General features: G+C 65.0%; 396 protein-coding genes, 5 tRNA genes, 1 other RNA gene, 3 pseudogenes and 2 riboswitches. Of the genes and pseudogenes, 209 read left to right on the top strand and 196 right to left on the bottom strand.

All coding sequences use genetic code 11. The features are described from left to right. Window positions 1-182: 182 nt before the first annotated feature. The 3 genes from IB274_RS10025 to IB274_RS10015 all read right to left on the bottom strand — a co-directional run bounded on the left by IB274_RS10025 (window position 183) and on the right by IB274_RS10015 (window position 2548). A complete protein-coding gene (locus tag IB274_RS10025) occupies window positions 183-551 on the bottom strand; it encodes a VOC family protein (RefSeq protein WP_192431787.1) in 369 nt (122 codons plus the stop codon). Window positions 552-640: 89 nt separating this feature from the next. Next, the gene (locus IB274_RS10020; protein WP_192431786.1) at window positions 641-1246 is read right to left on the bottom strand and encodes a GNAT family N-acetyltransferase; all 606 of its coding nucleotides are present in this window, start codon (window positions 1244-1246) and stop codon (window positions 641-643) included. Between the two features lie 60 nt (window positions 1247-1306). Further along, entirely contained in the window at window positions 1307-2548 is a 1242-nt protein-coding gene (locus IB274_RS10015) for a TIGR03862 family flavoprotein (protein WP_192431785.1), read from the bottom strand. A 311-nt stretch (window positions 2549-2859) separates the two neighbouring features. Here IB274_RS10015 and IB274_RS10010 point away from each other — a divergent pair, with 311 nt between their 5' ends. Then, window positions 2860-3360: a hypothetical protein gene (locus IB274_RS10010; RefSeq protein WP_192431784.1), complete on the top strand. Its 501-nt coding sequence runs from the start codon at window positions 2860-2862 to the stop codon at window positions 3358-3360. On the opposite strand, the gene IB274_RS10005 is transcribed toward IB274_RS10010, so the two are convergent. Continuing rightward, window positions 3345-4268 carry a histone deacetylase gene (locus tag IB274_RS10005; protein ID WP_192431783.1) on the bottom strand — a complete coding sequence of 308 codons (924 nt, stop codon included), beginning with the start codon at window positions 4266-4268 and terminating at the stop codon, window positions 3345-3347. The genes IB274_RS10010 and IB274_RS10005 overlap by 16 nt on opposite strands. Window positions 4269-4369: 101 nt before the next feature. Continuing rightward, window positions 4370-5575 carry an MFS transporter gene (locus tag IB274_RS10000; protein ID WP_192431782.1) on the bottom strand — a complete coding sequence of 402 codons (1206 nt, stop codon included), beginning with the start codon at window positions 5573-5575 and terminating at the stop codon, window positions 4370-4372. 210 nt (window positions 5576-5785) lie between these two features. Between IB274_RS10000 and IB274_RS09995 the strand changes: the two genes are divergently transcribed. Genes IB274_RS09995 through IB274_RS09980 form a run of 4 tightly spaced genes read left to right on the top strand, consistent with a single transcriptional unit; the run spans window position 5786 to window position 9420 of the window. Next, on the top strand, window positions 5786-6328 hold the full coding sequence (locus IB274_RS09995; RefSeq protein WP_192431781.1) for a GNAT family N-acetyltransferase: 543 nt from the start codon (window positions 5786-5788) through the stop codon (window positions 6326-6328). Beyond that, on the top strand, window positions 6325-7941 hold the full coding sequence (locus IB274_RS09990) for a nitroreductase family protein (protein ID WP_192431780.1): 1617 nt from the start codon (window positions 6325-6327) through the stop codon (window positions 7939-7941). The genes IB274_RS09995 and IB274_RS09990 overlap by 4 nt, the downstream gene beginning before the upstream one ends. 13 nt (window positions 7942-7954) lie before the next feature. Then, window positions 7955-8824: an acyl-CoA thioesterase II gene (gene tesB / locus IB274_RS09985; protein WP_045214955.1), complete on the top strand. Its 870-nt coding sequence runs from the start codon at window positions 7955-7957 to the stop codon at window positions 8822-8824. Further along, window positions 8821-9420 carry an HAD family hydrolase gene (locus IB274_RS09980; RefSeq protein WP_192431779.1) on the top strand — a complete coding sequence of 200 codons (600 nt, stop codon included), beginning with the start codon at window positions 8821-8823 and terminating at the stop codon, window positions 9418-9420. Before tesB ends, IB274_RS09980 begins: the two co-directional genes overlap by 4 nt. A gap of 300 nt (window positions 9421-9720) precedes the next feature. Here IB274_RS09980 and IB274_RS09975 read toward each other — a convergent pair whose 3' ends face one another. Beyond that, entirely contained in the window at window positions 9721-11577 is a 1857-nt protein-coding gene (locus IB274_RS09975; protein WP_192431778.1) for a TonB-dependent receptor domain-containing protein, read from the bottom strand. An 88-nt stretch (window positions 11578-11665) separates the two neighbouring features. Further along, a riboswitch (cobalamin riboswitch) is annotated at window positions 11666-11862 on the bottom strand. Window positions 11863-11899: 37 nt separating this feature from the next. Continuing rightward, the gene (dxs, locus tag IB274_RS09970) at window positions 11900-13810 is read right to left on the bottom strand and encodes a 1-deoxy-D-xylulose-5-phosphate synthase (protein ID WP_192431777.1); all 1911 of its coding nucleotides are present in this window, start codon (window positions 13808-13810) and stop codon (window positions 11900-11902) included. 246 nt (window positions 13811-14056) lie between these two features. Between dxs and IB274_RS09965 the strand changes: the two genes are divergently transcribed. Beyond that, window positions 14057-15061, top strand: coding sequence for an Ldh family oxidoreductase (locus IB274_RS09965; protein ID WP_192431776.1), 1005 nt, complete (start codon window positions 14057-14059; stop codon window positions 15059-15061). 126 nt (window positions 15062-15187) lie between these two features. Here IB274_RS09965 and IB274_RS09960 read toward each other — a convergent pair whose 3' ends face one another. The 31 genes from IB274_RS09960 to eat all read right to left on the bottom strand — a co-directional run bounded on the left by IB274_RS09960 (window position 15188) and on the right by eat (window position 45674). After that, window positions 15188-16765, bottom strand: a complete 1578-nt coding sequence (locus tag IB274_RS09960) for an aldehyde dehydrogenase (NADP(+)) (protein WP_192431775.1) — start codon at window positions 16763-16765, stop codon at window positions 15188-15190. A 178-nt stretch (window positions 16766-16943) separates the two neighbouring features. Continuing rightward, a complete protein-coding gene (locus tag IB274_RS09955) occupies window positions 16944-17861 on the bottom strand; it encodes a dihydrodipicolinate synthase family protein (protein WP_192431774.1) in 918 nt (305 codons plus the stop codon). Window positions 17862-17968: 107 nt separating this feature from the next. Next, the gene (locus IB274_RS09950) at window positions 17969-19000 is read right to left on the bottom strand and encodes a trans-3-hydroxy-L-proline dehydratase (RefSeq protein WP_192431773.1); all 1032 of its coding nucleotides are present in this window, start codon (window positions 18998-19000) and stop codon (window positions 17969-17971) included. A 176-nt stretch (window positions 19001-19176) separates the two neighbouring features. Then, on the bottom strand, window positions 19177-19899 hold the full coding sequence (locus tag IB274_RS09945) for an amino acid ABC transporter ATP-binding protein (RefSeq protein WP_192431772.1): 723 nt from the start codon (window positions 19897-19899) through the stop codon (window positions 19177-19179). Beyond that, window positions 19892-20542, bottom strand: a complete 651-nt coding sequence (locus IB274_RS09940) for an amino acid ABC transporter permease (RefSeq protein WP_192431771.1) — start codon at window positions 20540-20542, stop codon at window positions 19892-19894. The genes IB274_RS09945 and IB274_RS09940 overlap by 8 nt, the downstream gene beginning before the upstream one ends. Before the next feature lie 11 nt (window positions 20543-20553). After that, a complete protein-coding gene (locus IB274_RS09935; RefSeq protein WP_045216994.1) occupies window positions 20554-21219 on the bottom strand; it encodes an amino acid ABC transporter permease in 666 nt (221 codons plus the stop codon). After that, a complete protein-coding gene (locus tag IB274_RS09930) occupies window positions 21219-22937 on the bottom strand; it encodes an aconitase X (protein ID WP_192431770.1) in 1719 nt (572 codons plus the stop codon). The genes IB274_RS09935 and IB274_RS09930 overlap by 1 nt, the downstream gene beginning before the upstream one ends. 70 nt (window positions 22938-23007) lie before the next feature. Continuing rightward, window positions 23008-23814: a transporter substrate-binding domain-containing protein gene (locus IB274_RS09925; protein ID WP_192431769.1), complete on the bottom strand. Its 807-nt coding sequence runs from the start codon at window positions 23812-23814 to the stop codon at window positions 23008-23010. A 433-nt stretch (window positions 23815-24247) separates the two neighbouring features. Beyond that, window positions 24248-25027: an AraC family transcriptional regulator gene (locus IB274_RS09920; RefSeq protein WP_192431768.1), complete on the bottom strand. Its 780-nt coding sequence runs from the start codon at window positions 25025-25027 to the stop codon at window positions 24248-24250. Between the two features lie 66 nt (window positions 25028-25093). After that, window positions 25094-26341 (bottom strand): FAD/NAD(P)-binding oxidoreductase, encoded by a 1248-nt coding sequence (locus IB274_RS09915; protein WP_192431767.1) that lies wholly within the window; start codon window positions 26339-26341, stop codon window positions 25094-25096. Beyond that, a complete protein-coding gene (locus tag IB274_RS09910) occupies window positions 26338-26574 on the bottom strand; it encodes a 2Fe-2S iron-sulfur cluster-binding protein (RefSeq protein ID WP_192431766.1) in 237 nt (78 codons plus the stop codon). Before IB274_RS09910 ends, IB274_RS09915 begins: the two co-directional genes overlap by 4 nt. Next, the gene (locus tag IB274_RS09905; protein WP_192431765.1) at window positions 26567-27679 is read right to left on the bottom strand and encodes an NAD(P)/FAD-dependent oxidoreductase; all 1113 of its coding nucleotides are present in this window, start codon (window positions 27677-27679) and stop codon (window positions 26567-26569) included. Before IB274_RS09905 ends, IB274_RS09910 begins: the two co-directional genes overlap by 8 nt. Continuing rightward, entirely contained in the window at window positions 27676-28620 is a 945-nt protein-coding gene (locus IB274_RS09900) for a 4-hydroxyproline epimerase (protein ID WP_192431764.1), read from the bottom strand. The genes IB274_RS09905 and IB274_RS09900 overlap by 4 nt, the downstream gene beginning before the upstream one ends. Window positions 28621-28732: 112 nt before the next feature. Beyond that, window positions 28733-29407 carry a GntR family transcriptional regulator gene (locus IB274_RS09895; protein ID WP_088421338.1) on the bottom strand — a complete coding sequence of 225 codons (675 nt, stop codon included), beginning with the start codon at window positions 29405-29407 and terminating at the stop codon, window positions 28733-28735. A gap of 132 nt (window positions 29408-29539) precedes the next feature. Next, complete coding sequence (gene ispA / locus IB274_RS09890; protein WP_192431763.1) at window positions 29540-30427, bottom strand: (2E,6E)-farnesyl diphosphate synthase; 888 nt, start codon at window positions 30425-30427, stop codon at window positions 29540-29542. Continuing rightward, on the bottom strand, window positions 30424-30669 hold the full coding sequence (locus tag IB274_RS09885; protein ID WP_192431762.1) for an exodeoxyribonuclease VII small subunit: 246 nt from the start codon (window positions 30667-30669) through the stop codon (window positions 30424-30426). The genes ispA and IB274_RS09885 overlap by 4 nt, the downstream gene beginning before the upstream one ends. 127 nt (window positions 30670-30796) lie before the next feature. Next, window positions 30797-31432, bottom strand: a complete 636-nt coding sequence (locus IB274_RS09880; protein ID WP_192431761.1) for an START domain-containing protein — start codon at window positions 31430-31432, stop codon at window positions 30797-30799. 320 nt (window positions 31433-31752) lie between these two features. After that, a complete protein-coding gene (gene ppa / locus IB274_RS09875) occupies window positions 31753-32283 on the bottom strand; it encodes an inorganic diphosphatase (protein WP_017521720.1) in 531 nt (176 codons plus the stop codon). Between the two features lie 80 nt (window positions 32284-32363). Further along, window positions 32364-33182, bottom strand: coding sequence for a zinc-dependent peptidase (locus IB274_RS09870; RefSeq protein ID WP_192431760.1), 819 nt, complete (start codon window positions 33180-33182; stop codon window positions 32364-32366). A gap of 6 nt (window positions 33183-33188) precedes the next feature. After that, on the bottom strand, window positions 33189-33848 hold the full coding sequence (locus IB274_RS09865; protein ID WP_045217026.1) for a DedA family protein: 660 nt from the start codon (window positions 33846-33848) through the stop codon (window positions 33189-33191). A 194-nt stretch (window positions 33849-34042) separates the two neighbouring features. Then, the gene (locus tag IB274_RS09860; RefSeq protein WP_192431759.1) at window positions 34043-34927 is read right to left on the bottom strand and encodes a substrate-binding periplasmic protein; all 885 of its coding nucleotides are present in this window, start codon (window positions 34925-34927) and stop codon (window positions 34043-34045) included. 101 nt (window positions 34928-35028) lie between these two features. After that, a complete protein-coding gene (locus tag IB274_RS09855; protein ID WP_081517245.1) occupies window positions 35029-35493 on the bottom strand; it encodes a GNAT family N-acetyltransferase in 465 nt (154 codons plus the stop codon). Between the two features lie 121 nt (window positions 35494-35614). Further along, window positions 35615-36076: a type IV pilin protein gene (locus IB274_RS09850; RefSeq protein WP_192431758.1), complete on the bottom strand. Its 462-nt coding sequence runs from the start codon at window positions 36074-36076 to the stop codon at window positions 35615-35617. After that, complete coding sequence (locus tag IB274_RS29945; protein WP_192431757.1) at window positions 36073-39510, bottom strand: pilus assembly protein; 3438 nt, start codon at window positions 39508-39510, stop codon at window positions 36073-36075. The genes IB274_RS09850 and IB274_RS29945 overlap by 4 nt, the downstream gene beginning before the upstream one ends. Beyond that, window positions 39497-40042, bottom strand: coding sequence for a hypothetical protein (locus IB274_RS09840; RefSeq protein WP_192431756.1), 546 nt, complete (start codon window positions 40040-40042; stop codon window positions 39497-39499). The genes IB274_RS29945 and IB274_RS09840 overlap by 14 nt, the downstream gene beginning before the upstream one ends. Beyond that, a complete protein-coding gene (locus IB274_RS09835; protein ID WP_192431755.1) occupies window positions 40039-40785 on the bottom strand; it encodes a PilW family protein in 747 nt (248 codons plus the stop codon). Before IB274_RS09835 ends, IB274_RS09840 begins: the two co-directional genes overlap by 4 nt. Further along, window positions 40782-41387 (bottom strand): type IV pilus modification protein PilV, encoded by a 606-nt coding sequence (pilV, locus tag IB274_RS09830; RefSeq protein WP_192431754.1) that lies wholly within the window; start codon window positions 41385-41387, stop codon window positions 40782-40784. Before pilV (IB274_RS09830) ends, IB274_RS09835 begins: the two co-directional genes overlap by 4 nt. Further along, entirely contained in the window at window positions 41378-41923 is a 546-nt protein-coding gene (locus IB274_RS09825; RefSeq protein ID WP_192431753.1) for a GspH/FimT family pseudopilin, read from the bottom strand. The genes pilV (IB274_RS09830) and IB274_RS09825 overlap by 10 nt, the downstream gene beginning before the upstream one ends. 158 nt (window positions 41924-42081) lie before the next feature. After that, window positions 42082-42888 (bottom strand): ethanolamine ammonia-lyase subunit EutC, encoded by an 807-nt coding sequence (eutC, locus tag IB274_RS09820; RefSeq protein ID WP_192431752.1) that lies wholly within the window; start codon window positions 42886-42888, stop codon window positions 42082-42084. 15 nt (window positions 42889-42903) lie between these two features. Next, on the bottom strand, window positions 42904-44298 hold the full coding sequence (locus tag IB274_RS09815; RefSeq protein WP_192431751.1) for an ethanolamine ammonia-lyase subunit EutB: 1395 nt from the start codon (window positions 44296-44298) through the stop codon (window positions 42904-42906). Window positions 44299-44309: 11 nt separating this feature from the next. Then, window positions 44310-45674 (bottom strand): ethanolamine permease, encoded by a 1365-nt coding sequence (gene eat, locus IB274_RS09810; RefSeq protein WP_192431750.1) that lies wholly within the window; start codon window positions 45672-45674, stop codon window positions 44310-44312. A gap of 361 nt (window positions 45675-46035) precedes the next feature. On the opposite strand from eat, the gene IB274_RS09805 reads away from it, so the two are divergent. After that, on the top strand, window positions 46036-47088 hold the full coding sequence (locus tag IB274_RS09805; RefSeq protein ID WP_138520227.1) for an AraC family transcriptional regulator: 1053 nt from the start codon (window positions 46036-46038) through the stop codon (window positions 47086-47088). Window positions 47089-47324: 236 nt separating this feature from the next. On the opposite strand, the gene IB274_RS09800 is transcribed toward IB274_RS09805, so the two are convergent. Further along, window positions 47325-48845 (bottom strand): aldehyde dehydrogenase family protein, encoded by a 1521-nt coding sequence (locus IB274_RS09800; RefSeq protein ID WP_192431749.1) that lies wholly within the window; start codon window positions 48843-48845, stop codon window positions 47325-47327. Between the two features lie 323 nt (window positions 48846-49168). Between IB274_RS09800 and IB274_RS09795 the strand changes: the two genes are divergently transcribed. The 4 genes from IB274_RS09795 to IB274_RS09780 all read left to right on the top strand — a co-directional run bounded on the left by IB274_RS09795 (window position 49169) and on the right by IB274_RS09780 (window position 53737). Then, entirely contained in the window at window positions 49169-51085 is a 1917-nt protein-coding gene (locus tag IB274_RS09795; RefSeq protein WP_192431748.1) for a sigma-54-dependent Fis family transcriptional regulator, read from the top strand. A gap of 390 nt (window positions 51086-51475) precedes the next feature. Continuing rightward, window positions 51476-52828, top strand: a complete 1353-nt coding sequence (mpl, locus tag IB274_RS09790; protein ID WP_192431747.1) for a UDP-N-acetylmuramate:L-alanyl-gamma-D-glutamyl-meso-diaminopimelate ligase — start codon at window positions 51476-51478, stop codon at window positions 52826-52828. Window positions 52829-52830: 2 nt separating this feature from the next. Then, window positions 52831-53460, top strand: coding sequence for a flavin prenyltransferase UbiX (ubiX, locus tag IB274_RS09785; protein ID WP_081517259.1), 630 nt, complete (start codon window positions 52831-52833; stop codon window positions 53458-53460). Further along, window positions 53450-53737, top strand: coding sequence for a YceK/YidQ family lipoprotein (locus IB274_RS09780; RefSeq protein WP_192431803.1), 288 nt, complete (start codon window positions 53450-53452; stop codon window positions 53735-53737). The genes ubiX and IB274_RS09780 overlap by 11 nt, the downstream gene beginning before the upstream one ends. Before the next feature lie 174 nt (window positions 53738-53911). On the opposite strand, the gene IB274_RS09775 is transcribed toward IB274_RS09780, so the two are convergent. From IB274_RS09775 to IB274_RS09765, 3 genes are all read right to left on the bottom strand, one after another. Then, a complete protein-coding gene (locus tag IB274_RS09775; RefSeq protein ID WP_192431746.1) occupies window positions 53912-54553 on the bottom strand; it encodes an oxidoreductase in 642 nt (213 codons plus the stop codon). Window positions 54554-54583: 30 nt separating this feature from the next. Further along, window positions 54584-56314 (bottom strand): C13 family peptidase, encoded by a 1731-nt coding sequence (locus IB274_RS09770; RefSeq protein ID WP_192431745.1) that lies wholly within the window; start codon window positions 56312-56314, stop codon window positions 54584-54586. A gap of 93 nt (window positions 56315-56407) precedes the next feature. Beyond that, entirely contained in the window at window positions 56408-56863 is a 456-nt protein-coding gene (locus IB274_RS09765; RefSeq protein WP_045217066.1) for a MaoC family dehydratase, read from the bottom strand. 179 nt (window positions 56864-57042) lie between these two features. On the opposite strand from IB274_RS09765, the gene IB274_RS09760 reads away from it, so the two are divergent. Genes IB274_RS09760 through IB274_RS09750 form a run of 3 tightly spaced genes read left to right on the top strand, consistent with a single transcriptional unit; the run spans window position 57043 to window position 58727 of the window. After that, the gene (locus tag IB274_RS09760; RefSeq protein WP_045217069.1) at window positions 57043-57405 is read left to right on the top strand and encodes a CidA/LrgA family protein; all 363 of its coding nucleotides are present in this window, start codon (window positions 57043-57045) and stop codon (window positions 57403-57405) included. Then, on the top strand, window positions 57405-58118 hold the full coding sequence (locus tag IB274_RS09755; protein ID WP_081517263.1) for an LrgB family protein: 714 nt from the start codon (window positions 57405-57407) through the stop codon (window positions 58116-58118). Before IB274_RS09760 ends, IB274_RS09755 begins: the two co-directional genes overlap by 1 nt. 18 nt (window positions 58119-58136) lie before the next feature. After that, window positions 58137-58727, top strand: a complete 591-nt coding sequence (locus tag IB274_RS09750) for an LON peptidase substrate-binding domain-containing protein (RefSeq protein ID WP_192431744.1) — start codon at window positions 58137-58139, stop codon at window positions 58725-58727. Window positions 58728-58843: 116 nt separating this feature from the next. Here IB274_RS09750 and prpF read toward each other — a convergent pair whose 3' ends face one another. The 5 genes from prpF to IB274_RS09725 all read right to left on the bottom strand — a co-directional run bounded on the left by prpF (window position 58844) and on the right by IB274_RS09725 (window position 65763). Continuing rightward, window positions 58844-60031: a 2-methylaconitate cis-trans isomerase PrpF gene (prpF, locus tag IB274_RS09745; protein WP_192431743.1), complete on the bottom strand. Its 1188-nt coding sequence runs from the start codon at window positions 60029-60031 to the stop codon at window positions 58844-58846. Between the two features lie 134 nt (window positions 60032-60165). Continuing rightward, entirely contained in the window at window positions 60166-62775 is a 2610-nt protein-coding gene (gene acnD, locus IB274_RS09740; protein ID WP_192431802.1) for a Fe/S-dependent 2-methylisocitrate dehydratase AcnD, read from the bottom strand. A gap of 14 nt (window positions 62776-62789) precedes the next feature. Next, a complete protein-coding gene (gene prpC, locus IB274_RS09735) occupies window positions 62790-63950 on the bottom strand; it encodes a 2-methylcitrate synthase (RefSeq protein ID WP_192431742.1) in 1161 nt (386 codons plus the stop codon). A gap of 206 nt (window positions 63951-64156) precedes the next feature. Beyond that, the gene (gene prpB / locus IB274_RS09730; protein ID WP_192431741.1) at window positions 64157-65044 is read right to left on the bottom strand and encodes a methylisocitrate lyase; all 888 of its coding nucleotides are present in this window, start codon (window positions 65042-65044) and stop codon (window positions 64157-64159) included. Continuing rightward, window positions 65041-65763: a GntR family transcriptional regulator gene (locus IB274_RS09725; RefSeq protein WP_081517269.1), complete on the bottom strand. Its 723-nt coding sequence runs from the start codon at window positions 65761-65763 to the stop codon at window positions 65041-65043. Before IB274_RS09725 ends, prpB begins: the two co-directional genes overlap by 4 nt. Before the next feature lie 204 nt (window positions 65764-65967). On the opposite strand from IB274_RS09725, the gene IB274_RS09720 reads away from it, so the two are divergent. Further along, a complete protein-coding gene (locus IB274_RS09720; protein WP_192431740.1) occupies window positions 65968-66390 on the top strand; it encodes a hypothetical protein in 423 nt (140 codons plus the stop codon). Continuing rightward, window positions 66371-66988, top strand: a complete 618-nt coding sequence (locus IB274_RS09715) for a class I SAM-dependent methyltransferase (protein ID WP_138520239.1) — start codon at window positions 66371-66373, stop codon at window positions 66986-66988. Before IB274_RS09720 ends, IB274_RS09715 begins: the two co-directional genes overlap by 20 nt. Here the strand turns inward: IB274_RS09715 and IB274_RS09710 are convergent. The 3 genes from IB274_RS09710 to IB274_RS09700 all read right to left on the bottom strand — a co-directional run bounded on the left by IB274_RS09710 (window position 66967) and on the right by IB274_RS09700 (window position 68605). Continuing rightward, a complete protein-coding gene (locus IB274_RS09710; RefSeq protein ID WP_192431739.1) occupies window positions 66967-67224 on the bottom strand; it encodes a hypothetical protein in 258 nt (85 codons plus the stop codon). The two genes, IB274_RS09715 and IB274_RS09710, sit on opposite strands and share 22 nt — an antisense overlap. 124 nt (window positions 67225-67348) lie before the next feature. After that, on the bottom strand, window positions 67349-67591 hold the full coding sequence (locus tag IB274_RS09705; protein WP_138520241.1) for a hypothetical protein: 243 nt from the start codon (window positions 67589-67591) through the stop codon (window positions 67349-67351). Between the two features lie 120 nt (window positions 67592-67711). After that, window positions 67712-68605: an NAD(P)H-binding protein gene (locus tag IB274_RS09700; protein ID WP_138520242.1), complete on the bottom strand. Its 894-nt coding sequence runs from the start codon at window positions 68603-68605 to the stop codon at window positions 67712-67714. Between the two features lie 168 nt (window positions 68606-68773). Between IB274_RS09700 and IB274_RS09695 the strand changes: the two genes are divergently transcribed. Next, on the top strand, window positions 68774-69739 hold the full coding sequence (locus IB274_RS09695) for an AraC family transcriptional regulator (RefSeq protein WP_192431738.1): 966 nt from the start codon (window positions 68774-68776) through the stop codon (window positions 69737-69739). 106 nt (window positions 69740-69845) lie between these two features. Here IB274_RS09695 and IB274_RS09690 read toward each other — a convergent pair whose 3' ends face one another. The 11 genes from IB274_RS09690 to ada all read right to left on the bottom strand — a co-directional run bounded on the left by IB274_RS09690 (window position 69846) and on the right by ada (window position 81272). Further along, window positions 69846-70295: a hypothetical protein gene (locus IB274_RS09690; RefSeq protein WP_192431737.1), complete on the bottom strand. Its 450-nt coding sequence runs from the start codon at window positions 70293-70295 to the stop codon at window positions 69846-69848. Window positions 70296-70409: 114 nt separating this feature from the next. Continuing rightward, window positions 70410-70949, bottom strand: coding sequence for an SMI1/KNR4 family protein (locus tag IB274_RS09685; protein ID WP_192431736.1), 540 nt, complete (start codon window positions 70947-70949; stop codon window positions 70410-70412). 47 nt (window positions 70950-70996) lie between these two features. Beyond that, window positions 70997-72322, bottom strand: a complete 1326-nt coding sequence (locus IB274_RS09680) for a sigma-54-dependent transcriptional regulator (protein ID WP_192431735.1) — start codon at window positions 72320-72322, stop codon at window positions 70997-70999. Then, on the bottom strand, window positions 72319-74211 hold the full coding sequence (locus tag IB274_RS09675) for a sensor histidine kinase (RefSeq protein WP_192431801.1): 1893 nt from the start codon (window positions 74209-74211) through the stop codon (window positions 72319-72321). The genes IB274_RS09680 and IB274_RS09675 overlap by 4 nt, the downstream gene beginning before the upstream one ends. Window positions 74212-74291: 80 nt before the next feature. Continuing rightward, window positions 74292-75965 carry a gamma-glutamyltransferase gene (gene ggt / locus IB274_RS09670; RefSeq protein ID WP_192431734.1) on the bottom strand — a complete coding sequence of 558 codons (1674 nt, stop codon included), beginning with the start codon at window positions 75963-75965 and terminating at the stop codon, window positions 74292-74294. An 83-nt stretch (window positions 75966-76048) separates the two neighbouring features. Next, complete coding sequence (locus IB274_RS09665) at window positions 76049-76783, bottom strand: amino acid ABC transporter ATP-binding protein (protein WP_192431733.1); 735 nt, start codon at window positions 76781-76783, stop codon at window positions 76049-76051. Beyond that, entirely contained in the window at window positions 76780-77448 is a 669-nt protein-coding gene (locus IB274_RS09660) for an amino acid ABC transporter permease (protein WP_192431732.1), read from the bottom strand. The genes IB274_RS09665 and IB274_RS09660 overlap by 4 nt, the downstream gene beginning before the upstream one ends. Continuing rightward, entirely contained in the window at window positions 77445-78191 is a 747-nt protein-coding gene (locus IB274_RS09655) for an amino acid ABC transporter permease (RefSeq protein WP_138520249.1), read from the bottom strand. Before IB274_RS09655 ends, IB274_RS09660 begins: the two co-directional genes overlap by 4 nt. 182 nt (window positions 78192-78373) lie before the next feature. Beyond that, window positions 78374-79282 (bottom strand): glutamate/aspartate ABC transporter substrate-binding protein, encoded by a 909-nt coding sequence (locus IB274_RS09650; protein WP_045217115.1) that lies wholly within the window; start codon window positions 79280-79282, stop codon window positions 78374-78376. Between the two features lie 238 nt (window positions 79283-79520). Next, window positions 79521-80135, bottom strand: coding sequence for a phosphatase PAP2 family protein (locus IB274_RS09645; RefSeq protein ID WP_192431731.1), 615 nt, complete (start codon window positions 80133-80135; stop codon window positions 79521-79523). 75 nt (window positions 80136-80210) lie between these two features. Then, window positions 80211-81272, bottom strand: a complete 1062-nt coding sequence (gene ada / locus IB274_RS09640) for a bifunctional DNA-binding transcriptional regulator/O6-methylguanine-DNA methyltransferase Ada (protein ID WP_192431730.1) — start codon at window positions 81270-81272, stop codon at window positions 80211-80213. 136 nt (window positions 81273-81408) lie between these two features. Here ada and IB274_RS09635 point away from each other — a divergent pair, with 136 nt between their 5' ends. The 5 genes and pseudogenes from IB274_RS09635 to IB274_RS09615 form a co-directional block, all read left to right on the top strand. Further along, window positions 81409-83760, top strand: a complete 2352-nt coding sequence (locus tag IB274_RS09635) for an ATP-binding protein (protein ID WP_192431729.1) — start codon at window positions 81409-81411, stop codon at window positions 83758-83760. Window positions 83761-83861: 101 nt separating this feature from the next. Beyond that, complete coding sequence (locus tag IB274_RS09630) at window positions 83862-85043, top strand: two-component system response regulator (protein ID WP_192431728.1); 1182 nt, start codon at window positions 83862-83864, stop codon at window positions 85041-85043. Between the two features lie 72 nt (window positions 85044-85115). Continuing rightward, entirely contained in the window at window positions 85116-86012 is an 897-nt protein-coding gene (locus tag IB274_RS09625; RefSeq protein ID WP_081517288.1) for a PA4780 family RIO1-like protein kinase, read from the top strand. A gap of 5 nt (window positions 86013-86017) precedes the next feature. Further along, complete coding sequence (locus IB274_RS09620) at window positions 86018-86569, top strand: nucleotidyltransferase family protein (RefSeq protein WP_192431800.1); 552 nt, start codon at window positions 86018-86020, stop codon at window positions 86567-86569. 246 nt (window positions 86570-86815) lie between these two features. Beyond that, window positions 86816-87701 (top strand): annotated as a pseudogene (locus IB274_RS09615) (EamA family transporter); the annotation flags it as partial. Window positions 87702-87789: 88 nt separating this feature from the next. Here IB274_RS09615 and cueR read toward each other — a convergent pair. From cueR to IB274_RS09600, 3 genes are all read right to left on the bottom strand, one after another. After that, window positions 87790-88191, bottom strand: coding sequence for a Cu(I)-responsive transcriptional regulator (gene cueR, locus IB274_RS09610; protein WP_081517293.1), 402 nt, complete (start codon window positions 88189-88191; stop codon window positions 87790-87792). A gap of 50 nt (window positions 88192-88241) precedes the next feature. Next, entirely contained in the window at window positions 88242-90647 is a 2406-nt protein-coding gene (locus IB274_RS09605) for a heavy metal translocating P-type ATPase (RefSeq protein ID WP_192431726.1), read from the bottom strand. Between the two features lie 103 nt (window positions 90648-90750). Continuing rightward, window positions 90751-91233: a hypothetical protein gene (locus tag IB274_RS09600; RefSeq protein WP_192431725.1), complete on the bottom strand. Its 483-nt coding sequence runs from the start codon at window positions 91231-91233 to the stop codon at window positions 90751-90753. A 153-nt stretch (window positions 91234-91386) separates the two neighbouring features. Between IB274_RS09600 and IB274_RS09595 the strand changes: the two genes are divergently transcribed. Then, a complete protein-coding gene (locus IB274_RS09595) occupies window positions 91387-91584 on the top strand; it encodes a heavy-metal-associated domain-containing protein (RefSeq protein ID WP_081517296.1) in 198 nt (65 codons plus the stop codon). A gap of 37 nt (window positions 91585-91621) precedes the next feature. Here IB274_RS09595 and IB274_RS09590 read toward each other — a convergent pair whose 3' ends face one another. Beyond that, window positions 91622-92254 carry a TetR family transcriptional regulator gene (locus tag IB274_RS09590; protein WP_192431724.1) on the bottom strand — a complete coding sequence of 211 codons (633 nt, stop codon included), beginning with the start codon at window positions 92252-92254 and terminating at the stop codon, window positions 91622-91624. 155 nt (window positions 92255-92409) lie between these two features. Here IB274_RS09590 and IB274_RS09585 point away from each other — a divergent pair, with 155 nt between their 5' ends. From IB274_RS09585 to IB274_RS09575, 3 genes are all read left to right on the top strand, one after another. Then, window positions 92410-93594 (top strand): efflux RND transporter periplasmic adaptor subunit, encoded by a 1185-nt coding sequence (locus IB274_RS09585; protein ID WP_192431723.1) that lies wholly within the window; start codon window positions 92410-92412, stop codon window positions 93592-93594. A 12-nt stretch (window positions 93595-93606) separates the two neighbouring features. Beyond that, complete coding sequence (locus tag IB274_RS09580; protein WP_192431722.1) at window positions 93607-96759, top strand: efflux RND transporter permease subunit; 3153 nt, start codon at window positions 93607-93609, stop codon at window positions 96757-96759. 199 nt (window positions 96760-96958) lie between these two features. Then, window positions 96959-98134: a multidrug effflux MFS transporter gene (locus IB274_RS09575; RefSeq protein ID WP_192431721.1), complete on the top strand. Its 1176-nt coding sequence runs from the start codon at window positions 96959-96961 to the stop codon at window positions 98132-98134. On the opposite strand, the gene IB274_RS09570 is transcribed toward IB274_RS09575, so the two are convergent. After that, window positions 98135-98314, bottom strand: coding sequence for a hypothetical protein (locus IB274_RS09570; RefSeq protein ID WP_192431720.1), 180 nt, complete (start codon window positions 98312-98314; stop codon window positions 98135-98137). 302 nt (window positions 98315-98616) lie between these two features. On the opposite strand from IB274_RS09570, the gene IB274_RS09565 reads away from it, so the two are divergent. Next, on the top strand, window positions 98617-100512 hold the full coding sequence (locus IB274_RS09565; RefSeq protein ID WP_192431719.1) for a propionyl-CoA synthetase: 1896 nt from the start codon (window positions 98617-98619) through the stop codon (window positions 100510-100512). Window positions 100513-100660: 148 nt separating this feature from the next. Next, window positions 100661-101095, top strand: coding sequence for a response regulator (locus tag IB274_RS09560; protein ID WP_192431718.1), 435 nt, complete (start codon window positions 100661-100663; stop codon window positions 101093-101095). Window positions 101096-101213: 118 nt separating this feature from the next. Here the strand turns inward: IB274_RS09560 and IB274_RS09555 are convergent, their stop codons facing one another. Then, window positions 101214-102119 carry a neutral zinc metallopeptidase gene (locus IB274_RS09555; RefSeq protein ID WP_192431717.1) on the bottom strand — a complete coding sequence of 302 codons (906 nt, stop codon included), beginning with the start codon at window positions 102117-102119 and terminating at the stop codon, window positions 101214-101216. A gap of 67 nt (window positions 102120-102186) precedes the next feature. Next, a complete protein-coding gene (locus IB274_RS09550) occupies window positions 102187-103047 on the bottom strand; it encodes a PhzF family phenazine biosynthesis protein (protein ID WP_192431716.1) in 861 nt (286 codons plus the stop codon). Window positions 103048-103219: 172 nt separating this feature from the next. Between IB274_RS09550 and alaC the strand changes: the two genes are divergently transcribed. Then, window positions 103220-104437, top strand: coding sequence for an alanine transaminase (gene alaC / locus IB274_RS09545; protein ID WP_192431715.1), 1218 nt, complete (start codon window positions 103220-103222; stop codon window positions 104435-104437). A gap of 179 nt (window positions 104438-104616) precedes the next feature. On the opposite strand, the pseudogene IB274_RS09540 reads toward alaC, so the two are convergent. After that, window positions 104617-105068 (bottom strand): annotated as a pseudogene (locus IB274_RS09540) (DUF411 domain-containing protein). Window positions 105069-105252: 184 nt separating this feature from the next. On the opposite strand from IB274_RS09540, the gene IB274_RS09535 reads away from it, so the two are divergent. Together IB274_RS09535 and IB274_RS09530 are read left to right on the top strand one after the other, a co-directional pair. After that, on the top strand, window positions 105253-105711 hold the full coding sequence (locus tag IB274_RS09535; protein WP_088421695.1) for a DUF4345 family protein: 459 nt from the start codon (window positions 105253-105255) through the stop codon (window positions 105709-105711). A 101-nt stretch (window positions 105712-105812) separates the two neighbouring features. Further along, on the top strand, window positions 105813-106115 hold the full coding sequence (locus tag IB274_RS09530) for a DUF1883 domain-containing protein (protein WP_017521653.1): 303 nt from the start codon (window positions 105813-105815) through the stop codon (window positions 106113-106115). 3 nt (window positions 106116-106118) lie between these two features. Here the strand turns inward: IB274_RS09530 and IB274_RS09525 are convergent, their stop codons facing one another. From IB274_RS09525 to IB274_RS09515, 3 genes are all read right to left on the bottom strand, one after another. Further along, complete coding sequence (locus tag IB274_RS09525; RefSeq protein ID WP_192431713.1) at window positions 106119-106616, bottom strand: DUF4136 domain-containing protein; 498 nt, start codon at window positions 106614-106616, stop codon at window positions 106119-106121. A gap of 90 nt (window positions 106617-106706) precedes the next feature. Beyond that, complete coding sequence (trmA, locus tag IB274_RS09520) at window positions 106707-107792, bottom strand: tRNA (uridine(54)-C5)-methyltransferase TrmA (protein ID WP_192431712.1); 1086 nt, start codon at window positions 107790-107792, stop codon at window positions 106707-106709. A gap of 124 nt (window positions 107793-107916) precedes the next feature. Further along, window positions 107917-109212 carry an NCS2 family permease gene (locus tag IB274_RS09515; RefSeq protein WP_081517309.1) on the bottom strand — a complete coding sequence of 432 codons (1296 nt, stop codon included), beginning with the start codon at window positions 109210-109212 and terminating at the stop codon, window positions 107917-107919. A 401-nt stretch (window positions 109213-109613) separates the two neighbouring features. Between IB274_RS09515 and IB274_RS09510 the strand changes: the two genes are divergently transcribed. Then, window positions 109614-110009 carry a SecDF P1 head subdomain-containing protein gene (locus IB274_RS09510; RefSeq protein WP_318652866.1) on the top strand — a complete coding sequence of 132 codons (396 nt, stop codon included), beginning with the start codon at window positions 109614-109616 and terminating at the stop codon, window positions 110007-110009. A 192-nt stretch (window positions 110010-110201) separates the two neighbouring features. On the opposite strand, the gene glyA is transcribed toward IB274_RS09510, so the two are convergent. Both glyA and IB274_RS09500 read right to left on the bottom strand, forming a co-directional pair. Continuing rightward, on the bottom strand, window positions 110202-111455 hold the full coding sequence (glyA, locus tag IB274_RS09505; RefSeq protein ID WP_024763060.1) for a serine hydroxymethyltransferase: 1254 nt from the start codon (window positions 111453-111455) through the stop codon (window positions 110202-110204). Between the two features lie 177 nt (window positions 111456-111632). Continuing rightward, window positions 111633-115835: an EAL domain-containing protein gene (locus tag IB274_RS09500; RefSeq protein ID WP_412548415.1), complete on the bottom strand. Its 4203-nt coding sequence runs from the start codon at window positions 115833-115835 to the stop codon at window positions 111633-111635. 381 nt (window positions 115836-116216) lie between these two features. On the opposite strand from IB274_RS09500, the gene ettA reads away from it, so the two are divergent. Continuing rightward, window positions 116217-117881: an energy-dependent translational throttle protein EttA gene (gene ettA, locus IB274_RS09495; RefSeq protein ID WP_192431709.1), complete on the top strand. Its 1665-nt coding sequence runs from the start codon at window positions 116217-116219 to the stop codon at window positions 117879-117881. Window positions 117882-117941: 60 nt separating this feature from the next. Here the strand turns inward: ettA and IB274_RS09490 are convergent, their stop codons facing one another. Beyond that, window positions 117942-118238, bottom strand: a complete 297-nt coding sequence (locus IB274_RS09490) for a hypothetical protein (RefSeq protein WP_225614760.1) — start codon at window positions 118236-118238, stop codon at window positions 117942-117944. 218 nt (window positions 118239-118456) lie between these two features. On the opposite strand from IB274_RS09490, the gene gdhA reads away from it, so the two are divergent. Continuing rightward, complete coding sequence (gene gdhA, locus IB274_RS09485; protein ID WP_192431708.1) at window positions 118457-119791, top strand: NADP-specific glutamate dehydrogenase; 1335 nt, start codon at window positions 118457-118459, stop codon at window positions 119789-119791. Between the two features lie 160 nt (window positions 119792-119951). On the opposite strand, the gene IB274_RS09480 is transcribed toward gdhA, so the two are convergent. The 9 genes from IB274_RS09480 to IB274_RS09440 all read right to left on the bottom strand — a co-directional run bounded on the left by IB274_RS09480 (window position 119952) and on the right by IB274_RS09440 (window position 127232). Beyond that, on the bottom strand, window positions 119952-120983 hold the full coding sequence (locus IB274_RS09480) for a cytochrome-c peroxidase (RefSeq protein ID WP_192431707.1): 1032 nt from the start codon (window positions 120981-120983) through the stop codon (window positions 119952-119954). A 128-nt stretch (window positions 120984-121111) separates the two neighbouring features. Further along, a complete protein-coding gene (locus IB274_RS09475; RefSeq protein ID WP_192431706.1) occupies window positions 121112-121471 on the bottom strand; it encodes a hypothetical protein in 360 nt (119 codons plus the stop codon). Between the two features lie 102 nt (window positions 121472-121573). Continuing rightward, window positions 121574-122599, bottom strand: a complete 1026-nt coding sequence (rtcA, locus tag IB274_RS09470; protein WP_192431705.1) for an RNA 3'-terminal phosphate cyclase — start codon at window positions 122597-122599, stop codon at window positions 121574-121576. After that, window positions 122596-123396, bottom strand: a complete 801-nt coding sequence (locus IB274_RS09465) for a nucleotidyltransferase domain-containing protein (RefSeq protein ID WP_192431704.1) — start codon at window positions 123394-123396, stop codon at window positions 122596-122598. The genes rtcA and IB274_RS09465 overlap by 4 nt, the downstream gene beginning before the upstream one ends. Before the next feature lie 18 nt (window positions 123397-123414). Next, complete coding sequence (locus IB274_RS09460; RefSeq protein ID WP_192431804.1) at window positions 123415-123993, bottom strand: hypothetical protein; 579 nt, start codon at window positions 123991-123993, stop codon at window positions 123415-123417. A 9-nt stretch (window positions 123994-124002) separates the two neighbouring features. After that, window positions 124003-125229, bottom strand: coding sequence for an RtcB family protein (locus IB274_RS09455; protein ID WP_192431703.1), 1227 nt, complete (start codon window positions 125227-125229; stop codon window positions 124003-124005). Beyond that, window positions 125226-125624, bottom strand: a complete 399-nt coding sequence (locus IB274_RS29940) for a zinc-ribbon domain containing protein (protein WP_192431702.1) — start codon at window positions 125622-125624, stop codon at window positions 125226-125228. The genes IB274_RS09455 and IB274_RS29940 overlap by 4 nt, the downstream gene beginning before the upstream one ends. Before the next feature lie 31 nt (window positions 125625-125655). Continuing rightward, on the bottom strand, window positions 125656-126798 hold the full coding sequence (locus IB274_RS09445) for a slipin family protein (protein ID WP_192431701.1): 1143 nt from the start codon (window positions 126796-126798) through the stop codon (window positions 125656-125658). Window positions 126799-127159: 361 nt separating this feature from the next. Next, a tRNA-OTHER gene (locus tag IB274_RS09440) sits at window positions 127160-127232 on the bottom strand. A 285-nt stretch (window positions 127233-127517) separates the two neighbouring features. On the opposite strand from IB274_RS09440, the gene rtcR reads away from it, so the two are divergent. Further along, the gene (rtcR, locus tag IB274_RS09435; protein WP_192431700.1) at window positions 127518-129119 is read left to right on the top strand and encodes an RNA repair transcriptional activator RtcR; all 1602 of its coding nucleotides are present in this window, start codon (window positions 127518-127520) and stop codon (window positions 129117-129119) included. Between the two features lie 13 nt (window positions 129120-129132). Here the strand turns inward: rtcR and IB274_RS09430 are convergent, their stop codons facing one another. Further along, on the bottom strand, window positions 129133-130998 hold the full coding sequence (locus IB274_RS09430; protein WP_192431699.1) for a DUF4105 domain-containing protein: 1866 nt from the start codon (window positions 130996-130998) through the stop codon (window positions 129133-129135). Between the two features lie 61 nt (window positions 130999-131059). Further along, window positions 131060-131548, bottom strand: coding sequence for a DUF3015 domain-containing protein (locus tag IB274_RS09425; RefSeq protein WP_038803701.1), 489 nt, complete (start codon window positions 131546-131548; stop codon window positions 131060-131062). A gap of 231 nt (window positions 131549-131779) precedes the next feature. Here IB274_RS09425 and IB274_RS09420 point away from each other — a divergent pair, with 231 nt between their 5' ends. The 6 genes from IB274_RS09420 to IB274_RS09395 all read left to right on the top strand — a co-directional run bounded on the left by IB274_RS09420 (window position 131780) and on the right by IB274_RS09395 (window position 137013). Continuing rightward, window positions 131780-132103, top strand: a complete 324-nt coding sequence (locus tag IB274_RS09420; protein WP_192431698.1) for a TraR/DksA family transcriptional regulator — start codon at window positions 131780-131782, stop codon at window positions 132101-132103. Window positions 132104-132199: 96 nt separating this feature from the next. After that, window positions 132200-134704, top strand: coding sequence for a Lon protease family protein (locus IB274_RS09415; protein ID WP_192431697.1), 2505 nt, complete (start codon window positions 132200-132202; stop codon window positions 134702-134704). Window positions 134705-134850: 146 nt separating this feature from the next. After that, window positions 134851-135192 (top strand): hypothetical protein, encoded by a 342-nt coding sequence (locus IB274_RS09410; protein WP_081517330.1) that lies wholly within the window; start codon window positions 134851-134853, stop codon window positions 135190-135192. 186 nt (window positions 135193-135378) lie between these two features. Continuing rightward, window positions 135379-135873: a TIGR00645 family protein gene (locus tag IB274_RS09405; protein WP_017521628.1), complete on the top strand. Its 495-nt coding sequence runs from the start codon at window positions 135379-135381 to the stop codon at window positions 135871-135873. Between the two features lie 125 nt (window positions 135874-135998). Then, entirely contained in the window at window positions 135999-136295 is a 297-nt protein-coding gene (locus tag IB274_RS09400) for a DUF6482 family protein (protein ID WP_045217224.1), read from the top strand. A gap of 100 nt (window positions 136296-136395) precedes the next feature. Further along, a complete protein-coding gene (locus IB274_RS09395; protein ID WP_192431696.1) occupies window positions 136396-137013 on the top strand; it encodes an FKBP-type peptidyl-prolyl cis-trans isomerase in 618 nt (205 codons plus the stop codon). Between the two features lie 133 nt (window positions 137014-137146). On the opposite strand, the gene IB274_RS09390 is transcribed toward IB274_RS09395, so the two are convergent. Both IB274_RS09390 and IB274_RS09385 read right to left on the bottom strand, forming a co-directional pair. Then, the gene (locus tag IB274_RS09390; RefSeq protein ID WP_017521625.1) at window positions 137147-137371 is read right to left on the bottom strand and encodes a hypothetical protein; all 225 of its coding nucleotides are present in this window, start codon (window positions 137369-137371) and stop codon (window positions 137147-137149) included. Window positions 137372-137541: 170 nt separating this feature from the next. Further along, entirely contained in the window at window positions 137542-138510 is a 969-nt protein-coding gene (locus tag IB274_RS09385) for a polyprenyl synthetase family protein (protein WP_045217233.1), read from the bottom strand. A gap of 242 nt (window positions 138511-138752) precedes the next feature. Between IB274_RS09385 and rplU the strand changes: the two genes are divergently transcribed. From rplU to IB274_RS09360, 5 genes are all read left to right on the top strand, one after another. Beyond that, on the top strand, window positions 138753-139064 hold the full coding sequence (gene rplU / locus IB274_RS09380) for a 50S ribosomal protein L21 (RefSeq protein ID WP_192431695.1): 312 nt from the start codon (window positions 138753-138755) through the stop codon (window positions 139062-139064). A gap of 38 nt (window positions 139065-139102) precedes the next feature. Continuing rightward, window positions 139103-139360: a 50S ribosomal protein L27 gene (gene rpmA / locus IB274_RS09375; protein ID WP_017521622.1), complete on the top strand. Its 258-nt coding sequence runs from the start codon at window positions 139103-139105 to the stop codon at window positions 139358-139360. 159 nt (window positions 139361-139519) lie between these two features. Further along, window positions 139520-140740, top strand: a complete 1221-nt coding sequence (gene cgtA, locus IB274_RS09370) for an Obg family GTPase CgtA (RefSeq protein ID WP_192431694.1) — start codon at window positions 139520-139522, stop codon at window positions 140738-140740. Window positions 140741-140801: 61 nt separating this feature from the next. Beyond that, on the top strand, window positions 140802-141920 hold the full coding sequence (gene proB, locus IB274_RS09365; RefSeq protein ID WP_192431693.1) for a glutamate 5-kinase: 1119 nt from the start codon (window positions 140802-140804) through the stop codon (window positions 141918-141920). An 11-nt stretch (window positions 141921-141931) separates the two neighbouring features. Beyond that, window positions 141932-142387 carry a CreA family protein gene (locus tag IB274_RS09360; protein WP_192431692.1) on the top strand — a complete coding sequence of 152 codons (456 nt, stop codon included), beginning with the start codon at window positions 141932-141934 and terminating at the stop codon, window positions 142385-142387. A 144-nt stretch (window positions 142388-142531) separates the two neighbouring features. On the opposite strand, the gene rpsT is transcribed toward IB274_RS09360, so the two are convergent. Further along, on the bottom strand, window positions 142532-142801 hold the full coding sequence (gene rpsT, locus IB274_RS09355) for a 30S ribosomal protein S20 (RefSeq protein WP_009617555.1): 270 nt from the start codon (window positions 142799-142801) through the stop codon (window positions 142532-142534). Window positions 142802-143054: 253 nt separating this feature from the next. Between rpsT and murJ the strand changes: the two genes are divergently transcribed. The 6 genes from murJ to ispH all read left to right on the top strand — a co-directional run bounded on the left by murJ (window position 143055) and on the right by ispH (window position 150483). Continuing rightward, window positions 143055-144593 (top strand): murein biosynthesis integral membrane protein MurJ, encoded by a 1539-nt coding sequence (murJ, locus tag IB274_RS09350; protein WP_192431691.1) that lies wholly within the window; start codon window positions 143055-143057, stop codon window positions 144591-144593. Window positions 144594-144699: 106 nt separating this feature from the next. Continuing rightward, window positions 144700-145638, top strand: coding sequence for a bifunctional riboflavin kinase/FAD synthetase (ribF, locus tag IB274_RS09345; protein WP_192431690.1), 939 nt, complete (start codon window positions 144700-144702; stop codon window positions 145636-145638). Window positions 145639-145659: 21 nt separating this feature from the next. Continuing rightward, window positions 145660-148494 (top strand): isoleucine--tRNA ligase, encoded by a 2835-nt coding sequence (ileS, locus tag IB274_RS09340; protein WP_192431689.1) that lies wholly within the window; start codon window positions 145660-145662, stop codon window positions 148492-148494. Then, window positions 148487-148996: a signal peptidase II gene (lspA, locus tag IB274_RS09335; RefSeq protein ID WP_192431688.1), complete on the top strand. Its 510-nt coding sequence runs from the start codon at window positions 148487-148489 to the stop codon at window positions 148994-148996. The genes ileS and lspA overlap by 8 nt, the downstream gene beginning before the upstream one ends. Next, a complete protein-coding gene (gene fkpB, locus IB274_RS09330; protein WP_138212176.1) occupies window positions 148989-149441 on the top strand; it encodes an FKBP-type peptidyl-prolyl cis-trans isomerase in 453 nt (150 codons plus the stop codon). Before lspA ends, fkpB begins: the two co-directional genes overlap by 8 nt. Before the next feature lie 97 nt (window positions 149442-149538). Beyond that, on the top strand, window positions 149539-150483 hold the full coding sequence (ispH, locus tag IB274_RS09325; protein WP_192431687.1) for a 4-hydroxy-3-methylbut-2-enyl diphosphate reductase: 945 nt from the start codon (window positions 149539-149541) through the stop codon (window positions 150481-150483). A 57-nt stretch (window positions 150484-150540) separates the two neighbouring features. On the opposite strand, the gene IB274_RS09320 is transcribed toward ispH, so the two are convergent. The 7 genes from IB274_RS09320 to IB274_RS09290 form a co-directional block, all read right to left on the bottom strand. Further along, on the bottom strand, window positions 150541-150963 hold the full coding sequence (locus tag IB274_RS09320) for a type IV pilin protein (RefSeq protein WP_192431686.1): 423 nt from the start codon (window positions 150961-150963) through the stop codon (window positions 150541-150543). Between the two features lie 23 nt (window positions 150964-150986). Next, window positions 150987-155774, bottom strand: a complete 4788-nt coding sequence (locus IB274_RS09315) for a pilus assembly protein PilY (protein WP_192431685.1) — start codon at window positions 155772-155774, stop codon at window positions 150987-150989. A gap of 11 nt (window positions 155775-155785) precedes the next feature. Continuing rightward, window positions 155786-156259 (bottom strand): PilX N-terminal domain-containing pilus assembly protein, encoded by a 474-nt coding sequence (locus IB274_RS09310; RefSeq protein ID WP_192431684.1) that lies wholly within the window; start codon window positions 156257-156259, stop codon window positions 155786-155788. Beyond that, window positions 156256-156906, bottom strand: coding sequence for a PilW family protein (locus tag IB274_RS09305; RefSeq protein WP_192431683.1), 651 nt, complete (start codon window positions 156904-156906; stop codon window positions 156256-156258). The genes IB274_RS09310 and IB274_RS09305 overlap by 4 nt, the downstream gene beginning before the upstream one ends. Window positions 156907-156929: 23 nt before the next feature. Beyond that, complete coding sequence (pilV, locus tag IB274_RS09300; protein WP_192431682.1) at window positions 156930-157403, bottom strand: type IV pilus modification protein PilV; 474 nt, start codon at window positions 157401-157403, stop codon at window positions 156930-156932. Then, window positions 157400-157900 carry a GspH/FimT family pseudopilin gene (locus tag IB274_RS09295; protein ID WP_192431681.1) on the bottom strand — a complete coding sequence of 167 codons (501 nt, stop codon included), beginning with the start codon at window positions 157898-157900 and terminating at the stop codon, window positions 157400-157402. The genes pilV (IB274_RS09300) and IB274_RS09295 overlap by 4 nt, the downstream gene beginning before the upstream one ends. Before the next feature lie 150 nt (window positions 157901-158050). Beyond that, window positions 158051-158581 (bottom strand): GspH/FimT family pseudopilin, encoded by a 531-nt coding sequence (locus tag IB274_RS09290; RefSeq protein ID WP_192431680.1) that lies wholly within the window; start codon window positions 158579-158581, stop codon window positions 158051-158053. Between the two features lie 194 nt (window positions 158582-158775). On the opposite strand from IB274_RS09290, the gene thiO reads away from it, so the two are divergent. After that, window positions 158776-159885 (top strand): glycine oxidase ThiO, encoded by a 1110-nt coding sequence (gene thiO / locus IB274_RS09285; protein ID WP_192431679.1) that lies wholly within the window; start codon window positions 158776-158778, stop codon window positions 159883-159885. Window positions 159886-159898: 13 nt separating this feature from the next. On the opposite strand, the gene IB274_RS09280 is transcribed toward thiO, so the two are convergent. The 4 genes from IB274_RS09280 to IB274_RS09265 form a co-directional block, all read right to left on the bottom strand. Continuing rightward, window positions 159899-161236: a sigma-54-dependent transcriptional regulator gene (locus tag IB274_RS09280; protein ID WP_192431678.1), complete on the bottom strand. Its 1338-nt coding sequence runs from the start codon at window positions 161234-161236 to the stop codon at window positions 159899-159901. Between the two features lie 15 nt (window positions 161237-161251). Continuing rightward, entirely contained in the window at window positions 161252-162841 is a 1590-nt protein-coding gene (locus IB274_RS09275) for a sensor histidine kinase (protein WP_192431677.1), read from the bottom strand. Beyond that, window positions 162831-163067 carry a PP0621 family protein gene (locus tag IB274_RS09270; RefSeq protein ID WP_192431676.1) on the bottom strand — a complete coding sequence of 79 codons (237 nt, stop codon included), beginning with the start codon at window positions 163065-163067 and terminating at the stop codon, window positions 162831-162833. The genes IB274_RS09275 and IB274_RS09270 overlap by 11 nt, the downstream gene beginning before the upstream one ends. Window positions 163068-163227: 160 nt before the next feature. Beyond that, the gene (locus IB274_RS09265) at window positions 163228-164253 is read right to left on the bottom strand and encodes an outer membrane protein assembly factor BamD (protein ID WP_192431675.1); all 1026 of its coding nucleotides are present in this window, start codon (window positions 164251-164253) and stop codon (window positions 163228-163230) included. A gap of 147 nt (window positions 164254-164400) precedes the next feature. On the opposite strand from IB274_RS09265, the gene rluD reads away from it, so the two are divergent. The 3 genes from rluD (at window position 164401) to clpB (ending at window position 168901) form a co-directional block, all read left to right on the top strand. Continuing rightward, on the top strand, window positions 164401-165360 hold the full coding sequence (gene rluD, locus IB274_RS09260) for a 23S rRNA pseudouridine(1911/1915/1917) synthase RluD (RefSeq protein ID WP_192431674.1): 960 nt from the start codon (window positions 164401-164403) through the stop codon (window positions 165358-165360). After that, window positions 165357-166082 (top strand): peptidoglycan editing factor PgeF, encoded by a 726-nt coding sequence (gene pgeF / locus IB274_RS09255; protein ID WP_192431673.1) that lies wholly within the window; start codon window positions 165357-165359, stop codon window positions 166080-166082. Before rluD ends, pgeF begins: the two co-directional genes overlap by 4 nt. A gap of 254 nt (window positions 166083-166336) precedes the next feature. Continuing rightward, window positions 166337-168901 (top strand): ATP-dependent chaperone ClpB, encoded by a 2565-nt coding sequence (gene clpB / locus IB274_RS09250; RefSeq protein ID WP_192431672.1) that lies wholly within the window; start codon window positions 166337-166339, stop codon window positions 168899-168901. Between the two features lie 125 nt (window positions 168902-169026). On the opposite strand, the gene IB274_RS09245 is transcribed toward clpB, so the two are convergent. Together IB274_RS09245 and IB274_RS09240 are read right to left on the bottom strand one after the other, a co-directional pair. After that, entirely contained in the window at window positions 169027-169380 is a 354-nt protein-coding gene (locus IB274_RS09245; RefSeq protein WP_192431671.1) for a PilZ domain-containing protein, read from the bottom strand. Between the two features lie 11 nt (window positions 169381-169391). After that, window positions 169392-171692 carry a DUF1631 domain-containing protein gene (locus tag IB274_RS09240; RefSeq protein ID WP_192431670.1) on the bottom strand — a complete coding sequence of 767 codons (2301 nt, stop codon included), beginning with the start codon at window positions 171690-171692 and terminating at the stop codon, window positions 169392-169394. A 216-nt stretch (window positions 171693-171908) separates the two neighbouring features. Between IB274_RS09240 and IB274_RS09235 the strand changes: the two genes are divergently transcribed. From IB274_RS09235 to cyoE, 11 genes are all read left to right on the top strand, one after another. Further along, window positions 171909-171984 (top strand) — tRNA-Asn (locus tag IB274_RS09235). Window positions 171985-171993: 9 nt separating this feature from the next. Further along, a tRNA-Pro gene (locus tag IB274_RS09230) sits at window positions 171994-172070 on the top strand. 6 nt (window positions 172071-172076) lie between these two features. Further along, window positions 172077-172152: transfer RNA gene (locus IB274_RS09225), tRNA-Lys, on the top strand. A 603-nt stretch (window positions 172153-172755) separates the two neighbouring features. Further along, window positions 172756-174945, top strand: coding sequence for a type I secretion system permease/ATPase (locus IB274_RS09220; RefSeq protein WP_192431669.1), 2190 nt, complete (start codon window positions 172756-172758; stop codon window positions 174943-174945). Between the two features lie 7 nt (window positions 174946-174952). Continuing rightward, window positions 174953-176257 (top strand): HlyD family type I secretion periplasmic adaptor subunit, encoded by a 1305-nt coding sequence (locus tag IB274_RS09215; RefSeq protein WP_192431668.1) that lies wholly within the window; start codon window positions 174953-174955, stop codon window positions 176255-176257. Window positions 176258-176262: 5 nt separating this feature from the next. Further along, complete coding sequence (locus tag IB274_RS09210) at window positions 176263-177843, top strand: TolC family protein (protein ID WP_192431667.1); 1581 nt, start codon at window positions 176263-176265, stop codon at window positions 177841-177843. A 929-nt stretch (window positions 177844-178772) separates the two neighbouring features. Next, a complete protein-coding gene (cyoA, locus tag IB274_RS09205) occupies window positions 178773-179768 on the top strand; it encodes a ubiquinol oxidase subunit II (RefSeq protein WP_192431666.1) in 996 nt (331 codons plus the stop codon). A 6-nt stretch (window positions 179769-179774) separates the two neighbouring features. Further along, window positions 179775-181757 carry a cytochrome o ubiquinol oxidase subunit I gene (cyoB, locus tag IB274_RS09200; RefSeq protein WP_081517363.1) on the top strand — a complete coding sequence of 661 codons (1983 nt, stop codon included), beginning with the start codon at window positions 179775-179777 and terminating at the stop codon, window positions 181755-181757. A gap of 4 nt (window positions 181758-181761) precedes the next feature. Continuing rightward, complete coding sequence (gene cyoC, locus IB274_RS09195; RefSeq protein ID WP_015475724.1) at window positions 181762-182391, top strand: cytochrome o ubiquinol oxidase subunit III; 630 nt, start codon at window positions 181762-181764, stop codon at window positions 182389-182391. Further along, entirely contained in the window at window positions 182391-182753 is a 363-nt protein-coding gene (gene cyoD, locus IB274_RS09190) for a cytochrome o ubiquinol oxidase subunit IV (protein ID WP_081517365.1), read from the top strand. Before cyoC ends, cyoD begins: the two co-directional genes overlap by 1 nt. Before the next feature lie 11 nt (window positions 182754-182764). Continuing rightward, window positions 182765-183652 (top strand): heme o synthase, encoded by an 888-nt coding sequence (gene cyoE, locus IB274_RS09185; RefSeq protein WP_192431665.1) that lies wholly within the window; start codon window positions 182765-182767, stop codon window positions 183650-183652. A 132-nt stretch (window positions 183653-183784) separates the two neighbouring features. Here cyoE and IB274_RS09180 read toward each other — a convergent pair whose 3' ends face one another. The 3 genes from IB274_RS09180 to IB274_RS09170 all read right to left on the bottom strand — a co-directional run bounded on the left by IB274_RS09180 (window position 183785) and on the right by IB274_RS09170 (window position 186031). Then, window positions 183785-185083 (bottom strand): NAD(P)/FAD-dependent oxidoreductase, encoded by a 1299-nt coding sequence (locus tag IB274_RS09180; protein ID WP_192431664.1) that lies wholly within the window; start codon window positions 185081-185083, stop codon window positions 183785-183787. A 53-nt stretch (window positions 185084-185136) separates the two neighbouring features. After that, window positions 185137-185307 (bottom strand): DUF3094 domain-containing protein, encoded by a 171-nt coding sequence (locus tag IB274_RS09175; protein ID WP_017516731.1) that lies wholly within the window; start codon window positions 185305-185307, stop codon window positions 185137-185139. A gap of 94 nt (window positions 185308-185401) precedes the next feature. After that, window positions 185402-186031 (bottom strand): DUF1780 domain-containing protein, encoded by a 630-nt coding sequence (locus IB274_RS09170; protein ID WP_045209488.1) that lies wholly within the window; start codon window positions 186029-186031, stop codon window positions 185402-185404. A 91-nt stretch (window positions 186032-186122) separates the two neighbouring features. Between IB274_RS09170 and IB274_RS09165 the strand changes: the two genes are divergently transcribed. From IB274_RS09165 to IB274_RS09155, 3 genes are all read left to right on the top strand, one after another. Next, entirely contained in the window at window positions 186123-186587 is a 465-nt protein-coding gene (locus IB274_RS09165) for an FAD/FMN-containing dehydrogenase (protein ID WP_318652865.1), read from the top strand. Continuing rightward, window positions 186584-187273 (top strand): energy-coupling factor ABC transporter permease, encoded by a 690-nt coding sequence (locus IB274_RS09160; protein ID WP_192431663.1) that lies wholly within the window; start codon window positions 186584-186586, stop codon window positions 187271-187273. Before IB274_RS09165 ends, IB274_RS09160 begins: the two co-directional genes overlap by 4 nt. 106 nt (window positions 187274-187379) lie before the next feature. Beyond that, on the top strand, window positions 187380-187595 hold the full coding sequence (locus IB274_RS09155) for a hypothetical protein (RefSeq protein WP_192431662.1): 216 nt from the start codon (window positions 187380-187382) through the stop codon (window positions 187593-187595). Between the two features lie 179 nt (window positions 187596-187774). On the opposite strand, the gene yacG is transcribed toward IB274_RS09155, so the two are convergent. The 5 genes from yacG to pilB all read right to left on the bottom strand — a co-directional run bounded on the left by yacG (window position 187775) and on the right by pilB (window position 192445). After that, window positions 187775-187978, bottom strand: a complete 204-nt coding sequence (gene yacG, locus IB274_RS09150) for a DNA gyrase inhibitor YacG (RefSeq protein ID WP_192431661.1) — start codon at window positions 187976-187978, stop codon at window positions 187775-187777. Further along, window positions 187975-188583 (bottom strand): dephospho-CoA kinase, encoded by a 609-nt coding sequence (gene coaE, locus IB274_RS09145; protein ID WP_192431660.1) that lies wholly within the window; start codon window positions 188581-188583, stop codon window positions 187975-187977. The genes yacG and coaE overlap by 4 nt, the downstream gene beginning before the upstream one ends. Before the next feature lie 65 nt (window positions 188584-188648). Next, a complete protein-coding gene (locus tag IB274_RS09140; protein ID WP_192431659.1) occupies window positions 188649-189521 on the bottom strand; it encodes a prepilin peptidase in 873 nt (290 codons plus the stop codon). Then, window positions 189521-190738: a type II secretion system F family protein gene (locus IB274_RS09135; protein ID WP_192431658.1), complete on the bottom strand. Its 1218-nt coding sequence runs from the start codon at window positions 190736-190738 to the stop codon at window positions 189521-189523. Before IB274_RS09135 ends, IB274_RS09140 begins: the two co-directional genes overlap by 1 nt. Window positions 190739-190741: 3 nt before the next feature. Next, the gene (pilB, locus tag IB274_RS09130) at window positions 190742-192445 is read right to left on the bottom strand and encodes a type IV-A pilus assembly ATPase PilB (RefSeq protein ID WP_192431657.1); all 1704 of its coding nucleotides are present in this window, start codon (window positions 192443-192445) and stop codon (window positions 190742-190744) included. A 225-nt stretch (window positions 192446-192670) separates the two neighbouring features. Here pilB and IB274_RS09125 point away from each other — a divergent pair, with 225 nt between their 5' ends. Genes IB274_RS09125 through IB274_RS09105 form a run of 5 tightly spaced genes read left to right on the top strand, consistent with a single transcriptional unit; the run spans window position 192671 to window position 197810 of the window. After that, window positions 192671-193066: a pilin gene (locus IB274_RS09125; protein ID WP_192431656.1), complete on the top strand. Its 396-nt coding sequence runs from the start codon at window positions 192671-192673 to the stop codon at window positions 193064-193066. Window positions 193067-193082: 16 nt separating this feature from the next. After that, window positions 193083-195023, top strand: a complete 1941-nt coding sequence (locus tag IB274_RS09120; RefSeq protein WP_192431655.1) for a tetratricopeptide repeat protein — start codon at window positions 193083-193085, stop codon at window positions 195021-195023. Then, on the top strand, window positions 195024-195899 hold the full coding sequence (locus IB274_RS09115; RefSeq protein ID WP_318652864.1) for a glycosyltransferase family 2 protein: 876 nt from the start codon (window positions 195024-195026) through the stop codon (window positions 195897-195899). It begins immediately after the preceding gene. A gap of 1 nt (window position 195900) precedes the next feature. Beyond that, window positions 195901-196989: a UDP-N-acetylglucosamine 2-epimerase gene (locus IB274_RS09110; RefSeq protein ID WP_192431654.1), complete on the top strand. Its 1089-nt coding sequence runs from the start codon at window positions 195901-195903 to the stop codon at window positions 196987-196989. Beyond that, window positions 196986-197810 (top strand): polysaccharide deacetylase family protein, encoded by an 825-nt coding sequence (locus tag IB274_RS09105; RefSeq protein WP_192431653.1) that lies wholly within the window; start codon window positions 196986-196988, stop codon window positions 197808-197810. The genes IB274_RS09110 and IB274_RS09105 overlap by 4 nt, the downstream gene beginning before the upstream one ends. Here the strand turns inward: IB274_RS09105 and IB274_RS09100 are convergent, their stop codons facing one another. Genes IB274_RS09100 through IB274_RS09085 form a run of 4 tightly spaced genes read right to left on the bottom strand, consistent with a single transcriptional unit; the run spans window position 197811 to window position 201758 of the window. Then, a complete protein-coding gene (locus tag IB274_RS09100) occupies window positions 197811-198713 on the bottom strand; it encodes a lysylphosphatidylglycerol synthase transmembrane domain-containing protein (RefSeq protein ID WP_192431652.1) in 903 nt (300 codons plus the stop codon). It abuts the gene before it with no gap. Next, window positions 198695-199756, bottom strand: a complete 1062-nt coding sequence (locus IB274_RS09095; RefSeq protein ID WP_192431651.1) for an ATP-grasp domain-containing protein — start codon at window positions 199754-199756, stop codon at window positions 198695-198697. Before IB274_RS09095 ends, IB274_RS09100 begins: the two co-directional genes overlap by 19 nt. Then, window positions 199753-200445 carry a class I SAM-dependent methyltransferase gene (locus tag IB274_RS09090; RefSeq protein WP_192431650.1) on the bottom strand — a complete coding sequence of 231 codons (693 nt, stop codon included), beginning with the start codon at window positions 200443-200445 and terminating at the stop codon, window positions 199753-199755. Before IB274_RS09090 ends, IB274_RS09095 begins: the two co-directional genes overlap by 4 nt. 8 nt (window positions 200446-200453) lie before the next feature. After that, on the bottom strand, window positions 200454-201758 hold the full coding sequence (locus IB274_RS09085; RefSeq protein ID WP_192431649.1) for a nucleotide sugar dehydrogenase: 1305 nt from the start codon (window positions 201756-201758) through the stop codon (window positions 200454-200456). A gap of 164 nt (window positions 201759-201922) precedes the next feature. Here IB274_RS09085 and IB274_RS09080 point away from each other — a divergent pair. Beyond that, window positions 201923-201998, top strand: a tRNA-Thr gene (locus IB274_RS09080). Window positions 201999-202059: 61 nt separating this feature from the next. Here IB274_RS09080 and galE read toward each other — a convergent pair. Then, window positions 202060-203076, bottom strand: coding sequence for a UDP-glucose 4-epimerase GalE (gene galE, locus IB274_RS09075; protein WP_192431648.1), 1017 nt, complete (start codon window positions 203074-203076; stop codon window positions 202060-202062). Window positions 203077-203184: 108 nt separating this feature from the next. Next, window positions 203185-204033, bottom strand: coding sequence for a carboxylating nicotinate-nucleotide diphosphorylase (gene nadC / locus IB274_RS09070; protein ID WP_192431647.1), 849 nt, complete (start codon window positions 204031-204033; stop codon window positions 203185-203187). Window positions 204034-204312: 279 nt separating this feature from the next. Between nadC and IB274_RS09065 the strand changes: the two genes are divergently transcribed. From IB274_RS09065 to IB274_RS30095, 5 genes and pseudogenes are all read left to right on the top strand, one after another. Next, on the top strand, window positions 204313-206607 hold the full coding sequence (locus IB274_RS09065) for a DUF1631 domain-containing protein (protein ID WP_192431646.1): 2295 nt from the start codon (window positions 204313-204315) through the stop codon (window positions 206605-206607). A gap of 164 nt (window positions 206608-206771) precedes the next feature. Then, window positions 206772-207344: a 1,6-anhydro-N-acetylmuramyl-L-alanine amidase AmpD gene (gene ampD, locus IB274_RS09060; protein ID WP_192431645.1), complete on the top strand. Its 573-nt coding sequence runs from the start codon at window positions 206772-206774 to the stop codon at window positions 207342-207344. Further along, window positions 207341-208183: a regulatory signaling modulator protein AmpE gene (ampE, locus tag IB274_RS09055; protein WP_192431644.1), complete on the top strand. Its 843-nt coding sequence runs from the start codon at window positions 207341-207343 to the stop codon at window positions 208181-208183. The genes ampD and ampE overlap by 4 nt, the downstream gene beginning before the upstream one ends. Window positions 208184-208442: 259 nt before the next feature. Continuing rightward, window positions 208443-209582, top strand: a pseudogene (locus tag IB274_RS30100) (HAMP domain-containing protein); the annotation flags it as partial. Window positions 209583-209726: 144 nt separating this feature from the next. Continuing rightward, window positions 209727-210440, top strand: coding sequence for a methyl-accepting chemotaxis protein (locus IB274_RS30095; protein WP_412548417.1), 714 nt, complete (start codon window positions 209727-209729; stop codon window positions 210438-210440). A gap of 229 nt (window positions 210441-210669) precedes the next feature. On the opposite strand, the gene IB274_RS09045 is transcribed toward IB274_RS30095, so the two are convergent. Then, window positions 210670-211449 carry a TatD family hydrolase gene (locus IB274_RS09045; RefSeq protein WP_192431642.1) on the bottom strand — a complete coding sequence of 260 codons (780 nt, stop codon included), beginning with the start codon at window positions 211447-211449 and terminating at the stop codon, window positions 210670-210672. 4 nt (window positions 211450-211453) lie between these two features. Next, window positions 211454-212446, bottom strand: a complete 993-nt coding sequence (cra, locus tag IB274_RS09040) for a catabolite repressor/activator (RefSeq protein WP_192431641.1) — start codon at window positions 212444-212446, stop codon at window positions 211454-211456. Window positions 212447-212650: 204 nt separating this feature from the next. Between cra and ptsP the strand changes: the two genes are divergently transcribed. The 3 genes from ptsP to IB274_RS09025 are packed head-to-tail and all read left to right on the top strand — an operon-like array spanning window position 212651 to window position 218258. After that, the gene (gene ptsP / locus IB274_RS09035) at window positions 212651-215545 is read left to right on the top strand and encodes a phosphoenolpyruvate--protein phosphotransferase (protein ID WP_192431640.1); all 2895 of its coding nucleotides are present in this window, start codon (window positions 212651-212653) and stop codon (window positions 215543-215545) included. Then, a complete protein-coding gene (gene pfkB / locus IB274_RS09030) occupies window positions 215545-216492 on the top strand; it encodes a 1-phosphofructokinase (RefSeq protein ID WP_192431639.1) in 948 nt (315 codons plus the stop codon). The genes ptsP and pfkB overlap by 1 nt, the downstream gene beginning before the upstream one ends. Before the next feature lie 26 nt (window positions 216493-216518). Continuing rightward, window positions 216519-218258: a PTS fructose-like transporter subunit IIB gene (locus tag IB274_RS09025; RefSeq protein ID WP_192431638.1), complete on the top strand. Its 1740-nt coding sequence runs from the start codon at window positions 216519-216521 to the stop codon at window positions 218256-218258. A gap of 57 nt (window positions 218259-218315) precedes the next feature. On the opposite strand, the gene IB274_RS09020 is transcribed toward IB274_RS09025, so the two are convergent. From IB274_RS09020 to arnB, 8 genes are read right to left on the bottom strand one after another with little or no spacing between them, the layout of a single operon-like run. Continuing rightward, window positions 218316-219698, bottom strand: coding sequence for a UDP-glucose dehydrogenase family protein (locus tag IB274_RS09020; protein ID WP_192431637.1), 1383 nt, complete (start codon window positions 219696-219698; stop codon window positions 218316-218318). Window positions 219699-219738: 40 nt separating this feature from the next. Further along, window positions 219739-220167: a 4-amino-4-deoxy-L-arabinose-phosphoundecaprenol flippase subunit ArnF gene (arnF, locus tag IB274_RS09015; RefSeq protein ID WP_192431636.1), complete on the bottom strand. Its 429-nt coding sequence runs from the start codon at window positions 220165-220167 to the stop codon at window positions 219739-219741. Beyond that, on the bottom strand, window positions 220164-220508 hold the full coding sequence (gene arnE, locus IB274_RS09010; RefSeq protein WP_192431635.1) for a 4-amino-4-deoxy-L-arabinose-phosphoundecaprenol flippase subunit ArnE: 345 nt from the start codon (window positions 220506-220508) through the stop codon (window positions 220164-220166). Before arnE ends, arnF begins: the two co-directional genes overlap by 4 nt. Continuing rightward, a complete protein-coding gene (arnT, locus tag IB274_RS09005) occupies window positions 220505-222151 on the bottom strand; it encodes a lipid IV(A) 4-amino-4-deoxy-L-arabinosyltransferase (RefSeq protein ID WP_192431634.1) in 1647 nt (548 codons plus the stop codon). Before arnT ends, arnE begins: the two co-directional genes overlap by 4 nt. Continuing rightward, entirely contained in the window at window positions 222148-223035 is an 888-nt protein-coding gene (gene arnD, locus IB274_RS09000; RefSeq protein ID WP_412548416.1) for a 4-deoxy-4-formamido-L-arabinose-phosphoundecaprenol deformylase, read from the bottom strand. Before arnD ends, arnT begins: the two co-directional genes overlap by 4 nt. Beyond that, a complete protein-coding gene (gene arnA / locus IB274_RS08995) occupies window positions 223032-225050 on the bottom strand; it encodes a bifunctional UDP-4-amino-4-deoxy-L-arabinose formyltransferase/UDP-glucuronic acid oxidase ArnA (RefSeq protein ID WP_192431632.1) in 2019 nt (672 codons plus the stop codon). Before arnA ends, arnD begins: the two co-directional genes overlap by 4 nt. Continuing rightward, window positions 225047-226051, bottom strand: coding sequence for an undecaprenyl-phosphate 4-deoxy-4-formamido-L-arabinose transferase (gene arnC / locus IB274_RS08990; protein WP_192431631.1), 1005 nt, complete (start codon window positions 226049-226051; stop codon window positions 225047-225049). The genes arnA and arnC overlap by 4 nt, the downstream gene beginning before the upstream one ends. A gap of 7 nt (window positions 226052-226058) precedes the next feature. Continuing rightward, entirely contained in the window at window positions 226059-227198 is a 1140-nt protein-coding gene (arnB, locus tag IB274_RS08985) for a UDP-4-amino-4-deoxy-L-arabinose aminotransferase (RefSeq protein WP_192431630.1), read from the bottom strand. A gap of 279 nt (window positions 227199-227477) precedes the next feature. Here arnB and IB274_RS29935 point away from each other — a divergent pair, with 279 nt between their 5' ends. The 4 genes from IB274_RS29935 to IB274_RS08965 all read left to right on the top strand — a co-directional run bounded on the left by IB274_RS29935 (window position 227478) and on the right by IB274_RS08965 (window position 231919). Then, window positions 227478-229517, top strand: coding sequence for an aminotransferase class I/II-fold pyridoxal phosphate-dependent enzyme (locus IB274_RS29935; RefSeq protein WP_192431629.1), 2040 nt, complete (start codon window positions 227478-227480; stop codon window positions 229515-229517). Between the two features lie 69 nt (window positions 229518-229586). Next, complete coding sequence (locus IB274_RS08975) at window positions 229587-230372, top strand: transporter substrate-binding domain-containing protein (RefSeq protein WP_192431628.1); 786 nt, start codon at window positions 229587-229589, stop codon at window positions 230370-230372. Window positions 230373-230445: 73 nt separating this feature from the next. Further along, on the top strand, window positions 230446-231156 hold the full coding sequence (locus tag IB274_RS08970) for an ABC transporter permease (protein ID WP_192431627.1): 711 nt from the start codon (window positions 230446-230448) through the stop codon (window positions 231154-231156). Window positions 231157-231169: 13 nt separating this feature from the next. Beyond that, window positions 231170-231919, top strand: coding sequence for an ABC transporter permease (locus IB274_RS08965; RefSeq protein ID WP_192431626.1), 750 nt, complete (start codon window positions 231170-231172; stop codon window positions 231917-231919). A 57-nt stretch (window positions 231920-231976) separates the two neighbouring features. Here IB274_RS08965 and IB274_RS08960 read toward each other — a convergent pair whose 3' ends face one another. Beyond that, a complete protein-coding gene (locus IB274_RS08960; RefSeq protein ID WP_192431625.1) occupies window positions 231977-232600 on the bottom strand; it encodes a TetR/AcrR family transcriptional regulator in 624 nt (207 codons plus the stop codon). Window positions 232601-232728: 128 nt separating this feature from the next. Between IB274_RS08960 and IB274_RS08955 the strand changes: the two genes are divergently transcribed. Continuing rightward, window positions 232729-233742: a succinylglutamate desuccinylase/aspartoacylase family protein gene (locus IB274_RS08955; RefSeq protein WP_192431624.1), complete on the top strand. Its 1014-nt coding sequence runs from the start codon at window positions 232729-232731 to the stop codon at window positions 233740-233742. Window positions 233743-233822: 80 nt separating this feature from the next. Here IB274_RS08955 and IB274_RS08950 read toward each other — a convergent pair whose 3' ends face one another. Together IB274_RS08950 and IB274_RS08945 are read right to left on the bottom strand one after the other, a co-directional pair. Then, the gene (locus IB274_RS08950) at window positions 233823-235406 is read right to left on the bottom strand and encodes a peptide chain release factor 3 (RefSeq protein ID WP_054906664.1); all 1584 of its coding nucleotides are present in this window, start codon (window positions 235404-235406) and stop codon (window positions 233823-233825) included. Window positions 235407-235533: 127 nt separating this feature from the next. After that, complete coding sequence (locus IB274_RS08945; protein WP_192431623.1) at window positions 235534-236805, bottom strand: cation:proton antiporter; 1272 nt, start codon at window positions 236803-236805, stop codon at window positions 235534-235536. 445 nt (window positions 236806-237250) lie between these two features. On the opposite strand from IB274_RS08945, the gene IB274_RS08940 reads away from it, so the two are divergent. The 5 genes from IB274_RS08940 to IB274_RS08920 all read left to right on the top strand — a co-directional run bounded on the left by IB274_RS08940 (window position 237251) and on the right by IB274_RS08920 (window position 242470). Beyond that, window positions 237251-237967: an ABC transporter permease gene (locus tag IB274_RS08940; RefSeq protein ID WP_192431622.1), complete on the top strand. Its 717-nt coding sequence runs from the start codon at window positions 237251-237253 to the stop codon at window positions 237965-237967. 26 nt (window positions 237968-237993) lie between these two features. Then, complete coding sequence (locus IB274_RS08935; RefSeq protein WP_192431621.1) at window positions 237994-238917, top strand: glycine betaine ABC transporter substrate-binding protein; 924 nt, start codon at window positions 237994-237996, stop codon at window positions 238915-238917. 1 nt (window position 238918) lies between these two features. Next, window positions 238919-239584, top strand: coding sequence for an ABC transporter permease (locus IB274_RS08930; protein ID WP_081517409.1), 666 nt, complete (start codon window positions 238919-238921; stop codon window positions 239582-239584). Window positions 239585-239586: 2 nt separating this feature from the next. Then, complete coding sequence (locus IB274_RS08925; protein ID WP_192431620.1) at window positions 239587-240753, top strand: betaine/proline/choline family ABC transporter ATP-binding protein; 1167 nt, start codon at window positions 239587-239589, stop codon at window positions 240751-240753. A 553-nt stretch (window positions 240754-241306) separates the two neighbouring features. Beyond that, on the top strand, window positions 241307-242470 hold the full coding sequence (locus tag IB274_RS08920; RefSeq protein ID WP_192431619.1) for a type III PLP-dependent enzyme: 1164 nt from the start codon (window positions 241307-241309) through the stop codon (window positions 242468-242470). 330 nt (window positions 242471-242800) lie between these two features. Here the strand turns inward: IB274_RS08920 and IB274_RS08915 are convergent, their stop codons facing one another. From IB274_RS08915 to IB274_RS08905, 3 genes are all read right to left on the bottom strand, one after another. Then, window positions 242801-244600, bottom strand: a complete 1800-nt coding sequence (locus IB274_RS08915) for a phosphoethanolamine transferase CptA (RefSeq protein WP_192431618.1) — start codon at window positions 244598-244600, stop codon at window positions 242801-242803. 97 nt (window positions 244601-244697) lie between these two features. Then, window positions 244698-245492 (bottom strand): tetratricopeptide repeat protein, encoded by a 795-nt coding sequence (locus IB274_RS08910; protein ID WP_192431617.1) that lies wholly within the window; start codon window positions 245490-245492, stop codon window positions 244698-244700. A 6-nt stretch (window positions 245493-245498) separates the two neighbouring features. Next, window positions 245499-246179, bottom strand: a complete 681-nt coding sequence (locus tag IB274_RS08905) for a Fe2+-dependent dioxygenase (RefSeq protein ID WP_192431616.1) — start codon at window positions 246177-246179, stop codon at window positions 245499-245501. Window positions 246180-246380: 201 nt separating this feature from the next. Between IB274_RS08905 and IB274_RS08900 the strand changes: the two genes are divergently transcribed. Together IB274_RS08900 and IB274_RS08895 are read left to right on the top strand one after the other, a co-directional pair. Further along, window positions 246381-248642, top strand: a complete 2262-nt coding sequence (locus tag IB274_RS08900; protein WP_192431615.1) for a TonB-dependent receptor — start codon at window positions 246381-246383, stop codon at window positions 248640-248642. Window positions 248643-248827: 185 nt separating this feature from the next. After that, complete coding sequence (locus IB274_RS08895; protein WP_225614777.1) at window positions 248828-251377, top strand: sulfite reductase flavoprotein subunit alpha; 2550 nt, start codon at window positions 248828-248830, stop codon at window positions 251375-251377. A gap of 224 nt (window positions 251378-251601) precedes the next feature. On the opposite strand, the gene lpxO is transcribed toward IB274_RS08895, so the two are convergent. Continuing rightward, complete coding sequence (gene lpxO / locus IB274_RS08890) at window positions 251602-252501, bottom strand: lipid A hydroxylase LpxO (RefSeq protein WP_192431796.1); 900 nt, start codon at window positions 252499-252501, stop codon at window positions 251602-251604. A gap of 131 nt (window positions 252502-252632) precedes the next feature. Between lpxO and IB274_RS08885 the strand changes: the two genes are divergently transcribed. The 3 genes from IB274_RS08885 to IB274_RS08875 are packed head-to-tail and all read left to right on the top strand — an operon-like array spanning window position 252633 to window position 254976. Further along, complete coding sequence (locus tag IB274_RS08885) at window positions 252633-253388, top strand: 5-oxoprolinase subunit PxpA (protein ID WP_192431613.1); 756 nt, start codon at window positions 252633-252635, stop codon at window positions 253386-253388. Further along, the gene (gene pxpB / locus IB274_RS08880; protein ID WP_192431612.1) at window positions 253385-254062 is read left to right on the top strand and encodes a 5-oxoprolinase subunit PxpB; all 678 of its coding nucleotides are present in this window, start codon (window positions 253385-253387) and stop codon (window positions 254060-254062) included. Before IB274_RS08885 ends, pxpB begins: the two co-directional genes overlap by 4 nt. After that, entirely contained in the window at window positions 254059-254976 is a 918-nt protein-coding gene (locus tag IB274_RS08875; protein WP_192431611.1) for a biotin-dependent carboxyltransferase family protein, read from the top strand. The genes pxpB and IB274_RS08875 overlap by 4 nt, the downstream gene beginning before the upstream one ends. 2 nt (window positions 254977-254978) lie before the next feature. Here the strand turns inward: IB274_RS08875 and prfH are convergent, their stop codons facing one another. The 3 genes from prfH to IB274_RS08860 all read right to left on the bottom strand — a co-directional run bounded on the left by prfH (window position 254979) and on the right by IB274_RS08860 (window position 257417). Continuing rightward, the gene (gene prfH, locus IB274_RS08870) at window positions 254979-255590 is read right to left on the bottom strand and encodes a peptide chain release factor H (RefSeq protein ID WP_192431610.1); all 612 of its coding nucleotides are present in this window, start codon (window positions 255588-255590) and stop codon (window positions 254979-254981) included. Then, window positions 255590-256726, bottom strand: a complete 1137-nt coding sequence (locus IB274_RS08865; RefSeq protein ID WP_192431609.1) for an RNA ligase RtcB family protein — start codon at window positions 256724-256726, stop codon at window positions 255590-255592. Before IB274_RS08865 ends, prfH begins: the two co-directional genes overlap by 1 nt. A gap of 208 nt (window positions 256727-256934) precedes the next feature. Beyond that, complete coding sequence (locus IB274_RS08860) at window positions 256935-257417, bottom strand: Lrp/AsnC family transcriptional regulator (protein WP_192431608.1); 483 nt, start codon at window positions 257415-257417, stop codon at window positions 256935-256937. A gap of 135 nt (window positions 257418-257552) precedes the next feature. Between IB274_RS08860 and IB274_RS08855 the strand changes: the two genes are divergently transcribed. Next, window positions 257553-258179 (top strand): LysE family translocator, encoded by a 627-nt coding sequence (locus IB274_RS08855; RefSeq protein WP_192431607.1) that lies wholly within the window; start codon window positions 257553-257555, stop codon window positions 258177-258179. A gap of 9 nt (window positions 258180-258188) precedes the next feature. On the opposite strand, the gene IB274_RS08850 is transcribed toward IB274_RS08855, so the two are convergent. From IB274_RS08850 to IB274_RS08810, 9 genes are all read right to left on the bottom strand, one after another. Further along, window positions 258189-258848 carry a hypothetical protein gene (locus IB274_RS08850; protein WP_192431606.1) on the bottom strand — a complete coding sequence of 220 codons (660 nt, stop codon included), beginning with the start codon at window positions 258846-258848 and terminating at the stop codon, window positions 258189-258191. 161 nt (window positions 258849-259009) lie between these two features. Next, on the bottom strand, window positions 259010-259981 hold the full coding sequence (locus IB274_RS08845; protein ID WP_192431605.1) for a peptide ABC transporter ATP-binding protein: 972 nt from the start codon (window positions 259979-259981) through the stop codon (window positions 259010-259012). Beyond that, window positions 259978-260955 (bottom strand): ABC transporter ATP-binding protein, encoded by a 978-nt coding sequence (locus tag IB274_RS08840; RefSeq protein ID WP_192431604.1) that lies wholly within the window; start codon window positions 260953-260955, stop codon window positions 259978-259980. The genes IB274_RS08845 and IB274_RS08840 overlap by 4 nt, the downstream gene beginning before the upstream one ends. Window positions 260956-261022: 67 nt before the next feature. Then, on the bottom strand, window positions 261023-261934 hold the full coding sequence (locus tag IB274_RS08835; protein WP_192431603.1) for an ABC transporter permease subunit: 912 nt from the start codon (window positions 261932-261934) through the stop codon (window positions 261023-261025). Window positions 261935-261948: 14 nt separating this feature from the next. Continuing rightward, window positions 261949-262959: an ABC transporter permease subunit gene (locus IB274_RS08830; protein WP_054906646.1), complete on the bottom strand. Its 1011-nt coding sequence runs from the start codon at window positions 262957-262959 to the stop codon at window positions 261949-261951. 74 nt (window positions 262960-263033) lie between these two features. Continuing rightward, window positions 263034-264620 carry an ABC transporter substrate-binding protein gene (locus IB274_RS08825; RefSeq protein WP_192431602.1) on the bottom strand — a complete coding sequence of 529 codons (1587 nt, stop codon included), beginning with the start codon at window positions 264618-264620 and terminating at the stop codon, window positions 263034-263036. A gap of 11 nt (window positions 264621-264631) precedes the next feature. Then, a complete protein-coding gene (locus tag IB274_RS08820) occupies window positions 264632-266041 on the bottom strand; it encodes an OprD family porin (RefSeq protein ID WP_192431601.1) in 1410 nt (469 codons plus the stop codon). Between the two features lie 163 nt (window positions 266042-266204). Further along, window positions 266205-267812, bottom strand: a complete 1608-nt coding sequence (locus tag IB274_RS08815) for an ABC transporter substrate-binding protein (protein ID WP_192431600.1) — start codon at window positions 267810-267812, stop codon at window positions 266205-266207. Window positions 267813-268009: 197 nt separating this feature from the next. Next, complete coding sequence (locus IB274_RS08810) at window positions 268010-268573, bottom strand: helix-turn-helix domain-containing protein (RefSeq protein ID WP_192431599.1); 564 nt, start codon at window positions 268571-268573, stop codon at window positions 268010-268012. Between the two features lie 178 nt (window positions 268574-268751). On the opposite strand from IB274_RS08810, the gene IB274_RS08805 reads away from it, so the two are divergent. After that, window positions 268752-269969, top strand: a complete 1218-nt coding sequence (locus tag IB274_RS08805) for a M24 family metallopeptidase (RefSeq protein WP_192431598.1) — start codon at window positions 268752-268754, stop codon at window positions 269967-269969. A 56-nt stretch (window positions 269970-270025) separates the two neighbouring features. On the opposite strand, the gene IB274_RS08800 is transcribed toward IB274_RS08805, so the two are convergent. From IB274_RS08800 to IB274_RS08790, 3 genes are all read right to left on the bottom strand, one after another. Next, window positions 270026-271618, bottom strand: coding sequence for an ABC transporter substrate-binding protein (locus IB274_RS08800; protein WP_192431597.1), 1593 nt, complete (start codon window positions 271616-271618; stop codon window positions 270026-270028). Between the two features lie 49 nt (window positions 271619-271667). Then, entirely contained in the window at window positions 271668-273269 is a 1602-nt protein-coding gene (locus IB274_RS08795; protein ID WP_192431596.1) for an ABC transporter substrate-binding protein, read from the bottom strand. A gap of 223 nt (window positions 273270-273492) precedes the next feature. Continuing rightward, a complete protein-coding gene (locus IB274_RS08790; RefSeq protein WP_192431595.1) occupies window positions 273493-274209 on the bottom strand; it encodes an SIMPL domain-containing protein in 717 nt (238 codons plus the stop codon). Between the two features lie 230 nt (window positions 274210-274439). Here IB274_RS08790 and IB274_RS08785 point away from each other — a divergent pair, with 230 nt between their 5' ends. The 13 genes from IB274_RS08785 to IB274_RS08725 all read left to right on the top strand — a co-directional run bounded on the left by IB274_RS08785 (window position 274440) and on the right by IB274_RS08725 (window position 291471). Further along, the gene (locus tag IB274_RS08785) at window positions 274440-275696 is read left to right on the top strand and encodes an ATP-binding protein (RefSeq protein WP_045209553.1); all 1257 of its coding nucleotides are present in this window, start codon (window positions 274440-274442) and stop codon (window positions 275694-275696) included. Between the two features lie 24 nt (window positions 275697-275720). Continuing rightward, window positions 275721-276281, top strand: coding sequence for a response regulator transcription factor (locus tag IB274_RS08780; protein WP_017518181.1), 561 nt, complete (start codon window positions 275721-275723; stop codon window positions 276279-276281). Between the two features lie 67 nt (window positions 276282-276348). Beyond that, complete coding sequence (locus IB274_RS08775; protein WP_192431594.1) at window positions 276349-278082, top strand: ABC transporter ATP-binding protein/permease; 1734 nt, start codon at window positions 276349-276351, stop codon at window positions 278080-278082. Window positions 278083-278271: 189 nt separating this feature from the next. After that, the gene (locus IB274_RS08770) at window positions 278272-279240 is read left to right on the top strand and encodes a M23 family metallopeptidase (RefSeq protein ID WP_192431593.1); all 969 of its coding nucleotides are present in this window, start codon (window positions 278272-278274) and stop codon (window positions 279238-279240) included. Next, on the top strand, window positions 279221-279586 hold the full coding sequence (locus IB274_RS08765; protein ID WP_225614757.1) for a hypothetical protein: 366 nt from the start codon (window positions 279221-279223) through the stop codon (window positions 279584-279586). Before IB274_RS08770 ends, IB274_RS08765 begins: the two co-directional genes overlap by 20 nt. Window positions 279587-279604: 18 nt before the next feature. Then, window positions 279605-280039, top strand: coding sequence for a bactofilin family protein (locus IB274_RS08760; RefSeq protein WP_192431592.1), 435 nt, complete (start codon window positions 279605-279607; stop codon window positions 280037-280039). Between the two features lie 69 nt (window positions 280040-280108). Further along, complete coding sequence (locus IB274_RS08755; protein WP_192431591.1) at window positions 280109-281050, top strand: AEC family transporter; 942 nt, start codon at window positions 280109-280111, stop codon at window positions 281048-281050. Between the two features lie 189 nt (window positions 281051-281239). After that, the gene (locus tag IB274_RS08750; RefSeq protein ID WP_225614774.1) at window positions 281240-282034 is read left to right on the top strand and encodes a YfaP family protein; all 795 of its coding nucleotides are present in this window, start codon (window positions 281240-281242) and stop codon (window positions 282032-282034) included. Between the two features lie 38 nt (window positions 282035-282072). Further along, window positions 282073-283824, top strand: a complete 1752-nt coding sequence (locus IB274_RS08745) for a DUF2138 domain-containing protein (protein WP_192431589.1) — start codon at window positions 282073-282075, stop codon at window positions 283822-283824. Between the two features lie 14 nt (window positions 283825-283838). Beyond that, window positions 283839-284453 carry a DUF1175 domain-containing protein gene (locus IB274_RS08740; RefSeq protein ID WP_225614756.1) on the top strand — a complete coding sequence of 205 codons (615 nt, stop codon included), beginning with the start codon at window positions 283839-283841 and terminating at the stop codon, window positions 284451-284453. Then, on the top strand, window positions 284450-289003 hold the full coding sequence (locus tag IB274_RS08735) for an alpha-2-macroglobulin family protein (RefSeq protein WP_192431587.1): 4554 nt from the start codon (window positions 284450-284452) through the stop codon (window positions 289001-289003). The genes IB274_RS08740 and IB274_RS08735 overlap by 4 nt, the downstream gene beginning before the upstream one ends. A gap of 3 nt (window positions 289004-289006) precedes the next feature. Continuing rightward, window positions 289007-290650, top strand: coding sequence for a DUF2300 domain-containing protein (locus IB274_RS08730; RefSeq protein WP_192431586.1), 1644 nt, complete (start codon window positions 289007-289009; stop codon window positions 290648-290650). 5 nt (window positions 290651-290655) lie between these two features. Then, entirely contained in the window at window positions 290656-291471 is an 816-nt protein-coding gene (locus IB274_RS08725) for a YfaP family protein (RefSeq protein WP_192431585.1), read from the top strand. A 444-nt stretch (window positions 291472-291915) separates the two neighbouring features. Here the strand turns inward: IB274_RS08725 and IB274_RS08720 are convergent, their stop codons facing one another. From IB274_RS08720 to gatC, 5 genes are read right to left on the bottom strand one after another with little or no spacing between them, the layout of a single operon-like run. Further along, entirely contained in the window at window positions 291916-292305 is a 390-nt protein-coding gene (locus tag IB274_RS08720; RefSeq protein ID WP_192431584.1) for a carboxymuconolactone decarboxylase family protein, read from the bottom strand. Window positions 292306-292315: 10 nt separating this feature from the next. Further along, complete coding sequence (locus tag IB274_RS08715; protein WP_192431583.1) at window positions 292316-292699, bottom strand: septal ring lytic transglycosylase RlpA family protein; 384 nt, start codon at window positions 292697-292699, stop codon at window positions 292316-292318. A 54-nt stretch (window positions 292700-292753) separates the two neighbouring features. Then, entirely contained in the window at window positions 292754-294199 is a 1446-nt protein-coding gene (gatB, locus tag IB274_RS08710) for an Asp-tRNA(Asn)/Glu-tRNA(Gln) amidotransferase subunit GatB (protein ID WP_192431582.1), read from the bottom strand. A gap of 11 nt (window positions 294200-294210) precedes the next feature. Then, window positions 294211-295665, bottom strand: coding sequence for an Asp-tRNA(Asn)/Glu-tRNA(Gln) amidotransferase subunit GatA (gene gatA, locus IB274_RS08705; protein ID WP_192431581.1), 1455 nt, complete (start codon window positions 295663-295665; stop codon window positions 294211-294213). A gap of 19 nt (window positions 295666-295684) precedes the next feature. Then, window positions 295685-295972 (bottom strand): Asp-tRNA(Asn)/Glu-tRNA(Gln) amidotransferase subunit GatC, encoded by a 288-nt coding sequence (gene gatC / locus IB274_RS08700; protein ID WP_015475813.1) that lies wholly within the window; start codon window positions 295970-295972, stop codon window positions 295685-295687. A gap of 239 nt (window positions 295973-296211) precedes the next feature. Between gatC and mreB the strand changes: the two genes are divergently transcribed. From mreB to tldD, 8 genes are all read left to right on the top strand, one after another. Beyond that, on the top strand, window positions 296212-297249 hold the full coding sequence (mreB, locus tag IB274_RS08695; RefSeq protein ID WP_017518164.1) for a rod shape-determining protein MreB: 1038 nt from the start codon (window positions 296212-296214) through the stop codon (window positions 297247-297249). Window positions 297250-297379: 130 nt separating this feature from the next. Next, on the top strand, window positions 297380-298387 hold the full coding sequence (gene mreC, locus IB274_RS08690) for a rod shape-determining protein MreC (protein WP_412548414.1): 1008 nt from the start codon (window positions 297380-297382) through the stop codon (window positions 298385-298387). Further along, a complete protein-coding gene (gene mreD / locus IB274_RS08685) occupies window positions 298387-298875 on the top strand; it encodes a rod shape-determining protein MreD (protein ID WP_138521224.1) in 489 nt (162 codons plus the stop codon). The genes mreC and mreD overlap by 1 nt, the downstream gene beginning before the upstream one ends. Window positions 298876-298936: 61 nt before the next feature. Next, window positions 298937-299521 (top strand): Maf family protein, encoded by a 585-nt coding sequence (locus tag IB274_RS08680; RefSeq protein ID WP_192431580.1) that lies wholly within the window; start codon window positions 298937-298939, stop codon window positions 299519-299521. 47 nt (window positions 299522-299568) lie between these two features. Further along, window positions 299569-301026 carry a ribonuclease G gene (rng, locus tag IB274_RS08675; RefSeq protein WP_088421210.1) on the top strand — a complete coding sequence of 486 codons (1458 nt, stop codon included), beginning with the start codon at window positions 299569-299571 and terminating at the stop codon, window positions 301024-301026. A 158-nt stretch (window positions 301027-301184) separates the two neighbouring features. Next, on the top strand, window positions 301185-305003 hold the full coding sequence (locus IB274_RS08670) for a YhdP family protein (protein WP_192431579.1): 3819 nt from the start codon (window positions 301185-301187) through the stop codon (window positions 305001-305003). Between the two features lie 67 nt (window positions 305004-305070). Continuing rightward, window positions 305071-305919, top strand: coding sequence for a carbon-nitrogen hydrolase family protein (locus IB274_RS08665; RefSeq protein WP_192431578.1), 849 nt, complete (start codon window positions 305071-305073; stop codon window positions 305917-305919). Window positions 305920-305921: 2 nt separating this feature from the next. Continuing rightward, window positions 305922-307364: a metalloprotease TldD gene (gene tldD / locus IB274_RS08660; RefSeq protein ID WP_192431577.1), complete on the top strand. Its 1443-nt coding sequence runs from the start codon at window positions 305922-305924 to the stop codon at window positions 307362-307364. 40 nt (window positions 307365-307404) lie between these two features. Here tldD and yjgA read toward each other — a convergent pair whose 3' ends face one another. Beyond that, a complete protein-coding gene (gene yjgA / locus IB274_RS08655) occupies window positions 307405-307929 on the bottom strand; it encodes a ribosome biogenesis factor YjgA (RefSeq protein ID WP_239746551.1) in 525 nt (174 codons plus the stop codon). 117 nt (window positions 307930-308046) lie between these two features. On the opposite strand from yjgA, the gene pmbA reads away from it, so the two are divergent. Then, a complete protein-coding gene (gene pmbA, locus IB274_RS08650; RefSeq protein ID WP_192431576.1) occupies window positions 308047-309396 on the top strand; it encodes a metalloprotease PmbA in 1350 nt (449 codons plus the stop codon). A gap of 221 nt (window positions 309397-309617) precedes the next feature. Here the strand turns inward: pmbA and IB274_RS08645 are convergent, their stop codons facing one another. From IB274_RS08645 to IB274_RS08600, 10 genes are all read right to left on the bottom strand, one after another. After that, a complete protein-coding gene (locus tag IB274_RS08645; protein ID WP_081517453.1) occupies window positions 309618-309890 on the bottom strand; it encodes an HPr family phosphocarrier protein in 273 nt (90 codons plus the stop codon). 34 nt (window positions 309891-309924) lie between these two features. After that, entirely contained in the window at window positions 309925-310782 is an 858-nt protein-coding gene (gene rapZ / locus IB274_RS08640; protein ID WP_192431575.1) for an RNase adapter RapZ, read from the bottom strand. 2 nt (window positions 310783-310784) lie between these two features. After that, window positions 310785-311252, bottom strand: a complete 468-nt coding sequence (ptsN, locus tag IB274_RS08635; RefSeq protein WP_037009823.1) for a PTS IIA-like nitrogen regulatory protein PtsN — start codon at window positions 311250-311252, stop codon at window positions 310785-310787. Between the two features lie 9 nt (window positions 311253-311261). After that, on the bottom strand, window positions 311262-311570 hold the full coding sequence (hpf, locus tag IB274_RS08630) for a ribosome hibernation-promoting factor, HPF/YfiA family (RefSeq protein ID WP_017518151.1): 309 nt from the start codon (window positions 311568-311570) through the stop codon (window positions 311262-311264). 78 nt (window positions 311571-311648) lie between these two features. Continuing rightward, window positions 311649-313151 (bottom strand): RNA polymerase factor sigma-54, encoded by a 1503-nt coding sequence (locus IB274_RS08625; RefSeq protein ID WP_192431574.1) that lies wholly within the window; start codon window positions 313149-313151, stop codon window positions 311649-311651. A 255-nt stretch (window positions 313152-313406) separates the two neighbouring features. Then, window positions 313407-314132, bottom strand: coding sequence for an LPS export ABC transporter ATP-binding protein (gene lptB, locus IB274_RS08620; protein ID WP_192431573.1), 726 nt, complete (start codon window positions 314130-314132; stop codon window positions 313407-313409). Further along, window positions 314132-314668: a lipopolysaccharide transport periplasmic protein LptA gene (gene lptA, locus IB274_RS08615; protein WP_192431572.1), complete on the bottom strand. Its 537-nt coding sequence runs from the start codon at window positions 314666-314668 to the stop codon at window positions 314132-314134. The genes lptB and lptA overlap by 1 nt, the downstream gene beginning before the upstream one ends. Beyond that, on the bottom strand, window positions 314655-315227 hold the full coding sequence (gene lptC, locus IB274_RS08610) for an LPS export ABC transporter periplasmic protein LptC (protein ID WP_045209586.1): 573 nt from the start codon (window positions 315225-315227) through the stop codon (window positions 314655-314657). The genes lptA and lptC overlap by 14 nt, the downstream gene beginning before the upstream one ends. Before the next feature lie 8 nt (window positions 315228-315235). Further along, complete coding sequence (locus IB274_RS08605) at window positions 315236-315760, bottom strand: KdsC family phosphatase (RefSeq protein WP_192431571.1); 525 nt, start codon at window positions 315758-315760, stop codon at window positions 315236-315238. After that, a complete protein-coding gene (locus tag IB274_RS08600) occupies window positions 315761-316735 on the bottom strand; it encodes a KpsF/GutQ family sugar-phosphate isomerase (RefSeq protein ID WP_192431570.1) in 975 nt (324 codons plus the stop codon). Between the two features lie 238 nt (window positions 316736-316973). Here IB274_RS08600 and IB274_RS08595 point away from each other — a divergent pair, with 238 nt between their 5' ends. From IB274_RS08595 to hisC, 10 genes are all read left to right on the top strand, one after another. Further along, the gene (locus IB274_RS08595; protein WP_192431569.1) at window positions 316974-317783 is read left to right on the top strand and encodes an ATP-binding cassette domain-containing protein; all 810 of its coding nucleotides are present in this window, start codon (window positions 316974-316976) and stop codon (window positions 317781-317783) included. Further along, window positions 317783-318580 carry a lipid asymmetry maintenance ABC transporter permease subunit MlaE gene (gene mlaE, locus IB274_RS08590; protein WP_017518143.1) on the top strand — a complete coding sequence of 266 codons (798 nt, stop codon included), beginning with the start codon at window positions 317783-317785 and terminating at the stop codon, window positions 318578-318580. The genes IB274_RS08595 and mlaE overlap by 1 nt, the downstream gene beginning before the upstream one ends. Next, window positions 318580-319053, top strand: coding sequence for an outer membrane lipid asymmetry maintenance protein MlaD (mlaD, locus tag IB274_RS08585; RefSeq protein ID WP_045209590.1), 474 nt, complete (start codon window positions 318580-318582; stop codon window positions 319051-319053). Before mlaE ends, mlaD begins: the two co-directional genes overlap by 1 nt. A gap of 11 nt (window positions 319054-319064) precedes the next feature. Further along, on the top strand, window positions 319065-319712 hold the full coding sequence (locus tag IB274_RS08580) for an ABC transporter substrate-binding protein (RefSeq protein WP_192431568.1): 648 nt from the start codon (window positions 319065-319067) through the stop codon (window positions 319710-319712). Beyond that, window positions 319709-320017 carry a lipid asymmetry maintenance protein MlaB gene (locus IB274_RS08575; protein WP_192431567.1) on the top strand — a complete coding sequence of 103 codons (309 nt, stop codon included), beginning with the start codon at window positions 319709-319711 and terminating at the stop codon, window positions 320015-320017. The genes IB274_RS08580 and IB274_RS08575 overlap by 4 nt, the downstream gene beginning before the upstream one ends. Window positions 320018-320127: 110 nt before the next feature. Beyond that, entirely contained in the window at window positions 320128-320367 is a 240-nt protein-coding gene (locus tag IB274_RS08570) for a BolA family protein (protein WP_017518139.1), read from the top strand. Between the two features lie 19 nt (window positions 320368-320386). After that, a complete protein-coding gene (gene murA / locus IB274_RS08565; RefSeq protein ID WP_138212288.1) occupies window positions 320387-321655 on the top strand; it encodes a UDP-N-acetylglucosamine 1-carboxyvinyltransferase in 1269 nt (422 codons plus the stop codon). Between the two features lie 14 nt (window positions 321656-321669). Continuing rightward, window positions 321670-322305 carry an ATP phosphoribosyltransferase gene (hisG, locus tag IB274_RS08560; protein ID WP_192431566.1) on the top strand — a complete coding sequence of 212 codons (636 nt, stop codon included), beginning with the start codon at window positions 321670-321672 and terminating at the stop codon, window positions 322303-322305. Between the two features lie 122 nt (window positions 322306-322427). Further along, window positions 322428-323750, top strand: a complete 1323-nt coding sequence (hisD, locus tag IB274_RS08555) for a histidinol dehydrogenase (RefSeq protein ID WP_138212289.1) — start codon at window positions 322428-322430, stop codon at window positions 323748-323750. A 3-nt stretch (window positions 323751-323753) separates the two neighbouring features. Beyond that, window positions 323754-324809 (top strand): histidinol-phosphate transaminase, encoded by a 1056-nt coding sequence (gene hisC, locus IB274_RS08550; RefSeq protein ID WP_192431565.1) that lies wholly within the window; start codon window positions 323754-323756, stop codon window positions 324807-324809. 69 nt (window positions 324810-324878) lie between these two features. Here the strand turns inward: hisC and algW are convergent, their stop codons facing one another. Next, on the bottom strand, window positions 324879-326027 hold the full coding sequence (algW, locus tag IB274_RS08545; protein ID WP_192431564.1) for a Do family serine endopeptidase AlgW: 1149 nt from the start codon (window positions 326025-326027) through the stop codon (window positions 324879-324881). Window positions 326028-326140: 113 nt separating this feature from the next. Here algW and IB274_RS08540 point away from each other — a divergent pair, with 113 nt between their 5' ends. Next, entirely contained in the window at window positions 326141-326899 is a 759-nt protein-coding gene (locus tag IB274_RS08540; RefSeq protein WP_192431563.1) for a Nif3-like dinuclear metal center hexameric protein, read from the top strand. 55 nt (window positions 326900-326954) lie between these two features. On the opposite strand, the gene mltB is transcribed toward IB274_RS08540, so the two are convergent. Continuing rightward, entirely contained in the window at window positions 326955-328052 is a 1098-nt protein-coding gene (gene mltB / locus IB274_RS08535; RefSeq protein WP_192431562.1) for a lytic murein transglycosylase B, read from the bottom strand. 336 nt (window positions 328053-328388) lie between these two features. Here mltB and cysD point away from each other — a divergent pair, with 336 nt between their 5' ends. The 5 genes from cysD (at window position 328389) to IB274_RS08510 (ending at window position 335491) form a co-directional block, all read left to right on the top strand. Further along, the gene (gene cysD / locus IB274_RS08530) at window positions 328389-329306 is read left to right on the top strand and encodes a sulfate adenylyltransferase subunit CysD (RefSeq protein WP_192431561.1); all 918 of its coding nucleotides are present in this window, start codon (window positions 328389-328391) and stop codon (window positions 329304-329306) included. Between the two features lie 12 nt (window positions 329307-329318). Then, window positions 329319-331220: a sulfate adenylyltransferase subunit CysN gene (gene cysN / locus IB274_RS08525; protein ID WP_192431560.1), complete on the top strand. Its 1902-nt coding sequence runs from the start codon at window positions 329319-329321 to the stop codon at window positions 331218-331220. Window positions 331221-331449: 229 nt separating this feature from the next. Further along, window positions 331450-331956, top strand: a complete 507-nt coding sequence (locus IB274_RS08520; protein ID WP_192431559.1) for a sigma-70 family RNA polymerase sigma factor — start codon at window positions 331450-331452, stop codon at window positions 331954-331956. Continuing rightward, window positions 331953-332933, top strand: coding sequence for a FecR domain-containing protein (locus IB274_RS08515; RefSeq protein WP_192431558.1), 981 nt, complete (start codon window positions 331953-331955; stop codon window positions 332931-332933). Before IB274_RS08520 ends, IB274_RS08515 begins: the two co-directional genes overlap by 4 nt. Window positions 332934-333034: 101 nt before the next feature. Continuing rightward, window positions 333035-335491, top strand: a complete 2457-nt coding sequence (locus IB274_RS08510; RefSeq protein WP_192431557.1) for a TonB-dependent siderophore receptor — start codon at window positions 333035-333037, stop codon at window positions 335489-335491. A gap of 60 nt (window positions 335492-335551) precedes the next feature. Here the strand turns inward: IB274_RS08510 and IB274_RS08505 are convergent, their stop codons facing one another. Further along, window positions 335552-335992: a YhcB family protein gene (locus IB274_RS08505; protein WP_045209602.1), complete on the bottom strand. Its 441-nt coding sequence runs from the start codon at window positions 335990-335992 to the stop codon at window positions 335552-335554. A gap of 139 nt (window positions 335993-336131) precedes the next feature. Between IB274_RS08505 and IB274_RS08500 the strand changes: the two genes are divergently transcribed. The 3 genes from IB274_RS08500 to zapE all read left to right on the top strand — a co-directional run bounded on the left by IB274_RS08500 (window position 336132) and on the right by zapE (window position 339348). Next, a complete protein-coding gene (locus IB274_RS08500; RefSeq protein ID WP_192431556.1) occupies window positions 336132-336758 on the top strand; it encodes an alpha/beta hydrolase in 627 nt (208 codons plus the stop codon). Window positions 336759-336818: 60 nt separating this feature from the next. Further along, a complete protein-coding gene (locus tag IB274_RS08495) occupies window positions 336819-338159 on the top strand; it encodes a tryptophan--tRNA ligase (RefSeq protein WP_192431555.1) in 1341 nt (446 codons plus the stop codon). Between the two features lie 94 nt (window positions 338160-338253). Next, window positions 338254-339348 (top strand): cell division protein ZapE, encoded by a 1095-nt coding sequence (gene zapE, locus IB274_RS08490; RefSeq protein WP_081517474.1) that lies wholly within the window; start codon window positions 338254-338256, stop codon window positions 339346-339348. A 142-nt stretch (window positions 339349-339490) separates the two neighbouring features. Here zapE and IB274_RS08485 read toward each other — a convergent pair whose 3' ends face one another. Both IB274_RS08485 and IB274_RS08480 read right to left on the bottom strand, forming a co-directional pair. Then, the gene (locus tag IB274_RS08485; RefSeq protein WP_192431554.1) at window positions 339491-340456 is read right to left on the bottom strand and encodes a hypothetical protein; all 966 of its coding nucleotides are present in this window, start codon (window positions 340454-340456) and stop codon (window positions 339491-339493) included. Between the two features lie 91 nt (window positions 340457-340547). Further along, window positions 340548-341447, bottom strand: coding sequence for a GlxA family transcriptional regulator (locus IB274_RS08480; RefSeq protein ID WP_192431792.1), 900 nt, complete (start codon window positions 341445-341447; stop codon window positions 340548-340550). Between the two features lie 253 nt (window positions 341448-341700). Here IB274_RS08480 and IB274_RS08475 point away from each other — a divergent pair, with 253 nt between their 5' ends. Then, on the top strand, window positions 341701-342846 hold the full coding sequence (locus tag IB274_RS08475) for an acyl-CoA dehydrogenase family protein (RefSeq protein WP_192431553.1): 1146 nt from the start codon (window positions 341701-341703) through the stop codon (window positions 342844-342846). A 52-nt stretch (window positions 342847-342898) separates the two neighbouring features. On the opposite strand, the gene IB274_RS08470 is transcribed toward IB274_RS08475, so the two are convergent. Next, the gene (locus IB274_RS08470; RefSeq protein ID WP_192431552.1) at window positions 342899-343936 is read right to left on the bottom strand and encodes an NADP(H)-dependent aldo-keto reductase; all 1038 of its coding nucleotides are present in this window, start codon (window positions 343934-343936) and stop codon (window positions 342899-342901) included. 246 nt (window positions 343937-344182) lie between these two features. Here IB274_RS08470 and rplM point away from each other — a divergent pair, with 246 nt between their 5' ends. The 7 genes from rplM (at window position 344183) to IB274_RS08435 (ending at window position 348978) form a co-directional block, all read left to right on the top strand. Next, entirely contained in the window at window positions 344183-344611 is a 429-nt protein-coding gene (gene rplM, locus IB274_RS08465; RefSeq protein WP_015475857.1) for a 50S ribosomal protein L13, read from the top strand. A 14-nt stretch (window positions 344612-344625) separates the two neighbouring features. Beyond that, window positions 344626-345018, top strand: coding sequence for a 30S ribosomal protein S9 (rpsI, locus tag IB274_RS08460; protein ID WP_015475858.1), 393 nt, complete (start codon window positions 344626-344628; stop codon window positions 345016-345018). Between the two features lie 249 nt (window positions 345019-345267). Then, window positions 345268-345858: a ubiquinol-cytochrome c reductase iron-sulfur subunit gene (gene petA / locus IB274_RS08455; protein ID WP_138521293.1), complete on the top strand. Its 591-nt coding sequence runs from the start codon at window positions 345268-345270 to the stop codon at window positions 345856-345858. Next, on the top strand, window positions 345858-347069 hold the full coding sequence (locus IB274_RS08450) for a cytochrome b (protein ID WP_015475860.1): 1212 nt from the start codon (window positions 345858-345860) through the stop codon (window positions 347067-347069). Before petA ends, IB274_RS08450 begins: the two co-directional genes overlap by 1 nt. Further along, a complete protein-coding gene (locus tag IB274_RS08445) occupies window positions 347069-347851 on the top strand; it encodes a cytochrome c1 (protein ID WP_192431551.1) in 783 nt (260 codons plus the stop codon). The genes IB274_RS08450 and IB274_RS08445 overlap by 1 nt, the downstream gene beginning before the upstream one ends. A 93-nt stretch (window positions 347852-347944) precedes the next feature. Then, the gene (locus IB274_RS08440; RefSeq protein ID WP_192431550.1) at window positions 347945-348562 is read left to right on the top strand and encodes a glutathione S-transferase N-terminal domain-containing protein; all 618 of its coding nucleotides are present in this window, start codon (window positions 347945-347947) and stop codon (window positions 348560-348562) included. An 11-nt stretch (window positions 348563-348573) separates the two neighbouring features. Continuing rightward, window positions 348574-348978 carry a ClpXP protease specificity-enhancing factor gene (locus tag IB274_RS08435; RefSeq protein WP_192431791.1) on the top strand — a complete coding sequence of 135 codons (405 nt, stop codon included), beginning with the start codon at window positions 348574-348576 and terminating at the stop codon, window positions 348976-348978. 48 nt (window positions 348979-349026) lie between these two features. Here IB274_RS08435 and IB274_RS08430 read toward each other — a convergent pair whose 3' ends face one another. The 4 genes from IB274_RS08430 to IB274_RS08415 are packed head-to-tail and all read right to left on the bottom strand — an operon-like array spanning window position 349027 to window position 352412. Continuing rightward, window positions 349027-349605 carry a BON domain-containing protein gene (locus IB274_RS08430; protein ID WP_024764053.1) on the bottom strand — a complete coding sequence of 193 codons (579 nt, stop codon included), beginning with the start codon at window positions 349603-349605 and terminating at the stop codon, window positions 349027-349029. Beyond that, window positions 349602-350195, bottom strand: coding sequence for a phosphoheptose isomerase (locus IB274_RS08425; RefSeq protein WP_017518113.1), 594 nt, complete (start codon window positions 350193-350195; stop codon window positions 349602-349604). The genes IB274_RS08430 and IB274_RS08425 overlap by 4 nt, the downstream gene beginning before the upstream one ends. Before the next feature lie 28 nt (window positions 350196-350223). Next, a complete protein-coding gene (locus IB274_RS08420) occupies window positions 350224-350601 on the bottom strand; it encodes a YraN family protein (RefSeq protein WP_192431549.1) in 378 nt (125 codons plus the stop codon). After that, entirely contained in the window at window positions 350598-352412 is a 1815-nt protein-coding gene (locus IB274_RS08415; protein WP_192431548.1) for a penicillin-binding protein activator, read from the bottom strand. The genes IB274_RS08420 and IB274_RS08415 overlap by 4 nt, the downstream gene beginning before the upstream one ends. Before the next feature lie 127 nt (window positions 352413-352539). Between IB274_RS08415 and rsmI the strand changes: the two genes are divergently transcribed. The 18 genes from rsmI (at window position 352540) to lpxC (ending at window position 371847) form a co-directional block, all read left to right on the top strand. Further along, window positions 352540-353388: a 16S rRNA (cytidine(1402)-2'-O)-methyltransferase gene (rsmI, locus tag IB274_RS08410; protein ID WP_192431547.1), complete on the top strand. Its 849-nt coding sequence runs from the start codon at window positions 352540-352542 to the stop codon at window positions 353386-353388. Window positions 353389-353428: 40 nt separating this feature from the next. Further along, window positions 353429-353785: RNase P RNA component class A (gene rnpB / locus IB274_RS08405), an RNA gene on the top strand. 307 nt (window positions 353786-354092) lie between these two features. After that, window positions 354093-354548 (top strand): division/cell wall cluster transcriptional repressor MraZ, encoded by a 456-nt coding sequence (gene mraZ, locus IB274_RS08400; RefSeq protein ID WP_081517487.1) that lies wholly within the window; start codon window positions 354093-354095, stop codon window positions 354546-354548. A gap of 8 nt (window positions 354549-354556) precedes the next feature. Next, window positions 354557-355498, top strand: coding sequence for a 16S rRNA (cytosine(1402)-N(4))-methyltransferase RsmH (gene rsmH, locus IB274_RS08395; RefSeq protein WP_192431546.1), 942 nt, complete (start codon window positions 354557-354559; stop codon window positions 355496-355498). Further along, complete coding sequence (ftsL, locus tag IB274_RS08390) at window positions 355495-355788, top strand: cell division protein FtsL (RefSeq protein WP_045209619.1); 294 nt, start codon at window positions 355495-355497, stop codon at window positions 355786-355788. Before rsmH ends, ftsL begins: the two co-directional genes overlap by 4 nt. Next, window positions 355785-357533 (top strand): peptidoglycan D,D-transpeptidase FtsI family protein, encoded by a 1749-nt coding sequence (locus tag IB274_RS08385; protein WP_081517488.1) that lies wholly within the window; start codon window positions 355785-355787, stop codon window positions 357531-357533. The genes ftsL and IB274_RS08385 overlap by 4 nt, the downstream gene beginning before the upstream one ends. Further along, the gene (locus IB274_RS08380; protein WP_192431545.1) at window positions 357533-358996 is read left to right on the top strand and encodes a UDP-N-acetylmuramoyl-L-alanyl-D-glutamate--2,6-diaminopimelate ligase; all 1464 of its coding nucleotides are present in this window, start codon (window positions 357533-357535) and stop codon (window positions 358994-358996) included. Before IB274_RS08385 ends, IB274_RS08380 begins: the two co-directional genes overlap by 1 nt. Next, window positions 358989-360353, top strand: a complete 1365-nt coding sequence (locus IB274_RS08375; protein ID WP_192431544.1) for a UDP-N-acetylmuramoyl-tripeptide--D-alanyl-D-alanine ligase — start codon at window positions 358989-358991, stop codon at window positions 360351-360353. The genes IB274_RS08380 and IB274_RS08375 overlap by 8 nt, the downstream gene beginning before the upstream one ends. Continuing rightward, window positions 360354-361436, top strand: a complete 1083-nt coding sequence (gene mraY, locus IB274_RS08370; protein ID WP_081517491.1) for a phospho-N-acetylmuramoyl-pentapeptide-transferase — start codon at window positions 360354-360356, stop codon at window positions 361434-361436. A 13-nt stretch (window positions 361437-361449) separates the two neighbouring features. Next, window positions 361450-362796, top strand: coding sequence for a UDP-N-acetylmuramoyl-L-alanine--D-glutamate ligase (gene murD / locus IB274_RS08365; protein WP_192431543.1), 1347 nt, complete (start codon window positions 361450-361452; stop codon window positions 362794-362796). Beyond that, complete coding sequence (gene ftsW, locus IB274_RS08360; protein WP_045209625.1) at window positions 362796-363995, top strand: putative lipid II flippase FtsW; 1200 nt, start codon at window positions 362796-362798, stop codon at window positions 363993-363995. The genes murD and ftsW overlap by 1 nt, the downstream gene beginning before the upstream one ends. Next, a complete protein-coding gene (gene murG / locus IB274_RS08355) occupies window positions 363985-365058 on the top strand; it encodes an undecaprenyldiphospho-muramoylpentapeptide beta-N-acetylglucosaminyltransferase (protein ID WP_192431542.1) in 1074 nt (357 codons plus the stop codon). Before ftsW ends, murG begins: the two co-directional genes overlap by 11 nt. Continuing rightward, a complete protein-coding gene (gene murC / locus IB274_RS08350; protein ID WP_192431541.1) occupies window positions 365051-366505 on the top strand; it encodes a UDP-N-acetylmuramate--L-alanine ligase in 1455 nt (484 codons plus the stop codon). The genes murG and murC overlap by 8 nt, the downstream gene beginning before the upstream one ends. Beyond that, window positions 366502-367449, top strand: coding sequence for a D-alanine--D-alanine ligase (locus tag IB274_RS08345; RefSeq protein WP_192431540.1), 948 nt, complete (start codon window positions 366502-366504; stop codon window positions 367447-367449). The genes murC and IB274_RS08345 overlap by 4 nt, the downstream gene beginning before the upstream one ends. 3 nt (window positions 367450-367452) lie before the next feature. Beyond that, window positions 367453-368316: a cell division protein FtsQ/DivIB gene (locus IB274_RS08340; RefSeq protein WP_192431539.1), complete on the top strand. Its 864-nt coding sequence runs from the start codon at window positions 367453-367455 to the stop codon at window positions 368314-368316. Window positions 368317-368337: 21 nt separating this feature from the next. Then, window positions 368338-369585 (top strand): cell division protein FtsA, encoded by a 1248-nt coding sequence (gene ftsA / locus IB274_RS08335; protein ID WP_045209630.1) that lies wholly within the window; start codon window positions 368338-368340, stop codon window positions 369583-369585. Between the two features lie 53 nt (window positions 369586-369638). After that, on the top strand, window positions 369639-370823 hold the full coding sequence (ftsZ, locus tag IB274_RS08330) for a cell division protein FtsZ (RefSeq protein ID WP_017518095.1): 1185 nt from the start codon (window positions 369639-369641) through the stop codon (window positions 370821-370823). Between the two features lie 112 nt (window positions 370824-370935). Then, window positions 370936-371847 carry a UDP-3-O-acyl-N-acetylglucosamine deacetylase gene (gene lpxC, locus IB274_RS08325; protein WP_184589107.1) on the top strand — a complete coding sequence of 304 codons (912 nt, stop codon included), beginning with the start codon at window positions 370936-370938 and terminating at the stop codon, window positions 371845-371847. Window positions 371848-371917: 70 nt separating this feature from the next. Here lpxC and IB274_RS08320 read toward each other — a convergent pair whose 3' ends face one another. Continuing rightward, window positions 371918-372385, bottom strand: coding sequence for a DUF721 domain-containing protein (locus IB274_RS08320; RefSeq protein ID WP_192431538.1), 468 nt, complete (start codon window positions 372383-372385; stop codon window positions 371918-371920). A 290-nt stretch (window positions 372386-372675) separates the two neighbouring features. On the opposite strand from IB274_RS08320, the gene secA reads away from it, so the two are divergent. From secA to IB274_RS08300, 4 genes are all read left to right on the top strand, one after another. After that, on the top strand, window positions 372676-375426 hold the full coding sequence (secA, locus tag IB274_RS08315; RefSeq protein ID WP_192431537.1) for a preprotein translocase subunit SecA: 2751 nt from the start codon (window positions 372676-372678) through the stop codon (window positions 375424-375426). Window positions 375427-375544: 118 nt separating this feature from the next. After that, a complete protein-coding gene (argJ, locus tag IB274_RS08310) occupies window positions 375545-376762 on the top strand; it encodes a bifunctional glutamate N-acetyltransferase/amino-acid acetyltransferase ArgJ (protein WP_192431536.1) in 1218 nt (405 codons plus the stop codon). A gap of 131 nt (window positions 376763-376893) precedes the next feature. Beyond that, on the top strand, window positions 376894-377523 hold the full coding sequence (locus IB274_RS08305) for a glutathione S-transferase family protein (RefSeq protein WP_192431535.1): 630 nt from the start codon (window positions 376894-376896) through the stop codon (window positions 377521-377523). Between the two features lie 71 nt (window positions 377524-377594). Beyond that, complete coding sequence (locus IB274_RS08300; RefSeq protein ID WP_192431534.1) at window positions 377595-378545, top strand: Nudix family hydrolase; 951 nt, start codon at window positions 377595-377597, stop codon at window positions 378543-378545. Between the two features lie 160 nt (window positions 378546-378705). Here the strand turns inward: IB274_RS08300 and IB274_RS08295 are convergent, their stop codons facing one another. From IB274_RS08295 to IB274_RS08280, 4 genes are all read right to left on the bottom strand, one after another. Beyond that, window positions 378706-379278 (bottom strand): cob(I)yrinic acid a,c-diamide adenosyltransferase, encoded by a 573-nt coding sequence (locus tag IB274_RS08295; protein ID WP_081517502.1) that lies wholly within the window; start codon window positions 379276-379278, stop codon window positions 378706-378708. 3 nt (window positions 379279-379281) lie between these two features. Next, window positions 379282-381333, bottom strand: a complete 2052-nt coding sequence (locus IB274_RS08290) for a sensor histidine kinase (protein ID WP_192431790.1) — start codon at window positions 381331-381333, stop codon at window positions 379282-379284. 61 nt (window positions 381334-381394) lie between these two features. After that, window positions 381395-382306: a putative 2-dehydropantoate 2-reductase gene (locus IB274_RS08285; protein ID WP_192431533.1), complete on the bottom strand. Its 912-nt coding sequence runs from the start codon at window positions 382304-382306 to the stop codon at window positions 381395-381397. Window positions 382307-382344: 38 nt separating this feature from the next. Continuing rightward, window positions 382345-383310 (bottom strand): response regulator, encoded by a 966-nt coding sequence (locus IB274_RS08280; RefSeq protein ID WP_192431532.1) that lies wholly within the window; start codon window positions 383308-383310, stop codon window positions 382345-382347. Window positions 383311-383470: 160 nt separating this feature from the next. Here IB274_RS08280 and IB274_RS08275 point away from each other — a divergent pair, with 160 nt between their 5' ends. Both IB274_RS08275 and IB274_RS08270 read left to right on the top strand, forming a co-directional pair. After that, entirely contained in the window at window positions 383471-383950 is a 480-nt protein-coding gene (locus tag IB274_RS08275) for a YajQ family cyclic di-GMP-binding protein (protein WP_138521343.1), read from the top strand. Window positions 383951-384091: 141 nt separating this feature from the next. Beyond that, complete coding sequence (locus tag IB274_RS08270) at window positions 384092-384937, top strand: mechanosensitive ion channel family protein (RefSeq protein WP_192431531.1); 846 nt, start codon at window positions 384092-384094, stop codon at window positions 384935-384937. A 71-nt stretch (window positions 384938-385008) separates the two neighbouring features. Here the strand turns inward: IB274_RS08270 and IB274_RS08265 are convergent, their stop codons facing one another. Together IB274_RS08265 and IB274_RS08260 are read right to left on the bottom strand one after the other, a co-directional pair. Further along, window positions 385009-386817, bottom strand: a complete 1809-nt coding sequence (locus IB274_RS08265) for an AmpG family muropeptide MFS transporter (RefSeq protein WP_192431530.1) — start codon at window positions 386815-386817, stop codon at window positions 385009-385011. Between the two features lie 42 nt (window positions 386818-386859). Then, window positions 386860-387234 (bottom strand): MGMT family protein, encoded by a 375-nt coding sequence (locus IB274_RS08260; RefSeq protein WP_192431529.1) that lies wholly within the window; start codon window positions 387232-387234, stop codon window positions 386860-386862. Window positions 387235-387427: 193 nt separating this feature from the next. Here IB274_RS08260 and IB274_RS08255 point away from each other — a divergent pair, with 193 nt between their 5' ends. Beyond that, the gene (locus tag IB274_RS08255; protein ID WP_192431528.1) at window positions 387428-388429 is read left to right on the top strand and encodes a DUF481 domain-containing protein; all 1002 of its coding nucleotides are present in this window, start codon (window positions 387428-387430) and stop codon (window positions 388427-388429) included. 83 nt (window positions 388430-388512) lie between these two features. On the opposite strand, the gene IB274_RS08250 is transcribed toward IB274_RS08255, so the two are convergent. Then, window positions 388513-389271 carry an SDR family oxidoreductase gene (locus IB274_RS08250; RefSeq protein WP_138212327.1) on the bottom strand — a complete coding sequence of 253 codons (759 nt, stop codon included), beginning with the start codon at window positions 389269-389271 and terminating at the stop codon, window positions 388513-388515. 107 nt (window positions 389272-389378) lie between these two features. On the opposite strand from IB274_RS08250, the gene IB274_RS08245 reads away from it, so the two are divergent. From IB274_RS08245 to IB274_RS08190, 12 genes are all read left to right on the top strand, one after another. Beyond that, window positions 389379-390116, top strand: a complete 738-nt coding sequence (locus IB274_RS08245; RefSeq protein WP_192431527.1) for a HugZ family protein — start codon at window positions 389379-389381, stop codon at window positions 390114-390116. 88 nt (window positions 390117-390204) lie between these two features. Continuing rightward, window positions 390205-390672 (top strand): FxsA family protein, encoded by a 468-nt coding sequence (locus IB274_RS08240; RefSeq protein WP_192431526.1) that lies wholly within the window; start codon window positions 390205-390207, stop codon window positions 390670-390672. A gap of 235 nt (window positions 390673-390907) precedes the next feature. Beyond that, window positions 390908-391201 carry a co-chaperone GroES gene (locus IB274_RS08235; protein WP_009617968.1) on the top strand — a complete coding sequence of 98 codons (294 nt, stop codon included), beginning with the start codon at window positions 390908-390910 and terminating at the stop codon, window positions 391199-391201. A gap of 48 nt (window positions 391202-391249) precedes the next feature. Beyond that, the gene (gene groL / locus IB274_RS08230) at window positions 391250-392890 is read left to right on the top strand and encodes a chaperonin GroEL (RefSeq protein WP_192431525.1); all 1641 of its coding nucleotides are present in this window, start codon (window positions 391250-391252) and stop codon (window positions 392888-392890) included. A gap of 73 nt (window positions 392891-392963) precedes the next feature. Continuing rightward, a riboswitch (Fluoride riboswitch) is annotated at window positions 392964-393026 on the top strand. Between the two features lie 64 nt (window positions 393027-393090). Beyond that, complete coding sequence (crcB, locus tag IB274_RS08225; protein WP_192431524.1) at window positions 393091-393474, top strand: fluoride efflux transporter CrcB; 384 nt, start codon at window positions 393091-393093, stop codon at window positions 393472-393474. A gap of 149 nt (window positions 393475-393623) precedes the next feature. Continuing rightward, window positions 393624-394307 (top strand): response regulator transcription factor, encoded by a 684-nt coding sequence (locus tag IB274_RS08220; protein ID WP_045209652.1) that lies wholly within the window; start codon window positions 393624-393626, stop codon window positions 394305-394307. After that, window positions 394297-395571, top strand: a complete 1275-nt coding sequence (locus IB274_RS08215; protein ID WP_192431523.1) for a sensor histidine kinase — start codon at window positions 394297-394299, stop codon at window positions 395569-395571. The genes IB274_RS08220 and IB274_RS08215 overlap by 11 nt, the downstream gene beginning before the upstream one ends. An 82-nt stretch (window positions 395572-395653) precedes the next feature. Continuing rightward, window positions 395654-396325, top strand: a complete 672-nt coding sequence (locus IB274_RS08210) for a class I SAM-dependent methyltransferase (protein WP_192431522.1) — start codon at window positions 395654-395656, stop codon at window positions 396323-396325. Between the two features lie 3 nt (window positions 396326-396328). Next, the gene (locus tag IB274_RS08205; RefSeq protein WP_138521379.1) at window positions 396329-397033 is read left to right on the top strand and encodes a lipopolysaccharide kinase InaA family protein; all 705 of its coding nucleotides are present in this window, start codon (window positions 396329-396331) and stop codon (window positions 397031-397033) included. Continuing rightward, window positions 397030-397254: a hypothetical protein gene (locus tag IB274_RS08200; RefSeq protein WP_081517518.1), complete on the top strand. Its 225-nt coding sequence runs from the start codon at window positions 397030-397032 to the stop codon at window positions 397252-397254. The genes IB274_RS08205 and IB274_RS08200 overlap by 4 nt, the downstream gene beginning before the upstream one ends. A 90-nt stretch (window positions 397255-397344) precedes the next feature. Beyond that, complete coding sequence (gene pncB, locus IB274_RS08195) at window positions 397345-398544, top strand: nicotinate phosphoribosyltransferase (RefSeq protein WP_192431521.1); 1200 nt, start codon at window positions 397345-397347, stop codon at window positions 398542-398544. Window positions 398545-398639: 95 nt separating this feature from the next. After that, the gene (locus IB274_RS08190; RefSeq protein ID WP_192431520.1) at window positions 398640-400124 is read left to right on the top strand and encodes a helicase HerA-like domain-containing protein; all 1485 of its coding nucleotides are present in this window, start codon (window positions 398640-398642) and stop codon (window positions 400122-400124) included. A gap of 215 nt (window positions 400125-400339) precedes the next feature. On the opposite strand, the gene IB274_RS08185 is transcribed toward IB274_RS08190, so the two are convergent. From IB274_RS08185 to IB274_RS08175, 3 genes are all read right to left on the bottom strand, one after another. Further along, window positions 400340-402229: a methyl-accepting chemotaxis protein gene (locus IB274_RS08185; protein ID WP_192431519.1), complete on the bottom strand. Its 1890-nt coding sequence runs from the start codon at window positions 402227-402229 to the stop codon at window positions 400340-400342. Window positions 402230-402671: 442 nt separating this feature from the next. Then, the gene (locus IB274_RS08180) at window positions 402672-404567 is read right to left on the bottom strand and encodes a methyl-accepting chemotaxis protein (protein ID WP_192431518.1); all 1896 of its coding nucleotides are present in this window, start codon (window positions 404565-404567) and stop codon (window positions 402672-402674) included. A gap of 149 nt (window positions 404568-404716) precedes the next feature. Continuing rightward, window positions 404717-404902, bottom strand: coding sequence for a Flp family type IVb pilin (locus tag IB274_RS08175; RefSeq protein WP_192431789.1), 186 nt, complete (start codon window positions 404900-404902; stop codon window positions 404717-404719). Between the two features lie 375 nt (window positions 404903-405277). Here IB274_RS08175 and cpaB point away from each other — a divergent pair, with 375 nt between their 5' ends. The 9 genes from cpaB (at window position 405278) to IB274_RS08130 (ending at window position 414632) form a co-directional block, all read left to right on the top strand. Further along, window positions 405278-406198 (top strand): Flp pilus assembly protein CpaB, encoded by a 921-nt coding sequence (gene cpaB / locus IB274_RS08170; RefSeq protein ID WP_192431517.1) that lies wholly within the window; start codon window positions 405278-405280, stop codon window positions 406196-406198. A 15-nt stretch (window positions 406199-406213) separates the two neighbouring features. After that, window positions 406214-407446, top strand: a complete 1233-nt coding sequence (locus IB274_RS08165; RefSeq protein ID WP_192431516.1) for a type II and III secretion system protein family protein — start codon at window positions 406214-406216, stop codon at window positions 407444-407446. A 65-nt stretch (window positions 407447-407511) separates the two neighbouring features. Continuing rightward, window positions 407512-408696, top strand: a complete 1185-nt coding sequence (gene tadZ, locus IB274_RS08160) for a type 4b pilus Flp biogenesis protein TadZ (RefSeq protein WP_192431515.1) — start codon at window positions 407512-407514, stop codon at window positions 408694-408696. Next, entirely contained in the window at window positions 408693-409940 is a 1248-nt protein-coding gene (gene tadA / locus IB274_RS08155; RefSeq protein WP_081517525.1) for a type 4b pilus Flp biogenesis ATPase TadA, read from the top strand. The genes tadZ and tadA overlap by 4 nt, the downstream gene beginning before the upstream one ends. Continuing rightward, window positions 409937-410824, top strand: a complete 888-nt coding sequence (locus IB274_RS08150; RefSeq protein ID WP_192431514.1) for a type II secretion system F family protein — start codon at window positions 409937-409939, stop codon at window positions 410822-410824. Before tadA ends, IB274_RS08150 begins: the two co-directional genes overlap by 4 nt. 10 nt (window positions 410825-410834) lie before the next feature. Continuing rightward, the gene (locus IB274_RS08145) at window positions 410835-411743 is read left to right on the top strand and encodes a type II secretion system F family protein (protein ID WP_192431513.1); all 909 of its coding nucleotides are present in this window, start codon (window positions 410835-410837) and stop codon (window positions 411741-411743) included. Next, window positions 411740-412537, top strand: a complete 798-nt coding sequence (locus IB274_RS08140) for a hypothetical protein (protein ID WP_192431512.1) — start codon at window positions 411740-411742, stop codon at window positions 412535-412537. The genes IB274_RS08145 and IB274_RS08140 overlap by 4 nt, the downstream gene beginning before the upstream one ends. Window positions 412538-412556: 19 nt before the next feature. Continuing rightward, a complete protein-coding gene (locus tag IB274_RS08135) occupies window positions 412557-412838 on the top strand; it encodes a DUF3613 domain-containing protein (protein WP_081517529.1) in 282 nt (93 codons plus the stop codon). 18 nt (window positions 412839-412856) lie between these two features. After that, window positions 412857-414632: a pilus assembly protein TadG-related protein gene (locus tag IB274_RS08130; protein ID WP_192431511.1), complete on the top strand. Its 1776-nt coding sequence runs from the start codon at window positions 412857-412859 to the stop codon at window positions 414630-414632. Window positions 414633-414656: 24 nt separating this feature from the next. On the opposite strand, the gene IB274_RS08125 is transcribed toward IB274_RS08130, so the two are convergent. After that, entirely contained in the window at window positions 414657-415493 is an 837-nt protein-coding gene (locus tag IB274_RS08125) for a response regulator transcription factor (protein WP_192431510.1), read from the bottom strand. A 150-nt stretch (window positions 415494-415643) separates the two neighbouring features. Further along, window positions 415644-416123 (bottom strand): A24 family peptidase, encoded by a 480-nt coding sequence (locus IB274_RS08120; protein WP_318652862.1) that lies wholly within the window; start codon window positions 416121-416123, stop codon window positions 415644-415646. Between the two features lie 274 nt (window positions 416124-416397). On the opposite strand from IB274_RS08120, the gene IB274_RS08115 reads away from it, so the two are divergent. Together IB274_RS08115 and IB274_RS08110 are read left to right on the top strand one after the other, a co-directional pair. Then, entirely contained in the window at window positions 416398-416868 is a 471-nt protein-coding gene (locus IB274_RS08115; RefSeq protein WP_192431509.1) for a TadE/TadG family type IV pilus assembly protein, read from the top strand. An 8-nt stretch (window positions 416869-416876) separates the two neighbouring features. Next, window positions 416877-419657 carry a PAS domain-containing sensor histidine kinase gene (locus IB274_RS08110; protein ID WP_192431508.1) on the top strand — a complete coding sequence of 927 codons (2781 nt, stop codon included), beginning with the start codon at window positions 416877-416879 and terminating at the stop codon, window positions 419655-419657. A 60-nt stretch (window positions 419658-419717) separates the two neighbouring features. Here IB274_RS08110 and IB274_RS08105 read toward each other — a convergent pair whose 3' ends face one another. The 3 genes from IB274_RS08105 to IB274_RS08095 all read right to left on the bottom strand — a co-directional run bounded on the left by IB274_RS08105 (window position 419718) and on the right by IB274_RS08095 (window position 423022). Continuing rightward, the gene (locus tag IB274_RS08105; protein ID WP_192431507.1) at window positions 419718-421190 is read right to left on the bottom strand and encodes an inorganic phosphate transporter; all 1473 of its coding nucleotides are present in this window, start codon (window positions 421188-421190) and stop codon (window positions 419718-419720) included. A gap of 285 nt (window positions 421191-421475) precedes the next feature. Next, entirely contained in the window at window positions 421476-421691 is a 216-nt protein-coding gene (locus IB274_RS08100; protein WP_081517536.1) for a hypothetical protein, read from the bottom strand. A gap of 254 nt (window positions 421692-421945) precedes the next feature. After that, a complete protein-coding gene (locus tag IB274_RS08095) occupies window positions 421946-423022 on the bottom strand; it encodes a sigma-54 interaction domain-containing protein (RefSeq protein ID WP_192431506.1) in 1077 nt (358 codons plus the stop codon). Between the two features lie 224 nt (window positions 423023-423246). Here IB274_RS08095 and IB274_RS08090 point away from each other — a divergent pair, with 224 nt between their 5' ends. Beyond that, window positions 423247-423555 (top strand): PsiF family protein, encoded by a 309-nt coding sequence (locus IB274_RS08090; RefSeq protein WP_045209676.1) that lies wholly within the window; start codon window positions 423247-423249, stop codon window positions 423553-423555. A 182-nt stretch (window positions 423556-423737) separates the two neighbouring features. Here IB274_RS08090 and IB274_RS29820 read toward each other — a convergent pair whose 3' ends face one another. The 3 genes from IB274_RS29820 to dmeF all read right to left on the bottom strand — a co-directional run bounded on the left by IB274_RS29820 (window position 423738) and on the right by dmeF (window position 425936). Next, window positions 423738-423872 (bottom strand): hypothetical protein, encoded by a 135-nt coding sequence (locus IB274_RS29820; protein WP_017519380.1) that lies wholly within the window; start codon window positions 423870-423872, stop codon window positions 423738-423740. Between the two features lie 79 nt (window positions 423873-423951). Next, on the bottom strand, window positions 423952-424881 hold the full coding sequence (locus IB274_RS08085; protein ID WP_192431505.1) for a pseudouridine synthase: 930 nt from the start codon (window positions 424879-424881) through the stop codon (window positions 423952-423954). A 98-nt stretch (window positions 424882-424979) separates the two neighbouring features. Continuing rightward, complete coding sequence (dmeF, locus tag IB274_RS08080; RefSeq protein ID WP_192431504.1) at window positions 424980-425936, bottom strand: CDF family Co(II)/Ni(II) efflux transporter DmeF; 957 nt, start codon at window positions 425934-425936, stop codon at window positions 424980-424982. A 60-nt stretch (window positions 425937-425996) separates the two neighbouring features. Between dmeF and IB274_RS08075 the strand changes: the two genes are divergently transcribed. Then, complete coding sequence (locus IB274_RS08075; protein ID WP_024764116.1) at window positions 425997-426272, top strand: metal/formaldehyde-sensitive transcriptional repressor; 276 nt, start codon at window positions 425997-425999, stop codon at window positions 426270-426272. A gap of 30 nt (window positions 426273-426302) precedes the next feature. Here the strand turns inward: IB274_RS08075 and IB274_RS08070 are convergent, their stop codons facing one another. Then, the gene (locus IB274_RS08070) at window positions 426303-426533 is read right to left on the bottom strand and encodes a DUF2789 domain-containing protein (protein WP_192431503.1); all 231 of its coding nucleotides are present in this window, start codon (window positions 426531-426533) and stop codon (window positions 426303-426305) included. Window positions 426534-426702: 169 nt separating this feature from the next. Between IB274_RS08070 and IB274_RS08065 the strand changes: the two genes are divergently transcribed. Further along, entirely contained in the window at window positions 426703-427905 is a 1203-nt protein-coding gene (locus tag IB274_RS08065; protein WP_192431502.1) for an MFS transporter, read from the top strand. Window positions 427906-427930: 25 nt separating this feature from the next. On the opposite strand, the gene IB274_RS08060 is transcribed toward IB274_RS08065, so the two are convergent. Further along, window positions 427931-428548 (bottom strand): glutathione S-transferase family protein, encoded by a 618-nt coding sequence (locus IB274_RS08060; protein ID WP_192431501.1) that lies wholly within the window; start codon window positions 428546-428548, stop codon window positions 427931-427933. A gap of 128 nt (window positions 428549-428676) precedes the next feature. On the opposite strand from IB274_RS08060, the gene IB274_RS08055 reads away from it, so the two are divergent. Further along, a complete protein-coding gene (locus IB274_RS08055) occupies window positions 428677-429567 on the top strand; it encodes a LysR substrate-binding domain-containing protein (RefSeq protein ID WP_192431500.1) in 891 nt (296 codons plus the stop codon). A 152-nt stretch (window positions 429568-429719) separates the two neighbouring features. Here IB274_RS08055 and ppk2 read toward each other — a convergent pair whose 3' ends face one another. Further along, a complete protein-coding gene (gene ppk2 / locus IB274_RS08050) occupies window positions 429720-430538 on the bottom strand; it encodes a polyphosphate kinase 2 (protein ID WP_192431499.1) in 819 nt (272 codons plus the stop codon). A gap of 268 nt (window positions 430539-430806) precedes the next feature. Between ppk2 and recC the strand changes: the two genes are divergently transcribed. The 7 genes from recC to IB274_RS08015 all read left to right on the top strand — a co-directional run bounded on the left by recC (window position 430807) and on the right by IB274_RS08015 (window position 448216). Further along, window positions 430807-434274, top strand: coding sequence for an exodeoxyribonuclease V subunit gamma (gene recC, locus IB274_RS08045; protein WP_192431498.1), 3468 nt, complete (start codon window positions 430807-430809; stop codon window positions 434272-434274). After that, window positions 434271-437945, top strand: coding sequence for an exodeoxyribonuclease V subunit beta (gene recB / locus IB274_RS08040; RefSeq protein WP_192431497.1), 3675 nt, complete (start codon window positions 434271-434273; stop codon window positions 437943-437945). The genes recC and recB overlap by 4 nt, the downstream gene beginning before the upstream one ends. After that, the gene (gene recD / locus IB274_RS08035; protein WP_192431496.1) at window positions 437942-439966 is read left to right on the top strand and encodes an exodeoxyribonuclease V subunit alpha; all 2025 of its coding nucleotides are present in this window, start codon (window positions 437942-437944) and stop codon (window positions 439964-439966) included. Before recB ends, recD begins: the two co-directional genes overlap by 4 nt. A gap of 112 nt (window positions 439967-440078) precedes the next feature. Further along, the gene (locus IB274_RS08030) at window positions 440079-442925 is read left to right on the top strand and encodes an ATP-binding protein (protein ID WP_192431495.1); all 2847 of its coding nucleotides are present in this window, start codon (window positions 440079-440081) and stop codon (window positions 442923-442925) included. After that, the gene (locus tag IB274_RS08025; RefSeq protein ID WP_192431494.1) at window positions 442904-444100 is read left to right on the top strand and encodes an EAL domain-containing protein; all 1197 of its coding nucleotides are present in this window, start codon (window positions 442904-442906) and stop codon (window positions 444098-444100) included. Before IB274_RS08030 ends, IB274_RS08025 begins: the two co-directional genes overlap by 22 nt. Before the next feature lie 144 nt (window positions 444101-444244). Then, on the top strand, window positions 444245-447475 hold the full coding sequence (locus IB274_RS08020) for a hybrid sensor histidine kinase/response regulator (RefSeq protein ID WP_192431493.1): 3231 nt from the start codon (window positions 444245-444247) through the stop codon (window positions 447473-447475). A 90-nt stretch (window positions 447476-447565) separates the two neighbouring features. After that, entirely contained in the window at window positions 447566-448216 is a 651-nt protein-coding gene (locus IB274_RS08015; RefSeq protein ID WP_192431492.1) for a response regulator, read from the top strand. Window positions 448217-448361: the final 145 nt, after the last annotated feature.

Here is a 448361-nt window from a genome sequence, read left to right as displayed (position 1 = left end):
TCCGATGGATTCCTTATCGGCGCTTGTCGTGAGCGCGTGGGTGGGGGAAGTCTCCTACCGTCTGGCTTGCAGAAGCGGGTCTTGTCCCTCCACCCCCGACAGGTTCCTACCCTAACGCCATACAAGCGGGCCATGCCCGCGATCGCGCGCATGGCGCGCTCCCACAGGTCGACTCCGGGGACTCAATCGAGGTTATGCCCGATCCGCCAGAGCACGCCGCTCGGGTCGTGCAGGGTGAAGTCGCGCATCTTCCACGGCTGGTCTTCCAGTGCACCGAGGCGCACGCCGTAGCGCTCGGCGAGGCCGGAGTCGCGGACCTTCGCGTACCAGGCGTCGGCGTCCTCCACCAACAGGTGCAGCATCAGGTTTTCGGCGAATTCCTTGACGTAGTAGTTCTGCAGCAGGAAGGCGCAGTGATCGCCATGGTGGAAGTAGGCGAGTTCTTCGGAGTTCCACGGCGAGAGGAATCCCAGGTCCTTGTAGAACTGCTGGGAGAGTGCGAAATCGCGGGCGGGGACGAAGACTTTCAGTTCAACGCTGGCAGTGCTCATAGGCAACCTTCCTGGTTAATGCGTGAGCAGGCTTTCACGACGGCAACGGAGCAGGCCGCCTCTGGCGGGCGGCTGGCCGGGAGTCTACCTCAGAGCTGGCGCTGCATGTAGCGGTGGCTGGAAACGCCCGGCAGGGTCGAGACGCGCTCCACCTGCACGCTGAAACCCAGGCGTTCATAGAGCGTCTGGGCCTTGGGGTTGGCCACCGAAACGTCCAGCGCGGCCATGGGCAGGTTGGCATCGCGGCCCATCTGCAGGAAGTGATCGATCAGCTGGCTGCCCAGGCCTTCGCCGCGCAGCGTCGGCGTGACGCCCAGGTGCGCGAGGTACAGCGTCCGGCGCGGCGGCGGGCAGATGATCTTCTCCAGTTGCAGGCCCCGGCGGATTACCCCCGCCGAACCCAGTCCGAAATAACCGAGGATCTGCCGCGTGGCCGCCAGCAGGTAGCCCAGTGTTGCTTCGCCGCCGAACACCGTACCGGCCGCCACTACCCGGCCGTCCTGTTCGCCGACCCAGTGCTGCCGCCAGCCGAACTGCCCGCCGCCCTGGACGAAGGCGTAGCGCAGGAAGTCCTGGGCGCTGTTGCGGCCGGGGCGGGCGAAGGCGTAGTCGAAGGCGTCGGGGCCGGAGCTGTAGATCAGCGGGATGGCGGCATCGACGTCATCAGGGCGGGCGCGGCGGAAGGTCAGCGGCATGCAGGCGACTCCTGGGTGGGAGTCGAGAATCTAGCACTATGGTTCCATTAAAGGCAGCATTCAGCCTTGCGTTTCGAGCCACTGCAATGCGCCGAGCCCGGCGGCGCGGCCGCTGGCGAAGCAGGCGGTGAGCAGGTAGCCGCCGGTGGGCGCTTCCCAATCGAGCATCTCGCCGGCGCAGAACACGCCCGGCAGCGCCTTGAGCATCAGCTGTTCATTCAGCGCCTCGAAGGTCACGCCACCGGCACTGCTGATGGCTTCATCCAGCGGACGGGGGCGCACCACGGTCAGCGGGAGCGCCTTGATCAACTGGGCAAGGCGCTGCGGGTCGGTGTAGTCGGCAGCGGTGGACAACTCGCGCAACAGCCCGGCACGCACGCCATCCAGCCCCAGGCGGCCGCGCAAGTGGTTGGCCATGGACTTGGAGCCGCGCGGTTGCGCGACGGCCTTGGCGACCTGCTCCAGGCTGCGGTTGGGCAGCAGGTCCAGGCGCACGGTGGCGCTGCCGGTCTGCTCGATGCACTCACGTATGCCGGAGGACAGCGCATAGACCAGGCTGCCCTCGATGCCGCCGGCGGTAACCACGAACTCTCCCTGGCGTGGCGTTCCTCCGGCCAGTGAAAGCGCCACCGGCTTGACCGGTGCGCCAGCGAACTTGTCGCGGAAGAACTCGCTCCAGCCGGCCACTTCGAAGCCGCAGTTGGCCGGGCGCAGCGGCGATATATCCACCGCGCGTTCGGCCAGCAGCGGCACCCAGGCGCCGTCCGAGCCCAGGCGCTGCCAGCTGCCGCCACCGAGGGCCAGCACGGTGGTGTCGGCGCTGACGCTGCGCCGGCCCTCCGGTCCTTCGATCAGCAGCGCGCCCTCGGCGTCCCAGCCCAGCCAGCGATGGCGGGTGTGGATGACCACACCGGCTTCGCGCAGGCGCTTGAGCCAGGCACGAAGCAGCGGAGCGGCCTTCATGTCGGTGGGAAAGACGCGGCCGGAGGTGCCGACAAAGGTCTCGATGCCCAGGCCATGAATCCATGCGCACAGCGCCTGGCTGTCGAAGGCGTCGATCACTGGCGCGAGGGTTTGTGCACGCTGGCCGTAGCGCGACAGGAAGGGCTCGCGCGCCTCGGAATGGGTGATGTTCATGCCGCCCACGCCGGCCAGCAGGAACTTGCGCCCGACTGAGGGCATGGCATCGAACAACTCCACCGCTACGCCGGCGCCAGCCAGGACTTCGGCCGCCATGAGGCCGGCGGGGCCGCCGCCGATGACAATCGCGGTAGGGGAGGCGAGCGGGCGGAGATCGGTCATGCAGGAGGCCAGGCGAAGGAGTGCGGGAAAGGGCGCAATTCTAGCGCAGCGGTGCTACGCGCCGGTTGCTCATTTTTTGTCCAGTTCTCGCGGAGCCTGCGGCGGCGGACGCGGCAGGCGCTTTTCCGCAGCTTATCCACAGGCCGCCCCACAGTTGTCGTGGAAAAAACTCGGGAGTGGGGAAGGTGTTTTCCGACTCCTGAGCGGTAGGGGTTACGATAATTCCTACGTGGGATCGGGATTGCGCCGATGTTGGCGCTTTTGTGAATCCATCAGCATGCGGACCTCTTGCAACCTTGGTCCAACTGACGATGAAAGTCCGTGATTACCTTCGCTCTCATGAGGCCCACCTGTGGGTGGAGGGCAGCGACACCCGCGTACGGGTGAATGGCCTCGACATTGTCATCCGTAGCCTCCCCAGCGAGGAAATCCGCACTCTGCTCAACGAGGCGGTGGCCCACATGGTGGTGCGGCTGAACAAGAACCTGCAGGGTTCGAAGGTCAAGTTCGAACAACGCGTGCTGGAGCTGCTGTCGATCCAGATCGCGCTGCACAACCTGTATGTATTTACCAACTGGAGCCGCCTGCTGCCACGCTACCTGCAATATGCAGGGCCACTGCGCGCGCAGGAGCTGCTGCAGCACCACGTGCCCGAGCAGGTGATGCGCTTCTGCGAGAAGCACTACGAAGACGATGCCCGGTCGCGTGCGGCCGCGCTCCTGGGGTTCTCCGCCCATGAGCTGGCGCGCTGGGAGCAGCAACGCCTGCCGATGCGCATGGACACCAACAACTCGCGTTACCGGTCCAGCTGAAACTCGCGCGCCACCCGCGCAGCGCTGTGGTGCAGGATGCCGTGGCGCCGGGCCAGCGCGTGGCGGTCCTTGTCGTAGCCACCGCCGATCACGCCCACCACCGGGATGTCGCTGGACAGGCAGCGGCGGATGACGTGCTCGTCCCGCGCCGCCAGCCCCGCGTCGGTGAGTTGCAGGTAACCCAGGGCGTCGTCCTTGTGCACGTCCACGCCGGCGTCGTAGAGCACGATGTCCGGCTGGTACAGCGGCAGCAGATAGTCCAGCGCCTCCTGCACCACCTTCAGGTAGTCCGCGTCTCCCAGGTGCAGTGGCAGGGGAATGTCCCAGTCGCTCTGCGCCTTGCGCGCGGGGAAGTTCTTCTCGCAGTGCAATGACACCGTTACCGCATCCGGCACGTTCTCCAGGATGCGCGCGGTGCCGTCGCCCTGGTGCACGTCACAGTCGAAGATCAGCACGCGGTTGGCCTTGCCGCTTTCCAGCAGGTACAGGCTGATCACCGCCAGGTCGTTGAAGATGCAGAAGCCCGATGCGTGGTCGTGGTGCGCGTGGTGCGTGCCGCCAGCAAGGTGGCAGGCCAGGCCCTGTTTCAGCGCCAGTTCCGCGGTAAGCAGCGAGCCACCTACCGCGCGTACGGTGCGCCTTGCCAGCGCTTCGGTCCAGGGCAGGCCAAGGCGGCGCAGTTCCTCGCGCTCCATCGCGCCGCTGCAATAGCGCTCGATGTAGTCGCGGTCGTGGGCCAGGGCGAGGATATCCACAGGGCAGAGTTCCGGGCGCAGCAGTTGCGCGTCTTCCACCAGTGCGCTGTCCACCAGGTGATCGCGCAGCAGACGGAACTTCTCCATGGGAAAACGATGGTTGTCCGGAAAGGGCGGACTGTAGTCGTCGTGGTAGACCAGGGGCAGCGGCATGGCGTCGGCGGATCGGGAATGTGCTGCACAGGGTACGTCGTCGTGGCGCACAGACGAAAGGGCCGGCATTGCGCCGGCCACTTTGCATTCGGGCTCGCGTATCAGCCTTCGTGGGAGGCTGCTGCGTTGCGCTGTTCGCTGCGGCTGGTCGCCACCGACACCGACCACAGCACGAAGCCGCCGATGGCCAGCAGGCTGCCGACCCAGCCCGGCGAGGTCCAGCCGTAGCCCGCCGCCAGGGCCAGGCCGCCGAGGTACGGGCCCAGCGCGTTGGCGAAGTTGAACGCCGAGTGGTTCAGCGCTGCGGCCAGGCCCTGGGCGTCCTCGGCGACGTCCATCAGGCGGGTCTGCAGGACGGTGCCGAGGGCGCCGCCGAAGCCGACGAAGAACACGCAGATCGAGATGGTCCAGATATTCCCCGCGGTGAACGGGAAGATCGCCAGCACCACCGCGCTCCACACCAGCAGGCCACCGGCGGTGGGCATCACGGCGCGGTCGGCGAGTACCGGGATGAACAGGTTGCCCAGGGTCATGCCGATGCCGAACACCGCCATCACCAGCGGTACGATGCTCGGCGAGACGTGAGTCACCGCGCCGAGGATGTCGGCCAGATAGGTGTACACCGCGAACAGGCCGCCGAAGCCGATGGCGCCGATGCCCAGGGTCAGCCAGACCTGGCCGCGCTTGAGTGCGCTCAGTTCGCGCAGCGGGCTGGAGTCCGGCTCGGCCGGCGACAGCGGGGCGAGGATGCGCACGCAGATCATCGTCAGCACGCCCAGCGCTGCCACCAGCGCGAAGCTCCAGCGCCAGCCCACGGCCTGGCTCAGCCAGTTGGCCAACGGCACGCCAATGATGGTGGCGACGGTGAGGCCAAGGAACATCCGCCCAACCGCTACGGTGCGCCGGTGCGGCGGCACGATGGAGGCGGCGACCAGCGCGGCGATGCCGAAGTAGGCTCCGTGAGGCAGGCCGCTGATGAAGCGGAACAGCAGCATCCAGTGGTAGGTCGGCGCCAGGGCGCTGAGGCCGTTGCCGAGGGCGAACAGCGCCATCAGCAGGACCAGCAGGGTGCGCCGTGGCAGACGTGCGCCGAGCACGGCCAGCAGCGGCGCGCCAACCACCACGCCCAGGGCGTAGGCGCTGATCACGTGGCCGGCGGTCGGGGCATCGATGCCCAGCGCCGGGGCAAAGTAGGGCAGCAGGCTCATGGTGGCGAATTCGGTGGTGCCGATGGCGAAGCCGCCGACAGCCAATGCGAAAAGCACCAGGGCCGTACTGCGTTGCAGTCCGGTGGTGGAGGTCGTCATGGAAGTTCCTTGGTCTTTTTTGAGGTGCGCCCTGGCGGCGCGGCTGTCTGCGTGAGCACGGTCAAGGCAGTGACCGACAGCGAAGGTGGGAGAAAAATACCAGATGAAGTCGCCTCTGTGCTGAATCGATTGCGCCTCGTCTGACGGAGTGCGTCCTACAAGCTCGTCGCCGGGTATCATGGTGACCTCTGATGAGCCGTGATGATTCCCATGGATTTTCCCAGCCTGACCACCGAGCGCCTGCTGTTGCGGCCATGGTGCCATGACGACCTGGCGCCCTTTGCCGCGCTGAACGCCGACGCCGAGGTGATGCGCCACTTCCCGGCCTGCATGAGCCGCGAGGACAGCGACCTGCTGGCCGCCCGCATCCTGAAACACTTCGACGAGCACGGCTTCGGCCAGTGGATAGTCGAGCGCCGCGAGGATGGCGCCTTCATTGGCGTGCTCGGCCTGCAGCGGGTGTCCTTCGAGGCGCCGTTCACTCCGGCGGTGGAAATCGGCTGGCGCTTCAACACGGCCTACTGGCGGCAGGGGTATGCGCTGGAAGCGGCACGCGCGGCGCTGGCCTTCGCCTTCGAACAGTTGCGGCTGGAGGAAGTGGTGGCCTTCACCGTGCCAGCCAACGTGCCGTCCCAGGGACTGATGCAGCGCCTGGGCATGCAGCGTGACGAGGCCGGAGACTTCGAGCATCCGCGCCTGCCGCAAGGCCATCCGCTGCGCCAGCATGTGCTCTACCGGATTCGTCGCCCATGACGCCGAGCGAAGGCGTGCGCGCCTATCACGAGCTGAGCAGCCATCGCCCGGAGCGTTTCGCCCCCGGCCCCGGCCAGCTCGACTGGGCGACCCAGCCGGCGGCCTTCCGCCGCTATGCCGGCGCGCGCTGCATCGAACTGCTGCACCGGCCGCAGGAAGAGTCGCCGGGTTATGACCAGGTGTTCGCCGGCCCGGTCGGCGCGCCCGCGCCGCTGAACCTCGCCAGCGTCTCGCAACTGCTCTACGACAGCCTGGCGATCTCGGCCTGGAAAGAGGCTGGCGGCAATCGCTGGGCGCTACGGGTGAATCCGTCCAGCGGCAATCTGCACCCGACCGAAGCCTATCTGCTGCTGCCCGCCGGGGCTGTGGATAACGCCGCGCTGCTGGCGCACTACAGCGCCGACGCGCATATGCTGGAGGTGCGCGCCGAGCTGCCCGCGCCGCTGGCCGAAAGGCTCAAAGAGGCGTTGCCCGCTGGCGGATTCCTGCTGGCGCTGGCGAGCATTCCCTGGCGCGAAGCCTGGAAGTACGGCGAGCGCGCCTATCGCTACTGCAATCACGATCTCGGTCACGCGTTGGCCTGTCTCGGTATCGCCGCGGCGATCCAGGGCTGGGAAGTGCGCCTGCTGCGCGGCGTCGCCGAGGACCGGTTGGATACGCTGATCGGCCTCGACCGCGAAGGCTTCAGCGAGCACGAATTCGCCGATGCGCTGCTGTGGATAGGCCCGGCGCAGCCTGCCGAATTCCCGCTGCCGATTACGCTGCTCAAGGGGCTCGCCGAGCTGCCGCTGGCCGGTACGCCCAATCGCCTGTCGCGGGACTATCGCCACTGGCCGGAGCTGGAGCGCGTGCATCAGCTGTGCCGCGCGCCCGCGCTGCCGGCCCGTGACTGGTGGGCAACGCACGCCGAGGCGGCTGTGGATAACCCCGGCCTGCCGCTGCGCCCGATCCTGCATCGCCGGCGCAGCGCCCAGTCCATGGACGGCCGCAGCGGTATTCACGCCGACCTGTTGTATGCCTGGCTGCGCCGTCTGATGCCCGAGCTCTCGTCCGTGCCTTTCGCCTGCACCGGCGAGCCGACGCGCATCGACCTGCTGCTCTTCGTCCATCGCGTCCAGGGCCTGGAGCCGGGCCTGTACTGGCTCGGCCGCAGTGGCCGCGCGGCGGGGGGACTGCGCGAGGATTACCTGTGGCAACCGGTGGAGGAGAGCGGCGTACCGCTGTATCGCCTGCTCTCCGGCGATGCGCGCGGGCTGTCGGCGTTCCTCTCCTGCGGGCAGGACATTGCCAGTGACGGCTGCATTGCCTTCGCCATGCTGGCCGATCTCGACGCCGCGCTGACCGAGGGCGCGTGGACCTACCCGCGCCTGTACTGGGAAGCCGGACAGGTCGGCCAGTTGCTCTACCTGGAAGCCGAAGCGGCGGGCCTGTCGGGCACCGGCATCGGCTGCTATTTCGATCCGGCGCTGGACGAATTGCTCGGCGGTGGTCCGGACTGCCCGGTCAGCCTCTATCATTTCACCATCGGCCGCGCCGTGTGGGACGAACGCCTCAGCAGCCTTCCCGCTTATCCGTCGCCGCGCCGACTCCCACTTCAGCAAGACCGCAATTGAGGAAACAACGCGCATGACCCAGATCCTGGACAACCTGGTGGCTCTGCTGAGCCTGGAACAGATCGAAGAGAACCTGTTCCGCGGCACGAGCCAGGACCTCGGGTTCCGCCAGCTGTACGGCGGGCAGGTGCTCGGCCAGGCGCTGTCGGCGGCCAGCCAGACGGTGGACCCGGAGCGCCACGTGCACTCCATGCACGGCTACTTCCTGCGCCCCGGCGACGCCAGCAAGCCGGTCGTCTACCAGGTCGACCGCGTGCGCGACGGCGGCACCTTCAGCACCCGCCGCGTCACCGCGATCCAGAAGGGCCAGCCGATCTTCGCCCTGAGCACCTCGTTCCAGACCGATGAGGAAGGCTTCGAGCACCAGATCAGCATGCCCGACGTGGTCGGCCCGGAGAACCTGCCGACCGACCAGGAGCTGAAGAAGCGCAGTGCTGCGCAGTTCCCCGAGCGCATCCGCGACAAACTGCTCTATCCCAAGCCCATCGAAATCCGCCCGGTGACCGAGAACGACCCGTACGACCCCGAGGTCGGCGAGCCGATCAAGTACCTCTGGCTGCGCGCCGACGGCAAGCTGCCGGACATCCCGGCGCTGCACAAGTACATCCTCGCCTACGCCTCGGACTTCGGTTTCCTCACCACCTCGTTGCTGCCCCACGGCCGCTCGGTGTGGCAGAAGGACATGCAGGTCGCCACCATCGACCATTCCGTGTGGTTCCACCGCGACCTGCGGGCGGACGAGTGGCTGCTCTACGCTATCGACAGCCCCTGGGCCGGCAACGGCCGCGGCTTCGTGCGCGGCAGTATCTTCAATCGTGACGGCCAGCTGGTCGCTTCCTCGACCCAGGAAGGCCTGATCCGTCGCCGCGAGGACTGGGCATGACGCTGGAAAGCATCCGCCACTGGGTGTTCGACATGGACGGCACCCTGACCCTGGCAGTGCACGATTTTCCGGCGATCAAGCGCGCCCTGGGGATTCCCCAGGAGCACGATATCCTCACCCACCTGGCCGCGCTGCCGGAGGACGAAGCGGCGGCCAAGCATGCCTGGCTGCTGGAGCACGAGCGCGAGTTGGCGGTGGCTTCGAGAGCCGCGCCGGGTGCGGTGGAGCTGGTGCGAGCGCTGCATGGCGCTGGCTACCGACTGGGCATCCTTACCCGCAATGCCCATGAGCTGGCGCTGATTACGCTGGACGCCATCGGTATCGGCGATTGCTTCCTCACCGAGGATGTTCTCGGCCGTGGCGAAGCCGATCCCAAGCCCAGTCCGGACGGCTTGCTGCGCCTCGCCGCGCGCTGGGACGTGGTGCCGCAGAAGATGCTCATGGTGGGTGATTACCGCTTCGACCTCGACTGCGCCCGCGCCGCCGGGGCGCGCAGTGCGCTGGTGAACCTGCCAGAAAACCCCTGGCCCGAACTGACCGATTGGCATGCGCGCGATTGCGCGGAGCTGGGGCGGATGGCGGGGGTTCTGGTCTAAGCCCGTGGTTGTGCGGGTTCGCGAGCAAGCTCGCTCCTACGAAGAGCAGCCCGGCAAACTCCGAAGCTTCGGCGTAAACAGGACCTGCAGGAGCGAGCTTCCTCGCGAACCCATTTCCACACCGGTGTTCTGTCTGGGCGGTAGGGCGGATAACGCGCCAGCGTTATCCGCCGGAGGAGTGTGCGGCGGATAACCTGTTCCAGGTTATGCGCCCTACGAAACTGTAGTTTCGCCCTGCGCCCAACGGCCCCCTCTCCCTCCGGGAGAGAGTTAGGGTGAGGGGGCGTCAGGCCGCTTCGCTTACAGCTCCGGCGTCCAGGTCACCGCCAGCAGGGCGGTACGGCCTGGTTCGCGATACGGGCGGGCTTCGCCCATGTAGTCCGTCGGGCTGGTCGGGCGCAGGTAGTCGCCCAGGGTGTAGTCGCGGTCCAGGGCGTTATCCAGCTTCAGGTCGAAGCGAATCTCGTCGCTGGCCAGCCAGCTGGTGCGCAGGTCGAGCACGCCGTAGCCGGACAGCTCGCGGGTGTTGGCCGCGTCGTCGTAGCGCTGGCTGACTGCGCGCCAGGTGCCGCCGACGCCGAAGGCGCCGAACTGGCGATCCAGATCCAGGCTCAGGGTGCGGCGCGCGCGGTACGGCAGGGTATGGCCGGTGTCGCGGTCGCGCGGGTCGATCAGGCTCAGGCCGAGGGCGGCCTGCCAGCCGAGCACGTCGCGGGCGACGCTGGCCTCGAAGCCATTGATGCGTGCCTTGTTGATGTTCTCCGGCTGGTTGCTGGTACTGTCCCAGGCGATCAGGTCGTCGATCTCGGTGCGGTACAGCGAGGCTTCCAGGTGCGTGCCGGAGAAGTCCCCGCGCCATTGCAGCTCGTAGGTCTTCGAGGTCTCGGCCTTCAGGTCCGGGTTGCTGGCGCCGGGGTAGTAGAGGTCGCTGAAGGTCGGCGCGCGGAAGCCTTCGCCGTAGCTGGCGATCCAGGTCTGGCTGTCGCCTACCGGCAGGCTGAGGGCGGCGTTCCAGCTGTTCTGGCTGCCGTAGGCCTGGTTGTTGTCGTGGCGGATGCCCAGCTCGGTGCCGAAGTTGTCGCTCTTGAAGCTGTGCTGGGCGAAGAAGGCGCGGTTGCTGCGCTGGTCGTCGGCGAAGGCGGTGCTGCCGTCGACCTTGTCTTCGTACCAGTCGGCGCCCAGCGCCAGCTGGTTGGCGTCGTCGAGTTGCAGGCGGTTGATCCAGCTCGCCGAGTGGCGGGTGGTTTCCAGCGTGCCGTTGTTCCAGCTGTCGGCGGCGCCTACGGCCTTGTTGCGGTCGAAGCTGCGGCCCAGTTCCAGGCGGCTGTTCCACATCTTCGTGATCTGGCCGTCGAGGTAGGTGCTGTAGCTGCTGACGCGGAATTCGTCGCGGGGTGAGCCCGGCTCGAAGTTGTAGGCGTCGTCGTATTCGTTCTTGCCGCGCTGGTCGTTGAGGTTCAGGCCGGCCTTCCAGTCCTCGCTGAAACGGTGGTCCAGGTTCAGGTGCACGGCCTTGTTGCGCTGGGCGTCGTCGTCGCTGTCGGCGCCGATGTTGTCGCTGGTGCGGTCCCAGCCCTGGCTCTCGTCGAGGCTGCCACCGAGGTTGTAGCGGGTTTGCTCGTCGCCGCCGGAAAGGCTCAGGCTGCGCTCGAAGGTGCCGTGGCTGCCGGCAGCCAGGCGCACTTCGGGGTGCAGGCCGGCTTCGCCGCGGCGGGTGAATATCTGGATGACCCCGCCGATGGCATCGGCGCCGTACAGTGCGGAACGGGGGCCACGGGTCACTTCGACGCGCTCGATGCTGTCGATGCTCAGGTAGTCCAGGCGGGCGATACCGCTACTGGCCGAGGCAATGCGCTGGCCGTCCACCAGCACCAGGGTTTGCGCGGTGCTGGCGCCGCGCACGGAATAGGAAACCACGCCGCCGGAGCTGCCCATCTGCACGCCGGGCACGCGGGCGAGCAGGGCGGGAACGCTGCGCACTTGCAGGCGCTCGATGTCGGCACGGGTGAATACGCTGTTGGCCGAGGTGGCCTCGGCGCGTGGCTGAGCCTGACGTGCGGAGGTGATCACCTGGTCGGAGAGCCGGTAGATGTCGTCGGCGGCGAAGGCCAGGCCGGGCAGCAGGCTGGTGGCCAGGGCGAGTCGGGTCAGTTTCATGGAACGTCCTCAAAAGCGGTTGGATGACTTTCGAGGAGGGCGTGGCAAGGGCGGCAGACCGCACTTGACGGTGCGGCCCTCCGCAACACCTGTCGGGGCGTGTCGAGGGCGGTCTCCGGGCTGCCGACGTCACATCGCCGCCTTCCCGCATTCAGCAGTGGCGGATGGCGATGCTGCGCTCCTTAAGGGGCGCGTCGGTTACCGTTGCGGGGGCAGCGCAGGTCTTTCACCTGCTTCCCGTTACCTCGAACGAAAACGGGCGCACCTTAGTCGGTGCGCCCGTCACTGGCAATACTCCGGGGGAGGGATGCGCCGATCGGTCTCAGCGTTGGCCGAGGGCCTCCAGGCGCGCCTTCACCGAGGCTTCGATGCCGGCGGCGTCTAGCCCGCACTCCGCGAGCATCTGCGCGGGCTTGGCGTGCTCGACGTAGTAGTCCGGCAGGCCCAGGTGGAGGATCGGCTGCTGGAGGTTCTCGCGGGCGAGGAATTCGCTGACGGCGGCGCCAGCGCCACCCATTACCGAGTTTTCCTCGACGGTCACCAGCAGTTCGTGGCTGGCGGCCAACTGGCGTACCAGCTCCTCGTCCAGCGGCTTGACGAAGCGCATGTCGGCGACGCTGGCGTCGAACTGCTCGGCGACTTTCAGCGCTTCAGCCAGTTGCACGCCGAACACCAGGAAGGCGACCTTGCCGGTGTTGCCTTCGCGGCGCAGCACGCCCTTGCCGATCTCGACCGGTTCCAGCGCCGCCTCGATGGGTGCGTTGGGGCCGGTGCCGCGCGGGTAGCGTACCGCCGCCGGGCCTTCGAAATGATGGCCGGTGGTGAGCAGCTTGCGCAGTTCGTTCTCGTCGCTGGGAGTCATCACCAGCATGCCGGGGATGCAGCGCAGGTAGGAGAGGTCGAAGCTGCCGGCGTGGGTCGGGCCGTCTTCGCCCACCAGACCGGCGCGGTCGATGGCGAACAAGACGTCGAGGTTCTGCACCGCGACGTCATGGATCAGCTGGTCGTAGCCGCGTTGCAGGAAGGTGGAGTAGATCGCCACCACCGGCTTGGCGCCGTCGCAGGCCATGCCGGCCGCCAGGGTCACGGCGTGCTGCTCGGCGATGGCGACGTCGAAGTAGCGGTCCGGGAACTTGTCGGCGAAGGCCACCAGGTCGGAGCCTTCCTTCATGGCCGGGGTGATGCCGACCAGGCGTGGGTCTTGCGCAGCCATGTCGCACAGCCACTGGCCGAACACGCTGGAGTATTTCGGCCCGCCGGCCTTCTTCGGCACGGCGTGGGCGGGGGCGCCCTCGGGCTCCAGCTTGGTGATGGCGTGGTAGCCGATCGGGTCGATCTCGGCCGGGCCGAAGCCCTTGCCCTTCTTGGTCACCACATGGAGGAACTGCGGGCCCTTGAGGTCACGCATGTTGCGCAGGGTGGCGATCAGGGTCGGCAGGTCGTGGCCGTCGATGGGGCCGATGTAGTTCCAGCCCAGCTCCTCGAAGAGCGTGCCGGGCACCAGCATGCCCTTGGCGTATTCCTCGGTGCGGCGGGCGATCTCCCAGGCACCGGGCAGGCGCGAGAGCACCTTCTTGCTGCCTTCGCGCATGCTGCTGTAGGTGCGGCTGGAGAGGATCTTGGCCAGGTAGTTGGACAGGCCGCCAACGTTGTTGGAGATCGACATGTCGTTGTCGTTGAGGATCACCAGCATGTCGGCCTTCACTTCCGACGCGTGGTTGAGCGCCTCGAAGGCCATGCCGGCGGTCAGTGCGCCGTCGCCGATCACCGCCACCGACTTGCGCCCCGAACCCTGCATGCGAGCGGCGATGGCCATGCCGAGGGCGGCGCTGATGGAGGTGCTGGAGTGGCCGACGCCAAAGGTGTCGTACTCGCTCTCCGAGCGGCGCGGGAAGGCGGCCAGGCCGTCCTTCTGGCGCAGGCTGCCCATGCGCTCGCGGCGCCCGGTGAGGATCTTGTGCGGGTAGGCCTGGTGGCCGACGTCCCATACCAGACGGTCATCCGGGGTGTCGAAGACGTAGTGCAGGGCAATCGTCAGTTCGATGACGCCCAGGCCCGCGCCGAAGTGGCCGCCGGTCTGGCCGACGCTGTACAGCAGGTACTGGCGCAGTTCGTCAGCGAGGGGCAGCAGCTCCGCTTCGCCCAGGCGACGCAGCTCGACCGGCGTGCTGGCGCGGTCGAGCAGGGGCGTGGCAGGGCGCGCGCGGGGAATCTCGTGGAACGTCGTGGGCATCAGGCTGATCGTTATGAGAAGGCAAAGATGTGGAAGTTTACCCGAAGCTCTGGATTGGCCCAAGCAACGTGGGGCCAATCCTTCGGACGACCGGATGGTCGGGATGCGGTCGTCAGGCTGTGCCGAAATCGTCGTCGCTGCCGGCGATTGCGCGCAAGCGGGGCCGGGCGCGAGACTCCATGGTAGACCGATCACCGACCGGCGGCGGTTTGCCGCAGGCTTTTGTTGCAATCTGAGGAGAATGGCGTGGCCCGACTGACCCTGGATGAACTGCGCGAATTGTCGGTGGCGATCCTGCGCCACAACGGCTTCAGCGAACCCCACGTGCAGGCGGTGACCGACACCGTGCTGGCCGGCGAACGCGATGGCTGCACATCCCACGGCGTCTGGCGGTTGCTGGGCTGCATCCATACCGTGCGTGCCGGCAAGGTGGTGGCCGATGCCGTGCCGGAACTTTTCGACCCTGCGCCGGCGATTGTGCGGGTGGACGCCAAGGGGGGCTTCTCGCAATGCGCCTTCGACCTGGGCCTGCCGAAACTGGTGGAGAAGGCGCGCAGCCAGGGCTTGGCGGCGCTGGCGATCAATCATTGTGTGCACTTTTCGGCGCTGTGGGTGGAGATCGAGCGGATAACCGCCCAGGGCCTGGTCGCGCTGGCGGTCACGCCGGCGCAGGCCTATGTGGCACCGGCTGGCGGCACGCGGCCTTTGTTCGGCACCAACCCCATTGCCTTCGGCTGGCCGCGTGGCGAAAACGATCCTTATGTCTTCGATTTCGCCACCACGGTGGTGGCGCGGGGGGAAATCCAACTGCACGAGCGCGAGGGCAAGGCGATTCCGCTGGGTTGGGGGATCGATGCCCAGGGCAACCCCAGCACCGACCCGAGCGCCGTGCTCGATGGCGCCATGCTGACCTTCGGCGGGCACAAGGGCTCGGCTCTGGCGACCATGGTCGAGCTGATTGCCGGCCCGCTGATCGGCGACCTGACCAGCGCGGAGTCCACGGTGTTCGACGAGGGCACCAAGTCCTCGCCGCACCACGGCGAGCTGCTGATCGCGCTGGACCCGGCGCGCTTCCTGGGTGCGGATGCCGCGCAGCACCTGGCGCGGGCGGAGACGCTGTTCGAATCCATCGTCGACATGGGCGCGCGGTTGCCGTCGCAGCGGCGTTTCGCGGCGCGAAAGCGCAGCCTCGCCGAGGGCGTGGCGATCAGCGATTCGCTGTATGCCGATTTGAGCAAGCTGCTGGAATAACGCAAATCCCTGTAGGAGCGGTGCCTGGGCTCAACAATGAGCGGGCATAAAAAAGCCCCGGCGCAAGGCCGGGGCTGAGCATCGGCGCGGGACTGGCCGACAGTTCACTCCCGCGCCGACGAACCTTCAGCGAGTCACCGCGCCGCGAGTCGTCTCCCCATCCACCAGGCGCGCGATACCCAGCGGGTTGGCGTCCTTCAGCGCTTCGGGCAACAGCGCGTCGGGGTAGTTCTGGTAGCACACCGGGCGCAGGAAGCGGTCGATGGCCAGGCTGCCGACCGAGGTGCCGCGTGCATCCGAGGTCGCCGGATAAGGGCCGCCATGGACCATCGCATCGCAGACTTCCACACCGGTCGGGTAGCCGTTGATCAGCAGGCGCCCGGCCTTGCGCTCGAGCACCGGCACCAGCGCGGCGAAGCGCGACAGGTCCTCGGATTCGGCGATCAGCGTGGCGGTGAGCTGGCCGTGCAGGCCGTCCAGCGCGTGGCGCAGTTCGGCTTCGTCGGCCACTTCGACGACGATTGTGGTCGGGCCGAAGACTTCTTCCTGCAGCAGCTCCTCGCCGGCCAGCAGCAGTTCGGCCTTGGCCTGGAACAGCTGCGGCAACGCCTGCTTGCCCTCCTGCGGCTGGCCGGCGAGGTGGCGGATGGCGGGATGGGTGAGCAGGCGGGCAATGCCCTTTTCGTAGCTCTTCAGGGTGCCGGCGTTGAGCATGGTCTGCGCCGGGCGCTGGCCGATCTCGGCGATCAGGTTGGCGACGAACAGGCTGAACGCCGGCGAGGCGATGCCGATGACCAGGCCGGGGTTGGTGCAGAACTGGCCGCAACCCATGACCACCGAATCGATCAGCTCGCAGGCGATTTTCTCGCCGCGGGCTTCCAGGGCGGCGGGCAGCACCAGGACTGGGTTGATGCTGCTCATCTCGGCAAATACCGGGATCGGCTGCGGGCGCGCGGCAGCGAGGTCGCACAGCGCGCGACCGCCCTTGAGCGAGCCGGTGAAGCCGACTGCCTGGATAGCCGGGTGCTTCACCAGCGGCTCGCCGACGCCGGCGCCGTAGATCATGTTGAACACGCCGGCCGGCATGCCGGTGGCTTCGGCCGCGTGGGTGATCGCCTCGCCGACTAGCTCGGCGGTGGCCATGTGGCCGCTGTGGGCTTTCACTACCACCGGGCAGCCGGCGGCCAGTGCGGCGGCGGTATCGCCACCGGCGGTGGAGAACGCCAGCGGGAAGTTGCTGGCGCCGAACACGGCCACCGGGCCGACGCCGGTGCGGTACTGGCGCAGGTCCGGGCGTGGCAGCGGCTGGCGCTCGGGCAGTGCGCGGTCGATGCGTGCGCCGAGGAAATCGCCACGACGCAGGACCTTGGCGAACAGGCGCATTTGATTGGCGGTGCGACCACGCTCGCCCTGGATGCGCGCGGCGGGCAGCGCGGTCTCGCGGCAGACAGTGGCGATGAAGTCGTCGCCGAGGGCTTCGAGTTCGCTGGCAATGGCGTCGAGGAACTGCGCGCGGCGTTCCGGCGACAGGGTGTTGTAGGCCGGGAACGCGGCTTCGGCGGCGCGGGCGGCAGCGTCGACTTCGGCCTCGGTCGCCTGGAGGAATTCCTGGGGCAGGGCTTCGCCGGTGCTGGCGTCGAGACTCTGCAGGCGGACAGTGCCGGCGCCGATGCGTTGGCCGGCGATGAAGTTCTGGGCGGTCATGTTGGGCGTCTCTGATCGTCGATCGGTGCGATTGCGAAAGAGCCCCTCACCCTAACCCTCTCCCGGAGGGAGAGGGGACCGTCCGTGCCGGCTGAAACCTGGGCGTCAGCCGGCACGATCTACTCCCTCTCCCTCAGGAGCGGGGCGCGCAGCCAGGGCGGGGGTGAGGGTGGTCCAGTTAAAGACCCACATCCGGCAGCTTCGGCCGGTTCGCCAGGGCCTTGGCCATGATCGTCTCCACGTGCTCGCGGTCGGAGCCCTGCAGCGCCAGGCGCGGCGGGCGGGTGAGGGCGGTGCCGCGACCGGCGATCTCTTCGCAGAGCTTGATGCACTGCACCAGGTCCGGGCGGGCGTCGAGGTGGAGGATCGGCATCAGCCATTCGTAGATCGGCATGGCTTCTTCATAGCGGCCGGCCTTGCACAGGCGGAAGATGGTCTCGCCTTCCTGCGGGAAGACGTTGGACATGCCGGAGATCCAGCCTTCGGCGCCCACCGCGATGCTCTCCAGGACCACGTCGTCGAGGCCGGCGAAGAGGATGAAGCGGTTGCCCACTTCATTGCGCACGTCGATGAAGCGGCGGGTGTCGCCGGAGCTGTCCTTGAAGCAGACGATGTTCTCGCAGTCGGCCAGGGAGATGAGGATGTCCGGGGTGACGTCGTTCTTATAGATCGGCGGGTTGTTGTAGACCATCACCGGCAGGTCGGTGCTGGTGGCCACGCTGCGGAAGTGCGCGGCGGTCTCGTGGGGCTTGGAGGAGTAGACCAGCGCGGGCATCACCATGATGCCGTCGACGCCGACCTTCTGCACCGCCTTGGCCACCTGGGAGGCGCCATGGCTGGTGAACTCGGCGATGCCGCAGATCACCGGCACGCGGCCACCGGAGGCGTCCTTGGCGACTTCGGTGACGGCCATCTTCTCTTCGATGGACAGCGAGGTGTTCTCACCGACGCTGCCGCACACCACCAGGCCCGAGACGCCGTCGCGCACCAGGTTGGAGATCACCTTGTGGGTGGCTTCCAGGTTGACCGAGAAATCGTCGTTGAACTGAGTGGTCACCGCGGGGAACACGCCACTCCAATTGACCTTCTTGCTCATGTTTGTCTCCAATTGTCGTATTTCGTATACGAAATGTCTGAAGGAAATCCCGCAGCATTTCGTCGTCGGGTGCCGCTACGCGGCGAATCAGGGTGGAAAGGGGGTAATCAGTAACCGTTCGGCCAGGTGTCCGAGAGCCGGTAGCCTTCTGGCCACGGATCGGACGGGTCGAGCAGGTGCTGGTGGGTGCCGGTGATCCAGGCACGACCGGAAATGCAGGGATGGATCGCCGGTTTGCCGCCGACGCTGGTGAGGCCGTCGATGCGGCAGTGGAACTTGGAATCGATGATCGAGTGGCCGACGAAGCGTTCGCCGTCCTTCAACTGGCCCTTGGCGTGCAGCACTGCCATGCGTGCCGAGCAGCCGGTGCCGCAGGGCGAACGGTCGATCTTGCCGGGGCGAATGACCACCGCGTTGCGGCCGTGCAGTACGCCGTCGATGCGTTCCACCGGCGCGGTCAGCTGGCAGAAGGAGATGTGCGCCCAGTCGTGGTTTTCCGGGTGCTGGAAGCCCAGCTGCTGGTTCGCCGCCTGGGTGATCTTCAGGCCGGTGGCGACCAGGTCGGCAGCCTCCGAGGCATGCAGGGTGAAACCGAGAGAATGGGCGTCGGCGAGCACGAAGCTGTCGCCGCCGTAGGCGGTATCCACTTGCAGAGAGCCCAGACCTTCCACTTCGATCCAGGCGTCGAGCTTGTCGGCGAAGGAGGGCAGGTTGCGTACTTCCACGCGCTGGACCTTGCCGTCCTTGCAGTCGGCCACGGCCTCGATCAGCCCGCCGGGGGCTTCCAGGGTCAGGCGCGTTTGCGGCTCCTGCATCGGCAGGATGCCGCTGTCGAGCAGCACGGTGCTGACGCACAGCGAGTTGGAGCCGGACATGGGCGGCACGTCGGCCGGCTCCATGATGATCCAGGCCATCTGCGCGCGCGGGTCTTTCGGCGGCACCAGCAGGTTTACGTGGCGGAACACGCCGCCGCGCGGTTCATTGAGGACGAAGTTGCGCAGCACGTTGTCGCTGGCGATGAAGCGCGACTGCGCCCACACGGTGTCGCCCGGCGGCGGGGCGACGCCGCCGACGATGACGTCGCCGACCTCGCCCTCGGCATGGCAACTGACCACATGGATGATCTTGCTCGAACGCATTGCTGTCTCCTCGATCTGTGCCGCCTGCCTTCCCTCACCCCAGCCCTCTCCCAGAGGGAGAGGGGGGCAGGTCGTGCCGGCTGACGCTGTGGTTTTATCCTGCACCGCTCGAACCCCTCTCCCGCGTGCGGGAGAGGGCTAGGGAGGGGGGCTCCGGTCTCTTGTCTATCGACTGCCTAGTTCACCGACCTCAGGAACTCCGCCGTCTCCGCCCGCTGCGGGTTGCCGATCACCTGCTCCGGCGTGCCGATCTCGTGCACCAACCCTTCGCGGAAGAACGCCACGCGGTCGGACACGTCGCGGGCGAAGCGGATCTCGTGGGTCACCAGGACCATGGTCATGCCCTCTTCGGCGAGCAGGCGCATGGTGTCGAGCACCTCGCCCACCAGCTGCGGATCGAGCGCCGAGGTGGCTTCGTCGAACAGCATGTAGTCCGGCGACATGGCCAGCGCTCGGGCAATCGCCATGCGCTGCTGCTGGCCGCCGGAGAGCTTCTGCGGGAACACCTTGAGCTTGTCGCCCAGGCCTACGTGCCTGAGCTGCTTCACCGCCATCGCCTCGGCTTCTTCCTTGGAGAGACCGAGTACCTTGCGCGGGGCGAGCATGACGTTCTCCAGCACGGTGAGGTGCGGGAAGGCGTTCCACTGCTGGAAGACGATGCCGATCTTCTGTCGCAGCTTGTTCAGGTCGGTGGTCTTGGCGTGGACCTCGATGCCGTCGACGCGGATCTTGCCGCGCTGGATCGGCTCCAGGCCGTTGATGCACATCAGCAGGGTGGACTTGCCCGACCCCGAACCGCCGATGATCGAGACCACTTCGCCCTTCTTCACGGTCAGGCTCACGCCCTTGACCACTTCCAGGTCGCCATAGGCTTTGTGCACGTTGTCGATTTCAATCATTTTCCTGCCACCTTTGTTCCAGCCGGGCGCCGAGGCGCGCCACGACCCAACTCATGAGGTAATAGATGACCCCGGCGATGCACAGCACCAGCAGGGGTTCCTGGATGCGCGTCACGATGGTCTGCGAGGCGCGGAGCAGTTCGACGATGCCGATCCACATGACCAGCGCGGTGTCCTTCATCACCCCCAGCACCAGGTTCAGCCAGCCGGGGAAGGCCACCCGCGCCGCCAGCGGTAGCACGATGTAGCGCAGGTCCTGCCAGTAGGTCAGGCCCAGCGAGCGGCTGGCGCGGCGGATGTTCGGGCCGACGGCGAGGATGCCGCTGCGGATGATCTCGGTGCAGAACGCCGCCGCGTAGACGCCCAGTACCAGGCAGCCGACGGTGAAGGCGCTCCAGTTCAGGCCGACGATGCTCTTGAGCGAGTTGAACAGCACGAACTGGATCAGCAGCGGCACGCTTCTGAAGATGTCGAGGAACCAGCCGACCGGCATCGTGGCCCGTGGCAGGGCGGCGCGCAGCCAGCCCAGCACGAGGCCGGCGAGGGTGCCGATGAGCATGGCGCCGAGGGTCAGCTTGACGGTGACCCAGGCCCCTTGCAGCAGGAACATAAGGTCATTGACGGTGAAGCTCGTGGAAAACATGCGTGCTTCTCCTAGTAGCGGAACAACCGCCAGCTCAACAGGCGGGCGACCGCCACGATGACCTTGGCGATGATGTAATAGAGCACCGCGGCCAGGGCGAAGTACTCGAAGGTGCGGAAGGTGCGCACGTTGAAGTCCTGGGTCACGCCGGTGAGGTCGTTGTTCAGGCCCACCACCACGCCCAGCGAGGTCATCAGCACCGCCCAGACCATCTGGTTCGTCAGCGGGTAATAGACGATGCGCAGCAGCTGCGGAACGATGATCATCCGGTACGCCTGGAAGGCGCTCATGCCCAGCGAGCGCGCGGCGCGCATCTGGGTGTCCGGCACGGCCTTGAGGCCGCCGCGGAAGTTCTCCGCGAGGTAGCCGGCGTTGTTGAAGGTGATCCCCGCCAGCAGCGCCACCCAGGAGCTGACGTGCAGGCCGAAGGAACCCAGGCCGAAGTAGAGGATGTAGATCTGGAACAGCGACGGGGTGTTGCGCGCGATGGACACCCAGGTATCGGCGAAGCCCTTGAGCAGCGGGTTCTTCATCTGCCGCATGACGGTCAGCAGCAGCGCGATGAGCACGCCCAGGATCATCGACAGCGCGGCTGTCTCCAGGGTCACCCAGGCGCCGCCGAGCATGTCCGGCAGGGCCTTGAAGGCGGAACGCCAGTGGAAGCTGTAGTTGAACATCAGCGTACCCCCTCGCTCAGCCAGCTGGGCACGCCGCCATCGGCGCGAGCGCTGCAGGCCGCCTCGACGCACGCGGCAAGGCTGCCGAAATGCACCTGGCGCCCGGCCAGGCCCGGACCGTAGTGGGCGTACTTCGCCGAGTTGGTCATCAGCGTGGTGCAGGCCGGCGGGATCACCGGTTCGCCGATCATGCACCAGCAGGTGTCGTTGAGCAGTTGCGCGCCGAAGTCTTCCAGCACCTTCACGTCACCGGCGGCGCGGGCATTCTCCTGCACGGCGCGGCCCAGCGTGATGACCAGCGCGACGCCCGGATGCTTGCGGCGCCCGGCGACCAGTTTCGCCAGGTCCGCGCATTCGCTGGCGGAGAAGTGCGGGTTGCCCAGCGAGACCAGTTGCACGGTCGGTTCGCTGGCGTGGTCCAGTTCACGCCAGGAGGCGACCAGGTCTGCCGGGGTGACGCGCAGGTGCTGCAGCGGCGCCTTGTTGCCCAGGGCGGTGGCGGCGTCCGGCGCTTCCGGGGTGACCCCGGCAATATGGAACATCGGCGCGGCGGAGGTGGTGGCGAAGGCCGCGCCGAAGGCTTTCAGTGCATCGCTGTCCGGCGCCAGCGGCTGCAGGCCGTCGACCACCGGGATGCGCGAGCCGCACAGCTCGCCGATGTGGTAGCCGAGCAGTGGGAAGATCGATTCGTCGTGTGCGGCCGGCAGTTCGACATCAATCTGCAGCGTCGCCAGCCGGCCTTCGTCGCGGTGGCTGCCGACGTTCGGCGCGCGGCCGGTGAGGGCGATGCAGATATCGAGGTAATCCGGGTACTTCAGGGTCCGCGCGCCAAGCACGCTGTTGGCGTACACCACGGCGTTGGACTCGGCCCAGACCACCTGTTCGCCAAGGCTCGGCTTGCTGTCCAGCAGGTAGGGCGCGCAGGTGTAGCTCATCTGCGCGCCCATCTCCATGTAGGCATCGCCCAGCGCAGCGGCGGGTTCGCCGAAGGCCTTGTCGACGCCTAACTCGCGCCAGCGGCGGTGATCCACGGAGATGGAATTGAGGGTGGTCGGCACTTTCACTTTGCCGCCCCAGTCCGCCAACTGGCGGGCGAAGCGCAGGCTCGCGGGGCCGGTATAGATGCAGCCGTCGATGTGCGCCTGGGCGACATCGAGCAAATCCTTCGCGCCTTGTAGCGCGGCCATGCGCAGGACGATCTGCATGGCGGCCTGGGCGGCCTTGCCGTGCTTGCCGTCCAGCAGCTCGTGGTCGCCTGCATTCAACGCCAGGCCTTCCGGTATCGGGCCGGCATCGCTGGCCATCACGCCCTGCCAATCATCGGCAGGACGCTCGGCGCTGAGTATTACCTGACCGTCTTCGACACGGGCCCAGCCACCCGCGGACAACTGCTTGAAACCTTCGCGACCCAGGCACAGCACCGGGATAGAGCGGCCGAACAACACCTGAGCCACCAGCACGCCGAGGGTGAGGATCTCGTCCGGCTCGGCCAGCAGCAGCGCTGCCGGCGCGTGGCCGTTGAGCAGTATCTCCAGCATCACGCTGCTGCCGGTACAGGAGCCGCGTCCGCTGGGAATCGCCAGCACCCGGCCGGGCAGGAAGCTGCCCGACAGCGGATGGTGGCGGTCGATGACCTCGCCCGTGAAAGGCTCGACGCCTCCCCAGAAGCTCAGCCCGGTGTCGGCGGACAGTAGCGCCCCTTCGGCGCTACCCCCCATCAGGACCCGCCCGGTAAGGCGTGAGTCCTGCACCCTTGAAGCCTGCATCGAAGACATGTCGCACCCGCTGTCAGTAGTACACGTGGGGAACGGTGAGATCGACCGGGGCGCCGCCGACCCACTTCTCGTACAGCTCGGCGTAGCGGCCGGTGCGGACCTGTTGGTTGACGAAGAGGTTGAGGTAATGGATCAGGCCGTACTCGTTGCGCGCGGCGGCCAGCGAGACGTAGTCGATCACGTAGGGCGCGTTACCGACGACCTTCAGGCCCTTGTACTTACCGGACTTGAGCGTGGAAGCGGCGACGGTGTTGGTCACCACGGTGGCGTCGATGTGCCCCTGGGCGACGGCGAGGATGGTGTCGTTCTGGCTCTGGTAGGCGCGGAAGCTGCCCTTGCCGCCCCACTTCTTCACGTCCTTCTCCAGAGCGATGGCTTCGTAGGTGCCGCTGGTATTTCCTACCGGGCGATCCTTGATGTCCTCGTACTTGGTGATGCCGGTGTCTTCGCGGGTCAGCACCACCATCTGGAAGGCGAAGTAGGGGATGGTCATGGCGACCGTCTTGGCGCGCTCCAGGGTGTCGGAGGTGGAGGCGACGATCACGTCGGCGCGGCCGGAAACCAGCGCGGGGATACGATCGGGGAAGGGCGTCTCGACGACTTCGGCGGTCACGCCCAGCACTTTCGCCAGATCGTTGCAGTAGTCCACGTCGAAGCCGACCGGGTTGTTCTGCGCATCGCGCGAGCCCATCGGCGGGAAGTCCAGGGTCACGGCACAGCGCAGCTTGCCCGATTCGATGATGTCGTCGAGTTTGTCAGCCTGGGCCTGACCGACGATGAACACAGCGGTGAGGGCTAGAGCAATTCGGGAGAATTTCATTGGGGCCTCTCTGAGTCAGTGTTGTGCAGCAGTTTTGTATTATGGATTTCGTATACGATATTTTTTAGAGCAAGGCATGTGCCAGAAATCACTCGGCGTGACCCGTGGGTCGCAAAGCCCGGTGTTTGAAGGGATTGGTCAGCGAGAGCGTTCCCAAGAGGTCGTAGGCGAGTTCCGAGTGCTGTTACCGAATGAAGCACCAGCGTGTTTCGCTGCCCCTTATGGGAGCACTCGGCGAGCTTTCGCTGAGTGGGGAGGAAAAGCGTTCGCGAGCAAGGGCTAGGCGCCCCCCTCGGTCCTACGAAGAGCGCCGGTGCAAACCTGTAGGAGCGAGCTTGCTCGCGAAGCGCCCAGGCACGTGCGCAGGGCGTTCGCCGCATCGCCTCCGTAGGGCGCATAAAGCGGCACGCTTTATCCGCCCTACGGTGTCCAGTCAGTTGGTAGCGGATTGGGACTCGCGATACTGCGTCGGCGACAGCCCGGTTAGCGCGCGGAACTGCCGGCTGAAGGCGCTGTGGTCGGTGTAGCCGCAGCGCAGGGCGATCTCGGTGATTGGCAGGTCTTCACCCAGCAGGCGGGTGGCCGCGCCCAGGCGCGCCTTGTGGATCATCTGCCGTGGGGTGAGCTGGAAGATGCGCTTGCAGTGGCGCTCCAGCTGGGCGACGGACAGCCCCGCCAGCTCGGTCAACTCGCCGAGGTTGATCGGCTTGTCGAAATGCTCGCGGATGTAGGCATCCACCGCCGCCAGGCGCTGGTACGCCGGGTGCGTGGACTGCGCCGCCTGCAGGTCGCTGGAAATCCCCGCCATGCCGATCACTGCGCCGTCCGCATCGCGCAGCGCCAGCTTGTGGGTCAGGCACCAGCCGGGCTGGCGGCCGGGGTAGAGGTGCAACTCCAACTGGTCGCTGAGCTGGCCGCCGGTTTCCAGCACGCGGCGGTCTTGCTCGGTGTAGATCGGGCCGAAGCGCGAGGGGAAGACGTCCTCGGCGGTGCGTCCGAGCAGTTCGCTGGCGTCCTTCACGCCACAGCGCCGTGCCAGGGTCTGGTTGACCAGCACGTAGCGCGCCGCGGTGTCCTTGATGAAGAACACCACGCCGGGCATGGCATCGAGCAGCGGGGCTATCTGCCGGAAAGTCTGCAGCAGGCTGTCCAGGTCGCGGGCGCCCTGGGGGATCAGGTCGTGCATCGGGAAGCGGGTTGGCTGTCGGAACATGGAGAATACGGGGCGAAGGGCCTTCGTGGTAGGGCGAATAACGCCCCGGGCGTTATCCGCCGTCTTTCAGTCTTCAGCCAGCTGCAACAAGGTCTCGACCCGTGCCGGGCTGAACGGCGGGCGCGGCGCCGGTGGTTGCCAGCCGAACAGCTGCTTCGCCGCCGCGCCGCACACGCGGCCCTGGCAGGCGCCCATGCCGCAGCGGCTGGCGAGTTTGGCGGCGGTCCAGTCCGGTTTGCCGGCCAGCGCCGAGTAGGGCACGTCTTCGCAGCGGCAGACCAGGGTGTCCGGCTGGGCCAGTTGGTTCAGGCGTGGGTCGAGGGCGAAATCGCGCTTCAGGGCGTCGGCGAAGCCCTGCCAGCGCTGGCGCTGCGACCAGAGCTCGCGGGCGCGGTCGTGCTCACCGACCGCCGCGTGGCCGGCGATGCGGCCTTCCACCAGGGATTTTTCCGACCCGCCGAAGCCGGTGCATTCGCCCGCCGCGTAGATGCCATCGCGACTGCTCGCCTGCCAGGCATCCACACGGATCGCGCCGTCGTCCACCGTGCAGCCCAGCGCCTGGCCGAGTTGCACGTTGGGGATCAGGCCAAAGCCGCAGGCCAGCCGGTCGCAGGCGATTTCCGTCAGCTTGCCGCCCTGGCTGATTCGTACGGCTTCCAGGTGATCGCTACCCAGGGCGGCGACCACATGGCTGTCGGCGCGGTAGGCCGGGTCATACAGACCGAAGGACTGCAGCAGCTTGTTCGGCCAGCGCGGCAGCTTCATGGCGAAACGCGCGAGCGCAGGCCAGGACGCCTGTTCGGAAATGCGCAGGATTTTTGCGCCGTTGGCGCGGGCAGTGGCGGCGCTGGCGAGCAACAGCGGGCCGCTGCCGGCAATCACCACGCGCAGCCCATCGACCGGCACGCCGCCTTTGACCAGCGCCTGCAGGCCGCCCGCGCCGGTGACGCCGGGCAGTGTCCAGCCGGGGAAGGGCAGCAGCAGTTCGCGGGCGCCGGTGCTGAGGATCAGCTTGCGGTAGTCCAGGCGCCAGCCGCGCTCGAACTCTTCCAGCAGCAGGCCGCGCTCGCCGGCCAGCGCGACCACGCGCGTGCCGTTGTGAATCCTGATGTTGGCGCAGGCGGCCACTTGCTCGCGTAGCTCGGTGGCGGCGCGCGGCAGGTGTGCATTGGGCCCGTCGCGCCAGATCTGCCCGCCGGGCAGCGGGTTATCGTCGAGGATGACGATACTGGCGCCGCTCGGCGCGGCAGCGAGGGCGGCGGACAGCCCGGCCGGGCCGGCGCCGATGATGACGATATCGGCCGCAGCGTTCATGGGCGGGTCTCCACCTGCATGCCGTCGCGGCAAAGGGTCTGGCAGGCCAGGCGGCGCTGGCCGTCGATGTTCACCCGGCATTCCTGGCAGACGCCCATGCCGCACAGCGGCGCGCGACGCTGGCCGCTGACCGAGGTGCGCGTGGTGCCGTCACCGCCCAGGGCGAGCGCGGCGGCGACCGTGGTGCCGGCAGCGACGCGCAGCGGGCGGCCGTCGAGGATCAGCTCAGGCATGGACGTTGGCTCCGAGGAAGCGGCGCGGGGAATAGGGTTCGGCCGGCAGCGGCAGCGGCTCATCGCACAGCTGCGCGGCGAGCAGGTCGGCGGTGCCGGGCGCGGTGGTCACGCCGAGGCCTTCGTGGCCGACCGCCAGCCACAGGCCGGGGCGCTGCGGATGTTCGCCCACCAGCGGCATGCCGTCGGGGCTGGCGGCGCGGAATCCGGCCCAGCTGCGGATCACGTTGAGGTTGGCCAGGCCGGGCATGTAGTCCACGGCGCGGCGCAGCATCTTCGCCAGCATCCAGCCTTCCACCTGCGGGTCGGTGGTGCCGAACTGCCGCGACGCGCCGATGAACAACTGCCCGGTGGGGCGCGGCTGGATGTTGCAGGCCACCGAGGGGCCGCTGGCGTTGTGTGCGCTGGTCACGTAGCCCAGCTCGACCAGGGTGCGGCGCACCTTGCCGGGGTAGCGGTCGGTGATCAGCAGGTGGCCCTTCTTCGGCTCGATGGGCAGGCCGGGGCACAGCTCGCCGGCCTGGATGCCGTTGGCCAGGACCACGGCCTTGGCGCTCAGCCACTGGCCGTTGTCGAGGCGCACACTGGGCTCGTCGATTTCCACCACTTTCGCCTGGCGCTGACGGATCGGCTTCAGCGCCGATTCCAGCAGCCAGGCGGCGGCGCGCGGTGCATAGAGAATACCGTCGCCGGTGATCTCCAGCCCGCCGTGCAGGTCCTTGCGCAGCTCGGGTTCCTCCTGCTGCAGCTCGGCGCTGTTCAGCAGTTTCGCAGCGACGCCGTGCTCGCGCAGCACGGCGAACTTGCGCTCGGCTTCGGCCATCTCTTCGTCATTGGCGGCCAGCCACATCGTGCCGTTGCTGCGGTAGGCGCACTCGGCGGGCATGTCGTGGCCCCACTCGCGCCAGCGTTGCAGCGAGTAGTTGCTCAGTGCCAGTTCGGCGGCGTTGTCGTCGAGCACCAGCAGGTGGCCCATGCCGACGGCAGTGGCGCCGGGCAGGCGCGCGTCCAGCACCAGCACGTCCAGCCCGCGGCGGGCCAGGGCGTGGGCGCAGGCGGCGCCGACTATGCCGGCGCCGATGACGATGATGTCCGCATCGCTCACGGGCGGATGCCCCAGGCGAAGGGATCGTCCTCTTCCAGCAGCAGGGTGGCCTCGGCGCTGACGTTGGCGCGACCACGGATGGTCGGGATGATGCGCCCTTCGGCCGGCTCACCGAGCCACTCGAAGCGGCCCTCGAACTGGCTGCCGATCACGCTGGCCTGGCGCCAGGCGGCGCCGGCGGCGAGCTTGCCGTCGGCGGCCAGGCAGGCCAGCTTGGCGCTGGTGCCGGTGCCGCAGGGCGAGCGGTCGTAGGCCTTGCCGGGGCAGAGCACGTAGTTGCGGCTGTCCGCTTCGGGGTCGTCGGCGAACAGTTCGATGTGGTCGATCAGCCCGCCGTCTTCGCCACGGATACCCTGGTCTTCCAGCGCCTTCTGCACGGCGACCGTGTAGGCAGTCAGCTCGTCGAGGTTGTCGCCGGCGACGCGCAGGCCGTGATCGGAGATCAGGAAGAACCAGTTGCCGCCCCAGGCGATGTCGCCGTGCACCAGCCCATGGCCAGGCACTTGCACCGGCACTTGCTTGCGGTAGCGGTAGGAGGGGACGTTGCGCACGCTCACCGAGCGGTCGTCGTGCAGGGTCGCTTCGACGGTGCCGACCGGCGTCTCGATCTTGTGCGTGCCGGGGCCGATGCGTCCCAGGTGCGCCAGCGAGACCACCAGGCCGATGGTGCCGTGGCCGCACATGCCCAGGTAGCCTGTATTGTTGAAGAAGATCACGCCGGCGCAGGCGCTCGGGTCCACCGGCTCGCAGAGCAGCGCGCCGACCAGTACGTCGCTGCCGCGTGGCTCCAGCACGGTCGCGGCGCGCCAGCTGTCGTGCTGTTCGGCCAGCAGCGCGCGGCGTTCGGCCATGCTGCCCTTGCCCAGGTCGGGAAAGCCGTCGAGCACCAGGCGAGTGGGTTCGCCGCCGGTGTGGGAATCGAGAACCTGGATGCGTTTCATGCTGCCACCTGGGGTGTCTTGTTGTTGACCCTAGGGTGGCGCGAGGAGGGGATTGCAGCTTGAGGGTTTTCCGCTGGGCCGATGATGAAATCGGCACAGCGGACAGTTTTGTCTAACTCGGCGTCGGCCGGTTCGGCAGGTGCTCGTAGAGCGTGCGGCAGACGCCGTTGATGTGCTCTTCCAGCAGGCGCGCTGCCAGCTCGCCATCGCCGGCACGGCAGGCGTCGAGGATGTCATGGTGCTCGTGGTCGGCGCGTTCCTTGCCGGAGGACAGGCTCATCTGCATGCGCAGGTAGCGCTCCAGCTTGTCGTGGATCGAGCGGATCAGGCCAACCAGGTAGGGACGCTGCGCCGGCTCATAGAGGCAGGCATGCAGTTCCCAGTTCAGTTCTGCCCAGCGGCCGACATCGTCCTCGCCGACGAACTCGGCACAGATACGCTCGGCGCGCTCGAACGTCTCGGCGGTCATGTTGGGCACCGCGAGGCGGATTGCCTGTGCTTCGAGGACGACACGCACCTCGAACATCTGCGCTAGTTCCGGCTCGGAAATCTTCGTCACCAGCGCGCCCTTGTTGCGCTGGAACTCCACCAGGCCTTCGGCTTCCAGGCGCTTGAGCGCTTCGCGCACGGGGATCTTGCTGACGTTGAAGATCTGCGCGATGTCGTCCTGGCGAATTGGCTCGTTTTCCGCCATCTGGCCAGAAATGATCGCCTCGCGCAGGTGCTTGGCAATGGTCTCCGAGGCGGAGGGGACGATACCCAGGTTGGGGGCGTTGCGTAGCGGCACGATGCAGTCCGGTCAGGTGGATTTTGTCGGATATGGTATACGAAATCCCGCTAATGCAGTGAAGCACCGGCGAGCGGTCATCGCAATGGGCGATTCACGGGATTTGCACACGCAATGCGCGTGCCGAGGAGATCAGTTGCGGCGTTCGACTATATAGCGGGCGAGCGCGCGCAGCGGCTCGGCGCTGTCGCCGAAACCTTCCAGTGCGGCCAGCGCCTGGTCGCGCAGGGCCAGGGCGTAGGCCTTGGCGGCGTCGAGACCGAGCAGAGCGGGGTAGGTCGGCTTGTCATGGGCCTGATCCTTGCCTTGGGTCTTGCCGAGGGTGGCGGTATCGCTTTCCACGTCGAGGATGTCGTCCTGCACCTGGAACGCCAGGCCCACGGCCTCGGCATAACGGCGCAGGGCTTCCAGGGACGTGGCGTCGGCGCGGCCGCTGGCCAGGGCGCCAAGCTGCACGCTGGCTTCGATCAGCGCGCCGGTCTTGTGCCGGTGCATGGTTTCCAGCGCCGCCTGGTCGATCCTGCGGCCCACGGATTCGAGGTCGATGGCCTGGCCGCCGACCATGCCGGCGGAACCGGCGGCGCGGGTCAGGGCCAGCAGCATGTCCAGACGGGTCTGGGCATCCTGCGGATTGAGCCGGGCGTTACCGATCACCTCGAATGCCAGCGCCTGCAGGCCGTCGCCGGCGAGGATCGCGCAGGCTTCGTCGAAGGCGATGTGGGTGGTCGGCTGGCCGCGGCGCAGGTCGTCGTCGTCCATGGCCGGCAGGTCGTCGTGCACCAGGGAGTAGGCGTGGATCAGCTCTACCGCGCAGGCCGCGCCATCGGCGCGTTCGGCCTCGCCACCCAGGGCTTCGCAGGCCGCGTAGGCCAGCAGTGGACGCACGCGCTTGCCACCGTTGACCACGCTATAGCGCATGGCGGCGTAGATACGCGTGAGTTCTTCACGGGGGGCGACGAAGAGTTTTTCCAGCGCAGCATCGACACGCGCCGTACAGCGCGCTTGGTACGCGGCGATCATGCGTCTTCGCCTTCCGGATCGAAGGACGCTTCGCTCAGCTCGCCGTCGCGTTCCAGAAGGATCTGCACCTTCTGCTCCGCCTGGGTCAGCGCTGCCTGGCAGTCGCGGGTCAGGCGGATGCCCTGCTCGAAGGCACCCAGCGAATCCTCCAGCGACAGCTCGCCGCTTTCCAGGCGCTCCACCAGCGTTTGCAGCTCGGCGAGGGACTGTTCGAAGTCGAGGGAAGCTTTCTTGCGGGCCATGCGGACATCTCGGCGGGGGTATTCGGAAACCTCGCGACACTAGCAGAGACGGGCTTTGCGGGCAAATCTTCGGGCACGCAGCGAGCTCCGCCGCCAGCCTTGCCCGCACTACTGTCGGACCAACTTGCTAGTAGCCGCCGTCGCGCACGCCCTGGTGTTCCGCCACCACTTTCAACATGCGCAGCGACTCGAACGGCGCATCCACCACGAACTGGTTCGCCAGCCACGACGGCACGCTGCCGCCCGGTTCGCCGCGCATTTCGTAGGTGACTTCGGTGAGCTTCGGGCCCTTGGGAACCATCTGCCAAGTGCCCGAGACGCTGGGCACGCGGATGCGGTCCTTCACCGGCGGGAGGTAGTCTGGCGCGGCCTGCAGGTGGCGGATCATGCCGCCGTCCGGGGTTTCCTCGGTGCGCACCTTCAGCACCAGGTCGCGCGGGGCGGCGGGCCAGGGTAGCTTGGTATCGAGGTAGACCCAGATGGCTTCGTCGCTGTACTTGAGCAGGCGCATCTGAGCACAGGAGTACAGCCAGGCACAGGAGACGCGCAGGTTTTCCTGCAGGTGGCCGAGGGTGGCGACGTCGGCCTTCACCAGGGTGACGCCGCGAAAGCTCTTGTAGCGCGAGCCGGGCACCTCGCTCAGGTAAACCTGCACGCCGTCCTGGTTCTTGGCCAGCGTCCACTCCGCCGCCTGCGCCTGCGCCTGGGCAAGCGCGGGGGAAGTCAGCAGCAGGGCAAGCAGCAGGGATGGAGAGCGTTTCATGACAGCGGACCGGGGGGGAATAATTCGATCTTATGCCTGGCCGGTGACAGCAGCGCATTGGCCGGCGAGCGGTCTGGCGGGGAATCGCGCAGGCTGCGCGGGCCAAATCGCAGGCATTAAAAAAGCCGGCTTGTGGCCGGCTTTCAGGGGGTGGTCCAACCTTACTTCTGGTAGGGCGGACCGCCTTGATTCTGTGGCAGCGCAGCGGGCTGCGTGCGGGGGCGCAGATGGTAGCAAAGTCGGGACGAAAAGCCTAATCCCGGTCATGAAAAGGCCCCGCCAGGGCGGGGCTCTTCACGGCGCGGTCACCCGCGCCACCATCACTTGGCCTGGAAGGCGGCGACGGCCTTGGTGATGTAGTCGTGAGCCTGGGCGGCGTCGCCCCAGCCTTCGACCTTCACCCACTTGCCCTTCTCGAGATCCTTGTAGTTCTCGAAGAAGTGCTTGATCTGCTCCAGCAGCAGGGCCGGCAGGTCGGTGTATTCCTTCACGTCCTTGTACAGGACGGTCAGCTTGTCGTGCGGTACGGCGATCAGCTTGGCGTCGCCGCCGGCTTCGTCGCTCATGTTCAGCACGCCAACCGGACGGGCGCGGATCACGGAGCCCGGAGCGACCGGGTACGGGGTCACGACCAGCACGTCCAGGGGGTCACCGTCGTCGGCCAGGGTGTTCGGGATGAAGCCGTAGTTGGCCGGGTAGAACATCGGGGTGGCCATGAAACGGTCGACGAACAGGCAGTCGGTGTCCTTGTCGATTTCGTACTTGATCGGCGCGTGGTTGGCCGGGATCTCGATGGCGACGTAAATGTCGTTCGGCAGGTCTTTGCCAGCCGGGATGCTGCTGTAGCTCATGGACGACTCCAGATAGTGGTCGGGCCGAAAAAGTGCGGCGGATTATAGGCAGATTGCCGTGTCCAAGCCACAGACATCGCCTAGTGGGCCTGAGTTTCCTGATATTCGGGGTGCTCGGCCTGCAGCCTGTGCAGGCGCGCGAGGGGATCTTGCCGGTAGAACAGCGAAAGCTGTTCATAGACTTTGGGATAGGCCGCCTGAAGGAGGTCCGGAGCGGTAAAGAAGTATTCGCTGGTGACGGCGAAGAACTCTGCCGGATTCTCCGCCGCGTACGGGTCGATGGCGGTGTGCGCCTGCGGGTTGTGGTCGAGCTGGCGGTTCAGGTCGTCGTAGGCGGCCTGCATCGCGGTGGCCCAGTCGGCGACGCGCATGTCGCGGTGCAGCGGTGGCATCCCGTTGGCATCGCCATTGAGCATGTCGAGCTTGTGCGCCAGTTCGTGGATCACCAGGTTGTAGGCTTCCCAGCCGCCGCCGCTTTCCACGCCAGGCCAGGCGAGGATCACCGGGCCCTGCAGCGAGGTTTCACCGGCGCGCTCGTCGTCGAATTCGTGCATGACGCCCGCGGGGTCGCGGTGCTTCTGCGGGCTGACGAAGTCGTCGGGGTAGAGCACCAGCTCATGGAAACCGCCGTACCAGTTCAGGTCCGGCAGGTGCAGCAGCGGAAGCTCGGCCTGCGTAGCCAGCAGCAGGCGGCGGTAGTCATCCAGTTCGATGCCCGGCAGCGGCGAGAGGCGCTTGTCGCGCAGGAACAGCAGCGCCCGCTCGCCGAGCCGGCGCAGCTCCTCTTCGCTCAGACCGTCGAGGATTGGCAGGTGCCGGCGCACCTGCGCCCATAGCTGTGCATCGAGCGGATAGCGGGCGAGGAAGCGCCGGCGGTGCCAGGCGCTGAAGGACCACATGGGGGATCAGTGCTCGCCGGGCTGGGCCTTGGCCGAGGGGCGCAGCTTGTGGCGGATGAAGCCGATCAGCATGGGCACCAGGGAGAAGGCGATGATGGCGACGATCATCACCGAGAGGTTCTGTTTGATGAACGGCACGTTGCCGAAGAAGAAGCCCAGGGTCACCAGGCCGCCGACCCAGGCGATGCTGCCGGCCACGCTGAAGAACAGGAAGCGTGCGTAGGGCATGTAGGCCATGCCGGCGACGAAGGGGGCGAAGGTCCGCACGATGGGCAGGAAGCGCGCCAGGGTCACGGTCTTGCCACCGTGGCGTTCGTAGAAGGCGTGGGTCTGGTCCAGGTAGTCGCGGCGGAAGACCTTGGAGTTCGGGTTGCTGAACAGGCGCTTTCCCAGGGTTCGGCCGATCACGTAGTTGGTGCTGTCGCCGCTGATCGCCGCGAGCAGCAGCAGGCCGCCGAGCATCCACGGGTCCATGCCGCCGGTGGCGCAGATGGCGCCGGCGATGAAGAGCAGGGAGTCGCCCGGCAGGAAGGGCGTCACCACCAGGCCGGTTTCGCAGAAGATCACCAGGAAGAGGATGGCGTAGATCCAGGTGCCATAGTTGGCTACCGCCAGCGACAGGTAGGAGTCGAGGTGGAGAATCAGGTCGATCGGGTTGAATTCCATGAGAAGCCTGTCTGACAACAAGGTGAACGGCCGGGCCGCCTATTATAAGGCTCGGCCAGGCTGCCGGGGGCGCGCTCCGTCGTATCCTGCGAGGGAGGTCCGCGGGAGGATATTACAGCTTCTGCGTGAAAATCCTGTCGCTGTGAGCGCGGCAACGCCTTGTGACAAATGCCGGCGCAGCGCCTTCTGGGACGTCAGAGCAGGCTTGCCTGCCAGCTCAGCAGGCTCGTCTGGGTCCGAGGCGAAAGTGCGGCGCCGTGTTGGTTGCTGGTCGCTGGCAACTGCTCGGCCAGCGGATGCGCGGCGACTTCTCGGGTGTTCATTGCGTTTTCCAGGCGGGCCTCGGCAATCAGTTGCTGAAGGCGGCCACTGCGGCGCAGGGTGCGCAGGCCGCGGTCGAGGCTGGCGGCCAGGGCTTCGCCTTCTGCGCGCTTCTTCGGCACCAGCACGTAGAGCGGCTTGACCTCCAGCGGCGGTTCGACGAACTCCAGTTGCTCACGCAGCGCCGGGGCGTTCTGGCTGAGCAACTGGTAGCCGGTGTAGCGGTCCACCACGGCCAGGTCGATGCGCCCGCGCAGCAGTTTCTCCAGGTTCTGCCAGTCGCTGCTGACCACGTCCTTGTTGAGGAAGTCGGCGTCGTCGAAGCTTTCCTGATTGACGTAACCGCGTACCACGCCGATGCGGTAGGGGCGCAAGGTGTCGAGGTCGCGCGGGTTGATCGGCAGGGCGCGGTCGCGACGGCGGAAGAAGCCGAGCTGGGAGTCCAGCAACGGCATCGAGGTGTAGAAGTCCTGGCTGCGGTCCGGCGACAAATAAGCCGGCATCAGTGCGTCGAAACGGCCTTCGCGGGTTTCGTTGAGGGCTCGTTGCCAGGGCAGGAAGACCAGTTCGGCTTTGTCGCCATTGAGCGCCAGGGCTTCGCTGAGTATGCGGCTGGCCAGCCCGTTGCCCGGCAGGTCGCTACCGACGTAAGGGGCCCACTCCAGGGTGGCGACGCGCAGGGTCTGGGCCTGGGCGTTGGCGCCCAGGATGGCGAAACAGAGACAGGCGGTGCGCAGAACAAGCAGGGAAATACGCATGTGATCCCTTCAAGCGGAGGCCGCAACAAGTGCACTGATGGCACTTTAATGCGCCCGGCCCGCCGATGCCAGCGGGCCGCCCCGCACCTTGGAGCTGGGCCTCAGTTGAGGTCGTCGCTGATCGGCAGGATGTAGTTCTTGAACTCGCTGTCCTCGCGGAAACCGATGGACTCGTAGACCTTCTGCGCCACCTCGTTGTTGACGCTGGTGGACACGCGCATGCGCACGGCCTGGGTCTCGCGGGCCATCTGCCGGGCGGTCTGCAGCAGGTGGTCGGCGACCAGTTGGCGGCGCGCCTCTTCGGCGACGTAGATGTCGTTGAGGATCCACACGCGCTTGAGCGACAGCGAGGAGTAGCTCGGGTAGAGCTGGCAGAAACCCAGCAGCTTGCTGTCGTCGTCATCCGGCAGGGCCAGGTAGATCACCGATTCCTTGCGGCGCAGGCGCTTCTCGAGGAATTTCCGCGAGGATTCGGGGTAGGGGAGCATGCCGTAGAACTCGCGGTATTTGACGAACAGCGGCGCGAGCAGATCGAGGTGGTCGAGCGTGGCTTGCACGATGCGCATAAGCGGGCCTCGGCGGAGGTGGATGGGCTGGTATGGCAATGCAGGGGCTATGCCAGCGGATAGCCATTGGTCCGATGCTGCACCAGAAATTGTGGAAAGCGCAATCCAAGCGAGCGTTTGATCAGCGCCAGCAGCTGTCGACGCTGCCCACGCTGACGCCGCGGGTGCCGCGCTCGTCCAGGGTGAAGTCGCCGCAGTCCGGGTCGCGCAACTGGGCGCCCCGGCGTCGGGCAGTCAGCCGGTAGCGGCGTGTATCGCCGTCGGGATGTTCGGCGGCCAGTTCGTACAGCTGGTGCGTCGAGAGTCGCTTGCCGTCGGCCGTGAGCGGGTAGGTGAACGCCAGCTTCGCGGGATCGTCGGTGTACTTGCTGTATTGCGCCAGGTAGCGCTCCTGCTGGGCGGCGGCATCGCGCAGCAGGGTCTGCGCCTCGCTGCGGTTGGCGCGCAGGATGAACTGGCGGTAGCTGGGAATGGCGATACCGGCGAGCAGGGCCAGGATGGAAACCACCACCATCAGTTCGATCAGAGTGAATCCGCCAGCTTTCAGGGTGTGTGGCGCGGGTACCGAAGGCAGGGTTCTCATGGGTAACTCACGGGCAGGTTGTAGTTCATGATCCGCCAGTTGAAGCGACCCTGATTCACCGGGTTGAACAGTTGCACGGGGAGGCGGCTTCCATCCGGTGTGTAGAGGCTGTCGCCGATGCGGGTCACCGGTCCGTCGATGCGCATGCCGCTGGCGGTCTCGCTGAAGGAACCGTCGCCCACCAGGTCGAACACGTTGAAGTCCAGCGCGCCGCCGGTCTTCGGGTTCACTGCCAGCAGCCAGTAGGTGATGCCGGCGCTGCAGGGGTCGGCGTTGGGTTGGCCGACGGTGACGAACAGCACGTCGCCGAGCATGAAGGGCTGGTCGAGGACTCGCTCGCCATCGGCCAGGTCGAAGTACCAGCCACGGATTCCAACGCCGCGTTTGCCACTGCTGTCCCAGGCCACAGGGATGCTGCTCAACTGGCGGACCTCGCTGGTGCCGGCGCTGTGGGTGACGGTTTCCAGGGTCAGCGTCTGGGCCTGCAGATCAGAAAGTTTGCTCAGTGCGGTAGGCGCGCCGGCTCCGTCGACGTGGGCGAGGTAGTCGGTCTGGTCCCAGAAGCCATAGAGGGACTGGCGGCTGACGGCGCCTTCCTTGTCGCCTCCCTCGAAGTACTTGCCGGTGCCGGCGATCACCAGTTGCCCGCCGCGTGGATGCTGGGTGACTTCCGCGGCGGCGCTCAGCGGCTGGTTGCGGCTGGCGGGAATGCTGGCGAGCAGGCTGGAAGCGCGGTCGAGGCCGGTTTGCCGGTAGAGCTGGCCCTGCAGGCTGCCGTAGTAGCGCTGGGCGAGTTCGCCGGGACTGTCGGCGCGGGTCCAGGTGACCGTGCTGCCCACCTCGCCATCGCCGGCGGCGGACTGGCTGGCAGCGCTGATGCGCCCATCCTCCAGGCGGATCGACAGCGAGTAGCCCTTGGCGGTGTCGTATCCATTGCCGGTGAGCACATAGGCAACGCCGTCGGAGATGGTGATCACCGGCCGATCGAGTATGTAGCCGAATTCGATGTCCTTGCCGTTCTCGCTGCTGGCGCTGCCTGCGTATTCCCAGAGCAGGCGGGGTTGGTCGGCGTTGGTGATGTCCAGGGCGAACAGGCCGCGCCCGCCGCGCCCGGGCGCCATGACCAGCACGGTGTGCCAGCTGCCATCGAAATGCACGTCGCGGGTGACCGCGCTGCCGTCGACATAGAAGCGGTGCAGGCTGTTGGTGTTTTCCTCTTCCGAGCGCGCGGCGTAGCGGGTGTCGGAGAGGTAGTTGAGCTGCCCGAACACGGCGGCGGGAATGAAGGCCCAGCGTTCCCGGCCGGTCTCGTCGAAGGCGTGCAGCATGCCGTCGTTGGCGCCGACGTAGAGGCGACTCTCGCGATTGGCGCTGGCCTGTCGGAAGGCGTCGTAGCCGGTCGCACCGGAGGCCTTCTCCAGGTAGTAGGTGACGGCGGACGGCGGGCCGACGACCACGGGCGAGGAGTAGATGATGTCGCCCAGCAGATGGTTGCGAGCGCGGAAGGTGTCGCCTTCGTCACTGCGGTCGCCGCGCAGCCAGGCGACGCGCTTCTCTCCCAGATGGTCTTCACGCTGGGTACCCGGAGCGCGGTTGAGCAACTGTTGTTGCTGGGCCGCCAGGTTGCCCCAGGTAAACGCCTGCAGGTGGCCCTTGGCACTGTCCGACGCGGTATTGGTGTAGATGCTGCGGCTGGTCGGTGAGCGCTGGTTGAGCTGGTTGCGGAACGACAGCGCGGAGTTCGCCTGGGCATTGCCCTTGGCGTCCAGGCGGTATTGCAGGATGTCGCCGCTCCAATCGGTGGGTTGGTAGCTGGCGCGATAGAGATGGGTGTCGGTGCTCAGCGAGGTGGAGCTGGCGCCGGCAGCGGCCACCGCTAGCTGGTTGCTGGAGATGCTGCTGACGATGGCCTGGAAGGCCTTCACCAGTTCGCTGGTGGAGTCGGCGCTGAAGAACTCGCCGCGGGAGTTGAGGGCTCCGTGCCAGAGTGCAGCCACCTTGCCTTCGTTGGCGGTGACGGTCATGCCGTCGAGGCTGGTGCTGGCGCTCGGGTTTGGCCAGCTCCGGGTGCCGTCGAGCAGTTGCGGATAGGAACCGGAGTAGGTGTCGCCGTCCCACTGCAGGTACTTCAGCGTCGGGCCGAGCCCCAGGCCCACGGTGTAGGTGGTGATGTGCTGCCAGGTGGCCGGGTCATTCTTCGGGTTCCAGTAGTCGTTGCCGTCGCGAAAGCGCGGCGGAACCTTGTTTTCCAGGTCGGGACGGGCATCGGTGGCCCAGCCGAGGAAGATATTGTCGGCAAGGGTGTTCGACCATTTGTCCTGATAGGGCGCCGTTGCGGCGAAGGCGGTGCCGTCGGGCAGGGTTCGCGCTGTGCCGTCGGCGTTGCTGCCGCCGGAGCCGTCGCCGAAGCCATCGGTCATCAGCAGGTGGTAGCTGGGCCGGCAGGCGTATTCGGTCTTAACGTCGCGGGGGCTGCCCGGCGCGCGGGCATAGGGGTTATAGGCGGTGGTGTTGCTCAGGTAGTTGTTGACCCGATTCTGCGCCGTTCCCAGGGGCGTGCCGCCACTGGCTGCGAGGCGGCTGGTGAAGTTGAAGAAGTCCGCCTTGTGCTGGCCGGCGAAGGTCGCAAGGGTCTGGTTGCCGCAGGCCGTGGAGCTCATGTTGAAGTTGGTGTTGTAGCAGCTGTTCAGCGCCTGCCAGGTCACCCGGATGTGCTCGGGCAGGTCGAATAGCGCCAGGTTGGCGGCGGTGCGCGTGGCGAGCTGGCGGGTACGGTAGAAGGAAAACCAGTTGGCGTAGTTCTGCTTTTCTTCCGCCGTGCTGACCCAGTGCGGGGTGAAGCAGGTGCGGGTGCAGGCGTTGGCACTGGTGAACGACGAGTCCGCCGCGCAGTTCTGCACGGCACTGAGGCTGCTGGTGGCCACATTGCGCGCATGCGTGCAGGACGCGTTGAACTGGTAGTAGTGGGCGTAGCGCTGGTAGCTGTCGGTGCTGTTGACCGCCTGGGTTGCGTTCTGGCTGTAGCCGTTGCCGGTATTGCGGTTCAGGTCGACGGTGCCGGTCTGGTTGGTGAGAAAGCCATCGTAGTAGGCCTTATCGAAACTGGTGACGTAGCGCTCGCTGACGATCCGGCCGCCGCTGAAGGTGACCTTCCACGGTGCCTCGTAGGTGATGTCGGGGTTGTAGTACATCGGGTTGTAGGCGGTGGAACGGTTGGCGATGCTGTAGGAGCTCATGCCATCCGGGGTGTAGGCGCTGGTCATGCTGCCGGAGTCGTCGAGGGTGACGATCAGGTTGGGCGAGACGCCTTCCACCAGGAACAGCGGCGCCTGGCTCGGGGCTGCGGCTTGCGCCCCCGCGCCAGTGAGCAGCATCGCCAGGCCGGCCAGCGCGGCGAGACGGGGCGGCGAGCGGAACGGGTCAGCGCTGGACACGGGCGTACTCCTGTAGTCGGACCAGGGCCTGGTCGGTGATGCCGGTGGACAGGGCATTCATCTGCAGCAGCAAGGTGCCGTTGCCCGCCAGGCAGTCGGCCATGGCGCTTGAGGAGCGGCTCTCGCATTGCGCGGCGACGTACCAGCGCGGCGCGCTGCTCAGTTCCGCCAATTGGTCGGGATTGGCCAGGTCGTTGCCTCGGTAGGTGCGCGCCCGTGTCAGCAGTGCGCTGCTGGCGGCATTGTCTGGTTCGAGCCAGAGTCGGTCGCACAGCAGTATCTGTTGCTGGCTCTGCGCGGTGCTGATGCAGGTGTCGGCCTCGCCCACGGCCATCGTCGGGCTGTAGCGGGTCCGGTCCAGGGCTTCGCTGATCGCCGAATCGGCGCCGCCCAGCGCCGCCTGGTAGTCCCTTGACTCGGCCAGGCTGTTGTCCAGCAGCAAGCCGCTGCGCAGGTTGCCCAGGGTCAGGATGCTCAGCGCCAGTAGCATGAGCAGGGCGATCAGCAGAGTCTGGCCGCGTTGCCGGTTCATGGCTGATTCCTCAGGTAGAGCGTCTGCGTGAAGGCGCTGCACAGGCCGCGCGCGCCGGTGCTCTTCGTCGTCGCGGGGTTCAGCGGGTCCTGGTAGGTGCAGATTTCGGGCAGCAATGCACGGGTCGAGGTGAGCACCAGGCCGGCGCGGAGCTGGTTGGTCGAGCCGACTGCGAACATGAGGTCGTGGATGCCGTTGGCAAGGGCGACCTCGCCGGCGGACAAGGCGTTGTTGGTCTTGCACAGCAGCTCGCCGTCGACCAGGCGCAGATGGCTGACCAATACCTGCGGATTGCCCGCGTCGTCATCGCTGTAGAGCGAGGCGCCGGTGCAATCCTGGTGGACCTGCGCATCGCTGCGCTGGGGGCGCTGGTAGCGCAGGCACAGGCCGCGTCCGCCGGCATCCAGGCTGGCGACCTTGCCGGCGCCGAAGATGCAGCCGGTGGCCGTGTCGGTCAGGGCGGGGAAGGGCCCCTCGCGGTCGATGACGAAGTCGTACTGCTGCGCATCGGCATCGGTGGCGTGGCGCACCCAGGCGCTGTAGCCGGCCTGCCCGCTCTCGCGCTGCAGCAGGTCGAGGATGAAGCGGGCATTGGCCTGGTTCTGCTGCTGGGCATGGTTGAAGGCGGCGTGGTCGCTGCCCGACAGGTAGATCTGCAGCACGCCCAGCAGCACCATCACGCCCAGCGCAATGGCGACCATCAGCTCGATCAGGGACAGGCCGCTCTGGCGATGCAGGGTCATGGCTGGAAGCTCAGTCGGTAGCGTTCGACGCCGCCGGCATCGCTGCCGGAAAGGCAGGCCGCGTCGTCATCGTCAGCGGTGGTCGGGCTGCCGGCCTGGCAGTTGCGGCTGTGCCAGGCCAGCTGGATCAGCAGCAGCGGCTGGCGCGAACCGGCGTCGCAGGCCTTGCCGTCGCGGCTGGGGCAGATGAAGGTGGCATCACCCAACAGCGCATCGTCGGTGTTGAGCTTCAGGCGTAACTGTTCGACCCAGCAGGCCAGTTCGCGCTTGGCCCGGTCCGCCTTGCCCAGGCCGCTGGTGGCGCAGCTCTGGCCGCTGCCGAGGCTGGGGAAGCTGCTGCCGGCCGGGACCAGGTAGGCCGCGTCGGTACTGAGCTTGCCCTTGCTGACCAGCGCCTCGCGATTGGCCTGGATGCTGCGGGCGAGGTCGGCGGCCAGCAGCAGGGCGTTCTGCCGCTGCTGGCTGTCGTGGCCATAGGCGATGCTGCGGCTCTGCAGGGCCAGCAGGCCGAGCAGGGCGACGCTGGTGAGCATCACTGCCACCATGACCTCGATCAGATAGAAGCCCCGCTGGGCGGCATGGGATCGGCGCGTCAGTCGCATGGCCCCACCGCTCCGCCGCGTTGCAGGCAGACCTTGCTCGAGTAGCTGCCGGCAGTGAGGGTGAAGACCCGCGGGAAGTTGCCGCCGCCGGTAGCGATGCCGTTGCCGTCGAACTCCAGCGCAACGGTCGGCTTCTGGGTAATGAGCACCTTTGCGGATTCGTCGAGTCGGGTCCTGCGCAACTCTATCTCTCGATGGCCCTGCAGGTCGCCGCCGCGCAGTCGACCGACGCTCAGCTCCGAAGTCCAGTCGCCGCTGCTCTGCGGCGTCACCCGCACCGGCTGGTGCCCGATCTGCGCCTGGGCGCGGGCGTACTGAAGCACCGCGACCAATTGCTTACCGGTACTCTGCGCGCGGTTGCGATTGATCAGCAGGTCGAAGGAGGGCACCGCGATGCCCAGCAGGATCGCCAGGATCGCGATGGTCACCATCGCTTCGATCAGGGTGAAGCCACGCTGAACAGGTTGGGGGCTGACACGAGCATGCAACTGAGTCTTGGGTGAGTCCATCGTCTCGCCATCGTCATGAAACGCCATGCGCTGGCGCTTCCTTTCGTGCGCCAGGCACGGTCCTTGATGGCCTGGTTTTTATCGCGACGGGTGGCGGGGGTGATTTAAGACGATTCTTAAAGACGGCGACCCGCTGCGCGGCATGTGGTCGCGTTCACGCTGCGGGCGTTGCGGGGCGGCCGGGCTCAGCCGCTGATGAGGAAGTTGCCCGGTGTGCCGAGGTTCTCGCCCTCCAGTGCCGGGAGCTCCGCCTCGTCCTTCAGGTTCACCCCCGACAGCTGCCGGCGACAGGCTTCGCGCATCAGGTAGAGCAGGCGGTGTGTGGCAAGGCCATAGCTCAGGCCTTCCAGGCGCACGTTGGAGATGCAGTTGCGGTAGGCGTCGTTCAGGCCGACCTTCGGCGCCCAGGTGAAATACAGGCCCAGGCTGTCGGGCGAGGACAGGCCGGGGCGTTCGCCGATCAGGATCACCACCATCTTCGCCCGCAGCAGCTCGGCGACTTCGTCGGCTACCGCGACCCGGCCCTGTTGCACCAGCGCCACCGGCGACAGGCTCCAGCCTTCGTTGCGCGCCTGTTCTTCCATGCGTTCGAGGAAGGGCAGGCTGTGACGTTGCACGGCCAGTGACGAAAGACCGTCGGCAATCACCACGGCCAGGTCGTAGCCCTGCGGGTGGCGGTCGGCGTGGCGTCGCAGGATGTCCGCCGATTCTTCGTTCAGCCGGCGGCCCAGGTCCGGGCGTTGCAGGTAGGTGTCGCGGTCGGCGGCGGCGCTGTGCAGCAGCAAGGTTTCGCGGCCGCGCTCGGCCAGTTGCGCGGCGAGGCCGTCGCGGTCGAAGGGCAGGTGCACGGCATCGCGCGCCTGGGCGTGGGCGAACTGGAAGTCCAGCTGCGCGCCGGTCGGCAGGCTGGTGCCGGCGCGGCCGAGGGCGATGCGCGCGGCGGTCAGTCGACGCAATTCCTGCCAGGGGTTGGGGGTGAAGCTGTCGCTCATCGAAGACTCCTCAACTTAGGACAGTTGCGCGAGCGCATGGCGGAAGGCGCCGGGCAACTGGCTGGCCATGTGTATCCGGCCGTCCTGCTGGCGGAGGATTTCCATGCGCGCTAGCCACGCCTCGAATTCCGGCGCCGGGCGCAGGCCCAGCGTCTGTCGCACGTAGAGCGCGTCGTGGAAGGAGGTGGTCTGGTAATTGAGCATCACGTCGTCGGAGCCGGGGATGCCCATGATGAAGTTGATGCCGGCCACGCCGAGCAGGGTCAGGAGCATGTCCATGTCGTCCTGGTCGGCCTCGGCGTGGTTGGTGTAGCAGATGTCGCAACCCATGGGCACGCCGAGCAGCTTGGCGCAGAAGTGGTCTTCCAGGCCGGCGCGGATGATCTGCTTGCCGTTGTACAGGTACTCCGGGCCGATGAAGCCGACCACGGTGTTCACCAGGAATGGCTTGAAGTGCCGTGCCACTGCATAGGCGCGGGCCTCGCAGGTCTGCTGGTCAACGCCGTGGTGGGCGTTGGCCGACAGCGCGCTGCCCTGGCCGGTCTCGAAGTACATGAGGTTGTCGCCCAGCGTGCCGCGTTTCTGCGACAGCCCGGCTTCGTAGCCTTCCTGGAGGATCGACAGGCTCACGCCGAAGCTGGCGTTGGCCGCTTCGGTGCCGGCAATGGACTGGAACACCAGGTCCAGCGGCGCGCCCCGGTTGATCGCCTCGATGGAGCTGGTGACGTGGGTGAGCACGCAGGACTGGGTGGGAATCTCGTAGCGCTGGATGATCGCGTCGAGCATCTCCAGCAGGGTGCAGATCGACTGCAGGCTGTCGGTGGCCGGGTTGATGCCGAGCATGGCGTCGCCGTTGCCGTAGAGCAGGCCGTCGAGCACGCTGGCGGCGATGCCGGCGGGGTCGTCCGTCGGGTGGTTGGGTTGCAGCCGCGTGGACATGCGCCCGCGCAGCCCCAGGGTGTTGCGGAAGCGGGTGACCACGCGGATCTTCTGCGCGACCAGCACCAGGTCCTGCACGCGCATGATCTTCGACACTGCGGCTGCCATTTCCGGCGTCAGTCCAGGCGCCAGGGCGCGCAGGCTGGCTTCGTCGGCGGCATCGCCGAGCAGCCAGTCGCGCAGGCCGCCCACCGTGAGGTGGCTGACCGGCGCGAAGGCCTGGCGGTCGTGGCTGTCGATGATCAGTCGGGTGACTTCATCGCTCTCGTAGGGGATCAGCGCCTCGTCGAGGAAGTGCTTGAGCGGGATGTCGGCCAGCGCCATCTGCGCGGCGACGCGCTCGGCGTCGCTGCCTGCGGCGACCCCGGCGAGGCGGTCGCCGGAGCGCGCCGGGCTGGCCTTGGCCATCACCTCGCGCAGGCTGTCGAAGCGCCAGGTCTGGCCACCGACACTGTGGACGAATCCGGACATGGCGCTTCTCCTCAACCCTGACTGGCGAACGATGCGTCGGTGCCGCGATTGAGGCTGATGACGATGCTGCAGACGGAGCAGCCGCCGATCATCAGCACCAGGAACACCGAGGCGATCACGCTATTGAACCATAGCATCGCAGCCAGGCAGACCAGCGCCAGGACCAGCGCGATGGCCGGCACCACCGGGTAGCCCGGCGCACGGAAGCTGCGCTCCAGGTCCGGCTCGCTGCGGCGCAGTTTGAACAGGCTGAACATGCTCATGATGTACATGACGATGGCGCCGAACACGCTCATGGTGATCATCGCCGCGGTCAGGGTCATGCCCTGCAGGCTGATCAGGCCGTCGCTGAAGATCGCCGCGATGCCCACGGCGCCACCGGCGAGGATGGCGCGGTGCGGGGTCTGGAAGCGCGACAGCTTGGCCAGGCTGCGCGGCAGGAAGCCGGCGCGGGCCAGGGCGAAGAACTGCCGCGAGTAACCCAGGATGATGCCGTGGAAGCTCGCCACCAGGCCGAACAGGCCGATCCACACCAGCATGTGCATCCAGGTCGAGTTGTTGCCCACCACCGCTTTCATGGCCTGCGGCAGCGGGTCGTTGATGTTCGACAGGGCGCGCCAGTCGCCCACGCCGCCGGCGAAGATCATCACGCCGATGGCCAGGGTCACCAGGGTCAGGATGCCGGCGATGTAGGCGCGCGGGATGGTGCGTTTCGGGTCTTTCGCCTCCTCGGCCGCCATGGCAGCGCCCTCGATGGCGAGGAAGAACCAGATGGCGAACGGGATCGCGGCGAAGATGCCGGCCATGGCGGTGGAACCGAATACATCCGAGCCGGCCCAGCCGTTGAGCACGAAGTTGCTGAAGCTGAAGCCCGGTGCGACCACACCCATGAACACCAGCAACTCGGCTACCGCCAGCACGGTCACCACCAGTTCGAAGGTGGCGGCGATGCTTACACCGAGGATATTCAGGGTCATGAAGATGAAGTAGGCGCCGGTGGCCGCCCACTTCGGATCGAGGCCGGGGAACTGCACGTTGAGGTAGGCGCCGATGGCCATGGCGATGGCCGGCGGGGCGAAGACGAATTCGATCAGGGTGGCGATGCCGGCGATCATCCCGCCGGTCTTGCCGAAGGCCCGCAGGCTGTAGGCGAAGGGGCCACCGGCGTGGGGGATGGCGGTGGTCAACTCGGTGTAGCTGAAGATGAAGCAGGTGTACATCACCGCCACGATCAGCGTGGTGACGAGGAAGCCCAGGGTACCGGCGGCGGCCCAGCCATAGCTCCAGCCGAAGTACTCGCCGGAGATCACCAGTCCCACGGCGAGGCCCCACAGGTGCAGGGTGCCAAGCGTTGGTTTGAGTTGTGATGCGCTCATTGTTGTTATTCCTCTCTCCGCAAGGGATAGGCCGCAACTAGGGCGGGCCGCAGGGCGTGGACGGATACCTGAGACCCGATGGTAGTGGCGTACTGCCGCGCAAGACTTGACCGCTGGAACCGGCTTTCGCCGTGCAGGGTCAACTGGTTGTTACCCATCGCCCCACCGCGCGCACGGTGCCCGCTTCTGGTGCCGGAAATCGCCTCTCTGCCCCGTGCTGTGGCAGCTGCAGGCCAGGCGCGGCGCCGTGTCGGGGTTGTTGGTAACGGACCGGCGAGGCACGGGATTTGCTTTGTTTTTTCGTCCTCTGTTCCTGCGTGCGACGTGCCTCGAGCGCCTCATAACAAGATCGGTAACCGACATGAGCCAGCCTCTGTTTTCCCCGTCCGGCCTGAGCCTGCCCCTGGCCAGCAACATCGGCGTGCTGTCCGCCGCCGCCAGCGGCCTGGGTCGCTTCATCGGCGACCAGGGCGGCGACATCGACCGCGTCTTCGGCCGCGCCGGCATCGACCCGGAGCGCCTGCTGCATCCCACCCTGAGCCTGGCGCTGACCAACTACTGCCAGGTGCTGGAAGAGGCTGCGCGACAGTCGGGGTGCGACAACTTCGGGCTGCGCTACGGCGAGCAGTTCCGCCCCCGTGAGCTCGGCCTTCTGGGCTACGTCGGGTTGTGCTCGGAGACGCTGGAAGAGGCGCTGAAGAACTTCGCCGCCGCCTTTCCCTATCACCAGCACGACACTCTGATCCGACTGGTGGATTGCGGCGAGTGCTATCGCTTCGACTATCAGGTTCGCCATGGCGCCATCCTCGACCGCCGCCAGGATGCCGAGCTGACCCTGGGCATGGCGCTGAACCTGATGCGCCACGCGCTCGGTCCCGAGTGGGCGCCGCGCGCGGTGAGCTTCGAGCACGCGCGGCCTGAGGGCTGGCAGGAGCATGGCCGGGTGTTCGACGCGCCGGTGCTGTTCCAGCGCGGCTGCAATTCAATGTTGATTCCCAAGCGCGACCTCTACGGCCGGCAGATGCCCGAGCGCGACGCCAACCTGCTGTTCCTGGTACAGGACGTGATCCGTCGCCTGGGCGAACAGGGCGGCGCGCCCAATCTGGTGGAGGACGCCGGTACGCAGATTCGCCTCGCGCTGGCGGACGGCGAGCCGTCGCTGGAGATCATCGCCGAGCAGCTGGAACTCACCACCGCCGGGCTGCAACGGCGCTTGCGCGAGGCGGGGCTGAGTTTCAGCCAACTCGTGGAAAACACCCGCCGTGAGCTGGCGCTGCACTACCTGCGCCAGCCGCAGCGGCCGATCTCCGAGTTGGCGCCGCTGCTGGGATATTCCGAGACCAGTGCGTTCTCCCGCGCCTTCCGCCGGTGGTTCGGGGTGAGCCCGCGGCAGTGGCGCAGCGACGCCAGCTGAGCTGCTTTTCGTAGGAGCGAGCTTGCTCGCGAACTGATTTCCTGGCAGATCCGGAGCTGGGCGGGTTCGCGAGCAGGCTCGCTCCTACAGGCTTCGCTCCGTGCTCGAGTCCGCTCCTACGAAATCCAACCGCCGGTAGCGTTTTCCCGGACATAAAAAAGCGCGGCCCGCAGGCCGCGCAAAGATCGATGTGAGGAGGTGCCCGGCTCGCGCCGGGCGGGTGGCTCAGAACAAACTCAGAAGAAGCCCAGCGGGTTGATGTCGTAGCTGACCAGCAGGTTCTTGGTCTGCTGGTAGTGATCGAGCATCATCTTGTGGGTCTCGCGGCCCACGCCGGATTTCTTATAGCCGCCGAACGCAGCGTGCGCCGGGTACAGGTGGTAGCAGTTGGTCCACACGCGGCCGGCCTTGATGCCACGGCCCATGCGGTACGCGCGGTTGATGTCGCGGGTCCAGACGCCAGCGCCCAGGCCGTACTCGGTGTCGTTGGCGATCGCCAGCGCCTCGGCCTCATCCTTGAAGGTGGTGACGCCCACCACCGGCCCGAAGATTTCCTCCTGGAACACGCGCATCTGGTTGTTGCCCTTTAGCAGGGTCGGCTGGATGTAGTAGCCGGTGGAGAGATTGCCGTCGAGCTTTTCGACCGAGCCGCCGACCAGGATCTGCGCACCTTCCTGCTGGGCGATGTCGAGGTAGGAGAGAATCTTCTCGTACTGCTGCTGCGAAGCCTGGGCGCCGACCATGGTGTCGGTGTCCAGCGGGTCGCCGCGCTTGATGGCCTTCACCTTCTTCATCACCACGTCCATGAACTGCGGGTAGATGGACTCCTGCACCAGCGCGCGGGACGGGCAGGTGCACACCTCGCCTTGGTTGAAGAAGGCCAGCACCAGGCCCTCGGCTGCCTTCTCGATGAAGGTCGGCTCGGCCTGCATGATGTCTTCGAAGTAGATGTTCGGGCTCTTGCCGCCCAGTTCCACGGTGGACGGAATGATGTTCTCGGCGGCGCACTTGAGGATGTGCGAGCCCACCGGGGTGGAGCCGGTGAAGGCGATCTTGGCGATGCGCTTGCTGGTGGCCAGCGCTTCACCGGCTTCCTTGCCGAAGCCCTGGACAACGTTGAGTACGCCCTTGGGCAGCAAGTCACCGATCAGTTCCATCAGCACGCTGATGCCCAGCGGCGTCTGCTCGGCTGGCTTGAGCACGATGCAGTTGCCGGCGGCCAGGGCCGGGGCGAGTTTCCAGGCGGCCATCAGCAGCGGGAAGTTCCACGGGATGATCTGGCCGACCACGCCCAGCGGTTCATGGATGTGGTAGGCGACGGTGCTGTCGTTGATTTCGGCGGCGCTGCCTTCCTGCGCGCGGATGCAGCCGGCGAAGTAGCGGAAGTGGTCGGCGGCCAGTGGGATGTCGGCGTTGAGGGTTTCGCGGACCGGCTTGCCGTTGTCCCAGGTCTCGGTGACGGCCAGCAGCTCCAGGTTCTGTTCGATACGGTCGGCGATTTTCAGCAGTACCAGCGAGCGGTCCTGCACCGAAGTGCGGCCCCAGGCATCGGCGGCGGCGTGGGCGGCGTCCAGCGCCTTGTCGATATCCTCGGCGGTGGAGCGGGGGAATTCGGCGATGGGCTGGCCGTTCACCGGCGAGGTATTGGTGAAGTACTGACCCTTCACCGGCGGGACGAATTCGCCGCCGATGTAGTTGCCGTAGCGCGCCTTGAACGAAACGATGGCGCCTTCGCTACCGGGATGGGCATAACGCATGGTCGGATCTCCTGGGTCTTGTGCTTGTTGGGGAGGACGTTGATTCAGCGTAGAGCAAGGGCCGGGCCATGCCAGTGAAAGGCGCGCCGCCCGTGGGCTGGGCGGATTTCCGCGGTGCGCTGGAAAGTGCGCTGTCACGCCCCTGGCGCAGTGCCTCGTGACACTTTGTCCCGTAAACGTGACAGTCGTGACCTGACGGTCGGCCAAGCGTTGCATTGGGCGGGCGCGTGGGGGATGCTGTCCTGCGTTCTTGCGAATTGTCCTACAAACATTCGCTGGAACCCGGGGCTGCCTCCCCGTCCCCCAAGCGGAGAACAACAAGAATGCGCGCCAACGATTTGAGCCGCCACGCCCGCCAGGTCATGACCGTGGCCGAGGGCAAGGCCCCCGCCGGTGCCCCCGGTGCGGACCCGTCGATCGCCCGCTCCTGGATGCGCTGCCTGGAGCAGTACCACCTCGACCCGGCGCAGCCCATGGCGCCGGCCGTGTTGGAACACGCGCGCATGCTCGAAGTCCGCGAGCGCCACCGGCAGGTGCTGGAGATCGCCAGCGACGAGATGAACAGCCTGCACCAGCAACTGTCCGGCGCCGGCCATGCGGTGCTGCTCACCGATTCCCGTGGGGTGATCCTCAACTGCGTCAGCGAAGCCGCCGAGCGGCGCACCTTCGAGCAGGCCGGGTTGTGGCTCGGCGCCGACTGGAGCGAGGCACGCGAAGGCACCAACGGCATCGGCACCTGCCTGGTGGAGCGCCAGGCGCTGACCATTCACCAGGACGAACATTTCCGCAGCCGCCATACCGGGCTGACCTGCTCGGCCAGCCCGGTATTCGACCCGCAGGGCGAACTGCTGGCGGTGCTCGACGTTTCCTCGGCGCGCCGCGACGTGTCGCGGCAGAGCCAGTTCCACACCATGGCGCTGGTCAACCTGTCGGCCAAGGCCATCGAGAGCTGCTACTTCCTGCGCCATTTCGAGGACCAGTGGCTGCTGCGCTTCCACCTGCAACCCGACGGCCTCGGGCTGTTCAGCGAAGGCATGCTGGCCTTCGGCGGCGACGGGCGCATCCGCGCGGCGAACCAGAGCGCCATCAACCTGCTCGGCAGCCGCCGGGAAAGCCTGATCGGCCGCTCGCTGGAGCAGTGCTTCGATTGCCGGCTGGACGACCTGTTCAGCCGCGCCGACCCGCATCCCAACGCCAGCTGGCCGCTGCGCACCCACGCCGGGCGCACCCTGTATGCGCTGCTGCGCGGCAAGCGACCCATCGCCGCCGCGCCGGTCCTGCCGCGCGCGCCCCTGGCGAAAGGCCTGTGCATCGACGACCCGCAACTGGCCCACGATTTCCGCCGTGCGCTGAAGGTCTACGCCCACGACGTGCCGTTGCTGCTGCAGGGCGAGACCGGCACCGGCAAGGAGGCTTTCGCCCGCGCCGTGCACCTGGGCGGCGAGCGCGCCGGCAAGAGCTTCGTCGCGCTGAACTGCGCGGCAATTCCCGAAACCCTGATCGAGAGCGAGCTGTTCGGCTATCGCGGCGGCAGCTTCACCGGCGCGCGCAAGGAAGGCATGCGCGGCAAGCTGCAGCAGGCCGACGGCGGCACGCTGTTCCTCGACGAAATCGGCGACATGCCGCTGGCGCTGCAGACCCGCCTGCTGCGTGTGCTGGAAGAGCGCCAGGTGGTGCCCATCGGTGGTGAGCCGCAGGATGTGGATATCCGCCTGATCAGCGCCAGCCACCGTGACCTGGAAGCACTGGTAGCCGCCGGGCAGTTCCGCGAAGACCTCTACTACCGCCTCAACGGCCTGGTGGTGGCGCTGCCGCCACTGCGCGAGCGCGAAGACCGCGGCGCATTGCTCGACCACTTGCTGGCCGAGGAGAGCAAGGGCCGCAGCGTGCGCCTGGATGACGACGTACGCCGGCACCTGCTGGACTTCCCCTGGCCGGGCAATGTGCGCCAGTTGCGCAACGTGCTGCGCACGCTCTGTGCGCTGTGCGACGGCGGCCGCATCCAGATGGCCGACCTGCCGCCGGACCTGCGCCGTGCGCCGGCTGCCGCTGCGGCTCCGGTCGCCTTGGCCGAGGAGGGTGGTGACACCCTCGGTGTGGCCGAGCGCAATGCGCTGCTGGAGGTGCTCGAAGCGCAGCGCTGGCACATCAGCCGCGCGGCGCAGCAGCTGGGCATCAGCCGCAATACGCTGTACCGCAAGCTCAACCGCCATGGGTTGAGCAGGAAGCAGCTGTCGTAGGGGCGCACTCCGTCCGCCATTGGCCCGGTGCCATGCCATGCGGTTCGCGAGCAAGCTCGCTCCTACGAAAAGCGCATTCGCCGGGCCTGTAGGAGCGAGCTTGCCCGCGAACGGTGCTTGGGCGTTGGGCAGGCGCTTCGATTGACTCCGCCCCCTCTCCCTGAGGGAGAGGGCTGGGGTGAGGGGGACGTGCAAGCACGGAGATCCCCATCGATCACCGCCGACTTGAAACGCATGACGATGATGGAAAAGTGAACGCCTTCCCCCTCCACCGGGAACCGCCTCCCCACCTCGTCGTCTGATGCCCCGGCGGCGGGCCGCGCGGGGGCGCGCTGTGCTACTCTGCCGCCCATTCGAAGCGCCTTCAAAGGCTTGATTGCAGGAGTCTGCATGCATATCCACATCCTCGGCATCTGCGGCACCTTCATGGGGTCGCTGGCCGTCCTGGCCAAGGAACTGGGCCACCGCGTGACCGGCTCCGATGCCAACGTCTACCCGCCCATGAGCACCCAGCTGCAAGCCCAGGGCATCGAGCTGATGCAGGGCTACGATCCCGCGCACCTGGAGCCGGCACCGGACCTGGTAGTGGTCGGCAACGCGCTGTCGCGCGGCAACCCGGCAGTGGAATACGTGCTGAACAAGGGCCTGCCCTACGTCTCCGGCCCGCAGTGGTTGGCCGACCACGTGCTGCAGGGCCGCTGGGTCCTGGCGGCCGCCGGCACCCACGGCAAGACCACCACCAGCAGCATGCTGGCCTGGGTACTGGAGCACGCCGGCATGAGCCCGGGCTTCCTGATCGGCGGCGTGCCGCAGAACTTCGGGGTCTCCGCGCGCCTGGGCGGCACCCCGTTCTTCGTGGTCGAGGCCGACGAGTACGACAGCGCCTTCTTCGACAAGCGCTCCAAGTTCGTCCACTACCATCCGCGCACGGCGATCCTGAACAACCTGGAGTTCGACCACGCGGACATCTTCCCCGACCTCGCGGCCATCGAGCGGCAGTTCCACCACCTGGTGCGGACCATCCCCGGCGAAGGCCTGGTCATCCATCCGACCTCCGAGACCGCACTCAAGCGCGTGATCGACATGGGCTGCTGGACGCCGGTGCAGACCACCGGCGAAGGCGGCCAGTGGCAGGCGCGCCTGCTCAGCGAGGACGGCTCGCACTTCGAGGTGCTGTTCGACGGCAAGGCCCAGGGCATCGTGGACTGGGAACTGACCGGCCAGCACAACGTCGCCAACGCCCTGGCTTGCCTCGCGGCGGCCCGCCATGTCGGCGTAGTGCCTGAGCTGGGCTGCGCCGCGCTGTCGGCCTTCAAGAGCGTCAAGCGGCGCATGGAGAAGGTCGCCGAGGTCAAAGGTGTGACCATCTATGACGACTTCGCCCACCACCCGACCGCCATCGCCACCACCCTCGACGGCCTGCGCAAGCGTGTCGGCGCTGCCAAGGTGATCGCCGTGGTCGAGCCGCGCTCCAACTCCATGAAGCTCGGCGCTCACCGCGATGGCCTGCCGGAGTCCGTGGTGCAGGCCGACAACGTGTTCTGGTACGCGCCGCCGAACCTCGGCTGGGACCTGGCCGCCACCGTGGCCAGTTCCACCGTGCCCACGCAAGTGTGCGATTCGCTGGAAGCCATCATCGCGGGCGTGAAGGCGATCGCTGCGCCGGGCACCCAGGTAGTGGTCATGAGCAACGGCGGATTCGGCGGCCTGCACGGCAAGCTGGCCCAGGCGCTGGAGGGCTGAATATGGCCGGAGCCGAACGCGTCACCCTTGCCATGACCGGCGCCTCGGGCGCCCAGTACGGCCTGCGCCTGCTCGACTGCCTGGTACAGGAAGACCGCGAGGTACACTTCCTGATCTCCAAGGCCGCGCAACTGGTGGTGGCTACCGAGACGGACGTGACCCTGCCGAGCAAACCGCAGGCGATGCAGGCTTTCCTGAGCGAATACACCGGCGCCGCGCCGGGTCAGATTCGCGTCTACGGCAAGGAAGACTGGATGGCCCCGGTGGCCTCCGGTTCCGGCGCGCCGAGTGCGATGGTGGTGGTGCCCTGCTCGACGGGGACGCTCTCGGCCATCGCCACCGGCGCCTGCAACAACCTCATCGAACGCGCCGCCGACGTGGCGCTGAAGGAGCGCCGCCAATTGATCCTGGTGCCGCGCGAAGCGCCATTCTCCAGCATCCACCTGGAGAACATGCTCAAGCTGTCCAACCTGGGCGCGGTAATCCTGCCGGCCGCTCCGGGCTTCTATCACCAGCCGCAGACAGTCGATGACCTGATCGACTTCGTCGTCGCGCGCATCCTCAATCAACTGGGCATTCCCCAGGACATGCTGCCGCGCTGGGGCGAACACCATCTTGTCAGTGACGAATAAGCTCCTCGCCGCCCTGCTGCTGTTGCAACTGGGCGGTTGCGCCACCGTGAAGACCCTCAACGACAGCCGCCCCGGCGACCCGCTGATCTATGCCGGCACCCGGCTGGACTGGTATTCGCTCAATGGCGGCTGCTGCCCGAAGGACCACTTCGGCACCGACGCGCCGGCCTACCCTGGCCTCGACCTGCCCGGCAGTGCGCTGCTGGACACCTTGCTGCTGCCGCTGTCGATTGCTGCAGAGCTGGGCGTCGGTTTGCAGGTGTGGGGCGGCAAGTGAACTGCCTCACGCTGGACCTTCCCCTGTAGGAGCGAGCTTGCTCGCGAACTGGCGCGTCGCTGAACAGCTGCACATCCAGGGGCTTGGGAGGTTCGCGAGCAAGCTCGCTCCTACGAAAAGCAGGCGCATCGGCGCACAACCGCGGGCGGTTGTACGCCCTGCGTCTGCGGGAGGTTATTTACCCAGCTTGCGCAGTTCGTCCGACTCGACGATGCGGGTGCCCTTGCCGGTTTCCAGGGCCAAGCGCCAGAGCGCGCGGGCCAGGGCGATGGCTTCGATGCCGTGCAGCTTGCCCGGCAGGATGCGCGAGAAGGGTGCGGCGAGCAGTTCGGCCAGGCGGACTTCCTCCCGCTGGCCCAGCAGCAGCGACGGCCGAGCAATGGTCAGTTGCTGCCAGCCCTGTTGGCGCAGGGCGTCTTCCAGCTCACCCTTGGTCCGGCTGTAGAAAATTGACGATTTGCTGTCCGCTCCCAGCGCGCTGACCACTATGTAGTGCCGCGCGCCGAGGGCCAGGCCGCGCTCGCCCAGGGCTAGCGGCAGGTCGAAATCGACGCTGCGAAACGCCTCCTCCGAGCCGGCCTCCTTGAGCGTGGTACCCAGGCAGCAGAACACCGTGTCTACCGGCTGGAGCAGGTGCGGGATGAGTTCGGCCAGCGGACCGACCGGGTTTTCCAGGCGTGGGTGCTCCGCCAGCTTCCTTCGGGCCGGGGCGATGACGCGCTTGACCGTGGGCTCGTTGAGCATGCGGTCGAGCAGATGCTCACCGGTCAGGCCGGTGGCGCCAGCTAGCAGGATATTCGTCGGTTTCGAGTACATCTGTGTTTCCCCTCTGACACACCTTCCAGCTTAGTTCTCGCCCTGTCCTTTTGCCTGCGCATCGTTGCTGCCGAGCGCCAGGGCTCCGTGCGTCTGTTGCGCACGCAGGGCCTGCCAGCGAGTAATGACCGCATCCGGCGCCCAGAGTTGCGGCTCCGATGGCTCGAACTCTTCCTCCTTCTCGCGCTTGGCCACGGTGGCGCTGGCCAGCTTGAACGCCTGCCTGAGGTCGTCGGTCTGCTGGAAGGCCTTGGCAAAGAGCGCATCGCCGAAGTAGGTGAAGTCGGCCTCCTCGGAGCAACCGAAGGACACCCGGTCGCTGCGTGCGGCGGTCATGATCAGGGTCTTGTCGTCCTTGAGCGCGGGGATGAAGCCGCCGCTGTAGCAGGCGGAGATCACCAGCACCTTGGTGCGGTCCTTGAGCGGAGCGAGCAGCGTGGCCAGTTCGCTGGCTGGCAGGTCGTCGAGTTTCAGGCCGGGCATGTCCAGCACCAGTTGGTGGTCATGGGAGCCGTGGCTGGTCAGGTAGATGAACACCAGGTCTTCCGGGCCGCTGCGCTGCGCGATGGTGCGCAGGGTGCGGGCGAGGGTTTCGCGGGTGGCCATGGGACGGTCGGCGAGGTGATCGCGGTGGTTCACCAGGCGCACCACGCCGCGCGCACCAAAGCGGTCACCGAGCAGGTTGGCGACGTAATCGGCCTCGCGCAGGAACACGCTCTGCTTGCCGTCGCCGCCCAGGCTGACGCCGTAGAGCTCGATTGCCGGGGTGGACTGCGGGACGGCGGCCAGGGCTTTCTCCAGCATGGCGCCCTGTTCCAGCAAGCCGACTTCCAGCGGATTGGGCAGTGTTTTGCCGGCGGCGTCCTGGCGCAACTGGCCGGCGCTCCAGGTGCCTTTCTGCACGCTGCCGTCATGGCGGGTGAGGGTGCCGGCGCCGGAGTACTCGCCACGGGCGAAGCCGCCGCTGTAGGTCTGGCCGTCGGCCCTGGTCAGGGTGCCCTGGCCGTCGAAGCGCCAGAAACGGAAGTCGCCCTTGTAGCGGCTGCCATCGGCGCCGATGAACTCGCCCGGCCCGCTCAGCGCGCCGGCCTTGAAGCGGCCGAACCAGACATCGCCGTCAGCGTTCTGGAAACGTCCGGTGCCGTCGAACTGGTCGTTGCGGAACTCGCCGGCGTACTGGTCGCCCGCGTCGTCGCGGAAGATGCCCTTGCCTTCGAGCACGCCGTTCTTGAACGGGCCGCTGTACTGGTTGCCGAGGCTGTCGCGGCGGGCCCCTTCACCGTTGGCTTCGCCACGGGAGAAGGCGCCCTGGTGGCGGGTGCCATCGGCTTGTTCGAGGCTGCCCAGGCCCTCGTAGCGCCCCTTGCGGAAGCCGCCGCTGTAGGTGGTGCCGCCCTGGGAAATCCGCCCTTCGCCGTCGAACTCGCCGCGCTTGAACTGGCCCTCGTAGAAGCTGCCGTCGGCGTACTGCAGGCGGCCACGCCCTTCGAACAGGCCGTCGCGGAACTCGCCTTCATAGCTCGTGCCGTTGCCGTCGTTCCACTTGCCCTGGCCGCTCTGCAGGCCCTTGTCGAAGCCGCCCTCGTACCAGGCGCCGTTGCTGTAATCCAGCCGCCCGGGCCCTTGCAACTGGCCGTTCACCAGCTCGCCACGGTAGCGCGCGCCGTCGGGCAGGCGGGCGTCCGGGGGCGTCAGCGGTTCGCCTTCGCCGCAGGCAGTCAGGAGCAGGGCAAGGCTCAAGGGCAGGAGTTGGCGTGGCATCGGGACTCTCGAATCGACGGTGGGGCGCAGAGTGAGTGTGACGTAAAAAAGCCCGCGGACGCGGGCTTTTTTCTCAGCGCTGTGCCAGAGCCGTCAGACGAAGCACAGGCTCAGCGATTCGGCGATGTAGGCCGGCTTGGGCAGGCCTTCGATCTCCAGGGTGCAGCGGGCCTTGATCAGCCACTGGCCGGGGTTCTTCTCGGTGATGTCGGTGATGGTCACCTGCAGGCGCACGCGCGAATCCACCGGTACCGGCTGGATGAAGCGCACGCTGTCGAGACCGTAGTTGACCACCATCTTGGGGTTCTCCGGCAGGACCAGCAGGCCCTCGCAGAGTTTGGGGATCAGCGACAGCGACAGGAAACCGTGGGCAATGGTGCCGCCGAAGGGCGTCTTCTTTGCCTTCTCCGGGTCGACGTGGATGAACTGGTGGTCCTCGGTGCACTCGGCGAACTGGTTGATGCGCTGTTGATCGACGGTGATCCACTGCGAATGGCCCAGGTCCTTGCCGATGTAGTCCTTCAGTGCGCTTACGGGTACGAATGCCATGTTTCCTCCGGGGATATCGTTGTTCTTCTAATGCGGCCTGCGTAAGAGTCCGACAACAGATCAGCATGGGGTCCGCGGCCGGTCAAGCCGCAGCGGCATTCATGCTTTGGGCGAATGCCGAGCCATAGCGGTCGCCGGGCGGGCATAATGGCGGCTCCTTGCGCTGGAGATGTTCCCTGATGTTGCTACGCGGCCTGACCTGGCTGGTGCTGTTCCAACTGCTCGGCACGGGCCTGAATGCTCTCATCCTGCACATGATTCCCGGCCCCATCATTGGGCTGGTGCTGCTGTTCGCCTTCCTGGTGTGGAACGGCGAGGTGAGCAAGCCGGTGAACGAGGCGGCCGCCTCGCTGCTGCGCTACCTGCCGTTGCTGCTGGTGCCGGCGGCGGTGGGCGTGATGGCCTACGCGAAGCAGATCGCCGCGGACTTCTGGGCCATCGCCGGCGCCCTGGCGCTGTCGCTGCTGGTGTCCTTCGTGTTCGCCGGCTGGCTGATGCAGAAGCTCATCGACCGCCAGCGCAAGCAGAAGGAGGGCGCGTGATGTTCGACTGGCAAGGCGCGCTGAACTCCGTCATCCACCATCCGCTGTTCTGCGTCGGCGTCACCCTGGGTGCCTACCAGCTGGCCCTGGCCGCCTACGAGCGCACGCGCTGGGTGTTCCTGCAGCCGGTGCTGGTGTCGATGCTGATGGTCATCGCGGTACTGCTGGCCTGCGGCATCGACTACGCGGAATACAGCAACAGCGCCAAGGTGCTGACCATCCTGCTCGGTCCCGCTACCGTCGCGCTGGCGGTGCCGCTGTTCCTCAACCTCAAGCGCATCCGCCAGCTGTTCTGGCCGACCCTGATCACCCTGCTGGTCGGCGGCCTGTTCGCCACCGCACTGGGCATCGGCCTGGGCTGGCTGTTCGGCGTCGACCACGAGCTGCTGATGAGCCTGGCGCCCAAGTCGGTGACCTCACCGATCGCCATGCTGGTGGCCAGCCAGATCGGCGGCGTGGCGGCCCTGGCGGCGGTGTTCGTGCTGATCACCGGCGTGCTCGGCGCCATCCTCGGCCCGGAGCTGCTGCGCCGCTGCGGTGTGCATCACCCGGCTGCGCAGGGTATGGCGCTGGGCATGACTGCCCACGCCGTGGGCACCTCCCGCGCCCTGCAGGAGGGCGAGGAATGCGGAGCCTTCGCCGCCCTGGCCATGAGCCTGATGGGCGTGGCCACCGCTGTGCTGCTACCGTTGGCGGTAGCGCTGATCGCCTGACGAATCGACGGAGTGTCCATGAGTTTCCCGCTGTTCCCCCTCAACACCGTGCTGTTTCCCGGCTGCCGCCTCGACCTGCAGATCTTCGAGGCGCGTTACCTGGACATGATCGGCCGTTGCATGAAGCAGAACGGCGGATTCGGCGTGGTGGCCATCGTCGAGGGTGAGGAGGTCGGCGATGCGCCGGAGCGTTACAGCCTGGTCGGCTGCGAAGCGCATATCCGTGACTGGCAGCAACGCCCCAACGGCCTGCTGGGCATCCGTGTCGAAGGTGGGCGGCGCTTCCGCGTGCTCTCCGCCAACGTGCAGACGGACCAGTTGACGGTGGCCGAAGTGGAGTGGCTGGACGAGCAACCCGATCAGCCGCTGACCAAGGAGCACGACGACCTTGCCGCGCTGCTCGAGGCGCTGTCCATGCACCCGATGGTTTCCGCGCTGGAGATGGGCGGGGAGGTCAACGGCCAGCAGGCACTGGCCTGCCAGATCGCCTACCTGCTGCCCTTCGAGCGCGACCAGAAGCAGGTGCTGCTGGAGATGGACGACCCCACCGTGCGCCTGGCGCGCATCCAGGTACTGCTGGAGCAGTTGCAGGGCGACTTCGTTGCCTGACACGTCGGCTCACCCTGCACTCCGCTCCTACAGGGATACATCGGCGCGCCGATTGGTCCGCAGAAGCACAAGGCCCGCGAATGCGGGCCTTGTGCTTTTACGGGCAGAGCGAGCGCTTAGAACGAATCGCCCGGCACCCGAACCCAGCCTTCCATGAGGATGCGCGAGCTGCGGCTCATGATGGCCTTGGTCACGGTCCATTCGCCGTTCACCTGTTTCGCCTCGGCGCCTACGCGCAGGGTGCCGGAGGGGTGGCCGAAGCGCACCGCGCTACGCTCGCCACCGCCGGCGGCAAGGTTCACCAGGGTGCCGGGGATGGCAGCGGCGGTGCCGATGGCCACGGCGGCGGTGCCCATCATGGCGTGGTGCAGCTTGCCCATGGACAGCGCGCGTACCAGCAGGTCGACGTCGCCGGCTTTCACCTGCTTGCCGCTGGAGGTCACGTAGTCCTTGGCCGGCGCGACGAAGGCGATCTTCGGCGTGTGCTGGCGGGTCGCGGCTTCTTCCGGGGTCTTGATCAGGCCCATGCGCAGGGCGCCGGCGATGCGGAATTTCTCGAAGCGCGCCAGTTGCTCGGGGTCGCCATTGATCGCTTCGCGCAGCTCGGCGCCGGTGTAGCCGATGTCCTGGGCGTTGACGAAGATGGTCGGGATGCCGGCGGTGATCATGGTCGCCTTGAAGGTGCCGATGCCGGGGACTTCCAGGTCGTCCACCAGGTTGCCGGTGGGGAACATGGCGCCGCCGTCTTCACCGTCGTCGGACGGGTCGAGGAACTCCAGCACGATCTCGGCGGCGGGGAAGGTCACGCCGTCCAGTTCGAAGTCGCCGGTTTCCTGCACCTGGCCGTTGGTGACCGGCACGTGGGCAATGATGGTCTTCTGGATATTGGCCTGCCAGATACGCACCACGCAGGTGCCGTTGTCCGGGATGCGCGACGGATCGACGAGACCTGCGTGGATGGCGAAGGAGCCGGCGGCGGTGGAGAGGTTGCCGCAGTTGCCGCTCCAGTCGACGAAGGCCTTGTCGATGGAAATCTGCCCGTAGAGGTAGTCGACGTCGTGGTCCGGCTGGGTGCTTTTCGACAGGATCACGCACTTGCTTGTGCTGGAGGTCGCGCCGCCCATGCCGTCGATGTGCGCGCTGTACGGATCGGGGCTGCCGATCACGCGCATGAACAGCTTGTCGCGCGCTTCGCCCGGCACCTGGCAGCGCTCGGGCAGGTCCTGCAGGCGGAAGAACACGCCCTTGCTGGTGCCGCCGCGGATGTAGGTGGCGGGGATCTTCACTTGGGGTACGTGGGGCATGGGGTACGTCCTGACAGATCAGTTGTAGGAGCGGGCCATGCCCGCGACATCCCCGCGCGGAGGCCGATCGCGGGCATGGCCCGCTCCTACAGGGTTCGATCCGACACGCCGAGAGGCGTGCCGGAGCCGTTACGTCACGCCACGGACGACTCGAGGAAGTCCTTGGCGAAGCGCTGCAGCACGCCGCCGGCGTTGTACACCTTCACTTCGGCGGCGGTGTCCAGGCGGCAGGTGACCGGGACTTCGACCACTTCACCGTTGCGGCGATTGACCACCAGGGTCAGGTCGCAGCGCGGCGAGATGTCGCCCTTGATGTCGTAGGTCTCGGTGCCGTCCAGGCCCAGGGTCAGGCGGGTGGTGCCCGGCTTGAACTCCACCGGCAGCACGCCCATGCCCACCAGGTTGGTGCGGTGGATGCGCTCGAAGCCTTCGGCCACGATCACTTCCACGCCCGCCAGGCGAACGCCCTTGGCCGCCCAGTCGCGGGACGAGCCCTGGCCGTAGTCGGCGCCGGCGACGATGATCAGGTTCTGCTTGCGGTTCATGTAGGTTTCGATGGCTTCCCACATGCGCATCACCTTGCCTTCCGGCTCGACGCGGGCCAGCGAGCCCTTCTTCACTTCCCCGTTGACCACGGCCATTTCGTTGACCAGCTGCGGGTTGGCGAAGGTGGCGCGCTGGGCGGTCAGGTGGTCGCCGCGGTGGGTGGCATAGGAGTTGAAGTCCTCCTCCGGCAGGCCCATTTTCGCCAGGTATTCGCCGGCTGCGCTGTCCAGCAGGATAGCGTTGGACGGAGACAGGTGATCGGTGGTGATGTTGTCCGGCAGGATCGCCAGCGGACGCATGCCCTTGAGCGTGCGCTCGCCCGCCAGCGCGCCTTCCCAGTACGGTGGGCGACGGATGTAGGTGGACATCGGGCGCCAGTCGTACAGCGGGCTTTCCGCTTCCTGCACGCTGCCCAGGTCGAACATCGGGATGTAGACCTGCTTGAACTGCTCGGGCTTCACGCTTGCCGCGACGATGGCGTCGATCTCTTCGTCAGACGGCCAGAGGTCCTTCAGGGTGATGGGGTTGCCTTGACTGTCGGTGCCCAGCGGGTCCTGCTCGATGTCGAAGCGCACGGTGCCGGCGATGGCGTAGGCGACCACCAGCGGCGGCGAGGCGAGGAAGGCCTGCTTGGCGTAGGGGTGGATACGCCCGTCGAAGTTGCGGTTGCCCGAAAGCACGGCGGTGGCGTACAGGTCGCGGTCGATGATCTCTTTCTGGATCACCGGGTCCAGCGCGCCGGACATGCCGTTACAGGTAGTGCAGGCATAGGCGACGATGCCGAAGCCGAGCTTCTCCAGCTCCGGCAGCAGGCCGGCTTCCTCCAGGTACAGCTTGGCGACCTTCGAACCCGGCGCGAAGGAAGTCTTCACCCACGGCTTGCGGATCATGCCCAGCGCGTTGGCCTTCTTCGCCACCAGGCCGGCGGCGATGACGTTGCGCGGGTTGGAGGTGTTGGTGCAGCTGGTGATGGCGGCGATGATCACCGCGCCGTCGGGCATCAGGCCCTGGGCTTCTTCACCCTTGCCTTCCTGTAGCTTGGCTTCGTCGGCGATGCCGCGCTCGGCCAGTGCCGACGTCGGCAGGCGACGGTGCGGGTTGGACGGGCCGGCCATGTTGCGCACGACGCCGCCCAGGTCGAACTCCAGCACGCGCTCGTACTCGGCGGTTTCCAGGGCGGTGCTCCACAGGCCGAGGGTCTTGGCGTAGTTCTCCACCAGCTCCACCTGCTCGGGCTCGCGGCCGGTGAGCTTGAGGTAGTCGATGGTCTGGCCGTCGATGTAGAACATCGAGGCGGTGGCGCCGTATTCCGGGCACATGTTGGAGATGGTCGCGCGGTCGCCGATGGACAGGCTGTCCGCCCCCTCGCCGAAGAACTCGACGTAGGCGCCGACCACGCGCTCCTTGCGCAGGAACTCGGTGATCGCCAGGACGATGTCGGTGGCGGTGATGCCCGGCTTGCGCTTGCCGGTGAGCTTCACGCCGACGATGTCGGGCAGGCGCATCATCGACGGGTGGCCGAGCATCACGGTCTCGGCTTCGAGGCCGCCGACACCGATGGCGATCACGCCCAGGGCGTCCACGTGCGGGGTGTGCGAGTCGGTGCCGACACAGGTGTCGGGGAACGCGATGCCGCCGCGCGCCTGGATCACCGGGCTCATTTTCTCCAGGTTGATCTGGTGCATGATGCCGTTGCCGGCCGGGATCACGTCGACGTTCTTGAACGCGGTTTTCGTCCAGTCGATGAAGTGGAAGCGATCCTCGTTGCGGCGATCCTCGATGGCGCGGTTCTTCTCGAACGCATCCGGGTCGAAACCGGCGGCTTCCACGGCCAGCGAGTGGTCGACGATCAGCTGGGTCGGCACCACCGGGTTGACCTTGGACGGGTCGCCGCCTTGCTCGGCGATGGCGTCACGCAGGCCGGCGAGGTCGACCAGCGCGGTCTGGCCGAGGATGTCGTGGCAGACCACGCGCGCCGGGTACCAAGGGAAGTCGAGGTCGCGCTTGCGGTAGACCAGTTGCTCAAGCGAGGCGGTCAGGTCCGCCGGCTCGCAACGGCGCACCAGCTGTTCGGCCAGCACTCGGGAGGTGTAGGGGAGCTTGTCCCAGGCGCCGGCCTGGATCGCCTCGACCGCCTCGCGGGCGTCGAAGTAATCCAGCGCGGTGCCGGGCAGGCGCTTGCGGAATTGGCTGTTCACGGTGGCGTTCATAGTTATTTACGGTCCTTGAGCGGCACGAACTTCAGGTCTTCAGGGCCTGTGTAGTTGGCGCTCGGGCGGATGATCTTGCCGTCGATGCGTTGCTCGATGACGTGGGCGGACCAGCCAGCGGTGCGGGCGATGACGAACAGCGGGGTGAACATCGCGGTGGGCACGCCCATCATGTGGTAGCTCACGGCGCTGAACCAATCGAGGTTGGGGAACATCTTCTTGATTTCCCACATCACGCTTTCCAGGCGCTCGGCGATGTCATACATCTTGGTGTTGGACTGCTCGTTCGACAGCTGGTGAGCGACTTCCTTGATCACCTTGTTGCGCGGGTCGGACACGGTGTAGACCGGGTGGCCGAAACCGATCACGACTTCCTTCCTCTCGACGCGGGCGCGGATGTCAGCCTCGGCTTCGTCCGGATTGTCGTAGCGCTTCTGGATCTCGAAGGCCACCTCGTTGGCGCCGCCGTGTTTCGGGCCGCGCAGCGCGCCGATGGCGCCGGCAACGCAGGAGTAGATGTCCGAACCGGTGCCGGCGATCACGCGGGAGGTGAAGGTCGAGGCGTTGAATTCGTGCTCGGCGTACAGGTTCAGCGAGGTGTGCATGGCGCGCACCCAGGACTCGCGCGGCTTCTGACCGTGCAGCAGGTGCAGGAAGTGGCCGCCGATGGAGTCGTCGTCGGTCTCGACGTCGATGCGCTTGCCGTTGTGGCTGAAGTGATACCAGTAGAGCAGCGCGGAGCCCAGGGAAGCCATCAGCTTGTCGGCGATGTCGCGGGCGCCAGGATGGTTGTGGTCATCCTTCTCCGGCGACAGGCAGCCGAGCACCGACACGGCGGTGCGCATCACGTCCATCGGGTGGGCCGACGGTGGCAGGGTTTCCAGGGCGGTCTTCACACCGGCCGGCAGGCCGCGCAGGGCTTTCAGCTTGGCCTTGTAGCCGGCCAGCTCGGCGACGTTGGGCAGCTTGCCGTGGACCAGCAGGTGGGCGATTTCCTCGAAGTCGCAGCGGTTGGCGAAATCCAGCACGTCATAGCCACGGTAGTGCAGGTCGTTGCCGGTACGGCCGACGGTGCACAGGGCGGTGTTGCCAGCGGCGGTGCCACTCAGGGCCACGGACTTCTTCGGCTTGAAGCCGGTGGTGGTTTCTGCGGTAGCGCTCATCGCGTGTCTCCTCATCAAATCCGGTTGCTTGTTCTTGTTCCGCCAGCGGAGGCCGTGCGGTCGGTTCGAATCTGGTTGGCTGACCCCCGCGCGGGAGGTCGGCCCTGGCGTAGGGCGAATAACGCGAAGCGTTATCCGCCGTCACAGCCAATGGTGGATAACGCCTGGGGCGTTATGCACCCTACGGTTCTTTCGGGCTCGTTCGCTTACTTCTTGCCGGCGGCGAACAGCGCGTCGAGTTTCTGCTCGAAGGCGTGGTAGCCGATGCGGTCATACAGCTCGGCACGGGTTTGCATCAGCTCGATCACATTCTGCTGGTGACCTTCCTCGCGGATCGCGGTGTACACGGCTTCAGCGGCCTTGTTGGCGGCGCGGAAGGCGGACAGCGGGTACAGCTGGATGGCCACGCCGACCGAGGCCAGCTCGTCGCGGGTGAACAGCGGGGTGGCGCCGAACTCGGTGATGTTGGCCAGGATCGGCACGTTCAGCGCATCGACGAAGCGCTTGTAGGTCGGCAGGTCGTAGGCGGCTTCGGCGAAGATCGCATCGGCGCCGGCCTCGACGTAGCGCTGGCAGCGCTCGATGGCGGCGTCCACGCCTTCGGCCTGGATGGCGTCGGTGCGGGCGATCAGGAAGAAGTTCGGGTCGGTCTTGGCATTGGCGGCCGACTTCACGCGATCGACCATCTCCTGGGTGGAGACGATTTCCTTGCCCGGACGGTGGCCGCAACGCTTGGCGCCGACCTGGTCTTCGATGTGGGCAGCGGCGGCACCGGCCTTGATCAGGCTCTTCACGGTGCGCTCGATGTTGAAAGCGCTGGGGCCGAAGCCGGTGTCGATGTCCACCAGCAGCGGCAGGTCGCAGACGTCGGTGATGCGGCGCACGTCGGTGAGCACGTCATCCAGGGTATTGATGCCCAGGTCCGGCAGGCCGAGGGAACCCGCCGCCACGCCGCCACCGGAGAGGTAGATGGCCTTGAAGCCGGCGCGCTTGGCCAGCAGGGCGTGGTTGGCGTTGATCGCGCCGATCACCTGCAGCGGCTTTTCTTCGGCGAGGGCATCACGGAAACGTTGGCCGGCGGTCTTGTAGCTCATTGTTCACCTCGTTCGTTGGCGGTCTTGGCTTGGGCGTCCAGGTAGTGACGCTCCATATTGCGTTTCGAGGCGCCGATGTGACGGCGCATCAGCAACTCGGCCAGCTCGCCGTCACGATCGGCGATGGCATCGAGAATCCGGTGGTGCTCGGAGAAGGCCTGGCGCGGGCGGTTGGGCGTCGCCGAGAACTGCAGGCGGTACATGCGCACGAGCTGGTACAGCTCGCCGCAGAGCATGCGGGTGAGGGTGCGGTTGCCGCTGCCCTGGATGATCCGGTAGTGGAAGTCGTAGTCGCCTTCCTGCTGGTAGTAGCCACGGCCGGCCTGGAAGGCTTCGTCGCGCTCGTGGGTGTCGAGCACCCGACGCAGCTCGTCGATCTCGGCCTGGCTCATGCGCTCGGCGGCCAGGCGGCAGGCCATGCCTTCGAGGGATTCGCGGATCTCATAGAGCTCCAGCAGCTCCTCGTGGCTGAGCGAAACGACCCGCGCCCCGACGTGCGGTACGCGCACCAGCAGCTTCTGGCCTTCCAGGCGATGGATCGCCTCGCGCAGCGGGCCCCGGCTGATGCCGTAGGTGCGCGCCAGCTCCGGCTCGGAAATCTTGCTGCCGGGGGCGATCTCGCCCTTGACGATGGCCGACTGGATCTTGCGGAACACGTGTTCCGACAGGGTCTCGCCGTCGTCGCTGGCGGGGGTGGGCAGAATCAGGCTATCGCTCATGGTGTCGACAATCTTCTTGGTGTGCGGCGAAAGCTACCCCCGGAAACCCTCTGGGTCAATCAAGTTCTGATGAATTGTCGACAATCGTCTAATGGTCCGGTTTTCTTATACCGGGCTGCGACGCACTCCGGGGAGCAGGGCCGCAGACGTGAGAAGATGCCCGCCAGAACGATCAGGGAGTTTGCCGTGCGAGGAAGGGAGCGGATGAAACGAATGCTGGCCAGCGTGGTGGGATTTCTCCTGCTGGGCTGGGGACAAGGGCTGTGGGCCTTGCATCCGTATCGGGAGAACCTGACGGCAGACGTACAGTCGATCGGTCTGTGGCGAGAAATGACGCCGCTGCTGCTGTTCTGGGCGCTGTGGGTCGCGCTGGCGGCCTGGCCGAATCGAGCAGCGGCTTGCTGGCAAGTGGCGCTTTCGTCGGGAGTTGCCCTGCTGGGCTGGTTCTGGGTGGATCTTTGCCTCTATGACAGCCGGGTGGCGAGCTGGAGCACCTATTCCCTTGCCGAGCTGGCGGCGGAGGTGGCCCAGGTCTGTGGTTGGCCGCTGCTGCTCGCCGTTCTGGCCTATGGTGGAGGCTGGGCCCTGGTGGCCCGGAGGAAGATCGATGATCCGAAGCTGGTATGACCGTCATGCGTTGCCCCGGCTGATCGACTTCGCCTGCGGCATGGGTGATGTGATGAAGCAGCGCTCGCTGCTGGTGCCCCGCGCGCGCGGCCGCGTGCTGGAGATCGGCATGGGCACCGGCCTGAACCTGTCGTTCTACGATCCGGCGAAAGTGTCGACAATCGTCGGAGTCGACCCGGCGGCGCAGATGCAGAAGCTCGCCCGCAGCCGTGCCGAGGCGATTGGCATCCCGGTGGACATGGTGGCGCTGGAGCTGGGGCAGATCCGTGCCGACGCCGGCAGTTTCGACAGCATCGTCTGCACTTTCACCTTGTGCAGCATCCCCGATGCGGTGGCGGCGCTGAAGGAAATGCGCCGGGTACTCAAGCCCGGGGGCGAGCTCCTCTTCTGCGAGCATGGCCTGGCGCCGGATGCCGGCGTGCGGGCCTGGCAACACCGGCTGACCCCGGTATGGAAGCCGCTGGCCGGCGGCTGCCACCTGGACCGGGACATGCCGGCGCTGATCGAATCCGGCGGCTTCCAATTGCGCGAACTGATCCAGGACTACCTGCCCGGTCCGCGGCCGATGACCTACGTCTACCGTGGCATGGCCGACTGACGAGCGGGCAGGCGGTCGAGCACCTCGATGCTGAGGATGTAGGTGCTACGCACGTAGATGTCCTCTGGGCGTTCGAGCAGTCCCATGTCGGACTGGCAGTCATTCATGCGCACCACGAAAGGTGCGGCGCCGTCGCACAACGCCGAGTAGTCCCCACGGCTGATCCAACCCTGGAGCACAGAGGACTCGCGGTTGTGCGCGCGAACCACGACTTCGACCTTGAGATGTTCGTTCATTGCCACGTCGCTCGACGGAAGGTGAGTAGAGGTGGCAAACCTTAACGTCCGTCCCGTGTGGCCTCTGTCAGGTTCCTCTGATTGGCCTGTGGGACTATCCCCCCAAGTGTCCGACCCTCGTACTTCAGGCCACCCGCTCGGCCGGGGTGACATTGAGGATATGCGTGCCGCTGAGGAACAGGTCCTGCACCGGGCCGGTGGGGCAGTGGCGGCTCTGGCAATCGCCCAGGCGCACCTCGAAGGGAGTGCGGCCGTCGCGCAAGGCAAGGTAATCCTCGCGACTGATGCGGCCGTGGAGAATGCGTTGGGGGCGGTAGGGAGACCAGGTCTCCACATCGACCCAGAGACTGTCGGGAGCGTGGTTCATGGCGGTGGTCCGGCCGTTGGTAAAGGGGCGAGTACTCTAGACAGCGGACCAGCGCCAAATTCATCAGGACCCTCTGAGATATTTGTAGGAAATTATGTTGGCCTGACTGGCGGTGCCGTCCTAAGGCAAAGCGCGGTAGGCCTTGGCCCAGTCCTGGGCGAAGTCCTCGAAGGGAGTCGCCGTGGTATTGGCCGGTGAGCGCGCCTCCTGCGCCCGAACCCGTCCGCTGCTGATCGCCTCGCCCAGTTCGGCGTAACACGCGGCGACGCTGGCGGAGCAGCCCGCGTCCCGCAGCGCGCCCTCCAGTTCCTGCGGCGATACCGGCACGTAGGGCAGGTCCGGTCGGCCGATGGCTGCACCCAGCAGCCGGGTGGCCTGGGCATAGCTGATGTCGCGCTGGCCGAGCACTTCGCGGATTACCACGCCCTGCCAGTCGTGCTCCAGCAGGGCACGGCTGGCGGCGTCGGCAACATCCCGGGTGGCGACCATCGGCACCGGCACATCCGGCGCCACCGCGTCGCTGTAGCAGTCATAGGCGCGGACAATCTCCAGCGCGCCATAGAGGTTTTCGAACAGCGCGCCGGAACGCAGCATCAGCACGTCCATCTCCGGCGGCAACTGGCGCAAGCGCTGCTCATGGTCGTGCATGCTGATGATCGGTCCGGTGCCGGATGGCACCTCGGCGCCCACGCTGCTCAGGAAAACCACCCGGCGCACGCCGCTGTCGCGGATCGCGGTGAGAATCGCCTCGCCCTGGGCGGCCTGCTGTTCGCGGTAGTCCTCGGTGTCCGGGCCGTAGGCGAGCAGGGTGTAGACCGCTTCCGAGCCGCGGAACGCCTCGGTGAGAAACGCGGCGTCGTGCGATTCGCCCACGGCGATCCGCGCGCCGGCGGCAGCCAGCGATGCAAGGCGCTCGGCATTGCGGCCCAGGGCACAGACGGCCACGCCGGCCTCCAGCAGGGTCTGGCAGATTCTCGAACCGGTGCGGCCGGTGGCTCCCATTACAGTGATCATGGCGGTGTCCTCGCTGCTGGCCGTCCCGCGGCGCCCGCCGTGGGTTCGTTGGCCTGGGTTCAGTCTCCTGTCAGATCGCTGGACGGTTAATGCCTGGGAGTCGCCGGTTCATGCTCTTTCGTCCAGAAGTGCTGGACGTCGCCAGACGGCCGGACCAGTCTCAAGGCCATGAACGCTCCTACCGCCATTCCGGACCTGACCGACGCCTGGGCCTCCACCGATCCCCTGGGGGAGGCGCTGCATTTCCTGCGCATGAGCGGCACCTTCTATTGCCGCTCCGAGTTCAGCGCGCCCTGGGGGCTGGACCTGCCGGCTATGCCGCAGTGCCTGATGTTCCATGTGCTGACCGTCGGCGAGTGCTGGCTGGAAGCCGAGGGCGACGAGCCGCGCAGGCTGGCGCCAGGCGACCTGGTGCTGGTGCCCCATGGTGAGGGCCACCGGCTGGTGAGCGCGCCGGGCGAGACGGCGGCCAGCTTGTTCGACCTGCCACGCGCCTACGCCAGCGACCGCTACGAAGTGCTGCGTCAGGGCGGCGGCGGGGAGCCGACGGCGATGATCTGCGGCGCCGTGCGCTTCGACCATCCCGCCGCGCTGCAACTGGTGCGCCTGCTGCCGCGCGTGCTGGAGGCGCAGGTGCGCGACCCCGGTCAGCGCGATTGGCTGATGAGCACCCTGCAACTGATGGAGAACGAAGCGCGGGCCATGCGCCCCGGCGGCGAAACGGTGATCACCCGGCTGGCCGACATCCTGGTGATCCAGGCCATCCGCGCCTGGATCGAGCAGGACCCGGCCGCCCAGACCGGCTGGCTCGGCGCCCTGCAGGATCGCCAGTTGGGTCGCGCGTTGAGCCTGATCCACCGCGACCCGGCGCGTGACTGGAACCTCGCGTCGCTAGCCGGCGTGGCGGCGATGTCGCGCTCCGCCTTCGCTGCGCGCTTCGCCGAAAAGGTCGGCATGCCAGCGATGCATTACGTCACCCGCTGGCGCATGCACGTGGCGCTGAGCTGGCTGCAGGAGCGGGAGATTGCCGTGGCGGACCTGGCGGAGCGGCTGGGCTATAAGTCGGAGGCGGCGTTCAGCCGGGCGTTCAAGCGGTTTATTGGCGTATCGCCCGGTAGCGTGCGGCGCAGCTAGGTTGTGCTGAGCCCCCTAGGGCGCATAACGCGTCAGCGTTATCCGCCTCGAGGCTTCGGCGGATAACTTGTTCCAGATCTCCGTTTCTGCCGGCGGCAGGAAGGGGTCAGAGCTGGATGTCGTCGCGGATCAACACGCAGGTGCAGCCGTCGTCGTCTTCTCGCCAGTCGTGGAGGAAGTACATCTGGATCTTGCCGCCGTCCATCACCGCCAGGTAGTCGCCCACTTCGGGGACGAAGAAGCCCGAGCTGCCCGGTTGGGCTTCGCATTCGATGCGGACGCTGAAGAACAGCGCCGGGTCGGCGTCGTCGAAGAAGTCCTCGCGCTCGGCGGCGTCCCACTCGACGGGGGCTTCGAAAGGGCCGAGGAACAGCACCTTGGCATCGCCCATGTCCAGTTCTTCGGCGTCCGGGTCGTTGTCGTCCGGGCGGTAGACGGTCGCGTCGAGCGCGCTGCTGTCGGCGAGGATGGCCTGACGTGCGGCCATGCGCTGCTGCGGGTCGACGCCGGCGTCGGCGCAGAGCTGGTTCCAGAGGGTTTCGGCTTGGGTGGACATGATGGCTCCCGCTCGTGCGGCCGGTTCAAAGGCCGATAGTGTCCGGGACGGCGGGGCAGAGATCAACGCCCAGCGTCAGCCCGACCGAGGCCGCGCTGACGTATCATGATTCGCTCAGCGCGCGCTGATGCGGGCGCGCATCTGTTCCATGCGTTCGATCAGGCTGTCGACTTCCTGCTTGAGCAGGTCGAGGAAATCGCTCTGCTCGCAGCTTTCCACTTCGTAGCCGTCGTACAGCGTCAGGCTGCCATCGGCGCGGAAGCCGTAGTAACGCGGATCGCTCTCGACCTTGAGCACCGGCGCGAAGTCTTCGATGCCCTGGCTACGGATTTCGGCCAGCTGCACGCTCAGGCTCAGCCACTCGGGGATGTCCTCGGCTAGCCCGAACACCAGCAGGCCGCGCCAGAAGGTCCAGGCCGGGCCGACGTCGAAGGCCTTGGCGGCCGGCCAGGACTCTTCCCGTGCGGTGATATACAGGCCGCCGAGCTTGGAGAGCGTCAGCAGGCGGAAGACTTCCGGGAGGGCGAAGCCCAGGTCCGCTTCATAGCGCTCCAGGGCGGCGGCCTCGGCTTTGCCGGCCACCACCTCGAAGTATTCGATCTCGATGGGTTCGAGGATCTTCCAGAGGTCTTGCAGCAGGGCTTCTTCAGTCATGGCCAATCCTTTTCCGAGTGACTGTCAGTTGTATGCGGGGCCCGTCGTTACAGGCCGTACTTCTTCACCTTGTCGAACAGCGTGGTCTTGGCCATGCCCAGGGCGTGCGCGGCCTGGCTGAGGTTACCGGCGTGGCGCTCCAGGGCAGTGGACAGCAGGCTCTTCTCGAAGGCTTCCACGGCCTCGGCGAAGCGCGGTTCTCCGGCTTCCGGGCCGAGGTTGCCGCCGGCCAGCACCGGCAGGCCGAGGGCGAAGCGTTCGGCGACGTTGCGCAGTTCGCGCACGTTGCCCGGCCAGTCGTGGGCCATCAGGGTGGCGGCGGTGGCGTTGTCGATGGCCGGAGCCGGCCGGTCGAAGCGCAGTGAGGACTGCTGCAGGAAATGCTCGAAGAGCATCAGGATGTCTTCGCGGCGTTCGCGCAGCGGCGGCAGGTTCAGGGTGATGACGTTGAGGCGGTAGTAGAGGTCGCTGCGGAAGCTGCCTTCGCGGCCCATGGCGGCGAGGTCGGATTTGGTCGCGGCAATCACCCGGCAGTCCACGCGGATCAGTTCGTTGGAGCCCAGGCGTTCCAGCTGCTGTTCCTGCAGCACGCGCAGCAGTTTGATCTGCAGGTTCAGCGGCATGCTCTCGATCTCGTCGAGGAACAGGCTGCCGCCGTCGGCGTGCTCGATCTTGCCGATCCGGCGCTTGCCGGCGCCAGTGAAGGCGTGGGCTTCATGGCCGAAGATTTCGCTGTCGATCAGGCTTTCCGGCAGGCCGCCGCAGTTGAGCGCGACGAAGGGCTTGGGCTGGCGCCGGCTGGAGTCGTGCAGGCAGCGCGCGACCAGTTCCTTGCCGGTGCCGGTCTCGCCTTCGATGAGCACGTTGGCGGAGGTGTCGGCGACGTTGGCGATCAGTTCGCGCAGCGCCTGCATGGCCGGCGAGCGGCCGATCAGGCGGCTTTCTAGGGCCTGCTTGCCGGCGAGCTGGCGGCGCAGCTGGCTGACTTCACGGGTCAGCGCGCGCTGGGCGAGTGCACGGCGCGCGGTGTCCACCAGCTTCTCGGGCGAGAAGGGTTTCTCCATGAAGTCGTAGGCGCCGTCGCGCATGGCCTTTACCGCCATGGCGATATCGCCGTGGCCGGTGATCAGCACCACCGGCAGGCTAGGGTCGAGCGCCTTGAGTTTCTCCAGCAGTTGCAGGCCGTCCATGCCGGGCATGCGGATGTCGCTGACGACGATGCCGGGGAAGTCGGCACCGATCTTCTTCAGCGCTTCCTCGGCGCTGCCTACGCTGTCGGTCTCGATGTCTTCCAGGGCCAGCGCCTGCTGGCAGCCGAGGCGCACGTGGGGGTCGTCCTCGACGATCAGGACGCGCAGGGATGGGGCGCTCATGCGGGGGTCTCCATGGCGGGCAGCAGCGGCAGGTGCAGCTCGAAGGCGGTGCCGCCGGCCTCCGGGTAGGCCACGCCGAGGCTGCCGCCGGCGGCGGTGGCGAGGCTGGCCGAAAGGGTCAGGCCCAGGCCCAGGCCGAGTTCGCCGGGCTTGGTGGTGAAGAAGGGTTCGAACAGGTGCTGGCGCTGATCCTGCGGGATGCCGGGGCCGTTGTCGCGGACCACCAGGCGGTAGTGGCCGTCGCTTTCGATGCGGCCTTCCAGCCACAGGCGACGGTCGTCCTGCGGGCGCATGGCGTCGAGGGCGTTGGCGATCAGGTTGACCAGAATCTGCTCCAGGCGCGTCTGGTCGATGGCCAGCTGTGCGTCGGGGTAGTCGCGGTGCAGGGTCACCGGCACTTCGGCGAGGCGCACCTGGAGCACCATCACGGCGGCGTCCACAGCCTTGCTCAGGGTGGCCTGGCCGTGGTCGTCGGCGCGCCGGGCAAAGGCGCGCAGGCTGGCGGTGATGCGGCCCATGCGGTCGACCATTTCGGCGATGGCTTCGAGGTTGCTGCTGGCGACGTCGAGCTTGCCGCGTTCGAGGAAGCGCACGCTGTTGCTCGACAGGGTGCGCAGCGCCGCCAGCGGCTGGTTGAGTTCGTGGGCGATGCTAGTGGACATCTGCCCGATCACCGCCAGCTTGCCGGCCTGGACCAGCCGGTCCTGGGCCTTGCGCAGGGTGTCTTCGGCCTGTCGGCGTTCGCGGATCTGCTCGCGCAGGTGCTGGTTGCTGGCGCGCAGGTCGGCGGTGCGCTCGGCGATGCGCCGCTCCAGGGCGTTGTTGGCCTGCTCCAGCGCCTCACGGGCGGCGAGTCGGGTGGCGATGACCTTGCGCCGCTCGTTCCAGGCGATCAGCAGGAAGGCGAACAGGGCGAAGCCGACGGCGGCCAGCACGCCGTGCATCAGCGCTTCGCGGCGCAGGTCGGCGAGCGGGGTGAGCAGGGTGAAGTTCCACGGCGTGTCGCTCAAGCTGCGCGTCTGCATCAGGTAGCTGAGCGGCTTGCGGCTGTCGGCGTGCTCGCCCGGCGGGAAGCTGATTTCTTCGACGCCATCGCCCAATGGTTTGCGCGACAGCGGCTGCCATTCGTTGAGCGCCCACCAGTAGTATTGCAGGCTGCGCGCGAGGCGTTCCTTGTCCTGATCGCTGAGCGGGCGCACGGCCTTCAGGCGCAGGGCCGGGTCGCTGGAGAGGATGATGATGCCGTTCTCATCGCTGACGAAGGCTTGCAGGCGTGCCTTTTCCCAGCGTTCTTCGAGGGATTCCATGCGCACCTTGACCACCGCCACGCCGACGATCTTGCCGCCGTGAACGAGGCCGTGGGCGAGGTAGTAACCGGGCTCGCCGGTGGTGCTGCCGATGCCGTAGAAGCGTCCGGGGCGGCCGTTCACCGCTTCCTGGAAATAGGCGCGGAAGGACAGGTCTTCACCCAGGTAACTGTCGGCGTCCTGCCAGTTGCTGGTGGCCAGCACGCGGCCGGAGGTGTCCAGCAGGTACACGGCGCGGCTGCCGGCGCGGCGGTTGAGGCCTTCCAGGTAATGGTTGACGCGGTCGCGGTGCAGCGGCGTCGGGTCCACCAGCAGGCGGCTGACGCTGCCTTCGAGTTCCAGCAGGCTGGGCAGGTAGGTGTAGCGGCTGATCTCGCTTTCCACGCCACGGGCGTGCAGTTCGAGCTGGCGTTCGCCGGTCTCGATCAGGGTGCGGGTGCCGGCGCCTTCGCTGATCAGGTAGCCGCCATAGCCGAAGCCCAGGGTGAGCAGGAGCAGGAGGAAGGGCAACAGGTAGTTGCGCACGAGGCGTGGCTTCACGGTGAGCGGCGGCGGCAGTGGGCTGGAAGCGCATTGCAGCACAGTCGCCGGGGCCGAGCCAGCCCAACGCCGGGGGGCGGCGATGGACTGGCTCGGGTACCACACGGTGCGTCTGCCGGGGCTTAGGGTTTGACCACCATCCCGATGCCGCGGCCGCGCGGATCGGAGGCGGTTTCCAGGGCCTTGCCGTTGACACGGATGGCCTGGATGTCACCCATGTTCCAACCCTGGTCTTCCAGGGTGTAGCCCATGGCTTTGAGCTCGTCGGCAACCTTGCCGTTGAGCGGCGCGTAAGCGTCGTAGTAGATGGTGTCCTTGGGCAGCAGCTGGTGGTGCACACGCTGTGCGGCGACGGCCTTCTCCAGGGGCAGCTTGTAGTCGTAGACGTTGTTCAGCACCTGGAAGATCGAGGTGAAGATCCGCGAGCCGCCGGGGGTGCCCAGCACCAGGCTGACGTGGCCGTCGCGGGTGACGATGCTCGGGCTCATGGAGGAGAGCATGCGCTTGCCCGGCTCGATGGCGTTGGCGTCGCTGCCGACTACGCCGAAGGCGTTGGCCACGCCCGGCTTGGAGCTGAAGTCATCCATCTCGTCGTTGAGCAGGAAGCCGGCGCCCTTGACCACCACGCCGCTGCCGAAGTCCCAGTTGAGGGTGTAGGTGTTGCTGACGGCGTTGCCGTCCTTGTCGACGATGGAGAAGTGCGTGGTCTGGTGCGGTTCGAGACCAGGGCGGACTTTCTCGGTGGCCGAGATGGCGTCCGGGTTCACTTCCTTCGCGCGCTTGGCGATGTACTTCGGGTCGGTCAGCTGGGCCACCGGCACCTTGGAGAACTGCGGGTCGCCCAGGTAGTCAGCGCGGTCGGCGAACACGCGCTTCTCGATTTCCGCGAGCAGGTGGATGTACTTGGCGGAGTTCAGTTCCACGCCCTTGAAGTCGGCGGCGCGCTGTTCCTTGATGCCGATCAGCTGGGCCAGGGCGATACCGCCGGAGCTGGGCAGCGGCGCGGTGTAGAGGGTGTTGCCCTGCCAGTCGATGCGCATCGGCTCGCGCCACTTGGCTTCGTAGCTGGAGAGGTCGTCGGCGCTGATCAGGCCGCCGTCCTGCTTCATCTGCGCGATCAGCAGCTTGGCGGTCTCGCCCTTGTAGAAGTCGTTCGGGCCCTTGTCGGCAATGCGCTCAAGGGTCTTGGCCAGTTCGGGCTGCTTGAAGGTCTCGCCCGGTTTCATGGTGCCGAAATAGTCGCCGAAGTTGGTCTTGCCGTTGAACAGCGCGATGGCATCCTGACGGTACTGGTACTGCTGGTCGGCGACCCGGAAGCCGCTCTGCGCGTAGCCTATGGCCGGGGTCAGCAGTTCGCTCCACTTCAGTTTGCCGAAACGCTTGTGAGCTTCCCACAGGCCCATCACGGTACCCGGTACGCCGGCGGCCTTGGCGCCGACCAGGCTGAGGTTCTCGATCACCTCGCCCTTGTCGTTCAGGTACATTCTCTTGGTCGCGGCTCTGGGGGCGATCTCGCGGTAGTCGAGGAAATAGGGTTTGCCGTCGACGTACAGGGTCATGAAACCGCCGCCGCCGATGTTGCCGGCTTCGGGGTAGGTGACCGCGAGGGTGAAGGCGGTGGCGACCGCGGCGTCGACGGCGTTGCCGCCTTTCTTGAGGATCTCGGCGGCGACTTTCGCGCCGTACTGGTCGGGGGAGGCGACCGCGCCGCCGTCGAGGGTGACGGCGAACACCGAAGAACTCGCCGCGAGGATCGCGACGCCCAGGGGCAGCTTGCTGAAGTGGAACACGCGCATGGGACTTCCTTATTTATTCTTGTACTTGCGGTGAGGTTGAAGGCCCCGGCGAACCGGGGCCTTCGGGTAAAACAACAGCGGGATCAGTGCGGCAGGATCTTGGCGAGGAACTGCTGGGTGCGCTCCGCACGGTTCTGCAGGTCGCCGAAGAATTCTTCCTTCGGGCAGTCCTCGACGATCTGCCCGCGGTCCATGAAGATCACCCGGTCGGCGACCTTGCGCGCGAAGCCCATCTCGTGGGTCACGCACATCATGGTCATGCCTTCGTGGGCGAGCTGGACCATCACGTCGAGCACCTCGTTGACCATCTCCGGGTCGAGCGCCGAGGTCGGTTCGTCGAACAGCATGACGATCGGGTCCATGGCCAGCGCGCGGGCGATCGCCACGCGCTGCTGTTGGCCGCCGGAAAGCTGGCCGGGGTGCTTGTGCGCGTGAGCCTTGAGGCCGACGCGGTCGAGCAGCTTCATGCCCTTGTCCATCGCCTCTTCCTTGCTGCGCCCCAGCACCTTGCGCTGGGCGATGGTGAGGTTCTCGGTGATGGTCAGGTGCGGGAACAGCTCGAAGTGCTGGAACACCATGCCAACGCGCGAGCGCAGTTTCGGCAGGTCGGTCTTCGGGCTGGCGATGGAGGTGCCGTCGACGGTGATATCGCCCTTCTGGAAGGGCTCCAGCGCGTTGACACACTTGATCAGGGTCGACTTGCCCGAACCGGACGGCCCGCAGACCACCACCACTTCACCCTTGGCGACCTTGGTGTTGCAGTCGGTGAGAACCTGGAAGTCGCCGTACCACTTGCTGACGTTATCGATGGAGATCATACGGTTAACCTTTTCTGCAGGCGCTTCACGCCGAAGGACGCGGCGAAGCTGATGACGAAGTAGACGAGACCGGCGAAGATCAGGAATTCATGGGGCTGGCCGATGATGTCGCCCCGCGAGCGGGCGGCGTTGAGGAAGTCCATCAGGCCCACCGAGTAGACCAGCGAGGTGTCCTGGAACAGGATGATGCTCTGCTGCAGCAGCAGCGGGGTCATCTTGCGGAACGCCTGGGGCAGGATGATCAGGCGCATGGACTGGCCGTAGGTCATGCCCAGTGCGTAGGAGGCGCCGATCTGCCCTTTCGGGATGGCCTGGATGCCGGCGCGGACGATCTCGCAGTAGTACGCCGCCTCGAACATCATGAAGGCCACCAGGCACGAGGTGAACGCGCCCACGGGGGTGTCCTGGCCGGTGATCCAGCGCAGGATGAACGGCACCGCGAAATAGAACCAGGTGATCACCAGCAGCAGCGGGATCGAGCGGAAGTAGTTCACGTAGAAGCCGGCGATGTTCGACAGCAGCTTGCTGCTCGACAGCCGCATCAGCGCGAGGATGGTGCCCAGCACCACGCCGCCCAGTACACCGAGCGCCATCAGTTGCAGGGTGGTGAGCATGCCTTCCCAGAGGCCGGGGAGGGCGGGGACGATCTGGCTGAAGTCCATCATTTACCTCCCACGGAGATCAGGCCCGGCACGGCGACTTTCTTCTCGACCATGCGCATGATCAGCATCAGGCTCATGTTCAGGGTGAAGTAGATCGCGGTGGCGAGGGTGAAGGCCTCGAACAGGTTGGCGCTGAATTCGGCGGTCTGCTTGGTCTGCGCCAGCAGCTCCATCAGGCCGATCAGCGAGGCCACCGAGGAGTTCTTGAAGACGTTGAGGAATTCCGAGGTCAGCGGCGGGATGATGATCCGGAAGGCCTGCGGCAACAGCACGTGGCGGTAGATCGACGGCAGGCGGAAGCCCACGGCGCTGGCGGCGGCGAGCTGGCCCTTGGGCAGCGCCTGGATGCCGGTGCGCACCTGTTCGCAGACCCGCGCTGCGGTGAACAGGCCCAGGCACACGACGACGCTGATGAAGGCCGAGGTTTCCGGGGCGATGCCCAGCTTGAACCAGTCCTGGATCGGCTGCGGCAGGTAGTCGGGTACGAAGAAGTACCAGAGGAACAGCTGCACCAGCAGCGGCACGTTGCGGAACAGCTCCACGTAGGCCGTGGCGATGCCCGACAACCAGCGGTTGGGCAGGGTGCGCATCACGCCCAGCAGTGAGCCGAGCGCCAGGGCAATGACCCAGGCCGCGAGCGAGACGGCGATGGTCCAGCCAAGGCCGGTGATGTACCAGTCCAGGTAGCGTTCGTCGCCGATCCCGGTGGACTTGAAGAACACGCCCCAGTCCCAGTTGTAATCCATGACGGGTTTCCCCTCGATTGCTTTGTTCGGTACGGGGCCGGATGCGGGCACAAGGCCGCCCGCCACCCGCGGGTAGCGGGTGTTCCGGCATCGTCATCAGGAAGAAGTGGGCCGGAAGCGCATGGCGTGCGCTTCCGATCCCCCGCGCAGCTACGCCTTGTGGGCGCAGCCGCGCGCGACCGTTACATCTGCTCGGCAGACTTGTCGGTCGGATTGGCGATCAGCTTCTTGAGCTCATCACTCATCGGGAAGTTGAGGTTCAGGTTCTTCGGCGGGATGGGCTGCATGAACCACTTGTCGTAGATCTTGTTCACTTCACCCGAGGCGAAGGTGTCGGAGATGGCCTTGTCGACCACCTTCTTGAACGGTGCGTCGCCCTTGCGAACCATGCACGCGTAGATCTCGTAGGACTGCGGCTTGCCGACCACGTGCCAGTCGTCGGGCTTCTTGGCCTTGGCCATTTCGCCGTAGAGCAGCGCGTCGTCCATCATGAAGGCCACGGCGCGGCCGGATTCGAGCATCAGGAAGGACTCGCCATGGTCCTTGGCCGAGATGATGTTCATGCCCATCTTCTGGTCGGCGTTCATCTGCTTGAGCAGGCGCTCGGAGGTGGTGCCGGCGGTGGTCACCACGTTCTTGCCCTTGAGGTCCGGGAAGTCGTTGATGCCCGAGCTGGTCTTGGTCAGCAGGCGGGTGCCGACCTCGAAGATGCCGACGGAGAAGTCGACCTGCTTCTGGCGCTCAAGGTTGTTGGTGGTGGAACCGCACTCGATGTCCACGGTGCCGTTCTGCACCAGAGGGATACGGGTCTGGGAGGTCACCAGGTTGTAGCGCACTTTCAGGTCGGGAACGTTCAGCTCTTTCTTCAGGGCTTCGACGACCTTGATCTGCAGGTCGTGGGAATAACCCTCCGGCTGACGCGGATCGCTGCCGAGGTAGGAGAAGGGGATGGAGGCGTCACGGTGGCCGAGGACGATGGTGCCGGAGTCCTTGATCTTCTTCAGGGTACCGGTGAGTTCTTCGGCGACGACGGGAGTGGCGAGCAGGGCTGCGACAATGGCGACGCCCAACGCACGGGGTGCGAAACGCATGGAGACTACCTCGACTGGTTGTGTTTGTTATTCAGTCCTGCGCCGGCGAGGCTCACTCCAGGCCGGTCGCATGTTCGAGGTGGAGCAGAGCAGGCTCCGTGCCAAGCTTCTCTTGTTTGGGTAAATTATTGAATTGTAAGGATTAATTGGTTTCCTGTGGGCGTGAAAAAACGACGCCTCGTTCGGTCATCCGGATATTCGTCGAATTATCGTTCGGAAATCCGAACGAATCGCCCGCTCAGACGTCCGGATGGCCGGCCCACTGGCCGCGCTGATACGGCTGGTCGCGATCGGCCAGGTGCGCAGCGATGCGCTCCAGCAACTGATGCGTCGGGGCGCGCACGCCGGTGACCGTCTGCGCCATGCTTACGGCCAGCACCAGCGCGAGCAGCGCCGGGCGAAAGGCCGGCAGGTGGATACGCGTGGCGCCGAGGAAGGCCGCGCTGGTGCCCAGGCCCAGCGCGAGGCCGGCACAGACCTCGGCCGGCGAGTGCACGTTGAGCGCCAGCCGCGAGAGGCCCACCAGCACCGCGATGACTGCCGCCAGCCCAGCGGCGACAAGACCGGCGCGGCGCGAGCTGAACAGTTGCGCGGCCAGGGTCGGCAGCACGGCGCCGGACATCATGCTGTGGCCGGAGATGCCGGTGAAGTTCAGGTTCGGAATCCCGATTCCCCAGCCCATGAAGGCCAGCTTCGAAGCCACCACCACCGCGGTCGAGAATCCGAACAGCATCGCCCATAGCCCGGCCTTGGCGGTCTCGCGGCGGTACAGCAGCCAGCAGAACACGAACACGGCGGTTGGTGCCAGCAGGGAGCTGTCGCCGAGGCGGGTGATCAGGGGCCAGAGATTCATGGTGGTGGTTCGGAAGGGGCGGGGAAAAGTCCGCCAACATAGCACGGCGCCCCTGCGCGCCGTGCGTGACCGGGGTCAATCCGCCTCGGCGCGCTGACCGGCGGCATCTTCCTCGCGGCGCAGTAGTTCGCGCTTGCGCGGCAGCCCCCAGCGGTAACCGCCTTCGCCGCTGCCGCCGACTACGCGGTGACAAGGCACCAGCAGGCCGACGTTGTTGCTGGCGCAGGCGCGGGCGATGGCGCGCGGGTGGGTGCCCAGTTGCTCGGCCAGCTCGCCGTAGCGCCGCGTCTCGCCGCTGGGAATGCGCGTGAGTGCGCGCCAGACGCGCAGCTGGAAGGCGCTGCCATGCAGGTCCAGCGGCAGGTGCGCGGCCTGCTCGGGCTCTTCGAGCTGGGTGATCACTTCGCGCAACCAATCGCCCAGGCCCGCGTCGTCGCGGCTGCGTTGGGCGGCAGCGAAGCGTTCGGCCAGTTGGCGTTCCAGTTCGTCGGCCTCGTCGGCAAACAGCAGCGCACACACGCCCTTGTCGGTGGCCGCCAGCAGCACCAGCCCCAGCGGGCAGGGCGCGATGGCGTAGCGCAGCCGCTCGCCGGCACCTTTCTGCCGACGTTGCGCGGGGCTCAGCGGCGTTGCGCTTTCATAGAGGGCGCGAGTGCCGGAATAGCCGGCCTCCAGCGCGGCATCGAGCACCGAGCGCGCTTGCGGCAGGGCGGCGGCCAGGCGTTGCTCGCGGCGGGATTCCGCCCAGGCCCGTGGCGTCAGCCCGGTGCGGGCCTTGAAGGCGCGGGCCAGGTGCGAGGCGGAGAGGCCAATGCGCCCGGCCAGCTCCTCCAGGGTAAGCGGCTTCTCGGCCTTGTCGAGCAGCTCGCAGGCCGCGGCTACCAGCGCGTCCAGCTGTTCGCGCGGGCTCGGGCCACGCGGCGAGCAGCGTTTGCAGGGGCGGAAGCCGGCGGCCTCGGCCGCTGCGGGGGCGGTGTGGAAGGCCACGTTTTCCCTTGATGGCCGACGTGCCGGGCAGTTCGGCCGGCAGTAGACGCCGGTGGAGCGCACGCTGAAGACGAAGCGCCCCTCGTAGCGCGCATCGCGCTCGCAGACCGCCTGCCAGCAGCGCTCGGGGTCAAGTCGGGAAGTCGTCACGGCAGCTCTCCGGGGCAATGGCTGTTGGGGCGATTGTCCGTCCCGACACGAAGTGCAGCAATCCGCATCGCGTTTTCAAACTCGAAGCGCGGAGGCAAGGGCTACGCTTGCTGGGGTATTCCTTGAATAAGACCCCATGCCCTTGCGCCGATTATGCCTGTGCTGCCTTCTGCTGCTCCTCGCGCTGAGCGCTCCGACCCGTGCCGCGAACCTGGCGCTGAGCGAGCAGGAGCGAGCTTTCATCTCAGCCCACGAGCCGATCCGCGTCGGCCTGTTCCGCGCCGGCTGGCCGCCGTTCGAGGTGATCGACGAGTTCGACCAGTTCCACGGCATCAGCGCCGATTACCTGCAGTTGCTGTCCGAGCGCCTGGGGATGAAGGTCCAGCCGGTGCTCTACAACACCTGGGAAGAGGTACTGGCGGCGGTGAAGGCCGGCGAGGTGGATCTGCTGCCGTCCATGGCGGCTACCGATGAGCGCCAGCACTTCCTGAGTTTCACCCAGCCCTATGTCACCACCAGCAGCCTGATCTTCGCCCGACGCGACAGCACTATTCGTACGCTGGACGACCTCTCCGGACGACGGGTGGCGGTGGAGCATGGGTACGCCGTCCACGAGTTGCTGACCAAGGCGGTGCCGGGGATCGACTTCGTGCTGGTCGAAGACTCTCCCAGCGCGCTCAAGGCGGTCTCCACCGGGCGCGCCGATGCTTATGTCGGCAACCTCATTACCACCACGTTCCTGATTGAGCAGCTCGGCCTTTCCAACATGGAAGTGCGCGGCGACAGCGGGCTGGGCAACAGCCAGGTGCGCTTCGCCCTGCGCAAGGAGCTGGAACCGCTGGTGCCGCTGCTGGACCGCGCCCTGGGCAACATCACCCGCAGCGAGCAGGAAGCAATCGAGGCGCGCTGGCTGCCGTCACTGGATGTCTTCGACTGGATGAACCTGCTGCAGATCGCCTGGCCGTGGGTGGTGGGCTTCCTTGCCCTGCTGACCTTCGTGCTGGTGTGGAACCGCCGGCTGTCGATCCAGGTGGCCGAGCGCGCCCGCGCCGAGGCTGAGGAGCGGCGCCAGCGCAGCACCCTGCTGGCGCTGATCAACTCGATCCCCGACCCGATCTGGTTCAAGGACACCCAGGGGCGCTACCTGGGGGTCAACCAGGCCTTTGCCGACTGCCTGGGGCGCTCGCCGCAGGACATAGTCGGGCGCAGCGACCAGCAGATGTTCAGCCGCGCCGCCGGCGCCGGACGCCAGGAGCGCGACCGGCAGGCTCTGACCGAGCGCGAGCCCTACGCCAGCGAAGGCTGGGTGGTCTATCCCGATGGCCGGCGGGTGCTCTTCGACACCCTGCGCAGCGCCTTCCACGACGACCAGGGCCGGTTGCTCGGCCTGGTCGGCGTCAGCCGCGACGTCACCGCGCGCAAATCCACCGAGCTGGCACTGGCCGAGGCCCGCGACCTGGCCGAGGAAGCGGCGCAGCTCAAGAGCGACTTCCTCGCCAACATGAGCCATGAGATTCGCACGCCGCTGAACATCATCATCGGCCTGGCGCACCTGCTGCAGGAAACCACCCTGGACCCTCAGCAGGTGGACTACCTGGGCAAGATCCAGGGGTCGGGCCAGTACCTGCTGGAGCTGATCAGCGACATCCTCGACCTGTCCCGCGTGGAGGCCGGCAAGCTGGAGTTCGAGCACATCGGCTTCGACCTGGAGCGCCTGCTCGGCGAGCTGTTCGACCTGTTCAACATCCGCGCGGCGAGCAAGGGCCTGGCGGTGCGCTGCGAGATCGACCCGCGGGTGCCCGCCCAGGTAGTGGGGGATTCGCTGCGGCTGCGGCAGATCCTGATGAACTACGGCAATAACGCGCTGAAGTTCACCGAGCAGGGCGAGGTGGTGCTGATTGTCCGCCTGGAAGACGAGGACGAAGACAGCCTCCAACTCTACTTTGCCTTCCGCGACACCGGCATCGGCATCACCGAGCTGCAGCAGGAGCGCCTGTTCGAGTCCTTCCAGCAAGCGGACAGCTCGATCACCCGCCGTTATGGCGGCTCCGGCCTGGGCCTGGCGATCTGCAAGAAGCTGGCGGAGGCAATGGGCGGCAGCGTCGGGGTGGAAAGCGAGCCGAACCGCGGCAGCCTGTTCTGGTGCCGGCTACCCATGGGCCGGGTGGACGACTCGGTGAGCCTGAGCCTGCAGAACATCAGCCACGAGCCGCTGCCGGTGCCCATGCTGCCGGCGGCCTCGGCCGCTCCGGCGCTGCTGGAAAGCGGCAACGTCGCCGAGGTCGAGCAAGTCTGCCGGCGCCTGGCGCACCTGCTGGCTGCGGACGACCCGCGCGCCGGACGATTGCTCGGCGAGCGTGCAAGCCTGCTGCGCAGCGTCTTCAATGAGGGCTACGAGGGCATTGCCACGAGCGTGCGGCGTTTCGAGTTCGAACGAGCCCTGGAAAGTCTGGTGAATCTCGCGAGGGAGCGCGATATCCGGATCTGACCGGGCGGATAGGCAAGAAAGGTGCGATAGGAACACGCGGACAGTGCCGTGGTCCGATCACCCATGGCATGTCACGAATCTGACCGATGCGAGGAGTTGCGATGGATAGCATGCTGGACCGGCCGGAGCAGGAGATGATCCTGGTGGTGGACGATCAGCCGGACAACCTGATGCTCATGAGCGAACTGCTCATGGACCGCTATCAGGTGCGCGTCGCCTCCAGCGGGCCGAAGGCGCTGCGCCTGATGCAGAGCGACCCGCGCCCGGACCTGGTGCTGCTCGACATCATGATGCCGGAGATGGACGGCTACGAAGTCTGCCGCCAGCTCAAGGCCGATCCGCTGACACGCGATATCCCGGTGATCTTCCTCACCGGCATGGTCAGCGCCGCCGACGAGCAGAAGGGCCTGGACCTGGGCGCGGTGGATTACCTGACCAAGCCGATCAGCCCCCCGGTGACCCTGGCGCGCATCCGCGCGCACCTTAACCTCAAGGCCAACTCCGACTTCCTCCGCGACAAGAGCGAGTATCTGGAGCTGGAGGTACGCCGACGCGCGCGCGAACTGCAGGCCATCCAGGATGCCACCCTGGAAGCCATGGCGACCCTTTGCGACCTGCGCGACAACCCCCACAGCAACCATCTGGTGCGCATCGAGCATTACATGCGCCTGCTAGGTAGTGCGCTGTCCCTGCACAACGAGTTCGCCGCCGAGCTGTCGGTGGAGAACATCGAGCTGCTGGTGCGCTCGGCGCAACTGCACGATATCGGCAAGGTCGCCGTGCCCGACCGCATCCTGCACAGCCCCGGCCAACTGGAAGAGGCCGATCGGCTGATACTCGAAAGCCACACCACCGTTGGTCGCGACGCCCTGGCGGCGGCCGAGCGCAAGCTGGGCTCGCCGGCGGAATTCCTGAGATTCGCCAAGGAAATTGCCTACAGCCACCACGAACACTGGGACGGCAGCGGCTTCCCCGAGGGGCTGGCCGGCGAGCAGATTCCCCTGGGCGCGCGGATGCTGTCGCTGATCGACTGCTATGACGAACTCACCTGCCGCCACGCTTACCGCTCCTCGCTGAGCCCGGGCGAAGCCGCCGAACGTATCAAGGCTGGCGCTGGCAGTCAGTTCGACCCGCGCGTGGCCGAGGCTTTCAGCGAGGTCGCCGAAGGCTTCGCCAACATCGCCCAGCGCTACGCTGACAGCGACGAGGCGCTCGGGCTGGAACTGCAGCGGCTGGAAGACGCGGTGGTGGAAAGCATCGAGCTTACGCCGCCTGAACCTTGATCGCGCTGGGCGGTTGCCGAGGATTGCCGTATAAGGAGCGCAGCGCCCCAGAGAGGTACGCCAGGAAGCCTGATGAAAACCCCGAAACGCCTGGAGCCGTTGATCGAAGACGGCCTGATCGATGAAGTATTGCGCCCGCTGATGAGCGGCAAGGAAGCAGCGGTCTACGTGGTGCGCTGCGGCGCCGAGCTGCGTTGCGCCAAGGTCTACAAGGAAGCCAACAAACGCAGCTTCCGCCAGGCCGCCGAGTACCAGGAAGGCCGCAAGGTGCGCAACAGCCGCCAGGCCCGCGCCATGGCCAAAGGCACCAAGTACGGCCGCAAGGAACAGGAAGACGCCTGGCAGAACGCCGAGGTGGCTGCGTTGTTCCGCCTGGCCAACGCCGGCGTGCGTGTACCCAAGCCGTACGATTTCCTCGACGGCGTGCTGCTGATGGAGATGGTCGCCGACGAAGAGGGCGACGCCGCGCCGCGCCTGAACGACGTGGTGATGGAGCCCGAGCTGGCCCGCGACTTCCACGAATTCCTCATCCGCCAGATCGTCATGATGCTCTGTGCGGGCCTCGTGCATGGCGACCTGTCGGAATTCAACGTGCTGGTCGGTCCGGACGGTCCGGTGATCATCGACCTGCCGCAGGCCGTGGACGCCGCCGGCAACAACCACGCCTTCCGCATGCTCGAGCGCGACGTGGGCAACATGGCCGCGTACTTCGGCCGCTTCGCCCCGGAGCTCAAGTACACCCACTACGCCAAGGAAATGTGGGCCCTCTACGAGGACGGCAAGCTGCAGCCGGACACCCCGTTGACCGGGCACTTCGACGATCCGGAAGATGAGGCGGACGTGGATTCGGTGCTGCGGGAAATCGCCGAGGCCATGCGCGAGCAGGAGCGCCGCGAAGCCGGCCGCGCCGCCCAGGACGCCCCGCCGCAACGCGACGAGCCTCCGCCCCCGCCGTGGGAGCAGGCCTGAGCCCATTGCCCGGCGAGTCGGAGCTTCTGGCACTGATCGCCGGGCAACCCGAACGCCTACATCTGCTGCGCGTGGTGCGCGATCACGGCCCGGAAGGCGCCTGGATCGCTGCCGGTTTCGTGCGCAACGCGGTGTGGGACGCTTTGCACGAATACAGCGAGCCGACGCCACTCAGCGATATAGACGTGTTGTATTTCGCGGCCGACAACCTGGAGCCCGAAGCAGACTACGCCTGGGAGCGCCGGCTGCTGGAGGCCTGCCCGGACGCGCCTTGGTCCGTGCGTAATCAGGCGCGGATGCACTTGCGTAACGGTGATTCGCCCTACCGGAATTGCGGAGATGCAATGTGCCACTGGCCGGAGGTCTGCACGGCGGTAGCGCTGCGCTTGCGGGGGGATTCGCTGGAACTGCTGGCGCCGTTGGGCATCTCGGAAATCTGGGAACTGCGCGTCCGGCCGACCGAGCATTTCCGCGCCAAGCCGCACCTCTACCGCGAGCGTATCGCCGCGAAGAACTGGTCGGCGAGCTGGCCGAAGCTGCGCATCGAGACCCTGTAAATCCTCTTCGCCGATATTGCCGTCATGCTCTGCGTGGGATGGGTGGAGCGCAGCGATACCCATGCTGATGGTTTCCCGGGATTGATAGGTATCGCTTCGCTCCACACCATCCTACACACGGTTCCTGTTTTGGCCTGGGTTGGATTCCCGTCTGGTCTTGCGAAAGAACTGTAAGCCCTCAACTGTATCCATACATTTCAGACGCGGGCTGTTAGTTTTGCCTGATCCTACCCCGAGCGCTCTGCCATGCCCCTCCGCCACGTTCTCCTCGCCCTGCTGGTCACCCTGATCTGGGGCGTCAACTTCGTCGTGATCAAGGTCGGCCTGCACGACTTCCCGCCGCTGCTGTTCTGTGCCCTGCGCTTCGCCCTGGCGGCGCTGCCGTTGATCTTCCTGCGCGGCCCGCTGCCGGCGCCGTTCTGGCGCATCGTGCAGATCGGCGTGCTGCTGGGTGTGGTCAAGTTCGGCCTGCTGTTTGTCGGCATGCACATCGGCATGCCGGCCGGCCTGTCGTCGCTGGTGCTGCAGAGCCAGGTGTTCTTCACCGTACTGATTGCCGCCGCCTTCCTCGGCGAGCGCCCCAGCCCTCGCGCGCTGATCGGCCTGGCGCTGGCTGCCGGCGGCCTGCTGCTGATCGGCCTGGAGCGCCCGATGGGCGACAGCCTGGTGGCCTTCCTGCTGGTGATCGCCGCCGCGCTGGCCTGGGCCTTCTCCAACATCGCCACCAAGCGCTCCGGCGCCAGCGACATGTTGCGCCTGATCAGTTGGGTCAGCCTGATCCCGCCGCTGCCACTACTGGTGCTGTCGTGGATATTCGAAGGCCAGGAGGCCATCGAGCACGCCGTGCTGAATATCAGTTGGGGAGGGGCGGGGGCGCTGCTCTACATCGCCTTCCTCGCCACCACCGTCGGCTTCGGCCTGTGGAGTTTCCTGCTGCGTCGCTACCCGGCCAGCCAGGTCACGCCCTTCGCCCTGGCCGTGCCGGTGTCGGGCCTGCTGTCGGGCTGGCTGTTCCTTGGCGAAGACCTCACCACCCAGGACTGGATGGCGTGCGTACTGGTGTTCGTCGGCCTCGCCGTGACCGTGCTGCCGGCTTCGCTGTGGCGTCGCCGCGCAGTGGCCAGCGCGTAGGGCGGATAAAGCGGAACGCTTTATCCGCCGTTATCCGATATGGCGGATAACGCCTGCGGCGTTATGCACCCTACGGGATGGAATAGCCTTCAGTGACAGCAATTCCCCGACTCCAGGTCCTTGAGGATCGGGCAGTCCGGGCGGTGGTCGCCCTGGCAGTGGTCGCTCAGCTCCTGCAGGGTGTCGCGCAGGCTGCTGAGTTCGGCGATCTTGCGGTTGAGTTCGTCGATGTGCCGGGCGGCCAAGGCCTTCACATCGGCGCTGGCGCGGGCGCGGTCCTGCCAGAGGGCGAGCAGTTGGCCGACTTCCTCCAGCGAGAAGCCGAAGTCCCGCGAGCGGCGGATGAACGCCAGGGTGTGCAGGTCCTGCTCGCTGTAGTGGCGGTAGCCACTGGCGCTGCGGCCGGCGGGGGCCAGCAGGCCGGTGGATTCGTAGTAGCGGATCATTTTCGCGGTCAGACCGCTCTTCTTCGCCGCTTCGCCGATGTTCATGCCGATCTCTCCTGAGCGAACGCCCGCGCTCTTTCGGCGCGGGCGCGGGCTTATTGGTGGTCCTGGGGTTTCCAGCGCTTGAGCAGCAGGGCGTTGCTCACCACGCTGACGCTGGAGGCGGCCATCGCCGCGCCGGCGACCATGGGGTTGAGCAGGCCGAAGGCAGCCAGCGGGATGCCCACCAGGTTGTAGATGAACGCCCAGAACAGGTTCTGGCGGATCTTTGCGTAGGTGCGCCGGGAAATATCCAGCGCCGCCGGAACCAGGCGCGGATCGCCGCGCATCAGGGTGATGCCAGCGGCGTGCATGGCGACGTCGGTGCCGCCACCCATGGCGATACCCACGTCCGCCGCGGCCAGTGCCGGGGCGTCGTTGATGCCATCGCCGACCATCGCTACGACCTTGCCTTGCTGGCGCAGTGCGCCGACCACGGCGGCCTTGTCGCCGGGTAATACCTCGGCGTGCACGTCGTCCAGGCCCAGGGCGTCGGCCACGACCTTGGCGCTGCCACGGTTGTCGCCGGTGATCAGGTGGCTGGCGATGCCGCGCTCGCGCAGGGCGTCGATGGCGATCTTCACGCCTTCCTTGAGGCTGTCGCCGAAAGCGAACAGGGCGATCACCCGTGCCTGCGGCTCGCGCTCGATGAGCCAGGACAGGGTGCGGCCTTCGGCTTCCCAGCGCTGTGCCGATCCAATGAGTGCGCCGGGCTGCAGCTGGGCTTCGTCGAGCATCCGGCGGTTGCCCAGGGCGAGCAGACGGCCGTTGATGCGGCCCTGGATGCCTCGGCCGGTCAGAGCCTGGGTAGCCTCGGCAGCGGCAGGGTTCAGGCTGCGTTCGGCGCAGGCGTCGAGCACGGCGCGGGCCAGCGGATGCTCGCTGCCGCGTTGCAGGGCGCCGGCCAGGGCGAAGGCCTCGGCCTCGTCACCGTTTGCCGCGAGGTTAGTGACGCGCGGCTGGCCTGAGGTGAGTGTGCCGGTCTTGTCGAAGGCCACGGCAGTCACCGCGTGGGCGACTTCCAGCGCCTCGGCGTCCTTTATCAGGATGCCGTGTTTCGCCGCCACGCCGGTGCCCGCCATGATCGCGGTCGGGGTGGCGAGGCCGAGGGCGCAGGGGCAGGCGATGACCAGCACGGCCACGGCGTTGATCAGTGCCTGTTCCCAGCCGGCGCCGGCGATCAGCCAGCCGACCAGGGTGACCAGGGCGATGCCGATCACCACCGGGACGAATACGTTGCTGACTTTGTCCACCAGCTTCTGAATGGGCGCCTTGGCGGCCTGGGCGTCTTCCACCAGGCGGATGATTCTGGCCAGCACGGTCTCGCCGCCCAGCGCAGTGGTCTTCACGCGCAGCACGCCTTCGCCGTTGATAGCTCCGCCGGTGACAGGATCTCCGACGTCCTTGGGCACCGGCAGGCTTTCGCCGGTGATCAGGGCTTCATCGGCGTGGCTCTGCCCGGCAAGGACTTCGCCGTCCACCGGGAAGCGTTCGCCGGGGCGTACCAATACTTCGTCACCCAGGCGCAGTTCGGCGATGGCGACGTCCTCCTCGACGCCGTCCCGAACGCGGGTGGCGCGCTCCGGGCGCAAGGCCTCAAGGGCGCGGATGGCAGCGGCGGTCTGGCGCTTGGCGCGGCTTTCCAGGTACTTGCCGAGCAGGATCAGGGTGATGACCACGGCGCTGGCTTCGAAGTACAGGTGCGGCATCTGCCCGGGAGCGGCGGCGTACCAGAGGTACAGGCTCAGGCCGTAGCCGGCGCTGGTGCCCAGGGCGACCAGCAGGTCCATGTTGCCGCTGCGGGCGCGCACTGCCTTGTAGGCGGACACATAGAAGCGTGCGCCGATGAGGAATTGCACGGGGGTGGCGAGGAGGAATTGCACCCAGGCCGGTAGCATCCAGTGCTGCCCGATCCAGTCGCCCACCATCGGCAGCACCAGCGGCAGGGACAGCAGGATAGCGGCGGCCAGCCACCAGCGCTCGCGCGCCAGACGGGCAACCGCCGGGTCCACGGCGGGCTGGTCGGGTTCGATGGGGCGGGCCTTGTAGCCGGCCTTGTCGACGGCGGCGATCAGCGCGCCGGCATCCACTGCGCCGAGCAGTTCGACGTGGGCGCGCTCGCTGGCCAGGTTGACGCTGGCCGAGCGCACGCCGGGAACCTTGTTCAGGGCGCGTTCGACGCGGCCGACGCAGCTGGCGCAGGTCATGCCTTCGATGCTCAGTTCCAGGCTGTGGGCCGGTACCTGGTAGCCAGCCTGTTCGACGGCGGCCACCAGCGCCGGCAGGGTCTCACCGCTGGATGGCGCGGCGAGCTGCACGCGGGCCTGCTCGCTGGCGAGGTTGACGCTGGCGTCCTGCACGCCGGGCACTTTGCGCAGGGCGCGCTCGACCCGGCCTGCACAACTGGCGCAGGTCATCCCGGAGACGGGGAGGTCGAGTTCGATGGGGTTGGCGCTGTTCATGGGGCTTCTCCCTGAAGTTCCCCGATAGCATCAACCTTGACACGAGGGCAAGGTCAACCCTCGTTTGCTGTCATCTTGTCGCAGGTCAAAGCCGAGGCCGGGATCAGCTGCCGCTGGAGACCGGCATGAGATACAGCCCGCTCTCGCTGTTGGCGATGCGGAACTTGCGCACTTCGCCAGCGTGCAACTGCACCGACTGTGCGCGCAACGGCTGGATGCCACTACGGCAGAGGCCGGAGTTGGCGGTCTGCAGGCGCAGGGAAACCTCGCCCGGCGGCAGGTTCAGGGCGATTTCACCTTCGGGCTGCAGGCGCGAGACCTTTTCGTCCTGCACATATAGGTCGATGTCGCAGGCGGTGCCGGTATCCAGCCGCTCGCGGCTGACGATCAGCACGGCATAGGCGACCGGCTGGGCGTCGGGCACCGGCCAGGAACCGGGCGTGCTTGGCGGTGGCGTGGCCGGGGAGGTGGGTACGGCCGGCGCCGAGGGTTCCTCGGGCATGCCGTCGGCCCAGGCACTGAAGGGCAGGCTTGCGAAGGGCAGGGCAGCGGCGAGGCCGGCGGCAATTAAAAGGGAACGGCGCATGGCGTTCTCCGACGAGTCAGCTATTTCCGCAGCTTGGCTGAGAGGCTGACGTAGGACAAGTGCAAGGAGAGGGCAACGCGAGAGGCTTGACCTTGCCACGGTGGAAAGGTTGAGACTGCATCCAACGCTTCAATCCATTAGAGGAGAGATTCCATGCACACCTTCAATGTCAAAGGCATGAGCTGCGGACACTGCGTGCGCGCCATCACCCAGGCTGTACAGGCGCTGGACGCGGCGGCGGACGTGCAGGTCGACCTGGGCGCCGGTGAAGTCCGCGTCGCCAGCCGGCTGGACGAACCCGCGATCCTCGCGGCGATCCGCGAGGAAGGCTACGAGGCCGAGGCGGCCTGAAGTGTCATCCCTTCCGGGCCGGCGTCCTGCCGGCCCCTTATGCCTGCGCCGGGTGCCAGTCGCGTATCAGGCCACGGAACACGGCGTCGAACAGCTCGCGGGTTTCCTGTAGCGGGTCGAACAGGGCCGGGTCGCGCAGCCAGTCGCTGAGCAGGCCGAAGATCATCGCATGCACCGCGCGCGAGGCAATCTTGGGCGACACGCCGGGCATCAGACGCGTGCGGCAATCCTCGCGGTTGAACAACTGCTCGCAAAGTTCGATGAATTGCCGGACGAACTGGTTGTGGCGCTCCTCGGCGTCGCGCAGTTCATCGGTGAACTCGCAGCGCTGCAGGAGGATGGTGAGGATGCGCCGACGCTGTTCATCGCGGGCGAGGTTCTCGACCACTTCCACGCTGAGCTGGAACAGCGATTCGATCGGGTCGTGACCATCGCACCCGGACAGCCGCTGTGCCAGTTGCTCAGGCGGCAGGCGAACCTGGTTGAGCATGTCGTTGAACAGGTGCGCCTTGTTCTGGAAGTGCCAGTACACCGCTCCGCGAGTGACGCCAGCAGCGCGCGCGATCTCTTCCAGGCTCGTATTTGAGACGCCTTTCGCAAAGAAAAGGCCTTCAGCCGAGTCGAGAATCGTCTGACGGGTTCGTTCCGAATCTTCTTTAGTTCTTCGCATGGCGCTTGGTGGTATACAGGCTAGGATCACTGGGTGACCGGCAGTTTACTGATTTTATTGCGCTAACAGTGCTTTACAGACACTGGCGTAGGTAAAAGTCACACAGTCGTCGTCTTTTGGGGTTCCGCAGTCAGTCATTTCCATGGAGAGGTTACATGCCGTTTGCCCGTCGTTTGCCCGTCGCACTTGCTGTCGTTGGGTTGCCAGTCCTGTTTGCTGCCTGGGCCCAGGCCGAGGACAAACCGGCTACGGCAGCGCCGCCGCCCCCGGCAGTGACGGTCGAAGTGGCCAAGAGCGCCCCAGTACCCCTGACCTTCGAGTACGCCGCGCGGACTGCGGGCTACCGCGAAGTGGAAGTGCGCGCTCAGGTCAGCGGCATCCTGCAGCGCCGCACCTACGAGGAAGGCCGGCCGGTGAAGGAGGGCCAGGTGCTGTTCCGCATCGACCCTCGTCCCTACCAGGCCTCGCTGGGCCAGGCCAAGGGGTCGCTGGCGCAGACCCAGGCTCGCTATCGGCAAACCGAGCGTGACCTGAGGCGGATTCGTGAACTGCAGGCCAAGGGCTTCGCCAGTGAAAGCGAACTGGACCGCTACACCTCCGATTTCGAACAGGCCAAGGCCGACGTCGAGGCCGCCCGCGCCAACGTCCAGGCCAAGCAGATCGACCTCAACTACACCACTGTGACCGCGCCGATCTCCGGCATGGCGAGCAAGGAAGTGCGCTCCGAAGGCAGCCTGGTGGTGGCCAGCGACCCGAACTCCAGCCTGCTGACCAAACTCACCCAGCTCGACCCGGTGTACGTCAACTTCGCCTACCCCGACACCCAGGCGACGCAGATGAACGACGGCGTGAAGAGCGGCCGCTACATCCTGCCCAAGGACGGAAAGTTGACCGCCGAGCTGCGCTTCGGCGATGGCAGCAAGTACCCCATCGAAGGCGTCGTCGACTTCACCGACAGCTTCGTCAACACCGGTACCGGCACCGTGAACGCCCGCGCCGTGGTGCCCAACCCGCACAACCTGCTGATCCCCGGCCAGTTTGTGCGCATCCTGATCACCGGGATCACCCAGAGCAACGCCGTGACCCTGCCCGAGCGTGCCCTGGCCCAGGGCCCGCGCGGCACCTTCGTCTACGTGGTGGACAAGGACAGTTATGCCCGCGTGCGCCAGGTCACCACCAGCAAGACCGTGGATGGCCGCTGGATCATCGACGCCGGTGTGGACGATGGGGATCGGGTGATTGTCGATGGCATCCTCAAGGTGCGCCCCGACCAGCCGGTCAAGGCCGTGGAAGGTGGCGCGCAGGAATCTGCAGCCGGCTCCGCCTCTACCCAGTCTTAAGGAGCGCCTATCGTGATCTCGCGCTTCTTCATCGAACGTCCCGTGTTCGCGATGGTGATTTCCATCGTGATCCTGCTCGCGGGTCTGGTGGCCATGCGTGCGCTGCCCATTGCCCAGTACCCGGAAATCGTGCCGCCGGAAGTGTCCGTGACGGCCTCCTACCCGGGCGCCAGTTCCCAGGTCATCGCCGAAACCGTGGCCGCTCCGCTGGAGCAGGAAATCAACGGCGTGGAGGGCATGATCTACCAGTTGTCCAACTCTGACGCCAGCGGCGCCATGAGCCTGACCGTGTACTTCGAGGTCGGCACCGACCCCGACCAGGCAACCATCGACGTCAACAACAAGGTGCAGGCCGCGCTCGCCAAGCTGCCCGAGGAAGTGCGCCGGCAGGGCGTGAAGGTGGAGAAGAAATCCTCCGACATCCTGCAGGTGGTGACGCTGTTCTCGCCGGACAACTCCCGCGACCCGATCTTCATCAGCAACTACGCGCTGATCAACGTGATCGACGACCTCAAGCGGATCCCCGGCGTCGGCGACGTCAGCCAGTTCGGTTCCAAGGACTACGCCATGCGGGTCTGGCTGCGCCCGGACAAGTTGGCGCAGTACAACCTGACGCCCACCGACGTGGTCAACGCGATCCGCGAGCAGAACTCGCAGTTCGCCGCCGGCAGTTTCGGCCAGCAGCCGATGAAGGAGCCGCAGGACTTCACCTACATGGCTACCGCGCAGGGGCGATTCACCGATCCCAAGGAGTTCGAGAACGTCATCCTGCGCAGTGACTCCACTGGCGCCAGCCTGCTGCTCAAGGATGTGGCGAGGGTCGAACTGGGCGCGCAGGACTACTCCCTGGTCACGTCGCTCAATGGCCAGCAGAACGCCGCCTTCGGTATCTACCTGCAGCCGGGCGCCAACGCGCTGGATACCGCCCAGGCCGTGCGCGATCACATGGACGCCATGTCCAAGCGTTTCCCGCAGGGCATCACGTACAAGATCCCGTACGACACCACCACCTTCGTGAAGGTCTCCATCGAGGAGGTGATCCACACCTTTATCGAGGCGCTGATCCTGGTGATGGTGGTGGTCTTCATCTTCCTGCAGAACCTCCGCGCGACGCTGATCCCGGTACTGGCGATCCCGGTATCGCTGGTCGGCACCTTCGCCGGCATGTACCTGATGGGCTTCTCGATCAACCTGCTGTCGCTGTTCGGCATGGTGCTGGCGATCGGCATCGTGGTGGACGATGCCATCGTGGTGCTGGAAAACGTCGAACGGGTGATGCGCACGGAGAAACTCAGCCCGAAGGAAGCGGCGATCAAGGCCATGGAGGAGGTGACCGGGCCGATCGTTGCCATCGTGCTGGTGCTCTGCGCTGTGTTCATCCCGGTCGGCTTCCTCGGCGGCCTGGCCGGGCAGATGTACAAGCAGTTCGCGATCACCATTGCGGTATCGGTAGTGATCTCCGGCATCGTCGCGCTGACCCTGTCGCCAGCGCTGTGCGCGCTGATCCTCAAGGCCGAGCACAAGGAACCGGCCGCGCCGTTCCGCTGGTTCAACCGTACCTTCGAACGCATCACCAACGGTTACGGCGCCGGGGTGCAGTTCTTCCTCAAGCGTGCGGCCCTCGGCCTGCTGCTGTTTGGCGGCATGATCGCCCTGCTGGTCATCCTGTTCGGTCGCGTGCCCGGCTCACTGGTGCCCGACGAGGATCAGGGCTATGTGCTCAACGCCTACTTCCTGCCGCCGGCGGCCTCGCTGAGCCGCACCGAGAAGCTCACCAACGACGTGACCCACCAGCTGATGAAGCATCCGGCAGTGCAGGACGTGGTGACCTTCGCCGGTTTCGACATCCTCACCTTCGGCACCCGCAGCAACGCAGGTGTGTCCTTCGTGCCGCTCAAGGACTGGAAGGAGCGTACGACGCCCGAACTGGACGCGCGCAACCTGACCCGCGAATTCATGAAGATGGGCGCCGGCCAGGAGGACGGGGTGGTAATGTCCTTCAACCCGCCACCGATCACTGGCATGAGTACCACCGGCGGCTTCGAGGCCTACATCCAGGACCGCAGCGGCGGCACCTCCGAGCAGCTCGAAGAGGTGACCATGAAGTTCCTCGCAGCCGCGGCCAAGCGCCCCGAGCTGGCGGGGGTCAACACGACCTTCAACGCCAACGTGCCGCAGTACTACGTCGACCTGGACCGCACCAAGGCGCGGTCCCTGGGCGTGGCGATCAACGACGTATTCACGGCCATGCAGTCCACCTTCGGCAGTTACTACGTCAACGACTTCACCCTCTACGGGCGGACCTGGCAGGTCTCCCTGGAGTCGGAGCCGGAGTTCCGCCGCAAGCCGGACGACCTCAGCCAGGTCTTCGTGCGCTCGTCCACCGGCGACCTGGTGCCGCTGACCACCCTGGTGTCGGTCAAGCGCATCCTCGGCCCGGACTCCTACGCGCGCTTCAACGTATTCCCGGCGGCCAAGCTGCTCGGTGGCCCGGCGCCGGGCTACAGCTCCGGCCAGGCGCTGGCGGCCATGCAGGCGGTGGCGGATGAAGTTCTGGGCGAGGAATACTCGCTGGCCTGGATCGGCTCGGCCTACCAGGAGCTGGCGACCCAGGGCTCGGGCAGCACCGCGTTCATCTTCGGCCTGATCCTGGTGTTCCTCATCCTCGCCGCCCAGTACGAGCGCTGGACTCTGCCGCTGGCGGTGGTCACTGCCGTGCCCTTCGCAGTGTTCGGGGCGATCCTGGCGATCTGGCTGCGCGGGCTGGATAACGACGTGTACTTCCAGGTCGGCCTGGTGACCCTGATCGGCCTGGCGGCGAAGAACGCCATCCTGATCATCGAGTTCGCCGTGCTGTGCCGCGAGGAACAGGGTATGGGGCCGGTCGAGGCGGCGCTGGAGGCGGCCAAGCTGCGCTTCCGCCCCATCGTGATGACCTCGCTGGCCTTCATCCTGGGGTGCGTGCCGCTGGCCATCAGCACCGGCGCCGGCTCCGCGAGCCGTCACTCGATCGGCACCGGGGTGATCGGCGGCATGCTCGCCGCGACCCTGCTGGCGACCTTCCTCATCCCGATGTTCTACATGCTGGTGGAGTCGGCCGCGGACAAGCTCAGCGGCCGCAAGGCCAAGGCGAAGCCCGCACCAGAGGGCGTCCACGAGGCCTGATGCTGCAACAGGCCCGGCCAGCGCGGCCGGGCCCGCTCCTCGCTTTATGTGGGGAGTTGCTTAGGGAGCTTGCTAATTTTCCGCCGCTCGCCACAATGCATGGCTTCGCTGCGCCTTTCCTGTGCGCCAACTCGTTATCCACACTGACCTGCCTGCGGCCCCAGCCGCCCTTCGGCGGACGCGTGTGACCAGGTGATCCATGAATCTCCGCATCCTGCTGATCCTCGGCGCGCTGAGCGCCTTCGGGCCCATGGCCATCGACTTCTACCTGCCCAGCTTCCCAGCACTGGCGCAATCCTTCGGTACCGACGTCGAACACATCCAACTGAGCCTGTCGGCCTACTTCGCCGGTCTCGCCATCGGCCAACTGCTCTACGGCCCGCTGGCTGATCGCATCGGCCGGCGCATCCCGTTGCTGCTGGGGGTGAGCATCTTCACCCTGGCGTCGCTCGCCTGCGCCTTCGCGCCGAACCTGGAATGGCTGATCGGCGCGCGCTTCGTCCAGGCGCTCGGTGGTTGTGCGGGGATGGTGATCTCGCGGGCGGTAGTGCGTGACCTGTGCGACCCGATTGCTGCCGCCAAGGCCTTCTCGCAACTGATGCTGGTGATGGGCCTGGCGCCGATCCTCGCGCCACTGGGCGGCGGGCTGCTGCTGAGCCTGTCCGGCTGGCAGTCGATCTTCTATTGCCTGACGCTGTTCAGCGCCCTGGCCGGTGTCGCCATCGCGCGATGGCTGCCCGAGACCATCCCGAGCGGGCCGCGCCCACCGTTGCGCGGCGCACTGAAGCAGTACCGCGCACTGTTCCGCGACCGATCCTTCATCACCTACGCGCTCACCGGCGGGGTCGCCATCGCCGGGATGTTCTCCTATATCGCGGGCTCGCCCTTCGTCTTCATCGAGCTCTACGGCGTGCCGGCCGAGCACTACGGCTGGATCTTCGGCAGCAACGCGGCGGGCTTCATCCTGATGGCGCAGGTCAATGCGCGGCTGTTGCGTTATCGCGGTCCGGGGTTCTGGCTGCGCCGGGCGGTGTGGGTGTACTTCGGTTGCGGCGTGGCGCTGCTGGCGATCACCCTGGCCAAGCCCGACCACCTGTGGCCGCTGCTGGTGCCGTTGTTCGGCGCCATCGCAAGCCTGGGTTTCCTGCTGCCCAACTCGTCGGCCTGCGCCATGGCCAGCCAAGGCCGGCACGCGGGCAGTGCTTCGGCGCTGATGGGCAGCCTGCAGTTCACCGTCGCGGCCGGCGCTTCGGCGCTGGTCGGTGCATTGCACGATGGCTCGGCACTGCCGATGGCAGTGGTCATCACCGTCTGCGGCCTGGTGGCTGCCGTGCTCGGCTGGCTGAGCGGCCAGATCAGCGAACGCGCGGCCTGATCAGCTGGCGGCGCCTTGCACCTGTTCGGGTAGTCGGTGCGGGGCCTTCAGTCGGGCCTCGAGGGTAGCGACGAAACTGCGCGCCTCGAGCTCGCTGCGGAAACCCACGGCCTGCTGGTCGAGGCAGACTTCCCATGGCTGGTCTTTGCGCAAGTGGGACGGACGGACGAGGATGTTCACGGTACTCACCCCTGTGCTGTCAGGTGAAAAGGGACTTTCAGTGTAGTCCCGTCACATGGTGGTAGAAGGTGCGACTTGTGGTCGCCGACATGCGGTGGCGGCGCTACCGGAAACTCTCCAGCCACCATTCCAGAGCGCTCTATCCACCGTCGCGCCGCTTCGCTGAAAAATCCTGCAAAGCAATACTGCCGGCCCGCTTCCGCGGCGCGCGGCAGGACTACGACCAAAGGTTGATGGTGGGGTGGCGATCCCCGTCCATACTCGTTGTTCGACCTCGATAACAACAATAAGAGGCAGTGACGATGAGTTACCGGCAGTCCCATGACCGCTCCATCGCGGAGCCTTCCGCCTTCTGGGCCGAGCAGGCCGGCCGTGTGGCCTGGTACCGCGCGCCGCAGGACGCCCTGCAGGCCTTGCCTGACGGCAGCCATCGCTGGTTTGCCGATGGCCGCCTGAACACCTGCTACCTCGCCCTCGACCGGCAGATCGAACTCGGCCGCGGCAAGCAGGCCGCGCTGATCTACGACTCCCCTGTGACTGGCACCCAGCAGCGCTTTAGCTACCTGGAGCTGCGCGATGAAGTCGCGCGTCTGGCCGGCGCCCTGCGCGCTTTGGGTGTGGGGAAGGGGGACAGGGTGATCATCTACATGCCGATGGTGCCGCAGGCAGCCATGGCCATGCTTGCCTGCGCCCGGCTCGGTGCGGTGCACTCGGTGGTCTTCGGCGGCTTCGCGCCCCACGAGTTGGCGCTGCGCATCGACGACGCCAGGCCCAAACTGGTGCTCACCGCCTCTTGTGGGCTGGAGTTCGAGCGGGTGATCGAATACAAGCCGCTGGTGGACAAGGCCCTGGAACTGGCCAGCCACAAGCCGGCCCACGTGCTGGTGCTGCAACGCCCGCAGGCGATGGCCGAATTGCAGGCCGGCCGTGACCTCGACTGGCGCGAAAGCCTGGCCCGTGCGCAACCGGCCGACCCGGTGGAAGTCGCCAGTGGCGACCCGCTGTACATCATGTACACCTCCGGCACTACGGGGAAACCCAAGGGCATCGTGCGCGACAATGGCGGCCACGCGGTGGCGTTGAGCTACGCGCTGCCGACCATCTTCGGCCTGCAGCCGGGGGATGTCTGGTGGGGAGTTTCCGACGTCGGCTGGGTAGTCGGTCACTCGCTGATCGTCTACGGACCGCTGATGAATGGCTGCACCACGGTGTTCTACGAGGGCAAGCCGGTGCGCACGCCCGACGCCGGCAGCTACTGGCGGGTGATCGAGGAGCACAAGGTCAACAGCTTGTTCTGCGCGCCCACGGCAATCCGCGCGATACGTAAGGAAGATCCGCAGGGCGAGTTACTCAAGCGCTACGACCTGAGCTCGCTGCGTCACCTGTTCCTCGCCGGCGAGAAGCTCGACAGCAGCACCCAGCACTGGCTGGAGGAACTCACCGGTAAGCCGGTGCATGACCACTGGTGGCAGACCGAGACCGGCTGGCCGGTGACCGCACCTTGCACAGGCCTGGGCGACCACGATCTGCGTGCGGGCTCTACCAATCGCGCGGTACCTGGTTATCACGTGCAGGTGGTGGATGACGAGGGCCGGCTGCTCGGGGCGAACGAGCAGGGCTCCATCGTCATCGCCCTGCCGCTGCCGCCCGGCTGCGCGCAAACGCTGTGGAACGACCACCCGCGCTACCTGCAGGCGTACCTGAAGACCTACCCCGGCTACTACCACACCGGCGACGGCGGCTATGTGGACGAGGAGGGCTTCGTCTACATCATGGGCCGCACCGACGACGTGATTAACGTCTCCGGCCACCGCCTGTCCACCGGCGAGATGGAAGAGCTGCTGGCGCTGCACGAGTCGGTCGCCGAGTGCGCGGTGATCGCCGTGCAGGACGACCTCAAGGGCCATGTGCCGCTGGGGCTGGTGGTACTCAAGGATGGCGCGCAGGCGACCGAGGCCAACCTGCAGCGCGAGTTGGTGGCGCTGGTGCGTGAGCGTATCGGCGCGCTGGCCTGCTTCCAGCGTGCGGTGGTAGTCAAGCGTCTGCCCAAGACCCGCTCGGGCAAGATACTGCGAGCGGTGCTGCGCAAGATCGCCGACGGCGAGAGCTATGCACCACCGTCCACTATCGACGACCCGGCGATCCTCGGCGAGATCGCCGAGCGCCTTGGTCAGGCCGGGCTCGCCAAGGCAGGCTGATATTCCACGACGTCGGCACTGCCGGCGTATTTCCAGGGCCGCACTTGTTGCGGCCCTTTTTTTGCGCCGCGCTCGCTGGGCGATGGGACTAAAGGCTCATTGCCATCTAGACTGCTGGCATCGGGCCTCTATCTGCGGTGTGGCATCCATGATCAGTCGTGTCGTCCTCGATGAGGAGGAGCTCGAAGCGCTGCGCGAAGTCACCGCGCAGGCGCCGCGCAAGCCCTTGGTGCTGGTGGTCGACGATGAGCGCGAGGTGCTGGCCGAGATGCGCGAGTTGATCGAGGGCGCGAATTTCCGCTGCCTGACAGCCGGCAGCGCAGCCGAAGCGCTGCGGCGTATCCGTCGCGACGAATCCGATATCGACCTGCTGGTGACCGACCTGCGCATGGAGCACGAGGGCGCGGGGCTGGAGCTGATCCGTGAGTTGAACGAGGTCGGCACATTCCTGCCGATAATCGTCCTTTCCGGCCAGGCGAACGCCCGTGACGTGATTGAGGCGATGCGGCTGAACGTGCTGGATTTCATGGTCAAGCCGCTTGATCCGGGGTACTTCCTGGACCTGCTCAGGCGTTATCTGTAGGACTGGGCATCTGGCGGTCCGCGAGCATGAATCAGGTTTCCCCCTCGCTCCTACGGCCACGCCCGGCGCCGTAGCGCTCTCTGTAGGAGCGAGCCTGCCTGCGAACCCGATAAAGACGTTACAGCGTCTGCGCTTTGAAGGTATCGCACTTGCCCGGTGCGCCGCTCTCGAAGCCGATCTTGAACCAGCGCACGCGCTGCGCGGATGAACCGTGGGTGAAGGAGTCGGGCATCACCGTTCCGCGCGCCTGGCGCTGCAGGTGGTCGTCGCCGATGGCGTTGGCGGCGTTCAGCGCTTCTTCCACGTCCCCCGGCTCCAGCCAGTTCAGGCGCTGCTGGGCGTGGTTGGCCCAGACGCCGGCAAAGCAGTCGGCCTGCAGTTCCTGGCGTACCGACAGCCCGTTGGCGCCTTCCATGCGCGCGCCGCGCTGGCGGGCAGCGTTGATCTTCGCGGAGATGCCCAGCAGGTTCTGCACGTGGTGGCCAACTTCGTGGGCGATCACGTAGGCCTGGGCGAAGTCGCCAGCGGCGGAGAACTTCTGTTCCATCTCGCGGAAGAAACCGAGGTCGAGGTACACGCGGTGGTCGCCTGGGCAGTAGAACGGCCCGACCGCCGAGGAGGCGAAGCCGCACGCCGAGTTCACCCCGCCATTGAACAGGATCAGCTTGGGCTGCTCGTACTGCTGGTTGCTGCGGGCGAAGATCTCGCCCCAGGTGTCCTCGGTGTCGCCGAGGATCGAGCGGACGAAGTCCACCTGTGGATCGTTGCCGGTGGCCGGCTTGCCTTGCGTCGGCCGCGCTGGCGCCTGCTGCTGGGAGACGTCCATCTGGCCGAGCAGCGAGCCGAGGATGGTCATCGGGTCCTGCCCGGAGAGCAGGCCGATCACCACCACGATGGCCACGCCGCCCAGGCTCAGGCCGCGACCGCCGATGCGCATGCCTCCGCCACCGCCCATGCCACCACCGCCGCTGTCATCGCGGGCATCCACTACGTTGTCGCTGCGTCGTCCTTTGTGCCATTGCATGGCGGCATCTCCATCGAACAGGTGGGTTCAGTGTTGTCGCGGGTGGGGCTGGCCGCCAGCCCGGTCGTCAGGCGAAACGGTGCAGCAGTTCGGCGCGGGCGAGCAGTTGCACGTCGCCGCCGACGCGGACCTCGTCATCCTGGCCGACCTGCACGTCGAGCCGGCTGGGGCGACCGACGAAGCGGCCCTGAGCCAGCTGGAACAGCTCGCCGCGGCGTGCCTTGCCCAGTTCCACCAGGTAGGCGGCGACGGGGCCGGCGGCGCTGCCGGTGGCGACGTCCTCGATGATCCCGGCGCCGTCCCAGGTGCGGCCTTCGCGATTATCCACATCCAGCACGAAAACGAAGGCGGCGTTGAGTTTGGCCAGTTCGGTTGCCAGATCCGTGCGCTGGCGCACGCGGCCCAGGGCCTCGCTGCGTACCGGCAGCAGCAGGTAGGGCAGGCCGGTGCTGACCACGGCGGCGGGATAGTCGGCGAGATCGCTGGCGCTCAGCGAGAAAGCCTCGGCGAACCAGCGGCGCGCGTCATCGTCGAGCACGCTGCCGAAGTCGGCCGCGCCCTGGTTCATCTCGGCGTGGAAGCCAGCGCCACGGCGGCGCGTGGCCACCTTCACGGCCTTGGCCGGCAGTTCCAGCGTCCAGAGCTCCTCCTCGCCGCGCTGGTGCAGGTGGTGCAGCAGCGCGGCCGCGCCCAGCACCGGGTGGCCGGCGAAGGGCAGTTCCTCGTCGACGGTGAAGATGCGTGCCGAGTAGGTGTCCAGCGAGGCGGACGGGAACAGGAAGATCGACTCGAACTGGCGCAGCTCCTGGGTCAGCGCCAGCAGGGTCTGGGCGGGGATGCCGCGGGCGTCGGGGAACACCGCCAGGCCGTTGCCGGTGAGCGGTTGGTCGGCGAAGACGTCGAGTTGCCAGTACTGTTGCGCGGACATGGGCCTCCAGATGCCGCCCTTGAGCGGCGCAAAGAAAAACTCGACAGCCAGCCTAGCGAGCTATATGTTCGCCGACAAGAAAGCGCAGCTCACAGCGCCGCGCTTTCCAGGCCACCGCAGTGGCCGGCGTCGCTCGGACGGTTCCGGGCGCCTACGTTCATCAGAGGACACCATGACTGAACCCCGTTCAGCTCGCCGCTTTGCGCGCATCGATCGCCTGCCCCCCTACGTTTTCAACATCACCGCCGAGCTGAAGATGGCCGCCCGCCGCCGTGGCGAGGACATCATCGACCTGTCCATGGGTAACCCGGACGGGGCCACGCCGCCGCACATCGTCGAGAAACTCTGCCAGGTCGCCCAGCGCGAAGACACCCACGGCTACTCCACGTCCCGTGGCATCCCGCGCCTGCGCCGGGCCATCTCGCACTGGTACCGCGACCGCTACGAGGTCGAGATCGATCCGGAATCCGAGGCCATCGTCACCATCGGCTCCAAGGAAGGCCTGGCGCACCTGATGCTGGCCACCCTGGACCACGGCGACACCATCCTGGTGCCCAACCCCAGCTATCCGATCCACATCTACGGCGCGGTGATCGCCGGTGCCCAGGTGCGCTCGGTGCCGCTGGTGCCGGGGATCGACTTCTTCAACGAGCTGGAGCGGGCGATCCGCGAATCCATCCCCAAGCCGAAGATGATGATCCTGGGCTTCCCCTCCAACCCCACCGCGCAGTGCGTGGAGCTGGACTTCTTCGAGCGCGTGGTCGACCTCGCCAAGCGCTATGACGTGCTGGTGGTGCACGACCTGGCCTACGCGGACATCACCTTCGACGGCTGGAAGGCCCCGTCGATCATGCAGGTGCCCGGCGCCAAGGACATCGCGGTGGAGTTCTTCACCCTGTCCAAGAGCTACAACATGGCGGGCTGGCGCATCGGCTTCATGGTCGGCAACCCGGAGCTGGTCTCGGCCCTGGCGCGGATCAAGAGCTACCACGACTACGGCACCTTCACCCCGCTGCAGGTGGCCGCCATCGCCGCGCTTGAAGGTGATCAGCAGTGCGTGCGCGATATCGCCGACCAGTACCAGAAGCGCCGCGACGTGCTGGTGAAGGGGCTGCACGAGGCCGGCTGGATGGTGGAGAACCCCAAGGCCTCCATGTACATCTGGGCGAAGATTCCCGAACCCTACGCCCACATGGGATCACTGGAGTTCGCCAAGAAGCTGCTCAAGGACGCCAAGGTCTCGGTGTCGCCGGGTATCGGTTTCGGCGACTACGGCGACGACCACGTGCGCTTCGCCCTGATCGAGAACCGCGACCGCCTGCGCCAGGCCGTACGCGGGATCAAGGCGATGTTCCGCGCCGATGGCCTGTTGCCGGCCAAGTCAGAATGACCGGGTTCAGATAATAGAAAAGGGCGGCCAACTGGCCGCCCTTTTCGTTTTGGAGTCCCTCACCCCATCGGGCTCGCGGAGCCATGTCGCGCGGGAACCTGGAGAGTGCCCCGCGCGCCGGAAGCCCCATCCCACCTCCGCTCGCACTCAGGGGTGAGGGAGTGCCTCGATGTATGGCGTCAGTGAGCGGGATAGTCCGCCAGTACCTCGCGCTGGCCGGCTTTGTTCAGCCCGACCACCTGGTAGGCGTCGTGCTGGTCGCCCATCTCCATGCCCGGTGAGCCCATCGGCATGCCCGGTACGGCGGCGCCGACCAGATCGGCACGCTCGCGCAGCTTGAGGACATCGGCCGCTGGCACGTGGCCTTCGACGAATTTTCCGTCGATCACGCCGGTGTGGCACGAGCCCATGCTGTAAGGCACGCCAAGTTTGGTCTTCACTGCACTCATGTCCGCCTCGACGTGGTCGTTGACGGTGAAGCCGTTGCTTTCCAGGTGCTTGATCCAGTCCTTGCAGCAGCTGCAGTTGGCATCGCGGTGCACGTCGATGGTCAGCGGCTCGGCGGCCTGGGCGGCGCCGGCGACAAGGGCGGTGAGCAGAAGCAGGGTGCGCATGGTCGGAACCTCGAAATACGAACGCGGCCGAGCATACTCCCGAGCGTCTTCAGCCCCCACCCGGTGTTTGTTTCCCCATATGACGCGGCTGCCCGAACTTGCCGCGCCGTGCGGGGTCTCTAGCTGATCGGTGGTGCGTCCGCGACTGTCAGTCGCAGGGTTGGACGCTCGGCAATGGCTGCAAGGCCAAGGAGAAATCGGATGCTCTTCGCCCGTCTCGTCCTGCTGGTCCAGGCTCTGGTCTGGGGTGGCCTGGGACTGCTCTACTGGATTCGCCCCTACGAGATGGCCAACCTCAGCGGCATGCTGCTGATGGAGCCGTCGTCGGTAAGCGACGCCCGCGTCTTCTATGGCGGCCACCAGTTCGCGCTCGCGCTGTTCCTCGTCTTTGCCCTGCGTCGGCGCCTGCTGGTGCGGCCGGCGCTGATCCTGGTGATCCTGGTGCAGCTGACCCTGACGCTGTCGCGCCTGCTGATCGCCTGGACCGAAGGTGGCATGGAATGGGACGCGCAGCTGGCCGGCGTGGTCTACCGCGGCGTGATCTCGGCGCTGGCGATCTTCGCCCTCTACTGGCTGGAGCGGCAGTCGCGCCATCGCCACGTGGTGGTGCGCGAGGAAGAGGAGCCGGAGGAGCGCAAGGCGGACTTCGAGGGGCTCTGAGCTTCGGATAAGCGGCGTGGCCTGCTGGCGGCGCCGCTGCCGGGCAACCCCCGCTCCGTGCTATCGTATTGATTTCGCGGTAGAAGCAAGGCGGAGCCAGCATGAAGTTCGTACACCAACGTGAGCACCTGAACGAAGGCGATCTGGTCGTCATCGAGTGCTCCATGACCTGCAACATCCGCCTGATGACCGATGCCGCCTTCCGCAGCTTCAAGAATGGCGGGCGCCACGTCTACCACGGCGGCGCGTTCGACCGCTTCCCGGCGAAGATCAAGGTGCCCAGCACCGGCAACTGGAACATCACCATCGACACCGTCACCCGCCGCGCCATCAGCGTCACGCGCAAGGCCGACTTCAAGTACAGCATCAAGTTCGTGCGCAAGTCGCCGTCGAACTACAGCTGATCCTCAGTTCCCCGCATGCACGGGGAAATCCCTGAGCAGGCGGGCGATGCCTTCGTCCACGGCCTGCTGGGTGATCTTCGGATCGTGCAGCTGGCGCGCCACCTGCGCCTGATAGAGCACCTGTCCGCTCGCCTCGTCGAGAATCTGCAGCGCCAGGCGCGCCTGTTCCTGGTCGGTGATCTGTGTCTGGGTCATCACACCCGCGCCGGTCACCACCGGGCGCTGGACGATGCCGGTCTGGCTATCCAGGCCGACGGCGTAGATCACCCGCAGCTCCCCTGAATTGTCCTGGTAGCGGTAGCCCTTGGCTTCCAGTGCGCGACGCACGGCGAGATCGAAGCGATCTTCCAGGTCCTCGCGGTGGCCCTGGGCGCGCACAGCCTGGATGAAGAAGGTGCTTTGCTGGCCGTTGGCCGCGGGGGAGACACTGATATTGGCGGGGTCGGTGCCGGCGCAGGCGGCCAGCAGCAGGCAGAGCAGGGGAAGGATCAGGCGGGACATGGACGTGCCTCTTGTCATTGTCCCGCAAGCGTAGCCGCCTTGCGCTGACACGCCGCCCAACCCTTGGTTGGGCGGCGGTGCAGCAAGGTTTCAGCGGCGGGTCAGCAGGACGCCGGCTTCCATGTGGTGCGTATAGGGGAACTGGTCGAACAGGGCGCAGCGGCTCACCTGGTGGGTGTCGTGCAGTTGGGCGATGTTCTGCGCCAGGGTCTCCGGGTTGCAGGAGATGTACAGGATGTTGTCGAAGCGCCGGGTCAGCTCGCAGGTGTCCGGGTCCATGCCGGCGCGTGGCGGGTCGACGAACACGCTGCCGAACGCGTAGGACTTCAGGTCGACGTCGGCCAGGCGGCGGAACGGGCGCACGTCATTCAGCGCCTGGGTCAGCTCCTCGGCGGAGAGGCGCACCAGGGTGACGTTGTCCACGGCGTTGTCGGCCAGGTTCGCCAGGGCGGCGTTCACCGAGGTCTTGCTGATCTCGGTGGCCAGCACCTTGCGCACGCGGGTGGCCAGCGGCAGGGTGAAGTTGCCGTTGCCGCAGTAGAGCTCCAGCAGGTCGTCGTCGCGCTGGCCGAGAGCTTCGTAAGCCCAGTTGAGCATCTTCTGGCAGACCTCGCCGTTGGGCTGGGTGAAGGCGCCCTCCGGCTGGCGGTAGCGGAAGGTGCGGCCGGCAACGGTCAGTTCTTCGCTGACGTAGTCACGGCCCACCACTAGGCGCTTGCCGCGCGAGCGGCCGACGATGCTCACGCCCAGTTCGGTGGCGAGCTTCTCGGCGGCGGTCTGCCAGGCGGCGTCCACCGGACGGTGGTAGCAAAGGGTGATCATGGCGTCGCCGGCCAGGGTGGTCAGGAACTCCACCTGGAACAGCTTGTGGCCCAGCGTCGGCTCGGCCCAGGTGGCCTTCAGGCGCGGCATCAGTTCGTTGATGCGCCGGCTGGCGATGGGGAACTCTTCAATCAGGATCGGCGTGTGCTTGTCGCCCTGCTCGAACATCGCGTAGTGGCGGGCCTCGCCCTCGCGCCACAGGCGGAACTCGGCGCGCAGGCGGTAGTGCTCGCGGGGCGAATCGAACACCTCCGGCTCTGGCGCGGCGAAGGGCGCCAGCAACTCGCGCAGGCGCGCGGCCTTTTCGGCCAGTTGGCTGTCGTATTGGGAGGGATCGAAACGCGGACTGCTCATGGGGCGGGTAACTCGTGTGGAGGCGGCGGCATTTGATGGGTATCGCTTCGCTCCACACCATCCTACATCAGTGTCACTTGTAGGATGGGTGGAGCGCAGCGATACCCATGCCGGGAGAATCAGATCAGGCGTTGAACCAGCCCAGCTTGATCACGAACAGGATCGACAGGATCACCAGCGCCGGGTTCAGCTCGCGGAAGCGGCCGGACAGCAGCTTGCAGGCGGTCCAGGTGATGAAGCCGAAGGCGATGCCGTTGGCGATGGAGAAGGTCAGCGGCATGGCCAGTGCGGTCACTACCACCGGGGCGGCGACGGTCAGGTCGTCCCAGTCGATCTCGGCCAGGCCCGAAGCCATCAGCACGGCGACGAAGAACAGCGCCGGTGCAGTGGCGAAGGCCGGTACGTTGCCGGCCAGCGGGGCGAAGAACAGCGCCAGCAGGAACAGCACGGCGACCACGATGGCGGTCAGGCCGGTGCGGCCACCAGCGGAAACGCCAGCCGCCGACTCGATGTAGCTGGTGGTGGTGGAGGTGCCCAGCAGCGAACCGACCATGGCGGCGGAGCTGTCGGCGATCAGGGCGCGGCCCATCTTCGGCATGTGCCCGTCCTTGCCCATCAGGCCGGCGCGCTTGGCCACGCCGATCAGGGTGCCGGAGTTGTCGAACAGGTCGACGAAGAGGAAGGCGAAGATCACGCTGAACAGGCCGATGTCCAGCGCGCCCTTGATATCCAGCTGCAGGAAGGTCGGCGCCAGTGACGGCGGCATCGACACCACGCCACCGAACTGGGAAACGCCGATGGCGATGGAAATGAAGGTCACCACGAGGATGCCGATCATCACCGCGCCGGTCACGCGGCGGGCTTCCAGGGCGACGATCAGGATGAAGCCGAGGATCGCCAGCAGCGGCGCCGGCTTGGCCAGGTCACCCATGCCCACCAGGGTGGCCTGGTTGGCGACGACGATGCCCGACTCCTTCAGCGCGATCAGCGCGAGGAACAGGCCGATGCCGGCAGCGATGGCCGAGCGCAGCGCCAGCGGGATGCTGTTGATGATCCATTCGCGGATGCGGAAGATCGAAATGATGAAGAACATGCACGCGGAGAGGAACACCGCACCGAGGGCCACCTGCCAGGTGTGGCCCATGTGCAGGACCACGGTGTAGGTGAAGAAGGCGTTCAGGCCCATGCCGGGAGCCAGAGCGATCGGGTAGTTGGCGATCAGGCCCATCACCGCCGAGCCGATGGCGGCCGCCAGGCAGGTCGCCACGAAGATCGCGCCCTTATCCATGCCCGTCTCGCCGAGGATGCTCGGGTTGACGAAAAGAATGTAGGCCATGGTCAGGAAGGTAGTGATACCCGCCAGGATCTCGGTGCGCACAGTGGTGTTGTGCGCCTTGAGTTGGAACAGCTTTTCCAGCATGTTTGGCTCCCCGTGACGCTCTTGCGCCGTTATCGTTCTGGCCGGGAAAAGCAAGGTGCATGCCCAGGTGGGCCGTGCGCCTTTTCTTGTGACCGGCAAAAGGCGCGCATGATACCAGCTCGTCCTGCGCCGGAGAATTTCTGACCGGACCGCCAGCATCCGTTCGTCTGCAAGCTTAGACGCGAGCGCCGACCAAGGGAGTGCAACTTGTGCGCTGTGGGTGGTCTGACTGTTCATGACCTTGGCAATAACCCTGGCCTGACCGGGCCATCCTGTCCGATTCTCCGTCGATGAAACGCTCTATTCCGATCCTCCTTGCCTCATTGTTGGGCGCCTCTTTGCTGGGTGCGTGTGCCGGTGCGCCGCCGTCGGCCCCGCAGCATACGTTCGATGTCCATGCCGTGGCCGAGAAGCCCACGGCCAGCACCCGCACCCTGGCCGATCCGCAGGGCAAGGCTGTGCTGGTGACCACTAATCCCGCCCTGACCCAGCGCGACGTGCAGCGCGCCGAACTGGCCAGCGTGGCCGACGGCAAGCCGGCTGTGCGCGTGCTGTTCACCCCCGAGGCCAACCAGCGCCTGGCGAAACTGACCCGGGAAGAGCAGGGCAAGGCCTTGGCGGTGGTCATCGACGGGCAGCTACGCCTGCTGCCCAAGGTGACGCGGGTGGTGACCGACGGGCAGGTGATGCTCAAGGGCTTCGCCAGCCCGCAGGAGGCGCAGACGCTGGTGCGTCGGCTCAACGAGCTGCGTGGTGTGCCGGTGCAGCCGGAGCAGAAGTCCGGTGGGCAGCCGTAGCTTCCCAATAAAAAGGCAGAGTGGCTCTTCGTAGGAGCGAGCTTGCTCGCGAACCGCATGACAAGGCGCTGACCTGGAGACCGTTCGCGAGCAAGCTCGCTCCTACAGGGTTGGCCTGAATCCTGGATATGGCGCCCATGAAAAAGCCCGGCATCTGCCGGGCTTTTTCCTTTCGCGGTTCGCGGGTTCGGCTTAGGCGCCGTAGACCGGGAACTTGGCGCAGATGGCCTTGACCTTCTCGCGCACGCCGTCCACCACGGACTCATCGCCCATGTTGGTCAGGATGTCGCAGATCCAGCCGGCCAGCTCGCGGCACTCGGCTTCCTTGAAGCCGCGGGTGGTCACGGCGGGGGTGCCGATGCGCAGGCCGGAAGTGACGAACGGGGAGCGCGGGTCGTTCGGTACGCTGTTCTTGTTCACGGTGATGAAGGCACGACCCAGGGCGGCGTCGGCGTCCTTACCGGTGATGTCCTGCTTGATCAGGGACAGCAGGAACAGGTGGTTCTGGGTACCGCCGGAAACCACGTCGAAGCCGCGCTCGATAAACACGCTGGCCATGGTCTGGGCGTTCTTCAGGACCTGCTGCTGGTAGGCCTTGAACTCAGGCTGCAGGGCTTCCTTGAAGCACACGGCCTTGGCGGCGATTACGTGCTCCAGCGGGCCACCCTGGGCGCCCGGGAAGACAGCGGAGTTCAGCTTCTTCTCGATCTCTTCGTTCTTGCGAGCGAGGATCAGGCCGCCGCGCGGGCCGCGCAGCGTCTTGTGGGTGGTGGTGGTGACCACGTCGGCGAACGGTACCGGGTTCGGGTAGACGCCAGCGGCGACCAGACCGGCCACGTGGGCCATGTCGACGAACAGGTAGGCGCCGACCTTGTCCGCGATGGCGCGGAAGCGGGCGAAGTCCAGGACCTGGGAGTAGGCGGAGAAGCCGGCGACGATCATCTTCGGCTTGTGCTCCACCGCCAGGCGCTCGACTTCGTCATAGTCGATCAGGCCGGCGTCGGTGATGCCGTACTGAACAGCGTTGTACAGCTTGCCGGACGAGGAGACGCTGGCGCCGTGGGTCAGGTGACCGCCGTGGGCCAGGCTCATGCCCAGGATGGTGTCACCGGCCGACAGCAGGGCCAGGTAGACAGCGGCGTTGGCCTGGGAGCCGGCGTGCGGCTGGACGTTGGCGTAGTCGGCGCCGAACAGTTCCTTGGCGCGGTCGATGGCGAGTTGCTCGACAACGTCGACGTACTCGCAACCACCGTAGTAGCGCTTGCCCGGGTAGCCTTCGGCGTATTTGTTGGTCAGCACCGAACCCTGGGCTTCCATCACCGCCGGGCTGGTGTAGTTCTCGGAGGCGATGAGCTCGATGTGCTCTTCCTGGCGCTGGGCTTCCTGCTCCATCGCGGCGAAGAGTTCGGCATCGTAGCGGGCGAGGGTCAAATCACGGCTGAACATGGCGGTCCTCTTAAGGATCGGGTGCTGGGGAAAGGCGCGCATTCTAACCCAAGGTGCCGGTGCTGGCACATGAAAGGCGGTCATGTGCCTGACAAGCGGGGTTCAAGGCCAGCAAGTGCGCGGAGTTGGGGACGGTCCGGCGACCGATACGTGGTTTTCGGTTCCCTGTAGCAGGGATCAGCCCAGCAGGAATATCGCGTTGCTGGCGAACAGCGCGGCGAACTGGTCCGCCGGCACCGGACGGCCGAAGAGGAAGCCCTGCACCTCGTCGCAGCCGTGTTGACGGAGGAACTCCAACTGCTCGTAACTCTCCACGCCCTCGGCGATCACCATCAGGTTCAGGCTGTGGGCCATGGCGATGATGGCACGGGCGATCTGCGCGTCCTGCTCGCCGTGGGGCAGGCCGTCGACGAAGCTGCGGTCGATCTTCAGCACGTCGATGGGGAACTGCTTCAGGTAGTTGAGCGAGGAGTAGCCGGTGCCAAAGTCGTCCACCGCAATCGCCAGGCCGAGGCGCTTGAGGCCCTGAAGTATCTGCATCGCCTGGGAAACGTCGCTCATCAGGATGCTTTCGGTCAGTTCCAGCTCCAGGCACGCCGGGGCGATGCCGGTGTCCTCGAGGATGCCGGCGATGCGCTCGCCCAACTGGCCGTCGGCGAACTGCCGGGCCGAAAGGTTCACGGAAATCTTCGGCACCCGCACCTTGTCGCGGTGCCAGGCACGCAGCTGCAGGCAGGCCTGCTCCAGCAGCCAGTCGCCGACCTGGGCGACCAGGCCGAGTTCTTCCAGCACGGGGATGAACTCCGCCGGTGGGATCAGCCCGCGCTTGGGGTGCTGCCAGCGCAGCAGTGCCTCGGCGCCAGTCAGGCGGCGGCCGTCGCCGGTGAACTGTGGCTGGTAGTGCAGGACGAACTCGTGCAACTCGATGGCGCGGCGCAGGTCGCTTTCCAGCTCCAGGCGCTCCAGGGCGCGGGCGTTCATCTCGGCCTGGTAGAACTGGAAGTTGTTCTTGCCCATCTCCTTGGCGTGGTACATCGCCGTGTCGGCGTTCTTCATCAATTGGCTGAGCTCGGCGCCGTCCTGCGGCGAGAGCGCCACGCCGATACTGGCGGTGACGAAAAATTCGCGGCCTTCCAGGGTGAAGGGGCGGGCGAGGCTGGAGAGGATCTGCTCGGCGACCTGGATTGCCTGGCGCAGCGCCTTCTCACGATTCTTCTGGCCGGGTAGCAGCAGGGTGAACTCGTCGCCGCCCATGCGCGCCACGGTGTCGTCGTCGCTCACGCAAAGGCTCAGGCGCTCGGCCACTTCCTTGAGCATGCGGTCGCCCGCGGCGTGGCCGAGCGAGTCGTTGATCGGCTTGAAGCGGTCGAGGTCGAGGAACATCAGCACTACCCACTGCTGGTGCCGTTCGGCCTGCAGCAGGGCGGTGTGCAGGCGGTCCTGGAACAGCGTGCGGTTGGGCAGGTGGGTCAGGGCGTCGTAGTAGGCGAGACGGTGGATGCGCCGTTCGCTGGCCTTGCGCTCGCTGATGTCGCTGAAGAAGCAGACGAAGCTGACCAGGTCGCCTTCCTCGTCATGCACCGCGGTGATGCCGACCCAGCTCGGGTACAGCTCGCCGTTCTTGCGCTTCTGCAGGATCTCGCCTTCCCAGCTGCCGCTCTTGAGCAGGCTTTCCATCACGTGCTTGAGCTGGTTGGCTTCCTGGCGGTCGGCGGTGAGCAGGCGCGGCAGTTGGTCCAGCACTTCCTCGGCGGAGTAGCCGGTCAGGCGGCTGAAGGAGTCGTTGATCTGCACGATGTAGCCGGCCGGGTCGGTGACCATGATCGCCGCCGTGGAGTGCTCGAATACCGTCGCCGCCATGCGCATCTCGCGCTCGGCCCGGCGCTGCTGGCTGATGTCGCGGGCGACGCCGAGCAAGCCTTCGAAGCGGCCGTGGTCGTCCCACATCAGGGCGATGCGCAGCTCCACCGGAATCTTGTGGCCGTCGGCGTGCAGGCAGTCGAGGCTGAACAGCTGTGGCTCGGCGTTCTCGCGAAGTTCGGCCAGGCGCTTGGGCTCGCCGATGGCGCCCTGCACGCGGTTCAGCAGTTCATCCAGTCGCTCCAGCTGCGCGGGATTGGCGGCTACCTGCTGGAAACCGTTGGACAGCACCCACTCCGGGCTGTAGCCAAACACCTGCTGGATCGACGGGCTGATGTAGTTGAGCTTGACCTGGGCGTCGGTGGAGAGGATCACGTCGCTGATGCTCTCGGCGAGCATGCGGTAGCGGCGGCCGCTCTCACGCAGGGAGTTGTGCGCCTCCACCGTGTCGGTGATGTCCTTGGCCACGCCGATCAGTCGCGCCACGCGGCCGGAAGCGTCGCGAGTGAAGGCTTGCTCGCGGATGTCGAACCAGTGCCAGGTGCCGTCGCGGTGGCGCCAGCGCAGCTGGCTGTCCAGCAGCAGGCCGTCGCCCACCACCTGTTGCAGGTTGCGCACGCGCCAGTAGTACTCGACGTCGTCGGGGTGCAGCACCTTTTCCCAGAAACGCTCGCCCATCTCGCGCAGCTCGTCGCTGTCGTAGCCGAGCTGGTGGCCGAGGTTGTGGTTGCTGAAGATCACCCGGCGCGCGGCAATGTCGTGGATATAGAGGGTGTCGGGCACCGCGCGCACCGCGTCGGACCAGAACTTCTCGCGCTCGATCAGTGACAGCTCGACCTGCTTGCGGCTGGTGATGTCCGACAGGCTCAGGGTGACGGCGTGGAAGTCCTGGATCATCTCCGGCACGCGCAATTGCAGCCACAGGTGGCGTTGCTCGCCCTGGCGGGTATGGATGCAGGCTTCCAGCTCGACCATGCCGTGGCCGTGCAGCACGGCTTCGAGGACCTTGCTGCGCACGCCGTCCGGACGCATGCCGGCGCTGCCGACGAGAATCTGCCAGGCCTGCTCGGTGGTGCCCACGCCCATCAGGCGCTTGGCGACATTGTTGATCTCGGTGATGCGCACCTGGCGCAGCAGCCAGGGCAGGCGGTCGGGTTGCGAGGCGATCCAGTCGCGCAGGTCGCTCTGGCGACGCAGGTTGAGGTCCACCAGGCTCTGGCGCAGGGCAGAGAGATCGAGCACACAGAGCGCGACGCCGACGCCGTCGAAGATGTCCTGGTAGCGCCGGCGGGTCTCTTCCAGAATGTGCAGCGCCTGCTGTTCCTCGGTGACGTCGCGCAGCACCCAGACCTGACCACCCTGGGGCAGGTTGCCGCGCAGCACCCAGGTCTGTTCCGGCGACAGCGGGCTATCGTCCAGGGAATGGTGACTGACGGCGAACAACCGGGCTTGGCCGGTATCGTTGACGCGCACCAGTTCCGAGCCATTTTCCGCCACGGCATCGCTGCCATGCAGCAAACCGCCCAGGCCGGGCAGCAGCTCCAGCAGATGATGCTCGCCAGCCTTGTCTGCGGTGATACCGAACAGTTGCTCGGCCTGCGCATTGAGGTAGGCGAGGCGACCGTCGGCGCGGGTTACCAGCACCCGCTCGTCGATCGCGCCGAGGGCCTGCGCGGCCTGGCGCAGGCTTTGCTGCGACTCCACGGTCAATGCGCGCAGGTTCTGCTGTTCGCGTTGCAGGCGCAGCAGGGCGGCGCCTGCGATGCCCGCCAGCAACAGCAGCAGTGCCAGCTCGCCGCCCAGGCGCGGCAGGAGGGTGGCGCGGATCTGCCGGTCATCGAATTGCGGGCGCAACTGCCAATCGGTGTTCTGGATGTCCAGGCCGTCCAGGCTCTGCGCCTGTTCCAGCGGCGAGGCGGCGGACAGCGGGCCGGGGCGATAGCCGCTGGAGCGGCCGATGACCTTCTGCTGGACATCGTCGACCAGGATCCAGCCCGGCGACTCGGGGTGGATCTGCTGCGCCCAGCCCTGGCGGGCGATCTTTTCGTCGAGACGGATGACACTGTCGCCTTCGCCCGCCTCGGTGGCCTTCAGCCAGACGTAGAAATGGCCGCCGTTTTCCTCGCTGAACGCATAGTGATAGCTCTGCTGCGCGCTACGCTGGCGCAAGGTTCTGATGAACGCCGCATCCTTGATGCCGCTGGCGGTGTCTCGCACGGGCCAGCCGTCGGCGTCCAGGCGGGCCAGGCTGTGGAAGGACGGGTAGATGTGCTTCAGGCCGGTAATCAGCGGCGCGTGCATGTCACCGGGGGCGCGGTCCTGTTCCTGCTGCAGCAGGGCCTGGGCTGCCACGGCCTTGAGCTCCAGGGTCAGCGCGATTCGCTGCGCCATCTGTTCGCCGTGCAGCACCACCCGCTCACGCTCGAAGCGCTCCTGGCTGCGGAGTTCCTGGTGCAACTGCCAGCCCAGCAGGCCGAGCATGAACAGCACCAGTAGCACCAGCGCGGTCCGGCTCGCCACGCGGCCAGGCCTGGCCAGGGCGTCCGGAGGAGTACGGGGGAAAATAGACAAGGACTTAAGGACCTGGGGCGATACGGCTGAATTCGGCGCAGGCTAGGATGCCCGGAAAGGCGGCGAAGTGCCAGTATGGCCGACGAGCGTCGTTTGCCCTTCCTGGCTCATTCCGGTAGCTTTGCCGCACGCGCGCGTGGTGTGGGTTGCATAAAGTACATCCGCGCAGAGTCCCGCGCGAAGGGCCGTCCATCGGCCGTTCGCGCCCGCCGGCAGCCCGCTCGCAAGCGTTCGAGCGCTGCCGCTCCGGCCAGTGAGCCGGCGTCCCGGAACCTGCCGTCGTCCGTTCCGGCCATCCCGATCACAATTCATCCCAGAAGTCAGGTATCCATGGCTCAATACGTCTACACCATGCACCGGGTCGGCAAGGTCGTGCCGCCCAAGCGTGAAATCCTCAAGAACATCTCCCTGTCGTTCTTCCCCGGCGCCAAGATCGGCGTACTCGGCCTGAACGGCGCGGGTAAATCCACCCTGCTGCGCATCATGGCCGGCGTCGACACCGAGATCGAAGGTGAAGCCCGCCCGATGCCGGGCATCAATGTCGGTTACCTGCCGCAGGAGCCGCGCCTTGACCCGCAGGCCACCGTGCGTGAGATCGTCGAAGAGGCCGTCGGCCAGATCAAGGCTGCCCAGGCGCGCCTGGACGAGGTCTACGCCGCCTACGCCGAGCCGGACGCCGACTTCGACGCCCTGGCCGCCGAGCAGGCCAAGCTGGAGGCCATCCTCCAGGCTTCCGACGGCCACAACCTCGAGCGTCAGCTGGAAGTCGCCGCCGACGCCCTGCGTCTGCCGGCCTGGGACGCCAAGATCGAGCACCTCTCCGGTGGTGAGAAGCGCCGCGTGGCCCTGTGCCGCCTGCTGCTGTCCGCCCCCGACATGCTGCTGCTGGACGAACCGACCAACCACCTGGACGCCGACTCCGTCGCCTGGCTGGAACACTTCCTCCACGACTTCCCGGGCACCGTGGTAGCGATCACCCACGACCGTTACTTCCTCGACAACGTCGCCGGCTGGATTCTCGAGCTGGACCGTGGCCAGGGTATTCCGTTCGAAGGCAACTACTCCGGCTGGCTGGAATCCAAGGCCAACCGCCTGGCTCAGGAAGCCAAGCAGGAAGCCTCCCACGCCAAGGCCATGAAGGCCGAACTGGAATGGGTTCGCCAGGGCGCCAAGGCTCGCCAGTCGAAGTCCAAGGCTCGTCTGCAGCGTTTCGAGGAACTGCAATCGCAGGAATTCCAGAAGCGCAGCGAGACCAACGAGATCTACATCCCGGCCGGTCCGCGCCTGGGCGACAAGGTCATCGAGCTGCACAACGTCACCAAGGGCTACGGCGAGCGCGTGCTGATCGACAACCTGTCGCTGAGCATTCCCAAGGGCGCCATCGTCGGCGTGATCGGCGGCAACGGCGCGGGTAAATCCACCCTGTTCCGCATGCTGACCGGCAAGGAGCAACCGGACTCGGGCAGCATCGAGATCGGCGAAACCGTGCAGATCGCCAGCGTCGACCAGAGCCGCGAAGTCCTCGAAGGCAACAAGACCGTCTGGGAACAGGTGTCCGACGGCTTCGAGCAGATCAAGATCGGTAACTACGAAGTCCCGTCGCGCAGCTACGTCGGCCGCTTCAACTTCAAGGGCGGCGACCAGCAGAAGTTCGTCAAGGACCTCTCCGGTGGTGAGCGTGGCCGTCTGCACCTGGCCCTGACCCTGAAGCAGGGCGGCAACGTGCTGCTGCTCGACGAACCGTCCAACGACCTCGACGTGGAAACCCTGCGTGCGCTGGAAGAAGCGCTGCTGGACTTCCCCGGCGCCGCCATCGTGATTTCCCACGATCGCTGGTTCCTGGACCGCATCGCGACTCACATCCTCTCCTACGAGGACGACGGCAAGGTGGTCTTCTTCGAAGGCAACTACACCGAGTTCGAAGCCGATCGCAAGAAACGCTTGGGCGACGCTGCCTCGCAGCCGCACCGCGTGCGTTACAAGAAGCTGGCGTAAGCCGCTTCGCAGGGAAAACGGGGCCTTCGGGCCCCGTTTTTTTTCGCAACTCCTTGAGTATCAGCGGCTGCGCTTGAGGTCGTCCAGGGCGCGGCGCTGTTCCTCCAGCTGGCGCTGCAGTGTGTCTATTTGCCGCGCCTGATCCTGCAGGGTGCGTTGCTGGTCTTCCAGCTGGCGCGACATGCGCTCCAGGTCATCGGTGCTGAACTTCGACTTGTGGATCACTTCGCTGTCGAATGTATCCGCCACCACCAGTGCGCCGGATTCGGTGAAGTTGCCCAGTTTCATGGCCCCATGGGCGGGCAGGGCGAGAGTGCAGGTGAGGGCGGCGAGAAGCGCGAGCGGGCGTGCGAGCATCGTGGGCGTCCTGGAGGCATGAGTTGTTGGGTGCAACTGGATATTGATTTTGTATACAACAATCTGCTTTTCTGCCGGTCTGGCAGACGTGGAATTTATATTTTTTGCACCATAAAGATTCATAAAAGCGTCACGCTGCACTATCTCGGGGCGGCGTGGATTGTTAGAGTCTGCCGGCAAAAAAAGCATCACATAATCAGAAAAGTACCGGTGTAGACATGACGCAATCCGTTGACTCGTTCCTCGAGCGCCTCAAGCGGCGCGACCCCGATCAGCCCGAATTCCACCAGGCGGTGGAAGAGGTGCTGCGCTCCCTCTGGCCCTTCCTCGAAGCCAATCCGCACTACCTGCAGGCCGGCATCGTCGAACGCATCGTCGAGCCCGAACGCGCGATCCTGTTCCGCGTGCCGTGGGTGGATGATGCGGGACGAGTGCGGGTCAACCGCGGTTTCCGCATCCAGATGAGCAGCGCCATCGGCCCGTACAAGGGCGGCCTGCGCTTCCACCCCTCGGTGAACCTGGGCGTGCTGAAGTTCCTGGCCTTCGAGCAGGTCTTCAAGAACTCCCTGACCTCGCTGCCCATGGGCGGCGGCAAGGGCGGCTCGGACTTCGATCCCAAGGGCAAGAGCGACGCCGAAGTCATGCGCTTCTGCCAGTCGTTCATGAGCGAGCTGTTCCGCCACGTCGGCGCTGACCTCGACGTGCCGGCCGGCGACATCGGCGTGGGCGCCCGCGAGATCGGCTACCTGTTCGGCCAGTACAAGCGCCTGTCCAACGAGTTCACTTCGGTGCTGACCGGCAAGGGCATGTCCTACGGCGGCAGCCTGATCCGCCCGGAAGCCACCGGCTACGGCTGCGTGTACTTCGCCCAGGAGATGCTCAAGGCCCGCGAAAGCGGCTTCGACGGCCAGCGTGTGGCCATCTCCGGCTCCGGCAACGTGGCCCAGTACGCCGCGCAGAAGGTCATGGAACTGGGCGGCAAGGTGATCTCGCTGTCCGATTCCGAAGGCACTCTGTTCTTCGAGGCCGGCCTGACCCTGGAACAGTGGGAGGCCGTGATGGAGCTGAAGAACGTCCGTCGCGGCCGTCTCAGCGAAATGACCGGCCCCGGCCTGCGCTTCATTGCCGGTGAGCGCCCCTGGTCGCTGGCCTGCGATATCGCGCTGCCCTGCGCTACCCAGAACGAGCTGGATGCCAACGACGCGCGCACCCTGCTGGCCAACGGCTGCATCTGCGTGGCCGAAGGCGCGAACATGCCGTCGACCCTGGAGGCTGTGGATATCTTCATCGACGCCGGCATCCTCTACGCACCGGGCAAGGCTTCCAACGCCGGCGGCGTCGCCACCAGCGGCCTGGAGATGAGCCAGAACGCCATGCGCCTGCTGTGGACCGCCGGTGAAGTGGACCAGCGCCTGCACGGCATCATGCAGAACATCCACCATGCCTGCGTCGCCTACGGCGAGGAAAATGGCCGGATCAACTACGTGAAGGGCGCGAACATCGCCGGCTTCGTCAAGGTCGCCGATGCGATGCTGGCCCAGGGCGTGGTCTGATCGCTCCCTGTAAATGAAAGACGGGCCCGATGGGCCCGTTTTTCTTTGTGGCTCGTGCAGGCTTTTCGTAGGAGCGAGCTTGCTCGCGAATCGGTCTGGCTCTCCTGCTCGGCTCGATCGCGAGCAAGGCTGGGTGCCCCTCGGTCCTACAGGCCTGTCGTTAATCCACCGGTTTGGGCGTGGTCGCAGTGCTCGGCGGCAGCAGCGGGTATTCCACCTTCGGCTGCTTGCCGGTGGCGGTCTTGAGGAAGGCGACGATGTCGCCGACTTCCTCGGCGTTCAACTGTTTGCCCAGCTGCGCGGTACCCATGATTGCCACTGCTTCCTCCAGGTCCCAGACCTGCCCGCTGTGGAAGTACGGTGCGGTTAGAGCGATGTTGCGCAGGGGCGCGGCGCGGAACACGTACTGGTCGTTCTGCGTCTTGGTCACTTCGAAGCGGCCCTTGTCGCCGGTGGGCAGAATCTTGCCGTCGGGCTTCTTCACCAGGCCGAACGGGAAGTAGGCCTGGCCGCCCATGTTCACGCCGTTGTGGCAACTGATGCAGCCCGAACTCATGAAGGTCTGCAGGCCCTTTTTCTCCTTGGCATCAAGGGCATTGTCATCGCCCTTGAGGTAGAGGTCGAAGCGCGAGTCCGGGGTGATCAGGGTCGACTCGAAGGCCTGCAGCGCGCGGGCCATGTTGTCGAAGCTGACCGGTTGCTTGTCGCTGGGGAAGGCCTTTTCGAAGGAGGCGACGTACTCCGGCATGCTGCGCAGCGTGGCCTCGACGTTCTTAGGCGTGTTGTGCATCTCCACCGGGTTCTGCACCGGGCCCTTGGCCTGTTCCTCCAGATCCTTGGCGCGGCCATCCCAGAACTGCGCGACGTTGAATACCGCGTTGAAAACGGTGGGCGAGTTGCGCGCACCTTTCTGCCAGGCGTGGCCGCTGGAAGCGGGCACGTTGTCGGCGCCGCCAGTGCCGATGTTGTGGCAGGTGTTGCAACTGATCACATGGCTGGCGGACAGGCGTGGCTCGAAGAACAGTTGCCGGCCCAGTTCAACCTGGTTGGGGTCGAGCTTGTCGCTGGCCTGCTCGGGGATCGGTTTGAAGATGCTGTTGGCTTGGTCGCGCAGGGTGTCGGCATCGGCGTGGGCTGCCGCCGTGCTCACGGCCAGCAGCAGGCTGCCCAGGGCCAGTTTGATGGGCTGCATGTGGAGTCTCCTTGTCTCAGGCTTTGGTTTCTTTCTTCTGAGTTCAAGGAGAGGGCAGCGGGAGGATTGGCGGCTTGACCGAAATCAAGCGGGTGCTCCGGCGTGGGTGTGGATGGTTGCCGCAGCGATCAGTTGCCGCGCAGGGCGCGGGATAGCGCGCGGTCTTTCTGTTGTTCCCAGTCGCGGTCCCGGTCGCTGTTGCGCTGTTCTTCGTACTGCTGGCGCTCCTGGCTCACGCGCATGGCCTGGCATTGCTGGAAGCCGTCGTTCCAGCCCAGGGCGTATTTCGGCTCGCCGAGGTAGCGCGGCACGTTCTTGCGGAATTCGCCGGTGATGGCTCCGGCCGCCTGGCGACCGCTGCCGCAGCCGTCGTCATAGCCGTCGGCATAGGCGGGCGGGTAGCCCTGGGCGATGAGAGTTTCGTGGGTGGTTTCGCAGCCGGCGAGCAGCGCGGCGCAGAGCAGGACGAGGGCGGCGCGGTGCGCCATGGAGACTCCCGTGTGCCGATAGGGCGGGCACACACGCCGGAAGATGAGGCGCCACTCTGGGTGACGTGGCGCCAATCTAGCCAGCGGCTCGTGAGGAAAGCGTCAAGCCGGCGTGATGCGGATGTGCTGGCCAGCTGCCGGCCTCGTCGCGCAATCGATCCGAACCGTTAGGAAAGCTTCGATCACCGCGCGATTGCTCAGCAGATGATCGCTCAGCGTCGACGTGGTGAAACTGCCGCCGCCGGCCAATGCCATGGGCAGCAACAACTGGTCGGCAAGGTGTTCGTCGACGCTGGTGCCGCTGCGGCGCCAATCATCGGCCTGGCGCAGCGCCTGGCTGGCGACGCGCTCGGCGCTGACACCGGATTGACCGAAGGCGCAGAACACCAGAGTCAATTGCTCGCACTCGATTTCCAGCAGCAACGCGTTGCCCGGGCCCTGGTCTTCCGGAAGACGGACGACCTGAGCGGAGGCTGCGTGCCAGTCCTGATGTCGCTTCACCTTCTCCAGCTCGCGGTCACCCACATGGCCGGGAATGGCCGCCAGCAGGGCGCGGGCCGAACGCGAAAGCACGGCGCCGGCTTCCGGCAGATGCAGTGGCTGCAACTCGCCAGGCTCCACTTTTACCCGCAGTTCGCCACCGCCCGCCGGCATGAAGCCATGGCGCAGCAGCTCGAAGTCGACCTTCGCGCCCATGCGCCGCAGCAACGGCAGCCAGCTGCGCTGGATGAAGTCCGCAGGCGGCGCCAGCGGGTTATGCGTGCCGCCGCTGATTGTCAGGTTGCTCGGCCCGTCGGCGAACAGCAGGGCCGGAAGAAGCGTCTGCAGCACCAGTACGGCGCTGCCCGCGCTGCCGATGGCGAAGCGGTAGTCGCCGCCGCGAATCGCGCCGGGGCGGAAGCTCAGGCTGCGCGAACCCAGCTCGTCGCCTTCCACTTCCGCGCCGCAGATTTCCGCCGCCGCGCGCACGGCCGTCAGGTGCTGGCGCAGCAGCCCCGGCCGCGAGCGGCGGCCACGGATGTTGACGATGTGCAGCGCCTTGCCAGTGATCATCGACAGGCTCAGCGCGCTGCGCAGTATCTGGCCGCCACCTTCGGCGCCGTCGAGTTCGATCAGGTGTCTGTTCATCTGGCGTATTTCCTCACTTGCTCGCGCAGGAAACGGTCCAGGCGCTCCGTGTCGTGGCAGCCGCCTCGGCTTGCGCCGAGGGTTTCTGCGCGTTGCAGCTCATCCTCGATCAGCCGGTGCAGGGCCGGGCGCGCCGGGCCGTACTCGGCCTCGACCGCCTGGCGCTTGAGCACCAGCAGTTCCTCGACTTCGGCGTGCTGCTCGGCGTCGTCGAGGGTCGCTGCCATCAGTGTCTCGAAGACCATCGGCGGCATGCCGAGGCCCTGGTCGATCCAGCGCACCGCCAGCAGCGGGCGCAGCACGTAGAGATACTTCTTGTAGCGAACCTCTTCGCCCTGCAGATAGCCGCGGAAGTTCTTCTTTGCCATCGACAGGTAGTGCGCCCTTGCGGCGGCGGGCGAGTAGAAGTCCTGCGCCAGCTGGCGCAGGCCTTCGGTCGCTGCTGGTTCGCTGCGGTACACCAGCGGCGAGTCCAGCCACTCCAGCAGCGTCGGGTTGGATTTACGCAGCAGCCGCAGCGTCTTGCGCAGTTCCCAGCCGCTGAGGTCCAGTTCGTCGGTCAGCGGGCGCTCCAGCACGTCGCGCGGCTCTTCTACGCGCAGGTACCAGTCCGGCTGGTGCACGTAGACGAAGCGCACGTCGTAGTCGCTGTCCGGTGAGGCGAAGCCCCAGGCGCGGCTGCCGGATTCGCATGCGTAGAGCACGGTCACGCCGCGCTCCTGTTCCAGTCTTGCCAGTTCTTCCAGTACCCGTTCGCGCATGGCGGCGGGGAGTGGATGGCGCTCGTCCCTGTTCATCGGGTGTTCCTTGTTCTTTCAGTCCGTCGCGCTGGCGGCCAGCGCGGACAATGTTCGTCGTCGCGGGTTGTACAGGGTGAGGCACCAGATGCCCCACCACTCCTTGCCGTCGTCGAAGTAGATGCTCCAGTTGCTGCGGTGCGGTTCGGCATCGCCGTCGCCAACCCAGTCGAGCACCTGCAGGCCTTCGTCCGGATACAGCCGCAGTGCCTGCAGCCATTCGCGGAAGTCCGCGACCTGCAGCTGGGTGCCATAGGGCGGATCGCGGAAGGCGCGGCACAGCGGGCCGTCGTCGCGGTTCAGCTCGCGTATTTCCTCGATGCCGAGCGCCTGCGGGCGGGCCTGGGCCAGGTCCGGCGTCAGGTCTGCCCACTTGTGGTTGGCGTACTGCGGGTGGTGGGCGATGACTTCCGCCTGCCACTTGCGCGCGCGTTCCTGGATGGAATCGAACAGCAGCTGCAACGCCAGGCGATGTTCCACCTCGCCGGGCGTGGCGGTCGGGTCGAGTGTCAGCACACGGAAGTCGAAGACGCAGCGCTCCTGTTCCAGGCGGCTGCGCAGGGCCTGTATGCGCTGGTTTTCCATGGGTTGCAGCATGTCTTCACTTCATCCTTTCACGCACACCACCTGGCGCAGGGTATGCAGCACTTCCACCAGCTCGCGCTGGGCGTCCATCACGGCGTCGATGTCCTTGTAGGCCATCGGGATCTCGTCGATCACGTCGGCGTCCTTGCGGCATTCGACGTGGGCGGTGGCGCGTACCTGGTCCTCGACGCTGAACAGCTTCTTAGCCTTGGTGCGGCTCATGGTCCGCCCGGCGCCGTGGCTGCACGAGCAGAACGCCTCTTCATTGCCCAAGCCGCGGACGATGAAGCTCTTCGCACCCATCGATCCCGGAATGATGCCCAGCTGACCCTTCTGCGCAGACACCGCGCCTTTGCGCGTCACCAGAACCTCTTCGCCGAAGTGGCGTTCCTTCTGTACGTAGTTGTGGTGGCAGTTCACCGCTTCCAGGCTCGCTTCGAACGGCTTGCGGATGATCTGCCGCGCCGCCGCGATCACCGAGTGCATCATCAGCTCACGGTTCTGCCGGGCGAAGTCCTGGGCCCAGCCCACGGCTTCCACGTAGTCGTCGAAGTGCTGGCTGCCTTCCTCGAAGTAGGCCAGGTCACGGTCTGGCAGGTTGGCGATGTGCTGGCGCATATCGGCCTGGGCCAGTTCGATGAACAGGTTGCCGATGGCATTACCCACACCACGCGAACCGCTGTGCAGCATGAACCAGACGCGGTTGGCCTCGTCGAGGCAGACCTCGATAAAGTGGTTGCCGGTACCGAGGGTTCCCAGGTGCTTGCGGTTGTTGGTTTTCTCCAGTTTCGGATGCTTGTCGGTAATCACCTTGAAGCGGCCGGCCAGCGCGCGCCACGCGTCGTCGGCGTGCTCGGGCACGTTTTCCCAGGCGCCTTTGTCGCGGCCTGCCCGGGTGTTGCTGCGGCCGTGGGGTACGGCTTTCTCGATGGCAGTCCGCAGGCCGTGCAGGTTGTCCGGCAGGTCCGCGGCCATCAGCGAGGTGCGCGCCGCAATCATTCCGCAGCCGATATCCACGCCCACGGCCGCCGGGATGATGGCGCCTTTGGTGGGAATCACGCTGCCGATGGTCGACCCCTTGCCCAGGTGCACGTCCGGCATCACGGCCAGGTGCTTGAAGATGAAAGGCATCTTCGCGGTGTTCATCAGTTGCTGCCTGGCGTCGTCTTCCACCGGCACGCCCTGGGTCCAGAGCTTGATCGGTTTGCCGTTGGCGACTTCCAGCAGTTGGAAGGTCTTGGTGCTCATGTTTCGACTCTCTTCATTTGCTTGGCGGGCTGGCCGGCAGCGGGTTGTGCCCGGCCATCGCGAATTCGTTTGTTCAATCGACAGGCGCGGCAGCGTATCGCCGTGGAAAACACCTGTCCCTTACAGTCTTCGTACCACCACTTCTGCTGGGCGGCGGTCCAGGTCTGCTCGGCGCCGCAGTCGTGGCAGGTGAAATCCCGGTCCTCGTACCAGCCACGGCGCACGAACAACGGGTCGCCGTAGCTGTTGTAAGGCGCCAGGTTCGAGCGGTTGACAGGGACGCTGCCGGGCGGAGCGACCTGGCCCGAAGGATGCCAGGCTGGCGCGGCCTTCTTCGCCTTGCGTTGCTCGCGCGCCTGGCGGATTTCCCGGCGGCGTTGCTTGTTGCTCTTCACCGTGCTGTCTCCTGCGCCGGGCTGGCCTGTGTCAGGCCTGCTTCAGCGTTACCAGTCCATTCAATACCTGATCCAGGCCGCCGAATACCGAGATGCGGTCGATTCGTTCGGCTACCCGCTCCAGGGTTTCCAGTTCCTTCAGGCGCAGGGCAGTGGGGTTGTCCTCCATCACCTTGGCTGTGTTCAGCAGCGAGCGGGTCGCCGAGGTTTCTTCGCGACGACGGATCACGTTCGCCTGCGCGGCCTTCTCCGCTTCCACAACCTGGGCCAGCAGGGTCTTCATCTCGCCCGGCAGGATGATGTCGCGTACGCCCAGGCCGCTGACCTCGATGCCGGTGCCCGGCAGGCGCTCCTTCAGGTAGGCGCTGACCGAGTCGTCGATGAGCTGCTTGTTTTCCAGGAGCTCATCCAGCGAGCGGGTGCCCACCGCCGCGCGCAGGCCGAATTGCAGCTCGCGGTAGAGGTGTTCCAGCGGCTTGGACAGGCTGGAAAACGCCGTCAGCACATCGCTGTAACGCCAGTTGGCGGCCAGGTTCAGGCGCAGGCTCACCTTGTCGCGGGTGAGGATTTCCTGGCCGCTGACTTCCAGCGCCTGGATCCGCGTATCGATCAGCTCCACGCTGACCTGGCGGTTGTAGCGCCAGAAACCGTACTGGCCTGCCGGCAGCAAATCGATCACCGCGCCGTCGACCTTCAGCACGCCGACCTGGTAAGCCGGTACCAGATTCACCAGCAGCGCCTCGACGCCGACCACGCTGCGACCGCGCAGGTTGCCCTGCATCTGCTGCAACAGCGCCGGAGCCACGCGGTACTCCTGGCTCAGGTCGATGCGCTCCAGGCGCTGGTCGGTCTGGCCTTTCCAGTACAGCCGGCGGCTGCCCGGCGCGAGGATTTCTGCGAGCACGCCGTCCTCGAAGCGCAGGCCGGCCTCGTTCTCGGCCAGGTCCATGCGGGTAAAGTAGCGTTCGACCAGCGCCGGTTCGGACTGGCGCAGGTAACCGGCCAGGCGGTGCTCGAACAACGGGGTGTTCAGGCTGAAGGTTTCCACGCTCAGGCGGTTGTACAGGTCCAGGTGGCGGTGGATGCCCGGCTCGAGGATCGCCAGGAAATCGCCCTCGGAGTACAGCAGGCCGCGTTCGTTCTTCTTCACGGTAAAGCGCTTCAGCAGTTTCATCTCTCTTCCTTCTTCTGTTGTGCGTGCTTCTTGTTGTGCTGGGTGCCGGTGTCCGCCAGCCCGTCGGGTGGCGAGGCGGGGCCTGCGAGAGCCAGGTGCTGCGGACTGCCTGTCCATTGCGCCGAATCCATCGGCCAGCACTTGTCTTGTCGCGGGCCCGGTCCTCGTACCGGGCGGGCCGGCGGTGGCTTCGGGTCTCTGGCGTATTCGGCCTTCCTGGCCTGTTTGCGCCTGTCCCGTCGCCCACCGGCGGGGTGTTGCCTACATGAGTAGCTGCCTTAACAGGGCAGTGTTCGAGCGGGAGTCGAACCCGCGACAGGCCATTTCGTGGATGGCTGCTCTACCGGACTGAGCTATCGAACGGCGCGGGCAGGATTCGAACCTGCGACGGCTCCATCAAAGTGGAGTGCTCTACCGGGCTGAGCTACCGCGCCATCGACCGTGACTGCTGCAGCGGCATGCACGAAGCCGACACCAGGGGTGGGCTCGGGCACCGGCGGGAGTTGAAGTCCCTGCCCGTGGGCTGCATCAGCGATGCGGTCGAAGGAGATATAGCGAGGGGCGTGCCAAGGTTGCTTTCTGGTTATCTTGTTTTATTTCAACTCATTGATAGATAAGGATTTAAATTTGTTTTTAGTGTGAATTTCCGGATCTTCGGATTGGCCGGTTTATTGATTTGTGGATATTCTTGGATCGTTATTTATCTTTATGGATAAAAGATGAAAGCCAAGAAAACCGTCGCCATCGGCTTCCTCGGTTCGACCCTGGATCGCGTCGGCAAGGGCGCAGCGCGCTGGCAGAAATGGCGACCCACGGTCAGCCTGTGCCAGCAGCAGGACCTGTTTGTCGACCGCCTGGAGCTGATCCACGGGCTGGATGCGCGGGATGTCGGGCTGGCCGAGCGTATTGCCGCCGACGTGCGGCTCGTTTCCCCGGAAACCGAGGTGCGCCTGCAGCCCATGGCGCTGCGCAACCCGTGGGACTTCGAGGAGGTCTACGGCGCGCTGCACGATTTCGTCGGCGGCTACGCCTTCGATACCGAGCACGAGGACTACCTGGTGCACATCACCACCGGGACCCACGTCGCGCAGATCTGCTGGTTCCTCCTGACCGAGGCGCGCTACCTGCCGGCGCGACTGGTGCAGGCTTCTCCGTCGCGGCGCAAGGACGAGGCGCGGCAGCCGGAAGGGACGGTCACGGTCATCGACCTCGACCTGTCGCGCTACGACCGCATCGCCACGCGCTTTCGCCGTGAACAGGAAGAAAGCCTGGCCTTCCTCAAGTCCGGCATCGCCACGCGCAACGCCGACTTCAACCGTTCCATCGAGCAGATCGAGCGGGTTGCCGGGCGCTCCCGCGCACCGATGCTGCTGATCGGCCCGACCGGCGCCGGGAAGTCGTTCCTTGCTCGCCGCGTGTATGAACTCAAGCGCGCACGGCACCAGTTCCAGGGCCGCTTCGTCGAGGTGAACTGCGCGACCTTGCGCGGTGATGGCGCGATGTCCGCGCTGTTCGGCCATATCAAGGGCGCTTTCACCGGTGCGCAGAACGCCCGCGAAGGCCTGCTGCGGGCGGCGGATGGCGGCATGTTGTTCCTCGACGAGATCGGCGAGCTGGGCCTGGACGAACAGGCCATGCTGCTCAAGGCCATCGAAGAGAAACGCTTCTTCCCGCTGGGCTCGGATCGCGAGGTGGGCAGCGATTTCCAGTTGATTGCCGGCACCCACCGCGATCTGCGCGAGCGCGTCGCCGAGGGGCTGTTCCGCGAGGATTTGTTCGCTCGCATCAACCTCTGGACCTTCGACCTACCGGGGCTGGCCGGGCGCCGTGAAGACATCGAGCCGAATATCGATTTCGAGCTGGAGCGCCACGCCCGCGAGCAGGGGCGACTGGTGCGTTTCAATCGCGAGGCGCGCACGCGCTACCTGGCGTTCGCCAACTCGGCGCAGGCGCTGTGGAGCGGCAACTTCCGCGAGCTGTCGGCATCGATCACGCGCATGGCGACCCTGGCCGACAACGGGCGCATCGACGAGGCGCTGGTGGGGGAGGAAATTGGCCGGCTGCGCCGCTCCTGGGGCGCTACCCAGGCCGAGAGCCTGCTGGATGGCTTGCTGGGGGAGGGCGCCGAAGCGCTGGACCTGTTCGACCGCCTGCAACTGGAGGCGGTGATCGGCGCCTGTCGCCAGGCGCGCAGCCTGTCCGATGCCGGCCGCCAGCTGTTCGCCGTCTCGCGCCAGGACAAGCAGAACCCCAACGACGCCGACCGCCTGCGCAAGTACCTGGCGCGCTTCGGCCTGGATTGGGCGTCGTTGCGGGACTGAGACGCGCTGCGCCTCAGTAGTGGTACCAGCGCAGCTCCAGCATTACTTCACTGCGCGGGCTGGCCTCATGGCTGAACTCGCGCTGGGCAGACAGGCGCAGGCCGAGGTTGCGCCCCAGCTCCACCTGCTGGCCGAAGCTCAGGGTGCGGCGCACTTCGCCATTGTGGAAGTAGTCACCCTTGCCCTCGAGGCTGAGGTTGCCCAGCGGGTTGCTCCACAGCACGCCGGTGTCGAAGCCCATGGCCGGGGCGATGGTGGCGGCGAAGTCCGGGTTGTTTTCGATGCGCGCGGTGCCCAGGGCGTAGGCCTGCAGGTCGTCGGTGAGCTTCCAGCTGCCGCCGGCGCCGCCATTTAGGTGGCCGACCAGGGTGTCGTGGTCGTTGTCGCTGTGCTTGCCGATCACCCGCTCCCAGCCACCAGCGACCTGCCAGGACAGCGGCTTCAGCAGCTCGTTGCGCGGCGTCATCGAGCGGATGGTGACCAGGTCCAGTTGCTGCAGTTGCCAGCGGTTGCCTTCGTACTGGCGCAGCTTGAGCTGGCCGATCTCGATCTGCGCGCCGAGGGGGAAGCCGTAGGCGTTGTCGTCGAGGTCGTGGTAGGCCATGCGCAGGCCGTATTGGGCGAAGGCTTCGCCGTCGCGGCTGCCCGCGCCAACCTGCCAGGTGCGTGACTCGTGGCCGTTCTCCGGCTGGCCGGGGCGTTCCACGTCCAGTGCCGGCGGCGGGTTGCGGTTGATTGCCTTGAGCAGGTTGTAGCTGCGCGAGGCGGTGGACTGATCGCGTTCCTGGCCGGTGGCGCGGTAGCGCACCAGGCGGAAGGCGGTGTCTTGCACCAGCGCCTGGCGGTCGGCAGGCAGGGCGGTGAACGCGGGGCTCTGCAGCTGGCTGTCATCGTCGGCGATGTGGCGGGCCAGCACCTTCTCGTCGTGGCTTAGCGGTTCGCCGCGGGCCAGCAGTTCGCGCTCGCGGGAGGGGCGGTAGTCCACCCGGTCGATCAGCCCGGCGTCCTTCACTGCGCGCACCGTGTCGGTGGGGATGGCGGTGAGCGGGAAGTGGTCGGTGAGCTCGGTGCCGGGGCGGGCGATCTCCAGCAACTCCAGCAGGCGGAACGAGCAGTTCTCGTCGAAGAAGTAGTACTTGAAGCGGATCTGCTTCAGCTCCCAGACGTGCTCGACCATGCGCGCGGTTTCTTCCGGCGTGAGGTTCAGGCGGTATTCCCAGAGGTCGCGGTTTTCCAGGCGGCTGTATTCGGAAAGTTTCTCGCGGTAGGGCACCAGGGCGAACAGGCCGGGGTAGCCGCCCATCAGGCCCTTCCAGGCGTAGAGGATGCTGTTGTCCATGCCCTCGATGTAGGCGCCGAAGTTGAGCGCGTAGCTGAGCAAGGCGGTGTTGTCGGAGTCGACATCGGCCTGGTCGATGCGCAACAGGGTGTGGCCGAACATCGAGGACGGGCTGTTCAGGTAGGCGGCCGGGAACACCAGCACGGCGCTGTGGGGGTTGATGTCCTGGTACCAGGTGGTGAATTCCTTGCACTCCACCGTCGGCAGGTCATCGAGCTGCAATTGCTGGCGCAGCCAGCGGGTACGCGCCGGGTAGACGCATTGGGCGTGCTTGTCGCCGAGGCTGGCCGGGGCGTAGAGGGCTTTCACGGATGCGGCCAGTTCGGATTCCGGGTGGCGGTCTCCGTCCTTGGAGAGGAAGAACTTCGGGTCGTCGACGAAGCTGCGCCAGCCACCGAGCTTGGCGTGTTCGTAATGACCCAGGGCCAGCCAGTAGGGCTCGTTGGCCAGGCTCTGCAGGCGTTGTGGGTCGATCGCCGGCGAGGCCAGCAGGGGAGTGCAGGCGCACAGCGCCATCCAGGGCAACAGGCGTTTGGGCATCGAGTGGGCTTACTGGAGGGGAAGGATGAGCCCGCCGCAAGGCGGCGGGCTCGCGTGGCCGTCAGGCCTGTTCGGCGTACTTGGCCAGGGTGCTGTCCTGCTTCAGGACTGCCTGGGTGTTGGCGTAGACGTCCTCGGCGGTGACGTCGGACTTGTTGAAGATCTGCGCGAAATGCTCATGGGTGACCTGGGCGAAGTGCGCACGGTCCTCGGGCTTCACGCCCAGCACGACGGCGTAGGTGGTCAGCGCTTCGCCGTCACCCTTGGCCATGTCTTCGGAGAGTTCGTCCATCATGCTGCTGAGCACGATCATCGGCTTGCCGCCGTAGGTCAGTGCACCGTTGGTGTGGCAGCCGTTGGTGCCGGTGGTCATGCCGAAGGTGTTGTTGCCGCTGGTGCCGTTGGTGGTTGCTGCCAGGACGTGGGTGGCGGTGCCGCGCTGGCCCTTGAACAGCATGTTGCCCCAGCCGCAGCCGTCGCTGCCGGGTGCATCGGCGAGGGCGCTCAGGGAGGCGGTGGCGAGGAGGGTACCGAGCAGAATCCTTTTCATCGTTTTTCTCTCTTTATGAGGTCGTGGACCATTGAACAGTCGCTGACAGCAAAACAGCGCCTGGCCAGAGCTTTTCTCCAATGCCTTGCAGGTGTCAAGGCAACCGCTGCCTTGATCAGTATGGCCGGGGCTGGCGAGAGGGTCTCGGATGACCGGCAATTGATCGGTATCAGCGGCGGAAGTCTTGGAACCGACCACACTTGAATCAGTTCCCCTTGCGAGGAAGTAGTCATGGGCGATTTCGATCCACGGCCAGCGCTGGACCAGTTGGCAGCCGAGTATTCCAAGCGCGCCGAAGCCATCCGCCGCGACCTCGGCCGCAGTCATTCGCCGGACTTCGCCGAACAGGCCCAGCAGCGGCAGAACGACGACGTACTGCGCGCGCTGCTGGCCGAAGCGGAGGCGGGCATGCGCCTGGTGGGCTTGGCGCGCCTGCGCCTGGCCGACGGCACCTACGGCGAGTGCGCGCGTTGCGGCGAGGCCATCGAGGAGCGCCGCCTGCGCGCGCTGCCGGCTGCCGAGCACTGCCTGCGTTGCGCCGATGCGGTGGACTGAAACTGTCACCAATACTGCCTTGCCAGTGGCGCGCGGGCGGCGCGAGAATGCGGTCGAATCTCCGCGGCCTCGCGCCGCTCGAAGCAAGGACCTCCAATGCCCGATTCCGTTGCTGCCGGCCTGCGCCTGGCGCCCGATGAACTGACCCGCCCCTTCACCCCCGAACAGTTTCCCTTCAAAACCACCGAAGAACTGGAGCCTTTCCTGGGCGTGCTCGGACAGGAGCGTGCGGTCGAGGCGCTGCAGTTCGGCGTGGCGATGCCGCGTCCGGGTTACAACGTGTTCGTCATGGGCGAGCCCGGCACCGGCCGCTTCTCCTTCGTGCAACGCTATCTGAAGGCTGAGGGCAAGCGCCTGCCGACGCCAGCCGACTGGGTCTACGTCAACAATTTCGATGATTCGCGCGAGCCGCGCGTGATCGAGCTGCCGCCGGGCAGCGCTGCCGAGTTCGGCACCGATATCGACCACCTGATCGACAACCTGCTGTCCACCTTCCCCTCGGTGTTCGAGAACCCGGCCTACCAGCAGAAGAAGAGCGCCATTGACCGCGCGTTCAACCAGCGTTACGACAAGGCTCTGGACACTGTCGAGCGCCTGGCGCTGGAAAAGGAAGTCGCCCTTTATCGCGACAGCGCCAACATCGCCTTCACCCCGATGAAGGACGGCAAGGCGCTGGACGAAGCCGAATTCGCCCAGCTGCCGGAAGAGGAGCGCGAGCGCTTCCATGCGGACATCGCCGATCTGGAGGAGCATCTCAACGAGGAGCTTTCCAGCCTGCCGCAGTGGAAGCGCGAGTCGAGCAACCAGCTGCGCCAGCTCAACGAGGAAACCATCACCCTGGCGCTGCAGCCGCTGCTGGCGCCGCTGGTGGAGAAGTACAACAACAACTCCGGTGTCAGCGCCTACCTGCAGGCCATGCAGCTCAATCTGCTGAAGACCGTGGTCGACCAGTTGGTGGATGCCGAGCGCACCGACCCGCAGCGCAAGCAGAGCCTGGAAGAGCAGTACGCGCCGAACCAGGCGATCGGCCACCATGCCACCAGCGGCGCACCGGTGGTATTCGAGTCGCACCCGACCTACGACAACCTGTTCGGCCGCATCGAGTACGCCTCCGACCAAGGTGCGCTCTACACCAGCTACCGCCAGCTGCGCCCCGGTGCTCTGCACCGCGCCAACGGCGGCTTCCTGGTGCTGGAGGCGGAGAAACTGCTGAGCGAGCCGTTCGTCTGGGATGCCCTCAAGCGCGCGCTGCAGTCGCGCCAGCTGAAGATGGAATCGCCCCTGGCCGAGCTTGGCCGCCTGACCGCCATGAGCCTGACGCCCCAGGTGATCCCGCTGAACCTCAAGGTGATCATCATCGGCTCGCGGCAGATCTACTACACGCTGCAGGACCTCGATCCGGACTTCCAGGAGATGTTCCGCGTGCTGGTGGACTTCGACGAGGACATCCCCCTCGCCGAGGACAGCCTCGAACAGTTCGCCCAACTGCTCAAAACCCGCACCTCCGAAGAGGGCCTGGCGCCGCTCAGCCGTGAAGCCGTGGCGCGCCTGGCGACCTACAGCGCCCGCCTGGCCGAACACCAGGGCCGCCTCTCGGCGCGCATTGGCGACCTGTTCCAGCTGGTCAGCGAAGCAGATTTCATCCGCCAGCTGGCCGGCCAGGAAGTGACTGACCTGGGCCACATCGAGCGCGCCCTGAAGGCCAAGGAAACCCGCACCGGTCGCGTGTCGGCGCGGATTCTCGACGACATCCTCGCCGGCATCATCCTGATTGACAGCGAAGGCGCGGCGGTAGGCAAATGCAACGGCCTGACCGTGCTGGAAGTCGGCGACTCCGCCTTCGGCATGCCGGCGCGCATCTCCGCCACCGTGTATCCGGGCGGCAGCGGCATCGTCGACATCGAGCGCGAGGTCAACCTCGGCCAGCCGATCCACTCCAAGGGCGTGATGATCCTCACCGGCTACCTCGGCAGCCGCTACGCCCAGGAATTCCCCCTGGAGATTTCCGCGAGCATCGCCCTGGAGCAGTCCTACGGCTACGTGGACGGCGACAGCGCCTCGCTGGGCGAGGTCTGCACGCTGATCTCCGCCCTGTCGCGCACGCCGCTGCGGCAATGCTTCGCCATCACCGGCTCGATCAACCAGTTCGGTGAGGTACAGGCGGTCGGCGGGGTCAACGAGAAGATCGAAGGCTTCTTCCGCCTCTGCGAGGCACGTGGCCTGACCGGCGAGCAGGGTGTGATCATCCCGCGCGCCAACGTCGCCACCCTGATGCTCGACGAGCGTGTGCTGCAGGCGGTGCGCAACGGCCAGTTCCACATCTACGCCGTGCGCCAGGCCGACGAGGCACTCAGCCTGCTGGTCGGAGAGCCAGCCGGTGCGCCGGATGCCAAGGGCCACTTCCCCAAGGGCAGCGTCAACGCCCGCGTCGTCGAGCGCCTGAAGGAAATCTCCGAGCTGGGCATGGACGAGGAGGATAAGGAAAAGCCCGCCAAGGAGGCCGCCGCCAAGCCAGCCAGCAAGCCTAAGGCGGATAAGGTGCCGGTCGAGAAGGCTCCCGTCGAAAAGGAGCGCGCCCGCAAGAAGAAGGACGCCGATTGATTGACGTCAGGACAGGGGCGCCGCCACGGCGTCCTGTCCGCGCGTTTTTCACTCCGTTGTCTGCAAGATGACGGAATAAATCCGCGCTTTCGCGTGTCGGAACCTGGGTGTAGTCTCGAACTCAGGACAACCGCGAGGGTGCCGCTATGCCGCGTAACCTCTGCCTTATCCGCCCCTGTCTGGGGCTGACCACGCGCATCGAGTGCGAGATCAGGCCGCTGGCCGGAGAGAATGGACTCTGGACCTTGTTGTGCGCTGCCGGCATGTCCGGCGCGCAGCCCACCGCCATCAAGGCGCAGGGCCCGTTCTGCGGGCCTTTTGTGGCTGAAGGCGTTCTCGAGGCGATCTCCGACTGCCTGGCCCAGCAGGGCTACATCGTGGCGGAGGATCCCCCCATCTGGCAGTTGCACCTGCAGGGCGAACTGCGCCGCCTGAACGGCGAACGCTCGCGCCATGTCGGCAACTTCCAGTTCCGCCCCGAAGGTTGACGGCCGCTTGTGCAGCCCCCGCACAATCCGCTGAACGCTACGGGGTTCCTGGTCGCTACGGTTTCGTGCCGTGGCGCCCCGCCTGTTTATCCACAGACATATTTATCCATAGAAAGCCGGGATAACTCGCAAAAGCCATCCGCTATACTGCGGCGGCCCTTTCCCTAGATATTTCCCACAATCACCATGGAACGATTCGTCGAAAACTCGTTGTACGCCGCGCGCTGGCTGTTGGCGCCGATCTACATCGGCCTGTCGCTGGCCCTGCTGGCGCTGACCATCAAATTCTTTCAGGAAATCTTCCATATCCTGCCCAGCATCTTCAGCATCGCCGAGGCAGACCTGATCCTGGTGCTGCTGTCGCTGATCGACATGGCGCTGGTCGGCGGTCTGCTGGTGATGGTGATGTTCTCCGGCTACGAGAACTTCGTGTCGCAGTTGGACATCGATGAAGGCAAGGAAAAGCTCAGCTGGCTGGGCAAGATGGACGCCAGTTCGCTGAAGAACAAGGTGGCTGCTTCCATCGTGGCGATCTCCTCGATCCACCTGCTGCGCATCTTTATGGACGCTAAGAACATCGAAGACAACAAGCTGATGTGGTACGTGATCATGCACCTCACCTTCGTCCTCTCGGCCTTCGCCATGGGCTACCTGGACAAGGCCACGCGCCACGACCACTAAGGCGTTGCTGCGTCATTCCCGCCGCCCGCTCGTTGCAAAACGGACGGGCGGTTGCGTTTTCGCCTTGCGGTGGGCGGCTGCTGGTCAAGACTTCTGCGTGGATCAATCCGCAGGAGGTGCAGCATATGAATCTGCAGGAACTGACCAGCCGCTCCGTTGCCGGCGATATCGATGAGATCAACCTCGTGTCGCTGGAAGGCGATATCTACGTGCTGGAGGCTCGTATGGGCGCGCGCTTCTACCCGGTCCAGGACGAGGCAGGGCATGTCATCAGCGTGCGTTCGGTCGCTCATGCGCGCGAGGTGCTCAAGGCGCTGCCCAACGTTCCGTTCCATCTGGTGCACGCGGTGGTGCATGACGAAATGTGCGGTATGGACGACGAGCGCGACATCGGCGCGGGCGTGACCATCCCGTTGCACTGAGTCTGTTGCATGGCGCGCTGCGCGAGGCTCGCGCGGTGGGGGAGGCGGTGCATCTGTGCTAGGCTGGCGGCCCTTTTTTGACCCCCAGCGGAGCGCCGCCATGAGCGAACTCAACCTTTCCACCGACGAAGCCCGCGTCAGCTACGGCATCGGCCGTCAGCTGGGTGACCAGCTGCGCGAGAACCCGGTTCCGGGCATGACCCTCGACGCAATCCTGGCCGGCCTGTCCGACGCCTACGCCAACGTGGAAAGCCGCGTTCCGGGCGAAGCCCTGTCCGCCAGCTTCCAGGTGATCCGCGAGCGCATGCAGGCCGAAGCCCAGGCGAAAGCCGAAGCCGCCGCCGGCGTTGGCCGTGAGTACCTGGTGGAAAACGCCAAGCGTGAAGGCGTGACTGTCCTGCCGTCCGGCCTGCAGTACGAAGTGTTGACCACCGGCGAAGGCGCCAAGCCGTCCCGCGAAGACACCGTGCGTACCCACTACCACGGCACCCTGGTCGACGGCACCGTCTTTGACAGCTCCTACGAGCGCGGCCAGCCGGCCGAATTCCCGGTAGGCGGTGTGATCGCCGGCTGGGTCGAGGCCCTGCAGCTGATGAACGCCGGCAGCAAGTGGCGGCTGCACGTGCCGAGCGAGCTGGCCTATGGCGGCCAGGCCGTCGGCAGCATCCCGCCGCACAGCGTGCTGGTGTTCGACGTCGAGCTGCTGGAAATCCTCTGATTCCCGAAGGTTCGCTGCGCAGTGCCATCCCTGGCGACTGCGCAGGAAAAGGGGCGCTCAGGCGCCCCTTTGTGCGTCCGCCTCCCGGGCGGCGGAGCACCGACGGCGCTTCCTGCGCCATCGTAAAGTGCGCCTAGCGCAATGCGCGGGCGTAACAGAACAGGAAGAGGTTGCGCACCAGCTCCTTGAGCACGCCCGGCTCGCTGGTGGATAGCTCCGACAGTTCCAGGCCGCCCTGTTCGCGCAGCTCGTCCAGGGCTTCTTCTTCCAGCACCGCGCAGACTTCCCCGGTGTCCCGATGCAGGATGCGCAGGTAGGGGTGCGGGCGATCCAGCCAGGCATCGATCATGTAGGTCATGGCGTGTTCCTCCGTGCAGACCGTTTAATGAGAATAATTCTTATTATCTCAATAGCAAGCCTGAATTGGAAAAAATTTCGCGCAGCCGACGATCTGTTGTTCCCGGTCAAAAGACAGGCAACAAAAAGCCCGCCGCGGTGAACCGGGGCGGGCTTTGGCGAAACGGCGGATCAGTGCGTGCGGGCGACGGCGAACTCGGCCAGTTCGATCAGCGCGGCGCGGTATTCATTGTCCGGCAGCGCCTTCAGGCAGTCGACGGCGCGGGCGGCGTACTCGCGGGCCAGGTTGGCGGTGTAGTCCAGCGCGCCGGCGGCTTCCACGGCGGCGCGGATGCCCTCCAGATCCTGGCTGCCACCCTGCTGGATGGCCTTGCGTACCAGTGCGGCCTGTTCCGGGGTGCCGTCGCGCATGGTGGCGATCAGCGGCAGGGTGGGCTTGCCTTCGGCGAGGTCGTCGCCGACGTTCTTGCCCAGGCTGGCGGCGTCGCCGCGGTAGTCGAGCAGGTCGTCCACCAGCTGGAAGGCGATGCCCAGGGCGTCACCGAACAGGCGCAGCGCCTCGGATTGTTCCGGCTGGGCGTTGGCCAGCGCGGCGGCGCTGTGGGTGGAGGCTTCGAAGAGCATCGCGGTCTTGCCGCGGATGACTTCCATGTAGGTTTCTTCGGTGGTGCTGGCGTCGCGGACCTTGGACAGCTGCAGCACTTCGCCTTCGGCGATCACGCGGGTGGCCTGGGAAATGATGCGCATCACCGGCATGGAGCCCAGCTCGACCATCATTTCGAAGGAGCGCGCATAAAGGAAGTCGCCCACCAGCACGCTCGGCGCGTTGCCCCACTGAGCATTGGCGGTGGCGCGGCCGCGGCGCAGGCCGGAGGCGTCGACAACGTCGTCGTGCAGCAGGGTGGAGGTGTGCAGGAATTCGATGGTGGCGGCCAGTAGCTTCAGGTCATCGCCCGAATAGCCCAAGGCCTTGCCCGAGAGGAGCACCAGCAGTGGGCGGAGGCGCTTGCCACCGGCGGAGATGATATAGTCGCCGATCTTTTCCACCAGGGGAACGCGGGAAGTGAGTTGGCGACGGATGATGCCGTCGACGGCGGTGAAGTCGTCCGCCACCACGCGATAGAAAGCCTGGGGTTGCATTAAAGACAGCGCTCCTCGTAGATTGCCGCGGCATGCTAGGTGCCGCTGTTTGGGCTGTCAAGGCAAGGCCCCGTGGGGCTTGATCCGCACCAGGGGTTTGCGTACAATCGCGGCCCCGAACTTCCCTGGCATATCCTGCCTTACGCAATTGCACGGGCGTCCTTTCCGGCCCCATGCAGCCATGCCGACCGATTCCTCTTTCTATAAAGCGTCGGGTGAGCAGGTCTAACGGAGACATCCAGATGTACGCAGTAATTGTTACTGGTGGCAAGCAATACAAAGTCACCGAAGGCGAATTCCTCAAGGTCGAGAAACTCGACGTTGCCACCGGCGAAGCGATCAACCTGGATCGCATCCTGCTGGTTGCCGACGGCGATGACGTCAAGATCGGCCTGCCGGTGGTAGAAGGCGCGAAAGTGACTGCAGAAGTGGTTTCCCACGGTCGTCACGATAAAATCCGCATCATCAAGTTCCGCCGCCGCAAGCACCACATGAAGCGTCAGGGCCACCGCCAGTGGTTCACTGAAATCAAAATCACCGGCATCCAGGCCTAATTTTTTAGGGCTGCTTCCTGTTTTAGGAGAATTGACTCATGGCACACAAAAAAGCTGGCGGTAGTACCCGCAACGGCCGCGACTCAGAAAGCAAACGCCTTGGCGTGAAGCTGTTCGGTAGCCAGGCTGTGAAAGCAGGCAACATCATCGTGCGTCAGCGCGGTACCCAGTTCCACGCTGGCTACGGCGTTGGCATGGGCAAGGATCACACCCTGTTCGCTAAAGTCGACGGCGTGATCAAGTTCGAAGTGAAAGGCGCCTTTGGCCGTCGCTATGTAAGCGTCGTCGCTGCCTAAGCGAGCTCTCACTGAAAAAGCCCTGTCTCGCGACGGGGCTTTTTTGTTTCTGGCGTTTCCAGGCGAGGTGCGGTCGGTTCGGGCGTTTGCGCGGACTTGGCTGTATCCTATGCTCCTTTTCTTATTTTCAACCCGCAGCTGCTGCGGGAGGCGTTCGCAATGAAATTCGTCGACGAAGTATCCATCCACGTGAAAGCCGGTGACGGCGGCAACGGCCTCATGAGCTTCCGCCGCGAGAAGTTCATCGAGAAAGGCGGTCCCAACGGCGGTGACGGTGGCGACGGCGGCTCGGTGTACCTCGAGGCCGACGAGAACCTGAACACCCTGGTGGACTACCGCTACACCCGTCGTTTCGACGCCCAGCGCGGCGAGAACGGCGGTAGCAAGGACTGCACCGGCGCCAAGGGTGACGATCTCGTCCTGCCCGTGCCGGTCGGCACCACCATCATTGATGCCAATACCCAGGAGATCATAGGTGACCTGACTGCTGCCGGTCAGCGCATCATGGTTGCCCAGGGCGGCTGGCACGGCCTGGGTAATACCCGCTTCAAGTCCAGTACTAACCGTGCACCGCGCCAGACCACTCCGGGCAAGCCCGGCGACGCGCGTGACCTCAAGCTGGAACTGAAGGTCCTGGCGGACGTCGGTCTGCTCGGTCTGCCGAACGCCGGCAAGAGCACCTTCATCCGGGCAGTGTCCGCCGCCAAGCCGAAGGTCGCCGACTATCCCTTCACCACTCTGGTGCCGAACCTGGGCGTGGTCAGTGTGGGGCGCTTCAAGAGCTTCGTAGTCGCCGATATCCCTGGCCTGATCGAGGGTGCCGCCGAAGGCGCCGGCCTGGGCATCCGCTTCCTCAAGCACCTGGCGCGCACCCGTCTGCTGCTGCACGTCGTCGACATGGCGCCGCTGGATGAGAGTGATCCGGCCGATGCCGCGGAAACCATCGTCCACGAGCTGGAAAAATTCAGCCCGGCGCTGACCGAGCGCGACCGCTGGCTGGTGCTGAACAAGATGGACCAGATCCTCGAGCCCGAGGAGCAGGAGCGTCGCAAGCAGGCCGTAGTCGAGCGTCTGGGCTGGGAGGGCCCGGTCTATGTGATCTCCGCCCTGGAGCGTGAAGGCACCGAGAAGCTGAGCCAGGACATCATGAAGTACCTCGACGAGCGCACCCTGCGCATCGAGGAGGAGCCGGCCTATGGCGAAGCCCTGGCGGCCCTGGATCAGCGCATCGAGGACGAGGCCCGTGCCCGTCTGCAGGCCCTGGATGATGCTCGTGCACTGCGTCGCTCCGGTCTGAAGAATGTCGACGATGCGGATGACGATGATTTCGAGGATGACGAAGACGACGGCGATGGGCCGGAAATCTTCTACGTGCCTTGATCGGAACGGCGCCCGCCGGTCCGGATGAAACGTGTGAAGCCTGACTTCTAAGGTTGAGGGTATGCGTGAGAAGGTCACTGGCGCCAAGCGCTGGGTAGTCAAGATTGGCAGTGCGTTGCTGACCGCCGATGGTCGCGGTCTGGATCGTGATGCCATGGCGGTATGGGTCGAGCAGATGGTCGCGCTGCATTGCGCGGGCGTTGAGCTGGTTCTTGTGTCCTCGGGCGCCGTCGCGGCGGGCATGAGTCGCCTGGGCTGGGTTTCCCGACCTAGTGACATGCACGAGCTGCAGGCGGCCGCCGCGGTGGGGCAGATGGGCCTGGTCCAGGCCTGGGAGTCCAGCTTCGGCGTGCATGGCCTGCAGACCGCGCAGGTGCTGCTGACTCATGACGACCTGTCCGACCGCAAGCGCTACCTGAATGGGCGCAACACCCTGCGCACGCTGGTCGATCTCGGCGTGATCCCGGTGATCAACGAGAACGATACCGTCGTCACTGACGAGATCCGCTTCGGCGACAACGACACCCTGGCGGCGTTGGTGGCCAACCTGGTCGAGGCTGACCTGCTGGTGATCCTCACCGATCGCGACGGCATGTTCGACGCCGACCCGCGCAACAATCCCGATGCCGAGCTTATCTTCGAGGCTCGCGCTGATGATCCTGCCCTGGATGCGGTGGCTGGCGGTACCGGTGGTGCGCTGGGTCGTGGCGGTATGCAGACCAAGCTACGCGCTGCCCGTCTGGCGGCGCGTTCCGGTGCGCACACCGTTATCGTTGGTGGTCGTATCGAGCGTGTGCTGGATCGCCTGCGTGTCGGTGAGCGGCTCGGCACGCTGCTGACTCCCGAGCAGAGTCGCAAGGCGGCGCGCAAGCAGTGGCTGGCGGGGCATCTGCAGATGCGCGGCACGCTGGTGCTGGATGATGGCGCAGTGAAGGCTCTGTCGCAGGATCACAAGAGCCTGTTGCCGGTCGGCGTGAAGGCCGTACAGGGCAGCTTCCGTCGCGGAGAGATGGTGGTCTGTGTGGATCAGCGGGGTCGCGAGATTGCTCGCGGCCTGGCGAACTACAGCGCTCTCGAGGCGCAGAAGATCATTGGCCAGCCGACCGATGCCATCGAAAGCCTGCTGGGCTATGTAGATGGTCCGGAGTTGGTGCACCGCGACAACCTGGTGCTCGTCTGAGGAGATTCGCCATGCGCAAGGGATTGATCGCCGCACTGCTACTGCTGCCGGCGCTGGCTCGGGCCGACGTGGTCGGTGAGGTGTCCACTGTCTTCAAGTGGGTCGGGCCGAACGACAAGATTGTCGTCGAGGCTTTCGATGACCCGAAGGTGCAGGGTGTCAGTTGCTACCTGTCTCGCGCCAAGACGGGTGGCGTGAAGGGTGGGCTGGGGTTGGCGGAGGATCGTGCCGAGGCGTCGATCTCCTGTCGTCAGGTCGGGCCGATCCGCTTTGCTGGCGAGTTGAAGGATGGCGAGGTAGTCTTCCAGCAGCGCACTTCGCTGGTATTCAAGACCATGCAAGTGGTGCGCTTCTTCGACAAGAAGCGCAATGCGCTGGTCTATCTGGTCTACAGCGACCGAGTGATCGAAGGCAGTCCGCAAAATGCGGTGACGGCAATTCCGATCATGCCGTGGCCTGAAAAGTAAGAAAGAAAAGGGCGGGTGACCGCCCTTTATTTTTGCCTACGGCTTTTCATCGGCAGGGAGGGGTGTCTGTGGATAGCGGTGCGCTGGGCAAATCGCAGGCAATAAAAAACCGGCCCTGGGGCCGGCTTTTCAAGAACGGAACGCTTACGCGGTGGCCAGGGCCTTCACGTGGGCGTTCAGGCGGCTCTTGTGACGAGCGGCCTTGTTCTTGTGGATGATGCCTTTGTCGGCCATGCGGTCGATGACCGGTACGGCAGCAACCAGAGCGGCCTGGGCCTTCGGCAGGTCCTTGGCGTCGACTGCTTTGACTACGTTCTTGATGTAGGTACGAACCATAGAACGCAGGCTGGCGTTGTGGCTGCGACGCTTCTCAGCCTGTTTGGCGCGTTTTTTGGCGGAAGGTGTGTTGGCCACCGTCGAGCTCCTCGAAAAAAACTTGGGATGTTGCGAATAAATTAAGGCCGCGAATAATGCCGTTGCATCAGGGCCTTGTCAAGGGTGTGCGCGGCCTCCGACGAGTGGTGCGACGGGCACACGCGGTCCGGCGGATGGGGTGATTTATTCGCCCCGCGGCCCTACACTGCTGCGCTTCGCCTGGCAGTCGAGCAATCGCTCTAGGCCAGGGCTGCCCCCTGCAGGGGCGGCCATTCTACCAGTTCTGGACGCTATGAACCTACTCAAGTCGCTGGCCGCGGTCAGCTCGATGACCATGATCTCGCGGGTGCTCGGCTTCGTGCGCGACACGATCGTTGCGCGGATGTTCGGCGCCGGCATGGCCACCGACGCCTTCTTCGTCGCTTTCAAGCTGCCCAACCTGTTGCGCCGCATCTTCGCCGAGGGAGCGTTCTCCCAGGCTTTCGTGCCGATCCTGGCCGAGTACAAGACCCAGCAGGGCGAGGAGGCGACGCGTACCTTCATTGCCTATGTATCGGGTCTGCTGACCCTGATCCTCGCGCTGGTCACCGCGCTGGGCATCCTCGCCGCGCCCTGGGTGATCTGGGTGACGGCGCCCGGCTTCGTCGATTCGCCGGAGAAGTTCGAGCTCACCAGTTCCCTGCTGCGGGTGACCTTTCCTTATATCCTGCTGATTTCGCTGGCGTCCCTGGCGGGGGCGATCCTCAATACCTGGAACCGCTTCTCGGTGCCGGCATTCGTGCCGACCCTGCTGAACGTCAGCATGATTCTCTTCGCGCTGTTCCTGACGCCGTACTTCGATCCGCCGATCATGGCGCTGGGCTGGGCCGTGCTGGCCGGAGGTCTGGCGCAACTGCTCTACCAACTGCCGCACCTGAAAAAGATCGGCATGCTTGTGCTGCCGCGGGTCAACCTGCGCGATACCGGGGTCTGGCGCGTGATGAAGCAGATGGGGCCGGCGATCCTCGGCGTATCGGTCAGTCAGATTTCGCTGATCATCAACACCATCTTCGCTTCCTTCCTGGTGGCGGGCTCGGTCTCCTGGATGTATTACGCGGACCGCCTGATGGAATTGCCCTCCGGCGTACTCGGCGTGGCGCTGGGCACGATCCTGCTGCCGTCGCTGGCCAAAACCTATGCCAGCGATGACCGCCATGAGTATTCACGGCTGATGGACTGGGGGCTGCGCCTGTGCTTCCTGCTCGTGCTGCCGTGTTCCCTGGCCCTGGCGGTGATCGCCGAGCCGCTGACCGTCGCACTGTTCCAATACGGCAAGTTCGATGCCCACGACGCTCTGATGACCCAGCACGCACTGGTCGCCTACGCGGTTGGCCTGCTCGGCATCATCCTGGTGAAAGTGCTGGCACCGGGCTTCTATGCCCGTCAGAACATCAAGACGCCGGTAAAGATCGCGCTGTTCACCCTGGTGTCCACCCAGCTGATGAACGTGGTGTTCATCGGCCCGCTCAAGCATGCGGGGTTGGCGCTGGCGATCAGTCTGGCGGCCTGTCTGAACGCGGGCCTGCTGTTCTGGCAGTTGCGCAAGCAGCGGTTGTTCGAGCCGCAGGCGGGTTGGGGCAGGTTCATCGCCAAATTAGTCGTAGCTGTACTGGTGATGTGCGCGGTGCTGATCGGCATGATGCACTTCATGCCGGCCTGGGATCAGGGCGGTATGCCGATTCGCCTGGTGCGCCTGGGCGCGCTAGTGGTGGCCGGTGTGGTCGCCTATTTCGGTATGCTGGCGATCCTTGGCTTCCGCTTGCGGGACTTCTCCCGCCGCGCGGTGCTGTAACCTTCGCCGTACAAAGCATTGCATCCGTTTTCGGCGACGGCATTTTGCCTGTCGCATGGCAGCGGGTGCAGGTATAATCGACCACTTTCTGAGCAATACGCGCGCTATGCAGCTGCTTCGAGGCCTTCACAACCTGCGGCCCCTGTCCGGGGGCTGTGTCGCCACCATCGGTAACTTCGACGGCGTCCATCTCGGCCACCAGGCGATCCTGGGGCGTCTGCGCGAGCGTTCGCTGGAGCTGGGTGTGCCCAGCTGCGTGGTGATCTTCGAGCCGCAGCCGCGCGAATACTTCGCTCCCGATGCGGCGCCGGTGCGTCTGACCCGTCTGCGCGAGAAGCTCGAACTGCTGCGCCGGTACGGCGTCGACTTCGTTCTCTGCCTGGCCTTCAACCGCCGTCTGCGCGAGCTGTCGGCCGCCGAGTTCGTCCGCCAGGTGCTGGTCGAGGGCCTGCGTGTCCGTCATCTGGAAGTAGGCGACGATTTCCGCTTTGGTTGCGACCGTTCCGGCGACTTCGCCTTCCTGGTCAACGCCAGCGCGGAACAGGGCTTCACCGTCGAGGCCGCGACCACCGTGGAGGTCGACGGCATGCGCGTGAGCAGCTCGCGTATCCGCAAGGACCTGGCCGACGGCGACCTGCACATGGTCGAGCGCCTGCTGGGTCGCCCTTACAGCCTGAGCGGCCGCGTGCTGCACGGGCAGAAGCTGGGCCGTACGCTGGGCTCGCCCACCGCGAATATCCAGCTCAAGCGCCGCAAGGCGCCGCTCAACGGCGTTTACCTGGTCAGCACGATGGTGGCTGGTCAGCGTCAGAACGGGGTTGCCAACATCGGCACCCGACCGTCCGTGAATGGCGACGGCCGGCCCCACCTGGAAGTGCATCTGCTGGATTTCGCCGGCGATCTGTACGGCCAGCACCTGGATATCACGTTCCACCAGAAGCTGCGTGATGAGCAGCGTTTTGCCTCCCTTGAGGCACTCAAGGCGGCCATCCTCGCCGACATCGCCGCCGCCCGGGCCTATTGGCTGGGCCAACCGCTTGATTGAAGATCCTGAACAGGCCCTGAGATGACCGATTACAAAGCCACTCTGAACCTTCCCGAAACCGACTTCCCGATGAAAGCCGGCCTGCCGCAGCGCGAGCCGCAAACTCTCAAGCTCTGGAACGACATTGGCCTGTACCAGAAGCTGCGGAAGATTGGCGAAGGTCGCCCGAAATTCATCCTGCACGATGGCCCGCCCTACGCCAACGGCAGCATCCACATCGGTCACGCGGTCAACAAGATCCTCAAGGACATCATCGTCCGCTCCAAGACCCTGGCCGGCTACGATGCCCCCTACGTGCCGGGCTGGGACTGCCACGGCCTGCCGATCGAGCACAAGGTCGAGACCACCCACGGCAAGAACCTGCCGGCGGACAAGACCCGCGAACTGTGCCGCGAATACGCCGCCGAGCAGATCGAAGGGCAGAAGGCCGACTTCATCCGCCTGGGCGTGCTGGGCGACTGGGACAACCCCTACAAGACCATGAACTTCTCCAACGAGGCCGGGGAAATCCGCGCCCTCGCCGAGATGGTCAAGCAGGGCTTCGTGTTCAAGGGCCTGAAGCCGGTGAACTGGTGCTTCGACTGCGGCTCCGCCCTGGCAGAAGCCGAGGTCGAGTACGCCGACAAGAAGTCCGACGCCATCGACGTCGCCTTCCCGGTGGAAGACGCTGACAAGCTGGCCGCCGCCTTCGGCTTGGCCAGCCTGCCCAAGCCGGCTGCCATCGTCATCTGGACCACCACCCCTTGGACCATCCCGGCCAACCAGGCGCTGAACGTCCACCCCGAATTCACCTACGCACTGGTGGATGTCGGCGATCGCCTGCTGGTGCTGGCCGAGGAGCTGGTCGAGTCCTGCCTGCAACGCTATGGCCTGGAAGGCAAGGCCATCGCCACCGCCCAGGGCGAGTCGCTGGACCTGATCCGTTTCCGCCACCCGTTCTACGAGCGCTTCTCCCCGGTCTACCTGGCCGAGTACGTCGAGCTGGGCGCCGGCACCGGCGTGGTTCACTCCGCCCCGGCCTACGGTGAGGACGACTTCCGTACCTGCAAGCAGTACGGCATGAGCAATGACGACATCCTCAGCCCCGTGCAGAGCAATGGCGTCTACGTGGCCGACCTTCCGTTCTTCGGTGGCCAGTTCATCTGGAAGGCCAACCCGAATATCGTTGCCAAGCTCGATGAAGTCGGCGCACTGCTCAAGCACGCCAGCATCAGCCACAGCTACATGCACTGCTGGCGCCACAAGACTCCGCTGATCTACCGCGCCACCGCGCAGTGGTTCGTCGGCATGGACAAGCAGCCGCAGACCGGCGCCACCCTGCGCGAGCGCGCGCTGGAAGCCATCACCCAGACCGAATTCGTGCCCACGTGGGGCCAGGCGCGCCTGCACGGCATGATCGCCGGCCGTCCGGACTGGTGCATCTCGCGTCAGCGCAACTGGGGCGTGCCGATCCCGTTCTTCCTGCACAAGGCCACCGGCGAGCTGCATCCGCGCACCGTCGAGCTGATGGAAGCCGTGGCTCAGCGCGTCGAGAAGGAAGGCATCGAGGCCTGGTTCAAGCTCGACGCCGCCGAACTGCTGGGCGATGAAGCCGCGCAGTACGACAAGATCAACGACACCCTGGACGTCTGGTTCGACTCCGGCACCACCCACTGGCACGTGCTGCGCGGCTCCCATGCCGAGTTGGGCCATGCCAGCGGTCCGGCCGCCGACCTTTACCTGGAAGGCTCCGACCAGCACCGCGGCTGGTTCCACTCCTCGCTGCTGACCGGCTGCGCCATCGACGGCCACGCGCCGTACCGCCAACTGCTGACCCACGGCTTCACCGTGGACGAGTCCGGCCGCAAGATGTCCAAGTCCCTGGGCAACACCGTGGTGCCGCAGACCGTGATCGACAGCATGGGCGCCGACATCCTGCGCCTGTGGGTCGCGTCCACCGACTACTCCGGTGAGATCGCTGTTTCCCAGACCATCCTCCAGCGCAGCGCCGACGCCTACCGTCGTATCCGCAATACCACGCGCTTCCTGCTGTCCAACCTGTCCGGCTTCGACCCGGCCAAGGACCTGCTGCCCAACGACCAGCTGCTGGCCCTGGACCGCTGGGCCATCGACCGCGCGCTGCAACTGCAACGCGAGCTGGAAGAAGCCTACCGCGACTACCGCTTCTGGAACGTCTACTCCAAGGTGCACAACTTCTGCGTGCAAGAGCTGGGCGGCTTCTACCTGGACATCATCAAGGACCGCCAGTACACCACCCAGGCGGACAGCGTCGCCCGTCGCTCCTGCCAGACCGCGCTGTTCCACATCGCAGAGGCCCTGGTGCGCTGGATCGCGCCGATCATGGCCTTCACCGCCGAGGAAATCTGGAGCTTCATGCCGGGTGAGCGCGCCGAATCGGTGATGCTGACCACTTGGTACGACGGCCTCTCCGAGCTGCCGGCCGACGCCGAGCTGGACCGCGCCTACTGGGACGAAGTCATGGCTGCCAAGGCTGCCGTGAACAAGGAACTGGAGAACCTGCGCAGCGCCAAGACCATCGGCGGCAACCTGCAGGCCGAGATCACCCTCTACGCCGAAGACTCCCTGGCCAAGCGCCTGGAGAAACTGGGCAACGAGCTGCGCTTCGTGCTGATCACCTCCGCCGCCACCGTCGCGCCGCTGGCCGATGCGCCGGCCGATGCGGTCGAGAGCGAACTGCCGGGCCTGAAGCTGAAGGTGGTCAAGTCCGCCCATGCCAAGTGCGGCCGTTGCTGGCACTTCCGCGCCGACGTGGGCAGCCACGCCGCGCATCCGGAGCTGTGTGGTCGCTGCGTCGAGAACATCGATGGCGCGGGCGAGGTGCGTCACTATGCCTAACGCTGATCGCCTCGGCCGCCTGCCCTGGCTGTGGATCACCGTGGTAGTGTTTGTTCTGGATCAGGTCACCAAGGCCTTCTTCCAGTCTGAGCTGACCATGTACCAGCAGATCGTGGTCATTCCCGACCTGTTCAGCTGGACACTTGCCTACAACACCGGCGCCGCGTTCAGCTTCCTGGCCGACAGCTCGGGCTGGCAGCGCTGGCTGTTCGCGCTGATCGCCATCGTGGTCAGCGTCGTGCTGGTGGTCTGGCTCAAGCGCTTGAAGCGCGGCGAGACCTGGCTGGCCATCGCCCTGGCCCTGGTGCTGGGCGGCGCGCTGGGCAACCTGTACGACCGCATGGTCCTGGGGCACGTGGTGGACTTCATCCTCGTGCACTGGCAGGACCGCTGGCGCTTCCCGGCCTTCAACCTGGCCGACAGCGCCATCACCGTCGGCGCCATCATGCTGGCGCTGGACATGTTCAAATCGAAGAATTCCGGAGAGACCGCCAATGGTTGATTCCTCTGACACCATTCAGCGCATCGGCGGCGACTCGAAGGTCACCCTACATTTCGCCCTGAAACTGGATGACGGCAACGTCGTCGACAGCACCTTCGACAAGCAGCCGGCCACCTTCAAGGTCGGCGACGGCAACCTGCTGCCGGGCTTCGAGCAGGCGCTGTTCGGTCTCAAGGCCGGCGACAAGCGCACCCTGAGCATCGAGCCGGAGCAGGGCTTCGGCCAACCGAACCCGGCCAACGTGCAGGTGATGCCGCGCGACCAGTTCGAAGGCATGGAGTTGGCCGAGGGGCTGCTGGTGATCTTCAACGATGCCGCCAAGACCGAGCTGCCGGGCGTCGTGAAGGAGTTCGACGAGCAGCACGTCACCATCGACTTCAACCATCCGCTGGCCGGTAAAACGCTAGCGTTCGAAGTCGATATCATCGACGTACAACCAGCCTGATTGGCTGCACGGCCCGCCGCTGGCGGGCCGTTGCGCTTGAGGCGAAGTATTCCTATCGGCCCCTCGTGGGCCGGCTTGCGTAGCACCCGAGGCCACCATGCAAATCAAACTCGCCAATCCCCGCGGCTTCTGCGCCGGCGTCGACCGGGCGATCGAGATCGTCAACCGCGCCCTCGACGTCTTCGGCCCGCCGATCTATGTGCGCCATGAAGTGGTGCACAACAAGTTCGTGGTGGAGAACCTGCGCAACCGCGGCGCCGTGTTCGTCGAGGAGCTTGACCAGGTGCCGGACGACACCATCGTCATCTTCAGCGCCCACGGCGTTTCCCAGGCCGTCCGCAAGGAAGCCGAGAGCCGCGGCCTGAAAGTCTTTGATGCCACCTGCCCGCTGGTGACCAAGGTGCATCTGGAAGTCGTGCGCTACAGTCGCGACGGCCACGAATGCATCCTGATCGGCCACGAGGGTCATCCGGAAGTGGAAGGCACCATGGGCCAGTACGATGCCTCCAATGGCGGCACCATCTACCTGGTGGAAGACGAGGCAGACGTGGCGGCGCTGGAGGTGCGTAATCCTGAAGCGCTGCACTTCGTCACCCAGACAACCCTGTCGATGGACGACACTTCCAAGGTGATCGACGCCCTGCGTGCGAAATTCCCGAACATCCAGGGCCCGCGCAAGAACGACATCTGCTACGCCACCCAGAACCGCCAGGACGCGGTGAAGGAACTGGCCGACCAGTGCGACCTGGTGCTGGTGGTCGGCAGCCCGAACAGCTCCAACTCCAACCGCCTGCGCGAGCTGGCCGAGCGCATGGGCACCCCCGGCTACCTGATCGATGGTGCCGAGGACATGCAGAAGGAGTGGTTTGATGGCGTGCAGCGCATCGGCATCACCGCTGGTGCCTCGGCTCCGGAAGTGCTGGTGCGCGGCGTGATCCAGCAACTGCGTGACTGGGGCGCGGAGCCTGAAGTCGAGCTGGATGGGCGCGAAGAGAACATAACCTTCTCGATGCCCAAGGAGTTGCGGGTGAAGGCGATCTGAGCCGTTTCCCGAATAATAAAAAACCCGCGAAAGCGGGTTTTTTATTGGCAGCAGAGGTCAAAGATTGCTGCAGGTGTTCCAGGCGTTGATCAAAGTTCCTGTTCCGATCCGAGCTCCGGAAGAGTTCAGTTCTAGCTCGTCACCGCTGGTGAGGACGCCGTCGGCCGTGGCGGTGGCTGTCAAGGTGTAGCCGGTATCAGTCAGGTCGCTCAGCGCGATATCGAAGTTCTTGCGGCTGCCGTCGATAGGGGCGTGCTGGTAGGCGCCGAGGTCCGCCGCAGTTGCCGACGAATAGGTGTTGTTCTGGGCACGGTAGCGCTCCATGACGTTAGCCGCTCCCAGCAGTACACCTTTGCCGTCCTCGCAGGCACCGCGCCTTATATGGGCCTGGTAGCTGGGAAAGGCGATCGCCGTGAGTACGCCGACCACGATGACCACGATCATCAGTTCTACCAGAGTGAAACCTTGTTCCTTGTGCATGCTTGCAACCTGGGTTGTTGGGCTCATGGGGTCTGGTCGATCCAGAACGAGCGGGGATCGTTGTCCAGCAGGACTCGCTTGAACTGGCCGGTGGTGCTGCCATTCTGGCCAACGACCGAATAACCGGTACCTGCGGCGTTCACGTAGCAGCTCGAGCCCTGGCAGAAGACTACCGGGTCAGGAGCGAGGCCGCCGTTAGCCAAGCTGTTCTTGTAGCGGTCCGACGGGTCGCTGCTGTTCACGATGGTCGGCGTCGCATCGAGGATATTTACCTCGTAGGAGCGGTTCAGGCCGACGGCAGCCTGGCAGGAGTTGGAGACTGCAGTGGGCTGGTAAGTGTTGAAGAACAGCTTGCCATTGAGGGTCACGGAGCGGGTAAGGACCTTTTCCCCGTCCTGGCTGTTCATCTTGATATACCAGCCCTTAGCCGCTTTCAGAGAGGCCAACTGAGCGGCTTTCTCGTCCTCCGTACCCTTCTGCACCAGGTTGGCAGAGGCGTCGTATAGGTCGCCCTCAGTGATGGTGCCTTCATTGCCGCTGGCAGGCTTGGTAATGTTCTGCGTGCGGAATGAGTAGAAGCGGTCCTGGGCATTCTTGTCCAGCGGGTGGCCGCGATAGCCGGAGCCCACGTTCACCGCGAGCGCCAGGGTACCGCTGTCGTTGAGCAGGGCGACGTCCACTTCGTTGTAGAAGCGACGCAGTTTGGCCTTGCGGTCGGCAGCGGTCTCGCTGGTGGTATCGGCCGGGACGATGTTGGCGAAGACGCCGTCACCGCTGTTGCCGCCAGGGGTTACCAGGTTGGTGCCAGAGCTTCCGTTGTTGATGTAGAAGCGCCAGACCTGCCCACCGAGGTCACCGATGAATATCTGGTCGGCCAATTGCTGGCTGTCCGAGATCAGTGCTCCCTGGGTGTTCTTCTGCAGGTCGAGGACCCGTACGCGCCCTGGCATGCTGTAGTTCATCTTGGTCAGCGTCTTGGTGGCCGAGCTGTCGTTGCTGGCCGACCAGATCAGAGCGCCGGTCTTGGCATCGACGATGTACAGGGCGTTGCCCTGGTCATCGCTGGTGCGGACGCTGGCGTTGTCCTGGTCGACGTCATAGCCGCCAGCGAAAATCAGGACATCCTTCGGCGGGTTGCTGTCGCTCGCCGTACCCACCTGGATCTGGGTCTTCACGGGGGCCGACCAGGTCTGACCGAGCTTGCTGAAGCCGGTGGTGGTGCCGCCGAGGATCTGCCACATCAGGCGCGGTGCGCTCCGGTCGGTAATATCCAGGGCGTACACGTCACGGCCGCCACGGCCCATGGTGACGTAGGCATAGACGAATTCGCCGGTGTTCAGGCCGCTAATGTCGTTGCCAGTCAGCGGGTCCTTGCCGCCATAGATCACGCCGTTGTTGTTCGCGTCGTTGACCCACAGGGTGACCGTGTTATCGAGGCCATACGGGCGTGGTTTCTGGCTGGTCGAGCGAGTGTTGTTGTAGAGCGGCTTGATATTGCTCAGCAGGGCCTTGGGCATGAAGGCCATCTGCTCGACACCCGTCTTGGAGTTGATAACATGGAGGAAGCCTTCGTTGCTCGCCACGACCACGCTCTGGTCGGCATCGCTGCAGCTGCCATCGCTCGACAGTGCAACGTTACAAGACCAGGTCGCAAGGCGAGGCGAGGAGTGCAGCGGATCGCCCATGGCTTTGCGCTGGGTGCTGTCGGCGGGGTTGATGCCGCGGATATAGCTGATCAGATTGGTCCGTTCGGTGGCGTCAGCCGCACCGAGCATCTCCGCGGTGAGGGTCGTGTTGACAGTATCGAGCAGGTTGTTGTTGCCAGTGCTCAGCGTTACCGGAGCGCTCGGCGAGGAGCCGGTGTAGGTGTACAGGTGACGCGAGGCGGCCAGCGGGAGCACTGCAGCAGCGCCGCCTGCGGCGGTGTTGTTACCGTCCGCCGTGGCACTCCAGAAGCTGCGTGCCGTATTGCGGAAGAAGCCGGTGTTGGCATCGATGGCCGGAGTGCCGTCGGCGTCGACGATCTGCGCGATGGAGGTGTCGCCGTTGCTCGGTGTAGCGAAGCGGTAACGCTTGACGTTGCCCGCCCAGCGATCGTTTTCCGAGGGTTTGAACAGTGAGTAGTACAGCTCGTCCTTGTTGTCCGCGCGGTTGAATGAGTTCACCGGTGCGCTGACGCTGACGAAGGTGGTGTCGGTAGCTAATACCTGTTGGATGATGGCATTGAATGCCGCCGAAAGCTGAGCCGCGTCGGTAGCCGTATAGAACGATCCCTTGCCCTGGCTGGCCACATCGCGCAGGAAGTTCTTGATGTTAGTGCTGGCCGTGCCGCCGCTGGCATCCAGGGCGAAACCGACGGTGTGGGTGATGAAGTAGTTGTCGCCGTCGAATGCGGACTGGTCATTTGCGGACAGCCAGCCGGCCAGGGACCTTGCGCAGCGTTCGCCATCGTCGCTGGCATCGCCGGTGCAATTCTTGCCGATCAGGCTGCCAATCGCATTCTTGGCATCGCTGGTGTTGTTGTTGGCCTGACCATCGGTGAGTATCACGACGTGAGTGGCTTGGCAGGCGCTGGTCATCGGCGAGCTGTAACCACTGCGCTCGCCCCGCAGATACTGCGTAGCCTCGAGGTAAGTCGGCACGATCGGCGTACCGTCCTTGGCAGTCATGTTCTGCACGAGAGCGTCGAGATGGTTGCGCACTGTGTTGGTGCTGACTCCGAGCCCGCCGTTTGCCACCTTGATGCGCAGCTTGATCGACTGCGACGGGTTGGTTTCATAGGCGCGTACGCTCAGGCTGGTATCCGAGCCCTGGTTGAGCAACAGCGTGACGGCGTTTCCTGGTTGCCAGCCATTGCGGTTGACCACCGCTTGCAGTGAAGTCTTGATCGCTGCGTCGCGGCAGATATACGGAGTATTGGCAGTCCATCCGCCGCCCGCATTGTTGATATTGCATGTGGCGGTGCTAGTGCGATTTCGGTTGCTCAGGTTGCTGGTGTCGGAGGTAAAGGCCGCGGAGTTGTCCGCCGCCTCGAAGCTGATCGTGGTCGATGCGTTGGGCGAGTTGGAGGACGAAGCCGGGGTCAGGATCACCCGGGCGTCAAGGATGTTGGCGTTGCGGTTGAGCGCCAGGCCCTCATAGCGTGCGCCGACATAGGCACGGTTCAGCGTTAGGCTGTTGCCGGCGAGGTTCATACCTCCGTTTCGGTTCTCATAGGCGTCGTTCTTCTGGTCAGTAACCCGGGCTTCCAGAATAGGGTTGAGACAACCGTTGGTCCCGCCGGTGTAGGAGATGGTCAGGCGCGGCTGAAGGCCGGTGCCACCGTCATAGCTATAGGCGGTGCGCGATCCCGTTCCCGTACTCGGGGTGAGGAAGAAGGCCATCGCGTTGTTGCCGCACCAGCCTGTCTGGTTTACGACCTCTTGCACCTGTCCGGTGACATCGGGGCCGTCCACATAAACGGGCGGGTTTTCAGTGATCCACTCCGGCGCCTGCCAGTTGGTCAGCGCGGTGGTCTTGGTGCGGTTGGCAAAGTGCTCGCCGGTGCTGAGTACTGGCGCGTCGCTGCTCAGCTGCGCCTTGACTTGGAAGGTCACAGCCTGGCTGCTGGAGGAGGCCGGTACAAAGTCCAGGCGGGCAGAGGTGACGGTGGCGCCCTGAGGAATCGAGACGTTCTCGAAGCGCATCGCACCTACACGGGTCTGTGTCTGGGTGGTCGGCGTGGTGTAATTGATGATCAGGCGCGGCGCCGAAGCAGTCGGGCAGCCCGAGGCACAGAAGGTGTAGTCGTTGTTCTGGCTGGCGCGGAAGGCCAGCAGTACGTCGCCGATAGGGTCGGCTACGGGGTTCGTCGCCAGGATGTCGGTGATCAGTGGCAAGACGTTGAACTGGACGCTGCTGCCATTTTTCCAGGTGGTCGCCGTGACCCTGGTTGCGGTGGTGCTGAAGGTGCGGTTGCTGCCGAGTTTCTGATCGTCGTTGAGGTCTGCCGGCGTCTTGCTTCGCTGGGCGCGAATGCTCAACTGCGGCGGAGTGCCGTTATTGCTGTTGGTCGGCGTCAGCTGCAGCACGGCGCTCTGAATCGTCGCATTCGGAGGCAGGTTGACGCCCTTGATCAGCAGCAAAGCCGTCATACCCGCCGTGGAGTTGCGGACGTTCATGCTGGTGACCGCTTTGCAGTTCGTGCGATTGCTGGTCGCTGCGACGTTGCAGGCGTAATCCGCCGCAGCCGGTGCGGTGTTATACGCAGTGCTGCTGAAGAAAGCGTTGGAACCAGTGAGCGGCACATCCTTCAACCCAGGGGTGTCGATGTTAACCCCCACGTAACCCATCACCAGGCTGGGGTCGTCCAGTACAGGTGCGCTGCTCACGTCGGTACGTTCGGTGCCGTCGCCCACGCTGTCGAGCAGTTCAGGGGCGTTGGCTACCTGGGTGACCGAACTGGGCATGATGTCGTCGATGTTTTCCACCGGGAACACCATGCGCGTACCGTCGTATTCGGTACGCGAGTTCAGCACCATCACGCCGGCGTTGATGCCCTTGACGCTCTGAATGATGTCGGAGAAGGCGCCCTTGAGGATCGTCATCCGCGAGGACTGGCCGCCCGACGGGTTGTCGTTGCTGTCGGTCCGCCAGGCCATGGAGCCGGAATTGTCCAGCACGAAGAGCACGTTGGGGCGGATACCACTGTCGATGGCTGGGCCGCCGAAGAAGATCTCGGTGTCGTCGGCATAGCTCAGGGTTGCCGAGGACATCAGGCCGGTCGCGAGCATGCCGATCAGCAGGGAGCGGATTTTCGGGGTTCTGTTCATGGGCGCTCCTGTTACTTGACCCGGCGTTGTTCGTAGCCCTGCATGTGCTTTGCACGCGCATGCCCGTTGTCCGTCGCGGGATCACAGGCACTGGAGTCGCTGCCGCAGGCGACAGCAAGGCTGGTAATGGGGTAGGTGCGGAACTCGGGGTTCTCGGTGCCGATGGAGGCTCCGACGCCTGGGGGCAGGATGATCGGATCGGAAGAGGACACAGCGAACTTTGCCACCACTTCGTCGTTTTCATCATCCTTAAGTGGTTCCTCGGTGGTTACGAGGGGGATGCCAGTCTTCACGTAATGGGTGATCCATGCCGCCAGGCCACTCTCCGACGCCTGGAAGGCGACGTTTTGGTTCTGGCTGTTGATCGCCATGCGCTGTTGCACGGAGGACATGTTGGCGGCGCTGATGGCGATTACCGTCAGCAGCAGCAGGAGCATCAGGCTGACCAGCAGGGCCATGCCTCGTTGCGGGGTGCGGGAAGTCATTGCGAGCGATTCCTGATCATGACCGTGGAGCTGAAGTCGCGGGTGATCTCCTGCTTGGTATCGGTCGCACGAACCGAAACCTGGAGCGCGGTGGTACGGGGGAGATCCTCAGCCACAGGGCTGTCCTTCCAGGTAACCGAGGTTCCTGCCTTGTTTGGCACGCCATAGCGGATCGCGCTGATGGTGACATCGGCCGTGAGCTGGGTTGCCGCTCCCCCGTTGCTGGTGACGCAGATGCCCGCCTGGTTGCCGGAACAGTTGGCGTAAGTGACTTCGTGCAGATACAGCTGGGAGTTGTCGCAGTCTTTCTGCGGGAAGCTGGTGCCCGTGTTGTCGCGTGAGGCATAGCGCAGGGTCACGCCAAGCGGGTTAGTCTGTGCTATCACCGTGTCGTCAGGGAAAGTGACGTTGCCGACCTTGGTCAGCGTGAGCGGGTTGATGCAGCCCTCGAATCCCGCTCGCCAAGTGTCCTGGCGGATGAGTTCGAGCACCGTGCGACCGCTCTCCTGCACGCGGGCCAGGGCGGAGTTGGTGCGGTCGGTCGCTGCCGAGTTCGAGTAGAGCTGGGTCACGCCTAGGATCAGCAGGCTGGCGAGGACGATCGCCACCATCAGCTCGATCAGCGAGAAGCCTTGCTGCCGAGGCATCGCTAGCTGTGGATACGCGTACGTCATAGGTCGGTTCTCAGTTTGTAGGTCAGCGTATCAGGCGTGGTGCCGGCGCCCCGAGCCGATGAGGTTTCCTTCCAGCTCAGGTTGATCTCGTAACTTCGTCCGGTTATCTGGGTGACCGTGGCGGTGGCACCGGGAATGCTCGTCTGCATGTCAGCCCACCATTGCGCCATGTCCCAGGCGGCCATTTCCGACGGGCTGCAGCCGTTCTGCTGGCAGTCCTTGGCGCTGGCGGCCGGGCTGCCGCTGGCGAGCACGTAAGGGGAGCTGTCCAGCTCTGCCTGCGGACGGTTGGCACGCATGCGTTCGACTATGTCGTAGGCCAGCACGGTGGCCTGGGCGCGGGTATAGGCGCCCTGGTTGTTCTGCAGGCTGGTGATCATCAGGCTGGCCATACCGAGCAGGCCGATGGCCAGGATCAACATGGCAATCAGTACTTCGAGCAGGGTGAAACCGGCGGACTGGCGTTTCATGGGCATTGCCCCGCAACGATGGTGGCGTGGCCAAGTAGATTGACGTCAATCTGTCGCGCGACGTGGCCGCTGCTGTTGCAGATGCCGAAGGAGGTGGCGGCGCTGATGGTGCCGTTAGCATTGAAGGTCAGACTGCTGACGCTGTTCGCCCCACTGCTGGCGCTGACCGAAGTGCCGTTGCTGATGTCCGGCACTATCCGCACCGGGGTGCTGCTGCCGTTACGCAGTGCGATCATGCCGTTGTTCCAGGTGGCGCCTTGGGTGCAGGTGGCCTGGTCGGTGCTGGGGCAGACGGTCACCGTCCGCCCCATGGTCATCGCTTCGCTGCGGGCGAGTTGCAGCAGGCCGAGCAGACTGTTGGAGGTGGACGTCACTCGATTGCTCGCGAGCGTGCGTTGAAAGCTCGGAAAGGCAATGGAGGCGAGGATTGCGATAATCGCAATCACAGTGACCAGCTCCACCAGCGTAAGCCCGGCTTGCTCCTTGGGGCGCGACATGGCGCATTCCTCACATTTTCGATAGCGGCAATGCTGCCTAGTCGTGTGGGAAATGTCTTTTTTCTATGGATGACCGTTCGTATTACGGCGATGTTCGGTCATGCCCGCCGAGGTTCTGTGAACACCGTCGCGCAAGGGGTGAGAAGTCGGTCAGCGGGGGCAGTAGTCCTCGGTGTTTCCTGCCTCGGTGCGGATGCGTCCCGCCTTGTTGAACACGATGTGATAACTCGTTCGGCCCGCGCCGCAGAGCGTCAGCGTGCCAGCGTGGAAAGCGCCTTTGGGCTGGATTGCGTTGCCGCGCGGGGTGAAGTGGAGGTAGCGGCGCGAGGTGCTGTCGGTGCGGATGCTGATACCGCTCAGGGGGCCGTGGGCCGCAAGTGGCTGTTGCTGAGGGGGGCGGACGCCGCTATTGGCGGAGTCGGCGAAAACCTCCCAGCCGGCAGCCCAGTCGCCATGGGTCGCGGCGATACTGATCGGTTGCCCGCTGTGCACGGCCGATTCGCGGGCGAAGTTCAGGGCATTGCGCAGTTCCTGGGTGGCTGTGCTTGCCCGCTGGTTATGCAGGAGTTCGCTGAAGTCTGGGGCTGCGATGGAGAGTGCGATCGCCAGTATCGCGAGAGTGAACAGCAGCTCGACAAGGGTGAAGCCCTGCTCACTGATAGTAGATTGCTCCTTGGCCATGGTTCGCTTCCGGGCAGTTGAGGAGCGGGAAGTATTGGTTGCCGGATAGCCTGCGCCTGCCAGCGAGTTGGACAGGCGCTGTAGGAGCGGTCCGATGCCGCACTGACTTCCATCGTGCTCCGTCGTCAGCCCATGCCCGGTATAGTGTGCGGCCGGCGATGGGCCGGTGATTTTCCTGTGATGTGGGGCGTGGTATGCCGGACGTGATCGTGGTGGGCGGTGGGGTGGTCGGGATGCTGACTGCCTGGACTCTGGGCCAGGCAGGGGCTGCGGTGGTGCTGCTGGAAAAGGGCGAGACCGGGCGCGAAGCGTCCTGGGCCGGCGGCGGCATCGTCTCGCCGCTCTATCCGTGGCGCTACAGCGCGGCGGTCGCCAACCTGGCCCACTGGTCGCAGGACTTCTACCCCCAGCTGGGCGAGCGTCTGCTCGCTGATACCGGGCTCGATCCGGAAGTGCACGTCACCGGTCTCTACTGGCTGGACCTGGACGACCAGGCCGAAGCCCTGGCGTGGGCCAGGACCCATGGCCGCCCGCTTTCGGAAGTGGAAATCGGAGCCGTGCGTGAGGCTGTCCCGGTGTTGGGGCAAGGCTTCGAGCGCGCGGTGTACATGTCGGGCGTGGCCAATGTGCGCAACCCGCGCCTGGCCAAGTCGCTGCGCCAGGCGTTGGTGCAGCTGCCGAATGTGAGTGTGCAGGAACAGGTGCAGGTGACCGGCTTCCTCAAGGACGGCAGCAGCGTAAAGGGCGTCCGCACGGCGCAGGGTGATTTCACTGCCGACTTTGTGGTGCTGGCGGCCGGCGCCTGGAGCGGCGATTTGCTGGCAAGGCTGGGGCTGGAACTACCGGTCGAGCCGGTGAAGGGGCAGATGATTCTCTATCGCTGCGCCCCGGATTTCCTCTCCAGCATGGTGCTGGCCAAAGGTCGCTACGCGATTCCGCGTCGCGACGGGCACATTCTGGTGGGCAGTACGTTGGAGCACGCCGGTTTCGACAAGACCCCGTCGGACGAGGCTCTGAGCAGCCTGCGTGCATCGGCGGAGGAGTTGCTCCCCGCGCTCAAGGGCATGGCGCCGGTGAAGCACTGGGCCGGACTGCGTCCGGGCTCGCCGCAGGGCATTCCTTTCATCGGCGAGGTGCCCGGTCACCGTGGACTGTGGCTGAACACCGGCCATTACCGCAACGGCCTGGTGCTGGCGCCGGCGTCCTGCCAGTTGCTGGCGGACCTGATGCAGAAGCGTCAGCCGATCATCGAAGCGGCACCCTATGCGCCAGAAGGGCGCCTGGTGGCGACGCCCATTGTCTGAAAGCGGACGGGGATCAGTCGATCCCCAGTTTCTTCAGGCGGTAGCGCATGGAGCGGAAGGTCAGGCCCAGGCGCTGCGCCGCCGCTGTCCGGTTCCAGCGCGTCTCTTCCAGCGCCTGCATGATCAGCTTGCGCTCGATGTCCTCGAGGTAATCCTCAAGGTTGTCGATCTGCGCCAGGCTTGCATCACCACCGCTGTCCGCCGTGCTGGTTTCGGCCAGGCGCAAGTCGTGAGGCTGGATGACGTCGTCCTCGCAGAGCGTGTAGGCGCGCTCCAGCATGTTTTCCAGTTCCCGAACGTTGCCGGGGAAGCGGTAGCTCTTGAGCTTCTCCAGCGCATCGGGGCTGACCGTCGCGGCAGCCAGTCCGTTGTCCCCGGCCAGGCGCTTGAGGACGCGGTCGGTCAGTAGCGGGATGTCTTCGCGGCGCTCGCGCAGCGGCGGAACCCGCAGTTCGATGACATTCAGTCGGTAGTAGAGGTCCTGACGGAAGCGGCCAGCTGCCACTTCGGCGGCCAGGTCCTTATGGGTCGCGCAGAGGACGCGCACGTCCACCGCGACCTCCTGCTGTCCGCCCACGGCGCGCACGGCCTTTTCCTGGATGACGCGCAGCAGCTTGACCTGCATCGGCAGTGGCAGGTCGGCGACTTCGTCGAGGAACAGCGTGCCGCCGTTGGCCGCCTGGAACAGGCCGAGCTTGTCTTCCACGGCACCGGTGAAGCTGCCTTTCTTGTGGCCGAAGAATTCGCTCTCCATCAGTTCGGACGGGATGGCGCCACAATTGACCGGCACGAAGGTCTGGCTCTCGCGCGGGCCCTGCTCGTGGATCAGTCGGGCCACCAGCTCCTTGCCGCTGCCGGATTCGCCGCTGATGTACACCGGCGCCTGGCTGCGGGCGAGTTTGGCCACCTGGTTGCGCAGGGTGCGCATGGGTGGCGAATCACCGAGCAGGCGGCTGTCCACCGGCGCTTCCTCGGCCTCCGGCGAGCGCAGACGCAAGGCGGAATTCACCAGCTCGCGCAGGCGGGCAAGGTCGACCGGCTTGGTCAGGAAGTCGAAGGCGCCGGCCTTGAGAGCCTGCACCGCGGTGTCGAGGCTGCCGAAGGCTGTGATCATCGCCACCGGCATCTGCGGATGGCGCTGCTGGATGTACTGCACCAGGTCCAGGCCGGTGCCATCGGGCAGGCGCATGTCGGTGAGGCAGAAGTCGAAGGGTTCGCGGGCCAGGAAGTCGCGGGCTTCCTTGACGTTGCGGGCGCTGCGGGTGTCCAGCTTCATGCGGCCGAGGGTGATCTCCAGCAGCTCGCGGATGTCGGGTTCGTCGTCGACGATCAGGGCTTTTTGACGGCTCATGCTCTTTGCGTCTTCTTAGCTTTGTTTGCGCGGGTGGGCGAAGGTGAGGCGGAAGCAGCTGCCGCCTTCGTCACGCGTCTTGTAGTCCAGCCGGGCCTGGTTGCTTTCGCACAGCTCGCGGGAGATGTACAGGCCAAGGCCGGTGCCCTTGCTTTCAGTGGTGAAGAACGGCTCGAACAGCTTCCCCCGCTGTTCGTTGGCGATGCCGGGGCCGTCATCGAGGACTTCGAGTACGGGCAGGTCGGTCTCGCTGTCGCGGAACAATCGCAGCCATACCTGGCCGGTGCCGTTCTTCTGAGTGCTGTACCGTAACCCATTCTGTACGAGGTTGGTCAGTACCTGCGTCAACTGGTGCGGGTCCATGCGCGTCTGCACGGTGCCCTGGCCTGTTTCCACGTGAATCTGCTGGCCTTCCCGAAGGCCTTCGCGCATCTCGCCGGCATAGCGATGCAGCCAGTACTTCAGGTCGAGCAGTTGCGGCTCGGCCTGGCGCCGGCGCGACAGCTGGAGGACGTTCTCGATGACCAGGTTCATGCGCCGCGACTGGTCCTGGATGATTTGCGCCAGGCGCCGGTCGGGCTTGTCCAGCTCTTCGGACTCCAGCAGCAACTGCGCCGCATGGCTAATGGCGCCCAGCGGATTGCGGATCTCATGGGCAATGCCCGCGGTGAGGCGGCCCAGGGCGGCAAGCTTGAGTTGCTGGGCTTGCTGGGCGATCTGCGAGATGTCTTCGAGGAACATCAGGATGTGCTGTTCGTTGTCCCGACGCAGCGGGATGAAGCTTGGCTGTACGGTCGGGCCGGATTCCACGGGTTGCAGGCTTGGCGGGCGCAGCGCGGGGTTCTGTTGCCACTGCTGCAGGCTGGAGACCAGGGGCGGGCTGTACTCGGCCAGCGAATGGCCGGGAAGGTCGTGGCCACCCAGCAGGGTGGTGGCGCTCTGGTTGGCCAGCAGTACCCGGTGGCGATCGCCCAGGACCAGGATGCCGGTGCGCATGCGCTGCAGGATCAGCGCGTTGAGCTCTTCGAGGTTGGCCACCGTGGTGGCGCGTTGCTCGGCGATGCTCTCGACGATCTGCTGGCGCCGCGCCAGGGCCTGGATCAGCAGGGCCGAGGCGAAGCTCAGGGCGCCCAGCCCGCCTGCCTGCACGTAATGATTGATGGCTGTGGGTTGGCTGAGGCTCAGGTAGAAGGTCAGGTAGATCAGGCCGATGGCGGCGATCGCGGCGATAAGCAGGCCGATGCGGCCCCGCAACAGGATGTTGGCGATGGCTACGGCAACCACCATCAGGTTGCCGATGCCGCTGGGAATGCCGCCTGCGGTATAGAACAGGGCGCTGAGCAGGAGTATGTCCAGTGCCGCCAGGAGGAAGATTGGCAAGAGTTGTCGCGGTGTTGGCATCAGCACCGCGATCAGAATGTTGAGGACCAGGTAGATCCAGCAGCCGACGTGGAACAGTTCGGGGTGGGCCAGCTTCAGCAGCTCATCGTCCAGGCTGCTGGAAATAAGCAGCACCAGCACCAGCCCTATGGTCAGGCGATACAGGTGATACAGGCGCAGGACCCGCAGGCCCTGCCCCGTGAGCGAGATGCCTTCAGCGACCACGGTCGGTGCGGTCCTGTTCGAGATGTGTGCGGCTGCAGTACCACTGGTTCTCGTCCTGCAGGGCATGGCTCTGCGGCACATGCACGCCGCACTGCGCACAGCGGACCATCGGCGCGGCCGGGGCGTCGCCCTTGGACTTCTCGACAGGACGGGCCGGCCGGGTAGCTTTGCGCCACAACCACCAGCCGAAGGCGAAGAGGGCGATCCAGAACAGCAGACGGGTCATGGCAATCCCTTGTGCACAAAGAGTGGCAGTTTATCCAAGCCACGCGGCGCCGCACAGTGAGCCCGTGCGCGCACCCGCCTGGGGATGGGTAAAGCGTCCGTGCTTTGCGCCAATGAAAAAGGGAGGCCGAAGCCTCCCTTTTTCGTCGAACCTGCCGGTATCAGTCGAAGATGCCGAAGGTCATGTAGCTGAACCAGGAGCGGTCGCTACCGCCAGCGTTGCCTTCGGACTCGTGCTGTTCTTCCTGCACGTCGCTCTGGTTCTCGGGCTTGAGTTCAGCCGGAATCTGCTGTTCGGCGTCTTCGTACTGCTTGATCACGTCCTTGGATGCCTGGGTTTCCATGTGCGGCGGGGCATCGTTGGTTTCGATCAGGCCCAGGGTGGCCTTGGCCAGCCAGGAGCGGTTGTCGGCTTCGTCTTCACGCGGAACGAACTGGCCATCCTTGAGGCTGGCGTTGTCCGGGTAGTTCGCCTTCAGGGTTTCCAGGCTGGAATCGGCCAGGTCGTTCAGGCCCAGGCGCTGATAGGCCTCGACCATGATCGCCAGGCCATCGCCGACGGCCGGGGTTTCCTGGAAGTTCTCGACCACGTAGCGGCCACGGTTGGCGGCGGCGACATACGCCTGGCGCTTCAGATAGTAGTGGCCGACGTGCACTTCGTAGGCCGCCAGCAGGTTGCGCAGGTAGATCATGCGCGCCTTGGCGTCCGGGGCGTAGCGGCTGTTCGGGTAGCGGCTGACTAGTTGGGCGAACTCGTTGAAAGAGTCGCGGGCGGCGCCTGGGTCGCGCTTGGTCATGTCCAGCGGCAGGAAGCGCGCCAGCAGGCCACGGTCCTGGTCGAAGGACGCCAGACCCTTGAGGTAGTAGGCGTAGTCGACGTTCGGGTGCTGCGGGTGCAGACGGATGAAGCGCTCGGCGGAGGCGCGGGCGGCCTCGGGCTCCATATTCTTGTAGTTGGCGTAGATCAGTTCCAACTGGGCCTGCTCGGCGTAACGGCCGAACGGATAGCGGGACTCCAGCGCCTTCAGCTTGGCGACGGCGTTGGTGTAGCTCTTGTTGTTGAGGTCGTCCTGTGCCTGCTGGTACAGCTGGCTTTCGCTCAGGTTCTCATCCACCTTCTCGCCCTTGGAGGAGCAGGCGGTGACGAAGGCGAGGATGGCGATCAGCAGCAGGTGTTTCACTTGCATGGCGAGTTGCGTCCCTGGACGGTCGGCTGTCGCGGCCGCAACCGTCTGTTATGATTGGCGCCCCAGGGATACCCCTGGGACAAAGGCCCCGTATTTAACCACAGCGTGCAGCCGAACCAAAAGGCCGCGCGCCCTTCGTGTCCCGTCATGTCCAATATCATCCAACTCGCGGCAGAAGTGCCGTTCGACCTCGGTGGTCAGCGTCTCGACCAGGTCGCCGCCCAGCTCTTCTCCGACCACTCCCGCTCGCGCTTGGCTGGCTGGATCAAGGACGGCCGTCTCAAGGTCGATGGCGCTGTGCTGCGGCCGCGCGACATCGTCCATTCCGGCTCGCGCCTCGAACTGGATGTCGAACTGGAGGCCCAGGGTGAATGGGTTGCCCAGGACATCGAGCTGGACATCGTTTATGAAGACGACCAGATCCTGGTCATCGACAAGCCGACCGGCCTGGTGGTTCACCCCGCCGCCGGCCACCAGGACGGCACCTTGCTCAACGCATTGCTGCACCACGTGCCGCACCTGGCCAACGTGCCGCGCGCCGGCATCGTGCACCGCCTGGACAAGGACACCACCGGCCTGATGGTGGTGGCCAAGACCCTGGAAGCGCACACCAACCTGGTCGCCCAGTTGCAGGCGCGTAGCGTCAGCCGCATCTATGAAGCCATCGTCACCGGCGTGATCGTCGCCGGCGGCACCGTCGACGCGCCCATTGGCCGTCACGGCGTGCAGCGCCAGAAGATGGCGGTGATTGAGACCGGCAAGGTCGCCATCAGCCATTACCGCGTACTGGAGCGCTTCCGTGCGCATACCCACACGCGGGTGAAGCTTGAAACCGGGCGTACCCACCAGATCCGCGTCCATATGACGCACATCGGCCACCCGCTGGTAGGCGACCCCACTTACGGCGGGCGTTTCCGCATTCCGCCGGGGGCCAGCCCAACCCTCGTCGAATCCCTGCGCGATTTCCCTCGCCAGGCCCTGCACGCGCGCTTCCTGGAGCTGGATCACCCGGCCACCAACGTGCGCATGAAGTGGGAGTCGCCGCTGCCGGATGATTTCACTTGGCTGCTGAGCCTGCTGCGGCAGGACAACGAGTCTTTCGTATGAGTCCCTGGCTGGCGCCTGACTGGCCGGCCCCGGCGAACGTCCGCGCCTGCGTGACTACTCGTGCCGGCGGCGTCAGCGTCGAGCCTTTCGACAGCTTCAACCTCGGTGACCACGTCGGCGACGAGCCGGCCGCCGTCGCCGAGAACCGCCGCCGCCTGACTGCCGAACTGGGCTGCCAGCCGGCCTGGCTGAGCCAGGTGCATGGCATCGATGTCGTCGAGGCCGATCCTTCCGTCGTCGCCACCGCGGATGCGAGCTGGAGCGCCGCGCCCGGCATCGCCTGCACCATCATGACGGCCGATTGCCTGCCGGCGCTGTTCTGTGACCGCGCGGGGACCCGTGTCGGTGCTGCCCACGCCGGCTGGCGCGGGCTGGCGGGCGGCGTGCTGGAGGCGGCCGTGGACGCCATGGGCGTCGCGCCGGCGGAATTGCTGGTCTGGCTCGGCCCGTCCATCGGCCCGCAGGCCTTCGAAGTCGGCGCGGAAGTGCGTGAAGCCTTCCTGGCGGACCACGCCGAAGCCGCACGCGCCTTCGTGCCAAGCGCCAATGCTGGCAAATTCATGGCCGACATCTATGAGCTGGCGCGCATCCGCCTGGCGGCGAAAGGGGTGACTGCCGTCTATGGTGGGGATTTCTGCACCTTCACCGACACCGAGCGTTTCTATTCCTACCGCCGCAGCTCCCGCACCGGCCGACTTGCCAGCCTGATCTGGTTGGCCTGACAGTCTGTTTGTAGGAGCGAGCTTGCTCGCGAACAGCTGGATACCTTTGTGTCAGGCGAGGTTCGCGAGCAAGCGCGCTCTTACAGGTTCAACTCCATTCCTGAGGTCCTTTCGAAGGCACTAACTGACGGGTGTCATGGCCAAATGGCTTGAACCGACCAAAATCGTCCTTATCTATCTGACATCCCGGCGGGTTAGTCGTGACCAGGGGCACTCATCGCTCCGGCCCGCTATAGAAAGGAAGGACGACCCTCATGCGAATCGACCGTTTGACCAGCAAGCTCCAGCTTGCACTCTCCGATGCCCAGTCCCTGGCCGTTGGACATGACCACCCGGCCATCGAGCCTGTGCACCTGCTGTCCGCGCTCATCGAGCAGCAGGGTGGCTCCATCAAGCCCCTGCTGATGCAGGTCGGCTTCGATATCCCTGCGCTGCGTGCCTCCCTCAATAAAGAGATGGACACGCTGCCGAAGATCCAGAACCCCACTGGCGACGTGAACCTGTCGCAGGATCTGGCGCGCCTGCTCAACCAGGCCGACCGCCTGGCGCAGCAGAAGGGCGACCAGTTCATCTCCAGCGAACTCGTGCTGCTCGCCGCTATGGACGACAGCACCAAGCTCGGCAAGCTCTTGACCAGCCAGGGCGTCTCCAAGAAGGCCCTGGAGAATGCCGTGGCCAACCTGCGCGGCGGTGAAGCGGTCAACGACCCGAATGCCGAAGACTCGCGCCAGGCGCTGGACAAGTACACCGTCGACATGACCAAGCGCGCCGAAGACGGAAAGCTCGATCCGGTGATCGGCCGTGACGACGAAATCCGCCGGACCATCCAGGTCCTGCAGCGCCGCACCAAGAACAACCCGGTACTGATCGGCGAGCCCGGCGTCGGCAAGACCGCCATCGTCGAGGGCCTGGCCCAGCGCATCGTCAATGGCGAAGTGCCGGACGGCCTGAAGGACAAGCGTCTGCTGGCCCTGGATATGGGCGCGCTGATCGCCGGCGCCAAGTTCCGTGGCGAGTTCGAGGAGCGCCTGAAAGCCGTCCTCAACGAGCTGTCCAAGCAGGAAGGCCGGATCATCCTGTTTATCGACGAACTGCACACCATGGTCGGCGCCGGCAAGGCCGAAGGCGCCATGGATGCTGGCAACATGCTCAAGCCGGCCCTGGCCCGTGGCGAATTGCACTGCGTGGGCGCCACCACCCTGGACGAATACCGCCAGTACATCGAGAAGGACGCCGCCCTGGAGCGCCGCTTCCAGAAAGTCCTGGTGGATGAGCCGAGCGAGGAAGACACCATCGCCATCCTGCGTGGCCTGAAAGAGCGCTATGAAGTGCACCACGGCGTGACCATCACCGACGGCGCGATCATCGCCGCGGCCAAGCTTAGTCACCGCTATATCACCGACCGCCAGCTGCCGGACAAGGCCATCGACCTGATCGACGAAGCCGCCAGCCGCATCCGCATGGAGATCGACTCCAAGCCGGAGGAACTGGATCGCCTGGATCGCCGCCTGATCCAGCTGAAGATCGAGCGCGAGGCGTTGAAGAAGGAAGATGACGAGGCCACCAAGAAGCGCCTCGCCAAGCTGGAAGAAGACATCGCCAAGCTCGAACGCGAGTACGCCGATCTCGAGGAAATCTGGAAATCGGAGAAAGCCGAGGTCCAGGGTTCCGCGCAGATCCAGCAGAAGATCGAGCAGGCCAAGCAGGAAATGGAAACCGCGCGGCGCAAGGGCGATCTGGAAACCATGGCCCGTATCCAGTACCAGACAATCCCGGACCTGGAGCGCAGCCTGCAGATGGTCGACCAGCACGGCCAGACCGAGAAGCAACTGCTGCGCAACAAGGTGACCGACGAGGAAATCGCCGAAGTCGTCGCCAAGTGGACCGGCATCCCGGTGTCCAAGATGCTCGAAGGCGAGCGCGAGAAGCTGCTGCGCATGGAAGACGAGCTGCACAAGCGCGTCATCGGCCAGCACGAGGCCGTGGTGGCCGTCTCCAACGCCGTGCGCCGTTCCCGTGCAGGCTTGGCGGACCCGAATCGCCCCAGCGGCTCGTTCCTCTTCCTTGGCCCGACCGGGGTGGGCAAGACCGAGCTGTGCAAGGCCTTGGCCGAATTCCTCTTCGATACCGAGGAAGCGCTGGTGCGCATCGACATGTCCGAGTTCATGGAGAAGCACTCCGTGGCTCGCCTGATCGGTGCTCCTCCGGGCTACGTCGGTTATGAAGAGGGCGGTTACCTGACCGAGGCCGTGCGCCGCAAACCCTACTCCGTGGTGCTGCTCGACGAAGTCGAGAAGGCCCACCCGGACGTCTTCAACGTGCTGCTGCAGGTGCTCGAAGATGGTCGCCTGACCGACAGCCACGGCCGTACGGTGGACTTCCGCAACACCGTGGTGGTGATGACCTCGAACCTCGGTTCAGCGCAGATCCAGGAACTGGTCGGCGACCGTGAAGCCCAGCATGCGGCCGTCATGGACGCGGTGAATTTGCACTTCCGTCCGGAATTCATCAACCGGATCGACGAAGTGGTGGTGTTCGAGCCGCTGGCCCGCGAGCAGATCGCCGGCATCGCCCGCATCCAGATGGGCCGTCTGCGCAAGCGTCTGGCCGAGCGTGAGCTGAGTCTGGAGCTGAGCGAGGAGGCGATGGACAAGCTGATCGCCGTGGGCTTTGACCCGGTATATGGCGCGCGGCCGCTCAAGCGTGCGATCCAGCGCTGGATCGAGAACCCGCTGGCGCAACTGATCCTGGCCGGCCGGTTCAACCCTGGCACCCAGATCCACGCCAAAGTCCAGAACGACGAGATCGTCTTCTCCTGATCCATGCCCCACGAAAAAGCCCGCCAATTGGCGGGCTTTTTCTTTGGCTATTTGTAGGACCGAGGGGGCGCCTAGCCCTTGCTCGCGAACCGCAGGACACGGCGCTCCTACAGGTGTTTCGGCGGTCAGCCGGTTTCACGGGCTCCGCCCAGCATGACCAGCAGTTGCTCGATCAGTTCGGCCTGATCCTCGGCGATATCGATGATGTGGAAACCCGCCCAGCCCAGTTGGCCGTCGGTGCCGGCGCGGCTCCACAGGCAATCGGCGCCGAGCTGGATTTCGCCGATCTCGTCCAGCGGCGGTGCCGGCACGAGCAGGCAATCCCAGACGGAGTCGGCCTCCGGAACCTCAACGCCACAGAGCATGAACCCTTCGGCGGACAGGTCGGCGAGCCGACCGAGGCTGCGCCTGGAATGGCGGTCGAAGACTTCCACGGTCAGCCCGGTCTGCTGCCGGCTGTGCTGGCGACGCTCACTCATCGACTGCTCCTTCAGGTCTGGGCCGGGCTGCGCCCGGAGGTAAAGCGTTGCAGGACCCGGTAGATCGCATTCAGGGCACGATCCATCAGCGGGGCGGACTGTTCCGTCGGCACCAGGCGGACCTTGCCCGCTTCCATCTCCTGGGCCAACTGCACTATCGGTTTGACCGCCACCCGCTGCCCGGTGTGGTCGACGAACATGTAGTTGCGCGTGGTCGGGCTGAACCATGAAAGCTTGAGCCGGCGTGCCGGGGTGGTGTCGCTGAACTCGAACCAAGTGCCGAATTCCAGGTGACTGAGTTCCTTCATCAATACCCGCACGCGTTCGGACAACGCTTCGCCGTTGGGTTTGACCAGAGTGTGCCCCTCGGCGCCGAGCATGGCGCCCAACGGGCTTTCCGGCAGGTCCTGCTTGAGCTGCGCAGCGACCTGGGGCTGCTGCGCCTGGATTGCGTGCTGGCAGGCGACCAGGTCCTGCAGCAACCGGCGGATGCCGTCCTCGTGGTAACCACCGAGCACCTCCAGGCCCTTGCGCAGCTCTTCCAGCAGCGCCAGGCGTATCGCCTGGAGGTGCTCGCGGTCGGCTGCGTCCAGCGGCGTCACGCTCCAGGCCAGCTGTTCGCCGACTTCGCAGGCGCGCTTCCATTCTTCGCTGTGCTCACCGCTGCGTAGCACGATGAACGTCAGAGCATCGCACCAGCTCATTTCCAGGAAGTTGCGCACCAGCTCCGGCAGGTCGCGGTCGTGGGTCACCTTGGCGATGGTATCCAGCGCCTGCTCCCGCGCCGCCAGCAGGCGATCGCGGCCGCGCGCGGCCTCCATGGCGCGGCGTTCGCGCAGCTCGACCTTCTGCCTCAGGTTGGTGACGTATTCGTTGAAGTCGCCCAGCAGGGTGTCGAACAGCGCCAGGTCACCGACGAAGTCCTGGATCACCCGTTCGACAATCCAGTGCATCTTCGCCAGCAGCGCGCGCTCCTCTCCCTCGCCGCCATACAGCACGCCGGCCTGGGCCATGGCGTTGAGCAGCTTGCGCGCAGGATGATGATGTTGGGTGAACAGCTGCTTATCCAGCAGCGCCACCTTGAGGAAGGGCGTATGCAGGTGGGAAAGCGTGGTCTTGCAACTGTCGGGCAGGTTCTCGTCGTCGAGAATGAAGTCGAAGACCATGCCCACCAGGTCGATGACATCGGCTTCCTGGTCGGTCAGTCGGGTGTTGTTCGGTTGCGCGCTGCCGGCTTCCAGCTGGCGCTGCAGGTCGGCCTTCAGCGCATCGACAGGCTGCGGATGGCGCAGCCGGTGGGCCAACTCTTGGGCAGACTCGCGCTGCAGTCGGTTCAGCGCCTCCAGCAGCTCGTTGGCGCTGTAGGTTGTGGTGGCCGAACGCGGTCCGAAGCTGACGATGCTCTGGGTGCTGCCGAACAGCGTGGCCTTGTCGCCGCGCCGGCGGTGTTCGGCGAGCAGCACTGCGAGGCCGCCGAACAGGGCGTTGCGGTCTCCCGGAGGCATATCCGGCAGGTCGCTCGCGGCGTAGGTCGGTGGTGCCGCCGCTCCGCCGCTCGTCGTCGCGGTGTTTTTCTCGGCCACAGCCGGGCGCGGCGGGGGTGGGGAGGTCTGTCGCTGCGCTTGCGGACGGTACTTCAGGTTGGGTAGGACACCGCCCTCGGCCAGGCGCTTGTTCAACTGCTCATATAAAGGTTGCAGATGCTGCATGACCTGCTGATCGAACAGCACATAAAGGATGGTCTTGATCCGCAACGGGAAGGCACTACGCGCCAGGATGTCGCGAAACGCCTGGGCAATGGCCTGCGGGCCAAAGGGATTGCGGTCCTCGCCCAGCTTGCTGCCATTGTTGAGTAGCGCTAGGCGCTGATCCAGTGCGAACAGTTGCTGGGCGCAGTGGGCGCGCACCTGGTTGACCATGTTGGTCACCAGCAGCGTTTCTTCATATTCGTCGTTGCCGACCAGGGTCAATTGGTCGATATCCAGCTCTTCCAACGGCTCCGCGAGAGGCAGTTTGCCCTCGAGGAAGTCGCTCAGGCCCTGGGCGATGCGCTGGTGGTAGAAACGCTCGAGGTTCGGGCGCTCGCGGCGAACTTCGCGCATGGCGTCGAAGAACAGTGCCTGGACCTGGTTGTTCTCGGCTTTCTCGGCGCATTCGAAGAGTGTGTCGTCCACCTGAGCAAAGACATTACCCAGGAGCTCGGCGAGGTGATTCATCGCCAACTGACGGCAGCCCTGCACCAGCTCGCCGAAGCGCGGCTGGATCATCCGGCTGGCGATGGGGGAGGGTGGTGGGGTGTCCTTGTTGCTCATGGCCATCCTGTGCGTGATCGTTCCGTTAGCACCCGCGGTGGATCACTCGAATTTATCCATGCAGATATAGCAATCAGCCCGGCCCGCTGCAAAGCAGAGAAAAACTTTTTGGATCAGAGTGTTGACAGGCGTTTCGATATACGTAAAATGGCGCGCCTCTGATACGGGAATCCGGTGAAGCCGGAAGAAAGTAGAGGAGATTGAAAGGCTTGTTGTTCCGCGATAGCTCAGTCGGTAGAGCAAATGACTGTTAATCATTGGGTCCCTGGTTCGAGTCCAGGTCGCGGAGCCAACTTTCAAACGGGGTATAGCGCAGTCCGGTAGCGCGCTTGCTTTGGGAGCAAGATGTCGGGAGTTCGAATCCCCCTACCCCGACCAACATTTGGGTCGTTAGCTCAGTCGGTAGAGCAGTTGGCTTTTAACCAATTGGTCGTAGGTTCGAATCCTACACGACCCACCATATTCAAGGCATCAGCATTGCTGAGTGCCTGAAGCGGTCCCCAAGCCGCTTCTAGCAAAAAGCCCACCTCTCGAGGTGGGCTTTTTCGTTTCCAGGCCTGATTCGATCCTTTGCCCCTTTCCTCCCTACGTCCGGGTCCTCCCGGTCTTCGTTGAAAGTATCCCTCAGTGAACGGCCGCGCCAGGGCGGAGTAATTTGTTCCGCGCAGACGGCGAAGGTTAGCTATCGAGTAATGCCCTCGCTGCCGGTTGGGGCTGTGGTTTCGTGGGTATTGGGTTGGCGGTGCGCAAGATGTCGCTCCCTGCGTCGCACAAACTCCCGTAATACACCGAGGTACCGCGAGCGGCTGGCCAATCAGGCTCGGCCGAATGGAACGTTCAGCTGGCGCTCGTCTGTCCACACCTGCATGACTCCCCGAGTCGCGCTTGTGATGGGCGCTCAGAACGGCGTTTTGCGGTGTCTGCCAGCTCCTTCCTGCTGCCGTACAGTGCCAATTGCTCGGTGAAGGAAAGGTACGTCAGGCCAATCAGGCTTTTCTGATGCCGCGCTCAGCGGTGCATTTCTAACATGCGCACAGCTTTCCCCTCTTACGAAGGTGTGCACATGAATTCCTCCTCTGCGCCCGCGACTACTGAAGTCGAACTGGGCATTTCATCACAAAGTGACAGCCTGCTTGCAGGCGTGCGCTGGCTGTGCACCCATTTCGAGCGGAACACGACTCTCGAGTCGCTCTATGCCGGCCTGCCGCGCGATCGCAAACTGCGCCCCAGCCTGGTGGCTCGGATGCTCGAGCAGGCCGGCATCGGTGCCGGCTGGGTCAAGCGCAGCCCTGCTGAGTTGTCATCGTACCTTTTTCCTCTGCTGCTGCTGTTCCGCAACGGCGAAGCTCGCATTCTAGTTGCCCGTCGTGGCGAGGAATTCGAACTGGTGGTGCCCGAGGCCGGCGGTGGGAGCATCACCATGAGTGCGGCGGAGCTGCAGGAGAACTACCTGGGCTATGCGTTGCTGGCACGTCCCAAGGCGGCTCCCGATGCTCGCACTGAAGTGCCCAGATCGGAGGGAAAAGGCCACTGGCTGTTCTCCACTCTCTGGAACTACCGCCGCTTCTATTACAGCGCGGCGCTGTCGACCGTTCTGATCAACATCCTGGCACTGGCAAGTACCTTCTTCATCATGAACGTGTACGACCGAGTCGTACCGAACCAGGCGTACGTGACGCTCTGGTCGCTGGCCATCGGCGTGATGGTGGCGATCGGCTTCGAGTTCACTTCGCGTCAGGTCCGTGCCTACCTGATCGACAACGCCGGCAAGAAGGCCGACCTGATCCTGGGCTCGATCCTGTTCCGTCAGTTGATGGAGGTCCGGCTCGAGCACAAACCGCCGTCCGCGGGGTCCTTCGCCAACCAGTTCCGCGAGTTCGAGTCGGTACGTGACTTCATCACCTCGGCGTCGCTGGCAACGCTGGCTGACCTGCCGTTCTGCCTGCTGTTCGTCTTCGTGCTCTTCGTGATCGGCGGACCGCTGGCGCTGGTGCCGCTAGGGGCGATGATCGTTCTTCTCGGCCTGTGTGCCTACATCCAGTGGCCACTGTCCAAGCTCATGAAGGTGAATCTTCGCGAAGCCTCGCAGAAGCACGGCCTGCTGATCGAGGCTATCGAAGGCGTTGAGACGCTCAAGGCGGTCCGTGCCGAGGGCAGCATGCTGCGCCGCTGGGAAGACTTCAGCGCGCAACTGGCCGCCTCGGGGATCAAGACCAAGGCGCTGTCGAACATGGCCGCGAACTCGGTATCGCTGATCACACAGCTGACCACGGTGATCACCGTGCTCTGGGGGGTTTACCGGATAGGCGATGGCGACATGACCCAGGGCGCGCTGGTTGGCATGGTGCTGCTCAGCGGCCGTGCCCTGGCGCCACTGGCTAGCTCGGTAGGTCTCGCGGTGCGCTACCAGCAGGCGAAGACAGCATTGAATTCGCTGAACCAGTTGATGGAAATCCCCACGGTGCGCGACAGCAATCGCCGTTATCTGGATGTCCCGAAGAGCGCGACACTGTCGCTGCGCAAGCTGAAGTTCTCCTACCCCGCACCGCCGATGCAACCACGCCCCACGGTACTGAACAACATCAGCCTGAGCATCAAGCACGGCGAGCGCGTGGCCATTGTCGGCAGCATCGGCAGCGGTAAGTCGACCCTGCTGCGAGTGATGGCCCGCCTGTACCAGCCGGTGGAGGGACGGCTGCTGATCAACGGCATCGACGCCGAACAGATCGACCCGGCGGATTGGAGCTCCACGGTGGGCTTCGTCGGCCAGGATGCGCGGCTGTTCTTCGGCTCGCTGCGCGAGAACCTGATGATCGGCAACCCGGCGGCGAGCAGCGAAGAACTGCTGCACGTGATGCGCCTGACCGGGCTGGACGCCGTGGTTGCCAACCACCCACTGGGTTTCGACCGCCCCGTAGGTGAAATGGGCCAGGCCCTGTCCGGTGGGCAGCGTCAACTGCTCGCCCTGGCTCGCACGCTGTTGCTGCATCCGCAGGTGCTGCTGCTGGACGAGCCCACCAGCGGCATGGACATGCAGACCGAGCGCCTTTTCCTGCAGCGCCTGGAAGCGGCCACGCGTGACTGCACAGTCGTGGTGGTCACCCATCGCTTCTCGGTGCTGGAGCAGGTCGACCGCTTAATCGTCGTGGATGCCGGGCAGATCGTCGCCGACGGCCCCAAGGACGAAGTGCTGCGAGCCCTGCAGGCCAACAATTCTCAAGCGCCTGGCAAGGCGCCGGCCACTACTTGGTGAGTAGGTCATGACTGATACCCCCAACCCGCAGGCGGCTGTCCCCGCCGTCGTCGAGCCCTCGAAGGCGCCGGCGCCTCAGGTCTCGCCCTATGCGAAGGAAGTGGCGCGGCTGCGCGACAATGACATTGCCTATGTCTCGGACCTTCAGGCTGCGCTGATTTCCCAGAAAACCACGGCGAGCACGGTGGTGCTGCTGCTGATCGCGGCGGTGTTCTCCGGCCTCATCGTCTGGGCCTACTTTGCCCGAGTCGAAGAGATCACCAAGGGAGAGGGCAAGGTGATTCCCTCCAGCCGCGAGCAGGTCATCCAGAGTCTGGAGGGCGGCATCCTCGAGCAGATGAACGTCAAGGAAGGCGACGTGGTGGAGGCGGGGCAGGTTCTCCTGAAGATCGATCCGACCCGCGCTGGCGCCAGTTTCCGTGAGGCGCAGTCCAAGACGCTGGCGCTCAAGGGCCAGTTGGTGCGCCTTCGTTCGGAGGCGTATGGCAAACCGCTGGTGTTCCCACCGGATGTGCTCGCCGTGGAATCGATCGTGGAGGCCGAGACCGAGGCCTACAACGCCCGCAAGCATGCGCTGGACGAAGGTGTTGCCGGGCTGCAGAAGAGCCTGTCGCTGGCCCAGGGCGAGCTGAATGTATCGGAGCGACTGGCCAAGCAAGGATTGATCTCGGACGTCGAGATCCTTCGCATGCGCCGCCAGGCAAACGAATTCAACCTGCAGATCAGTGAGCGCCGCAACAAGTATCGGTCGGAAGCCAACGCCGAGCTGACGCGGGTCGAGAGCGAGCTTGCGCAGGCGTTGGAAAGCGCGGCGGGTCGCGAGGATGTGATGAAACGCACCATCATCACTGCACCGCTAAAGGGCATCGTGAAGAACGTGCGGGCCAACACCATCGGTGGGGTCATCCAGCAAGGCCAGGACATCATGGAGATCGTCCCGCTGGAGGATCAGTTGCTGGTGGAGGCGAAGATCCGCCCGGCTGACGTGGCGTTCCTGCGCCCCGGTCTTGCCGCCACCGTGAAGATTTCGGCCTATGACTTCGCTATTTACGGCGGCTTGAAAGGCAGGATCGAGCTCATCAGCCCCGACACTATCAAGGACGACGAGATGGCTCGCCAGGGCCGCCCGGATACCTCCTTCTACCGCGTGCTGATTCGTACCGACCAGGCCGATCTGACCATGGGCGACAAGCATTTCCCGATCATTCCCGGTATGACCGCGACCGCCGAGATCCGCACCGGGGAAAAAACCATTCTGGATTACATACTCAAGCCCGCGCTGAAAGCGCGTGAAGCGTTCCGTGAGAGATAATTGAAATGAAAAACCGTAAGCCTTACGCAACTAGCAAACGTTGGCGCTTCGGCCATTCGGCCATGGTGCTGACGATGGCTTCACTCAGTTCCTTGGCCAAGGCGAATGACCTTGGCAGTTCACTGAGCTTCTACTCCAAGCCCCAACAGACCGCTGTCGACGTGGCCGCTCCAATGCCTCGTGACGCTCAAGCTACCTCCATGAACCAGGACCGGCCGTCAGCGGCCCCGCAAGCCGAACTCGGATTGCGTGCTACCACAGCCAGCGCCGTGCCGGTCGCCAAGCCACAACCGGCCAAGCGGTCTTCCGGGCTAGATCTGAGCCTGCCGGCGGAGCTGAAAACGGAGGTGTCGGCGTCGAGCCTGGGGCAGGGGCAGTCGTCGCTGGCCTATCTGCGTGAACTGGTGGGCACAGCGCTGAACATCAGCCCCGAGCTGAAGCAGGCGGATGCCGGTTGGCAGGCTGCCAAGGGTGATGTGGAACAGGCCAAGGGCGCGCGCTGGCCGCAAGTTCAGATCAGCGCCAACTCGAAGCAGTTGCAGAGCGGCGGCAGTAAGTATGACAACGGTGGCACTACCTCCGTGCAGGTGGTGACGCCGGTCTATGACTTCGGTGCGATCCGGCACACGATCGACAGCCGCAGCAAAACTGCCAATGCGCAGGAAGAGGCGAAAGGGCAGACCGAGGTGACGGTTGCCTACAACACCGCTTCGGGGGTGCTGGAACTGGCTCACCAGCAGGAAGCGTTGGACATCAGCGATCGCTATGTCATGCGCATGCGTGAGCTGGTGAATATGCTCGGGCAGATCGCTGAGACCGACCCGGGTCGCCGTAGCGAGCTCGTTCAGGCTCGAGCTCGTTTGTTGCAGGCGGAAACTGCCCGCGATCTGGTGCAGTCGAAGCTGCAGGAGCAGAAGACCACCCTGGCCAAGCTCGTGGGGAAGGACGTGAGTGTGCCGGCGAACGCCAAGTGGGACTGGGCACCGATGCCTTTGGATCGGGCGCTGGAGCTCATGGGCGATCAGCCCGCTCTGCGCCAGGCGCGCTGGGAGAAAGACGCCGCACTGGCCAATGCCGAATCCGTGAAGTCTTCGCGCATGCCGAAGTTGAACTGGGTCGTCGGTCGTAATACAGGCGACAATATGTTCGACAACGAAGAGCCATGGTCGACCGGCCTCGCTGTGCAGTGGGCGGCGTTTTCCGGTGGTTCCGCATCGGCCGCGCAACGCGCCGCCTATGCCCGAGCTGATGCGGCGGAGCAGAAAATGGAAGCTACCCGTCGTGAGTCGGAGTATCGCATTCGCAACCTGGTCGAGCAGCGCGACCTGTCGACTGCCCGTGTTGGCGATTACACCGCCCTGTTGGCGGAGTCTGATCGGGTACGCAAGATGTTCTATGACCAGTGGTACCACCTGGGTAAGCGTACCCTTCTGGACGTGTTGATTGCCGAGAACGACTACTACTCGCAGCAGATCGCGGCAGCCGATACCTACTACAGCGCCAAGGCGTCCGATTTGCGCATCCGAGCGGAAGCTAGCGATCTGATGGCGTGGCTGTCGAACTCTGGCGAAGCGGCCAGCTTCTGATCCTTGCGGGCAGCGTAACTAGCGTCCCGCCACTCTTGTCTCTTTCTTCCCGGCATGCCCGCTTCGGTGGTCGTGAAAACCATGCTCGCCTGTTCATCGAGGCGAGCATGCCGCGGAAAGCTTCCCCTGTGCACTCTGCACGATCGTCATAATTTGAATGACTTTGCCTCTTGCCAAAGTCACTGTGCGTCGATGTGTCGCAGGGTGCGCAGGGGGAATACGCGACTTTCGCAAAGGATCTTGATCGCCATCATGGCAAGGACTTTGCCGAAGGCGTTGAGGTCGCTTTTCGGATCTGGGGAAGCGCGCTGAAAGCCCCGTCGTTCATGGTTCTGACACATTCCCATGGCGCGCCTGTGCAAGCCCCTGGCAGGGAGGGAATAACCCTGCACAATTCCTGTGAATTGGTTGTTTTGTGAGCGAATTTGCACGGGACTGTTTCTCTGACTGAGAAAATATCTTGTTAAAAATGGGCGGAATGGGCCTTGAAAGGGGTTTCTGAAATGCTTTGTAATACCCGCCGTCCATTTCCTACCCCCAAATCGCTGAGTCGCACTGACGTAGATCAAAGCCAGTGCTCACCCTTCGGTGCAGCGGCATAACAACAGGGGGCTGCCATCGGTGGGCTCCTGTCATCAAGACGAGTCGGGCAATCCGCTCGTGCATCCGGTGTGCGACGCGCGCGCTTCAACGAGCCGCCAGTCCAGACACCACACGCTGAATAACACGGAACGAATCAGCTGACGAAATCGGTTTCGCATCGCGAAGACCGGGCGACCTCCCTTTGCCTGGAATCCGTGCGGCCGCGTTCGTGAATCCATGACAGCCCTGGCAGGCGGCTTGGAAAAGTCGCGGGTAACGAGTCGTCGAGCAGTGCGTGGCGAAGGCTCGTGGGCGGTGAAGCGATTTTCATCCACTAAGGCCGCAAGATGAAAAAAGAGCAGTACACAGGAATTTTGAAGAGACTTGCGTGGCTGCCGATGCTGATGCTCGGTGGTTGCAACATGGCGCTGTTCGACCCGAAAGGGCAGGTCGGCGCTGACGAGAAGTCCCTGATCATCACGGCAACCCTGCTGATGCTGATCGTGGTGGTGCCGGTCATCCTGATGACCTTCGGGTTCGCTTGGAAATACCGGGCTTCGAACACCAAGGCCACCTACATGCCGGACTGGTCTCACTCGACCAAGATCGAGCTGGTGGTATGGCTGGTTCCCTGCCTGATCATCGCCGTGCTCGGCTGGATCACCTGGGAGAGCACTCACAAGCTGGACCCGTACCGTCCGCTGGACTCCGAGGTCAAGCCGGTGACCATCCAGGCCATCTCGCTGGACTGGAAGTGGCTGTTCATCTACCCGGAACAGGGTATCGCCACCGTCAACGAAATCGCCTTCCCGAAAGACACCCCGGTGAACTTCCAGATCACCTCGGATTCGGTGATGAACTCCTTCTTCATTCCGCAGCTGGGTAGCCAGATCTACTCCATGGCCGGAATGATGACCAAGCTGCATCTGATCGCCAACGAAGAAGGCGTGTTCGACGGCATCTCCGCGAACTACAGCGGCGGCGGCTTCTCGGGCATGAAGTTCAAGGCCATCTCCACCTCCGAGCAGGGCTTCCAGGATTGGGTCGCGAAGGTCAAGGCCTCGCAGCAGACCCTGAACCTGGATCAGTACCCGGAGCTGGTCAAGCCGACCGAGAACGTCCCGGCGACCTACTTCGCAACCGTCAGCCCCGAGCTGTTCTCCCACGTGCTGAACAAGTGGGAACACGCTGGCCACGCGATGGCCAAGGCCCACGAAGCCAAAGAACAGGCCGAGAAGGGCGAGCACGGCGAAGCAGCGCATGACGAGACCGCCATGGCGGGCCACGACATGAGCAACATGCAAGGCATGCCTGGCATGCAAACGAATCCGAGCCAGGAGTAACTGCAGATGTTCGGGAAACTGACACTGTCGGCCGTGCCGTATCACGAGCCGATCATCGTCATCACGCTGGCCGTCGTCGCCCTGTTGGGCCTCGGTGTGTTCGGCGCGATCACCTACTACCGCAAGTGGACCTACCTGTGGACCGAATGGCTGACGTCCATCGACCACAAGAAAATCGGCGTGATGTACATCATCGTCGCCCTGGTCATGCTCCTGCGCGGCTTCGCCGACGCCATCATGATGCGCGGCCAGCTCGCGCTGGCTGAAGGTGCCAACCACGGCTACCTGCCGCCGGAACACTACGACCAGATCTTCACCGCTCACGGCGTGATCATGATCATCTTCATGGCCATGCCCTTCATGACCGGTCTGATGAACCTGGCCGTGCCGCTGCAGATCGGCGCGCGCGACGTGGCGTTCCCCTTCCTGAACTCCCTGAGCTTCTGGCTGCTGGTCGTCAGCGCCATGCTGGTGAACGTCTCGCTGGGCCTGGGTGAGTTCGCCCGTACCGGCTGGGTCGCGTACCCGCCGCTGTCCGAACTGGCCTACAGCCCGGGCGTGGGTGTGGACTACTACATCTGGGCACTACAGATATCGGGTATGGGTACCTTGCTCACGGGTATCAACTTCCTGGTTACCGTGTTCAAGATGCGTACCCCCGGCATGAAGCTGATGCAGATGCCGATCTTCACCTGGACCTGCACCTTCGCCAACATCCTGATCGTTGCGTCGTTCCCGATCCTGACCGCGGCCCTGGGCCTGCTGTCGCTGGACCGTTACTTCGACATGCACTTCTTCACCAACGAGCTGGGCGGCAACGCCATGATGTACATCAACCTCTTCTGGGCCTGGGGCCATCCTGAGGTGTACATCCTGATCCTGCCGGCTTTCGGTATCTTCTCCGAAGTCACCGCGACCTTCGCCGGCAAGCGCATGTTCGGCTACACCTCGATGGTGTGGGCGAGCGCCGCGATCACCTTCCTCGGCTTCACCGTGTGGCTGCACCACTTCTTCACCATGGGTTCGGGCGGCGACGTCAATGGCTTCTTCGGCGTTGCGACCATGCTGATCTCCATCCCGACCGGGGTGAAACTGTTCAACTGGCTGTTCACCATCTACCGTGGCCGCCTGCGCTTCGACACCCCGATCCTGTGGACCCTGGGCTTCATCGTCACCTTCACCATCGGTGGCATGACCGGCGTTCTGCTGGCCATTCCGGGTGCTGACTACCTGCTGCACAACAGCCTGTTCCTGATCGCTCACTTCCACAACACCATCATCGGTGGTGCGGTGTTCGGCTACCTGGCCGGCTTCGTCTTCTGGTTCCCGAAAGCCTTCGGCTTCAAGCTGGACGAGAAGTGGGGCAAGCGTTCCTTCTGGTGCTGGCTGGTCGGCTTCTACATGGCCTTCATGCCGCTGTACATCCTCGGCTTCATGGGCATGACCCGTCGCCTGAACCACTACGAAAACCCGATGTGGCAGCCGTACATGGTGGTGGCGTTCTGCGGCGCCGTGCTGATCTTCTTCGGTATCGCCTGTCAGCTGATCCAGCTGTTCGTGTCGATCAAGAACCGCGAGAAGCTGGCCGACCTGACTGGCGACCCGTGGGGTGGCCGTACCCTGGAATGGTCTACTTCCTCGCCGCCGCCGTACTACAACTTCGCCGAACTGCCGAAGGTCAACGACATCGACGCGTTCCACGACATGAAGCAGACCGGTACCGCGTACCGCAAGCTGCCGGCCTATGCGCCGATCCACATGCCGAAGAACACCGCCGCTGGCTTCTCCATCGCCGTGTTCGCCTTCCTCTTCGGCTTCGCCGCCATCTGGCACATCTGGTGGCTGGTGGGTGTTGGCTTCGTCGGCATGATTGCTTCGGTCATCGTGCGCAGCTACGTCACCGACCTGGACTACTACGTCCAGCCGGATGAGATCGAGCGCATCGAAAACGCCAACTTCCAGAAACTCGCCACCGCGCAGCAGGTATAAAACCATGTCGACGGCAGTACTGAATCAACACCTGGTCGATACGCACGAAGCGGCGCATGACCATGACCACGCCCACGACAGCGGCGGTATGACGGTCTTCGGCTTCTGGCTGTACCTGATGACCGACTGCATCCTGTTCGCGAGCGTCTTCGCCACCTACGCCGTGCTGGTCAACCACACGGCCGGCGGCCCGAGCGGCAAGGACATCTTCGAACTGCCCTACGTGGCCGTCGAAACCGCGATCCTGCTGATCTCCTCCTGCACCTACGGCCTGGCCATGCTGGCTGCGCACAAAGGTGCCAAGGGCAAGGCCATCGCCTGGCTGGGCGTGACCTTCCTCTGCGGTGCCGCGTTCATCGGCATGGAACTCAACGAGTTCCATCACCTGATCGTCGAAGGCTTCGGCCCGAGCCGCAGCGCCTTCCTGTCGTCCTTCTTCACCCTGGTCGGCATGCACGGCCTGCACGTAAGTGCCGGCCTGCTGTGGATGCTGGTGCTGATGGCGCAGATCGGCACCCGTGGCCTGACCGCGCAGAACAACACCCGCATGATGTGCCTGAGCCTGTTCTGGCACTTCCTGGACATCGTCTGGATCTGCGTATTCACCGTCGTCTACCTGATGGGGGCTCTGTAATGACCGCTGCTGCACATCATCACGACTCCCACGGTGCCGGCCACGGCGACCACGGCGCCGGTCACGGCAGCCTGGGTTCGTACGCCATCGGCTTCGTGCTCTCGGTGATCCTGACCGCGATCCCGTTCTACATGGTCATCGACGGTGGCTTCTCGCGTCACGCCACCCTGCTGACCATGGTGATCCTGGGCCTGGTTCAGGTCGTCGTGCACCTGATCTGCTTCCTGCACATGAACTTCAGCTCCGAAGGCCGCTGGAACGTCATGGCATTCATCTTCACCGCCATCATCATCCTGCTGGTGGTCGGTCTGTCGCTGTGGATCATCTACACCGCAGACACCCTGATGATGCCGATGCCCTGAGGGCCGATGCCGTGAAACTCAAGCGTTATCTCCTGGTCGCCAAGCCGGGCATCATCTTCGGAAACCTGATCGCGGTGGCGGGAGGATACTTCCTCGCCGCTCGCGGCAGCGTTGACCCGATGCTGCTGCTGGCCACCGTGATCGGCCTGTCCCTGGTCGTTGCCAGCGGTTGTGTGTTCAACAACTGCATCGACCGCGACATCGATCGCTTCATGGAGCGTACCCGCAGCCGTGTCACCGTGACCGGGCAGATCTCGCTGAAGGCCGCCCTGGCCCACGGCCTGGTCCTTGGCGCGGCGGGCTTCGGCCTGTTGGCATGGAAGACCAATGTGCAGGCGACCCTGCTCGCCGCGTTCGGCTTCTTCGTCTACGTCGTGCTCTACAGCCTCTGGCTCAAGCGCAGTTCGGTCTACGGCACGCTGGTCGGCAGCCTCTCCGGAGCCATGCCGCCGGTGGTGGGCTACTGCGCCGCCAGCGGTCACTTCGACATGGGCGCGGCGGTGCTGCTGCTGATCTTCTGCCTCTGGCAGATGCCGCACAGCTACGCCATCGCGATCTTCCGCCTCAACGACTACCGCGCCGCCGGGATTCCCGTGCTGCCGGTGGAGCGGGGCATCGACGCGACCAAGAAGCAGATCCTGTACTACGTCGTGGCCTTCGGCCTGGCGACCCTGCTGCTGACCGTGACCGGCTTCGCCGGCTACGGTTACCTGGTGGTGGCGCTGGCCGTCAGCGCCTGGTGGCTGTTCATCGCGGTGAAAGGCTTCAGTGCCGAAGATGACCGCCGCTGGGCCCGCCAGCTGTTCGCCTTCTCCATCATCGCGATCAGCGTGCTGAGCCTGATGATGTCCATCGACTTCCAGGCCCTCCCGGCTCAGTCGATGCTGGCGGCGCTGTAAGGCTGCTTTGCTGCAACGAAAAAGCCGCCCCTCGGGGCGGCTTTTTTGTGCCTGGTATTTATCGGCGATACAGCTCGCTCCTACAAGGGGCAATTCCCGCAGGAGCGGACCTAACCCGCCATTGCTACCCGATCAATGCAGCTTCAAGCGCGGCTCGGTACTGCGGCCGATGCGGTCCGCGATCATCAGCAGCGCGGTGCGGAACGGTCCGTACAGCGCCATCTGGTGCATGCGGTACAGCGACACGTAGAACATCCGCGCCAGCCAGCCTTCGAGCTTCACGCTGCCCATCAGGTTACCCATCAGGTTGCCCACCGCGCTGAAGCGCGACAGCGAGATCAGCGAGCCGTAGTCGGTGTAGCGATACTCCGGCAGCGGCTTGCCCTCCAGCCGCGCGACAATGGCCTTGGCCAGCAGCGAGGCCTGCTGGTGCGCAGCCTGGGCGCGCGGCGGTACGGTGCGTTCGCTGCCATCGCCCATGGGGCAGGCGGCGCAGTCACCGAAGGCGAAGATGTCGTCGTCGCGGGTGGTCTGCAGGGTAGGGCGGACCACCAGCTGGTTGATGCGGTTGGTCTCCAGGCCGTCGATCTCCTTGAGCAGGCTCGGCGCGCGGATGCCCGCCGCCCAGACCTTCAGGCTCGCCGGAATGAACTCGCCCACCGCCGTGCGCAGGCCTTCTGCGGTCACTTCCTGCACCGCCGAACCGGTGAGCACGCGCACGCCGAGCTTCTCCAGCGTCTGGTGCACCGGGCGGCTGATGCGCTCGGGTAGCGCCGGCAGCACGCGCGGGCCGGCCTCGATCAGGGTGATGCGCATGTTCTGCGGCTGGATGCCGGTCAGGCCGTAGGCCGACAGTTCCTGCGCGGCGTGATGCAGCTCGGCGGACAGCTCGACGCCCGTGGCGCCGGCGCCAACGATGGCGACGCTGATCTGGTCGTCCTTGTCCTGCCCGGCATGGGCTCGCAGGTAGTGGGTCAGCAACTGCTTGTGGAAGCGCTCGGCCTGCTCGCGGGTATCCAGGAAGATGCAGTGGTCCGCGGCGCCCTGGGTGCCGAAGTCATTGGTGGTGCTGCCGATGGCCAGGACCAGGCTGTCGTATTCGAGTCCACGCGCCGGCACCAGTTCTTCGCCCTGCTCATCAAGCGTGGCGGCGAGCTGGATGCGTTTGCTCGCGCGGTCCAGGCCGCAGAGGCGGCCGAGCTGGAATTCGAAGTGGTTCCATTTCGCCTGGGCGACGTAGTTCAGCTCATCCTCGGAGGAGTTGAGCGAGCCAGCGGCGACTTCGTGCAGCAGGGGTTTCCAGATGTGGGTGAGGTTGGCGTCGACGAGCGTAATGCGCGCCTTGCCCTTTTTACCCAGGGTGCGGCCGAGACGGGTCGCGAGCTCCAGCCCGCCGGCGCCGCCGCCGACGATCACGAAACGATGGGACATGGTGCATTCTCATAGCTTAAGGAATCCTGTATCGGCCCGTGGCGGCACGGCGCTCACGCAAGGTAGGCCAGGAGGCGGCTCAGCAAACCCAGGGCGATGACCACAGCGAGCAAGGCTCCCATCATCAGCCAGGGTTTGAACGGCGCGCGTTGGACCTGGTGGACGGGAGAGCTGAGGTACTGATCGACCTTCTGCTGGTCTTCGGGGCTCAGGCGACTGGGCATGGGCGGCCTCCGTTTATAATGTCGAGCATTCTAGTAGGGCTTGGGCGGCCTCTCAATGCGCCGCCGATCAATGCAGCTTTGCGCCGGCGCCTATTTACAGGCCGACGCCCATGTCGAAAAGGATGCTGCGGCCCAGGCTGCCGCGCAGGAAGTCCGGCGCATCGCTATGGGCGAAAAGCACGCGGGCGAAGGTCGGCCCGACCACTGACAGCGAGCGCCAACCCTGGCGCAGGTACTCGGTGGGTGGCGGAAACGGGGTATTGAAGTCAGGCGTCTCGCGCTTGAGGCTGACGAAGGCGAGCAGGTCCAGCTCGCGCGGGTCGATGCCGCGCTCGGTGTAGTTGTGCGCCTTCTTGCGCAGCGTCGGTGCCAGGCGCGCCTGCAGTTCGGCGCAGGGAATCCGTCGCGGCCGCTGCTCGCGGCGGATCAACTGATTCAGGCTCTGGGCCATGCGCCGGCGCAGCAGTTCTTCCTTCCATTCCTCGTTGAGCCGGCGGCCCTGGTCGAGCACGAAGAACACCTCGAAGGTGGCGTCGCGGAACAGCACATCCGGCGGCTGCTGCGTGGGCGCAACGAAGTCTTCCTGGCGATACGGCACCTTCAGCGCCTGCAGCAGCCGCTGGCAGGCCCAGCACTCCCGTTCCCACTTGCGGGCATTGGAGAGAAAGTCGTTGGCTTGTTCCGCCTGGCGCGTCAGCAGGCGCAGATAGTCAGACTCGTTCATGCCTCAAGCATAGTTGCTGGCAACCGCAGGCGGGCGACGGCGGCGGTGTAGACTGTTGCCAATCATTGGCGGTTCCTGGCAAGGGGGAAGCGTGAGACGAGTGCTGAGCGGGATGCTGTTGATGGTACTGGCGAGCCTGGCGGTGGCGCAGGAGTCGCCGGCCACCGGCTGGACGCTGCTGGATCAGTTCGACAACCCCTACACCGCGAACACTGACCTCAAGGTGCTGCTGGTCGCGCACGACATGGCCGGCTCGAAGCTGGTGAAAACGGTTCTGACCGAGCGCCCGACAGGCTACCTGGAGTCGCGCCATGCGGCCTTCGTCGCCGACATCAGCCGCATGCCCCCGCCCATCTCGAAGCTGTTCGCCATTCCCTCCATGCGCGACTACTCATACCACGTGCTGCTCGACCGCGAGCCACGCGTGGCCAACCGCTTCCCGGCCCAGGCCGATGCGGTGACCTGGCTGCAACTCGAGCAGGGCAAGGTTGTCTCGACTCATCAGTTCGATTCCGTTGAGGCTTTGCGTCAGGCGCTGGAGCGGGGCGCGCCGTGATCGCCTCGCAGCTGCTGTCCGCGGAAACCCTGGAGCTTGGCTGGGCGATCTACTTGCCCGTCGTCGCCTGGGCCATCTGGCGCGCGCCGTGGCTGGAGCTCGTCAGCGACTTCCGCCGCCAGCACCTGGTGTTTGGCACCATGCTCGGGCTGTTCCTGCTCTGGTTGGTGCGGCGCGACTTCGCCTCCGGGGTGTCCTTCCACTTCATCGGCATGACCGCCGTGACCCTGCTGCTGGACTGGCCGCTGGCGGTGCTGGTCGGCCTCGTCGCGCAACTGGGACTGTGCGCCATTGGCCGGCAGGACTGGGCGGCCATCGGCGTCAACGGCATCCTGCTGGTGCTAATTCCGGTGGTCATCACCGAACTGGCGGCGATCTTCGTCGAGCGACGGCAGCCGCGGAACCTGTTCGTCTACATCTTCTGCTCGGGCTTCTTCCCGGCGGCGCTGGCGGCGGTCTGCAGCCTGCTGCTGGGCCTCGGCCTGCTGTGGATGGACGGGCTGTTCCCGATGCCGCCGTGGATCGAGGACTTCATCGGTTACCTCTGGCTGATCATGTTTCCTGAAGCCTTCATCAACGGCACCATCGTCACCGGGCTGGTGGTCTTCTATCCAGACTGGCTGGAGACCTTCAACCGCACGCGCTACCTGCAGGCGCCGTGGAAGGATGACGATGAGCCCCGCTGATGTTCGGCCATCTGCGAGGCCCATGGCTGTGGCGGTTTGATCCAGATCAGTTCGGAAGACTCCCGGGATCGGGGAAGCTTGGCCCCCATTCGCAAGGAGATCGCCGATGAGCATTCACAGCTGGGCTGAACAACGCCTCCACGAGCTGCTGATCGAAGCTGAAGCGGGCGGGCAGGACCCGCAACTGGTCGTGCGCGCGCTGCTCAGCGCGGTGGTGCAGGCCAACGCGCAGGTGCGCACGCAGGAAGACCTGGGGCATGAACTGCATTTCCTCGCCGACAACCTGGATGAGGAACGGGACTACGCCTTCATGCGTCCCTGAATGAAAAAGGCCCGCAGATGCGGACCTTTTTCATTCCTGTAGGAGCGAGCTTGCTCGCGAACTCTCTTTTCGGCTGGCTAACCTGCAACTCGGACGGTTCGCGAGCAAGCTCGCTCCTACGAAAAGCCCATCCGTCGCGCACAAAAAAGCCGCCCAACGGGGCGGCTTCATGAGTGGGCTCAATGCCCGCGCGGCTTCTCCAGATCGCCGGAGAACAGCTCGTCCTCGAGATTATCGCCGGGGATGGCGTGTTCTTCCGCCGCCCAGGCGCCGAGGTCGATCAGCTTGCAGCGGTGCGAACAGAAGGGGCGGAACTCGCTCTTTGCGCTCCACTCCACGGGGGCGCCGCAGGTGGGGCATTCCACGGTCAGGGGTTGGCTCATGGTTGTCCTCCACGCAGGCCTAGATAGAACTGATGCAGACGCTCGACCTGCTGGTGCAGGTGGTCGAGGTCGCCATCGTTGAGCAGCACGTCGTCCGCGTGCTTGAGTCGGTCGTCGCGCAAGGCCTGGGCCTTGAGAATCGAGCGGACCTGTTCTTCGGACACCTGGTCGCGGCGCATGGTGCGCTCCAGTTGCAGGTGTTCCGGGGTATCCACCACCAGCACGCGCTGGGTCATGCGGTGCTGCCCGGACTCCACCAGCAGCGGCGAGACCAGGATGGCGTAGGGCGATTGCGCCTGCGCCAGGTTGCTGGCGATCTCCTGGCCGATCAGCGGGTGCAGCAGCTGTTCCAGCCAGCGGCGTTCGTCTTCCGCCTTGAAGATGCGCTCGCGCAGGGCGGCGCGGTTGAGCTGGCCGTCCGGAAGCAGCATGGCTTCGCCGAAGCGCTCGACGATCTTCGCGAGGGCAGGGCGGCCGGGTTCCACCACCCAGCGCGCAGCGTGGTCGGCGTCGACCATGTGGATGCCCAGCGAGGCGAAATGCTCGGCGGCGGCACTCTTGCCGCTGCCGATGCCGCCAGTAAGGCCCAGAATCCAGGGTTTCATCGTTCTCCTTTCAGCCGGCCCGGTGGCCGTCCAGATGCGCCGACAAGAATCGGCGCGGGAGAAGGCTAGCGGAAACCGGCGAACTGCAGATAGGTCGCGGTTATTTGATCACCCCAGAGCAGCGCAATCCAGCCGGCGATGGCCAGATAGGGGCCGAAGGGGATGGGCGTACTGGTTTCAGCATTGCGCAGGCGCAGCATGATCACGCCCAGCACAGCACCTACCAGCGACGAGAACAGGATGGTCTGCGGCAGCACCTGCCAGCCACCCCAGGCGCCGAGCATGGCCAGCAGCTTGAAATCGCCGTAGCCCATGCCTTCCTTGCCGGTGATCAGCTTGAACAGCCAGTACACCGACCACAGGCTCAGGTAACCGAACACCGCGCCCCAGAGCGCGTCGCCCAGGCTGGTAAAAAGCCCGAAGTGGTTGACGATCAGCCCCAGCCAGAGCAACGGCAACACCAGGGCGTCCGGCAGCAGCTGATGATCGACGTCGATCATGCTCATCGCCAGCAGACCCCAGGTCAGCAGCAGCATCGCGCCGGACTGCCAGCCGAAGCCGTAATGCCAGGCGATGAAGGCCGACAGTACGCCACAGGCCAACTCGACCAGCGGGTAACGCTTGCTGATCGGCGCCTTGCACGACGAACACTTGCCACCCAGCGCCAGCCAGCTCACCAGCGGGATGTTCTCCCACGGCTTGATCTCGTGGGCGCAATGCGGGCACTGGGAGTTGGGCAGGACCAGGTTGTAGGTCGGGCGCTTCTCACCCTCCGGCAGGCCCAGGGTTTCCCGCGCCTGCTGCTGCCAGTCGCGTTCCATCATTCGCGGCAGGCGATGGATCACCACGTTGAGGAAGCTGCCGACCAGCAGGCCGAGAAGGGTGACGCATGAAACAAAGGCCAGCGGGGTGCTGGCCAGGAGGTCGAAGAAGAACATTAAACGACGGAGCCCAGTTGGAAGATCGGCAGGTACATTGCGATGATCAGGCCACCGACCAGCACACCCAGGACCGCCATGATCAGCGGCTCCATCAGGGTGGTCAGGTTATCCACAGCGTTGTCGACCTCTTCTTCGTAGAACGAGGCCACCTTGTCCAGCATCGCGTCGAGGGAGCCGGATTCCTCACCGATGGCGGCCATCTGGATCGCCATGCTCGGGAACACGCCGGTGGTGCGCATGGAGAAGTTCAGCTGGGTACCGGAGGATACGTCCTGCTTGATGCGATAGACCGCATTGCGGAACACCACGTTGCCGGCTGCGCCGGCTACGGAATCAAGCGCCTCTACCAGGGGAACACCCGCGGCAAAGGTGGTGGCGAGCGTGCGGGCGTAACGGGCTACGGCGGATTTGTAGAGGATGTCGCCGATCACCGGAATCTTCAGCAATCCACGGTCGAGCGCGTCGCGGAATTTTTCGGATCGCTTGTGAAACTCACGGAAGCCGAAAGCGAAGCCGAACATGGCGATCAGCACAACAAACCACCAGGTCTGTAGCGCTTCGGAAATATGGATCACGAACATGGTGAAAGCCGGTAGTTCCGCGCCAAAACCTGCGAAGACGGATTGGAACTGTGGCACCACCTTGATCAGCAGGATCGCGGAGACGATGACTGCAACCACCACGACCGCGATCGGATAGGTCATCGCCTTCTTGATCTTGGCTTTGAGCGATTCGGTCTTTTCCTTATAGGTCGCCACGCGATCCAGCAAGGTTTCCAGCGCACCGGATTGCTCACCGGCATCGACCAGGTTGCAGTACAGGTCGTCGAAGTACTGCGGCTTCTTGCGCAGGGAGTTGGCCAGGCTGTTGCCGGCGGCGACTTCCTGCTTGATCTCCTCCACCAGCTTGCGCATGTTGGGGTTGTCGAAACCCTCGCCGATGATGTCGAATGACTGCAGCAGCGGCACGCCCGAGCCCATCATGGTTGCCATCTGCCGGGTGAACAGCGCGATGTCCATGGGCTTGATCTTCTTGCCCGCGCTTAGCAGGGACATGCCCTTCTTGCGCACCTTGGTCGGGTTGATGCCCTGCTTGCGCAGTTGCGCCTTGACCAAGGCGGTGTTCATGCCGGAAAGCTCCCCTTTGACCTTCCCGCCCTTGCGATCCGTACCTTCCCAGGTAAAGACGCCCATTTTTGCTGCTTTATCCGCCATGGATTAATCCTTGGTCACGCGGTTGACTTCCTCGAGGCTGGTGATGCCTTGCATGGCCTTGAGCAGGCCCGAGGTACGCAGGTCATTGAAGCCTTCTTTGCGGGCTTGCTCCGCGATCTGAATGGAGTTGCCTTCCTCCATGATAATGCGTTGCAGCGCAGGCGTGATTTTAACCACTTCATAAATACCCAAGCGGCCCTTGTATCCACCTTTGCAATTGTCGCACCCGACTGGCGAATAGAGCTTGAAGCTGCCGATCTGGTCCGCAGGGAAGCCTTCGTGCAGCAGGGCTTCCCGTGGAACGTCGTGTTCTTTCTTGCAGTGCGGACAGAGCTTGCGCGCCAGGCGCTGGGCAATGATCAGGTTGGTCGAGGTGGCCAGGTTGAACGAGGCGACCCCCATGTTCAGCAGGCGCGTCAGGGTTTCGGCTGCGCTGTTGGTGTGCAGGGTGGACATCACCATGTGACCGGTCTGCGCCGCCTTGATGGCGATCTCGGCGGTTTCCAGGTCGCGGATCTCACCAACCATGATCACGTCAGGGTCCTGGCGCAGGAAGGCGCGCAGGGCCTGGGCGAAGTCCATGCCCTGGCGCGGGTTGACGTTGACCTGGTTGATGCCTTCCAGGTTGATCTCCACCGGGTCTTCGGCGGTGGAGATATTGATGTCCGGCGTGTTGAGGATATTCAGGCCGGTATAGAGCGATACCGTCTTGCCCGAGCCAGTCGGGCCGGTCACCAGAATCATGCCCTGCGGTTGCTTCAATGCATCGAGGTAGAGCTGCTTCTGCGCTTCTTCGTAGCCCAGCGCGTCGATCCCCATCTGCGCGCTGGAGGAGTCGAGGATCCGCATCACGATCTTTTCGCCCCACAGCGTGGGCAGGGTGTTGACGCGGAAATCGATGGACTTGGTCTTGGACACTCGCATCTTGATACGGCCGTCCTGGGGCTTGCGGCGCTCGGAAATATCCAGACCGGCCATTACCTTCAGGCGTGCGGAGATACGGCTGGCCAGCTGGATCGGCGGCTTGGCGGTTTCATGCAACATGCCATCGGTACGGAAGCGGACGCGGTAGATCTTCTCGTAGGGCTCGAAGTGCAAGTCGGACGAGCCGCCCTTGATGGCGTCGAGCAGCATCTTGTTGACGAAGCGCACCACCGGCGCGTCGTCGGCGTCACCGCCAATGGGGTCGTCCTTGGGTTCGGTGTTGCCGTGCTCGATGTCGAGGCCTTCGAGGTCGACATCGCCAAGGTCATCCAGCCCGCTGTTGGCGCTTTCGAACAGCTTCTCGATGGCATCGCCAAGCTTGTCGTCCTCGACCAGGATGGCCTCGGTGGTCAGGCCAGTGCTGAACTGGACGTCGGTGATCGCCTGGTGGTTGGTCGGGTCGGACAGACCCACAAAAAGCTTGTTGCCCCGGCGCCACAGCGGCATCACGCGGTGCTGGCGCACCAGCTTTTCGCTGATCAGCTCCTTGGGCAGGCTGTCCTTGTCGATCGAGGAAAGGTCCAGATAGGCAATACCGAACTGGTCCGCCGCCAGCTCGGTCAGCGGCTTGCTCTTGACCAGCTTGTTCTGCACCAGATAAGTCACCAGCGACAGATTGTTGCGCTGGGCCTGTAGCTGCGCCTGCTGGGCGCTCTTTTCATCCAGCAGCTCGGCAATCACCAGTTGGCGAGCGAGCCCGGACAGCACGACTTGATCGTTCATGGAGTATGCCTGGCAATGAATAGGGTGCCTTATATCGCAGATGCCCACCTCTGCCAAATTGACATCAGTGGGCTGTCAAATTTTGTCACTTCCTGCGTAATTTTCTCTCAAGAAACATTGCGTTTTCCTACAGAGTAGCGGTTTTCAGGGTGTAGGAGATTTGGCACGGAAGCTGCTTTGAAGGACTCAGGTCCAACGACCTTTCTACAAATCCTGGAGAGAACTATGAAGGCTCAAAAAGGCTTCACCCTGATCGAACTCATGATCGTGGTTGCAATCATCGGCATCCTGGCTGCCATCGCCATCCCGGCTTACAGCAAGTACCAGGCTAAGGCGAAGATCACTGCGGGTCTGGCCGAAATCTCCGCTGGCAAAACTGCTTTCGAAACTCGCATTAACGAAGATGAGGACGTGACTTCTGCAGCTGATATCGGCCTGCAGGCTACTACCTCCAACTGCGGCATCGTAGCTACCAAGGCTGGCGGTATCGTTTGTACTCTCGCTAACGCACCGACCCAAGTGAATGGTAAAACCATTTCCTGGACCCGTAACGGCACCAGCGGTGAGTGGACCTGCTCCAGCAACGCAGATCCTGAGTACAAGCCGAAGGCTTGCCAGTAATCTCCGGAGCTAAAAAATGGACCGCCTAGCGGTCCATTTTTATTTGTACTTCAAGGGTGTGACTCTGAAACTCAATCGTTCCCTTACCGTGGCCGCTCTCGTCTGGGGAGTTTGTCTATATCTGGCCTACTCTCTAGGGTTGCCCGGTACGTTCTATTACGACGATATCCGTCCATTATCTGGCTTAACCGCAGCTCATGATCTTTCCTCTGCAATGATCTATGCACTGGGGGATATATCCGGCCCGCTCGGGCGTCCGTTGAGCATGTTCAGCTTCCTGCTCAACCAGAGTGATTGGCCAAATAACGTTTCCGACTTTCTACGCATCAATATCGCGGTGCATGTTGTCAACACAGCATTGGTGCTATTGCTGACTCGCACCCTCTTGATACTCAAGGGCGTTGCGCCTGCCCGTGCGAGTTCTACAGCTCTTCTGGTGACTGTTCTCTGGTCTGTGCTGCCGATTCAGGTGACCACCTCGCTGATCACCGTCCAGCGTATGGCCGGACTCTCGGCTGTCTTCGTATTTCTTGGCGTGTTTGGCTATCTGCGAGCCCTGCGCTCGCTGGATAAGCGAAAATTCGTCAGCACTCTTTACCCCTTGGCTGTGTTGGGTTGCGCAACCATCCTGTCGATGTTTGCCAAGGAAAACGGGGCACTACTGCCGGTTTTCGTTTTCGTACTGGAGTTGACGCTGCTGGCGGGTGTCCCGGAGGTCGCGCCATGGCGGAGGTTGCGCCTGTCACTTACCGGCGGTACGACCCTGTTGCTAGTGGCGTATCTGGTCATTAGAAGCCTGTCCAGTACTGACTACTCGGGTCGAGACTTCACCCTTGAAGAACGCTTGTTGACTGAGTCGGTAGTGCTGTTCGACTACCTGCGCGCTGCATTTCTGCCCGACCCATTCGCAATCAGTCCCTTTCATGATCAATATCCAGTTCAGCGGATGCTCGGCTGGGGCAATGGGCTGGCAATTCTGGCGCTGATTGGTGGCCTGCTCTTGGCCGTTACTTTGCGTCGTCGCGCTCCTGTGTTCGCATTCGCTGTGCTGTGGTTCCTCGCTGCCCATTTGCTGGAGTCGACGGTGGTTGGCCTGGAGTTGTACTTTGAACACCGCAATTACGTCGCGTTGTTTGGTCCTTGCCTCGCAATCGTCTGGGGAGTATCTGGCCTAGCAGACCGTTATCGAAAAATCGCTCTTGGCGTAGTCGCCGCCTATTGCGTAGGGATGCTCGCGATTCTGTGCCAGGTGACTTCTTTGTGGAGCAAGCCTCTGGACGCGGCGCTGGTGTGGTTCGATACGGCGCGTGGATCTTCCCGAGCGGCAGAGCATCTCGCACTGATGTTCCTGGGCAAAGGAAAGGTCTACGAAGCCGGGCGCGTGATGGAGATGCAGACCGAGCGTTGCCCCGACTGCGTCGGATCGGCGGTACAGGCCATGTTGTTGTCTTGCATCGAAGGGCGAGACGCTGATGTGCGCCGTCATTACGAACAGGCGCTGAGCCTTGCGGCAAGACCTGATCTGGGCAGTGCTCCGTCAGCACTGACCAGTATGTTCAAACAGATCGAGTCCGGCCAGTGCAAGGCGCTGGGCTTGGACGATCTACAACACTTGCTGGCAGCGATGGCCTCAGCCCAGGAGAAAGGCGGCGCCAATGGCTATCTGCTGCACCTTTATTCCAATCTCCAGCGTCTGGCTGTGGAGCGCGGTGATGATCAGACGGCGATGCTTTACCTGCAAAAGGTCTGGGCCATCAAGAATGACCCGGGGGTAGCGGAAGTTCTCCTGGGGTACTGGGTGCGCCAGCAGAAATTTGATGAGGCCCGCCAGTTCGTCGGCACCGAGATGTGCCGGAACCTGCCGCGTAATCCCTGGTTGGCCGATGCTCGGCGTGAGCGTTGTGCGGCGGCAATGAAGTACGTCGAGAGAGAGTCTGCGAAGCGGAAGGAGGGGTAAGTGGAAAAAAGCGGGAGAGACATCTCGATCATTTTGCCGGCGAAGAACGAGATGCAGGGCCTGTCCTTGGTGTTGCCGGAGTTGAGGCAGTTGTATCCGCAGGCGGAAATCATCGTGGTCGACGATGGCTCCACTGATTCAACCTCCGCCGTAGCCGCGGAGTTCGGCGCGAAGGTGGTTCGCCACCCTTATAGCAAGGGTAACGGTGCGGCGATCAAAAGTGGTCTGCGCAGTGCCAGCCGAGAAGTAGTGGTGTGCATGGATGCGGATGGGCAGCATCGTCCTGCTGATATCGAGTTGCTGCTGAGTAAGCTCGACGATGGCTATGACCTGGTCGTTGGCTCTCGCTCTGGCACCGCCCAGGCAGGCGTTCATCGTGGTATGGCTAACGCTTTCTACAATCGCCTCGCAAGCTGGATGGTGGGGCAGCCTGTGGCGGATCTGACCTCTGGATTCCGCGCTATGCGCCGTGCATTGGTCGAAGAATTCATCTGCCTGCTGCCCAATGGTTTTTCCTATCCGACTACCACGACCATGTGCTTCTTCCGAGCCGGTCACTCCGTGGCCTATGTGCCCGTCGACGTCAAGCCGAGGCTGGCGGGGACACAAAGCCATATCAAGCTGGTTCGGGATGGCATTCGTTTCCTAATGATTATTTTCAAGATCGGCACGCTGTATTCGCCGCTGAAGATATTCCTGCCAATCAGTGCCAGTCTGTTTACGTTGGGCCTGGGGTACTACCTCTACACCTTCATCGAGTATTCGCGCTTCACCAACATGAGTGCGTTGCTGTTCACGACATCCATCATGGTCTTCCTGATGGGACTCGTCTCCGAACAGATCACCAACCTGCTCTATAGTCGTACCGGGGACTGACATGATCTACGTCGTGCTGGGCACCAAAGCACAGCTGATCAAGATGGCGCCGGTGATGATGGAGCTTCGTGATCGTGGTGTGGAGTACCGGTTCATTTCCACCGGCCAGCACAAGGACACCACGGACGATATCCTGGCGAACTTCCAGTTGGCCGGACCGGAAGTATTTCTGCATGAGGGGCAGGATATCGTTTCGATCCGGCAGATGCTGACCTGGTCGCTCAAGGTGATGTTTCGGGCGTTCCGCACTCGTCGTAGCTTGTTCCCCGTGCGTAATGGGATAGTGCTGGTTCACGGTGATACCGCCTCCACGCTGTTGGGAGCGTTCATTGCCAAAATAGGTGGACAGCGAGTCGGCCATGTAGAGGCCGGTCTGCGCTCTTTCAACTATTTCCATCCGTTTCCCGAAGAGCTGATCCGCATCGTGGTGGGGCGCATGGCCGATATTCGTTTCTGTCCTGGGGGGTGGGCGCTCGGCAACGTGGTGGGATATCGAGGTGGCCGAAACATTGATATCGGCGGCAACACGCTGCAGGACTCGCTGCGGATCATGTTGAGTCGCTCGCAGGACTTCGATCTTCAGGTGCCTCCAGGGGACTTCGGAATTATCAGCATTCACCGCTTCGAAAACCTCAAGGACAAGAACGCCCTTCTGCGTATCGTCGAATTGATTGAGTTAGTCGCGGGGCAGTTCCCCTTGCTCTTCATCCTGCACAAGCCGACCGAGCGTAAGCTGAGGCAGTACGGGCTGTTCGATCGCTTGTCGAAGCTACCAGGACTCGAGTTGCGCCAGCGCTACGATTATTTGCGCTTCATGCATCTAGTGCGGGCTGCACGATTCGTTGTGAGCGACGGCGGCAGTAATCAGGAGGAGTGCTATTACCTGGGCAAGCCGCTCTTGTTGTTGCGGGCGGCGACAGAGCGCAAAGAGGGCCTGGATGACAACTGCACCTTGTCCGAGTACCAGCCGCAGCGTGTTCTGGCGTTCATGGCATCGCTGAATGACCGGGCTCCCAGAGCGCCCCTGGTGTCGGAAGCTTCGCCTTCCGCGCGGGTGGTTGACAGTTGCCTGGAGAGTCCTGCCACGTGACGCGCCGATATGCCATTCGCCTGGATATCGATACCACGGTTTGCGCCCGTCGGCTCGCTGAGGTCGTTGCGCTGGGTGACAGTTTGGGTGTTCGCTTCACCATCTTTGCCAACATGGGGCGTTCGGTCAGTGTCCCTGCTGCACTACGCCGACGCCTCACTAGAGGTGCTCTCCACACGGCCTCCGCGAGCGCTCCCGCCAAACTGTCGATCCGCAGCAAAATCGGCTGGCTGGGCTTGTTCGAAAGCATTCTCCTCAATCCCGAATTGCAACGATTGTCTGGGCCTGCTCTGAGGCAGGCGCAAGAGCGAGGCCATGAAATTGGCCTGCATGGCGGCCTCAACCACAGTTTGTGGCATTACGCCGCATCCACCATGTCTACTGCGCAGATGCACTCCTTTCTCGTGCCTGCCATAGAGCGCTATCAGCAATTGCTGGGGGCTGAAGGCTTCGGATTCAGCAGCCCGGGTTTTGCAGTGAGTGAGCCTGCTTATGAACTGCTTGCCGAGGCGGGATGCCGCTATTTATCCGACTTCATCGACATGCGCGGAGTGATTCTGCGGCGCCAGTGTGGGCTGCCCGATATACCCGTGACGCTGGCGGCGGCCAACACCGTGGACTATCTGGAATGGTTGGTGGCATCTGGAGGGCGCAGGTCGATGGAAGATGCAGTAGCGCAGAGCATAGGAGAGTCGGGGTTTGGCGTGTATTACTCGCATCCCTGCTTTATTGCGGGTCGAGGGAAAGGAGCATTCATTGCTTTCGTCCAGGCACTCAAGGAGCAGGCTTCGATCGTCACCATGCAGGAGCTGCTCTCATAGCTACGGCGGCGAAAGGCGCTGCAGAGATAGTGAGAAGATGGCCGCCAATGACAGTGTCAGGCCTAGCTGGATTGCCCTGTCGAGCATGAGCGCTGCCAGTAATGGTCCTTGCTCCAGACCGAGCCAGCTCCCCAGCAGTGTCAGGGAAAGTTCTTTGTAACCCAGGTTGCCTGGTGTTAGCGATACGATGGAAAGCAATACGCTGGCGGTGGCGATGAGGATGCAATCGGTCAGCTCGAAGACAAGGCCGGCCCCTTGAAACAGCACATAAGTAATCGCCGTGGAGAGCGTGATCTGTATGCTGTTCAAGCTCAAAAGCTTGAAGGCATCCATGCCCCGTAGTACCTGGAAGGGGCCCGCGAGTTCTTGCATCCAGGATGCATTCGAGCGGCTGAGTCGGGGTAAGTAAAGACAGGTTGCCATACCCCCCAGTGTTGCGAGACCTGCCAAGGTTAGTAGCAAAGCGTTGGGGACTGCTTGGGGCTCAATGAACAATATCAGTAGGGTTGCAGCGACGTTGCAGATGACGTTGAAGATCGAGGCAATGCTGAATTGCGCGGCGCTCTGACTAATCGATATTTGCAGGTGCTTTTTTAGCAACAGGGCGCGGCTGCCAAACTGCGCCAGGCGCAGAGGCGCTACGTAGTTCCAAGCGCTCGATATCTGATTTACCCCGACGAAGAACAATAGGTTTCCGGCTGGATTGATCTTGTCGCTCAACTGCTTTAGTACCAGAGCATTGGTCAGGTGGAAGAGCAGATAGAGCGCGACGATACAGAGGAGGCTGTCTGGCGGGAATGACGTGAGGTTCCTGAAGGCTTCCTTGTGCAGATAACAGAAAGCTAGAAAAAGGATCGCCGTAAGCGGCGCGATGGCCTTTTTAATCAGTTTGCCAGTTTGCATTTTATGAATTCAATGAATGGCATATAGTCTTTGCGATTGAAGTGAGCGAAGATCCATTGACCCTTGCCGAACATGGTTTTGATGGCATCTATCTTGGAAGCGCGGGAAGCTTTCAAAAAAGCAACTGGCATGCCCTCATGAATCCACACGACCTTGTCGGCATTTAGTGTAGAAGAGGCAGGCACATTGCCGAGCAGTGCCTCTGCGTAAGCCCTTGAGAAATTTACTTTCCGATTACTGCCCATGGCGTGTTGCAGCCAGAATCGACCATTTATCTCAAGCAGCCAGAGTTCGCCCTCCTGGAGAATAGCCTCCAGTTCGAATATTCCTTCATAGTCTAGGTGCCGCAGTGCTTGTTGGGCGAGGACTTCGAGGCGAGCTATGAGTTCCTTTGAGTCAATGGTCGAGACCATAACTGCCGTTCCGCCAGGATGTGGATACTCAAGGACTTTCCTAGTGCAGATGCTGGCAGTGAGTGATCCATCCAGGAACAGGCCAGAAATAGACAGATGATTGTGCAGGTCTGAATTCAGTCGTTGTTGTCTGATGTGGGTGCTGGAGAGGCCTGGAGCGTTGCTGCGGAATCCTTTCTGGGAAAGCTTCCCGCCAATGAATGCCCGGCGAGGTTTGACTATTTCCGTTGCGGACTCTGCAAAGCCTTCTGCTGCTTCGGTGTGAGGCACCTGAAACCTGCGGTTCATCACTTCGAAGAATTTCAACTTGTCGAGCAAGATTTCCGCGCAATCACACGACTTCTGGAAGAAAAGAAAGCCGTTTTCCCGCAATGTTTGAGCATGCTGGGAAATGAACTCCAACCAGAAGTCACTGGTTGGATAAAGAATCCGAGGCTGCTCGGATGGCAGGTCGAGGAGCGTTCTGAGAATATCCTCGGCGGCATCGGATGTCAGGGTGACGGACTCTGTGTAACGGGTCCGGTGAGCTGGCGCCCGCTCCTGAACGTCCACCAGAACGGTGCCAGGCGAGTCCAGTTGCCTGCAAATCGCAAGTGCGTTTGCACTGCCTCCCAAGACGACATGTCTCATGGCGTAATGATCAAGACCAGTTCATTGGCCAGCGCTTTGATACGGTGCAGCCTCAGGAGCCTCACGGTGGGCAGTAGCCAGGGAACATTCCTGCTGACGAAATTTTCCAGCATGTTGTCGTACGCCACGATCTCGAAGGAACAGCCTGTTCGCTCGCCAATGGCTTGCAGATCGGCAGTAGTGAAACGCCTGAATGTGAAGATCCTTTTTCCGGCGATCCGCTTCAACAGGCTGGCGAGATTGTCCACTCGGTTGTGCTGATTATGAGCAAAAACAAAGGCAATCTTCGCGGTGACCCTCAATTGCTCTTCTACGATACGAATCGCCTCTTCGTTATGGAAAAGCACGATGAGGCCGGAGTGAAAGGTTACCGAAAATTGTCGATCTGAAAACGGAAGTTTGAATGCATCAGCCACGCATGAGCTCACCTGTGAATGCGCAGCGCCTTTCATCGCTGACTCATTGAGGTCGGTGGCAATGCAATATTTTCCGCGAAATCTCTCGGCAAGATAGATCGAGTCCTTTGCACTGAATGAGCCTTCTTCGAGAAAGCTCTCTATTTGCTCGTGAAGTCCTGTCCGAATCAAGTGGTCGGCTATAAAAATGCCGCGCTTGGGTCGGCCTTTCTGATACGAGCGAATATTGTTTTCGTACAAGTCGCTCCAATTCATATCACGGGTGTCGGGCATATTGGCTATCACGCTTGGACGGCTTTTTTAGAAGGGAATACACCTCTGGTGTCGATAATCAAATGTGCATGCAGTCCTAGCTCCTCATAGTCGAATCCATCATGGTCCGTGGTCAGCACGACGCAGTCGAAACCTTTGATCGAGTCGGGTGTCAGCTCAACACTGGTGCGATCAAATGAATAGTCGCGCTTCTTGGGGAATACCGGAATATGTGGGTCGGAGTATTCGACGTCGGCGCCTTTGTTGGTCAGCAACTGCATGATTTCGATGGCCGGAGATTCCCGCGAGTCATCGATGTTTTTCTTGTAGGCAATGCCCAGCACGAGAATGCGGCTCCCTTTAACCGCCTTGCCCAGGTTGTTCAGGGCGTCCATTACTTTCTGTACAACCCACTTGGGCATGTAGTGGTTGATCTCGCCCGCCAGCTCGATGAATCGGGTATTGACGCCGTACTCCTTGGCCTTCCAGGTCAGGTAGAACGGGTCGATCGGAATGCAGTGGCCGCCCAGCCCCGGACCGGGGGTGTAGGGCACGAAACCGAACGGCTTGGTGGCGGCGGCGCGGATGACTTCGTGGATGTCGATGCTCATCTTGTCCGCAACGATTTTCATCTCGTTGACCAGGCCGATGTTCACCGCGCGGTGGATGTTCTCCAGCAGCTTGGTCATCTCCGCGGCGCGGGGGCTGCTCACCGGGACCATGGTATTGATCGCATGGGCGTAGATGGCGCTGCCCAGCTCCAGGCAACTGGCGGTCATGCCACCAATGACTTTCGGGATATCACGGGTGCCGAAGCGCGGGTTGCCCGGGTCTTCTCGTTCCGGAGAAAACACCAGTGCGCAGTTCTCTCCGGGAATGAAGCCGTGCCGGGCCAGGCGCGGAGCGAGTTCTTCCTCCGTCGTGCCCGGCCAGGTGGTGCTTTCCAGGCTGAGCAACTGGCCTTCGCGGAAGTGCGGCAGGATGGCTTCAGTGGTGTTGATCACGAAGCTCAGATCCGGCTCATGGTGGCGGTCCAGAGGCGTGGGGACGCAGATGATCAGGACGTCCGCTTCATGGCTGCGGGAGAAGTCGCGGGTCGCTTCGAATCCCGTGGCCCTGGCGGCCTCGATCAGCTCAGGCCCCAGGCGCTCGATATAGCTGCGGCCCTCGTTCAAGGCGCTGACCTTGGTTTCGTCGATGTCGAAACCGATCACCTTGATGCCGACTTCGGAAAAACGCAGCGCGAGGGGGAGGCCGACATAGCCCAGCCCATAGATGCCCACGACGGCGGATCCGGCGGCGATCCTGGTGCGGAGTTGGTCGAGTGCGCTCATCGAAATGTCCGGGCAAAAAAGAGTCCGGCCATTCTGTCGAGTTTTACTGGTCGTGGGAATTCTCTGAAACGCAGGTGAGACAATATGTGACTGAACTCTCGCCCATTGCCCGCAAAAGCGGGGCAATTGCCTAGATGGGAGTGTGGTGGTAGCTTACGCCCGCCGCCGGTGTAGCTCAGTCGGTAGAGCAGCTCATTCGTAATGAGAAGGTCGGGGGTTCGATTCCTCTTACCGGCACCATCTTCAGCAAAAAGCCCCGCTTTCGAGCGGGGCTTTTTGTTTTCCGGCCAGTGAGAAGTAGTCAGGCGTAGCCGCTGGGATTCTGGCTCTGCCAGTTCCACGCATCGCGGCACATGTCTTCGATGTCGCGGGTGGCGCTCCAGCGCAGTTCTGCGCCGGCGAGGGTCGGGTCGGCGTGGTAGCTGGCGATGTCGCCGTCGCGGCGGGGCAGGAACTGGAAGGGCAGTTCGCGGCCGCAGGCCTTTTCATAGGCATGGATGATTTCAAGCACGCTGTAGCCGCGGCCGGTGCCGAGGTTGAAGGTCTTTGCGCCGCTGGCTCGGTCCAGCCAGCGCAGGGCGCTGAGGTGAGCGTTGGCCAGGTCGACGACGTGCAGATAGTCGCGTACGCCAGTGCCGTCCGGGGTGGGGTAGTCGTTGCCGAAGACGCGGATGAAAGGCTGCTTGCCGGTGGCGACCTGGGAGATATAGGGCATCAGGTTGTTGGGGATGCCGTTGGGGTCTTCGCCGATGCGTCCGCTGGCGTGGGCACCCACCGGGTTGAAGTAGCGCAGGATGGCCATGGTCCACTGCGGGTCGGCGTGGGCTATGTCGCGCAGGGCGATTTCCGCCATCAGCTTGGATTGGCCGTAGGGGCTGGCCGGGCCGGTGGGGGCGTCCTCGCGGATCGGGCTTTCGGCTGCCAGGCCGTAGACCGTGGCTGAAGAGCTATAGATGAAGCGCTTCACGCCATGGCGTTGCATGACCTGGCAGAGGGTGACGGTGCCGGCGAAGTTGGTCTGGTAGTAGGCGATGGGATCGGCGACCGATTCGGCGACGGACTTCAGGCCGGCAAGGTGAATGGCGGCATCGATCTCGTGTTCACCAAACAGTCGGTCGAGGACGGCCTCGTCACGGACATCGCCTTTCACGAAAGGGATTGCCTGGCCGGTGAGTTGCTCGATGCGTTGCAGCGGGATGGGCGAGCTATTGCTGAGGTTGTCGAGGACGATGGGGTGGAAGCCCTGCTCGATCAGTTCCAGGCAGATGTGGGAGCCGATGTAGCCACAGCCACCAGTCAGCAGAATCCTTTTCGTCATGATCGCGCTCTTGCTCTCTTCGCTGTTTGCCGATTCGTGAGCGTCTGAGTATGTCAGAGGCACAGGAATCGGCACTATCAGGGGCGGCGTGAACGCGAGTAGGAAATTTTACAGGCTCAGCCGCATCGACAGATCCAGCGCCTTGACGTCCTTGGTCAGGGTGCCGATGGAGATGTAGTCCACGCCGGTCTCGGCGATGGTGCGCAGGCTGCTCTCGGTGATACCGCCTGAGGCTTCCAGCTTGGCGCGGCCTGCGGTGAGGGCGACGGCGGTGCGCATGTCGTCCAGACTCAGCTCGTCGAGCATGACGATATCGGCGCCGGCCTCCAGTGCCTGGCGCAGTTCGTCCAGGTCTTCCACTTCGATCTCCACCGGCTTGCCGGGGGCGATCTGCTGGGCCGTTGCGATGGCCTGGGCGATGCCGCCGCAGGCAGCGATGTGGTTTTCCTTGATCAGGAAAGCGTCGTACAGGCCGATACGGTGGTTATGGCAGCCGCCACAGGTGATCGCGTACTTTTGCGCCAGGCGCAGGCCGGGCAGGGTCTTGCGGGTGTCGAGCAGCTTCACGCCGGTGCCATCCACCAGATCGGCATAGTGGCGGGCGCGGGTCGCGGTGCCGGAGAGCAGCTGGAGGAAGTTCAGCGCGCTGCGTTCGCCGGTGAGCAGGGCGCGGGCCGGGCCTTCCAGGGTGAACAGGGTCTGGTCCGCGCTGACCTGCTCGCCGTCGCGGACCTGCCATTTCACCTGCACGCGCGGGTCGGCCTGGCGGAATACCTCGTCGACCCAGGCGGTGCCGGCGATGACGGCGTTCTCGCGGGTGATGATGCGGGCGCTGGCGTCGCGCTCGGCGGGGATCAACTGGGCGGTGATGTCGCCGCTGCCGACGTCTTCGGCCAGTGCGGCGCGGACGTTGGCCTGGATTTCCCCGGAAAGCTCGGCGAGGGTGAGGTTCGGCATGGAAGGCTCCTGTTCGCAGTGGCGCGATTATACGGGCGACAGCGCGCGGCGTGCAGGGCAGGGTGTTTTTTTGGACCTCCGTGCGAACTGTCGGACGGACGGCGGGCGCTTCAGTGTGAATTTCTTCAAGAATGCGTGAAATGTCTCTTGGTTGTGTAGGAAGCTTCCCTATAATGACGTTGAACCTTTCCGCTTTTTGACGCCACTAAATTGACGTTACGGATGACGCTTCGATGACTGTTGGTGCCGCCAGACAGGTCTGACGGCAGGAGACTTGCGATGCAGAACGACGCGAACGTAGTGCCGCTGAACAAGCCGGCCACGGAGCCCTCGCAGAATTCGTTCGCTGGACGCATTCCGGCGGGGCTCGTCGCTGTCCGCGATAAGGTCGCCGTCCAACTGCGTCATGCCATGCAGGCCCTGTTCGACAACGCCGATGACACCCTGTTCGAGATGGCCGATCGCGCCGCCAACAACGCCGAACAGAGCGCCTACTTCGAAGCCATGCGTGACCTGCGCCTCAAGCGCAAGGGGATTGAACGCGGCTTCCTGCAGAAAGTCTTCGAGAATTTCGCCAACCTGAACCAGTACGAAATCGGCCGCGCGCCGGTGCTGGACACGGTGTCCTACGAGAATCTCACCCTGGTGCAGAACGACGAGCTGGAAGAGTCTGTCGCCCTGGACGCCATGGTTGCCAAGGTGATGAGCCGCGACGGTGTCGCCCTCACGCACCTCACCACCCGTATCAATACCTTGGTCAGCAAGAAGGTCGAGGACAAGAGTAACCCGCTCGGTCCGCGCCAGCTGTGCGAGGCTTTCCTCGATGCCTGCCGTGGCCTGGGCGTGGAGATCAAGGTCAAGCTGATCATCCTCAAGCTCTTCGAGAAGTACGTGCTGGCCGACGCCGAGCACCTGTACGCGGAAGCCAACCAGACACTGATCGCCCTGGGCGTGCTGCCGGAGCTGAAATCCGTCCCGCTGCGTCGCCCGCCGCAACGTACCGTGGCCAGCAGCCAGGGTGCCGCGCCCGCTTCCGCCGCCGCCGCCGAAACGGGCGAGCAGGTCGCTGGCCAGTATATGGACGCCGACAGTCAGGCCGCCTTCTCCGCCTTGCGCGATCTGCTGTCCGAAGTCCGCGGCAGTGCCGCCCCGGCACGCCCGATGCCGGCCGATGCGGTGCCGATCTCCAGTAACGACCTGATGCGCCTGCTGTCCCACCTGCAGTCGCACCTGCCGGCGCAGAGCATCGACGAGATCGACGTGCGCCAGCACCTGGATCACCTGCTGACCCGCGTCAGCAGCAAGAGCGGCCGTTCCCGCGTGGTCGGCCAGGTGGACGAGGACGTCATCAACCTCGTCTCCATGCTCTTCGAATTCATTCTCGATGACCGCACCCTGCCGGACTCGCTCAAGGCGTTGATCGGCCGCATGCAGATCCCGATGCTCAAGGTTGCGGTCCTCGACAAGAACTTCTTCAGCCGTGGCAGCCACCCGGCGCGTCGCCTGCTCAACGAGATCGCGTCGGCCGCCCTGGGCTGGGCCGAGCAATCCGATGGCCAGCGCGACCACCTGTACCAGAAGATCGAGCAGGTGGTGATGCGCCTGCTGAACGACTTCGTCGATGACCCGGCGATCTTCTCCGAGCTGCTCGACGAGTTCATCTCCTTCACCGGCGACGAGCGCCGTCGCAGCGACCTGCTGGAGCAGCGCACCCGCGATGCTGAGGAAGGCCGTGCGCGCGCCGAACTGGCCCGCCAGGACGTGGAAGGCGTGCTAAATGAGCGCCTGCTGGGTCGCACCCTGCCCGAAGTGGTGGTGCGCCTGCTGCAGGAGGCCTGGAGCCAGGTCCTGCTGCTGACCTGCCTGAAGCACGGCACTCACTCCAGCGAGTGGGAAGCTGCGTTGGCGACCATGGATGGCCTGATCTGGAGCGTGGAGCCCCACGAAGATCCGGATTCGCGCCTGCGCCTGCTGGAAATGGTTCCGCAACTGCTCAAGTCGCTGCGCGAGGGTCTGGCTTCGGCCGCCTTCGATCCGTTCTCCACCGGCGAATTCTTCAGTCGCCTGGAGGGGCTGCATGTGCAGGCCTTCCAGCGCTACAAGCAGGTCGAGGAATCTCCGCTGCTCGATCTGGAAGACGACCTGCCGCTGCTCGACGACCCGCTGGATGCGCCGGCAGCCGTCGCGCCTGCTGCTGCACAGCCGGCCATGGTTGCCGTAGTCGAGGAGATTGTCCTCGCCTCGCCGGAGCCGACCTCTGCCCTAGAGCCTGAGGAGGCCTTTGCCGACGACGATGAGTCGCTGCGCAAGGTCGACGACCTGCGCGTCGGCAGTTGGGTGGAAATTCAGGAAGACGAAGAGCACAAGCTGCGCTGCAAGCTGGCTGCGGTAATTCGCCCGAGCGGTCGCTACATCTTCGTCAATCGCACCGGCATGAAGGTGCTGGAGAAGACCCGCATGAGCCTGGCCGTCGAGTTCCGCCGCAACGCCGTGCGCCTGCTCGACGACGCGCTGCTGTTCGATCGCGCCCTGGAGTCGGTGATCGGCAACCTGCGGCGCCTGAAGAACGCCTGAGAACCTGCTTGCGATCTGCTGCGCGTCGCCAACTGCGTTGAAATCGGTCTCGTTCTGCTCTAGCTCGCGAGATCGTAAGCAGGCTCTGAGCCCGCTGGCCGCGTGCCAGCGAGTTCATTTCCCCCGTCGCCTGCTTTAGAGTGGGGCTCTGCCAAGGAGTCTCCATGCAGATCGACCCCGAATCCGGCTGGTGCCTCGAAGCCCAGCGCTGCCCCTCGCCGAACTTCAACGCGCGCCCCGACGGCGAGGAAGTCTCGCTGCTGGTCATCCATAACATCAGCCTGCCGCCCGGCCAGTTCGGTACCTGCAAGGTGCAGGAGTTCTTCCAGAACCGCCTGGACGCCGATGAGCATCCGTACTTCGCCAGCATCTGCAGCCTGACCGTCTCGGCGCATTTCCTCATCGAGCGCGATGGTTCGCTGTTCCAGTTCGTTTCCTGCAACTCGCGCGCCTGGCATGCCGGCGTGTCGCGCTTCGACGGCCGGGAGAACTGCAACGACTTCTCCATCGGCATCGAGCTCGAAGGCACCGATACCGAGCCTTACAGCGAGCGTCAGTACGAGGTGCTGGCTCAGCTGACACGGCAATTGCGCAAGGTGTACCCGGCTATCACCCCGGAACGCATCCAGGGCCACTGCGATATTGCCCCGGAGCGCAAGACCGACCCGGGCGAGGCGTTCGACTGGACGCGCTACTTTGCCGATATTGGCGCCGGCCTGAAGAAGGAGCCGACATGAGTTTCCTGGTGCTGTTGCTGGTCCTGCTGGTCGAGAAGTTCTCCGGTTGGCGCGCAAAGGTTCAGCGCGACGGCTGGTGGCTCGGCTGGCTGGATGCCGTGGGCGGCGTGAAGTCGCTGGTGGCGCAACCCTGGCTCGGCCTGCTGGTGGCGGTCCTGCCGCCGCTGCTGTTGCTGGCGCTGCTGCTGACCCTTCTCGAACCGGTCGCCTATGGCCTGCTGGCGCTGCCGGTGCAGTTGCTGGTGGTGGTCTGGAGCCTGGGGCGCGGCGACGTGCTGCGGGCCATCGGGCCGTTCCGCGATGCCTGGCGCCGCGAGGATGCCCAGGCCGCCTATCACGTCGCCGAGCGCGACCTGGGCGTGCAGGTGCAGGCAGACGGTGACGACGACCTGCTGGCCGTGGTGCAGGGCACGCTGGTGTGGGAGGCCTACCAGGCCTTCTTCGCCGTGATCTTCTGGTACGCGCTGCTCGGCCCGGTGGCTGCGCTGGCCTACCGCCTGCTCGCCATCGCCGCCGAGCAGGCGCGCCAGCCGGAACTGCGCGAGCGCACCGTGCAACTGCGGCATGCCTTCGACTGGTTGCCGTCGCGCGCGCTGGTGCTGAGTTTCGCCCTCGTAGGCAACTTCGTCGCGGTGACCCGCACACTGCTGCATGACCTGCTTGCCTGGGACGTACCTGCCGCTCGTCTGCTGGCCCGCGCCGGCTATGTGGCCGAAGACTTCAACGAAGGTGGCCTGGGCGCCAAGGGCGTCGCCAGCCTGGATGCGCTGTGGCAGCTGCTGGTGCGCTCTGCCGTGCTCTGGTACGCCATCTTTGCGGTGTGGACGCTGCTGCTCTGATCCCGCGAATCGGGCCGGCGCCCGCCGGTCCGATGATGGCATTTTAACCTTAAGTTACAGAACTCCCCGCCGATATCAGGTACACATCGCACTCGAAGCGTGAGGTGACGGCCGCTGCACGACAGTGGCCGCTCTGGTGAGCGCGCGCGGCGACGACCCGTCCAGGGGCGCGCTGCACCATCCCCGACAAGCAACATAACAATAACGGGAACAGGAGACGTCTTTCGTGAGGACCGTGCTCTATCCGGCCATCGCGCTGATGAACCGTCTGAGCTTCGGTATGAAGTTCAGCCTGATCAGTGTGCTGTTCTTTCTGCCGATGCTGATTACCAACTTCTACCTGGTGCGCGACTCCTACGGGCAGTTCGTCAGTACCCGCGCCGAACTGGAAAGCCTGTCGCTGATCAGCGACGGCCTGAAGATTCGCCGCCACCTCGAGTCCTACAACGACCTGTTGCAGATCAATGGGATTCTCGGACAGTCCAACAAGTCCGCCGGCATCGATTCGCGTATCGGCCAATTGCACAAGGACCTGCAGGCACAGATCGGCGCTTTGCAGCCGGTCACGCAGGACGCCGAGCAGATCGCCGAGTTCAATGCCAAGCGCGACGAACTGCTGGCCAGCTTGAAGGGTGTGGACGCCGAGGGTTCGCTGCAGAGCAAGTCGGCCATGGCCGCGCGCCTGCTCAGCGAAGTGCAGGTCTTCAACAAGCTGCTGGTATCCCAGGCCGGCCTGAGCCAGGACGACGCCCGCGACCTGCGCCAGCTCGCCGAGCTGATCACCTCCGGTACCCCGCAGGTTACCGAAACCCTCAGCCAGGGGCGCACCATGGGGGCCAGCGCGCTGGGGCAGGGTTTCCTCAACTCTTCCACCAGCGGCAAGCTGGATGACCTGCTGCAGGAGCTGGAGAAGCTGCACGCCGAGTACGGGCTCAAGCTGCAGGAAGCCCTGGGCGCGAGCCCGGCGGCGCAGAGCGCGCTGTCCGACGACGCCCAGGCGAGCCGCGAAACGATCAAGAGCATGGGCAAACTGTTCGAGGACAAGGTGGTGATGGCCGACACCCTCGACACGCCGTGGCTCGACTTCTACGAGCAGGTCAGCAAGGCGATGGATCAGACCTATCGCCTGGATGACCATGTCCTGCAATTCTTTGATGGCCAGTTGCAGTCCCGCCTGGCCAGCAAGCAGCGGCAGATGGTGCTGCTGGTCGTCGCTCTGCTGGTGGTGTTCGTCTCCATCGTCTACCTCTACGGCGGCTTCTACGTTTCCACCCGCACCACCCTGAAGAGCCTGGGCAAGATGATGGAGCGGGTTGCCGCTGGCGACATGACCGTCAATTTCCAGGCCCAGAGCCGCGATGAGTTGGGTGAGCTGGGCGATGCTTTCAATCAGACCGTTTCGAAGATCCACGACCTGATCGAGCAGGTCGGTCGCACCGTCAGCGAGGTGGAGCGGCAGACCGTGCGAGTGGAGTCGGTGTCCGCTGAAAGCAACCAGGCGGTGGCCGGCCAGCGCAACCAGATCGAGCAGGTCGCCACGGCGATGAACCAGATGGCCGCGACCGCCCAGGAGGTCGCGCGCAGTGCCGCCGTGGCGGTGGGTAGCGCGCACAACGTGAACCTGGAAACCACCAGCGGCCGTGCCCTGGTGGAGTCCCAGGTGGGCAGCATCCAGCGCCTGGCTGGCGAGATCGACGAGTCGGTGGCGGTGATCAACCAACTGGCCGCCGACAGCGCCTCCATCAGCCGTGTATTGGACGTGATCAAGGGCATTGCCGAGCAGACCAACCTGTTGGCGCTCAACGCTGCCATCGAGGCTGCGCGCGCCGGTGAGCAGGGCAGGGGCTTCGCGGTCGTGGCCGACGAAGTACGTACCCTGGCCAAGCGCACCCAGCAGTCCACCGAAGAGATCGAGCAGATGATCGCGCGCCTGCAGAACGGCGTGGGCGCGGCGGTGAAGGCCATGGGCAGCAGTCACCAGACCGCTGACGGTACCGTCAGCCAGTCGGCCCAGGTACAGCTGGCGCTGGAGAACATCCTCCAGGCGGTGGGCGCCATCGTCGACCAGAACCAGCAGATCGCCGCCGCAGCCGAGCAGCAGACCGCCGTGGCCCATGACATCGACCAGAACATCGTCGAGATCAACCAAGCCGGCGAGCGCACCTCCGAAGGCGCCAGCGAGACAGAGCGCGCCAGCCGCGAACTGGCTGGGCAGGTGGTGGAACTCAAGCGACTGATCGGCGCGTTCCGCGTCTGATCGTCACTGACTCCGGGGCGGATGCTGTGATCCGCCCCGTTACCAGGTTTTCGCCAGCAGGCCGATGTCCGTGGGTCGCACGGATGCACCCCATCTCACGGGCATCGGTTTGTCGGTGAATCCGCTTGCCGGCTTCCTGTAGGAGCGAGCTTGCTCGCGAACAGATTCGGCAGGTCACTCCATCCTCGTGTGGTTCGCGAGCAAGCTCGCTCCTAAGAAGAGCAACCGCTCAGCTCCAGCCAAACAATTCCATCGCATTGCGCGTGCTGGCGCTGGCCAGTTCATCCGCGCTGACGCCCTTGAGCTCCGCCAGCGCCGCGCAGATCTCCGGCAGGTGCTCCGGGCTGTTGCGCACGCCGGGGTACATCGACGGCGCCATGTCCGGCGAGTCGGTCTCCAGCACGATGGACTCCAGCGGAATCTCCGGCACCACCTTGCGCAGGCGGTTGGCCTGCGGCCAGGTCGGCGCGCCGCCCAGGCCCAGGCGGAAACCCAGCTTGAGGTATTCGCGGGCTTCCTCGCGGCTGCCGGCGAAGGCGTGGATGATGCCCTGGCGCGCGGGCCTGTAGCGCTTGAGCGTTGCGATCATCGCTGCATGGGCGCGGCGTACGTGGAGCAGCACCGGCAGCTCGAAATCGATGGCGATGCGCAGCTGTTCCTCGAAGATGGCCTGCTGGCCATCGCGGTCGAGGTCTTCCAGGTAATAGTCCAGCCCGATCTCGCCGACCGCGCAGAGCTTCGGGTGTCCGGCCAGGCGCTGCAGCCACTCGCGGAGCGCTGTCAGATGTTCCGGCCGGTGCTGTGCCAGGTAGATCGGGTGCAGTCCGAGGGCGGCGTACAGGTCAGGCTCGGTTTCCACCAGCGCCCAGACGTCCTCCCAGTTCTCGCGGAACACTCCCAGTAGCACCTGTCGCTCCACACCCAGCTCGCGGCTGCGCTGCAGCACGGCGGCGCGGTCCTGCTCGAAGTCCGGGCAGTCGAGGTGGTTGTGGGTATCGATCAGGCGCATCGGTTCACTCCGTGCGCAGCTTGAGGTTGCGCGGGATCGGGTGGACGCCAGGGGTGTAGCTGTTCTGTTCGATGGCGGCCAGCGCCAGGTCCAGCGCGCGCTCGGCGATCAGCGCGTGCTGCTGGGAAATGGCGTTGACCTTCAGCGGCACGAAGTCCAGCAGTTGGGTATCGCCGAAGGTGGCGATGCGCAAGTCCGCCGGCCAGCCGTTGGGCAGGGCCTGGAGCACGTCGAAGACGCCCTCGAGCAGCACGTAGGAGGTGGTGATCAGCGCGTCGGGCAACTGCCCCTGGCCGGCCAGCAGCTCTTCCATCAGGCGGCGGCCGCAGGGGCGGCTGAAGGTCTCGCCGTGCTCGATCAGCACCTGGCCCTGGTAGTCGCGCAGCGCACTGCGGAAGCCTGCGGCGCGCTCCTGGGAGATGATCAGCTCCGGTCGTGCGCCGAGCAGGGCGATGCTGCGCGGCGCCGGCTTGAGCAGGCTGGCAGTGAGACGCTGGCTGGCGTCGCGGTCGTCGCTCACCACCGAGCAGAAGCGTTGCGGGTCGAGTTGGCGGTCCACGGCAATGATCGGCACGCCGTCGGCCTGCAGGCGCGCGTGGCTGTCGTCCACACTGGGCAGGCAGCTGGCGACGATCAGTGCGTCGCAACGTCGCGCGCGGAACAGGTTGAGTACCTGGCGCTCGGTGTCCGGTTCGTCGTCGGAGCAGGCGATCAGCAGCTGGTAGCCGCGTGCCCGGGCGCCCTGTTCGAGCAGCTTGGCGAGCTTGGCGTAACTGGGGTTTTCCAGGTCCGGCAGGATGAAGCCCAGAGTGCGGGTCTGCCCGCGGCGCAGGCTGGCGGCCTGCTGGTCCGGGTGGTAGCCGTGCTCCTCGATCACCGCGCGCACGCGCTCCACCGTGGCGGCGCTGATGCGACGCTGGACGGCCTTGCCGTTGATCACGTAGCTGGCGGTGGTGACCGAAACACCGGCCAGGCGGGCGATATCAGTGAGTTTCAACGCGGGATGCTGCCGACAATTGGGGGCTTCAAGGATCACGCATTATCGAGTAACGTGCCAGTCTCAATAGGTGAAACGATTCAGCATTGCGCACGCAGTATTGCCTGAACCCTGTTCCTGCGCCGCAACCTCTAAGCTGATCACCGTACAAGCGGATAACCGCCCCAGCGCCGGCGCGTGCGAACGCCGGTGAGGAGACAAGCGATGCTCGAATTCAACGCGCAGCAGGTCCGCATGGGCCAGCGCGCTGCCGACAAGCAGGCCGCCCTGGCCATGCTCGGCTCTGCCCTCGAAGACGACGGCCTGGTTGCTCCGGGCTACCTCGCCGGGATACAGGCCCGCGAGGCGCAGGGCTCCACCTACCTCGGACAGGGCATCGCCATCCCCCACGGCACTCCGGACACGCGCCATCTGGTGCAGCGCACCGGCGTGCGCCTGATGCACTTCCCCGAGGGCGTGCAATGGGGCGACGGGCAGACCGTTCACCTGGCTATCGCCATTGCCGCCAAGTCCGACGAACACCTGCGCCTGCTGCAACTGCTCACCCGTGCGCTGGGTGACGGCGAGGTAGGTGCGGCGCTGCGTGCAGCGCAGAAGCCCGAAGACCTGCTGCAGTTGTTGCAAGGTGGGGCGTCGCAGCCGTTGTTGTTCGACGAGCAACTGGTCGGGCTCGGTGTCGCGGCCGAGGATTTCGACGAACTGGCGCTGGTCGGCGCCCGCCGCCTGAAGAAGGCCGGCTGCGTCGTGCCCGGCTTCGCTGCCGCGCTGCACGGCCAGGAAGCCCTGCCGCTGGGCGCCGGGCTCTGGTGGCAGGACAGCGAGCAATGCGTCACGCGACCCGGCCTCGTCTTCGTCACCCCCATGCGCGAGCTGAGCCACGCCGGCCAGCCGGTGCACGGCCTGTTCTGTCTGGCTCGCCAGGGCGATGCCCATGAAGCGGTATTCGCGCGCCTGTGCGACCTGCTGGTGGATGGCCGTGCCGGCGAGCTGGCGGGTACCACTTCCGTTCGCGCGGTGCTTGAGGCCCTGGGCGGCGAATTGCCGGTGGACTGGCCGAGCATCCGTGTTCCGCTGGCGAACCCCCATGGTCTTCACGCCCGCCCGGCGCAGGTGCTGATGCTGCTGGCGCGGGACTTCAGCGGAGATATCCGCGTGCGCATCGCCGAGGGCGACAGCGCCCCGGTGTCGATCCGTAGTCTGAGCAAGCTGCTCAGCCTCGGTGCGCGACGTGGGCAGATGCTGGAGTTCTTCGCCGAACCGGAGATCGCTGACGCTGCGCTGCTTGCCGTCCGCGTGGCAGTGGAACAGGGGCTGGGCGAAGAGGTCGAGCCGCTGCCGGAATCCCTCGAACCGGTCGTCGAAAGCGTCCAGTTGGACGAGCAGGAATTGCAGGCCGTGCGGGCTCCCGAAGCGGGCGCGCAGCTCCAGGCCATCCCCGCGTCGCCGGGGATTGCCCATGGCCCGGCCTACGTGCAGGTCGCCCGTGCCTTCGAGTTCGACGCGCGCGGCGAGTCAGCGGAAGCCGAACGCCGGCGCCTGGACGAGGCGCGCACGGCCATCAGCCGGGAGATCGAAACCCTGGTCGAGCGCAGCCAGGTCAAGGCGATCCGCGACATCTTCGTCACCCACCAGGCCCTGCTGGACGACCCCGAACTGCTCGCCGAGGTGCAGGCGTGGCTGGTCGAGGGCGCCAGCGCCGAAGCGGCCTGGAGCCAGGTGATCGAGCGCGTGGCCGGCGAGCAGGAGGCTCTGCGTGACGCGCTGCTGGCCGAGCGTGCGGCGGACCTGCGCGACGTCGGTCGGCGGGTGCTGGCGCGCCTGTGTGGCGTCGAGAGCGCCGTGGAACCCGACGAGCCCTACATCCTGGTGATGGATGAAGTCGGCCCGTCCGACGTGGCGCGACTGGACCCGGAACGCGTGGCTGGCATAGTCACCGCGCGCGGCGGTGCGACTTCGCACAGCGCGATCATCGCTCGCGCGCTGGGCATTCCCGCACTGGTAGGCGCCGGGGCAAGCGTGCTGGCGCTGGAGTCCGGCACGGCCCTGCTGCTGGATGGCGAGAAGGGCGAGCTGAGCATCGCGCCGGATGCGCAAACGCTGCACGCCGCTGCCGCCCAACGCGACCTGCGCCAGCGCCGCGCCGAACAAGCCGAGGCGCGCCGTCATGAGCCGGCAGTCACCCGCGACGGCCATGCCGTGGAAGTCTGCGCCAACCTTGGCGACACCGCCGGTGCGGCGAATGCCGTGGAGTTGGGGGCGGAGGGCGTGGGCCTGCTGCGCACCGAGTTCGTCTTCATGGACAACCCCCAGGCGCCGGACCAGGCGACCCAGGAGCTCGAATACCGGCGCGTCCTCGACGCCCTCGACGGCCGCCCGCTGGTGGCACGCACACTCGATGTGGGCGGCGACAAGCCGCTGCCGTACTGGCCGATCCCCGAGGAAACCAACCCCTACCTGGGCATCCGTGGCGTGCGCCTCACGCTGCAGCGCCCGCAGATTTTCCGCACCCAGCTGCGCGCCCTGCTGACTGCCGCCGCCGGCCGCCCGCTGCGCATCATGTTCCCCATGGTCGGGCAGGTGGAGGAGTGGCGGCAGGCCCGTGATCTCACCCTCGAACTCTGTGCGGAGCTGGGCGGCGAGCATGATCTCCAGCTGGGCATCATGGTCGAGGTGCCGTCCGCCGCGCTGCTGGCGCCGGTGCTGGCGCGCGAGGTGGACTTCTTCAGCGTCGGTACCAATGACCTGACCCAGTACGCGCTGGCCATCGACCGTGGCCATCCGAGCCTTTCCGCCCAGGCCGATGGCCTGCACCCGGCGGTGCTGCAACTGATCGACATGACCGTGCGTGCCGCCCATGCCCACGGCAAGTGGGTGGGGGTGTGCGGCGAGCTGGCTGCCGACCCGCTGGCGGTGCCATTGCTGGTCGGATTGGGAGTGGACGAGTTGAGCGTCTCGGCGCGCAGTATTCCCCTGGTGAAGGCGCGGGTCCGCGAGCTGGACCTGCCGACTTCCCGCGAACTGGCGCAAGCTGCCCTGACCCTGTGCTCGGCGGCGGACGTTCGCCAGAGTGTCGCCCTCGCGCTGCCGGAGGTGCACTGATGGCCCGCATCCTGACCCTGACCCTGAACCCCGCACTGGACCTCACTGTGTGTCTGCCGACGCTTGCGCCCGGCGAGGTGAATCGCAGCGAGTCGGTGCTCAGCCAGGCTGCCGGCAAAGGCGTGAACGTCGCCCAGGTGCTGGCCGACCTTGGGCATTCACTGACCGTTGCCGGCTTCCTTGGCGCGGACAACGCGCAACCCTTCGAAGCGCTGTTCCGCCGTCGCGGCTTCATTGATGCCTTCGTCCGCGTGCCGGGCGAAACCCGCAGCAACATCAAGCTTGCCGAGGGCACCGGACGCATCACCGATATCAACGGGCCCGGTCCCGAGGTCGGTGAGGCGCAGCAGGACGCGCTGCTGGATCGCCTCGACCTGATCGCCGCCGACTTCGAGATCGCCGTGGTCGCCGGCAGCCTGCCGCGCGGCGTCGATCCCCAGTGGTTGCGAGAGCTGTTGCTGCGCCTGCAGGGGCAGGGCCTGAAGGTCGCCTTCGATTGCAGCGGCGCGGCCCTGCGCGCCGGCATCGAGGCCGCGCCCTGGCTGATCAAGCCCAACGACCAGGAGCTGGGCGAGGCCTGTGGACAGCTCGCCGGCAGCACCGAGGAGTTGGCCGCGCAGGTCGAATCGCTGCGAGCTCGTGGCATTGAGCAGGTGGTGCTTTCCCAGGGCGCGGAGGGCGTGTGCTGGTTCGGCCCGCAGGGCGTCTGGCAGGCTGTGCCGCCGAAGGTGGAGGTGGCCAGTACGGTGGGCGCAGGTGATTCCCTGCTGGCCGGCATGGTCCATGGCCTGCTCGCAGGCTGGCCGGCCGAGCGCGTGTTGCGCCAGGCCACGGCGGTGGCGGCGCTGGCGGTCACTCAATTCCAGTTCGGCATCGGCGATGCGCAGCGGCTCCAGCGCATCGAAGACGCGGTGCAGGTTCAGGGGCTGGCTCCTGTCCAGTCCTGAGCGATAGAACAACAAGAGGTATGACGATGAACCTTGCCCTGATCACGGCCTGCCCCAACGGCCAGATTTCCAGTGTGCTCAGCGCTCGCCTGCTGCGTGCGGCGGCCGAGCGCCTGGGCTGGTCGGTGTGCGTCGAACAATGCGATCCGCAGCATCCGGAGCGCCAGTTGAGCGACGGCCAGATCGCCGCCGCCGATTGGGTGCTGGTGGTCAGTACGCAGCCGCTGGAGCTTTCGCGCTTCGCCGGCAAGCGCCTGGTCCAGGCCCGGCCTGCCGAGGCGCTGGCCGAGCCGGCCAGCTTCCTGCAGCGAGCGCAGGAAGAGGCGCAGGTCTGGCAGCCCGGTGAGTCTTCGAGCGCGCCGGCCGTAGCAGAGCGCGCAGCGAAGATCGTTGCCGTGACCGCCTGCCCGACGGGTGTGGCGCACACCTTCATGGCGGCCGAGGCGCTGCAGCAGACGGCGCAGCAGATGGGCATCGAGCTGCGGGTGGAAACCCAGGGCTCGGTGGGCGCGCGCAACCCGCTGACCGCGGAAGAAATCGCGGCCGCCGATGTGGTGCTGCTGGCGGCCGATATTGAGGTCAACCCCGAGCGGTTCGCCGGCAAGCGCATCTTCCGTTGTGGCACTGGCGTTGCGCTGAAGCAGCCGCAGGCGACTATCGAAGGCGCATTGAAGGAAGCGACGGTGGAGTCCGCTTCATCTGCCGGCAGCAGTGCGGCGCCAACCAGGAATGAGGCGCGCGGGGTCTACAAGCACCTGCTCACCGGCGTGTCCTTTATGCTGCCGATGGTGGTAGCGGGCGGCTTGCTGATCGCGCTGTCATTCGTCTTCGGCATCGAGGCCTTCAAGCAGCAAGGCACCCTGGCGGCGGCGCTGATGCAGATCGGCGGCGACGCGGCGTTCAAGCTGATGGTGCCGATGCTCGCGGGCTATATCGCCTGGTCCATCGCCGACCGTCCGGGCCTGGCGCCGGGGATGATCGGCGGGCTGTTGGCGAGCACGCTGGGCGCGGGCTTTCTTGGCGGCATAGTCGCCGGCCTGCTCGCGGGCTATTCGGCGCGGGCGATTGCCCAGTGGCTTCCACTGCCGACAAGCGTCGCGGCGCTCAAGCCGATCCTGATCATCCCCTTGCTGGCCAGCCTGTTCACCGGGTTGGTGATGATCTACGTGGTGGGTTCGCCGGTGGCGGCGATGATGGGTTCACTCACTGACTTTCTCGCGGGCATGGGCACCACCAACGCCATCCTGCTCGGCCTGCTGCTGGGCGGGATGATGTGTGTAGACCTGGGCGGGCCGATCAACAAGGCGGCCTACGCGTTCTCGGTGGGACTGCTCGCGTCGCAGAGTTATGCGCCGATGGCGGCGGTGATGGCTGGCGGTATGGTCCCGCCCATCGGCATGGGTATCGCCACGCTGCTGGCGCGGCGCAAGTTCGCCCAGAGCGAGCGTGAGGCGGGCAAGGCGGCGCTGGTGTTGGGGCTGTGTTTCATTTCCGAGGGGGCGATTCCCTTCGCCGCTAAGGACCCGCTGCGGGTGATCCCGGCGAGCATCGCCGGCGGTGCGCTGACCGGTGCGCTGTCGATGCTGTTCGGCTGCAAGCTGCTTGCGCCCCACGGGGGGCTGTTCGTGCTGCTGATCCCCAATGCGATCAACCACGCGTTGCTCTACCTGCTGGCGATTGCCGCGGGCAGTGTGGTGACCGGGGTGCTCTATGCGCTGCTCAAGCGCGGCGAGGCGGCGCCGATGATGGCGATGGGGCAGGTGTAACGGAGCTTGCACTGACGCAGGAGCGGACGAAGTCCGCTCCTGCTGGTTCAGCTTGGGTCAGGCGCTGCGTCGGTGACGTTGCTCGGCGGCCTGCGCCGGCACCGGCAGGCGGTGCGAGTCGCCGCGGCCCATGGGGAAGTACTCGAAGCCATAGCGTGCCACGCGCTCGGGGTCGAATAGGTTGCGCCCGTCGAAGATCACCGGCGTCTTCAGGCGGCTGGCCACCAGCTCGAAATCCGGTGCCTTGAACTGCCGCCACTCGGTGCAGATCACCAGCGCATCGGCGCCGCCCAGGGTGGCTTCCGGCGTGCCCATCAAGGTCAGGCGTTCATCGTGGCCGTACAGGCGCTGCGCTTCGGGCATGGCTTCGGGGTCGAAGGCGCGGACCTTGGCGCCGGCTTCCCATAGGGCCTCCATCAGGGTGCGGCTGGGGGCGTCGCGCATGTCGTCGGTGTTGGGCTTGAACGACAGGCCCCAGAGCGCGAAGGTGCGGCCCTTGAGCTTGCCGCCGTAATAGCTGCGGATGCGCTCGAACAGCTTGCTCTTCTGCCGCTGGTTCACTGCTTCCACCGCGCGCAGCAGGTCACTGGAGCAGTGGGCTTCCTCGGCGCTCTGGATCAGGGCCTGGACGTCCTTGGGGAAGCACGAGCCGCCGTAGCCGCAGCCGGGGTAGATGAAGTGGTAGCCGATGCGCGGGTCGGCGCCCATGCCCTGGCGTACCGCCTCGATGTCGGCGCCCAGGTGCTCGGCCAGCTCGGCGATCTGGTTGATGAAGCTGATCTTGGTGGCGAGCATGCAGTTGGCGGCGTACTTGGTCAGTTCCGCGCTGCGCAGGTTCATGCTCAGGATGCGGTCGTGGTTGCGGTTGAACGGCTCGTAGATCTCGCGCATCACGTCCAGCACCTCGGCGCTTTCGCAGCCGATGACGATGCGGTCGGGTTTGCGGCAGTCGGCCAGCGCCGAGCCTTCCTTGAGGAACTCGGGGTTGGAGACGATCTCGAAGTCCAGGCTGCGGCCTGCTTCGGCGAGCACCGCCAGCACCTTGGTCTTCACGCGGTCGCCAGTGCCCACCGGCACCGTGGACTTCTCGACGATGATCACCGGTTGGGTGCGGTGGCGGGCGATGCCTTCGGCCACCGCCAGTACGGCGCGCAGGTCGGCCGAGCCATCGGGCAGCGGTGGGGTGCCGACGGCGATGAACTGCACGCGACCATGGCCGGCGGCCTCGGCGACGTCGCTGGTGAAACGCAGGCGGCCGGCTTCCAGGTTGTCCTTTACCAGCTCGGCGAGACCCGGTTCGAAGATGCTGATCTGGCCGCGCTTGAGCTTGGCGATCTTGTCTTCGTCGATGTCCATGCACAGGACGTCGTGGCCCACTTCGGCCATGACCGCGGCCTGCACCAGGCCCACATAACCGATTCCGAATACGCTGATTTTCATGTTGTGCTCTCCCGGATAGGGACTCGAAGCGGGATTGGGGTCAGTCGAACTGCGCGCGCTCGGAGCGAGCGTCGCTGGGTTTGATGACGGTTGTTCTGTCAGGGCGGCGTGGTGCGTTGATTGCGATCACGCCGGCAATCACCAGGGCGACACCCAGGGTGCGCTGCAGGCTCAGGGGCTCGCCGAAGCCCGGCAGCAAGGCGGCGCCGAGGTAGACGAACGCATAGCTCAGGCTCAGCAACGAATAGGCGCGGCTCAGCGGCAGGTGTTTGAGGGCGAGCAGCCAGCTGAGCATCGACAGCGCATAGGCCAGGACCGCGCCGGCCAGCGCCGACAGGGCGGCAAGGTCCAGTTGCGCGAGGTCGAACGGCCAGTGCGACGGCAGGCGCGTCATGCTCCAGCGCATGCCCAGCTGCGCGCCGCTCACCAGCAGTACGCTGCCCAGAGCGAAAGCGATGCCGCGCTTCACGAGTGCATCCCCAGAAGGGCGACGCCGCCGACGATCAGCGCCACGCCGAACCAGTGGCGCGCATCGATGCGCTCGCCGAACAGGCGGCTTGCCAGCAGCGTCACCAGCACGAAGTTCAGGCTCAGCATGGGGTAGGCGACGCCCACTTCCAGGCGCTGCAGGACCAGCAGCCAGAGGAGCAGGCCGACCCCCAGGCAGGCGACGGCCAGCAGCAGCCAGGGCGAGAAGAGTTTCGCAGCCATGCTTGAAGGAGCATCGCGCCAGCTTTCCACCGCGAATTTCTGCGCCAGCTGGCCCATGCAGGTGAGCAGGCAGACTCCGGCCAGCAGCAGGGCGGTCATGGCTTGGCCTGCGGAATCAGCAGGACCACCAGGTGGTTCTGCCGGTAGCTGATGGCGTCGCTGGGCAGCATGGCCAGTTCGGCTTCGTCGCTGGCGCTGTTGACCCGCATGATCACGCCGATGGGGCCTTCGGCGCGCTCGCGCTCGATCCAGGCGTGGATGTCTTCAGGGGCTATGCTGCGGCCATGGCCTTCGGGATAACCCAGGCCGAACTTCAGCTCGCCTTCGGTGTTGAACAGCGTGATATCGCTGCGCTGGGTGCGCCAGGCAAGTGCGGTCGCGGCGCCCAGGTCGTTGCTCATGAGGCTGTGAGCGCCCTTGAGCTGCTCCAGGTGCTCGGCGATGAACTGGTCGGGCATCTTGCTGTTGACCATCTTGTTCGGCAGCGCATTGGGGACCAGTGCCACCAGCAGCCAGGCCGCAAAGGCCGGCGCCGCCCAGTAGCGATTGGGCTGCAGCAGCTGCAGCAGGCCGGCCAGCAGCCAGACGACGCAGACCAGGGCGATCATCAGCACGCTGGGCAGTTCGTCGTGGTACTGCGGGTGGCGAGCCTGCATGAACACCAGGCCGGCCAGCGCGCTGCTGCCCAGCAGCAGGTTGAGCGCGCCGTTGAGTTTCAGCGCGATCAGCCTGCGCTGCTGCAACGCACGGCCGATGGCATCGGCCATCAGCAGGGCGAGCGGGGCGAAGCAGGGCATGATGTAGGTCGGCAGCTTGCCCTTGGCCAGGCTGAAGAACAGGAACGGCATGACGAACCACAGCAGCAGGAATACCAGCTTGGAGTCGCGCCACCCCTGCATGCCGTTGCGCAGCGCCGGGATGATCAGCACCGCCCAAGGCAGTGCGCTGGCGAACAGCAGAGGCACGAAGAACCAGATCGGTCGACCGTGCTGGGCGTCTTCGGCGGCGAAGCGGCGAATGTGCTCGTTCCAGAAGAAGAAGTTCCAGAAGTCCGGCTCGCGGGCGTGGATCATCAGGGCCCAGGGCGCGCTCACCAGAATCGCTACCAGAACGGCCAGCAGACCGTAGCGCAGCAAATCGCCAAAGCGCTTCTGCAGCAATGCGTATGGAAGGCCGACGATCACCGGCAGCAGGAAGGCGAGGAAGCCCTTGGTCATGAGGCCGAAGGCACAGGCTGCGCCGATCAGGCTCCAGGCGGCGAAGCGTCCACGGGTGGTCCTGGCGTCGAAGGCGAACCACAGGGCACCGAGGCTGAGATTCACGCAGAAGGTGAACTGGGGATCGAGGTTGGCGTAGCCGGCTTGCCCGGCGATCAGCCCGAAACTCAGGTAGAACAGGCCCGCGGCCCAGGTGCGACGCGGGTCGTTCCACAACCGGCGGGCGATCAGGCTGACCAGCAAGGTGCTTAGGGCGGTGACCAGCGCCGAGCCGAAATGCACGCCGAAAAGGTTCTGGCCGAACACGGCCTGGCTGGCAGCGGTCAGCCAGTAGCCGCCGGTGGGCTTCTCGAAGTAACGCAGGCCAAGCAGATGCGGGGACACCCAGTCGCCACTCTGCAGCATGGCCTGGCTGATCTGCGCATTGCGCGACTCGTCGGGAATCCACAGCCCGTGGAAGGCCATCGGCAGCAGGATGCACAGTACGAAGGCGGCTAGCAGGGACGGGTAGGCCAGGCGCTTCATGCGTGCTGCACCCCCAGCCAGCCTTCGCGGCCGGCCAGTTCGCCGCGCACCAGGCTGGCGACGGGCAGGGTGGTCGGGTCGTCCGGCAGCAGACGGCCCAGCGGAACGAAGCGGATGCCGCCGGCCCGTGCCTGGGCCAGCAAGCGGCGGAAGTCGTGGGCCATGAGAATGCCTTCGACCTCGGCGTGAATGGTGTACACGTTCAAGGCGTCCATGTCGAAACGGGAAAGGATGTAGTCATTGAAGGCGGACGGCGCGACCTGCGGACCGACGACTTCGTCGAAGGTGGGCATATCCACCGGGATCTGCGGGGTGCCGGCGCGGCCGTCGGCCAGGCGCGGGCGGAACAGAGAGCTCCCGCGGCAATCGCTGTTGTAGCGAAAGCCGAAGCGCTCCTTGGCTTCCACGGTGCGCTCGTCGGCGCGCCAGCCGGCCACCGCCGAGCACTCCACCGGGTTGCCGAGGATGTCGGCGAGGGTATCCACGCCACGGCGGATCTGCTGCTCCAGTTGCTGCGCGCTCCAGCGGCCGGCGTTGGCCTGCCAGCCATGGTGGTCCCAGGCGTGCAGGCCGACTTCGTGGCCGGCGTCCTGGGCGCGCCGCATCAGGTGGCCCAGGTCGCGGCCGATCGGCTTGCCCGGCCAGGCGGTGCCGGCCAGGAGAATGTCCCAGCCATAAAGCCCGGCGGCGTTGGAGCGCAGCATCTTCCACAGGAACTGCGGGCGGATCAGGCGCCATAGGTGGCGCCCCATGTTGTCGGGGCCGACGCTGAAGAAGAAGGTCGCCTTGACGTCGGCTTCCTCGAGCATGTCCAGCAGCCGCGGCACACCGTCACGGGTGCCGCGGTAGGTGTCGACATCGATGCGCAGTCCTGCCCGCATCAGGCGATGCTTTTCAGCGGGACGGCGTGAGGCTGGCCGCCGACGCGCTCGGCCAGGGCTTCGCGGAGGAAGAAGTCCAGGGTCTTGCCGATGGTCTCGGACAGCTCGACGGTGGGCTGCCAGTTCAGCAGGCGACGGGCATTCTCGATGCTCGGCTTGCGGTGCGACACGTCCTGGTAGCCGTCGCCATAGAAGCTGCGGCTTTCCACTTCGCGGAAGCCGGCGAAGGGCGGGAACTGGTCGCGCAGCGGGTGGGCCTCGAACTGGCGCAGCAGCTCTTCGCCCAACTGGCGGATGCTGGCTTCGTTATCCGGGTTGCCGATGTTGACGATCTGCCCGTCGCAGCGGCCGCCTTCGTTGTCGATGATGCGTGCCAGCGCCTCGATGCCGTCATCCACGTCGGTGAAGCAGCGCTTCTGCTCGCCGCCGTCTACCAGGCGGATCGGGGTGCCTTCCACGAGGTGCAGGATCAGCTGGGTAATGGCGCGGGAGCTGCCGATACGGGCCGAGTCCAGGCGGTCCAGGCGCGGGCCCATCCAGTTGAACGGACGGAACAGCGAGAACTTCAGGCCTTTCTGGCCGTAGGCCCAGATGACGCGGTCGAGCAATTGCTTGGAGACCGAGTAGATCCAGCGCTGCTTATTGATTGGGCCGACGATGAGGTTGGAGGTGTCCTCGTCGAAGTTGGCGTCGGTGCACATGCCGTACACCTCGGAGGTGGACGGGAAGATCACGCGCTTGTTGTACTTCACGCAGTAGCGGACCAGCTTGAGGTTTTCCTCGAAGTCCAGCTCGAACACGCGCAGCGGGTTGCGGGTGTATTCGATGGGCGTGGCGATGGCCACCAGCGGCAGGACCACGTCGCACTTCTTGATGTGGTACTCGATCCACTCGGTGTGGATGCTGATGTCGCCTTCGACGAAGTGGAAGTCCGGGTTGCCTTTCAGGCGCTCGATGGCGTCGGAGCCGATGTCCAGGCCATAGACCTCGTAGTTGCCGTCACGCAGCAGGCGCTCGGACAGGTGGTTGCCGATGAAACCGTTGACGCCGAGGATCAGCACGCGGGTCTTGCGCTTGGGCTTGCCGACGGCGCCGTGCAGGCGCGAGCCATCCACCAGGCCCATCTCGCGGGCCAGTTGCGGGCCGGCGAGGAACAGGCCGCTGTCATTCTGCTGGCCGGAGAGGATTTCCAGCGAGTCTTCGCCGCAGGCGATGCGCAGGGGATCGACCGACAGCACCGAGCCGGGTGCCATGCCGTTGTTGCCGGCAGCGACGCGCGAGCTCCAGACGATCAGCTTGCGATCGCCCACCGGGGCGAAGGCGCCGGGGTAGGGCTGGGTCACGGCGCGCACCAGGTTGTGCAGTTCGCGGGCCGGGCGTTTCCAGTCGAGTTGGCCGTCCGCCGGGGTGCGGCGACCGAAGTAGCTGGCGCGGGATTCGTCCTGGGCGACTTCCTGCAGCTCGCCGCGCGCCAGGCGCGGCAGGGCGGAGGCGAGCAGCTCGCGGGTGGCTTCGCGCAGCTTGCCGTGCAGCACCAGGGCGGTGTCGTCGGCGCCGATGGCAACGCTCTGCTGGGCGAGGATGCCGCCGGCATCGGCGCGCGTGACCATGCGGTGCAGGGTCACGCCGGTCTCGGTCTCGCCGTTGACCAGCACCCAGTTGGCCGGGGCGCGGCCACGGTAGCGCGGCAGCAGCGAGCCATGCAGGTTGTAGGCGCCCTTGGCGGCGCAGGCCAGCAGTTCTTCGCTGAGCAGGTGGCGGTAGTAGAAGGAGAAGATGTACCGCGGCTGCAGCTCACGGATGCGTGCGACCCACAGCGGGTGGTTGACGTCTTCCGGGGCGTGTACCGGGATGCCCAGGCGCGCGCAGAGCTGCGCTACGGAGCCATAGAAGCGGTTTTCCTTGGGATCGTCGGCGTGAGTGAAGACGGCGTCGATCTGGTAACCGGCGGCGAGCAGCGCTTCGATGCCGGCGCAGCCGAAGTCGTGGTAGGCGAAGACGATGGTCTGCTGGGTCATGGCTGGATGGACTCGAGAGAAGGGGAAGAAGTGGTGATCTGGGCGCGCGGTGTCTCGGTGCGGACGATGCGCTCGATGAAGAAGCGGGGACGGGCTCGCACGTCGTTGTACATGCGGCCCAGGTACTCGCCGAGCAGGCCCATGCCGACCAGTTGCACGCCGGTGAACATGAACAACACGGCGAACAGCACGAACACGCCGTGGCCGGCCCAGGCGGCGCCGAACAGCAGGCGCAGTACCAGCAGCATCAGGGCAAAGGCGAAGCCGGCCACCGCCATGCCCCCGCCGACGAAGGACAGCAGGCGCAGCGGCGAGGTGGTCATGCAGGTGACCAGGTCGAACATCAGGTTGATCAGGCGCAGGAAGTCGTACTTCGACTCGCCGTGCTCGCGCTCGGCGTGGGCGACGAGGATCTCGCTGGTGTGGCGGGCGAAGCTGTTGGCCAGGATCGGGATGAAGGTGCTGCGTTCGCGGCAGGCGAGCATCGCCTTGACGATGCTCGAGCGATAAGCGCGCAGCATGCAGCCGTAGTCGTTCATCGCCACGCCGGTGGAGCGCTGCACGGCGAGGTTGATCAGCTTCGACGGCCAGCGGCGCAGGGCGGAGTCCTGGCGTTTCTGGCGCACGCTGCCGACGACGTCGTAGCCCTTGGCGGCTTCGGCCACCAGGCGCGGGATTTCTTCCGGCGGATTCTGCAGGTCGGCGTCGAGGGTGATCACCAGGTCGCCCTGGCACTGCTCGAAGCCGGCCATGATCGCCGCGTGCTGGCCGTAGTTGCGGTTGAGGATCACCGCAACCACGTGGCTGCCCGGCGCCTGTGCGGCTTCCTGCAGCAGGTCGGCGGAGCTGTCGCGGCTGCCGTCGTCGATCAGCACGATCTCGTAGTCGCGGCCCAGCTGTTCGCAGGCGGCGGTGGTGCGGCGCAGCAGCTCGGGCAGGCTGGCCTCTTCGTTGTACACCGGGATGACGATGGACACACGATTGATCGGATAGGGTTTCACGGTGGCGTTACCGGAGCAGGGTTTCGATGGCGTCGACCACACGGTCCTGGTCGGCCTGGGTCATGTCGGGGAACAGCGGGATGGAGACGATCCGCGAGGAGTTCCACTCGGTGTTGGGCAGTTGCACGTGCGGGTAGCGCTGGCGGTAGTAGCTGTGCAGGTGGCTGCCGATGAAGTGAATGCCGCTGCCGATGCCGCGTTGCTGCAGGCCCTGCATGAAGGCTTCGCGGTCGATGCCGCAGCGCTCCTGGTCGATGCGCAGGACGTACAGGTGCCAGGCGTGATGCTGCGGGTAGTCCGGCACCACCAGCGGTTGCACGGGCAGGTGCGCCAGGCGCTCGGCGTAGCCGGCGGCCAGTTCGGCGCGGCGGGCGTTGATCGCTTCGAGCTTGGGCAACTGGACCAGGGCAATGGCGGCGTTGATGTCGGTGAGGTTGTACTTGAAGCCCGGCTCCACCACCTGAGCCTGCGGCTTGCGGCCGTGGGTCAGGCGGTCGTAAGCGTCGACGCCCAGGCCATGGAACTTCAGGGTGCGTACGCGATTGGCCAGGACTTCGTCATCGGTGACGAACATGGCGCCCTCGGCGCAGGTGAGGTTCTTGATCGCGTGGAAGGAGAAGATCGCGGTGCCGCGCTGGCCAACCGGGCGGCCACGGTAGAAGGTGCCGGCAGCGTGGGCGGCGTCCTCGATCACGGGGATGCCATGGCGCAGGGCGAGTTCGTCGATCGGGTCCATGTCGCAGGCGGCGCCGGCGTAGTGCACCGGGATGATGGCGCGGGTACGCGGGGTGATCGCGGCCTCGATGCGCGCGGCGTCGGTCATCAAGGTGTCACGGTCGACATCGACGAACACCGGCGTGGCGCCCAGCAGGCTGATCATGTTGACGGTGGAAACCCAGGTTTGCGACGGGGTGATCACCTCGTCACCTGGGCCGATGCCCAGGGCCAGCAGCGCCAGATGCATGCCGCCGGTCGCGGAAGACAGTGCCACGGCGTGGCGGCAGCCGATCGACTGGGCAAAGCGTTGTTCCAGTTCGGCGTTCTTCGGTCCGGTAGTGATCCAGCCAGAGCGCAGGACTTCATTGACTGCCTGGATCTCCTCCTCGCCGATGCTGGGGCGGGAGAAGGGGAGGAAGGGCATTTCCATGTGGTGTTCCAAAGGCCGTCACGGCTCTGTCAGGGGGTGAGAGAACGCTACGGGGGAGATCGTTAAGAAGCCGTTAAGTGGATGTCGTGATTCCGTTCGTCGGTCGAACTTGCGACACGCAGTACCCGAAGAATGAGCGGGAGGCGTGAGAACGGTCTGAAAACGACATGGCTGATGTCGGAAAACGCTGTTGAACACTCGTTCATCCTTGGCTATGGTGGCCCAACGCTCCTGCGGACCCTTCTGCAGGACATTCCGTCATTCGGATGAGGCCCTTGCATGCGTTATTCGTCGCTTGTGGACAGGATGGTCGGACCCGGCGTCGCCGCCTGGGACATTCACTACGCCGCCATCGCTGCCCAGCGAGCCGGCCGCGACGTGATAGTGCTCAGCGTCGGCGACCCCGATTTCGCTACTCCGGACTTCATCACCGATGCCGCCGTTTCCGCGTTGCGCGATGGCGACACCCATTACAGTGATGTAGCCGGCAAACCCGCACTGCGCGAGGCGATCGCGGCTTTACATGAACGGCGTTTCGGCCAAAACGCAGGGCCCGAAAACGTCATCGTCGTCGCCGGTGCTCAAAACGGCCTGTTTGCTGCCGCGATGTGCCTGCTGGAGCAGGGCGACGAGGTCATCACCTTCGACCCGGTCTACGTCACCTACGAAGCCACGCTGAAAGCCACCGGCGCCGTGCTGGTCGGGGTTCCGACCCGCCCGGAAAACGGCTTCCGCCCGCTGGCCGGAGATATCGCCGCAGCGATCACCGCACGGACCAAGGCGATCTTCCTCGCGAATCCAAGCAACCCCACCGGTGTCGTGCTGGACCGCGACGAGCTACTGGCCATTGCCGCGCTGGCGGAGGCCCATGATCTCTGGGTAGTAGTGGATGAGGTCTACGAGGGCCTCACCTTCGAGCGCGAACACCAGAGCTTTGCGGCGCTGCCCGGCATGGCCGAGCGCACCCTGAGCATCGGCAGCCTGTCGAAATCCCACGCCATGACCGGCTGGCGCGCCGGCTGGATCGTCGCCAACCCGACGCTGGTCGGGCACCTGGAAAACCTCGCGCTGAACATGTTCTACGGCCTGCCGGGCTTCGTGCAGGAGGCCGCCCTCGCGGCGGTGGAGCGTCACGACGAGGTTGTCACGACAATGCGCGAGATCTACCGCCGCCGCCGAGACCTGGTGGTTGCCGCGCTGAGCGATTGCCCACGACTGAAGGTGCTGTCGCCCGAGGCCGGCATGTTCGTCATGGTCGATGTGCGCGACACCGGCCTCAGCTCGCTGGACTTCTCCTGGCAGCTGTTCCACGCCACCGGCGTCTCGGTGCTCGATGCGGCGGCCTTCGGCCCGCAGGCGGAGGGCTTTGTGCGGCTGTCCTTCGGGTTGAGCGACGAGAGCATGGCGGAGGCCTGTGCGCGGATCATCCGTTTTGTCGAAACTCTTCCGGCGAAGGCCAACGCCGTAGGAGCAGACTCCGTCCGTGATGTGGCCCGTGTCGAGGCGGGTCGCGGCCATGACTCGCTCCTACAAGAGCCGCAAGCGCAGTCCAGGCCGGTCATCGAAGTGCGCGATATCCACAAGCGCTTCGGCGACTTCGAGGTGCTCAAGGGCGTGTCGCTGTCGGCGCGCGAGGGCGAGGTGATCTCGCTGATCGGCGCCAGCGGCTCGGGCAAGAGCACCCTGCTGCGCTGCATCAACATGCTGGAGATTCCCAACCAGGGCTCGGTCACGGTCAATGGCGAGACCATCGGCCTGACCCAGAACCGCCACGGCGAGCCGATGGTGGCCGACCAGAAGCAGCTCACCCGCATCCGCTCACAGCTGGGCATGGTGTTCCAGAGCTTCAACCTGTGGCCGCACCGCACCGTGCTGGAGAACCTGATCGAGGCGCCGACCTTTGTCCTCCACGAGAGCAAGGCCGAGGCCCGCGAGCGCGCCGAGGCGCTGTTGGAGCGCGTCGGCCTGGCTGAGAAGCGCCACGAGTACCCGGCCTTTCTTTCCGGCGGCCAGCAGCAGCGCGTGGCCATTGCCCGCGCGCTGGCCGTGCGGCCGAAAGTGATGCTGTTCGACGAGCCGACCTCGGCGCTGGACCCGGAGTTGGTGGGCGAAGTGCTGAAGGTGATCCGCTCGCTGGCGGAGGAGGGGCGGACCATGATCCTGGTCACCCACGAGATGGCTTTCGCCCGCGATGTGTCCAGCCATGTGGCGTTCCTCCACAAGGGCCTGATCGAGGAGGAGGGCACCGCCGAGGAGGTCTTCTCGCGGCCGCGCAGCGAGCGCTGCCGGCAGTTCGTCAACGCGCACCAGAATCGCTGACCGATGCCGCGCTGTCGGCGCATCGATGAGCGTGACCCAACACTAAATAAAACAATGCAGGGGATCACGATGAACAAGAAAGGTCTGTGCAATCTGATGGTGGGTGCGGCGATGCTGGTGGCCGGCGTGGCGAGCGCCCACGCAGAGACGATCCGCTTCGCCCTGGCCGCCGAGCCCTATCCGCCGTTCTCGCAGAAGCAGCCCGATGGCAGCTGGGTCGGCTTCGAGCCGGACCTGATCCGCAAGGTCTGCACCGAGATGAAAGCCACCTGTGAGATCGACGAGGTGGCCTGGGATGGCATCATCCCGGCGCTGCTGGCGAAGAAGATCGACGTGATTTTCAACTCCCTGTCGATCACCGATGAGCGCGAGAAGCAGATCGCCTTCAGCCGCCCCTACTACGACACCCCGGTGGCCGTCGCCGCGCCCCAGGCGGTCGACGTGCAGATCAGCCCCGAGGGCCTGAAGGGCAAGACCATCGGCGTGCAGATTTCCACCGTCAGCTCCAACTACCTGAAGAAGTACTACGAGAAGATCGCAGACGTGCGCTACTACGACACCCAGGACTCGGTGAACGCCGACCTGGTGGCCGGGCGCATTGACCTGATGATGGCCGACGGCATCGCCGTGGCGTCCTTCGTCAAGTCGCCGGACGCCCAGGCGGCCGGCATCGTCAACAAGGGTGAAGTGAAGTACGACCCGCTGTTCGGCCGCGGCGTCGGCGCCGGTATGCGCAAGGGTGATACCGAGCTGAAGGCGAAGATGGACGAGGCCATCGGCAAGCTGCTCGCCAGCGATGACTACAAGGCGCTGTCGGACAAGTACTTCGGCATGAGCGTCGCGCCCAAGCAGTGATTCCGGCGTGAGCCGGACCCGTGCCCGCTGCGGGCACGGGGATGACCCTGAGCCTCCCACCCTGGAGACGGCCATGCAAAGCATCTTCGACCTGATCGGCTTCGGTCCCACCGGCTGGGGCCCGGCCCTGCTCAAGGGGTTGCTGGTCACCCTGCAGATTTCCGTCGGTGCCTTTCTCGTCGGCCTGCTGATCGGCCTGGCCGCGGCCAGCGCCAAGATCAGCGGACCGCGCCCGCTGGCGATGCTCGCGCGGGGCTACACCACGCTGTGCCGGGCGGTGCCGGAGCTGCTGCTGATCCTGCTGCTGTTCTACGTTGGCTCCATGGGCCTGAACCAGTTCTTCGAATGGCTCGGCTACGGCCAGGTGAAGCTCAACGGCATGATGGTGGCCATTGCCGTGCTCGGCCTGGTGCAGGGCGCCTACGCCTCGGAAATCTTCCGGGGCGCCATCCAGTCGATTCCCTATGGCCAGATCGAAGCGGCGCGCGCCTACGGCATGCACGGTTTCGGCCTGTTCCGCCGGGTGACCCTGCCGATGATGGCGCCCAACGCCCTGGCCGGCATGGCCAACCTGTGGGTCAACCTGATCAAGGACAGCGCGTTGATCAGCGTGGTGGGCACCAACGAGCTGCTCTACACCGCCAAGCAGGCTGCTGGCTCGACCCGCCACTACCTGACCTTCTACCTCACCGCGGCGGCGCTGTATTACGTGCTCACCGTGCTTTCCAACCTGTTCGCGGGCTACCTGGAGCGGCGCTTCCGCCGCTGGATTCCGGCGGTCTGAACGAGGCGCGGCGATGAACGAACACTGGCTATTCGTCTATGCGGCCCTGCTGCTCAAGGGCTTGGGCACCACCCTGGTGATCCTGCTGATTTCCGCCACGCTGGGCTTCGTGCTGGCGCTGGGCGTGGCGCTGGCGCGGATGTCGCGCAACTTCCTGGTCTCGCGCCTGGCGCTGGCGTACACCAGCGTGATTCGCGGCACGCCGCTGCTAGTGCAGATCTACATCTTCTACTACGGCCTGGGCAGCCTCTTCGCGCAATTCCCGCTGATCCGCGGCAGCTTCCTCTGGCCATACCTGCGCGATGGCTTCTGGTACATCGTGATCGCGCTGATCCTTTCGGTCGGCGCCTATGTCGGCGAGGTGGTTCGCGGCGGCCTCAAGGCGGTGCCGCGCGGCGAGCTGGAGGCGGCTTCGGCATTCGGTATGAACCGCAGGTTGGTGCTCTACCGCGTGTGGCTGCCGCGCGCGATTCGCCTGCTGCTGCCGACCCTGGCGGGGGAGAGCGTGATGCTGCTCAAGTCCACCGCGCTGGCTTCTACCATCGCCGTGGTCGACCTGCTTGGCGCGGCCAACGTGGTGCGTGCGCAGACTTTCCAGGTCTATGAGCCACTGCTGCTGGTGGCGGCGATCTACATCTGCCTGACCTTCATCATCGAGGCGCTGTTCGCCTTGCTGGAGCGCGCCACGCCGGTGCGCCGCGAGGCGCAGAAGACGACGCAGCGTTCATGGCTGGCTAAGCGCCGTGCAAGGACGGCAGTTTGAGATTTCATTACTCGCCCAACGATATCCAGCCAACGCGCGGCAGATCCTTGCCGTACCTCACGCGTAGGCGCCGCGGCGGAGTCCTTCCACCCAGCAGCGGCTGAGTTCCAGGCCATCGGCGGCGCTGAAGTTGGTTGGGTTCAGGCACCACTCCAGCCACAGTCCGTCGAGCATGGCGGAGAGTCCGATGGCTGCCAGGCGCGGGCGCGCCACGCTGAAGCCTTCGGCGCTGGCGAGTTCGCTGATGAGTTTTTCCAGGATGGCGAGATAGCTGTGGTAGCCGCGCTCGTGCGCCTCGTTCACCGGCGGTGAATGGCGGATCAGGCTCCAGAACACTACCCAGGGGCTGAGCAGGTCGGGGTCCAGCACCTGGGGCGAGAAGGAGCCGGTGAGGAAGGCTTCCATGCGTGCGGCGGGGTCGTTGCCGACTGCGTCGACCTGCTGGTAGAGCGCCTGGGTGACCTCGCTGGCGAGGGTTTCGTAGGCCTGGGCGACCAGCGCGTCGATGCTGCCGAAATGGTGATTCACCAAGCCCACGGCGACGCCAGCCTCCTTGGCGATGCGACGCACCGAGATGCCCGCATGGCCATCGGCGACCAGGCACTTGAGGCAGGCGCGCACGAGGTGATCGCGGCGTTCCTCGGGGGTGGCACGCTGGGCTTTCTGGCGGGGGATATCCAAGGGGGCGTCCTGTGTTGCGTGGTGCCGGCGAGCGGCGAACGGTTTCGATACTAGGAGGCGACGAGGAAGATTTCCACGGGCCTTTTGGATAGAGGGCAGACAGAGGCCAGACAGAGGAGAGAAGACAGATGATCGAGGACGTATCCTTCGCCGTACCCGGTGATTCCGGTGCCGAACTGCGTGTGCGCGCCTGGCGTATCGACGGCGGCAGACCGGGGCCGAAGGTGCACCTGCAGGCCGGCGTGCACGCCGATGAAATCGCCGGGATGCTGGTGCTTCACGAGCTGCTGCCACGCCTGCGCGAAGCCGCCGAACGCGGTGCGCTCAATGGCAGCGTGACGGTGGTGCCGCAGGCCAATCCCATCGGCATCGGGCAATTCCGCCAGGGACGGATTCTCGGTCGGAACCACGACGCGACCTCCCGCAACTTCAATCGTGGCTTCATCGCCTCGGCGGCTGCCAGCGGCACCCTGGACAGCCTCACGCTGTGGCAGAAACGCCTGGCCGAACTGGCCGCGCCGGCGGACATCGTGCTCGACTTGCACACCGACGACGAGGCGCTGCAGTACGTCTACATCCACGAGTGTTTCTGGCCTGCCGCGCAGGACCTCGCCGCTGCGCTGTGCGCGGAGCTGGCGATCATCTGGGAAGGCGATGGCGACGGCGCGTTCGAAGAGGTGGTAATCGCCCCGTGGCAGGCCGAGCAGCGCTTCGCCGGACGCCTGGTGGCGACCGTCGAGCTGCGTGGCCAGGGCGACGTGAGCGACGCGCTGGCGCAGCAGGATGCCGACGGTCTCTACCGCTTCCTGGGAGCCCGTGGCGTGGTGAACGATGCCGGGCCGTTGCCGGAGTGGAAGGGCATAGCCACGCCCATGGGCTTCATGGAAACCGTGTTCGCCCCGGCGGCCGGCGTGCTGGTTTTCGAACGCGAGCTGGGCGAGTACATCGAGGCGGGCGAGCGCTTCGCGCGCATCATTGCCCGTCCCGGCGATGCCAGCAGCGAGCACATCCTGCGCGCACCGCAGAGCGGGCTGCTTGCCACACGCTATCGCGACCGGCTGATCCCGCTGGGCGCCATCGCCGCCAAGCTGACCGGCAGTGCGACGTCCAGTACCTGGAGTTCGGGCGCACTTGATCCGTAACGCAGAATTGCTCCTGCGAGAATCCGATCGGCGCAAATGAAAACGCCCGCACAAGGCGGGCGTTTTCGGGAGCGGCGAACTCAGTGGTGTTCGCGGGTGGCGCGGAAGGTGATGTCCGGCCAGCGCTCTTCCATCAGGCTCAGGTTGACGCGGGTCGGGGCCAGGTAGGTGAGGTGGCCGCCGCCGTCCACGGACAGGTTCTCGAAGGCCTTGTCCTTGAACTCCTTGAGCTTCTTCTCGTCCTTGCACTCGATCCAGCGCGCGGACCAGACGTTGATCTGCTCGTAGGCGCACTCGACCTTGTATTCCTCCTTCAGGCGGCTGGCGACGACGTCGAACTGCAGCACGCCGACGGCGCCGAGGATGATGTCGTTGTTGCGCTCGGGGAAGAACACCTGGGTGGCGCCTTCCTCGGCCAGTTCCTGCAGGCCCTGGCGCAGCTGCTTGGACTTGAGCGGGTCCTTCAGGCGCACGCGGCGGAACAGCTCCGGGGCGAAGTGCGGGATGCCGGTGAAGCCCAGCGCCTCGCCTTCGGTGAAGGTGTCGCCGATCTGGATGGTGCCGTGGTTGTGCAGGCCGATGATGTCGCCGGCGAAGGCCTCTTCCAGCTGCTCACGCTCGCTGGAGAAGAAGGTCAGCGCGTCGGCGATCTTCACGTCCTTGCCCAAACGCACGTGGCGCATCTTCATGCCCTTCTCGTACTTGCCAGAGCAAATGCGCATGAAGGCGATGCGGTCGCGGTGTTTCGGGTCCATGTTTGCCTGGATCTTGAACACGAAGCCGGAGAACTTCTCCTCGGTCGGCGCCACGGTGCGCTCGTGGGCGCCGCGCTCCAGCGGTTGCGGGGCCCAGTCGACGATGCAGTCGAGCACCTGGTCGACACCGAAGTTGCCCAGCGCGGTACCGAAGAATACCGGGGTCATCTCGCCTTTGAGGAAGGCGTCCTTGTCGAACTCGTGGCAGGCGCCCTGCACCAGCTCCAGTTCTTCGAGGAAGTTGTCGTAGAGGTCGCCCAGGTGCGCGCGTGCCTCGTCGGAATCGAGCTTGTCGATGACCTTGGTTTCGATGCGCTCGTGGCCGTGGCCCGGCACGTAGACGATGATCTTGTCCTGGGCGAGGTGGTACACACCCTTGAAGTCGCGGTAGCAACCGATCGGCCAGGTGATCGGCGCGGCCTTGATCTTCAGCACCGCTTCGATCTCGTCGAGCAGCTCGATCGGGTCGCGGATGTCACGGTCGAGTTTGTTGATGAAGCTGACGATGGGCGTGTCGCGCAGGCGGCAGACTTCCATCAGGGCAATGGTGCGCGGCTCTACACCTTTACCGCCGTCGAGGACCATCAGTGCCGAGTCCACCGCGGTCAGGGTGCGGTAGGTGTCTTCGGAGAAGTCTTCGTGGCCGGGGGTGTCGAGCAGGTTGATCATGTGCTCGCGGTAGGGGAACTGCATCACCGAGGTGGTAATGGAGATGCCGCGCTGCTTCTCCATCTCCATCCAGTCGGAGGTGGCGTGGCGGTCGGATTTGCGCGACTTCACGGTACCGGCGACGGCAATCGCCTTGCCCATCAGCAGGAGCTTCTCGGTAATGGTGGTCTTACCGGCGTCGGGGTGGGAAATGATCGCGAACGTACGGCGCTTCGCGACTTCGGCGGCTTGGATGCTCATGGATGGGTGCCTGGTCGATTCGGTGAAGACGGGCGGCGAGCGGCCCGAAAAGCGCGGGATTATAGCGTAAACAGCAGCGTCGCCGGCAGACCCGGCGACGCAAGGCGCTTGGCCTTTGAAGGGGCCGTCAGTGGTGGTTGTCGGCGTCGGGCTCGGCGCCCTTGTAGATGCGCCGCACCAGCGGGCCGATGGACAGGCCCTGGAGCAGGATCGACACCAGCACCACCACGTAGGTCAGGCTGAGGATCAGGTCGCGCTGCTCGCCCAGCGGCAGGGACAGTGCCAGCGCCACCGACACGCCGCCGCGCAGACCGCCCCAGACAAGGATGCGGATGGTGCCGGCAGGCACCTGGCGGCGGCCATTCTCCCGCTGGCGCAGCACCAGGATGGCCGGGGCCACGGTGAGCAGGCGCGAGATCAGCACCGCTCCGCCGAGGGCGAAGGCAGCGACCACGTGTAGCCAGTTGAACGGCAGCAGGAGCAGCTCCAGGCCGATCAGGGCGAACAGCAGGGCATTGAGGATCTCGTCGATCAGCTCCCAGAACTTGTCGATATAGCGCCGCGTTTCGTCGGACATGGCGTACTGCCGGGCCTGGTTCCCGATGATCAGGCCGGCCACCACCATGGCGATCGGCGCCGAGACATGCAGCCGCGCCGCCAGTGCCGCGCCGCCGATCACCAGGGCCAGGGTCAGCATGACTTCCACCTGGTACTGGTCGATGCCGCGCATCATCAGGAACACCCCGTAGCCCAGTGCCGCGCCGAACAGGATGCCGCCAATGGCCTCCTGCACGAACAGCCAGGCGATGGTGGATGCGGTGGGTGTCTCGCCGGCCAGCAGGATGCCCAGCAGGATGGTGAAGACCACCACGGCGGTGCCGTCGTTGAACAGCGACTCGCCGACGATGGTGGTAGCCAGCGGCTTGGGCGCGCCGGCGGACCTGAGAATGCCCAGCACCGCGATGGGGTCGGTGGGCGAGATCAGCGCGCCGAACAGCAGGCAGTAGATGAAGTCCACGTGCCAGCCGAACAGGGCGAAGGTGTAGTAGGCCAGGTAGCCGATCACGGTGGTGGCGATCAGCACGCCGAAGGTGGCGAGCAGGCCGATGGGCCACTTGTAGTTGCGCAGATCGGCGAGGTTCACGTGCAGCGCGCCGGCGAACAGCAGCGCAGGCAGGAACCAGGTCATCAGCACGTCGGAGAAGTCGATGCGGCTGATGATCTGCTGCATCTCGACTTCCAGGACCGGGTAGCCGAGCAGCGACATGCCCTGGGCAATGAAGGAGAACACCAGGGCGGTGGCCATGACGCCGATGGTCGGCGGCAGGCGGATGAAGCGGTAGTTGACGTAGGTGAGCAGGGTGGTCAGCGCGATGAACGCCGCAGCCAGATCAAGCATGGTGAAGGATCTCCGTGGTAGGCAAGACGCCGGCCCCGAGTGACCTATCCATGGGTCGGGGGCACGCGAAAGGAACCCGATGATAACCGCTGAGCGAAACCCCGTGCGTCTTCGCCGGGCGCATTCGGCGTTGGGCAAGTTGTGAGGGGCGATGGTTCAGCCGCACCGACGGTTTTTTCAAAAAAAAATTGTCGGCCGCAGCCCCCGGACCATGGGGGCTGACGCCGATTTCGCCAGCGTGCGATGGCACAAGGATGGCAATTTTATTGAACGGATGGACACGGACGGGGGTCCATCCCTTCGCGACGGTAATCCGCAAACGCATTCGCAAGTGCTTGATTCCCGTCGCGTTTAATCGAGGTCCAGATGGGTTTCTGGACGGGATCGAGCGTCAAGTGAGCGGGGCGATGCCAGTCGCCGCGCACCCGAAGGGAGTTCCCCAACCATGGTGAAAACCACCACGGGCAAGGCCCTGTTCGGCGTCTGCCTTGCAGTCGTTGTTCTGGCTTTGCTGATCCACTGGATCACCCCTGCCACCTTGTGGCAATACCGCGAAGACCTGCTGTTCTACCTGCAGGCGCACCTGTTCCTGGTGTTCGTGTCCATGCTGGCCGCCGTCGCGGTCGGTATCCCCGCCGGCATCCTGCTCAGCCGGCCCGCCCTGCAGGGGCAGGCCGAACGCCTGATGCAGGTGTTCAATGTCGGCAACACCATCCCGCCGCTGGCTGTGCTGGCCATCGCCCTGGCGATAGTCGGGATCGGCAATGGCCCGGCGATCCTCGCGCTGTTCCTCGCCTCCTTGCTGCCCATCGTGCGCAACACCTACGAAGGTCTGCGCGCCGTGCCGGCCTCGCTCAAGGAAGCGGCCACCGGCATCGGCATGACGCCGCGCCAGGTGCTGCTGCGGGTCGAGTTGCCCAACGCGGTGCCGCTGATCATGGGCGGTGTACGGATCGCCCTGGCGCTGAACGTCGGTTCCGCGCCGCTGGCTTTCCTGATCGGCGCCAACAGCCTGGGCAGCCTGATCTTCCCCGGCATTGCCCTGGACGATCAGTCCAAGCTTCTGCTCGGCGCTGTGTGCACCGCGTTGCTGGCGCTGGTGCTCGATGGCCTGGTGGTGCTGTTCAGCCGCACCCTGCTGGAACGGGGGCTGACGCAATGAAGGGACTGGATTTCAAAGGAGCCGGCATGAAACGTCTGCTTGGCGCGCTGGGCCTGCTGCTCGCCGCCGCCACGGGAACGGCGCACGCGGCCGACGTGATCCGCATCGGCGGCAAGCCGTTCACCGAACAGCGCATCCTCACCGCCATCACCGCGCAGTACCTGCAGAGCAAGGGCTACGACGTGAAGGTCACCAACGGCCTGGGCAGCACCCTGGCGCGCAGCGCCCAGCAGAGCGGCCAGCTTGACCTGGTCTGGGAGTACACCGGCTCGTCGCTGATTGTCTACAACAAGGTCAAGGACAAGCTCGATGCCCAGCAGTCGCTGGCCAAGGTCCGCGAGCTGGACGGCAAGAAAGGCCTGGTCTGGCCCAAGCCCGCACCGTTCAACAACACCTACGCCCTGGCGATGCCCGAGGAGCAGGCCGAGAAACTCGGCGTGCGCACCCTCAGCGACCTGGCGCGGGTGATGAAGGAACAGGGCGCGAAGCAGACCCACCTGTTCGCCATGGACCCGGAGTTCGCCGGGCGCCCCGACGGTCTCGGACCGATGAGCGAGCTTTACGGCTTCCACTTCACCCGCGATGACGTGCGGCAGATGGATGCCGGGCTGGTCTACACCGCGCTGAAGAATCGCCAGGTGTTCGTCGGCCTCGTCTACACCACCGACGGCCGCCTGAAGGACTTCAAGCTGCGCGTGCTGGAAGACGACAAGCACTTCTTCCCCTTCTACAACGCCGCCCCGGTGCTTCGCGCCGATGCGCTGGAAAAGCACCCGGAGCTGAAGACCCTGTTCGAGCCCATCTCCGACCTGCTCGACGACAAGACCATGCAGGCGCTCAACGCCCAGGTAGACATCGAACAGGAACCGCCGCAGCGCGTGGCGCAGAGGTTCCTGCGCGAGCACAAGCTGCTGGGCGACAAGGGCCAATCTGTCGGGGAGGAAAACTGACATGGACTTCATGACCGTGATCTCCCGGCTGGACTGGACCCAGGTCGGACAACTGACGCTGCAGCACCTGATGCTGGTGTCCATCGCCGTGGGCCTGGCGATCATCGTTGGTGTGCCGCTGGGCGTGCTGATGACACGCTTCCGCTGGCTCGCCGGGCCGCTGCAGGGTGCCGCCACCGTGGTGCTGACCATCCCGTCCATCGCGCTGTTCGGCCTGATGCTGCCGCTCTACTCGAAGATCGGCCAGGGCCTCGGCCCGCTGCCGGCGATCACCGCGGTGTTCCTCTATTCGCTGCTGCCGATCCTGCGCAACACCTACCTCGCCCTGACCAATGTCGAGCCCGGCATTCGCGAAGCCGGCAAGGGCATCGGCATGACCTTCTGGCAGCGCCTGCGGATGGTCGACATCCCCATCGCCGTACCGGTAATCCTCGCCGGCGTGCGCACCGCCGTGGTGATGAACATCGGCGTGATGACCATCGCCGCGGTGATCGGCGCCGGTGGCCTGGGCGTCCTCATCCTCAATTCCATCAGCCAATCCAACATGCCCATGCTGGTGGTCGGCGCGGTGCTGGTGAGCCTCTTGGCCATCGCCGCCGACCTGCTGCTGCAATGGCTGCAGCGTGCGCTCACCCCGAAGGGCCTGCGCCCGCAGACAGGAGACTGAACATGATCGAACTCGACCAACTGACCAAGACCTTCACCCTCAAGGATGGCAAGGAGTTCCGCGCCGTGGACAAGGTCAGCCTGACCGTGGAGAAGGGCGAGATCTGCGTGTTCCTCGGCCCCTCCGGTTGCGGCAAGACCACCACGCTGAAGATGATCAACCGCATCATCCAGCCCACCTCCGGGCGCGTGCTGATCGATGGCCAGGACACCGCCGAACTGGACGAGGTGACCCTGCGCCGGCAGATCGGCTACGTGATCCAGCAGATCGGCCTGTTCCCCAACATGACCATCGAGGAAAACATCATGGTCGTGCCGCGGCTGCTCGGCTGGGACAAGCAGAAGTGCAAGGACAAGGCGCGCGAGTTGATGTCCATGGTCAAGCTCGAGCCCAAGCAGTACCTGTCGCGCTACCCGCGCGAGCTGTCCGGCGGCCAGCAGCAGCGGATCGGCGTGATCCGTGCACTGGCGGCGGATGCGCCCTTGCTGCTGATGGATGAGCCCTTCGGTGCGGTGGACCCGATCAACCGCGAGTCGATCCAGAACGAGTTCTTCGAACTGCAGCGCAAGCTGGGCATGACCGTGATCATGGTCAGCCACGACATCGACGAGGCGATCAAGCTGGGCGACAAGGTGGCGGTATTCAAGAGTGGCCGCCTGCTCCAGTTCGACCATCCGGACACCTTGCTGGCGCACCCGGCGGACGAGTTCGTCAGCGCCTTCACCGGCCAGGACAGTACCTTGAAGCGCCTGTTGCTGGTGCGCGCCGAGGATGCGGCCGACAGCAGCATCGTCACCGCCAGCCCGGACACGCCGGTGGCCGAAGCGCTGGAGAGGATGGAGGAGGACGACCGACGTTACCTGGTGGTGGTGGATGCCAACGGCAAGGGCCTGGGTTACGTGCGCCGCAAGGAGCTGCGTCGCCAGGACGGAGTATGCGGCAACTTCCTAAATGAATTCCGCGTGACGGCCAGCCATGACGAGCACCTGCGCATCCTGTTGTCGCGCATGTACGAGTTCAACAGCTCCTGGCTGCCTGTACTGGATGCCGAAGGGCAGTTCCTCGGCGAGGTGACGCAGGAGTCGATCGCCGATTACCTGAGCTCGGGGCGCTCGCGTGGGCGCAAGACCAACATCGTGTCGCCGGCGGAGGTTGCTCAGGCTTCCTGACTTTACAGGTGAAGGTTGGGCGTCTGATTCTTCGGTGCGAATGCTGATTTCGCTGCGGATGGCTGCCCTCTCCCTTCAAGGAGAGGGCACACCCAGCTCACACCCAGCTCCGATTTTCCCCACTGCACTCCTCACGAAATCACCTCCCGCGCCACCCATCCCGAAACGCTGAACTCCCCCCTCTGTCACCGGTCGTTAACTCAGTAGGCCGATGATGCAGAAACGCGTCGAAAGCCCCGTTCTGTGCGGTATTCCGTGCATTTTGTTGAGTATCCGAAACAGTCAACCGGCAGTGCGACAAAGGGATGTAAAAAAGCGGCAATTCAGGGTTGAACTCACGAACTTCAGGTCCTAAAGTTCGCGCCCGAACGTCCATGCTGGAAACGATCCATCCGGCTCAAGTACTGACGACGAGAGGCACCGGCGCCATTGACCGGTACCGGTGATACTCGGCGACATGCCTTGGGAAGTAGGCGAACCAAAGTGGGGAAACGGATTCGACGTTCAGCTTCACCCCTACGAATAACCTGTTCTGCCATTTGGAGTCCCAACCATGTCCATCAAGGTCGAGGATTACTTCGCCCCCGAAACCTTCCAGCGAATGAAGGCGTTTGCCGACAAGCAGGAAACCCCCTTCGTTGTCATCGACAAGCAGACCATCGCCGACGCTTACGACCAACTGACCGGCTGCTTCCCGTTCGCCAAGATCTACTACGCGGTGAAGGCCAACCCGGCCACCGAAATCACCGAGCTGCTGCGCGACAAGGGTTCGAACTTCGACATCGCCTCCATTTACGAGCTGGACAAGGTGATGAAGACCGGCGTGCGCGCCGAGCAGATCAGCTACGGCAACACCATCAAGAAAGCCCGCGACATTCGTTACTTCTACGAGAAGGGCGTGCGCCTGTTCGCCACCGACTCCGAAGCCGACCTGCGCAACATCGCCAAGGCCGCGCCGGGCTCCAAGGTCTACGTGCGCATCCTCACTGAGGGCTCCACCTCGGCTGACTGGCCGCTGTCGCGCAAGTTCGGCTGCCAGTCCGACATGGCCATGGACCTGCTGGTGCTGGCCCGCGACCTGGGTCTGGTGCCCTACGGTGTGTCCTTCCACGTGGGGTCGCAGCAGCGCGACATCGGCGTGTGGGACGCAGCGATTGCCAAGGTCAAGGTCATCTTCGAGCGCCTGAAGGAGGAAGACGGCATCGAGCTGAAACTGATCAACATGGGCGGCGGCTTCCCGGCCAACTACATCGCCAAGACCAACAGCCTGGAAACCTACGCGGAAGAGATCATCCGCTTCCTCAAGGAAGACTTCGGCGACGAGCTGCCGGAAATCATCCTGGAGCCGGGCCGCTCGCTGATCGCCAACGCCGGCATCCTGGTCAGCGAAGTCGTGCTGGTGGCGCGCAAGTCGCGTACCGCGGTCGAGCGCTGGGTGTTCACCGACGTAGGCAAGTTCTCCGGCCTGATCGAAACCATGGACGAGTCCATCAAGTTCCCGATCCACGTGGAGAAGGCGGGCGAGCTGGAAGAAGTGGTGATCGCCGGCCCGACCTGCGACAGCGCGGACATCATGTACGAGCACTACAAGTACGGCCTGCCGCTGAACCTGGCCGCTGGCGACCGCCTGTACTGGCTGTCCACCGGCGCCTACACCACCAGCTACAGCGCGGTGGAATTCAACGGCTTCCCGCCGCTGAAGTCCTTCTACCTGTAAGCCTCGCTGTGCTGAAAGAGCCCCGCTGATGCGGGGCTTTTCTTTATCTGCCGGCGGCGCTTTTCGTAGGGCGAATAACCTGGAACAGGTTATTCGCCGCTGCCTGAGCGGCGGATAACGCTGGCGCGTTATGCGCCCTGCAAACTGAGCCATCGGGTCAGAGCAAAGCGAAACGCAACCTGTAGGAGCGAGCTCGCTCGCGAACAGCATGCCCTGCAGGTCGGTGGATTCGCGAGCAAGCTCGCTCCTACAAAAAGCCACGCTCATTCTCGATAGGCACAATGAAAAACGCCCCGCAGGGGCGGGGCGTTTCATGGCATCACGGGAGCCTCAACCCTCCTTGGGTTTCATCTGCTCCGGTGCCTGGGCTGTGGCCGGGGCGTTGGCATCTTTGGCGATTTCCTGCGGCGCGGGCTGGTCCTGCGGCAGCTGGTCGAACTCGTGCAGGCCGTCCTTCTTGTACGGGTCGCCGATCCAGCGCGGGGCAACGGCGAACTGCGGGCTCACCAGGCTCTTTGCCGGCTCGTAACGGTCGTAGCTCAGGCCGGCTAGGTCGGACAGGGTATGGATCAGGTGTGAGCTGCTGTAGGCGCGATCCGCCACCGCCTTCAGGTCGCGCGGGTGCTCGGCCTGCCAGCTTGGCGCGGTCCAGACCATGAATGGGATGGTGTACATCGGCCGGGTCGGGGCCATTTCGTTGCGGCCCAGGCGGTCGTGGTTGCCCGAGCTGTAGACGTCCTCGCCGTGGTCGGAAAGGTAGACCATGAAGCCGTTGGCGTTGGACTCGGAGTAACGCTTGATCAGGCTCGACACCACGAAGTCGTTGTAGCGCACCGCGTTGTCGTAGAAGTTGTAGGTTTCCACCTGGTCATCCGACAGCGCCGAGGGCACGCCCTGGCGGTCCTTGAAGTAGGCGAACTCGTCCGGGTAGCGGTAGCGGTAGTCCATGTGCGTGCCCAGCAGGTGGATCACGATGAACTTCTTCTGCGCCGGGTCCTGGAGGGCCTTCTCGAACGGCGCCAGTACCACGCCGTCGTACTGGCTGGCGTTCTGGTTGCGCTGGTTGTTCAGGTACACCGGCTCGTCCGTCTGCTGCGAGAAGGTGGTGAGCATGGTGTTGCGCTTGGTCATCGTCTGCTGGTTGGTGATCCAGAAGGTCTTGTAGCCCGCCTGTTTCATCAGGTTGATCAGCGACGGATCGGTGAGGAACTTGTCCGGGTTCTGCTCATCGCCGAAGGTGAGGATCTGCTGCATCACCTCGATGGTGTAGGGACGCGGCGCGACCACGTTCTGGAATACCGTCAGGCCCTGGCCGCTGGCCGCGAGGGCGTCGAGGTTCGGCGTGGTGTCGCGGCCGTAGCCGTACAGGTGCATGTGCTGTCGGGTGGTGGATTCGCCCAGCACCAGCACCAGGGTGCGCGGTTCGTCGCCGCTGCTGTCCTTGAGGTTCTGCAGGGGCGGCAGGGAGGCGTTCTGTTGCAGCAGCTTCTGCATATTGTCCAGCTGCTGGCGGTACTGGACGTAGCCCACCACCAGTTGCCACGGCACCGCCGGCTCCATGCGCGACTGCACCTTTTCCAGCGCCTGAGCGAAGGTACGCTCCTGGGTGACCATCTGCTTGTAGAAGGGGTAGAACAGGTTCAGCACGACCAGCAGCACGGCCAGCGGCACGCGGGCATAGGCCGGCATGCTGATCGGGCGAATGCGCTTCCACAGCACCACGGCGACCACGCTGTAGGCCAGCAGCGCCAGGCACAGCCAGAGGCTGAAGTACTGGCTGAAGTACTCGCCGGCTTCGGCGGTGTTCGACTCGAACATCACGAAGATGACGCTCTGCGAGAACTCCTGCTTGTAGATGCCGAAGTAGCTCAGGCCCACCAGCGAGGCGCCCCAGAGCACCAGGCCGATGACGGCGGCGATACCCTTGGTGAAGCGCGGCAGCAGCAGCGGCGGTGCGAGCCACAGGCTGCTGAGGAAGAATGCGTCGCGGAAACCGGCAAAGCCGGTGGTGCCGCTGAACAGGATCAGCGCCTGGGTAACGCCGGAGAAATACCAGAAGAACAGCAGGAGCCAGCCCAGGGCGGCCCAGTCCACGCGTTTGCGCGCTACGGGGGATGTGGTGTTCGACACTTGCGCCTCGTCGTTACGTGGCGGCTGCCGAACACTCCGGCAGCCAGGGTAGCCGGCGAAGCTAGCAAAGCGGGCGTGAAAATTACGTCAAGGGGCGTCAGGCGACGCCCATCTGCTCGGCGAGGTGACGCAGGTCCGACTCGTCGCCCAGTTCGGCGGCGCGCTGGAAGTAGGCCAGGGTCAGCTCGCGTAGGCGCGGCGGCATGGAGGCGGCGAGTTGGTGGCGGGCCACGCGCAGGAAGTTGAGGTTGCCGCCTTCCAGCGCGCGTTCCAGCCAGATGCGCGCGGCTGGCAGGTCGCCGCGCTCGGCGAGCACCGAAGCGTGGCTGAACTGACCACGGAAGTCGCCGGCCTCGGCCGATCGACGGTACCACTGGCGCGCCGTCTCTAGGTCGCGCGGCACCACCAGGCCCTCCTCGTGGAAGCGCCCGACCAGGTTCATCGACTTGGCGTGACCCAGCGTCGCTGCGCTCTGGTACAGCGCCAGTGCGCGGGCGTCGTCGCGTTCCACGCCACGGCCGGTGGAGAGCAGGTTGGCGAGGTTGTACATCGCCCAATCGAGTTTCTGCTGCGCAGCGATGGCGTAATGACGGGCGGCGCCGGCCTCGTCCTTCGCGCAGCCCCAACCATGCTCCAGGCAGCGGCCGAGCATGTTGCGCGCCATGGCGTGGCCGCGCTCGGCGGCAATGCCGAACCAGGTCAGGGCGAGGTCGACATCCTGCTTGATGCCGTGGCCGTCGAGGAGGATCTGACCAAGCAATGCCTGGGCTTCGAGGTCACCCTCGCGGGCGCCGGTCACGATCAGGCGGGCGGTCTGTCGCGGGTCATCGGCAAGCTGGCCGGTGAGGTCTTCGACGTTGATTTCTTCGGTGCGACGCAGGACGAAACTCATGGCGGGTCAGACGTCCACCCAGCGGCGCAGCAGGTTGTGGTAGGTGCCGGTCAGCTCGATCAGCGCCGGATGGTCCGGCACGTCGCGGGTCAGCGCCTGGATCGACTGGTCCATCTGGAACAGCAGGGCGCGCTGGCTGTCCTCGCGCACCAGGCTCTGGGTCCAGAAGAACGAGGCGATGCGGGCGCCACGGGTCACCGGGTTGACCTTGTGCAGGCTGGTGGCGGGGTAGAGCACCAGGTCGCCGGCCGGCAGCTTGACCTGCTGGGTGCCGTAGGTGTCCTGGATCACCAGTTCGCCGCCGTCGTAGTCCTGTGGGTCGCTGAAGAACAGGGTCGAGGAGACATCGGTGCGCACGCGCTCGCGGCCGCCCTGGGTGTCGCGCACGGCGTTGTCGATGTGGAAGTCGAACGAGCCGCCACCGGTGTAGCAGTTGAACAGCGGGGGGAAGACCTTGTTCGGTAGCGCGGCCGACTGGAACAGCGGGTTGTTCCATAGGCGTTGCAGCATGGCCTCGCCGATCTCGCGGGCCAGCGGGTGGTCCTGCGGCAGTTGCAGGTTGTGCTTGGCGCGGGACGACTGGTAGCCGGCGGTGACCTTGCCATCGCCCCATTCGGCCTGTTCCAGGGCGGCGCGGATGCGCGTCACCTCATCGCGGGTGAACACGCCAGGGATGTGCAGCAGCATGGGCCGGTTCCATCTGATTCGATAATTTGCCAATGATAATGATTTGCAACATTCCGGTACAACCGCCATACCCCTGCTTCCGACAGGGCGAAAGTGTAAAAGTTGTAAATCATGTGCGTATGGTAATGAATGTGAATTGATACAAATTCTCAATTGCAATAAATTGCGCGGCCTTCATGAACCCCTGGGGAGGGAGTTTCGATGTCGCGTCAATCCACCGAGTTCACCGGCAGCAAGCCGCGCCTTCTAGTCAGCGCTGTCGGCGTGGCGATCAGCGCCATGTCGGGCACTCATCTGGCCCACGCCGCCGAGGCGTCGCCGAAGCAGTCCGGCGAGGACGTGCTGTCTTTGGACGCCGACACCGTGTTGGGCACCCAGCAGCAGGACCCGACGACCTACAACGTCGAGAAATCTTCCAACGAGAAGTACACCGCGCCGCTGTTGGAGACGCCCAAGACTGTGACCGTGATCCCGCAGCAGGTGATCAAGGACACCGGCGCGCTGACCCTCCAGGACGCCCTGCGCACCACGCCCGGCATCACCTTTGGCGCTGGCGAGGGCGGCAATCCGGCGGGAGACCGTCCGTTCATCCGTGGCTTCAACGCCGAGAGCGACACCTTCCTCGACGGCATGCGCGACGTGGCTTCGCAGACCCGCGAGATTTTCAATATCGAGCAGATCGAAGTCAGCAAGGGGCCGGGTTCGGCGTACACCGGCGCCGGTTCCACCGGTGGCAGCCTGAACCTGATCAGCAAGACCGCCAAGCAGGCCGACTTCAACGACGCCAGCATCGTGCTGGGCTCCGACCAGACCCGCCGCACCACGCTGGACGTCAACCACCGCCTGGGCGACAACGCGGCCTTCCGCCTGAACCTGATGAAGCACGATGCCAACGTCGCCGGTCGAGATGAGGTCAACGTCAGCCGCTGGGGCGTCGCGCCGACCGTCACCTTCGGCTTCGACACGCCGACCCGCGCGACGCTGTCCTACTACCATCTGTCCACCGACGACATGCCTGACTACGGCATCCCGCTGACCCTGGCCGGGCGCAGCGAGCGCAACCCGAGCAAGCCGGTGTCGGTCGACAAGAGCAACTTCTACGGCCTGAACGACCGCGACTACCGCAAGAGCACCACCGATACCGGTACCTTCCGTATCGAGCACGACCTGAACGACAACCTGACCCTGTCCAACAGCTTCCGCCTGGTGCGCACCACCCTCGATTACATCGCCACCAACCCCGACGACAGTCGCGGCAACGTCGCCAACGGGCTGGTGTATCGCTCCTCGAAGAACCGCAACTCCACCTCCAAGGGTTGGGTCAACCAGACCGACCTGAAGTCCACCTTCGATACCGGCTTCATCGGCCACACCCTGGTGACCGGCATGGAGTTCAGCTACGAGGACGTGCACAACCGTCCCTATGTGATCACCCCAGGCGGTGGCGCTGGCAACCTCTGCACGCCGTCGCTGATCGCCAGCGGCGACTGCACCAGCCTGAACAAGCCGACGCCGGGTGACCACTGGACCGGCCGCATCACCGACAGCGCCGCCTTCACCGACACCGACACCAAGACCGCCTCGGCCTATGTGTTCGACACCCTCAAGCTCAGCGAGCAGTGGGACCTCAACCTCGGCCTGCGCTACGACGACTTCGAGACTCGCTCCAGTGGCTACTCCACCGGCGGCCGTGGCTCGCCCGCCGGCGATTTCGACCGTCAGAACAACTCGCATTTCTGGAACTACCAGCTCGGCGTGGTCTACAAACCAGCGCCCAACGGCAGCGTCTACGCCGCCTGGTCCACTTCCAGCAACCCCAGCGGCGAGACCGCCGGTGAAGGTGGCGGCGACTTGGCGCTGGCCAATGCCAACCTTGATCCGGAGCGCAACCGCAACTACGAGATCGGCACCAAGTGGGCGTTCTTCGACGAAGCGCTGTCGCTCAACGCGGCGATCTTCCGCACCGACAAGACCAACGCCCGCGTCGCCTCGCCGGATGACTCCACCGTGCAGGTGCTCGATGGTGAGCAGCGCGTGCAGGGCGTCGAGCTGGGCTTCAGCGGTGCACTGACACCCAAGTGGAAGGTCTTCGGTGGCTACACCTACCTGGACAGCGAGATCCTCAAGTCCAGCGTGGCCAGCGACGAAGGCAATCGCATGCCGCAGACGGCGCAGAACAACTTCACCCTCTGGTCGACCTACGATGTGCTGCAGAACTTCACCGTGGGCGGCGGCGCCACCTACGTCGACGAGCAGTTCGGCAACACCGCCAACAGCACCATGATCCCGTCCTACTGGCGCTACGACGCCATGGCCAAGTACGTGATCAGCAAGAACGTCGATCTGCAGCTCAACGTGCAGAACCTGACCGACAAGCGCTACTTCGACCAGGTCTTCAGCACCCACATGGCGCACGTGGCCCCCGGCCGCACCGCGCTGCTGGGCGTCAACCTGCACTTCTAAGGGGGCGCATCTGGCGACCCGCCCCGGCCGATGCTCCTCGGCCGGGGCTTTTCTTTGTCCGGGGGCAGGGGCCTCTTCGGCGAAGGTCCGGCCAGAGTAAAGATTGTTAAATCGGCTGCGTTTGCGAGCCATTCTCATTAAAATGCCGCCCTGCGTGATGGGTGTCCTAAGGTGAAGCCGCGGTGTTGAAGAAAGTCCTGTTCCAGTTGCATTGGCTGTTCGGTATCAGCGCAGGTCTGGTGCTGGCGCTGATGGGCATCACCGGGGCGATGCTGTCGTTCCAGGATGAAATCCTTCGCGCCATCAACCCCGAGAGTCTGGTGGTGGAAAAGCGCGCCGAAGCCGTGCTGCCGATGGACGAACTGATCCGCCGGGTGGAGAGCGCCGAGCCGGGCAAGAAGGTTTCCTTCCTCTGGCTCAAGACCGAAGGCGTTGAGTCCGCACGCATTTTCTTCACCCCGCCACCGGGCCAGCGCCGTGGCGAATCGCGCTATGTCGACCCGTACACCGCCCGGGCGCTGCCCGCGCCCGTGGGCGAGGGCGCCTTCCAGTTCGTCATGCAACTACACCGCTTCCTCGCTGCCGGCGAAACCGGGCAGAAGATCACCGGCGCCTGCACCCTGATCCTGATCTTCTTCTGCCTCTCCGGGCTCTACCTGCGCTGGCCGCGCAAGGCGCTGAGCTGGCGCACCTGGCTGACCTTCGACTGGCGCAAGAAGGGCCGCGCCTTCAACTGGGACCTGCATGCCGTGGCCGGAACCTGGTGCCTGGTGTTCTACCTCCTGGCCTCGCTGACCGGCCTGTACTGGTCCTACGAGTGGTACCGCAACGGCCTGTTCAAGCTGCTCGACGACGCCCCCGCCGGCCAGGCCAAGGGCGGCCAGCGCGGCGGCGGCAAACGCGGCCCGGCGCCGGAAGGCCCGCCGCCGGTGGTGGACGCCACCGCCATCTGGAACACCATCCAGCAGACCGGGGGCGCCGCCATGACCGCCTACAACCTGCGCCTGCCGCCGGTGAAGGGCCAGCCGGCCACCGTGTTCTATCTCCTCGATGACGCCGCCCACGAGCGCGCCTTCAACGAGATGACCATCGACCCGGCCAGCGGCAAGCTGCTCAAGCACCGTCGCTACAACGACAGCAGCGCCGGCAAGCAACTGCTCACCAGCGTCTACGCCCTGCACGTGGGCAGCTACTTCGGCCTTACCGGGCGCATCCTGATGATGCTTGCCAGCCTCGCCATGCCGCTGTTCTTCATCACCGGCTGGCTGCTTTATCTCGACCGCCGCCGCAAGAAGCGCGCCGCGCAGGCCGCCCGTGGCGAACTGGACCACAACGCCGGTGGCGCCGACTCCTGGCTGGTGGGCTACGCCAGCCAGAGCGGCTTCGCCGAGCAACTGGCGTGGCAGAGCGCCGGCCAGCTGCAGGCCGCCGGCCTGCCGGTGCGTGTCGAGCCGCTGGGCAAGCTGGATCGTGCGCAGCTGGAGCAGACCCGCAACGCGCTGTTCGTGGTCAGCACCTTCGGCGAGGGCGAGGCACCGGACAGCGCCCGTGGCTTCGAGCGCCAACTGCTGGGCCAGGCCCTCGGCCTCAATGATCTGCGCTTCGCCATCCTGGCCTTGGGCGACCGCCAGTACGAACACTTCTGCGGCTTCGCCCGACGCATGCAGGGCTGGCTGCAAGGACAGGGCGCGCGCCCGCTGTTCGACGGCGTGGAAGTGGACAACGGTGATGCCGCTGCGCTGCGAGCCTGGCAGGTCCGTCTGGGCGAACTCTCCGGCGCCGCGCCGCAAGTCGCGTTCACTGCACCAGCTTTCGAGGTCTGGACGCTGAGTGATCGCGAGCACCTCAACCCCGGCAGCCAGGGCGAATCCACCTGGCTGCTGCGCCTCAGCGCGCCGAGCGATTCGCAGATCGACTGGTCCGCTGGCGACCTGGTGGAAATCGTTCCGCGCCAACCGGACTTCCTCGTTGCCCGCTGGCTAGAACGCCTCGGTCTGGATGGTACCGCCCAGATACAGGCCGATGGCCTGGCCCTGCCATTGAAGGACGCCCTGGCCGGCTGCCTGCTGCCGGGCAACCTCGAACACCTGGTCGGCCAGCACGGCCAAGCGGTTTACGATGCGCTGATCAAGCTCTCGGTGCGCCAGTACTCCATCGCTTCGTTGCGCAGCCGCGGCCCCCTTGAGCTGATCGTCCGCCAGGAACAGCACGCCGACGGCTCGCTGGGCATCTGTTCCGGCTGGCTGACCGAGTACCTGCCCGAGGGCGGCAGCCTGCTGCTGCGCCTGCGGCGCAACCGCAGCTTCCACCTGACCGAGGAGGATCGCCCGCTGATCCTGATCGGCAACGGCACCGGTATCGCCGGCCTGCGCGCACTGCTGCAGGCGAGTGTGGCCGAGGGCCGTTCGCGCAACTGGTTGCTGTTCGGCGAGCGCAACATCGCCCACGACTTCTACTGCCGCGCGGAACTGGAAGGCTTGCTGGCGCGCGGTGAACTGCAACGCCTGGATGTTGCTTTCTCTCGCGATCAGGCTGAGAAGGTCTACGTGCAGGACCTCCTGCGTGCCAGCGGCGAAGTCCTCGCCCAGTGGCTTGACGACGGCGCGGCGATCTACGTCTGCGGCAGCCTGCAGGGCATGGCCGAAGGCGTGGACCGCGCCCTGCGCGAGATGCTGGGCGACGCCGAGGTCGAGGCGCTGCTGGAGAGCGGGCGCTACCGCCGCGATGTCTATTGATCCTGCGTCAGGGGGAGCCCACCGCGCTGGCCTGAACCTGTAGCGGGCCATGCCCGCGACCCGCCGGCACCGCCGGCGTTGGCGTTCCGCACCGCCGTCGCCGGTACCTGCGGATTTCGCGGCCAGCGATGCACCTGCAAACGGATCGGTCCACAATGTCTTGAACGGTCCGCAAACAAAAAGGCCCCCGCGAATGCGGAGGCCTTTTTGATTTCAGGCGCGGCTCATATCCATAAGAACAGTGCCAGCACCGCCGCAAAGAAGCCCCACTTCTGCAGGTAATACAGCTTGCGGTTGCGCTTCTTCAGGGCCTTGCCCTGCAGGCGGATCTTGTACAGCGAAGCGAAGGCGCGGTTGATGCCGCCGGTCTTGTCGCCTGCGTCGTTGGGTGAGGCCGCCGCGGCCATTACGTTGCGGCTGAACCAGCGGTTGAACGCCGTCACCCAGCCGTATTTCAGCGGCCGCTCGATGTCGCAGAAGAGGATCACCCGGTCGTGGTCCGTAGTGTTCTCGGCGTAGTGGATATAGGTCTCGTCGAACACTACCGCCTCGCCGTCGCGCCAGTGGTAGCGCTCGCCGTCCACTTCGATGAAGCAGCCCGGATCATTGGGCGTCAGCAGACCCAGGTGGTAGCGCAGCGAACCGGCGTAGGGATCGCGGTGGCGGACCAGGCGCGAGCCCGGCGGCAGCTCGGCGAACATCGCCGCCTTCACCGACGGAATCTGCCGCAGCAGCTCGGTGGTCTTCGGGCACAGCGCGTCGGCGGACGGGTGGCTGTCGTCGTACCACTTCAGGTAGAAGCGCTTCCAGCCGGTCTTGAAGAAGGAGTTGAAACCCACGTCGTTGAGCTGGTCGGAGCGCTTGATGCTGCCGGCGTCGCGCAGGTGCAGGGCTTCGCTGCGGATGGCTTCCCAGTTCTCGGCAAGCAGGCGCATCTCGGGGAATTGTTCGGTCGCCAGGTACGGGCGGCTCGGCACCTTGGAGAACAGGTACATGAGACAGTTGATCGGCGCCAGGAAGCTGGAGTGGTCGCTCAGCTGGCGCGTGAATTTGTGGCGCACCCGCCCACGCAAGTGGACATAAACGATGCTCAGGCCGAAGGCGGCCAGGATGGCGGCTTTGATCATTCGGGGGAAGGTTTCCACGGGTCTAGACGCGGAATGGTACTCCTCCTGAACGGGACTGAGTATTCTCCGAAGGCCAAAGGCCACTTGCTGCTTTAACCTGTAGGAAATCTGGAAGGACGGCGACATCGATGACCGAGCCCACCCCGCGAATCCTGCTCAACTGCGACATGGGCGAAAGCTTCGGCGCCTGGCGCATGGGCGACGACACCCACGCCATGCCGCTGATCGACCAGGCCAACCTCGCCTGCGGCTACCACGCGGGCGACCCGCTGACCATGCAGCGCACCGTTCGCCTGGCGGTGGAGCAGGGCGTCAGTATCGGCGCGCACCCGGCCTACCCGGACCTGGTCGGCTTCGGCCGCCGGCACATGAGCTGTTCGCCCGAGGAAGTCCACGCGCTGGTGCTGTACCAGATCGGTGCGCTGGACGCCTTCTGCCGCGCCGCCGGCACCCAGGTGGCCTACGTGAAGCCCCATGGCGCGCTGTACAACGACCTGGTGCGCGATGACGCGCTGCTTGCCGCGGTGCTCGATGCCTGCGCCGCCTACCGCAAGCGCCTGCCGCTGATGGTGCTGGCCCTGGCCGACAACAACCGCGAGCTGCAACTGGCTGACGCCGCCGACGTGCCGCTGATGTTCGAAGCCTTCGCCGACCGCGCCTACCTGCCCGATGGCCAGCTCGCCCCGCGCCGGCTGGCCAACGCTGTGCACCACGAGCCGCAGCGCATCCTCGACCAGGCCCTGGCCATCGCCCGTGGCGAGCCTTTCCCGGATATCGACGGCAATCCGCTGCGCCTGCGCGCCGACAGCCTCTGCGTGCACGGCGACAACCCCGAATCCCTGGCGGTGCTGCGGCGCCTGCGTGGCCTGCTGGACCAGGCATGATTCGCGTCGAGGCCTTCGGCGCCACGGCGCTGCTGATCACCCTCGCGGAGCAGCCCGACGATGCGCTGCCGCTGCGCATCGCCCGACTGGCCGAGCGCCTGCGCGCCGAACTGGGGACGGCGCTGACGGATTGCGTCCCCGGCTGGACCACGCTGTTGCTGCACTACGACTTGATGTGCATCGACCTGCCGCAGTTACAAAGCCGCGTGCAGGCTACGTTGGCGGACTGGCCCGGCGGCTTCCAGGCGAACGACGCCGGGCGGCTGCATGAAATCGCCGTGTGGTATGCCGGCGAAGACCTCAGCGATGTCGCCCGGCTCTGCGGGCTGACTTCTGCTCAGGTGATCGACCTGCACGCCGGCCGCGACTATCGCGTCGGGGCCATCGGCTTCTCTCCAGGCTTCGCTTACCTCGGTGAACTGGACGAACGCCTTGCCCTGCCGCGCCGGGCCACGCCGCGCACGCACGTGCCCGCCGGCAGCCTGGCTATCGCCGAACGGCAGACGGCAGTTTATCCACAGGCCTCGCCCGGGGGCTGGCATCTGCTCGGACGCACCGCGCAACGCCTGTTCGATCCGCACCGGCAACCGCCTTGTCCGTTGGCGGTGGGAGATCGCGTGCGCTTCGTGTCCATCGATGAGACGGCTTATCGCGCGGCCGGGGGCGAGCCATGAGCCTGAAAATCGTCGCCTGCGGCCCGCTGTGCCTGCTGCAGGACGCCGGCCGACGAGGCTGGCAGCACCTGGGTGTATCGCCCGGCGGCCCTGTGGATAAACACGCGGCGGCCTGGGCCAATCGCCTGCTCGGCAATACGCCCGGCGCACCTTTACTGGAAATTGCGCTGGGCGGGGTGGAGCTGGAAGTGCAGGCGGATACCTGGCTGGCGCTGACCGGCGCCGAGTTGCCGGCGACGCTCGATGGTGGGCTGCTGCCGGGTTGGTCGCGTTTTCGAGTGCGGGGTGGGCAGCGCCTGAAGCTGGGCTTCGCTCGCACTGGACAACGGGCTTATCTCGCCGCTGCCGGAGGCTTCGAAGTGGAGCCCATACTGGGCAGCGTCGCGACCCAGGTACGGGAAAAACTCGGCGGTCTTACCGGCAATGGCCGGCCGCTCGCCGCCGACGATCTGCTGGAATGTGCGGCCCATGACAAACGTTTCACTCGTGGCGCCAGCGTGCCCTGGCCTTATCGGCCGGACTACCGCGAGGCCCCGACTTTGCGCGTGCTACCCGGCCCGGATGCCTTCAGCGAGGAACAGCGTCAGGCTTTCTTCGAGCAGCGTTGGCAGGTCAGCCCGCAATCCGACCGCATGGGCGTGCGACTGCGCGGCGAAGCGCTGAGCGCGCCTCGCCGGCAATGGTCGTTGGGGATAGTGGAGGGCGCCATCCAGGTGCCGCCGGATGGCCAGCCGATTGTCCTGCTGGCCGACCGCCAGAGCATGGGCGGCTACCCGCTGCTGGGCGTGCTGCACCCGCTGGACATCGGTCGACTGGCGCAGTGCCCGGCGCACAGCGAAGTGCAATTCGTTCGAGCAAGCGTGGAACAGACGCAGGCGGACCTGCGCGCGTTCCTGCGGTTCTTCTCAGGCTGATATCAGCCCTCGAAGCGTTCACCGCGAAACACCCGGCGCGGATTGCCGCGTTCCAAGTGGTGATGCACCAGCCGGCGTTCGGCGCGCAGCGCGCTGCTTGCCTGCTCCGCGCGTTCCTCCAGCTTGCGGGCGATCAGCAGCAATGCCAGACGCTTGTTGGCGTGCTGGCTGCGTTCGCTCTGCACCTTCACGCTCAGGCCGCTGGCTACGTGGGTAGCGCGTACCGCCGAGTCGGTGGTGTTGACGTGCTGCCCGCTGGGGCCGGAGGAACGCAGCGTCTCGAAGCGCACTTCACCTTCGAGGCTGGCCGGCGGCGCGCTGAAGCGCGCGCCGCCGAGGTACCAGTTCTTGCGCCCGTGGTTGGGCCGGTAAGGGCTGGCGCAGACCCATTGCAGGGTGCCGCTCCAGTCCTCGGCCAGCGCCGCCGCCGAGTCGCCTTCCAGCGCCAGCAACACCGAGAGCAGGGTGCCGCGGCGCGGGCCGGCTTCTTCCTCGATCACGCGCACCTCGACACCGTTGGCCTCGGCCTCGCGTAGCAGACGCTGCAGGGCCTTGGCCACGGCGAAGGCGCATTCGTCCGGGCCCTGAGCGGCGGAAAGTTGCAGCAGGATCATCAGCAGCACTCCCCGCGGGTCTTGTAGGTCAGCACCGGCTTCAGCCGCGCCAGCACCCGCAGCAACCCTGCTTCACGCAACGCACCGACCACCGAGTCGATGGCCTTGTAGGCTTCCGGTGCCTCCTCGTAGATCAGTCCGCGATCGCCGCAGATCACCCGGCTGCCCAGCGCTGTACGGGCCAGTTGCTCGACGCGGTAGCGCGCCGAGAGACGGTCCTTGCACTCGCTGCGCATCCACTTGCGCCCCGCGCCGTGGGCGAGGGAGAAGAGGCTGCGCGGATCGGCGATCGGTTCCACCAGGTAGCTGTAGTCGCCACGGGAGCCGGGGATGACCATCACCTCGCGATCCGCCGGCGTCGCGCCCTTGCGATGCAGCCAGCCGTCGACGCCGTCGACCTGCGCCGGGCTGACGAGGTTGTGGTTCACGTCCAGCACCTGCGCACCGTCCGCCCGCAGGCGGTCGAGCATGCGCAGGGCGATCAGTTGGCGGTTGGCTTCGGCGAAACGCAGCGCGCCGTCGTGGCGAGCCAGGTAATGTGCGCACTCGTCGGTGCCTTGTTCCAGGCCCTGGTGGCTGAAGCGATCGACCTGCTCGCGCAGGATGGCTTCGCCCAGGCCACGCGAGCCGCTGTGCACCAGCAGGAGCAGGTGACGGCGGTCGAGGTCGAGGGCTTCGACGGCGACTTCGTCGTAGAGCTGATCGAGTTGCTGCAACTCGGCGAAGTGGTTGCCGCCGCCGATCGTGCCCAGCGAATGCTCGTGACCGCAGGGCGGCAGGCCGAAGCTTGCAATGCGCTCGCTCCAGTCGTCCTCCAGCGGGCCGTCGAGGTTGCCCAGGCGCTTTTCCAGCTTGTCCAGGTTCAGTTTGGCGGTGGCGATATCGGTGCGCCACAGCGCCATGCCGCAGCCGATGTCGTTGCCCACCAGCGCCGGGTACAGGCGGCCGGTGGAAAAGAACGCCGCGCCGATCGGGTAGCCGCGACCAGGGTGCAGGTCCGGCATGCCGGCGACACGCTGCATGCCCGGCAGGCGGGCGGTGGTTTCAAGTTGCTGGATCGCTTTACCTTCGATCCAGGTGTCGTCCGCGGCGATCAGGGTGATGCCGTCGGACAGATTTTGGATGCAATTGCCCATTGTCCAATCCCATGAGGAATGAAACGAAAAAAGAGGATGGGGGCAGGCCGGAGCCGGGCAATGCAATGCCGCCAAAGGGGCGGCGGGGAAGCGATTACGCCAGACGCGACCTGCAAAGGGTGATCAGTGCTTGCATGATGTCTCCTTTGCTGTCGGTGGATGGGAAGGTGGCGAATGATAGGCGCACGGTCGCCCGCGCGCAATCCTGCTATTTCGGCAGGTGGCGCAGAGGCAGCGGCGCCGACTCCTTCACCGTCTGGATGGCGAAGTTGCTGCGGATATCGCTGACGCTCGGCAGCTTGAGCAGGGTGCCGGTGAGGAACTGCTCGTAGGCGCGCAGGTCCGGCAGCACCACTTGCAGGAGGAAGTCCGACTCGCCGCTGACCAGATGCACCGAGATGACTTCCGGCAGGTCGATCACGGCCTGGCGGAAGGCGGCGGCGCTGGTGTCGCTGTGGCGCTCCACCTTCACCCCGACGAACACGGTCAGCCCGAGGCCGACTTCGTCGCGGCCCAATTCGGCATGGTAGCCACGGATCATCCCGGCTTCTTCCAGCAGGCGCACCCGGCGCAGGCAGGGGGAGGGTGAGAGGCCGATCTCCTCGGCGAGCTGCACGTTGGTCAGCCGGCCATCGCGCTGCAGGGCGGCGAGGATGCGGTGGTCGTAGGCGTCTAGTCTTGGGTTTGGCATGAGTGGCTAGTGTTTGAACTTGAGACTGGCAGAGTATGCCAATTGTTAGCGTCAGGCTGGCTGAATACGCAAGCACCTGCCTCGGCCTTCAGGCATAGAATCCCTATCCGCAATGACTTATCTGGAGTGGCTCTTGTGGATATCGGCGTCTTCCTGCTGGCCCTGGCGATGGTCTACCTGCTGCCGGGGCCGGACATGATTCTCCTGCTGCACACCGGTGCCCGCGACGGTTGCTGTGCTGCCCTGGCAACCGCCCTGGGTCTCGGGCTGGCCCGTGGCTGCCACGTCGCGCTGGCGGCGACAGGACTGGCGCTGCTGTTTCGCACCGCGCCATGGACCTTCGATGTGGTACGCATCGGTGGCGGTCTCTACCTCGCGTGGATCGGCCTGCAACTGCTGCGCGCGCCGGTGGGTTTGCCGGTGGCGACCGGCGCGGCTGGGTTATCCACAGTCAGCTATCGGCGCGCCTTTCGCCGGGGCCTGCTGACCAATCTGCTCAACCCCAAGGCGCTGCTGTTTTGTTCGGTGCTGTTGCCGCAGTTTATCCATCCGCAGAACGGCCCACTGGCGTTGCAGTTCGCGCTGCTGGGCGGCGTGCTGGTGGTGGTCGGGCTGGGGTTCGACAGCTTCTACGCCGTCAGTGGCGAGCGCATGGGGCGCTGGCTGGCGCGGCACCGGACGATGCAGCGTGTTCAGCAGTGGGGCTTCGGCGGCATTCTGCTGGGGTTTGGTGTGCGCCTGGCGCTGATCCGCGATTTATAGAAGCGCGGATCAGAGGTCTTCCGGCTGGATTTTCCACAGCCGTGCCACCGAGGGTTTCTGCGGATTGCGCGCGACCACCAGCAGGCCCAGGTCCTTGCCGCGCAACTCATGCAGCAGTTGTGCGCCCTTGCGTTGTTGCAGGCTCTCGGCGAGATGCCCGAGGGCGATGGCCGCTGCTGCCGGGTGCGTGGCGACCGGCACATAGCTGCCGCCGTCCATGTCCAGCACCACATGCTTCTCGCCGGGTTCCGGAGTGGGGATGTGCAGGCTGGTCTTGAGCAAATGCGCCATGGCTTCGTCGCGCTGGGCGGCCGTCAGTTGTCCCGGTGGCAGTGCCCGTTCCAGGGCGAAGAATTCGTCCTGCGGTTCGACTTTCGGCTTGGCCTCGGCTGGCGGCTGCGTGGGGGCCCTGGTACGAACAGGAGCGGGCGGCGGCATTGGTGCTGGCGGGGGCGGCGCGCTGAAATCCAGTTCTTCCTGGTCGAGTCCGTCCCAGTCGATCTCGTCAAGATCGACTTCCTCCGCTGGCGCCTTCTTCTTCGGCGCCGGTTTCTTCCGCGATTTCACGGCTGCGCGCACGTCCATCCGGCGCTGACGTTTCCACCTGTGCAGTTGCACGTTGGCGACGATGGCGGTGACGAGGATGAGCAGGAGGTAGAACAGCAGCATGGAAGATCGTGGCCCTGTGGATAACGGCCACGGCGTGCAGGCGGTGGCGGGGTGCCACCCTGGCGGGATTGTCTGGCTCAGGCGATAGGCCTGTTCCGGCTGCGTTGTAGGACGCTGCTGTTTCCGAAAGAGGGGCCGGCCTATGACCGGCCCGTTTCGTATCAGTTCAGGAACTGCTCCGCATGGTGGCAGGCCACCTGGCGCTCATCGAGCAGGCGCAGCTCCGGCACTTCGGTCTTGCAGCGCTCGGTCGCATAGGGGCAGCGCTTGTGGAAGGCGCAGCCGCTGGGCGGATTGAGCGGGTTGGGGAGTTCGCCCTGGATCTTGATCTTGGGCTTGTCCGGATCGGGGTGGATGGCCGGGGTCGCCGAGAGCAGCGCCTGGGTGTAGGGGTGCAGCGGGCGCTCGTAGAGCTTGTCCGCCGGCCCCATCTCCGCCGGGCGGCCGAGGTACATCACCAGCACGTCGTCGGCTACGTGGCGGACCACGGCGAGGTTGTGCGAGATGAACACGTAGGCGGTGCCGAATTCCTGCTGCAGGTCCATGAACAGGTTGAGCACCTGGGCCTGGATCGACACGTCCAGCGCCGAGGTCGGCTCGTCCGCTACCAGCACCTTGGGCCGCAGCATCATGGCGCGGGCCAGGGCGATGCGCTGGCGCTGGCCGCCGGAGAACATGTGCGGGTAGCGCTGGTAATGCTCGGGGCGCAGGCCGACCTGCTTCATCATCGCTTGCACGCGCTCACGGCGTTCGACCCGCGACAGGCTGGTGTTGATCAGCAGTGGCTCGGCCAGTTGGTCGCCGATCTTCTGCCGTGGGTTGAGCGAGGCGTAGGGGTTCTGGAAGACCATCTGCACGTCACGGCGCAGTTGCTTGCGGGTGTCTTGGTCGGCGCCCTTCACTTCGTGGCCGGCGATCTGCAGCGAGCCGGAGGTGGGTTCTTCGATCAGCGTCAGCGCGCGGGCCAGGGTGGACTTGCCGCAGCCGGACTCGCCGACCACGGCGAGGGTCTTGCCGGCCTGCAGGTCGAAGGACACGCCGTTGAGCGCGCGGACCAGGGCGTGCGGCTTGAACAGGCCCTGGGAGATTTCGTAGTGACGGGTCAGGTCGCGGGCGGTCAGGACGGCGCTCATCGGGCCACCTCGGTGTTCAGGTTGAGCGGGTAGAAGCAGCGCACGGCGCCGCGCTCATGGGTTTCCAGGGCCGGGCGCACGCTGCGGCAGTTGTCCTGCACGTAGGGGCAGCGCGGTGACAGCAGGCAACCCTGCGGGCGGTCGTACTTGCCGGGGACGATGCCGGGCAGGGTGGCCAGGCGTTCCTCGCCGGCGCTGTGCTCGGGGATCGCCTTGAGCAGCGCCTCGGTGTACGGGTGGGTCGGCAGGTCGAACAGTGCCGGCACCTGGCCGATCTCCACCGCCTGGCCCGCGTACATCACGCAGACGCGCTGGGCGGTCTCGGCGACCACGGCGAGGTCGTGGGTGATCAGGATCAGCGCCATGCCCTGGTCGCGCTGCAGGTCGAGCAGCAACTCCATGATCTGCGCCTGGATGGTCACGTCCAGGGCGGTGGTGGGTTCGTCGGCGATCAGCAGCTTGGGTTCGCCGGCAATCGCCATGGCGATCGCGACGCGCTGGCTCATGCCGCCGGAGAGCTGGTGCGGGTAGGCTTCCAGGCGCTGGGCGGCGCCGGGGATTTCCACCCGTTCGAGCAGTTCCAGGGCGCGCTGGCGCAGGGCCTTGCCGCGCAGGCCGAGGTGCAGCTTGAGCACTTCCTCGATCTGGTAGCCGACGGTGAAGCTGGGGTTGAGGGCGGTCATCGGGTCCTGGAAGACCATGGCGATGTCCTTGCCGACAATGCGCCGCCGCTCGCGGCCCTTCAGGCGCAGCATGTCGGTGCCGTCGAATTGCATGGTGTCGGCGGTGATGATGCCGGGGGCGTCGATCAGGCCCATCAGGGCCATCATGGTCACCGACTTGCCGGAGCCGGACTCGCCGACGATGGCCAGGACTTCGCCCTTGTCCACCGAGAGGTCGAGGCCGTCCACCACCGGGATGGCGTTGCGGTCGCCGAAGCGCACCGAAAGATTGCGCAGGTCGAGGAGGCTCATACGGCGGTCTCCATCAGGCTTTTCTTGTTGTCGTTGGCGATCTTGAGGCTGAGCATGGTCACTGTCCTCACGCCGCATTCTTCAGCTTCGGATCCAGCGCATCGCGCAGGCCGTCGCCCATCAGGTTGATTGCCAGCACGCTGAGCAGGATGGTCAGGCCGGGCAGCGAGACGACCCACCAGGCGCGCTCGATGTAGTCGCGCGCGGAGGCCAGCATGGTGCCCCACTCGGGCGTCGGTGGCTGTACGCCCAGGCCGAGGAAGCCGAGTGCTGCGGCGTCGAGGATGGCCGAGGAGAAGCTCAGGGTGGCCTGCACGATCAACGGCGCCATGCAGTTGGGCAGCACGGTGACGAACATCAGGCGCAAGGTGCCGGCGCCGGCCAGGCGCGAGGCGGTGACGTAGTCGCGGTTCAGCTCGCCCATCACGGCGGCGCGGGTCAGGCGCACATAGGCCGGCAGCGAGACGATGGCGATGGCGATCACGGTGTTGATCAGGCCCGGGCCGAGGATGGCGACGATGGCCACCGCCAGCAGCAGCGAGGGCAGGGCCAGCATGATGTCCATCAGGCGCATGATCACCGGGCCCAGGCGGCTCGGCGAGAAGCCGGCGAGCAGGCCGAGGAAGATGCCGGGGATCATGGAGATCAGCACCGAGGTCAGGCCGATCATCAGCGACAGCCGTGCACCGTGCATCAGGCGCGAGAGCAGGTCGCGGCCCAGCTCGTCAGTGCCCAGCAGGAACTGCGAATTGCCGCCTTCGAGCCAGAGCGGCGGGGTGAGCAGGAAGTCGCGGAACTGCTCGCTGGGGTCGTGGGGAGCGACCCAGGGGGCGAACAGCGCGCAGAACACGATGACCAGCATGAACAGCAGGCCGCCGACCGCGCCCTTGTTGCGCGAGAAGGCTTGCCAGAATTCTTTCAGCGGGGACGGGTAGACCAGGCTCGGGTCGCTGGCGGGAGCTTTGGCGTTGGCATTCATGGCGTCGGCTCCGGTTAGCGTTGGTGACGGATGCGTGGGTTGGCGAGGCCGTAGAGGATGTCCACGATGAAGTTCACCAGGATCACCAGGGTCGCCACCAGCAGGATGCCGTTCTGCACCACCGGGTAGTCGCGGCGGCCGATGGCGTCGATCAGCCATTTGCCGATGCCCGGCCAGGAGAAGATGGTCTCAGTCAGTACCGCACCGGCGAGCAGCGTGCCGACCTGCAGGCCGAACACGGTGAGCACCGGGATCATGGCGTTGCGCAGGGCGTGCACGAACACCACGCGGGCCGGCGACAGGCCCTTGGCGCGGGCGGTGCGCACGTAGTCCTCGCGCAGTACTTCGAGCATCGAGGAGCGAGTCATCCGCGCAATTACCGCCAGGGGGATGGTGCCCAGCACGATGGCCGGCAGGATCAGGTGGCGCACGGCGTCCATGAAGGCGCCTTCTTCATCCGAGAGCAGCGTGTCGATGAGCATGAAACCGGTCTTCGGCTCGATGTCGTAGAGCAGGTCCAGGCGCCCGGAAACCGGCGTCCAGCCCAGGGATACGGAGAACAGCATGATGAGGATCAGGCCCCACCAGAAGATCGGCATCGAGTAGCCGGCCAGGGAGATGGTCATCACCCCGTGGTCGAACAGCGAGCCTCGCTTCAAGGCGGCGATCACCCCGGCGAGCAGCCCGAAGACGCCGGCGAACAGCAGGGCGGCCAGGGACAGTTCGAGGGTCGCGGGGAAGAGGGTGAGGAACTCGTGCCAGACGCTGTCGCGGGTGGTCAGCGATTCGCCGAGGTTGCCTTGGGCGAGGTTGCCGATGTAGTCGAGGTACTGCTGGTAGAGGGGCTTGTCGAGCCCCAGGCGGTGCATGGCCTCGGCATGCATCTGCGGATCGACGCGGCGTTCACCCATCATCACTTCCACGGGGTCGCCCGGAATCAGGCGGATCAGCGCGAAGGTCAGCAGGGTGACGCCGAAGAAAGTCGGGATCAGCAGACCGAATCGGCGTGCGATGAAACTGAGCATGATGGTTGGGGGCTCCTCACCGAGCGGCTACCCATCGGATCACGACGGGCGCCGGTTTCTTATGACTTTGCCGGTTACTGGATCTGAACGTCGGCGAAGTTGTTTTTTGTCAGCGGGCTGATGGTGTAGCCCGAGATATTGCTGCGGCGCACATTGAACAGCTTAGGATGTGCCAGGGGAATCCATGGGGCCTGCTCGTGGAATATGGATGTCGCCTTTTTGTAAAGTTCCGCCCGTTTTGCGTTGTCGCTGGTCTGGCGGGCTTCCTGGATCAGCGTTTCGAAGCCCTGATCGCACCAGAAAGCATGGTTTTCGCCTGATTTCGCCGCAGCACAGCTCAGGTTGGGTGAGAGGAAGTTGTCCGGGTCGCCGTTGTCGCCGGCCCAGCCGCCGTAGAGCGAGAGATCGTGCTCGCCGGCCTTGATGCGCTTGATCAGCTCGCCGAACTCCAGTGTGCGGATGTCCAGCGTGATGCCCACCTTGGCCAGGTCCGACTGCAGCATCTGTGCCATTTGCGCTGCATTGGGGATGGTCGAGGAACTGCCGTTGCGGGTGAACAGGGTCAGCTTGAGGTTCTCCACGCCCGCTTCCTTGAGCAACGCCCTGGCGCGCTCTGGATCGTGGGGCCAGTCCCGGATGTCGTTGTTGTAACCCAGCAGGGTGGCGGGGTACGGATTGATGGCCGGCGTGGCCGCGCCGGCCCCGTAGACGGCATCCAGCATGGCTTTCTTGTCGAACGCCAGATTGATGGCCTGGCGCACTCGCACGTCGTCCAGCGGTTTGTGCCGGGTGTTCAGGGCGACATAGGTCGTGAGCAGGGCGTCGATGCTGTCCACTGCCAGGTTCTTGTCCTGCTCCAGACCGGGGACGTCCGATGGCTTGGGGTAGAGCGCGATCTGGCACTCGTTGCGGCGGATCTTCTGCAGCCGGACGTTGGAATCCGGGGTGATGGCGAAGATCAGGTTGTCGATCTTCGGCTTGCCGCCGAAGTAGTCCGGGTTGGCGCGGAAACGAACCTGGGCGTCCTTGGCGTAGCGGTTGAAGACGAAGGGCCCGGTGCCGATGGGCAGGTTGTTGAGCTGCCCTTGTTTACCGGCGGCCAGCAGCTGGTCGCCGTATTCGGCCGAGTAGATGGAGGCGAAGTCCATCGCCATGTCGGCCAGGAACGGCGACTCCGGGTGGTTCAGGGTGAAGCGCACGGTGAGGTCGTCGAGCTTTTCCACCGACTTGATCAGTTCGCGCATGCCCATGGCGTCGAAGTAGGCATAGCCGCGTGCGGACGATGCATGCCAGGGGTGCTTCGGGTCCAGCGGACGCTCGAAGGTCCAGAGCACGTCGTCGGCATTGAGGGCGCGCGTGGGCTTGAAGTAGTCGGTGGTATGGAACTTCACGTCCGGGCGCAGGTGAAAGGTGTAGGTCAGCCCGTCGGGGCTGACCTCCCAGCTTTGCGCCAGCGAAGGCACCACTTCGGTGGTGCCGGGGCGGAAGTCGGCCAGGCGATTGAAGACGGTCTGGCCGCTGGCGTCGGCGGTGACCGCGCCGGTGTACTGGACGATGTCGAACCCTTCCGGGCTCGCCTCGGTGCAGACCACCAGGTTCTGCGCCAGGGCGGTGCCGCTGCCGAGCGCGAGCAGAAGGGGGAGCAGACGCGGGATGGGCATGCCGGTTCTCCTTACAGCAGGTTGAAGGGGAAATTGCTGACCAGACGGATCTCGTTGACGTTGCCGTCCGCCTGGTTCTGACTCGCCAGGTGCTTCATGTAGGTCACGCGGAAGCTGCTGCTCTTGAGCGGGCCGTCCTGCAGTGTGTAGCCGGTGGAGAGGCCGAGCTCGTGGTGCTTCTCGTCGTCCATGTTGCGCACGTTGTAGCCGCTCACGCCGTTGCGGTCGCCGTCGTAGTGGGTGCCGTCGATACCCCAGCCCTTGGCGTACCACGCCATGGTGGTCAGGCCGGGCACGCCGAAGGCCGCCCAGTCGGTGCTGTAGCGCAGTTGCAGGGACTTTTCGTTGGGACCGTTGTAGTCGGAGAGTAACGAGTTGGCCAGGTAGATGGCCGCGGTCTCGTGCACGTAGTCGAAGTACTCGTCGCCACGGATCTGCTGCCAGCCCAGCAGCACGGCATGGGCGCCGTGGGTGAGGGTGAAGGCCAGGCTGTAGGCATCGTTGTCGATGTAGCCTGCCTTGCGCTCGCCGGTGTCGCCGGTGTGGTAGTAGTTCAGGCTGGTGTTCAGCGCCAGGCTGGCCGGGTCGCCGAGGTCGTGGGAGGCGCCGAAGTAGTACTGGTTCCAGATGTCCTCGAAGTGCGCGCCGTAAGCGGTGAGTTTCAGCTCCTTCATCGCCTGGTAGCTGCCGCCCAGGTAGCTGAAATGGCTGCCGGTGAAGTCCTGTGAACCGTATTCGGTCGTCAGGCCTTCGGAGCCGGCGCCGGTACGCGGGCTGGCGCGGGTGAAGCTGCCGGCCTGTACCTGAAGGCCTTCCAGCTCTTCGCTGAGGAGGCTGACACCATCAAAGGACGACGGCAGGGCGCGGTTGTCGTTGATGTTGAAGACCGGGGTCTCGGTCTGTTGGCGGCCAGCGCGCAGTTCGGTGTTGGAGGCGCGCAGCTTTACGTTGGCCACGCCCATCTTCGACCACTGCGGCACGGCATCCCCGTCGCTGTCGGTCAAGGTGCGCGTGCCGCCGCCAGCGATGCGTCCGTGGCCGCGCTCCAGGGCGATCTCGTTGAAGGCGGAGGCGTCCAGGCCGACACCCACGGTGCCCTGAGTGAAGCCGGAGCTGTACTTGAGCTGGCTGCCCTGGGTCCAGGTGTAGCGGCTGTGGGTCGGCTCGGTGTAGCCGTCCTTCTTGATGTTGAAGTGGAAGCTGTCCTTCATCTGCTCGCGGGCGGCGAAGTTGCGGGTGCTGAAGGTCAGGCTCTGGCCTTCGACGAAGCCCTTCGCGCCGGCCTGGCCCTTGACCATCACTTCGCTGTCGCGGCGGGTTTCGTCTGGCGGCAGATCGTCTTCGTCGGCGAATGCCTGGCCCAACGTGGCGCTACAGACCGCGAGCGCCAGAAGCGTGCGGGTGAGTACGTGATGCTGCATGAGTTGCTCCTTGTTGTTGTCGGTTTTCCTAGCAACGAATGCATCCCCTCCACCCATTGACGTGATGGGGGAGCCGGCAGGCGGAAGGGAAGGCGGGGTGTGCCGCCCGGTCTGTGCCGGGCTGGCGTTCAGGCGGCCGTGGCCGCCGCTGTCCTGTCGGCGATCAGCGCTGGTTGGCCACGCCGTAGAAGGAATTGCGCCCGAAGGGGCTGATCAGGAAGCCCTGCACCGACTTGCGCATGGGCTGGTAGACCGTGGAGTGGGCGATGGGGCTGATGGGTAGCTGCTGCGCGAGGAGTCGCTGGGCATGCTGGTAGAGGGCCACGCGCTGGTCGTGGTCGGTGGTGGCCTTGGCCTGGTGCACCAGCTTGTCGTAGTCGGCGTCGCACCACTTGGAGACGTTATTGCCGCTCACCGAATCGCAGCCGTAGAGGGTGCCCAGCCAGTTGTCCGGATCACCGTTGTCGCCGGTCCAGCCGAACAGCATCGCGTCATGCTCGCCAGCATGGGCACGCTTGATGTACTCGCCCCACTCGTAGGTGACGATCCTGGCCTTGATGCCGACTTTGGCCCAGTCGGCCTGGATCATCTCGGCCATCAGCTTGGCGTTGGGGTTGTACGGGCGTTGCACGGGCATCGCCCACAGGGTGATTTCGGTGCCTTCGGCGACGCCGGCTTTCTTCAGTAGCGCCTTGGCCTGCTCCGGATCGTAGGCTTGGCCCTTGATCGATTCGTCATAGGACCACTGGGTCGGCGGCATCGCGTTCACCGCCAACTGGCCGGCGCCCTGGTAGATCGCGTCGATGATCGCCTGCTTGTTCAGCGCCATGTCCAGCGCGCGGCGCACATCGGTCTTGTCCAGCGGGGCGTGGGTGACGTTGTAGGCTAGGTAGCCCAGGTTGAAGCCCGACTGCGACGGCATGTTCAGGTTCGGGTCCTGCTTCAGCGTCTCGAGGTCCGCCGGGCGCGGATTCAGGGTGATCTGGCATTCGCCGGCCTTGAGCTTCTGCATGCGCACCGAGGCGTCGGTATTGATGGCGAAGACCAGGTTGTCGACCTTCACGTCCTCGGGCCTCCAGTAATCCTTGTTGCCCTTGAAGCGGATCATCGCGTCCTTCTGGTAGCGGCTGAACACGAACGGACCGGTGCCGATGGGCTTCTGGTTGATCTCGCCGGGCTTGCCCTGTTTGAGCAACTGGTCGGCGTATTCGGCGGACTGGATCACCGCGAAGTTCATTGCCAGGTTCTGCACGAAGGCCGCGTCGACCTCGTTCAGGGTGAAGGTCACGGTGTGCTCGTCGACCTTGCCGACCCTGGCGATGTTGCGGCCCAGGCCCATGTCGGTGAAGTACGGGAACTCGGTTGGGTACGCCTTGCGGAACGGCTGCTCCTTGTCGAGCATGCGGTTGAAGGTGAACAGCACGTCGTCGGCGTTGAATTCGCGGGTCGGCTTGAAGTAGTCGGTGGTGTGAAACTTCACACCCGGGCGCAGGTGGAAGGTCCAGGTCTTGCCGTCGGCGGAGGTTTCCCAGCTTTGCGCGAGGGCCGGCTGGGCTTCGGTGCCGCCGCGCTGGAACTGCACGAGGCGGTTAAACAGGGTTTCCGAGGTGGCGTCGTAATCGGTGCCGGTGGTGTATTGGCCGGGGTCGAAGCCTGCCGGGCTGCCTTCGGAGCAGTACACCAGGCTGGAGGCCGCCTGGGCTGTGGAACCGGCGAGGAGCAGCCCGCCGAGGGCGAGTGCGTGCAGGGGATTACGTCGCATCTTGCGCATTGCCTGACCTCATTCTTGTTTTTCTGAGGGGCCGGCGAACCGATGGGGTTTGCAGCCGGCCTGGTCGGACTGGTCCGGATAAGGCCTATCCATTCATGGTCGGGCTGTGCACGGCCATGCCGCGCCGAAGTTAAGTCAGGCTGAAATTAACTTCAACTTAAAATTCAGTGGCACTGAAAATTTTGCCGATCTGTGAATCAACTGGCGGGATGTTCGCCGAACAGCGGAAGAGTGGTGACGGTGAGCATTTCCGCCACGCTGTCACCGACATTGCGCAGGCAGTGACGCTTGCCGGAGTCGAAGTGTACGGAGTCGCCGGGACCAAGCGGATAGCTGTGGCCATCGATGTCGTAGGCAATGCGCCCGCTGAGGACGTAGGCGAACTCCGAGCCGTCATGGGTGATCAGTTCGGATTCGTAGCCCACCGGGACCGTCACCTTCACTGCGTTCAACTGGTTGCCGGGGAAGCTGCTGGACAGCCGCTCGTAGCTCAGCGGCTGGCCTTCGATGGTGTAACGCACGCGCTCGCCTTGGTGCGAGTCCGGTGGGATTTGCTGCGGAGAGTCGAAGAGGGCGTTGAGCGGCACGTCCAGCGCCTTGGCGATGCTGGCCAGGGAGGATAGCGAGACGCCGGTGAGATTGCGCTCGGCCTGGGACAGGAAGCTGGCGGTCAGGCCGGACTCGGCGGCTACCTGGGTCAGGGTCTTCTTCGCTGCGCGCCGATAACGGCGCAGGCGTTCTCCGATACGATCTGCGGACATTGGCAAGGCTCTTGTGGGACGCCGGCAGCATACCAGTGTCGTCGGCCGGTGAAAGCATCGAGCCATCAGCGGACGGAAAATCGGCCGCAAGAAGGCAGGACACCGAAAAGCCTTTGACCGGGAATTTCAGTGCTGCTTAAATTTCGGGTCGTTTCATTCCATTCCTCGGGAGAGTCGCATGACATTGGGAGTTGGGGGCGTGAGCCCCGAGCAGGCGCTGGCGAAATTGCAGGTCATGACGGCCGGCGCTCGCCCCATAGCGATCGAGGAGTACCAGGCGCGCATCGCACAACTGCAGCAACTGATGCAGGCACGGGATATCTCGGCGGTATTCGTCGATGCCGGCAGCACGCTGGTCTATTTCACCGGCCTGAAGTGGAGCCCCAGCGAACGGCTGGTGGGCGCGCTGGTGCCGGCGCGGGGCGAAGTGCGCTACATCGCCCCGGCTTTCGAAGAGGGCACGGTGCGCGATCTGCAGGTGCTGCCCGGCAGCATCAGCGTGTGGGCCGAGCATGAGAGTCCGTTCGCCCTGCTGGCTGGAATGCTGGCGGAGATTGAAGTGCGTGAGGGCGCGCGGGTCGGCCTTTCCCACAGCCTGCCGTTCGGCATGTTCGAGCGCCTGCGCCAGGCGACGGGCAAGCTGCAACTGGTGGACGCCGGTGCGCTGATCGAGCAGTGCCGTCGCTGCAAGTCGCCGGCGGAGCTGGCGCTGATGCAGCGGGCGAAGGAGATGACCCTCGAAGTGCACAAGGCCGCTGCGAGCATCCTGCGCGAGGGCATCACCACCACCGAGGTGACGCGCTTCATCGAGGCGGCGCACCGGCAGGTCGGCGCGCCGGGTTCGACCTTCTGCATCGTGCTGTTCGGCGAGGACAGCGCCTTCCCCCACGGCGTGCGCCAACCACGCCCGTTGCGTGAAGGCGACATGGTGCTGATCGACACGGGTTGCCAGTTGTTCGGCTACAACTCGGATATCACCCGCAGCTACGTGTTCGGCTCGCCCAGCGCTCGCCAGCGCGAGCTGTGGAACCTGGAGAAGGCCGCGCAGCAGGCTGCGTTCGATGCCGCTGTACTGGGTGAACCCTGCGAGCAGGTGGACGCCGCCGCCCGCCGTTGCCTGGAGGCCGGCGGCCTAGGGCCGGATTACGCGCTGCCCGGATTGCCGCACCGCACCGGCCACGGTATCGGTCTGGATATCCACGAGGGGCCGTACCTGGTACGCGGCGACAGCACGGCGCTGGACGTCGGCATGTGCTTCAGCAACGAGCCGATGATCTGCGTGCCGGGGGAGTTCGGTATCCGCCTGGAAGACCACTTCTACATGACGGCGGAAGGTCCGCGCTGGTTCACCCAGCCGAGTCATTCAGTGGACGATCCGTTCGGCCTGGGTGCCTGAAGTTTGGTTTAGGAGCGCGCCATGCCTGCGATCGCGCGCATGGCGCGCTCCTACAGTCAGGGCGCGAGTTCAACCCGCGAGAAGTTGTTCGACCCCAGCGGGCTCAGGGTGAAGCCGCTCACGCCCGGCCGCACCACGGCGAACTGCTTCGGGTAGGCCAGGGCGATCCACGGTGCCTCGCGCTGGTAGATCGCCAAAGCCTGGCGGTAGAGGCCCGCACGGGCTTCCTGATCGGTAATGGCGCGGGCCTTGCGCAGCAGTTCGTCGAACTCCGCGTTGCACCAGCCCGCCTGGTTCTCGCCACTCTTGGCGGCGGCGCAGGACAGGTTGGGCGTCAGGAAGTTGTCCGGATCGCCATTGTCGCCGGCCCAGCCCATGAATATCAGGTCGTGCTCGCCCTGCTTGGCGCGTTTGATCAGCTCGCCCCATTCGAACACTCGGATGTCCGCCTGGATGCCGATCTGCCCCAGGTCGTTCTGCAGCATCTGCGCGCCGATGCCGGGGTTGGGGTTGGTCGGCCCGCCGCCGGGGCGGGTCCAGATCGACAGTTTCAGACCGGGCTTGATGCCCGCTTCGTCCAGCAGCTGTTTCGCCCGCGCCGGGTCATGCGGCCAGACCTTGAGTTGCGGGTCGGAACCCCACAGCGTCGGCGGGTAGGGCGCCACGGCCAGGGTGGCGGCGCCCTCGCCGAACTGGGCGCGCAGGTAGGCATCGCGGTCGAAGGCGAGGTTGATCGCCTGGCGCACGCGCACGTCGTCCAGCGGCTTGTGCCGGGTATTGATGCCGACATAGGCGACCAGCAGCGAGTCCAGTTCCTCGACCTTCAGCTTCGGGTCCTGGCGCAGCGCGGGCACGTCGGTAGGCTTGGGGTAGACGGCGATCTGGCAGTCGCCGGCCTTGACCTTCTGGATACGCACGTTTGGATCAGGAGTGATCGCCAGCAGCAGGCGGTCGATCTTCGGCTTGCCGGCCCAGTAGTCGGGATTGGCGTTGAAGCGCACCTGGGCGTCCTTCTGGTAGCGCTGGAAGACGAAGGGGCCGGTGCCGATGGGTAGGTTGTTCAACTGGTCGGCCTTCTCTGCGGCCAGCAGCAGGTCGCCGTATTCGGCGGAATAGATAGAGGCGAAGCCCATCGCCAGGTCGGCGAGGAAGGGCGCCTCGGGATGCCTGAGGGTGAAGCGCACGTGGTGGTCGTCGAGCTTTTCCACCGCGCTGATCAGGCCGGGCAGGCCCATGGCCTCGGCGTAGGGAAAGCCGCGCGGGGCCAGCTTGTTCCATGGATGTTTCGGGTCGAGTTGGCGCTCGAAGCTCCAGAGCACATCGTCGGCGTCGAAGTCGCGGGTCGGGGTGAAGTAGTCGGTGCTGTGGAATTTCACGCCCTGGCGCAGGGCGAAGGTGTACTGCAGGCCGTCGTCGCTGATTTCCCAGCTCTGGGCCAGCGCGGGTACCACGCGGGTGCTGCCGGGGGCGAACTGCACCAGGCGCTCGAAGACCGTTTCGGCCGAGGCATCGGCGGTGGTGGCGGCGGTGTACTGGGTGATGTCGAACCCTTCCGGGCTGGCCTCGGTGCAGACCACCAGGGATTGGCCGAATGCCGGCGCACAGCCGAGCAGGCTGGCGAGGGTCAGGCGGATGAGCGCTTCGCGCACGGCGGCTGCCGAAAGAAAGGGCCGCCGGGAAACCCGGCGGCCGCTGGCCTTACTTGCCGACGCTGACGCCGTAGAACGAGTTCAGCGCGAACGGGCTGATCTTGAAGTCCTGCACCGTCTTGCGCATCGGCTGGTATACGGTGGAGTGGGCGATCGGCGTGATCGGCACCTGCTCCTTGAGGATGTGCTGGGCCTGCTTGTACAGCTCGGTGCGCTTGGCCTGGTCAGAGGTCCGCTTGGCATCCTTGATCAGCTTGTCGTAGGCCGGGTCGCACCATTTGGAGAAGTTGTTGCCGTCCACGGCGTCGCAGCCGTAGAGGGTGCCCAGCCAGTTGTCCGGGTCACCGTTGTCACCGCTCCAGCCGATCAGCATGGCGTCGTGCTCGCCGCCCTTGGCGCGCTTGATGTACTCGCCCCACTCGTAGGTGACGATCTTCGCCTTGATGCCGACCTTGGCCCAGTCTGACTGCAGCATTTCGGCCATCAGCTTGGCGTTGGGGTTGTAGGGGCGCTGCACCGGCATGGCCCACAGGGTGATCTCGGTGCCTTCGGCCACGCCCGCCTTCTTCAGCAGTTCCTTGGCCTTCTCCGGGTTGTAGCCGGCGTCCTTGATGGTGTCGTCGTAGGACCACTGGGTTGGCGGCATGCCGTTCACGGCCAGTTGGCCGGCGCCCTGGTAGACGGCGTCGATGATTGCCTTCTTGTTCACCGCCATGTCCAGCGCCTCGCGCACTTCGAGCTTGTCGAACGGCTTGTGCAGGACGTTGTAGGCGATGTAGCCGAGGTTGAAGCCCGGCTGCGACGGCATGTTCAGGTTCGCATCCTTCTTCAGCGCTTCCAGGTCGGCCGGGCGCGGGAAGAGGGTGACCTGGCACTCGTTGGCCTTGAGCTTCTGCATGCGCACCGAGGCGTCGGTGTTGATGGCGAAGATCAGGTTGTCGATCTTCACCTCGCCCTTGTTCCAGTAGTCCGGGTTGGCCTTGAAGCGGATCATCGCGTCCTTCTGGTAGCGACTGAACACGAACGGACCGGTGCCGATCGGCTTCTGGTTGATATCGGCGGCCTTGCCCTGCTTGAGCAGTTGGTCGGCATATTCACCGGACTGGATCGAGGCGAAGCTCATGGCCAGGTTCTGGATGAACGCGGCGTCGACTTCGTTGAGGGTGAACTTGACGGTGTGGTCGTCGACCTTCTCCACCTTGGCGATATTCGCGTCCATGCCCATGTCGGTGAAGTAGGGGAATTCGGTCTGGTACGCCTTACGGAACGGGTGGTTCTTGTCGAGCATGCGGTTAAAGGTGAACAGCACGTCGTCGGCGTTGAACTCGCGGGTCGGCTTGAAGTAGTCGGTGGTGTGGAACTTCACGCCGGAACGCAGATGGAAGGTGTAGGTCTTGCCGTCATCGGATACGTCCCACTTTTCCGCCAGGCCCGGGATGACCTGGGTGCCGCCGCGCTCGAACTGGGTGAGGCGATTGAAGACCGTCTCGGCCGAGGCGTCGAAGTCGGTGCCGGTGGTGTACTGGCCGGGGTCGAAGCCCGCGGGGCTGCCTTCGGAGCAGTAGACCAGGTTGTTGGCGGCGTGGGCGAGCGGGGCGCTGGCGATCAGCCCAGCGGCAATCATGGAGCGGATGACGGCGTTCTTACGCATACGGACCTCTGTTTATTCTGGTTGTCATCGAGGGGCAGCCTCGTGAGCTGCGTTGCGTGAAGCTATGCACGGCACATGCCGGGCGCAAGCGGTCGACCGGGGTGAGTGTAGAAGTTGTGACGCGGGTGCAAGGGAATGTCGCAATTTCGACAATGGGAACCGCGCGGTCGGGTGGCGGCGCCCCGGTCCGAAGGAGGCGCCGCGCTGGAGGAGACCGCAGGTGTTACGGCATCTGCACCTCGATCGTGCCGTCGGCGCTGACGGTGACCTGGCTGGTGCCCGCCTCGATTTCCTGTGCCGGGGCGCCGCCGTAGCTATCGGCCTTCATCGCCGCCATGCGCATCACCGGCATCGGGCGCGGCGCGCCGGAGGTGTTCAGGTTCAGGCTGACCAGCTTGTAACCCTTGCCGCCGAGCGCGTCGGTGAGCACCTGGGCGCGGGCCTTGAAGGCATCCACGGCGCCTTTCATCATCGCGTCCTCGTTCTTCGCGCGGGTGGCGTCGGCGATGCTGAAGTCCATGCTTCCCATCTTCAGCTTGCCCAGCAGGTCGGCGGTGAGTTGGGAGAGGGCGGCGAAGTCGGTGCTTTCCAGGCGGATTTCCGCGCGCTCTCGCCAGGCAGTGATTTTCTGCCCCTTGTCGTCATACACCGGATAGCTGCTGCGGCTGCCCAGGCTGACGGTCACGCCTTTCACCTTGCGCGCCTGCTCGACCGCCGCATTCATCGCGGTGGTGGTCTCGGCGGCCAGCTTCGCCGGGTCGGTGCCCTGGCCTTCGCTGAACAGGGTGACGTGCATCAGGTCGTGAGCGACTTCCTGGCTGACCTCGGCGCGCAGCGAAACCAGGTTGTAGCGAGGTTCGTCTGCCAGGGCTCCCAGGCTGGTGGCGCACAGGGCGATGGCGGCGGCGATGGCGGTGAAGGGTTTCTTCAGTACAGACATGGATGACTCCTTGATCCAGAAAGTGTCCGGGCCACAGCTTAGTAGAGGCGGTGGCGAGGACTGTCAGACCCTGTGACGGACATTTGTTCGCAAGCGGGTTAAGCTCGGATGTCACCAATTGTTTCGGGCTGAGACCGCCGTCACAGGGTGCTGTGGAGTATGCTGTGGCGCTATGCCGCATAAAGGGGAGGGGGCTCTTGGCTATACTCGCGCAAATTCCGGAATTCACCATGCGCCCACCGGTTTTCCAGCTGTCCGCCAGTCGTCAGAATCTTCTGCATCTGACGCTCATCCGTATTCTCGTCCTTGCCGCCCAGGCCGGTTCCGTCGGGCTCGCCTACAAGGCCCAGCTGATCCAGCTGCCTTGGCTTGCGCTCGGCGTGACCATCGGCGTCTCCCTCGTACTGTGCCTGGGTACTGCGCTGCGCCTGCGCGGCCCGTGGCCCGTCACAGAGCTGGAGTATGCCGTCCAGCTTGCCTGCGACCTGGTCATCCACAGCGTGCTGCTCTATTACTCGGGCGGCTCCAGCAATCCCTTCGTCTCCTATTACCTGGTTCCGCTGACCATCGCTGCGGCAACCTTGCCGTGGCTCTATACCATTGCCCTGGCGGGCCTCGCGTTGGCCAGCTATACGGTGCTGCTGGTGTGGTTCCATCCGCTGGAGATGGCTGCCGGGCAGCGCGACAACCTGCTGATCTATGGCATGTGGCTGAGCTTCGCGCTCGCTGCCGCATTGATCACCTTCTTCGTCGCCCGCATGTCCGAATCGCTGCGTCGGCAGGAGCAACTGCAGGCGCAACGCCGCGAGGAAGGCATGCGCGACCAGCAATTGCTGGCTGTCGCCACCCAGGCCGCCGGTGCCGCCCATGAGCTGGGTACGCCGTTGGCGACCATGAGCGTATTGCTCAAGGAATTGCGCCAGACCAATGCGGACCAGCCGATGTTGCAGGAAGATCTCGCCCTGCTGCAGGAGCAGGTCAAGCTCTGCAAGACCACTCTTCAGCATCTGGTGCGCGCCGCCGAGGCGGATCGTCGCCAGGCGGTGGAAGAACAGGGTGCCAACGAATGGGTCGAATCGGTGCTGCGTCGCTGGCACCTGATGCGCCCCGAGGCGAGCTATCGCTACCAGACGCTGGGCAAAGGCAAGGCGCCGCGGATGACGCCGCCGACCGACCTGAGCCAGGCGCTGCTCAACCTGCTCAATAACGCGACGGACGCCTGTCCGGACGATCTGGACATCCGCCTGGACTGGGATGCCGGTGAAATCTGCCTGAGCATCCGCGATCAGGGCCCAGGCGTGCCGCTGGCGATTGCCGAACAACTCGGCAAGCCGTTCTTTACCACCAAGGGCAAGGGTTTCGGCCTGGGGCTGTTCCTCAGTCAGGCCAGCGTGACCCGCGCGGGTGGAACGGTGAAGTTGTATAACCATGAAGATGGCGGCACTCTGACCGAGTTGCGTCTGCCCAGAAGCTATGGCGTGGCCTGAGGGCCGCGCCCGCGAGGAAGTACCATGAGCGAAGAGATCCTGTTCGAAGGCGAAGAGCAGCCCCACCTGCTGCTGGTGGACGACGATGCCACCTTTACCCGCGTCATGGCCCGCGCCATGACCCGTCGCGGGTTGCGGGTGTCGGTCGCCGGCTCCGCCGAAGAAGGCCTGGCCATGGCCAAGGAAGATCTGCCCGACTACGCCGTGCTCGACCTGAAGATGGATGGCGACTCCGGCCTGGTGTTGCTGCCCAAGCTGCTCGAGCTCGATGCCGAGATGCGCGTGGTGATCCTCACCGGCTACTCCAGCATCGCGACCGCGGTGGAGGCCATCAAGCGCGGCGCCACCAACTACCTGTGCAAACCGGCCGATGCCGACGACGTGCTCACTGCACTGTTGTCACAACATGCGGATCTGGAAACCCTGGTGCCGGAAAACCCCATGTCGGTCGACCGCCTGCAGTGGGAACATATCCAGCGCGTGCTTGCCGAACATGACGGCAACATCTCCGCGACCGCCCGAGCGCTGGGTATGCACCGGCGCACATTGCAACGTAAGCTGCAGAAACGCCCGGTGAGGCGTTAAGCGATCGATAAGACAAAGGAGCGCCAATGAGCGCTCCTTTTTATTTCCAGCCGTGCGAGCCGAACCCATGACCGACAGCGCCGAATACCGGGCCGCGAACGACGCCGTTCGCAGCCGCTTCTTCCACCGAGTCTGGCAACTCACTGCGCCCTACTGGCGCAGCGAAGAGAAGGGCATGGCCTGGTTGCTGCTGATCGTGGTGATCGCCCTGTCGCTGGTCGGCGTTGCCCTCAGCGTCTGGCTCAACAGCTGGTACCGAGACTTCTACAACGCCCTGCAGAACAAGGACCTTAAGAGCTTCATCCACCTGATGCTGATGTTCTGCGGCATCGCCGCGGTGTTCATCCTAACGGCGGTGTACCGGCTGTACCTCACGCAGATGCTCACCATCCGCTGGCGCCGCTGGCTCACGGAGAAGCACTTCGCCGCCTGGCTGGGCGACAAGAACTACTACCGCCTGGAGCAGCGCGGCCACACCGACAACCCCGATCAGCGTCTTTCCGAAGACCTCAACAGCTTCACCGACACCACCCTGACCCTCGGCCTGGGGCTCATCCGCAACATCGTCAGCCTGGTGTCCTTCTCGGTCATCCTATGGGGCGTGTCCGGCAGCATCGAGCTCTTCGGCATCAACATTCCCGGCTACATGTTCTGGGCGGCACTGCTCTACGCCGCAGTGGGCAGTTGGCTGACCCACCTCATCGCCCGCCGCCTCATCGGCCTGAACAACCGCCAGCAACGCTACGAAGCGGATCTGCGTTTCGGCCTGGTGCGGGTGCGCGAGAACGCCGAAAGTATCGCCCTGTATAACGGCGAGGCCAACGAGAGCAACCGGTTGATGGGGCGCTTCCGCAACGTCTGGAGCAACTTCTGGGAACTGATGAAAGTGCAGAAGCGCCTGACTTTCTTCAGCTCCGGCTATGCACAGATCGCCACCGTATTCCCCTTTATCGTCGCCGCGCCGCGCTATTTCTCCGGACAGATCCAGCTGGGCGAGCTCATGCAGATCAACTCCGCCTTCGGCAACGTGCAGGACGGCCTGAGCTGGTTCATCGACGCCTACGCCAGCCTCGCCAGCTGGCGCGCCACCTGTGACCGTCTGCTGAGCTTCCGCGAGACCATGGACGAGACGGCCCATGAGTCCGCCAACATCGATGTGCGCAAGACCGGCGACAACCTGCAACTGCACAACCTCACGCTGAACCTGGGCAACGGCCGCGAACTGCTGCAGTCCACCAGCCTGGAGTTGAACCCCGGCGAGCACGTGCTGATCGGCGGCCCTTCCGGCGGCGGCAAGAGCACCCTGTTGCGCGCCATGAGCGGCCTGTGGCGCTACGGCAGCGGCGTGGTGCAGATGCCCGACGCGCGCAGCCTGTTTGTCCCGCAGAAGCCCTACCTGCCCATAGGTTCCCTGGCCGAGGCTCTTTGCTACCCGGAGGCAGGCGACCGCCATACCCCCGAGCAGATGAAGCAGGTGCTACACCTGTGCCGCCTGGACTCGCTGGTACCGCGCCTGGATGAGGCCGATCACTGGCAACGCGTGCTCTCTCCGGGCGAACAGCAGCGTCTGGCCATCGCTCGCGCGCTGCTCTTCGCACCACAGTGGCTGTTCCTCGACGAAGCCACCTCGGCGCTGGACGAAACCGACGAGGCCGTGCTTTATCAAGTGCTGCTCGACCAGTTGCCGGGCGTGACCCTGGTCAGCATTGGCCATCGGGTCAGCCTGAAGCTATTCCACCCGCGCCAACTGCGTCTGGAGGAGCATCGTTTGCAGGAGATCGAGTCCGTTTTGCCAGCGTAGTGGCAGTTTGATTCACTGGGATAATGTGATCGCGTTAGTGGGAAACATCTGAAAGTCTTCTCAGGCGGGATGATTTCTTCTTATTTATTTACATTTTTCAGTGTTTAGCCGCTGCGAAGTTTTCAAGAACAGGTACCCTGTGCACCCGGCGGCCATCCGCCGGGTCGAATGCATTCCAACGGTACCGTCATGAAATCCCTTTCCCCCTCACGGCAAGCCCTGACCCGCTCGGACCTGCGCCTGGTCGACACGCGCCGGTATGTGCTGGGCGCCGCCTGCGCATCGCTGGTCCTCGCCGCGGTCGCCTTCGCTGGCGGGTTGTGGCTCGGGCGAGGCCAGGCCGAGCCGGTGATGGTGCCGGTGACCCAGGCCGACGAAGCGCCGGATGAGTCCGGCGAGCGTTTTGCCGCCGAGCGCATCGGCGAGCTGACCGGCCGCCTGCAGGTCCTGGAAAAGGACGCGGACTACCTGCTCAAGGCCGTCGACAGCCACGAGGAGATCGCCCGCAAGCTGTCCAAGGTCGACCCGGAGCTGGTGCCTGCGCCCAAGTCCAAATCCGACTCCACTCGCAACGAGGGCGGTATCCTGCTGCCGCCGCGAGCCTGCGTCGACCCGTTGCCCGCATCGGCTGCCGATCTCGAGCGCAACGAACAATCGGTCAAGTGCCTGCGCCGCGTCTTCGACCTGCTGATGGACCAGGTGGCCCGCCGCAATGCCGCCTTCATGGCCATCCCCGCGCGTCGTCCGATGGAGCAGGCGCGACTGGGTTCGCCTTTCGGCAATCGCGTCGATCCGTTCAACCGCCATCTCGCCTTCCATTCCGGGCAGGACTTCTCGGCGCCTTCTGGCAGCCCGATCCATGCCGCCGCTGGCGGCCGGGTAATCGTTTCCGGCCGGCACGCTTCCTATGGTAATCGCGTGGAAATCGACCATGGCAATGGCCTGGTGACACGCTACGCCCACGCCTCGAAGCTGCTGGTGAAGGTCGGCGACGTTGTGTTGCCGGGGCAGGAGATCGCCAGGGTCGGCTCCACCGGACGCTCCACCGGCCCGCACCTGCATTTCGAAGTGCTCTACCACGGCGAGTTCGTCGACCCGCAGAACTTCCTATCCTTGGGCGGCATGGAGATCGACAGCGATGGCCTGGCCACGGACTAAACGGCCCTCTACCCGCCAGCTGCTGCGCGCCGAGCACCGCCCCCACGTTCCCTGTGGCTTCGCCTGGCTGGGCTGGACGGCGCTGGTGCTCGTCGTGCTGACAGCCCTCGCGCTAGGTGGCTGGCAACTGCGTGCCCGTGACGACGGACAGGTGCGCGAACGCATCGATGCGCTCGAGGCGCAGAACGCCGAGCTGACGCAGGAGCTGGAAGAAAAGCGCCTGCAAGCCGAAGAGGAGCGCGCCAACCGCGAGCAACTGATGCTGCGGATCGACGCGATGTCCGCCGAAATCAAGAAACTCAAGACCGAGCTGGCCTTTTTCCGCCAGCAGAAACCTGGCAAGTAGTACGCGCGAGGAATTGCGATGTTCAGCAACAGCAAGAAGAAAGGCCCGCAGGTGTCGGTGGACAAGTTCTCCAGCCTGCTCTCGGGCAATGTCGATCTGGTCGGCGATATGCAGTTCCAGGACGGCCTGAAGATACTCGGCACGGTGAAAGGCAACGTCAGCCACAAGCCCGGCGCGGCCAGCCTGCTGGCGCTCAGCGCGGAAGGGCGGATCGAAGGCAACGTCAGCAGCTACGACGCACTGATCGACGGCACCATCATCGGCGACCTCTATGTCGAGCACCTGCTGGAACTGCACTCCAACGCGCGGGTGGTCGGCAACATCCAGTATCGCCAGCTGAGCATGGAAAACGGCGCCACCGTGGACGGCAAGCTGACCCGCCTGGCCGACGGCGAAGCCCCCAAGCCGCTGGAGCTGCCGGCTCCGGTGCGCGAAGAGGTAACTGACGCCTGATTTGCCCCGTCGCGGTGGGTACTTAGCTTGCTATGATTGTCGCTCCTCCCGCCCAGACCCTCCCGCGCCATGCTCGCACTCCTGCTCCAGACGTTCAGCATCACCGCCCCGGTCTTCGCCATGCTGTTCCTCGGAGTGCTGCTGCGCCGCGTGGGGGCGATCAACCCGGAGTTCATCCAGACGGCGTCGGCGCTGGTGTTCAACGCCACCATGCCGGCGATGCTGTTCCTCGGCATCTACCACTCCGACCTGCACAGCGCGGCGCGCCCGGAAGTGCTGCTGTACTTCTGCGCGGCGACCCTGGTGGGCTTCCTTCTGGCCTGGGGCTGGTCCGTCTGGCGGGTGCCGCGCGAGGAGCGGGGCGTCTATGTGCAGGGCTCGTTCCGCGGCAACAACGGCATCATCGGCCTGGCGCTGGCCACCAGCCTCTATGGTGACCATGGCTTGGCGCTGGGTTCGGTCCTCGCTGCCTTGGTCATCCTCTGCTACAACACGCTGTCCTCGGTGGTGCTGGCGATCTACAGCCCGAGCATGAAGTCCGACCCGCTGAGCATCGCCCGCAACGTCATCTGCAATCCGCTGATCATCAGTGTGCTGGCCGCGCTGCCGTTTTCGTGGTTCGGTATCGACCTGCCGAAGTGGCTGCTGACTTCCGCCGACTACTTCGCGCAGATGACCCTGCCGCTGGCGCTGGTGTGCATCGGCGGCACCCTGTCGCTGGCCTCGCTGCGCGAAAGCGGCGGGCTGGCGATCAGCGCGAGCCTGATGAAAATGGTCTGGCTGCCGCTGATCTGCACCTCCGTCGCCTGGGCATTGGGCTTCCGCGGGGCTGAACTGGGCGTGCTGTTCCTCTATTTCGCCAGCCCCACGGCAGCAGCCAGCTATGTCATGGCCCGTGCGGCCAATGGCAATCACGAGCTGGCGGCGTCGATTATCGTCATCACTACCCTGGTGGCGACGCTGACGACCAACATCGGCATCTTCGTCCTGCAGTGGGGCGGCTGGATGTGACTTGGGGGAAGTCGAGATTCTTCCAATGGGTGTTGCGAAAAAAGGCTATTCGGCTTGTAGGAAATTTCTGAAAGATTGCCCTGAGTCGCAACGCCGCGCGAACGCCGTTCCGCGCGTCGACAAGACCGGTTACATTTGGCTCCCCCCGCTATGCACGATCAAGGAATGTTCATGCAGCTCACGCGTCGGATGGTTCGTGCCGTCTTTTTTCTGTCAGCCAGTCTCCTGGCTGCGACGGTCGCTGCCGAGCCGAGTGCGGACCTCTCCAGTCCCACCGCCGGCTGGCGCTATTCCGGCCTGACCGGTGATCCCAGCGTGCCCCGCGTGGCCTATCCCACGCCCCCTATCGACCGGGGTGGTTCCCGTGGCCGCAGCCTGATCGAAGGCCACCTGCGCGAAGTGGCCGGCGTCGACCGCGCCCAGCGCCTGGTGGTCAACGGCAACCCGCTCCCTCTCTATACCGACGGCGAAGGCAGGTTCGTCCGTCCGTACAACTTCGGCGCCGGCAGCAACAGCGTCGAGGTGGCCAGCGCCGAGGGCAAATCCCTCAAGCGCATCCAGTTTTATGAGGCCAACAACCACCGGGTCGCGCCGCGCTTGCGCCTGGCGCTGGGCTGGAACGACCCCAAGGCCGAGCTCGACCTGCATATCGTCACGCCCGATGGCCAGCATGCCTTCTGGGCGCGGCCGCGCCTGAGCAATGGCGGCGGCCTCGATCCGGACGGCGTCGATGGCCCCGGCCCGGAAATGTTCACCATGGCCGCGCCGCTGCACGGCACCTATCTGGTCTACGTGAACTACTGGGGCAACTACAACGCCAGCCAGGGTTACAACTTCCAGGAAGACAACCACGAGCAGGACGTGATCACCGCCGAGATCAACCTGGTGTTCAACGAAAATACCGTCAACGAGAAGCGCGAGACCTTCGTGGTGCCCATGCGCACCATCGGTGATCTGGTGCTGGTGAAGACCTTCAACTACTGAATTCGCCCCTCGCAGGGATGACACGGGACAAGCGATCCATGAGCGACAATACGCCCTCCAGCAGCCAAGACAGCACCCCCACGCCGACGCCGGCCCAGGCCCCGAGCCGTGGTCCGCTGATCGCCATCGGCGCGCTCGCCGCCGCGCTGGTCGCCGGCGGCCTGGCCCTGGCTTTCGGCTTGATCCCGGCTTTCCATTCGGCGCCGGTGGGTACCCTGGAAGCGCCGGAAAGCCCGGAAGTGGTCCGCGACCTCAAGCGCCCCGACGCGCTGATCGAAAGCGCCTCCCTCAGCCAGTTGCCCAAGGCCGTGTTGGAAGTGCCGCTGCTGCGCGACGTGCTCACCGAGGACTTCGTCTTCTACTACGAGAACAACGCCGACCGCCTGGGCCTGACCGGCACCCTGCGGCGCATCGTCTACGAACACGACCTGACCCTGAAGGACAGCGTGATCGAGGAGCTGCTCGACCAGCCGGCCCAGGTTGCCCTGTGGCGCGGTGCCGATGGCCGTCTGCGCGACTTCATGGTGGTGCTCAAGCGCGGCGGTCTTGCCAAGGTGCTGGAGCCGCTGGCCAAAATCGCGGCCGATGACAGCCAGTTGAAGAAGGTCGCGGAAATCCAGGTGAAGGGCAGCGCCACGCCGGTCTACAGCCTGCGCTATGGCGCCGAGAAGACCCTGCTGTTCGTCTCCCGCGGGGACCAGATGCTGGTTCTGTCGAACCCGAAAATGCTCTTCCCCAACCCGGATTACGACAACCTGGGCGAGCCTGATGCCGCCGTCGTCAAGGACCTGGGCAGCGCGCTGGAAGGCGAGCCATTGTTCGCCAAGGACTTCGCCCTGGAGCCGCGTGGTGAGCTGAAGCAGCGCATCACCCTGGGCGCCGGTGTTCTCGCCATGGGCTACCAGCGCTTCATCCCGACCTTCGCTGGCGTGCGCTTCGAACAGGGCAAGGACGGCTGGCACAGCTACCTGGCGCTCAACGAGGTTGCCCGCCAGCCGGACCTGGACTTCACCCCTGTCTGGCAGGCCATGCCCATGGGCGCCAGCGCCTGCGTCGCGCTGCCGGTCACGCCGGGCCTGTACGACAACATGCTGGTGAAGCTGGGCGCCGAGCAGAAGATGGCCGCCGCCTTCTCCGAGCACCTCTCCGGCGCTGCCGGCCTGTGCTGGTACCCGGACTCGCGCCTGCACTCGCCGCTGCTCGCGGTGAAGCTCGACGCGCCGGCCAGCCCCGAGCTGGACGAGCAACTGGGCAAGCTGTTCGGCAGCATGATCGGCGCCTACGAGGCCAACGTGGAGGCCGGCGCCTTCGAGGTTGAAAGTCGTGCCGAGGGCGAAGGTCGCCTGTGGCAGCGTCAGGTCAGCTCGCGCTTCGGCCAGTACCCGGCCAGCGAGGCGGAGAATCCCGACCAGGTCAGCGGCAACGGCTTCTTCCGCGTCAGCCTGCTGCGCGATGGCAACACCCTGCTGTTCTCCATCGACGACAAGCTGCTCGACAAGGCCCGCAACACCCTGGCCAAGCGCTACCCGCCGCTGGCCGACGTGCTGCCCAAGGACGCCCTGGTGCCCGCGTACCTGGCGCCCAAGACGCTGTCCGCACTGCTCCAGCGCGAGACCCTGGACAGCCTGCCGCAGGACATCGAGCCGGTATTCCGCAACGCCGCCGATACGCTGCTCCTGCCACGCCTGAAGACCCTCGCCGGCAACGGCTCCTACGCCCTGACCCTGCCGGCCGGCAGCGAACCCAGCGGCGAATGGGAGTGGCTGCCGCTGGAATGGAAGGCGCTGTGATCCGCAAACCCCACATGCTGCTGGCCGGTCTGCTTTTCGCCACGCTGGCGCACGCAACGGAGCCGGCGCTGGATGCGCAGCAGACCCAGGTGTTCCGCGCCTGGTTCGTGCGCATCGCCGAGGAGCAGCTGCGCCGCGGTCCGAACCCGCGCTGGTATCAGCAGGACTGCGCCGGCCTCGTGCGCTTTGCCGCCAACGAGGCGCTGAAGGTGCATGACGCCAAGTGGCTGCGCGCCAACGGCATGTCCAACCGCTACCTGCCGCCGGAGCTGGAACTGTCCGACGCACAGCGCAATCTCGCGCAGACCTGGCAGCAGGGCGGCGGCAAGACCGGCCCCTACGTCAACGCGATCAAACTCATTCAATACAACAGCCAGCTCGTTGGCCGCGACCTCAACCAGGCGCGCCCCGGCGACCTGATGTTCTTCGACCAGGGCGATGACCAGCATCTGATGATCTGGATGGGCCGCGACATTGCTTATCACACTGGAACTCGTACGGCGACCGACAACGGCATGCGCTCGGTCAGCCTGCAACAACTCATGACATGGAAGGACACCCGATGGATACCCGACGAATCCAATCCCAACTTTATCGGCGTCTATCGCTTGTCCTTCCTGACCCGATGAACGTGCTGCGCGGCATTGCCGCTGCCCTGGCCTGCGCCGGCCTGTTCGCCGCCGCGCCCGCGATCGTGCAGGCGGACGACGATGTCCCGGTGAGCGGCTACACGCCCATGGCCGGCGAGTCGTTCTTCCTGCTCGCCGACAGCAGCTTCGCTTCCGACGAGGTGGCCAAGGTGCGCCTGGAAGCGCCGGGCCGCGACTACCGTCGCTACCGCATGGAGCCGTATGGCGGCGCCGACATCCGCGTCTACCGCATCGACCAGCCGCTGGACTTCCTCAAGCGCCAGAAGAACCTGCACCGCGTGCTGTCCGAGGGGCAGTTCAAGGGCGAGGGCCTGTCCAATACCCTGGCCTACCTGTGGGACAACTGGTACCGCAAGTCGCGTCGGGTGATGCAGCGGACCTTCTCCTACGAATCGCGCCAGCAGGTCACCGAAGTAGTGCCTGAGCTGAAGATGGGCAACGCGATCAAGGCGCCGACCCCCTACGACGCGCAGCCGCAGTACGCACCGATCCCCGGCCTGCCGATGGTCAGCCAGTTCCGCTACCCGCTGTGGGATGCCAAGCCCATCCAGCCGCCGAAGGAAGTCACCCTGGCCGGTTCCTCCAGCGAGTTCATCAACGTCGCTCCGGGCAACGTCTACGTGCCGCTGGGCAAGCTGAAGCCGGGCCTCTATCTGGTCGAGGCGCTGGTCGGCAAATACCGCGCGACCACCGTGGTGTTCGTCTCCAACAGCGTCGCGGTGAGCAAGATTGCCGGCAACGAACTGCTGGTGTGGACCGCGCGCAAGCATGAAGGCACGGCGGTGAGCGGCGCCAAGGTGCTGTGGACCGACGGCCTGGGCGTGATGAGCAGCGGCAGCAGCGATGCCGACGGCCTGCTGCGCCTGCAGCACGTCAGCCCCGAGCGCTCCTTCGTGATCGGTGAGGACGAGGAGGGCGGTGTCTTCGTCTCCGAGAACTTCTATTACGACAGCGAAATCTACGACACCAAGCTCTACGCCTTCACCGACCGCCCGCTGTACCGTCCGGGCGACTGGGTATCGCTGAAGATCGTCGGCCGCGAGTTCAAGAATTCCCGCGAATCGCAGGCGCCGCAGAGCGCGCCGCTGCGCCTGTCGGTGATCGACGCCGCCGGCACCACGCTGCAGACCCTGGACCTCAAGTACGACGCCAAGAGCGGCACCAACGGCCGCTTCCAGCTGCCGGCCAACGCCGTGGCCGGCGGTTACGAGCTGCGCTTCGACTACCGCGACCAGACCTACAGCAGCGCCTTCCGCGTCGCCGAATACATCAAGCCGCACTTCGAGATTTCCCTCGACCTGGCCAAGCCGGACTTCAAGACTGGCGAGCCGGTGAAGGGCAACCTGATCCTCCTCTACCCGGACGGCAAGCCGGTGGCCAACGCCCGCCTGGAGCTGAGCCTGCGCGCCCAGCAGCTGTCCATGGTGGACAACGAACTGCAGTACCTCGGCCAGTTCCCCGTTGAATTGAGCAGCGCGCAGATCACCACCGACGAACAGGGCCGCGCCGCGCTGGATCTGCCGGCAGCGGAAAAACCCAGCCGCTACATGCTCACCGTGTTTGCCAGCGATGGCGCGGCTTACCGGGTGAAGACCAGCAAGGAAATCCTCATCGAGCGCGGCGCCGCACGCTACCGCGTGAGCGCACCGCAGCGCTTCAGCGCCGCCGGGGACAAGGTCGAGTTCAGCTACGCCGCCGAACAGCAGACGCAGATCCAGCCCACCGCCTATCGCTGGCTGCGCCTGGAAGACCGCAGCAGCGGCGACGGCGCGGTGGCCGACGGCAAGTTCGCGATCACCTTCGACAAGCCCGGCACCTACAGCGTCGAGCTGCGCGACAAGGCTGGCCAGCTGCTCGGCGGCACCGGCCACTCGGTCAGCGGCGATGGCGTGAAGGCCGTGCCGGGCACCGTGGAAATCGTCCTCGACAAGCCCGAGTACAAGGCCGGCGAAGAAGCGCTGGCGCTGATCACCTTCCCCGAGCCGGTGGATGACGCGCTGCTGTCGCTGGAGCGCGACAAGGTCGAGGCCACCGCGCTGCTGTCCAAGGGAGGCGACTGGCTGAAGCTGGAGAAGCTCAACCCGACCCAGTACCGCGCGCGCATCCCGGTGAAGCCGGAGTTCTCGCCGAACCTGACCTTCTCCGTGCTCTACACCCGCAGCGGCGACTACAGCTTCCAGAACGCCGGCATCAAGGTTGCGGTACCGCAGGTAGAAATCGCCGTCAGCACCGACAAGGAGCGCTACGAGCCGGGCGAGACGGTCACTGTCAATCTCGACACCGCCTACGCCGGCAAGCCCGTCTCCAGCCACCTCACTGTCAGCGTGGTCGACGAGATGATCTACGCGCTGCAGCCGGAGATCGCCCCGGGCATCGACCAGTTCTTCTACCACCCACGCCGCAACAACGTGCGCACCAGCGCCAGTCTCGCGTTCATCAGTTACGACGTGGCGCTGCCCGGCACGCCCAGCGCGCCCGGTCGCGCCAACCGCAGCGAGCGCGGCGTGAAGGTGCTGGAACGCCCGCGCCGCGAGGAAGTCGACACCGCCGCCTGGGAGCCGGAACTGGTCACCGACGCCAACGGCAAGGCCCAGTTCAAGTTCCGCATGCCCGACTCCCTGACCCGCTGGCGCATCACCGCCCGCGCCATGGATGACCAGGGGCAGGTCGGCCAGAAGAAGCAGTTCATCCGCTCCGAGAAGCCGCTGTACCTGAAATGGAGTGGCCCGAAACGCTTCCGCACGGGCGATGTGCCGGACCTCGGCCTGTTTGTCTTCAACCAGGGCGAGCAGGACACCAAGGCCGAGCTGCTGATCCGGGCCAACGGCGCGGAGAAGACCCAGGCGCTGGAGCTCAAGCGTGGCGTCAACTACATCGCCTTGCCGCAACAGCCGCTCAATGATGGCGAGTGGAGCGTCGAGCTGCGCCAGGACGGGCAGGTACGCGACAGCCTCGGCGTGCACTTCAGCCTGGTGGCGGACAGCTGGCAGGTGCTGCAGTCCCGGCCGCTGCAGGTCAACGCACAGAACACCCCGCTGCAGCTGCCGGCGGATGCCCGCGACGTCAGCCTGCGCCTAGATGACAGCGCCCAGGCCCTGCTACGTGGCAACCTCGACTCGCTGCTCAATTACCCCTGGGGTGGCGTCGAGCAGACCGCCAGCCAGCTGCTGCCGCTGAGCGTTGCCTACCCGATGCTGGCGAATGGCGAACCGCGCGTGCGCGATCGCCTGCGCCTGATCATGCAGACCAGCCGTCTGCGCCTGGTGCAGATGGCCGGCCCGGATGCCTACTTCACCTGGTGGGGCGGTGAAGACAACGACGCCTTCCTCACCGCCTACGCCTATTACGCCGACTGGCATGCCAGCCGCGCGCTGGAAATCCAGCTGCCGCCGGACCACTGGCAGCGCGTGCTGGAACTGTACTCGGCGCGTGCCAGTGCCACGCCATTGCTGCAACGCGCGCTGATCCTGGCTTTCGCCCGCGACATGAAGTTGCCGGTGCAGACCCTGGTCAGCGGCCTGCTCACCGACCTGGAGAATACCGGCAGCGGCGAGGCGGCGAAGTCGGTGAACGATTTCGACAGCGAGGACAGCCTGGTCATGGGCCAGCCGGACTCCGAGCTGGGCCTGGCGGTGGCGCGCGTGCTGACGGCCAGCCTGGCCGAGCAGAACAAGATCGCGCTACCGCAAGGCTTCGCCAAGCAACTGGATGCCGCTCGTCTGAAGCTCAACACCAGCGACCAGCCATTCGCCCGCGCTGTGCAGCTCTATAGCGGCAGCGTGGATGCCAGCCGCGCCCGCGCTCTGCTGCAGAGCCTGGCGCCGCAGCAGTCCACCCTCGAACGCGCCCTGGCGCTGACCTGGATGCAGCGCGCCGTGGCCGACGCTCCGGCTGCCGAGCTGCCCAAGCCGGTCGCGGACTGGAAGGAAAGCCACAGCACCACCGGCGATGCCTTCTGGCGCTGGCAGGGCAAGGAGGTGCCGGCGCAGCTGGACCTGAGCGCCGCGCCGTCGCGTCCGCTCAATGCTTCCGTGAGCTTCCGCAGTGCCGAAACCCCGGCCAGCCAGCTGCCGGTCACCATCAAGCGCCGCCTGCTGCGCCTGGTGCCGGGCGAAGACGCTTTCGCCTTCAGTGCGGAGGCTCTGGGCGACAAGCCGCTGTCCAGCGACGAGCTGTACCTCGACGAAGTGACCCTGACCACCGAGCAGGCCCAAGCCCTGCGCTACGGCATGCTGGAAGTGCCGCTGCCGCCGGGCGCGGATGTCGAGCGCACCACCTGGGGCCTGCAGATCAGCGGCCTGGGCGGCGTCGAGGCGACCAGCCTGGAGCGTGCGCGCAACGAGCCGGGTGACCTGTTCTACGGCGTGCCGGTGGATACCCTCAGCGGCGAGCTGCGCTTCCGCCATCTGGTCCGCTTCTCGCAGAAGGGCGAGTTCGTCCTGCCGCCGGCGCGCTACCAGCGCCTCTATGCGCCGCAAGAACAGGCGCTGGAGCAGCAGCCGGCCCTGGCGAAGATCAAGGTCCAGTAATCCATGCGTGCGCGTCTGGCCGGGCTGATCCTGCTGTTGCCACTGAGTGCCCTGGCGGCGCCCGGCTCGCAAGAGCCGGCGCAGCTCGCCTGGCGTACCGCGCAGGGCGACGAATTGCTGCGGCTCGGGCCGCAGCAGGTGCTCGACCGCCAGCCGTTGCCGGCCGACCTGCAGGCTCCGCTGGGCAGCCTGTGGAAGCTGTTCGTCTATGCCTGGCTCAGCGATACCGGCCAGCAGGAGCCGGCCTACTCGTGCCGAGGTGAAAGCAGGGAAGAGGTCTATTGCTGCACGGCCGGGCAGAGCATCGAGCGCGACGCCGCGCTGGTGAAGTCCTGCGGTCTGTACTTCCAGCCGCAGCGCCTGGGCATCGACGGCTCGGTCTGGCAGCAATACTGGCAGGCGCGCCACGCGCCGGCCTGGATCGCCCAGCTGGACAAGCTGGCGCCGCAGACCGAAGTTCCGGTCGCCGAACTGCTCGATCAACTGCAGCACCTGCCGGCCCAGGAGCAGGCGCGCAAGGTGCTGCTGGATGTCAGCCTCGCCGCCGACGAAGGCCGCGCTCCCGCCGCCCTGGGTGGACGCCTGCGGGTGAAGACCTGGAGCTGGGACCAAGGCGGCGAGCGGGAGGGAGGCTTCGCCGGCTGGCTGGTGGATGGCACGCCGCTGTGGGCGCGTGGGCCGGGCACCAGCAAGACGGTACTGGCCAAGTACGGCAACGCCATCGGCGCTGCGCTGCCGGCGCCGTGGCCCAGCGATGCGGGGCGATGTGTGGAGGTCGGGCTGTTCAGCCGCTATCCATTGAAAGAGGTCTACGACGCGCGCAATCAGCCGGCGGTCGAAGGCTTGCTGGCCGGCCGGCAGAATGTGGTGTTCGCCAATGGCGTTCGACTCGACGTGAACAGCAGTGGTGACCTTTTCTTTGAGCGCGGTGCGCAGGGGCCACGCCTGACGGCCCGTCTGTCCCGCGAAGAATATGTCGCCCGCGTGCTCGACCGCGAAGCCTCCGCCACGCCAGCGGAAGCGGCCAAGGCGCTGGCGGTGACTATCCGCACCTACCTGTTGCAGAACGGCGCCCCGCGCGGCGACTGCCTGAGCATCGATGACAGCAGTCAACGCCAGCGCGTGGCGCCGCGTCCGGCCAGCGAGGCGGCACGCGGTATCGCGGCCTGGACTGCCGATCTGGTGCTGGCCGGCGGCACCGTCACCTACCACTCGGACGAGGCGGGGCAGTCGAAGCTGTCCTGGCGCGACGCCCAGGAGCAGGCCGCCAAGGGCCTGCGCTATGACGCGATCCTCGCCCGTGCCTTCCTGCGCACCAGCCTCAGCCGCTGGAGCAATCCGATTGCCGCCTGCCAACCATTGCCCGAGGCCGAGCGCTGGCTGAAGGTGCAGCGCCGCGACTGGCGCCCGCGCCTGGAAACAGAGGCTGGTTATGAAGAATTGCAATCCTTCGCCGTGTGCCGCCTGAGCAGTGGCCGGCCCTACGTCGACCGCGAACGCCAGCGCATCTATGTGCGTGGCCTGTATTCCCAGCAGGACCGCCTCGACCTGGCTCATGAATACCTGCACCTGGCCTTCCAGGCGCACCCCAATGGACAAGACGAGGGCTACGTGGAAAGCCTGGCCCGTCGCCTGATACTGGAATGATCAGCATGAAACTCGCCCACGCGCTCCACCTGTCCCTGCTCGCCAGCCTGATCCCGCTGGGCGCGCAGGCCGCCGAATCGCCGATCAGCCTGGACACCCCGCTGGGCGGCTGGCGTTCGGGCGATGGCGACAAGGCCGACTTCCGGCAGACGGTGAACTACCCGGCGTCTTCAGTGAACGCGCGGGAGGACCAGTCCGATACGGCGCGCATCCGTGGCGAAATCCGTGGCCTGCCCAAGGACAGCAAGGAGCCGGCGCGCCTGGTGGTCAATGGCGTGGCCATGCCGATGCGGGTGGAGAGCGACGGCAAGTTCGACCGTCCGTTCGCCTTCCCGGCGGGCCCCAACAGCGTCGAAGTCGTCAGCCCGGACGGCCAGCAGCGCAAGCGCGTGCAGTTCTACCACGGCGGTGGTGGCGGCGAGGTGGCGGCCAAGCTGCGGGTCATGCTGTCCTGGGATTCGGACAACACCGACCTTGACCTGCACCTGGTGACGCCCGATGGCGGGCACGTCTGGTACGGCAACCGGTCGCTGCCCAATGGTGCTGCCCAGGATGTCGACGTGACCACCGGCTACGGCCCGGAAATCATCGCCAGCCCGACTCCGCTCAAGGGGCAGTACCTGGTCTACGTGAACTACTACGGCGGCGGCTGGAGCTCGGATGAAAGCTCGGGCGACGTGAACGCGGCCAAGCCGCTGACCACGGCGCAGGTGACCATCGTCACGGAAGAGGGGACGGTGAACGAGAAGCAGGAGTCCTTCCTGATCCCGATGCGCCAGCCGGGGGAACTGACGCTGGTTAAGCGGTTCAGTTACCCGTAAGGCTGAAATGCCGTGCACTCGGTGATTGTGGAAGCACAGGATATTTGCTTCGGATGAGGTCTTTCTGCGCCGCGTCGGCATGCACGCGGACTTCTCGTTTCGCCCCCTCGGGCGACCTACTTTGGCAAACGACGGATGGCCGCCCCACCCAAAGTAGGCAAAGGTCTTGTCCCTGCCATCCAGCTTTTCGCTTCGCGAAAAGTACCCTCGGTTCTTCGGAATTTCAGGGGGCCGCCGCGAAGGGCCATCCCTGGCCAGTCGCGGCTTCCGCGGCATCCATGCCGCTCTCCCCCTGAAATTCCGATCACCTTCGGCCTCCTGAAAGGGGCACTTCGGCGCGCGCGGATGCTTCGCTGGAAGCCCTCAAGGCAAGAGCAACGGCGTGCAACGCACTCATAGGAGCAGGCCACGCCCGCGAACAGCGCCTATTGGCGCTGCTGACAATCAGACCTTCTGATCCGCCTGCCACGCGTCGATCACTTCCTGCGCCGCACGGAAGGCATCGATAGCTGCCGGAACACCGGCATAGACCGCGCAATGCAGCAGCGCCTCGCGAATCTCTTCCAACGTGCAGCCGTTGTTCAGCGCGCCGCGCACGTGGCCTTTCAGCTCCTGCGGGCACTTGAGCGCGGTCAGCGCGGCCAGGGTGATGAGGCTGCGGGTCTTGAGCGGCAGGCCGTCGCGGTTCCACACGCCGCCCCAGGCGTGCTCGTTGACGAAGTCCTGCAGTGGCTGGGTGAACTTGGTGGCGTTGCCCAGGGCGCGGTCGACGAAGGCGTCGCCCATCACTTCGCGGCGGACCTGCTCGCCGGCCTTGCGGTTGTCGTTGCTCATTCTGGCTCCTTCAGAGACCTTCCAGGCGCACCGGCGCGGTGCCGGAGCGCAGCATGTTGAGTTGTTCGGCAGCGGCCTTGGAGACATCGATGATCCGCCCACGGCCAAATGGTCCGCGGTCGTTGATGCGCACCACGACGCTGCGCCCGTTATCGAGGTTGGTCACTCGCACCCGCGTGCCGAAGGGCAGGGTGCGATGCGCGGCGGTCAGCGCGTTCTGGTTGAAGCGCTCGCCGCTGGCGGTGCGCTTGCCATGGTGTGCCTTGCCGTAATACGACGCGGTGCCTTCGGCGCGGTAGCCGCGGCCGGAAACCTCCGAGTCGCTGTCGTAAGACGTGGTGCTACAGCCGGCCAGCAGGGCCAGGCAGCCGACGAGGGCCATGGGGCGCAGCATCGATCCTCCGGACGAAAAAACGCCGGGCAAGCCCGGCGTCGTTGAAGTGTGGGCTCAGGCTTCGAGCTTCTTCTTCAGCAGTTCGTTCACTTGCGCCGGGTTGGCCTTGCCCTTGGCGGCCTTCATGGCCTGGCCGACAAAGAAGCCGAACATCTTGCCGCGCTTGGCTTCGTCGCTGGCGCGGTACTGCTCGACCTGCTCAGCGTTGGCCGCCAGCACGTCGTCAAGCAGCTTCTCGACGGCGCCCGAGTCGGTGTTCTGCACCAGGTCCTTGGCCTTGATGATCTCGTCGGGCGAGCCTTCACCTTCGGCCATGGCGGCGAACACGGTCTTGGCCGCCTTGCCGTTGATGGTGCCGTCCTTCAGGCGCAGGATCATGCCGCCCAGGTGCTCGGCGGAAACCGGCGACTGCTCGATCTCCAGGTTGTCCTTGTTGAGCAGGCTGGAGAGCTCGCCCATCACCCAGTTGGCCGCCAACTTGGCGTCGCCGCAGATGCTCTGGACCTGTTCGAAGTAGTCGGCCATCTCGCGGCTGGCGGACAGCACGCTGGCGTCGTAGGCGGACAGGCCGTACTGGCTCTCGAAGCGCTCGCGTTTCTGGTCCGGCAGTTCCGGCAGTTGCGTGCGCAGTTCTTCGAGGAAGGCGCGCTCGATCACCACCGGCAGCAGGTCCGGGCAGGGGAAGTAACGGTAGTCGTTGGCTTCTTCCTTGCTGCGCATGGAGCGCGTTTCGTCCTTGTTCGGGTCATACAGGCGGGTTTCCTGCACGACCTTGCCGCCGTCCTCGATCAGCTCGATCTGGCGCTGCACTTCGTGGTTGATCGCCTTCTCGATGAAGCGGAAGGAGTTCACGTTCTTGATCTCGGCACGGGTGCCGAACTCGGCCTGGCCCTTGGGGCGCACCGAGACGTTGCAGTCGCAACGCAGCGAGCCTTCGGCCATGTTGCCGTCGCAGATGCCCAGGTAGCGCACCATGGCGTGGATCGCCTTGACGTAGGCGACGGCTTCCTTGGCGCTGCGGATATCCGGCTCGGAGACGATCTCCAGCAGCGGAGTGCCGGCGCGGTTCAGGTCGATGCCGCTCATGCCGTGGAAGTCTTCGTGCAGGCTCTTGCCGGCGTCCTCTTCCAGGTGCGCGCGGGTGATCCCGACACGTTTGACGGTGCCGTCTTCCAGGGTGATGTCCAGATGGCCCTTGCCAACGATGGGGTGATCCATCTGGCTGGTCTGGTAGCCCTTGGGCAGGTCCGGGTAGAAGTAGTTCTTCCGGGCGAAGACGTTGCGCTCGGCGATTTCGGCGTTGATCGCCAGGCCGAACTGACAGGCCATGCGCACGGCTTCCTGGTTCAGCACCGGCAGGGTGCCGGGCATGGCCAGGTCGACCAGGCTGGCCTGGGTGTTCGGGGCGGCGCCGAAGGTGGTGGCGCTACCGGAGAAGATCTTCGATTGGGTGGAGAGCTGTGCGTGGATTTCCAGCCCGATCACGGTTTCCCATTGCATGTGTGTCGTCCTCAGAATCCAGCCGGTGCTTGTTTGTGCCAGTCAGTGACCAGTTGGTACTGGTGCGCGACGTTGAGCAGGCGGCCTTCCTGGAAGTACGGCGCGAGCAGCTGGACACCCACCGGCAGGCCGTCGACGAAGCCCGCCGGCATGGACAGGCCCGGAATGCCGGCGAGGTTGGCCGTGATGGTGTAGATGTCTTCCAGGTACTGGGCGACCGGGTCGTTGTTCTTCTCGCCCAGCTTCCAGGCCGGGTTCGGCGTGGTCGGGCCGAGGATCACGTCGACTTCGGCGAAGGCGCTGGTGAAATCGTTCTTGATCAGACGGCGAATTTTCTGAGCCTTCAGGTAATACGCGTCGTAGTAACCGGCGGAAAGCGCATAGGTACCGACCATGATGCGGTTCTTCACCTCAGCGCCGAAGCCTTCGGCGCGGGAGCGCTTGTACAGGTCCTGGAGGTCTTTCGGGTCCTCGCAGCGGTAGCCGTAGCGCACGCCGTCGAAGCGCGAGAGGTTGGAGCTGGCTTCTGCGGGCGCGATCACATAATAGGCAGGGATCGCGTGCTGCATGTTCGGCAGGGAGATCTCCTTGACCACCGCGCCAAGCTGCTTGAGCTGCTCGACCACCTTCATCACCGCGTCGGCGATGCGGCTGTCCAGGCCGGCGCCGAAGTATTCCTTCGGCAGACCGATGCGCAGGCCGGTCAGCGGCTTGGTCAGGGCGGCCAGGTAGTCGTCCACCGGTTGGTCGACGCAGGTGGAGTCCTTCGGATCGAAGCCGGCCATGGCGCCGAGCATCAGTGCGCAGTCCTCGGCGGTGCGGGCCAGCGGGCCGCCCTGATCGAGGCTGGAGGCGTAGGCGATCATGCCCCAGCGCGATACGCGGCCGTAGGTGGGTTTGATGCCGGTGAGGTTGGTCAGCGCCGCCGGCTGGCGGATCGAGCCGCCGGTGTCGGTGCCGGTGGCGGCCGGGATCAGGCGCGCGGCCACGGCGGCGGCGGAGCCACCGGAGGAGCCGCCCGGTACGCGGGAGGTGTCCCAGGGGTTCTTCACCGGGCCGTAGTGGCTGGATTCGTTGGCCGAGCCCATGGCGAACTCGTCCATGTTCAGCTTGCCCAGGCTCACGGTACCGGCGTCCGCCAGGCGTTCGACGACGGTGGCATCGTAGGGCGAAACGAAGGCGTCGAGAATCTTCGAACCGCAGCTGGTGCGCACGCCCTGGGTGCAGAACAGGTCCTTGTGGGCGATCGGTGCGCCCAGCAGGGCACCGGTCTCGCCTTTGGCGCGCCGCTCGTCGGCCGCCTTGGCCTGTGCCAGGGCGATGTCCTCGGTGACGGTGATGAAACTGTTCAGCTGCGGGTCGAGCTGCTGGATGCGCGCGAGCAGGGCAGTGGCCAGTTCCTGGGCGGAGAATTGCTTGTCGGCGAGTCCCCGAGCGACTTCGGCGAGGGTCAATTGATGCAGCATATGTCCGTGTCCTTAGCGCTTACTCGATGACTTTCGGGACGAGGTAAAGGCCGTCTTCCACGGCCGGCGCGATGGCCTGGTAGGCTTCGCGGCGGTTCTCCTCGGTGACTGCGTCGGCGCGCAGGCGCTGCGTGGCTTCCAGCGGGTGGGCCAGGGGCTCCACGCCGTCGGTGTCGACCGCCTGCATGGCGTCGATCAGGCCGAGGATGTTGTTCAGGGTGTCGGTGGTGCGCGAAATGTCGGCTTCCTCCAGGCCCAGGCGGGCGAGGTGGGCGATCTTTTCCACGTCGGAGCGTTCAAGCGCCATCGGGGTCTCCAGCTAGAGCGGCCCGGTTCGAACTGGACCTGGCCGGAAGGAATTGAGGGGGCAGGGAACAGAACCCGCGGCAGACGGTCGAAGGCCGCTGGGACGGGCCGGCAGGCCCGAAAAACGAGGAATCTAGCATAAATTGCCGCCTTGCCCAAAACCCCCGTCATTGTTAGAGTTTGCCGCACTTTTTTACCCGCGCACTTTTCACCCACGCGCCACCTATGGGTTTCTTTCCAATGTTCAAAAAACTGCGTGGCATGTTCTCCAGTGATCTGTCGATCGATCTGGGCACTGCCAATACCCTTATTTATGTGCGCGAGCGCGGCATCGTCCTGAACGAACCGTCCGTGGTCGCCATTCGTAGCCACGGCAGCCAGAAGAGCGTGGTAGCGGTCGGTACCGAAGCCAAGCGCATGCTGGGCCGTACCCCGGGCAACATTGCCGCCATTCGTCCGATGAAGGACGGCGTGATCGCCGACTTCAGCGTCTGCGAGAAGATGCTGCAGTACTTCATCAACAAGGTGCACGAGAACAGCTTCCTGCAGCCCAGCCCACGCGTGCTGATCTGCGTGCCGTGCAAATCCACCCAGGTGGAACGCCGCGCCATCCGTGAATCGGCCCTGGGCGCTGGCGCCCGTGAGGTGTACCTGATCGAAGAACCGATGGCCGCAGCCATCGGCGCCGGCCTGCCGGTGGAAGAGGCCCGTGGTTCCATGGTCGTCGACATCGGCGGCGGCACCACCGAGATCGCCCTGATCTCCCTCAACGGCGTGGTCTATGCCGAATCCGTCCGCGTTGGCGGCGACCGCTTCGACGAAGCCATCGTCACCTACGTGCGCCGCAACTACGGCAGCCTGATCGGCGAATCCACCGCCGAGCGCATCAAGCAGGAAATCGGCACCGCCTTCCCGGGCGGCGAAGTCCGCGAAGTCGACGTCCGTGGCCGCAACCTGGCCGAAGGCGTACCGCGCAGCTTCACCCTGAATTCCAACGAAGTGCTCGAAGCACTGCAGGAATCCCTGGCGACCATCGTCCAGGCGGTCAAGAGCGCCCTGGAACAGTCCCCTCCGGAACTGGCTTCGGACATCGCCGAGCGCGGTCTGGTGCTGACCGGTGGCGGCGCGCTGCTGCGCGACCTGGACAAGCTGCTGGCCCAGGAAACCGGTCTGCCGGTGATCGTCGCCGAAGATCCGCTGACCTGCGTCGCCCGTGGCGGCGGCAAGGCGCTGGAAATGATGGACCGTCACTCGATGGACCTGCTCTCCACCGAGTAAGGCGGAGATTCCTGTCAAGGTCGGTTGACGTTTGTTCGCCTGGGGCGACACTTCAACCGACCCCAACAGCTAGGAGCCGGTCATCAAACCGATATTCTCCAAAGGGCCCTCGCTGGGCGCGCGCCTGCTGGTGCTCGCTGTCCTGTCGGTCGCCTTGATGGTGGTCGATGCCCGCTTCGATTATCTGAAACCGGTACGCAGCCAGATGGGCCTCGTGCTGAGCCCCTTCTATGGCATCGCCGACTTTCCCGTTCGTGCGTGGGAAGGCGTGCGCGACCAGTTCACCAGCCGCAGCGAGCTGCTGGCCGAGAACGAGCGCCTGAAGGCCGAGCAGCTGCTGATGCAGCGCCGCCTGCAGAAGCTGGCGACTCTCACCGAACAGAACGTGCGCCTGCGCGAGCTGCTCAACTCCTCCGCCCTGGTCGATGACAAGGTGCTGGTGGGCGAGCTGATCGGTGTCGACCCGAACCCCTTCACCCAGCGCATCCTCATCGACAAGGGCGAGAAGGACGGCGTGTTCCAGGGGCAGCCAGTGCTCGACGCCAGCGGCCTGATGGGCCAGGTGGTCGAGGTCATGCCCTACACCGCGCGCGTGCTGCTGCTGACCGATACTACCCACAGCATTCCGGTTCAGGTGAACCGCAATGGCCTGCGCGCCATCGCCGTGGGCACCGGCAACCCCGAACGCCTGGAACTGCGCTACGTCGCCGATACTGCCGACATCAAGGAAGGCGACCTGCTGGTCAGCTCCGGCCTTGGCCAGCGTTTTCCGGCCGGCTATCCGGTGGCGGTGGTGAAGGAAGTGCTGCACGACACTGGCGGGCCTTTCGCCACCATTCGTGCCGTGCCGACCGCCAAGATGAACCGCAGCCGCTACGTGCTGCTGGTCTTCAGCGACAGCCGTACCCCCGAACAGCGCGCCACCGATGCCGCCGAAGCCCAGGCCGAGGCTGACCGCAAGGCCGCCGAGTCCGGCATGCCTGCGCCGGGCGGCGCTCCCGCCGCTCAGCCTCATGACGGTGCGCAGCCTGCTGCTCCCGCCGCGCAGCCTGCCCATCCGGCCGGCACCAATGGCGCGGCCCCTGCTGCGCCGGCCGGTGCGCCCGCATCGCACCCGGATGCAAGGACCCGTCACTGATGGCGGCCCAGGGCTCGAACAACGGCTGGGCCATCTGGCTCACCCTGTTGGCGGCGCTGCTGCTGTCGGTGGCGCCGATGCCCAGCTTCATGGAGATCGGCCGCCCGCTGTGGCTGGCGATGTTCCTCACCTACTGGGTGCTCTACCTGCCGCACAAGGTCGGCATGCTGACCGCCTGGGTGCTGGGCGTCGCCGAAGATGTGCTCTACGGCAGCCTGCTGGGGCAGAACGCGCTGATCCTCAGCCTGATCATTTGCCTGGTGCTGTCGCTGCATCAGCGCCTGCGTATGTTCCCCATCTGGCAGCAGTGCCTGGTGTTGCTGGTGGTCTTCGGTCTCGCACAATTGGTCCAGCTGTGGATCAGCGCCCTGACCGGCAACCGCCCACCGACCCTGGTGTTCCTCCTGCCGGCACTGGTCAGCGCCTTGCTCTGGCCCTGGGTCTACACACTGCTGCGGGCCCTGCGGCTGCGCCTGAACATCAACTGATCGCCCCCCTTGCGGGGGAATCGCCGGGCCCGCGTTGCGCGGGCCCGCTTCGGAGTCCCTGATGGCCCAGCTGTACCTCGCCTCCAGTTCGCCGCGTCGCCGCGAGCTGCTCACCCAGATTGGCCTGCCGTTCCACATAGTGCCCGCGTCCATCGATGAAACGCCCGAATCCGGCGAGCCGGCGCGTGCCTATGTCGAGCGCTTGGCGCGCGGCAAGGCGCTGGCCGGGCTGAACTTCCTCGCCCAGCGCGCCGACGTCTGCGTGCTCGGCGCCGATACCGCCGTGGTGCTGGACGGCCGTATCCTCGGCAAACCGGTGGATCGCGACGACGCCCTGGCCATGCTGCAGGCCTTGTCCGGCCGCGAGCACGAGGTGCTGACCGCCGTGGCGGTAGCTGATCGGGATCGCTGCGAGGCGCGCGTGGTCAGCAGCCGTGTGGTTTTCCGCGAGGTCTCCGCCGAGGAAGCCGAGCGCTATTGGGAAACCGGCGAGCCGCAGGATAAAGCCGGTGGCTATGCTATCCAGGGGCTTGCGGCGGTCTTCGTCAGCCGCGTCGAGGGCAGCTACAGCGCCGTGGTTGGCCTGCCTCTTTGCGAAACCTCGGCATTGCTGGCTGACTTCTCCATCTCCAGCTGGCAGTCTTGATCGGAAAGTAGCGCTGGCACGACTCCGGGCGCGATAAGGAAGGGCGCATGAGTGAAGAGATCCTGATCAATATCACGCCGATGGAATCGCGCGTGGCGGTGGTGGAGAACGGCGTCCTGCAGGAGGTCCATGTTGAGCGCACGCTGCGCCGCGGGATCGTCGGCAACATCTACAAGGGCAAGGTCGTGCGTGTGCTTCCCGGCATGCAGGCGGCCTTCGTCGACGTTGGCCTGGAGCGCGCGGCCTTCATCCACGCCGCGGAGATATCCACCCGCGAGGGCAGCGCCGTGGAGAGCATCGGCGCGCTGGTCCACGAAGGGCAGAGCCTGGTGGTGCAGGTCACCAAGGACCCCATCGGCACCAAGGGCGCGCGCCTCACCACGCACCTGTCGATCCCCTCGCGCTATCTGGTCTACATGCCGCGCACCAGTCATGTCGGCATTTCCCTGAAGATCGAGGACGAACACGAGCGCGAGCGACTCAAACAGGTGGTCGCCAAGTGCGTCGAGGCCGAAGGCATCGTCGAGCGCGGCGGGTTCATCCTGCGTACTGCCGCCGAGGGCGCTGGCGAGGACGAGATCCTCGCCGATATCCGCTACCTGCGTCGCCTGTGGGACCAGATCGACGCGCAGATCCAGACCGTCGGCGCGCCGACGATGATCTACGAAGACCTTTCCCTGGCCTTGCGCACCCTGCGCGACCTGGTGAATCCGCGCATCGAGAAAATCCGTGTCGACTCCCGGGAGAACTTCCAGAAGATCACGCAGTTCGTCGAAGAACTGATGCCGGAAATCGCCGACCGCCTGGAGCACTACCCAGGCGAGCGGCCGATCTTCGATCTCTACGGCGTCGAGGACGAGGTGCAGAAGGCGCTGGAGCGCAAGGTGCTGCTCAAGTCCGGCGGCTACCTGATCATCGACCCGACCGAGGCGATGACCACCATCGACGTGAACACCGGCGCCTTCGTCGGCCATCGCAACCTCGAAGAGACCATCTTCAAGACTAACCTCGAGGCGGCCACCGCCATCGCCCGCCAGCTGCGCCTGCGCAACCTGGGCGGGATCATCATCATCGACTTCATCGACATGGAAGACGAGGAGCACCGCCGCCAGGTCCTGCGGACCCTGGAGAAGCAGCTCGAACGCGACCATGCCAAGACCAACATCATCGGCATCACCGAACTGGGTCTGGTGCAGATGACCCGCAAGCGCACCCGCGAAAGCCTGGTGCAGGTTCTCTGCGAGCCCTGTCCGAGCTGCCAGGGGCGCGGCATGCTGAAGACGCCCGAGACCATCTGCTACGAGATTTTCCGCGAAATCCTCCGCGAGGCGCGCGCCTACCAGGCCGATTCCTACCTGGTGCTGGCGAACCAGAAGGTCGTGGACCGTCTGCTCGATGAGGAGTCGGGTAATGTCGCGGATCTGGAGCTGTTCATCGGTCGCCCTATCAAGTTCCAGGTCGAGGCCATGTATTCCCAGGAGCAGTACGACGTGGTCCTGCTTTGAGCGGCGGATCGCACAACGCGGGGTTCCGGCAGGAGGCCATCGTGCAATGGGAGTTTTTGGAGCTTTGCCTGACGCACACTGTCAGACCTGGTTCGACATTGCCTGGCTGGGAGGCCGCTCGATGACCCTACGCTCCACTTCACAGGCAGCCGACTGACATGGAACGCGCCGGTCGCCTGTTCGCCACTTCCCTGCGCATCGTCCTGGCGCTTCTGGCGCTGGGACTGGTGCTGCTCGCGCTGTACGTCAGCCTCGGCCGGCAACTGGTGCCGCTGGTGGCGGAGTACCGTGACGAGCTCGCGCAGAAGGCCAGCGAGCAACTGGGCCTGCCGGTAGCAATCGGCGCCCTGGAAGGGCACTGGCACGCCTTCAGCCCGATCATCGTGGTGCGCGATATCCAACTCGGCGAAGGCAACGATTCGCTGCGCCTGGAGCGTGTGCGCCTGACTCCGGACATCCTCGGCAGCGTGATGGCGCGCCAGCCGCGAATCGACAGCCTGGAGCTGGAAGGCCTGCACTTGACCCTGCGCGAAGACGAGGATGGCAAGTGGCATGCAGACGGTCTGCCCAGCCGCGGCGGTGATACCGATCCGCGCAAACTCATCGACCTGCTGCTGACCCCGCGTCGTCTGTCGCTGATGGACAGCCAACTGACCGTGCTGCCGCAACAGGCCAACCCGTTGTCGCTGACCTACGTCGGCATGACCTTGCGCAGCGGCAGCCGCCAGCGTCTCGAAGCACGCCTCAGCCTGCCCGGCGGCGAGCCGGTGGCGGCGCGTCTGGAAACCCGCCTGAACCGTGATGACTGGGCGAAGAGTTCAGCCGAGCTTTACCTCAGCCTGCCCCAGGCCGACTGGGCCAAGTGGCTGCCCGAGCGCCTCACCGGTGCCTGGAGGCTGTCCCAGGCCAAGGCCGGCGGCGAGCTATGGGCGACCATCAACAAAGGCGTGCCGGTATCCGCGGCGGCGCGCCTGAATGCGCCGAAGATCGACGCGGCGCTGGGCGATCGCAAGCCAGTGAGCCTGAGTGACTTGGGCGTCAGCCTGTTCTTTGAGCGCAATGGCGACGATCTGAACCTGCGCGTCGCCGATCTGGCGGCGAGCATCGGCGATACCCGCTGGGGCGAAGTCGAGCTGGATCTGACTCGCCGGATGAAGGATGAGGAACACTGGCAACTGCGCGCCGACCGTCTCGACCTGGCCCCGTTGGGGTCGGCCATTACCGCCCTGGCACCGCTGCCGGACAAAGCCATCGAGTGGCTAGACGGCCTAAAGCCGCAGGGCGTACTGCACAACGTCAACTTCGATTACTGGCCGCAGCGTGAGGGTGCTGAGCGCGTTGCCTATGCCACCAACCTGGAGAAGGTCGGCGTCCGAGCCTTCCATGATGTGCCTGCGGTGGCCAATGTTGATGGCACCCTGCGCGGCAACCTGGAGGGAGGCACGCTGGATGCCAACGCCCAGGATTTCATGCTTCACCTGGCTACTCTCTTCCCGGAGCCTTGGCATTATCGCACTGCGCACACGCGCATGTTCTTCAAGCTCAACGACGAAGCTTTCACCCTCGGCAGCCACCTGATGCAGGTGGAAGGCGAGGAGGGCACGATCGCCGGCGACATGCTGATCCGCCTGATGCGCGACCCGGCGCTGGAGGACTACATGGACCTGCGTGTCGGCATGAGCAATGGCGATGCGCGCTACACCGGCAAGTACCTGCCGACCGTCATTCCGCAGATGAGCAAGGACCTTGCCGCCTGGCTGAAGGGTTCGATCAAGAGCGGTCGCATCGAGCAGGGCTATTTCCTCTGGCAGGGCTCGCTGCAGAAGGGCTCGGCGCCCGAAGCCCATGCCATGACCCTGTATTTCAAGGTCCACGACGGCGTGCTCGACTATCAACCCGGCTGGCCCGGCCTGAGCAAGGCCGAGGGCGAGGTGCGGGTCGAGGACACCGGCGTCAGCATCAACGCCAGCAGCGGGCAGATACTCAACAGCCAGGTGCGCGATGTGTCGGTGGAGATTCCCCATTCGGACCCGGGCGAAGTCGCCCACCTGCATGTGAATGGCGACATCGACAGCAACCTCGTCGATGGCCTGAAGATTCTCCAGGATTCGCCGATCGGTGCGACCCATACCTTCGCCGGCTGGGAAGGCTCCGGTGACCTGAACGGCCACCTCAACCTCGACATTCCCCTGGCCAAGGGCGAGGCGAGCAAGGCGCGGGTGATAGTCGACTTCGACACCGACAAGGCGAAGTTGAAGATCGCCAAGCCTGAGCTGAACCTCGAACAGGTCAAGGGGAAGTTCCGCTACGACACCGACAGCGGCCTGAGCGGGCAGAACATCGCGGCGCAGGTGCTGGGCGCCCGCGTCACCGGCAGCATTCGCGCCGAAGGCCGCAACGGCGTACCGCGCACGCGGGTACTGGTGGGCGGCCAGGTGCCGGTCAAGTCCCTGCTCGACTGGGGCAAGGTGCAGAAGCAGTTGCCGGTTGACGGGAGGATTCCCTTCCAGCTCAACCTCCTGCTCGACGGCAAGGACAGCCAGTTGCAGGTCGCTTCGAATCTGCAGGGCGTCACCATCGACCTTCCAGCGCCGCTGGGCAAGTCTGCGCAGGAAACTCGCGAGAGCGAGTGGCGCATGACCCTGGATGGCGCCGAGCGGCGCTACTGGGCCACCTACGGTGACCGCGCCAGCCTGGCTTATGCCGCGCCGGCGGAGCAGCCGCTGGCCGGCCGTGGCGTGCTGCGCCTGGGCGGCGACCCCGCCGTGCTGCCGAACTGGAGCGGTGTGCAGGTGCGCGGCAAGATCGACGAAGTCGACGCCGATGCCTGGATGGCCGTCGCCAAGAAATACTCCAATACTGGGGTTGAAGGTGCGGCTGGCCTGTTGCGCGGTGCAGACCTGCAGATCGGCCGTTTCAAGGGCTTCGGCCAGACCCTGGAGAACCTCACACTGGATGTGGCGCGCAGCGACAGCAGCTGGCAGGTCGGGCTGGTCAGCTCGCTGGTTTCGGGCAAGGTCACATTGCCCGACAGCAAGGTGAAGCCAATCCAGATTGCCCTGGACCGCATCGACCTGCCCAAAGGCGAGGCGATCGACTCCGAGAAGGCGGTGGTAGCGCCGGACCCGCTGGCGAAGATCGACCCGCGGACCCTGCCGCCGATGGACGTGAGCATTCGCCAGGTGCTGAAGGCTGGCAAGCCGGTTGGTGCCTGGAGCTTCAACGTGCGCCCGACCCCTACCGGCGTTGGCTTCAACGACGTAAATCTGGACCTGCGCGGCCTCTCGGTGAAGGGCAACCTGCGCTGGGACGGCATGGAGGCCAGCGCGCGCAGTACCTTCCAGGGCCAGCTCGAAGGCAAGAACCTGGGCGACGTGCTCAAAGCCTGGGACTTCGCCCCCAGCGTTACCAGCGAGCGTTTCCGCGTGGACATCAACGGCAACTGGCCAGGCTCCCCGGCGGCGCTGAACCTGCGGCGTTTCGGCGGCACCCTCGACGCAAGTCTGCGCAAAGGCCAGTTCGTCGAAGTGGAGGGCGGCGCCAATGCCCTGCGCGTATTCGGCCTGCTCAACTTCAACGCCATCAACCGCCGCCTGCGCCTGGACTTCTCCGACCTGCTCGGCAAGGGTCTGAGCTACGACCGCGTGAAGGGCGTGCTCACCGCCACCGACGGCGTCTACTTCACCCGCGAACCGCTGCGCCTGGACGGGCCGTCGAGCAACCTTGAGCTCAACGGCACCCTGGACCTCGCCCATGACGAGATCGACGCCAAGCTGCTGGTGACCCTGCCGGTGACCAACAACCTGCCGCTGGCGGCGCTGATCGTTGGTGCGCCGGCCATTGGTGGTGCGCTGTTCGTGGTGGACAAGCTGCTGGGCGACAAAGTCGCGCGCTTCGCCAGCGTGCAGTACAGCGTGAAGGGCCCATGGCAGAGCCCCACCATCGCTTTCGAGAAACCTTTCGAAAAGCCTCATTGAGCCCCTCAATCGAGCAGAAAGGCCGGGCTTCAGTTAGCATGAAACCCAGACACCGACGGAGCTCAGCATGTCCCTTGCCGTCATCCAGATGGTCAGCCAGGACGATATCCTGGCCAATCTCGCCGCCGCCCGTCGCCTGCTCGAGCAGGCCGCCGAGGGTGGCGCACGCCTCGCCGTATTGCCGGAGAACTTCGCTGCCATGGGCCGCCGCGACCTCGCGGAGATCGGTCGCGCCGAAGCTCTGGGGCAAGGCCCGATCCTGCCCTGGTTGAAAAGTACTGCCCGCGACCTCAGGTTGTGGATAGTCGCCGGCACCCTGCCGCTGCCACCCGAAGGCCAGCCGGACGCCAAGGCCAATGCCTGTTCGCTACTGGTGGACGAGCGCGGTGAAGTGGCGGCGCGCTACGACAAGTTGCACCTGTTCGACGTGGATGTCGCCGACGCCCGTGGCCGCTATCGCGAGTCGGACGACTACGCCTTCGGCCGACGTGTGGTAGTGGAGGATACTCCGGTCGGGCGCCTGGGCATGACGGTCTGCTACGACCTGCGTTTCCCTGAGCTATACACCGCGCTGCGCGAGGCGGGCGCGGAGCTGATCAGCGCCCCCGCGGCCTTCACAGCAGTGACCGGCGCCGCGCACTGGGAAATCCTCGTCCGCGCCCGCGCCATCGAGACCCAGTGCTACCTGCTGGCGGCCGGGCAGGGCGGCACCCACCCCAAGGGAAGGGAAACCTGGGGCCAGTCGGCCATCGTCGACCCCTGGGGGCGTATCCTCGCCGAACAGGCCAAGGGTGAGGCCGTGCTGCTGGCCGAGCGCGACAGCGAGGAACAGTCGGCGGTCCGGCACCGCATGCCGATTGCCCGGCACAGAAGATTTTTCCCGCCGGTCGAACCACGACCGGCGCGTACGGAGTGAATATGAGCGAACTGTTGTCATCCGTCAGTCAGCACCTGCTGGCCCCCGGTGGTCTGGATATCGACCAGCTCTCGCCGATCCTGCACGAGCTGAGCGGTCCCGGCATCGACGCCGCCGATCTGTACTTCCAGAGCCAGGTTTCCGAGTCCTGGATGCTCGAAGACGGGATCGTCAAGGAAGGCAGCTTCCACATGGACCAGGGCGTCGGTGTGCGTGCGCAGTCCGGCGAGAAGACCGGCTTCGCCTACAGCAACGCGATCAACCATGAAGCGCTGATCCAGGCCGCCCGCGCTGCCCGCTCGATCTCCCGTGCCGGGCAGAACGGCAAGGTGCAGGCGTTCCAGGCCGTGCTACCGACCCGCCTGTACGCCGGCGAGAATCCGCTGGATGTGATGAGCCGTGCCGAGAAGGTCGAGCTGCTGCAGAAGATCGACGCCGCCACCCGTGCCCTCGATCCGCGTATCCAGCAGGTTACCGTCAGCCTCGCCGGCGTCTGGGACCAGGTACTGATCGCCGCGGCGGACGGCTCGCTGGCCGCGGATATCCGCCCGCTGGTGCGCTTCAATGTCAGCGTCATCGTCGAGCAGAACGGCCGCCGCGAGCGTGGCGGCCATGGCGGCGGCGGGCGTACCGATTACAAGTACTTCCTGCAGGAAGACCGCGCCATGAGCTACGCCCGCGAGGCACTGCGCCAGGCCCTGGTCAACCTCGAAGCGGTGCCCGCGCCGGCCGGCAGCCTGCCGGTGGTGATGGGCGCAGGCTGGTCCGGCGTGCTGCTGCACGAAGCCGTGGGCCACGGCCTGGAAGGCGACTTCAACCGCAAGGGCAGCTCGAACTACAGCGGGCGCATCGGCGAGAAGGTCGCTTCCAGCCTGTGCACCATCGTCGATGACGGCACCATTGCCGGTCGTCGTGGTTCGCTGTCGGTGGACGACGAAGGCACGCCGACGAACTGCAACGTGCTGATCGAGAACGGCATCCTCAAGGGCTATATGCAGGACAAGCTCAACGCCCGCCTGATGGGAGTGGCGCGCACCGGCAACGGTCGCCGCGAGTCCTACGCGCACCTGCCGATGCCGCGCATGACCAACACCTACATGCTGGCCGGGCAGAGCGATCCGCAGGAAATCATCGCCAGCGTCGAACGCGGTATCTACTGCGCGAACCTGGGCGGCGGCCAGGTAGATATCACCAGCGGCAAGTTCGTCTTCGCAACCAGTGAGGCCTACCTGATCGAGAACGGCAAGATCACCCGCCCGGTGAAGGGCGCGACCCTGATCGGCAACGGTCCGGAAGTGATGAGCCGGGTGTCCATGGTCGGCAACGACCTGGCGCTGGACAGCGGCGTGGGCACGTGCGGCAAGGACGGCCAGTCCGTGCCGGTCGGTGTCGGCCAGCCGACCCTGAAGATCGACGCGATCACCGTTGGCGGCACGGGCGCCTGAGGCCGTTGCCGGTGGGGCTGGAAGGGAAGGGCGCGGCTGCTCAGCGCAGGCCGCGTTTCATTTCGTCCAGCTCGCGGATGTACTTGAAGATCTTCCGTGCTGCGGCAGGAGGCTTGTTGTGAGCGGCCTCGTGCTGGGCATGGCGGATCAGCTGGAGCAGATGCTGACGGTCGCTTTCCGGGTATTCGCCGAAGAAGGCCGACAGCGCCGCGTCACCGCCGGTGATCAGGTGGTCGCGCCAGCGCTCCAGAGCGTGGAAGCGCTCGTTGTACTGACGGGTCGAGGTATCTACCTGCTCCAGCAGGGCGAGGATGGCCTCGACGTCCTGGTCGCGCATCAGCTTGCCGATGAACTGCCGGTGGCGTTTCTTGGCGGCGTTGGCCTTGTGCTTGGGAGCTTCTTCCAGTGCGCGGCGCAGCGGATCGGTGAGCGGCATGCGGTCGAGCATGTCGGCCTTGAGCGTGGTCAGGCGCTCGCCGAGTTCCTGCAGCGCGTGCATTTCGCGTTTTACTTGCGACTTGCTCTTCTCATCGAAGGACGAGTCGTCATCGTGAATTTCAGCCATGGCGGGGGTCTCGTTGAAAACGCCGCCATGATAACGAGTCAGGGGCCGCTTGTCCGGCCCGCGCCGGTCGCCGCCGCCTGATGGCGGGGGCCGGACCATGAACAGGAGAGGCATTCAATGAGCGAACACAACCCGGCAGTGAGCCCGGAGGTCCTTCCCGAACTGCGTGAGCAGGTCGAGCGGATCATCGCCGAGGCCACCCGGCAGGGCGCCAGCGCCTGCGAGGTGGCGGTATCGGTGGAGCAGGGGTTGTCGACCTCGGTGCGCCAGGGCGAAGTCGAGACCGTCGAGTTCAACCGCGACCAAGGCTTCGGCATCACCCTCTACGTCGGCCAGCGCAAGGGCTCCGCGAGCACCTCGGCCACCGGCGCGGATGCTATTCGCGAGACCGTGGCGGCGGCGCTGGCGATTGCCAAGCACGCTTCCGAAGACGATTGTGCCGGCCTGGCGGACCCGGCGCTGATGGCGCGCGACCTGCCGGACCTGGACCTGTACCACGGCTGGTCGATCACCCCCGACCAGGCCATCGAGCGCGCGCTGGCCTGCGAGGCCGCTGCGTTCGCTACCGACAAGCGCGTCACCAAGGCCGACGGCACCACGCTGAATACCCACCAGGGCTGCCGCGTCTACGGCAACAGCCACGGCTTCGTCGGCGGCTACGCCAGCACCCGCCACAGCCTGAGCTGCGTGATGATCGCCGAGCTGGAAGGGCAGATGCAGCGCGACTACTGGTACGACGTGAACCGTCGCGGTGAGTTGCTGGCCACTCCCGAATCCATCGGCCGTCGCGCCGCCGAACGCGCCGCCAGCCGTCTCGGTGCGCGCCCGGTGCCGACCGCCGAAGTGCCGGTGCTGTTCGCCCCGGAAGTCGCGGTCGGACTGTTCGGCCATTTCCTCGGTGCCATCTCCGGCGGCAGCCTGTACCGCAAGTCGTCGTTCCTCGAGGGCGCGCTGGGCCAGCGGCTGTTCCCGGAATGGCTGACCCTGGACGAACGCCCGCTGCTGCACGGCGCGTTGGGCAGCGCCTCGTTCGACAACGATGGTCTGGCGACTTACGCCAAGCCCTTCGTCGAGGGCGGCGAACTGGTGTCATACGTGCTCGGCACCTACTCTGGGCGCAAGCTGGGCATGCCCAGCACGGCCAACTCGGGTGGCGTGCACAATCTGTTCGTCAGCCATGGCGACGAGGACCAGGCCGCCCTGATCCGCCGTATGGGACGTGGCCTTCTGGTTACCGAGCTGATGGGGCAGGGTGTCAACCTGGTGACTGGCGACTATTCCCGTGGTGCTGGCGGGTACTGGGTAGAGAACGGAGAAATCCAGTTCCCGGTGCAGGAAGTCACCATCGCCGCAAACCTGCGCGACCTGTTCCGCAGCATCGTCGCCATTGGCAACGATGTGGAGTACCGCGGCAACCTGCACACCGGCTCCGTGCTCATCGAAAAGATGATGGTCGCCGGCAACTGAGCCTGCACGCCGCGGCTAGTCTGGCCGCGGCTTCCAGATTTTCTCGCTTCACGTCTTCGAGCTGGCGCGCTGGCCAGAGCTATCGCCAAGGGCTATATGGACGGGAGTCTTCCGAGAAGTGGCGGTGCGAGCACGCGGCTCAGGCCGTGCAGGGCTGAACCGCGGAGCTGCTGGATAAGAGGGGAGGGCTCGATGTGTAGCGGGGCTGATAGCCCGACGCGTCACTCGCCTTCATCGAAGTAGTTGTTGATCAGGTCGACCAACGCTTTGATCGCTTCGTCTTCCTGCTCACCCTCGGCGGCAAGGTGCAGATTGGTGCCCTTGCCGGCGGCCAGCATCATCACGGCCATGATGCTTTTGCCGTCCACTGTACTCTCCGGATTGCGACCCACGCGAACCTGGCAAGGGAATCGCCCTGCGACGCCGACGAATTTGGCCGCCGCGCGGGCGTGCAGGCCAAGCTTGTTGATGATGGTGACTTCGAGGGCGGGCATCGCGAGGGGCTGTCCTTTTGTTGTCTGTCGCTGCTTAGCTCAGGTCGCGGTGGCGAATCTGTACGTTGGTGAGGGTTTCCTTGAGGGCCTGACCAATACGCTCGGCAATGTAAGTCGAGCGGTGCTGGCCACCGGTGCAGCCGATGGCGATGGTCACGTAGGCCCGGTTGCTCGCGGCGAAGCGCGGCAGCCATTTGTTCAGGTAGGCGAGGATGTCATGGTACATCTCTTCGACGTCCGGTTGCGCCGCCAGGTACTCCTGGACTTCCGTTTCCAGCCCGGTGTGCTCGCGCAGTTCGGGCTTCCAGTACGGATTGGGCAGGCAGCGCACGTCGAATACCAAGTCGGCGTCCACCGGCATGCCACGCTTGAAGCCGAAGGATTCGACCAGGAAGGCGGTACCCAGTTCGGGCTTGTTCAGCAGGCGCAGCTTGAGCACATCGCGCAGCTGGTAGAGGTTCAGGTTGGTGGTGTTGAGCTTGAGATCGGCCAGGTCGGCGATCGGCGCCAGCAGGTTCGACTCGTCGCTGATGGCCTCGGCCAGGGAGCGGGTGTCGGTGGTCAGCGGGTGGCGTCGGCGAGTCTCGGAGAAGCGCTTGAGCAGCGTCTCATCATCGGCATCGAGGTACAGCACGTCGCACTGGATGTGCTTGTCGCGGGCTTCCTGCAGCAGCTCGGGGAAGCGCTGCAGTTGGCTGGGCAGGTTGCGCGCGTCGATAGACACGGCGACCTGCGGGTGCAGCAGCTCGGTGTGCAGCAGTGCGCGCTGGGCCAGGTCCGGGAGGAGACTGGCCGGCAGGTTGTCGATGCAGTAGAAACCGTTGTCCTCGAGCACGTTGAGCGCGGTGCTCTTGCCCGAGCCGGATCTCCCACTGATGATGATCAGGCGCATGATCAGTGCCCGTTGTTCTGAAAGTCCACGACGATCCGGTACAGGTCCTCGCCGTTGGCGGCGTGACGCAGGCGGTCGCGGACGTCGGAGCGGTCGAGCATGGAGGCGATCTGCCGCAGCAGTTCCAGATGCTCCTCGGTGGCTGCTTCCGGCACCAGCAGCACGAACACCAGGTCGACCGGCGCGCCGTCGAGGGCGTCGAAGTCTACCGGGTGATCCAGGTGCAGAATGGCGCTGATGGGCGACTGGCAGCCGGGGAGGCGGCAATGCGGAATGGCGATGCCATTGCCGAAGCCGGTGGAGCCCAGGCGTTCCCGGGCCACCAGGCTGTCGAAGATGTCTTGGGAATCAAAACCCGGCAGCTCGCGAGCCACCAGGTTGGCGATTTGTTCGAGGACACGTTTCTTGCTGCCGCCCGGCACGTTCACGAGGGAACGGCCGGGGGTCAGGATTTGCTCAAGTCGGATCATAGGGAGGGGTTAACGGACACCAACACCTTGCTGGCGTTCGAGGTATTTTTCCTTGTGCTTGATCAGTTGGCGGTCGAGCTTGTCGGTGAGCAGGTCGATGGCCGCGTACATGTCTTCATGTTCGGCGCAGGCCACCACTTCGCCGCCGGCGATGTGGAGGGTGGCTTCAATTTTCTGCTTCAGCTTCTCGACCTCCATGATGACCTGAACATTGGTGATCTTGTCGAAGTGGCGCTCCAGTCGGCCAAGTTTCTCGCCGACATAGTCGCGCAGGGCGTCGGTCACATCCAGTTGATGTCCACTGATGTTGACTTGCATACCGCTTTCTCCTTGTTGCCCGTGTGTAAGTGGCAGGTTATGGGGCCTGCCGCCGGAACACCTTGGCGTGGATCAACGTCACACCAGCCGCTTGCGCTCGCTCGAGGGAGAGATTCCTAGGGACTCCCGGTACTTGGCGACGGTACGACGTGCCACTTGAATGCCCTGTGCCTCCAGTAAACCAGCGATCTTGCTGTCACTCAATGGCTTTTTCGGACTTTCCGCCGCGACCAGTTTCTTGATGATGGCGCGAATCGCGGTGGACGAGCATTCGCCGCCTTCGGAGGTGCTGACGTGGCTGGAGAAGAAGTACTTCAGCTCGAAGATGCCCCGCGGCGTGTGCATGAATTTCTGCGTTGTGACGCGGGAGATGGTCGATTCGTGCATACCCACCGCCTCGGCGATGTCGTGCAGGACCAGTGGCTTCATCGCCTCCTCGCCGTACTCGAGGAAACCGCGCTGGTGCTCGACGATCTGGGTCGCCACCTTCATCAGCGTCTCGTTGCGGCTCTGCAGGCTCTTGATGAACCAGCGCGCTTCCTGCAGCTGGTTGCGCATGAAGGTGTTGTCGGCGCTGGAGTCGGCGCGGCGCACGAGGCCCGCGTACTGCGAGTTCACGCGCAGGCGCGGCACCGCTTCCTGGTTCAGCTCCACCAGCCAGCGGTCGTTATGTTTCCGCACGATGACATCCGGGACGACGTACTCGGCTTCGCCGGACTCGATCTGCGAGCCGGGGCGCGGGTGCAGCGACTGGATCAGCTCGATGGTTTCGCGCAGCTCGTCTTCCTTGAGCTTCATGCGCCGCATCAGCTGGCTGTAGTCGCGGCTGCCGAGCAGATCCAGGTGGTCGCTGACCAGACGGATGGCTTCGGCCAGCAGGTAGGTCTTGGTGGGCATCTGGCGCAGCTGCAGCAGCAGGCATTCGCGCAGATTGCGCGCACCGACGCCGGCGGGTTCGAGCTGCTGCACGCGACGCAGGACGACTTCCACTTCATCCATCTCCACCCCCAGTTCGGGGTCGATGGAGGCGAGGATGTCGTCGAGGGATTCGTCCAGGTAGCCGTCGTCGGTGATGCCATCGATGATGCTCAGGGCGATCAGGCGGTCGGTATCGGACATCGGCAGGAGGTTGAGCTGCCACAGCAGGTGGCTCTGCAGGCTTTCGCCGGCGGAAGTGCGGGAGGTGAAGTCCCACTCGTCGTCATCGTTGCTGGGCAGGCTGCTGGCGCTGGTCTGGTAGATGTCTTCCCAGGCGGTATCGACCGGCAGCTCGTTGGGGATGCGCTCGGCCCACTGGTCTTCGTCGAGGCTGTCGGCGTTGGGCGTGCTGCTTTCCTGGAAGTTATCCTGGGAATTGCTGCTGGTGCTGTTGGCGCCCGACTCGGCACCATCCGCCATGGGATCGCTGTTGTCGAAATCCTCGCCTTCTTCCTGGCGCTCCAGCATCGGGTTGGACTCCAGGGCTTCCTGGATTTCCTGTTGGAGGTCCAGCGTGGAGAGCTGGAGCAGTCGGATGGCCTGTTGCAGCTGCGGAGTCATCGTCAGCTGCTGGCCCATCTTGAGGACTAGCGATGGTTTCATGGCTGGAACTAGGCACCTTGTTCGCTGGCGCGAAGCGCGCCATATCCACGACTACGGACACCGGGGTGCCGCGAGGAAGCAAATTATATGCCTGAGTTTGGACGCTTTGCCTAGGGGCTGTCGACCTTTCGTTACAACCCGCTTGCGCCAGGGCAGCCCAGGCAGCCGGGTACGTCGCGGAACGGCCGACGAGCCGCGCCACGCTTGGGGGAGAGGTGGAGCTGCTGCGCCCTGGAAAGGGCGCGGCGCAGGGGCTTAGAGGCGGAACTCGTGGCCCAGGTAGACTTCCTTCACCAGGTCGTTGGCGAGGATGCTCTCGGCACTGCCTTCGGCGATCAGCTGACCGTCGTTGACGATGTAAGCCGTTTCGCAGATATCCAGGGTCTCGCGGACGTTGTGGTCGGTGATCAGTACACCGATGCCCTTGGCCTTGAGGTGATGGATGATCTGCTTGATGTCGCCCACGGAGATCGGGTCGACGCCGGCGAAGGGTTCGTCCAGCAGGATGAACTTCGGCGAACTGGCCAGCGCGCGGGCGATTTCCACGCGACGTCGCTCACCACCGGACAGGCTCATGCCGAGGTTGTCGCGGATGTGGTGGATGTGGAACTCCTCGAGCAGGCCTTCCAGGGCTTCCTGGCGACCGGCGCGATCGAGGTCGGTGCGGGTCTCGAGGATCGCGCCGATATTGTCCGCCACCGACAGCTTGCGGAAGATCGAGGCTTCCTGCGGCAGGTAGCCGATGCCGGCGCGGGCGCGGCCGTGCATGGGTAGGTGGGTGACGTCCTGCTCGTCGATGCGCACGATGCCCTGATCGGCACGGACCAGGCCGACGATCATGTAGAAGCAGGTGGTCTTGCCCGCTCCGTTGGGGCCGAGCAGGCCGACGATCTGCCCGCTCTCGATGCTCATGCTGACGTCGCGGACGACTTGCCGGCTCTTGTAGCTCTTGGCGAGGTGCTGGGCGGTTAGCGTAGCCATTACTGCGCTTGATCCTGCTTTTTCTTGGGCTGGATGACCATGTCGATACGCGGGCGCGGCGTGGTCACCTGGGAGCCGGTGGCGCGGCCTGCGTTGACGATCTGGCGCTGGGTGTCATAGACGATCTTCTCGCCTTCGAAGGTGTTCCCTTCCTGGATCACCTTGGCCTGGTCGATCAGAACGACGCGGTTCTGCGAGACGAAGTACTGGATGGTCAGGCCGTAGGCCTGGGTGATCTGCTTGTCCGGCGCCGGCTTCTGTTCGAAGTAGGCGGGCTTGCCAACCGAGGTGACGACCTCGATTTCGCCGTCCTTGTTCTGCTTGAGCGTAACGGTGTTGCCAGTCAGCTTCATGCTGCCCTGGGTTACCACCACGTCGCCGCGATACACGGCCACGCCCTGCTTGTCATCCAGTTCGGCGCTGTCGGCCTGGACGCGGATCGGCTGTTCCCGGTCGGTGGGAAGAGCCCAGGCGGCAGTGCTGCCGATAGCGGCGGCGAGGCTGAAAAGAAGGGGGAGGGTGTTAACGAGCCTCATGCTGACCTCTTACGTTGGACAGCAGGAGCATCCGGCTGTCTTTCAGATACGCTTTCATGCCAACTGCCGTGGTTACACCGTTGGGTTCGGTGATCTTCACGGGCTGGTCAGTCTGCGCATAGTCCTTGTCTGGGAACACCGTCATGCGCGAGGTGTTGAGCAGGAGCGTGCGCTGCTGCGCGTCGGTGCGCGCGACGCGCACATCGTCGATCAGCTCGACCTGCTTGCCTTCGGGGGCCACTTCGGCGCGAACGCTCTGGACGTGCCACGGCTGAGGCTCATTCTCCCTGTGGAAGTAGAGGTCGGGCGTGGTAACCAGGGTCACGTCGCTTGCTTTCAGGTGTTCGAGTTTGTCGGCCGTCATCTCGTAGGCGAGGGAGCCGTCGACGCGGTACTGAACGCTCTTGGCATTCACCACGTAGAAATCGATCGCGTCGCTGGTCTGCGACTTGAGTTGCCGCTCGTTGAAGTCCAGGCGCACGTTCCAGTAATAGCCGAGGGCGATCAGCCCGATGGCGATCAGGGCGAACAACAGCTTCTGTTGGAATGTCTTGGGCATGTTCGGCTCTAGAGATACGCGTTCTGGGCAGCTTCGAGGTTGCCCTGGGCGCGCAGGATCAATTCGCAGAACTCGCGGGCGGCACCTTCGCCACCACGGGCCTGGGTTACACCGTCGGCGTGCTGACGGACGAAAGCGTCGCCGCTGGCGACTGCCATTCCGAGGCCTGCACGGCGAATGGCTGGCAGATCGGGCAGATCGTCGCCCAGGTAGGCGACTTCTTCATAGCCTAGACCCAGTTCGGCGAGCAACTCGTCGAGGGCGACCAGCTTGTCCTCGCGGCCCTGGAACAGGTGGTTGATGCCCAGGTTCTTCGCCCGGCGCTCGACCACCGGGCTCGAGCGGCCGGTGATGATCGCGGTGCGCACGCCGGAGTTCATCAGCATCTTGATGCCTTGGCCGTCCAGGGTGTTGAAGGTCTTGAGCTCACCGCCATCGGGCAGGAAGTAGAGCTTGCCGTCGGTGAGCACGCCATCGACGTCAAACACCGCCAGGCGGACCGCTTTTGCGCGTTGCAGCAGGTCGGCGGTCATTCAGATGACCCCCGCGCGGGTCAGGTCGTGGACGTGCAGGACGCCGACCGGGTGATCCTTGTCGTCGACCACCACCAGTACGTTGATCTTGTGGTCGTCCATGATCTTCAGGGCTTCGGCGGCAAGCATGTCCGGGCGGGCGGTCTTGCCGTGCACGGTCATCACCTGGTCGATGGTCACCTGGCGCACGTCCAGGCCCTTGTCCAGGGTGCGGCGCAGGTCGCCGTCGGTGAAGATCCCGGCCAGGCGGCCGTCTTCGCCGAGCACGATGGTCATGCCCAGGCCCTTGCGGGTCATTTCCAGCAGCGCGCCACTGAGCGAAGTGCCGGGGGAAACCTGCGGCAATGCTTCACCCACGTGCATGATGTTTTCCACTTTCAGCAACAATCGCCGGCCCAGTGCGCCGCCTGGATGCGAAAAGGCGAAGTCTTCGGCGGTGAAGCCGCGGGCTTCCAGCAGGGCAATGGCAAGCGCGTCGCCGATCACCAGGGAGACCGTGGTGGAAGAGGTCGGCGCCAGGTTCAGCGAGCAGGCTTCATGTTCCACGCTGGCGTCCAGGTTGACCTCGGCGGCCTTGGCCAGCGGCGATTCGGCGTTGCCGGTCATGCTGATCAGGGTGATGCCCAGGCGCTTGATCAGCGGCAGCAGGGTGATGATTTCGGCGGTGGAGCCCGAGTTTGACAGGGCGAGGACGACGTCGTCCTTGGTGATCATCCCCATGTCGCCGTGGCTGGCCTCGGCTGGGTGCACGAAGAAGGACGGGGTGCCGGTGCTGGCCAGGGTGGCGGCAATCTTGCGGGCAATGTGCCCGGACTTGCCCATGCCGACCACAACCACGCGGCCCTTGCAGGCCAGCAGCAGCCCGCAGGCCAGGGAAAAATCGGCGCCAATGCGCGGCAGCAGAGCGTCCACCGAGTCACGCTCGAGGCGGATGGTGCGTTGTGCCGACTGGATGAAATCGTGTTTCTGGCTCATGTTCGAAAGGCGCGGGGCAAAATGAAGTGCGAGATTATAACGGGAAAGCGGCAAAGGCTTCATCACTGGCATCTCAATGTTGAGCGCATTTTGCTGAACTGTGCCTTAACGGTGGCTTAGCAGCCCTTGGGGCGCGGCTTCGCGGGGTGTTATAGTTCGCGGCCGTTCGGCCTGCCGCGCCGTGTTTCTACCGTGTGACAGACGGGGCAACGGACAGCGCCGTGATGAAAGGAGTTCTATGAGCACCAATGACCAATACGCGGTCGAGCTGAAGGGCCTGAGCTTCAAGCGTGGCACGCGTAAGATTTTCGATAACGTGGACATCCGCATTCCACGCGGCAAGGTCACCGGGATCATGGGACCGTCGGGTTGTGGCAAGACCACCCTGTTGCGACTGATCGCCGCCCAGCTGCGTCCGGCGAGCGGTGAGGTATGGGTCAATGGCCAGAACCTCCCGACGCTGGGCCGCAGCGATCTGTTCGACATGCGCAAGCAGTTCGGCGTGCTGTTCCAGAGCGGTGCGCTGTTCACCGACCTCGACGTCTTCGAGAACGTGGCTTTCCCGCTGCGCGTGCACACCGAGCTGCCCGAGGACATGATCCGCGACATCGTGCTGATGAAGTTGCAGGCCGTGGGCTTGCGCGGGGCGGTCGATCTGATGCCCGATGAGCTGTCCGGCGGCATGAAGCGCCGCGTGGCGCTGGCCCGCGCCATCGCGCTGGACCCTCAGATCCTGATGTACGACGAACCGTTCGTGGGCCAGGACCCGATCGCCATGGGCGTGCTGGTGCGCCTGATCCGCCTGCTCAATGATGCCCTGGGAATCACCAGCATCGTGGTGTCCCACGACCTTGCGGAAACCGCGAGTATCGCCGACTACATCTACATCGTCGGCGACGGCCGCGTGCTCGGTCACGGAACGCCGGCCGACCTGCAGGGTCTCGATGATCCGCGGGTTCGTCAGTTCATGAAGGGTATCCCGGATGGTCCGGTGCCGTTCCACTATCCTGCTCGCGATTACCGCGCCGACCTGCTGGGAGAACGTTGATGCGCAAGACTTCACCGCTCGAGCGCGTTCGCCTGCTCGGGCGCGCGGGCCTCGATGTCCTTGAGTCGCTGGGTCGTTCGACCCTGTTCCTGGTACACGCCATCTTCGGTCGTCGCGTGCACAGTGGCGCGTTCCAGCTGCTGGTCAAGCAGTTGTACTCGGTGGGTGTGCTGTCCCTGGCGATCATCGTCGTGTCCGGTCTGTTCATCGGCATGGTGCTGGCCCTGCAGGGCTACAACATATTGGCCAGCTATGGCTCCGAGCAGGCGGTCGGCCAGATGGTCGCGCTGACGCTGCTGCGTGAACTGGGGCCTGTGGTGACCGGTCTGTTGTTCGCCGGGCGCGCGGGTTCCGCGCTGACCGCGGAGATCGGCAATATGAAATCCACTGAGCAGCTGTCTAGCCTGGAAATGATCGGCGTCGATCCGCTCAAGTACATTATCGCTCCGCGTCTGTGGGCGGGCTTCATCTCGATGCCGCTGCTGGCAGCTATCTTCAGTGTCGTCGGCATCTGGGGCGGAGCCCTGGTCGCCGTGGACTGGCTTGGTGTGTATGACGGTTCGTACTGGTCGAACATGCAGAACAGCGTGCAGTTCACCAAGGACATTCTCAATGGCGTGATCAAGAGCGTGGTGTTCGCCTTCGTCGTGACCTGGATCGCCGTTTTCCAGGGGTATGACTGCGAACCGACCTCCGAAGGGATCAGCCGCGCCACCACCCGTACCGTTGTGTATGCCTCCCTGGCCGTGCTGGGGCTGGACTTCATCCTGACCGCCTTGATGTTTGGAGACTTCTGATGCAAACCCGCACCCTGGAAATCGGTGTAGGCCTGTTCATTCTGGCCGGCCTGCTGGCCCTGCTGCTGCTGGCCCTGCGTGTCAGTGGACTGACCATCGGCAATTCGGGCGATACCTACAAGTTGTATGCCTATTTCGACAACATCGCCGGCGTCACCGTGCGTGGCAAAGTCACCATGGCAGGCGTCACCATCGGCAAGGTCACTGCGGTGGATCTGGACCATGACAGCTATCGTGGTCGTGTGACCATGGAGATCAATCGCCAGGTCAACAACCTGCCGGATGACTCCACCGCTTCCATCCTGACCGCCGGCCTGCTGGGCGAGAAGTACATCGGCATCAGCGTCGGTGGCGATGAAGAGCTGCTGAAGGAAGGCGATACCATCAAGGACACCCAGTCGGCACTCGTGCTGGAAGACCTGATCGGCAAGTTCCTGCTGAATTCGGTCAACAAAGACGACTCGAAGAAATGAGGATTCACTCCATGTTGAAAACCTTGCGCCGTGGCTTCCTGGTTCTGCTCGCGATCCTGCCGCTGTTCGCCCAGGCCGAGCAGACCGCCCAGCAGGTCGTGCAGCAGACCGTCGACAGTCTGCTGTCGGACCTGAAGACCAACAAGGCCAGCTACAAGGCCAATCCCCAGGCGTTCTACGACACCCTGAACCGCATTCTCGGCCCGGTCGTGGATTCCGAGGGCATCGCCAAGGGCGTGATGACCGTCAAGTACTCCCGTCAGGCGACTCCGGAGCAGGTCAAGCGCTTCGAGGAAACCTTCAAGAACAGCCTGTTCCAGTTCTATGGCAACGCGCTGCTGGAGTACGACAACCAGGACATCCGCGTGCTGAACAGCGGCAAACAGGATCAGGACCGCGCTTCGGTGAACATGGAAGTGGTCGGTGGCAACGGTGCCGTCTATCCGGTCCAGTACACCATGGTCAACCAGGGCGGCACCTGGCGCCTGCGTAACGTGATCATCAATGGCATCAACATCGGCAAGCTGTTCCGCGACCAGTTCGCCGATTCCATGCAGAAGAACCGCAACGACCTGGAAGCCACCATCGCCGGCTGGGGCCAGGTGGTCGCCAAAGCCAAGGACGCTGCCAAGGGCCATCCGGAAGGCGGCGCAGAATGAGTCAGGGCAGTATCACGGAGCGTAGCGAGGGCGAACTGTCCCTTGCTGGCGTGCTGGACTACAGCACCGGCCCGGCGCTGCGTCAGCAGGGCGCCCGGTTGATCGCTTCCAGCAAGGCCGGCGCGCTGCGTCTGGACTGCTCGGCGGTGGAGCACTCCAGCAGCGTCGGATTGTCGCTGCTGCTGTCCTATACCCGTGATGCGCGCAAGGCCGGCAAGACGCTGCAGATATCCGGCCTGCCCAAGGACATGCAGGAAATCGCCAAAGTTGGCGAGCTCCTGGAGATCCTGCCGTTACAGCATTGAGACACTAAAAGGGCCCTCCGTCCGCGACTTCCCCTGCCGGGGTTCGCAGGCGGGGGGCTTTTTTGTATCATGGCCGACCCGCGCGCGTAGGGCGCCGAACGAGGTTGAGCATGCAGGCCGTAGAAGTCAAAAACTTCCTGGAATCGAAACTCCCAGGTACCCAGATCGAAGTGGAAGGCGAAGGCTGCAATTTCCAGCTGAACCTGATCAGCGACGAGCTCGCCGGCCTGAGCCCGGTCAAGCGCCAGCAACAGATCTATGCCCACCTGAACGAGTGGATCGCCTCCGGCGCCATCCATGCCGTCACCATGAAATTCTTCAGCCGCGCCGCCTGGGCCGAGCGTTCCTGAGCCCACGGGGAAAATAGCAATGGATAAACTGATCATTACCGGCGGCACTCGTCTCGATGGCGAGATCCGCATCTCCGGCGCGAAGAACTCGGCGCTGCCGATCCTTGCCGCGACCCTGCTGGCGGACACCCCGGTGACCGTCTGCAACCTGCCGCACCTGCACGACATCACCACCATGATCGAGCTGTTCGGTCGCATGGGCGTGCAGCCGATCATCGACGAGAAGCTCAACGTCGAAGTCGATGCCAGCACCATCAAGACCCTGGTGGCGCCGTACGAACTGGTCAAGACCATGCGTGCGTCGATCCTCGTACTCGGCCCGATGGTCGCCCGCTTCGGTGAAGCCGAAGTCGCGCTGCCCGGCGGCTGCGCCATCGGCTCGCGTCCGGTGGACCTGCACATCCGCGGCCTGGAAGCCATGGGCGCGCAGATCGATGTCGAAGGCGGCTACATCAAGGCGAAGGCTCCGGCCGGCGGCCTGAAGGGTGCGCACTTCTTCTTCGACACCGTGTCCGTGACCGGTACAGAGAACATCATGATGGCCGCGGCCCTGGCCAATGGCCGCTCCGTGCTGGAAAACGCCGCGCGCGAGCCCGAGGTCGTCGACCTGGCGAACTTCATCAACGCCATGGGCGGTGACGTGCAAGGCGCCGGTACCGACACCATCGTGATCAACGGTGTGAAAAGCCTGGGCGGCGGCGCCAAGTACAGCGTCATGCCCGACCGCATCGAGACCGGTACCTACCTGGTCGCCGCGGCGGCCACCGGTGGCCGCGTCAAGCTCAAGGACACCGATCCGACCATCCTCGAGGCCGTGCTGGCCAAGCTGGTCGAAGCCGGAGCGCACATCACCACCGGCAGCAACTGGATCGAGCTGGACATGAAGGGCAACCGGCCGAAGGCAGTGAACCTTCGTACCGCGCCGTACCCGGCATTCCCGACTGACATGCAGGCCCAGTTCATCTCCCTGAACGCCATCGCCGAAGGCACCGGCGCGGTCATCGAGACCGTGTTCGAGAACCGCTTCATGCACGTCTACGAGATGAACCGCATGGGCGCGCAGATCCTGGTCGAGGGCAACACCGCCATCGTCACCGGCGTTCCGCAGCTCAAGGGCGCACCGGTCATGGCGACCGACCTGCGCGCTTCCGCCAGCCTGGTGATCGCAGCCCTGGTGGCTGACGGCGATACCATGATCGACCGCATCTACCACATCGATCGTGGTTACGAGTGCATCGAAGAGAAACTGCAACTGCTCGGGGCGAAGATTCGCCGCGTGCCGGGCTAGGGCTGAGCCAGACAATGCTGACGATTGCCCTGTCCAAGGGCCGTATCCTCGACGACACCCTGCCGCTGCTCGCAGCGGCGGGCATCGTGCCGACCGAGAATCCGGACAAGAGCCGCAAGCTGATCATCCCCACCACCCTCGATGACGTGCGCCTGCTGATCGTGCGCGCCACCGACGTGCCGACCTATGTCGAGCACGGCGCTGCCGACCTCGGCGTCGCGGGCAAGGACGTGCTCATGGAGTACGGTGGCCAGGGCCTCTACGAGCCGCTGGACCTGAAGATCGCCAACTGCAAGCTGATGACCGCTGGTGCGGTCGGCGCGCCGGAGCCCAAGGGCCGCCTGCGCGTGGCCACCAAGTTCGTCAATGTCGCCAAGCGCTACTACGCCGAACAGGGCCGTCAGGTCGACGTGATCAAGCTTTACGGCTCCATGGAGCTGGCACCGCTGGTCGGCCTCGCCGACAAGATCATCGACGTGGTCGACACCGGCAACACACTGCGTGCGAACGGCCTGGAACCCCAGGAACTGATCGCTAACATCAGCTCGCGCCTGGTCGTGAACAAGGCCTCGATGAAGATGCAGCACGCGCGCATCCAGGCCCTGATCGACACCCTGCGCGAAGCAGTGGAGTCTCGACACCGGGCGTAATTCATACCGCGGCTTCGGTCGCGGCCGCCTATCCGTGTCATAGCCAAATTTTCTCGGGTGCCCGCACGGAAGGCTTGATAGTCTTGCGGCGCCCGAGATCATGCCAATTAAAGAGGCCAGCTATGACCGCACCCTTCGCTATCCGTCGACTCAACGCCGCCGATCCGGACTTCGCGCGTCATCTGGACCATCTGCTCTCCTGGGAAAGCGTGTCCGACGAGTCGGTGAACCAGCGCGTCCTGGACATCATTGCCGACGTGCGCAAGCGCGGTGATGCTGCCGTGGTCGAGTTCACCCAGCGCTTCGACGGTGTCGATGCCAAGACCATGGCCGACCTGATCCTGCCGCGCGAGCGTCTGGAACTGGCCCTGACCCGCATCACCCCAGCCCAGCGCGAAGCTCTGGAAACGGCTGCCGAACGTGTGCGCAGCTACCACGAGAAGCAGAAACAAGACTCCTGGCGCTACACCGAAGCCGACGGCACCGTGCTCGGCCAGCAGGTTACCCCGCTGGACCGCGCCGGCCTGTACGTGCCGGGCGGCAAGGCGTCCTATCCGTCTTCCGTGCTGATGAACGCCATTCCAGCCAAGGTCGCCGGCGTTAACGAAGTGGTGATGGTCGTTCCGACCCCGCGTGGCGAGATCAACGAGATTGTCCTGGCCGCCGCTTGCATCGCCGGGGTCGACCGCGTCTTCACCATCGGTGGCGCCCAGGCCGTGGCCGCGCTGGCCTACGGCACCGAGAGCGTGCCGCAGGTGGACAAGATCGTCGGTCCGGGCAACATCTATGTCGCCACCGCCAAGCGCCATGTATTCGGCCAGGTTGGCATCGACATGATCGCTGGCCCCTCCGAAATCCTCGTGGTCTGCGATGGCGGCACCGATCCGGACTGGATCGCCATGGACCTGTTCTCCCAGGCCGAGCACGACGAAGACGCCCAGTCGATCCTGGTCAGCCCGGACGCGGCCTTCCTCGACAAGGTTGCCGCCAGCATCGAGAAGCTGCTGCCGACCATGGAGCGCGCCGAGATCATCCGCACTTCGCTGACCAACCGCGGCGCGCTGATCCTTGTCGCGGACCAGGAGCAGGCCTGCCAGGTCGCCAATCGCATCGCCCCGGAGCACCTGGAGCTGTCGGTGGAAGACCCGGAAAGCTGGCTGCCCAAGATTCGTCACGCCGGTGCCATTTTCATGGGCCGTTACACCGCCGAGGCGCTGGGCGACTACTGCGCCGGGCCGAACCACGTGCTGCCGACTTCCGGCACCGCGCGCTTCTCCTCGCCACTGGGCGTGTATGACTTCCAGAAGCGTTCCTCGATCATCTTCTGCTCCGCGCCGGGCGCTTCCGAACTGGGCAAGACCGCTTCGATCCTGGCCCGTGGCGAGTCGCTGACCGCACATGCGCGCAGCGCTGAGTTCCGTATCCTTGACGGCAAGAGTGAGTAATCGATGAGCAAATTCTGGAGTCCCTTCGTCAAGGAACTGGTGCCCTACGTTCCGGGCGAGCAGCCGAAGCTGGCCAAGCTGGTTAAGCTGAACACCAACGAGAACCCCTACGGCCCGTCGCCGAAGGTGGTCGCCGCGATCCAGGTCGAGCTGAACGATACGCTGCGCCTGTACCCGGACCCGAACGCCGACCGCCTGAAGCAGACCATCGCCGAGTACCACGGTGTGAAGACCTCCCAGGTCTTCGTCGGCAACGGTTCGGACGAAGTCCTGGCCCACGCCTTCCACGCGCTGTTCCAGCACGGCAAGCCGCTGCTGTTCCCCGACGTGACCTACAGCTTCTACCCGGTCTACTGCGGCCTCTACGGCATTGACTTCGAAGCGCTGCCGCTGGATGAGCAGTTCCAGATCCGCGTCGAGGATTACGCGCGCCCGAACGGCGGCATCATCTTCCCCAACCCCAACGCGCCCACTGGTTGCCTGCTGCCGCTCGAGGCCATCGAACGCCTGCTGCAAGCGAGCCCGGACAGCGTGGTGCTGGTGGACGAGGCCTACGTCGACTTCGGTGGCGAGACCGCGATTTCCCTGGTCAACCGCTACCCGAACCTGCTGGTGGCGCAGACCCTGTCCAAGTCGCGCTCGCTGGCGGGCCTGCGGGTCGGGTTCGCGGTGGGCCACGAGGACCTGATCGAAGCGCTCGAGCGGGTGAAGAACAGCTTCAACTCCTACCCGCTGGACCGCCTGGCGCTGGCTGGCGCGGCGGCGTCCTTCGAGGACCAGGCCTACTTCGAGCAGACCTGCAACGCAGTTATCCACAGCCGCGAGAAGCTGGTGGCCGAGCTGAACACCCTGGGCTTCGACGTGCTGCCGTCAGCGGCGAACTTCATCTTCGCCCGTCACCCGCAGCGCGACGGCGCCGAGCTGGCCGCGGCCCTGCGCGAGGAGGGCGTGATCGTGCGTCACTTCAAGCAGCAGCGGATCAACCAGTTCCTGCGCATCAGCATCGGCACCGAAGAGCAGAACCAGGCTCTGATCGATGTTCTGCGGCTTAAGCTGTGACGCTGTCGCTGCAAATGAAAACGGCGCCCTCGGGCGCCGTTTTTTATGGCTCTCGAAAAGCGAGCCGCATCAGTTGGCGTTAGGTGCGGGCGGCGGGCGCAGGCCGACTTCTGCGTTGAGCGTCACTGGTTTGCCGTTGCGCAGCACTTCGATGGTGATCTTCTCGCCCGGCTTGGTGCGCGCGACCTGGTTCATCGAGCGACGGCCATCGCTGGCGGCCTCGCCATCGATGTTCAGGATGATGTCGCCCGGCAGCAGTCCGCCCTTGGCGGCGGGGCCGTCGCGGTAGACGCCGGCGACGACGATGCCGGCCTTGTCCTTGAGGTCGAAGGACTCGGCCAGTTCCGGGGTCAGCGGCTGCACTTCGACGCCGAGCCAGCCGCGGATCACCTGGCCGTGCTCGATGATCGACTGCATGACTTCCAGGGCCAGCTTGGTCGGGATGGCGAAGCCGATGCCCTGGGAGCCGCCGGACTTTGAGAAGATCGCGGTGTTGATGCCGATCAGGTTGCCATTGGCATCCACCAGCGCGCCGCCGGAGTTGCCCGGGTTGATTGCCGCGTCGGTCTGGATGAAGTCTTCGTAGGTGTTCAGGCCCAGCTGGTTGCGGCCGGTGGCGCTGATGATGCCCATGGTGACGGTCTGGCCGACGCCGAAGGGGTTGCCGATGGCCAGGCAGACGTCGCCGGTGCGGATGCCGTCGGAGCGACCGAGCATGATCGAGGGCAGATCCTTGAGGTCGATCTTCAGTACCGCGAGGTCGGTCTCCGGGTCGCTGCCGACCAGGCGGGCGATTGTCTCGCGGCCGTCGCGCAGGGCCACGACGATCTGGTCGGCGCCGGAGGTCACGTGGTTGTTGGTCAGCAGGTAGCCTTCGGGGCTCATGATCACCGCCGAACCCAGGCTCGATTCCATGCGCTTCTGCTGCGGCAGGTTATCGCCGAAGAAGCGCCGGAACAGCGGGTCGTCGAGCATAGAGTTGTTTGGCTTGCTGACCATCTTGGTGGTGTACAGGTTGGCCACCGCCGGCGAGGAGCGGGTCACGGCATCGGCGTAGCTGACCGGGCCCTGTTGCAGTCTACTGAGCAGCGGGGCCTGTTGCAGGTGCACTTCCTGCTGCGGAAGGCCGACCCATTGCGGGTTATGCTGGATGATCAGCAGCGCCAACAGGACGCCAACCAGCACGGGCCAGCCGAGGAAACGCAGGGCCTTCAGCATCGAAGAAAATCCTTGGGGTTGCTTGGCCGGGGGATGGCCGATAGGGTGGCGGCCATTATACGGGCGGCGAGCCAAGAAAATAGACGCTCGCAGCCGATGTCGGAGGAATTTCGATGGCAATCGCACTGAGCACGCTGGTCGAGGAAGCGGACCGTTTTCTCGACGCGGCGAAGATCCAGGATTACTGCCCCAACGGCCTGCAGGTCGAGGGTCGCCCGCAGGTGCGCCGCATCGTTTCCGGTGTCACCGCCAGCCAGGCGCTGCTGGATGCTGCCGTGGAAGCGGGCGCCGATGTGGTGCTGGTCCACCACGGCTATTTCTGGAAGGGCGAGGACGCCCGCGTGGTCGGCATGAAGCAGCGTCGCCTGAAGACCCTGCTGAGCCACGACATCAGTCTGCTGGCCTATCACCTGCCGCTGGATCTGCATCCTGAGGTGGGCAACAACGTGCAACTGGGTCGCCAGCTCGGCTTCGAGATCGAAGGGCCGCTGGAGCCGGGCAACCCGCGCTCCATCGTGCTGGTTGGCTCGCTCGCCGAGCCCATGCTGCCGAGTGATCTCGCGCTGCATGTGCGCGACGTGCTGGGCCGCGAGCCGCTGCTGGTGGATGGCGGTCAGCCGATCCGCCGCATCGCCTGGTGCACCGGTGGTGCCCAGGGTTACATCGACCAGGCCATCGCCGCCGGCGTCGATGCCTACCTGACCGGTGAAGTCTCCGAGCAGACCGTGCATAGCGCGCGGGAGAACGGCATCAGCTTCATCGCCGCCGGCCACCATGCCACCGAGCGCTACGGCGTGCAGGCGCTGGGGGATTACCTGGCCAAGCGCTTCGCCATCGAGCACCTGTTCATCGATTGTCCGAACCCGGCCTGACTCTTCGGCGCCATGAAAAAAGCCGGCTCAATGAGCCGGCTTTTTTGTACGCGCCTCAGCGGTAGCCGTGGCGCTGGCGGTCGACTGCCTTGCCCAGCTCCCACACCGCCATTGCGTAGTGCGTGCTGTGGTTGTAGCGGGTGATCACGTAGAAATTCGGTAGACCGTACCAGTACTGGTAGGTGTTGCCCATGTCCAGGCGCAGCAGGCTGGCGCTCTGATGGTTTCCCAGCGAGCCCTGCGGGCGCAGGCCTGCGTTGGCCAGCACGCTGATCGGGTACTGGGTCTTGAAGCCGTCTTCCAGCGAGCGGGCCTGCCCGGTCGCCGGGATTGCCACCGCGTCCCCAGTCACCCAGCCGTGTTGCTTGAAGTAGTTGGCCACACTGCCGATGGCGTCGCGCGGGTTCCACAGGTCGCGGTGACCGTCGCCGTCGAAGTCCACCGCGTATTTTGTGAAGGAGGAGGGCATGAATTGCCCGTAGCCCATGGCGCCGGCGTAGGAACCGCGCATCTCCAGGGGATTGTCGCCTTCCTTGCGCGCCTGAAGGAGGAACTGCTCCAGTTCGCCGCTGAAGAACTCGGCGCGGCGCGGGTAGGAGAAGGAGAGGGTGGCCAGCGCGTCGATGATCCGTGTTTTGCCCATCACGCGGCCCCAGCGGGTTTCCACGCCGATGATGCCGACGATGATTTCCGGCGGTACGCCGTAGGTGCGCGAGGCTCGCTGTAGGTCGGCTTCGTACTGGTCCCAGAACTGCACGCCCTTCTGCACGTTGTCCGGGGTGATGAACTTCTTCCGGTAGCGTAGCCACGCGCCATTCGGGCCGCTGGGCGGAGTGTAGGTCGGCGCCTGGCGGTCCATCAGGCGGATCACCCAGTCCAGCTCGCGGGTCTGGGCGAACAGATCCTGAAGGTCCTGGCGGTTGAAGTTGTGCTGGCTCACCATGCGGTCGATGAAGCGCTGGGCACTGGCGTTGCCGGCGAAGTCGCCGCGCAGCGGGGTAATCGGCTGCACCGAGCCGAACGCCGGATGGGCGCTGGGCGTGATCAGGGTCGGCGTCTTCGGCTTCTGGGCCGGCTGCGGAGCGGGAGTCGGTTTGCTGCTGCACGCGGAGATGAGGACAAGCAGAGGCAGGGCGAAAGCGATGCGGCGCATGGGGAATCTTCTGGGACAGGAAAACGTGCCGCTATGCTAGCGCAGTGCCGGCCGGGCACAAGCCGGGAGAGCATCGTAGAAGCCGCTGACTCTGTTGCAGGAAAAGTCCCGAGGTTGTTTCCGAGATGGCATTTGGGCCTTTGCTGCGCCTCGGTCGAGCGCCTCGGGAGCGGTCCTTCAGACACCGGTTGAAAGCGGTGTTCGCACTGAGCGCGTATGGCTATATCAGTATATTTTTTCGGTATAACCGGCCCGCCGGTTAGAGCCTTGCGCTGTGATAGAGTGCGCGCTCGTCTACGGCCCGCCGGCCGTCCATAAGCAATTCCGTGAGTAGCCATGGTCGACAAACTGACGCATCTGAAACAGCTGGAGGCCGAGAGCATCCACATCATCCGCGAGGTCGCCGCCGAGTTCGACAACCCGGTGATGCTGTACTCGATCGGCAAGGACAGCGCGGTGATGCTTCACCTCGCGCGCAAGGCCTTTTTCCCCGGCAAGCTGCCTTTTCCGGTGATGCATGTCGACACCCGCTGGAAATTCCAGGAGATGTACAGCTTCCGCACCAGGATGGTCGAGGAACTGGGCCTGGACCTGATCACCCACATCAACCCCGATGGCGTGGCTCAGGACATCAACCCGTTCACCCACGGCAGCGCCAAGCACACCGACATCATGAAGACCGAGGGCCTCAAACAGGCGCTCGACAAGCACGGCTTCGATGCCGCCTTCGGTGGTGCCCGCCGCGACGAGGAGAAGTCCCGCGCCAAGGAGCGCGTCTACTCCTTCCGTGACAGCAAGCACCGCTGGGACCCGAAGAACCAGCGTCCGGAGCTGTGGAACATCTACAACGGCAAGGTGAAGAAGGGCGAGTCGATCCGCGTCTTCCCGCTGTCGAACTGGACCGAGCTGGACATCTGGCAGTACATCTACCTGGAACAGATCCCGATCGTGCCGCTGTACTTCGCCGCCGAGCGCGAAGTCATCGAGATGAACGGCTCGCTGATCATGATCGACGACGAGCGCATCCTCGAGCACCTCACGCCCGAGCAGAAGGCCAGCATCCAGAAGAAGATGGTGCGTTTCCGTACCCTGGGCTGCTACCCGCTGACCGGCGCGGTGGAGTCCACCGCTACTTCGTTGCCGGAAATCATCCAGGAAATGCTGCTGACGCGAACTTCCGAACGCCAGGGCCGGGTCATTGACCACGATGCCGCCGGTTCGATGGAAGAAAAGAAACGTCAGGGCTACTTCTAAGGTTCTCGCACCATGTCGCATCAATCCGATCTGATCAGCGAGGACATCCTCGCCTACCTGGCCCAGCACGAGCGCAAGGAACTCCTGCGCTTCCTCACCTGCGGCAACGTCGACGACGGCAAGAGCACCCTGATCGGGCGCCTGCTGCACGACTCCAAGATGATCTACGAGGACCACCTCGAGGCCATCACCCGCGACTCGAAGAAAGTCGGCACCACCGGCGATGACGTCGACCTGGCGCTGCTGGTCGACGGCCTGCAGGCCGAGCGCGAGCAGGGCATCACCATCGACGTGGCGTACCGCTACTTCAGCACCGCCAAGCGCAAGTTCATCATTGCCGACACCCCCGGCCATGAGCAGTACACCCGCAACATGGCTACCGGCGCGTCCACCTGCGACCTGGCCATCATCCTGATCGACGCCCGCTACGGCGTGCAGACCCAGACCCGCCGGCACAGCTTCATCGCCTCCCTGCTGGGCATCAAGCACATCGTCGTCGCCATCAACAAGATGGACCTCAAGGGCTTCGACCAGAGCGTCTTCGAGCAGATCAAGGCCGACTACCTGCAGTTCGCCGACAAGATCAACCTCAAGACCAACTCCCTGCACTTCGTGCCGATGTCGGCTCTGAAGGGCGACAACGTGGTCAACAAGTCCGAGCGCTCGCCGTGGTACACCGGTCAGTCGCTGATGGAAATCCTTGAGACCGTGGAAGTTGCGGGCGACCGCAACCTCGACGACATGCGCTTCCCGGTGCAGTACGTCAACCGTCCGAACCTGAACTTCCGCGGCTTCGCCGGCACCCTGGCGAGCGGCATCGTGCGCAAGGGCGACGAAGTCATCGCCCTGCCGTCGGGCAAGGGCAGCAAGGTCAAGTCCATCGTCACCTTCGAAGGTGAGCTGGAACAGGCCGGCCCGGGCCAGGCCGTCACCCTGACCCTGGAAGACGAGATCGACGTCTCCCGCGGCGACATGCTGGTTCACGCCGACAACCGTCCGCAGGTCACCGACGGCTTCGACGCCATGCTGGTGTGGATGGCCGAAGAGCCGATGCTGCCGGGCAAGAAGTACGACATCAAGCGCGCCACCAGCTACGTGCCGGGCTCCATCCCCAGCATCACCCACAAGGTCGATGTGAACACCCTGGAAGAGACCGCCGCCAGCGAGCTCAAGCTCAACGAGATCGCCCGTGTGAAGGTCAGCCTGGATGCACCGATCGCGCTGGACGGCTACGACCAGAACCGCACCACCGGCGCCTTCATCGTCATCGACCGCCTGACCAACGGCACCGTCGGCGCCGGCATGATCATCGCTGCACCGCAGTCGAGTCACGGCACCGTCGCCCACCACGGTGCGAATGCCCACGTAGCTCGTGAGGAGCGCGCTGCACGCTTCGGCCAGCAGCCAGCTACCGTGCTGTTCAGCGGTCTCTCCGGCGCTGGCAAGAGCACCCTGGCTTATGCCGTGGAGCGCAAGCTGTTCGACATGGGCCGCGCGGTCTATGTGCTGGACGGCCAGAATCTGCGTCATGACCTGAACAAGGGCTTGCCGCAGGATCGCGCTGGTCGTACCGAGAACTGGCTGCGCACCGCTCATGTGGCACGTCAGTTCAATGAAGCCGGACTGATCAGCCTGTGCGCCTTCGTCGCTCCGAGCGCCGAGGGGCGCGAGCGCGCCAAGTCGCTGATCGGCGCCGAGCGGCTGGTCACCGTCTACGTCCAGGCCTCCCCGCAGGTCTGCCGTGAGCGTGATCCGCAGGGCCTGTACGCCGCCGGCCAGGACAACATCCCAGGCGAGTCCTTCCCGTTCGACGTGCCGCTGGATGCCGATTTGGTGATTGACACCCAGAGCCAGTCGGTGGAAGAGGGCGTCAAGGCAGTCCTCGACCTGCTCCGCCAGCGCGGCGCGATCTGATCGCACAGCGCTGAACGGAAAAAGCCCCGCACCTGCGGGGCTTTTTCTTTTGCTTTCTGTGGGAGCGAGGGCTCTCCCACGAACATCCCGAGGCGTCCGCGAAGATTCACTGGCAGATGGCTATTGCCGGCAACCAGTACCCTGCTTAATAATGAGACTGATTATTATTTGACAAATTGCAGGTGCGGTGGTGTCGCTACTGAGTCGTACACAACTCGCGGATCACGACATGTGCCGCCTCTACGCCGAGCACCATTTTTGGCTGCAGAGCTGGATCCGGCGCAAGACGGGCTGCTCGCAGCGCGCTGCCGACCTTGCCCAGGACACTTTCCTGCGTGTGCTCACGGTGCGTGCCAAGGGCGTCGCAGTGTATCTCGACCGGCCGCGCACTTACCTCGCGACCATTGCTCGCGGCCTGGTGATCGACCAGTGGCGCCGCCAGCAGTTGGAGCAGGCGTGGCTTGAATCCCTGGTCGCGCAGCCCGAAACGGTGCAGTCGTCTCCCGAACAACTGGCGCTGATCCTGGAAACCCTGCACCAGGTGGACGCGATGCTGCTGCGCCTGCCCGCCAAGGTGCGCCTGGCCTTCCTGCTGGCGCAGATCGATGGCTTGCCGTACCGCGAAATCGCCGTGGAGCTGGGGGTGTCCGAGCGCATGGTGAAGAAGTACCTCGCCCAGGCCTTCCTGCATTGCGCGGTACTGGAAGCCGAGCTGGACGGAGTGCTGGTGGAGTGAACGGCTACGACGACAAACTCAGCCACGCGAGCCTGCAGCAGGCGGCGAACTGGTACGTACTGCTGCAGGATGAAAATCCCAGCGCGCAACTCCACGCACAATGGCGCCAGTGGTTCGACCTGCACGCCGAGCACCAGGCCGCCTGGCATTACGTCGAGCGCATAGGCCAACGCTTCGCGCCACTACAGGGTGAAAGGCAACTGGCGGGACGGGTGCTCAAGACCAGCGGTGAGCGCCAGCTCTCGCGCCGCCAGGGGCTCAAGAGCCTGCTGGTGCTCAGTGGCGGCCTGCTGCTTGGCTTGGGCACCTGGCGCGGCACTGCTCTCCCGCGGCTGGTGCAGGGCTGGAGTGCCGACTACAGCACCAGCACCGCCGAGACTCGCGAGACGATCCTCGCCGATGGCACGCATCTCTGGCTGGCGGCGATCAGTGCGGTGGATGCCGATTTCGGCCCGGACCAGCGCCTGCTGCGGTTGCGCTTTGGCGAGGTGCTGGTGGATACCGCGACGGATGCCGCGCATCGGCCTTTCCTCGTCGACACCGATCAGGGGCGGCTGCGCGCGCTCGGTACGCGCTTCGCGGTACGGCAACTGGGCGATGCTACGCGCCTAAATGTCTACCGCGGCGCTGTGGAGGTCCGGACGGCGGACAGTGGCGAGAGGCGGGTGCTGGAGGCCGGCCAGCGCGTCGATTTCACACGTCTTGCCATCGGCGAGGTGTCGGCAGCACAGCCGGCGGGGGAATCCTGGGTTCGCCATGTGCTCACCGCCGAGAACATGTCTCTGGGCCAGTTGGTCGAGGAGCTGGGGCGCTATCGCCACGGCTACCTGGGTTGTGATCCGGCTGTCGCCCAACTGCCGGTGATGGGCGCCTTCCCGCTGGACGATAGCGACCAGGCACTGCGACTGCTGGCGGCGGCATTGCCGGTGAAGGTCCAGCGCCTGACGCCCTGGTGGGTCAGCATCGAGTCCGTCTGACGTATCGCAAAAAACTTTTCGTTGCGGTTCCCTTTTCTCTTTCCCGTTCGGTCATTCCACAGAAACGCACTTTTACCCACTGCACCGAACCAGGGAATTCCATGCACTCGCCCACTTCCTCCTCGCGCCGCTTCGCCCGGCGGCCGCTGGCGCTGGCCATCTCGTTGTCGCTCTGCAGCGTCGCTGCGCTGCCCCTGAGTTCGCCCGCGCGGGCGGCTTCCGGCGCGGAACAGGCCGCTCTGCGCGAATACCACATCGCGCCGGGTGCCCTCGCGGCCTCGCTCAACCAGTTCAGCAGCCAGGCCGGAATCTACCTGGTCGGCCACAATGACTTGACCGCCGGCAAGTCCAGCAAAGGCCTCGATGGGCGCTACAGTGTTGAGCGCGCCTTGGCGTTGCTGCTCGATGGCACCGGCCTGCAGGCGGTGCCGCAGGATTCCGGCGGCTACGTGCTGCAACCGGATCCGAATGACACTGTGCTGCAGATGGATTCGACCTCGATCATCGGCACTGGCGCTGCTGGGGCGCAGCAGGATGGCAACGGCTACAACGCCAAGGTCAGCTCCACCGCAGGCAAGACCAGCACTTCACTGGCGGAGACACCCCGCTCGATCTCCGTGGTGACTCGCCAGCGCATGGAGGACCAGCAGTCGCAGACCCTGACCGATGTGCTGGGGTACGTACCAGGCATTTTCGCCCCGCCGTTCGCTGCCGGTGATGGTCTGGCCGGCGACCTGTTCTTCATTCGCGGCTTCAACGCCACCGACTGGGGCTACGGCCTGCTGCGCGACGGCCTGCGCGTGCAAGGCAATCGCTACGACACCACCAGCGAGCCTTACGGCCTGGAGCGCGTCGAGGTGTTTCGCGGCCCGACCTCGATCCTCTACGGCGAGAACGCACCCGGCGGCATCGTCAATCTGGTCAGCAAGCGCCCGACCGTCGATCCGCGCGGCGAGTTCCAGCTCACCTACGGTTCCCACGACCGCAAGCAACTGGGTGTCGACGTCTCCGGCCCACTCACGGAGGAGGGCAATATCCTCGGCCGCGTGGTCATGCTAGGTCGCGACTCCGGCACCCAGGTCGATCACCAGCCAGACGATCGCCTGTATATCGCTCCGTCGATGACCTTCAACTTCGACGATGCCACCACGCTGACGCTGCTCTCGACTTACCAGCGCGACCGCACGCTGATGGAACTGGGCTACCCGGCCGCCGGGACCTTGCTGCATAACCCCAACGGTAAGATCGATAAGGACACCCTGTCCGGCAACCCGGACTGGGACAAGTTCGAGCGTGAGTCCTGGACACTGGGCTACGAGTTCAGCCATCAGTTCAACGACACCTGGCAGTTCCGCCAGAACTCGCGCTACATGCAATCTCGCATCGATCGCCGCGAAATGTGGCCGGGCAGCCTGAACAACGGTGGCTTCGGCACCAACGTCAATAACACCGCCTACGACCGCTACAACAAGTCGATGACCTACTCGCTGGACAACCAGTTCGAGGGGCACTTCCAGTCCGGCGAGGTGGCCAACACCGTGCTGGTGGGCGCGAGCTTCGACCGTACCTCGTTCAATCAGGACTGGGAGGCGGGCGCCGGTGGCTCGGTGAACGTGTTCGATCCGGTGTGGACAACCAGGCCGACCACGCCGATCCACGTGCAGGACGCACTGCTGGAGCAGAAGATGTATGGCCTCTATGGCCAGCTGCAGACGCACTACGACAACTGGATCGCCTTGTTAGGCGGGCGCCTGGATGAGGTCAACAGCCAATACCGTAACCGCGCCGGTACCACCAACGGCCTGGCCGACCTCGACTACTGGGACCACGACTTCACCTGGCAGGCCGGCCTGATGTACCAGTTTGACAATGGCCTGTCGCCCTACATCAGCTATTCCACCGCATTCGCCCCGACCCAGCAGACGTCGAGTAAATCCGGCACCCTCGACCCTACTACCAGCGAGCAGTATGAAGTCGGCGTGAAGTACGAGCCCAAGGGTTGGAATACCTCGATGACTGCCTCGGTCTACGAACTGCGCAAGACCGACGACGTGATCTACGACAGCACTGTGGGCGACTACCGGCAGGTGGGTGAGAGCCGTTCCAAGGGGCTGGAGCTGGAGGTCAACAGCGACATCACCGAGAACCTCAGCCTGACCGCGTCCTACACCTATACCGACTCGCGGATCACCAAGGATTCCCCCGGCTCGCTGCTGGAGGACCACCAGATGACTGGCGTACCGCGCAACCAGGCGTCGGCCTGGGGCACCTACCGCTTCCTCGATGGCTATCTCAAAGGCCTGCGCGTGGGCGGCGGCGTGAGGCACTTCGACAGCACCTTCGCCTACACCCCGGCGTCGCTGTACGGCAAGCTGGATACCGGCGACGTGACCCTGGTGGATGCGCTGGTCGGCTACCAGCTCGACGAGCACTGGTCCGCCGAGGTGAACGCGAAGAACCTGCTGGACAAGGAATACGTCGCCGGTTGCAACAACGCCGGGCGCTGCTACTGGGGCGAGGAGCGCACCTTGCTGGGCAGCGTGACCTTCCGCTGGTAAACCTGTCAGCCTGAATGAAAAAGCCCCGCATCGGCGGGGCTTTTTCTTCGGCGCGAGGGATCAGTACTTGCTCTTCAGCCCGTACGTCTCGTCCAGGGTGCCCGGACCGTCGCCGGTCTTGGGCGCATAGTCGCGCGGCGCTTCGTTGTTTGCCGGCGGGGTCAGGCGCTCGCGGCGCTCGGGGTACTCGTCGGCGTGCAGGGCGGCCAGCAGGCGCTGCTTGGTCTGTTCGTCCAGGGCCAGGCGCTCGGCGCCTTCGGACAGGTGTTCCTGCACATCCTGATAGCTCTGGGTGAGCTTCTTCATCAGGCTGGCGGAGGTGCTGAAGTGGGTCACCACTTCGCGCTGGTAGCTATCGAAACGATCCTGCATGTCGTCTACCTGACGCTGCAGCTTGTTGGGCGCGGCGTTGGGCAGAAGGCGGGCGATCAGAAAGCCGATGCCGACCCCGACGATCAGGGCGAGTAGCGGCAGCAACCAGGTGGTGAGGGACTGTTCCACGCGAATCCTTCCTCTATAGACGGCTTTGCTTTACGTTAGCGGCTTGCACCTGTGCTTGTATACCGTGGCGAATGCTTCGCCGCCTGCGCAGGTATTGAGCTAGACGAGACGACCCGCCACGGGGTCACGGAGCTGTTGTTTGACCACCCGCGAAATTCCCCTGTTCCTCGACGGCCCCGACGGCCAGCTGGAAGCCCTGCACCTCGCCACGCCCGACGCCAGGGGCGTCGCGCTGATCTGTCATCCACATCCGCTGTTCGCCGGCACCATGCAGAACAAGGTGGTCGCCACCCTGCAGCGCGCCGCACGGGATGCAGGATACGCCACCCTGCGTTTCAATTTTCGTGGCGTGGGTCAGAGCGCCGGCAGTTATGCCGAAGGCCGTGGCGAGATCGACGACGTGATGGCCGTCGCGCACTGGGTCGCCGAACAGCATCCGGGCTTGCCGCTGACGCTGATGGGCTTCTCCTTCGGCTCCTGCGTGGCCGGCAACGCCGCCGAGCGCCTGGAAGAGGAGGGCGCTGACCTTGCGCAACTGTTCATGCTGGCGCCGCCGGTGGAGCGTTTTGACGTCGACCTGCCCGAGCGCTGCCCGCTGACGGTGATCCAGCCGGAAGCCGACGAAGTGGTCACTCCCGAGCGTGTGTATGCCTGGAGCGCCGAGCTCAGCAAGCCGCACGAACTGATCCGCATCCCCGAGTGCAGCCATTTCTTCCACGGCAAGCTGATCGAGCTCAAGGACCTGATACAGGCCCGGCTCGCCTAGGTCGGCCAGCCGCGTTACCATCCGGCCCGCCATTTCATTTGTGTTGATTCCTGGATTCCCATGACGACCCGTATCCTGACCGGCATCACCACCACCGGTACTCCGCACCTGGGCAACTACGCCGGCGCCATCCGCCCGGCCATCGTCGCCAGCCGCGATCCGCAGGCAGATTCCTTCTACTTCCTGGCCGACTACCACGCGCTGATCAAGTGCGATGACCCGGCGCGCATCCAGCGTTCGCGCCTGGAAATCGCCGCCACCTGGCTGGCCTGCGGCCTGGATGCTGACAAGGCGACCTTCTATCGCCAGTCCGACATTCCCGAAATCCCCGAACTGACCTGGCTGCTCACCTGCGTCAGCGCCAAGGGTCTGCTCAACCGCGCCCACGCCTACAAGGCCTCGGTGGACAAGAACGTCGAGGCGGGCGAAGACCCGGACGCCGGCGTCACCATGGGCCTGTACAGCTACCCGGTGCTGATGGCCGCGGACATTCTGATGTTCAATGCGCACAAGGTGCCGGTCGGCCGCGACCAGATCCAGCACGTAGAAATGGCCCGCGACATCGGCCAGCGCTTCAACCACCTGTTCGGCAACGGCAAGGAGCTGTTCACTCTGCCCGAGGTGGTGATCGAGGAAGACGTGGCGACCCTGCCGGGCCTGGACGGTCGCAAGATGTCCAAGAGCTACGACAACACCATCCCGCTGTTCGGCAGCGCCAAGCAGCTCAAGGACGCCGTCGCGCGCATCGTCACCGACTCCCGGGCGCCGGGTGAGCCGAAGGACCCGGATAACTCGCATCTGTTCACCCTTTACCAGGCCTTCTCCACCCACGAGCAACAGGCCGCGTTCCGCGCCGAGCTGCTCGGTGGCCTGGCCTGGGGCGAAGCCAAGCAGCGCCTGTTCGAACTGCTCGACAACGAGCTGGGCGAAGCCCGCGAGCGCTACCATGCACTGATCACCCGTCCGGCCGACCTGGAGGACATCCTCCTGGCCGGTGCCGCCAAGGCCCGCCGCATCGCCACCCCCTTCCTCGGCGAGCTGCGCGAGGCCGTGGGCCTGCGCTCGTTCCGCGAGCAGGTACAGGTGGTGACGGAAGGCAAGAAGAAGGCCACCAAGGCCGCGCGTTTCGTCAGCTTCCGCGAGGACGACGGCTTCCGCTTCCGACTGCTGGATGCCGCTGGTGAGCAACTGCTGCTGTCCATCTCCTTCGCCGACGGCAAGGCCGCGGGCCAGGTGACCAAGCGCCTGCAAGCCGAGGAGCTGGACCTGCACGCCGAGCTGAATGCCTTCAGCGTGCGCCTGGATGGCGAGGCCGTGGCGTACAGCCCGGAATTCTCCACCGACGCGGAGCGCGACGCTGCCATGCAGCGCCTGCGTGAGGCTCTCGCTCCGCAGGAGTGAGGGTTGGCAGGCCGGTCCGACTACCGGCCAATTGCCAAGCAACGGGGGCGCCGCTAAAGTGTGCGCCCCCGTTTTCGTTGCCTTGCTACCGATCATGACGCCTCTTCAGCGCTACCAGGAAGACCTCAAACGCCCCGATTTCTTCCACGACGCCGCGCAAGCGAACGCCGTGAAGCACCTGCAACGCCTCTACGACGACCTGGTCGCCGCGGATAAAGGCAAGACCGGCCTGTTCGGCAAGCTGCTGGGCAAGAAGTCCCAGGAGCCGGTGAAGGGCCTGTATTTCTGGGGCGGCGTCGGCCGCGGCAAGACCTACCTGGTGGATACCTTCTTCGAGGCGCTGCCCTTCAAGCAGAAGATGCGCACGCACTTCCACCGCTTCATGAAGCGCGTCCACGAGGAAATGAAGACCCTCAAGGGCGAGAAGAACCCGCTGACCATCATCGGCAAGCGTTTCGCCGACGAGGCCCGGGTCATCTGCTTCGACGAATTCTTCGTCTCCGACATCACCGACGCGATGATCCTCGCGACCCTGCTGGAAGAGCTGTTCAAGAACGGCGTCAGCCTGGTGGCCACCTCCAACATCGTGCCGGACGGCCTGTACAAGGACGGCCTGCAGCGTGCCCGCTTCCTGCCGGCCATCGCGCTGGTCAAGCAGCACACCGAAGTGGTCAACGTCGACAGCGGCGTGGACTACCGCCTGCGCGCCCTGGAGCAGGCCGAGCTGTACCACTGGCCGCTGTCCGAGCAGGCCGAGCAGGCCATGACCCGCGACTTCAAGGCCCTGACACCGGAGTGCGCCGCGGCCACCCGCGACGATGCACTGATGATCGAGAATCGCGAAATCCGTGCGCGGATCACCTGTGATGACGTGGCCTGGTTCGAGTTCCGCGAGCTGTGCGACGGCCCGCGCAGCCAGAACGACTACATCGAGCTGGCGAAGATATTCCACGCCATCCTGATTTCCAACGTCGAGCAGATGGGCGTGGCCAAGGACGACATGGCGCGCCGCTTCATCAACCTGGTGGACGAGTTCTACGACCGCAACGTCAAGCTGATCCTCTCCGCCGAGGTCGAGCTCAAGGACCTGTATACCGGTGGCCGCCTGGAGTTCGAATTCCAGCGCACCCTGAGCCGCCTGCTGGAAATGCAGTCCCACGAATACCTGAGCCGCCCGCACCGTCCCTGATGGTCCGGTGAATGAAAAAGGCTGCCCTTGGGCAGCCTTTTTTGTTTTTTGCTCTTCGTAGGAGCGAGCTTGCTCGCGAACCGCCCAGCACCGGAGCTGCCGGGAAATGTTCGCGAGCAAGCTCGCTCCTGCAAGTGGTGACTCAGCGCTGCGCCATCTCCTGCTGCGCCTTCTTTAGCAATTGCTGGGCGTGGGCGACTTCCAGCGCCTCCATGGCGTTGATCGGCTTGATGGCTACAGCCTTCTTCAGCTGATCCAGCGCCTTCTGCTCCTCGTCCTCGCCATACACGTAGCCCAGCGCGTTGGCGTATTCGTAGTGGCCGATGGGCAGGTCGTCGGAGGCGCGGAAGGAGCGTGCGAAGTACTGCTCCATCTTGTCCGCACTGACCCCGTAGGTCATCTTGCCCACCAGCTTGCCAACCTTGCGGATCACGCCGGCTTCATAGCCGCCGTAGAGCGCCAGGGCGAACGGCTGGTTCGGCTGCTTGGCCAGGAGGGCGTCCAGTTCCTTGGGGATGTCGCCGGTGTAGCCGCGCTTGAGCACCACCGGCACCGACAGGTCCTCGGCCAGGCGGGCCTTGGCGTAGGCGCGGCCGAACTGGGCGATTGGGTCGGCGTTGAGCAGCGGACCGGCCTCGTCGGTGTAGCTGATGACTTCCTCCAGCAGGCGCTGCTTTTCTTCCTGGTTCGGCGCGAGGAACATGGCGTAAAGAACCTGGGCGAACATGCCCGGCACCTGCCCGCCGACGCCCAGTGCCAGGCCGTCCTTCTTGGCTCGGGCGAAGTCGCCGCGGAACACCTTGCGCCACACGTCCTGCAGCTTTTCGGCGTAGACCTGCGCCTCTTCCGGCTTGCCGCTGAAGCCGGTGCCGGCGGTCACGGTCTTCTCAAGGGCGTCGGGATGCCGGGTGGCCATGGTCACCACCCAATCCGCATCCGGGAACGGGTAGTTGGCGCCGAAGCCGCGTGTTAGTCGCGGCCATGCCGCGCGCAGCTTGTCGCCGCTGTAGTCGAAGGCGCTCTGGTCGTAGGGGAAGGGTTTCCAGGTGTCGTCCGCCACAGCGTTCAGGCTGAAGACGGCCATCAAGGCAAGCAGAAAGCGGCGCATGGCGATATCCCGTTGGGTTCTTGTTGTCGATTGCTGCCCTGATCATAGGGCGGCACCCGAGTCCGTGAACCCATCCTAGGGATGGCCTGTTTCAGGCTTCCTTCTGTTCGTACTGGCGCCGGTAATGATTCGGTGACAGCCCAGTGTGCTGTCTGAACAGGCGCGCGAAGAAGCTGGCGTCGTCGTAGCCGACTTCGTAGCTGATGGTCTTGATGCTCTTGCGGCTGGTGGACAACAGGTTGCGCGCGGTCTCGATGCGCAGGCGCTGCAGGTAGTGCAGCGGCTTGTCGCCGGTGGCCGCCTGGAAGCGCCGCATGAAGTTGCGGATGCTCATGCCGTGCTCGCGAGCCACGTCTTCAAAGCGGAACTTGTCGCAGAAGTGCTCTTCCAGCCAGTGCTGGATCTGCAGGATTGCCGGGTCGTGGTGCAGCTTCTGGCCGCCGAAGCCCAGGCGGCCGGGCGTGTAGGTGCGCTGCACTTCATAGAGGATGTCGCGGGCCACGCCCTGGGCAACGGCGGCGCCGCAGAAGTGCTCGATCAGGTAGATGTACAGGTCGCGCACCGAGGTCAGGCCGCTGGCGCTGTAGATGTTGTCGGCGTCGGCTATGTGCTTGTCCTGGTTGAGCAGCACCTTGGGGTAGCGCTCGGCGAATTCGCGGAAGAAGCGCCAGTAGGTGGTCGCTTCCTTCCCGTTCAGTAGTCCTGCTTCGGCCAGCCAGAACACCCCCGAAACCTCGCCGCACAACACGCAGCCAGCTGCATGACGGTCGCGCAACCAGGGCATCACCTGTGGATAGAGGGTCAGCAGTTCGTCGAAGTCGCCCCAGAAGGCGGGAAGAATGACTAACTCCGGTTCGTCCAGGGCACCGTGTACCGGCAGGAGATCGCCGCTGAAGGTCATCACCGGCTGGCCGTCGGGACTGACGATGCGGGTCTCGAAGCTGGGCTGCAGTCCAAGGCCCTGTTGGCGACCATGGCGCAGGGCGGCCATGTGGAAGAAGTCCTTGGCCTGCATCAGGGTGGAGCCGAACACGCCGTGGGTGGCGAGGATGCTGACGCGGCGCAGCACACGGGAAGCTGGATTGGGCATCGGTTCTTGTACTTCTTATGGATGTCTTTGCATGACGCTAAAGCGGTCATGATGCGGCTGGATCGTCTTATTTTTTGGCGAAAGTGTCCAGTGCAGAGCGGTTCGTGCTTGGCCTACAGTCGGCCTTCCAATAATTCCTACAACCGATCCGCAGGTGCAGCGCATGATTCCAAGAACCCTGTTCAGTTCAGACCACGAGCTGTTCCGCGACAGCGTCCGCAAGTTACTCGAACAGGAGGCAGTGCCCTTCCACGCCCAGTGGGAAAAGGACGGTCACGTCGATCGCCAGCTTTGGAACAAGGCCGGGGAGGCCGGGATGCTCTGCTCGCATCTGCCCGAGGCCTATGGCGGCATGGCCGCGGACTTTCTCTACAGCGCCGTGGTGATCGAGGAGATCGGTCGTCTGGGTCTGACCGGCATCGGCTTCTCGCTGCATTCGGACATCGTCGCGCCCTACATCCTCCATTACGGCAGTGAAGAGCTGAAGCAGCGCTACCTGCCCAGGCTGATCTCAGGCGAGATGGTCTCGGCCATCGCCATGACCGAGCCGGGCGCCGGCTCCGACCTGCAGGGCGTGAAGACCACCGCCGTGCTGGATGGCGACGAGTACGTGATCAACGGCTCGAAGACCTTCATCACCAACGGCTGGCTGGCCGACCTGGTGATCGTGGTCGCCAAGACCGACCCCAAGGCCGGCGCCAAGGGCACCAGCCTGTTCCTGGTGGAGGCCGGCACGCCGGGCTTCAGCAAGGGCAAGCGCCTGGAAAAAGTCGGCATGAAGGCCCAGGACACTTCCGAGCTGTTCTTCCAGGATGTGCGCATCCCCAAGGAAAACCTGCTGGGCAAGGACGGGCAGGGGTTCATTTACCTGATGCAGGAACTGCCCCAGGAGCGCCTGACCGTAGCCCTCGGCGCGCTGGCCTCGGCCGAGGCGGCGCTGAAATGGACGCTGGACTACACCCGCGACCGCAAGGCCTTCGGAAAATCCGTTGCGGACTTCCAGAACACGCGCTTCAAGCTCGCGGAAATGGCTACCGAGATTCAGGTCGGTCGCGTCTTCGTCGACCGCTGCCTGGAGCAGCACCTGGAAGGCAAGCTGGATGTGCCGACCGCGGCGATGGCCAAGTACTGGACCACCGACTTGCAGTGCAAGGTGCTCGATGAGTGCGTGCAATTGCACGGTGGCTACGGCTTCATGTGGGAGTACCCGATCGCCCGTGCCTGGGCCGATGCACGCGTGCAGCGTATCTACGCCGGGACCAACGAGATCATGAAGGAGATCATCGCCCGCGCGCTGTGACCGGCACGGATGAAAAGCCCGGCATTGCCGGGCTTTTTCGTTTGCGCAGCGATCAGGGGGCCGGGTTTGGCTGGTCCTTGTGGATCGCCTCGATGCCTGCGAGCACCTCGTCGGAGAGCTTCAGCTCGAAACTGGCCAGGTTGGCTTCCAGTTGCTGGAGGTTGGTCGCACCGATGATGTTGCTGGTCACGAACGGTTGGCTGGTGACGAAGGCGAGGGCCATCTGGGCCGGATCCAGGTCGTGCTCGCGGGCCAGGGTGACGTAGCGGTCGCAGGCGCTGGCGGTCTGCGGGTTGGTGTAGCGGGTGAAGCGGCTGAACAGGGTGATCCGTGCATTGGCCGGGCGCGCGCCGCCGAAGTACTTGCCCGAGAGCATGCCGAAGGCCAGGGGCGAATAGGCCAGCAGGCCGATCTGCTCGCGGATGGCGACTTCCGCCAGGCCCACCTCGAAGCTGCGGTTGAGCAGGTTGTAGGGGTTCTGGATCGACACCGCGCGCGGCCAGCCGCGCTCCTGGGCGATCTGCAGGAAGCGCATGGTGCCCCAGGGCGTCTCGTTGGAGAGGCCGACGTGGCGGATCTTGCCGGCGCGAACCTGCTCGTCCAGGGCCTCCAGGGTGTCTTCCAGCGCGGTGAAGCTTTCTTCCTTGTGCTGGTAGCCCAGTTGGCCGAAGAAATTGGTGCTGCGCTCAGGCCAATGCAACTGGTAGAGGTCGATCCAGTCGGTCTGCAGGCGCTTGAGGCTGCCGTCCAGCGCCGCGACGATGTTCTTGCGATCAAGCTTTGGCTGGCCGTCGCGGATGTGGCTGATGGAGTTGCCGGGGCCGGCGATCTTGCTGGCGAGTACCCAGTCAGCGCGATCGCCGCGCTGGGCGAACCAGTTGCCGATGATCTGCTCGGTGCGGGTGTAGGTTTCCGCGCGCGGCGGCACCGGGTACATCTCGGCGGTATCGATGAAATTCAGACCGGCGGCCTTGGCCCGTTCGATCTGGGCGAAAGCCTCCTCCTGGGTATTCTGTTCGCCCCAGGTCATGGTTCCCAGACAAAGGGCGCTGACTTTCAGTTCGGTGCGGCCGAGCGGGCGGTACTCCATGCAGGTCTCCTCATGAAAACAAGTGCGTCATACAGTTGAAAATTCTGCCGGAATCTGCATAATTTCGCAGCCTTTCATCGGTGGGGGATGCCAAAGCCTGCCGATTGATACATCTAGTCGTTACGGACGCACACCGACCCGAGCCCCAATTCGTGTCTGTCTTCGGCTGTCCTTGACTTGTCAAGGCAACCACTGTCCAGTAAGATTCGCCGTCTTATTTTCAGGCGGCCCCTGAGGCTATAACGAATGAAAACTTATACCGCGAAACCAGAAACTGTTAAGCGCGACTGGTTCGTCGTCGACGCTGCTGGCCTGACCCTGGGTCGTCTGGCTACCGAGATTGCTACCCGCCTGCGCGGCAAGCACAAGCCGGAATACACCCCGCACGTTGACACCGGCGACTACATCGTCGTCATCAACGCCGAGCAGGTTCGTGTCACCGGCGCCAAAGCTACCGACAAGATGTACTACCATCACTCGGGCTTCCCGGGCGGTATCAAGTCGATCAACTTCGAGAAGCTGATCGCCAAGGCTCCTGAGCGTGTTATCGAGACTGCCGTCAAAGGCATGCTGCCGAAAAACCCGCTGGGCCGCGACATGTACCGCAAGCTGAAAGTGTACAAGGGTGCCAACCACCCGCACACCGCTCAGCAGCCTCAAGAACTGAAGATTTAACGGGATAGCTCATTATGTCGGCGACTCAAAATTACGGCACTGGCCGTCGTAAGACCGCTACCGCTCGCGTCTTCCTGCGTCCGGGTACTGGCAAGATCTCCATCAACAACCGCTCCATCGAGCAGTTCTTCGGTCGTGAGACCGCTCGCATGGTTGTCCGTCAGCCGCTCGAGCTGACCGAGAACACCGAGAAGTTCGATATCTACGTAACCGTCGTTGGCGGTGGCGTAAGCGGTCAAGCTGGTGCGATCCGTCACGGTATCACCCGCGCTCTGATCGAGTACGACGAGACCCTGCGCAGCTCGCTGCGTAAAGCCGGCTACGTCACTCGCGACGCCCGCGAAGTTGAACGTAAGAAAGTCGGTCTGCGCAAAGCGCGTAAGCGTCCGCAGTACTCCAAGCGTTAATACGACGCTTCGAAAAAAACGCCCAGATCCTTTGGACTGGGCGTTTTTTTATGTCTTCAATAAGTTCGTGCGGCAAGGTGTCGCATCCGCGCAAGCCGCGCGGCGCAAGGGTTCCAGGGGTTGCGTAACAGGCTATTACCTTGTCATCACAAGGGCTTTTCTTTACCATTTGGCGAATTTTTTGCGCGGCTCGAATTTTTACTTAAAAGCCTGATTTGAACAGGCTTGAAGCTGATGGGAGACGACTGAATGAGTAATGACGGCGTGAATGCAGGCCGGCGTCGCTTCCTTGTCGCGGCCACCTCGGTGGTAGGTGCGGCAGGAGCGGTCGGAGCTGCGGTCCCGTTCGTGGGGTCATGGTTCCCCAGTGCCAAGGCGAAGGCCGCTGGCGCGCCGGTGAAGGTCAACGTAGGGAAGATCGAGCCGGGCCAGCAGGTTGTGGCCGAGTGGCGCGGCAAGCCGGTATTCCTGGTGCATCGCACCAAGGAAATGCTGGATGCGCTGCCGACCCTAGACGGGCAGCTGGCCGACCCCGAGTCGAAGGCATCGGAACAGCCGGCCTACGTCGATCCCAAGCTGCGTTCGATCAAGCCCGAGCTGGCCGTGATCGTCGGTATCTGCACCCACTTGGGCTGCTCGCCGACCTTCCGCCCGGAAGTCGCTCCCGCGGATCTCGGTCCGGACTGGAAGGGTGGTTACTTCTGCCCGTGCCACGGCTCCCATTACGATCTTGCCGGCCGCGTTTACAAGGGGCAGCCCGCGCCCCTGAACCTGCCGATTCCGCCCTATACGCTGGATGGTGATGAGTTGACCATCGGTGTGGACCAGGAGAAAGCCTGATGAACAAGTTCATGGCTTGGGTCGATGCCCGCTTCCCCGCGACCAAGATGTGGGAAGACCATCTGAGCAAGTACTACGCCCCGAAGAACTTCAACTTCTGGTACTTCTTCGGTTCGCTCGCACTGCTGGTCCTGGTTAACCAGATCCTCACCGGTATCTGGCTGACCATGAGCTTCACCCCGTCGGCGGAAGAGGCTTTCGCTTCCGTCGAGTACATCATGCGAGATGTAGATTACGGCTGGATTATCCGCTACATGCACTCCACCGGTGCGTCGGCGTTCTTCGTGGTCGTCTACCTGCACATGTTCCGTGGCCTGCTGTACGGTTCGTACCAGAAACCGCGCGAGCTGGTGTGGATCTTCGGCATGCTGATCTACCTCGCCCTGATGGCCGAGGCTTTCATGGGCTACCTGCTGCCCTGGGGCCAGATGTCCTACTGGGGTGCCCAGGTGATCATCTCGCTGTTCGGCGCCATCCCGGTAATCGGTGAAGACCTGTCCCAGTGGATCCGTGGTGACTTCCTGATTTCCGGCATCACCCTGAACCGCTTCTTCGCCCTGCACGTGATCGCGCTGCCGATCGTCCTGCTCGGCCTGGTGGTGCTGCACATCCTGGCGCTGCACGAAGTCGGCTCGAACAACCCCGATGGCGTGGATATCAAGAAGAAGAAGGACGAGAACGGCATTCCTCTGGATGGCATCCCGTTCCACCCGTACTACACCGTAAAAGACATCGTCGGTGTCGTGGTCTTCCTGTTCGTCTTCTGCACCGTGATCTTCTTCTTCCCGGAAATGGGCGGATTCTTCCTCGAGAAGCCCAACTTCGAGATGGCGAACCAGTTCAAGACCCCGGATCACATTGCCCCGGTTTGGTACTTCACACCGTTCTACGCCATCCTGCGCGCCGTTCCGGACAAGCTGATGGGCGTTATCGCCATGGGCGCCGCCATTGCTGTGCTGTTCGTGCTGCCATGGCTGGACCGTAGCCCGGTTCGCTCGATCCGCTACAAGGGCTGGCTGAGCAAGATCTGGCTGGTGATCTTCGCGGTTTCCTTCGTGATCCTCGGCTACTACGGCTCGCAAGCGCCGTCGCCGCTTGGCACCACGCTGTCCCGCCTGTGCACCATTCTGTATTTCGCCTTCTTCATCCTGATGCCGTTCTACACCCGGATGGAGAAAACCAAACCGGTTCCGGAAAGGGTGACTGGCTGATGAAAAAGCAATTCGCTGCATTTGTTCTGGCTCTGCTGCCTGTCTTCGGTTTTGCCGCCGAAGGTCATGGCCCGGCCCTGGATCGCGTCGATATCGACCTGACCGATAAGGCCGCCATGCAGGATGGCGCGCGCACCTTCGCCAACTACTGCATGGGCTGTCACAGCGCCAAGTTCCAGCGTTATGAGCGTGTCGGCCGTGATCTGGGTATCCCGGAAGAGCTGATGATGAGCCACCTGGTGTTTACCGGTGCGAAGATCGGTGACCACATGGACATCGGTATGAAGCCGGCTGACGCCAAGGTTTGGTTCGGCGCTGCGCCGCCAGACCTGACCCTGGTAGCTCGCGTTCGTGGTACTGACTGGCTGTACACCTACCTGCGTTCGTTCTACGAAGATCCCAAGCGTCCGTGGGGCGTGAACAACAAGGTCTTCCCGAACGTCGGCATGCCGAACGTGCTGGTCAGCCTGCAGGGCCGCCAGGTCGTCGGTTGCAAGCAGGTTCAGGTCGTCGAGGATGGCAAGAAGCAGTACGATCCTCTGACCGGTACCCCGCTGACCCACGAGGCCTGCGACCAACTGACCATCGTGCCGAAATCCGGTCAGCTGACCGAGGCTCAGTTCGACGAGAAGGTGAAGAACCTGGTGACCTTCCTGGCTTATTCGTCTGATCCGAACAAGCTGGACTCTCACCGTATCGGCACCTACGTCCTGCTGTTCCTGGCCTTCTTCTTCGTGTTCGCCTACCTGCTCAAGCGCGAATACTGGAAGGACGTGCACTAAGCACCACCAGTCGTAGTAACAAGCGCGCGCCCTACGGGGCGCGCGTGCGTTTTTCTACCTCCCACAAGAAGATCCTGCGAGGAGGCGCGCGGCATGGCCGCAATCAACAAGCTCACCTGCTTCTCCGACCCTTCCTGCCACTACAGTCACCGCGTGCGTCTGGTGCTGGCCGAGAAGAGCGTTGTCGCCGACATCATCGACGTACCTGCCGGCAACATCCCGGCCAAACTCGCCGAAGTGAACCCCTATGGCAGCCTGCCGACCCTGGTGGATCGCGATCTCGCGCTCTACGAGTCGACGGTGGTCATGGAGTACCTTGATGAACGTTATCCACATCCGCCGCTGCTTCCGGTCTACCCGGTAGCTCGCGCCAACAGCCGCCTGCTGATGCACCGCATCCAGCGCGACTGGTGCAGCCTGGTGGACCGTATCCTTGATACCCGCCGCAAGGATGCCGAACGAGCCTTGGCGCGCAAGGAGTTGCGTGAGAGTCTGACCGGGGTGTCGCCGCTGTTCGCCGACAAGGCGTTCTTCCTCAGTGATGAGCTGAGCCTGGTGGATTGCTGCCTATTGCCGATCCTCTGGCGTCTGCCGATCCTGGGCATTGAGCTGCCGCGGCCGGCGAAGCCTCTGCTGGACTACATGGAGCGGCAGTTTGCGCGGGAAACTTTCCGTGCGAGCCTGTCCTCTATCGAACGTGATATGCGCTAAGGAGCCTGATGATGAACTCCAGTCGTCCCTATCTCGTGCGAGCCCTCTATGAGTGGATCGTCGACAACGGCTGCACGCCGCATATCCTGGTGAACTCCGAGTATCCGGGTGTGCGGGTGCCGCCGGGTTATGCCAGTGATGGCCAGATCGTGCTCAACGTCTCGCCGACCGCGGTGCACCACCTGCAGATGGACAACGAGGCGGTGAGCTTCGAGGGTCGCTTCGGTGGGGTCGCCCAGAGCCTTTATGTCCCGTCACAGGCTGTGATGGCCATCTATGCGCGGGAGAACGGCCAGGGCATGGTTTTTGATTTGGAGCCGCCGGTGCCTACCGATGACGAGGATCTGCCCGATGACGGCCCCTCCGACGAGCCGCCTCGCCCCAGTGGTCGGCCAAGTCTCAAGGTGGTGAAGTAATAAAAAGGCGACCCGAGGGTCGCCTTTTTCATGCCTGCAATCGAGTGATCAGTCGATGTACTCGAACAGGCGGACGATCTTCTGCACGCCGTCCACGCCTTGCACCACCTGGGTGGCCAGGTCGCCTTCCTTGCGGGTCACCAGGCCCAGCATGTAGACGATGCCGTTCTCGGTCAGAACCTTGATGCGGGTGGAGGGCACGTTCGCGTCAGCGAGCATCTGGCTCTTGATCTTGGTGGTCAGCCAGGTGTCGTTGCTGCGGGCGGCCAGGGAAGATGGCTGCAGGATCTGCAACTCGTTGTGCACGGTCTTGACCTTCTGCACTTCCTTGGCGGCTTGTTCGGCCTTGTTCTTCAGGTCGGCGCGCGGCGTCTGGCCGGCCAGCAGCACCACGCCGTTGTAGCTGATCACCACGACGTGGGAATTGCGATCGAGATCCGGATCGGCCTTGGCGACGTTCACCGCCACCTTGGTCTCGATCAGCGAGTCGTCGATCTTGCTGCCAAGGGTACGGGTGCCCTTGTCATCGTCGATCGGCTTGTCGCGGGTGGCGCTGACGAAGCTGCTGCAGCCACCCAGTGCCATGGTCACGGCCAGTGCGGCTGCGATCAGAGGGGTACGGGTCATTCTTCACTCCCGAACAGTTGACGGTCGATTAGGTCGCACAGGCAGTGGATGACCAGCAAGTGGACTTCCTGGATGCGTGCGGTGACCTTGGCCGGAACGCGGATCTCCACGTCTTCGGGCAGCAGCAACGATGCCATGTTGCCGCCGTCGCGGCCGGTCAGAGCTACGACAACCATTTCGCGATCATGTGCGGCCTGGATCGCTTGAATGACGTTCGCCGAGTTACCGCTAGTGGAAATCGCCAGCAGCACGTCACCCGGTTGGCCCAGGGCGCGGATCTGCTTGGAGAAAACTTCGTTATAGCTGTAGTCGTTGGCGATCGAGGTGATGGTGGAGCTGTCGGTGGTCAGGGCGACCGCCGGCAGGCTCGGACGCTCGCGCTCGAAGCGGTTCAGCAGTTCGGAGGAGAAGTGCTGCGCATCGCCGGCGGAACCGCCGTTGCCGCATGAGAGGATCTTGCCCTCGTTCAGCAGGGCATTGACCATGACCATGCTGGCCTGCTCGATATGCGGGATGAGCACCTCGGTAGCCTGTTGTTTGGTCTCGATGCTGGCATGGAAGAGCTGGCGGATACGGGATTGCATGTCCATCAGGTGTGACCTTTCGTCGGGCGTCTGATCAGGTGTCAAAAGCGTTGGGAATCCAGTTCAAGTGCCCTGCGGAGCCTGGGCCGCGCGCGTCGATGGCGACGATGTCGAACCGGCAGGGGTGACTGCTCCAGCGGGCATTCTGTTGCAGGAAGAGTTCGGCGGAAATGGCCAGGCGCTGTTGCTTGCGCCAGTCCACGCTCTCCAGTGCTCCTCCCCAGGCCGAATGCCGGCGGGAGCGAACTTCGACGAATACTACTGTATCGCCGTCCAGCATGACCAGATCAAGCTCGCCGCGGCGGCACGTCCAGTTCTGCGCCAGGAGGCGCAATCCATGCTGTTCCAGGTAAGCCAGGGCGGCGGCTTCGGCCTGCCGCCCGGCTTTCTGGGTCGGGCTGTTGCCGATCAAATACCGCTGCTCTCCAGTGGCTGCACCTGGCCATTCTTGAACTCGGCCCAGGGCAGGCGGCGCTCGACGCGCTGGCCGGCGCTGACGCTCAGAGTGCCCGTCAGGCCGTCTACCTGCATGCTCGGCACGGCCTTGAGCTCCGGCAGGCGCGGGGCCAGCTGGTAGGCGTCGGCGCCCATGGCGTACAGGCGACCGAGGCTGCCGTTGGCGGCCGGCCACTGGGCGGCGACCTGCTGGCGCAGGGCGTTGTTCGGATTCAGCAGCCACGGGGTCTCGCAGAAGCGGATGCCATTCAGGTCCTGGTCCTGCGCCGGGTTGTTTACGCCGGTGTACAGGTTGGAAGTGGCATAGACCGGCAGGTCGCCAGCGTACTGGAAGGCCAGCGTTGGCTTGATTTGGCGGGCTTGCTGCGGGGTGGCGGCGAGGAAGATGAAGTCGATGTCCTGACGGCGCGAGGGTTGGGTGTCGACGCTGCTGTCGAGTACGCCCTGCAGGCGCTTGGCGCGGCCTTCGCTCTGGCGCAGTTGCAGCAGGTCGGCGATCTGGCGGGCCAGCTCCACCGGCTGGTCGACGTGCTCGGCGGCGATCAGGGTGCCACCGGCCGCTTGCCAGTTGCGGCTGAAGGAGGCGAGTACGCGGTCGCCCCACTCGCCGCGCGGTACCAGGGCCACGGCGCGGCGCATGCCGTCGTTCCAGGCACGGTTGGCGACTTCTCGGGCTTCGTCCTCGGCGGACAGGCCGAACTGGAACAGTTGGGCCGGGCCTTCCTGGTTGCCGTCTGCGTAGTTCAGCGCAAGGGTGGTAATCGGGAGTTGCGGCTGGCTGCTCATTTGCTTGACCAGATTCTTTTCCAGTGGGCCAACGACCAGCTGTACGCCGTCGGCCTGGGCCTGGCGATAGAACTCGTCCAGCGAGCGCACCTGGCTGCTGTCGTAGAGCTTGATCGCCGGTTGTGCCTGGCCGCTTTGCTGGGCCTGGTAGTGGGCGGCGAGGAAGCCGTCCTGCAGGGCGCGAGCGACGGAGGCGAGCTGGCCCTGTTGCGGTAGCAGCAGGCCGATCTTGTTCAGCGGCTGGGCGGCTAGGGACTTCAGCTTGGTCAGGGCGTCCGGCAATTGCTTGGCAGCCGGATGGTCCGGGTTCTGCGCGACCCAGTTGTCGATGTTCGACTGCTGTTCCTTAAGGGTCGAGGAAGACTTGGTGATGCGCGCCAGCTCCAGCCAGCCGTTCAGGTCGCCTTCGTTGCTGCTGGCCTGCATCTGCTCAAGGGGCAGGCTGGACGCCAGCTTCCAGATTTCCTCATGGTTGGCCTTGCTGGCCTCGGCATTAAGCAGCGGATCGATGAACACGCGCTCGCGGGCGGCGCTCAGTGTTTGCCCGTCAGCGGCCAGGGCCAGGGATTTGACCATGCCGGTGCGGGCCTGCAGGTCGACCGGCATTTCGCTCAGACGCTGGAAGTTGGGGTTGTCGAAGGCCTTCAGGGCCGCTTTGGTCTTGTTGCGGGCCAGTTCGAGCTGGGCACGCAGGGTGCTGGCAAAGACCTGCTGGGCGGGCTTCAGGCTGTCCATCGGAATCTGATCGAGGATCTGCGTGGAGCGGCCGAGATCCTTCTGCTTGTACGCCAGATCGGCAGCGGACAGGCGCAGGACGGCGGCTTCGTCCGGCTTGGCGGTGGAGGCCTGCTGCAGCAGCTGTTCGATGCTGGCGTCCGGGGTGCGCGGCAGTTCGCCGAGATTGGACGACGGGGAGGACGCACAGGCGGCGAGCATGCCAGCCAGGAACAGAGCGGATAGCGGACGCAGGCGAGCGATCATATCGGGCTTCTCGTGACGCATTCAAAGAGCTGCCGATTGTACCCAAGCGGCGAGGGTGACGCGATGGCGGCTGCCGGAATCGGGATACAATGCGTCTTTTCCGACACTTTCGGTGAGGATCTCCCGCGTGACCCTAGGCACTCTCTATGTGGTGGCCACTCCCATCGGCAACCTGGATGACATCAGTGCCCGTGCGCTGAAGGTGCTGGCCGATGTGGCGCTGATCGCCGCTGAAGACACCCGCCACTCCGTACGCCTGCTGCAGCATTTCGGAATCCAGACGCCACTGGCGGCCTGCCACGAGCACAACGAGCGGGAGCAGGGTGGGCGCTTCCTCACCAAGCTGCAGGCTGGCGAGGACGTTGCGCTGATTTCCGATGCAGGCACGCCGCTGATTTCCGATCCGGGCTACCACTTGGTGCGCCAGGCGCGCGCAGCCGGCATCGCCGTGGTGCCTGTGCCCGGGGCCTGTGCGCTGATTGCAGCGCTTTCCGCTGCTGGTCTGCCGTCGGATCGTTTCGTCTTCGAAGGCTTTCTGCCCGCCAAGGTCGCCGGTCGTCGTGGGCGCCTGGAGGCGCTGGTGGATGAACCGCGCACCCTGATTTTCTACGAGGCGCCGCACCGAGTGCTGGAGTGCATCGAGGACATGGCTGCGATCTTCGGCGACGAACGGCCGGCCCTGCTGGCCCGTGAGCTGACCAAGACCTTCGAGACCCTGAAGGGGCTGCCGCTGGGCGAGTTGCGCGAATTCGTGGCCTCCGACAGTAATCAGCAGCGGGGTGAATGCGTGCTGCTGGTGGCTGGCAAGCCCGCACCGGAAGGCGATGAGGTTGTGGATGCGCAGACTCTGCGGGTGCTTGATCTGCTGCTGGCGGAACTGCCGGTCAAGCGCGCCGCAGCGCTTGCTGCGGAGATCACCGGGGGGCGCAAGAATCAGCTTTATCAGATCGCACTGGAGCGCCAGGGCAAGGCTTGAGCTTGTCCTGAGCGTCGTCAGCCGCTAACCTTGCGGACTGAGAGTCGATTGGACAGTCGCTGTTCCGTGGTGTTCCACCACGGGGTGGAGGAAAGTCCGGGCTCCATAGGGCAGAGTGCCAGGTAACGCCTGGGAGGCGCGAGCCTACGGAAAGTGCCACAGAAAATAACCGCCTAAGCGCGCAAGCGCCGGTAAGGGTGAAAAGGTGCGGTAAGAGCGCACCGCACGGCTGGCAACAGTTCGTGGCTAGGTAAACCCCACTCGGAGCAAGATCAAATAGGAACCCATTGGCGCGGCCCGCGTTGGGTTCGGGTAGATCGCTTGAGGCATGCAGTGATGTATGTCCCAGAGGAATGGCTGTCCTCGACAGAACCCGGCTTACAGATCGACTCTCAGCACTTTTCCTCCACTTCTTTCCACATGACCATTTGTCGCTGACCGGAAGAAGTTACAAACTTAAGAAATCACTTTAAGTATGAAAGCCCAGTGTTTTGAAAACACTGGGCTTTTCTCTTTTCTGGCGCGTCAAATCCCCTCCCCGAACATCGCAAAAGCACGCTAAATCTCGGTCCTGTAAGGATTTTTCCCCTCCAGCTCGCCTTGACGGTGGGGAGCGCGGATTTCTATAGTGTGCGGAAGTGGTACGAAGTGGGTAAAAGTGGGATCAACAGGCATGGATAGCCAACCACAGGGGAAGCGCTGACGTGTTTCGCGGAGCTAACGCCATCAGTCTCGACGCCAAAGGGCGCCTCGCGATGCCGAGTCGGTATCGTGACGAGCTCGTTTCGCGTTGCAATGGCCAGCTCATCGTCACCATCGATGCCGTCGACACCTGCCTCACCGTTTACCCCCTCCCTGAATGGGAACTCATCGAAGCCAAGCTGCGCGAACTGCCCTCGCTGCGTGAAGAAACGCGGCGCCTGCAGCGTTTGCTGATTGGCAATGCCGTTGACCTGGAGCTGGATGGCGCTGGGCGTTTCCTCATTCCGCCGCGCCTGCGCGAGTACGCCGGCCTGGACAAGAAAGCGATGCTGGTCGGCCAGCTGAACAAGTTCCAGTTGTGGGACGAAGATAAATGGAATGCGGTTGCCGAGGCCGATCTCGCAGCCATCAAAGAGCCCGGCGGCCTGCCGGATGAATTGCGCGACCTTATTCTGTGAGCCTGCCTGTGACCAGTACCTTCCAACACATCACCGTTCTGCTCGAGGAGGCCGTCGAAGCGCTGGCCCCCCTGGAGGGCGGCCGCTATGTGGACGGAACCTTCGGAAGGGGAGGTCACAGCCGGGCCTTGCTCGGCAAGCTCGGCCCGGGCGGTCAACTGCTCGGGTTCGACAAGGACCCGCAAGCCATCGCGACGGGAAAAACACTGGCGGCCGAAGACGGCCGCTTCGTCATTGTGCAAAGGTCCTTCGCCGAGATGGCGGAAGAGTTCTCCGCGCGCGGCCTGCAGGGCAGCGTGAATGGGGTTCTGCTGGATCTGGGCGTGTCCTCGCCGCAGCTGGATGACCCCGAGCGCGGCTTCAGCTTCCTCAACGACGGCCCGCTGGACATGCGCATGAATCCGGACCAGGGCGTCAGCGCTGCGCAGTGGATCGCCACCGCCGCGGAAGACGAGATTGCCCGTGTGTTCAAAGACTACGGCGAAGAGCGCTTCGCCAAGCGCATGGCTCGCGCCATCGTGCAGCGCCGTGCAGAAGCGCCGTTCGAGCGCACCGCCGATCTGGCGGCCGTGATCACCGAGGCCAATCCGGCCTGGGAGAAGGGTAAGAATCCGGCTACCCGAGCCTTCCAGGGCTTGCGCATCTTCATCAACAACGAGCTGGGCGATCTGGAGCGTGGCCTTGAAGCCGCGCTGGAAGGCCTGGCCGTGGGCGGTCGCCTGGTGGTGATCAGCTTCCATTCGCTGGAAGACCGCATCGTCAAACAGTTCATGCGCAAGCAAGTGAAGGGCGAGGCGGACAATCTGCCGCGCAACCTGCCTATCCAGGTCAAGCCTTTTGATCCGCGCATGAAGTTGATCGGCAAGCCTATCTATGCCTCCGAGGCCGAACTCAAGGCCAACCCGCGCTCGCGCAGCGCGGTCATGCGCATCGCGGAGAAGCTCAGATGAGCCGGCTCTTCTCCAAGCGCCTGCCGACCGGCAGTTTCTTCATGCTGCTGCTGTTCATCGGCGTGCTGCTGTCGGCCATCTCCGTTTCCTACAGCGCGTACTGGAACCGCCAGCTGCTCAACTCGCTGTACACCGAGCTCAACATTCGCGACAAGGCGCAGGCCGAGTACGGCCGCCTGATTCTCGAGCAGAGCACCTGGACGGCCCACAGCCGCATCGAAGGCCTGGCGACCGACCAGCTGAAGATGCGCGTACCCGATCCGACCGAAATCATCATGGTGGCGCCATGAGAGACCTGGCCGGCGCTCGCTATCCCTGGCGCTTCCGCGTCGTCATCGCCCTGCTGCTGGCGATGGTGGCGGCGATCGCCTGGCGGATCGTCGACCTGCACGTCATCGACCACGACTTCCTAAAGGGCCAGGGCGATGCTCGCAGCGTCCGGCACATCACCATTCCCGCGCACCGTGGCTTGATCACCGACCGTAACGGCGAACCGCTGGCAGTCAGTACCCCGGTTGCCACGCTCTGGGCCAACCCCAAGGAGCTGGTGCTCGAGCGTGAAAAGTGGGGCTTCCTCGCTGACGCCCTTGGTCAGCCCAAGGCGGCGCTGTCCGAGCGCCTGGATGCGAACGCCGACAAGGAGTTCATCTATCTGGTCCGTGGCCTGACCCCGGAGCAGGGCGAGGCCGTAATGGCCCAGGTGAAAACCCATCGCATCCCGGGCGTCTATTCGGTTGAAGAATTCCGCCGCTTCTACCCGTCCGGCGAAGTTGCCGCTCAGGTAGTGGGCTTCACCGACGTCGACGACCGCGGTCGTGAAGGTGTGGAACTGGCCTTCGACAGCTGGCTGGCCGGCGTGCCGGGCAAGCGCCAGGTCCTCAAGGACCGCCGTGGCCACTTGATCCGTGATGTCCAGGTTACCCGCAACGCCAAGGCCGGCAAGACCCTGGCCCTGTCCATCGACCTGCGCCTGCAGTACCTCGCCAACCGCGAGCTGCGCAACGCGCTGGTGGAGAACGGCGCCAAGGCCGGCAGCCTGGTGATCCTCGATGTGAAGTCCGGGGAAGTGCTAGCCATGGCCAACCAGCCGACCTACAACCCGAACAATCGTCGTAACCTGCAGCCGGCGATGATGCGCAATCGCGCCATGATCGATGTGTTCGAGCCGGGTTCGACCATGAAGCCGTTCTCCATGAGTGCAGCGCTGGAAACCGGTCGCTGGAAGCCCACTGACAAGGTCGAGGTCTACCCCGGCACGCTGCAGATCGGCCGCTACACCATTCGTGACGTGTCCCGTACCGAGGGGCCGGTGCTGGACCTGACCGGCATCCTGATCCGCTCCAGTAACGTGGGGATGAGCAAGGTCGCCTTCGATATCGGCGGCGAAGCCATTTACAGCCTGATGCAGAAGGTCGGCCTCGGCCAGGACACCGGCCTGGGCTTCCCCGGCGAGCGAGTTGGCAACCTGCCGAACTACCGGGAATGGCGCAAGGCAGAAACGGCGACCCTGTCCTACGGCTACGGGCTGTCCGTCACCGCCATCCAGCTCGCCCATGCCTATGCAGCGCTGGCCAACAATGGCCGCAGCGTACCGCTGACCATGGTCCGCGCTGACCGTCCGGCCGAAGCCACCCAGGTCATTCCCGAGCCGGTTGCCAAGACCATGCAGGGCATGCTGCAGCAAGTGATCGAAGCGCCGAATGGCGTTTACCGCGCCCAGGTGCCGGGATACCACGTGGCTGGCAAGTCCGGTACCGCGCGCAAGACCGCGACCGGCGCCAAGGGCTACGCCGAGAATTCCTATCGCTCCCTGTTCGCCGGCTTCGCGCCAATGAACAACCCGCGCTACGTCGCCGTGGTGGTCATCGATGAACCCAGCAAGGCCGGCTACTTCGGTGGCCTGGTTTCCGCGCCGGTGTTCAGCAAGGTGATGTCTGGCACGCTGCGCCTGATGAATGTGCCGCCGGACAATCTGCCGGCGACCCCGCAGCAACAAGCTGATGCTGCGCCCGCTGCCAAAGGAGGGCGTGGCTGATGCCGATGAGCCTGAATCAACTGCTGCCGCAAGCCGAAAGCGGCGAACTGATCCGTGAGCTGACCCTGGACAGCCGTACCGTCAAGCCGGGCGACCTGTTCCTGGCTGTGCCGGGTGGTCGTCAGGATGGCCGCGGGCACATTGCCGCCGCGCTCTCCCAGGGCGCTGCCGCTGTCGCCTATGAAGCGGAAGGTGCTGTTGATCTGCCGCCCAGCGACGTGCCGATGATCGCCATCAAGGGCCTCGCCAAGCAGTTGTCCGCCATCGCCGGACGCTTCTACGGCGAACCCAGCCGTGGCGTCGAACTGGTTGGTGTGACCGGCACCAATGGCAAGACCAGCGTCAGCCAGTTGGTGGCCCAGGCGCTGGACCTGCTCGGCGAGCGCTGCGGCATCGTCGGCACGCTCGGCACCGGTTTCTATGGCGCGCTGGAAAGCGGTCGCCACACCACGCCTGACCCGCTTGCCGTGCAGGCGACTCTGGCACGCCTGAAGCAGGCTGGCGCCAGGGCCGTGGCCATGGAAGTGTCCTCCCACGGTCTGGAGCAGGGCCGCGTCGCGGCGCTGGGCTTCGACGTGGCGGTGTTCACCAACCTGTCCCGTGATCACCTTGACTACCACGGCTCGATGGAAGCCTACGGCGCCGCCAAGGCCAAGCTGTTCGCCTGGCAGGGCCTGCGTTGCCGGGTGATCAACCTGGACGATGACTTCGGCCGCCAGTTGGCCGCCGAGTCCCACGAATCCCGCCTGATCGGTTATAGCCTGATTGACCCGTCGGCCTACATCTATTGCCGCGAAGCCGCTTTCAGCGACGCCGGTGTACAGGCGCAGATTGTCACTCCTCAGGGTGAAGGCCTGCTGCGCAGCTCGCTGCTGGGCAAGTTCAACCTGAGCAACCTGCTGGCCGTGGTCGGCGCGCTGCTGGGCCTGGACTACCCGGTGGGCGACGTGCTCAAGGTGCTGCCGCAACTGGAAGGCCCGATCGGCCGCATGCAGCGCCTGGGCGGCGGTGAAAAGCCGCTGGTGGTCGTCGACTACGCCCACACCCCGGACGCGCTGGAAAAAGTGTTGCTCGCCTTGCGTCCTCACGTGCACGGCCAGCTGCTGTGCCTGTTCGGTTGCGGTGGCGACCGTGACAGCGGCAAGCGCCCGATCATGGCGCAGATTGCCGAACAGCACGCGGACCGTGTACTGGTCACCGACGACAACCCGCGCACCGAGAAGAGCGAGGCGATCATCGCCGACATCCGTGCCGGTTTCGCCAAACCTGACGCGGTCGAGTTCGTGCCCGGTCGAGGTGAGGCCATTGCTCGCCTGATCGCTTCTGCCAGCGTTGATGACGTCGTATTGCTGGCCGGCAAGGGGCACGAGGATTACCAGGAGATCGACGGCGTTCGTCATCCGTTCTCCGATCTGGAACAAGCCGCCAAGGCGCTGGCTGCCTGGGAGGTGAAGCGTGCTTAAGCCCCTTTCGCTCAACGAAGTCGCTGCTGCGCTGCAAGGCCGTGTGATCGGCGACGACGTCAGCTTCGACGCCGTGAGCACCGACAGCCGCGCCATCGTGCCCGGCCAGCTGTTCATTGCGCTGACCGGTCCGCGTTTCGACGGCCACGACTACCTGGCCGACGTCGCCGCCAAGGGCGCGGTTGCTGCCTTGGTCGAGCGCGAAGTCGCCGGTGCGCCGCTGCCGCAACTGGTCGTGGCAGATACCCGTATCGCGCTGGGCCAGCTCGGCGCGCTGAACCGCGCTGCCTTTACCGGTCGCGTGGCCGCCGTGACCGGCTCCAGCGGCAAGACCACCGTGAAGGAGATGCTCGCCAGCATCCTGCGGACCCAGGGCGAAGTCCTGGCGACCCGCGGCAACCTGAACAACGACCTTGGTGCGCCGCTGACCCTGTTGCAACTGGCCCCTGAGCACAAGAGCGCCGTCATTGAGCTGGGCGCCAACCGTGTCGGCGAAATTGCCTACACGGTCGCGCTGACCCGCCCGCAAGTCGCCATCATCACCAACGCCGGTACCGCCCATGTGGGTGAGTTTGGCGGGCAGGACAAGATCGTCCTGGCCAAGGGTGAGATCCTCGAAGGGCTGGATGCCGACGGCGTGGCCATCCTCAACCGCGACGACAAGGCTTTCGACACCTGGCAGGCTCGCGCGGCCGGTCGCCGTATTTCCAGTTTCGGCCTGCACGACGCTCGCGCCGATTTCCGCGCCAGCGACATCAAGCGTGATGCTCGTGGTTGCCCGGGTTTCACCCTGCAAGGCCCGGCCGGCGAGGCTTCCGTTCAGCTGAATCTGCTGGGTGAGCACAACGTCACGAACGCACTGGCCGCCGCCGCCGCCGCTCACGCCCTCGGCGTGCCGCTGGTCGGGATCGTTTCAGGCCTGCAGAACCTGCAGCCGGTCAAGGGTCGCGCCGTAGCCCAGCTGGCGACGAATGGCATGCGTGTGATCGACGACAGCTACAACGCCAACCCGGCTTCAATCTGCGCGGCGATTGATATACTCGCCGGCTTTTCCGGCCGGACCGTCCTGGTCCTCGGGGACATGGGCGAGCTGGGTGCCTGGGCGGAATCTTCCCATCGCGAAGTGGGAACCTACGCCATTGGCAAAGTCACCGCGCTCTATGCCGTCGGACCGTTGATGAGCCACGCCGTGCAGGCGTTCGGTTCCGCGGGCCGGCATTTCGCTGATCAGGCCAGCCTGATCAGCGCCCTGGCCGACGAAGCATCGACCACCACCATTCTGATCAAGGGTTCCCGCAGCGCGGCGATGGACAAGGTCGTCGCGGCGCTGTGTGGTTCCTCCGAGGAGATTCACTAAATGCTGCTGCTGCTCGCCGAGTACCTGCAACAGTTCTACAAGGGCTTCGGCGTCTTCCAGTACCTGACCCTGCGCGGCATCCTCAGCGTGCTGACCGCGCTCGCACTGTCGCTGTGGCTGGGCCCGTGGATGATCCGCACCCTGCAGATCCGCCAGATCGGCCAGTCCGTGCGCAACGACGGCCCGCAATCGCACCTGTCCAAGAAAGGCACGCCGACCATGGGTGGCGCGCTGATCCTCACCGCCATCGCCATCAGCACCCTGCTGTGGTCCGACTGGTCGAACCGCTACGTCTGGGTCGTGCTAGCCGTGACCCTGCTGTTCGGCGCCATCGGCTGGGTGGATGACTACCGCAAGGTGATCGAGAAGAACTCCCGTGGCCTGCCGAGCCGCTGGAAGTATTTCTGGCAGTCTGTATTCGGCTTGGGCGCGGCGATCTTCCTTTATATGACTGCCGAGACGCCGGTCGAGACCACCCTGATCGTGCCGATGCTGAAGAACGTCGAGATCCCGCTGGGCATCTTCTTCGTGGTGCTGACCTACTTCGTGATCGTTGGCTCCAGCAACGCGGTGAACCTGACCGACGGCCTCGATGGCCTGGCGATCATGCCCACCGTGATGGTCGGCGGCGCGCTGGGGATCTTCTGCTACCTGTCGGGGAACATCAAATTCGCCGAATACCTGTTCATCCCGAGCGTGCCAGGGGCGGGCGAGCTGATCATCTTCTGCGGTGCGATCGTCGGCGCTGGGTTGGGCTTCCTCTGGTTCAACACCTATCCGGCCCAGGTCTTCATGGGTGACGTCGGCGCGCTGGCGCTGGGCGCCGCGCTGGGCACCATCGCCGTGATCGTCCGCCAGGAAATCGTGCTGTTCATCATGGGTGGCGTGTTCGTCATGGAAACCCTGTCGGTGGTGATCCAGGTTGCCTCCTTCAAGTTGACCGGCAAGCGGGTGTTCCGCATGGCGCCGATTCACCACCACTTCGAACTCAAAGGCTGGCCGGAGCCGCGCGTGATCGTGCGCTTCTGGATCATCACGGTGATTCTCGTGCTGATCGGCCTGGCTACGTTGAAACTGCGTTGAGGACTGATCGAGCATGAGCCTGATCGCTTCCGACCAATTCCGCATCGTTGTCGGCCTCGGCAAGAGCGGCATGTCCCTGGTGCGCCACCTGGCGCGCCAGGGCGTACCGTTTGCCGTGGCCGATACGCGCGCGAATCCGCCGGAGCTGGCGACCCTGCGTGAGCAGTATCCGCAGGTCGAGGTGCGCTGCGGCGACCTCGATGCCGATTTCCTCTGCCGCGCCCAGGAGCTCTATGTGAGCCCCGGCCTGTCGCTGCGTGTCCCGGCGCTGATCGAAGCTGCCGCCCGTGGCGTGCGCATGTCCGGCGACGTCGACCTATTCGCGCGTCACGCGAAGGCGCCCATCGTCGCCATCACCGGTTCCAATGCCAAGAGCACCGTCACCACCCTGGTGGGCGACATGGCCAGGGCTGCCGGCAAGCGTGTCGCCGTTGGCGGCAACCTCGGCACACCGGCGCTGGACCTGCTGGCCGATGACGTCGAGCTGTACGTGGTGGAGCTGTCCAGCTTCCAGCTGGAAACCTGCGAGCGGCTGAACGCCGAGGTCGCTACCTGCCTCAATGTCAGCGAAGACCACATGGACCGCTACGACGGCATGGCCGACTACCACCTGGCCAAGCACCGCATCTTCCGCGGCGCCAAGCAAGTCGTGGTGAACCGTGCCGACGCGCTGAGCCGCCCGCTGATCGCCGACAACGTGCCGTGCTGGACCTTCGGCACCAACAAGCCGGACTTCAAGGCTTTCGGCCTGATCGAGGAAGACGGGGAGAAGTGGCTGGCCTTCCAGTTCGAGAAACTGATGCCGGCCCGCGAGCTGAAGATCCGTGGCGCGCACAATCAGTCCAACGCCCTGGCCGCGCTGGCGCTGGGCCATGCCGTGGGCCTGCCGTTCGAACCGATGCTGCAGACCCTGCGTGAATTTGCTGGTCTCGCCCACCGCTGCCAGTGGGTGCGCGAGCGCAACGGCGTGAGCTACTACGACGACTCCAAGGCCACCAACGTTGGTGCCGCCCTGGCGGCCATCGAAGGCCTGGGCGCCGACATCGACGGCAAGCTGGTGCTGATCGCCGGTGGCGACGGCAAGGGCGCTGATTTCCATGACCTGCGTGACCCGGTTGCGCAGCATTGCCGCGCCGTAGTGCTGCTGGGCCGTGACGCGGAGCTGGTGAGCGCCGCCCTTGGCAACGTAGTGCCCAAGGTCCGCGTGAATACCCTGGACGAAGCCGTCGAGCACGCTGCCGACCTGGCCCTGCCGGGTGACGCCGTGCTGCTGTCGCCGGCCTGCGCGAGCCTGGACATGTTCAAGAACTACGAAGAACGCGGACGCCTGTTCGCCAAGGCCGTGGAGGAGCTCGCCTGATGTTCTCCTTCCTGCGCCCCTATCCGTCCCCGCTGATCAGCCGCAACGGCATCGACATCGACTTCCCGCTGCTCGCGGGTTGTCTGGCGCTGCTCGGCCTCGGTCTGGTGATGGTCACTTCGGCATCCTCCGAAGTCGCCGCGGCGCAGTCCGGCAACCCGCTGTACTTCTCGGTCCGCCACCTGATCTACCTCGCCATCGGCTTCGTCGCCTGCGGCGTGACCATGATGGTGCCGATGGAAACCTGGCAGCGCTGGGGCTGGAAGCTGCTCGCCGTGGCCTTCCTGCTGCTGGTGATGGTGATCACCCCCGGCATCGGCCGCGAGGTGAACGGTTCCATGCGCTGGATCGGCTTCGGCCTGTTCAACATCCAGCCCTCGGAGATCGCCAAGGTCTTCGTGGTGATCTTCATGGCCGGCTACCTCGTTCGTCGCCAGGAAGAAGTGCGCGAGAGCTGGCTGGGCTTCTTCAAACCCTTCGTGGTGCTGCTGCCGATGGCCGGCCTGCTGCTGCGCGAGCCCGACTTCGGCGCCACCGTGGTGATGATGGGGGCGGCCGCCGCGATGCTGTTCCTCGGCGGCGTGGGCCTGTTCCGCTTCGGCCTGATGGTCGCGCTGGCGGTGGGCGCCGTGGTCCTGCTGATTCAGACCCAGCCTTACCGGATGGCGCGCCTGACCAACTTCACCGATCCCTGGGCCGACCAGTTCGGCGCGGGCTACCAGCTCAGCCAGGCGCTGATCGCCTTCGGTCGTGGCGGCTGGACCGGCATGGGCCTGGGCAACAGCATCCAGAAGCAGTTCTACCTCCCCGAGGCGCACACCGACTTCGTGTTCGCGGTGCTCGCGGAAGAGCTGGGCATCGTCGGCGCCATGGCCACCGTGGCCCTGTTCGTCTTCGTCAGCCTGCGTGCGCTGTACATCGGCATCTGGGCCGAGCAGTCGAAACAGTACTTCTCCGCCTACGTCGCCTACGGGCTGGCTTTCCTGTGGATCGGCCAGTTCCTGATCAACGTGGGCGTGAACGTCGGCCTGCTGCCGACCAAGGGCCTGACCCTGCCATTCCTCAGCTACGGCGGCAGCTCCCTGGTGATCTGCTGCGCCCAGCTGGGAATGCTGCTGCGCATCGAATGGGAACGCCGCACCGTGATGGGCAGCGAGGAATATGAATTCAGCGAAGAGGACTTTGCCGATGAAAGGTAACGTCCTGATCATGGCAGGCGGCACCGGCGGACACGTGTTCCCTGCTCTGGCCTGCGCCCGTGAATTCCAGGCGCGCGGTTACAGCGTGCACTGGCTGGGCACCCCGCGCGGCATCGAGAACGACCTGGTACCCAAGGCCGGCCTGCCGCTGCACCTGATCAACGTCAGCGGCCTGCGCGGCAAGGGCCTCAAATCCCTGCTGCGCGCGCCGTTCGATCTGCTCAAGTCGCTGTTCCAGGCCCTGGGCGTGGTTCGCCAGCTCAAGCCGGTCTGCGTGCTCGGCCTGGGTGGCTACGTCACCGGCCCAGGCGGCCTGGCTGCCAAGCTGTCCGGCGTGCCGCTGGTGATTCATGAACAGAACGCCGTCGCCGGCACCGCCAACCGCAGCCTCGCGCCGCTGGCCAAGCGTGTCTGCGAAGCCTTCCCGGATACCTTCGACAGCAGCGCCAAGCGCCTGACCACCGGCAACCCGGTGCGCGTCGAGCTGTTCCTGGAAGAGGGCGCCCGCGCGCCGCTGGCCGGCCGCCGCGTCAACCTGCTGGTGCTGGGCGGCAGTCTGGGCGCCGAGCCGTTGAACAAGCTGCTGCCCGAAGCGCTCGCGCAAATCGGGGCCGAGATACGCCCGGCCATTCGCCATCAGGCCGGTCGTCAGCATGACGAAATTACTGCGGAGCGTTATCGCGCTGCGGGTGTCGAAGCGGACGTAGCTCCGTTCATCGCCGACATGGCCGCCGCCTACGCCTGGGCCGATCTGGTGATCTGCCGTGCCGGTGCGCTGACCGTGAGCGAGCTGACCGCCGCCGGCCTGCCGTCCTTCCTGGTGCCGCTGCCCCACGCGATCGATGACCACCAGACCAAGAACGCCGAATTCCTGGTGCGGGAGGGCGCGGCCCTCCTGCTGCCACAGAAATCTACCAGCGCCGCCGAACTGGCCGCGCAGTTGTCCGAGGTATTGATGCATCCCGATTCCCTGACCCGCATGGCCGCTCGCGCACGCAGCCTGGCCAAGCCCGAGGCTACCTGCACGGTAGTCGATGCCTGCCTGGAGGTGGCCCGTGGTTAAAGAACCCACCGGCGTCACCCGCACCATGCGGCGCATCCGCCGCATCCACTTCGTCGGCATCGGTGGCGTGGGCATGTGCGGTATCGCGGAAGTGCTGCTCAACCTCGGCTATGAAGTCTCCGGCTCCGACCTCAAGGCGTCGCCGGTTACCGAGCGTCTGGAGAAGTTCGGCGCAGAAATCTTCATCGGCCACCGTGCGGAGAACTCCGACGGCGCCGACGTGCTGGTGGTTTCCAGCGCGGTGAACAAGTCGAACCCGGAAGTCGCTGCCGCGCTGGATCGCCGCGTGCCGGTCGTGCCGCGCGCCGAGATGCTCGCCGAGCTGATGCGCTATCGCCACGGCATCGCCGTCGCCGGTACCCACGGCAAGACCACCACCACCAGCCTGATCGCCTCGGTATTCGCCGCTGGCGGCCTGGATCCGACCTTCGTCATCGGCGGCCGCCTGAACGCCGCCGGCACCAACGCGCAACTGGGCACCAGCCGCTACCTGGTGGCCGAGGCAGACGAGAGCGACGCCAGCTTCCTGCACCTGCAGCCGATGGTCTCGGTGGTCACCAATATCGACGCCGACCATATGAGCACCTACGGCGGCGACTTCAACAAACTCAAACGTACTTTCGTGGACTTCCTCCACAACTTGCCGTTCTACGGTCTGGCCGTGCTCTGCGTGGACGACCCGGTGGTACGCGAGATCCTGCCGCAGGTCGCCCGCCCGACCGTAACCTACGGCCTGAGCGAGGACGCCGATGTCCGCGCCATCAACATCCGCCAGGAAGGCATGCGCACCTACTTCACCGTGCTGCGCCCCGAGCGCGAGCCGCTGGATGTCTCGGTGAACATGCCCGGCCTGCACAACGTGTTGAACTCCCTGGCGACCATCGTCATCGCCACCGATGAAGGTATTTCCGACGAGGCTATCGTCCAGGGCCTGTCCGGTTTCCAGGGCGTCGGTCGACGCTTCCAGGTCTATGGCGACCTGCAGGTGCAAGGTGGGAGCGTGATGCTGGTCGACGATTACGGTCACCACCCGCGCGAAGTCGCGGCAGTGATCAAGGCCGTGCGTGGCGGCTGGCCGGAGCGCCGTCTGGTGATGGTCTATCAGCCGCACCGCTTCAGCCGTACCCGCGATCTGTATGACGACTTCGTGCAGGTACTGGGCGAGGCCAACGTGCTGATGCTGATGGAGGTCTACCCGGCCGGCGAAGAGCCGATTCCCGGCGCCGACAGCCGTCACCTGTGCCATAGCATCCGCCAGCGCGGCCAGCTCGACCCGATCTACCTGGAGCGTGGCGGTGACCTCGCTTCGCTGCTCAAGCCGCTGCTACGTCCGGGCGACATCCTGCTCTGCCAGGGCGCCGGCGATATCGGCGGGCTGGCTCCGGCACTGATCAAGAATCCGATGTTCGGCGCCGCCGCTGCTGGCGTCGAGGGGAAGAAGCAATGAGTGACGCCCTCAAATCCGCCCTCGAGCCCCGCGCCTTCGGTCGCGTCGCCGTGCTGTACGGCGGCAAGAGCGCCGAGCGCGAGGTGTCGCTGAAGTCTGGCGCCATGGTCCTGCAGGCTCTGCAGGGCGCGGGCGTGGACGCCTTCGGCATCGACGTGGGCGACGACCTGCTGGAGCGTCTGATCCGCGAGAAGATCGACCGCGCCTTCATCATCCTCCACGGTCGTGGCGGTGAAGACGGCACCATGCAGGGGCTGCTGGAAATCGCCGGCATTCCCTACACAGGCAGCGGTGTGCTGGCCTCTGCGCTGGCCATGGACAAGCTGCGCACCAAGCGCGTGTGGCTGAGCCTCGGCCTGCCGACGCCTGATCATGCGGTGCTGGCCAGCGAGGACGATTGCCGTGCCGCTGCCGCGAAGCTCGGCTTCCCGCTGATCGTCAAGCCGGCCAGCGAAGGTTCGAGTATCGGCATGGCCAAGGTGAGCGGCGTGGAAGAGCTGATCTCCGCCTGGGCTGCTGCCGCGAAGTTCGACCCGCAGGTGCTCGTCGAGCAGTGGATCAGCGGCCCCGAGTACACCGTCGCGATCCTCCGTGGCCAGGTGTTGCCGCCCATTCGCCTGGGCACTCCGCACACTTTCTACGACTACGACGCGAAGTACCTGGCCAACGATACCCAGTACCAGATTCCCTGTGGCCTCGATGCCGAGAAGGAACAGGAACTCAAGGACCTGACCGCGCGCGCTTGCGATGCCCTTGGCATCCAGGGCTGGGGGCGGACCGATGTGATGCAGGACGCCCAGGGGCGTTTCTGGCTGTTGGAAGTGAACACTGCACCGGGCATGACCGACCACAGCCTGGTGCCCATGGCCGCACGCGCGGCCGGCCTGGATTTCCAGCAACTGGTGCTGGCGATCCTCGCCGACAGCGTCGAGGCAAGGGGGTAAGTCATGAACGGCGCGCAGCTTCGTCACCAGAATCCCGGAATCGGCCGTGCCCCGGCACGCAAGCCGGTGCCGCGCGGCGCCAGCCGTCTGGTGGCCAAGGAGCCGCTCAGCGCCCGCATGCCCAAGCCCAGCTTCGGCTTCCTGAAGGTGCTGCTGTGGCCTCTGGTGCTGGGCGCGCTCGGCGGGGGCGCCTACTACGGTGCCCAATACGTGCTGCCCTATGCGGACCGGCCGATCGCCAAGGTCAGCGTGGAAGGCGACTTGAGCTACATCAGCCAGGCGGCGGTGCAGCAGCGGATCAGCCCCTACGTCTCGGCCAGCTTCTTCACCATCGACCTGGCCGGCATGCGCCAGGAACTGGAGCACATGCCCTGGATCGCCCACGCCGAAGTGCGTCGCGTATGGCCCGACCAGGTGGTTGTCCGCCTGGACGAGCAATTGCCCATCGCACGTTGGGGGGACGAAGCGCTGCTGAACAACCAGGGTCAGGCTTTCGCCCCGCGTGAAGTGGCCAACTACGAGCACCTGCCGCGCCTGTCCGGGCCGCAGCGCGCTCAGCAGCAAGTGATGCAGCAGTACCAGATTCTCAGCCAGATGCTCCGCCCGCTGGGCTTCACCATCGCAAGCCTGGACATGAGTTCGCGCGGCGCCTGGACCCTGGGTACCGCACAGGGCGTGGAGATCATGCTGGGCCGCGATCACGCGGTAGAACAGATTCGCCGGTTCGTGACCATCTACGACAAGGCGCTGAAAGACCAGATTACGAAAATCGCCCGCATCGACATGCGTTACCCCAACGGTCTGGCCGTTGCGTGGCGCGATCCGGTGCCGGAAACGACGGTGGCCCAGACCACCGCCGTGCAGTGAGTTGAGGAGACTTCTATAAACATGGCAAGCGTGCAGAGCGGCAAAATGGTCGTCGGCCTGGACATCGGCACCTCCAAGGTGGTGGCGCTGGTGGGTGAGGTAGCGGCCGATGGCAAGCTGGAAATCGTCGGCATCGGGACGCATCCGTCGCGCGGCCTGAAGAAGGGTGTGGTGGTGAACATCGAATCCACCGTGCAATCGATCCAGCGCGCCATCGATGAAGCCCAGCAGATGGCTGGCTGCCGTATCCACTCGGCCTTCGTCGGCATCGCCGGCAACCATATCCGCAGCCTGAATTCCCACGGCATCGTGGCGATCCGCGACCGCGAAGTGAGTGGTGCAGACATCGAGCGTGTGCTGGACGCGGCCCAGGCTGTGGCCATCCCGGCCGACCAGCGTGTGCTGCACACCCTGGCCCAGGACTACGTGATCGATAACCAGGAAGGCGTGCGTGAGCCGCTGGGCATGTCCGGCGTACGCCTGGAAGCCAAGGTGCACGTGGTGACCTGCGCGGTGAACGCTGCGCAGAACATCGAGAAGTGCGTGCGCCGCTGCGGCCTGGAAGTGGACGACATCATCCTCGAGCAACTGGCCTCGGCCTACTCCGTGCTTACCGAGGACGAAAAGGAACTGGGCGTGTGCCTGGTGGACATCGGCGGCGGCACCACCGACATCGCCATTTTCACCGAAGGCGCCATCCGCCATACGGCTGTGATCCCGATCGCCGGCGACCAGGTCACCAACGACATCGCCATGGCGCTGCGCACGCCGACTCAGTACGCTGAGGAAATCAAGATTCGCTACGCCTGTGCCCTGGCCAAACTGGCCGGCCCCGGCGAAACCATCAAGGTGCCCAGCGTCGGGGATCGGCCGCCGCGGGAACTGTCGCGCCAAGCGCTTGCCGAAGTGGTCGAGCCTCGTTACGACGAGCTCTTCACCCTGGTCCAGGCCGAGCTGCGCCGCAGCGGCTACGAGGACCTGATTCCAGCCGGGATCGTGCTCACCGGTGGCACCTCCAAGATGGAAGGCGCCGTCGAACTGGCCGAAGAGATCTTTCACATGCCGGTGCGCCTGGGCGTACCACACAGCGTCAAGGGACTGGCCGACGTTGTGCGTAATCCAATCTATTCCACCGGCGTGGGGCTGCTCCTGTACGGACTGCAAAAGCAGTCCGACGGCATCTCCATGTCCGGCAGCAGCTTCAGCAGCGACGAACCCAAGACACCGGTACTGGAAAAGCTTAAACGCTGGGTCCAGGGCAATTTCTGATTTACCACCGCGGTAAACGTAGGCAACACAACTAGAAAGGAAGGAGAGGGGAAATGTTTGAACTGGTAGATAACGTCCCGCAAACAGCAGTCATCAAGGTTATTGGCGTAGGTGGCGGCGGCGGCAACGCCGTGAACCACATGGCCAAGAACAACGTTGATGGCGTCGAATTCATTTGCGCTAACACCGATGCGCAGGCGCTGAAGAACATCGCCGCGCGCACCGTGCTGCAGCTCGGCCCGGGTGTGACCAAGGGCCTGGGCGCTGGCGCCAACCCTGAAGTGGGCCGCCAGGCCGCCATCGAGGACCGCGAGCGTATCGCCGAAGTCCTGGAAGGCGCCGACATGGTCTTCATCACCACCGGCATGGGTGGCGGTACCGGTACCGGTGCTGCGCCGATCATCGCCGAGGTTGCCAAGGAAATGGGCATCCTCACCGTGGCCGTGGTCACCCGTCCGTTCCCGTTCGAAGGTCGCAAGCGCATGCAGATCGCCGACGAGGGCATCCGCTCGCTGGCTGAAAGCGTCGACTCGCTGATCACTATCCCGAACGAAAAACTGCTGACCATCCTGGGCAAGGACGCCAGCCTGCTGGCCGCCTTCGCCAAGGCTGACGATGTACTGGCCGGTGCCGTTCGCGGCATCTCCGACATCATCAAGCGCCCGGGCATGATCAACGTCGACTTCGCCGACGTGAAAACCGTCATGAGCGAAATGGGCATGGCCATGATGGGCACCGGTTGCGCCAGCGGCCCGAACCGCGCTCGCGAGGCTACCGAAGCCGCGATCCGCAACCCGCTGCTGGAAGACGTCAACCTGCAGGGCGCCCGCGGTATCCTGGTGAACATCACCGCCGGTCCGGACCTGTCCCTGGGCGAGTACTCCGACGTGGGTAACATCATCGAGCAGTTCGCTTCCGAGCACGCCACCGTGAAAGTGGGCACCGTGATCGATCCGGACATGCGCGACGAACTGCACGTCACCGTGGTCGCCACCGGTCTGGGCGCTCGCCTGGAGAAGCCGGTCAAGGTCGTCGACAACACCGTTCAGACCCAGGCCGTCAGCACCCAGGCGCCGGTTCAGCGCGAGCAGCAGTCGGTGAATTACCGCGACCTGGATCGTCCGACCGTCATGCGTAACCAGAACCACGGCGGCGCAGCCACCGCGGCCAAGCTGAACCCGCAGGACGATCTGGACTATCTGGACATCCCGGCCTTCCTGCGTCGTCAGGCCGATTGAGTCGATTTATCAGGAGTATCAATGTGATTGGTGTTCAGCAAAGGGCGGTTCTGCTATCATCGCCGCCCATTGTTGACAACAGTTCGCAACTTGCGCGAAAGCGGCCAAAGCCATGATCAGACAACGCACCTTGAAGAACATCATCCGGGCGACCGGTGTCGGCCTGCACTCCGGGGAAAAGGTTTACCTGACCCTGAAGCCGGCTCCCGTCGATACTGGCATCGTGTTCTGCCGGACCGATCTCGACCCTGTGGTGGAAATTCCCGCACGGGCCTCGAACGTCGGTGAAACCACCATGTCGACCACCCTGATCAAGGGTGACATCAAGGTGGATACCGTGGAGCACCTGCTCTCGGCCATGGCCGGCCTGGGGATCGACAACGCCTATGTCGAGCTGTCCGCGTCGGAAGTACCGATCATGGATGGCAGCGCAGGTCCCTTCGTATTCCTGATCCAGTCCGCTGGCCTGCAAGAGCAGGAAGCGGCCAAGAAGTTCATCCGCATCAAGCGCGAAGTGACGGTGGAAGAGGGCGACAAGCGCGCTACCTTCGTTCCGTTCGACGGCTTCAAGGTGAGCTTCGAGATCGATTTCGATCACCCGGTCTTCCGTGGTCGCACCCAGAAAGCCGTGGTGGATTTCTCCAGTACTTCCTTCGTGAAGGAAGTCAGCCGCGCCCGTACCTTCGGGTTCATGCGCGACATCGAGATGCTGCGCTCCCAGAACCTGGCTCTGGGTGGCAGTGTGGAGAACGCCATCGTGGTCGACGAGTATCGAGTGCTCAACGAAGACGGTCTTCGTTACGAGGACGAGTTCGTCAAGCACAAGATCCTGGACGCCATTGGTGACCTGTACCTGCTGGGTAACAGCCTCATCGGCGAGTTCATCGGCTACAAGTCCGGTCACGCCCTGAACAACCGTCTCCTGCGTACCCTCATCGCAGACAAGGACGCTTGGGAAGTGGTGACCTTCGAGGACGCCAAGACCGCGCCGATCTCCTATATGCGACCCGCTGCGGCCGTATAAGGAAACCTCCTCCTTTCAGCTACAAATTTCAAAGGCCACCCTCGGGTGGCCTTTTTTTATGCCTGCTCTTTTATTCCTGATCCGCTTCGGGCGGTTTGCGGCTGCGGCTGGCGAGGCGCTCGAGGGCGGCCTTGAGTTGTGGATTGCTGATGCCTTCCGCGGCTTCGTGCAGGGTGGCGGAGGCGGACTCGGTAATGCGGTTGGTATTCACCCGGGTGGGCGCCTGGATCAACGGTTGTACTTTGAACAGGATGCGTGCCAAACCCCTGAATTCCTCGAACGCGGCCAGTTGCCGCAGCAGGCGGTTCTGCTGGTAGCGCAGGCGCGTGGCCCAGTGACCGTCGGTGACGACCAGCAGCAGGCTGCCTTCACGCCAGGAGGCGACACGGCAGTAAGGGCGCGCGGCGGGCTGCAGCTGCGAGTCGAGCAGTTCCTGCAGGCGCGAGAGGCGCTGCGCCTGGGCGAACAGCGACTGCAGCGGCTTGGCTTCGCGCAGCAACTTGGTCATCGCCTTGGCGGGCAGGGGGCGGAAGGCCATCGAGTGCAACCGGGAGTGAATGAAGAAGGATGTTAACAGATGTGCTCAGGGCCAGATGCCACCGTCCACCCTTGAAGTTGCCCGTCTGCGTCACCATATCACTCACTCGGATTCAAAGTTGTCTGCCCATGCATTGCCCCCAAGCTCGCAGAATGCGAAGCTTCGGAGGATGACTTCGGCACTTTTTTCCCGATAGTTTCCGGGTAGAATGCCCGCTTCATTGCCGTTCCGCGCCGCGGCCAGCCAGTCGGGCAGCCCTCCAATTCTCCAGTTCGGATGACCCAGTCGATATGTTTGCGCCTTTGTTGAAAAAACTCTTTGGAAGCAAGAACGAGCGCGAAGTGAAGCGCATGGCCAAGCAGGTCCAGGCCATCAATGCACTCGAGCCCCAGATGGTCCCGCTTTCCGATGAGCAACTGAAGGCCAAGACCGAAGAGTTCAAGGCACGGGTCGCCAAGGGTGAGACTCTCGACCAGATTCTTCCCGAAGCCTTCGCCGTGGCCCGGGAGGCCGGCAAGCGTGTGATGGGAATGCGTCACTTTGACGTCCAGCTGATCGGTGGCATGACCCTGCACGAAGGCAAGATCGCCGAGATGCGTACCGGTGAGGGCAAAACCCTCGTGGGTACCCTGGCTGTCTACCTGAACGCCCTGTCCGGCAAGGGCGTGCACGTGGTCACCGTGAACGACTACCTGGCTCGCCGGGACGCCAACTGGATGCGTCCGCTGTACGAGTTCCTTGGCCTGAGCGTCGGCATTGTCAGCCCGTTCCAGCCGCCGGAAGAGAAGCGCGCTGCCTACGCCTCGGACATCACCTACGGCACCAACAACGAATTCGGCTTCGACTACCTGCGCGACAACATGGCGTTCAGCCTGGAAGACAAGTTCCAGCGTGAACTGAACTTCGCGGTGGTCGACGAAGTGGACTCCATCCTCATCGACGAGGCGCGGACTCCTCTGATCATCTCCGGCCAAGCCGAAGACAGCTCCGAGCTGTACATCAAGATCAACAAGCTGATCCCGCGCCTGAAGCGCCACATCGAGGAAGTCGAAGGCCAGGTGACCCAGCAGGGCCACTACAGCATCGACGAGAAGACCCGTCAGGTCGAACTCAACGAGCAGGGCCATGCCTACGTCGAGGAGCTGCTGACCCAGAACGGCCTGCTGGCCGAGGGTGAGAGTCTCTACTCCGCGCACAACCTCAGCCTGCTGACCCACGTCTACGCAGCGCTGCGCGCCCACACTCTGTTCCATCGCAACGTGGAATACATCGTCCAGGGCGACCAGGTTCTGCTGATCGACGAGCACACCGGCCGTACCATGCCGGGCCGCCGCCTCTCCGAGGGCCTGCACCAGGCCATCGAAGCGAAGGAAAACCTGCCGATCCAGGCCGAGAGCCAAACCCTGGCCTCGACCACCTTCCAGAACTACTTCCGCCTCTACACCAAGCTGGCCGGCATGACCGGTACCGCGGACACCGAGGCCTTTGAATTCCGCCAGACCTACGGCCTGGACGTGGTGGTGATCCCGACCCACCGTCCGGTTGCCCGTAAGGACTTCAACGACCTGGTTTACCTGACCCAGGACGAGAAGTACGCCGCAATCATCACCGACGTGCAGCAGTGCCAGGCGCTGGGCCGTCCGATTCTTGTGGGTACCGCCTCGGTCGAGACCTCCGAATACGTCTCGCAGCTGCTGCAGAACGCCGGCATCGAGCACAAGGTACTGAACGCCAAGTACCACGAGAAGGAAGCCGAGATTATCGCCCAGGCCGGTCGTCCGGGCGCCGTCACCATCGCCACCAACATGGCCGGTCGTGGCACCGACATCCTGCTGGGCGGCAACTGGGAAGTGGAAGTCGCCGCGCTGGAGAACCCCACCGACGAGCAGGTCGCGCAGATCAAGGCCGACTGGCAGAAGCGTCACCAGCAGGTCATCGAGTCGGGCGGCCTGCATGTGATCGCCTCCGAGCGCCACGAATCCCGTCGTATCGACAATCAGCTGCGCGGCCGTGCCGGCCGTCAGGGCGACCCGGGCTCCAGCCGCTTCTACCTGTCGCTGGAAGACCACCTGATGCGCATCTTCGCCTCCGACCGGGTGAAGAACTTCATGAAGGCCCTCGGCATGCAGCCGGGCGAGGCGATCGAGCACCGCATGGTGACCAACGCCATCGAAAAGGCGCAGCGCAAGGTCGAAGGCCGCAACTTCGATATCCGCAAGCAACTGCTGGAGTTCGACGACGTCGCCAACGAGCAGCGCAAGGTGATCTACCACATGCGCAACACCCTGCTCGCGGCCGACAACATCGGCGAAACCATCACCGAGTTCCGCGAAGAGACCCTGAACAACACCGTCAGCGAACACATCCCGCCGCAATCGTTGCCTGAACAGTGGGACATCACGGGTCTGGAAATGGCGCTGTACAGCGACTTCGGCTTGAAGCTGCCGATCCAGCAGTGGCTGGATGAAGACGAGAAGCTCTACGAAGAAACCCTGCGCGAGAAGATCCTCACCGAGCTGGTAGCGGCCTACAACGAGAAGGAAGAGCTCGCCGGCGAAGAAGCCCTGCGCACCTTCGAGAAGCAGATGCTGCTGCGCGTGCTGGACGACCTGTGGAAGGACCACCTGTCCACCATGGATCATCTGCGTCACGGTATCCACCTGCGCGGCTATGCGCAGAAGAACCCGAAGCAGGAGTACAAGCGCGAGTCCTTCAACCTGTTCCAGGACCTGCTGAACTCCATCAAGCGCGACACCATCCGTGTTCTGTCCTTCGTCCAGGTTCGCCGCGAAGATCCGGCCGAGGAAGAAGCCCGCCTGCGCCGCGAAGCCGAGGAAATGGCCAAACGCATGCAGTTCCAGCACGCCGCCGCACCGTCCTTGGACCAGGTGACCGGCGAGCCGGAAGAAGAGGGTGAAGTACCGGCCGACAACGTGGTGCCGATGGAACCCATCCGCAACGAACCGAAGATCGGCCGCAACGAGCCGTGCCCTTGCGGTTCGGGCAAGAAGTACAAGCACTGCCACGGTCAGGTGGAATAAAGCCTCCCGACCTTGATACCAACGCCGCGACCGGCCCTGCCGCTCGCGGCGTTTTTCACATCTGATCCACTGATTCGTCTTACTGACTCGATTCACTGACTAGATAGGAGCGCGCCACATGGCTGTTGGTCTCGGCCCCATGTCCACCCTGCACCCGGTCCCCGGTTTCGAACTCGGCATCGCCTCTGCCGGCATCAAACGACCCGGCCGCAAGGACATCGTGGTGATGCGCTGCGCCGAAGGCTCCACCGTGGCCGGTGTGTTCACCACCAACGCCTTCTGCGCCGCCCCGGTAATCCTCGCGCGCAAGCGCTTCCTGGGGCCGGTGCGCTACCTGCTGACCAACACCGGCAACGCCAACGCCGGCACCGGCGAGCCCGGCCTGGCCAATGCCACCCGCACCTGCGCCAAGCTGGCCGAGCTGGCTGGCGTACCGGAAAACGCCGTGCTGCCGTACTCCACCGGCGTGATCGGAGAACCGCTGCCGGTCGAGAAGATCGAAGCCGCACTGCCGGCCGCGCTGGCCAACCTGTCTGTGGATAACTGGGCCGACGCCGCTGCCGGCATCATGACCACCGACACCCTGCCCAAGGGCGCCAGCCGCCAGTTCCAGCATGACGGCGTGACCATCACCGTCACCGGCATCAGCAAGGGCGCCGGCATGATCAAGCCGAACATGGCCACCATGCTCGGTTACATCGCCACTGACGCCAAGGTTGCCCAGGGCGTGCTGCAGGACCTGTTGCGCGACGCGTCGAACAAGTCTTTCAACCGCATCACCATCGATGGCGATACCTCCACCAACGACTGCTGCATGCTGATCGCCACCGGCCAGGCCGCGCTGCCGGAAATCACTGCCGCCAGCGGCGCGCTGTTCGCCGCGCTGAAGCAGGCCGTGCTGGAAGTTTCCATGGAACTGGCCCAGGCCATCGTCCGCGACGGCGAAGGCGCCACCAAGTTCGTCACCGTGCAGGTGAATGGCGGCGCGACTCACCAGGAGTGCCTGGACGTCGGCTACGCCGTGTCCCACTCGCCGCTGATCAAGACCGCGCTGTTCGCTTCCGACCCGAACTGGGGGCGTATCCTCGCGGCCGTCGGCCGTGCCGGCGTGCCTGACCTGGACGTGAGCCTGATCGACGTGTTCCTCGATGACGTGGCCATCGCCAGCCGTGGCTGCCGCGCCACCAGCTACACCGAGGACCAGGGCGCCAAAGTCATGGCCCAGGAAGAGATCACCATCCGCATCGATCTCGGCCGCGGCACCTGCAGCGAGACCATCTGGACCACTGACCTGTCCCACGAGTACGTGAAGATCAACGCGGAATACCGTACCTGATCGACGCGTGAGCGCTGGCACCTCGTTGCCCTCGCATTCCCGATTTTCATCGAAGGATGAAAATCGGGAATTTGTTTTCATGACGGCAGCACTCTAAGGTCTCCTGACTGACCTTCAAGAGCATCGCGTCCATGTCCCTTACCCTGATCATCGGCAGCAAGAACCTCTCCTCCTGGTCCCTGCGCGGCTGGCTGGCCATGCAGCTCACCGGCGCCGAGTTCGAGGAAATCCTCATTCCCCTCGGTGGGCAGGACATCTCGCGGCGCATCCGCGAGCACTCGCCCAGCGGCAAGGTGCCGGCGCTGAAGTGCGAGCACGGGCTGATCTGGGATTCCCTGTCGATTGCCGAATACCTCGCCGAACGTTTCCCCGAAGCTCACCTCTGGCCCCGTGGCGAAGCGGCCCGTGCACTCGCACGGACAGTCTGCGCAGAGATGCACAGCGGCTTCATGGCGCTGCGTTCGCACATGCCCATGGACATCCAGCGCAACCAGCCGCTGACCAACGTGCCCGACGCGGTGGAGGCGGATATCGCCCGTGTCGTCGAACTCTGGGCGTTGTGCCGCCAGCAGTTCGGCCAGGACGGTCCGTTCCTGTTTGGCCACGCCAGCATCGCGGATGCCTTCTATGCGCCTGTTGCCACGCGCCTGCACAGCTACTGCGTGACCCTGCCGATCGAGGCGCAGAACTACGTCGATGCGATCTATGCCTGGCCGGCCTTCCGTCCCTGGCTGGAAGCGGCGATGGTCGAACGCGCCTGAACCCGGTCGCCAATGACGGTAGAATGCCCCTCTGCGCGGGCCCTGCCTGAATCGGATTGAGGAGTAGCACTGTGAAACGAGTACATGTCGCCGCCGCCGTGATTCGCGGACTCGATGGCCGGGTGTTGATCGCCCGACGTCCGGACGACAAGCACCAGGGCGGACTCTGGGAGTTTCCCGGTGGCAAGGTGGAAGAGGGTGAAGCAGTGCAGGTCGCCCTGGCCCGCGAGCTGAAGGAAGAACTCGGCATCGACGTCGAGCAGGCGCGCCCGCTGATCCGGGTGCAGCACGACTACAGCGACAAGCGTGTGCTGCTGGATGTCTGGGAAGTCTCCGCTTTCTCCGGTGCGCCCCATGGCGCCGAGGGCCAGCCTCTGGCCTGGGTCGCCCCGCGCGACCTGCCGGACTACGAATTCCCGGCAGCCAACGAGCCCATCGTGCAGGCCGCGCGCCTGCCGGATCGCTACCTGATCACCCCCGATGGCCTGGAAATCCCGCAACTGGTGCAGGGCGTGCGTGCCGCTGTCGCCAGTGGTATCCGTCTGATCCAGCTGCGCGCGCCGAACATGTACAGCCCCGAGTACCGCGACCTCGCCGTCGACGTGCAAGGCCTGTGCGCCGGCAAGGCGCAGCTGATGCTCAAGGGGCCGCTGGAGTGGCTGGGAGACTTCCCGGCGGCCGGCTGGCACCTGACCTCCAAGCAACTACGCAAGTACGCGCCCAACGGCCGGCCGTTCCCCCGTGAGCGTCTGCTGGCGGCTTCCTGTCACAGCGCCGAGGAACTGGAGCTGGCAGCGCGCATGGGCGTGGATTTCGTCAACCTGTCGCCGGTGCAGCCCACCGAGAGTCATCCGGGTGAGCCGGCACTGGGCTGGGAAGCGGCGGCAGAGCTGATCGATGGCTTCAACCAGCCGGTGTTCCTGCTCGGTGGGGTCAGCCCGCAGGACGTCGAGCGTGCCTGGCAGGCCGGTGCGCAGGGCGTGGCGGGTATTCGTGCGTTCTGGCCGAAAAGCGAAGGCTGATCGGCACTTTGCGCGGGGCGGCGATGTGTATCGCTTCGCTCCACGCCATCCTACGAAACTGATTCCGGGCTGTCGGGCAACTTCGGTGCTCCCTGTAGGAGGTATTTCCCTGCGTGTGAGTGGGGAACCCTCAATGCCACAGCGAGGCCTGCATCGTCGATCAGGCAGGCTTTTCGGCTGCCTGCCAGAGAATCTCTTCCACGCCCTGGCGGCGGGCGATGAAGCGTGCGGCGACGAACAGCAGGTCGGATAGCCGATTCAGGTAGCGCAGGCCTGCGCCTTCCAGTGGCTCCTCCGCATTCAGTTGCTGGCAACGACGTTCGGCGTTGCGCGCCTGGGCGCGGCACAGGTGGGCGAGGGCGACCAGGCGTGAGCCGCCGGGCAGGATGAAGTTCTTCAGCGGCCCGAGTTCCTCGTTCCAGCGGTCGATCACCTGCTCCAGGCGCTCCACTTCGGCATCGTTCAGCGCGCGGTATTCCGGCATCGCCAGCTCACCGCCCAGGTCGAACAGGCGATGCTGGATCGGCGCCAACACACCGATCACTTCTTCGAGCGCGCTGCTGCGCGCTTCGTGCAGCCCGGCCAGCAATAGGCCGAGGTGGCTGTTCAGCTCATCCACTGCGCCCATGGCTTCCACGCGCGGATGGTGTTTGGGCACCCGCCGGCCGTCGGCCAAGCCGGTTTCTCCGGCATCGCCGGTACGGGTGTATATCTTCGACAGGCGATTGCCCATGGCTCAATGCTCCTTGTCGCCTTGTGCCAAGAGTGGCAGCGGCGGGGAAATCTCGGCGGCCAGCGGCAGACGGATGGTGAAGCAGGTGCCCACGCCCAGTTCGGACTGCACCTCCATCTGCCCTTTGTGGTTGTTGGTGACGATGAAATACGAGACCGACAGGCCCAGCCCCGTGCCCTGGCCGACTTCCTTGGTGGTGAAGAAGGGCTCGAAGATGCGCTTGCGCACGTTCTCCGGCATGCCGCAGCCGTTGTCTTCCACGTGGATTTCCGCCCACGGTGGGTTGAGCCGGGTGCGCAGGGTGATGCGGCCGTATTCGCCTTCCTCTTCGTCGTCGCGCAGGTGGATGGCCTGGGCGCCGTTCTTCAGCAGGTTGAGCAGGACCTGTTCGATCTCGTTGGCGATGACTGGCACTGGACCCAGTCGCGGGTCGTACTCGTGGACGATCTCCAGTGACTTGAAGTCGAAGCCGCCGGTGAGGTCGAAGTCGTTTCCGGCAATCTCCACCGCCTGTTCCAGTAGCGCTGGCAGCTCGCAGGCTGCCATCTGGCGGTGGCTGCGGCGGCTGAAGGAGAGCATGTGGGTGACGATCTTCGCGGCGCGAGAGCCGGCGTACTGGATGCCATCCATCAGCTTGGGAATCTCCCGCGCCTCCAGGTAGTGGTTGAGGTCGTCCAGGCGCACGCCCACTTCGCCGGCCACTTCGAGGTTCTTCGGCAGGTCCTGAGACAGTCGCCGGCGGATGTTCTGCACGTTGTGCAGGATGGCGCCCAGCGGGTTGTTGATCTCGTGGGCCATGCCGGCGGCCAGGCCTCCGACGGAGAGCATCTTCTCCGACTGCACCATCATCTCTTCCATCCCAAGGCGGTCGGTGATGTCGTCGATGCGGATCACCGCGCCGCGGCCGGTGCCGCCCATCAGTGGGTAGAAGGTCAGGGCGTAGTGGCGCGGCGCATCGGTAAGGGCCCAGGTGACGCGTTCGACGCGCTCGACCTTGTGCTGCTCGGCAGCGCGGGTGAGCTGCGGCAGGAAGGGCTTGAGCGACGGAAAGGCCAGGAACACCGGCTGGTTCACCGCATCGTCCAGGCTGGTGCCGGAGAGCTGGCTGGCTTCCTGGTTCCACTGGGTGACGTAGAGCTGCTCGTCCACCGCGATCAGCGCCGAAGGCATGGAGTCGATGATGCTGTTGAGGTAGTGCTGGAAGCCGGTGAGCTTCTTCTCGATCTTGCTGCGCACCTGGACTTCCAGCTCCAGCTTGCGGTTCGAGCGGCGGGTTTCCTCGGCCAGCGACTGGGCCTGTTCCACGGCTTCCTGGGCGTCGTCACGGGCGCGCTTGAGCTGCTGCTCTCGGGCCTCGATGCGGGTCAGCATGGTGTTGAAGGCGTCAGCCAGACGGCCGATCTCGTCGGCATTGCCGCGCTCGGCGCGCAGGGCGTAGTTCTCTTCGCGGGTGACCTGGCGCGAGAGCTCTTCCAGGCTGCGGATAGGCCGGGTGATCAGGCGGCGGATCTGCTGGGCGATGAGCAGCCAGAGCAGCACCGAGACCGCGAGAATGACCAGGCTGGCGGTCAGCGTGCCGGTGTAGAAGGCGCCAGGCAGCTCGCTGCTCGCCACCAGCAGCAGGTAGCCGCTGTTGCGGCCGGCCTGGGGCAGCTCGAATAGCGCGTTGAGTCGGTATTCGTGCTGGCGCCAGCGCTCCAGGTGGTCCAGGCGCTCGGGCAGGGCCACCGGGCCGTTGCTCGGCGTCTGCGCGATGCGCTCGCCATTGCTGTCGTAGAGCGCGGCGGCGCGCAGCGGCTGGTAGTCATCCAATTGACGCAGCAGCACCTGTGCCTGGGTGGGCGAGGACAATGCCGGCTCGCTGAGCGCCGGGTTGGCGATCAGTCGGCCGATGGTCTGCAAGGCCTGGGGCGCGACGCTGTCCTGGGATATCCAGTAGGCCGCGCTGATGAAGGCGAGGTTGGCTACCAGCATCACGGTCGCCAGCAGCACCAGCAGGGCGGCGAGGATTTTCTGGCCGACCGGCAGGTCTTCCAGGCGCTGGCGCAGGTTCATGGGTGAAGGCATGGGCGCGTCAAAGAGAAAAAACAGGGGAGGCGGGCAGGGTAGCCCGCCGTCAGTTGTCGGGCAATCCGCGGGCCACCAGGTAGGCCCGCAGACGCTCGTGCAGGGCGCGCAACTGCGGCAGTGCGAGGTGCCGGCGGTCGCCCTCTTGGCAGGCGTGCCCGAGCAGGTAAGCGATCTCGCTGCGCCGGCCCTTGGCGACGTCCTGGTACATGGACGAGAAGTTCGCTGCGGTAGCGGCGATCACCCGCTCCACGTCCCCCTGCAGCTCCCGTGCGGCGGCGGAGTAGCCGGCGGCATGAAGCAATTGGCCCAGCTCGTCGCAGAGCCCGGCGACTTCGCCGGGATGGCTGGCCAGCTCACCATTGCGGCATTGGTGCAACACGGTGAGCGGGTTGATCGCGCAGTTCAGCGCGACCTTTCGCCATAGGCGTTCGAGTATGTCGTCGCTCCACTGCACGGGAATCTCCGCGCGGCGTAGGTCGGCCAGCCATTCCGGCTCGGGGCCGGCCTGTTCGTCGCCCAGCCAGGTCTGTCCCTGACCTGCGAACACTACGCGGAAGTCGGCTTCGCGGTAGGCACCTTCGGTGCTGGATGCATACAGGCAGCGGGCACGGGGCAGGTGGGCGCTGACCGCCTGCTGGCTCCCCAGGCCGTTCTGCAGCAGGATCAGTTCGGCGCCCGGGGCCAGGCGCGCGGCCACGCTGGCGGCGGCGGATTCGGCGTCGTAGGCCTTGCAGGCCAGCAACAGGCGCTGGATCGGCGCGCCCTGGGCGGCGGTTTCCGCCGGAATGGGGTAGAGGCTCTCGCGGCCGTCTTCCACCAGAGTGACGCCGCCGAGGGCGCGGTAGGCATTGAGGCGCTGGCGGTCACGCAGCAGCAGGCGCACCGGCAGGCCGGAGCGGGACAGGCGGGCGGCCCATAGGCAACCGAGGCTGCCGGCGCCGAGGATGGTCCAGGTCATGGGAGGAACTTCGCGGATTCGGGGGCTTACCGCGAAGTTTAGCGCAGGCCGGTCAGGCGGCTGGCGTTGATTCGCCCGCTGGCAAAGGCATCGGGCAGCAGCGCGCGGCCTTGCTGCATCAGGTGCTCGACCTCCAGCGGCAGCGCCTTGGCGTCCAGGCCCACCAGGCTGATGCCGGCCTTGAGGGTGATGAAGCCCTCGCTGGTCTTGAACGCCTTGAGGTTCAGGCCTTCGTGCAGGCGGCGGAAGCTGCTCGGCGAGCATTCCTGCAGGTCTTCGAGCAGGGTAATCAGGGCGAAATGCTGGCCATCGATGCGTGCCAGGACATCCAGCGGCCGCACCAGTTGCTGCAGGCGCCGGGCGACGCCATGGAGCAGTTCGTTCTGGAACGACTGGCCGTGCTTCTGCCCCAGTTCGGCCAGTTCCGGCAGGCCGATCAGCATGTAGCAAACCGCGCCGCCACGGGATTCCACCTGGCGGATGCTGTCGGCCAGCTTTTGCTTCAGGTAGCGCTGGTTGCCCAGCCCGGTGGCGCTGTCGACCAGGTTGCGCTCCTCCAGGCTGGTGATGTTCTCAGTGAGGAGGCGGTTTTCCATCAGCAGGCGCTGCAGGGTGTTGCTCAGGCGGTCGGCGGCCAGTACGCGGGGCACCAGTTGCTCGTTCATCGCCGACTTGCTGACGAAGTCATCGACGCCGCGGTCGAAGGCTTCGGCCAGGGCGTTGTCGCCCTCCTTGCCGGTGAGCAGGATGATGTAGGTGTAGTGGTCGCCGCTCTCGTCGAGCTGGCGTACCCGCGCGGTCAGCTCCAGGCCGTCCATCTCGGGCATCAGCCAGTCGGCGAGCAATACGCTCACTGGCTCCTTTTCCAGCAGGTCGAGCGCTTCGCTGGCGCTGCTGGCGAAGCGTACGTTCTGATAGCCCGCCTGGCTCAGCGCGCGGCCGATCATGGCGCTGGAGAACTTGGCATCGTCGACCACCAGAATGCTGAGATGGTTGGTTGGCATGGAAAGGAATGTCTCGCAAACGGGTGGGAAATGCCGACTCTCAGTGTCAGAGGCCGGGCGCGGTCTTGTCTGTCAGTTATAATGACCGCGCATTTTTATCGTCAAGCCAGGCTCGATGCTGACTGTGAACCGCATCGCGCCGTCCATCTGGAGAGATGTCATGCCTTCGTTCGACGTGGTGTCCGAACTGGACAAACACGAACTGACCAACGCCTTGGATAACGCCACCAAGGAACTGGACCGCCGTTTCGACCTGAAGGGCAAGTGCAGCTTCGAGGCCAAGGAAAAGTCCATCACCCTGACCGCCGAGGCGGATTTCATGCTCGAGCAGATGCTCGACATTCTTCGCTCCAGCCTGGTCAAACGCAAGATTGACGCACAGTGCATGGAAGTGAAGGACTCCTTCGCCTCCGGCAAGGTGGTCAAGCAGGAAGTCGACTTCCGCGAGGGCATCGACAAGGATCTGGCGAAGAAGATCGTCGCCCTGATCAAGGACAAGAAACTCAAGGTACAGGCCGCCATCCAGGGCGAGCAGGTACGTGTCACCGGCAAAAAGCGCGACGACCTGCAGGAAGCCATCGCGCTGCTGCGCGGCGAGTCCCTCGGCATGCCGCTGCAGTTCAACAACTTCCGCGACTGATGCGCGCTGCGACGAAAAGCTGCGGAACCTCACCGCCCGCCTGACGTCGCAGTAAGAGAGTCGCCCGGCGAACTCCCGACCGCCATGGCTTGCCATGGCGGTTTTGTTTTTGGAATGGCAATAGACAAGGGGCCTGTATCCATGGATATGAATTACGAGCAGATCATGAACAGCGCGGAGGCCTGGACACCGGTCGTCCTCGCCTACCTGGGCAATGCCACACTGGCGCTGCTGACCCTGCTGATCGGTTGGTGGGTGATCAATCTGTTCACCCGTCGTGTAGGCGGGGTGATGTCCACCAAGCACGTGGACAAGACGCTGCAGGGCTTCATCGGCAGCATGGTGAACATCATCCTGAAGATCCTGCTGATGGTCAGCGTGGCCTCGATGATCGGCATCCAGACCACCAGCTTCGTCGCCGCCATCGGTGCGGCTGGCCTGGCTATCGGCCTGGCACTGCAGGGCAGTCTGTCGAACTTCGCTGGCGGAGTGCTGATCCTGCTGTTCCGTCCGTTCAAGATCGGCGACTGGATCGAAGCGCAGGGTGTTTCCGGCACCGTGGACAACATCATGATCTTCCACACCGTGTTGCGCACCGGTGACAACCGCACCGTGATCGTGCCCAACGGCGCGCTGTCCAACGGCATCATCACCAATACCTCGACCCAGACCTCGCGCCAGGTGATCTTCGACGTGAAGCTTGCCTACGACGCCGACCTGGACGGCGCACGCTCCATCCTCAAGGAGCTGGCGGACGATCCGCGCGTGCTCAAGTCGCCGGCGCCGGTGGTGGTAGTCGCGGGCCTGGGCGAGAACTCGGTGACCCTGTCGCTGCGCCTGTGGACCGCTAATGCCGACTACTGGGGCGTGACCTTCATGCTCAACGAACAGGTGCGCCTGCGTCTGCGCGATTCCGGCATCGACCTGGCGCCGAACAAGGTGGTGCGCGTGGTCAAGGGCGAAGAGGACACCGTTCTGGCGGACTGATCCAGCCCGAAGGAACGAAAAAGGCCGGCAATTGCCGGCCTTTTTCATGGGCGCTGATCCATTCTCGAGGGTCAGTGACGTTCCGCGCTGGGCTGTTGCGCTGGTGCCTCCGTGGCTTCCTCGGCTGCACCGTTGACGATGTTGTTCTTGCGGCGCAGCCACAACCAGCCGATCAGCAGCAGCGTGGGGATGCCGAGCAGGGCGGTGAAGAAGAAGAACCGCTCGTAGCCCATGCTCTCGACCATGGCGCCGGAGTAACCACCGATGAAGCGCGGAAGCAGCAACATGGTGGAGCTGAGCATGGCGTACTGGGTTGCGGAGAACTTCAGGTTGGTCAGGCTCGATAGGTAGGCGACGAAGGCCGAGGTGGCGAGGCCGCCGCTGAAATTGTCGAGCATGATGGTCACCACCAGCATGGTGACGTGGGGTTCCAGCACCTTGAGCAGGGCGAAGACGTTCTGCCCCATCAAGTGCGGGTCGTCGATCGCGCCCATCTGCGCCAGCATGGCGAACAGCAGGTTGGTCCCGGCCGAGGCCGCGCCTCCGATGAAGAGGATCGGCAGGATGCTGAAGCGGGCGATCAGCACGCCACCGGCCGCAGCACCCACCAGGGTCATGACCACGCCGAACAACTTGCTGACGGTGGCGATGGTGTCCTTGGAGAAGCCCATGTCGATGTAGAACACGCTGGCCATGGTGCCCATGACGGTGTCGGACATGCGGTAAGTGGAGATCAGCCCGAGCAGCAGCAGCGCCTGCCAGCGGTAGCGGCGGACGAACTCGGTGATGGGCGTCAGCACCGGTGCCATCAGCAGGCGGCCGGGAGCGGAAATACAGCTCAGGGCGATCAGCAGGTACAGGATGGCGAGCCACCACTTGCCGGCTTCGGCCATGTTGATGAAGGCGGCACCGGTGACCAACAGAATGATCAGTACGATCACCGATACGGCCTGGTGGACGAAGTCGAACTGCGGCAGGCCCCGTCCGTGCACGGCCAGCAGCAGCGGGCGACGTACCTTCGATAGCAGATCGCGGACCGGGCGGATCTGCCGGCGGCCGTGGGGCGTCATGCAGATGCCGATGAAGATGCCGTACAGCGCGGCCCGCGGCCAGGCCTGGGCGGTGAGGGCGGTGAGCATCGCCGGCACGGAGATCAGCAGCACCAGCAGGGTCAGCACCGAGAGCAACTGGTGATTGAAGGCGAAAGCCGAACTGCCGGCCTGCGGCTGCACGTTCACCGGCGGCTCTTTCATCAGCAGCGTGGTGATCAGGCCGGGCAGGATGGCCAGTGAGCACACCGCGTAGGTAAGGGCCCAGGCCGACTGGCTGTAGTGCAGGGCGCTGGAGCCGGCCCACTCGGCGAGGAACAGCACGCCAGCGGTGGCGAATAGCACCGCGACCCGGTAGCCGGTCATGTAGCACGCGGCCAGAGCGGCTTGGCGGGTGTTCTCGGCGATCTCCAGGCGGTAGGCGTCGATGGCGATGTCCTGGGTGGCCGAGGCGAAGGCCACTACCATCGCCAGGGCGATCAGCCAGTTCAGGTGCGCCTGCGGGTTGCACAGGGCCATGCCGAGGAGGCCGATGGCTATCAGCCCCTGGGAGAACACCAGCCAGGAACGACGGCGCCCCAGGCGGCCGATGAAGGGCAGGCGCCATTGGTCGAGCATGGGCGACCACACCCACTTGAAGGCGTACACCAGCCCGATCCAGCTGGCGAAGCCGATGGTTTCCCGAGCGACACCCGCTTCACGCAGCCACACCGAGAGGGTGGAAAGCACCAGCATGTACGGCAGGCCGGCGGCGAAACCCAGCAGCAAAAGCGCGAGGCTGGCGGGAGACTTGTAGGCAATCCATGCCTCGCGCCAGGAATGCTCTTTCATGGGGGGTGTTTTCCAGCAGGACGAAAAATTACGCGAACTCTACTAGGACTGCTCGCCGCTAGGCCAGCCGTGCCGACGTATGTCCACCCGATCGTTATGGATTCTGACACCCTCTGCACGCAATCGTGCGCGCTGTTCGTTACCCGAAACGGTGCCGATTGGCAGGCTGATGCGCCCACCGGCGGCGATCACCCGATGCCAGGGCAAGCGCGTGCCTTCGGGCAATTGGCTGAGGATACGTCCTACAAGCCGCGCGGAGCGGCCCAGGCCTGCGAGGCGCGCTACATCACCATAGGTGATGACGGAGCCTTCGGGCACCTGGGCAATGACCAGGAAGATTGCTTCGCGGCGCACCTGCAGGCTTTCCAGGCCGAGGTCAGTCACCGGTGCGCTGGCTGGGGGCTTTGGCTTGGGCATCGAATGCACCGCAATAGAGGGGCTGGCGCTCAGCATATCGGCTGGTGCCGCCCTGACAAGTCGGCTCGTTTGTCAGACCCATCTGTCAGTCATTGTGAACTCACTGCAACTGGGTCGGTCAGTCGTTGCTCTAGTGTCGGGTATCTGGATAATGCCCGGCTTTTTGCCCATTCCATCCAGTTGAATTCGACTCATGTTCTCCAGAAACCTGCTCTGTGTTGCCCTCGCATCCTGTTCCCTTTCCGCCTTTGCCGACACCGTCTGGCTGAAGAATGGCGATCGTCTCAGCGGCACCATCAAGCTGTATGACGGTGGCAAGCTGCTGCTGGCGACCGACTACGGCGGAGAAATCACGCTCAAGGCGGACAAGATCAAGACGCTGGAGACCGATCAGAACCTGCTGGTGAAGTACGACGAGGAAACCGGCGAGCACTCCAAGGGCCTGAAGGCGTCCGACCAGGGCAAGGTCACGCTGGTCAATGGTGAGGCGCGTACGGTGGAGTTGGCGAAGATCGAGCAGATGATGCCGCCCAAGCCGATCCTCGAAGATTGGGTGTGGACCGGCAACGTCGACTTCTCCCTGGACCACAAGCAGGCCGAGAACGATGTCGAGGATTACGACATCGACTTCAAGACCAACGCCCGCCACGGCCGCTGGCGCCACAATTTGCAGGGCGAGTACAACCGCGAGAAGAAGGACGATCAGGTCAGTACCAACAATTATTCCGCGCAATACGCGCTGGACCGCTTCCTCGACGAGCACTGGTTCTGGCAGGGCCAGGTGCAGTACAAGCGCGACTGGATCGAGGACCTGCAGAAGAAACGCACCGTCGGTACCGGCCCGGGCTACCAGTTCTGGGACAACGAGCTGGGTGCGTTCTCCCTGGCGACCCTGGTCAACCGCAACGACTACGAATTCGTCGACGACGAGAAATCCCACTTCTACAGCACCAGCTTGAAGTGGGACTACAACCGTTACCTGCTGGCCAAGCAGTTCGAGGTGTTCACCAACGGCGAAGTCAGCAAGCCGCTGGAGTCCAACGTGGAGTACGAACTGGAGAGCGAGGCGGGCATCCGCTACAAGCTGACCTCCTGGGCGTCCCTGAGCTTGAAGGCCGAGTGGGACAAGCTCAGCGGCAACGACGGCGACGTCAACGAGCGCCGGTACACCCTCGGCCTGGGTGTGGGCTGGTAACTCTTCGCCTCGACCGGCTCCGCTCTACAAGAACGGCAATAAAAAGCCCCGCACCTGGCGGGGCTTTTTCATGGGCGGGCGGATTACAGACGCAGGCCGCCGTCCAACTCCAGCACGCGGCCGGTGTAGTAGTCGTTCTCGAGGATGTAAGCCACCGAGTGGGCGATTTCCAGCGGCTTGCCCAGGCGCTTGAGCGGAATGCCGGAGGTCATCTTCTCCAGGGCCTCTGGCTTCATGCTGGCGACCATGTCGGTCTCGATGAAGCCAGGAGCCACGCCCGCCACGCGGATGCCGTAACGTGCCAGTTCCTTCGCCCACACCACTGTGTCGGCGGCGACGCCGGCCTTGGCCGCGGAGTAGTTGGCCTGGCCCATGTTGCCGGCGCGGGAGATGGAGGAGATGTTGACGATCGCGCCTTCGTTCTTCAGCTCGATCATCTTCGCCGCCACTTCGCGGGTGCAGAGGAACACACCGGTCAGGTTGACGTCGATCACCGCCTGCCACTGGGCCAGGCTCATCTTGCTCAGCTCGCCGTCCTTGACCTTGATGGTCAGGCCGTCACGCAGGATGCCGGCGTTGTTGACCAGGCCGTTGATGGCGCCGAAGTCGCTGGCGACCTGGGCCACCATGTGGGTAACCTGTTCTTCATTGGCGACGTTGCACAGATAGGCGCGGGCGTCACCGCCGGCGGCCTTGCAGGCAGTCACGGCTTCGTCCAGTTTTTCGGCATTGAGGTCAACCAGCGCGACGCGCGCGCCCTTGCCGGAGAGGTATTCGCCCATGGCGCGGCCCAGGCCCTGGCAGCCACCGGTGATGATGATGACTTTGTCTTTCAATTGCATCGGAACAACCCCACGAACAGTTTCTGGTGGAAGGCCTCGCCGGCAGCTGTGCACAGAGTCAGTCCTGCCCGTCCGTTTACGACGGATTCTTTACGAGGAGTCATAAGTTGAGCGTGAAAGCTGCCAAGCATGCCCGAGAACTGCTGCTCAAGGAATACCGCGGCGTCCTCTCCACCCACTCGAAGAAGTGGCGCGGATTTCCCTTCGGCTCGGTGGTGCCGTATTGCCTGGACGAAGCAGGCCGCCCGCTGATCCTGATCAGTCGCATCGCCCAGCACACCCATAACCTGCAGATGGACGGCAAATGCTCGCTGCTCATCGGCGAGCGCGGCGTCGACGACATCCAGGACGCGGGCCGCCTGACACTGCTGGCCGAGGCGCTGCTGATCGAAGATGTCGACGCCATCGCCGGCGCCGCCGAGCGCTACTACCGTTATTTCCCCGGCTCGCAGGACTACCACATCGTCCACGACTTCGATTTCTGGGTGCTGGAGCCGGTGCAGTGGCGCTACATCGGTGGCTTCGGCGATATCCACTGGTTAGGTGCCAACAGCGTGCCGCTGGCCAATCCCTTCGTCGGCGAGGTGGAGAAGAGCATGGTCGAGCACATGAACAGCGACCACGCCAATGCCATCGAGCACTACGTCGAGCTGGCCGGTTTGCCTGCCGGGGCGGCTCCGCAGATGTCGGGAATTGATACTGAAGGTTTCCACCTGCGCATCGGCCAGGGCCTGCACTGGCTGCCGTTCCCGGCGCCCTGCGGCAACGCCGGCGCGGTGCGCCAGGCGCTGGTGCAACTGGCCAAGGCGGACGTCTGGCCGGGCAACGAGGTGATCCAGGCCTGATCTGTCTCTCGGCTCATCCCTTGAAATCGGTACGGGGCGTCGCCACCTAGCTTTCTACCCGGGCAATGACCCCGCCAAGGATTCATCGATGCGAGTTCCCCTGTTTCTGATTCTTCTGTTCCCGCTGATCGAGCTGGCCGTGATGATCAAGGTCGGCAGCGTGATCGGCGTGGGCTGGACCCTTCTGCTGATCATCGCCGGCGCCTTCATCGGCGCCGCGGTGCTGCGCGTGGCCGGCGTCGCCACCGCGCTGCGTGCCCGCGAGCGGCTGAACCGCGGCGAGCTGCCCGAGCAGGAAATGCTCGAAGGCCTGGTCATCGCCCTGGGCGGCGGCCTGCTGATGCTGCCGGGCTTCATCAGCGACGTTGTCGGTCTGTTCTGCCTGATTCCCTTCACCCGCCGTCTGATGCTTGGCCGCGTGCGCCAGCGCATGCAGGAGCAGGCCGAGCGCCGTCGCGCCTTCGCAGACGACCCGGCCGCCCAGCACCGCAGCGGCCCCAGCGTGATTGAAGGCGAATACCAGCGCCGCGAGGAAGATCGCGACCGCCTGCGTTGAGAGTGGGGCGGTTTCGCTCGCCTGAAGCACCCGCCGTTAGCAAAAATTTTTTCGTCACACACTTGAAATGCCTTGTAGCGACCTTATGTACCGGTCACCGCAAGGTCCCTGTCGACGACAGGCTGCTCTTTTCGCGACTCGCCCGTCGGGTCGCAAACCGGCACCGCCGGATTCAATAAAACCTGCCGGACATCGATCCGGCCGTTGGAAATCACAGTTTGGGAGAGTTACGACTATGAAGCTTCGTCCTCTGCATGACCGCGTCGTCATCCGTCGCAGCGAGGAAGAGACCAAGACCGCAGGCGGCATCGTGCTGCCGGGTTCCGCCGCCGAGAAGCCGAACCGCGGTGAAGTGGTCGCTGTTGGTGCCGGCCGTGTCCTGGACAACGGCGAAGTTCGCGCCCTGGCCGTGAAAGTGGGTGACAAGGTGGTCTTCGGCCCGTACTCGGGCAGCAACGCCATCAAGGTCGACGGTGAAGAACTGCTGGTGATGGGCGAGTCCGAGATCCTCGCCGTCCTGGAAGACTGATTCCGCGTCCTATCCAACCCACTGAATTCGATTTAGAGGAAACAGAACATGGCTGCTAAAGAAGTTAAGTTCGGCGATTCCGCCCGCAAGAAAATGCTGGTCGGCGTAAACGTCCTGGCCGACGCGGTTAAAGCGACCCTCGGCCCGAAAGGCCGTAACGTCATCCTGGACAAGAGCTTCGGCGCTCCGACCATCACCAAGGACGGCGTTTCCGTCGCCAAGGAAATCGAACTCAAAGACAAGTTCGAGAACATGGGCGCCCAACTGGTGAAAGACGTGGCCTCCAAGGCCAACGACGCTGCCGGTGACGGCACCACCACCGCTACCGTCCTGGCTCAGGCCATCGTCAACGAAGGCCTGAAGGCCGTCGCTGCCGGCATGAACCCGATGGACCTCAAGCGCGGCATCGACAAGGCCACCATCGCCATCGTTGCCCAGCTGAAGGACCTGGCCAAGCCGTGCGCCGACACCAAAGCCATTGCCCAGGTCGGCACCATCTCCGCCAACTCCGACGACTCCATCGGCAACATCATTGCCGAAGCCATGGAAAAAGTCGGTAAAGAAGGCGTGATCACCGTTGAAGAAGGCTCGGGCCTGGAAAACGAACTGTCTGTCGTAGAAGGCATGCAGTTCGACCGCGGCTACCTGTCCCCCTACTTCATCAACAAGCCGGACACCATGGTGGCCGAGCTCGACGGCCCGCTGCTGCTGCTGGTCGACAAGAAGATCTCCAACATCCGCGAAATGCTGCCGGTCCTGGAAGCTGTCGCCAAAGCCGGCCGTCCGCTGCTGATCGTGGCTGAAGACGTCGAAGGCGAAGCCCTGGCTACCCTGGTCGTCAACAACATGCGTGGCATCGTCAAGGTCGCGGCCGTCAAGGCTCCGGGCTTCGGCGACCGCCGCAAGGCCATGCTGCAGGACATCGCCATCCTGACCGGCGGTACCGTCATCTCCGAAGAAGTCGGTCTGAGCCTGGAAGGCGCCACCCTGGAGCACCTGGGCAACGCCAAGCGCGTGGTCCTGAGCAAGGAAAACACCACCATCATCGATGGCGCTGGCGCTCAAGCCGACATCGAAGCTCGCGTCCTGCAGATCCGCAAGCAGGTCGAAGAGACTTCCTCCGACTACGACCGTGAGAAGCTGCAAGAGCGTCTGGCCAAGCTGGCTGGCGGTGTTGCCGTGATCAAGGTTGGCGCTGCCACCGAAGTCGAGATGAAAGAGAAGAAAGCCCGCGTTGAAGACGCCCTGCACGCTACCCGCGCTGCAGTGGAAGAAGGCGTGGTGCCTGGCGGCGGCGTCGCCCTGGTGCGCGCTCTGCAAGCCATCGAAGGCCTGAAGGGCGACAACGAAGACCAGAACGTCGGTATCGCTCTGCTGCGTCGCGCCGTTGAAGCTCCGCTGCGCCAGATCGTTGCCAACTCCGGCGACGAGCCGAGCGTAGTGGTCGACAAGGTCAAGCAGGGTTCGGGCAACTTCGGCTACAACGCTGCTACCGGCGTGTACGGCGACATGATCGAGATGGGTATCCTCGATCCGGCCAAGGTCACCCGTTCGGCTCTGCAAGCTGCTGCCTCCATCGGCGGCCTGATGGTCACCACCGAGGCCATGGTTGCCGAAGTGGCTGACGACAAGGCTGCTCCGGCCATGCCGGACATGGGCGGCATGGGTGGCATGGGCGGCATGATGTAAGCCACCCGGCACCTGCTGTAAGAAAAAGCCCCGCCTAGGCGGGGCTTTTTCATGGGCGTCGGATATGCCAGACTGCGCGGCAGGAGATGGCATTCCTCCTTCAACCGCCCTTGTGGCTGATGATGCCTACGCATAGACCTGGAAAGGCGCGTAGGCGCTAGCCTGCAGCCTGTCCAAGACACCTTTCCCAGGACAGGACCATGTGGAAATCCATTCTCGCCGTCTCCCTCGGAGCCGCCCTTGGCGCACTGCTGCGCTGGGTGCTCGGGCTCAAGCTCAACACCCTCCTGCCGTCCATGCCGCCGGGCACGGTGGTCGCCAATCTGGTCGGCGGCTACATCATCGGCGCGGCCATCGCCTTCTTCGCCAACTCCCCCGGCCTGGCGCCAGAATGGCGGTTACTGATCATCACCGGCTTCTGCGGTGGCCTCACCACCTTCTCGACCTTCTCGGCGGAAGTTGTCGTGCTGTTGCAGCAGGGGCGGCTGGCCTGGGCGATGGGAACGATTGCCACGCACCTCGCCGGCTCGCTGCTGATGACCCTGGCCGGGCTCTGGTCGGTGCAGGCATTGATGGGGCGCTAGGCGGTTCGGCAGCAGGACGCCACCCATCAGGCCGGACCTGTGCGGGCGGCTTGATGAAATCGACGGATCAAATGTGAAAAATCCGTCAAAGGCGCTTAAGTTCTATTTAAGCTGTTTACGCTAGGATGCATCGCGTTCGAGGAGAGCCTATGCGCATTTTGTTGGTTGAAGACAATCGGGACATCCTAGCCAATATGGCCGACTACCTGGGCCTGAAAGGCTACACGGTAGATTGCGCCCAGGACGGCCTGTCCGGATTGCACCTTGCGGCGACGTCCCATTACGACCTGATTGTGCTGGACGTGATGCTGCCGGGGCTGGACGGCTTCACCTTGTGTCGCCGCCTGCGCGAAGATGCACGCCGCGACACCCCGGTGATCATGCTCACCGCCCGCGATCAGCTGGACGATCGCCTGCAGGGCTTCCGTTCCGGCGCCGACGATTACCTGCTCAAGCCCTTCGCGCTCTCCGAGCTGGCCGCACGCATCGAAGCGGTCCTGCGCCGCAGTCAGGGAGGCGGTCGTCGCGAGCTGCAGGTCGCCGACCTGAGCTACAACCTCGACACCCTCGAAGTGAACCGTGCCGGCAAGCCGCTCAAGCTCAACCCCATCGGCCTCAAGCTGCTAGCGGTGCTGATGCAGAAGAGCCCCCATGTAGTCCGCCGCGACGTGCTCGAGGAAGCCGTCTGGGGTGATGACTGCCCCGACAGCGACAGCCTGCGCAGTCACGTTCACCAGTTGCGCCAGGTGATCGACAAGCCCTTCGGTTCCTCCCTGCTGCACACGGTGCATGGCGTCGGCTACAAGCTGGCGGAGGAAACGCATGGAGTATAAGCAGAGCCTTTCCCGACGGATTGTCTTTGCCTTCGTACTCATGACCGCCGCCGTTGGTGGCCTGTTTTCGGTAGGAATCGTCGGCGTCGTCCACATCGTCGAAGAACGCCTGATCTCCCGCGACCTGGGCGGCGAACTGGACCGCATCATCAATGAGGACCTGGGGAACGGCCAGGCTCCGAAACTCGATCCCGGCATGCGTTTCTTCATCAGTGATGGCGCGGGCGTCTATGCCATGCCGCCGGCACTGCGCAGGCTGGAGGAAGGCTTCCACGAAGTCTTCGACGGCGAATTGTCCTTCCATGCGCTGGCGCGCGACGTCGATGGTCGCCGCTTCGTCCTGCTACAGGACCAGAGTGACTTCGAGGCGCGTGAGCAGATCCTCTACGCCTCCGTGGTCACCGGTTATGTGCTCAGTCTCGCCTTGTCCGGAGTGCTGGGCTGGCTGTTGGCGCGCAAGGTCATGGAGCCGGTGTCGCGCCTGGCGCGCCAGGTCCGTCACCGAGACCAGTTGCTGGAGCTGGCGCCGCCCATGTCGCCGGATTATGCCAACGACGAAGTGGGCGAGCTGGCAGCGGCCTTCGATTACGCCATGGGTCGGCTGCACGACGTGCTGACCCGGGAGAAGCTTTTTACCAGCGACGTCAGCCATGAGCTGCGCACGCCGTTGATGGTGATTGCTACCAGCTGCGAACTGCTCGCGGAAGAGCCTGGGCTGGGGCCGCGGTCACGCGCCCAACTGGCTCGGATGAGTAGCGCGTGCGAGGAAATGCGTGATCTGGTGCAGACCTTCCTGATGCTTGCCCGCGCGCAGCGCAAGGACATGGCCATCGTGCCCCAGGCCGGATTGAGGGAAATCGGTGACGAATTGGTCGCGCAGTGGCGCGGTCCCATCGAGGCGAAGGGGCTGACCCTGGAATACAACGTCCACCAGGAAATGCCCGGGCAGTTCAACGCGCCGTTCCTGCGCTCGGTAATGAGCAATTTACTGCGCAACGCCATGCACTACACCGAAAGCGGCAGCATCCGCTTACAACTTGGCCCGAACGGATTCTGGGTCGAAGACACCGGCGCCGGCATCCCGGAAGAACAGCGCGAGCGCGTATTCCAGCCATTTGTGCGCGGCCAGAACCCGCGTGGTGAGGGGCTTGGGCTGGGGTTGTCGTTGGTCAAGCGGATCTGCGCCTCCGAAGGCTGGGACGTCACGTTGCGTCCAGCCGAACCCCATGGCTGTCGCTTCGAAGTTCGCCTAGCCGTCGTTTGACAAAAACTTCACAAGTGCGTGACCCGGCTGTGACAGGCTGGTTTGTATCGTTCGCCCTGAATTCGGGAAAGGTAAATATCCGATGACTGAAAAACCCGTCGACCTGGAGTTCTCCCAAAAGTACGACCGCCAGCACGCAGAGCGTTACCTGCGCAAGCACCAGGCCGGACTCTCCAGGAAACTTTCCCACTGGCGCGATGTCCAAATCGCCCGCCAGGCTCTCAAGCTTGCCGGCCAGCCCAATCTGGTGCTCGACCTTCCGTGCGGCGCCGGGCGCTTCTGGTCGATGCTGGCCGAGAAGGAGAACCGGGTGATCATCGGGGCGGACAATTCCCCGGACATGATCGCCGTTGCCTGCGCCGGTCAACCGAATGAGGTTGTAAAACGCGTCCGACCTTTGCAGACTTCGGCGTTTGCCATTGATCTGCCCGACAATGCCGTCGATAGCATCTTCTCGATGCGCCTGATGCACCATATCGGCGAATCTGACGATCGTTTGACGATGTTGCGCGAATTTCACCGCGTAACTCGCGATTCGGTGATCCTGTCGATGTGGGTCGATGGCAACTTCAAGTCCTGGAAACGTGCGCGCGCCGAGTCAACTCGCAAGAAACACGCCTACCAGAACCGCTTCGTGATTCCTGCCAAGACCATCGAGGCGGAGTTCCGCCAGGCTGGTTTCAAGGTCCAGGATCACATTGATTTCGTCCCGCTCGTTCATATGTGGCGGGTCTACATTCTGCGTAAGGAGTGATGGATGGCCGTTGATCTGGCATCGCTGCAGCAAATTTCCGGTGAGAACGCCATCGACCGTTGGCTCCAGGTGCCCGGCAAATGGGTCGAGGAACCCAACCGTCGGCGCGGTGGCGAAAGCGGCGTGCAGCGAGTCCTGACCTCCGACGGCCGGATGCTCTATCGCAAGCAGCAGATGGGCCACATCTACCGTGACCTGCTGCACCCCTTCGGCTACCCCACCGCTATCCGCGAGCGCAATGCGCTGAAAGCCGCCGAAGCGCTGGGTGTGAAAGTGCCGACCCTGGTCTACGCAGGCTGCCGCAAGGTGGATGGCGAATGGCAGGCCCTGCTGGTCACCGAGTCCCTGGACGGTTTCAGCAGCCTGGAAGACTGCTACGCCCGTGGCGACCAGGAGCGTTGGGGCGAAGCCCTGCACCAAAGAATTCTGCAACATTACGGTAGTACCCTTGCAAAGCTTAATGCCGGCCGTTGGCAGCATGGCTGCCTCTACCTGAAGCACGTGTTCGTGAAGGTGGATGGCGACAAGATCGAAGTGGCTCTGATTGACATGGAAAAAGCCCGCCAGCGCTTCAGCGCCCAGCGCGCCGCCCGTCACGATCTTCGCCAAGTAAAACGCCGCTCGTCGTGGACAGAGGCGCAATGGCAGGCCTTTGTCTATGGTTACCAAGCGGCGTTTGGCAGCGCCATCAAAGGGTTGCAGACATGAAGTTAGAAATTACGCGAGGTTTGCTCCTCATCGGCGCGCTCGGGGTGGCGACCCTGGCGGCGGCGGCCTGGCATGAGCCGGGGCCTTCGGTCATTTCCGGAAAAGGCGGCTTGGACAGTTGCCCGATGCCGCCCAACCTGCGCGCCAAGCAACAGGACATCCGTCCGGATGACGACCTGCTGCTTTTCCTGTTCGGGATGTCGCAGAGCAAAGCACGCTGATTTCTGGTTCCAACTCAAAACCCCGCCTCGGCGGGGTTTTTTGTGGGCGACGGGTTTAGACTGCCGGTTCAAGCCTGCAATGAGACGAGCATGAGCGACAGCGCATTTTCCCGGCGGATCGTGCAGAACCTGCTGGATACCGATTTCTACAAGCTGAGCATGATGCAGGCGGTGCTGCACAACTACCCCAACGCCGAAGTCGAATGGGAGTTCCGCTGCCGCAACGAAGAGGACCTGCGCGCCTACCTGGACCCGCTGCGCGAGCAGATCGAGCAGCTGTCGGAGCTTTCCTTCGCATCGCAGGACCTGGCCTTCCTCGAACGCATCCCCTTCTTCAAACCTGACTTCATCCGCTTCCTCGGCCTGTTTCGCTTCAATCCGTGCTATGTGCAGCTGGGCGTAGAGAACGAGGAGCTGTTCCTGCGCCTGAAAGGCCCCTGGCTGCATGTGATTCTCTTCGAGGTGCCGCTGCTTGCGATCATCAGCGAAGTGCGCAACCGCCACCGCCATCCTGGCGTGACGCTGACGATGGTTCGCGAACGCCTGCAGGAGAAGTTCCACTGGCTGCGCAAGGAGGCAAGCGCCGAAGAGCTGGCTGGTTTCAAGATGGCCGACTTCGGCACCCGCCGACGCTTCTCCTATCCGGTGCAGGAAGCCGTGGTACGCGACCTGCGCGATGGATTCCCCGGCCATTTCGTCGGCACCAGCAACGTCCATCTGGCGCGCGAGCTGGGGGTGAAGCCGCTGGGTACCATGGCCCACGAGTGGCTGATGGCGCATCAGCAGCTCGGCCCGCGGTTGATCGACAGCCAGGCCGCCGCCCTGGACGCCTGGGTTCGCGAGTATCGAGGCCAGCTGGGTATCGCCCTGACCGATTGCATCACCATGGATGCCTTCCTGGCGGACTTCGACCTGTACTTCGCCAAGCTCTTCGACGGCCTGCGGCATGACTCGGGCGACCCGCTGGAATGGGCAGAAAAAGCCATCCGGCATTATGAGCACCTGGGTATCGACCCGCTGACCAAGACCCTGGTGTTCTCCGACGGCCTCAACCTGCCGCGCGCGCTGGAAATCTACCGGGCGCTGCGTGAGCGCATCGACGTCAGCTTCGGCATCGGTACCCATTTCACCTGTGATGTGCCGGGCGTGCAGCCGATGAACATCGTGCTGAAGATGACTGCCTGCAACGGCCATCCGGTGGCGAAGATTTCCGATGCGCCGGGCAAGACCCAGTGCAAGGACGAGAACTTCCTGCACTACCTCAAGCACGTCTTCAAAGTACCGGGGTAGCCGATTGCGCGGCGCGCCGGGACGCGCCACTCTTGTTCAAGCAGCGAACGCGACAGGCGCTCTGGCGCGAAAGGCACACTGAAGGGGAACAACGGATGTCAGCCACCAACGAACTCATCATCGGCGCAGGTCCTGACGGGCAGCCGGTCGGCCAGTCCTGGAAACTCGCCAACCGCCACGGCCTGATCGCCGGCGCCACCGGCACCGGCAAGACGGTGACGCTGCAGCATCTCGCCGAGTCCTTCAGCGACGCCGGCATCGCGGTGTTCGCCGCCGACATCAAGGGTGACCTGTGCGGCATCGCTGCCGCGGGCAATCCACAGGGCAAGGTGGCCGAACGCATCGCCAGCATGCCCTGGCTGAACCACAAGCCCCAGGCCTACCCGGTAAGCATCTGGGACGTGGCCGGGAAGACTGGCCACCCGCTGCGCACCACGCTGTCGGAGATGGGCCCGCTGCTGCTGGCCAACCTGCTCGAGCTGACCGAGAGCCAGCAGGCGGCGCTGTTTGCCGCGTTCAAGGTGGCTGACCGCGAAGGCCTGCTGCTGCTCGACCTGAAAGACCTCAAGGCGCTGCTCAACCACTTCAAGGAAAACCCGGACATCCTCGGCGAAGACCGTGCGTTGTTCACCGGCGCCTCGTCCCAGGCACTACTGCGGCGCCTGGCACTGCTGGAACAGCAGGGCGCCGAGGAGTTCTTCGGCGAGCCTGCGCTGCAACTGGAGGACCTGCTGCGTCCCGAGCCTGACGGCCGTGGCCGCATCCACCTGCTGGACGCCAGCAAGCTGGTGCATGACGCGCCCAAGGTCTATGCCACTTTCCTGCTCTGGCTGCTGGCCGAACTGTTCGAGCAATTGCCCGAGCGCGGCGACGCGGACAAGCCCATCCTCGCGCTGTTCTTCGACGAGGCGCACCTGCTGTTCAACGGCACGCCCAAGGCCCTGCAGGATCGCCTGGAACAGGTGGTGCGGCTGATTCGCTCCAAGGGCGTGGGCGTCTACTTCGTTACCCAGTCGCCCGGCGACCTGCCTGACGACGTGCTGGCGCAACTGGGCCTGCGCATCCAGCACGGCCTGCGCGCATTCACCGCCAAGGAACAGAAGTCCCTGCGCGCCGTGGCCGACGGTTTCCGGCCCAACCCGGCTTTCGACACCTTGAACGTGCTCACCGAGCTGGGTATCGGCGAAGCGCTGGTGGGCACTCTGGAAGAGAAGGGCACGCCCGCGATGGTGCAGCGCGTGGCTGTGGCGCCGCCGCAGTCGCGTATCGGCCCGCTGACCGATGCCGAGCGCGCCGACGTCATCCGCCGTTCGCCACTGGCCGGTCGCTACGATCAGCCGATCGACCGCGAGTCCGCCTACGAGAAACTGACCGGCCGCGCCGATAACAAGATGGCACCGACCGAGCGGAAGGAAGAGAAGGGCAGCGGCACCGATTTTGGTGACATGGCCGGTGAGATTCTGGGTTCACTGGCCAGCCAGGTTAGCAAGACGGTGGTGCGCCAGGCGGCCAACCAGATCGGCCGGCAACTGGTGCGCGGGTTGATGGGCGCGCTGCTGGGCGGTAGCAAGCGGCGGTGAAAGCCTGGGGCGTGTAGAGCACCCATGGCGGATAACCCGTTCCAGGTTATGCGCCCTTCGTCCTCCCTGTTGGCGGTGGACTCTGTGTGAAGCGGTTCGCGAGCAAGGACTAGGCGTCCCCCTCGGTCCTACGAAATGCTGCGGTTCCCTGTAGGAGCGAGCCTGCTCGCGAACAAAAAAGGCGCCCGAAGGCGCCTTTTTCGTGTCCGCAGGAATCAGATGCGGAAGCTGTCCACCAGATGACGCAGGCGCCCAGCCTGGTTCTCCAGGTCGGCGCAGGCGCGCAGGGTGGCCTGGAGGTTTTCCACACCTTCCTGGTTGAGGGTGTTGATCTCGGTGATGTCCATGTTCAGCGAGTCGACCACGGCGGTCTGTTCCTCGGTTGCAGTGGCCACCGACTGGTTCATCGAGTCGATCTCGCCGATGCGGTGGGTGACGCTGGCCAGGCGCTCGCCGGCGCGGTTGGCGATTTCCACGCTTTCCAGGCTGTAGCGCTGGCTCTCGGTCATGGTGTCCACGGCTTCGCGGGCGCCGATCTGCAGTTCTTCGATCATCTTCTGGATCTGCTGCGCCGATTCCTGGGCGCGGTGGGCCAGGTTGCGTACCTCGTCCGCCACCACGGCGAAGCCACGGCCGGCTTCACCGGCGCGGGCGGCTTCGATGGCGGCGTTCAGGGCCAGCAGGTTGGTCTGCTCGGAGATGCCCTTGATCACCTCCAGAATCTGCCCGATGTTCACCGTGCGGCTGTTCAGTGCTTCGATGTTGGCGCAGGCGGAGCTGATCTTGTCGGAGAGCAGGTTCATTGCGCTGATGGTCTGTTCGACCACTTGGCGGCCGTCGCCGGCCTGATGCGAGGCATCGGTGGCGTGGTGCGAGGCATCGGCGGCGTTGCGCGCGATCTCTTGGGCGGCGGCGCCCAGTTGATTGATCGCCGCGGCCACGCTGTTGGTACGGTTGGCCTGCTCGTCGGAGTTGCTCATCGAGGAGTTGGAGGCATTCACCACCAGTTGCGAGACGTCATGCAACTGGCGCGCAGTAGAGGCCACTTCGCGGATGGATTCGTGGATGCGTTCGACGAAGCGGTTGAAGGCATTGCCCAGCACGCCGAACTCGTCGTTGCTGGCGACCTTCAGGCGCTTGGTCAGGTCGCCTTCGCCCTGGGCGATGTCCTGCATGGCGCGGCCCATGGTGGTAAGCGGCTGCATCAGTACGCGGATCAGCATGCCCAGCAGGAGCAGGATAGCGACGATGGCAATCGCGGCAGCGACGATGGCCGAGGCGCGGAATTTGCTCAGCATGGAGTACGCCGCGTCCTTGTCGATGGACAGACCGATGTACCAGTTCACCGACGGCAGGCCCTTCACCTGGGTGAAGCTGAGGATGCGTTCGTGGCCGTTGAGTTCGGCCTCGCTGAAGCCGCTGCCGATCTTCGGCGTGTTCTGCGGGTAGATGTCCGCCAGCGTCTTCATGATCTGGTTTTTGTCCGGGTGCACGAGGATCTTGCCGTCGCCGCTGACCAGGAAGGCGTAGCCCATACCGCTGAAGTCCAGCGAGTTGATGATCTGCACCAGGGTCTGCAGGCCGAGGTCGCCGCCGACCACGCCCAGGGTCTTGCCGCCGGCGCGCGCGGGGGTGGCGACAGTCATGATCAGCTGCTGGGTGGCTGCATCGATGTAGGGCTCGGTCAACGTGGTGCCGCCGGCCGCGACGGCATCCTTGTACCAGGGGCGGGTGCGCGGGTCGTAACCGTCCGGCATGGCGCTGTTGGGGCGCATGGTGAAGGTGCCGTCTTCCTGGCCCAGGTAGGTGAAGTTGAAGGTCTTGCGCAGGGTGTCCTGCTCCAGCAGGCCGGTCAGGTGCTCGGGCGAGCTGTCGCGGGCGAGGGTCTGGGCGGTGCTTTCGATCAGCAGCAGGCGGCCGCTCAGCCAGTTCTGGATGTTGCTGGCGCTGACGTCGCCCATCTCCCGCAGGTAATCCTCGAGGTCCTCGCGGATCGCGTTGCGCTGCAGGTAATCGTTGTAGAGGGTGAAGAGGGCGAATGCCGAGAAAACAACAAGAGAAGCGGCCAGGAGGATCTTATGGCTGAATTTCAGGCTCTTGATCATGCTGCGTCGAGTCCGGAGGTAGTGGGATGCCTGAACGGCGTTGGTCCGGGCGACAGATCCGGTGTCGCCGCAGAACGTCCGTCCCCGTGGTGTGAAACGGACGGCGCCGGCGCGGCGGATAGCCGTGCGGGCGTGGCCGGAACTCCCTTGTGCCGGCGGTGATGACAGGCCGGTTTGTTGGTTGGTATCAAAGGCCTTCACCCTTGATTTCGGCGTATCCGAGGGAAGCTTGAGGGAGTCGGACGAACGGTAGGAGTACCCCTGCGGCGGGTGTTTCAGCGGTGATACAGGTAGCCGTTCAGAGCGGGATTCACCGGTGCCATGCGGGCGTGGATGACGACGGGAGGCGATGACGATCGGGTGTAGGAGCGATGACGTGTCGTAACCAGCCAGCAACCAATGAAAAAGGCGCCCGAAGGCGCCTTTTTCGTGTCCGCAGGAATCAGATGCGGAAGCTGTCCACCAGATGACGCAGGCGCCCAGCCTGATTCTCCAGGTCGGCGCAGGCGCGCAGGGTGGCCTGGAGGTTTTCCACGCCTTCCTGGTTCAGGGTGTTGATCTCGGTGATGTCCATGTTCAGCGAGTCGACCACGGCGGTCTGCTCCTCGGTGGCGGTAGCGACCGACTGGTTCATCGAGTCGATCTCGCCAATACGATGGGTCACGCTGGCCAGGCGCTCGCCGGCGCGGTTGGCGATCTCCACGCTTTCCAGGCTGTAGCGCTGGCTCTCGGTCATGGTGTCCACGGCTTCGCGGGCGCCGATCTGCAGTTCTTCGATCATCTTCTGGATCTGCTGCGCCGATTCCTGGGCGCGGTGGGCAAGGTTGCGCACCTCGTCCGCCACCACGGCAAAGCCACGGCCGGCCTCACCGGCGCGGGCGGCTTCGATGGCGGCGTTCAGCGCGAGCAGGTTGGTCTGCTCGGAGATGCCCTTGATCACCTCCAGAATCTGCCCGATGTTCACCGTGCGGCTGTTCAGCGCTTCGATATTGGCGCAGGCGGAACTGATCTTGTCGGAGAGCAGGTTCATTGCGCTGATGGTCTGTTCGACCACCTGGCGGCCGTCGCCGGCCTGATGCGAAGCATCGGTGGCGTGGTGCGAGGCATCGGCTGCGTTGCGGGCGATTTCCTGGGCGGCAGCGCCCAGTTCGTTGATCGCCGCGGCCACGCTATTGGTACGGTTGGCCTGCTCGTCGGAGTTGCTCATGGACGAGTTGGAGGCATTCACCACCAGTTGCGACACGTCATGCAGGTTGCGTGCGGTGGAAGCCACCTCGCGGATCGACTCATGGATACGCTCGACGAAGCGGTTGAAGGCGTTGGCCAGCACGCCGAATTCGTCGTTGCTGGCGACCTTCAGGCGCTTGGTCAGGTCGCCTTCGCCCTGGGCGATATCCTGCATGGCGCGGCCCATGTCGGTCAGCGGTGCCATCAGCACGCGGATCAGCATGCCGAGCAGGAACAGGATGGCGACGATGGCAATGACGGTGGCGATGATCGCGGTATTGCGGAAATCGCTGAGCATTGCGTAGGCCGAGTCCTTGTCGAGCACCAGAGCTACATACCAGGTTACGCCTGGCAGGCCCTTTACCGGCGTCATCGAGACCAGTTGCTCCTTGCCGTTGACGCTGACTTCCTGCACGCCCGGCTGCACTTTGGGTGCGCCCTGCTGGTAGACCTCGCCGAGGCTCTTGAAGATCAGGCTGCTGTCCGGGTGCAGGAGGATCTTGCCGGCATCGCTGACGAGGAAGGCGTAGCCGTCGCCATCGAACTTCAGCGAGTTGATGATCGCGGTGATGGTTTCCAGCTTCATGTCGCCGGCGGCCACGCCGACCAGCTGGCCGTTGCGCATGACCGGCATGGACATGGCGAGGATCTGTTCGTTGGTGCCGGCATCGAGGAAGGGCTCGGTGACGATCAGCCGGCCGGCGGCCACGGCGTCCTTGTACCAGCCGCGGGTGCGCGGGTCATAGCCGTCGGGCATCGGGGCATAGGGGCGCATGGTGAACACGCCGCTGGCGGCTTCACCGAGGTAGACCGATTCGAAGTTCTTCTGGAACACCTGCTGCTCCAGCACGTGCTGGATGCGCTCGGGTGTCGGCTCGCCGTCGGCCAGTTGCGCAGCTTCCGCTTCCACCAGCTGGATGCGACCTTCCAGCCAGCTCTGGATGTTGCTGGCGGTCAGGCTGCCGACCTCGGAGAGGTAGGATTCGGTGTCGGAGTGGATGGCCTGGCGCTGGCGCAGATCGTTGAAGAAGATGAAGCAGGCGAAGGCGAAGGTGACCACGAGGGAGGCGGCGAGGAGGATCTTCCTGGAGAAGGACAGCGAACGAAGCATCGGTAAAGCATCCTGCTGTAAAACTGGTTTGAGCAGGTTGTATCGGCAGTACCAGGAAAAGCTTTAGTTCAAAAAATACAAACCGCACTCCCACACTTGTTGTGGGAATGCGGAATTAATAGGGGTGCAGCGGAAACAGGTCTTCCGCTTTACTTGATCTCGGTAGAGACCTTTGTGAATACGGCGCTGATGTCAGTGCCCAGGATTTTTGCCGCGCCAACGATGGCAACTGCGATAAGACCAGCAATTACCGCATATTCAATCGCTGTAGCGCCTTCCTTTTCGGCCGTAAATGCCTTGGCCTTGCAATACAGTTTCAGAGACAGGTTTTTTATTGTCAGGTCCATCGCAGGTGCTCCCTCGAATACCACGGGGCGGCGCCCCGACTTCATCGTCAGGCTAGGCGTCGTATGGCCGAATGCAATTGTTCAAATAGCGCTAATACCAAAGTTATAACCCTCTCGGCATATAAATAATTGCAGATCGCAAATTTAATCGGCGTGGTTGACGCTCCAAACGCAGCTACTAGATTCAACCATGGCACAACAAAAAACTGATTATGAGGAATAGTTCTTATCGAACTTCCTAGCCTGGCCGAAACAACAATAAAGGTCTGAAGGACAAACCCCGGTGCTGCCGGAAACGGACTTCTTACGACAAGGCCGCGGACCTTCCGGTCCGTATTTCCGAGATCGCCCAAGGATGTGGTCATGAATAGCAAGGTGCTGATGGTATTCGCCGGGCTGTTGTTGGTATGCGCCGGTGTGGTGGGGTATCTCGGACTCGAGGTCGGCAAACCGGCCGCTCCGGCTGTCGGTGTGGTGCAGGAGGTAGCGCCGGCGGCGCTGGCCGAAGCGGACAAGCTGCAGCGCACCGCCGTGGTGGTGGCCGCCCGTGATCTGCCGGCCCTGGCGGTGATCGGCAAGGACGATGTCAGCGTGGAAATGCTGCGCACCGCTCCCGCCGGCAGCTTTCCCAAGCCTGAAGTCGTGATCGGCCAGCGCGTCTGGGTCGCCGTTCCGGCGGGCAATATCCTTACCTCCGCCGTGACCGAACCGGGTGGCCCTCTGGCTCGCACCATCCGGCCGGATGAGCGCGCCATGGCGATTGCCGTGGACGAGGTCATCGGTGGCGGCGGCTTCGTGCTCCCCGGCGATTACGTCGACGTCATGCTCTTCGTCCAGGACCAGCAGAGCACCGAGCGCAGCGTCAGCGCCCAGGTGGTGCTGCCCGGTGTGCGCGTGCTGACCTACGGCGAGCAGATCGCCGTTTCCACCGACGGCCAGGCGCGCAACGCCGGCGATCCCAAAGACAAGACCCCCAAGCCGCCGCGCACTGCCGTACTGGCAGTGCCCGCCGAGGCGGCAGCGCGCCTTATGCTCGCCAGTCAGGCCGGCTCCTTGCGTCTGGCGGTGCGCAGCAAGGACGAGAACCTCTACGAGAAGGAGCAGCAGGGCCGCTACATCCAGGCCTCGCTCGGCTCTGCCGGCAGCCAGCCGATCACCCTCGAACAACTCATCGGCAAGCCGCGCCAGTCGCCGGCCCCCGCCGTGCGCCAGGTTTCCGCTCCGCAGGTAGACGCCGGCGTGGTGGTCTACCGAGGCACCACCGTTACCCGTGAAGCACATTGAGCAAGGAGTGCGTCGATGTCCAAGCGCTTCATCCTTTCCCTGGTCGCCATGCTGGCTTGCGCCGTTCACTCTGCGGCGCAGGCCGTACCGAGTGCCTGCGCAGGTTTCGCTGACCAGCAACTGAATCTCGATGTCGAGCAGGGTGCGCAGCGTGACCAGCAACTGCCGGTGCCGATCAAGCGCCTGGCCATCGGCGATCCGAACATCGCCGACGTGCAGGTGCTGGACAAGCGCGACTTCCTCGTCACAGGCAAGGCCGAAGGCCTGACCAGCCTGCTGATCTGGACCGCCTGCAGCGACCAGCCGATGCGCACCGTAGTACGGGTTGGTGCGCGCGCCGTAGGCGACGTGGCGGGTGCAACCGGCGTTGGCGCTGGCAGCCTGCCCAACCAGGTGCAGACCGACATTCGATTCGTCGAAGTCAGCCGCAGCAAGCTCAAGCAGGCCAGCACCTCGCTGGTCCGGCGCGGCTCCAATACCTTCGTGCTGGGCTCGCCTGGCAGCCTGGGCAACCTCACTGTCGATCCCATTGGCAACCTGGACGGCACCTTCGGCAACGCCAATGGCGGCTTCAACATCATCTGGGGCGGTGGCAGCAGCAAGTGGCTGGGCTTCATCAATGCCCTTGAAGGCAGTGGCTTCGCCTACACCCTGGCGCGGCCCAGCCTGGTGGCCACCAGCGGACAGACGGCGTCGTTCCTGGCCGGCGGCGAGTTCCCGATCCCGGTGCCCAATGGCGATAACAACAACATCACCATCGAGTACAAGGAGTTCGGCGTACGCCTGACCCTGACCCCGACGGTGATGAACGACAAGCGCATCGCCCTGAAGGTGGCACCGGAAGTCAGCGAGCTGGACTTCTCCAGCGGCATCCGCACCAACGACATCGCCGTGCCCGCGCTGACCGTGCGGCGCACCGATACCAGCGTGATGCTCGCCGACGGCGAGAGCTTCGTGATCAGCGGGCTGATCAGCAGCAGCACCATCAGCAACATCGACAAGTTCCCCTTCCTCGGCAGTATCCCGGTGATCGGCGCGCTGTTCCGATCTTCGAACCTGGACAAGGACGACCGTGAACTGCTGATGATCGTCACCCCGCACCTGGTACAGCCGCTGGCGGTCAATGCCGCGCTGCCCAAGCTTCCTGGCGAAGGCCTGCGTGACTACGACCCGGGCTTTGGCGAGTTCTACTTCCTCGAGGACGGCCGCTTCGACAAGCGCAAGGCCAGCAGCGGGATGTCGCATTGATGGAAACCTATGAAGCGCTGACCCGCCAGAGAGCGGGAGGCAAGGCAAAGCAAGGGAGCACGGGCATGAGTCAGACTTTCGTGGCGCTGGTCCAGCATCCCGGTGAGCAGGAGTGGCTGCAGAGCAGCCTTGCCGGTTGCGGGCAGGTGGTCCTGGCCAACAGCGGGACGCTGGAGGAGCTGCTGTCGCTGCTGGATGTCACCGGCGCGACGGTGCTCTTCACCAGCCTGAACAAGGCCAACCTGGTCTCCCAGGGCTCGCTGATCGAGGGGCTGGTCTCGGCGCGGCCGCTGCTCTCGGTCGTCGCCGTCGGCGATGGCCTGGACAACCAGTTGGTGCTGGCCGCCATGCGCGCAGGAGCCCGAGACTTCGTCACCTACGGCGCCCGTGCCAGCGAGCTGAGCGGACTGGTCCGCCGTCTCGGCGGCCGCCTTCCCACCGTACCGGTGAGCGCCACCCAGCAGGGCGAGCTGATCAGCCTGATCAGTGCCCGGCCGGATGCAGACGGCGCCTTCGTTGCCTTGCACCTGGCCCTGGCGCTGCAACGCCAGGCGGAGCACCGCGTGCTGCTGGTCGACATCGGCCAACCCACCGGCGAGGCGCTGGCGATCCTCGGCATGGAGCCGTCATTCACCTTCGCTGATGCGCTGCGCAATCTGCGCCGCCTGGACCAGACCCTGATCGACAGTGCTTTTGCCCGCCATGAATCCGGCCTGCGCGTGCTCAGCCTGTCGGACGAACCCGGCGTGCTGGAGCGCATCACCACCGCCGAGCTCTACCTGCTGCTGGGCAACCTGCGCAGTGCCTTCAGCCATATCCTGATCAACCTCACCGGCGTTGCCGAAGGTGAACTCAGCGGCCAGCTGCTGATGCAGGCCAACCGCGTGCTGTGGCTCGTGGACCAGAGCGTGCCATCGTGCAAGAAAGGACTGGAGCGCCTGCGCCGCTTGCGCGAACGCACGCCTGCGCTGCCGCGTATCGAGCTGCTGATCGAGCGTTACTGGGCCTCGGTGCCACCGGACGCACCGGCGCTGGGCAAGATGTTCGGCCTGGAACTCTTCGGCGTGCTGCCGGCCTCGCCCGAAGCCCGCCTGCGTGCCAAGAACGTCGGCCAGAGCCTGTTCGACCTGGCTCCGCGCGACCCGCTGACGGTGAAGCTGCGCGACCTGGCGGAGGCGCTGGGCGCCGGCGTGGCCGAGAAGCGCGGATTGTTCAGCTGGATCGGCCGGGTGAAGGCCGCGCGCTCATGAGTCAGCACTACGGCGGTGGTCACGGCCGCCACGACCAGGACCTGCAGACGCTGAAGATGCGCCTGCACCGCTACATCATCGACGAGATCGACGAAGACGGCATGAACCTGCTGGAGGGCGCGCGGCCGGCGGTGGCGCAGTACGTCTCCGAGAAGGTCTGCGAGTACGCCTCGCGCCGCCAGCTGGCGATCTCTCGCTACGAGCTGGACCGCCTCGCCGAGGAGGTGGTCGACGAACTGACCGGCTTCGGTCCGCTGGAAATCCTCCTGCGCGATCCGGGCATCTCGGAAATCCTGGTCAACGGCCCGGACCGGGTGTTCATCGAGCACGAAGGCCGGCTGTACCAGAGCGACCTGCGCTTCATCGATGACCACCATGTGCAGCGGGTGATCCAGCGCATCCTCGCGCCCCTGGGGCGGCGCCTGGACGAGTCCAGTCCGATGGTGGACGCGCGCCTGCCCGATGGCAGCCGGGTCAACGCGATCATCCCGCCGGTGGCGCTGGACGGGCCCTGCCTGTCGATCCGCAAATTCAGCAAGGAGCTGCTCAAGAGTGCCGACCTGCTGGCCTACCAGAGCGTCGACGAAGCGATGCTGGCGTTCCTCCGCCAGGCGGTGGCGAGCCGCTGCAACATCCTCATCAGCGGCGGCACCGGCACTGGCAAGACCACGCTGCTCAACGTCATGAGCAGCTTCATCGACGAGCGCGAGCGCATCGTCACCATCGAGGATACCGCCGAGCTGCAACTGGGCCACGACCACGTGGTACGGCTGGAGACCCGTCCGCCGAATGCCGAAGGCTTCGGCGAAGTGACTGCCCGCGACCTGATCCGCAACGCCCTACGGATGCGCCCGGACCGCATCATCCTCGGCGAGATCCGCGGCGTCGAAGTGCTCGACGTACTGCAGGCGATGAACACCGGTCACGATGGCTCGATGAGCACCGTGCACGCCAACTCGGCCATGGATTCGCTGCTGCGCCTGGAGATGCTGGTGGGGCTCACCGGCCAGCGCGTGCCGGAGCAGACCTTGAGGCAGATGCTCTGCTCGGCGCTGGACATCATCGTGCAGATCACCCGCCTGTCCAACGGCCGCCGCTGCGTCAGCGAAATCCTCGAAGTGCTGGAGGTGCGTGACGGTGTCTACGTCACCAACTCTCTGTTCAGCCTGGATCGGCGTGGCACCGGGCAATTCGTCCGCACGGCCCAGCCGGGCGGCATCAAGTTTCGCCAGGTGCTGCTATGAGCGGCGCGCTGCTGATGAGCCTGTCCAGCCTGCTGCTGGCAATTTTCGGCGTTTTCGTTGGGGCGTGGAGTTGGCGTGCGCGACACAACGAGCAAGTCATGCGTCGTCTGACCGGGGAGGCCCAAGCGGCGAGTGCCGCACGGGGGCGCAGTAGTCACTGGCTGGCCCGCCGCATGCGCCGCGCAGGAATTGCCGAAGCACGGCGCTGGTGGCTCGGCTGCGCTGTCGCGGCAGTGCTGCTGTCGGTGCTCGGCCTGCGTCTTTTCGGCCCGGGGGGCATGCTGGGCGGCTTGCTGCTGGTGGGCTTCGGATTTCACCTGATGCTCAACGTGCTCTATCGCCGAAGACTGCAGAAGATGATCCGGCAAATGCCCAACTTTCTCGACCAGGTGGTGCGCAGCTTGCACTCCGGACGCACTCTGGGCGATGCCATCACCCAGGCGGTGAGCGTTGCCGATGATCCTCTGCGGGAAATCTTCGCGCTGGTGAACAACCACGTGCTGCTCGGCATCAGCCTGCCCGAGGCGCTGCAGGAAGTGGCTGAGCTCTACGACGTCGAAGAACTCCATGTTTTCTCCCTCGGGGTAGCGGTGAACCATCGTTATGGCGGCAACACCACCGACCTGTTGGAGAACATCATCAGGGTCATTCACGAGCGGGAGAAGCTTGGGCGCCAGCTGCGCGCCATGACCGGCGAGACGCGCATGAGTGCCCTGGTGCTGGCGATCCTCCCGGTGAGCCTGGGCGGGTACATCCTGTTCACCAACCCCGGTTATCTGATGAACATGTGGCTGGATACTGGCGGTCGCTGGCTTCTGCTGACGTCCCTTGGCTTGCAGGTGCTGGGCTGCTTCACGCTCTGGCGCATGCTCAAGAGTATATGAGGAGGCGGACATGCCCTTGCTCTACGGTCTGATGGCACTGATCCTCGCTCTCGCGGCGGTCCTTCTGTTGCTCTCGCAAAGCCGCGCAGCGGGGCGTGAACTGCGCCTGATCGAGCAACGCCTCGGGGGCGAAACACTGCAGCGCGAAAGCAACCTGCGTATCGCTCGGGTGCTCGACCGCATGGGCGGAAATGGTTTGGGCCGCCGCTTGCAGCTGCGTGACGAGGAGGTCCGGCTGCTCCTGAACCAGGCCGGCTGGAGTGGTAACTCGCCGCGCAGTCTTTACATGGTGTCGGTGGTTCTCTCCCCCTTGTTGCTGATCGCCATCGTGCTCGTGGTCCTTGCCACTCCGGCGCATGCCAACACCTCGCCACTGCTGCCGGTGGCGTTCGCCGGCGGTATTGGCTTCCTCTTGCCCAAGCGAGTATTGGCCTACTTCGCCGGTCAGCGCCGGCAACGGCTGGCGGATGAGGTCATCCTGTTCATCCAGCTGATCCGCATCCTGTTCGACTCCGGCCTCACGGTGGAGCAGAGCCTGCGTGTGGTCTGTCGCGAAGGGCGGAGCATCGTGCCGGTGTTGGTGGAGGAACTGGATGGTGTCCTGGCCCATGCCGAAAGCGGCCTGGACCTGGCCGACGAACTGGAGCTGCTGAGCAAGCGATTGGCGGTGGTGGAGCTGAGCGATTGCTGCAATGTGCTGCGCCAGATGGTGCGCCAGGGCGGCAGCGTCCGCGGATCTCTGCTGACGCTCAAGCAATTGTTCGAGGACCGGCGCCTGACCGGCCTGCAGGAAAAGGTCAGCAAGCTTTCGGCGAAGATGAGCCTGGTGATGATGCTGCTGCTGTTCCCGGCGCTGCTGATCATCCTCGCCGGGCCCGGCTTCCTCGCGATCACCAAGGCCCTGGGGAGAATGGGATGAGAAACGCGTGCTTGATCGGCCTGCTGGGCCTGACCCTCGGCGGCTGCGCCAACCTCGATACCCTCGGAGGGCCGAGCGTCGGTCAGAACTGCGACGAGAAGCTCGGCCAGGCGGTGGAGCTGCAGCTCAACCTGGCCCGCGAGATGCTGGACAACGGCCGCGCCCACGCCGCCCTGGCCAACCTGGAAACCCTGCCGCCGAACTCGCTGGAAGTGCGCGAAAGCAAGGCGCTGGCCCTGCGCCGTATCGGTGATCCCAAGGCGCGCATCGTCTACGAAGGACTGCTGGGCACTTGCAAGTCCGCCGAGGCCCATCATGGCCTGGGCCAGATCGCCATGCGCGGCGGCAATACCGTGGAAGCCGAGCGCGAGCTGCGTGAAGCGGCGCGGCTGCAGCCCACCGACAGCGCGCTGCGCAACGACCTGGGTTACGTCCTGCTGCGGCGCGGTGAGCTGGAGAAGGCGCGCTTCGAGTTCATCACCGCCATGGAACTGAACGAACACGACAAGCTGCCGGCCACCAACCTGCTCAGCGTCATGTTCATCCAGGGCGAGAACAGCGAGGCCAGCCGGTTGATCCAGAGTGTCGGGCTGTCCGCCGATCAGGTCCGCGCGGCCCAGGACCAGGCGAGGGACCTGCGCCCGGCAAGCCCCGCCAGCCCGGCCAGCCAGCCGGCGGTGCAGGCCGAAAGCGTGAGTTACGTGGACGATGCGGTGGAAGACGCGCACCCCGCGCTGGTCGAGTCGACCCCGGCGGTGGCGCGGGACGCCAAGTTGCTGGTCAAGGCCCGCTGAGGTGGGCAGGGAGGGAGGGATGAAGACATGGATTCTGGCCGGCGCACTGCTGGCGACGCCGATGCTGGCCCAGGCGGTGGAGACTACCCACACCGAAGCCGGCACCACCGCTCGTGACCAGCAGGAAGTGCTGACCTGGCTGGACCTGCAGAGCAGCGGCAAGGCCGCCTCGGCCCACCGACAGAGCGCCACGCCGGCCGAGCGCGACCGTGCCTACCAGCGCTACCTGAAGAGCTATACCCACGAGATTCCCGAGTACCTGCTCGACGACAACAACGGCTTCAGCACCGACAAGAACTGATCCCTTCCGGAGGCTGCCATGGGACGTGAAAGGCAGCGAGGCGCAATCGGCGTCATGGCGGCGGGAACGCTGCTGTTGGCGCTGATCTGCCTGGCCCTGGTGATCGACACCGGGCGCCTGTACTTCGAACAACGCAAGCTGCAGCGCGTGGCGGATATGGCTGCGCTTGAAGCGGCCACCCAGGGCGGCATGTGCGGCTCGCAACTGGCCGCCGACATCCAGGGCTACGTCACCGCCAGTGCGGCGAAGAACGGCTTCGTGCCTGGTGCCGGCGACACCCTGGTGGGGACGTTGGGCAGCGTCAGCTTCTCTGCCGGTTACGGCAGTGCCGACTCCAAGCGGGTTTTCAGCGCGGGCGGCAACCTGGCGGACTCCGTTCGCGTGCAGGCCACCCACAGCGTTCCCTCCAGCCTGGTGCTCAACGTCGCCAGTCTGTTCAGCGGTGCTTCGAGCACGACGGTGCTCAGCGCCCAGGCCGTGGCGCGGCGCTCGGCGATGGCGGGGATCTCTGCCGGTAGCGGGGTGCTGAGCCTGGATTCGACCAACTCGCCGTTGCTCAATGCCCTGCTTGGCGGGCTGCTGGGCACAAACCTCAACCTGGACGTAGTGACCTACCAGGGCATCGCCGGGGCCAACGTCTCGCTGCTCGCCCTCAGCCAGCAGCTCAAGGCCGCCGGGGTGAACCTCGAACTGGGCAAGATCGACAGCCTGCTGGGCGCCAACGTCACCGCCGCGCAGTTGCTCCAGGCCATGGTCAATGCGGCGGACTCTTCACAGCTGGCCGGGGTGAATACGGCGCTGCTGCGCACTGCGCTGGCCATCATCAACGTGCCGACGGCGCAGCTGACCCTGGGACAGATTCTCAGCGTGGTGGCGCCGGACAGCGTGCGCGATACGGCGCTCAGTGCCGGGGTCAACATGCTCGACCTGCTGATGGCGACGGCGCTGGTGGCGAACAAGAACAATGCGGTGACCATTCCCACCCAGAAGCTCGCCGTGCCTGGGCTGCTATCGCAGAGTCTGACTCTGTCGGTGATCAATCCTCCGCAGATCGCCATCGGCTATCCCGGCCGCAATGCCGATGGCTCCTGGAGGACTCAGGCGCGTTCATCGCAGGTCAATCTGACCGTGAAGGCTAACGTGGACCTGTTGAATCTCGGTCTGGTGAAGTCGGACGTGACCCTGGTTGCCGCTGTCGCCCCAGGTTCTGCTGCGCTGGAGAGCATCCAGTGCGGAGGTGTTGGCAAGCCGGTGACGGTGGGTGTCCAGGCGCAGCCAGGCATCGCTTCCCTGAGCCTTGGCGCCTCGGTCAATCTGGTGAGCCTGGGGTCGGGTTATCTTGCCAGTGTCGACATCACCACTCCTTCGGGGCCCGTGACAATTGCTACTTCAGCCCCGACTGCGATGACCTTCACCGTTGCCAGCCCCAGCGATCTGCCCAGCGCCGTTCAGCGTGCCCAGAGTCCACTCGGGGCGTCGCTGGGCGCGGGCTTGGCGAGTCTGAGCAACGGTCTGAAGATCGACGTGAGTCTGGGCTCGCAGGGACTGCTGTGCAACCCGTTGCTGGGCTGGCTGCTGTGTGACCTGGGCAAGCTGGTGGACAGGGTCGCCGGTGCCGTCATTAACTCCGCCACCGACTTGGAGAGGCTCCTGACCAAGGCCCTGGCGGACCTGGTCACGGCCTTGGGCAACGCCCTCATCGACCCGCTGCTCAAGCTCCTGGGCATCCAGACCGGCATCCTCGACGTGCGCCTGATCGACCTCCAGACCGGCGGCTCCGAGCTGCTGATCTGAAGGCCGTCAGAGGCTGAGGTGGACTCAGTGCACCGCGCTGCTCTGCGACGCGCTGGGGGAGATGGCGAGGGCGAGCTGGGTGCGGTTGTGCATGTGCATCAGCCGCAGCACCTGGGAGACATAGAGCTTCACGGTGTTCTCGGTGATCCCCAGATCGTAGGCGATCTGGTAGTTCGTCAGCCCCTTGCTCACCAGGCGCGCCACGGCCTGCTGACGCGGCGATAGCTTGTTGAACAGCGGGTTGTTGACCACCGGCGTCATCTGCTCGGCGTTGCTCGGCGCTGCGCTGGCCGCCGGCTCGGGCTGTTCCTGCTTGAGTGCGCCGCTGCTGGCCGGCTGGCCGCCGCTTCCATGGACCTCATACTTGATCTTGTGGATATCCCGCGAGATCGAGTTGAGCGATTCGGCGAGGTATTCCAGGCGCTGGTTCACGTGACTCAGGCTGAGCTGGCTGCGGATGCGTTCGTGCAGACGCGCCTCTAGGCGCTCCAGGCCCTTGAGCAGGTCCATCGGCGCCACCGGCTTCTGGTAGTAATCGGCGACGCCGACGCGCATGGCCTCGATCACTTCCTGGCTGCCTTGCTGGCCGGTGAGGATGATTGTTTCGAAGAACCGTGTCGCGCCGGCTACATCCTTAAGCGCCTCGACCACGCGGATGCCGTTGTCGCGACCCAGGCCCAGGTCGCAGATCACCAGGCCGATCGAGGTGTCATCGCGGAATTTCTGCAGGGCGCTGTCCTTGCTGTCGCTGACCACGCAGCGGTAGCCGCTGTTCGCCAGCAATTCGGAAAGCTCCGCGGTGACCTGAGGCTCGTCATCGATGACCAGCACGCTGAAACGGCGATTGGCCGTTTTTTCCATGACTGCACGCTCCTTGAAGGATTACTTCCATTATTTTTATCGTCCGGCCGTTCAAATACCGTAGCCGGATCGTCCCATCAGGCGATGGATGGTATTAACCCTTAGCATATAGTCGTTAAGTTTGGACTCCGCCAATTGTCGGAATCTTTTTTATTGGAGGAGCGACAGGGTCGTCAGAAGACCGGCGAACAGCGCGAAGATGAAGGGAAATGACTTGAACTTTGACGGTTGCAGTTTGGCTAATTGCGATTTGCAATTAGCCGGTACTTTATCCGAATCAATCAAAAGTTTGCTGGCGGACATCAACGCCACACAGAACAGGCAGGCCAGCGCCAAGGTGTACAGAACCGTCTGTGGGTCGCTGGCCAAGCCCAGGGCGATCAGCAGTTTCACGTCGGCTGCACCCAGCTTTCCCAGCCAGTAGCCCGGCACGCTGAGCAGCGCCGCCAGCAACGCGGCGACCCCCGCGGCAAGCGGCGCATAGCCCGTCAGCGTATGTCCCGTGACCCGCAGGAACAGCAGGGCCGCCAGCGCCCCGCCCAGCGTCAGCCAGTTGCTGACCTGCAGCCGCGTGAGGTCCTGGCTGGCACACACGGCGAACCATCCCAGCAGGCAGAGTTTGAACAGCATTGAGAATGTCCTTATCCCGGAACGGCGACTTCGAAGCAGATTAGTGGAGTTTTAAGGTATCCCGCACTCTGGCGCCATATTGCAATTGAAGCCAAGGCTAATCGAGTTTGGCTCGAAACGTTATTCCGATAGGCCAGGAGGGCGAATCGTCGAAGAGCGCCTAGTATTGCTGGGGAGCGGTATTTATCCGACGGCGAGTATCTTCAGTAAAGTTCCGCTGTGCCGACAAGTTGAACGATCATTCAAGTTGGAAGTTGGTCCGGGAGTATTGCGCATGAACGGAGTCGGCGGACGTTGCACTCAACGAGGCGCGGTGGCTATCGAGTTCGCCGCTGTATTTGTCCTGTTCTTCGCAGTTCTCTATGGACTGCTTGGTTATTGCGTGCCACTGCTGATGTTGCAGTCGTTCAACGATGCGGCGGCGGCGGGCGCGCGAGTGGCCGTCTCGGTGAATCCCCAGGCCGCGGGTGGCTACAGCGCCGCCCTGAAAGCGGCTGTGGATAATGCCGTGACCCAGCGCCTGAGCTGGATGCCGACGAGTTGGCGCAACGGCTGCTACAGCGGGCAATTCATGGACACCCCGGTGACCGAGACGGTCTCGGGTCGCCAGTACACGCGCGTCCGGGTGTGCGTCAGCTATCCCTACGCCACCTCGCCCATCGTCCCGCTCCTGACCCTGCCGGGGATCGGCACGGTGCCGCGCCTGCCCGATGTGCTCAGCGGCACCGCCAGCGTCCTGCTCTGAGGCATCGGATGTTCGATTTCTGGCGCTCCAGGCCTCGCGGCCAGCATGAGATGAACGACAACCCGGTGCCGAGCCGGCCCCTGGCGGCACGCCGGCGTCCGGCGCTGCCGGTGGAGGAACTGGCCGAGCCCGTGGTGACTGGCCACTGGGACCTGTGGTTGGAGCTGGACAGTCGCGATCGCGTCATCGCGCGTGGCGGCAGCCAGGCACACCGTCTGCTGCCACCGGTGCCGGGCAACGGCGAGCTGCCCGGGCTAGGGGACTATCTGGACCGGCGTATTCCCGGCGGCATGCAGGTTTCCAGCCTGCGCGGCGGCGAGCGGCTCGACCTGGTGCTGCGCAGCTCCGGCGACCTGCCGCTGGTCTGCCGCTTCCGGGCGGTCCTGCAGCCCAACGAGCACTGTCTGCTGCTGGGCACGGATATCTCCGACCTGAACTGGCAGTCCGACAGCCAGCAGCACAAGCTGCAATGCCTGAGCCTCAGCAAGTTGCTGCTGGCGCGCCTGCGCCACAGCTCGCAACGCCGCCTCGGCGAGGCCGTCGGTGAGGTACTGGAGGCATTCTGCAGCAACTTCCACATGCGCAGCATGGCCCTGTTGCTGGAGGCGCCGGACCAGAGCCTGCGGGTCTTTGCCTGCTATGTGCAGCCCGGCTTCGACAGCCTGCTGCGGGAAAACCTGACGGTGCCCGGCGATGAGTTGCGGACCGCCAGCGGTGCATGCCTGCTGGGGGCCGATGGCAGCCCGTCGGAGCTGCTGCAAATCTTGTGCTGCGCCCAGCTCTACCTGATCCCGGCCCCCGTGCGCGGTGGGCGACTGGCCGGGTTGCTGGCCGAGCCGATGGAACATGGCGGCAGTTGGCCGGGGCTAGCGCCGAGCGACTGGCAGTACCTGGCGGAGATCCTCACCAACCTGGTCCACGAACGTACCGAGCTGCACAGCCTGCGCGACAGCAGCCGGCGCCTTAACCTGCTGCAGGACATGGTGGGCGGTGGCTGGTGGCGGCTGCACGTCGACGAGGGCCTGTTCGAACTATCGCCCGCAGTGGCGGCTAGTCTGGGTTTGCCCGCCGGGCAGCTGCAGCTGCCGCTGGTTGACCTGCTGAGCCAGTTGCACCCCGCCGACGCCGATGAACTCAGCCTGCGCCTGCGCAACCTGCAACCGGGCGGGCGGCTGGTCCAGGACCTGCGCCTGCGCGGTGCTTCGTCCACCCAGACGAGGCGCTGGCTGCGGCTCCAGGGCCGACGGCAGGCGCGCGCCGGTGACCAGTTGATGGACGGCGTGCTGCTGGATATCAGCGAGGGCAAGCTGCAGGAGGAACAGGCTTTGGCGGCCCACGCACGGCTGCGCAACCTGATCGACAGCGCCCCGGTGGTGATCTACGTGCAGCGGGTGGAGGAGGGGCACCTGATCCCCGAGTTCTACAGCGAGAGCGCCGGCAACCTGCTCGGCCTCGACCTGCAGGGCCAGAACTGGCAGGCGCTGGCCGAGCGCGTGCATCCCGAAGATCTGGAAGTCTTCCTCGACCGTGGCCGCGAGCTGCTGCGCGAAGGCCGCGTGCGCACCGAGTACCGCCTGTGCGACAGCGCTGGAGAGTGGCACTGGCTGTACGACGAGGCCAAGCTGCTGCGCGACATCCAGGGCATCCCGCAGGAGGCCGTCGGCCTCTGGCTGGATGTCACCGAGCAGCACCTGGCCGCATTGCAGATCGCCGAGAGCGAGGAGCGCTATCGCGTGCTGGTCGAGGACTCTCCGGCGCTGATCTGCCGCTACGACCCCGACCTGCAGCTGACCTTCATCAACCACACCTTCGCCCAAGTGCTGGGCGAGACGGTGGACGCGCTGCTCGGCCGGCGGCTCGACGAGTGGCTGTCCGAGCAGGACTGCAGCGCCTTGCGTGCACGTCTGGTCGGCGGCGGCCAAAGTGTGGCGGACGATTCCTGGGAGCTGCGTTTCTGCCTCCCCGGCCAGCGCAACCTCTGGCTGATCTGGTCGGACCGGCCGTTGCTGGATGCCGAGGGGCGGCTTGTGGAAATCCAGGCCGTGGGCCGCGACAACACCGCTGTGCGCCACGCCCAGCAGCAACTGGCCCAAGGCGCGAAGATGGCCAGCCTGGGCGAGATGGTCAGCGGCATGGCCCACGAGATGAAGCAGCCGCTGCACGTCATGCGCATGTCCCTCTACAACGCACGGCAGAAGCTCGGCGAACCGGAGTACCTGAAGGAAAAGCTCGAGCGAGCCGACGCGCAGATCGAGCGGCTCTCGCGGGTGATCAGCCATATGGGCGTATTCAGCCGCAAGTCGGAGCTGGAGGCCGCGCCCTTCGATCCCTATGACGCCTGTGAAGGTGCCGTCGCCTTGCTGGGGGAAAGTCTCACCCAGCAGGGCATCACCCTGGAATGCCGGCCGCCGGCGCAACGGGTGGTGGTGCGGGGCTATTCCGACCAGTTGGAACAGGTGCTGATCAACCTGCTGGCCAACGCCCGTGACGCCTTGCTTGGACGAGGAAACGAGGGCGCGCGCTGGGTCGGCGTGTCGCAAGAGCCCTGCACGGACCCCGGCTGGGTTGAACTGCACGTGCGCGACAACGCCGGCGGCATCGACCCGGCGGTGATCGAGCGCATCTTCGAGGCCTTCTTCACCACCAAGCCGATCGGCAAGGGTACGGGGCTGGGGCTGTCGGTGAGCCACGACCTGATCCGCAACATGGGCGGCAGCCTGTCTGTGGATAACTTCAAGGGCGGTGCGCGTTTCGTCATCCGCCTGCCGAGGCAGACCATCACCGTTTGAGCGAGCGGAAATGAAAAACGCCTGCGGATGCAGGCGTTTTTCGTGGTGCGCGGCGCGGGATCAGCCGATGAAGCGCGAGGACAGCCAGAACAGGCCGGCGGACAGCGCGATCGACACCGGCAGGGTCAGCACCCAGGCCATGAGGATGTTGCGGATCGTGCTGCCTTGCAGGCCGCTGCGGTTCGCCACCATGGTGCCCGCCACGCCCGAGGACAACACATGGGTCGTGGACACCGGCAGGCTGTAGATGTTGGCCATGCCGATGGCGGCGGTCGCGGTAAGCTGGGCGGCGATGCCCTGGGCATAGGTCATGCCCTGCTTGCCGATCTTCTCGCCGACGGTGAGCACCACGCGCTTCCAGCCGACCATGGTGCCGATGCCCAGCGCCAGGGCCACCGCGATGATCACCCAGAAGGGCGCGTATTCGGTGGTGCTGGTCAGGTCCTTGCGCAACTTCTCGAGGTCCGCCTTCTCGCGGGACGGCAGCTCGGACAGCTTGCCGACCTTCTTCGCGGTGTCATCCAGGCACAGCAGGTAGCGGCGCACCTGGACGCGCTCGTCGTCATTCAGGTCGTTGTAGCTGGAAACGCCGTGCAGATCACTCAGCAGGCCCTTGAGGGTCGCTTCGGTCTGTTTCGGCTCGCAGCGGTACAGGTCAGGCATGTCCGCTTCGCCGGCCTTGCCCAGGGCGAGCATCTCGCCGAGGGTATCGGAGTGGCGGTTGTAGAACTGCTGCAGGTGGATGGCGGCGTCGCGGGTGCGCTCGATCTGGTAGGTGGTGCTGTTCAGGTCGAGAACGAATTTCGCCGGGACGATGCCGATCAGCACCAGCATGATCAGGCCGATACCCTTCTGGCCGTCGTTGGAGCCATGCACGAAGCTCACGGTCATGGCCGAGATCACCAGTACCAGGCGGTTCCAGAATGGCGGGTGCTTCTTTTCGTCGACGTCGCGGCGGGTTTCCGGGGTCTTGTGCATCTTCGACAGCGGGTACAGCCACTTCAGGCCGATCAGCAGGGCGCCGGCGACGACGAAGCCGGCCAGCGGCGAGAAGATAAGCGACAGGCCGATGTCGATGGCCTTGCCCCAGTTGATCCCGTCGGCCACCGGTACGCCGTTGATCAGGGCGTTCGCCAGGCCCACGCCGAGGATCGAGCCGATCAGGGTGTGCGAGCTGGAAGCGGGGATGCCGAAGTACCAGGTGCCCAGGTTCCAGGTGATGGCCGCGGCGAGCAGCGAGAACACCATGGCCAGACCGTGGCCGGTATTCACGTTGATCAGCAGCTCCACCGGCAGCAGGTGGACGATCGCGTAGGCGACGCCAACGCCGCCGAGCAATACGCCGAGGAAGTTGAAGATGCCGGAGAGGATCACCGCGCGGTACGGGGACATGGCCTTGGTATAGATAACCGTGGCCACCGCGTTGGCGGTGTCGTGGAAGCCGTTGATGAACTCGAACGCCAGGACGAATGTGAGTGCCAGCACCAGGCTGACACCCACCCAGACATCGAGTCCGCTGAAGAGATCGAACATGAAAATTCTATGACCGGTCGGAGACGGGGCGGCGATTATGCCAGAAGCTTGGAGCACCGTATTTAGCCTGAAACGGTTTCTCCAATTTGCGCGACGCCTCGTCGCACGGCGCTTTCAGGCAGGGTGGAAAAAGTTTGCAATGCTTCCACGCGGGCCGCCGGCCCATCGGATGAGTGTTTGCAGGCCAACTGGCGGGCTCCCCCACGGAGCGCTGCTCGCCCATCGCTTCAAGACTCCCCACAACGGATTCGGGCGGGTCTTTCAGCCTGGGGCCGTACCTGCGATTTAAACGGAAGCGCCTTCCTGATCCTTTTTCTGTCGTTCTTCTTCGATTCTTTCCAGTTCCCGGTCGAAGGCCTTGTCCTGCACGCTGGGTCGCTTGCGCCAGGGTTTCTTGCCGGGTTCGGGCTGGGCGGCATAAAGGGTCACTTCGCCGCCCTGTTCATCCTTGAAACGTTGCTCCTGGCGCTCCAGTTCCGCGCGCAGTTCGTCTTTGGTCACGATCATTCCTGATGACTGAAAGCTGATGACTAAAAGCTGATGATTTGAAGAGGGTGACTGGCAGCCGATGACGATGTGCCGTTTGCTGGCCGTCGACGTCCCGCCAGGGCGGCACCCTGGAAGTGTAGACGCTCAGCTTGCACTGGCGTGCGGACTGCAAAAACGGCGCGGATTATAACCTTTCGCGGGGGGAGGTCGGGCGGGGATCGCCGACGGACGGTTTCGCCCCCCAGCTGGCGCGGGCTGAGCTCACCTCAGCCGGTGCGGCTGAGGTTCAGTTCGCCGATCTTTTCCAGGCGTGCGCGGACGATGTTGCGGCTGATGCCCAGCAGACGGCCGGTCTGCAACTGGTTGCCATGGCAGAAGTGGTAAGCGGTGCGGAACAGCACTTCCTCGACGTGCTCGTAGAGGTCGGGCTTGTTGCTTTCGAACAGTTCCAGCAGCGCCTGCTCCAGGGTGGCCTCGACGCGGGGAGCCAGGGCGTGGGGGAAGGCTTCGTGGCGCAGCGAGTCATGGCGTGGCGCCGATGGCAGCTCGGCGAGTTGCAGGTCGCCCGGTTGTACCTGCTGGTTACGGCACACCAGCAGAGCGTGGTGAATGGCGTTCTCCAGCTCACGGATGTTGCCCGGCCAGGTGTGGCCCAGCAGCTTGCGCTCGGCCTCGGGGCTCAGGGAGGCACGGTTGTAGCCCAGGCGCTGGCAGTGCTCTTCCAGGAAGAATTCAGCCAATGGCAGGATGTCGCCGGGCCGCTCGCGCAGCGGCGGCAGGCGGATGGTGGCGACGTGCAGGCGGTAGAACAGGTCCTCGCGGAAATGTCCGGCTACTACGGCGTCGGCCAGGTTGACGTTGGTGGCGGCGACTACCCGCACGTTGATCGGCACAGGCGTGCGCGATCCCAGTCGCACGACTTCGCGTTCCTGCAGCACGCGCAGCAGCTTCACCTGCATGTTCAGCGGCAGGTCACCGATCTCGTCGAGGAACAGGGTGCCGCCGTTGGCCGATTCGAACCAGCCGGCCTTGCTGCTGGTGGCGCCGGTGTAGGCGCCTTTCTCGTGGCCGAACAGTTCGCTTTCCACCAGCGTCTCGGAAAACGCACCGCAGTTCACCGCCACAAAGGGCGCACCGCTACGGCGGCTGAGCTTGTGGATATGTCGCGCGACCAGTTCCTTGCCGGTGCCGGTCTCGCCAATGATCAGCGCGTTGGCTTCGCTGGGCGCCAGGCGCTCGATACGGTTGAGCAGCTCCTGCGAGCGCGGGTCCTTGAACACCAGCACCGTGGCGCGGACCGACTTGGTTTGCTCGCGGGCATTGGGAAGGGTCAACAGCGACATGGCAGGTTCCTGGCGTACCGAATGAGTGGCAGCGCCATACTGCGGCATTTTTTATATTTCAAAAAATTATCAATTCGAATTTATATATAACCACTTTATTTTTTTGCCGTGTGCGAATCAACGCGGGCCGGGCGGGATGACGTGTAGGATCGCGTCGCAGCCCTCGCGAATACTGGGCTGCAAGCTACGCTCAGAGTGGCAATTCCACCCTGGGAGACCACTCCATGACCACCGTTCGGATTCCGCTGCTCGTCCTGGCTCTGCTTTTTTCGGCGCAAGGCTTTGCCGCTACCGCCGCGCAGACCGCGCAGCAGGAGAAGATGAAAACCTGTAACGCCGATGCCACCACCAAGGCGCTCAAGGGCGATGAACGCAAGGCGTTCATGAGCACCTGCCTGAAGGCTGGCGGCGGCGAAACCAAGGCCACGACGGCGCAGCAGGAAAAAATGAAGACCTGCAACGCCGATGCGACCAAGAAGGCGCTCAAGGGTGACGAACGCAAGGCGTTCATGAGCACTTGTCTGAAGAAGTGAGGACGGAGCGCGGCAGGGCCGCGCGGGGTACGAAAAAGGGCAGCCATGGCTGCCCTTTTCAATGGTGTCTGTCTCCTCGGCCCGGCATTACAGTCCCGAGAACACCAGCCAGGCCGCGGCCATGGCGTAGAGGACGATCACCGCATCCATGCGCAGCGCAGGCGGGAGTCGCCGCACAAGGTTCATTTCTTGGCCACCGCGGACCAGAAGCCCTGGGCATTGCGGAAGGGCTGGCGGGCCATCTGTTCGGGGCGAGTGATGCCGTCGGCACGCAGGGCGTTGACGAGGGCGGAAAAGGACTTGGCGCTGTAACTCATGATCGGGCTCCCGATGCTTTCTCTCCTTGGGGTGGAGCTATGAAAACACCCGGGCCGCAATCGACGGAAATGGATCGTCTTAAGGGTGACCATCGATGAAATTGATGGAAGGCCAGGTCAGTTCCAGCTGGCTCCTGAAATGCCGTGCCTCACCGGTTATCGGGTCGACGAACTCCAATTGCCGGGCCAGCAGCTTCAGTGGCTTGTCGAAGTCTTCAGCTGGCCGCTCGCCGCGCGGCGGCAGCGTTGGGTAGAGCGGATCGAAGCACAGCGGCGCGCCCAGGCTCGACATGTGCACGCGCAACTGGTGACGTTTGCCGGACACCGGATGCAACCCGTAGCGCCAAAGCTCGCCGCGCTGCTCCAGCACCTCGATGCGCGTTTCGCTGTTGGGCTCACCGTCCACTTCCTGCATGCGGATGAAGGGATCGCCCTCAACCATCCGCGAGCGATGCACCAGCGGGAATTCCTGATGCGGCAGCGCCGGGGCGATGGCCTCGTACATCTTGTCGATACGCCGTTCGCGAAACAGCGCCTGGTAGGCATCGCGGTTATCCGGATTGGCGGAGAACAGCACCAGCCCGGCAGTGAGCCGGTCAATGCGGTGCAGCGGCGCCAGCTGCGGGTTGCCCAGGCGCCTGGTGAGTCGGGCGAGGAGGGTTTCCTCGACGTATTGGCCGGCGGGCGTCACCGGCAGGAAGTGCGGCTTGTCCGCCACCACCAGGTGTTCATCCGCATACAGGATGCTCTCCTGGAAGGGGATCGGCGCTTCCTGCGGCACCTCGCGGAAGTAATGGATGCGCAGCGCTTCGCGGTAGGGGTGGTCGGGGCCGATGGGCTGGCCGTCGTTGTCCAGCACCTTGCCGCGCGCCATGCGGTCCAGCCAGGTGTCGCGGCTGATCGCCGGGAAGCGTGCGCACAGGCAGTCGAGCACCGTCGTCCAGGGGCCGGCGGGCAGGTGCAGGATGCTGGCGCGTTGCTGGGCGGTGGAGAAGCGGGAGCTGGACATGCAGGCAGGCGACCGGGTTCGACAGGCTGCGCATTAGGCCGCAGCGGCGTGGCGGCCGTCAAAGCCGCCACGACTTCCGGTCTTTTAATGGGCCGTCCTCAGGCGGGAATCAGGTTGATCTCCACGGTGATGTGCGCCAGTTCTTCGTGGACCTGCAGGCGCTGGCGCACCAGCTCGGGCGTCAGTTCGCCGCTGCTGGCGAGGCTGACGATACAGGCGTAGCGCGACTTGCCCACGCGCCACAGGTGCAGGTCGGTGATGCGCGCCGGATAGGGCAGCTCGGCGACCACCTCGCGGATTTCCTCCACCACCGGGTCGTTCATTTCCGCGTCCAGCAGCACCCGCCCGCTCTGCTTGAGCAGGCCCACCGACCATACAGCCACCAGCACCGAGCCGATCATACCCATCAGCGGGTCGAGCCAGGCGGCGCCCCAGATCAGCCCGCCGATCAGGGCGATGATTGCCGCCACCGAGGTGGCTGCGTCGGCCAGCACATGGAGATAGGCGGCGCGCAGGTTCAGGTCGTGGCCATGGTCGTGATGGTCATGCCCGTGGTGGTGGTCATGACCATGAGCGTGATCATGGCCGTGGTGATGATGCTCGCCGCGCAGCAGCCAGGCGCAAGCCAGGTTCACCAGCAGACCGATGACCGCAATGGCGATGGCCTGCTGGTAATGGATCGGCGAAGGGGAGAGCAGCCGTGCGACAGACTCGAACATCATCAGCGCCGCCACGCCCAGCAACAGGATGGCGCTGGTGTAGCTGGCGAGAATCTCGATCTTGAAGGTGCCGAAGGCGAAGCGCGCGTCGCCCTTGAAACGCCGCGCCGCCACATAGGCGAAGAACGCCAGCCCCAGCGCCAGGGCGTGGGAGCTCATGTGCCAGCCGTCGGCGAGCAGGGCCATGGAGTTGAAGAGCCAGCCCCCGGCGATCTCCACCACCATCATCACCACGGTCAGCAGCGCGGCGCGCAGGGTGTTGCGTTCGGCCAGGGGATTGCCTTCATGGAACTGATGGTCGTGGCGACCGTCTTGCGGGTGGGCAGCGTGCTGCATGATGATGGTCCGTAGGATCAGTCTGGATACTATACCCCAGTATACCTTTGGAGTTTTGACGTGGGACATACCATCAAGGACCAGAAGAAGCTGCTGACCCGGGTGCGGCGCATCAAGGGCCAGAGCGAGGCGCTGGAGCGGGCGCTGGAGGCGGGCAGCGAATGTGCGGCGATCCTGCAGCAGATCGCCGCCATCCGCGGCGCGGTGAACGGGTTGATGGCCGAAGTGCTCGAAGGCCACCTGCGTGACCACCTGGGCGCCGAGGATCGTACCGCGGCGCAGCGCCACGAAGACCTGGAACAGGTCATGGGCGTGCTGCGCTCTTATCTGAAGTAGAGCCGCTGAACGGGCGCCGCCGCGGGGCGCTCAGTCGGACAGCCGCACCGCCAGTTCGTCTGCCTCCTCGGTCCAATCCGAATCCTGCTGTAGCGCCTCGCGCAGGAACTGCGACTGGGCGGCATTCCAGAATGGCGCGTCCGGCAGTTTCTGGCCCTCGGCGAGGCGGTGGCTGCCGAGGAATGCATCGATTTCCTGGCGCCCTTCTGGCAGGCCCAGTTGCTTGAACAGGGCGCTCAGGCTGTGCTGGCTGGTATCCATGGCGATCTCCTGGGTTGAAGTGGAGCGCGCCGCCACGGCGCGCGGCATTGGAACAACTATAGGAGCCCCTGCCGCCGAGCAAGGTTCGGATTGGCAATTGCGGCGGAAATAGATAGCCTGCTTTCAATCGTCCCCGAACACGCTCCGCCACCCACCGCCAGGCCCGTCCATGAGCTCGTCCGAGCAGCGAACCGCCTCCGTCACCCTGCGCATCCTCGCGACCGTCTTTTTTACCTTCGTCCTGTTCCTGAGCATCGGCCTGCTGCTGCCGGTGCTGCCCGGCTTCGTCCACGAAGGCCTGGGCTATTCGACGGTGATCGCCGGCGTGGTGATTGGCCTGCAGTACATCGCCACCCTGCTGTCCCGCCCGCTGGCGGGCTACGTAGCCGATACTTATGGGGCCAAGCGCGCCGTGCTCTACGGCCTGGGCGTTCTGGGCGCCGGCGGCGTGCTGGTGCTGGCGTCCACCAGCTTCGAAGCCGTGACCCGGGTGAGCCTGATCCTGCTGCTCGGCAGTCGCCTGCTGTTCGGCCTGGCGCAGGGGCTGCTGGGCATCGGTACGGCGAGCTGGGGCATTGCGCTGGTGGGCACGCAGAACACCGCCAAGGTGATTTCCTGGAACGGCATCGTCAGCTACGGCGGCATCGCCATCGGGGCGCCGCTGGGGGTGACCATGTCGGCCTCGCTGGGCCTCTGGAGCCTGGGCGTAAGCATCCTGGTGCTCACCGTGCTGGGCTGGCTGGCAGCCCGTGGTCGTGCGGAGGTCCCGATCATCCCCGGCGTGCGCATGGCCTTTCACGCGGTGCTCGGCCGCGTGCTGCCCTACGGAATGTGCGTGATGCTCGGCTCCATTGGCTTCGGCACCCTGGCGACCTTCATCACTCTCTATTACGGCAGCCAAGGCTGGGCGAACCCGGCCTGGTGCCTGACGGCCTTCGGCGTCTGCTTCGTCGGTGCGCGGCTGATCTTTTCCGGCATGGTCAATCGCTTCGGCGGCTTTGCCGTCGCGGTGGTCTGCCTCGGCGTGGAGGTCTTCGGCCTGCTGCTGCTCTGGCAGGCGCCGGGGCCGGGCTTTGCCCTGCTAGGCGCGGCGCTCACCGGTTGCGGTCTGTCGCTGGTCTATCCGTCGCTGGGCGTCGAGGCGGTGCTGCGCATCCCGGCCAGCAGCCGCAGCGCGGGACTGGGCGCCTACGCGCTGTTCTTCGACCTGGCGATGGGCATCGCCGGCCCGCTGATGGGGCTGGTTGCCGCCCGTCACGGCTACGCGTCGATCTTCCTGGTCGCCGCCGGGCTGGCGCTCTGCGGCTTCTTCATCTGCTTCGGCCTGCTGCGCTTTACCCGGCAGCAGCACGAGGAGTTACCCAGGGACTGATAGGGTTGCCCGGGGCCGGGGCGCATCACACCGGCGGGAAGGCCTTGAAAACGTCCAGCGCTTCGGCCTGTTGCGTCCAATCGCGGACCGCCGGATAGCTCTGCGCCGGGATGTCTTCGGAATGCAGCAGCTGCACGAAGGTCCAGGCCACCGCGATGCTCAGCCCGGCCTGGTCCAGCGGTGCGCCGACATCCAGCGACATCTCGCGCAGCTCGCTCTCCAGCTGCGCCAGGGCGGCGTGCAACTGCTGGTCGACCCGTTCCTGCCAGGTGGCGAGCTGCTTTTCCTGCGGCCGCTGCTGCTCGTAGTAGCGCTGCACCGACTTTTCCATGACCGCCAGGGCCAGGCCCAGCAAGCGCGTGGCGCGCACCCGTGCGGCGGGCTCGGCAGGCATCAGGCTGCGCCCGGCCAGGTGTTCGAGACAATCGATAATCAGGGTGGAATCCATCAATACCTGGCCGTCGCCCAGCACCAGGGTGGGCGCCTTCACCACCGGGTTTATGCCGCGGAATTTCTCATAGGTACTGAACACAGACAGCGACTGGTGGCTGAACTCGATGCCGAGCAGGCGCAGGGTGATGGCGACGCGGCGCACGTAGGGCGAGTCGAGCATGCCGATCAGGTGCGGAAGCTTCTGTTGCATGGGCACATCCTGTTAGTGGAAATTGCATCGTGGTTGGCGCGGCTGTCCGCTAAGTGGCCATGAATCTAGCGGCTTTGGCAGCTGGGAAATAGCGACGATTAGTGACCAATTTGGTTAGGAAAACTTACATGAGTGCATTGCCGCCGCTTTCAGCCCTGCGCAGTTTCGAGGCCGTTGCCCGGCTCGGCAGCGTGACCCTCGCCGCCAGCGAACTGCACGTTACTCATTCGGCCATCAGCCAGCAGGTGCGCCAGTTGGAAAGCCTGCTGGGCATCATCCTATTGCAGCGCGAGGGCCGGGGCTTGCGCCTGAGCGAGGAAGGCCGCCTGTATGCCCTGCAGATTCGCGGCGCGCTGCGCGATATCGCCGAGGCGACCCGTCTGGCAAAAGCGCGTCCGGGTGAGGATGAGCTGGTGGTGGCGCTTACCCCTTCCTTCGGCCAGAAGTGGCTGCTGCCGCGCCTGCCGGGCTTCCGCGCAGCTTATCCACAGTACCGCCTGCGCCTGCTGGCCAGCCTGGAAGTGATGGACTTGCGCCAGGGCTTGGCCGATGTGGCGATCCGCATCGGCCAGGGCCACTGGGAAGGGCTGGCGCAGGACCATTTGTTCGAGGACGAAGTGGTGGTCGTCGCCGCGCCGGACTTCAATGGCGGACGTCTGCCCCGGACGCCGTCGGAGATCCTCTGCTGCCCGCGCGTCACAGGCTTCGAGTCCTGGCTGGGCTGGTGCCAGGCGGCTGGCGTGGCGGTGCCCCAGGAGCCGGCGGAGTTCGTGGTGAACGACTCCAACCTGAGCATCGAGGCGGTGCGCATGGGGCAGGGGATTGGTCTCGAACGGCGCAGCCTGGTGGCCGGGGCGCTGGAAAGTGGCGAGCTGGTGGCGCTGAGTGATCTGCGCGTGCCGTATGGCTTCCCCTACTGGCTGGTATGGCCCGAGCGCCAGGCTACCCAGGCCAAGGTGGCGGCGTTTGCCGGTTGGTTGTCTGGCGAGGTGGAGCGTTATCTTGGCGCCATTGCCTGAGCTTGCTCGCGAACACAGCCGCTGGAGCGCCTGAAAGTACGCCTGCCGCTTTCTCTTGCTGGTTCGGCGTGCACCCCGGCCCCAGGTCAAGGTGCTCCGGGGGCGTGCCTGGCGATTGATCCAGGGCCGGCGGGCGCCGGCCCCGGTTGGCCTCAGAAGACCTCGTCAATGTAGTGGATGGGATAGTCGGGGCTCTTGTACTTGCCGATCTTGCCGCGCCGGGGCAGTTTCACCTCGTCCTGCGGGATGGTCTTGTACGGAACGTGCTTGAGGATGTGGTTGATCACGTTCAGACGCACGCGCTTCTTGTCTTCAGACGGCGCCACGATCCAGGGTGCCCAAGGCGAGTCGGTGGCGGCGAACATCAGGTCGCGGGCACGGGTGTAGTCGTCCCAGCGAGTGAAGGACTTCAGGTCCATCGGCGAGAGCTTCCAGGTCTTGCGACCGTCGGTGATGCGGTCCTTCAGGCGGCGCTCCTGCTCCTCGGGGCTGACCTCCAGCCAGAACTTCAGCAGGATGATGCCGGACTCGGTGAGCATGCGCTCGAACAGCGGTGTCACGGCGAGGAACTTGTCGGCCTGTTCCTCGGTGCAAAAGCCCATCACTCGCTCGACGCCGGCGCGGTTGTACCAGCTGCGGTCGAAGATCACCACTTCACCGGCGGACGGCAGGTGCTTGATGTAGCGCTGTGCGTAGAGCTGGGACTTCTCACGCTCGGTGGGCGTGGGCAACGCCACCACACGAAACACCCGCGGGCTGACTCGCTCGGTGAGCGCCTTGATGGTGCCACCCTTGCCGGCGCCATCGCGGCCTTCGAAGATGATGCAGACCTTCAGGCCCTTGCTCACCACCCACTCCTGCAGCTTGACCAGTTCGACCGAGAGTTTGCGCAGGTGCTCCTCGTACTCCTTGTTCTTCATCTTCCCGGCCTGCTCGGGGGCCGGGTTCTTCGCCTTGCTCTTCTTTCCCATCTCTTCCTCCATGGCTGGCCTGGAACGGCCGTCGAATCAGCATAGCCGCTGGTCGGTGGAACGAACGGTGATGCGGTCTTTTTCGAAAATGTCGGAGAGGCCCGGTTGTGGGCCCGTTTGTGTAAATGAAGAGGTCGGGCGTTTCGCGGTGGTGGGGAAATCCTCCCGCCAGGTGGGGAAAAAGGCTGCTCCGGCGCGCGGTTTTTGGTGAAATGCCCGTCATCCCCGGCGGGCACCCCAAGTTGCCCGCTCCGCATCAGGAGACACGATGAGCGAGCAGCGACTGACCCCCGGCCTGATGGTGATCCATGGCAACCATCCGGAAGCGCTGCGCGACCTGCTGGTGCAGTGGATGAGCCTGCACCCACTGGCGCCGCTGGAGAACGAAGTCATCCTGGTGCAGAGCAACGGCATCGCCCAGTGGCTGAAGCTGGCGCTGGGACGCGATGTGCAGGACGGTGGCTGTGGCATAACCGCCGCGCTGGACGTTCAACTGCCCGCGCAATTCCTCTGGCGCGCCTACCGGGGTGCGCTGGGCTGCGATGAAATCCCCGAAGTCTCGGTGCTCGACAAGGCCCCGCTGACCTGGCGCCTGATGCGCCTGCTGCCGACGCTGCTGGCGCGCGACGAGTTCGCCACCCTGCAACGCTTCCTCGCCGACGACGCCGACCTGCGCAAGCGCCACCAGCTGGCCGAGCGCCTGGCCGACCTGTTCGACCAGTACCAGGTCTACCGCGCCGACTGGCTGGAAGACTGGAGCCGCAACGTCGATCAACTGCGCTTGGCCAACGGCAGCGTGCGCGAGCTGGACGCCGACAACCGCTGGCAAGCCGCCCTGTGGCGCGCACTGCTCGACGATGTCGGCCCCGAAGGCCTGGCCACCAGCCGGGCCGGCGTACACGGGCGCTTCATCGAGAAACTCAAGGCCGCTGACAACCTGCTGCCGAACCTGCCGCGCCGCGTGGTGGTGTTCGGCATCTCCGCGATGCCTGCGCAGACGGTAGAGGCTCTCGCCGTACTGGCGCGTCACGCCCAGGTGCTGCTCTGCGTGCACAACCCCTGCCGCCATCACTGGGCCGACATCGTTGCCGACAAGGACCTGCTGCGCCATGAGTACCGCCGCCAGCGCCGCCGCGCCGGCACCCCGGAGCTGCTCAGTGACGACCAGCAACACCAGTACGCCCAGCCGCTGCTGGCTGCCTGGGGCAAGCAGGGCCGCGACTACATCAACCTGCTCGACCAGTACGACGACCCGGAAACCTACCGCGCGCGCCTGGGTGCGGTGAGCAATGGGCGCATCGATCTGTTCAGCGAGGTGGAGCCGGGCAGCCTGCTCGGCCAGCTGCAGGACGACATCCTCGAACTGCGACCGATCAACGAGACCCGCGAACACTGGCCGGCGGTCGACCCGCAGGTCGACGACTCGGTGCGCTTCCATGTCGCCCACAGCGCCCAGCGCGAAGTGGAGATACTTCACGACCAGTTGCTCGCGCGCTTCGACGCCGACCCCACGCTGCGCCCGCGCGACGTGATCGTCATGGTCCCGGACATCAACCCCTACGCGCCGCACATCGAAGCCGTGTTCGGCCAGATCCCCCGCGACGACAAACGCTTCATCCCCTACACCCTGGCGGACCAGGGACAGCGCGGCCGTGAGCCGCTGCTGGTAGCGCTGGAACACCTGCTGCGGCTGCCCGACAGCCGTTTCGCGGTGAGCGAAATACTCGACCTGCTGGACGTCGCCGCCGTGCGCGCGCGCTTCGGCCTGGCCGACGCCGACCTGCCGCTACTGCGCCGGTGGATCGATGGCGCCGGCGTGCGCTGGGGCCTCGATGGCCAGCAGCGCGAACGCCTCGGCCTGCCCGCCGCCGCCGAAGCCAACAGCTGGCGCTTCGGCCTGCGGCGCATGCTGTTGGGTTTTGCGGTGGGCGAGGGCGAAGCCTTCCAGGGCATCCAGCCCTATGCGGAAATCGGCGGTCTCGACGCCGCCGCCCTCGGCCCGCTGGCCGGCCTGCTCGGCGCGCTGGAAAAGGCCTGCGACCTGCTCGCCGAGGAAGCCGATGCGGTGACCTGGGTGCAGCGCCTGCGCAACCTGCTGGAAGACTTCTTTCAGGTCACCGACGACCATGACGAACTGCTCCGCCAGCAACTGCTGGACCTGCTCGATGATTGGCTGAAAACTTGCGAGTACGCCTGTTTCACCGACCTGCTGCCGCTCTCGGTGGTGCGCGAGGCCTGGCTCAGCGGCCTGGATGCCGGTGGCCTGAATCAGCGTTTCCTCGCCGGCGCGGTGAGCTTCTGCACCCTGATGCCGATGCGCGCGATTCCCTTCCAGCTGGTCTGCCTGCTGGGCATGAACGACGGCGACTACCCACGCCCGCAGTCGCCGCTGGACTTCGACCTGATGCGCAACGACTACCGCCCCGGCGACCGTTCGCGGCGCGAGGACGACCGTTACCTGCTGCTCGAAGCGCTGCTTTCCGCGCGCCGCCAGCTCTACGTCAGTTGGGTTGGACGAAGCATCCGCGACAACAGCGAGCGCCCGCCATCCGTGCTGGTCGGCCAGCTGCGCGACCACCTCGCCGCCGGCTGGCAGGGCGCCAACGGTAGCGACCTGTTGCATGGACTAACCCTGGAACACCCGCTGCAACCCTTCAGCCGCGCCTATTTCGACGCGCCCTCGGCGCAGGGTATCGATGGCCTCTACACCTACGCCCGCGAATGGCGCGACGTGCACCGCGAGCATGACGGCGAGGCGAATGATGCGCCGCTGTCGCCACCGGTGCTGGATGCACCCATCGGCCTGCGCGTGCTCTCGGACTTCCTCGCCAACCCGGTCGGCGCCTTCTTCCTGCAGCGCCTCAAGGTGCGCTTCGGCGAGGAACAACTGACCGGCCAGGACGAAGAGCCCTTCGAGCTGAATGGCCTGGATGTCTGGCAATTGCAGCTCGAACTCTGCGAGCGCTTGCGCCCGTGGGTGGAACAGCATTGGCAGGATGATCAGCTGGGAGCGCAACTCACCGCCCAGGTCGAGCGCCTGCGCCGCGAAGGCCGGCTGCCGCTGGCAGCCTTCGGCGACTTCTCGGCCCAGGCGCTGGTGGCGCCGCTGCACGACCTGCTGGCGCGCTACCGCGAACAGCTGGAGCACTGGTCGCAGGTGGAAGACGAGCAGCGCGAACTCAATCACGAACACGCCGGCATCGAACTGGCCGACTGGCTCGGCGGCCTGCGCCGCAATGCCGACGGCCAGCTCGCCAGCCTGCACCTGGTCAGCGGCAAGCTGCATGAAGGCAAGGGCTACAAATGGCATGGACTGGTGCGCCCGTGGGCGCGTCACCTGGCGTTGCAACTGTGTGGCGAACCGGTGACCAGCGTGCTGGTCGGCCTGACCGGCACCCTGGAATTCCCGCCGCTGCCGGCGCAGGAAGCCCGCGCCGAACTGGATGCGCTGCTGGATGCCTGGTTCCAGGGCATGAGCCGCCCGCTGCCGGTGGCCTGCAAGGCGGCGTTCGCCTGGCTGTCTGCTGGCGATGACGAAGACCGTGCAGCCCGCGAAGCTGCCAAGCGCTACGACGGCGGCTTCAACCTGAGCGGTGAGGTGGCGTCTTCGGCGGCGCTGGCGCGGGTCTACCCGGACTTCGCCGCGCTCAACGCCAGTGGGGAATTCGCGGCCTGGGCGCAGAAGCTGTACGGACCGCTATTTGCGATTCTGCAGCGCAAGGAGGCCGAACAATGAGCGCCGTCGAGCTCAATCCTCTCGACTTCCCGCTGCACGGTAGCCGGCTGATCGAGGCCAGCGCCGGCACCGGCAAGACCTTCACCATCGCCTTGCTCTACGTACGCCTGGTCCTCGACCACGGCGGCGAGCAGGCTGCGTTCGGACGGCCGCTGAGCCCGCCGGAAATCCTCGTGGTGACCTTCACCGAAGCCGCGACCCAGGAACTGCGCGAACGTATCCGTGCGCGCCTGGGCGAAGCCGCGCGCTGCTTCGCCGAGCCCGAGCAGAAACACGACGGCCTGCTGGTGAAACTGCGCGACAGCTACGCCGCCGAGCGCTGGCCCGGCTGCGCGCGCCTGCTGCGGCTGGCCGCCGAATGGATGGACGAAGCCGCCGTCTCGACCATCCACAGCTGGTGCTACCGCATGCTGCGCGAGCACGCCTTCGACAGCGGAAGCCTGTTCACCCAGGACCTCGCCGCCGACCAGAGCGAACTGCTCGCCGAAGCCGTGCGCGACTACTGGCGACGCAACTTCTACCCGCTGGGCGTGGCGGCGGCCAATGCCGTGCGCCATTGTTACGCCGGTCCCGAAGCGCTGGCCCGCGCACTGCAACCGCTGCTTTCGACGCAGGAAGCCGGCTTCCGCTTCGCCGACCAGCCGCTCACGGCCCCGGCTTCGCTGGCCGATCTGCTGGAGGACACCGGCCAGTTCTACGATGAACTCGCTGCCGCCGAAACCCGCGCCCGTGAAGCCTGGGCGGCGGATCGCCAGGGCGTCGCCGAACTGCTGCGCAACCTTCGCGGCGATCTCAACGGCAACAGCTATCGCGGCAAGGATGACGACGCCGTGTTCGCCGGCTGGATCGAAGCGCTGGATGCCTGGAGCGAAGGCGCCGACGCACCGGACAACCTCGCCAAGTTCGGCCAGACGCGGATCAAGGTGAAAGCCAAGGCGGTGGTGCCGGAACACCCGGCGCTGCAAGCCATCGATGTGTGGGTCGAGCGTTCCGAGGGGCGCCCGGAGATCGCACCGCAACTGCTGCTTCACGCTCTGGGCGAAGTGCGGCACAACCTGGAAGTGGAGAAGCAGAAGCGCGCCGAACTCGGCTTCGACGACCTTCTGGTGCGCCTCGACCGCGCCCTGGCCGGCAATGGCGGCGAGCGCCTGGCCGAACGGATTCGCGAGCAGTTCCCGATTGCGCTGATCGACGAATTCCAGGACACCGACCCGCTGCAGTACCGCATCTTCGAGCGCGTCTACCGCATCTCGGAGAACCCCAGAAACCTCGGTCTGTTCATGATCGGCGACCCCAAGCAGGCGATCTACGCCTTCCGTGGCGCCGATATCCACACCTACCTGCGCGCCCGTGCCGCCACCGCTGGGCGGCACTACACGCTGGGCACCAACTACCGCTCGACGCTGGCCATGGTGAACGCCGCCAACCGCTGCTTCCTGTTTGCCGAAGCCCATCCGCGCGGCGCCTTCCGCTTCGCGATGGAGGGTCAGGAAAACCCGGTGCCGTTCCTAAATGTCGAGGCGCGCGGCCGTGACGAAACGCTGCTGCTCGAAGGCAGCGAAGCGCCGGCCATGACCTTCTGGCAACTGGACAACGACGGCCAGGTCTGCGGCTCCACGCTGTACCGCCAGCAGATGGCCGAGCGCAGCGCGAGCGCCATCCAGCGCTGGTTGAGTTCCGCGCAGAGCGGCTTCCGCGACGCCGATGGCCAGTGGCGCGCCCTGCGCCCGGCAGACATCGCCATCCTCGTGCGCGGTCGCAGCGAAGCCGAAGCCGTGCGCGGCGAACTGGCGAAACGCCGGCTTGCCAGTGTCTACCTGTCCGACCGCGATTCGGTGTTCGACAGCCCCGAAGCCGTCGACCTGCTGCACTGGCTGCGCGCCTGCGCCGACCCCGGCGACGATGGCGCGCTGCGCATCGCCCTGGCGACCCGCAGCCTGGCACTGGACTGGGCGACCCTGGAGCGGTTGAACCAGGACGAACGCTTCTGGGAAGACATGGTGCTGCGCTTCCGCGACTACCGCGTGCTCTGGCAACAGCAGGGCGTGCTGCCGATGCTGCGTCGACTGCTCGCCGACTTCGCCCTGCCGGCGCGTCTGCTGCGCGAAACCGATGGCGAACGCAGCCTGACCAACCTGCTGCACCTGGCCGAGTGGCTGCAGCGCGAAGCGGTGGAACTGGACGGCGAACACGCGTTACTGCGGGTGCTCGCCGAGCAACTGGAGAGCCCGTCCAGCGAGGAAATCCTCCGCCTGGAAAGCGACGCCGACCTGATCAAGGTGGTGACCATCCACAAGTCCAAGGGCCTGGAGTACCCGCTGGTGCTGCTGCCCTTCATCTGCACCTGGCGTGAACTGGACGGCAAGAGCGGCATGCCGCCGAGCTTCCAGTCCGGCGAATCGCGGGTGGTCGAACTGTCCCGCGACAAGGAACTGGCCAAGGCCGCGTTCCAGCAGGCTAACGACGAGCGCCTGAGCGAGGATATGCGCCTGCTCTACGTGGCTCTGACCCGCGCGCGCCACGCCGTGTGGCTGGGCATGGCGCCGCTGGTAATGAGCAACAGCAAGAACCCCGAACTGCACAAGGGCGCCATGGGCTACCTGCTCGGCGGCGGCAACGCACTGAGTGTCGAGGACGTGGCCGCGCGCCTGGGCGACTTGCAGGCCGGCCAGGCGGAAATAGCCCTGGAGCCGGCACCGGAAGTCGGTACGCAAGTCTTCGTGGGTCAGCAGGCCGGCGAGCTGGGCGCGGCCCGCGAACCGCGCCGTCGGGTGGCGGAAAAATGGTGGATCGCCAGCTATTCCGCGCTGGCGGCGCTGGCTACCGAAGACGACAGCGAAATCGCCCCGGCACCGGCCGCCCACGAACCCATCAGCGCCGGCGAAGACCTGCTGCGTGAAAGCAGCCTGGAAGAACACCGCGAGCTGGAATCTGTGCCCGCACCCTTCAGTCTGCACGCCTTCCCGCGCGGTGCGAACCCCGGCAGCTTCCTCCACGGCTTGCTGGAGTGGGCCGCCGACGAAGGCTTCAACGTCGACGAAGAACAGCTGCGCGACCAGATCGCCCGGCGCTGCGCCGTGCGCGGCTGGGAAGAGTGGATCGAGCCGCTCGCCGGCTGGCTCGGGCAGTACCTGCGCACGGCGTTCCGCGTGCCCGATGCGGCGCCCGTCAGCCTGGCCGGGTTGACTACTTTCCAGAAGGAAATGGAGTTCTGGTTCTCCACTCGTCACGTCGATACCCAGCGTCTCGACGCTGCCGTGATCCGTCATACGCTCGACGGCGTGGCGCGTCCGACGCTGCAGGTAAACCTGCTCAACGGCATGCTCAAGGGCTTCATCGACCTGGTGTTCGAGCACGAGGGCCGCTACTACGTGGCCGACTACAAATCCAACTGGCTGGGCGCCGACGACGAGGCCTACACGCAAAGCGCTCTACGCGAGGCTTTGCTGGAACACCGCTACGACCTGCAGTACGCACTCTACCTGTTCGCCCTGCACCGGCTGCTGCAGGCGCGGCTGCCCGACTATGACTACGACCGCCATATCGGAGGCGCGATGTACCTGTTCCTGCGCGGCAGTTCCTCGGCGACCCAGGGCATGTACCTGGAGCGCCCGCCAAAGGCGCTGATGGACGAGCTGGACCGGTTGTTCCGCGCGGAGGTGCCGGCATGAAGAGCACCGCGCAAATGCTCGAGCTGATCGGCCGCTGGGCCGAGCGCGGCTGGCTGCGCGAGCTGGACCGCGCCTTCGCGATCTTCCTGGTCGAACGCGCGCCGGACGCCAGTCCGTTGCTGATCCTCGCCGCCGCGCTGGCCAGTCACCAACTCGGTCGCGGGCACGTCTGCCTCGACCTGGAGGCGACGCTGGCTGACAGCCGCTTTGCGCTGTCGCTGCCGCCCGAAGGCGACTCGGCCAAGGACGCCCCGGAGTTGCCCGGCGTACTGCTTGACGGCTTCGACCTCGACGCCTGGCGTGCCGTGCTGAGTGATCCGCGACTGGTCGGCGAAGGCCCTGGCGATACGCCGTTGGTGCTGTCCGGCCGTCGTCTCTATCTGCGTCGCTACTGGCAGTACGAGCGTGAAGTGCGCGCTGGAATCGACCAGCGTCTGCGGCAGGGCGATACGCTGCGTGCCGCGCTTCCCGCTGCCCAGCTGCGTCAGGCCCTGGATGCGCTGTTCCCGAAGAAGCCCGGCGCGCCGGCGGACTGGCAGAAGCTCGCCTGCGCGCTGGTCGCCGGCAACGCCTTTGGCATCGTCACCGGGGGGCCCGGCACCGGCAAGACGACCACCGTGGTCAAGCTGCTCGCCCTGCTGCAAAGCCTGGCGCTGGGGGAGGGAGGGCGGCCTCTGCGCATCCGCCTCGCCGCTCCTACTGGCAAGGCGGCTGCGCGACTGAACGAATCCATCGCTGGCGCCGTGCAGCGCCTGGACCTCGCACGGCTGGCCAATGGCGAGGCTGCGCGCGAGGCGATCCCGACCGAGGTGACCACGCTGCACCGCCTGCTCGGCAGCCGGCCGGATAGCCGCCAGTTCCGCCACCACGCCGGCAACCCTCTGGCGCTGGAGCTGCTGGTGGTGGACGAAGCCTCGATGGTCGACCTGGAAATGATGGCCTCGCTGCTCGCCGCATTGCCGCCGCGCGCGCGGCTGATCCTGCTGGGCGACAAGGACCAGCTGGCCTCGGTGGAAGCCGGCGCAGTGCTCGGCGAGCTGTGCAGCCGCGCCCGCGAAGGTCACTACCGCCCGGCCACCCGCGACTGGCTGGAGGCCGTGACCGGCGAATCGATTGACGCCACGCTTCTGGACACATCTGGCACCGATCTCGACCAGGCCGTGGCGATGCTTCGTCATAGCCACCGTTTCAGCGCCGACAGTGGTATCGGCCAGCTGGCCGAGGCGGTCAACGCCGGCGATATCCCGGCCCTGCGCCAGGTGTGGAAGGCGCAGCACGAAGACCTCGCCCGCATCGCGGTGGACGCCCAGGAAACCCGCAGCCTGCGGGATCTGGTGATCGACGGCGGGCGCGGTGGCGACCTGTTCGGCCCGGTCGGCTACGCCCACTACCTGCGCGTCGTCAGCGGTGCGCGGCCAGCGGACAACGCCGCTCAGTCTGCGCTGGATGGCTGGGCCAGGCAGGTGCTGGAAGCCCACGGTCAGTTCCAGTTGCTCTGCGCCTTGCGCCGCGGGCCCTGGGGCGTGGAGGGGTTGAACAGCCTGATCGGCGACCTGCTGCAACGCGAAGGCTTGATCCCCACGGCTAGCGGCTGGTTCGCTGGTCGCCCGGTGCTGGTCACCCGCAACGACTACGGCCTGGGACTGATGAACGGCGACATCGGCATCACCCTGGCACTGCCGCAGGCGGCCGACGACGGCTCGGTGCGTTGGGTGGCGCGAGTGGCCTTCCCGGCGGGCGACGGTACCGACGCCATCCGCTGGATCCTGCCCAGCCGCCTGCAGGCGGTGGAGACGGTATTCGCCATGACCGTGCACAAGTCCCAGGGCTCGGAGTTCACCCACGCCGCGCTGCTGCTGCCCGACAGCCTCAACCCCATCCTCACCCGCGAGCTGGTCTACACCGGCATCACCCGCGCGCGCAAATGGTTCACCCTGGCCAGCGCCGGTCGCGGCTGGCAGGTGCTTGAGGCCGCGACGGAGCGGCGGGTGCAGCGGGCGAGCGGGTTGCTCGATGGTTAACCCGACGCGCTGAGCGACCGCTCGCATTTCCCCACTTTTTAGATTTATCTGATCCCCACTTTTTAGATTTGTCTGATGTCCGCCTGGCAAGCTTTTCGCCAGGCTGGCGGCCATGAAACTCAAGCAGTTCCTTCGTCGTCAGGATTCGTCCTTTTCCACCCCGAAGGCGGCCCGAAAGCTTCTTCGTCTGCTGGCCGGGGTGGTGATCGCCTGCCTTTTCTTCACCCTCAGCCTGTTCCTTGCCGCGAGCCTCAATAGCGAAGTGTCGCAGTTGCGTCGGCAGATGAACGCGGCCATGTACGAAGCCCAGGATTACCTCGGCCAGCGCGAATCGCTGCTGGAGCACATCAGCCGGGGTGTGACCTGGAAAGTGCGTGAGCCGATGGTGCAGTGGCGCCAGTTGAGCGTGCCGGTGCCGCCCCACGAGCAGATTTTCGTCACCCTCGGCGAGCCCGGTTCCAGCTGGAGCCTGGCGCTGTCCGGGCGCGACCTGGAGGAGATGGAGGCCAAGCGGCTGAACCTGATCTATGTCTCCCCCGAAGACGATCGCACGGTGACGCGGTTGTACGGGGCGCCGGCGCTCAACGCCGTGGTGCCGCCGTCGGTGCTCGAAGCGCTGGCGCAACCTGGTACGCCGACGGAAGAGCGACAGGTGCGCTGGCTCGCCGACCCGACCGACCCGCAGGCGCGGCAGTACCTGTTCACCCGCGTGACCAGCGAGCAGGACAACGGCTGGCTGGGGCTCGAGCTGTTCGGCGCTGACCTCTCCGCGGCCTTCGGTGTGCCCGAAGCCGGGCGCTTCCTGCTGCTGGACCGTGAGCACCGGGCGATTCTCGGCAGCGCGGTCACACCGCAACTCGGCCTGCAGTTCAGCGACCTGTGGGACGGCGACAACTTCGCCTTCAGCGGGCCCGGCCTGCTGCCCAGCCACCTGGCGCTGCTCAAGCACCTGGGCAGCTCCGACTGGTCGCTGATCTACTACTTCAACCTGTACGACCTGCTGCTGCCGATGTGGCCCAGGATCCTCGCATCGCTGGCCTTCCTGCTGGGCTGCTCGCTGCTGGTATGGGGCATGTGCCGACGCATCAACCGGCGCCTGATCGGCCCGGCGCAGCACCGTCTCGATGCGCTGGTGGAGAACGAGGGGTTCTCCCGCGCGATGATCCAGACCGCGCCGGTGGCGCTCTGTGTGCTGCGGCGCAGCGATGCCGAGGTGGTGCTGGAGAACCGCCTCGCCCAGCAATGGCTGGGCAGCGGCGATGAGCGTCGTTACTGGAGCCATGGCTGGCTGGAGCGCGGCTTCAGCAGTGGCGAGGAGGGCGGCTCGGAAGAGGTGGATACCCATACCGGAAGGCATCTGTACCTGAGCTACACGCCGACCCGCTACAAGGGCGAGGAAGTGCTCTGCTGCGCCTTCAGCGATATCAGCGCGCGCAAGCAGACCGAGGCGGCGCTGGCTGAAGCCAAGCGCCTGTCGGACACTGCCAACGAGGCGAAGACGCTGTTCCTGGCGACCATGAGCCATGAAATCCGGACACCGCTGTATGGCGTGCTCGGCACCCTTGAGCTCCTCGGTCGCACGGCGCTGGATCACCAGCAGTCCGGGTATCTGCGCGCCATCCAGCGCTCGTCCTCGACCCTGCTGCAATTGATCAGTGATGTGCTCGATGTATCGAAGATCGAAGTCGGCCAGCTGGGCCTGGAGCCGGTGGAGTTCTCGCCGCTGGAACTCACCCTCGACAGCGTCCAGTCATACGCTGCGGCGGCTCGCGCCAAGGGCCTGCAGATCTATGCCTGCTGTGACTCGCAGATGCCCGAGCGGGTACTGGGCGACGCCACGCGTATCCGCCAGATTCTCAACAATCTGCTGAGCAACGCGGTGAAGTTCACCGATAGCGGACGCATCGTGCTGCGCGTGCGCGCCGAGACCGGCGAGGGCTGGAACGACACCCTGCACTGGCAGGTGGCCGATACCGGCATCGGCATTCCCGAGGACCAGCAGGCGAACCTCTTCGACGCCTTCTACCAGGTCTCCGGCCAGGCGCGCATGGCCGGTGGTACCGGGCTCGGACTGTCGATCTGCAAGCGCCTGACCGAGCTGATGGGCGGGCAGTTGCGGGTGGTCAGCGACGTGGGGCTGGGCAGCAGCTTTTCCCTCAGCCTGCCGTTGCAATGCGTGGATCGGCAGTCTTCCAGCGCCCCCAGGCTGTGCAACTCGATGGTGTGGGTGCACGCTCCGACCCGTGAACTGGCCGATAGCCTCTGCGGCTGGATTGCCCGCTGGGGCGCGCGGGCCCAGGTGGTGGCCTGTGACCAGCCGGTGGAGGAGGATGCTTCCAGTGTCCTGGTGGACCTGCGCTTCAATCCCCATGACCGCAAGCCGCTGCCCGGCTGGCGGGGCTGCCGGGTACTGGTGACCGACCTGGGCGGCGAGCAGCCACGCCAGGAAGGCTGCGACTGGCATGTGGGTCGCTACAACCTCGAAGGACTGCGTCGTGCCCTGGCAGCAGCGCAGGGCTGCGCCAGCAGCGAGGCCGCGCGTCTGGCCGAGACCCTGCCCGATATCGGTCTGGGCCTGCGCGTGCTGCTGGTGGAGGACAACCCGATCAACCAGCTGATCCTGCGCGACCAGCTGGAGATGCTCGGTTGCGCAGTCGAACTGGCCGCCGATGGCCGGCAGGCGCTGTCGCGCTGGCAGCCCGATGCCTTCGACGTGGTGCTCACCGACGTCAACATGCCCCATCTCAACGGCTATGAACTGGCCCGTGCGCTGCGCCAGCGCGGCTATCGTGGGCCGATCGTCGGCGCCACGGCTAACGCCATGCACGAGGAGAACGAACGTTGCCTCGCTGCCGGCATGAACCTCTGCCTGCTCAAACCGGTGGACCTGCGCACCTTGCGCCAATGCCTGACCAGCCTGCCCGCGGAGGTGCCGCCATGCGACATCAGCGAATCCTGATCGTCGAAGACCAGCCCTTCCAGCGCGAATACCTGATCAACCTGTTCCGCGAGCAGGGTGCCGTGCAGCTGCGCGCCGCCGAGGATGGCGCCGAGGCGCTGCGCTGGCTGGAACGGGAACGCTTCGACCTGGTGGTCAGCGACCTGATGATGCCCGGCCTTGACGGCGTGCAACTGATCCAGCGGCTGGCCGCACTGAGCCATCCGCCGCTGCTGGCGATCATGAGTTCGGCTTCGCGCCCGCTGATGGGCAGTGCCTGCATGGTGGCCCGCGCCCATGGCATCACCGTGCTCGAACAGATCGCCAAGCCCGCCCGCGCGCCGGTGATCCGCCGCCTGCTGGAGAAGCTCGTGACACGCCTGGAGCGCGAGGAGCAGCGCCGCGCACCGGATATTCCAGTGCCGACTCGCGAGGAGCTGGAACAGGCTCTGGAGCAGCGGCAGTTCTGTGCATGGTTTCAGCCCAAGGCTTCGCTGATCGACGGCCGCATCGTTGCGGCGGAGGCTCTGGTGCGCTGGGAGCACCCTGGTTATGGTGTGTTGCAGCCGGGCAGCTTCATGGCGGCGCTGACTGCCGCCGGGCTGGACGATGCGCTGCTGTGGGTGGTACTCGAACAGGCGCTGCAGGCCCAGGCCGACTGGGGCAAGCTGGGCTTTCATCTGACGGTGGCGGTCAACCTGCCGACTCATCTGCTGGATGATCCGGACCTGCCGGATCGGCTCGCAGCCTTCGTCGCTGCCCGTGGCGGAGTGCCGGCGCACATCGTTTTCGAACTGCTCGAATGCAGCAGCACGGCAACCCCAGCGAACTACTATGCTGGCACCTGCCGCTTGCGCATGAAGGGTTTTGGCCTTGCCCAGGACGATTTTGGCCAGGGCTACAGCTCGCTGTACAACCTGGTTTCGACCCCCTTCACGGAGCTCAAGATCGATCGCGCGCTGGTGCACGGGTGCGTCGACGACGATGGGCTGGCAGCGGCGTTGGAGAGCATCGTCAAGCTCGGCCGGCAGCTTGGGCTGGAGGTGATTGCCGAAGGCGTGGAGCACCCGGACGAGCTGGCGCTGCTGCGTCGGCTGCGGTGTGATTGCGCCCAGGGCTTCCTGTTCTCCGAGGCGGTGCCGCCTGCCGTATTCACCCGCCAGTTGCTCCAGGAACGCTCCGCGATGGCTCGTTGATCCACGGCAGAAACATCGCAGATGTCAGGGCGGTCGTCGGCCTCCAAGGGGCCGACGGGTCGCCTAATGCCTGACTCACATCTACAGTCTGCTGGTATCCGGCGGGCCCTCCGCCGCCACTTTCCGCGACACCGGATGCTTCGCATGAAGGAACATGACAACGGCTCGATTCGTAAACTGGCGAGCACCTCGCTACGCCTGAATATCGTCTTGCTGTGTGCCGTCTCCCTTGCGCTGATACTCGTTGGCGCCTGTTACTGGGCGCTTGGCCGGCTGGTGCAGGAAGAGCGTGACAAGGTGCATTTCCATTTCAGCCGGCTGGTCGGGGACCTCCACGAGCACGAGGCTTTCCTCAACCGCATCGCCCAGCAGAGCGACGCTTCCACCCAGCGCCAGGACCTGGACGTGATCCCCCTGCAACGTCGAATGCTGGTCAGCGAGCACGGTATGGAGATCCACGAAGGACGGGAGTTCTCCTTCGCCATGCCTTTCACCCTGGCACAGCAGGTGCGTGGCGGCGGCCCACAGACGAGGGCCGGGACTTTCTCTTTCGGCGTGATGCTGGCGAATTTCTACAGCAGTTATTGGAGCACCTCATCCTTCCCGTCGCCGCAAGTGCTGGTGCTCGACCTCAACGGGCCGACCAGCCTGGCGGTGCCCGCCATCGGCAACTTCCGTGATCTTCGCCCAGTGACCCGACGCACCTACCTGCCGGTGATCGAGCAGGTGCGCCAGGTGCTGGAAACACGTTCCCCCCAGCGCAGTGACAGCCGGGTGCACTGGGCCAAGGCGCAGAACTACACCGGAGGCAGTCGCGAACTGCTGGCCTATGTCAGCCTCGACCTGCCCGATGAGCTCTGGTGGGATTCGGACCTGGACCGCAGAGTGGTGGCGGTATCGCTGCTGGATCTGGGGCGGATCAATGACATGGAGCAGATACTCGATCGCCCGGTTTTCGACGAACTGGAGCTGATCACCCCACAAGGTAACGTGCTGATCGATGTCCCCGGTTCGGAAAAGGACTATGCGGATGGGCTCAACATCGACACTGACGGTCTGGTATTCAAGATTCGCAGCGAGTTCGACGGTGGCTGGACCGGGCTCTATCACCTGAGCTATCGCAGTTTCTTCCGCTATGCCAAATGGGAGTTCTTTGGTGGCCTGGCGCTGATCCTGGGCAGCCTGGCGGGTGGCTGGCTGGCGATCTCCTGGTATTCGCGTCGCGTGATCAGGCCAGCACGCCAGGCGCACCTTGATCTGGTCGAGAGCGATGCCTTCAGTCGCGCGGTGATCCAGACCGCGCCGGTGGCGCTATGCGTGCTGCGCCATGGCAGCCACCAGGTGGTGATGCAGAACCGCTTGGCCGAGCAATGGCTGGGCGATGGCGAGGCCATCACCCGCATCAGCCGCGACTGGGACCTCAGCGGACGGGTTGGCGAGGGCAACGGCGAGCTGGTCTTCGAAGTGGAAGGACGCGCGCTGCACGCCAGCTTCGCGCCGACCCGCTACCGGGGCGAGAATGTGGTGCTCTGCGCCTTCAACGACATCAGCGCGCACAAGCAGGCGCAGCAGATGCTGGCCGACGCCAAGCTCACGGCGGATGCCGCCAGCGAGGCGAAATCGGTGTTCCTCGCCACGATGAGCCATGAAATCCGCACGCCGCTCTATGGGGTGCTGGGCACCCTGGAACTGCTCGGCCTGACCGAATTGACCCCGCAGCAGCGCGACTATCTCGCCACCATCCAGCGTTCGTCCTCGACCCTGCTGCAACTGATCAGCGACATCCTCGATGTGTCCAAGATCGAGGCCGGGCAGATGGCGCTGGAGGCGGTGGAGTTCAACCCACTGGAGCTGGCGGAGGGCGTGGTCGCCAGCTATGCCGGCGTAGCCGAGGGCAAGGAGCTGCAGCTCTACGCCTGCATCGACACGAATGTTCCGGGCCTGGTGCGCGGCGATGCTGCGCGTATCCGGCAGATTCTCGCCAACCTGCTGAGCAACGCGCTGAAGTTCACCGACATCGGTCGCGTGGTGCTGCGACTGCGCATCGTGGCCGGCGAAAAGGGCGAGGCGGCCCTGCAGTGGCAGGTGACCGATACCGGCATCGGTATGTCCGACGCGCAGCAGCAGCGGCTGTTCGAACCCTTCTACCAGGCTCACGGTCACGAGCACACGGTCAGCGGTACCGGCCTGGGCCTGTCGATCTGCGCGCGACTGAGCGACCTGATGGGTGGACAACTGCGGGTAGTCAGCGAAACCGGGTTGGGCAGCAGTTTCACCTTTACCCTGGCGCTGCCGGTGTTGGAGCACGCTCAGCCATCGGTTGCCGACGCGCCGCTGCTACCACAACCGGTCTACGTGCGGGCGCCGGTGAAGGAACTGGCGCAGAACCTGGCCGCCTGGGTCGACTGCTGGGGCGGCTCGGCGCTGGTTCAGGAAGAGCTGCCGCCGGACGTTCCGCCCGGCGCGGTGCTGCTGGACCTGCTCGAGGCCAGTGGCGAGCAGCTGTGGAGCGGTGCGCGGGTAAATGCTTTGACCGAGGGCAGTGTGCAGCCACAGGCTTCAGCCCAGGGTTGGGAGGTCAGCCTCTACCATCTGTCCGGCATCGCCCAGGCTTTGCGCCTCGCGCAGCAGGGCGGAGGTGGCGAGGCCCGCCAGACTCCCCGTGTCGCCCGATTGGGCAAGCTCGGCTTGCGGGTCCTGGTGGCCGAGGACAACCCGATCAACCAGGCGCTGCTCAAGGAGCAGCTCGAGGAGCTGGGCTGCCGCGTCACCCTGACCAGCAACGGGCGCGAGGCCCTGCAGCGGTGGGCGCCCGGAGCCTTTGACGCGCTGCTGACTGATGTGAACATGCCGGTGATGAACGGCTACGAACTGGTCGGCGAGCTGCGCCGCCAGGACAGCTGGCTGCCGATCATCGGCGTGACCGCCAACGCCCTGCGCGAGGAGGGCGAACGCTGCATGGCAGTGGGGATGAACGCCTGGCTGGTCAAGCCGATGAGCCTGCGCACATTGCACGACGGCCTGCTCAAGGTCTGCGGCCATGTGACGGCCGAACCACCGCAAAGCCAGCAGCAGGAACAGGCGCCGGCGCAGGACCGGATCGAGGTCTCGGAGAAGATGCGCGATCTGTTCCTGCGCACCATGCGCCAGGACATGCAGGGGGTGACCGATGCTCTGCAGTCCGGCGACCTGGCGACCGTCCGCCAGCAGGTACACCGCCTGCGTGGCGCGCTGGCGGTGGTCCGGGCCCATGGCCTGAGCGATGCCTGCGGCTCGGTGGAGGAGGCGCTGATTGCGCAGCCCGCCGGGCCGGAACTGTCCGCGGCGGTGAACGCGCTGCTGGGACGAATCGAGGCGGCCCTGGTCAGCCTCTGAGAGCCTGTTCGGTAACCGGGGCTACTCTGGAAGAGTGGCCGTGCCTCTGTGGCCGGCCGACGATCGCAAATGTTGGGACTCAAGAAACTCATGGAAAAAGTCAGAGTGGCACTAGCGGACGACCATCCCATCGTCCTGATGGGGGTTCGCGAGGTGATCGAACGGGACGATCGCTTCGAGGTGATCGGTGAGGCGCACAACTCCAGCGAGCTGGTGGCGCTGTACCGTGAGCAGCGGCCGGCCATCGTCATCACCGACTACAACATGCCGGGCGACCAGACCTATGGCGACGGAATCAAACTGATCGAGTTCCTGCTGCGCAACTTCCCCGACACGCGGATCCTGATCCTCACCATGCTGTCCAACCCGCTGATCCTCTCCAGCCTTTACGACCTGGGTGTGTCGGGGGTGATCCTGAAGAACGGCGACCTCAACGAGATCCTCGTGGCGCTCAAGGCATTATCCCAGGACCGCATCTACCGCGGGCCGGGCATGCAGTCCTCGAACAGCGTGCTGTCCAGCGGGGATGATGTGGAGGGACGCATCGCCAGCCTGTCGGTGAAGGAGTACGAAGTGCTGCGCCATTTCGTGTCGGGGATGAGCGTGCGGGACATCGCGCTGCTGCTGAACCGCAGTGTGAAGACGGTGAGCGCGCAGAAGATCTCCGCCATGCGCAAGCTGGATGTGGATACCGACCAGGCATTGCTGACGTTTTGTGTGATGGCCAATCTGTTCCAGTAGGCATGACGCCGCGCTCCCCCTGTAGGAGATTCTATGTCTACCCCACCGTATCGGCCGCAGTCCGATACGGTTGCTGAGTCGTCATCAGGGCAAAGGCAATCCGGGCCAATTTGCGGGCGAGGACGGTCAGCGCCTCGATCTTTTG

The sequence above is a fragment of the Pseudomonas sp. PDM18 genome, assembly GCF_014852585.1.
GTDB lineage: Bacteria > Pseudomonadota > Gammaproteobacteria > Pseudomonadales > Pseudomonadaceae > Pseudomonas.
Note: the sequence above shows the minus strand (reverse complement) of the source record. Positions and strands in the feature narration are given on the sequence as shown.

What these genes read in the sequence shown, in the direction of transcription:
- IB274_RS10025 (WP_192431787.1), bottom strand. Translation starts at nt 551, where the DNA reads ATGAGCACTGCCAGCGTTGAACTGAAAGTCTTCGTCCCCGCCCGCGAT.
- IB274_RS10020 (WP_192431786.1), bottom strand. Translation starts at nt 1,246, where the DNA reads ATGCCGCTGACCTTCCGCCGCGCCCGCCCTGATGACGTCGATGCCGCC.
- IB274_RS10015 (WP_192431785.1), bottom strand. Translation starts at nt 2,548, where the DNA reads ATGACCGATCTCCGCCCGCTCGCCTCCCCTACCGCGATTGTCATCGGC.
- IB274_RS10010 (WP_192431784.1), top strand. Translation starts at nt 2,860, where the DNA reads ATGAAAGTCCGTGATTACCTTCGCTCTCATGAGGCCCACCTGTGGGTG.
- IB274_RS10005 (WP_192431783.1), bottom strand. Translation starts at nt 4,268, where the DNA reads ATGCCGCTGCCCCTGGTCTACCACGACGACTACAGTCCGCCCTTTCCG.
- IB274_RS10000 (WP_192431782.1), bottom strand. Translation starts at nt 5,575, where the DNA reads ATGACGACCTCCACCACCGGACTGCAACGCAGTACGGCCCTGGTGCTT.
- IB274_RS09995 (WP_192431781.1), top strand. Translation starts at nt 5,786, where the DNA reads ATGGATTTTCCCAGCCTGACCACCGAGCGCCTGCTGTTGCGGCCATGG.
- IB274_RS09990 (WP_192431780.1), top strand. Translation starts at nt 6,325, where the DNA reads ATGACGCCGAGCGAAGGCGTGCGCGCCTATCACGAGCTGAGCAGCCAT.
- tesB (WP_045214955.1), top strand. Translation starts at nt 7,955, where the DNA reads ATGACCCAGATCCTGGACAACCTGGTGGCTCTGCTGAGCCTGGAACAG.
- IB274_RS09980 (WP_192431779.1), top strand. Translation starts at nt 8,821, where the DNA reads ATGACGCTGGAAAGCATCCGCCACTGGGTGTTCGACATGGACGGCACC.
- IB274_RS09975 (WP_192431778.1), bottom strand. Translation starts at nt 11,577, where the DNA reads ATGAAACTGACCCGACTCGCCCTGGCCACCAGCCTGCTGCCCGGCCTG.
- dxs (WP_192431777.1), bottom strand. Translation starts at nt 13,810, where the DNA reads ATGCCCACGACGTTCCACGAGATTCCCCGCGCGCGCCCTGCCACGCCC.
- IB274_RS09960 (WP_192431775.1), bottom strand. Translation starts at nt 16,765, where the DNA reads ATGACCGCCCAGAACTTCATCGCCGGCCAACGCATCGGCGCCGGCACT.
- IB274_RS09955 (WP_192431774.1), bottom strand. Translation starts at nt 17,861, where the DNA reads ATGAGCAAGAAGGTCAATTGGAGTGGCGTGTTCCCCGCGGTGACCACT.
- IB274_RS09950 (WP_192431773.1), bottom strand. Translation starts at nt 19,000, where the DNA reads ATGCGTTCGAGCAAGATCATCCATGTGGTCAGTTGCCATGCCGAGGGC.
- IB274_RS09945 (WP_192431772.1), bottom strand. Translation starts at nt 19,899, where the DNA reads ATGATTGAAATCGACAACGTGCACAAAGCCTATGGCGACCTGGAAGTG.
- IB274_RS09940 (WP_192431771.1), bottom strand. Translation starts at nt 20,542, where the DNA reads ATGTTTTCCACGAGCTTCACCGTCAATGACCTTATGTTCCTGCTGCAA.
- IB274_RS09935 (WP_045216994.1), bottom strand. Translation starts at nt 21,219, where the DNA reads ATGTTCAACTACAGCTTCCACTGGCGTTCCGCCTTCAAGGCCCTGCCG.
- IB274_RS09930 (WP_192431770.1), bottom strand. Translation starts at nt 22,937, where the DNA reads ATGGGGGGTAGCGCCGAAGGGGCGCTACTGTCCGCCGACACCGGGCTG.
- IB274_RS09925 (WP_192431769.1), bottom strand. Translation starts at nt 23,814, where the DNA reads ATGAAATTCTCCCGAATTGCTCTAGCCCTCACCGCTGTGTTCATCGTC.
- IB274_RS09920 (WP_192431768.1), bottom strand. Translation starts at nt 25,027, where the DNA reads ATGTTCCGACAGCCAACCCGCTTCCCGATGCACGACCTGATCCCCCAG.
- IB274_RS09915 (WP_192431767.1), bottom strand. Translation starts at nt 26,341, where the DNA reads ATGAACGCTGCGGCCGATATCGTCATCATCGGCGCCGGCCCGGCCGGG.
- IB274_RS09910 (WP_192431766.1), bottom strand. Translation starts at nt 26,574, where the DNA reads ATGCCTGAGCTGATCCTCGACGGCCGCCCGCTGCGCGTCGCTGCCGGC.
- IB274_RS09900 (WP_192431764.1), bottom strand. Translation starts at nt 28,620, where the DNA reads ATGAAACGCATCCAGGTTCTCGATTCCCACACCGGCGGCGAACCCACT.
- ispA (WP_192431763.1), bottom strand. Translation starts at nt 30,427, where the DNA reads ATGATCGCCGCGTACCAAGCGCGCTGTACGGCGCGTGTCGATGCTGCG.
- IB274_RS09885 (WP_192431762.1), bottom strand. Translation starts at nt 30,669, where the DNA reads ATGGCCCGCAAGAAAGCTTCCCTCGACTTCGAACAGTCCCTCGCCGAG.
- IB274_RS09880 (WP_192431761.1), bottom strand. Translation starts at nt 31,432, where the DNA reads ATGAAACGCTCTCCATCCCTGCTGCTTGCCCTGCTGCTGACTTCCCCC.
- ppa (WP_017521720.1), bottom strand. Translation starts at nt 32,283, where the DNA reads ATGAGCTACAGCAGCATCCCGGCTGGCAAAGACCTGCCGAACGACATT.
- IB274_RS09870 (WP_192431760.1), bottom strand. Translation starts at nt 33,182, where the DNA reads ATGTGGTCCTTCAGCGCCTGGCACCGCCGGCGCTTCCTCGCCCGCTAT.
- IB274_RS09865 (WP_045217026.1), bottom strand. Translation starts at nt 33,848, where the DNA reads ATGGAATTCAACCCGATCGACCTGATTCTCCACCTCGACTCCTACCTG.
- IB274_RS09860 (WP_192431759.1), bottom strand. Translation starts at nt 34,927, where the DNA reads ATGCGTATTTCCCTGCTTGTTCTGCGCACCGCCTGTCTCTGTTTCGCC.
- IB274_RS09855 (WP_081517245.1), bottom strand. Translation starts at nt 35,493, where the DNA reads ATGCGCATCGTGCAAGCCACGCTCGACCACCTCGATCTGCTCGCGCCG.
- IB274_RS09850 (WP_192431758.1), bottom strand. Translation starts at nt 36,076, where the DNA reads ATGAGAACCCTGCCTTCGGTACCCGCGCCACACACCCTGAAAGCTGGC.
- IB274_RS09840 (WP_192431756.1), bottom strand. Translation starts at nt 40,042, where the DNA reads ATGAACCGGCAACGCGGCCAGACTCTGCTGATCGCCCTGCTCATGCTA.
- IB274_RS09835 (WP_192431755.1), bottom strand. Translation starts at nt 40,785, where the DNA reads ATGACCCTGCATCGCCAGAGCGGCCTGTCCCTGATCGAGCTGATGGTC.
- pilV (WP_192431754.1), bottom strand. Translation starts at nt 41,387, where the DNA reads ATGCGACTGACGCGCCGATCCCATGCCGCCCAGCGGGGCTTCTATCTG.
- IB274_RS09825 (WP_192431753.1), bottom strand. Translation starts at nt 41,923, where the DNA reads ATGGCGTTTCATGACGATGGCGAGACGATGGACTCACCCAAGACTCAG.
- eutC (WP_192431752.1), bottom strand. Translation starts at nt 42,888, where the DNA reads ATGAGCGACAGCTTCACCCCCAACCCCTGGCAGGAATTGCGTCGACTG.
- IB274_RS09815 (WP_192431751.1), bottom strand. Translation starts at nt 44,298, where the DNA reads ATGTCCGGATTCGTCCACAGTGTCGGTGGCCAGACCTGGCGCTTCGAC.
- eat (WP_192431750.1), bottom strand. Translation starts at nt 45,674, where the DNA reads ATGAGCGCATCACAACTCAAACCAACGCTTGGCACCCTGCACCTGTGG.
- IB274_RS09805 (WP_138520227.1), top strand. Translation starts at nt 46,036, where the DNA reads ATGAGCCAGCCTCTGTTTTCCCCGTCCGGCCTGAGCCTGCCCCTGGCC.
- IB274_RS09800 (WP_192431749.1), bottom strand. Translation starts at nt 48,845, where the DNA reads ATGCGTTATGCCCATCCCGGTAGCGAAGGCGCCATCGTTTCGTTCAAG.
- IB274_RS09795 (WP_192431748.1), top strand. Translation starts at nt 49,169, where the DNA reads ATGCGCGCCAACGATTTGAGCCGCCACGCCCGCCAGGTCATGACCGTG.
- mpl (WP_192431747.1), top strand. Translation starts at nt 51,476, where the DNA reads ATGCATATCCACATCCTCGGCATCTGCGGCACCTTCATGGGGTCGCTG.
- ubiX (WP_081517259.1), top strand. Translation starts at nt 52,831, where the DNA reads ATGGCCGGAGCCGAACGCGTCACCCTTGCCATGACCGGCGCCTCGGGC.
- IB274_RS09775 (WP_192431746.1), bottom strand. Translation starts at nt 54,553, where the DNA reads ATGTACTCGAAACCGACGAATATCCTGCTAGCTGGCGCCACCGGCCTG.
- IB274_RS09770 (WP_192431745.1), bottom strand. Translation starts at nt 56,314, where the DNA reads ATGCCACGCCAACTCCTGCCCTTGAGCCTTGCCCTGCTCCTGACTGCC.
- IB274_RS09765 (WP_045217066.1), bottom strand. Translation starts at nt 56,863, where the DNA reads ATGGCATTCGTACCCGTAAGCGCACTGAAGGACTACATCGGCAAGGAC.
- IB274_RS09760 (WP_045217069.1), top strand. Translation starts at nt 57,043, where the DNA reads ATGTTGCTACGCGGCCTGACCTGGCTGGTGCTGTTCCAACTGCTCGGC.
- IB274_RS09755 (WP_081517263.1), top strand. Translation starts at nt 57,405, where the DNA reads ATGTTCGACTGGCAAGGCGCGCTGAACTCCGTCATCCACCATCCGCTG.
- IB274_RS09750 (WP_192431744.1), top strand. Translation starts at nt 58,137, where the DNA reads ATGAGTTTCCCGCTGTTCCCCCTCAACACCGTGCTGTTTCCCGGCTGC.
- prpF (WP_192431743.1), bottom strand. Translation starts at nt 60,031, where the DNA reads ATGCCCCACGTACCCCAAGTGAAGATCCCCGCCACCTACATCCGCGGC.
- prpC (WP_192431742.1), bottom strand. Translation starts at nt 63,950, where the DNA reads ATGAGCGCTACCGCAGAAACCACCACCGGCTTCAAGCCGAAGAAGTCC.
- prpB (WP_192431741.1), bottom strand. Translation starts at nt 65,044, where the DNA reads ATGAGCTACAAGACCGCCGGCCAACGTTTCCGTGATGCCCTCGCCGAA.
- IB274_RS09725 (WP_081517269.1), bottom strand. Translation starts at nt 65,763, where the DNA reads ATGAGCGATAGCCTGATTCTGCCCACCCCCGCCAGCGACGACGGCGAG.
- IB274_RS09720 (WP_192431740.1), top strand. Translation starts at nt 65,968, where the DNA reads ATGAAACGAATGCTGGCCAGCGTGGTGGGATTTCTCCTGCTGGGCTGG.
- IB274_RS09715 (WP_138520239.1), top strand. Translation starts at nt 66,371, where the DNA reads ATGATCCGAAGCTGGTATGACCGTCATGCGTTGCCCCGGCTGATCGAC.
- IB274_RS09710 (WP_192431739.1), bottom strand. Translation starts at nt 67,224, where the DNA reads ATGAACGAACATCTCAAGGTCGAAGTCGTGGTTCGCGCGCACAACCGC.
- IB274_RS09705 (WP_138520241.1), bottom strand. Translation starts at nt 67,591, where the DNA reads ATGAACCACGCTCCCGACAGTCTCTGGGTCGATGTGGAGACCTGGTCT.
- IB274_RS09700 (WP_138520242.1), bottom strand. Translation starts at nt 68,605, where the DNA reads ATGATCACTGTAATGGGAGCCACCGGCCGCACCGGTTCGAGAATCTGC.
- IB274_RS09695 (WP_192431738.1), top strand. Translation starts at nt 68,774, where the DNA reads ATGAACGCTCCTACCGCCATTCCGGACCTGACCGACGCCTGGGCCTCC.
- IB274_RS09690 (WP_192431737.1), bottom strand. Translation starts at nt 70,295, where the DNA reads ATGTCCACCCAAGCCGAAACCCTCTGGAACCAGCTCTGCGCCGACGCC.
- IB274_RS09685 (WP_192431736.1), bottom strand. Translation starts at nt 70,949, where the DNA reads ATGACTGAAGAAGCCCTGCTGCAAGACCTCTGGAAGATCCTCGAACCC.
- IB274_RS09680 (WP_192431735.1), bottom strand. Translation starts at nt 72,322, where the DNA reads ATGAGCGCCCCATCCCTGCGCGTCCTGATCGTCGAGGACGACCCCCAC.
- ggt (WP_192431734.1), bottom strand. Translation starts at nt 75,965, where the DNA reads ATGCGCGTGTTCCACTTCAGCAAGCTGCCCCTGGGCGTCGCGATCCTC.
- IB274_RS09665 (WP_192431733.1), bottom strand. Translation starts at nt 76,783, where the DNA reads ATGATCTCCATCGATAACGTCAGCAAGTGGTACGGCGACTTCCAGGTT.
- IB274_RS09660 (WP_192431732.1), bottom strand. Translation starts at nt 77,448, where the DNA reads ATGATGGACTTCAGCCAGATCGTCCCCGCCCTCCCCGGCCTCTGGGAA.
- IB274_RS09655 (WP_138520249.1), bottom strand. Translation starts at nt 78,191, where the DNA reads ATGGATTACAACTGGGACTGGGGCGTGTTCTTCAAGTCCACCGGGATC.
- IB274_RS09650 (WP_045217115.1), bottom strand. Translation starts at nt 79,282, where the DNA reads ATGCGTTTCGCACCCCGTGCGTTGGGCGTCGCCATTGTCGCAGCCCTG.
- IB274_RS09645 (WP_192431731.1), bottom strand. Translation starts at nt 80,135, where the DNA reads ATGAATCTCTGGCCCCTGATCACCCGCCTCGGCGACAGCTCCCTGCTG.
- IB274_RS09635 (WP_192431729.1), top strand. Translation starts at nt 81,409, where the DNA reads ATGCCCTTGCGCCGATTATGCCTGTGCTGCCTTCTGCTGCTCCTCGCG.
- IB274_RS09630 (WP_192431728.1), top strand. Translation starts at nt 83,862, where the DNA reads ATGGATAGCATGCTGGACCGGCCGGAGCAGGAGATGATCCTGGTGGTG.
- IB274_RS09625 (WP_081517288.1), top strand. Translation starts at nt 85,116, where the DNA reads ATGAAAACCCCGAAACGCCTGGAGCCGTTGATCGAAGACGGCCTGATC.
- cueR (WP_081517293.1), bottom strand. Translation starts at nt 88,191, where the DNA reads ATGAACATCGGCGAAGCGGCGAAGAAGAGCGGTCTGACCGCGAAAATG.
- IB274_RS09605 (WP_192431726.1), bottom strand. Translation starts at nt 90,647, where the DNA reads ATGAACAGCGCCAACCCCATCGAACTCGACCTCCCCGTCTCCGGGATG.
- IB274_RS09600 (WP_192431725.1), bottom strand. Translation starts at nt 91,233, where the DNA reads ATGCGCCGTTCCCTTTTAATTGCCGCCGGCCTCGCCGCTGCCCTGCCC.
- IB274_RS09595 (WP_081517296.1), top strand. Translation starts at nt 91,387, where the DNA reads ATGCACACCTTCAATGTCAAAGGCATGAGCTGCGGACACTGCGTGCGC.
- IB274_RS09590 (WP_192431724.1), bottom strand. Translation starts at nt 92,254, where the DNA reads ATGCGAAGAACTAAAGAAGATTCGGAACGAACCCGTCAGACGATTCTC.
- IB274_RS09585 (WP_192431723.1), top strand. Translation starts at nt 92,410, where the DNA reads ATGCCGTTTGCCCGTCGTTTGCCCGTCGCACTTGCTGTCGTTGGGTTG.
- IB274_RS09575 (WP_192431721.1), top strand. Translation starts at nt 96,959, where the DNA reads ATGAATCTCCGCATCCTGCTGATCCTCGGCGCGCTGAGCGCCTTCGGG.
- IB274_RS09565 (WP_192431719.1), top strand. Translation starts at nt 98,617, where the DNA reads ATGAGTTACCGGCAGTCCCATGACCGCTCCATCGCGGAGCCTTCCGCC.
- IB274_RS09560 (WP_192431718.1), top strand. Translation starts at nt 100,661, where the DNA reads ATGATCAGTCGTGTCGTCCTCGATGAGGAGGAGCTCGAAGCGCTGCGC.
- IB274_RS09555 (WP_192431717.1), bottom strand. Translation starts at nt 102,119, where the DNA reads ATGCAATGGCACAAAGGACGACGCAGCGACAACGTAGTGGATGCCCGC.
- IB274_RS09550 (WP_192431716.1), bottom strand. Translation starts at nt 103,047, where the DNA reads ATGTCCGCGCAACAGTACTGGCAACTCGACGTCTTCGCCGACCAACCG.
- alaC (WP_192431715.1), top strand. Translation starts at nt 103,220, where the DNA reads ATGACTGAACCCCGTTCAGCTCGCCGCTTTGCGCGCATCGATCGCCTG.
- IB274_RS09535 (WP_088421695.1), top strand. Translation starts at nt 105,253, where the DNA reads ATGCTCTTCGCCCGTCTCGTCCTGCTGGTCCAGGCTCTGGTCTGGGGT.
- IB274_RS09530 (WP_017521653.1), top strand. Translation starts at nt 105,813, where the DNA reads ATGAAGTTCGTACACCAACGTGAGCACCTGAACGAAGGCGATCTGGTC.
- IB274_RS09525 (WP_192431713.1), bottom strand. Translation starts at nt 106,616, where the DNA reads ATGTCCCGCCTGATCCTTCCCCTGCTCTGCCTGCTGCTGGCCGCCTGC.
- trmA (WP_192431712.1), bottom strand. Translation starts at nt 107,792, where the DNA reads ATGAGCAGTCCGCGTTTCGATCCCTCCCAATACGACAGCCAACTGGCC.
- IB274_RS09515 (WP_081517309.1), bottom strand. Translation starts at nt 109,212, where the DNA reads ATGCTGGAAAAGCTGTTCCAACTCAAGGCGCACAACACCACTGTGCGC.
- glyA (WP_024763060.1), bottom strand. Translation starts at nt 111,455, where the DNA reads ATGTTCAGCCGTGATTTGACCCTCGCCCGCTACGATGCCGAACTCTTC.
- ettA (WP_192431709.1), top strand. Translation starts at nt 116,217, where the DNA reads ATGGCTCAATACGTCTACACCATGCACCGGGTCGGCAAGGTCGTGCCG.
- IB274_RS09490 (WP_225614760.1), bottom strand. Translation starts at nt 118,238, where the DNA reads ATGCTCGCACGCCCGCTCGCGCTTCTCGCCGCCCTCACCTGCACTCTC.
- gdhA (WP_192431708.1), top strand. Translation starts at nt 118,457, where the DNA reads ATGACGCAATCCGTTGACTCGTTCCTCGAGCGCCTCAAGCGGCGCGAC.
- IB274_RS09480 (WP_192431707.1), bottom strand. Translation starts at nt 120,983, where the DNA reads ATGCAGCCCATCAAACTGGCCCTGGGCAGCCTGCTGCTGGCCGTGAGC.
- IB274_RS09475 (WP_192431706.1), bottom strand. Translation starts at nt 121,471, where the DNA reads ATGGCGCACCGCGCCGCCCTCGTCCTGCTCTGCGCCGCGCTGCTCGCC.
- rtcA (WP_192431705.1), bottom strand. Translation starts at nt 122,599, where the DNA reads ATGAACAGACACCTGATCGAACTCGACGGCGCCGAAGGTGGCGGCCAG.
- IB274_RS09465 (WP_192431704.1), bottom strand. Translation starts at nt 123,396, where the DNA reads ATGAACAGGGACGAGCGCCATCCACTCCCCGCCGCCATGCGCGAACGG.
- IB274_RS09460 (WP_192431804.1), bottom strand. Translation starts at nt 123,993, where the DNA reads ATGCTGCAACCCATGGAAAACCAGCGCATACAGGCCCTGCGCAGCCGC.
- IB274_RS09455 (WP_192431703.1), bottom strand. Translation starts at nt 125,229, where the DNA reads ATGAGCACCAAGACCTTCCAACTGCTGGAAGTCGCCAACGGCAAACCG.
- IB274_RS09445 (WP_192431701.1), bottom strand. Translation starts at nt 126,798, where the DNA reads ATGAAACTGCTGAAGCGCTTTACCGTGAAGAAGAACGAACGCGGCCTG.
- rtcR (WP_192431700.1), top strand. Translation starts at nt 127,518, where the DNA reads ATGAAAGCCAAGAAAACCGTCGCCATCGGCTTCCTCGGTTCGACCCTG.
- IB274_RS09430 (WP_192431699.1), bottom strand. Translation starts at nt 130,998, where the DNA reads ATGCCCAAACGCCTGTTGCCCTGGATGGCGCTGTGCGCCTGCACTCCC.
- IB274_RS09425 (WP_038803701.1), bottom strand. Translation starts at nt 131,548, where the DNA reads ATGAAAAGGATTCTGCTCGGTACCCTCCTCGCCACCGCCTCCCTGAGC.
- IB274_RS09420 (WP_192431698.1), top strand. Translation starts at nt 131,780, where the DNA reads ATGGGCGATTTCGATCCACGGCCAGCGCTGGACCAGTTGGCAGCCGAG.
- IB274_RS09415 (WP_192431697.1), top strand. Translation starts at nt 132,200, where the DNA reads ATGCCCGATTCCGTTGCTGCCGGCCTGCGCCTGGCGCCCGATGAACTG.
- IB274_RS09410 (WP_081517330.1), top strand. Translation starts at nt 134,851, where the DNA reads ATGCCGCGTAACCTCTGCCTTATCCGCCCCTGTCTGGGGCTGACCACG.
- IB274_RS09405 (WP_017521628.1), top strand. Translation starts at nt 135,379, where the DNA reads ATGGAACGATTCGTCGAAAACTCGTTGTACGCCGCGCGCTGGCTGTTG.
- IB274_RS09400 (WP_045217224.1), top strand. Translation starts at nt 135,999, where the DNA reads ATGAATCTGCAGGAACTGACCAGCCGCTCCGTTGCCGGCGATATCGAT.
- IB274_RS09395 (WP_192431696.1), top strand. Translation starts at nt 136,396, where the DNA reads ATGAGCGAACTCAACCTTTCCACCGACGAAGCCCGCGTCAGCTACGGC.
- IB274_RS09390 (WP_017521625.1), bottom strand. Translation starts at nt 137,371, where the DNA reads ATGACCTACATGATCGATGCCTGGCTGGATCGCCCGCACCCCTACCTG.
- IB274_RS09385 (WP_045217233.1), bottom strand. Translation starts at nt 138,510, where the DNA reads ATGCAACCCCAGGCTTTCTATCGCGTGGTGGCGGACGACTTCACCGCC.
- rplU (WP_192431695.1), top strand. Translation starts at nt 138,753, where the DNA reads ATGTACGCAGTAATTGTTACTGGTGGCAAGCAATACAAAGTCACCGAA.
- rpmA (WP_017521622.1), top strand. Translation starts at nt 139,103, where the DNA reads ATGGCACACAAAAAAGCTGGCGGTAGTACCCGCAACGGCCGCGACTCA.
- cgtA (WP_192431694.1), top strand. Translation starts at nt 139,520, where the DNA reads ATGAAATTCGTCGACGAAGTATCCATCCACGTGAAAGCCGGTGACGGC.
- proB (WP_192431693.1), top strand. Translation starts at nt 140,802, where the DNA reads ATGCGTGAGAAGGTCACTGGCGCCAAGCGCTGGGTAGTCAAGATTGGC.
- IB274_RS09360 (WP_192431692.1), top strand. Translation starts at nt 141,932, where the DNA reads ATGCGCAAGGGATTGATCGCCGCACTGCTACTGCTGCCGGCGCTGGCT.
- murJ (WP_192431691.1), top strand. Translation starts at nt 143,055, where the DNA reads ATGAACCTACTCAAGTCGCTGGCCGCGGTCAGCTCGATGACCATGATC.
- ribF (WP_192431690.1), top strand. Translation starts at nt 144,700, where the DNA reads ATGCAGCTGCTTCGAGGCCTTCACAACCTGCGGCCCCTGTCCGGGGGC.
- ileS (WP_192431689.1), top strand. Translation starts at nt 145,660, where the DNA reads ATGACCGATTACAAAGCCACTCTGAACCTTCCCGAAACCGACTTCCCG.
- lspA (WP_192431688.1), top strand. Translation starts at nt 148,487, where the DNA reads ATGCCTAACGCTGATCGCCTCGGCCGCCTGCCCTGGCTGTGGATCACC.
- fkpB (WP_138212176.1), top strand. Translation starts at nt 148,989, where the DNA reads ATGGTTGATTCCTCTGACACCATTCAGCGCATCGGCGGCGACTCGAAG.
- ispH (WP_192431687.1), top strand. Translation starts at nt 149,539, where the DNA reads ATGCAAATCAAACTCGCCAATCCCCGCGGCTTCTGCGCCGGCGTCGAC.
- IB274_RS09320 (WP_192431686.1), bottom strand. Translation starts at nt 150,963, where the DNA reads ATGCACAAGGAACAAGGTTTCACTCTGGTAGAACTGATGATCGTGGTC.
- IB274_RS09315 (WP_192431685.1), bottom strand. Translation starts at nt 155,774, where the DNA reads ATGAACAGAACCCCGAAAATCCGCTCCCTGCTGATCGGCATGCTCGCG.
- IB274_RS09310 (WP_192431684.1), bottom strand. Translation starts at nt 156,259, where the DNA reads ATGACTTCCCGCACCCCGCAACGAGGCATGGCCCTGCTGGTCAGCCTG.
- IB274_RS09305 (WP_192431683.1), bottom strand. Translation starts at nt 156,906, where the DNA reads ATGCCTCGGCAGCAAGGCTTCTCGCTGATCGAGCTGATGGTGGCGATC.
- pilV (WP_192431682.1), bottom strand. Translation starts at nt 157,403, where the DNA reads ATGAAACGCCAGTCCGCCGGTTTCACCCTGCTCGAAGTACTGATTGCC.
- IB274_RS09295 (WP_192431681.1), bottom strand. Translation starts at nt 157,900, where the DNA reads ATGTCGCGCCCCAAGGAGCAAGCCGGGCTTACGCTGGTGGAGCTGGTC.
- IB274_RS09290 (WP_192431680.1), bottom strand. Translation starts at nt 158,581, where the DNA reads ATGGCCAAGGAGCAATCTACTATCAGTGAGCAGGGCTTCACCCTTGTC.
- thiO (WP_192431679.1), top strand. Translation starts at nt 158,776, where the DNA reads ATGCCGGACGTGATCGTGGTGGGCGGTGGGGTGGTCGGGATGCTGACT.
- IB274_RS09280 (WP_192431678.1), bottom strand. Translation starts at nt 161,236, where the DNA reads ATGAGCCGTCAAAAAGCCCTGATCGTCGACGACGAACCCGACATCCGC.
- IB274_RS09270 (WP_192431676.1), bottom strand. Translation starts at nt 163,067, where the DNA reads ATGACCCGTCTGCTGTTCTGGATCGCCCTCTTCGCCTTCGGCTGGTGG.
- IB274_RS09265 (WP_192431675.1), bottom strand. Translation starts at nt 164,253, where the DNA reads ATGCAAGTGAAACACCTGCTGCTGATCGCCATCCTCGCCTTCGTCACC.
- rluD (WP_192431674.1), top strand. Translation starts at nt 164,401, where the DNA reads ATGTCCAATATCATCCAACTCGCGGCAGAAGTGCCGTTCGACCTCGGT.
- pgeF (WP_192431673.1), top strand. Translation starts at nt 165,357, where the DNA reads ATGAGTCCCTGGCTGGCGCCTGACTGGCCGGCCCCGGCGAACGTCCGC.
- clpB (WP_192431672.1), top strand. Translation starts at nt 166,337, where the DNA reads ATGCGAATCGACCGTTTGACCAGCAAGCTCCAGCTTGCACTCTCCGAT.
- IB274_RS09245 (WP_192431671.1), bottom strand. Translation starts at nt 169,380, where the DNA reads ATGAGTGAGCGTCGCCAGCACAGCCGGCAGCAGACCGGGCTGACCGTG.
- IB274_RS09240 (WP_192431670.1), bottom strand. Translation starts at nt 171,692, where the DNA reads ATGAGCAACAAGGACACCCCACCACCCTCCCCCATCGCCAGCCGGATG.
- IB274_RS09220 (WP_192431669.1), top strand. Translation starts at nt 172,756, where the DNA reads ATGAATTCCTCCTCTGCGCCCGCGACTACTGAAGTCGAACTGGGCATT.
- IB274_RS09215 (WP_192431668.1), top strand. Translation starts at nt 174,953, where the DNA reads ATGACTGATACCCCCAACCCGCAGGCGGCTGTCCCCGCCGTCGTCGAG.
- IB274_RS09210 (WP_192431667.1), top strand. Translation starts at nt 176,263, where the DNA reads ATGAAAAACCGTAAGCCTTACGCAACTAGCAAACGTTGGCGCTTCGGC.
- cyoA (WP_192431666.1), top strand. Translation starts at nt 178,773, where the DNA reads ATGAAAAAAGAGCAGTACACAGGAATTTTGAAGAGACTTGCGTGGCTG.
- cyoB (WP_081517363.1), top strand. Translation starts at nt 179,775, where the DNA reads ATGTTCGGGAAACTGACACTGTCGGCCGTGCCGTATCACGAGCCGATC.
- cyoC (WP_015475724.1), top strand. Translation starts at nt 181,762, where the DNA reads ATGTCGACGGCAGTACTGAATCAACACCTGGTCGATACGCACGAAGCG.
- cyoD (WP_081517365.1), top strand. Translation starts at nt 182,391, where the DNA reads ATGACCGCTGCTGCACATCATCACGACTCCCACGGTGCCGGCCACGGC.
- IB274_RS09180 (WP_192431664.1), bottom strand. Translation starts at nt 185,083, where the DNA reads ATGTCCCATCGTTTCGTGATCGTCGGCGGCGGCGCCGGCGGGCTGGAG.
- IB274_RS09175 (WP_017516731.1), bottom strand. Translation starts at nt 185,307, where the DNA reads ATGCCCAGTCGCCTGAGCCCCGAAGACCAGCAGAAGGTCGATCAGTAC.
- IB274_RS09170 (WP_045209488.1), bottom strand. Translation starts at nt 186,031, where the DNA reads ATGAACGAGTCTGACTATCTGCGCCTGCTGACGCGCCAGGCGGAACAA.
- IB274_RS09155 (WP_192431662.1), top strand. Translation starts at nt 187,380, where the DNA reads ATGAGCATTCACAGCTGGGCTGAACAACGCCTCCACGAGCTGCTGATC.
- yacG (WP_192431661.1), bottom strand. Translation starts at nt 187,978, where the DNA reads ATGAGCCAACCCCTGACCGTGGAATGCCCCACCTGCGGCGCCCCCGTG.
- coaE (WP_192431660.1), bottom strand. Translation starts at nt 188,583, where the DNA reads ATGAAACCCTGGATTCTGGGCCTTACTGGCGGCATCGGCAGCGGCAAG.
- IB274_RS09140 (WP_192431659.1), bottom strand. Translation starts at nt 189,521, where the DNA reads ATGTTCTTCTTCGACCTCCTGGCCAGCACCCCGCTGGCCTTTGTTTCA.
- IB274_RS09135 (WP_192431658.1), bottom strand. Translation starts at nt 190,738, where the DNA reads ATGGCGGATAAAGCAGCAAAAATGGGCGTCTTTACCTGGGAAGGTACG.
- pilB (WP_192431657.1), bottom strand. Translation starts at nt 192,445, where the DNA reads ATGAACGATCAAGTCGTGCTGTCCGGGCTCGCTCGCCAACTGGTGATT.
- IB274_RS09125 (WP_192431656.1), top strand. Translation starts at nt 192,671, where the DNA reads ATGAAGGCTCAAAAAGGCTTCACCCTGATCGAACTCATGATCGTGGTT.
- IB274_RS09120 (WP_192431655.1), top strand. Translation starts at nt 193,083, where the DNA reads ATGGACCGCCTAGCGGTCCATTTTTATTTGTACTTCAAGGGTGTGACT.
- IB274_RS09110 (WP_192431654.1), top strand. Translation starts at nt 195,901, where the DNA reads ATGATCTACGTCGTGCTGGGCACCAAAGCACAGCTGATCAAGATGGCG.
- IB274_RS09100 (WP_192431652.1), bottom strand. Translation starts at nt 198,713, where the DNA reads ATGCAAACTGGCAAACTGATTAAAAAGGCCATCGCGCCGCTTACGGCG.
- IB274_RS09095 (WP_192431651.1), bottom strand. Translation starts at nt 199,756, where the DNA reads ATGAGACATGTCGTCTTGGGAGGCAGTGCAAACGCACTTGCGATTTGC.
- IB274_RS09090 (WP_192431650.1), bottom strand. Translation starts at nt 200,445, where the DNA reads ATGCCCGACACCCGTGATATGAATTGGAGCGACTTGTACGAAAACAAT.
- IB274_RS09085 (WP_192431649.1), bottom strand. Translation starts at nt 201,758, where the DNA reads ATGAGCGCACTCGACCAACTCCGCACCAGGATCGCCGCCGGATCCGCC.
- galE (WP_192431648.1), bottom strand. Translation starts at nt 203,076, where the DNA reads ATGACGAAAAGGATTCTGCTGACTGGTGGCTGTGGCTACATCGGCTCC.
- nadC (WP_192431647.1), bottom strand. Translation starts at nt 204,033, where the DNA reads ATGCCGAACCTCACCCTCGCCGAGCTTTCCGGGGAAATCCAGGCCAAC.
- IB274_RS09065 (WP_192431646.1), top strand. Translation starts at nt 204,313, where the DNA reads ATGCAGAACGACGCGAACGTAGTGCCGCTGAACAAGCCGGCCACGGAG.
- ampD (WP_192431645.1), top strand. Translation starts at nt 206,772, where the DNA reads ATGCAGATCGACCCCGAATCCGGCTGGTGCCTCGAAGCCCAGCGCTGC.
- ampE (WP_192431644.1), top strand. Translation starts at nt 207,341, where the DNA reads ATGAGTTTCCTGGTGCTGTTGCTGGTCCTGCTGGTCGAGAAGTTCTCC.
- IB274_RS30095 (WP_412548417.1), top strand. Translation starts at nt 209,727, where the DNA reads ATGAACCAGATGGCCGCGACCGCCCAGGAGGTCGCGCGCAGTGCCGCC.
- IB274_RS09045 (WP_192431642.1), bottom strand. Translation starts at nt 211,449, where the DNA reads ATGCGCCTGATCGATACCCACAACCACCTCGACTGCCCGGACTTCGAG.
- ptsP (WP_192431640.1), top strand. Translation starts at nt 212,651, where the DNA reads ATGCTCGAATTCAACGCGCAGCAGGTCCGCATGGGCCAGCGCGCTGCC.
- pfkB (WP_192431639.1), top strand. Translation starts at nt 215,545, where the DNA reads ATGGCCCGCATCCTGACCCTGACCCTGAACCCCGCACTGGACCTCACT.
- IB274_RS09025 (WP_192431638.1), top strand. Translation starts at nt 216,519, where the DNA reads ATGAACCTTGCCCTGATCACGGCCTGCCCCAACGGCCAGATTTCCAGT.
- IB274_RS09020 (WP_192431637.1), bottom strand. Translation starts at nt 219,698, where the DNA reads ATGAAAATCAGCGTATTCGGAATCGGTTATGTGGGCCTGGTGCAGGCC.
- arnE (WP_192431635.1), bottom strand. Translation starts at nt 220,508, where the DNA reads ATGACCGCCCTGCTGCTGGCCGGAGTCTGCCTGCTCACCTGCATGGGC.
- arnT (WP_192431634.1), bottom strand. Translation starts at nt 222,151, where the DNA reads ATGAAGCGCCTGGCCTACCCGTCCCTGCTAGCCGCCTTCGTACTGTGC.
- arnA (WP_192431632.1), bottom strand. Translation starts at nt 225,050, where the DNA reads ATGACCCAGCAGACCATCGTCTTCGCCTACCACGACTTCGGCTGCGCC.
- arnB (WP_192431630.1), bottom strand. Translation starts at nt 227,198, where the DNA reads ATGGAAATGCCCTTCCTCCCCTTCTCCCGCCCCAGCATCGGCGAGGAG.
- IB274_RS29935 (WP_192431629.1), top strand. Translation starts at nt 227,478, where the DNA reads ATGCGTTATTCGTCGCTTGTGGACAGGATGGTCGGACCCGGCGTCGCC.
- IB274_RS08975 (WP_192431628.1), top strand. Translation starts at nt 229,587, where the DNA reads ATGAACAAGAAAGGTCTGTGCAATCTGATGGTGGGTGCGGCGATGCTG.
- IB274_RS08970 (WP_192431627.1), top strand. Translation starts at nt 230,446, where the DNA reads ATGCAAAGCATCTTCGACCTGATCGGCTTCGGTCCCACCGGCTGGGGC.
- IB274_RS08965 (WP_192431626.1), top strand. Translation starts at nt 231,170, where the DNA reads ATGAACGAACACTGGCTATTCGTCTATGCGGCCCTGCTGCTCAAGGGC.
- IB274_RS08955 (WP_192431624.1), top strand. Translation starts at nt 232,729, where the DNA reads ATGATCGAGGACGTATCCTTCGCCGTACCCGGTGATTCCGGTGCCGAA.
- IB274_RS08950 (WP_054906664.1), bottom strand. Translation starts at nt 235,406, where the DNA reads ATGAGCATCCAAGCCGCCGAAGTCGCGAAGCGCCGTACGTTCGCGATC.
- IB274_RS08945 (WP_192431623.1), bottom strand. Translation starts at nt 236,805, where the DNA reads ATGCTTGATCTGGCTGCGGCGTTCATCGCGCTGACCACCCTGCTCACC.
- IB274_RS08940 (WP_192431622.1), top strand. Translation starts at nt 237,251, where the DNA reads ATGGTGAAAACCACCACGGGCAAGGCCCTGTTCGGCGTCTGCCTTGCA.
- IB274_RS08935 (WP_192431621.1), top strand. Translation starts at nt 237,994, where the DNA reads ATGAAACGTCTGCTTGGCGCGCTGGGCCTGCTGCTCGCCGCCGCCACG.
- IB274_RS08930 (WP_081517409.1), top strand. Translation starts at nt 238,919, where the DNA reads ATGGACTTCATGACCGTGATCTCCCGGCTGGACTGGACCCAGGTCGGA.
- IB274_RS08925 (WP_192431620.1), top strand. Translation starts at nt 239,587, where the DNA reads ATGATCGAACTCGACCAACTGACCAAGACCTTCACCCTCAAGGATGGC.
- IB274_RS08920 (WP_192431619.1), top strand. Translation starts at nt 241,307, where the DNA reads ATGTCCATCAAGGTCGAGGATTACTTCGCCCCCGAAACCTTCCAGCGA.
- IB274_RS08910 (WP_192431617.1), bottom strand. Translation starts at nt 245,492, where the DNA reads ATGAGTTTCGTCCTGCGTCGCACCGAAGAAATCAACGTCGAAGACCTC.
- IB274_RS08905 (WP_192431616.1), bottom strand. Translation starts at nt 246,179, where the DNA reads ATGCTGCTGCACATCCCTGGCGTGTTCACCCGCGATGAGGTGACGCGC.
- IB274_RS08900 (WP_192431615.1), top strand. Translation starts at nt 246,381, where the DNA reads ATGTCGCGTCAATCCACCGAGTTCACCGGCAGCAAGCCGCGCCTTCTA.
- IB274_RS08885 (WP_192431613.1), top strand. Translation starts at nt 252,633, where the DNA reads ATGACCGAGCCCACCCCGCGAATCCTGCTCAACTGCGACATGGGCGAA.
- pxpB (WP_192431612.1), top strand. Translation starts at nt 253,385, where the DNA reads ATGATTCGCGTCGAGGCCTTCGGCGCCACGGCGCTGCTGATCACCCTC.
- IB274_RS08875 (WP_192431611.1), top strand. Translation starts at nt 254,059, where the DNA reads ATGAGCCTGAAAATCGTCGCCTGCGGCCCGCTGTGCCTGCTGCAGGAC.
- prfH (WP_192431610.1), bottom strand. Translation starts at nt 255,590, where the DNA reads ATGATCCTGCTGCAACTTTCCGCCGCTCAGGGCCCGGACGAATGCGCC.
- IB274_RS08865 (WP_192431609.1), bottom strand. Translation starts at nt 256,726, where the DNA reads ATGGGCAATTGCATCCAAAATCTGTCCGACGGCATCACCCTGATCGCC.
- IB274_RS08860 (WP_192431608.1), bottom strand. Translation starts at nt 257,417, where the DNA reads ATGCCAAACCCAAGACTAGACGCCTACGACCACCGCATCCTCGCCGCC.
- IB274_RS08850 (WP_192431606.1), bottom strand. Translation starts at nt 258,848, where the DNA reads ATGCTGCTGTTCTACCTCCTGCTCATCCTCGTCACCGCCATCGTCGCC.
- IB274_RS08845 (WP_192431605.1), bottom strand. Translation starts at nt 259,981, where the DNA reads ATGAGCGCCGTCCTGACCGCCCGCGACCTGACCCGTCACTACGAAATC.
- IB274_RS08840 (WP_192431604.1), bottom strand. Translation starts at nt 260,955, where the DNA reads ATGAGCCTCCTCGACCTGCGCAATCTTTCGGTGCGCTTCGGCGACCGC.
- IB274_RS08835 (WP_192431603.1), bottom strand. Translation starts at nt 261,934, where the DNA reads ATGAATGCCAACGCCAAAGCTCCCGCCAGCGACCCGAGCCTGGTCTAC.
- IB274_RS08830 (WP_054906646.1), bottom strand. Translation starts at nt 262,959, where the DNA reads ATGCTCAGTTTCATCGCACGCCGATTCGGTCTGCTGATCCCGACTTTC.
- IB274_RS08825 (WP_192431602.1), bottom strand. Translation starts at nt 264,620, where the DNA reads ATGCCCATCCCGCGTCTGCTCCCCCTTCTGCTCGCGCTCGGCAGCGGC.
- IB274_RS08820 (WP_192431601.1), bottom strand. Translation starts at nt 266,041, where the DNA reads ATGCAGCATCACGTACTCACCCGCACGCTTCTGGCGCTCGCGGTCTGT.
- IB274_RS08815 (WP_192431600.1), bottom strand. Translation starts at nt 267,812, where the DNA reads ATGCGCAAGATGCGACGTAATCCCCTGCACGCACTCGCCCTCGGCGGG.
- IB274_RS08810 (WP_192431599.1), bottom strand. Translation starts at nt 268,573, where the DNA reads ATGTCCGCAGATCGTATCGGAGAACGCCTGCGCCGTTATCGGCGCGCA.
- IB274_RS08805 (WP_192431598.1), top strand. Translation starts at nt 268,752, where the DNA reads ATGACATTGGGAGTTGGGGGCGTGAGCCCCGAGCAGGCGCTGGCGAAA.
- IB274_RS08795 (WP_192431596.1), bottom strand. Translation starts at nt 273,269, where the DNA reads ATGCGTAAGAACGCCGTCATCCGCTCCATGATTGCCGCTGGGCTGATC.
- IB274_RS08790 (WP_192431595.1), bottom strand. Translation starts at nt 274,209, where the DNA reads ATGTCTGTACTGAAGAAACCCTTCACCGCCATCGCCGCCGCCATCGCC.
- IB274_RS08785 (WP_045209553.1), top strand. Translation starts at nt 274,440, where the DNA reads ATGCGCCCACCGGTTTTCCAGCTGTCCGCCAGTCGTCAGAATCTTCTG.
- IB274_RS08780 (WP_017518181.1), top strand. Translation starts at nt 275,721, where the DNA reads ATGAGCGAAGAGATCCTGTTCGAAGGCGAAGAGCAGCCCCACCTGCTG.
- IB274_RS08775 (WP_192431594.1), top strand. Translation starts at nt 276,349, where the DNA reads ATGACCGACAGCGCCGAATACCGGGCCGCGAACGACGCCGTTCGCAGC.
- IB274_RS08770 (WP_192431593.1), top strand. Translation starts at nt 278,272, where the DNA reads ATGAAATCCCTTTCCCCCTCACGGCAAGCCCTGACCCGCTCGGACCTG.
- IB274_RS08765 (WP_225614757.1), top strand. Translation starts at nt 279,221, where the DNA reads ATGGCCTGGCCACGGACTAAACGGCCCTCTACCCGCCAGCTGCTGCGC.
- IB274_RS08760 (WP_192431592.1), top strand. Translation starts at nt 279,605, where the DNA reads ATGTTCAGCAACAGCAAGAAGAAAGGCCCGCAGGTGTCGGTGGACAAG.
- IB274_RS08755 (WP_192431591.1), top strand. Translation starts at nt 280,109, where the DNA reads ATGCTCGCACTCCTGCTCCAGACGTTCAGCATCACCGCCCCGGTCTTC.
- IB274_RS08750 (WP_225614774.1), top strand. Translation starts at nt 281,240, where the DNA reads ATGGTTCGTGCCGTCTTTTTTCTGTCAGCCAGTCTCCTGGCTGCGACG.
- IB274_RS08745 (WP_192431589.1), top strand. Translation starts at nt 282,073, where the DNA reads ATGAGCGACAATACGCCCTCCAGCAGCCAAGACAGCACCCCCACGCCG.
- IB274_RS08740 (WP_225614756.1), top strand. Translation starts at nt 283,839, where the DNA reads ATGCTGCTGGCCGGTCTGCTTTTCGCCACGCTGGCGCACGCAACGGAG.
- IB274_RS08735 (WP_192431587.1), top strand. Translation starts at nt 284,450, where the DNA reads ATGAACGTGCTGCGCGGCATTGCCGCTGCCCTGGCCTGCGCCGGCCTG.
- IB274_RS08730 (WP_192431586.1), top strand. Translation starts at nt 289,007, where the DNA reads ATGCGTGCGCGTCTGGCCGGGCTGATCCTGCTGTTGCCACTGAGTGCC.
- IB274_RS08725 (WP_192431585.1), top strand. Translation starts at nt 290,656, where the DNA reads ATGAAACTCGCCCACGCGCTCCACCTGTCCCTGCTCGCCAGCCTGATC.
- IB274_RS08720 (WP_192431584.1), bottom strand. Translation starts at nt 292,305, where the DNA reads ATGAGCAACGACAACCGCAAGGCCGGCGAGCAGGTCCGCCGCGAAGTG.
- IB274_RS08715 (WP_192431583.1), bottom strand. Translation starts at nt 292,699, where the DNA reads ATGCTGCGCCCCATGGCCCTCGTCGGCTGCCTGGCCCTGCTGGCCGGC.
- gatB (WP_192431582.1), bottom strand. Translation starts at nt 294,199, where the DNA reads ATGCAATGGGAAACCGTGATCGGGCTGGAAATCCACGCACAGCTCTCC.
- gatA (WP_192431581.1), bottom strand. Translation starts at nt 295,665, where the DNA reads ATGCTGCATCAATTGACCCTCGCCGAAGTCGCTCGGGGACTCGCCGAC.
- gatC (WP_015475813.1), bottom strand. Translation starts at nt 295,972, where the DNA reads ATGGCGCTTGAACGCTCCGACGTGGAAAAGATCGCCCACCTCGCCCGC.
- mreB (WP_017518164.1), top strand. Translation starts at nt 296,212, where the DNA reads ATGTTCAAAAAACTGCGTGGCATGTTCTCCAGTGATCTGTCGATCGAT.
- mreD (WP_138521224.1), top strand. Translation starts at nt 298,387, where the DNA reads ATGGCGGCCCAGGGCTCGAACAACGGCTGGGCCATCTGGCTCACCCTG.
- IB274_RS08680 (WP_192431580.1), top strand. Translation starts at nt 298,937, where the DNA reads ATGGCCCAGCTGTACCTCGCCTCCAGTTCGCCGCGTCGCCGCGAGCTG.
- rng (WP_088421210.1), top strand. Translation starts at nt 299,569, where the DNA reads ATGAGTGAAGAGATCCTGATCAATATCACGCCGATGGAATCGCGCGTG.
- IB274_RS08670 (WP_192431579.1), top strand. Translation starts at nt 301,185, where the DNA reads ATGGAACGCGCCGGTCGCCTGTTCGCCACTTCCCTGCGCATCGTCCTG.
- IB274_RS08665 (WP_192431578.1), top strand. Translation starts at nt 305,071, where the DNA reads ATGTCCCTTGCCGTCATCCAGATGGTCAGCCAGGACGATATCCTGGCC.
- tldD (WP_192431577.1), top strand. Translation starts at nt 305,922, where the DNA reads ATGAGCGAACTGTTGTCATCCGTCAGTCAGCACCTGCTGGCCCCCGGT.
- yjgA (WP_239746551.1), bottom strand. Translation starts at nt 307,929, where the DNA reads ATGGCTGAAATTCACGATGACGACTCGTCCTTCGATGAGAAGAGCAAG.
- pmbA (WP_192431576.1), top strand. Translation starts at nt 308,047, where the DNA reads ATGAGCGAACACAACCCGGCAGTGAGCCCGGAGGTCCTTCCCGAACTG.
- IB274_RS08645 (WP_081517453.1), bottom strand. Translation starts at nt 309,890, where the DNA reads ATGCCCGCCCTCGAAGTCACCATCATCAACAAGCTTGGCCTGCACGCC.
- rapZ (WP_192431575.1), bottom strand. Translation starts at nt 310,782, where the DNA reads ATGCGCCTGATCATCATCAGTGGGAGATCCGGCTCGGGCAAGAGCACC.
- ptsN (WP_037009823.1), bottom strand. Translation starts at nt 311,252, where the DNA reads ATGATCCGACTTGAGCAAATCCTGACCCCCGGCCGTTCCCTCGTGAAC.
- hpf (WP_017518151.1), bottom strand. Translation starts at nt 311,570, where the DNA reads ATGCAAGTCAACATCAGTGGACATCAACTGGATGTGACCGACGCCCTG.
- IB274_RS08625 (WP_192431574.1), bottom strand. Translation starts at nt 313,151, where the DNA reads ATGAAACCATCGCTAGTCCTCAAGATGGGCCAGCAGCTGACGATGACT.
- lptB (WP_192431573.1), bottom strand. Translation starts at nt 314,132, where the DNA reads ATGGCTACGCTAACCGCCCAGCACCTCGCCAAGAGCTACAAGAGCCGG.
- lptA (WP_192431572.1), bottom strand. Translation starts at nt 314,668, where the DNA reads ATGAGGCTCGTTAACACCCTCCCCCTTCTTTTCAGCCTCGCCGCCGCT.
- lptC (WP_045209586.1), bottom strand. Translation starts at nt 315,227, where the DNA reads ATGCCCAAGACATTCCAACAGAAGCTGTTGTTCGCCCTGATCGCCATC.
- IB274_RS08605 (WP_192431571.1), bottom strand. Translation starts at nt 315,760, where the DNA reads ATGACCGCCGACCTGCTGCAACGCGCAAAAGCGGTCCGCCTGGCGGTG.
- IB274_RS08600 (WP_192431570.1), bottom strand. Translation starts at nt 316,735, where the DNA reads ATGAGCCAGAAACACGATTTCATCCAGTCGGCACAACGCACCATCCGC.
- IB274_RS08595 (WP_192431569.1), top strand. Translation starts at nt 316,974, where the DNA reads ATGAGCACCAATGACCAATACGCGGTCGAGCTGAAGGGCCTGAGCTTC.
- mlaE (WP_017518143.1), top strand. Translation starts at nt 317,783, where the DNA reads ATGCGCAAGACTTCACCGCTCGAGCGCGTTCGCCTGCTCGGGCGCGCG.
- mlaD (WP_045209590.1), top strand. Translation starts at nt 318,580, where the DNA reads ATGCAAACCCGCACCCTGGAAATCGGTGTAGGCCTGTTCATTCTGGCC.
- IB274_RS08580 (WP_192431568.1), top strand. Translation starts at nt 319,065, where the DNA reads ATGTTGAAAACCTTGCGCCGTGGCTTCCTGGTTCTGCTCGCGATCCTG.
- IB274_RS08575 (WP_192431567.1), top strand. Translation starts at nt 319,709, where the DNA reads ATGAGTCAGGGCAGTATCACGGAGCGTAGCGAGGGCGAACTGTCCCTT.
- IB274_RS08570 (WP_017518139.1), top strand. Translation starts at nt 320,128, where the DNA reads ATGCAGGCCGTAGAAGTCAAAAACTTCCTGGAATCGAAACTCCCAGGT.
- murA (WP_138212288.1), top strand. Translation starts at nt 320,387, where the DNA reads ATGGATAAACTGATCATTACCGGCGGCACTCGTCTCGATGGCGAGATC.
- hisG (WP_192431566.1), top strand. Translation starts at nt 321,670, where the DNA reads ATGCTGACGATTGCCCTGTCCAAGGGCCGTATCCTCGACGACACCCTG.
- hisD (WP_138212289.1), top strand. Translation starts at nt 322,428, where the DNA reads ATGACCGCACCCTTCGCTATCCGTCGACTCAACGCCGCCGATCCGGAC.
- hisC (WP_192431565.1), top strand. Translation starts at nt 323,754, where the DNA reads ATGAGCAAATTCTGGAGTCCCTTCGTCAAGGAACTGGTGCCCTACGTT.
- algW (WP_192431564.1), bottom strand. Translation starts at nt 326,027, where the DNA reads ATGCTGAAGGCCCTGCGTTTCCTCGGCTGGCCCGTGCTGGTTGGCGTC.
- IB274_RS08540 (WP_192431563.1), top strand. Translation starts at nt 326,141, where the DNA reads ATGGCAATCGCACTGAGCACGCTGGTCGAGGAAGCGGACCGTTTTCTC.
- mltB (WP_192431562.1), bottom strand. Translation starts at nt 328,052, where the DNA reads ATGCGCCGCATCGCTTTCGCCCTGCCTCTGCTTGTCCTCATCTCCGCG.
- cysD (WP_192431561.1), top strand. Translation starts at nt 328,389, where the DNA reads ATGGTCGACAAACTGACGCATCTGAAACAGCTGGAGGCCGAGAGCATC.
- cysN (WP_192431560.1), top strand. Translation starts at nt 329,319, where the DNA reads ATGTCGCATCAATCCGATCTGATCAGCGAGGACATCCTCGCCTACCTG.
- IB274_RS08520 (WP_192431559.1), top strand. Translation starts at nt 331,450, where the DNA reads ATGTGCCGCCTCTACGCCGAGCACCATTTTTGGCTGCAGAGCTGGATC.
- IB274_RS08510 (WP_192431557.1), top strand. Translation starts at nt 333,035, where the DNA reads ATGCACTCGCCCACTTCCTCCTCGCGCCGCTTCGCCCGGCGGCCGCTG.
- IB274_RS08495 (WP_192431555.1), top strand. Translation starts at nt 336,819, where the DNA reads ATGACGACCCGTATCCTGACCGGCATCACCACCACCGGTACTCCGCAC.
- zapE (WP_081517474.1), top strand. Translation starts at nt 338,254, where the DNA reads ATGACGCCTCTTCAGCGCTACCAGGAAGACCTCAAACGCCCCGATTTC.
- IB274_RS08485 (WP_192431554.1), bottom strand. Translation starts at nt 340,456, where the DNA reads ATGCGCCGCTTTCTGCTTGCCTTGATGGCCGTCTTCAGCCTGAACGCT.
- IB274_RS08480 (WP_192431792.1), bottom strand. Translation starts at nt 341,447, where the DNA reads ATGGCCGCCCTGCGCCATGGTCGCCAACAGGGCCTTGGACTGCAGCCC.
- IB274_RS08470 (WP_192431552.1), bottom strand. Translation starts at nt 343,936, where the DNA reads ATGGAGTACCGCCCGCTCGGCCGCACCGAACTGAAAGTCAGCGCCCTT.
- rplM (WP_015475857.1), top strand. Translation starts at nt 344,183, where the DNA reads ATGAAAACTTATACCGCGAAACCAGAAACTGTTAAGCGCGACTGGTTC.
- rpsI (WP_015475858.1), top strand. Translation starts at nt 344,626, where the DNA reads ATGTCGGCGACTCAAAATTACGGCACTGGCCGTCGTAAGACCGCTACC.
- petA (WP_138521293.1), top strand. Translation starts at nt 345,268, where the DNA reads ATGAGTAATGACGGCGTGAATGCAGGCCGGCGTCGCTTCCTTGTCGCG.
- IB274_RS08450 (WP_015475860.1), top strand. Translation starts at nt 345,858, where the DNA reads ATGAACAAGTTCATGGCTTGGGTCGATGCCCGCTTCCCCGCGACCAAG.
- IB274_RS08445 (WP_192431551.1), top strand. Translation starts at nt 347,069, where the DNA reads ATGAAAAAGCAATTCGCTGCATTTGTTCTGGCTCTGCTGCCTGTCTTC.
- IB274_RS08440 (WP_192431550.1), top strand. Translation starts at nt 347,945, where the DNA reads ATGGCCGCAATCAACAAGCTCACCTGCTTCTCCGACCCTTCCTGCCAC.
- IB274_RS08435 (WP_192431791.1), top strand. Translation starts at nt 348,574, where the DNA reads ATGAACTCCAGTCGTCCCTATCTCGTGCGAGCCCTCTATGAGTGGATC.
- IB274_RS08430 (WP_024764053.1), bottom strand. Translation starts at nt 349,605, where the DNA reads ATGACCCGTACCCCTCTGATCGCAGCCGCACTGGCCGTGACCATGGCA.
- IB274_RS08425 (WP_017518113.1), bottom strand. Translation starts at nt 350,195, where the DNA reads ATGGACATGCAATCCCGTATCCGCCAGCTCTTCCATGCCAGCATCGAG.
- IB274_RS08415 (WP_192431548.1), bottom strand. Translation starts at nt 352,412, where the DNA reads ATGATCGCTCGCCTGCGTCCGCTATCCGCTCTGTTCCTGGCTGGCATG.
- ftsL (WP_045209619.1), top strand. Translation starts at nt 355,495, where the DNA reads ATGAGCCGGCTCTTCTCCAAGCGCCTGCCGACCGGCAGTTTCTTCATG.
- IB274_RS08385 (WP_081517488.1), top strand. Translation starts at nt 355,785, where the DNA reads ATGAGAGACCTGGCCGGCGCTCGCTATCCCTGGCGCTTCCGCGTCGTC.
- IB274_RS08380 (WP_192431545.1), top strand. Translation starts at nt 357,533, where the DNA reads ATGCCGATGAGCCTGAATCAACTGCTGCCGCAAGCCGAAAGCGGCGAA.
- mraY (WP_081517491.1), top strand. Translation starts at nt 360,354, where the DNA reads ATGCTGCTGCTGCTCGCCGAGTACCTGCAACAGTTCTACAAGGGCTTC.
- murD (WP_192431543.1), top strand. Translation starts at nt 361,450, where the DNA reads ATGAGCCTGATCGCTTCCGACCAATTCCGCATCGTTGTCGGCCTCGGC.
- ftsW (WP_045209625.1), top strand. Translation starts at nt 362,796, where the DNA reads ATGTTCTCCTTCCTGCGCCCCTATCCGTCCCCGCTGATCAGCCGCAAC.
- murG (WP_192431542.1), top strand. Translation starts at nt 363,985, where the DNA reads ATGAAAGGTAACGTCCTGATCATGGCAGGCGGCACCGGCGGACACGTG.
- IB274_RS08345 (WP_192431540.1), top strand. Translation starts at nt 366,502, where the DNA reads ATGAGTGACGCCCTCAAATCCGCCCTCGAGCCCCGCGCCTTCGGTCGC.
- IB274_RS08340 (WP_192431539.1), top strand. Translation starts at nt 367,453, where the DNA reads ATGAACGGCGCGCAGCTTCGTCACCAGAATCCCGGAATCGGCCGTGCC.
- ftsA (WP_045209630.1), top strand. Translation starts at nt 368,338, where the DNA reads ATGGCAAGCGTGCAGAGCGGCAAAATGGTCGTCGGCCTGGACATCGGC.
- ftsZ (WP_017518095.1), top strand. Translation starts at nt 369,639, where the DNA reads ATGTTTGAACTGGTAGATAACGTCCCGCAAACAGCAGTCATCAAGGTT.
- lpxC (WP_184589107.1), top strand. Translation starts at nt 370,936, where the DNA reads ATGATCAGACAACGCACCTTGAAGAACATCATCCGGGCGACCGGTGTC.
- IB274_RS08320 (WP_192431538.1), bottom strand. Translation starts at nt 372,385, where the DNA reads ATGGCCTTCCGCCCCCTGCCCGCCAAGGCGATGACCAAGTTGCTGCGC.
- secA (WP_192431537.1), top strand. Translation starts at nt 372,676, where the DNA reads ATGTTTGCGCCTTTGTTGAAAAAACTCTTTGGAAGCAAGAACGAGCGC.
- argJ (WP_192431536.1), top strand. Translation starts at nt 375,545, where the DNA reads ATGGCTGTTGGTCTCGGCCCCATGTCCACCCTGCACCCGGTCCCCGGT.
- IB274_RS08305 (WP_192431535.1), top strand. Translation starts at nt 376,894, where the DNA reads ATGTCCCTTACCCTGATCATCGGCAGCAAGAACCTCTCCTCCTGGTCC.
- IB274_RS08295 (WP_081517502.1), bottom strand. Translation starts at nt 379,278, where the DNA reads ATGGGCAATCGCCTGTCGAAGATATACACCCGTACCGGCGATGCCGGA.
- IB274_RS08290 (WP_192431790.1), bottom strand. Translation starts at nt 381,333, where the DNA reads ATGAACCTGCGCCAGCGCCTGGAAGACCTGCCGGTCGGCCAGAAAATC.
- IB274_RS08285 (WP_192431533.1), bottom strand. Translation starts at nt 382,306, where the DNA reads ATGACCTGGACCATCCTCGGCGCCGGCAGCCTCGGTTGCCTATGGGCC.
- IB274_RS08280 (WP_192431532.1), bottom strand. Translation starts at nt 383,310, where the DNA reads ATGCCAACCAACCATCTCAGCATTCTGGTGGTCGACGATGCCAAGTTC.
- IB274_RS08275 (WP_138521343.1), top strand. Translation starts at nt 383,471, where the DNA reads ATGCCTTCGTTCGACGTGGTGTCCGAACTGGACAAACACGAACTGACC.
- IB274_RS08270 (WP_192431531.1), top strand. Translation starts at nt 384,092, where the DNA reads ATGGATATGAATTACGAGCAGATCATGAACAGCGCGGAGGCCTGGACA.
- IB274_RS08265 (WP_192431530.1), bottom strand. Translation starts at nt 386,817, where the DNA reads ATGAAAGAGCATTCCTGGCGCGAGGCATGGATTGCCTACAAGTCTCCC.
- IB274_RS08260 (WP_192431529.1), bottom strand. Translation starts at nt 387,234, where the DNA reads ATGCCCAAGCCAAAGCCCCCAGCCAGCGCACCGGTGACTGACCTCGGC.
- IB274_RS08255 (WP_192431528.1), top strand. Translation starts at nt 387,428, where the DNA reads ATGTTCTCCAGAAACCTGCTCTGTGTTGCCCTCGCATCCTGTTCCCTT.
- IB274_RS08250 (WP_138212327.1), bottom strand. Translation starts at nt 389,271, where the DNA reads ATGCAATTGAAAGACAAAGTCATCATCATCACCGGTGGCTGCCAGGGC.
- IB274_RS08240 (WP_192431526.1), top strand. Translation starts at nt 390,205, where the DNA reads ATGCGAGTTCCCCTGTTTCTGATTCTTCTGTTCCCGCTGATCGAGCTG.
- IB274_RS08235 (WP_009617968.1), top strand. Translation starts at nt 390,908, where the DNA reads ATGAAGCTTCGTCCTCTGCATGACCGCGTCGTCATCCGTCGCAGCGAG.
- groL (WP_192431525.1), top strand. Translation starts at nt 391,250, where the DNA reads ATGGCTGCTAAAGAAGTTAAGTTCGGCGATTCCGCCCGCAAGAAAATG.
- crcB (WP_192431524.1), top strand. Translation starts at nt 393,091, where the DNA reads ATGTGGAAATCCATTCTCGCCGTCTCCCTCGGAGCCGCCCTTGGCGCA.
- IB274_RS08220 (WP_045209652.1), top strand. Translation starts at nt 393,624, where the DNA reads ATGCGCATTTTGTTGGTTGAAGACAATCGGGACATCCTAGCCAATATG.
- IB274_RS08215 (WP_192431523.1), top strand. Translation starts at nt 394,297, where the DNA reads ATGGAGTATAAGCAGAGCCTTTCCCGACGGATTGTCTTTGCCTTCGTA.
- IB274_RS08210 (WP_192431522.1), top strand. Translation starts at nt 395,654, where the DNA reads ATGACTGAAAAACCCGTCGACCTGGAGTTCTCCCAAAAGTACGACCGC.
- IB274_RS08205 (WP_138521379.1), top strand. Translation starts at nt 396,329, where the DNA reads ATGGCCGTTGATCTGGCATCGCTGCAGCAAATTTCCGGTGAGAACGCC.
- IB274_RS08200 (WP_081517518.1), top strand. Translation starts at nt 397,030, where the DNA reads ATGAAGTTAGAAATTACGCGAGGTTTGCTCCTCATCGGCGCGCTCGGG.
- pncB (WP_192431521.1), top strand. Translation starts at nt 397,345, where the DNA reads ATGAGCGACAGCGCATTTTCCCGGCGGATCGTGCAGAACCTGCTGGAT.
- IB274_RS08190 (WP_192431520.1), top strand. Translation starts at nt 398,640, where the DNA reads ATGTCAGCCACCAACGAACTCATCATCGGCGCAGGTCCTGACGGGCAG.
- IB274_RS08185 (WP_192431519.1), bottom strand. Translation starts at nt 402,229, where the DNA reads ATGATCAAGAGCCTGAAATTCAGCCATAAGATCCTCCTGGCCGCTTCT.
- IB274_RS08180 (WP_192431518.1), bottom strand. Translation starts at nt 404,567, where the DNA reads ATGCTTCGTTCGCTGTCCTTCTCCAGGAAGATCCTCCTCGCCGCCTCC.
- cpaB (WP_192431517.1), top strand. Translation starts at nt 405,278, where the DNA reads ATGAATAGCAAGGTGCTGATGGTATTCGCCGGGCTGTTGTTGGTATGC.
- IB274_RS08165 (WP_192431516.1), top strand. Translation starts at nt 406,214, where the DNA reads ATGTCCAAGCGCTTCATCCTTTCCCTGGTCGCCATGCTGGCTTGCGCC.
- tadZ (WP_192431515.1), top strand. Translation starts at nt 407,512, where the DNA reads ATGAGTCAGACTTTCGTGGCGCTGGTCCAGCATCCCGGTGAGCAGGAG.
- tadA (WP_081517525.1), top strand. Translation starts at nt 408,693, where the DNA reads ATGAGTCAGCACTACGGCGGTGGTCACGGCCGCCACGACCAGGACCTG.
- IB274_RS08150 (WP_192431514.1), top strand. Translation starts at nt 409,937, where the DNA reads ATGAGCGGCGCGCTGCTGATGAGCCTGTCCAGCCTGCTGCTGGCAATT.
- IB274_RS08145 (WP_192431513.1), top strand. Translation starts at nt 410,835, where the DNA reads ATGCCCTTGCTCTACGGTCTGATGGCACTGATCCTCGCTCTCGCGGCG.
- IB274_RS08140 (WP_192431512.1), top strand. Translation starts at nt 411,740, where the DNA reads ATGAGAAACGCGTGCTTGATCGGCCTGCTGGGCCTGACCCTCGGCGGC.
- IB274_RS08135 (WP_081517529.1), top strand. Translation starts at nt 412,557, where the DNA reads ATGAAGACATGGATTCTGGCCGGCGCACTGCTGGCGACGCCGATGCTG.
- IB274_RS08130 (WP_192431511.1), top strand. Translation starts at nt 412,857, where the DNA reads ATGGGACGTGAAAGGCAGCGAGGCGCAATCGGCGTCATGGCGGCGGGA.
- IB274_RS08125 (WP_192431510.1), bottom strand. Translation starts at nt 415,493, where the DNA reads ATGGAAAAAACGGCCAATCGCCGTTTCAGCGTGCTGGTCATCGATGAC.
- IB274_RS08120 (WP_318652862.1), bottom strand. Translation starts at nt 416,123, where the DNA reads ATGCTGTTCAAACTCTGCCTGCTGGGATGGTTCGCCGTGTGTGCCAGC.
- IB274_RS08115 (WP_192431509.1), top strand. Translation starts at nt 416,398, where the DNA reads ATGAACGGAGTCGGCGGACGTTGCACTCAACGAGGCGCGGTGGCTATC.
- IB274_RS08110 (WP_192431508.1), top strand. Translation starts at nt 416,877, where the DNA reads ATGTTCGATTTCTGGCGCTCCAGGCCTCGCGGCCAGCATGAGATGAAC.
- IB274_RS08105 (WP_192431507.1), bottom strand. Translation starts at nt 421,190, where the DNA reads ATGTTCGATCTCTTCAGCGGACTCGATGTCTGGGTGGGTGTCAGCCTG.
- IB274_RS08095 (WP_192431506.1), bottom strand. Translation starts at nt 423,022, where the DNA reads ATGTCGCTGTTGACCCTTCCCAATGCCCGCGAGCAAACCAAGTCGGTC.
- IB274_RS08090 (WP_045209676.1), top strand. Translation starts at nt 423,247, where the DNA reads ATGACCACCGTTCGGATTCCGCTGCTCGTCCTGGCTCTGCTTTTTTCG.
- IB274_RS29820 (WP_017519380.1), bottom strand. Translation starts at nt 423,872, where the DNA reads ATGAGTTACAGCGCCAAGTCCTTTTCCGCCCTCGTCAACGCCCTGCGT.
- IB274_RS08085 (WP_192431505.1), bottom strand. Translation starts at nt 424,881, where the DNA reads ATGTCCAGCTCCCGCTTCTCCACCGCCCAGCAACGCGCCAGCATCCTG.
- dmeF (WP_192431504.1), bottom strand. Translation starts at nt 425,936, where the DNA reads ATGCAGCACGCTGCCCACCCGCAAGACGGTCGCCACGACCATCAGTTC.
- IB274_RS08070 (WP_192431503.1), bottom strand. Translation starts at nt 426,533, where the DNA reads ATGGATACCAGCCAGCACAGCCTGAGCGCCCTGTTCAAGCAACTGGGC.
- IB274_RS08065 (WP_192431502.1), top strand. Translation starts at nt 426,703, where the DNA reads ATGAGCTCGTCCGAGCAGCGAACCGCCTCCGTCACCCTGCGCATCCTC.
- IB274_RS08060 (WP_192431501.1), bottom strand. Translation starts at nt 428,548, where the DNA reads ATGCAACAGAAGCTTCCGCACCTGATCGGCATGCTCGACTCGCCCTAC.
- IB274_RS08055 (WP_192431500.1), top strand. Translation starts at nt 428,677, where the DNA reads ATGAGTGCATTGCCGCCGCTTTCAGCCCTGCGCAGTTTCGAGGCCGTT.
- ppk2 (WP_192431499.1), bottom strand. Translation starts at nt 430,538, where the DNA reads ATGGGAAAGAAGAGCAAGGCGAAGAACCCGGCCCCCGAGCAGGCCGGG.
- recC (WP_192431498.1), top strand. Translation starts at nt 430,807, where the DNA reads ATGAGCGAGCAGCGACTGACCCCCGGCCTGATGGTGATCCATGGCAAC.
- recB (WP_192431497.1), top strand. Translation starts at nt 434,271, where the DNA reads ATGAGCGCCGTCGAGCTCAATCCTCTCGACTTCCCGCTGCACGGTAGC.
- recD (WP_192431496.1), top strand. Translation starts at nt 437,942, where the DNA reads ATGAAGAGCACCGCGCAAATGCTCGAGCTGATCGGCCGCTGGGCCGAG.
- IB274_RS08030 (WP_192431495.1), top strand. Translation starts at nt 440,079, where the DNA reads ATGAAACTCAAGCAGTTCCTTCGTCGTCAGGATTCGTCCTTTTCCACC.
- IB274_RS08025 (WP_192431494.1), top strand. Translation starts at nt 442,904, where the DNA reads ATGCGACATCAGCGAATCCTGATCGTCGAAGACCAGCCCTTCCAGCGC.
- IB274_RS08020 (WP_192431493.1), top strand. Translation starts at nt 444,245, where the DNA reads ATGAAGGAACATGACAACGGCTCGATTCGTAAACTGGCGAGCACCTCG.
- IB274_RS08015 (WP_192431492.1), top strand. Translation starts at nt 447,566, where the DNA reads ATGGAAAAAGTCAGAGTGGCACTAGCGGACGACCATCCCATCGTCCTG.